This is a genomic window from Gymnodinialimonas sp. 57CJ19, assembly GCF_038396845.1.
GTDB lineage: Bacteria > Pseudomonadota > Alphaproteobacteria > Rhodobacterales > Rhodobacteraceae > Gymnodinialimonas.
This window is the reverse complement of the sequence record NZ_CP151587.1, coordinates 3,357,652-3,810,727: the sequence shown is the minus strand read 5'-3', so window position 1 is coordinate 3,810,727 and position 453,076 is coordinate 3,357,652. Positions and strand designations below refer to the sequence as shown.

At 61.7% G+C, this 453,076-nt stretch carries 443 protein-coding genes, 3 tRNA genes and 1 other RNA gene (2 of these 447 running past the window's edge); 256 read left to right on the top strand and 191 right to left on the bottom strand.

Features of this window, described 5'->3' with window-relative positions:
- The 9 genes from AADW23_RS18585 to AADW23_RS18545 all read right to left on the bottom strand — a co-directional run.
- On the bottom strand, nt 1-87 hold the start of the coding sequence (locus tag AADW23_RS18585) for a hypothetical protein (protein WP_341862434.1). 225 nt of this gene lie to the left of the window's left edge; 87 of the gene's 312 nt are visible here — the first part of the coding sequence; its start codon is at nt 85-87; its stop codon lies beyond the left edge, outside the window.
- Complete coding sequence (locus tag AADW23_RS18580) at nt 80-1,441, bottom strand: glutamine synthetase family protein (protein WP_341862433.1); 1,362 nt, start codon at nt 1,439-1,441, stop codon at nt 80-82. Before AADW23_RS18580 ends, AADW23_RS18585 begins: the two co-directional genes overlap by 8 nt.
- Nucleotides 1,438-2,139 (bottom strand): type 1 glutamine amidotransferase, encoded by a 702-nt coding sequence (locus AADW23_RS18575; protein ID WP_341862432.1) that lies wholly within the window; start codon nt 2,137-2,139, stop codon nt 1,438-1,440. Before AADW23_RS18575 ends, AADW23_RS18580 begins: the two co-directional genes overlap by 4 nt.
- A 143-nt stretch (nt 2,140-2,282) precedes the next feature.
- The gene (locus AADW23_RS18570; protein ID WP_341862431.1) at nt 2,283-3,635 is read right to left on the bottom strand and encodes a glutamine synthetase family protein; all 1,353 of its coding nucleotides are present in this window, start codon (nt 3,633-3,635) and stop codon (nt 2,283-2,285) included.
- 86 nt (nt 3,636-3,721) lie between these two features.
- Nucleotides 3,722-4,561 (bottom strand): ABC transporter permease subunit, encoded by an 840-nt coding sequence (locus AADW23_RS18565; RefSeq protein WP_341862430.1) that lies wholly within the window; start codon nt 4,559-4,561, stop codon nt 3,722-3,724.
- A 115-nt stretch (nt 4,562-4,676) separates the two neighbouring features.
- Entirely contained in the window at nt 4,677-5,558 is an 882-nt protein-coding gene (locus AADW23_RS18560) for an ABC transporter permease subunit (protein WP_341862429.1), read from the bottom strand.
- Between the two features lie 333 nt (nt 5,559-5,891).
- Nucleotides 5,892-6,620 carry a transporter substrate-binding domain-containing protein gene (locus AADW23_RS18555; RefSeq protein ID WP_341862428.1) on the bottom strand — a complete coding sequence of 243 codons (729 nt, stop codon included), beginning with the start codon at nt 6,618-6,620 and terminating at the stop codon, nt 5,892-5,894.
- A gap of 20 nt (nt 6,621-6,640) precedes the next feature.
- The gene (locus tag AADW23_RS18550; protein ID WP_341862427.1) at nt 6,641-7,399 is read right to left on the bottom strand and encodes a transporter substrate-binding domain-containing protein; all 759 of its coding nucleotides are present in this window, start codon (nt 7,397-7,399) and stop codon (nt 6,641-6,643) included.
- Complete coding sequence (locus tag AADW23_RS18545; RefSeq protein ID WP_341862426.1) at nt 7,400-8,179, bottom strand: ATP-binding cassette domain-containing protein; 780 nt, start codon at nt 8,177-8,179, stop codon at nt 7,400-7,402. It abuts the gene before it with no gap.
- Between the two features lie 15 nt (nt 8,180-8,194).
- Between AADW23_RS18545 and AADW23_RS18540 the strand changes: the two genes are divergently transcribed.
- Nucleotides 8,195-8,326: a hypothetical protein gene (locus AADW23_RS18540; protein WP_341862425.1), complete on the top strand. Its 132-nt coding sequence runs from the start codon at nt 8,195-8,197 to the stop codon at nt 8,324-8,326.
- Nucleotides 8,327-8,472: 146 nt separating this feature from the next.
- On the opposite strand, the gene AADW23_RS18535 is transcribed toward AADW23_RS18540, so the two are convergent.
- Together AADW23_RS18535 and AADW23_RS18530 are read right to left on the bottom strand one after the other, a co-directional pair.
- On the bottom strand, nt 8,473-8,913 hold the full coding sequence (locus tag AADW23_RS18535; RefSeq protein ID WP_341862424.1) for a TerB family tellurite resistance protein: 441 nt from the start codon (nt 8,911-8,913) through the stop codon (nt 8,473-8,475).
- A gap of 146 nt (nt 8,914-9,059) precedes the next feature.
- Complete coding sequence (locus AADW23_RS18530; protein ID WP_341862423.1) at nt 9,060-9,920, bottom strand: PhzF family phenazine biosynthesis protein; 861 nt, start codon at nt 9,918-9,920, stop codon at nt 9,060-9,062.
- 477 nt (nt 9,921-10,397) lie between these two features.
- Between AADW23_RS18530 and AADW23_RS18525 the strand changes: the two genes are divergently transcribed.
- The 11 genes from AADW23_RS18525 to AADW23_RS18475 all read left to right on the top strand — a co-directional run bounded on the left by AADW23_RS18525 (nt 10,398) and on the right by AADW23_RS18475 (nt 21,784).
- A complete protein-coding gene (locus AADW23_RS18525) occupies nt 10,398-11,558 on the top strand; it encodes an isovaleryl-CoA dehydrogenase (protein WP_341862422.1) in 1,161 nt (386 codons plus the stop codon).
- Nucleotides 11,559-11,661: 103 nt separating this feature from the next.
- The gene (locus tag AADW23_RS18520; RefSeq protein ID WP_341862421.1) at nt 11,662-11,964 is read left to right on the top strand and encodes a hypothetical protein; all 303 of its coding nucleotides are present in this window, start codon (nt 11,662-11,664) and stop codon (nt 11,962-11,964) included.
- Nucleotides 11,961-12,527 (top strand): hypothetical protein, encoded by a 567-nt coding sequence (locus tag AADW23_RS18515; RefSeq protein WP_341862420.1) that lies wholly within the window; start codon nt 11,961-11,963, stop codon nt 12,525-12,527. The genes AADW23_RS18520 and AADW23_RS18515 overlap by 4 nt, the downstream gene beginning before the upstream one ends.
- A 78-nt stretch (nt 12,528-12,605) precedes the next feature.
- Nucleotides 12,606-14,210, top strand: a complete 1,605-nt coding sequence (locus tag AADW23_RS18510; protein ID WP_341862419.1) for a carboxyl transferase domain-containing protein — start codon at nt 12,606-12,608, stop codon at nt 14,208-14,210.
- A 130-nt stretch (nt 14,211-14,340) separates the two neighbouring features.
- Nucleotides 14,341-16,281 (top strand): acetyl/propionyl/methylcrotonyl-CoA carboxylase subunit alpha, encoded by a 1,941-nt coding sequence (locus tag AADW23_RS18505; RefSeq protein WP_341862418.1) that lies wholly within the window; start codon nt 14,341-14,343, stop codon nt 16,279-16,281.
- Nucleotides 16,278-16,952 carry a glutathione S-transferase gene (locus AADW23_RS18500; protein WP_341862417.1) on the top strand — a complete coding sequence of 225 codons (675 nt, stop codon included), beginning with the start codon at nt 16,278-16,280 and terminating at the stop codon, nt 16,950-16,952. The genes AADW23_RS18505 and AADW23_RS18500 overlap by 4 nt, the downstream gene beginning before the upstream one ends.
- On the top strand, nt 16,945-17,799 hold the full coding sequence (locus AADW23_RS18495; RefSeq protein WP_341862416.1) for a hydroxymethylglutaryl-CoA lyase: 855 nt from the start codon (nt 16,945-16,947) through the stop codon (nt 17,797-17,799). The genes AADW23_RS18500 and AADW23_RS18495 overlap by 8 nt, the downstream gene beginning before the upstream one ends.
- A 2-nt stretch (nt 17,800-17,801) precedes the next feature.
- On the top strand, nt 17,802-18,584 hold the full coding sequence (locus AADW23_RS18490; RefSeq protein WP_341862415.1) for a crotonase/enoyl-CoA hydratase family protein: 783 nt from the start codon (nt 17,802-17,804) through the stop codon (nt 18,582-18,584).
- A 166-nt stretch (nt 18,585-18,750) separates the two neighbouring features.
- Nucleotides 18,751-20,301: an AMP-binding protein gene (locus AADW23_RS18485; protein WP_341862414.1), complete on the top strand. Its 1,551-nt coding sequence runs from the start codon at nt 18,751-18,753 to the stop codon at nt 20,299-20,301.
- Nucleotides 20,302-20,430: 129 nt separating this feature from the next.
- Nucleotides 20,431-20,796 (top strand): NADH-quinone oxidoreductase subunit A, encoded by a 366-nt coding sequence (locus AADW23_RS18480; RefSeq protein WP_341862413.1) that lies wholly within the window; start codon nt 20,431-20,433, stop codon nt 20,794-20,796.
- A gap of 49 nt (nt 20,797-20,845) precedes the next feature.
- Entirely contained in the window at nt 20,846-21,784 is a 939-nt protein-coding gene (locus AADW23_RS18475) for a hypothetical protein (RefSeq protein WP_341862412.1), read from the top strand.
- On the opposite strand, the gene AADW23_RS18470 is transcribed toward AADW23_RS18475, so the two are convergent.
- The gene (locus AADW23_RS18470; RefSeq protein ID WP_341862411.1) at nt 21,731-22,120 is read right to left on the bottom strand and encodes a hypothetical protein; all 390 of its coding nucleotides are present in this window, start codon (nt 22,118-22,120) and stop codon (nt 21,731-21,733) included. The two genes, AADW23_RS18475 and AADW23_RS18470, sit on opposite strands and share 54 nt — an antisense overlap.
- Nucleotides 22,121-22,227: 107 nt before the next feature.
- On the bottom strand, nt 22,228-23,238 hold the full coding sequence (locus AADW23_RS18465; protein WP_341862410.1) for a DUF3137 domain-containing protein: 1,011 nt from the start codon (nt 23,236-23,238) through the stop codon (nt 22,228-22,230).
- Nucleotides 23,239-23,463: 225 nt separating this feature from the next.
- Between AADW23_RS18465 and AADW23_RS18460 the strand changes: the two genes are divergently transcribed.
- From AADW23_RS18460 to AADW23_RS18335, 26 genes are all read left to right on the top strand, one after another.
- Nucleotides 23,464-23,997 carry an NADH-quinone oxidoreductase subunit B gene (locus AADW23_RS18460; protein ID WP_068360244.1) on the top strand — a complete coding sequence of 178 codons (534 nt, stop codon included), beginning with the start codon at nt 23,464-23,466 and terminating at the stop codon, nt 23,995-23,997.
- Nucleotides 23,998-24,007: 10 nt separating this feature from the next.
- Entirely contained in the window at nt 24,008-24,625 is a 618-nt protein-coding gene (locus AADW23_RS18455; RefSeq protein ID WP_341862409.1) for an NADH-quinone oxidoreductase subunit C, read from the top strand.
- Nucleotides 24,626-24,668: 43 nt separating this feature from the next.
- Entirely contained in the window at nt 24,669-25,574 is a 906-nt protein-coding gene (locus AADW23_RS18450) for a sulfotransferase (protein WP_341862408.1), read from the top strand.
- Nucleotides 25,571-26,809 carry an NADH-quinone oxidoreductase subunit D gene (locus tag AADW23_RS18445; RefSeq protein ID WP_341862407.1) on the top strand — a complete coding sequence of 413 codons (1,239 nt, stop codon included), beginning with the start codon at nt 25,571-25,573 and terminating at the stop codon, nt 26,807-26,809. The genes AADW23_RS18450 and AADW23_RS18445 overlap by 4 nt, the downstream gene beginning before the upstream one ends.
- Nucleotides 26,810-26,922: 113 nt before the next feature.
- Nucleotides 26,923-27,285, top strand: a complete 363-nt coding sequence (locus AADW23_RS18440; protein WP_341862406.1) for a hypothetical protein — start codon at nt 26,923-26,925, stop codon at nt 27,283-27,285.
- 301 nt (nt 27,286-27,586) lie between these two features.
- Nucleotides 27,587-28,426, top strand: a complete 840-nt coding sequence (locus AADW23_RS18435; RefSeq protein WP_341862405.1) for a hypothetical protein — start codon at nt 27,587-27,589, stop codon at nt 28,424-28,426.
- A 91-nt stretch (nt 28,427-28,517) separates the two neighbouring features.
- Entirely contained in the window at nt 28,518-29,711 is a 1,194-nt protein-coding gene (locus AADW23_RS18430; RefSeq protein WP_341862404.1) for an NADH-quinone oxidoreductase subunit E, read from the top strand.
- A 207-nt stretch (nt 29,712-29,918) separates the two neighbouring features.
- Nucleotides 29,919-30,845, top strand: coding sequence for a hypothetical protein (locus tag AADW23_RS18425; RefSeq protein WP_341862403.1), 927 nt, complete (start codon nt 29,919-29,921; stop codon nt 30,843-30,845).
- 98 nt (nt 30,846-30,943) lie between these two features.
- On the top strand, nt 30,944-31,189 hold the full coding sequence (locus AADW23_RS18420) for a DUF5337 domain-containing protein (RefSeq protein WP_341862402.1): 246 nt from the start codon (nt 30,944-30,946) through the stop codon (nt 31,187-31,189).
- A 35-nt stretch (nt 31,190-31,224) separates the two neighbouring features.
- Nucleotides 31,225-32,520 (top strand): NADH-quinone oxidoreductase subunit NuoF, encoded by a 1,296-nt coding sequence (gene nuoF, locus AADW23_RS18415; protein WP_341862401.1) that lies wholly within the window; start codon nt 31,225-31,227, stop codon nt 32,518-32,520.
- A gap of 217 nt (nt 32,521-32,737) precedes the next feature.
- Nucleotides 32,738-32,995 carry a hypothetical protein gene (locus tag AADW23_RS18410; protein WP_341862400.1) on the top strand — a complete coding sequence of 86 codons (258 nt, stop codon included), beginning with the start codon at nt 32,738-32,740 and terminating at the stop codon, nt 32,993-32,995.
- Nucleotides 32,992-33,372: a hypothetical protein gene (locus AADW23_RS18405; RefSeq protein WP_341862399.1), complete on the top strand. Its 381-nt coding sequence runs from the start codon at nt 32,992-32,994 to the stop codon at nt 33,370-33,372. Before AADW23_RS18410 ends, AADW23_RS18405 begins: the two co-directional genes overlap by 4 nt.
- Before the next feature lie 105 nt (nt 33,373-33,477).
- A complete protein-coding gene (locus tag AADW23_RS18400) occupies nt 33,478-33,903 on the top strand; it encodes a DUF5333 domain-containing protein (protein WP_341862398.1) in 426 nt (141 codons plus the stop codon).
- A gap of 63 nt (nt 33,904-33,966) precedes the next feature.
- Nucleotides 33,967-35,988, top strand: coding sequence for an NADH-quinone oxidoreductase subunit NuoG (gene nuoG, locus AADW23_RS18395; RefSeq protein ID WP_341862397.1), 2,022 nt, complete (start codon nt 33,967-33,969; stop codon nt 35,986-35,988).
- Nucleotides 35,989-35,992: 4 nt separating this feature from the next.
- The gene (locus AADW23_RS18390; RefSeq protein WP_341862396.1) at nt 35,993-36,418 is read left to right on the top strand and encodes a hypothetical protein; all 426 of its coding nucleotides are present in this window, start codon (nt 35,993-35,995) and stop codon (nt 36,416-36,418) included.
- Between the two features lie 10 nt (nt 36,419-36,428).
- The gene (gene nuoH / locus AADW23_RS18385; RefSeq protein ID WP_341862395.1) at nt 36,429-37,469 is read left to right on the top strand and encodes an NADH-quinone oxidoreductase subunit NuoH; all 1,041 of its coding nucleotides are present in this window, start codon (nt 36,429-36,431) and stop codon (nt 37,467-37,469) included.
- 3 nt (nt 37,470-37,472) lie between these two features.
- Complete coding sequence (gene nuoI / locus AADW23_RS18380) at nt 37,473-37,967, top strand: NADH-quinone oxidoreductase subunit NuoI (RefSeq protein WP_341862394.1); 495 nt, start codon at nt 37,473-37,475, stop codon at nt 37,965-37,967.
- Nucleotides 37,964-38,389 (top strand): carboxymuconolactone decarboxylase family protein, encoded by a 426-nt coding sequence (locus AADW23_RS18375; RefSeq protein WP_341862393.1) that lies wholly within the window; start codon nt 37,964-37,966, stop codon nt 38,387-38,389. Before nuoI ends, AADW23_RS18375 begins: the two co-directional genes overlap by 4 nt.
- A gap of 1 nt (nt 38,390) precedes the next feature.
- Nucleotides 38,391-39,005, top strand: a complete 615-nt coding sequence (locus AADW23_RS18370) for an NADH-quinone oxidoreductase subunit J (RefSeq protein WP_341862392.1) — start codon at nt 38,391-38,393, stop codon at nt 39,003-39,005.
- Between the two features lie 91 nt (nt 39,006-39,096).
- Nucleotides 39,097-39,405: an NADH-quinone oxidoreductase subunit NuoK gene (gene nuoK / locus AADW23_RS18365; RefSeq protein WP_011454317.1), complete on the top strand. Its 309-nt coding sequence runs from the start codon at nt 39,097-39,099 to the stop codon at nt 39,403-39,405.
- Nucleotides 39,406-39,411: 6 nt separating this feature from the next.
- Nucleotides 39,412-41,565 carry an NADH-quinone oxidoreductase subunit L gene (gene nuoL, locus AADW23_RS18360; RefSeq protein WP_341862391.1) on the top strand — a complete coding sequence of 718 codons (2,154 nt, stop codon included), beginning with the start codon at nt 39,412-39,414 and terminating at the stop codon, nt 41,563-41,565.
- A gap of 6 nt (nt 41,566-41,571) precedes the next feature.
- Nucleotides 41,572-43,116 (top strand): NADH-quinone oxidoreductase subunit M, encoded by a 1,545-nt coding sequence (locus AADW23_RS18355; RefSeq protein WP_341862390.1) that lies wholly within the window; start codon nt 41,572-41,574, stop codon nt 43,114-43,116.
- A gap of 47 nt (nt 43,117-43,163) precedes the next feature.
- Nucleotides 43,164-44,612: an NADH-quinone oxidoreductase subunit NuoN gene (nuoN, locus tag AADW23_RS18350; protein WP_341862389.1), complete on the top strand. Its 1,449-nt coding sequence runs from the start codon at nt 43,164-43,166 to the stop codon at nt 44,610-44,612.
- Nucleotides 44,613-45,353, top strand: a complete 741-nt coding sequence (locus tag AADW23_RS18345) for a biotin--[acetyl-CoA-carboxylase] ligase (RefSeq protein WP_341862388.1) — start codon at nt 44,613-44,615, stop codon at nt 45,351-45,353.
- A 12-nt stretch (nt 45,354-45,365) separates the two neighbouring features.
- Entirely contained in the window at nt 45,366-46,157 is a 792-nt protein-coding gene (locus AADW23_RS18340) for a type III pantothenate kinase (protein WP_341862387.1), read from the top strand.
- Nucleotides 46,154-47,830 (top strand): ribonuclease J, encoded by a 1,677-nt coding sequence (locus AADW23_RS18335; protein ID WP_341862386.1) that lies wholly within the window; start codon nt 46,154-46,156, stop codon nt 47,828-47,830. The genes AADW23_RS18340 and AADW23_RS18335 overlap by 4 nt, the downstream gene beginning before the upstream one ends.
- A 96-nt stretch (nt 47,831-47,926) precedes the next feature.
- Here AADW23_RS18335 and AADW23_RS18330 read toward each other — a convergent pair whose 3' ends face one another.
- From AADW23_RS18330 to AADW23_RS18320, 3 genes are all read right to left on the bottom strand, one after another.
- A complete protein-coding gene (locus AADW23_RS18330) occupies nt 47,927-49,888 on the bottom strand; it encodes a DEAD/DEAH box helicase (RefSeq protein WP_341862385.1) in 1,962 nt (653 codons plus the stop codon).
- Nucleotides 49,889-50,064: 176 nt separating this feature from the next.
- Nucleotides 50,065-50,523 (bottom strand): hypothetical protein, encoded by a 459-nt coding sequence (locus AADW23_RS18325; RefSeq protein ID WP_341862384.1) that lies wholly within the window; start codon nt 50,521-50,523, stop codon nt 50,065-50,067.
- Nucleotides 50,524-50,557: 34 nt separating this feature from the next.
- Nucleotides 50,558-51,166, bottom strand: a complete 609-nt coding sequence (locus tag AADW23_RS18320; RefSeq protein WP_341862383.1) for a hypothetical protein — start codon at nt 51,164-51,166, stop codon at nt 50,558-50,560.
- A 137-nt stretch (nt 51,167-51,303) separates the two neighbouring features.
- Here AADW23_RS18320 and AADW23_RS18315 point away from each other — a divergent pair, with 137 nt between their 5' ends.
- Entirely contained in the window at nt 51,304-51,582 is a 279-nt protein-coding gene (locus tag AADW23_RS18315; protein ID WP_341862382.1) for a hypothetical protein, read from the top strand.
- Between the two features lie 45 nt (nt 51,583-51,627).
- On the opposite strand, the gene AADW23_RS18310 is transcribed toward AADW23_RS18315, so the two are convergent.
- From AADW23_RS18310 to AADW23_RS18300, 3 genes are read right to left on the bottom strand one after another with little or no spacing between them, the layout of a single operon-like run.
- Complete coding sequence (locus tag AADW23_RS18310; RefSeq protein ID WP_341862381.1) at nt 51,628-52,035, bottom strand: hypothetical protein; 408 nt, start codon at nt 52,033-52,035, stop codon at nt 51,628-51,630.
- On the bottom strand, nt 52,032-53,642 hold the full coding sequence (locus AADW23_RS18305) for a peptide chain release factor 3 (RefSeq protein WP_341862380.1): 1,611 nt from the start codon (nt 53,640-53,642) through the stop codon (nt 52,032-52,034). Before AADW23_RS18305 ends, AADW23_RS18310 begins: the two co-directional genes overlap by 4 nt.
- Before the next feature lie 49 nt (nt 53,643-53,691).
- Nucleotides 53,692-54,000 (bottom strand): hypothetical protein, encoded by a 309-nt coding sequence (locus AADW23_RS18300; protein WP_341862379.1) that lies wholly within the window; start codon nt 53,998-54,000, stop codon nt 53,692-53,694.
- Between the two features lie 195 nt (nt 54,001-54,195).
- On the opposite strand from AADW23_RS18300, the gene AADW23_RS18295 reads away from it, so the two are divergent.
- Nucleotides 54,196-54,564, top strand: coding sequence for a nuclear transport factor 2 family protein (locus tag AADW23_RS18295; protein WP_341862378.1), 369 nt, complete (start codon nt 54,196-54,198; stop codon nt 54,562-54,564).
- A gap of 3 nt (nt 54,565-54,567) precedes the next feature.
- Here AADW23_RS18295 and AADW23_RS18290 read toward each other — a convergent pair whose 3' ends face one another.
- A complete protein-coding gene (locus AADW23_RS18290; protein ID WP_341862377.1) occupies nt 54,568-55,566 on the bottom strand; it encodes a Hint domain-containing protein in 999 nt (332 codons plus the stop codon).
- 121 nt (nt 55,567-55,687) lie between these two features.
- On the opposite strand from AADW23_RS18290, the gene AADW23_RS18285 reads away from it, so the two are divergent.
- From AADW23_RS18285 to AADW23_RS18260, 6 genes are all read left to right on the top strand, one after another.
- Entirely contained in the window at nt 55,688-56,467 is a 780-nt protein-coding gene (locus AADW23_RS18285; protein WP_341862376.1) for an SDR family oxidoreductase, read from the top strand.
- 79 nt (nt 56,468-56,546) lie between these two features.
- The gene (locus AADW23_RS18280) at nt 56,547-57,662 is read left to right on the top strand and encodes an ABC transporter ATP-binding protein (RefSeq protein WP_341862375.1); all 1,116 of its coding nucleotides are present in this window, start codon (nt 56,547-56,549) and stop codon (nt 57,660-57,662) included.
- 121 nt (nt 57,663-57,783) lie between these two features.
- A complete protein-coding gene (locus tag AADW23_RS18275; RefSeq protein ID WP_341862374.1) occupies nt 57,784-58,017 on the top strand; it encodes a twin-arginine translocase TatA/TatE family subunit in 234 nt (77 codons plus the stop codon).
- Between the two features lie 34 nt (nt 58,018-58,051).
- A complete protein-coding gene (gene tatB, locus AADW23_RS18270; RefSeq protein WP_341862373.1) occupies nt 58,052-58,576 on the top strand; it encodes a Sec-independent protein translocase protein TatB in 525 nt (174 codons plus the stop codon).
- A complete protein-coding gene (tatC, locus tag AADW23_RS18265; protein ID WP_341862372.1) occupies nt 58,573-59,493 on the top strand; it encodes a twin-arginine translocase subunit TatC in 921 nt (306 codons plus the stop codon). Before tatB ends, tatC begins: the two co-directional genes overlap by 4 nt.
- 21 nt (nt 59,494-59,514) lie before the next feature.
- Entirely contained in the window at nt 59,515-60,360 is an 846-nt protein-coding gene (locus AADW23_RS18260) for an ATP-binding protein (protein WP_341864359.1), read from the top strand.
- Between the two features lie 86 nt (nt 60,361-60,446).
- On the opposite strand, the gene AADW23_RS18255 is transcribed toward AADW23_RS18260, so the two are convergent.
- Nucleotides 60,447-61,661 (bottom strand): alkane 1-monooxygenase, encoded by a 1,215-nt coding sequence (locus tag AADW23_RS18255; protein WP_341862371.1) that lies wholly within the window; start codon nt 61,659-61,661, stop codon nt 60,447-60,449.
- A gap of 141 nt (nt 61,662-61,802) precedes the next feature.
- Between AADW23_RS18255 and ftsY the strand changes: the two genes are divergently transcribed.
- The 4 genes from ftsY to AADW23_RS18235 all read left to right on the top strand — a co-directional run bounded on the left by ftsY (nt 61,803) and on the right by AADW23_RS18235 (nt 65,537).
- The gene (gene ftsY / locus AADW23_RS18250) at nt 61,803-62,984 is read left to right on the top strand and encodes a signal recognition particle-docking protein FtsY (RefSeq protein WP_341862370.1); all 1,182 of its coding nucleotides are present in this window, start codon (nt 61,803-61,805) and stop codon (nt 62,982-62,984) included.
- Between the two features lie 40 nt (nt 62,985-63,024).
- Nucleotides 63,025-63,936 carry a hypothetical protein gene (locus AADW23_RS18245; RefSeq protein ID WP_341862369.1) on the top strand — a complete coding sequence of 304 codons (912 nt, stop codon included), beginning with the start codon at nt 63,025-63,027 and terminating at the stop codon, nt 63,934-63,936.
- The gene (locus tag AADW23_RS18240; protein ID WP_341862368.1) at nt 63,937-64,839 is read left to right on the top strand and encodes an EamA family transporter; all 903 of its coding nucleotides are present in this window, start codon (nt 63,937-63,939) and stop codon (nt 64,837-64,839) included.
- Nucleotides 64,840-64,910: 71 nt separating this feature from the next.
- Complete coding sequence (locus tag AADW23_RS18235) at nt 64,911-65,537, top strand: septation protein IspZ (protein ID WP_341862367.1); 627 nt, start codon at nt 64,911-64,913, stop codon at nt 65,535-65,537.
- On the opposite strand, the gene AADW23_RS18230 is transcribed toward AADW23_RS18235, so the two are convergent.
- A complete protein-coding gene (locus AADW23_RS18230) occupies nt 65,494-66,420 on the bottom strand; it encodes a pseudouridine synthase (RefSeq protein ID WP_341862366.1) in 927 nt (308 codons plus the stop codon). The genes AADW23_RS18235 and AADW23_RS18230 overlap by 44 nt on opposite strands.
- A 50-nt stretch (nt 66,421-66,470) precedes the next feature.
- On the opposite strand from AADW23_RS18230, the gene AADW23_RS18225 reads away from it, so the two are divergent.
- The gene (locus tag AADW23_RS18225) at nt 66,471-66,920 is read left to right on the top strand and encodes a nucleoside deaminase (protein WP_341862365.1); all 450 of its coding nucleotides are present in this window, start codon (nt 66,471-66,473) and stop codon (nt 66,918-66,920) included.
- A gap of 97 nt (nt 66,921-67,017) precedes the next feature.
- On the opposite strand, the gene rnpB is transcribed toward AADW23_RS18225, so the two are convergent.
- The 5 genes from rnpB to gatC form a co-directional block, all read right to left on the bottom strand.
- An RNA gene (gene rnpB, locus AADW23_RS18220) (RNase P RNA component class A) lies at nt 67,018-67,412 on the bottom strand.
- 12 nt (nt 67,413-67,424) lie between these two features.
- Nucleotides 67,425-68,096 (bottom strand): N-acetylmuramoyl-L-alanine amidase, encoded by a 672-nt coding sequence (locus AADW23_RS18215; RefSeq protein ID WP_341862364.1) that lies wholly within the window; start codon nt 68,094-68,096, stop codon nt 67,425-67,427.
- A gap of 4 nt (nt 68,097-68,100) precedes the next feature.
- Nucleotides 68,101-68,724, bottom strand: a complete 624-nt coding sequence (locus AADW23_RS18210; RefSeq protein WP_341862363.1) for a hypothetical protein — start codon at nt 68,722-68,724, stop codon at nt 68,101-68,103.
- A 46-nt stretch (nt 68,725-68,770) separates the two neighbouring features.
- Nucleotides 68,771-70,255 carry an Asp-tRNA(Asn)/Glu-tRNA(Gln) amidotransferase subunit GatA gene (gene gatA, locus AADW23_RS18205; RefSeq protein WP_341862362.1) on the bottom strand — a complete coding sequence of 495 codons (1,485 nt, stop codon included), beginning with the start codon at nt 70,253-70,255 and terminating at the stop codon, nt 68,771-68,773.
- The gene (gatC, locus tag AADW23_RS18200; RefSeq protein WP_341862361.1) at nt 70,255-70,542 is read right to left on the bottom strand and encodes an Asp-tRNA(Asn)/Glu-tRNA(Gln) amidotransferase subunit GatC; all 288 of its coding nucleotides are present in this window, start codon (nt 70,540-70,542) and stop codon (nt 70,255-70,257) included. Before gatC ends, gatA begins: the two co-directional genes overlap by 1 nt.
- Nucleotides 70,543-70,702: 160 nt before the next feature.
- On the opposite strand from gatC, the gene AADW23_RS18195 reads away from it, so the two are divergent.
- Nucleotides 70,703-70,933 (top strand): hypothetical protein, encoded by a 231-nt coding sequence (locus AADW23_RS18195; protein ID WP_341862360.1) that lies wholly within the window; start codon nt 70,703-70,705, stop codon nt 70,931-70,933.
- Between the two features lie 6 nt (nt 70,934-70,939).
- On the opposite strand, the gene AADW23_RS18190 is transcribed toward AADW23_RS18195, so the two are convergent.
- The 5 genes from AADW23_RS18190 to AADW23_RS18170 all read right to left on the bottom strand — a co-directional run bounded on the left by AADW23_RS18190 (nt 70,940) and on the right by AADW23_RS18170 (nt 74,373).
- Nucleotides 70,940-71,443 carry a GNAT family N-acetyltransferase gene (locus AADW23_RS18190; RefSeq protein ID WP_341862359.1) on the bottom strand — a complete coding sequence of 168 codons (504 nt, stop codon included), beginning with the start codon at nt 71,441-71,443 and terminating at the stop codon, nt 70,940-70,942.
- A 115-nt stretch (nt 71,444-71,558) separates the two neighbouring features.
- The gene (gene rpmG / locus AADW23_RS18185) at nt 71,559-71,726 is read right to left on the bottom strand and encodes a 50S ribosomal protein L33 (protein WP_068362429.1); all 168 of its coding nucleotides are present in this window, start codon (nt 71,724-71,726) and stop codon (nt 71,559-71,561) included.
- A gap of 97 nt (nt 71,727-71,823) precedes the next feature.
- On the bottom strand, nt 71,824-73,080 hold the full coding sequence (gene chrA / locus AADW23_RS18180; protein WP_341862358.1) for a chromate efflux transporter: 1,257 nt from the start codon (nt 73,078-73,080) through the stop codon (nt 71,824-71,826).
- Between the two features lie 157 nt (nt 73,081-73,237).
- The gene (locus AADW23_RS18175; RefSeq protein WP_341862357.1) at nt 73,238-73,996 is read right to left on the bottom strand and encodes a Bax inhibitor-1/YccA family protein; all 759 of its coding nucleotides are present in this window, start codon (nt 73,994-73,996) and stop codon (nt 73,238-73,240) included.
- A gap of 140 nt (nt 73,997-74,136) precedes the next feature.
- Complete coding sequence (locus AADW23_RS18170; RefSeq protein ID WP_341862356.1) at nt 74,137-74,373, bottom strand: DUF1127 domain-containing protein; 237 nt, start codon at nt 74,371-74,373, stop codon at nt 74,137-74,139.
- Between the two features lie 122 nt (nt 74,374-74,495).
- On the opposite strand from AADW23_RS18170, the gene AADW23_RS18165 reads away from it, so the two are divergent.
- Nucleotides 74,496-75,350, top strand: coding sequence for a LysR family transcriptional regulator (locus AADW23_RS18165; RefSeq protein ID WP_341862355.1), 855 nt, complete (start codon nt 74,496-74,498; stop codon nt 75,348-75,350).
- Between the two features lie 33 nt (nt 75,351-75,383).
- On the opposite strand, the gene AADW23_RS18160 is transcribed toward AADW23_RS18165, so the two are convergent.
- The gene (locus AADW23_RS18160) at nt 75,384-76,352 is read right to left on the bottom strand and encodes an NADPH:quinone oxidoreductase family protein (RefSeq protein WP_341862354.1); all 969 of its coding nucleotides are present in this window, start codon (nt 76,350-76,352) and stop codon (nt 75,384-75,386) included.
- 132 nt (nt 76,353-76,484) lie between these two features.
- On the opposite strand from AADW23_RS18160, the gene hisN reads away from it, so the two are divergent.
- The 3 genes from hisN (at nt 76,485) to AADW23_RS18145 (ending at nt 79,304) form a co-directional block, all read left to right on the top strand.
- The gene (hisN, locus tag AADW23_RS18155; protein ID WP_341862353.1) at nt 76,485-77,282 is read left to right on the top strand and encodes a histidinol-phosphatase; all 798 of its coding nucleotides are present in this window, start codon (nt 76,485-76,487) and stop codon (nt 77,280-77,282) included.
- Nucleotides 77,275-78,618: an 8-oxoguanine deaminase gene (locus tag AADW23_RS18150; RefSeq protein WP_341862352.1), complete on the top strand. Its 1,344-nt coding sequence runs from the start codon at nt 77,275-77,277 to the stop codon at nt 78,616-78,618. The genes hisN and AADW23_RS18150 overlap by 8 nt, the downstream gene beginning before the upstream one ends.
- A gap of 194 nt (nt 78,619-78,812) precedes the next feature.
- On the top strand, nt 78,813-79,304 hold the full coding sequence (locus tag AADW23_RS18145) for a CAP domain-containing protein (RefSeq protein WP_341862351.1): 492 nt from the start codon (nt 78,813-78,815) through the stop codon (nt 79,302-79,304).
- Here AADW23_RS18145 and AADW23_RS18140 read toward each other — a convergent pair.
- The 3 genes from AADW23_RS18140 to ilvC all read right to left on the bottom strand — a co-directional run bounded on the left by AADW23_RS18140 (nt 79,271) and on the right by ilvC (nt 81,968).
- A complete protein-coding gene (locus AADW23_RS18140; protein ID WP_341862350.1) occupies nt 79,271-80,194 on the bottom strand; it encodes a DMT family transporter in 924 nt (307 codons plus the stop codon). The two genes, AADW23_RS18145 and AADW23_RS18140, sit on opposite strands and share 34 nt — an antisense overlap.
- Nucleotides 80,191-80,796 carry a GNAT family N-acetyltransferase gene (locus AADW23_RS18135; protein WP_341862349.1) on the bottom strand — a complete coding sequence of 202 codons (606 nt, stop codon included), beginning with the start codon at nt 80,794-80,796 and terminating at the stop codon, nt 80,191-80,193. Before AADW23_RS18135 ends, AADW23_RS18140 begins: the two co-directional genes overlap by 4 nt.
- Before the next feature lie 149 nt (nt 80,797-80,945).
- Nucleotides 80,946-81,968: a ketol-acid reductoisomerase gene (gene ilvC / locus AADW23_RS18130; RefSeq protein ID WP_341862348.1), complete on the bottom strand. Its 1,023-nt coding sequence runs from the start codon at nt 81,966-81,968 to the stop codon at nt 80,946-80,948.
- A gap of 132 nt (nt 81,969-82,100) precedes the next feature.
- Between ilvC and AADW23_RS18125 the strand changes: the two genes are divergently transcribed.
- From AADW23_RS18125 to AADW23_RS18115, 3 genes are all read left to right on the top strand, one after another.
- Nucleotides 82,101-82,556, top strand: a complete 456-nt coding sequence (locus AADW23_RS18125; RefSeq protein ID WP_341862347.1) for an Lrp/AsnC family transcriptional regulator — start codon at nt 82,101-82,103, stop codon at nt 82,554-82,556.
- Entirely contained in the window at nt 82,553-83,008 is a 456-nt protein-coding gene (locus AADW23_RS18120; RefSeq protein ID WP_341862346.1) for an Lrp/AsnC family transcriptional regulator, read from the top strand. Before AADW23_RS18125 ends, AADW23_RS18120 begins: the two co-directional genes overlap by 4 nt.
- A gap of 69 nt (nt 83,009-83,077) precedes the next feature.
- Complete coding sequence (locus tag AADW23_RS18115; RefSeq protein ID WP_341862345.1) at nt 83,078-84,208, top strand: aminotransferase class V-fold PLP-dependent enzyme; 1,131 nt, start codon at nt 83,078-83,080, stop codon at nt 84,206-84,208.
- A 60-nt stretch (nt 84,209-84,268) separates the two neighbouring features.
- Here AADW23_RS18115 and AADW23_RS18110 read toward each other — a convergent pair whose 3' ends face one another.
- Nucleotides 84,269-85,474 (bottom strand): UbiH/UbiF family hydroxylase, encoded by a 1,206-nt coding sequence (locus AADW23_RS18110; protein ID WP_341864358.1) that lies wholly within the window; start codon nt 85,472-85,474, stop codon nt 84,269-84,271.
- Nucleotides 85,475-85,547: 73 nt separating this feature from the next.
- A complete protein-coding gene (locus AADW23_RS18105; protein ID WP_341862344.1) occupies nt 85,548-86,189 on the bottom strand; it encodes a pyrimidine 5'-nucleotidase in 642 nt (213 codons plus the stop codon).
- Between the two features lie 99 nt (nt 86,190-86,288).
- Here AADW23_RS18105 and AADW23_RS18100 point away from each other — a divergent pair, with 99 nt between their 5' ends.
- On the top strand, nt 86,289-86,924 hold the full coding sequence (locus AADW23_RS18100; RefSeq protein ID WP_341862343.1) for a GntR family transcriptional regulator: 636 nt from the start codon (nt 86,289-86,291) through the stop codon (nt 86,922-86,924).
- Here the strand turns inward: AADW23_RS18100 and AADW23_RS18095 are convergent.
- Both AADW23_RS18095 and carA read right to left on the bottom strand, forming a co-directional pair.
- A complete protein-coding gene (locus tag AADW23_RS18095; protein WP_341862342.1) occupies nt 86,863-88,890 on the bottom strand; it encodes a glycosyltransferase in 2,028 nt (675 codons plus the stop codon). The two genes, AADW23_RS18100 and AADW23_RS18095, sit on opposite strands and share 62 nt — an antisense overlap.
- Nucleotides 88,891-88,998: 108 nt before the next feature.
- Nucleotides 88,999-90,153 carry a glutamine-hydrolyzing carbamoyl-phosphate synthase small subunit gene (gene carA, locus AADW23_RS18090; protein WP_341862341.1) on the bottom strand — a complete coding sequence of 385 codons (1,155 nt, stop codon included), beginning with the start codon at nt 90,151-90,153 and terminating at the stop codon, nt 88,999-89,001.
- Nucleotides 90,154-90,298: 145 nt separating this feature from the next.
- On the opposite strand from carA, the gene AADW23_RS18085 reads away from it, so the two are divergent.
- Complete coding sequence (locus AADW23_RS18085) at nt 90,299-90,757, top strand: GatB/YqeY domain-containing protein (RefSeq protein ID WP_341862340.1); 459 nt, start codon at nt 90,299-90,301, stop codon at nt 90,755-90,757.
- A gap of 118 nt (nt 90,758-90,875) precedes the next feature.
- On the opposite strand, the gene AADW23_RS18080 is transcribed toward AADW23_RS18085, so the two are convergent.
- From AADW23_RS18080 to AADW23_RS18045, 8 genes are all read right to left on the bottom strand, one after another.
- Complete coding sequence (locus AADW23_RS18080) at nt 90,876-91,037, bottom strand: hypothetical protein (RefSeq protein WP_341862339.1); 162 nt, start codon at nt 91,035-91,037, stop codon at nt 90,876-90,878.
- A 77-nt stretch (nt 91,038-91,114) separates the two neighbouring features.
- Complete coding sequence (locus AADW23_RS18075) at nt 91,115-92,227, bottom strand: AraC family transcriptional regulator (protein WP_341862338.1); 1,113 nt, start codon at nt 92,225-92,227, stop codon at nt 91,115-91,117.
- An 87-nt stretch (nt 92,228-92,314) separates the two neighbouring features.
- Nucleotides 92,315-92,818, bottom strand: a complete 504-nt coding sequence (locus tag AADW23_RS18070) for a DUF2244 domain-containing protein (protein WP_341862337.1) — start codon at nt 92,816-92,818, stop codon at nt 92,315-92,317.
- A gap of 56 nt (nt 92,819-92,874) precedes the next feature.
- Nucleotides 92,875-93,267 carry a cbb3-type cytochrome c oxidase subunit I gene (locus AADW23_RS18065; protein ID WP_341862336.1) on the bottom strand — a complete coding sequence of 131 codons (393 nt, stop codon included), beginning with the start codon at nt 93,265-93,267 and terminating at the stop codon, nt 92,875-92,877.
- A gap of 80 nt (nt 93,268-93,347) precedes the next feature.
- Nucleotides 93,348-95,012 (bottom strand): cytochrome c oxidase subunit I, encoded by a 1,665-nt coding sequence (gene ctaD / locus AADW23_RS18060; RefSeq protein ID WP_341862335.1) that lies wholly within the window; start codon nt 95,010-95,012, stop codon nt 93,348-93,350.
- A gap of 223 nt (nt 95,013-95,235) precedes the next feature.
- A complete protein-coding gene (locus AADW23_RS18055) occupies nt 95,236-95,856 on the bottom strand; it encodes an exopolysaccharide biosynthesis protein (RefSeq protein WP_341862334.1) in 621 nt (206 codons plus the stop codon).
- Nucleotides 95,857-95,903: 47 nt separating this feature from the next.
- Nucleotides 95,904-96,554: a lipoyl(octanoyl) transferase LipB gene (gene lipB / locus AADW23_RS18050; RefSeq protein WP_341862333.1), complete on the bottom strand. Its 651-nt coding sequence runs from the start codon at nt 96,552-96,554 to the stop codon at nt 95,904-95,906.
- Between the two features lie 13 nt (nt 96,555-96,567).
- A complete protein-coding gene (locus AADW23_RS18045; RefSeq protein ID WP_341862332.1) occupies nt 96,568-97,344 on the bottom strand; it encodes a LytTR family DNA-binding domain-containing protein in 777 nt (258 codons plus the stop codon).
- A 101-nt stretch (nt 97,345-97,445) separates the two neighbouring features.
- On the opposite strand from AADW23_RS18045, the gene AADW23_RS18040 reads away from it, so the two are divergent.
- The 3 genes from AADW23_RS18040 to AADW23_RS18030 all read left to right on the top strand — a co-directional run bounded on the left by AADW23_RS18040 (nt 97,446) and on the right by AADW23_RS18030 (nt 99,794).
- A complete protein-coding gene (locus AADW23_RS18040; protein WP_341862331.1) occupies nt 97,446-97,958 on the top strand; it encodes a DUF2306 domain-containing protein in 513 nt (170 codons plus the stop codon).
- Nucleotides 97,959-98,089: 131 nt separating this feature from the next.
- Entirely contained in the window at nt 98,090-99,541 is a 1,452-nt protein-coding gene (locus tag AADW23_RS18035; RefSeq protein ID WP_341862330.1) for a peptidoglycan-binding domain-containing protein, read from the top strand.
- A gap of 166 nt (nt 99,542-99,707) precedes the next feature.
- A tRNA-Leu gene (locus AADW23_RS18030) sits at nt 99,708-99,794 on the top strand.
- A 193-nt stretch (nt 99,795-99,987) separates the two neighbouring features.
- Here the strand turns inward: AADW23_RS18030 and AADW23_RS18025 are convergent.
- Entirely contained in the window at nt 99,988-100,890 is a 903-nt protein-coding gene (locus AADW23_RS18025; RefSeq protein ID WP_341862329.1) for a LysR substrate-binding domain-containing protein, read from the bottom strand.
- Nucleotides 100,891-100,999: 109 nt separating this feature from the next.
- Between AADW23_RS18025 and AADW23_RS18020 the strand changes: the two genes are divergently transcribed.
- Genes AADW23_RS18020 through AADW23_RS18005 form a run of 4 tightly spaced genes read left to right on the top strand, consistent with a single transcriptional unit; the run spans nt 101,000 to nt 105,467 of the window.
- Nucleotides 101,000-101,968, top strand: coding sequence for a TAXI family TRAP transporter solute-binding subunit (locus AADW23_RS18020; RefSeq protein WP_341862328.1), 969 nt, complete (start codon nt 101,000-101,002; stop codon nt 101,966-101,968).
- A 4-nt stretch (nt 101,969-101,972) separates the two neighbouring features.
- The gene (locus tag AADW23_RS18015; protein WP_341862327.1) at nt 101,973-103,832 is read left to right on the top strand and encodes a TRAP transporter fused permease subunit; all 1,860 of its coding nucleotides are present in this window, start codon (nt 101,973-101,975) and stop codon (nt 103,830-103,832) included.
- Nucleotides 103,829-105,175, top strand: a complete 1,347-nt coding sequence (locus tag AADW23_RS18010) for an acyclic terpene utilization AtuA family protein (RefSeq protein ID WP_341862326.1) — start codon at nt 103,829-103,831, stop codon at nt 105,173-105,175. The genes AADW23_RS18015 and AADW23_RS18010 overlap by 4 nt, the downstream gene beginning before the upstream one ends.
- The gene (locus AADW23_RS18005) at nt 105,162-105,467 is read left to right on the top strand and encodes a hypothetical protein (RefSeq protein WP_341862325.1); all 306 of its coding nucleotides are present in this window, start codon (nt 105,162-105,164) and stop codon (nt 105,465-105,467) included. The genes AADW23_RS18010 and AADW23_RS18005 overlap by 14 nt, the downstream gene beginning before the upstream one ends.
- A 315-nt stretch (nt 105,468-105,782) precedes the next feature.
- Here the strand turns inward: AADW23_RS18005 and AADW23_RS18000 are convergent, their stop codons facing one another.
- The gene (locus tag AADW23_RS18000) at nt 105,783-106,535 is read right to left on the bottom strand and encodes a GntR family transcriptional regulator (RefSeq protein WP_341862324.1); all 753 of its coding nucleotides are present in this window, start codon (nt 106,533-106,535) and stop codon (nt 105,783-105,785) included.
- A gap of 146 nt (nt 106,536-106,681) precedes the next feature.
- Here AADW23_RS18000 and AADW23_RS17995 point away from each other — a divergent pair, with 146 nt between their 5' ends.
- From AADW23_RS17995 to AADW23_RS17945, 11 genes are all read left to right on the top strand, one after another.
- Nucleotides 106,682-108,250, top strand: coding sequence for an ABC transporter substrate-binding protein (locus AADW23_RS17995; protein ID WP_341862323.1), 1,569 nt, complete (start codon nt 106,682-106,684; stop codon nt 108,248-108,250).
- Between the two features lie 141 nt (nt 108,251-108,391).
- Nucleotides 108,392-109,357, top strand: coding sequence for an ABC transporter permease (locus AADW23_RS17990; protein WP_341862322.1), 966 nt, complete (start codon nt 108,392-108,394; stop codon nt 109,355-109,357).
- Nucleotide 109,358: 1 nt separating this feature from the next.
- The gene (locus AADW23_RS17985; RefSeq protein ID WP_341862321.1) at nt 109,359-111,356 is read left to right on the top strand and encodes a dipeptide/oligopeptide/nickel ABC transporter permease/ATP-binding protein; all 1,998 of its coding nucleotides are present in this window, start codon (nt 109,359-109,361) and stop codon (nt 111,354-111,356) included.
- Complete coding sequence (locus tag AADW23_RS17980; protein WP_341862320.1) at nt 111,353-112,180, top strand: ABC transporter ATP-binding protein; 828 nt, start codon at nt 111,353-111,355, stop codon at nt 112,178-112,180. The genes AADW23_RS17985 and AADW23_RS17980 overlap by 4 nt, the downstream gene beginning before the upstream one ends.
- A 13-nt stretch (nt 112,181-112,193) precedes the next feature.
- Nucleotides 112,194-113,117, top strand: a complete 924-nt coding sequence (locus AADW23_RS17975) for a dihydrodipicolinate synthase family protein (RefSeq protein ID WP_341862319.1) — start codon at nt 112,194-112,196, stop codon at nt 113,115-113,117.
- A 65-nt stretch (nt 113,118-113,182) separates the two neighbouring features.
- Nucleotides 113,183-114,358, top strand: a complete 1,176-nt coding sequence (locus tag AADW23_RS17970; RefSeq protein ID WP_341862318.1) for a YjhT family mutarotase — start codon at nt 113,183-113,185, stop codon at nt 114,356-114,358.
- Between the two features lie 36 nt (nt 114,359-114,394).
- Entirely contained in the window at nt 114,395-115,075 is a 681-nt protein-coding gene (locus AADW23_RS17965; protein ID WP_341862317.1) for a putative N-acetylmannosamine-6-phosphate 2-epimerase, read from the top strand.
- 2 nt (nt 115,076-115,077) lie between these two features.
- Entirely contained in the window at nt 115,078-115,986 is a 909-nt protein-coding gene (locus AADW23_RS17960) for an ROK family protein (protein WP_341862316.1), read from the top strand.
- On the top strand, nt 115,983-116,765 hold the full coding sequence (gene nagB, locus AADW23_RS17955; protein ID WP_341862315.1) for a glucosamine-6-phosphate deaminase: 783 nt from the start codon (nt 115,983-115,985) through the stop codon (nt 116,763-116,765). The genes AADW23_RS17960 and nagB overlap by 4 nt, the downstream gene beginning before the upstream one ends.
- The gene (nagA, locus tag AADW23_RS17950) at nt 116,752-117,921 is read left to right on the top strand and encodes an N-acetylglucosamine-6-phosphate deacetylase (protein ID WP_341862314.1); all 1,170 of its coding nucleotides are present in this window, start codon (nt 116,752-116,754) and stop codon (nt 117,919-117,921) included. The genes nagB and nagA overlap by 14 nt, the downstream gene beginning before the upstream one ends.
- Nucleotides 117,922-117,991: 70 nt before the next feature.
- Nucleotides 117,992-119,101 (top strand): Gfo/Idh/MocA family oxidoreductase, encoded by a 1,110-nt coding sequence (locus AADW23_RS17945; RefSeq protein WP_341862313.1) that lies wholly within the window; start codon nt 117,992-117,994, stop codon nt 119,099-119,101.
- Between the two features lie 158 nt (nt 119,102-119,259).
- Here AADW23_RS17945 and AADW23_RS17940 read toward each other — a convergent pair whose 3' ends face one another.
- The 4 genes from AADW23_RS17940 to AADW23_RS17925 all read right to left on the bottom strand — a co-directional run bounded on the left by AADW23_RS17940 (nt 119,260) and on the right by AADW23_RS17925 (nt 122,515).
- On the bottom strand, nt 119,260-120,069 hold the full coding sequence (locus AADW23_RS17940; RefSeq protein ID WP_341862312.1) for an alpha/beta hydrolase: 810 nt from the start codon (nt 120,067-120,069) through the stop codon (nt 119,260-119,262).
- Between the two features lie 2 nt (nt 120,070-120,071).
- Entirely contained in the window at nt 120,072-120,512 is a 441-nt protein-coding gene (locus AADW23_RS17935; RefSeq protein WP_341862311.1) for a cupin domain-containing protein, read from the bottom strand.
- A 70-nt stretch (nt 120,513-120,582) separates the two neighbouring features.
- Nucleotides 120,583-122,064, bottom strand: coding sequence for an NAD(P)-binding domain-containing protein (locus AADW23_RS17930; RefSeq protein ID WP_341862310.1), 1,482 nt, complete (start codon nt 122,062-122,064; stop codon nt 120,583-120,585).
- Nucleotides 122,065-122,077: 13 nt separating this feature from the next.
- Nucleotides 122,078-122,515: a cupin domain-containing protein gene (locus AADW23_RS17925; RefSeq protein ID WP_341862309.1), complete on the bottom strand. Its 438-nt coding sequence runs from the start codon at nt 122,513-122,515 to the stop codon at nt 122,078-122,080.
- Between the two features lie 123 nt (nt 122,516-122,638).
- Between AADW23_RS17925 and AADW23_RS17920 the strand changes: the two genes are divergently transcribed.
- A complete protein-coding gene (locus AADW23_RS17920) occupies nt 122,639-123,607 on the top strand; it encodes an AraC family transcriptional regulator (RefSeq protein WP_341862308.1) in 969 nt (322 codons plus the stop codon).
- 203 nt (nt 123,608-123,810) lie between these two features.
- A complete protein-coding gene (locus tag AADW23_RS17915) occupies nt 123,811-124,941 on the top strand; it encodes an amidohydrolase (RefSeq protein WP_341862307.1) in 1,131 nt (376 codons plus the stop codon).
- Between the two features lie 19 nt (nt 124,942-124,960).
- Here AADW23_RS17915 and AADW23_RS17910 read toward each other — a convergent pair whose 3' ends face one another.
- Nucleotides 124,961-125,275: a DUF6476 family protein gene (locus AADW23_RS17910; protein WP_341862306.1), complete on the bottom strand. Its 315-nt coding sequence runs from the start codon at nt 125,273-125,275 to the stop codon at nt 124,961-124,963.
- Between AADW23_RS17910 and AADW23_RS17905 the strand changes: the two genes are divergently transcribed.
- A complete protein-coding gene (locus AADW23_RS17905; protein ID WP_341862305.1) occupies nt 125,274-126,281 on the top strand; it encodes an RluA family pseudouridine synthase in 1,008 nt (335 codons plus the stop codon). The genes AADW23_RS17910 and AADW23_RS17905 overlap by 2 nt on opposite strands.
- A gap of 247 nt (nt 126,282-126,528) precedes the next feature.
- Nucleotides 126,529-127,425: an RNA polymerase sigma factor RpoH gene (gene rpoH, locus AADW23_RS17900; protein WP_341862304.1), complete on the top strand. Its 897-nt coding sequence runs from the start codon at nt 126,529-126,531 to the stop codon at nt 127,423-127,425.
- A gap of 150 nt (nt 127,426-127,575) precedes the next feature.
- Here the strand turns inward: rpoH and AADW23_RS17895 are convergent, their stop codons facing one another.
- On the bottom strand, nt 127,576-127,764 hold the full coding sequence (locus AADW23_RS17895; RefSeq protein WP_341862303.1) for a hypothetical protein: 189 nt from the start codon (nt 127,762-127,764) through the stop codon (nt 127,576-127,578).
- Nucleotides 127,765-127,921: 157 nt separating this feature from the next.
- Between AADW23_RS17895 and AADW23_RS17890 the strand changes: the two genes are divergently transcribed.
- Nucleotides 127,922-128,227 (top strand): DUF4389 domain-containing protein, encoded by a 306-nt coding sequence (locus tag AADW23_RS17890; protein ID WP_341862302.1) that lies wholly within the window; start codon nt 127,922-127,924, stop codon nt 128,225-128,227.
- Between the two features lie 15 nt (nt 128,228-128,242).
- Here the strand turns inward: AADW23_RS17890 and AADW23_RS17885 are convergent, their stop codons facing one another.
- The 7 genes from AADW23_RS17885 to AADW23_RS17855 form a co-directional block, all read right to left on the bottom strand.
- Entirely contained in the window at nt 128,243-129,430 is a 1,188-nt protein-coding gene (locus tag AADW23_RS17885) for a membrane dipeptidase (protein WP_341862301.1), read from the bottom strand.
- An 84-nt stretch (nt 129,431-129,514) separates the two neighbouring features.
- Nucleotides 129,515-130,477 (bottom strand): M20/M25/M40 family metallo-hydrolase, encoded by a 963-nt coding sequence (locus AADW23_RS17880; protein WP_341862300.1) that lies wholly within the window; start codon nt 130,475-130,477, stop codon nt 129,515-129,517.
- The gene (locus AADW23_RS17875; protein WP_341862299.1) at nt 130,474-132,297 is read right to left on the bottom strand and encodes a M3 family oligoendopeptidase; all 1,824 of its coding nucleotides are present in this window, start codon (nt 132,295-132,297) and stop codon (nt 130,474-130,476) included. Before AADW23_RS17875 ends, AADW23_RS17880 begins: the two co-directional genes overlap by 4 nt.
- 160 nt (nt 132,298-132,457) lie before the next feature.
- Entirely contained in the window at nt 132,458-132,808 is a 351-nt protein-coding gene (locus AADW23_RS17870) for an AAA+ family ATPase (protein ID WP_341862298.1), read from the bottom strand.
- A 27-nt stretch (nt 132,809-132,835) separates the two neighbouring features.
- A complete protein-coding gene (locus AADW23_RS17865; RefSeq protein WP_341862297.1) occupies nt 132,836-133,837 on the bottom strand; it encodes an endonuclease/exonuclease/phosphatase family protein in 1,002 nt (333 codons plus the stop codon).
- 1 nt (nt 133,838) lies between these two features.
- Entirely contained in the window at nt 133,839-134,546 is a 708-nt protein-coding gene (locus AADW23_RS17860) for a molecular chaperone DjiA (RefSeq protein WP_341862296.1), read from the bottom strand.
- A gap of 318 nt (nt 134,547-134,864) precedes the next feature.
- The gene (locus AADW23_RS17855; protein WP_341862295.1) at nt 134,865-135,479 is read right to left on the bottom strand and encodes a VOC family protein; all 615 of its coding nucleotides are present in this window, start codon (nt 135,477-135,479) and stop codon (nt 134,865-134,867) included.
- Nucleotides 135,480-135,555: 76 nt separating this feature from the next.
- Between AADW23_RS17855 and AADW23_RS17850 the strand changes: the two genes are divergently transcribed.
- The 4 genes from AADW23_RS17850 (at nt 135,556) to AADW23_RS17835 (ending at nt 139,737) form a co-directional block, all read left to right on the top strand.
- Nucleotides 135,556-136,134: a 5-formyltetrahydrofolate cyclo-ligase gene (locus AADW23_RS17850; protein ID WP_341864357.1), complete on the top strand. Its 579-nt coding sequence runs from the start codon at nt 135,556-135,558 to the stop codon at nt 136,132-136,134.
- Nucleotides 136,135-136,143: 9 nt separating this feature from the next.
- Nucleotides 136,144-136,947: a TIGR00282 family metallophosphoesterase gene (locus AADW23_RS17845; protein ID WP_341862294.1), complete on the top strand. Its 804-nt coding sequence runs from the start codon at nt 136,144-136,146 to the stop codon at nt 136,945-136,947.
- 532 nt (nt 136,948-137,479) lie between these two features.
- Entirely contained in the window at nt 137,480-137,824 is a 345-nt protein-coding gene (locus AADW23_RS17840; protein WP_341862293.1) for a hypothetical protein, read from the top strand.
- Nucleotides 137,825-137,955: 131 nt separating this feature from the next.
- Nucleotides 137,956-139,737 (top strand): SLC13 family permease, encoded by a 1,782-nt coding sequence (locus AADW23_RS17835; protein WP_341862292.1) that lies wholly within the window; start codon nt 137,956-137,958, stop codon nt 139,735-139,737.
- Between the two features lie 145 nt (nt 139,738-139,882).
- Here AADW23_RS17835 and AADW23_RS17830 read toward each other — a convergent pair whose 3' ends face one another.
- Nucleotides 139,883-141,658 carry an SLC13 family permease gene (locus AADW23_RS17830; protein WP_341862291.1) on the bottom strand — a complete coding sequence of 592 codons (1,776 nt, stop codon included), beginning with the start codon at nt 141,656-141,658 and terminating at the stop codon, nt 139,883-139,885.
- A gap of 135 nt (nt 141,659-141,793) precedes the next feature.
- Between AADW23_RS17830 and AADW23_RS17825 the strand changes: the two genes are divergently transcribed.
- Nucleotides 141,794-142,564, top strand: a complete 771-nt coding sequence (locus AADW23_RS17825) for a YebC/PmpR family DNA-binding transcriptional regulator (RefSeq protein WP_341862290.1) — start codon at nt 141,794-141,796, stop codon at nt 142,562-142,564.
- Nucleotides 142,565-142,933: 369 nt separating this feature from the next.
- On the opposite strand, the gene AADW23_RS17820 is transcribed toward AADW23_RS17825, so the two are convergent.
- Nucleotides 142,934-144,328 carry an autotransporter outer membrane beta-barrel domain-containing protein gene (locus tag AADW23_RS17820; RefSeq protein WP_341862289.1) on the bottom strand — a complete coding sequence of 465 codons (1,395 nt, stop codon included), beginning with the start codon at nt 144,326-144,328 and terminating at the stop codon, nt 142,934-142,936.
- A gap of 685 nt (nt 144,329-145,013) precedes the next feature.
- On the opposite strand from AADW23_RS17820, the gene AADW23_RS17815 reads away from it, so the two are divergent.
- Nucleotides 145,014-145,955: a DMT family transporter gene (locus AADW23_RS17815; RefSeq protein WP_341862288.1), complete on the top strand. Its 942-nt coding sequence runs from the start codon at nt 145,014-145,016 to the stop codon at nt 145,953-145,955.
- A 19-nt stretch (nt 145,956-145,974) separates the two neighbouring features.
- Here the strand turns inward: AADW23_RS17815 and AADW23_RS17810 are convergent, their stop codons facing one another.
- From AADW23_RS17810 to AADW23_RS17800, 3 genes are all read right to left on the bottom strand, one after another.
- The gene (locus AADW23_RS17810; protein ID WP_341862287.1) at nt 145,975-146,439 is read right to left on the bottom strand and encodes a carbon monoxide dehydrogenase subunit G; all 465 of its coding nucleotides are present in this window, start codon (nt 146,437-146,439) and stop codon (nt 145,975-145,977) included.
- 112 nt (nt 146,440-146,551) lie between these two features.
- A complete protein-coding gene (locus AADW23_RS17805; RefSeq protein WP_341862286.1) occupies nt 146,552-147,946 on the bottom strand; it encodes a short-chain fatty acyl-CoA regulator family protein in 1,395 nt (464 codons plus the stop codon).
- A 54-nt stretch (nt 147,947-148,000) separates the two neighbouring features.
- A complete protein-coding gene (locus AADW23_RS17800) occupies nt 148,001-149,218 on the bottom strand; it encodes a multidrug effflux MFS transporter (RefSeq protein WP_341862285.1) in 1,218 nt (405 codons plus the stop codon).
- A 178-nt stretch (nt 149,219-149,396) separates the two neighbouring features.
- Here AADW23_RS17800 and AADW23_RS17795 point away from each other — a divergent pair, with 178 nt between their 5' ends.
- The 7 genes from AADW23_RS17795 (at nt 149,397) to AADW23_RS17765 (ending at nt 155,572) form a co-directional block, all read left to right on the top strand.
- Nucleotides 149,397-150,929 carry an acyl-CoA carboxylase subunit beta gene (locus tag AADW23_RS17795; protein ID WP_341862284.1) on the top strand — a complete coding sequence of 511 codons (1,533 nt, stop codon included), beginning with the start codon at nt 149,397-149,399 and terminating at the stop codon, nt 150,927-150,929.
- Complete coding sequence (locus tag AADW23_RS17790) at nt 150,929-151,273, top strand: hypothetical protein (RefSeq protein WP_341862283.1); 345 nt, start codon at nt 150,929-150,931, stop codon at nt 151,271-151,273. The genes AADW23_RS17795 and AADW23_RS17790 overlap by 1 nt, the downstream gene beginning before the upstream one ends.
- Nucleotides 151,274-151,342: 69 nt before the next feature.
- A complete protein-coding gene (locus AADW23_RS17785; protein WP_341862282.1) occupies nt 151,343-151,606 on the top strand; it encodes a Rho termination factor in 264 nt (87 codons plus the stop codon).
- Nucleotides 151,607-151,631: 25 nt separating this feature from the next.
- The gene (locus tag AADW23_RS17780; protein ID WP_341862281.1) at nt 151,632-152,057 is read left to right on the top strand and encodes a DUF6497 family protein; all 426 of its coding nucleotides are present in this window, start codon (nt 151,632-151,634) and stop codon (nt 152,055-152,057) included.
- A 373-nt stretch (nt 152,058-152,430) separates the two neighbouring features.
- Nucleotides 152,431-152,805, top strand: coding sequence for a hypothetical protein (locus AADW23_RS17775; RefSeq protein ID WP_341862280.1), 375 nt, complete (start codon nt 152,431-152,433; stop codon nt 152,803-152,805).
- Between the two features lie 361 nt (nt 152,806-153,166).
- Nucleotides 153,167-153,373: a hypothetical protein gene (locus AADW23_RS17770; protein ID WP_341862279.1), complete on the top strand. Its 207-nt coding sequence runs from the start codon at nt 153,167-153,169 to the stop codon at nt 153,371-153,373.
- A gap of 156 nt (nt 153,374-153,529) precedes the next feature.
- Nucleotides 153,530-155,572: an acetyl/propionyl/methylcrotonyl-CoA carboxylase subunit alpha gene (locus AADW23_RS17765; protein WP_341862278.1), complete on the top strand. Its 2,043-nt coding sequence runs from the start codon at nt 153,530-153,532 to the stop codon at nt 155,570-155,572.
- Nucleotides 155,573-155,623: 51 nt separating this feature from the next.
- Here AADW23_RS17765 and AADW23_RS17760 read toward each other — a convergent pair whose 3' ends face one another.
- Nucleotides 155,624-156,058 carry a DUF4174 domain-containing protein gene (locus tag AADW23_RS17760; RefSeq protein ID WP_341862277.1) on the bottom strand — a complete coding sequence of 145 codons (435 nt, stop codon included), beginning with the start codon at nt 156,056-156,058 and terminating at the stop codon, nt 155,624-155,626.
- 145 nt (nt 156,059-156,203) lie between these two features.
- Here AADW23_RS17760 and AADW23_RS17755 point away from each other — a divergent pair, with 145 nt between their 5' ends.
- On the top strand, nt 156,204-157,118 hold the full coding sequence (locus AADW23_RS17755; protein ID WP_341862276.1) for a hypothetical protein: 915 nt from the start codon (nt 156,204-156,206) through the stop codon (nt 157,116-157,118).
- Nucleotides 157,090-159,219 (top strand): methylmalonyl-CoA mutase, encoded by a 2,130-nt coding sequence (scpA, locus tag AADW23_RS17750; protein ID WP_341862275.1) that lies wholly within the window; start codon nt 157,090-157,092, stop codon nt 159,217-159,219. The genes AADW23_RS17755 and scpA overlap by 29 nt, the downstream gene beginning before the upstream one ends.
- Nucleotides 159,220-159,255: 36 nt before the next feature.
- Here scpA and AADW23_RS17745 read toward each other — a convergent pair whose 3' ends face one another.
- The 7 genes from AADW23_RS17745 to AADW23_RS17715 all read right to left on the bottom strand — a co-directional run bounded on the left by AADW23_RS17745 (nt 159,256) and on the right by AADW23_RS17715 (nt 165,822).
- Nucleotides 159,256-159,702, bottom strand: a complete 447-nt coding sequence (locus AADW23_RS17745) for a YcgN family cysteine cluster protein (protein WP_341862274.1) — start codon at nt 159,700-159,702, stop codon at nt 159,256-159,258.
- Nucleotides 159,699-160,622, bottom strand: coding sequence for a bifunctional riboflavin kinase/FAD synthetase (locus AADW23_RS17740; protein WP_341862273.1), 924 nt, complete (start codon nt 160,620-160,622; stop codon nt 159,699-159,701). The genes AADW23_RS17745 and AADW23_RS17740 overlap by 4 nt, the downstream gene beginning before the upstream one ends.
- A 57-nt stretch (nt 160,623-160,679) precedes the next feature.
- Nucleotides 160,680-161,123 carry a MaoC family dehydratase gene (locus tag AADW23_RS17735; protein ID WP_341862272.1) on the bottom strand — a complete coding sequence of 148 codons (444 nt, stop codon included), beginning with the start codon at nt 161,121-161,123 and terminating at the stop codon, nt 160,680-160,682.
- Between the two features lie 110 nt (nt 161,124-161,233).
- Nucleotides 161,234-162,106 carry a TIGR01459 family HAD-type hydrolase gene (locus tag AADW23_RS17730; protein ID WP_341862271.1) on the bottom strand — a complete coding sequence of 291 codons (873 nt, stop codon included), beginning with the start codon at nt 162,104-162,106 and terminating at the stop codon, nt 161,234-161,236.
- 78 nt (nt 162,107-162,184) lie between these two features.
- Nucleotides 162,185-162,712 carry a hypothetical protein gene (locus AADW23_RS17725; protein ID WP_341862270.1) on the bottom strand — a complete coding sequence of 176 codons (528 nt, stop codon included), beginning with the start codon at nt 162,710-162,712 and terminating at the stop codon, nt 162,185-162,187.
- Between the two features lie 84 nt (nt 162,713-162,796).
- The gene (locus AADW23_RS17720) at nt 162,797-163,720 is read right to left on the bottom strand and encodes a manganese-dependent inorganic pyrophosphatase (protein ID WP_341862269.1); all 924 of its coding nucleotides are present in this window, start codon (nt 163,718-163,720) and stop codon (nt 162,797-162,799) included.
- Nucleotides 163,721-163,860: 140 nt separating this feature from the next.
- On the bottom strand, nt 163,861-165,822 hold the full coding sequence (locus AADW23_RS17715; RefSeq protein WP_341862268.1) for a methyl-accepting chemotaxis protein: 1,962 nt from the start codon (nt 165,820-165,822) through the stop codon (nt 163,861-163,863).
- A gap of 188 nt (nt 165,823-166,010) precedes the next feature.
- Between AADW23_RS17715 and groES the strand changes: the two genes are divergently transcribed.
- The 5 genes from groES (at nt 166,011) to AADW23_RS17690 (ending at nt 170,954) form a co-directional block, all read left to right on the top strand.
- Complete coding sequence (groES, locus tag AADW23_RS17710; RefSeq protein ID WP_341862267.1) at nt 166,011-166,298, top strand: co-chaperone GroES; 288 nt, start codon at nt 166,011-166,013, stop codon at nt 166,296-166,298.
- 65 nt (nt 166,299-166,363) lie between these two features.
- The gene (gene groL / locus AADW23_RS17705) at nt 166,364-168,001 is read left to right on the top strand and encodes a chaperonin GroEL (RefSeq protein ID WP_341862266.1); all 1,638 of its coding nucleotides are present in this window, start codon (nt 166,364-166,366) and stop codon (nt 167,999-168,001) included.
- A 238-nt stretch (nt 168,002-168,239) separates the two neighbouring features.
- Nucleotides 168,240-168,851: a hypothetical protein gene (locus AADW23_RS17700; RefSeq protein ID WP_341862265.1), complete on the top strand. Its 612-nt coding sequence runs from the start codon at nt 168,240-168,242 to the stop codon at nt 168,849-168,851.
- 89 nt (nt 168,852-168,940) lie between these two features.
- On the top strand, nt 168,941-170,083 hold the full coding sequence (locus AADW23_RS17695; RefSeq protein ID WP_341862264.1) for an alpha-D-ribose 1-methylphosphonate 5-triphosphate diphosphatase: 1,143 nt from the start codon (nt 168,941-168,943) through the stop codon (nt 170,081-170,083).
- A 1-nt stretch (nt 170,084) separates the two neighbouring features.
- On the top strand, nt 170,085-170,954 hold the full coding sequence (locus tag AADW23_RS17690) for a DMT family transporter (RefSeq protein ID WP_341862263.1): 870 nt from the start codon (nt 170,085-170,087) through the stop codon (nt 170,952-170,954).
- Here AADW23_RS17690 and AADW23_RS17685 read toward each other — a convergent pair.
- Nucleotides 170,924-171,382 (bottom strand): NUDIX hydrolase, encoded by a 459-nt coding sequence (locus AADW23_RS17685; protein ID WP_341862262.1) that lies wholly within the window; start codon nt 171,380-171,382, stop codon nt 170,924-170,926. The genes AADW23_RS17690 and AADW23_RS17685 overlap by 31 nt on opposite strands.
- 75 nt (nt 171,383-171,457) lie before the next feature.
- Between AADW23_RS17685 and AADW23_RS17680 the strand changes: the two genes are divergently transcribed.
- Nucleotides 171,458-172,183: an alpha/beta hydrolase gene (locus AADW23_RS17680; protein ID WP_341862261.1), complete on the top strand. Its 726-nt coding sequence runs from the start codon at nt 171,458-171,460 to the stop codon at nt 172,181-172,183.
- A 103-nt stretch (nt 172,184-172,286) separates the two neighbouring features.
- Here AADW23_RS17680 and AADW23_RS17675 read toward each other — a convergent pair whose 3' ends face one another.
- Genes AADW23_RS17675 through AADW23_RS17665 form a run of 3 tightly spaced genes read right to left on the bottom strand, consistent with a single transcriptional unit; the run spans nt 172,287 to nt 174,102 of the window.
- Complete coding sequence (locus tag AADW23_RS17675) at nt 172,287-173,351, bottom strand: 5-(carboxyamino)imidazole ribonucleotide synthase (protein WP_341862260.1); 1,065 nt, start codon at nt 173,349-173,351, stop codon at nt 172,287-172,289.
- Nucleotides 173,344-173,826 carry a 5-(carboxyamino)imidazole ribonucleotide mutase gene (gene purE, locus AADW23_RS17670; RefSeq protein WP_341862259.1) on the bottom strand — a complete coding sequence of 161 codons (483 nt, stop codon included), beginning with the start codon at nt 173,824-173,826 and terminating at the stop codon, nt 173,344-173,346. Before purE ends, AADW23_RS17675 begins: the two co-directional genes overlap by 8 nt.
- A gap of 57 nt (nt 173,827-173,883) precedes the next feature.
- On the bottom strand, nt 173,884-174,102 hold the full coding sequence (locus AADW23_RS17665) for a DUF465 domain-containing protein (protein ID WP_341862258.1): 219 nt from the start codon (nt 174,100-174,102) through the stop codon (nt 173,884-173,886).
- 171 nt (nt 174,103-174,273) lie between these two features.
- On the opposite strand from AADW23_RS17665, the gene AADW23_RS17660 reads away from it, so the two are divergent.
- Both AADW23_RS17660 and AADW23_RS17655 read left to right on the top strand, forming a co-directional pair.
- Nucleotides 174,274-174,729: an Hsp20 family protein gene (locus AADW23_RS17660; RefSeq protein WP_341864356.1), complete on the top strand. Its 456-nt coding sequence runs from the start codon at nt 174,274-174,276 to the stop codon at nt 174,727-174,729.
- The gene (locus AADW23_RS17655) at nt 174,726-174,944 is read left to right on the top strand and encodes a DUF1150 family protein (protein ID WP_341862257.1); all 219 of its coding nucleotides are present in this window, start codon (nt 174,726-174,728) and stop codon (nt 174,942-174,944) included. The genes AADW23_RS17660 and AADW23_RS17655 overlap by 4 nt, the downstream gene beginning before the upstream one ends.
- A gap of 62 nt (nt 174,945-175,006) precedes the next feature.
- Here the strand turns inward: AADW23_RS17655 and AADW23_RS17650 are convergent, their stop codons facing one another.
- From AADW23_RS17650 to AADW23_RS17640, 3 genes are all read right to left on the bottom strand, one after another.
- Nucleotides 175,007-176,956: a cation:proton antiporter gene (locus AADW23_RS17650; RefSeq protein WP_341862256.1), complete on the bottom strand. Its 1,950-nt coding sequence runs from the start codon at nt 176,954-176,956 to the stop codon at nt 175,007-175,009.
- A 64-nt stretch (nt 176,957-177,020) separates the two neighbouring features.
- Nucleotides 177,021-177,755, bottom strand: a complete 735-nt coding sequence (locus tag AADW23_RS17645; protein ID WP_341862255.1) for a leucine-rich repeat domain-containing protein — start codon at nt 177,753-177,755, stop codon at nt 177,021-177,023.
- 338 nt (nt 177,756-178,093) lie between these two features.
- Nucleotides 178,094-179,752, bottom strand: coding sequence for an NAD+ synthase (locus AADW23_RS17640; RefSeq protein WP_341862254.1), 1,659 nt, complete (start codon nt 179,750-179,752; stop codon nt 178,094-178,096).
- 232 nt (nt 179,753-179,984) lie between these two features.
- Between AADW23_RS17640 and AADW23_RS17635 the strand changes: the two genes are divergently transcribed.
- Both AADW23_RS17635 and AADW23_RS17630 read left to right on the top strand, forming a co-directional pair.
- Nucleotides 179,985-181,436: a 2-isopropylmalate synthase gene (locus tag AADW23_RS17635; protein WP_341864355.1), complete on the top strand. Its 1,452-nt coding sequence runs from the start codon at nt 179,985-179,987 to the stop codon at nt 181,434-181,436.
- Nucleotides 181,437-181,658: 222 nt separating this feature from the next.
- Nucleotides 181,659-182,018 carry a PRC-barrel domain-containing protein gene (locus tag AADW23_RS17630; RefSeq protein ID WP_341862253.1) on the top strand — a complete coding sequence of 120 codons (360 nt, stop codon included), beginning with the start codon at nt 181,659-181,661 and terminating at the stop codon, nt 182,016-182,018.
- A 69-nt stretch (nt 182,019-182,087) separates the two neighbouring features.
- Here the strand turns inward: AADW23_RS17630 and AADW23_RS17625 are convergent, their stop codons facing one another.
- Together AADW23_RS17625 and trxB are read right to left on the bottom strand one after the other, a co-directional pair.
- On the bottom strand, nt 182,088-184,157 hold the full coding sequence (locus tag AADW23_RS17625) for a bifunctional sulfate adenylyltransferase/adenylylsulfate kinase (RefSeq protein WP_341862252.1): 2,070 nt from the start codon (nt 184,155-184,157) through the stop codon (nt 182,088-182,090).
- Nucleotides 184,158-184,421: 264 nt separating this feature from the next.
- Nucleotides 184,422-185,417, bottom strand: a complete 996-nt coding sequence (gene trxB / locus AADW23_RS17620; protein ID WP_341862251.1) for a thioredoxin-disulfide reductase — start codon at nt 185,415-185,417, stop codon at nt 184,422-184,424.
- 188 nt (nt 185,418-185,605) lie between these two features.
- Here trxB and AADW23_RS17615 point away from each other — a divergent pair, with 188 nt between their 5' ends.
- Together AADW23_RS17615 and AADW23_RS17610 are read left to right on the top strand one after the other, a co-directional pair.
- On the top strand, nt 185,606-186,106 hold the full coding sequence (locus AADW23_RS17615; protein WP_341862250.1) for an Lrp/AsnC family transcriptional regulator: 501 nt from the start codon (nt 185,606-185,608) through the stop codon (nt 186,104-186,106).
- Nucleotides 186,107-186,109: 3 nt separating this feature from the next.
- A complete protein-coding gene (locus AADW23_RS17610; RefSeq protein ID WP_341862249.1) occupies nt 186,110-188,122 on the top strand; it encodes a sulfotransferase in 2,013 nt (670 codons plus the stop codon).
- Between the two features lie 149 nt (nt 188,123-188,271).
- On the opposite strand, the gene AADW23_RS17605 is transcribed toward AADW23_RS17610, so the two are convergent.
- From AADW23_RS17605 to lgt, 4 genes are all read right to left on the bottom strand, one after another.
- Nucleotides 188,272-188,403 carry a hypothetical protein gene (locus AADW23_RS17605; RefSeq protein WP_341862248.1) on the bottom strand — a complete coding sequence of 44 codons (132 nt, stop codon included), beginning with the start codon at nt 188,401-188,403 and terminating at the stop codon, nt 188,272-188,274.
- 294 nt (nt 188,404-188,697) lie between these two features.
- Nucleotides 188,698-189,441 (bottom strand): peptidoglycan editing factor PgeF, encoded by a 744-nt coding sequence (gene pgeF / locus AADW23_RS17600; RefSeq protein ID WP_341862247.1) that lies wholly within the window; start codon nt 189,439-189,441, stop codon nt 188,698-188,700.
- A 15-nt stretch (nt 189,442-189,456) separates the two neighbouring features.
- Entirely contained in the window at nt 189,457-190,497 is a 1,041-nt protein-coding gene (locus tag AADW23_RS17595) for an SAM-dependent methyltransferase (RefSeq protein ID WP_341862246.1), read from the bottom strand.
- On the bottom strand, nt 190,487-191,395 hold the full coding sequence (lgt, locus tag AADW23_RS17590) for a prolipoprotein diacylglyceryl transferase (protein ID WP_341862245.1): 909 nt from the start codon (nt 191,393-191,395) through the stop codon (nt 190,487-190,489). The genes AADW23_RS17595 and lgt overlap by 11 nt, the downstream gene beginning before the upstream one ends.
- Nucleotides 191,396-191,514: 119 nt before the next feature.
- On the opposite strand from lgt, the gene AADW23_RS17585 reads away from it, so the two are divergent.
- From AADW23_RS17585 to AADW23_RS17560, 6 genes are all read left to right on the top strand, one after another.
- Nucleotides 191,515-191,754: an accessory factor UbiK family protein gene (locus AADW23_RS17585; protein WP_341862244.1), complete on the top strand. Its 240-nt coding sequence runs from the start codon at nt 191,515-191,517 to the stop codon at nt 191,752-191,754.
- Between the two features lie 292 nt (nt 191,755-192,046).
- Nucleotides 192,047-192,454 (top strand): DUF2726 domain-containing protein, encoded by a 408-nt coding sequence (locus tag AADW23_RS17580; protein WP_341862243.1) that lies wholly within the window; start codon nt 192,047-192,049, stop codon nt 192,452-192,454.
- Between the two features lie 300 nt (nt 192,455-192,754).
- Nucleotides 192,755-193,258 carry a YbjN domain-containing protein gene (locus AADW23_RS17575; protein ID WP_341862242.1) on the top strand — a complete coding sequence of 168 codons (504 nt, stop codon included), beginning with the start codon at nt 192,755-192,757 and terminating at the stop codon, nt 193,256-193,258.
- A 153-nt stretch (nt 193,259-193,411) separates the two neighbouring features.
- Nucleotides 193,412-194,221, top strand: a complete 810-nt coding sequence (gene proC / locus AADW23_RS17570; protein ID WP_341862241.1) for a pyrroline-5-carboxylate reductase — start codon at nt 193,412-193,414, stop codon at nt 194,219-194,221.
- A gap of 8 nt (nt 194,222-194,229) precedes the next feature.
- On the top strand, nt 194,230-194,568 hold the full coding sequence (locus tag AADW23_RS17565) for a tRNA-binding protein (protein WP_341862240.1): 339 nt from the start codon (nt 194,230-194,232) through the stop codon (nt 194,566-194,568).
- Nucleotides 194,562-195,512: a D-glycerate dehydrogenase gene (locus AADW23_RS17560; protein ID WP_341862239.1), complete on the top strand. Its 951-nt coding sequence runs from the start codon at nt 194,562-194,564 to the stop codon at nt 195,510-195,512. The genes AADW23_RS17565 and AADW23_RS17560 overlap by 7 nt, the downstream gene beginning before the upstream one ends.
- A 183-nt stretch (nt 195,513-195,695) precedes the next feature.
- On the opposite strand, the gene AADW23_RS17555 is transcribed toward AADW23_RS17560, so the two are convergent.
- A complete protein-coding gene (locus AADW23_RS17555; protein WP_341862238.1) occupies nt 195,696-196,286 on the bottom strand; it encodes a thymidine kinase in 591 nt (196 codons plus the stop codon).
- 95 nt (nt 196,287-196,381) lie between these two features.
- Here AADW23_RS17555 and AADW23_RS17550 point away from each other — a divergent pair, with 95 nt between their 5' ends.
- A complete protein-coding gene (locus tag AADW23_RS17550; protein WP_341862237.1) occupies nt 196,382-196,867 on the top strand; it encodes a hypothetical protein in 486 nt (161 codons plus the stop codon).
- A gap of 5 nt (nt 196,868-196,872) precedes the next feature.
- Here AADW23_RS17550 and AADW23_RS17545 read toward each other — a convergent pair whose 3' ends face one another.
- Genes AADW23_RS17545 through AADW23_RS17530 form a run of 4 tightly spaced genes read right to left on the bottom strand, consistent with a single transcriptional unit; the run spans nt 196,873 to nt 199,758 of the window.
- Nucleotides 196,873-197,796, bottom strand: a complete 924-nt coding sequence (locus AADW23_RS17545; protein ID WP_341862236.1) for a hypothetical protein — start codon at nt 197,794-197,796, stop codon at nt 196,873-196,875.
- 9 nt (nt 197,797-197,805) lie between these two features.
- Nucleotides 197,806-198,939: a beta-ketoacyl-ACP synthase III gene (locus AADW23_RS17540; protein ID WP_341862235.1), complete on the bottom strand. Its 1,134-nt coding sequence runs from the start codon at nt 198,937-198,939 to the stop codon at nt 197,806-197,808.
- Between the two features lie 57 nt (nt 198,940-198,996).
- Entirely contained in the window at nt 198,997-199,380 is a 384-nt protein-coding gene (locus AADW23_RS17535; RefSeq protein ID WP_341862234.1) for a VOC family protein, read from the bottom strand.
- A gap of 9 nt (nt 199,381-199,389) precedes the next feature.
- Nucleotides 199,390-199,758, bottom strand: a complete 369-nt coding sequence (locus tag AADW23_RS17530) for a VOC family protein (RefSeq protein ID WP_341862233.1) — start codon at nt 199,756-199,758, stop codon at nt 199,390-199,392.
- A gap of 144 nt (nt 199,759-199,902) precedes the next feature.
- Between AADW23_RS17530 and AADW23_RS17525 the strand changes: the two genes are divergently transcribed.
- Both AADW23_RS17525 and AADW23_RS17520 read left to right on the top strand, forming a co-directional pair.
- Nucleotides 199,903-201,249, top strand: coding sequence for an ABC transporter permease (locus tag AADW23_RS17525; protein ID WP_341862232.1), 1,347 nt, complete (start codon nt 199,903-199,905; stop codon nt 201,247-201,249).
- Complete coding sequence (locus tag AADW23_RS17520) at nt 201,242-201,937, top strand: ABC transporter ATP-binding protein (protein ID WP_341862231.1); 696 nt, start codon at nt 201,242-201,244, stop codon at nt 201,935-201,937. Before AADW23_RS17525 ends, AADW23_RS17520 begins: the two co-directional genes overlap by 8 nt.
- Nucleotides 201,938-202,375: 438 nt before the next feature.
- Here AADW23_RS17520 and AADW23_RS17515 read toward each other — a convergent pair whose 3' ends face one another.
- Nucleotides 202,376-203,329, bottom strand: a complete 954-nt coding sequence (locus AADW23_RS17515; RefSeq protein WP_341862230.1) for an alpha/beta hydrolase — start codon at nt 203,327-203,329, stop codon at nt 202,376-202,378.
- Nucleotides 203,330-203,337: 8 nt separating this feature from the next.
- Nucleotides 203,338-203,637 (bottom strand): SCP2 sterol-binding domain-containing protein, encoded by a 300-nt coding sequence (locus AADW23_RS17510; protein WP_341862229.1) that lies wholly within the window; start codon nt 203,635-203,637, stop codon nt 203,338-203,340.
- 85 nt (nt 203,638-203,722) lie between these two features.
- On the opposite strand from AADW23_RS17510, the gene AADW23_RS17505 reads away from it, so the two are divergent.
- The 6 genes from AADW23_RS17505 (at nt 203,723) to AADW23_RS17480 (ending at nt 209,386) form a co-directional block, all read left to right on the top strand.
- Complete coding sequence (locus AADW23_RS17505) at nt 203,723-204,292, top strand: tetratricopeptide repeat protein (RefSeq protein ID WP_341862228.1); 570 nt, start codon at nt 203,723-203,725, stop codon at nt 204,290-204,292.
- Nucleotides 204,293-204,319: 27 nt separating this feature from the next.
- Nucleotides 204,320-207,232 (top strand): helicase-related protein, encoded by a 2,913-nt coding sequence (locus AADW23_RS17500; protein ID WP_341862227.1) that lies wholly within the window; start codon nt 204,320-204,322, stop codon nt 207,230-207,232.
- Nucleotides 207,233-207,270: 38 nt separating this feature from the next.
- Entirely contained in the window at nt 207,271-207,603 is a 333-nt protein-coding gene (locus AADW23_RS17495; RefSeq protein WP_341862226.1) for an RNA-binding S4 domain-containing protein, read from the top strand.
- Nucleotides 207,604-207,738: 135 nt separating this feature from the next.
- Complete coding sequence (gene fdxA, locus AADW23_RS17490; RefSeq protein WP_341862225.1) at nt 207,739-208,074, top strand: ferredoxin FdxA; 336 nt, start codon at nt 207,739-207,741, stop codon at nt 208,072-208,074.
- A gap of 322 nt (nt 208,075-208,396) precedes the next feature.
- Nucleotides 208,397-208,915 carry a CarD family transcriptional regulator gene (locus AADW23_RS17485; RefSeq protein WP_341862224.1) on the top strand — a complete coding sequence of 173 codons (519 nt, stop codon included), beginning with the start codon at nt 208,397-208,399 and terminating at the stop codon, nt 208,913-208,915.
- A 198-nt stretch (nt 208,916-209,113) separates the two neighbouring features.
- The gene (locus tag AADW23_RS17480) at nt 209,114-209,386 is read left to right on the top strand and encodes a glycine zipper 2TM domain-containing protein (RefSeq protein ID WP_341862223.1); all 273 of its coding nucleotides are present in this window, start codon (nt 209,114-209,116) and stop codon (nt 209,384-209,386) included.
- Between the two features lie 9 nt (nt 209,387-209,395).
- On the opposite strand, the gene AADW23_RS17475 is transcribed toward AADW23_RS17480, so the two are convergent.
- Nucleotides 209,396-210,166: an adenosylcobinamide-GDP ribazoletransferase gene (locus tag AADW23_RS17475; protein ID WP_341862222.1), complete on the bottom strand. Its 771-nt coding sequence runs from the start codon at nt 210,164-210,166 to the stop codon at nt 209,396-209,398.
- 83 nt (nt 210,167-210,249) lie between these two features.
- Between AADW23_RS17475 and cobT the strand changes: the two genes are divergently transcribed.
- Nucleotides 210,250-211,263 (top strand): nicotinate-nucleotide--dimethylbenzimidazole phosphoribosyltransferase, encoded by a 1,014-nt coding sequence (cobT, locus tag AADW23_RS17470; protein ID WP_341862221.1) that lies wholly within the window; start codon nt 210,250-210,252, stop codon nt 211,261-211,263.
- Nucleotides 211,264-211,389: 126 nt separating this feature from the next.
- Here cobT and AADW23_RS17465 read toward each other — a convergent pair whose 3' ends face one another.
- Complete coding sequence (locus tag AADW23_RS17465) at nt 211,390-213,351, bottom strand: cation:proton antiporter (RefSeq protein ID WP_341862220.1); 1,962 nt, start codon at nt 213,349-213,351, stop codon at nt 211,390-211,392.
- A 168-nt stretch (nt 213,352-213,519) separates the two neighbouring features.
- On the opposite strand from AADW23_RS17465, the gene AADW23_RS17460 reads away from it, so the two are divergent.
- A complete protein-coding gene (locus AADW23_RS17460; RefSeq protein WP_341862219.1) occupies nt 213,520-214,203 on the top strand; it encodes a D-lyxose/D-mannose family sugar isomerase in 684 nt (227 codons plus the stop codon).
- A 69-nt stretch (nt 214,204-214,272) separates the two neighbouring features.
- Here the strand turns inward: AADW23_RS17460 and purD are convergent, their stop codons facing one another.
- Nucleotides 214,273-215,535, bottom strand: coding sequence for a phosphoribosylamine--glycine ligase (gene purD / locus AADW23_RS17455; RefSeq protein ID WP_341862218.1), 1,263 nt, complete (start codon nt 215,533-215,535; stop codon nt 214,273-214,275).
- Between the two features lie 58 nt (nt 215,536-215,593).
- Between purD and AADW23_RS17450 the strand changes: the two genes are divergently transcribed.
- Nucleotides 215,594-216,328 carry a hypothetical protein gene (locus tag AADW23_RS17450; RefSeq protein ID WP_341862217.1) on the top strand — a complete coding sequence of 245 codons (735 nt, stop codon included), beginning with the start codon at nt 215,594-215,596 and terminating at the stop codon, nt 216,326-216,328.
- A 3-nt stretch (nt 216,329-216,331) separates the two neighbouring features.
- Nucleotides 216,332-217,927 carry an exodeoxyribonuclease VII large subunit gene (gene xseA, locus AADW23_RS17445; RefSeq protein WP_341862216.1) on the top strand — a complete coding sequence of 532 codons (1,596 nt, stop codon included), beginning with the start codon at nt 216,332-216,334 and terminating at the stop codon, nt 217,925-217,927.
- Between the two features lie 16 nt (nt 217,928-217,943).
- Here the strand turns inward: xseA and AADW23_RS17440 are convergent, their stop codons facing one another.
- From AADW23_RS17440 to AADW23_RS17420, 5 genes are all read right to left on the bottom strand, one after another.
- Complete coding sequence (locus tag AADW23_RS17440; RefSeq protein ID WP_341862215.1) at nt 217,944-218,993, bottom strand: ABC transporter permease; 1,050 nt, start codon at nt 218,991-218,993, stop codon at nt 217,944-217,946.
- Nucleotides 218,986-219,993: an ABC transporter permease gene (locus AADW23_RS17435; RefSeq protein WP_341862214.1), complete on the bottom strand. Its 1,008-nt coding sequence runs from the start codon at nt 219,991-219,993 to the stop codon at nt 218,986-218,988. Before AADW23_RS17435 ends, AADW23_RS17440 begins: the two co-directional genes overlap by 8 nt.
- 241 nt (nt 219,994-220,234) lie before the next feature.
- Nucleotides 220,235-221,956 (bottom strand): peptide ABC transporter substrate-binding protein, encoded by a 1,722-nt coding sequence (locus tag AADW23_RS17430; protein WP_341862213.1) that lies wholly within the window; start codon nt 221,954-221,956, stop codon nt 220,235-220,237.
- Nucleotides 221,957-222,037: 81 nt separating this feature from the next.
- Nucleotides 222,038-223,294, bottom strand: a complete 1,257-nt coding sequence (locus AADW23_RS17425; RefSeq protein ID WP_341862212.1) for an ABC transporter ATP-binding protein — start codon at nt 223,292-223,294, stop codon at nt 222,038-222,040.
- Nucleotides 223,294-224,289 carry an ABC transporter ATP-binding protein gene (locus AADW23_RS17420; RefSeq protein WP_341864354.1) on the bottom strand — a complete coding sequence of 332 codons (996 nt, stop codon included), beginning with the start codon at nt 224,287-224,289 and terminating at the stop codon, nt 223,294-223,296. The genes AADW23_RS17425 and AADW23_RS17420 overlap by 1 nt, the downstream gene beginning before the upstream one ends.
- A gap of 267 nt (nt 224,290-224,556) precedes the next feature.
- Here AADW23_RS17420 and argE point away from each other — a divergent pair, with 267 nt between their 5' ends.
- From argE to AADW23_RS17395, 5 genes are all read left to right on the top strand, one after another.
- Nucleotides 224,557-225,708, top strand: coding sequence for an acetylornithine deacetylase (argE, locus tag AADW23_RS17415; RefSeq protein ID WP_341862211.1), 1,152 nt, complete (start codon nt 224,557-224,559; stop codon nt 225,706-225,708).
- Nucleotides 225,705-227,048 carry an FAD-binding oxidoreductase gene (locus tag AADW23_RS17410; protein ID WP_341862210.1) on the top strand — a complete coding sequence of 448 codons (1,344 nt, stop codon included), beginning with the start codon at nt 225,705-225,707 and terminating at the stop codon, nt 227,046-227,048. Before argE ends, AADW23_RS17410 begins: the two co-directional genes overlap by 4 nt.
- 63 nt (nt 227,049-227,111) lie before the next feature.
- On the top strand, nt 227,112-228,275 hold the full coding sequence (locus AADW23_RS17405; RefSeq protein ID WP_341862209.1) for a M20 aminoacylase family protein: 1,164 nt from the start codon (nt 227,112-227,114) through the stop codon (nt 228,273-228,275).
- A gap of 69 nt (nt 228,276-228,344) precedes the next feature.
- Nucleotides 228,345-228,941 carry a hypothetical protein gene (locus AADW23_RS17400; RefSeq protein WP_341862208.1) on the top strand — a complete coding sequence of 199 codons (597 nt, stop codon included), beginning with the start codon at nt 228,345-228,347 and terminating at the stop codon, nt 228,939-228,941.
- A gap of 149 nt (nt 228,942-229,090) precedes the next feature.
- A complete protein-coding gene (locus AADW23_RS17395) occupies nt 229,091-229,588 on the top strand; it encodes an RICIN domain-containing protein (RefSeq protein WP_341862207.1) in 498 nt (165 codons plus the stop codon).
- Between the two features lie 233 nt (nt 229,589-229,821).
- Here AADW23_RS17395 and moaA read toward each other — a convergent pair whose 3' ends face one another.
- Nucleotides 229,822-230,832: a GTP 3',8-cyclase MoaA gene (moaA, locus tag AADW23_RS17390; protein WP_341862206.1), complete on the bottom strand. Its 1,011-nt coding sequence runs from the start codon at nt 230,830-230,832 to the stop codon at nt 229,822-229,824.
- A 99-nt stretch (nt 230,833-230,931) separates the two neighbouring features.
- Here moaA and AADW23_RS17385 point away from each other — a divergent pair, with 99 nt between their 5' ends.
- On the top strand, nt 230,932-231,426 hold the full coding sequence (locus AADW23_RS17385) for a hypothetical protein (RefSeq protein ID WP_341862205.1): 495 nt from the start codon (nt 230,932-230,934) through the stop codon (nt 231,424-231,426).
- Nucleotides 231,416-233,002 carry an AMP-binding protein gene (locus AADW23_RS17380; protein WP_341862204.1) on the top strand — a complete coding sequence of 529 codons (1,587 nt, stop codon included), beginning with the start codon at nt 231,416-231,418 and terminating at the stop codon, nt 233,000-233,002. The genes AADW23_RS17385 and AADW23_RS17380 overlap by 11 nt, the downstream gene beginning before the upstream one ends.
- Nucleotides 233,003-233,155: 153 nt before the next feature.
- On the opposite strand, the gene AADW23_RS17375 is transcribed toward AADW23_RS17380, so the two are convergent.
- Nucleotides 233,156-233,917, bottom strand: a complete 762-nt coding sequence (locus AADW23_RS17375) for an SDR family oxidoreductase (protein WP_341862203.1) — start codon at nt 233,915-233,917, stop codon at nt 233,156-233,158.
- 181 nt (nt 233,918-234,098) lie between these two features.
- On the opposite strand from AADW23_RS17375, the gene AADW23_RS17370 reads away from it, so the two are divergent.
- From AADW23_RS17370 to AADW23_RS17355, 4 genes are all read left to right on the top strand, one after another.
- Nucleotides 234,099-235,673, top strand: coding sequence for a Re/Si-specific NAD(P)(+) transhydrogenase subunit alpha (locus AADW23_RS17370; protein WP_341862202.1), 1,575 nt, complete (start codon nt 234,099-234,101; stop codon nt 235,671-235,673).
- A 12-nt stretch (nt 235,674-235,685) separates the two neighbouring features.
- Nucleotides 235,686-237,119: an NAD(P)(+) transhydrogenase (Re/Si-specific) subunit beta gene (locus AADW23_RS17365; protein WP_341862201.1), complete on the top strand. Its 1,434-nt coding sequence runs from the start codon at nt 235,686-235,688 to the stop codon at nt 237,117-237,119.
- 119 nt (nt 237,120-237,238) lie between these two features.
- Nucleotides 237,239-237,604, top strand: a complete 366-nt coding sequence (locus tag AADW23_RS17360; protein ID WP_341862200.1) for a hypothetical protein — start codon at nt 237,239-237,241, stop codon at nt 237,602-237,604.
- A gap of 59 nt (nt 237,605-237,663) precedes the next feature.
- Complete coding sequence (locus AADW23_RS17355; RefSeq protein WP_341862199.1) at nt 237,664-238,233, top strand: cobalamin biosynthesis protein CobQ; 570 nt, start codon at nt 237,664-237,666, stop codon at nt 238,231-238,233.
- Between the two features lie 14 nt (nt 238,234-238,247).
- Here the strand turns inward: AADW23_RS17355 and AADW23_RS17350 are convergent, their stop codons facing one another.
- On the bottom strand, nt 238,248-238,430 hold the full coding sequence (locus AADW23_RS17350; protein WP_341862198.1) for a hemin uptake protein HemP: 183 nt from the start codon (nt 238,428-238,430) through the stop codon (nt 238,248-238,250).
- 212 nt (nt 238,431-238,642) lie between these two features.
- Here AADW23_RS17350 and AADW23_RS17345 point away from each other — a divergent pair, with 212 nt between their 5' ends.
- Both AADW23_RS17345 and AADW23_RS17340 read left to right on the top strand, forming a co-directional pair.
- The gene (locus AADW23_RS17345) at nt 238,643-239,149 is read left to right on the top strand and encodes an NUDIX hydrolase (RefSeq protein WP_341862197.1); all 507 of its coding nucleotides are present in this window, start codon (nt 238,643-238,645) and stop codon (nt 239,147-239,149) included.
- A 61-nt stretch (nt 239,150-239,210) separates the two neighbouring features.
- Nucleotides 239,211-239,657 (top strand): DUF1178 family protein, encoded by a 447-nt coding sequence (locus AADW23_RS17340; RefSeq protein ID WP_341862196.1) that lies wholly within the window; start codon nt 239,211-239,213, stop codon nt 239,655-239,657.
- Nucleotides 239,658-239,756: 99 nt separating this feature from the next.
- Here AADW23_RS17340 and AADW23_RS17335 read toward each other — a convergent pair whose 3' ends face one another.
- From AADW23_RS17335 to AADW23_RS17315, 5 genes are read right to left on the bottom strand one after another with little or no spacing between them, the layout of a single operon-like run.
- Nucleotides 239,757-240,941 carry a glycosyltransferase family 2 protein gene (locus AADW23_RS17335; RefSeq protein ID WP_341862195.1) on the bottom strand — a complete coding sequence of 395 codons (1,185 nt, stop codon included), beginning with the start codon at nt 240,939-240,941 and terminating at the stop codon, nt 239,757-239,759.
- A 4-nt stretch (nt 240,942-240,945) separates the two neighbouring features.
- On the bottom strand, nt 240,946-241,809 hold the full coding sequence (locus AADW23_RS17330; RefSeq protein WP_341862194.1) for a glycosyltransferase family 2 protein: 864 nt from the start codon (nt 241,807-241,809) through the stop codon (nt 240,946-240,948).
- Between the two features lie 4 nt (nt 241,810-241,813).
- Nucleotides 241,814-242,683 (bottom strand): hypothetical protein, encoded by an 870-nt coding sequence (locus tag AADW23_RS17325; RefSeq protein WP_341862193.1) that lies wholly within the window; start codon nt 242,681-242,683, stop codon nt 241,814-241,816.
- 5 nt (nt 242,684-242,688) lie between these two features.
- Nucleotides 242,689-243,840 carry a glycosyltransferase 61 family protein gene (locus AADW23_RS17320; protein ID WP_341864353.1) on the bottom strand — a complete coding sequence of 384 codons (1,152 nt, stop codon included), beginning with the start codon at nt 243,838-243,840 and terminating at the stop codon, nt 242,689-242,691.
- A 5-nt stretch (nt 243,841-243,845) separates the two neighbouring features.
- On the bottom strand, nt 243,846-244,655 hold the full coding sequence (locus tag AADW23_RS17315) for a hypothetical protein (RefSeq protein WP_341862192.1): 810 nt from the start codon (nt 244,653-244,655) through the stop codon (nt 243,846-243,848).
- 531 nt (nt 244,656-245,186) lie between these two features.
- On the opposite strand from AADW23_RS17315, the gene AADW23_RS17310 reads away from it, so the two are divergent.
- Nucleotides 245,187-245,753: a hypothetical protein gene (locus AADW23_RS17310; RefSeq protein WP_341862191.1), complete on the top strand. Its 567-nt coding sequence runs from the start codon at nt 245,187-245,189 to the stop codon at nt 245,751-245,753.
- A gap of 161 nt (nt 245,754-245,914) precedes the next feature.
- Here the strand turns inward: AADW23_RS17310 and AADW23_RS17305 are convergent, their stop codons facing one another.
- From AADW23_RS17305 to AADW23_RS17290, 4 genes are read right to left on the bottom strand one after another with little or no spacing between them, the layout of a single operon-like run.
- Nucleotides 245,915-248,218, bottom strand: a complete 2,304-nt coding sequence (locus AADW23_RS17305) for a sulfatase-like hydrolase/transferase (protein WP_341862190.1) — start codon at nt 248,216-248,218, stop codon at nt 245,915-245,917.
- Nucleotides 248,215-248,973: a hypothetical protein gene (locus tag AADW23_RS17300; protein ID WP_341862189.1), complete on the bottom strand. Its 759-nt coding sequence runs from the start codon at nt 248,971-248,973 to the stop codon at nt 248,215-248,217. The genes AADW23_RS17305 and AADW23_RS17300 overlap by 4 nt, the downstream gene beginning before the upstream one ends.
- The gene (locus AADW23_RS17295) at nt 248,966-250,393 is read right to left on the bottom strand and encodes a hypothetical protein (protein ID WP_341862188.1); all 1,428 of its coding nucleotides are present in this window, start codon (nt 250,391-250,393) and stop codon (nt 248,966-248,968) included. The genes AADW23_RS17300 and AADW23_RS17295 overlap by 8 nt, the downstream gene beginning before the upstream one ends.
- A gap of 60 nt (nt 250,394-250,453) precedes the next feature.
- Complete coding sequence (locus tag AADW23_RS17290; protein WP_341862187.1) at nt 250,454-252,259, bottom strand: glycosyltransferase family 2 protein; 1,806 nt, start codon at nt 252,257-252,259, stop codon at nt 250,454-250,456.
- A 279-nt stretch (nt 252,260-252,538) separates the two neighbouring features.
- Between AADW23_RS17290 and bhcR the strand changes: the two genes are divergently transcribed.
- Complete coding sequence (gene bhcR, locus AADW23_RS17285) at nt 252,539-253,381, top strand: HTH-type transcriptional regulator BhcR (protein ID WP_341864352.1); 843 nt, start codon at nt 252,539-252,541, stop codon at nt 253,379-253,381.
- Between the two features lie 136 nt (nt 253,382-253,517).
- The gene (hppD, locus tag AADW23_RS17280) at nt 253,518-254,609 is read left to right on the top strand and encodes a 4-hydroxyphenylpyruvate dioxygenase (protein ID WP_341862186.1); all 1,092 of its coding nucleotides are present in this window, start codon (nt 253,518-253,520) and stop codon (nt 254,607-254,609) included.
- Here the strand turns inward: hppD and xylB are convergent.
- Complete coding sequence (gene xylB, locus AADW23_RS17275; RefSeq protein ID WP_341862185.1) at nt 254,606-256,057, bottom strand: xylulokinase; 1,452 nt, start codon at nt 256,055-256,057, stop codon at nt 254,606-254,608. The two genes, hppD and xylB, sit on opposite strands and share 4 nt — an antisense overlap.
- A 297-nt stretch (nt 256,058-256,354) precedes the next feature.
- Here xylB and AADW23_RS17270 point away from each other — a divergent pair, with 297 nt between their 5' ends.
- From AADW23_RS17270 to AADW23_RS17250, 5 genes are all read left to right on the top strand, one after another.
- Nucleotides 256,355-258,400 carry an NADH:flavin oxidoreductase gene (locus tag AADW23_RS17270; RefSeq protein WP_341862184.1) on the top strand — a complete coding sequence of 682 codons (2,046 nt, stop codon included), beginning with the start codon at nt 256,355-256,357 and terminating at the stop codon, nt 258,398-258,400.
- Between the two features lie 212 nt (nt 258,401-258,612).
- Nucleotides 258,613-259,572, top strand: coding sequence for a GAF domain-containing protein (locus tag AADW23_RS17265; RefSeq protein WP_341862183.1), 960 nt, complete (start codon nt 258,613-258,615; stop codon nt 259,570-259,572).
- Nucleotides 259,573-259,700: 128 nt separating this feature from the next.
- Nucleotides 259,701-261,224: an aldehyde dehydrogenase gene (adh, locus tag AADW23_RS17260; protein ID WP_341862182.1), complete on the top strand. Its 1,524-nt coding sequence runs from the start codon at nt 259,701-259,703 to the stop codon at nt 261,222-261,224.
- 407 nt (nt 261,225-261,631) lie between these two features.
- Nucleotides 261,632-263,203 carry a flavin monoamine oxidase family protein gene (locus AADW23_RS17255; RefSeq protein WP_341862181.1) on the top strand — a complete coding sequence of 524 codons (1,572 nt, stop codon included), beginning with the start codon at nt 261,632-261,634 and terminating at the stop codon, nt 263,201-263,203.
- Nucleotide 263,204: 1 nt separating this feature from the next.
- A complete protein-coding gene (locus AADW23_RS17250; RefSeq protein WP_341862180.1) occupies nt 263,205-264,092 on the top strand; it encodes a Rid family hydrolase in 888 nt (295 codons plus the stop codon).
- Nucleotides 264,093-264,338: 246 nt separating this feature from the next.
- Here AADW23_RS17250 and AADW23_RS17245 read toward each other — a convergent pair.
- A tRNA-Cys gene (locus AADW23_RS17245) sits at nt 264,339-264,412 on the bottom strand.
- Nucleotides 264,413-264,578: 166 nt separating this feature from the next.
- Between AADW23_RS17245 and AADW23_RS17240 the strand changes: the two genes are divergently transcribed.
- From AADW23_RS17240 to AADW23_RS17225, 4 genes are all read left to right on the top strand, one after another.
- A complete protein-coding gene (locus AADW23_RS17240; RefSeq protein WP_341862179.1) occupies nt 264,579-265,232 on the top strand; it encodes a protein-L-isoaspartate O-methyltransferase in 654 nt (217 codons plus the stop codon).
- Between the two features lie 51 nt (nt 265,233-265,283).
- A complete protein-coding gene (locus AADW23_RS17235) occupies nt 265,284-266,672 on the top strand; it encodes a TolC family outer membrane protein (protein WP_341862178.1) in 1,389 nt (462 codons plus the stop codon).
- A 205-nt stretch (nt 266,673-266,877) separates the two neighbouring features.
- Nucleotides 266,878-268,137 carry a hypothetical protein gene (locus AADW23_RS17230; RefSeq protein WP_341862177.1) on the top strand — a complete coding sequence of 420 codons (1,260 nt, stop codon included), beginning with the start codon at nt 266,878-266,880 and terminating at the stop codon, nt 268,135-268,137.
- A gap of 90 nt (nt 268,138-268,227) precedes the next feature.
- A complete protein-coding gene (locus AADW23_RS17225) occupies nt 268,228-269,082 on the top strand; it encodes a rhomboid family intramembrane serine protease (RefSeq protein WP_341862176.1) in 855 nt (284 codons plus the stop codon).
- A 5-nt stretch (nt 269,083-269,087) separates the two neighbouring features.
- Here the strand turns inward: AADW23_RS17225 and efp are convergent, their stop codons facing one another.
- On the bottom strand, nt 269,088-269,651 hold the full coding sequence (efp, locus tag AADW23_RS17220; protein ID WP_341862175.1) for an elongation factor P: 564 nt from the start codon (nt 269,649-269,651) through the stop codon (nt 269,088-269,090).
- Nucleotides 269,652-269,864: 213 nt separating this feature from the next.
- Between efp and AADW23_RS17215 the strand changes: the two genes are divergently transcribed.
- Nucleotides 269,865-270,176, top strand: a complete 312-nt coding sequence (locus AADW23_RS17215) for a DUF6280 family protein (protein WP_068354230.1) — start codon at nt 269,865-269,867, stop codon at nt 270,174-270,176.
- Between the two features lie 151 nt (nt 270,177-270,327).
- A complete protein-coding gene (gene gndA, locus AADW23_RS17210; protein ID WP_341862174.1) occupies nt 270,328-271,719 on the top strand; it encodes an NADP-dependent phosphogluconate dehydrogenase in 1,392 nt (463 codons plus the stop codon).
- A gap of 53 nt (nt 271,720-271,772) precedes the next feature.
- Here the strand turns inward: gndA and AADW23_RS17205 are convergent, their stop codons facing one another.
- On the bottom strand, nt 271,773-272,642 hold the full coding sequence (locus AADW23_RS17205) for a BadF/BadG/BcrA/BcrD ATPase family protein (RefSeq protein WP_341862173.1): 870 nt from the start codon (nt 272,640-272,642) through the stop codon (nt 271,773-271,775).
- A gap of 146 nt (nt 272,643-272,788) precedes the next feature.
- Between AADW23_RS17205 and hemN the strand changes: the two genes are divergently transcribed.
- On the top strand, nt 272,789-274,138 hold the full coding sequence (gene hemN, locus AADW23_RS17200; RefSeq protein WP_341862172.1) for an oxygen-independent coproporphyrinogen III oxidase: 1,350 nt from the start codon (nt 272,789-272,791) through the stop codon (nt 274,136-274,138).
- On the opposite strand, the gene AADW23_RS17195 is transcribed toward hemN, so the two are convergent.
- Entirely contained in the window at nt 274,135-274,773 is a 639-nt protein-coding gene (locus AADW23_RS17195; RefSeq protein WP_341862171.1) for a glutathione S-transferase, read from the bottom strand. The two genes, hemN and AADW23_RS17195, sit on opposite strands and share 4 nt — an antisense overlap.
- A gap of 285 nt (nt 274,774-275,058) precedes the next feature.
- Between AADW23_RS17195 and AADW23_RS17190 the strand changes: the two genes are divergently transcribed.
- Nucleotides 275,059-276,171, top strand: a complete 1,113-nt coding sequence (locus AADW23_RS17190; RefSeq protein WP_341862170.1) for an S-(hydroxymethyl)glutathione dehydrogenase/class III alcohol dehydrogenase — start codon at nt 275,059-275,061, stop codon at nt 276,169-276,171.
- An 89-nt stretch (nt 276,172-276,260) separates the two neighbouring features.
- Here AADW23_RS17190 and AADW23_RS17185 read toward each other — a convergent pair whose 3' ends face one another.
- The 5 genes from AADW23_RS17185 to AADW23_RS17165 all read right to left on the bottom strand — a co-directional run bounded on the left by AADW23_RS17185 (nt 276,261) and on the right by AADW23_RS17165 (nt 282,132).
- Entirely contained in the window at nt 276,261-276,629 is a 369-nt protein-coding gene (locus AADW23_RS17185; RefSeq protein WP_341862169.1) for an Hpt domain-containing protein, read from the bottom strand.
- Nucleotides 276,630-276,631: 2 nt separating this feature from the next.
- Complete coding sequence (locus tag AADW23_RS17180) at nt 276,632-277,570, bottom strand: response regulator (protein ID WP_341862168.1); 939 nt, start codon at nt 277,568-277,570, stop codon at nt 276,632-276,634.
- A gap of 305 nt (nt 277,571-277,875) precedes the next feature.
- Nucleotides 277,876-278,259, bottom strand: a complete 384-nt coding sequence (locus AADW23_RS17175) for a response regulator (RefSeq protein WP_341862167.1) — start codon at nt 278,257-278,259, stop codon at nt 277,876-277,878.
- A gap of 56 nt (nt 278,260-278,315) precedes the next feature.
- On the bottom strand, nt 278,316-279,974 hold the full coding sequence (locus AADW23_RS17170) for a PAS domain-containing sensor histidine kinase (protein WP_341862166.1): 1,659 nt from the start codon (nt 279,972-279,974) through the stop codon (nt 278,316-278,318).
- 115 nt (nt 279,975-280,089) lie between these two features.
- Entirely contained in the window at nt 280,090-282,132 is a 2,043-nt protein-coding gene (locus AADW23_RS17165; RefSeq protein ID WP_341862165.1) for an ATP-binding protein, read from the bottom strand.
- Nucleotides 282,133-283,141: 1,009 nt separating this feature from the next.
- On the opposite strand from AADW23_RS17165, the gene AADW23_RS17160 reads away from it, so the two are divergent.
- The 3 genes from AADW23_RS17160 to AADW23_RS17150 all read left to right on the top strand — a co-directional run bounded on the left by AADW23_RS17160 (nt 283,142) and on the right by AADW23_RS17150 (nt 286,070).
- Complete coding sequence (locus AADW23_RS17160; RefSeq protein ID WP_341862164.1) at nt 283,142-284,785, top strand: BCCT family transporter; 1,644 nt, start codon at nt 283,142-283,144, stop codon at nt 284,783-284,785.
- A 161-nt stretch (nt 284,786-284,946) separates the two neighbouring features.
- Nucleotides 284,947-285,600 carry a 5-formyltetrahydrofolate cyclo-ligase gene (locus AADW23_RS17155; RefSeq protein WP_341862163.1) on the top strand — a complete coding sequence of 218 codons (654 nt, stop codon included), beginning with the start codon at nt 284,947-284,949 and terminating at the stop codon, nt 285,598-285,600.
- Nucleotides 285,601-285,728: 128 nt separating this feature from the next.
- Complete coding sequence (locus AADW23_RS17150; protein ID WP_341862162.1) at nt 285,729-286,070, top strand: zinc ribbon domain-containing protein YjdM; 342 nt, start codon at nt 285,729-285,731, stop codon at nt 286,068-286,070.
- A 39-nt stretch (nt 286,071-286,109) separates the two neighbouring features.
- Here the strand turns inward: AADW23_RS17150 and AADW23_RS17145 are convergent, their stop codons facing one another.
- On the bottom strand, nt 286,110-287,054 hold the full coding sequence (locus AADW23_RS17145) for a response regulator (RefSeq protein WP_341862161.1): 945 nt from the start codon (nt 287,052-287,054) through the stop codon (nt 286,110-286,112).
- A gap of 215 nt (nt 287,055-287,269) precedes the next feature.
- Nucleotides 287,270-287,947 (bottom strand): phosphoribosyltransferase, encoded by a 678-nt coding sequence (locus AADW23_RS17140; protein ID WP_341862160.1) that lies wholly within the window; start codon nt 287,945-287,947, stop codon nt 287,270-287,272.
- A 74-nt stretch (nt 287,948-288,021) separates the two neighbouring features.
- Here AADW23_RS17140 and AADW23_RS17135 point away from each other — a divergent pair, with 74 nt between their 5' ends.
- Nucleotides 288,022-289,197 (top strand): M20 aminoacylase family protein, encoded by a 1,176-nt coding sequence (locus AADW23_RS17135; protein ID WP_341862159.1) that lies wholly within the window; start codon nt 288,022-288,024, stop codon nt 289,195-289,197.
- Here AADW23_RS17135 and AADW23_RS17130 read toward each other — a convergent pair.
- The 12 genes from AADW23_RS17130 to AADW23_RS17075 form a co-directional block, all read right to left on the bottom strand.
- Complete coding sequence (locus AADW23_RS17130) at nt 289,194-290,105, bottom strand: nucleoside hydrolase (RefSeq protein ID WP_341862158.1); 912 nt, start codon at nt 290,103-290,105, stop codon at nt 289,194-289,196. The two genes, AADW23_RS17135 and AADW23_RS17130, sit on opposite strands and share 4 nt — an antisense overlap.
- Nucleotides 290,102-291,496: a M20/M25/M40 family metallo-hydrolase gene (locus AADW23_RS17125; protein WP_341862157.1), complete on the bottom strand. Its 1,395-nt coding sequence runs from the start codon at nt 291,494-291,496 to the stop codon at nt 290,102-290,104. Before AADW23_RS17125 ends, AADW23_RS17130 begins: the two co-directional genes overlap by 4 nt.
- Nucleotides 291,497-291,500: 4 nt before the next feature.
- On the bottom strand, nt 291,501-292,835 hold the full coding sequence (locus AADW23_RS17120) for an amidohydrolase (protein WP_341862156.1): 1,335 nt from the start codon (nt 292,833-292,835) through the stop codon (nt 291,501-291,503).
- Nucleotides 292,832-293,893, bottom strand: coding sequence for an ABC transporter ATP-binding protein (locus AADW23_RS17115; protein ID WP_341862155.1), 1,062 nt, complete (start codon nt 293,891-293,893; stop codon nt 292,832-292,834). Before AADW23_RS17115 ends, AADW23_RS17120 begins: the two co-directional genes overlap by 4 nt.
- Nucleotides 293,894-293,907: 14 nt before the next feature.
- The gene (locus tag AADW23_RS17110; protein ID WP_341862154.1) at nt 293,908-294,696 is read right to left on the bottom strand and encodes an ABC transporter permease; all 789 of its coding nucleotides are present in this window, start codon (nt 294,694-294,696) and stop codon (nt 293,908-293,910) included.
- Nucleotide 294,697: 1 nt separating this feature from the next.
- Complete coding sequence (locus AADW23_RS17105) at nt 294,698-295,522, bottom strand: ABC transporter permease (protein ID WP_341862153.1); 825 nt, start codon at nt 295,520-295,522, stop codon at nt 294,698-294,700.
- 78 nt (nt 295,523-295,600) lie between these two features.
- Nucleotides 295,601-296,638, bottom strand: coding sequence for an ABC transporter substrate-binding protein (locus AADW23_RS17100; protein WP_341862152.1), 1,038 nt, complete (start codon nt 296,636-296,638; stop codon nt 295,601-295,603).
- A gap of 154 nt (nt 296,639-296,792) precedes the next feature.
- Nucleotides 296,793-298,664, bottom strand: coding sequence for an adenine deaminase C-terminal domain-containing protein (locus tag AADW23_RS17095; protein ID WP_341862151.1), 1,872 nt, complete (start codon nt 298,662-298,664; stop codon nt 296,793-296,795).
- Nucleotides 298,661-299,626 carry a nucleoside hydrolase gene (locus tag AADW23_RS17090; protein WP_341862150.1) on the bottom strand — a complete coding sequence of 322 codons (966 nt, stop codon included), beginning with the start codon at nt 299,624-299,626 and terminating at the stop codon, nt 298,661-298,663. The genes AADW23_RS17095 and AADW23_RS17090 overlap by 4 nt, the downstream gene beginning before the upstream one ends.
- A 117-nt stretch (nt 299,627-299,743) precedes the next feature.
- Nucleotides 299,744-300,856, bottom strand: coding sequence for an aminopeptidase P family protein (locus tag AADW23_RS17085; RefSeq protein ID WP_341862149.1), 1,113 nt, complete (start codon nt 300,854-300,856; stop codon nt 299,744-299,746).
- An 82-nt stretch (nt 300,857-300,938) separates the two neighbouring features.
- On the bottom strand, nt 300,939-302,528 hold the full coding sequence (locus tag AADW23_RS17080) for an ABC transporter substrate-binding protein (protein WP_341862148.1): 1,590 nt from the start codon (nt 302,526-302,528) through the stop codon (nt 300,939-300,941).
- A 27-nt stretch (nt 302,529-302,555) separates the two neighbouring features.
- Nucleotides 302,556-303,173, bottom strand: coding sequence for a cupin domain-containing protein (locus AADW23_RS17075; RefSeq protein WP_341862147.1), 618 nt, complete (start codon nt 303,171-303,173; stop codon nt 302,556-302,558).
- Nucleotides 303,174-303,319: 146 nt separating this feature from the next.
- On the opposite strand from AADW23_RS17075, the gene AADW23_RS17070 reads away from it, so the two are divergent.
- The 7 genes from AADW23_RS17070 (at nt 303,320) to AADW23_RS17040 (ending at nt 309,874) form a co-directional block, all read left to right on the top strand.
- Nucleotides 303,320-304,375 (top strand): ABC transporter permease, encoded by a 1,056-nt coding sequence (locus tag AADW23_RS17070; protein WP_341862146.1) that lies wholly within the window; start codon nt 303,320-303,322, stop codon nt 304,373-304,375.
- 1 nt (nt 304,376) lies between these two features.
- Complete coding sequence (locus tag AADW23_RS17065) at nt 304,377-305,273, top strand: ABC transporter permease (protein WP_341862145.1); 897 nt, start codon at nt 304,377-304,379, stop codon at nt 305,271-305,273.
- Nucleotides 305,270-306,100, top strand: coding sequence for an ABC transporter ATP-binding protein (locus AADW23_RS17060; RefSeq protein WP_341862144.1), 831 nt, complete (start codon nt 305,270-305,272; stop codon nt 306,098-306,100). The genes AADW23_RS17065 and AADW23_RS17060 overlap by 4 nt, the downstream gene beginning before the upstream one ends.
- Nucleotides 306,097-306,846: an ABC transporter ATP-binding protein gene (locus AADW23_RS17055; RefSeq protein WP_341862143.1), complete on the top strand. Its 750-nt coding sequence runs from the start codon at nt 306,097-306,099 to the stop codon at nt 306,844-306,846. Before AADW23_RS17060 ends, AADW23_RS17055 begins: the two co-directional genes overlap by 4 nt.
- Nucleotides 306,847-306,858: 12 nt before the next feature.
- Nucleotides 306,859-307,365 (top strand): GAF domain-containing protein, encoded by a 507-nt coding sequence (locus AADW23_RS17050; RefSeq protein WP_341862142.1) that lies wholly within the window; start codon nt 306,859-306,861, stop codon nt 307,363-307,365.
- A gap of 396 nt (nt 307,366-307,761) precedes the next feature.
- A complete protein-coding gene (locus AADW23_RS17045; protein ID WP_341862141.1) occupies nt 307,762-308,190 on the top strand; it encodes a Wzz/FepE/Etk N-terminal domain-containing protein in 429 nt (142 codons plus the stop codon).
- A gap of 34 nt (nt 308,191-308,224) precedes the next feature.
- Nucleotides 308,225-309,874 carry an AAA family ATPase gene (locus tag AADW23_RS17040; protein ID WP_341862140.1) on the top strand — a complete coding sequence of 550 codons (1,650 nt, stop codon included), beginning with the start codon at nt 308,225-308,227 and terminating at the stop codon, nt 309,872-309,874.
- 19 nt (nt 309,875-309,893) lie between these two features.
- Here the strand turns inward: AADW23_RS17040 and AADW23_RS17035 are convergent, their stop codons facing one another.
- The 3 genes from AADW23_RS17035 to AADW23_RS17025 form a co-directional block, all read right to left on the bottom strand.
- Nucleotides 309,894-311,264 (bottom strand): phosphomannomutase, encoded by a 1,371-nt coding sequence (locus tag AADW23_RS17035; RefSeq protein WP_341862139.1) that lies wholly within the window; start codon nt 311,262-311,264, stop codon nt 309,894-309,896.
- Nucleotides 311,261-312,514 carry a mannose-1-phosphate guanylyltransferase/mannose-6-phosphate isomerase gene (locus tag AADW23_RS17030; RefSeq protein WP_341862138.1) on the bottom strand — a complete coding sequence of 418 codons (1,254 nt, stop codon included), beginning with the start codon at nt 312,512-312,514 and terminating at the stop codon, nt 311,261-311,263. The genes AADW23_RS17035 and AADW23_RS17030 overlap by 4 nt, the downstream gene beginning before the upstream one ends.
- A 96-nt stretch (nt 312,515-312,610) precedes the next feature.
- Complete coding sequence (locus AADW23_RS17025; RefSeq protein WP_341862137.1) at nt 312,611-315,820, bottom strand: reductive dehalogenase; 3,210 nt, start codon at nt 315,818-315,820, stop codon at nt 312,611-312,613.
- Nucleotides 315,821-316,023: 203 nt separating this feature from the next.
- Here AADW23_RS17025 and AADW23_RS17020 point away from each other — a divergent pair, with 203 nt between their 5' ends.
- The 6 genes from AADW23_RS17020 to AADW23_RS16995 all read left to right on the top strand — a co-directional run bounded on the left by AADW23_RS17020 (nt 316,024) and on the right by AADW23_RS16995 (nt 322,252).
- Nucleotides 316,024-316,698, top strand: a complete 675-nt coding sequence (locus tag AADW23_RS17020; protein ID WP_341862136.1) for a spermidine synthase — start codon at nt 316,024-316,026, stop codon at nt 316,696-316,698.
- Nucleotides 316,699-316,918: 220 nt separating this feature from the next.
- Nucleotides 316,919-318,295, top strand: a complete 1,377-nt coding sequence (locus tag AADW23_RS17015; protein WP_341862135.1) for a substrate-binding protein — start codon at nt 316,919-316,921, stop codon at nt 318,293-318,295.
- 148 nt (nt 318,296-318,443) lie between these two features.
- Nucleotides 318,444-319,475 carry a branched-chain amino acid ABC transporter permease gene (locus AADW23_RS17010; RefSeq protein WP_341862134.1) on the top strand — a complete coding sequence of 344 codons (1,032 nt, stop codon included), beginning with the start codon at nt 318,444-318,446 and terminating at the stop codon, nt 319,473-319,475.
- Between the two features lie 3 nt (nt 319,476-319,478).
- Nucleotides 319,479-320,678, top strand: a complete 1,200-nt coding sequence (locus AADW23_RS17005; RefSeq protein ID WP_341862133.1) for a branched-chain amino acid ABC transporter permease — start codon at nt 319,479-319,481, stop codon at nt 320,676-320,678.
- A gap of 11 nt (nt 320,679-320,689) precedes the next feature.
- Nucleotides 320,690-321,448, top strand: coding sequence for an ABC transporter ATP-binding protein (locus AADW23_RS17000; RefSeq protein ID WP_341862132.1), 759 nt, complete (start codon nt 320,690-320,692; stop codon nt 321,446-321,448).
- Nucleotides 321,449-321,496: 48 nt separating this feature from the next.
- Nucleotides 321,497-322,252, top strand: coding sequence for an ABC transporter ATP-binding protein (locus tag AADW23_RS16995; protein ID WP_341862131.1), 756 nt, complete (start codon nt 321,497-321,499; stop codon nt 322,250-322,252).
- 165 nt (nt 322,253-322,417) lie between these two features.
- Here AADW23_RS16995 and AADW23_RS16990 read toward each other — a convergent pair whose 3' ends face one another.
- A complete protein-coding gene (locus AADW23_RS16990) occupies nt 322,418-323,440 on the bottom strand; it encodes a LacI family DNA-binding transcriptional regulator (RefSeq protein ID WP_341862130.1) in 1,023 nt (340 codons plus the stop codon).
- 177 nt (nt 323,441-323,617) lie between these two features.
- On the opposite strand from AADW23_RS16990, the gene hisD reads away from it, so the two are divergent.
- From hisD to AADW23_RS16955, 7 genes are read left to right on the top strand one after another with little or no spacing between them, the layout of a single operon-like run.
- Complete coding sequence (hisD, locus tag AADW23_RS16985; RefSeq protein WP_341862129.1) at nt 323,618-324,925, top strand: histidinol dehydrogenase; 1,308 nt, start codon at nt 323,618-323,620, stop codon at nt 324,923-324,925.
- Complete coding sequence (locus AADW23_RS16980) at nt 324,918-325,679, top strand: SDR family oxidoreductase (RefSeq protein ID WP_341862128.1); 762 nt, start codon at nt 324,918-324,920, stop codon at nt 325,677-325,679. The genes hisD and AADW23_RS16980 overlap by 8 nt, the downstream gene beginning before the upstream one ends.
- Nucleotides 325,676-326,662, top strand: coding sequence for an alcohol dehydrogenase catalytic domain-containing protein (locus tag AADW23_RS16975; protein WP_341862127.1), 987 nt, complete (start codon nt 325,676-325,678; stop codon nt 326,660-326,662). The genes AADW23_RS16980 and AADW23_RS16975 overlap by 4 nt, the downstream gene beginning before the upstream one ends.
- Nucleotides 326,663-326,695: 33 nt before the next feature.
- On the top strand, nt 326,696-327,202 hold the full coding sequence (locus tag AADW23_RS16970; RefSeq protein WP_341862126.1) for a sulfopyruvate decarboxylase subunit alpha: 507 nt from the start codon (nt 326,696-326,698) through the stop codon (nt 327,200-327,202).
- Nucleotides 327,199-327,753, top strand: a complete 555-nt coding sequence (comE, locus tag AADW23_RS16965; RefSeq protein ID WP_341862125.1) for a sulfopyruvate decarboxylase subunit beta — start codon at nt 327,199-327,201, stop codon at nt 327,751-327,753. The genes AADW23_RS16970 and comE overlap by 4 nt, the downstream gene beginning before the upstream one ends.
- Nucleotides 327,754-328,869 carry an alpha-hydroxy acid oxidase gene (locus AADW23_RS16960; RefSeq protein WP_341862124.1) on the top strand — a complete coding sequence of 372 codons (1,116 nt, stop codon included), beginning with the start codon at nt 327,754-327,756 and terminating at the stop codon, nt 328,867-328,869. It abuts the gene before it with no gap.
- Nucleotides 328,870-328,907: 38 nt separating this feature from the next.
- Nucleotides 328,908-329,099 carry a hypothetical protein gene (locus AADW23_RS16955; RefSeq protein WP_341862123.1) on the top strand — a complete coding sequence of 64 codons (192 nt, stop codon included), beginning with the start codon at nt 328,908-328,910 and terminating at the stop codon, nt 329,097-329,099.
- A 71-nt stretch (nt 329,100-329,170) separates the two neighbouring features.
- Here AADW23_RS16955 and AADW23_RS16950 read toward each other — a convergent pair whose 3' ends face one another.
- From AADW23_RS16950 to iolD, 4 genes are read right to left on the bottom strand one after another with little or no spacing between them, the layout of a single operon-like run.
- Nucleotides 329,171-330,010, bottom strand: a complete 840-nt coding sequence (locus AADW23_RS16950) for a class II fructose-bisphosphate aldolase (RefSeq protein WP_341862122.1) — start codon at nt 330,008-330,010, stop codon at nt 329,171-329,173.
- Entirely contained in the window at nt 330,007-330,846 is an 840-nt protein-coding gene (locus AADW23_RS16945) for a 5-deoxy-glucuronate isomerase (protein WP_341862121.1), read from the bottom strand. The genes AADW23_RS16950 and AADW23_RS16945 overlap by 4 nt, the downstream gene beginning before the upstream one ends.
- Before the next feature lie 15 nt (nt 330,847-330,861).
- Complete coding sequence (iolC, locus tag AADW23_RS16940) at nt 330,862-331,842, bottom strand: 5-dehydro-2-deoxygluconokinase (RefSeq protein WP_341864351.1); 981 nt, start codon at nt 331,840-331,842, stop codon at nt 330,862-330,864.
- Complete coding sequence (gene iolD / locus AADW23_RS16935; protein ID WP_341862120.1) at nt 331,842-333,713, bottom strand: 3D-(3,5/4)-trihydroxycyclohexane-1,2-dione acylhydrolase (decyclizing); 1,872 nt, start codon at nt 333,711-333,713, stop codon at nt 331,842-331,844. The genes iolC and iolD overlap by 1 nt, the downstream gene beginning before the upstream one ends.
- 105 nt (nt 333,714-333,818) lie before the next feature.
- Between iolD and AADW23_RS16930 the strand changes: the two genes are divergently transcribed.
- The 3 genes from AADW23_RS16930 to AADW23_RS16920 are packed head-to-tail and all read left to right on the top strand — an operon-like array spanning nt 333,819 to nt 336,997.
- Nucleotides 333,819-334,922, top strand: a complete 1,104-nt coding sequence (locus AADW23_RS16930; protein WP_341862119.1) for a Gfo/Idh/MocA family oxidoreductase — start codon at nt 333,819-333,821, stop codon at nt 334,920-334,922.
- Between the two features lie 11 nt (nt 334,923-334,933).
- A complete protein-coding gene (locus tag AADW23_RS16925) occupies nt 334,934-335,824 on the top strand; it encodes a TIM barrel protein (protein WP_341862118.1) in 891 nt (296 codons plus the stop codon).
- A 39-nt stretch (nt 335,825-335,863) separates the two neighbouring features.
- Nucleotides 335,864-336,997, top strand: a complete 1,134-nt coding sequence (locus tag AADW23_RS16920) for a Gfo/Idh/MocA family oxidoreductase (protein WP_341862117.1) — start codon at nt 335,864-335,866, stop codon at nt 336,995-336,997.
- A 105-nt stretch (nt 336,998-337,102) separates the two neighbouring features.
- Here the strand turns inward: AADW23_RS16920 and AADW23_RS16915 are convergent, their stop codons facing one another.
- On the bottom strand, nt 337,103-338,101 hold the full coding sequence (locus tag AADW23_RS16915; protein ID WP_341862116.1) for a LacI family DNA-binding transcriptional regulator: 999 nt from the start codon (nt 338,099-338,101) through the stop codon (nt 337,103-337,105).
- 178 nt (nt 338,102-338,279) lie between these two features.
- Between AADW23_RS16915 and AADW23_RS16910 the strand changes: the two genes are divergently transcribed.
- The 3 genes from AADW23_RS16910 to AADW23_RS16900 all read left to right on the top strand — a co-directional run bounded on the left by AADW23_RS16910 (nt 338,280) and on the right by AADW23_RS16900 (nt 341,272).
- Nucleotides 338,280-339,227 (top strand): sugar ABC transporter substrate-binding protein, encoded by a 948-nt coding sequence (locus tag AADW23_RS16910; RefSeq protein WP_341862115.1) that lies wholly within the window; start codon nt 338,280-338,282, stop codon nt 339,225-339,227.
- Nucleotides 339,228-339,371: 144 nt separating this feature from the next.
- Complete coding sequence (locus AADW23_RS16905) at nt 339,372-340,502, top strand: ABC transporter permease (protein WP_341862114.1); 1,131 nt, start codon at nt 339,372-339,374, stop codon at nt 340,500-340,502.
- Nucleotides 340,502-341,272: an ATP-binding cassette domain-containing protein gene (locus AADW23_RS16900; protein WP_341862113.1), complete on the top strand. Its 771-nt coding sequence runs from the start codon at nt 340,502-340,504 to the stop codon at nt 341,270-341,272. Before AADW23_RS16905 ends, AADW23_RS16900 begins: the two co-directional genes overlap by 1 nt.
- A gap of 74 nt (nt 341,273-341,346) precedes the next feature.
- Here AADW23_RS16900 and AADW23_RS16895 read toward each other — a convergent pair whose 3' ends face one another.
- From AADW23_RS16895 to AADW23_RS16840, 12 genes are all read right to left on the bottom strand, one after another.
- Nucleotides 341,347-341,529 carry a DUF2783 domain-containing protein gene (locus tag AADW23_RS16895; RefSeq protein WP_341862112.1) on the bottom strand — a complete coding sequence of 61 codons (183 nt, stop codon included), beginning with the start codon at nt 341,527-341,529 and terminating at the stop codon, nt 341,347-341,349.
- On the bottom strand, nt 341,526-343,130 hold the full coding sequence (locus AADW23_RS16890; RefSeq protein WP_341862111.1) for an FAD-dependent oxidoreductase: 1,605 nt from the start codon (nt 343,128-343,130) through the stop codon (nt 341,526-341,528). The genes AADW23_RS16895 and AADW23_RS16890 overlap by 4 nt, the downstream gene beginning before the upstream one ends.
- 74 nt (nt 343,131-343,204) lie before the next feature.
- The gene (locus AADW23_RS16885) at nt 343,205-344,155 is read right to left on the bottom strand and encodes an MBL fold metallo-hydrolase (protein WP_341862110.1); all 951 of its coding nucleotides are present in this window, start codon (nt 344,153-344,155) and stop codon (nt 343,205-343,207) included.
- A 146-nt stretch (nt 344,156-344,301) separates the two neighbouring features.
- Nucleotides 344,302-345,552, bottom strand: coding sequence for a fumarylacetoacetase (fahA, locus tag AADW23_RS16880; protein ID WP_341862109.1), 1,251 nt, complete (start codon nt 345,550-345,552; stop codon nt 344,302-344,304).
- A 75-nt stretch (nt 345,553-345,627) separates the two neighbouring features.
- Entirely contained in the window at nt 345,628-346,260 is a 633-nt protein-coding gene (maiA, locus tag AADW23_RS16875) for a maleylacetoacetate isomerase (protein WP_341862108.1), read from the bottom strand.
- Entirely contained in the window at nt 346,257-346,613 is a 357-nt protein-coding gene (locus AADW23_RS16870; protein ID WP_341862107.1) for a DUF1428 domain-containing protein, read from the bottom strand. Before AADW23_RS16870 ends, maiA begins: the two co-directional genes overlap by 4 nt.
- A 142-nt stretch (nt 346,614-346,755) precedes the next feature.
- Nucleotides 346,756-348,084 (bottom strand): homogentisate 1,2-dioxygenase, encoded by a 1,329-nt coding sequence (gene hmgA, locus AADW23_RS16865; RefSeq protein ID WP_341864350.1) that lies wholly within the window; start codon nt 348,082-348,084, stop codon nt 346,756-346,758.
- Between the two features lie 237 nt (nt 348,085-348,321).
- Nucleotides 348,322-350,106 carry a histidine kinase N-terminal 7TM domain-containing protein gene (locus AADW23_RS16860; protein ID WP_341862106.1) on the bottom strand — a complete coding sequence of 595 codons (1,785 nt, stop codon included), beginning with the start codon at nt 350,104-350,106 and terminating at the stop codon, nt 348,322-348,324.
- A 489-nt stretch (nt 350,107-350,595) separates the two neighbouring features.
- Nucleotides 350,596-351,468, bottom strand: coding sequence for a DmsC/YnfH family molybdoenzyme membrane anchor subunit (locus AADW23_RS16855; protein ID WP_341862105.1), 873 nt, complete (start codon nt 351,466-351,468; stop codon nt 350,596-350,598).
- A gap of 3 nt (nt 351,469-351,471) precedes the next feature.
- Nucleotides 351,472-352,236, bottom strand: a complete 765-nt coding sequence (locus tag AADW23_RS16850) for a 4Fe-4S dicluster domain-containing protein (RefSeq protein ID WP_341862104.1) — start codon at nt 352,234-352,236, stop codon at nt 351,472-351,474.
- 97 nt (nt 352,237-352,333) lie between these two features.
- On the bottom strand, nt 352,334-355,138 hold the full coding sequence (locus AADW23_RS16845) for a molybdopterin oxidoreductase family protein (RefSeq protein WP_341862103.1): 2,805 nt from the start codon (nt 355,136-355,138) through the stop codon (nt 352,334-352,336).
- Between the two features lie 142 nt (nt 355,139-355,280).
- Nucleotides 355,281-355,943, bottom strand: a complete 663-nt coding sequence (locus AADW23_RS16840) for a helix-turn-helix domain-containing protein (protein ID WP_341862102.1) — start codon at nt 355,941-355,943, stop codon at nt 355,281-355,283.
- Nucleotides 355,944-356,038: 95 nt separating this feature from the next.
- Here AADW23_RS16840 and AADW23_RS16835 point away from each other — a divergent pair, with 95 nt between their 5' ends.
- The 6 genes from AADW23_RS16835 to AADW23_RS16810 all read left to right on the top strand — a co-directional run bounded on the left by AADW23_RS16835 (nt 356,039) and on the right by AADW23_RS16810 (nt 362,379).
- A complete protein-coding gene (locus AADW23_RS16835) occupies nt 356,039-357,352 on the top strand; it encodes an aromatic ring-hydroxylating dioxygenase subunit alpha (protein ID WP_341862101.1) in 1,314 nt (437 codons plus the stop codon).
- Entirely contained in the window at nt 357,334-358,719 is a 1,386-nt protein-coding gene (locus AADW23_RS16830; protein WP_341862100.1) for a glutamine synthetase family protein, read from the top strand. Before AADW23_RS16835 ends, AADW23_RS16830 begins: the two co-directional genes overlap by 19 nt.
- A gap of 102 nt (nt 358,720-358,821) precedes the next feature.
- Complete coding sequence (locus AADW23_RS16825; protein ID WP_341862099.1) at nt 358,822-359,364, top strand: 3-hydroxyanthranilate 3,4-dioxygenase; 543 nt, start codon at nt 358,822-358,824, stop codon at nt 359,362-359,364.
- A gap of 148 nt (nt 359,365-359,512) precedes the next feature.
- Nucleotides 359,513-360,496, top strand: a complete 984-nt coding sequence (locus tag AADW23_RS16820) for a TRAP transporter substrate-binding protein (RefSeq protein WP_341862098.1) — start codon at nt 359,513-359,515, stop codon at nt 360,494-360,496.
- A 75-nt stretch (nt 360,497-360,571) separates the two neighbouring features.
- The gene (locus tag AADW23_RS16815) at nt 360,572-361,120 is read left to right on the top strand and encodes a TRAP transporter small permease subunit (RefSeq protein ID WP_341862097.1); all 549 of its coding nucleotides are present in this window, start codon (nt 360,572-360,574) and stop codon (nt 361,118-361,120) included.
- Nucleotides 361,117-362,379 (top strand): TRAP transporter large permease, encoded by a 1,263-nt coding sequence (locus AADW23_RS16810; protein ID WP_341862096.1) that lies wholly within the window; start codon nt 361,117-361,119, stop codon nt 362,377-362,379. Before AADW23_RS16815 ends, AADW23_RS16810 begins: the two co-directional genes overlap by 4 nt.
- A gap of 148 nt (nt 362,380-362,527) precedes the next feature.
- Here AADW23_RS16810 and AADW23_RS16805 read toward each other — a convergent pair whose 3' ends face one another.
- Nucleotides 362,528-363,289: an aspartate dehydrogenase gene (locus tag AADW23_RS16805; protein ID WP_341862095.1), complete on the bottom strand. Its 762-nt coding sequence runs from the start codon at nt 363,287-363,289 to the stop codon at nt 362,528-362,530.
- 290 nt (nt 363,290-363,579) lie between these two features.
- Nucleotides 363,580-363,936, bottom strand: a complete 357-nt coding sequence (locus AADW23_RS16800) for a DUF6455 family protein (RefSeq protein ID WP_341862094.1) — start codon at nt 363,934-363,936, stop codon at nt 363,580-363,582.
- 248 nt (nt 363,937-364,184) lie between these two features.
- On the opposite strand from AADW23_RS16800, the gene AADW23_RS16795 reads away from it, so the two are divergent.
- Both AADW23_RS16795 and AADW23_RS16790 read left to right on the top strand, forming a co-directional pair.
- Nucleotides 364,185-365,273, top strand: a complete 1,089-nt coding sequence (locus tag AADW23_RS16795) for a fatty acid desaturase family protein (protein WP_341862093.1) — start codon at nt 364,185-364,187, stop codon at nt 365,271-365,273.
- A 29-nt stretch (nt 365,274-365,302) separates the two neighbouring features.
- Nucleotides 365,303-366,025: an oxidoreductase gene (locus AADW23_RS16790; protein WP_341862092.1), complete on the top strand. Its 723-nt coding sequence runs from the start codon at nt 365,303-365,305 to the stop codon at nt 366,023-366,025.
- Here AADW23_RS16790 and AADW23_RS16785 read toward each other — a convergent pair.
- The gene (locus AADW23_RS16785; protein ID WP_341862091.1) at nt 366,022-367,044 is read right to left on the bottom strand and encodes a LacI family DNA-binding transcriptional regulator; all 1,023 of its coding nucleotides are present in this window, start codon (nt 367,042-367,044) and stop codon (nt 366,022-366,024) included. The genes AADW23_RS16790 and AADW23_RS16785 overlap by 4 nt on opposite strands.
- A gap of 150 nt (nt 367,045-367,194) precedes the next feature.
- Between AADW23_RS16785 and AADW23_RS16780 the strand changes: the two genes are divergently transcribed.
- The 10 genes from AADW23_RS16780 (at nt 367,195) to AADW23_RS16735 (ending at nt 377,815) form a co-directional block, all read left to right on the top strand.
- Nucleotides 367,195-367,902, top strand: coding sequence for an SDR family oxidoreductase (locus tag AADW23_RS16780; protein WP_341862090.1), 708 nt, complete (start codon nt 367,195-367,197; stop codon nt 367,900-367,902).
- Nucleotides 367,903-367,911: 9 nt separating this feature from the next.
- Nucleotides 367,912-369,072 (top strand): Gfo/Idh/MocA family oxidoreductase, encoded by a 1,161-nt coding sequence (locus AADW23_RS16775; protein ID WP_341862089.1) that lies wholly within the window; start codon nt 367,912-367,914, stop codon nt 369,070-369,072.
- A gap of 2 nt (nt 369,073-369,074) precedes the next feature.
- Nucleotides 369,075-369,989, top strand: a complete 915-nt coding sequence (locus tag AADW23_RS16770) for a sugar phosphate isomerase/epimerase (RefSeq protein WP_341862088.1) — start codon at nt 369,075-369,077, stop codon at nt 369,987-369,989.
- Nucleotides 369,990-370,038: 49 nt separating this feature from the next.
- On the top strand, nt 370,039-371,055 hold the full coding sequence (locus AADW23_RS16765; RefSeq protein ID WP_341862087.1) for an ABC transporter substrate-binding protein: 1,017 nt from the start codon (nt 370,039-370,041) through the stop codon (nt 371,053-371,055).
- Nucleotides 371,056-371,151: 96 nt separating this feature from the next.
- Entirely contained in the window at nt 371,152-372,642 is a 1,491-nt protein-coding gene (locus AADW23_RS16760) for a sugar ABC transporter ATP-binding protein (RefSeq protein ID WP_341862086.1), read from the top strand.
- Nucleotides 372,639-373,577 carry an ABC transporter permease gene (locus AADW23_RS16755; RefSeq protein ID WP_341862085.1) on the top strand — a complete coding sequence of 313 codons (939 nt, stop codon included), beginning with the start codon at nt 372,639-372,641 and terminating at the stop codon, nt 373,575-373,577. The genes AADW23_RS16760 and AADW23_RS16755 overlap by 4 nt, the downstream gene beginning before the upstream one ends.
- Complete coding sequence (locus AADW23_RS16750; RefSeq protein WP_341862084.1) at nt 373,574-374,590, top strand: ABC transporter permease; 1,017 nt, start codon at nt 373,574-373,576, stop codon at nt 374,588-374,590. The genes AADW23_RS16755 and AADW23_RS16750 overlap by 4 nt, the downstream gene beginning before the upstream one ends.
- A gap of 2 nt (nt 374,591-374,592) precedes the next feature.
- Nucleotides 374,593-375,666 carry a Gfo/Idh/MocA family oxidoreductase gene (locus AADW23_RS16745; protein ID WP_341862083.1) on the top strand — a complete coding sequence of 358 codons (1,074 nt, stop codon included), beginning with the start codon at nt 374,593-374,595 and terminating at the stop codon, nt 375,664-375,666.
- On the top strand, nt 375,663-376,787 hold the full coding sequence (locus AADW23_RS16740; RefSeq protein ID WP_341862082.1) for a Gfo/Idh/MocA family oxidoreductase: 1,125 nt from the start codon (nt 375,663-375,665) through the stop codon (nt 376,785-376,787). Before AADW23_RS16745 ends, AADW23_RS16740 begins: the two co-directional genes overlap by 4 nt.
- Nucleotides 376,788-376,801: 14 nt before the next feature.
- Nucleotides 376,802-377,815, top strand: coding sequence for a Gfo/Idh/MocA family oxidoreductase (locus AADW23_RS16735; protein WP_341862081.1), 1,014 nt, complete (start codon nt 376,802-376,804; stop codon nt 377,813-377,815).
- A 71-nt stretch (nt 377,816-377,886) separates the two neighbouring features.
- Here the strand turns inward: AADW23_RS16735 and AADW23_RS16730 are convergent, their stop codons facing one another.
- The 7 genes from AADW23_RS16730 to betI form a co-directional block, all read right to left on the bottom strand.
- Entirely contained in the window at nt 377,887-379,518 is a 1,632-nt protein-coding gene (locus AADW23_RS16730; RefSeq protein WP_341862080.1) for a glycosyltransferase family 39 protein, read from the bottom strand.
- Nucleotides 379,515-379,832: a lipid-A-disaccharide synthase N-terminal domain-containing protein gene (locus AADW23_RS16725; RefSeq protein WP_341862079.1), complete on the bottom strand. Its 318-nt coding sequence runs from the start codon at nt 379,830-379,832 to the stop codon at nt 379,515-379,517. The genes AADW23_RS16730 and AADW23_RS16725 overlap by 4 nt, the downstream gene beginning before the upstream one ends.
- 2 nt (nt 379,833-379,834) lie before the next feature.
- On the bottom strand, nt 379,835-380,587 hold the full coding sequence (locus tag AADW23_RS16720; protein ID WP_341862078.1) for a glycosyltransferase family 2 protein: 753 nt from the start codon (nt 380,585-380,587) through the stop codon (nt 379,835-379,837).
- Nucleotides 380,588-380,940: 353 nt separating this feature from the next.
- The gene (betA, locus tag AADW23_RS16715; RefSeq protein WP_341862077.1) at nt 380,941-382,611 is read right to left on the bottom strand and encodes a choline dehydrogenase; all 1,671 of its coding nucleotides are present in this window, start codon (nt 382,609-382,611) and stop codon (nt 380,941-380,943) included.
- Nucleotides 382,612-384,057: a betaine-aldehyde dehydrogenase gene (betB, locus tag AADW23_RS16710; RefSeq protein WP_341862076.1), complete on the bottom strand. Its 1,446-nt coding sequence runs from the start codon at nt 384,055-384,057 to the stop codon at nt 382,612-382,614.
- Between the two features lie 22 nt (nt 384,058-384,079).
- Nucleotides 384,080-385,600 carry a choline-sulfatase gene (betC, locus tag AADW23_RS16705; protein WP_341862075.1) on the bottom strand — a complete coding sequence of 507 codons (1,521 nt, stop codon included), beginning with the start codon at nt 385,598-385,600 and terminating at the stop codon, nt 384,080-384,082.
- Nucleotides 385,597-386,154 (bottom strand): transcriptional regulator BetI, encoded by a 558-nt coding sequence (gene betI, locus AADW23_RS16700; protein ID WP_341862074.1) that lies wholly within the window; start codon nt 386,152-386,154, stop codon nt 385,597-385,599. Before betI ends, betC begins: the two co-directional genes overlap by 4 nt.
- A 107-nt stretch (nt 386,155-386,261) precedes the next feature.
- Here betI and choX point away from each other — a divergent pair, with 107 nt between their 5' ends.
- The 4 genes from choX to choV all read left to right on the top strand — a co-directional run bounded on the left by choX (nt 386,262) and on the right by choV (nt 389,769).
- Entirely contained in the window at nt 386,262-387,206 is a 945-nt protein-coding gene (gene choX / locus AADW23_RS16695; protein WP_341862073.1) for a choline ABC transporter substrate-binding protein, read from the top strand.
- Between the two features lie 243 nt (nt 387,207-387,449).
- Entirely contained in the window at nt 387,450-388,346 is an 897-nt protein-coding gene (gene choW / locus AADW23_RS16690) for a choline ABC transporter permease subunit (RefSeq protein ID WP_341864349.1), read from the top strand.
- Nucleotides 388,343-388,753, top strand: a complete 411-nt coding sequence (locus AADW23_RS16685; RefSeq protein ID WP_341862072.1) for a GFA family protein — start codon at nt 388,343-388,345, stop codon at nt 388,751-388,753. Before choW ends, AADW23_RS16685 begins: the two co-directional genes overlap by 4 nt.
- Entirely contained in the window at nt 388,750-389,769 is a 1,020-nt protein-coding gene (gene choV / locus AADW23_RS16680) for a choline ABC transporter ATP-binding protein (RefSeq protein ID WP_341862071.1), read from the top strand. The genes AADW23_RS16685 and choV overlap by 4 nt, the downstream gene beginning before the upstream one ends.
- Here the strand turns inward: choV and AADW23_RS16675 are convergent.
- The 3 genes from AADW23_RS16675 to AADW23_RS16665 all read right to left on the bottom strand — a co-directional run bounded on the left by AADW23_RS16675 (nt 389,752) and on the right by AADW23_RS16665 (nt 392,393).
- On the bottom strand, nt 389,752-390,801 hold the full coding sequence (locus AADW23_RS16675; RefSeq protein ID WP_341862070.1) for an acyl-CoA dehydrogenase family protein: 1,050 nt from the start codon (nt 390,799-390,801) through the stop codon (nt 389,752-389,754). The two genes, choV and AADW23_RS16675, sit on opposite strands and share 18 nt — an antisense overlap.
- Nucleotides 390,798-391,982, bottom strand: coding sequence for an acyl-CoA dehydrogenase family protein (locus AADW23_RS16670; protein WP_341862069.1), 1,185 nt, complete (start codon nt 391,980-391,982; stop codon nt 390,798-390,800). Before AADW23_RS16670 ends, AADW23_RS16675 begins: the two co-directional genes overlap by 4 nt.
- Before the next feature lie 81 nt (nt 391,983-392,063).
- A complete protein-coding gene (locus AADW23_RS16665) occupies nt 392,064-392,393 on the bottom strand; it encodes an iron-sulfur cluster assembly accessory protein (RefSeq protein ID WP_341862068.1) in 330 nt (109 codons plus the stop codon).
- Nucleotides 392,394-392,481: 88 nt separating this feature from the next.
- On the opposite strand from AADW23_RS16665, the gene AADW23_RS16660 reads away from it, so the two are divergent.
- The 11 genes from AADW23_RS16660 to AADW23_RS16610 all read left to right on the top strand — a co-directional run bounded on the left by AADW23_RS16660 (nt 392,482) and on the right by AADW23_RS16610 (nt 401,434).
- Nucleotides 392,482-393,672, top strand: a complete 1,191-nt coding sequence (locus tag AADW23_RS16660; RefSeq protein WP_341862067.1) for a deoxyguanosinetriphosphate triphosphohydrolase — start codon at nt 392,482-392,484, stop codon at nt 393,670-393,672.
- Nucleotides 393,673-393,674: 2 nt separating this feature from the next.
- On the top strand, nt 393,675-394,040 hold the full coding sequence (locus AADW23_RS16655; RefSeq protein ID WP_341862066.1) for a hypothetical protein: 366 nt from the start codon (nt 393,675-393,677) through the stop codon (nt 394,038-394,040).
- Between the two features lie 43 nt (nt 394,041-394,083).
- Nucleotides 394,084-394,431: a hypothetical protein gene (locus AADW23_RS16650; protein WP_341862065.1), complete on the top strand. Its 348-nt coding sequence runs from the start codon at nt 394,084-394,086 to the stop codon at nt 394,429-394,431.
- Between the two features lie 74 nt (nt 394,432-394,505).
- Nucleotides 394,506-396,233 carry an arginine--tRNA ligase gene (argS, locus tag AADW23_RS16645; RefSeq protein WP_341862064.1) on the top strand — a complete coding sequence of 576 codons (1,728 nt, stop codon included), beginning with the start codon at nt 394,506-394,508 and terminating at the stop codon, nt 396,231-396,233.
- Nucleotides 396,234-396,314: 81 nt separating this feature from the next.
- Entirely contained in the window at nt 396,315-397,337 is a 1,023-nt protein-coding gene (locus tag AADW23_RS16640; RefSeq protein WP_341862063.1) for an SPOR domain-containing protein, read from the top strand.
- Nucleotide 397,338: 1 nt separating this feature from the next.
- Entirely contained in the window at nt 397,339-398,337 is a 999-nt protein-coding gene (locus AADW23_RS16635) for a glycoside hydrolase family 3 N-terminal domain-containing protein (RefSeq protein WP_341862062.1), read from the top strand.
- Nucleotides 398,330-399,130 (top strand): ScpA family protein, encoded by an 801-nt coding sequence (locus AADW23_RS16630; RefSeq protein WP_341862061.1) that lies wholly within the window; start codon nt 398,330-398,332, stop codon nt 399,128-399,130. Before AADW23_RS16635 ends, AADW23_RS16630 begins: the two co-directional genes overlap by 8 nt.
- Nucleotides 399,127-399,825 (top strand): SMC-Scp complex subunit ScpB, encoded by a 699-nt coding sequence (scpB, locus tag AADW23_RS16625; protein ID WP_341862060.1) that lies wholly within the window; start codon nt 399,127-399,129, stop codon nt 399,823-399,825. Before AADW23_RS16630 ends, scpB begins: the two co-directional genes overlap by 4 nt.
- 56 nt (nt 399,826-399,881) lie before the next feature.
- Nucleotides 399,882-400,079, top strand: coding sequence for a hypothetical protein (locus AADW23_RS16620; protein ID WP_341862059.1), 198 nt, complete (start codon nt 399,882-399,884; stop codon nt 400,077-400,079).
- 114 nt (nt 400,080-400,193) lie between these two features.
- A complete protein-coding gene (locus AADW23_RS16615) occupies nt 400,194-401,114 on the top strand; it encodes a hypothetical protein (RefSeq protein WP_341862058.1) in 921 nt (306 codons plus the stop codon).
- A gap of 125 nt (nt 401,115-401,239) precedes the next feature.
- Nucleotides 401,240-401,434, top strand: a complete 195-nt coding sequence (locus AADW23_RS16610; RefSeq protein ID WP_341862057.1) for a hypothetical protein — start codon at nt 401,240-401,242, stop codon at nt 401,432-401,434.
- Between the two features lie 144 nt (nt 401,435-401,578).
- On the opposite strand, the gene glnA is transcribed toward AADW23_RS16610, so the two are convergent.
- Together glnA and AADW23_RS16600 are read right to left on the bottom strand one after the other, a co-directional pair.
- Nucleotides 401,579-402,985 carry a type I glutamate--ammonia ligase gene (gene glnA / locus AADW23_RS16605; RefSeq protein WP_341862056.1) on the bottom strand — a complete coding sequence of 469 codons (1,407 nt, stop codon included), beginning with the start codon at nt 402,983-402,985 and terminating at the stop codon, nt 401,579-401,581.
- 107 nt (nt 402,986-403,092) lie between these two features.
- Nucleotides 403,093-403,431 (bottom strand): P-II family nitrogen regulator, encoded by a 339-nt coding sequence (locus AADW23_RS16600; RefSeq protein WP_341862055.1) that lies wholly within the window; start codon nt 403,429-403,431, stop codon nt 403,093-403,095.
- A gap of 189 nt (nt 403,432-403,620) precedes the next feature.
- On the opposite strand from AADW23_RS16600, the gene AADW23_RS16595 reads away from it, so the two are divergent.
- On the top strand, nt 403,621-405,201 hold the full coding sequence (locus AADW23_RS16595; RefSeq protein ID WP_341862054.1) for an NAD(P)H-hydrate dehydratase: 1,581 nt from the start codon (nt 403,621-403,623) through the stop codon (nt 405,199-405,201).
- 86 nt (nt 405,202-405,287) lie between these two features.
- Here the strand turns inward: AADW23_RS16595 and AADW23_RS16590 are convergent, their stop codons facing one another.
- A complete protein-coding gene (locus AADW23_RS16590) occupies nt 405,288-405,779 on the bottom strand; it encodes a Hint domain-containing protein (RefSeq protein WP_341862053.1) in 492 nt (163 codons plus the stop codon).
- Between the two features lie 276 nt (nt 405,780-406,055).
- On the opposite strand from AADW23_RS16590, the gene AADW23_RS16585 reads away from it, so the two are divergent.
- From AADW23_RS16585 to AADW23_RS16570, 4 genes are all read left to right on the top strand, one after another.
- Nucleotides 406,056-406,140: transfer RNA gene (locus tag AADW23_RS16585), tRNA-Leu, on the top strand.
- 268 nt (nt 406,141-406,408) lie between these two features.
- A complete protein-coding gene (locus tag AADW23_RS16580; RefSeq protein WP_341862052.1) occupies nt 406,409-406,969 on the top strand; it encodes an NADPH-dependent FMN reductase in 561 nt (186 codons plus the stop codon).
- A gap of 55 nt (nt 406,970-407,024) precedes the next feature.
- Nucleotides 407,025-407,651, top strand: coding sequence for a glutathione S-transferase N-terminal domain-containing protein (locus AADW23_RS16575; RefSeq protein ID WP_341862051.1), 627 nt, complete (start codon nt 407,025-407,027; stop codon nt 407,649-407,651).
- On the top strand, nt 407,648-408,622 hold the full coding sequence (locus AADW23_RS16570) for a DUF5996 family protein (protein WP_341862050.1): 975 nt from the start codon (nt 407,648-407,650) through the stop codon (nt 408,620-408,622). The genes AADW23_RS16575 and AADW23_RS16570 overlap by 4 nt, the downstream gene beginning before the upstream one ends.
- Nucleotides 408,623-408,661: 39 nt before the next feature.
- Here AADW23_RS16570 and AADW23_RS16565 read toward each other — a convergent pair whose 3' ends face one another.
- The 8 genes from AADW23_RS16565 to AADW23_RS16530 all read right to left on the bottom strand — a co-directional run bounded on the left by AADW23_RS16565 (nt 408,662) and on the right by AADW23_RS16530 (nt 417,965).
- Nucleotides 408,662-409,531 carry an isocitrate lyase/PEP mutase family protein gene (locus AADW23_RS16565; RefSeq protein ID WP_341862049.1) on the bottom strand — a complete coding sequence of 290 codons (870 nt, stop codon included), beginning with the start codon at nt 409,529-409,531 and terminating at the stop codon, nt 408,662-408,664.
- Nucleotides 409,532-409,559: 28 nt separating this feature from the next.
- On the bottom strand, nt 409,560-411,533 hold the full coding sequence (locus AADW23_RS16560; RefSeq protein WP_341862048.1) for a tripartite tricarboxylate transporter permease: 1,974 nt from the start codon (nt 411,531-411,533) through the stop codon (nt 409,560-409,562).
- A gap of 84 nt (nt 411,534-411,617) precedes the next feature.
- Complete coding sequence (locus tag AADW23_RS16555; protein ID WP_341862047.1) at nt 411,618-412,703, bottom strand: tricarboxylate transporter; 1,086 nt, start codon at nt 412,701-412,703, stop codon at nt 411,618-411,620.
- A 1-nt stretch (nt 412,704) separates the two neighbouring features.
- On the bottom strand, nt 412,705-413,262 hold the full coding sequence (locus AADW23_RS16550) for a hypothetical protein (RefSeq protein WP_341862046.1): 558 nt from the start codon (nt 413,260-413,262) through the stop codon (nt 412,705-412,707).
- Nucleotides 413,259-414,542 (bottom strand): aconitase family protein, encoded by a 1,284-nt coding sequence (locus AADW23_RS16545; RefSeq protein ID WP_341862045.1) that lies wholly within the window; start codon nt 414,540-414,542, stop codon nt 413,259-413,261. Before AADW23_RS16545 ends, AADW23_RS16550 begins: the two co-directional genes overlap by 4 nt.
- 140 nt (nt 414,543-414,682) lie before the next feature.
- Nucleotides 414,683-415,642: a LysR family transcriptional regulator gene (locus AADW23_RS16540; protein ID WP_341862044.1), complete on the bottom strand. Its 960-nt coding sequence runs from the start codon at nt 415,640-415,642 to the stop codon at nt 414,683-414,685.
- Nucleotides 415,643-415,757: 115 nt separating this feature from the next.
- Nucleotides 415,758-416,930, bottom strand: a complete 1,173-nt coding sequence (locus AADW23_RS16535) for a Hint domain-containing protein (protein WP_341862043.1) — start codon at nt 416,928-416,930, stop codon at nt 415,758-415,760.
- Between the two features lie 249 nt (nt 416,931-417,179).
- A complete protein-coding gene (locus AADW23_RS16530; RefSeq protein ID WP_341862042.1) occupies nt 417,180-417,965 on the bottom strand; it encodes an SDR family NAD(P)-dependent oxidoreductase in 786 nt (261 codons plus the stop codon).
- Nucleotides 417,966-418,114: 149 nt separating this feature from the next.
- Here AADW23_RS16530 and AADW23_RS16525 point away from each other — a divergent pair, with 149 nt between their 5' ends.
- The 5 genes from AADW23_RS16525 to AADW23_RS16505 all read left to right on the top strand — a co-directional run bounded on the left by AADW23_RS16525 (nt 418,115) and on the right by AADW23_RS16505 (nt 423,904).
- A complete protein-coding gene (locus tag AADW23_RS16525; RefSeq protein WP_341862041.1) occupies nt 418,115-419,728 on the top strand; it encodes a GMC family oxidoreductase N-terminal domain-containing protein in 1,614 nt (537 codons plus the stop codon).
- Between the two features lie 18 nt (nt 419,729-419,746).
- Nucleotides 419,747-420,700 (top strand): aldo/keto reductase, encoded by a 954-nt coding sequence (locus AADW23_RS16520; RefSeq protein ID WP_341862040.1) that lies wholly within the window; start codon nt 419,747-419,749, stop codon nt 420,698-420,700.
- Nucleotides 420,701-420,784: 84 nt separating this feature from the next.
- On the top strand, nt 420,785-421,711 hold the full coding sequence (locus AADW23_RS16515; protein WP_341862039.1) for an NAD-dependent epimerase/dehydratase family protein: 927 nt from the start codon (nt 420,785-420,787) through the stop codon (nt 421,709-421,711).
- Nucleotides 421,708-422,556 carry an SDR family NAD(P)-dependent oxidoreductase gene (locus AADW23_RS16510; RefSeq protein WP_341862038.1) on the top strand — a complete coding sequence of 283 codons (849 nt, stop codon included), beginning with the start codon at nt 421,708-421,710 and terminating at the stop codon, nt 422,554-422,556. The genes AADW23_RS16515 and AADW23_RS16510 overlap by 4 nt, the downstream gene beginning before the upstream one ends.
- 136 nt (nt 422,557-422,692) lie before the next feature.
- Nucleotides 422,693-423,904, top strand: coding sequence for an ABC transporter substrate-binding protein (locus AADW23_RS16505; RefSeq protein ID WP_341862037.1), 1,212 nt, complete (start codon nt 422,693-422,695; stop codon nt 423,902-423,904).
- Nucleotides 423,905-424,057: 153 nt separating this feature from the next.
- Here the strand turns inward: AADW23_RS16505 and AADW23_RS16500 are convergent, their stop codons facing one another.
- The 3 genes from AADW23_RS16500 to AADW23_RS16490 are packed head-to-tail and all read right to left on the bottom strand — an operon-like array spanning nt 424,058 to nt 426,280.
- Nucleotides 424,058-425,158, bottom strand: coding sequence for a 12-oxophytodienoate reductase (locus AADW23_RS16500; RefSeq protein ID WP_341862036.1), 1,101 nt, complete (start codon nt 425,156-425,158; stop codon nt 424,058-424,060).
- Nucleotides 425,148-425,789 carry a nuclear transport factor 2 family protein gene (locus AADW23_RS16495; RefSeq protein ID WP_341862035.1) on the bottom strand — a complete coding sequence of 214 codons (642 nt, stop codon included), beginning with the start codon at nt 425,787-425,789 and terminating at the stop codon, nt 425,148-425,150. Before AADW23_RS16495 ends, AADW23_RS16500 begins: the two co-directional genes overlap by 11 nt.
- Nucleotides 425,786-426,280 (bottom strand): nuclear transport factor 2 family protein, encoded by a 495-nt coding sequence (locus AADW23_RS16490; RefSeq protein ID WP_341862034.1) that lies wholly within the window; start codon nt 426,278-426,280, stop codon nt 425,786-425,788. Before AADW23_RS16490 ends, AADW23_RS16495 begins: the two co-directional genes overlap by 4 nt.
- Before the next feature lie 155 nt (nt 426,281-426,435).
- Here AADW23_RS16490 and AADW23_RS16485 point away from each other — a divergent pair, with 155 nt between their 5' ends.
- From AADW23_RS16485 to AADW23_RS16440, 10 genes are all read left to right on the top strand, one after another.
- Nucleotides 426,436-428,691: an acyl-CoA dehydrogenase gene (locus tag AADW23_RS16485; protein ID WP_341862033.1), complete on the top strand. Its 2,256-nt coding sequence runs from the start codon at nt 426,436-426,438 to the stop codon at nt 428,689-428,691.
- Complete coding sequence (locus tag AADW23_RS16480) at nt 428,688-429,257, top strand: nuclear transport factor 2 family protein (protein WP_341862032.1); 570 nt, start codon at nt 428,688-428,690, stop codon at nt 429,255-429,257. The genes AADW23_RS16485 and AADW23_RS16480 overlap by 4 nt, the downstream gene beginning before the upstream one ends.
- Complete coding sequence (locus AADW23_RS16475; protein WP_341862031.1) at nt 429,244-429,999, top strand: SDR family NAD(P)-dependent oxidoreductase; 756 nt, start codon at nt 429,244-429,246, stop codon at nt 429,997-429,999. Before AADW23_RS16480 ends, AADW23_RS16475 begins: the two co-directional genes overlap by 14 nt.
- A gap of 5 nt (nt 430,000-430,004) precedes the next feature.
- Nucleotides 430,005-431,087: a nitronate monooxygenase gene (locus AADW23_RS16470; RefSeq protein ID WP_341862030.1), complete on the top strand. Its 1,083-nt coding sequence runs from the start codon at nt 430,005-430,007 to the stop codon at nt 431,085-431,087.
- The gene (locus tag AADW23_RS16465) at nt 431,080-431,853 is read left to right on the top strand and encodes an enoyl-CoA hydratase family protein (protein ID WP_341862029.1); all 774 of its coding nucleotides are present in this window, start codon (nt 431,080-431,082) and stop codon (nt 431,851-431,853) included. The genes AADW23_RS16470 and AADW23_RS16465 overlap by 8 nt, the downstream gene beginning before the upstream one ends.
- A complete protein-coding gene (locus tag AADW23_RS16460; protein WP_341862028.1) occupies nt 431,850-432,635 on the top strand; it encodes an SDR family oxidoreductase in 786 nt (261 codons plus the stop codon). Before AADW23_RS16465 ends, AADW23_RS16460 begins: the two co-directional genes overlap by 4 nt.
- Nucleotides 432,636-432,644: 9 nt before the next feature.
- Entirely contained in the window at nt 432,645-433,112 is a 468-nt protein-coding gene (locus tag AADW23_RS16455) for a MaoC family dehydratase (RefSeq protein ID WP_341862027.1), read from the top strand.
- 85 nt (nt 433,113-433,197) lie between these two features.
- Nucleotides 433,198-434,076 carry a CoA-transferase gene (locus AADW23_RS16450; protein ID WP_341862026.1) on the top strand — a complete coding sequence of 293 codons (879 nt, stop codon included), beginning with the start codon at nt 433,198-433,200 and terminating at the stop codon, nt 434,074-434,076.
- A gap of 11 nt (nt 434,077-434,087) precedes the next feature.
- Nucleotides 434,088-434,888, top strand: coding sequence for a ketoacid CoA transferase (locus AADW23_RS16445; RefSeq protein ID WP_341862025.1), 801 nt, complete (start codon nt 434,088-434,090; stop codon nt 434,886-434,888).
- A complete protein-coding gene (locus AADW23_RS16440; protein WP_341862024.1) occupies nt 434,885-435,649 on the top strand; it encodes an SDR family oxidoreductase in 765 nt (254 codons plus the stop codon). The genes AADW23_RS16445 and AADW23_RS16440 overlap by 4 nt, the downstream gene beginning before the upstream one ends.
- A gap of 78 nt (nt 435,650-435,727) precedes the next feature.
- Here the strand turns inward: AADW23_RS16440 and AADW23_RS16435 are convergent, their stop codons facing one another.
- A complete protein-coding gene (locus AADW23_RS16435) occupies nt 435,728-436,720 on the bottom strand; it encodes a LuxR C-terminal-related transcriptional regulator (RefSeq protein WP_341862023.1) in 993 nt (330 codons plus the stop codon).
- Between the two features lie 270 nt (nt 436,721-436,990).
- Here AADW23_RS16435 and AADW23_RS16430 point away from each other — a divergent pair, with 270 nt between their 5' ends.
- The 13 genes from AADW23_RS16430 (at nt 436,991) to AADW23_RS16370 (ending at nt 449,411) form a co-directional block, all read left to right on the top strand.
- Nucleotides 436,991-438,190: an acetyl-CoA C-acyltransferase gene (locus AADW23_RS16430; protein ID WP_341862022.1), complete on the top strand. Its 1,200-nt coding sequence runs from the start codon at nt 436,991-436,993 to the stop codon at nt 438,188-438,190.
- Nucleotides 438,191-438,201: 11 nt separating this feature from the next.
- A complete protein-coding gene (locus AADW23_RS16425; RefSeq protein WP_341862021.1) occupies nt 438,202-439,092 on the top strand; it encodes a TIM barrel protein in 891 nt (296 codons plus the stop codon).
- A complete protein-coding gene (locus AADW23_RS16420; RefSeq protein WP_341862020.1) occupies nt 439,092-439,844 on the top strand; it encodes a TetR/AcrR family transcriptional regulator in 753 nt (250 codons plus the stop codon). Before AADW23_RS16425 ends, AADW23_RS16420 begins: the two co-directional genes overlap by 1 nt.
- Before the next feature lie 117 nt (nt 439,845-439,961).
- Nucleotides 439,962-440,861: a branched-chain amino acid ABC transporter permease gene (locus AADW23_RS16415; protein ID WP_341862019.1), complete on the top strand. Its 900-nt coding sequence runs from the start codon at nt 439,962-439,964 to the stop codon at nt 440,859-440,861.
- Nucleotide 440,862: 1 nt separating this feature from the next.
- The gene (locus tag AADW23_RS16410; RefSeq protein WP_341862018.1) at nt 440,863-442,665 is read left to right on the top strand and encodes an ATP-binding cassette domain-containing protein; all 1,803 of its coding nucleotides are present in this window, start codon (nt 440,863-440,865) and stop codon (nt 442,663-442,665) included.
- Entirely contained in the window at nt 442,652-443,380 is a 729-nt protein-coding gene (locus AADW23_RS16405; protein WP_341862017.1) for an ABC transporter ATP-binding protein, read from the top strand. Before AADW23_RS16410 ends, AADW23_RS16405 begins: the two co-directional genes overlap by 14 nt.
- On the top strand, nt 443,325-443,879 hold the full coding sequence (locus AADW23_RS16400; RefSeq protein ID WP_341862016.1) for a thioesterase family protein: 555 nt from the start codon (nt 443,325-443,327) through the stop codon (nt 443,877-443,879). The genes AADW23_RS16405 and AADW23_RS16400 overlap by 56 nt, the downstream gene beginning before the upstream one ends.
- Before the next feature lie 116 nt (nt 443,880-443,995).
- Complete coding sequence (locus tag AADW23_RS16395) at nt 443,996-444,883, top strand: enoyl-CoA hydratase (RefSeq protein ID WP_341862015.1); 888 nt, start codon at nt 443,996-443,998, stop codon at nt 444,881-444,883.
- A 6-nt stretch (nt 444,884-444,889) separates the two neighbouring features.
- Nucleotides 444,890-446,053 (top strand): acyl-CoA dehydrogenase, encoded by a 1,164-nt coding sequence (locus AADW23_RS16390; protein ID WP_341862014.1) that lies wholly within the window; start codon nt 444,890-444,892, stop codon nt 446,051-446,053.
- Nucleotides 446,054-446,058: 5 nt separating this feature from the next.
- Nucleotides 446,059-447,105 (top strand): acyl-CoA dehydrogenase family protein, encoded by a 1,047-nt coding sequence (locus AADW23_RS16385; RefSeq protein WP_341862013.1) that lies wholly within the window; start codon nt 446,059-446,061, stop codon nt 447,103-447,105.
- Nucleotides 447,098-448,249 (top strand): acetyl-CoA C-acetyltransferase, encoded by a 1,152-nt coding sequence (locus AADW23_RS16380; protein ID WP_341862012.1) that lies wholly within the window; start codon nt 447,098-447,100, stop codon nt 448,247-448,249. The genes AADW23_RS16385 and AADW23_RS16380 overlap by 8 nt, the downstream gene beginning before the upstream one ends.
- 36 nt (nt 448,250-448,285) lie before the next feature.
- Entirely contained in the window at nt 448,286-448,519 is a 234-nt protein-coding gene (locus AADW23_RS16375; RefSeq protein ID WP_341862011.1) for a hypothetical protein, read from the top strand.
- The gene (locus AADW23_RS16370; RefSeq protein WP_341862010.1) at nt 448,506-449,411 is read left to right on the top strand and encodes an SDR family oxidoreductase; all 906 of its coding nucleotides are present in this window, start codon (nt 448,506-448,508) and stop codon (nt 449,409-449,411) included. Before AADW23_RS16375 ends, AADW23_RS16370 begins: the two co-directional genes overlap by 14 nt.
- Before the next feature lie 17 nt (nt 449,412-449,428).
- On the opposite strand, the gene AADW23_RS16365 is transcribed toward AADW23_RS16370, so the two are convergent.
- Entirely contained in the window at nt 449,429-450,226 is a 798-nt protein-coding gene (locus AADW23_RS16365) for an SDR family oxidoreductase (protein ID WP_341862009.1), read from the bottom strand.
- Between the two features lie 155 nt (nt 450,227-450,381).
- On the opposite strand from AADW23_RS16365, the gene AADW23_RS16360 reads away from it, so the two are divergent.
- On the top strand, nt 450,382-451,953 hold the full coding sequence (locus AADW23_RS16360) for an AMP-binding protein (protein ID WP_341862008.1): 1,572 nt from the start codon (nt 450,382-450,384) through the stop codon (nt 451,951-451,953).
- Between the two features lie 102 nt (nt 451,954-452,055).
- Here AADW23_RS16360 and AADW23_RS16355 read toward each other — a convergent pair whose 3' ends face one another.
- A protein-coding gene (locus AADW23_RS16355; protein WP_341862007.1) for an efflux RND transporter permease subunit crosses the window boundary here: on the bottom strand, nt 452,056-453,076 show its final stretch. 2,087 nt of this gene lie beyond the right edge of the window; the window shows 1,021 of its 3,108 coding nt (coding positions 2,088-3,108); its start codon lies beyond the right edge, outside the window; the stop codon is at nt 452,056-452,058.

The window sequence follows — 453,076 nt, the reverse complement described above, 5'->3', positions numbered from 1 at the left end:
AAGGAAAGCCGCCAGAGCAACGCCGCTGCCCGCGATCAGGGCGGTCTCAAGCCACCAATCCTTGCTGCCGGGCGCGTGTCTAGACATTCAGCAACAAATGCTCCCGCTCCCAAGGGCTGATGACGTGCAGGAACTCGTTATATTCCAACTGCTTGACGCCGGAATAGACGCGGCAGAAGTCCTCTCCCAAGCATTGGCGCACGCCCAGGTTGGCCTCCAGCAGGCCCAGAGCGTCACCCAACCCGCGCGGCACACCGCTTTCGGCGGAATAGGCGTCGCCCTTGAATTCCTCGGACGGACCTTTGCCCTCCACCAAGCCCAGATAGCCTGTCGCAAGGCTGGCGGCGATACCCAGATAAGGGTTGCAATCCATCCCCGGAAGACGGTTTTCCACCCGCCGCGCCTCGGGGCCGGAGACCGGCACCCGCAGCCCTGTGGTCCGGTTGTCGCGCCCCCATTCGAGGTTAATTGGGGCGGCGAAATCAGGTACATAGCGGCGATAGCTGTTCACATAGGGCGCCAGAAGGGCGATCACGGCGGGCATGTTGCGTTGCATGCCGCCGATGAAATGCATGAAGGCGGGGGTCTCCGCGCCATCGGCGTCCGAGAAGATGTTTTGCCCCGTCGCCGCGTCCACGACCGAGTGGTGGATATGCATCGCGGACCCCGGCTCTCCGGCGATGGGTTTGGCCATGAAAGTCGCGTACATATCGTGCTTCAGCGCCGCTTCCCGGATCATCCGCTTGAAGTAGAACATCTCATCGGCGAGCTTGACCGGATCGCCGTGACGCAGGTTCAATTCGATCTGGCCTGCGCCGCCTTCTTGCAGGATGCCGTCAATCTCCAGCCCCATCGCCTCGGCGAAATCGTAAATATCATCAATGACTTGACCGTATTCATCCACGGCGGACATGGAATACGCCTGCCGCGCCGCCGCGCGTCTGCCAGAGCGGCCCATGGGCGGCACGATTTCCTGCGCCGGGTCGGTGTTGGGGGCGACGAGGTAGAATTCCATCTCGGGGGCAACAATCGGCTGCCAGCCCCGCGCGTTGTAGAGCTCCACCACCCGTTTCAGCACGTTGCGCGGCGCGAAAGAGACCGGGTCGCCCTGTTGGTCGTGGATGTCGTGGATCACCTGAAGCGTCCAATCGGCTGTCCAAGGGGCGGGCAGGGCGGTGTCAAAATCCGGGGTCAGGATCATGTCCGGCTCGGTGAAGCCATCGCCGACCTCATCGGCCCAATCCCCTGTAATGGTCTGGAAAAAGATCGAGTTGGGCAGGTAGAACTGGGTCTGGCGCGCAAATTTCGTACCCGGCATCGCCTTGCCCCGCGCCACGCCCGCAAGGTCCGAGACGATACATTCGACCTCATCCAGGGTGCGGCCCTCCAGGTAGGTGCGGGCGACATCGGGCAGTTTGGCGAGAAATTCGGCGGGAATCATTGGGAAAAGTCCCTTGGTTTTGTGGCGTCCGCCCCTTCTAGCACGTCGGCGAGCCAATCGGCGATCAGGCGGTTGTCGTTGGGCTCGGACAGCAGGGTTTTGGCGATGGCCAAACGGTCGGGTTCCACGGCGTCGCCTTTCAGGTCGATCAACGACTCGATGACCGAGTTGGCGAATTCCGGGTGCGGTTGTGTGGTCAGGATGCGCGGCCCGATGGCCACGATCGCGTTGGCGCAGAAGTCGGAAGAGGCATGGACCGTCGCCCCGTCGGGCAGCTGGGTGACTTGGTCCTGGTGCCAGGCGTTGAGGTTCAGGGTCTGGTCGCCGACCTTGTATTGAGTGCGGCCCACGGACCAACCCTCGGCGTATTTTTCCACCGTGCCGCCGAGCGCTTGGGCAATGATCTGGTGCCCGAAGCAGGACCCCACGAGAGGGATTTCCGCTTCACGGATCGCGCGGATCAGGTCCTCCAGCGGGGGGATCCAGGCGTGATCTTCATAAGCACCGTGTTTGGAGCCCGTCACCAGCCAAGCGTCGGCCGCTTCGGGGCCGGAGGGGAATTCTCCATCGACCACGGACCATAGCGTTTGGCTGAAGCCGCGGTGCGCAAAGAGCTTGCGGAACAGTGTGGCATAGGGGCCATCGGTGGAAGCGACTTCGGTGGGGACGTGTCCGGTTTGCAAGATGCCGAGGTGCATGGGGAAGCTCGTGTGGTTTGGAGTGGTGGGTGGATTGGTTGGCGACTTGGGGGCCAGCCCCCAAACGCAACCTTCATTGGGGGCCAGCCCCCAAACCCCCGGAGTTGTAAGGCCAAGATGAATGGGGGAGCGTTGCGTGAGGGTCAGACGGTGTCGAGGTAGAGCTCCTGTTGTTCTTCGGGGGAGAGGTCGGCCATGTATTTGAGTTCCTGGCGTTTGGTGGCGAGGAAGGTTTCGCGCAGTTCGGGGGCGAAGATGCGTTGAATCTCAGGGGATTGGTCGAAAGCTGTGATGGCATCGGCCCAGGTAAGGGGCAGTTGCGGCAGCTCGGCCGTGTAGGCGCTGCCTTGGATCGCAGGGGCGGGGGGGAGGCCTTGTTCGATCCCATCGAGGGCGGCGCCGAGGACGGCGGCGAGGAAGAGGTAGGGATTGATATCGCCGCCCGCGACGCGGTGTTCGATCCGGCGCGCTGAGGGGTTGCCCGCGGGGATACGCAGGGCGGTGGTCCGGTTCTCATAGGCCCAAGCGGCGGCGGTGGGGGCATGGGCACCGGGCACGAAGCGGTCGTAGCTGGTGGCATGGGGCGCAAAGATCAGCATGGAGCCGGGCATGGCGGCGAGGCAGCCGGCGATGGCGTGCTGCAGCGTGTCGGAGCCTTCAGCGCCGCCGTTGTCGAAGATGTTGTTCCCGTCGGCGTCGAGGACGCTGAAGTGCGTATGGAGGCCATTACCGGCGTAATCGGGGTAGGGTTTGGCCATGAAGCTGGCGGCAAACCCATGGGAGCGGGCGAGGCCCCGGGTCAGGACCTTGAACAGCCAAGCGTCGTCGGCGGCTTTCATCGCATCGGGCTGGTGGTCCATATTGATCTCGAACTGGCCGGGGCCGGCTTCGGAGATCATCGTGTCGGCGGGGATATCCATCGCCTCGCAAGCGTCATAGAGCGCGGTGAGGAAGGTGTCGAAGGCGTCGAGTTGGCGCAGGGCGAGGATCTCGGCCTGTTGGCGGCGGATGCCGGAGCGCGGCGAGGGCGGCACGCGGAGTTCGCGGCCCCGGTCGTCGATGATGTAGAACTCCAGCTCCGTGGCGACCACGGGGGTGAGGCCGCGCGCCTTGTAGCGGTCGACCACACGGGCCAGGGCGTGGCGAGGGTCGCCCATATAGGGGGTGCCGTCGTCGTGGAACATCCAGATCGGCAGGATCGCCGTAGGGGTTTCCAGCCAAGGGACGGGCACCAGGCCACGGGAGGTGGGGTAGAGGATGCCATCGGGGTCACCGGCCTCGAACACCAGGGGGCTGTCGTCGATGTCTTCGCCCCAGATATCGAGGTTAAGGACCGAATAGGGAAAGCGGGTACCGTCCTTGATCGCCTTGCCCGCGAAACGCCGGGCAACCCGTTTGCCACGGGCTTGGCCGTTCAGGTCAGAGGCGACCATACGGATGGATTTGATTTGCGGATTATCGTGAAGGAAGTCGGCCGGAGCCTGGGGAGCGGTCATGGGACACAGGGGGGTAAAGAGGGTTGAGATGCATGAGCCTTACGCCTGAGGCGGTGACCTCGCAAGTGCCGTTTGTGGGGGCAGGCTTAGCGGATGAGAGTGGGGCGGATGCGGAGGCGACGCTTCTGGTCAGAGGGGAGGTGACGGTTGAGGCGGCGGTTGATGGCGCCAAATAGCGCAATGACCAGCAGAGCCACGGCGATGAAATAGCCCGCCACGATGGGGTAGGGGATGAAGGGGTTGAACGTCCGGTCGGCGAAATATGAGGCGTAATAGAGCGCGTCGCCGCGCTGTTGGAAAGCGGGGAAAGAGCTGAAGAACACCAACGCTGTGGCGTGAAACAGGAAGATCGCTTCATTAGTGTAGGCAGGCCAAGCGAGGCGCATGGTAGTGGGGAAGGTAATGCGGCGAAACTTTTTCCAGCCGGTCAGGCCGTAGGCATCGGCGGCTTCCAGATCACCTTTGGGAACGGAGCGGAGCGCGCCGTAGAAGATCTCGGCGGCATAGGCGGAGGTGTTGCAAAACAAGACGATCAGGGCGCCAAGCCAGGCCCGGGCCAACCAACGGGTTTCAGCTTCGATCGCGATGCCGAACAGCTCGAATTCGTAGCCCATGCGGGGGATCATCACGAAGGCTTCATAGGCCATGAAGAATTGGATGAAGAGAGGCGAGCCTCGGAACAGAAAGATGAACCATTCTGCCGGTTTGCGGATCAGCCAGCGCGGCGAGGTTTTCGCCAAGGCGAGGGCCAGGGCGAAGAAGAAGCCGAAGGAGAGGGCGAGGACGCCGAAGTAGACGTTCCAGATCATGCCGGAGCCGATCAGAACGAATTGTTCGCAAAGGCTGATTTCGCCCTGGGGCAAGGCGCGTTCGCCGATGCCGATGGCACGCAGGGCGTAGGCTTGGATCGCGTCGATGCAGGTCATGCGGGGAAATCCTTTGCAAAGGATTTGGCACGCCCTTGCAAGGGCGTGGGCAGAGCCTTGCAAGGCTCTGGGAAGACTTTTGCAAAAGTCTTTGGCGGAGCGGGGCGGCGGGCGCTCATGGGGCGGCCTTGCGCAGGGCTTCGCCGCCCGCGGTGGCTTGGCCCCGGGAGAGGCGGTGGGTGAGGCGAGAGAGGACGAGTTCCGACACACGAGTGAAGCAGAGATAGAAGATCAACAGCCCAAGGAAGTACCAGAAGCGCCAATCCGGGTGCGGATACGCAAAGCGGGAATTGCGAGAGCCACCGATTTCACGGGCCCAGTAGACGATATCTTCGATCCCCAGGAGGAACAGCAGGGGGGTCGCCTTGATCAGGATCATCCAGATGTTGGATAGGCCCGGCAGCGCGTAGACCCACATTTGCGGCACCAAGATGCGCCAGAAGATTTGCCGTTGAGACATGCCATATGCGCTTGCGGTCTCCAATTGAGTTTTGGGAACAGCGCCCATCGCGCCGTAGAGCACGTTGCCGCAAAATGCGCCGAAGACGATGGCGTAGGTGAATGTAGCCAGGGCGAAGTTGTAGCTTTCATGTACCCATTGTGGGGCGTTGCCTTGGGGCGTGCGGGCCGCGTCGCACACGAGGAAGTTGGCGCCTTGGCGGATCGGCTCGTCCCAGTCGGGGCAGGTTACGATATGGCGGATGTATTCGATCCCTTGATCCAGCACGAGCACGAAGAACAGGAAGAACACGATATCGGGCACGCCACGCACCATGGCGGTGTAGGTTTTGCCGATCAGTCGCGCGGGCAGGTTACGGGCGCGGCTGGCGGTGGCGGCGGCAAAGCCGATGCCAAGCGACAGGGGGGCGGCGATTAACAGCAGCAGGCCGACGGTCAGAAAGCTCTGATAAAACAGGATATGAACGCCGTTGGTCAGGTAGCAGCTGAACCAGCGGAACGTGTCGAGGGTGGAGGGATCGGAGCAAAAGCTGAACATGGGGTGTGTGGAGCGGGCCGTTTTTTCGATATTTATAAAAAGGTGAAGCGCGAAGGGGGGGCGTTTCAAAACTGGGCGGTGTGAGGAGGGTGAAGGTGGTCGATGATCCCGATGATGCGCGCGCCGAGCGCGAAGTTGCGGACGAGAGGCAGAGTGCCCAACGGTAGAGGGTATAGTAGGGTCAAGGCAATAAGCAGGCCGCTGATCGGCGCCCTGTAGAGCTTGTCGCAGAGCACGTAGGTCAGGTAGGTCGCAATCCGCAAGGTCCGGAGGATTGAAAGCGCGAGCCAAGCCTTCAGCAGCCCGCGCTTTCATTGTTGCGTTGAAGCGGCCCTACCAGGTGATGGCGTCTTCGCCGAACCATTCCAGCAGGAGCGCGTTCAGAGAGCCGTCTTCCTTCATCGAGGTGATGGCAGCATCAAAGACGGCGATCAGTTCATCGCCTTCACGCAGGCCCATGCCAACGCCCTGGCCGAGGGTCACGGGATCGAGGATGATCATCAAGTCATCGTCTTCGGCTGCGACTTGCAGGATGAAGTCGTTGTCGGCAAATACGGCATCCGCTTCGCCGTTGCGTACCGCCGCGACGGTTTCATCGGGGGTGGCGAATTCGATCAGTGTCACGTTCTCCAGCTCGGCGATGTAGCCTGCCTGGATCGTGTTGGTCTGAGCCGCGATAACCGCGCCGTCCAGTTCCAGATCCTCGTCCATGCCCATGAAAAGTGTGGGTGTGTTGGGGATATAGGCTTGGGTGAAGTCGATGACTTCGTCACGCTCGTCGGTGATCGACATGCCGGCAATGATCGTGTCGTAGTTGCCGGAAGTCAGGTTCGGGATGATGCTGTCCCACTCGTTGGTGACCCATTCGCAGGTCAGTTCGGCACGGGCGCAGAGTTCATCGCCCAGAGCGCGTTCCAGACCGTCCACTTCGCCATCATCGTTGATGAAGTTATACGGAGGGTAGGCCCCTTCGGTGCCCATGCGCACGACGGAATGGCCATCGGCCAAGGCCATGCCAGCGGTCATGGTCAGTGCCGTAGTGGCGAGGATCAGTTTTTTCATTTTGGGATACTCCCTGTTGGTTAGCTTATTGGTAGGCCAATGTCGCATAGAGCGATTGGGTCGTCTACGCCCGTCCCGGTCCAGAGGGTGGTCAGGCGCGTAATGGTACCGTCACGGGATAGATTTGCCAGCTGCGCGTCAACCTCTGCCGCGAGGTCGGGACGCAACGGCGTTACGGCGATAGAGGTGCCGCCGCTTTCGATCGCCATCGCGCCCGAGGCGGCAAGAAGGCCCCGGTCGGGGTAGCTTTCGACCGCCGGGTCGGCCCCGAAATAGGCGGGAATGTCGCCCGCCACGACGGCATCGAGCGCGGTGTGATCGTCGGAAAACGGACGCGCCTCCAGCCCGGCACGCGCCAGCGCGGTGGCGTGCAGCGTTTCGCGCAGCACTGCAATCGGGCCGCTGCGAGGGTCATGGGAGGGATCGAGCACATAGAACGTCCCCTGAGCGCCATCGGATGAGGAGGGGCGATAGGGGCAGGTCATGTGCACGCGCGCCGCTCGGGCCGCGGTATAGCCAAGGGAATTGGCCGCAATGTCGATTTCGCCTGCCTCCAGCGCCACAAAGATCGCATCAAAAGGCATGATTTGCCACTGGCAATCCCACCCGGCGCGGGCGCAAAGGGCAGCCAGAAGATCGCCCTCGAGCCCGCTGACGGGCGGCGCGCCGTTGTGAATTATCATCGGCGGATAGGCGGCAGAAGTGGCGAGGCGCAGGGTTTCAGCCTTGGCGCACAGGGGGGCGATCACGGCCAGCACAAGAGCCAGAAAGCGCGGCATTCAGGCGGCGTCGGAGTGGCTGAGGAATTGGCGCAGCCGCGCGGATTTGGCGTGGCCGAACAGCTCGGCCGGGGCGCCTTGTTCCTCGATCAGGCCCTGGTGCAGGAATATCACGTGAGAGGAGATATCGCGGGCCATGCGCATGTCGTGGGTCACGAGAATCATCGTGCGGCCTTCCTCGGCCAGATCACGGATGACGCGGATCACCTCTTGCTCCAGCTCGGGATCGAGGGCCGATGTCGGCTCATCGAACAGCAGGGCGCGCGGCTCCATGCAGAGTGCCCGCGCGATGGCGGCGCGTTGCTGTTGCCCGCCGGACAGCTCTGACGGCCAGGCGTCGCATTTCGCGCCGATGCCCACCTTGTCGAGCAGGCGGCGCGCGCGGTCTTCGACCTCGGCCTTATCCTCGCCCAGAACCGTAACCGGCGCTTCCATGACGTTCTGCAAAATGGTCATGTGGGACCATAGATTAAAGCTTTGAAACACCATCGACAGGTTGGTGCGGATCAGGCGGACCTGCTCGGAGTCGGCGGGGCGTCGGTTGTCGCCGGTGCCAGTCCAACGGATCGGATCGCCCTCAAAAATGATCTCGCCCTGCTGGCTGTCCTCCAGAAGGTTGGCGCAGCGCAGAAGCGTGGATTTCCCCGACCCCGAAGAGCCGATCAGCGACACCACATCGCCCGCATGGGCGGAGAGGTCGACGCCTTTGAGCACGTCGAGCGTACCGAAGCTTTTGTGCAATCCGTTGATCTCGATCACGGGGGGGGAGGCGGTTGTCACGTGGTCTTGTCCCTGATGTTTCGTCTGAGTTGTGCCGAAATGGCCAAGAAATGCAACGGGCAAGGGGTGGGTGCCGCAGGGGAAGTTGTCGATTTCGGCCGTATGCCGGGCCAGCTTGCGGCCATGGCCGTGGTCGCCGAAACCTAAATGGGGGGGAGGGTGTCGCACGCATCACAAGCCACCCGGGTTTGGGCACGCAGACATATCGGGACGGTGGCGCACATGGTCAGGACCGGTGCGCCCCGGCGGAGATGGCCGGGGGGGAGGCGGCGGGCGGAGGCCTGCATAGTCCCTTAAAGGTTTGCCTCGACCCGGCGTCGGGCCAGATTGCTGTCGCGATCATTGATGCCGAGCATCGGGGCGACCAGGCGCATCAGGGCGTTTTCATCCTCGTCACGCTCGCCATCGGCAAGGGCAATGTCCCAAAGCGCCTCGACCACATCCAGACGGTCGTCATGATCAACCGACTCCTTGATGGCGCGGGTAAAACGGACGGTGTCGGGGGCCTGAGCCTCGAGCGCCTCGGCCTGCGCGCGCAGGGTCTTGGCTTGGCCCGGAAGAAGCCCGTAGCGATCGGCCAGAAGCGCATCAATGCGGGCGATTTCCACGGCGGCGTAATCCCCGTCGGAACGGGCAACACGCACCAGAAGGGCGGCAAGCGCAAGGCGGGCGTCGGCTTGGGGAAGCGGTTCAGGGGCGGGGGCCAGAAGGCGGCTGAGCAGATCTGAAATCATCGGTCGACTATAGGCACGGCGTGGCGCGGGGGGAAGGCCCCGGAGCGCCCTTAAGAAGTGCCCTGCGGTGCAGGACGACATTTTTTCGGTGGCGTGGGCCGATGTGACAGCGCCGAGGAGGGGGCGGTAGCGCGGGCGGAGGCGTCTTAGGGGATGCGGATCTGGCCGGAGGCCACGGGAACCGCCTGGCCCGCGACACGCACAGCGGTGAGGGCATTCGAGGCCGTGTCGATGGTCAGCCGCAGGTCCGAGGGGCGGCCCATTTCGACCCCTTGGCGCAGGGTGAAGGTGGTTGTGCCGGAGGCGGGCAAGCGCCCGGTCGCGTGCAGGTGGCCCGCCAGAAGGGCCGTGGCAGAGCCTGTGGCGGGATCTTCCGCGATGCCAGCGGGGGGATCGAACATCCGGCCTTGGATCGTATTTGGCCCGGTGGGCACATAGGCATAGATCGCGCCGGTGTCGCCAGCAGTCTTGCGGGTTTCCGAGAAGGCGGGTTCGGAGATTTTGCAGCGGGACAGGGCCTCGAGCGTGGTGAGCTCGACGTAGAGAAAGGACGGCCCACCCTCAAAATTCCCGAACGCGGTGGGCGCGAGATCGTGTTCAGCCAGCCCGAGAGCCGCGGCCATGGTCGCGCGGTCTGGGGTGGTGTTCAGCGCACGGGGGAGTATCGGGGCGGTGAATTCGGCGGTGCCATCGGAGATGGTCACGGGCACGAGGCCTGCGACCTCCTCCAGGGTGACGGTGGGGGCGCCGTTGGCCAGATGCAGGGCGCAGCCGATGGTGGGATGCCCCGCGAAGGGGATTTCCGCAGTGGGAAAAAAGATGCGTACTTTCGCGGTGTGCGAAGGGTCATCGTGCGTCTGGATGAAGATGGTTTCCGACAGGTTGAACTGCCGCGCGATGGTTTGCATCTGCGCCGTGGTCAGGCCGTCTGCCCCTTCGACGATGGCCAGAGGATTGCCGGTAAACGCCGTGTCGGTGAAGACATCATAGATATGGAAATTGAGCATGAGACCTCCTGCGCTTTGGGCACAGGGTTACGCGCTTGGGCGCGGTGCACAAGGGCGGGGGCCATGACGATCCGTGATAGGTGTCATTGCCGGGGGCCTCTGTCTGGCGGGGGCTGCGGAATGGGTGGCAGCGGTATTGCGGCGTAAAGAAAAGCGGGCCCGCTTTGAAACGGGATTGCCCCCACCGGCGTCACCCGGCGGGTCGGAGATATGCGCGATCCGAGCCGTGCGCCTGCGCCCAATGAGGGGGCGGTCTGGGGCAACACGGCCACAGGGCCGTAAAGTTGGGCGGGTGTTGACCCACGCCCGGTGAAGATCTTCAAAAGCCTCTATAGCGCGGAAAAATGGGGTGTTGCGCCAAAGCCTTATGGTGCGCGCGGTGGGGGCACGGGCTTGAGGGAGGCAATATCCTTTGACTCGGACGCGGGGGCTGTGCCATTAAATGAACGAGCGTTCAATTACCGGGAGAGATGGGCGATGTTTCTGGGTTCGATGAGTTTTGATCTGGGCGAGGATGTGAATGCCTTGCGTGACATGGTGCATACGTGGGCGCAGGAGCGGGTGAAGCCCATGGCCGCCGCCGTCGATGCCGACAATGCTTTCCCCAACGAGTTGTGGCCCGAGATGGGTGAGTTGGGCCTTTTGGGCGTGACCGTTGACGAGGCCTATGGCGGCGCGGGTATGGGCTATCTGGCGCATCTGGTGGCGGTGGAAGAGATCAGCCGGGTCTCTGCCTCGATCGGGTTGTCCTACGGGGCGCATTCGAACCTTTGCGTGAACCAGATCAAGTTGAACGGTTCGGTCGAGCAGAAGGAAAAGTACCTGCCGCGACTGGTATCCGGTGAACACGTAGGCGCCTTGGCGATGTCCGAGGCGGGCGCGGGATCGGACGTGGTGTCGATGTCGTTGAGGGCAGAAAAGCGCAACGATCGCTATGTGCTGAATGGCACGAAGTACTGGATCACAAATGGGCCCGATGCCGACACGTTGGTTGTCTATGCCAAGACGGACCCGGAGGCCGGCAGCAAGGGGATGACCGCGTTCATCATCGAAAAGGAGATGGTTGGTTTCAGCACCAGCCCGCATTTCGACAAGATGGGTATGCGCGGGTCGAACACGGCGGAACTGGTATTCGAAGACGTGGAAGTGCCGTTCGAGAATGTGCTTGGCGAAGAAGGACGCGGTGTCCGCGTGCTGATGAGCGGGTTGGATTATGAGCGCGTGGTGCTGTCGGGCGTGAACATCGGCATCATGGCGGGCTGTCTGGATGAGGTCATGCCTTACATGAAGGAACGCAAGCAGTTCGGGCAGTCGATTGGGGATTTCCAACTGATGCAGGGCAAGATTGCGGATATGTATACCTCGATGAACTCGGCGCGCGCTTACGCCTACGAGGTCGCCAAGGCCTGTGACCGGGGGCAGGTCACACGCCAGGATGCGGCGGCTTGTGTGCTATACGCAAGCGAAGAGGGGATGAAGGTGGCCCATCAGGCGGTGCAGGCCATGGGGGGCGCGGGGTTTATGAACGACGCGCCCGTGAGCCGGATGTTCCGCGATGCCAAGCTGATGGAAATTGGAGCCGGGACGTCGGAGATCCGGCGCATGCTGGTCGGGCGGGAACTTATGGGAATGATGTGAGTGTGGCAGCTGTTGCGATGAGTTGTATGGCCAAGGTGAACGGGGGCGTTGTGTCTGGTTTGCGGGCTTTGCGCTTGCGGGCAGGGGAGGAGATGCGCGCGTGATGACCCGGGGGCTGATCTTGCCGTTGGCGGCGGCGCTGGCTTTGGCGGGGGCGTTCGGGTTGTACTTGGGCGTTCTATCGGCACCGATCTCGGAGGGGGATATCATCGCGCGGCACGGCGCCGTCTATGTGGCGGAGACCGGGGGTGATTTGAGTGATTGCTACGGCGTGCCGGCGGGTGTGGAGGGCGTGAGGTTGATGGTGATCTGCGAGGCCGAGGGATCGGAAGCGTGGTTCGTGGCGGTCGACGCCCGAGGGGAGCCGGTGGATGAGGCGTTGATCTTAGGGGAGGATGCAACGTGAGGTTGTGGCTGGTGCTCTGCGGGGTTCTGGCGCTGGGCACCGGCGAGGGTGCGGCGCAGTCGTGGGGAGATGGGGCACCGGAGACGCCAAGGTTTGGGGTCTGTTTGCCGGGGGCTATGGCGGAGTTTGAAGGGGCGGTGCGGGGCCCCGGTTACGGGGCGGACTGGGAGATCGGGGCGATGAATGCCCATTGGGTGCAGCATTGCGGCTACTTGGCGATGGGGATCTGTGAGGTCTCGACCGGGGCGATGGACTGCCAGCGGCGGCTGCGGGCGGCGTTTGAAGCCAGAGGCGCGCAGATGCGGGCGCTGTTGCCAGAGCCGGAAGCTGTGGGGGGGGGCGCGTTGGCGCCATTGTACGAGAGGGTCTGGGCCTTGGCCCATGGCCAGGACGCGGGGGATTCCTGCGCGGGATGGGACGCCAGACGCGCCTTGTGGTGCGAGAGTTTTCAGGCCGCGTTGAAGTTTGAAGAGGCGGTGCATGCCTGGCAGGTGGCACGGTTGATGGGGGTCCTGGGGCCGTTGGATTGGGCCGTGTTGAGTGACTTGGACGCCGCGCAATAGCGGCGCGGCGCGGGCACGGCGCAACAGGATTTGGATTAGGTGCCGCCGTGGATCGGGCGGGCGAAAGGGAATGAAACTGTGAAACTGAACTCTCAATTCATCGGCGGCTCGGAGCAGGCCAAAGTCAACCGCGCGGCGCATCTGGAGGCGCTGGATGTCATCTCGGAGGCGGCCGGATTGGCGGCGGCGGGGGGCGGGGCGCGGTCTCGGGAAAGGCATGTGGGCCGAGGCAAGATGCTGCCCCGGGAGCGCGTGGCGAACCTGCTGGATGCGGGATCGCCGTTTCTGGAGGTTGGGGCTTTGGCGGGCCATGGGCTTTATGACGGGGCGGCGCCCTGTGGCGGTGTGATTGCCGGTGTGGGCCGGGTGCATGGGCGCGAGGTAATGGTGATTTGCAACGATGCCACCGTGAAGGGCGGCACGTATTACCCGATCACCGTGAAGAAGCATTTGCGCGCCCAGGAGATTGCCGAGGAATGTGGTCTGACCTGCGTCTATCTGGTCGATAGTGGCGGGGCGAACCTGCCCAACCAGGATGAGGTTTTTCCCGACCGAGACCATTTCGGGCGCATTTTTTACAACCAGGCCCGGATGAGCGCCAAGGGGATTGCGCAGATTGCCGTGGTCATGGGCTCTTGCACCGCGGGGGGCGCCTATGTGCCCGCCATGGCCGATGTGTCGATCATCGTGAAAGAGCAGGGGACGATCTTTTTGGCCGGGCCACCGCTGGTGAAAGCGGCCACGGGAGAAGTTGTTTCGGCCGAGGATTTGGGCGGCGGCGACGTGCACACGCGCCTGTCTGGCGTGGCGGACTATCTGGCAGAGGACGACGCCCATGCGCTGGCCCTGGCGCGCCGCGCCGTGGGGTCGCTGGAAGGGTTCAGCGAAAGCTATGGCGTGACATTGGGCGGGCGGCCGCCAGCCTATGACCCCGACGAGCTGTTGGGCGTAGTGCCTGGATCCCTGACCACGCCCTATGACATTCGAGAGGTCATCGCCCGGGTCGTGGATGACAGTTACTTTGACGAATTCAAGGCGCGTTTCGGCGAGACGATCGTCTGCGGTTTCGCCGAAGTCATGGGCCTGCCCGTGGGCATTATCGCCAACAATGGCGTGTTGTTCAGCGAGGCGGCACAGAAGGCGGCGCATTTTGTGGAATTGTGCTCGGCCCGGAAGATCCCGCTGGTCTTTTTGCAGAACATCACCGGCTTCATGGTCGGGCGGAAGTATGAGAACGAGGGGATTGCACGGCACGGCGCCAAGATGGTGACCGCGGTGGCGACGACTGCGGTGCCAAAAGTGACGATGTTGGTGGGCGGGTCCTTCGGGGCGGGCAACTACGGGATGGCGGGGCGGGCCTATTCGCCAAGGTTCCTGTGGTCCTGGCCGAACGCGCGGATCTCGGTCATGGGCGGCGCACAGGCGGCGGGGGTTCTGGCCACGGTCAAGCGCGACGCGATGGAGCGGGCGGGGGAGAGCTGGTCTGCGGAGGCGGAGGCGGCCTTCAAGCAGCCCACCATCGACATGTTCGAGGAGCAGTCGCATCCGTTGTATGCCAGCGCGAGGCTGTGGGATGACGGGGTTGTTGACCCGCGCAAGTCTCGGGAAGTGTTGGGTTTGTCGCTGGCGGCGGCGTTGAATGCGCCGATTGAGGAGACGAAGTTTGGCTTGTTCAGGATGTAGGTGCGGGCTGAGGGTTCGGGATTGAGTTGTATGGGCCAAGGTGAAGGGGGAGCGTTGTGCGTTTCCTTGGGCCGGGCGCGGGGGCGCAGGGTCGGATTGGCGGGGATTGAGTGCTCGGAAAGGGCTGAGGATGTTTAAGAAGGTATTGATCGCGAACCGCGGTGAGATTGCGTGCCGGGTGATGGACACGGCCCGCGCCATGGGTGTGCGGACGGTGGCGGTGTATTCCGACGCCGATGCCGGGGCACGCCACGTGCAGATGGCCGATGAGGCGGTGCATGTTGGCGGGGCGGCGCCCAAGGAAAGCTATCTGCGCGGTGAGGTGATCATCGAGGCGGCGTTGCGCACGGGCGCGCAGGCAGTGCATCCGGGCTACGGGTTTTTGTCGGAGAACCCGGAGTTTGTCGATGCGGTGGAGGCAGCGGGATTGGTGTTTATCGGGCCATCTGCCCAAGCGATCCGGGCGATGGGTCTGAAGGATGCGGCGAAGGCCTTGATGGTGGAGGCGGGCGTGCCCGTGGTGCCGGGCTATCATGGCGCGTCGCAGGAAGGATTGGCCGAGAGGGCCAGTGAGATCGGCTATCCGGTGTTGATCAAGGCTGTGGCGGGCGGCGGCGGCAAGGGCATGCGCCGTGTCGATGCGCCGGAGGAATTCGCCGACGCGCTGGCCAGTGCTCAAGGAGAGGCGGCCACGGCCTTTGGCAACGAGGCGGTGTTGATCGAAAAATACGTCTCCACCCCCAGGCACATCGAGGTGCAAGTCTTTGGAGACGGCGAAAGGGCGGTGCATTTGTTCGAGCGAGATTGCTCGCTTCAGCGCCGCCACCAGAAGGTGATTGAGGAAGCGCCCGCCCCCGGGATGACCGAGGACATGCGCCAGGCGATGGGCGCGGCGGCGGTCCGCGCGGCGGAGGCGATCGGCTACAAGGGCGCAGGCACGGTGGAGTTCATCGTGGACGCCAGCGACGGGTTACAGGCGGATCGGTTCTATTTCATGGAGATGAACACGCGCTTGCAGGTGGAGCATCCGGTCACGGAAGCAATCACCGGGGTGGACCTAGTGGCATGGCAGTTGCGCGTGGCCAGCGGAGAGGCTTTGCCCAAGGCGCAGGAAGACCTGTCGATTGATGGGCATTCCTTTGAGGCGCGCCTTTACGCAGAGGATGTGCCGAAGGGGTTCTTGCCCGCGACGGGGACGCTTACCCATTTGGCATTTCCTGAAGGGGCCCGTGCCGACACCGGCGTGCGGGAGGGGGATGAGATCAGCCCGTGGTATGATCCGATGATCGCCAAGCTGATCGTACACGGCCCCACACGCGCCATCGCCCTGGCGCGGTTGGAAAAGGCTTTGGCGAACACGCAGGTGGCGGGATCTGTCACCAACCTCAGCTTTCTGAGAGCCTTGGCGAGGCACGAAGGTTTCGGGCGCGGGGAAGTGGATACCGGCCTGATCGACCGAGAGGTCGAGGCTTTGTCGAAAGCACCCGAGCCCTGCACGCGCTGCCGAGCCGTTGCAGCTGTGGAGGCCTTGGGGATGGAGGACGACCCGGTGCAGGGGTTCAACCTGTGGGCGCCGCTGGAGCACTCGGTCGTGCTGGCGTTCGAGGAGGAGCCCGAGACGCTGAAGGTTACAATTTCCGGGCCCGGTCGGGCGCAAGTTGTTTCGGACGCTGCCACCCATGAGGTGACATGGACGGAAACCGAGGGCGACACCCAATGGGCCGTGGACGGCACGCCGGTGGCGGCTGAAGTGGTGCGCCACGGGGCTGGATTGTCGGTTTTTTGGGGCAACAACTACCACTTCACGTTGCCCGATCCGTTGGATGTGACGACGGGGCCGGGGGCCTCGGCGGGCCATATCGTGGCGCCGATGCCGGGACTGGTGAAAGCCGTCTTCGTGGAAGTGGGCGCGCAGGTAAGCGCGGGCGACCGTTTGGCCGTGCTTGAAGCGATGAAGATGGAGCATGTTCTGACCGCCGGGCGCGATGGCACCGTGGCCGAGGTTATGGCTGTGGCCGGCGCGCAGGTGGACGCGGGCGCGGCGTTGATCGTGCTGGAAGACGAGGCATGAGCGACGCGGCCCTCGTGCGTCTGCACCATGTTCCGTGGGGCCGCTCTTTCCGGGTGCTGTGGCTGTTGCAAGAGATGGGGATCACGCCCGAGATTGTGACCTATCAGATTGGCACCAAGGGGATGCGCGCGCCAGGGTTTCTGGCGCAATCTCCGGCGGGCCGAATCCCGGCATTGGAAATCGACGGGATCACCGTTTTCGAATCTGCGGCGATCTTGCAATACCTCTGCGAAAGCCGTCCAGAGCATGGCTTTGGCCGTGCGCCCGGCCACCAAGATCGGGTGGCCTATCTGGAGGCGATGGGGTTTGCGGAAACGATGGCCTCGCTCATTGAGCAGCTGAACCTGAACCACCTGTTTCTGCGGCCCCCGGCCAAGCCCTCGGGCACCGTAGTCAAGTTAAACACCCTGCGGCTGGCCGACACGCTGAGGGCGCTGGATGGGATGATTGCGGGGGAGTATTTTCTGCCCTCGGGATTCTCGGCCGCGGATGCGATGTTGGGGTTCAACCTGTTCGCAGCGCCGTACTACGTGCGCCTTGATCCCTGGCCAAACCTGCAAGCCTATTGGGAGCGCCTGCAAACCCGCCCCGGTTTTCAGGCCGCAGCCCGGATCGAGGGACCGCAGGCATTCTATGCAAAGGATTTTTACGAGGTGCCCCAAGATGACTGACCGCGCAGAGATATTCGAGGTTGGCCCCCGCGATGGGTTGCAGAATGAGGCTCGCATGATCTCGACCGCCGATAAGGTGGCATTGATCGACATGCTGTCGCGCGCGGGGTTCACCCGGATCGAGGTGGCGTCTTTCGTGTCGCCCAAGTGGGTGCCGCAGATGGCGGACGGGGCGCAGGTCTTGGCCGGGATCACGCGCGCTGAAGGGGTCAGCTACGCGGCGCTTACGCCGAATATGCGCGGTTATGGCGGGGCGGTGGCGGCGAAAGCGGACGAGATCGCGATTTTCGCCAGCGCCTCGGAAGGGTTCTCCAAGGCGAACCTGAACGCGACCATTGACGAAAGCATGGCGCGCTTTGCCGATGTGGCCAAGGCCGCGAAGGCCGATGGAATGCGGATGCGGGGCTATGTGTCGTGCGTCACCGATTGCCCGTTTGACGGGGAAACCGAGCCCGGCGACGTGGCCCGCGTGGTGGCGGCGTTGCGCGAGATGGGCGCTTATGAGGTGTCCCTTGGCGATACGATCGGGCGCGGTTTGCCGGAACGGATGGACAAGATGCTGGAGGCGGTGGTGCAGGAGTTGCCCGCCGAAAAACTGGCGGGACACTTTCACGACACCAGCGGACGCGCGTTAGAGAATGTGGACGTGGCGCTGGCCCGGGGTGTGCGGGTCTTTGACGCCGCTGTGGGCGGGCTTGGCGGTTGCCCCTATGCGCCCGGCGCGGCGGGAAATGTCGCCACGGAAAGGCTGGAAGCGCATCTGCGTCAACGTGGTTTCGAGACTGGACTGAACGCCGAGATCATCGCCCAAGCGGCTGATTTCGCAAGAACATTGAGGGAGGGCTGAAAATGGATACGTTGCAGGTACGCGTTGATGAGAGAGGCGTGGCGACGCTGAGGCTGAACCGCCCGGATGTCCACAACGCCATGAACGCCGCGATGATTGCAGAGCTGACGCAGGCCGCAGAGCGTTTGGGCCGAGATCCCGCCGTGAGGGTCGTCGTCCTGACGGGCACGGGCGCGAGTTTCTGCGCCGGGGGCGATCTGGGCTGGATGCGCGACCAGATGGCCGCCGATGGCCCCACAAGGGCACGGGAAGCACGGGCGCTGGCGGAAATGCTCGGGGCGTTGGACCGCCTGCCCAAGCCCCTCATTGGGCGTATTCAGGGGCAGTCCTTTGGCGGCGGCATCGGGTTGATGTCGGTCTGTGACGTGGCCATCGGCGTGGAAGGGGCGAAGTTCGGTCTGACCGAGGTGCGCCTTGGGCTGATCCCGGCAACAATCGGGCCCTATGTGGTGGCCCGCATGGGCGCGACACGGGCGCGACGGGTGTTCTTCTCGGGCCGCCGTTTCAGCGCGGCCGAGGCGGTGGACCTGGGGTTGCTGGCGAAGGTGGTGGCCGAGGACGATCTGGACGCCGCGATAGAGGCCGAAGTGAAGCCCTATCTTTCCGCCGCGCCCGGCGCGGTCGCCGAAGGCAAAGCGCTGGTTGCGACCCTGGGCGGGCGCGTTTCCGAGGCCGAAATCACGGCGACGATTGACGCCTTGGTGGGCCGTTGGGAAAGCCAGGAGGCCTCGGACGGGATCGAGGCGTTTTTTGCCAAGCGCAAGCCGCGCTGGTTGGAAGGCTGATCGCCGGAACAGATCCCCCCTGACCCGCAAGCGGGGGGACAGCGGTTTCGGCAGCAAGACCCGCTTTCGAGGCAAAGGCGCGCAAGACTATGGACAGGGCGCGCCTTGATCGCCCATCGTAGGCCCTTATCGGCGCCAAAAGAGCTGCCGGAATGGGAGGAAGACGATGGCTATTTTCAAGAGCCGCTACGCCGATATCTCGGTGCCGGACCAATCGGTGACGCAACTTTTGTTCGAGGGCCTTTCGGGGCGAGAAGACAAGGTCGCCGTGATCGACGGGCCCTCGGGCAAGGAAACCACCGCCGGAGAGTTGATGTCGCGGATCAAATCCGTGGCAGGTGGCTTGACCGCGAAGGACGTTTTGCCCGGCGGTACGGTGGCAATTCTGGCCCCCAACATTCCCGAATATCCGGTGTTGTTCCACGGCGTGGCTTGGGGCGGCGGTACCATCACGACGATCAACCCCACCTATACGGCCCCCGAAATCAAGCACCAGCTCAACGACGCGGGCGCGGTGATGCTTGTCACCATCAGCGCCTTTGAGGAAGCCGCCCGTACCGCCATGGTCGGCACCAACTGCCGTGATCTGGTGGTGCTGGATGGCGACGGCAAGAACGGCGCCTTGAGCGCGGCCGATATCATGGGGGCCGAGATGCCCGAGCAGGTCCCCGGCAATTGGGCCGAAGACGTGGTCGTGTTGCCCTATTCCAGCGGCACCACGGGCAAGCCCAAGGGCGTGATGCTGACCCATCGAAATCTGGTGGCGAATGTGGTTCAGGCGGCCTCGATGTCGGGGATAACCGAGAAGGACAAGGCGATTGCCTTTCTGCCGTTCTTTCACATCTACGGCATGACGGTGATGATGAACCTGTTTCTGAACCAGCGCGCGGTCATCATCACGATGCCAAGGTTTGATCTGGAAATGTACTTGCGCTTGATCCAGGACCACAAGGCAACGCGCCTCTATATCGTGCCGCCGGTCGCCTTGGGCTTGGCGAAACATCCGATGGTGGAGGAGTACGATGTCTCCTCGGTCACCGAAGTCTTCTCGGGCGCAGCCCCCTTGGGGGCCGAGATCGAGGCCGCCGTCGGCACGCGGTTTGGGGCGCATTCTGTACAGGGCTACGGCATGACAGAGATGAGCCCGATCAGCCACATGACCAAGGGCGACTCGATCCGCCACGGCTCCAGCGGGCAGGCGGTGCCCTCGACCGAGTGCCGGATCGTGGACCCCGACACGCTGGAAGATTTGCCCGCTGGCCTGGAGGGAGAGCTTTGGGTGCGCGGGCCACAGGTGATGAAAGGTTACCTCAACAATGTAGAGGCGACGGCGGAATCACTGACGGAAGACGGCTGGCTGCGCACGGGCGATCTGGCAGAGATCGACGATGATGGCTTCATGTTCATCCGAGATCGTCTGAAGGAATTGATTAAATACAAAGGTTTTCAGGTCGCCCCCGCCGAAGTGGAAGCCGCCCTTTGCGGCTGCGAAGGGGTCACCGATGCCGCCGTGATCGGCCGCACGGACGCAGAGGCAGGCGAATTGCCGGTTGCCTTTGTCGTGACCTCGGGCGCGGTGACAGAGGCCGATTTGCGCAGCCATTGCGAAGGGTGCCTGGCCCATTACAAGCACCCGGTAGAGTACCGCTTCGTCGATAGCGTGCCTAAAAGCGCCAGCGGCAAGATCTTGCGCCGGGAGTTGCGAGAGATTCTGTAGCGCGGGGCCGAACCGGCAAATGGTGGGGGGCGCGGATGGCGCGCCCTCCCATTTCGTCGCACCGAGCGGCGTTGACCGCCCCCAGTGGGCGGCGTAAACCCAATCCCGTACCGCATCCATGGAGCGACCATGTCCGAGCTGCTTACTGAATACGCCCCGATCCTGATTTTCCTTGGGCTGGCCATTGGCCTGTCTGTGGTGTTGATCCTTGCGGCAGTGGTTGTAGCGGTCAGCAACCCGGACCCGGAAAAGGTCAGCGCCTATGAGTGCGGGTTCAACGCCTTCGACGATGCGCGGATGAAGTTTGACGTACGGTTCTATCTGGTGGCGATCCTGTTCATCATCTTTGACCTCGAAATCGCGTTTCTGTTCCCCTGGGCCACAGCCTTCCCTGATCTGACGGATCTGGGCTTCTGGTCGATGATGGTTTTCCTTGCGGTTCTGACCATCGGCTTCGCCTACGAGTGGAAAAAAGGCGCGTTGGACTGGGAGTAAGCCGGTTTGGCTGTTTCCCTCCTGATGCCGCGCCTTTGACGGTGCTTCGGTGAGTTCGGGCGGCTCTTCCGCCAAAGGCGTCCCCGGCGGCTCTTCCGCCAAAGGCGTCCTCGCCAGCGTGCTATTTGCAGGAACGGCCTTTGCGGCACTGGTGCTGAGCGTCCCCGAGCCGCCCTTGCCCGACAAGCTCGACAATGCGCCAGAGCCCGGCATCATCGGCCGCGATGACCGTGTGCCGCTGGCCCGTTTCACCCCAGACACCCCAGAAGACTTTCCCGGCTGGGAAGACGTCCAAAACGCCGTTGTGCGCATCAGTTGCAATGGCGGCGGCACCGGGGGCGGGGTTTTGATTGGCGATGGCACAAGGATGCTGTCAGCGGCCCATGTGTTCTACCACGACGATGGCGATCCCGATTGGTCCCGGATCAATTGCATGGTGCTGCACCCAAGGGGCGACGCGGTGGCGATCCGGCCGCAAGGTATGAAATCGGGCCGCTTTGGTATTCCTGAGGAACTTGGCGGGCATTTCTCGATCGCGATTACCCGCCACGATTGGGTGATCGTGCCCCTCGTACGGGCGCCCCACGGGGCGGTGCCGCTGCCGCTGGCGGATCGTGACACGATGGTGTTGGAGCAGGGCGCAAGGGTGATCAACATCGCGGGGCCGCAGGATAACCTAGAGATTGCTGGATTTAACGCGCAGGTCTGTCGTTATTTCGGGGTACCGCCCACGGCCTCGCATCTGGTGGGGGACGAGATCATTGGCCGCCTGGCCGAGCCCGGAGATGAATGGCATGTGGCGCGGTATGATTGCGATTTGGGCCGCGGAGGATCTGGGTCGGGGATCTTCGGATGGCACGAGGGCGCACCCTACGTCTGGGGCATTGTCACCGATAGCCTGCGCGGCGCGGATCGGTGCCCGGAGGTGGGCTATTCATCGTGTTACAGCGCGGGACCCTTGGTCACGACGATGGATATTCTCCCCTGAAGGGGCAGACACAAGGCGGCCATTAATCCGGAAGTAAGGGAGAGGGTGCGACAAGGTCACGCCGACCAATTTGCGCACCTGCGTTGACCCCGGCGCGTTGCAGCCGCACGCGGCCAAGACGGCCGTCAGAACCGGAAACGTCTGTAGTTCAACGGTGAGAATACAGGTCGAAACGCAGGCCACGACGACCGCGCCCGCGATCATCAGGTGTCGCTGTGTTGACCGGTTGAGGAGCGTTTCAAGGTCAAATTCCACCTCAGCCAGGTGCGGCTGTGTGGTGGCGATGTAGGGGGCGGCGAAGCCGTGTTTAACGGGGGTGCGTGCGGTGACGGGCATGGGCGGGGTCCTTTGGGGGCGGTGAGGGACGAAGGGGTGCCGCCCGGGATCATCCCCGGAACCTGCCGACATAGCGGGCCTATGATCAGGCCTAGTTTTCCGCCAGATCAAGAGGCTGCATCGGGTGCCGCAAATGCAAGGTTCAGCCTGTCGATGACGTGGTAGACGAGCGCGATGGTGTCAAAGACATTGTGCAGATCATCCTCGACCTCGCCCACCGGGGTGTTGAGGTCACCCACCTTTGAGAAGGTGCTGTCGCGGCGCAGGGCGAGGTAGAAGGTGTCGTTGTCAAAGCCTGCCGTGAAGGATTTTGCGCCCATCCCTTGACCGTTTTCATAGCCGATGCGCAACAGAACGTTGACCAGATTGTCCGACAGATAGGCCTGCGCCTTTTCCGGATTTTCTGCGTAGACCTCGAACCCCTCTTCCAGATCGACCTGGCTGACGGCCACTTTCGGCATCGAGCGCGCGCCGCCAAATGACAGCTTCTCGGCCAGTTTGTTGCCGAGGGCGCCCCGGTCTCGGATCAGGGCAATGCGACCCGGCGCGGGGGTCGGTAGGTCCACTTTGAACAGCAGGCCCTTGAACAGCCGTGGGTCGGTGACGGGGTTGCTGCGGCCGTTGCCATCCTGATTTGCGAACCGGGCATGAACCATGGAAAAGCGCGTGCCGTTGTGGCTGCCGCGCAGCAGGTTGTTGCGGTGTTTATAGTCGGTGTCGGGAAGCAACTTCATCTCGACCATGGTGTCGACCGAGAAGTTCTCGCCCTTTTCGCTGTGGGTCAGCTCGCCCAGATGCGCGCAGATGGTAGGAATCGCGATGTCCTTGACCTGCGCACGCCATCGACTGTTTGCACGCGAACGGATCCAGTGAAAGGCAAAATAGCCGCCACCGACGCCAATCAGGACCGGGATGAGGGGGCCTTCTTCGTCGCCGAAGCTCCAAAGGAGCAGGAGCCCGATCAACACGATGGCCGCGACTGCGATGGCGCATTGGATCAGGGTCTTGCGGGCCACGGCCTGCCTGTCGAACTCCAACTCCTGCAGTTTCGGCTTGATGTCGGCGTGGAAGACGGTGGCAAAGCCGTCCTCGATGGGGCTGCGTTCGGTGAAATTCATACTGTGGGCCTTGGGTAAACCGGAAGAAGGGGCGATGGGTACAAGCTTGCCTCTATTCAGCGCGGGGACAAAGAGATGTTTTCCCGCATCAGCCGGGGGGGCGGGCGGCGCGGAGGGGCGGGCGGGGTGCGACAAGGTCACGCCGACCAATTTGCGCACCTGCGTTGACCCCGGCGCGTTGCAGCCGTATCTCCGAAGACGAACGATACTGAGGGATGAGCCACGATGGGCGTAGCAACTACTCCGAACCATGCCGGTGCTGACCGTGAGGTCGCCACACAGGCCCTGAATGCAGAGCTTCAGGACAAGGGCTTCCTCGTCACGTCCTCGGAAGACATCATCAATTGGGCGCGCACCGGCTCGCTTCACTGGATGACCTTTGGTCTGGCCTGCTGCGCGGTCGAGATGATGCACACCTCCATGCCGCGTTACGATGCCGAGCGTTTCGGGATCGCGCCGCGTGCCTCCCCCCGTCAGTCGGACGTGATGATCGTGGCCGGCACGCTGACCAACAAGATGGCGCCTGCGCTGCGCAAGGTCTACGACCAGATGCCCGAGCCACGCTATGTGATCTCCATGGGGTCCTGCGCCAACGGCGGCGGCTATTATCATTACAGCTACAGCGTCGTGCGGGGCTGTGACCGGATCGTGCCTGTAGACATCTACGTGCCCGGTTGCCCGCCCACAGCCGAAGCGCTGTTGTACGGCATCTTGCAGTTGCAGCGGAAAATCCGCCGCACTGGCACCATCGCGCGCTGAGGGGAAAGACATGACCGCAGCATTGCAAGAACTGGCAGATTTCCTGACCGAAAAACGCAGCGACGACGTGTTGTCCACGGACATCAACGCCGTGGGCGAGTTGAGCGTGACGGTGGCGCCCGCCAATCTGGTGGATTTCATCGACTTCCTGAAGACGGACCGGACCTGCCGATTCTCGACCCTGATCGACATCACGGGTGTGGATTACCCCAGCCGGGATCGCCGCTTTGACGTGGTTTACCACTTCCTGAGCATGTACCAGAATCACCGCATCCGCCTGAAAGTGGCGATCCGGGAAGAGGACACGCTGCCCTCGATCTCGTCGGTGCATCCGGGTGCGGGTTGGTATGAGCGTGAAATCTACGACATGTTCGGCATCTTGTTCACCGGCCACGCGGATCTGCGCCGTCTGCTGACGGATTACGGCTTCCGCGGGCATCCGCTGCGCAAGGATTTCCCGACAACGGGTTACACCGAAGTGCGCTATGACGAAGAGCTCAAGCGCGTGGTCTATGAGCCGGTGAGCCTGGTGCAAGAATACCGCCAGTTCGATTTCATGTCTCCCTGGGAAGGCGCGCAATATGTGCTGCCCGGTGACGAGAAAGCGGACGAGAAGGCCGCAGATTAATGACTGACGGTGGCCAAGCCTTGGCCACCGCGCCTACCTGACCATGGCGACGCGCCCGATGGTGCTGTTTGGTCTGGGCGCCCAGAAGGCCGGAACGACGTGGCTGCACGCCTATTTTCGCCAACACCCCCAGATCCACGTCCCTGCCTGCAAGGAAATGCACTATTTCGATGCGCTCTGGCTGCCGCGCAGCGCCGGGTTCGCTGACCGCAGGCGAGAGCGTTTGCGAGAACTGGAGTCGCAAGGCAGCCCTGACCTTGCAGAATTACGGGCCTTGGTGCGGATGCATGATGCGCCGGAGGGCGACCACTCGGCCTATCTGGATGCGCTGACCCAAGGGCGCAACGATGAAACCTGCATCGCCGATCTGACGCCATCTTACTGCAACCTCCACACCGAGCATTTGCAGCGCCTGTTAACGGAATTTGCCCCGGCCAAACTGCTTTTCGTGATGCGCGACCCGGTGCAGCGCATGTGGTCGCAGATCAGGATGCAGTGCGAGGCGGGCTCGGCCGAGGCGACAAGCGCTGCGGCGGACCGGATGATTGCGCAGATGATCAAGGGGCGGGGTCAGGTGATCTGGCAGCGGAGCGATATGGCCGCGACCCTGCAGCGCCTTCGTGCCTTGCCCGCAGAGTGTGTGAAGGTGATGTATTACGAGACCCTGTTTGAGAAGGCGCAGATAAAAGCGCTTTGCGACTTTATGCAGGTGGACTATGTGGAAGCGCCGTTGGAAAAGCGGGTGCGTGCGGGAAAGACGCTCATGATGACGCAGGCGCAGCATGCGACGCTTCGCTGGTTGAATGGGCCGACATATCGGGCGATACACGGGCTTGAAGGCGCGGCCATCCCCGAGGCTTGGGACATGGACGCGCAAACCGCGATACGGCCGGAGGCTCTGACGGGCTCCGAGATAGACGAACAGAACTTGCAAGGGCGCACGAGATGATGGACGGCGATATCCGCGTGAACACCTACGATGACGGCTCCACCGATTTCGAGACCGGTGAGCAGAAGATCAGGAACTTCAACCTGAACTTCGGCCCTCAGCATCCCGCGGCCCACGGCGTGTTGCGTCTGGTGTTGGAACTGGACGGCGAGATTTGCGAACGCTGCGACCCGCACATCGGGCTGCTGCACCGTGGCACCGAAAAGCTGATGGAAAGCCGGACGTACCTGCAAAACCTGCCCTACTTCGACCGGCTCGACTATGTTGGCACGATGAACCAGGAGCACGCATGGTGCCTGGCGATCGAGCGGATGACAGGCACCGAAGTGCCCCGCCGCGCCCAGCTGATCCGGGTGCTGTACTGCGAAATCGGCCGTATTCTGAACCACTTGCTGAACGTGACGACGCAGGCCTTGGACGTGGGCGCGTTGACGCCGCCCCTTTGGGGATTTGAAGAGCGCGAAAAGCTGATGATTTTCTACGAGCGGGCCTCGGGGGCGCGTCTGCACGCGGCCTATTTCCGTCCCGGCGGTGTGCACCAAGACCTGCCGCCAGAGTTGATCGAAGACATCGACACCTGGGCCCACGAGTTTCCCAACATGCTGAACGACATCGACGGGCTGCTGTCGGAGAACCGCATTTTCAAGCAGCGTAACGTCGATATTGGCGTGGTGACCGAGGAAGATATTCAGGACTGGGGTTTCTCGGGCGTGATGGTGCGCGGCTCGGGCTTTGCATGGGATTTGCGCCGTGCGCAGCCCTATGAGTGCTATGACGAGTTCGATTTCCAGATCCCCGTGGGCAAGAACGGCGACTGCTACGATCGCTACCTGTGCCGCATGGCCGAGATGCGCGAATCGACCAAGATCATCCATCAGGCCTGCGAGAAACTGCGCAACGAGCCCGGAGAGATCATGGCGCGGGGCAAGATGACGCCACCGACACGGGGCGACATGAAGACGTCGATGGAAGCGCTGATTCACCACTTCAAGCTTTATACCGAAGGTTTCCACGTGCCCGAGGGCGAGATTTACGCCAGCGTCGAGGCCCCCAAGGGCGAGTTCGGCGTGTATCTGGTGGCCGATGGCACCAACAAACCCTACCGCGCCAAGCTGCGCGCGCCGGGTTTTGCGCATTTGCAAGCGATGGATCACCTGTGCAAGGGCCACCAGCTGGCGGATGTTTCGGCGGTTCTGGGCAGCCTTGATATCGTGTTTGGCGAAGTGGACCGGTAATCGCCGCACGGCTTTGTGATTTGAAAGGGCAGGGGACCGGAGGGTTGCCTGCCCTTTTGCTATCTTCGGGGCGTGGTAGGGTCTGGACGACCCCAAATGAAGGACGCTTCGCTGTGACTAGATTGACCCAACCCCTCCTCGCTACGCTCCTCGCAGTTGTCCCTTGTGTGGCGACGGCGCAGGCGGTGACGCCGGAAGACCACCCCGGATTTCTGCTGGCCGAAGCGGTGGCCGCTCAAGGCTGCGTTTTGCATCAGGATGATGTGAACGGGATGTTGGAAGAACTTGGCCTTGAGAATGCGCAATTCCCTCAGATGGCCGTGCCGCTGATGCGCGACGGGTTTCTGATGCCCAGTGGTCAAGGCACGATGACCCTGGTGAACTGGGGTCTGTGTGTGGAGCCTGAGGCAGATGCAGAGGCCAGCATGGAACCCGCGCAACCGGACGATGAAACCACGCCCGCCCAGACCGAGTAACTTACGGATTCCCTCCGTTGTCGCCTGCCGCCTCTCCGGCCAAATTGGTGTCACGAATACGTGAGCCTGAATGACTGACCAAGACGCCTCTTTCCTCGCCGCATCCCGCGCGACGAGACACGTCTTGGCCAGTGAACGCGCCGCAGCGGCGCGGCTTGCACCAGTTAGCCCGGCGGAAAGAAGGGGTCCGGCCCGGGCGAGGGCGTTTTTCTTGCATTAACCCAAGAAAGACGCCCTACTTCTTTCAGAATCTTTATTTAGTCAAAATTGACCAGATCAATGCCGCTACAGGAGCCCCCCGATGAAAGCAATTCTCAGTGCCGGTCTGATTGGGGCCGCATCGTTTTGGGCCGCGCCTACCCTTGCGCAATCGGCGGATGCACTGGCCTTGATGGATGCTGTCGCGGCTGCGGGATGTGTGGTGAATGAGGGCAATCAAGAGGCATTGTTTGCGGCGTTGGGCCAAAGCTCGGCGGCGCTGGAGGCCAGTGGTAATGAGCTACTGAATGCGGGAATCCTACAGCTTCAAGGCGGCGAATTGGTGATGGTGGGCGGGGCTTGTGCCGGGGCGACGGAAACGGCGGCGCCCGCACCGGAAAGCCTGGTGGCAACGATGCGCGCCATTCGTGACAACGGCTGCGTCGTGACCGAAGCGGGGGCGGATGCGCTGTTCCTGCCCCTTGGCCCCAGAGAAGAAATCATGGGACACTTGCGAAACCTGGACACGGTGAACCTGATCCACATGAGCCGGTCTTTTTCCAGCGCAGTGATGGCGGACCGAGTTTGCGACGCCGATGATACCGTGCTTGAGAGCTTTGCCGCACAGGTCGGGGAAATGCTGATATTGCCCGCAAGCAACCAGCTTAGCTTCACCGCCAGCCGCCGGGGCGCAAGAACCATGTTCGTGGAATGGATCGTGTCGCAGGGCTGCCGGGCGCCCCAAGCCGGGGCCACGGCGGGAATGGGCGCATTTGGATTCGAAAACACGCTGGCGTCGGTCATCGTGCCATTGCTGGACGGTGGCGTCGTAGAAAGCGGAGAGGCTTATTTAACCGTGCCAGAGCCCCTTTGCGCTGCAACTTTTGCCGAACGCCGCGCCGCGATTGAAGCTCTTCCCCCCGGAGATGCGCAATTTGAGTGAAGGAACCGCCCCTGCGGCCCTCCCGCGCATGGACAACCGGGCCGGATTGCGCGAAACCCTGCACAACAGATGAACGCCAGGGACGATACCGATGCTCCGACGCCTCCACCCCGAGCAGCCTTCAAGCTTTGCCTTCACGCCTGACAATCAGGAGTGGGCTGAGGCTCAGATCACCAAATACCCCGAGGGGCGCGCGGCTTCCGCGATCATTCCCCTGTTGTGGCGTGCGCAAGAGCAAGAGGGATGGTTGACCCGCCCTGCGATTGAATACGTGGCTGATATGCTGGGTTTGGCCTACATCCGGGCGCTGGAAGTGGCGACGTTCTACTTCATGTTCCAACTTGCCCCCGTGGGCTCGGTCGCACACATTCAGATTTGCGGCACCTTGTCGTGCATGATCTGCGGCGCGGAAGACCTGATCGCCGTGGCGAGAGAGAAGATCGCCCCCAAGGCGCATCAAATCAGTGCGGACGGCAAGTTCAGCTGGGAAGAAGTCGAATGCCTGGGCGCGTGCTCTAACGCGCCGATGGCCCAGATCGGGAAAGATTACTACGAAGACCTGACGGCCGAAAGCTTTGCCGGCATCATCGACGCCATGGCGCGCGGTGAGGTGCCGACGCCGGGGCCGCAAAACGGGCGCTATGCCTCGGAACCTGCGGGCGGCCTGACATCCCTGACCGAGTATGAAGCGGGCCGGGACGAGCTGAACATCTCTGCCCGATTGGCGGCGGATATTGGCGACACGATCAAGCGGATCGACGGCACCGAAGTGCCGATGCTGGCCCCATGGGGGCGTCAATCCGGCGAGGGCATTCCGGCGGAGCCAGAGCGTCCCAAGCCTGCGAACCGGGCCAAAGACAAATCAGCCGACAAGACCGGCATCACCAAGCAGGAAGCGCCTGCTACCGAGAAGGCCCGGCCCAAGGCCAGCGCCCCTCCGGCCAAGGATACGCCGAACCCCGCCCCGGACGGCACCCATGCGGCAGCCGGCTCGGCGCCCAAGGTGGCTGCACCGACGGATGGGGCTGAGGCCGCAGTCGTGGAGCAAAAGCCCGAACTGCTGACAGCCGCCCGCGAGGGTGGCGCCGATGACCTGAAGCGGATTTCCGGCGTGGGACCGAAGCTGGAAGGCGTGCTGAACGAGTTGGGTTTCTACCACTTCGACCAAATCGCAGCCTGGGGCCCGGCAGAGGTCGCTTGGGTCGATGCCCGCCTGACGTTCAAAGGCCGGATCGAGCGTGACGATTGGATCGGCCAAGCCGCTGCTTTCGCTGCCGAGGGGTAAGCCCCCTCGCGGTTGGCCGTTTTCCGGGGCGTAAGTCGCTGCGGAAAGCGTCCCCGACCAAGGGGAAACCCCCTTCGGAGTGTGACCCCATTTGCACAGGTCAACTGCCCCCTGCGGCATCATGTCAACTCGGTGGAAGACACCGGGGGCTTGGTGCGTTAAGACTATGCACAACACACAACAAATGACGAACTTGGGGGTTCACACATGAATAATTCCGCTGGGGCCGAGTGCCGTAAATGGACATGGGGCATCGCCATCGTGACGGGCATTGTCCTGTGGCTGGTGCTGTGGGGATTGGGCGACTGGTCGTTCTTCGCGGGTCTGTTGTTGGGCGTCCTGTGCGCGGTGATCCTCGGCGCGTTGCTGACGTGGATGATGTGCCGTGAACAGGTGGGGTCCGGTCAGGGTGCCGGAGCTGCCACGGCTTCCGCCGCGTCTGCGCCTGCGCCTGCTCCGTCGCCTACGCCTACGCCCACCGTGGCGCCTGCCGCAGCCGTGGAACCTGTCGCTGAGCCTGAAGCAACGCACCCGGTCGTGGAAGAAGTCGCCGCTGCTGCCGAAGAGGCAGAGGAAACAGCGCTGCGCGCGTCTGAAGATGCGGCCGCCGCCGAAGCAGAACTGGCCCACGCAGAACAGATCGAACTGGACCGCGCTGCCGATGCTGCCACTGAGCAGACGGAAGCAGCATTGGGCGAAGCGGATCGGGCGGCTGAAGCCGCTGCGGTTGCTCAAGCCGAAGCCGACGCTGCCGCGCGTGTGGAAGCGCAAGCCACCGCTGAAGCAAATGCCGCCAGTGACGCCGCAGAAACAATCGCGGCGGCCCCGCCCCCCGCAGAGATGGAGGGCACACGCCCCGCCGCGCTGGATGGCCCAAGGGGCGGCACAGCCGACGACCTGAAGCGGATCAAGGGCGTTGGCCCGAAAATGGAGCAGATGTGCAACGCGCTCGGCTTCTACCACTTCGACCAGATCGCCGCTTGGACGCCCGACGAGGTGCGCTGGGTCGATCAGAACCTCAAAGGCTTCAAGGGCCGGGTGACACGGGATGCATGGGTGGAACAGGCTGCCTTGCTGGCCTCGGGTCAAGAAACCGAGTTTTCCAAGAAGGTTGACGACGGTAACGTCTATTGATCTGACCGCGCCGCCTTCGGGCGCTACATAGGTTGGGATGTGCGGCCAAGTCGCGCATCCTTTTTCATGACACCGCAGCCGCCACGGGGCGCTTAAACATGCCAAACACCCCAAAGATCTCGGAAGCAGAGCGCCGCAGGGTCCGCCAAATCAGGCGTGCGGCGGCGGTGATGGCGATCACGATGGTGGTGTGGATGGGCGCTCAATTCATCGGGGGCCAGCAAGGTTGGCAACCGCGCTTCGCGTTTCTCTTCGACCTTGCGGCGTTTGCGGCACTGGTGTGGGCGCTCGTGGTGACGTATTGGGTGTGGAAAGAGCGAAAGCGCGACCCGGATCACCGCTAAGATCCATCGCGCGCACCGACCAAGGACTTGAGCACATGTTGCAAGATAAAGACCGGATCTTCACCAATATCTACGGCATGCACGACCGGACGCTTGCGGGCGCCAAGGCGCGCGGCCATTGGGATGGCACCAAGGATTTGATCGGCTTGGGCCGTGACAAGATTGTCGAGATCATGAAAGCCTCGGGCCTGCGTGGACGTGGTGGCGCGGGTTTCCCGACCGGTCTGAAGTGGTCGTTCATGCCCAAGGAATCGGACGGACGCCCGGCGTATCTGGTCGTGAACGCCGACGAATCCGAGCCCGGCACCTGCAAAGACCGGGAGATCATGCGCAATGATCCCCATACGTTGATTGAGGGCTGCCTGATTGCCAGCTTCGCGATGAACGCCAACGCCTGCTACATCTACATCCGCGGCGAATACATCCGCGAGCGCGAGGCGCTGCAGGCCGCGATCGACGCGGCCTATGACGATGGTCTTCTGGGAAAGAACGCCGCTGACAGCGGGTGGGACTTTGATCTGTATCTGGCCCACGGTGCGGGCGCCTACATCTGCGGCGAAGAAACCGCGCTGCTCGAATCGCTGGAAGGCCGCAAGGGCATGCCTCGCATGAAGCCGCCGTTCCCCGCGGGCGCGGGTCTCTATGGCTGCCCCACCACGGTCAACAACGTCGAATCAATCGCCGTTGTCCCGACGATCCTGCGCCGGGGTGCTGAATGGTTCGCAGGTTTCGGTCGCCCCAACAATGCAGGCACCAAGCTGTTCGCGATTTCGGGCCACGTGAACCAGCCCTGTGTCGTGGAAGAAGCGATGAGTATCACGTTTGAAGAGCTGATCGACAAGCACTGCGGCGGTATTCGCGGCGGGTGGGACAACCTGAAGGCGGTGATTCCCGGTGGGTCCTCGGTGCCGTGTGTTCGGGGAGAGCACATGCGCGAGGCGATCATGGATTTCGATTACCTGCGCAATGATTTGCAGTCCGGTCTGGGTACGGCGGCGGTCATCGTGATGGATAACTCGACCGATATGATCAAAGCGATCTGGCGTCTGGCCGCGTTCTACAAGCATGAGTCGTGCGGGCAATGCACGCCCTGCCGCGAAGGCACCGGCTGGATGATGCGCGTGATGGAACGCTTGGTGAAGGGCGAGGCGCGGGTCGAGGAGATCGACATGCTGTTTGACGTTACCAAGCAAGTCGAAGGCCACACGATCTGCGCCCTCGGCGACGCGGCGGCTTGGCCGATCCAAGGTCTGATTCGCAACTTCCGCGACGAGATTGAAGACCGCATTCGCGTGAAGCGCGGCGGTGTCGTGGAAATCGCCGCCGAATAATCGCGGCGATTATCGCTAAATTTGCGAAACACGGCCCAAGGGGGCGCGCGCGTGGGGATAGCTCTCGTCGCGCGTCCTGTGGCGCGGCGGACTCACCAATGGGCAACAACGCCGCTGCCCTTCTTGCCGAAAACCCCGCTTTTTCCTACCCTGCCTGCAAAATGACCAACCGCGCATTGTGTGACGGATTGGCGTGGTAAGGGCAAAGGGCGGCACTATGGTGCGTGTTTACTGGTATTCACTGGCGTTGATTTATTTGGCTTTCGCGGTGCTTGGCGCGACGTTGGGCTATGGGCAATGGGGCGTTGGCGGCGCGATATTGGGCGCGGTGATGGGCGGCATGATCGCCTCGGGGGTGGCGATTATCCTCAACACTCCCGAAAGAATGGAGGCGGCGATCTACATCGTCTTGGCGCTGCTGTTCATGACGTTGCTGGTTTGGCTGATCGTGACGTTTTGGGGCGTTCGGATATGAAAGCCCATTGGGCGGCGCCGCTGCTATTGGCTGCTTGCGTAACACCTCAGGTCTACGTGACCTCCATCGGCCCGCTTCGCGTCGTGCCTGAGCCGGACGTGACGATCTTCAATCCTGTGGCCTTGCCAGACGGCGGCGTGATCGAACCGACCCCAATCCAAGGCGGCCTGGCGGTGCGCACGATCAATGGCCGCGCCGTGCCCTTTGAGGCCCGAGATGCCGCATTAGAGGCGCTAGAGGCCCATTGCAGGGATTTGCCGGTGCCTCAGGTTCCGCTGTTTTTCGGCTGGAGAGAGGCCGCGGACGAAGGGGTTTGGTCTTCTGCCGGATGCGATGTGCCCATGCAGGACACATCCGCCTTTTCCGGGGCGGAATGACGCCGAAAGCGCGGATAACTCCTTTGTGACATTGAATAACCGTCGTCACAGCGCCCATGTATGCGGCCGGGAAACGGACTTACCATTCAAGGGACGACAACGAAAATGATTACCCCCTTCCGTATTATGGCCGCCGCAGGCGTGGTGCTTGCCTTTGGCCTGTTCACGACCATGAGCCACGCGCAAAGCGAAAACTGGCAGGTGCTGCGCGACGACCCTGAAATCCACCAGGGCCTGACGGTCATTGCCGTGGGTCGGCACATGCAGAATGTCTGCGATGATATCAGCCCGCGCATGATGCGCGCCCTTGGCTTTGCCGAAAATCTGGGCGACCGGGCCCTGGAACTGGGCCTGACCCGGCGCGAGGTCTACGCCTTCATCGAGAATCGGGCAGAACAGCAACGGTATGACGCCGTCATGCAGGCCTGGTTTGCCGAGCGTGGCGTGGCCCATGACGATGCCGAAGGCGTCTGTCGCCTGGGCCGCGACGAAATTACCACCGGCTCTCAGATTGGCAGATTGCTCCGGTAGGGGTAGAAGCGGGTCAAACGACTGCTTGCGCGTGTCCGCGCGAGCCCAAAAAGGGACCGACCCATGAGCGATCTGCGCACGATTATCATCGACGATACAGAGGTAGAGGTTGATCCCGCCATGACCTTGATCCAGGCCTGCGAGCAGGCCGGGGTTGAGATCCCACGGTTCTGCTATCACGAGCGTCTGACGATCGCGGGCAACTGCCGGATGTGTCTGGTGGAAGTCGTGGGCGGCCCGCCCAAGCCCGCCGCGTCTTGCGCCATGCAGGTCAAGGATTTGCGCCCCGGACCAGAAGGCGCGCCTCCGGTCGTGAAAACCAATTCGCCCATGGTAAAAAAGGCCCGTGAGGGCGTGATGGAGTTCCTCCTGATCAACCACCCGCTGGATTGCCCGATCTGCGATCAGGGCGGCGAGTGCGATTTGCAGGACCAGGCCATGGCCTACGGCGTCGACTTCTCGCGCTTCCGCGAGCCCAAGCGCGCCGTGGACAACCTGGAGCTGGGGCCGCTGGTCGACACTGCGATGACGCGCTGCATCTCCTGCACGCGCTGCGTGCGCTTCATCACCGAAGTGGCAGGCATGCCGGAACTGGGCCAGACGGGCCGGGGCGAAGATGCCGAGATTACCAGCTATCTGGGTGCGACGCTCGAATCAGAGATGCAGGGCAATATCGTGGATCTGTGTCCCGTGGGCGCTTTGACCAACAAGCCCTACTCCTTCACCGCCCGCCCTTGGGAACTGACCAAGACCGAGTCGATTGACGTAATGGACGCGCTCGGCTCCAACATCCGCGTGGACACCAAGGGCCGCGAAGTGATGCGTATCCTGCCGCGCAACCATGATGGCGTGAACGAGGAGTGGCTGAGCGATAAGTCCCGCTACGTTTGGGACGGGCTGAAGCGCCAGCGTTTGGACCAGCCCTACATCCGCGAGAACGGCAAGCTGCGCCCCGCCACATGGGGTGAGGCGATGGGCCTTACGGCCGAGAAGATCAAAGGCGCCACGAAAGTGGCCGGTCTGGTGGGTGATCTGGCCTCGACCGAGGCGACATTCGCGCTGAAATCTCTGGTCGAGGGTCAAGGCGGCAACGTTGAATGCCGGACCGATGGGGCGAAACTGCCCGCCGGCAACCGCGCCGCTTACGTGGGCACCGCGAGCATTGAAGACATCGACGACGCGCAGGCAATCATGTTGGTCGGCACGAACCCCCGCGCAGAAGCGCCGGTGTTGAACGCCCGCATCCGCAAGGCTTGGACCAAAGGCGCCGTTGTCGGCCTGATCGGCGAAGCGGTTGATTTGACATACGAATACGTCCACCTCGGCACGGATCGTAAGGCGCTGGCGGATCAATTGGGTGTCGATCACCCCTCGGTCATCGGCAAGGCGAGCCTTGTGATCGTCGGCCAAGGCGCATTGACCGGCGAAGATGGCGAAGCCGTTCTGGCCCACGTGCAAAAATTCTGTGAGGAAACCGAGTCGAAGCTGCTGGTGCTGCACACCGCGGCCGCACGGGTCGGCGCGATGGACCTGGGCGCAGTGACCGAAGGCGGCGTGGATGCGGCGCTGGACGGGGCCGATGTGGTCTACAATCTCGGCGCGGACGAGATGGCCGTACCTGCGGGGCCGTTCGTGATTTATCAAGGCTCCCACGGGGATCGTGGCGCGCACCGCGCGGACGTGATTCTGCCCGGCGCGGCCTATACGGAAGAAACCGGCATCTTCGTGAATACCGAAGGACGGCCACAAATGGCGCAACGTGCGGGCTTCCCTCCCGGCGATGCCCGCGAGAACTGGGCGATTCTTCGGGCGTTGTCCGCAGAAGTTGGCGCAGTCCTGCCGTTTGATTCGATTGCCGCATTGCGCCAGTTGATGACCGCTGATGCGGGCCATCTGAAGATGATAGACGAGGTTGCCGAGAACGAAGGCGCGGCTTTGGCCTTGGCGGATATGGGGCAGGGGGGCTTCACCTCGGCCGTGGCAGATCATTATCTGACCAACCCGATCGCCCGGGCCTCCACCTTGATGGCGGAGCTGGCTGCGGCGGCGAAAGCCCGTCGCCAAGAACCAATCGCGGCGGAATAAGGGAATGGGGGTCGCGTTGCGACACTCCAACGGCTTATCCACCCTGACGGGTGTCTGCGCCGCTGTTGCCGTGGCGGGCTGCACGCCCGCCGCAGACGGCCCGACGCTGAACGAGGCACCGCCGGCGACCTATGATGGGGTCGAGACCCGTCTGTTGGATGAAGATCTGGTAAATTTCCGGGCACAGATGACGGGCGTGGCCACACGCGCCGATCTTGACGCCTATGCCCGGTGTGCGGCAGCACAATATACACTGATCCGAGGATATTCTTTTGCGCGACATGTGCGCACAAGTATTACGGAAGAGGGTGGCGTTTGGGCGGCAGATGCGGTTTACACCATCTCGCCGGACCTGCCACGAGGGTTACAAACCCTGGAAGCAGAAATAGTTGCGGCCGATTGCGCAGAGCAAGGGATACCGACGGTTTAAGGGACGCCCCATGGTAGAGTTTTTCACCGAGACAACATTGGGCATGGGCCTGTTGATCCTGTTGCAGTGTTTGCTGCTGGTCGTGCCACTTCTGGTCGCTTTGGCGTTCCTGATGTATGCCGACCGCAAGATCTGGGCCGCAGTCATGATGCGGAAGGGCCCCAACGTCGTTGGCGCCTTTGGCCTGCTGCAAAGTTTTGCAGACTTCCTGAAGTATATCGTCAAGGAAATCGTCGTGCCTGCGGGGGCGGACCGGGCGGTCTATTTCCTTGCCCCGATTGTCAGCCTTGTGATGGCGCTGATCGCTTGGGCGGTTATCCCGTTCAATGACGGTTGGGTGCTCTCCAGCCTGAACGTCGCCGTTCTCTATGTCTTCGCGGTCTCCTCGCTCGAGGTGTACGGCGTGATCATGGGCGGGTGGGCCTCGAACTCGAAATACCCGTTCCTGGGCTCGCTGCGCTCTGCGGCGCAGATGATCTCTTACGAGGTTTCCATCGGCCTGATCATCATCGGTGTGATCATCTCCACCGGCTCGATGAATTTCACCGCGATTGTCCACGCGCAGGACGGCGACTTTGGCCTGCTGAACTGGTACTTCCTGCCGCATTTCCCGATGCTGTTCCTGTTCTTCATCTCGGCCTTGGCGGAAACCAACCGCCCACCATTTGACCTGCCCGAGGCCGAGGCTGAACTGGTCGCGGGTTACCAGGTGGAGTATTCCTCGACCCCGTTCCTGCTGTTCATGATCGGTGAACTTGTCGCTGTCGTTTTGATGTGCGCGCTGACCACACTTCTGTTCTTCGGCGGCTGGCTGTCGCCCATCCCCGGCCTGCCCGATGGCATCTTGTGGATGATCCTGAAGATGCTGGCGGTGTTCTTCATGTTCTCGATGGTGAAGGCGATCGTGCCCCGCTACCGCTATGACCAGCTTATGCGCCTGGGGTGGAAGGTGTTCCTGCCGATGTCGCTGTTCTGGGTGGTGTTTGTTGCCTTCATGGCGCGTTACGAAGTGCTTGGCGGCTTCTGGGCCCGCTTCGCCGTTGGAGGTTAATTCATGACGCAGATCGACTACACCCGCGCCGCGAAATACTTCCTGCTGGCGGATTTCTTCAAAGGCTTCAAACTGGGCTTCAAGTACTTCTTCTCGCCCAAGGTCACGATCAACTACCCGCACGAAAAGGGGCCCTTGTCGCCTCGGTTCCGCGGCGAACACGCCTTGCGTCGCTACCCCAATGGGGAAGAGCGGTGCATCGCCTGTAAACTGTGCGAGGCCGTTTGCCCCGCGCAGGCGATCACGATTGACGCAGAACCCCGCGAAGATGGCTCTCGCCGCACGACGCGCTATGACATCGACATGACGAAGTGCATCTACTGCGGGTTCTGTCAGGAAGCCTGCCCGGTGGATGCCATCGTGGAGGGCCCGAACTTCGAGTTCGCCACCGAAACCCGCGAAGAGCTGTACTACGACAAGGAAAAGCTGCTGGCCAACGGCGAGCGCTGGGAATCGGCGATTGCCCACAACCTTGAACTGGACGCGCCGTACCGATGACCGACACCCCCAACCCATTCGAGGCGCTGCTCAAGCAGACCCAAGACATGACGGAGGAGTGGATGAAAGCCGCTGCTCCGGCTTTGTCTGCAGGGAAGGTGGGTATGCAGTGGCTACAGGTGCCGCCGGAAATGCTGGAGGCGTTTCTGGGCAAGCAGTTCAACCCCGAAGGGTTGGACGCCAAAACGCGCCTGTTGCTAACCTTGCAGGGGTTGACCATTCAGGGCGCCCTGGCCGAGGCGCAGATCAAGATCACGGTGCGCCACGCCCTTTCCATGGGGGCCACACCCCAAGAGATTGCAGAGACCATCGGTCTTGCCAGCCTGTTCGGCGGTTTGCCGGCGATGAACAAGGCGATGAATTTGGCCAAAGAGGCCATGGACGAAGACGGTGGCACACAGGCCACCGGAGAGGACGATTGATATGACCATCGCGGATTTCACCTTCTACCTCTTTGCGCTGTCTGTGGTTGCTGGAGGCCTGTTTACCGTGACGTCAAAAAACCCGGTACACTCGGTGCTGTGGCTGATCCTCACGTTCTTGTCTTCGGCGGGTCTGTTCGTGCTTTTGGGCGCGGAGTTCGTGGCGATGCTGATGATTATTGTCTACGTGGGCGCCGTCGCGGTGCTGTTCCTGTTCGTGGTCATGATGCTGGACGTGGATTTCGCCGAGCTGAAGGCCGAAATGGCCAAATATGTGCCGATGGCGGGCCTGATCGGGGTGATTTTGCTGATGCAACTGACGCTGGCGTTTGGATCGTGGACCTATTCGGACGGCGTTGACAGCCGTCTTGGCAACCCGGTGCCTGCGTTGGATGAGGCGCATAACACCCAGGCTTTGGGTCTGCTCGTGTACGATGATTACTTCATGGCTTTCCAGATCTCGGGGCTCATCCTTCTTGTCGCCATGGTCGGCGCGATCGTTCTGACGCTGCGCCACCGGGTGGACGTGAAGCGGCAGGATGTCGTGGCGCAGATGATGCGCGACCCGGCGAAAGCGATGGAACTGAAAGATGTGAAACCGGGGCAGGGCCTGTAAGGCGCACGCTGCGTGACGGGCGCTGTGACGCGCTGCAAAACCGACGATCCCCGCGCGCTACCGCGCTGGGTTACTAAGTAAGGACGACGCCATGACCATTGGCTTGGAACATTACCTGACAGTAGCCGCCGCGCTATTTGTCATCGGCATTTTCGGGATTTTCCTGAATCGCAAGAACGTCATCATCATCCTGATGTCGTTGGAATTGATGTTGCTGTCGGTGAACATCAACATGGTCGCGTTTTCGTCCTTTCTTGGCGATCTCACGGGGCAGGTGTTTACGCTGTTCATCCTGACCGTCGCCGCGGCCGAGGCTGCGATCGGCCTCGCCATTCTTGTTTGTTACTTCCGCAACCGCGGTACGGTCGACGTTGAAGACGTCGCCAATATGAAGGGTTAAGGGCACATGGAAACGATCCTTCTCTTCTCGCCTCTCGTTGGCGCATTGATTTGCGGTTTCGCCTGGCGCTTGATCGGTGAGCAGGCGGCCTGTGTTGTCGCCACGGCGTTCCTTTTCTTGGCCTGCCTGCTGTCCTGGGTCGTCTTCCTCGGCTTTGATGGAGAGACCTACACACGCTCCATCATGACATGGATCGAATCCGGCACGCTCTTCACCGACTGGGCGATCCGGGTGGACCGTCTGACGGCGATCATGCTGATCGTGATCACCTCGGTTTCGGCGCTCGTGCACCTCTATTCCTTCGGCTACATGGCCCATGACGAGAACTTCAAAGAGGGCGAAAGCTACCGCCCCCGGTTCTTCGCCTACCTGTCGTTCTTCACCTTCACCATGTTGATGCTGGTGACCGCCGATAACCTTCTGCAATTGTTCTTCGGCTGGGAAGGCGTGGGCGTCGCCTCGTATCTTCTGATCGGCTTCTACTACCGCAAGCCCTCTGCCGGTGCTGCCGCCATGAAAGCGTTTATCGTCAACCGCGTGGGTGACTTCGGCTTCCTTCTGGGCATCTTCGCCCTGTTCTGGATGACGGACTCGATCCAGTTCGACGTGATCCTGCCCATGGGCGAAGAACTGGCCTCCATGACCATGTCGTTCCTCGGCATGGAGCTGAACGCGGCCGAGACCATCGCCTTCCTGCTGTTCATCGGCGCGATGGGTAAATCGGCGCAGCTTTTGCTGCACGTCTGGTTGCCGGACGCGATGGAAGGCCCGACGCCCGTGTCGGCCCTGATCCACGCGGCAACCATGGTGACGGCGGGCGTCTTCCTTGTCTGCCGCATGTCACCGGTGATCGAGTACGCGCCCATCGCGGGCAACTTCATCATCATCGTGGGCGCCCTGTCGGCCTTCGTGGCCGCCACCATCGGCCTCGTGCAGAACGACATCAAGCGCGTGATCGCCTATTCGACGATGTCGCAGCTTGGCTACATGTTCGTGGCGGCGGGCGTCGGCGTCTACTCGGTCGCCATGTTCCACCTGCTGACCCACGCCTTCTTCAAGGCGATGCTGTTCCTCGGCGCGGGCTCGGTCATTCACGCGATGCACCACGAGCAGGACATGCGGAATTATGGCGGGTTGCGTAAAAAGATCCCCTACACCTTTGCGGCGATGATGATCGGCACGCTGGCCATCACCGGCGTCGGCATTCCACTACTGTACTTCGGCTTCCCGGTCGGTTTCGCGGGCTTCGTCTCCAAGGACGCGGTGATCGAGAGCGCCTATGCCTTCGGCGGCGACCTTGGCCAATTTGCCTTCTGGGCGCTGGTCATTGGCGCGCTGTTCACCAGCTTCTACAGCTGGCGTCTGATGTTCATGACTTTCTATGGCGAGGCGCGAGGCAACAAACACACCCATGACCACGCCCATGAAAGCCCGATGACCATGCTCGTGCCCCTTGGTGCGCTAGCGGTTGGCGCGGTTCTGGCCGGTATGGTCTGGTACGGCAGCTTCTTTGGCAAAACCAATTACGTGGCGCAGTTCTTCGGCGTGCCCTATGCGGCGGAAGAGCATGCGGATGCGGGCCACGGCGAGGACGCGCTTGGCGCGGAGGAGCAGGCTGAGGAAGCGCACGGCGATGAAGCTCACGCTGATGAGGCTCATGCCGAAGAAGCAGACGGCCACGGAGAGACCCACTACGTCTTCACCGGCGCACCGGGCGAGGGGGCAATTCACCACGCGCCCGACAACCACGTCCTGAATGACGCCCATTCGGTTCCCACTTGGGTCAAGCTTGCGCCGTTCTTTGCGATGCTGATCGGCTTCGGCACTGCGTTCGTGTTCTACATCGTGAACCCTTCGATCCCCGGACGCCTCGCCAAGCAGCAAAGCCCGCTTTACAACTTCCTGTTGAACAAGTGGTACTTCGATGAGGCGTATGAGTTCCTCTTCATCAAGCCCGCCCAAGCCATCGGTCGCTTCCTGTGGAAGCGCGGCGATACCGACACGATTGACGGCGGTATCAACGGGCTGGCCATGGGGATCATCCCCTTCTTCACACGCCTCGCGGGCCGCGCCCAATCTGGCTACATCTTCCATTACGCGTTCGCGATGGTCTTGGGGCTTGTCGCCCTGATCACCTTCGTCACGTTGAGCGCAGGGTAAGGCATCATGGATAACCTGATCTCCATCGTCACTTTCCTGCCGTTGGTGGCAGCGGTCATTATGGCTGTGTTTCTGCGCGGCGATGATGAAGCGGCACAATTGAACGCCAAGCGCCTGGCCTTGGCGGCCACGGCGGCGACGTTCGTCGTGTCGATCTTCCTTCTGGTGCAATTCGACACTGCCAACACCGGCTTCCAGCTTGTGGAAGAGCGTGAATGGATGTTCGGCCTGACCTACAAGGTTGGCGTGGACGGCATTTCGATCCTTTTCGTGATGCTGACCACCTTCCTGATGCCGATCACCATCGCCGCTTGCTGGGGTGTCACGCACCGCGTGAAGGAATACATGATCGCGCTGTTGATCCTTGAGACGCTGATGATCGGCGTTTTCGTGGCCCTCGACATGGTGCTGTTCTACCTGTTCTTCGAGGCCGGCCTGATCCCGATGTTCCTGATCATCGGCATCTGGGGCGGGGCGAACCGGATCTACGCGTCCTTCAAATTCTTCCTCTACACCTTCCTTGGCTCGGTTCTGATGCTGGTCGCCATGGTGGCGATGTATGTGGACGCGGGCACGACGGACATCCCGACGCTGCTGAACCACACCTTCGGGACAGAAACCTTCAGCATCATGGGCTTCACCGTTGTCGGCGGCCTGCAAACCATGCTGTTCCTCGCCTTCTTCGCGTCCTTTGCTGTGAAAATGCCCATGTGGCCGGTCCACACCTGGTTGCCCGACGCGCACGTTCAGGCCCCCACGGCAGGCTCGGTCGTTCTGGCGGCGATCCTGTTGAAGATGGGCGGCTACGGCTTCCTGCGCTTCAGCCTACCGATGTTCCCTGTCGCCTCGGACATCATGGCGCCGTTCATCCTGTGGCTGTCGGTCATCGCGATCATCTACACGTCGCTGGTGGCGATGGTCCAAGAGGACATGAAGAAGCTGATCGCCTATTCCTCGGTCGCGCACATGGGCTTTGTCACCATGGGGATCTTCGCGGCAAACCAGAACGGCGTCGATGGGGCGATCTTCCAGATGATCAGCCACGGCTTCATCTCGGGCGCGTTGTTCCTGTGCGTCGGCGTGATCTACGACCGGATGCATACCCGTGACATCGACGCCTACGGCGGCCTTGTGGTGCGGATGCCGGCCTATGCGGCGGTGTTCATGCTGTTCACCATGGCCAATGTCGGCCTGCCCGGCACGAGCGGTTTTGTGGGTGAATTCCTGACCCTGATCGGCGTCTTCCAGGTGAACACCTGGGTCGGCCTGCTGGCCTGTACCGGCGTCATCCTGTCGGCTTCCTACGCGCTGTGGCTGTACCGCCGGGTGGTCTTTGGCGACCTGATCAAGGAAAGCCTCAAATCCATCACCGACATGACGACGAGAGAAAGGGCGATCTTCGCGCCGCTTATCATCATGACGATCCTTTTGGGCGTTTACCCCAGCCTTGTGACCGATGTGATCGGCCCCTCGGTTGCCGCCCTTGTTGAAAACTACGACGTGGCCGTGGCGGCATTCGAGCCCCACACTGCCGTCGCCGCCAGCCACTGATGCCGTTCGATCTCGCCATTGAACGCACTGACTAAGGACGAACCGCTATGATCTCCGCTGATCTTGCCATTCTGACGCCCGAGATTGTCCTGTCGCTGTTCGCGATGGCGGGGCTTTTGGGCGCTGTCTACACCACCAAAGATGCGCTGGCCTCGGTCATGTGTTGGGTCACGGCGGCGCTGTTTGTCGTGTTGGCCTTCTACATCGGCGTCACGGGCTCGGGTGCTCACGAAGCCTTCCATGGCATGTTCGTGGATGACGCATTCTCTCGCTTTGCCAAGGTGGCGATCCTGTTGTCGGCCGCCGCGATTCTGGCGATCAGCCAGGAGTTCATGGCAAAGGCGGACCTGCTGCGCTTCGAATTCCCGATGCTTATCGTACTGGCCGTTGTGGGCATGATGATCATGGTCTCCGCCGGAGATTTGATCGCGCTTTACATGGGGTTGGAGCTGCAATCCTTGGCGCTCTACGTCGTGGCCGCGATGCGTCGCGACTCGGTTCGGTCCACGGAAGCGGGCCTGAAGTACTTCGTGCTCGGTGCGCTGTCCTCTGGCCTGCTGCTTTATGGCTCCTCGCTGGCTTATGGCTTTGCGGGGACCACGCAATTCGCCGGGGTCATCGAAGCGGCGCAGGGCGGCGACATGCCCCTTGGCCTGCTATTCGGCCTTGTCTTCATCACTGCGGGCCTAGCGTTCAAAGTGTCCGCTGCGCCGTTCCACATGTGGACCCCAGACGTCTATGAGGGCTCTCCCACGCCGATCACCGCCTTGTTTGCCACTGCGCCGAAAGTGGCGGCCATGGCGCTGTTCGCCCGCGTCGTTCACGATGCTTTCGGTGGCGTGATCGGCGATTGGCAGCAGATCGTGGCCTTCCTTGCCGTGCTCTCCATGTTCCTTGGCGCGATTGCCGCCATCGGTCAGACCGATATCAAACGCCTGATGGCCTATTCCTCGATCTCGCACATGGGCTTCGCCCTGATGGGCCTGTCGGCGGGCACCGCGCAGGGTGTTGAGGCGATGTTGATCTACATGGCGATCTACGTGGCGATGAACATCGGCACCTTCGCGTTCATCCTGTCGATGGAGCGTGATGGCCGCCACGTCACGGAAATCTCGTCGCTATCGGGCTATGCCAGCAAAGAGCCGGCCAAAGCGCTGGCGATTCTGGTCCTGATGTTCTCGCTTGCCGGTGTGCCGCCGCTGCTTGGCTTCTTTGGTAAATATGCCGTGCTGGTTGCGGCCGTGGAATCGGGCCTTGTCTGGTTGGCGGTTGCGGGCGTCATCGCCTCGGTCATCGGCGCGTTCTACTACATCCGTATCGTCTACCTGATGTATTTCGGGGAAGAGCGAGAGGGGCTGGACGGCAAGATGGGGCTTGTGCCTTACATCGGCCTGATCGGCATGGCAGCGCTCATCGGCTTGGGCTGGATTCCCGGCGTGAACCTTTTTGGGATCGAGGCCCCGGCAGAGACTGCCGCCGCGATGCTTACCCGCTAAATGACGGACTGGCCCCAAGGCGTGGGCCGCCGTGTGGTGTTGTCTTGTGACAGTACCATGATGGAGGCCGCCCGCTCGGCCCCCTTCATCCGCGGACCGGAATGGGTCCTGGCATTGCAACAGACCGCCGCCAAGGGCCGCCGTGGCCGCGCTTGGTCAATGCCTGAAGGTAACTTCGCCGCGTCTCTGACGATGCAACCAACCGGACCCGTGGCGGAAATCGCTTTACGCTCTTTTGCGGCGGCAACGGCTCTTCGCGAAGCGCTCATCGCCGTTGGATGCCCGGATGAGGCGCTATCGCTGAAGTGGCCCAATGACGTGCTGTATAACGGCGGCAAGTTGGCGGGCATTTTGCTTGAAAGCCTTGGCGATGGTCGTGGCGGCGTTTCGCATCTGATTATCGGGATCGGCGTCAACCTGGCCGAAGCGCCGGATCCGGGGCAGGTTGAACCCGGCGCGTTGCGCCCCGTTGCCCTTGCGCAAGATGTGACGCCCGAGGCGTTGCTGGACGCTCTCGCCCCTGCCTTTGCCGCCCGTGAACACAGCCTCGCCACCTACGGTTTCGGCCCGACCCGGACCGAATGGTTGTCCCATGCCGCCCGATTGGGAGAGGTCATCACTGCGCGCCTGCCCAATGAAGAAATCACCGGCACATTCCGCGACGTGGACGAGACGGGCAATTTGATCCTGGATACCGCCAAAGGCCCTCGGGCCATTTCGGCGGCTGATATCTATTTTTGAACGGAGGCATCCATGCTCCTGTGTATCGACTGCGGCAACACCAACACTGTTTTCAGCGTCTGGGACGGCGAAAAGTTCATCGCCACGTTCCGCACGGCAACGGAACATACCCGGACGGCAGACCAGTATTTCGTCTGGTTCTCGACCCTGATGGACCACGAACAGCTGTCTGTGAACGTGTCTGAATGCATCATCTCGTCCACGGTGCCTCGGGTCGTGTTCAACCTGCGCGTGCTGTGTGATCGCTATTTTGGCACGCGTCCGCTGGTGGTGGGCAAACCCGAATGCCTTCTGCCCACGGAATCCCGTGTCGATGACGGCACGATTGTGGGACCAGACCGCTTGGTCAACACCGCTGGCGCCTATGACCGCCACGGGGGCGACCTGATCGTGGTAGACTTTGGCACCGCCACCACCTTTGACGTGGTAGCCACAGACGGCGCTTACGTCGGCGGCGTCATTGCGCCCGGCGTAAACCTGTCGCTTGAAGCGCTGCACCAAGCGGCCGCCGCACTTCCCCATATCGATGTGACCAAACCGAATGTCGTGATTGGCACCAACACGGTGACTTGCATGCAGTCGGGTGTGTTTTGGGGCTACATCGGCCTTGTGCGTGAGGTCTGTGACCGAATTCGCACGGAATACGCTGCGTCATGGAACGCTGACATGCGTGTGATCGGCACAGGGGGCCTCGCCCCGTTGTTCTCCAGCGGAGATGTGCTATTTGACCAAATCGAAGATGATCTGACGATGCACGGGCTGACCGTCATCCACAAATACAACAAGGATAAAAACCCCACATGAGTGATCGCAACCGCCTCATCTACCTTCCCATCGGCGGCGCCGGGGAGATTGGGATGAACTGCTATGTCTACGGCTTTGGGCCGGAAGGGCAGGAGCGGTTGATTGTCGTGGATACAGGCGTTGCCTTCCCCGACATGGACGGCCAGCCGGGCGTGGACCTGATCCTGCCCGACGTTGAATGGCTGGAAGACCGCAAGGACCGGATCGAGGGGATCTTTATCACTCACGCCCATGAGGACCACGTGGGGGCGATCGGGCACCTGTGGGGGCGTCTGGAAGCGCCGGTCTATTGCCGCAAGTTCACCGCCATCCACGCGATGCGCAAGATGGATGAAGCGGGCCACGACCCGGCGCAGGTGCGGGTGGTTGAGGCCTATCCAGAGGTGGTGGAATTGGGCCCGTTCAAGGTGTCTTTCGCGCCTGTCTCTCACTCGATCCCCGAGGCGTCTGGCCTTGTGATCGACACGAAAGCGGGCCGGGTTATCCATTCGGGCGACTTCAAGATCGACCGCACTCCGGTCGTGGGCGAGGCTTTTGACGAAGACATGTGGCGCCAGATCGCCTCGGACGGCGTGCTGGCCTACGTCTGCGATTCCACCAACGTTTTCTCTCGCCATCCGGGCCGCTCGGAATCCGAGCTGCCGCCGCAGATCACAGAGCTGGTGGCCAACGCGCGTGGCATGGTTGTGGCCACGACATTCGCGTCCAATATCGCCCGGCTGCAAACGTTGGCCGATGCGGGTATTGCGGCGGGCCGTTCCATCTGCCTGATGGGCCGCGCCATGCAGCGCATGGTAAAAGCGGGCAAGGAAGCCGGCGTTCTGACGGACTTCCCTTCGACCGTGTCGCCGGAAGAAGCCCTTGATATACCACGCGAAAGCTTGATGCTAATCGTGACCGGGTCGCAGGGGGAACGGCGGGCCGCATCGGCGTCGCTGTCCCGGGGGAAGTACCTCGGCCACGAGCTGAAAGAGGGTGATACCTTCCTGTTCTCGTCCAAAACGATCCCCGGAAACGAGGTTTCCGTGGGCTATATCCAGAACGCGCTTGCCGAAATCGGCGTTGAGATTGTCGATGACAATTCTGGCTTCTACCACGTCTCGGGCCACGCGAACCGCCCGGATATCGAGTTGATGCACGAAGTCCTGAAAGCGCAGATCGTGGTGCCTTGCCACGGTGAGTTCCGCCACCTGCGCGAACATGCACGCCTTGCGATGTCGAAGGGCATGGCCGGCGTGGTCGCGGCGAACGGGATGATGGTGCAGCTGTCGGGCAATGCGCCTGACGTGGTCGAGCATGTGGACGTGGGCCGCACCTACCTGGATGGCGATGCGTTCGTGGGCCAATACGATGGCGTGATCCGTGAGCGTATGAAAATGGCGCTGAATGGAATGGTCGTGGTCGCCCTGATCGTGGACGAGACCGACGAAGTGCTTGAAGACGCATGGGTTTCGCTCAAGGGCCTGCCCGAGAAAGGATCTTCCGGTGTTGATCTGCAAGAGCTGGTAGAGGACGAAATCTCGCGCCTGCTGCCGCGTTTGGATGCAAAGATCATCGACGACGACGACAAGCTGGAAGAGGCGGTGAAGCGCGTCGCCCGGAAGACGTGCTTGCAGGAAATCGGCAAAAAGCCAGAAGTGACGCTGCTGGTGAGCCGTCTGATGGCCGAGTAAACCTCGTCCCTGCCTGAAACGAAAACGCCGCGCGGGGCTGAATGCTCCGCGCGGCGTTTTTGTGTTTTGGGGCGGGAGATGCCCCGGCTTGAAGGATTACTCCGGTGACGGGGTACCTTCGGATGCTGGGGCAGGGGTGTCTTCCGATGCCGGGGCGTCCGTAGCCTCGGTCGGTGTTTCCTCTGCAACCTTCTTCTTGCGTGGCGCACGGCGGCGCTTGGGCTTCTCTTCTACCGCTTCGCCCTCAGACGCGGCTTCGGCAGGGGCTGCTTCCACCTCTGGCGTGGCTTCCGCCTTCGGCTTGCGGGTACGGCGACGCTTGGGCTTTTCCTCAGGTGTGGCTTCCGCCTCCGGCGCTGCTTCGGCCTGCGCCTCCGCTTCCGGCGCTGCGTCGGCTTGCGCCTCCGCAGTCGCCTCCTCCGCCTTCGGCGCGTCGTCGGCTGTCGCCTCCGGCTCGGCCTTCGGCTTGCGTGTGCGGCGGCGCTTGGGCTTTTCAGTGGGAGCCTCGGCTTGGACCTCGGGCTCTGCCTCGACCTGAGGCGCTTCTACAACGGCGGCCTCATCCTCTTCCATGTTCATTTCACGGGCGGGACCACCACGGCGTTCATCAAAGCTCAGGCCGATGAAATCGGGGGTGAATTCTCCCATGCCGACGATGCGCGGACCGCGATCACCATTCCGGTCACGGCCACGACCCCGGCCACCGCGGTCGCCACGCTCGCGGCGGGGCTGCTGCTGTTGGGGTTGCGGCTGCGGATCGGGCTTGGCCGCCGGCGCGGCCTCAGGCGTTGCCTCCACCTTTGGCTCTTCGGCTTTGGGTTGCTCGGCCTTGGGTTCTTCGGTGCGACGACGCCGGGTCCGGCGCGGTTTGTCCTCGGTCGCGGCTGCTGGCGCGGCGGGCGCGTTGACGGCCATGGGAGGTTCCGCGCGTGGGATAGGTTGCTTGATCAGTCCTTCAATCGCCCCGAGATATTTCTCATCCGAGGGCACGCAAAGCGTGATCGCAACACCAGTTTTCCCGGCGCGCCCCGTGCGGCCGATGCGGTGCACATAATCCTCGGCATGGCTTGGAACGTCGTAGTTGAACACGTGGCTCACGTTTGGAATATCAAGCCCGCGTGCCGCCACATCGGAGGCGACAAGGAACGTGATCGTCCCGTCGCGGAAGCCCGCAAGGGTCCGCATTCTATGAGCTTGGTCCAGATCCCCGTGGATCGGCTCGGCGTTGAGGCCGTGCTTTTTCAGGGACTTGGCAACGATATCCACATCCACCTTACGGTTGCAGAAGATGATCGCGTTGCGGAACGCTTCGCCCTCGGCAGTGATCGCAGCACGCAGCATGTCGCGCTTCATCTTGGCCTGCGCATCGCGGCGTGGGGCTTTGAATTCGATCAACCGCTGCTCGATCGTGTCGGAAGTCGTTGATTGACGCTCAACCTCGACCTTTTCGGGGTTGGACAGGAACGTGTTGGTGATCCGCTCAATCTCAGGCGCCATGGTGGCCGAGAAAAACAGCGTCTGACGGGTGAAGGGGACAAGGCCGAAGATCTTTTCGATATCGGGAATGAACCCCATGTCGAGCATCCGGTCCGCCTCATCAACGACCATGACCTTCACGTCGTTGAGAATCAGTTTGCCGCGTTCAAAATGGTCCAGAAGGCGACCGGGCGTGGCGATCAGAACATCTACGCCTTTGTCGATGGCGGCCTCTTGTTCCTTGAATGACACGCCACCAATCAGCAGCGCTTTGGTCAGCTTCACGTGCTTGGCGTAAATGTCGAAGTTTTCGGCCACCTGAGCCGCGAGTTCGCGGGTGGGGCAAAGAACCAAGGACCGGGGCATACGCGCACGGGCGCGGCCACGGGCCAGCATGGTAATCATCGGCAGCGTGAAAGACGCTGTTTTGCCAGTGCCAGTCTGGGCGATTCCCAGAACGTCGCGCCCCAACAGCGCGGGCGGAATCGCGCCGGCCTGGATGGGGGTGGGGGATTCGTATCCCGCCTCCGCAATGGCTTTTTGTACTTTGGTATTGAGATCGAGATCAGCGAAAGTCGTCATGGGCGTCCAATCTTGCCGAGGCGTAGTGCCGTTCGGCGGGGTGATGGAGCGCAAAATTTGCCAGCGCGCTCCGCGAGACTTGTCCGCGCGGATCGCGGACAGGCAACGCATTATTGCATTCCCACAGAGTCGTCAAACTATGCCCGCTGGTGCGGGAACTTAGCGGTGCCGATGTGTCACGGCTGGGGCCGGTGGAAAAGCGCTGGAGGGGCGAAGATCGACACGTTGTCGGTGCCGGAAATCAGCCGCGCGTGCAGCCCGTGGTCTTGAGCGTGGACAAACAGCGAGGCTGACAGGAAAATAAAGCCGACGTGGGCGTTTCGGCAGTGGCCGTGGCTACAGCCATCCGTTCCCCCAGCGCGCCGGAAGGGGAGTTCTACCCCACCGCTCCACGCCTCTTGAAACCGAAGGTTATGAACGCCGTCGCGCCGTTGCGTCACAACCAAGGCGCGGGTGGCTTCACCGTCGCGCTCGGCCACGATGACATGGCCAAGAAGCACGTGGTGCATATGGTTCGAGATCACGACTTGATTGGAAAAGTGCCCCGACAGCCCCGTGTCCGAGGCCACAAGACCACCAGATTGCGGCGCACAAGCTGCCGTGAACAAAGCAAAAAAGAGGGTTAGGCGCCACATCCCCTCAAACTAGAGGCTTCTGGTTAAGGGAGGTTTAAGAAACCGGCTCCGGTGCAGCGGAGACGTGAAGATCGGGCGTGTATCCTTCGGACAGAACCGCCAGCGTGCTTGGCGGGGTCAGCGCCATGGTCGCGTCTGAGGGGCGTGGGATGGCATGGCCGTAGCCTTGCGGATTGTAAGGCACCAGGCGGTCGCCTTGCACCAAATGAGCGGCCCCAAGATGGTTTACGAATGCCCCGTCCGGAAGGGTATCCATCTCCACCGGATGCAGGCGCTTTTCGCGGTCTGTCAGACGCTCTCCATGCATCACCGCGTCGATTTCCACTGCCTTCGGGGCCCCGGGGAAACGATCCCGAAACGCCGTGTAATCGGTCCGCCGACAATAGGCGCAGGGTCGGTGGCCGGCAGCGAGGGCGACAGCCTCATCCAGGAAAAACAGCTCCGTCCATGTGCCGGGCTGCGCAATCGGGCGGCGGCGGCCGCGGAAGTCCAACACACAGGTAATCCACGCTTTCCCGGCCCATTGACGGTTTGTCATGCGGCCAGCGCGGTCCACCAGGATGCCGCGATTGCCGGTAAACGTGCCGCGGGCAGGATGGGCGACGATGCGCCCGTCGGGAAGGACACGATTGCGATGGGTCAATTGCGTCTCAATTCTGTCAAAGCTCGGCACATTCCCCAGAGATTGACGCATTTCGGCGAGCAATAATCACAGTACGCCGCGATTGTCCTTGGATGAGCAAAACGAGAAATGTGTAAACCGAGCAGAAAGTATAACCAGTGACACAGAGACTAAGTGATTTGAGTGGCCACGCCTACGGCAGTTCCCGATTTCCGACCTCAATTTCCGAGGTGCCGACCTATTTGGCAAATATTGACCCCATGACCGCAGGCTTGATCCTGCTGGCGGCCTGTGCGGCCTACCTTGTGTGGTCGGGCAACGCCGATGAGCGGGCCCGCCACAGCGCCCGCCAACGATCTGGAAAAGGCATCACATTGCCGCCTCCGATCGTGCCGAAGGAATTCCTGGACCGCGCCAACCGGACCGCGCGCGACTGAACCAACTGCCCCGCCTCTGCACCATCTGGAATTTTTTGGGGGGAATCAGCTTTTTGCGACTGCCAGCAAATGGTCGATCCGGCCTCGTGACAGGCGCTGATTGCCAATCGGACCAGCGGCGCGGCTTCCAAACAAGCCGCCAGCTTCTCCGGACATTTCTTCATCCGTGCGTTCGGACAGCCACGCCACGAACGCCTCCCGGTCCTCGCAAAGGTGCAGTGCCGTCGTGGGATAGCCGTCCGTGGACAGGGCCACGAAGTAGCCTCTGTGATCCCGAAACACGCCATGCCCACAGTAATCGCGGTGGTAATTGATCAGACCGGCGAAGGCGGTGTCTGATCGGTCCGATCCGGCAAATTCCTGATCCAGGTGATCGCACACGCGGCTTGCCCGGTCGCGGCCCACGGGCGGCCCGTGGTGGATGACGGGCCGCTTGCGAAACCAGCGGATCACACCATCAGCTCTTTTGTCGCTGACAGCGTCACGTCGGGGTAGTCGCGGGCCACGCGGTCAATATCCCACTGCAGCCGCGTCAGATAGACAGGGTCGCCGTCGTTGTCGGTGGCGATGTGCTGCTTGTTGGCATCGGCGAAAGCCTCCACCGCGTCCTTGTCGCCATGAACCCAACGGGCCGAGGTGAATTGCGATGCCTCAAACCGCACGGGAAGGCCGTATTCCAGCTCGATCCGGCTGGCCAGAACCTCAAACTGCAACGCGCCCACAACGCCGACGATGAAGCCCGAGCCGAACGTGGGCTTGAACACCTTCGCGGCACCTTCTTCGGCGAACTGCATCAACGCCTTGTCCAGATGCTTGGCCTTCAGCGGATCGCCCGCGCGGCACGATTGCAGCAGTTCCGGCGCGAAGCTGGGGATGCCGGTAAACCGCAAAGCCTCGCCCTCGGTCAGGGCGTCACCGATGCGCAACTGGCCGTGGTTGGGGATGCCGATGATATCGCCGGCCCAGGCCTCTTCCGCCAGTTCCCGGTCTGACGCCAGGAACATCACCGGGTTGCTGATCGACATCGGCTTTTTAGACCGCACATGGGTCAGCTTCATGCCGCGGTTGAAATGCCCCGACACCATACGCACGAAGGCCACCCGGTCCCGGTGCTTGGGGTCCATGTTGGCCTGCACCTTGAAGACGAAGCCCGTGACCTTCTTCTCATCCGGCGAGACCTGGCGCGGGTCGGCGTTCTGCACCTGCGGCTCGGGGCCGTATTCGGCGATGCCGTCCATCAGTTCCTTCACCCCGAACGAGTTCATTGCAGAGCCGAACCAGATCGGCGTCAGCGAGCCCTCCTGGAACGCGGCGATGTCCATCGCAGGCAGCAATTCGCGCGCCATCTCGACCTCTTCGCGCAGCTTCTCCAGCAACTCGGCGGGCACGTGATCGGCCAGCGCCGGATCGTCCAGACCTTGAAGTTTCACGGATTCCGCCACCTTGTTGCGGTCCGCCCGGTCCATCAGTTCCAGACGGTCGTGCAGCAGGTCATAACAGCCAAGAAAATCGCGCCCCACGCCGATCGGCCACGAAGCAGGCGTCACGTCGATGGCAAGGTTTTCCTGAATTTCGTCAATGATCTCGAACGTGTCGCGGCTTTCGCGGTCCATCTTGTTACAGAAGGTCAGGATCGGCAGGTCGCGCATACGGCAGACCTCGAACAGCTTCTGCGTCTGGCTCTCCACGCCCTTGGCGCCGTCGATGACCATGATCGCGGCGTCCACGGCGGTCAGCGTGCGGTAGGTATCTTCCGAGAAGTCGCTGTGGCCGGGCGTATCCACCAGATTGAAGCGGAAGTTCACCTCGGGCGTCTGGAAGTCGAACGACATGGCCGAAGCCGAGACAGAGATGCCCCGGTCCTTCTCCATCTGCATGAAGTCCGAGCGCGTGCGCCGCGCCTCGCCTTTGGCACGGACTTGGCCGGCCATCTGGATCGCGCCCCCATAGAGAAGGAACTTCTCGGTCAGCGTCGTTTTACCGGCGTCAGGGTGCGAGATGATCGCGAACGTGCGGCGACGTGCGATTTCCGGGGGCAGGGTGGGGCGATTGTCCAACATGCCCCCGCATATATTGGGCGCGGGCGGCAGGGACAATCGCCATCATGCGTCAATCGTAATCACAGCCATATTGGCGTGTGCCGTCGATCTCGTTTCCGTCGGCATCTTCTTCGTACCAATAGAACATTTCGCCGTTGCCGCAGAAGTCGGAGTTATCTCCGGCAGTTGCGCCGGCCGCAGATGCCGCACGCAGGCCGGGCGCGGGAGAGGGGACTTCCATCTCGATCAAACGCGGCGGCTCTTGCACGCGAATGTTGGGGCGAAACTCATAGTTCTGCACTGGCACGTACTGGGCAGACGCGGTCATGGGCGTCAGCAGCACAAGCGCTGCGCAGGTCAGTTTCATCAGTCGGGTCATCGGTAATACTCCTTGGTGTCGATGATCCCATTTCCCACCCACAGCTTGCAGGGCTGCGACGGCCCAAGACAGGGGGGATATCCGCAATAGTCAGCAAAGCCCCGCCGACGTGCCCGCCGTGGAGACAGATGACAAAACGCGAGTTTCGTGGCATGGTGCGAACATTACAGGAACATATTTAGGGGGAGTTAACCGATGGATATTAAAACGATAGCAAATACCTTGGTCGAAGCATGCCGCACCCAAGGCGAAGCGGCACTTTTGGACGACCATTATCATCCTGACGCGGTGTCTGTGGAGGCTGCGGATTTCTCAGGCATGGGGCGCGAGACCAAGGGCGTTGACGGTATCCGCGGCAAACACGCCTGGTGGGCTGAAAACTTCGAGGTTCACGGTGGTGACGTAAGTGGCCCGTATCTGCACGGCGATGACAAGTTCGCCGTTACCTTCATGATCGACGCCACCCACAAGGCCAGTGGGGAACGATCCAAAATGAACGAAGTCGCGATTTACACGGTCGAGAATGGCAAGATCATCCGTGAAGAGTTCTTCGCTTCTGAGTAGGCCTTAGCCCTCGCTTCGGCCTTTGGACGCGCGCGACAGGCGCTCCACCACATCTTCGCCCGCGTCGTCGCCGATCTCCATAGCGGCGGCGCTGGCGGCGGCTTCGGACGATCCGGTCAGGGCCATGTCCTCCGGCAAAAGCGCGCGGGTCTGGCCCGTCACAAGCAGAGATTCCACGGCGATGCCTTCTGCGTAGATGATTTCATGGCCATCAAAGACAATCTGGTAGCTATCCACGTGGCCACCTTCTTCGCGCACGACGGTATCGCCGTTCACCAGCAGTTCCGCCTTCACCATGACCTCGGCCCGCCCCGTGCCCAATTCATCGCGGCGTTGCCAGATGAACAGGCGGTGTTGCGGTGACAGACGCAAATCGCGCGAGGTGTTCAGCGTGCCTTCCGCAATACGTACAGGCGCCGCCGCCCCCACCGCGCGGCGGGTCTGAAAGCCGATCCATCGCACCGGTTGCGGCCCGTTTTCGCGCGTCAGCAGCACGTCGCCGACGCTCAGATGCTCCACCGGGATTTGCTTGCCATTGGCCAGCGTCAGGTGAGTGCCCGCCAAAAAGCTGACGCTGGCGATATCGGCAAAACGCTCGGGCGCAGAGGCGACTTCGGTGCCGACAAGCTCATATTCGGTATCGGGTTTCAGCGTGGAAAGCGGTAGGATGTGCAATTCCTCGGCATCGCCCGAATGCAGGGTCAGGATCAGGACCTCCACCACTTCGCCCGAGGGGCCCATCAGCATGTGGCAAGCCGAAATCGCGAGCCCGTCGCCGGGCTGTCCCACAGCGGACCCATCGGCCACACAGGGCTGCCCCCCTTCGCCTGCATCTGAAATCGCCAGCTTTTCAGCGGGATACCCCGATGCAAGGCGGTAGATGTCGCCGGGAAGCGCGTCATCCTCCAGCCCGATGCCGTCGCCCATATTCGCCCCGGAACTGACGCGCAGCGCTTGGGAGGAGTAGGTCTGGAAACGAAACAGGGGCGGGTGAGCTGACAAGGCGAACGTCCTTCGAAGAGTGTCCTTCGCTTAGACAAGCGCGGGGCTGTTCGGTCAAGGCTGGTGGCGCTGGGGGGCTGCTGCTAGGCAAGGCGCAACTGTTTAACCGGAGGTTACTTTCATGGATTTGGGAATCAAAGGCCGCCGCGCGTTGGTCTGCGCGTCATCGAAGGGTTTGGGGCGCGGTTGTGCCGAGGCTTTGGCCGAAGCCGGTGTTGATCTGGTAATGAATGCCCGAGGTGCAGAAGCGCTGGAGGCCACAGCGCAAGATATCCGCGACACCTACGGCGTGTCGGTTACAACCGTTGCGGCCGATGTGACCAGCGAAGCGGGCCGGGCCGAGGTTTTGGCCGCAGCAGGCACCGTTGATATCCTGGTGACCAACGCGGGCGGCCCCCCTCCGGGTATGTGGTCGGACTGGAACCGCGACGATTTCATCGCGGCGCTCGATGCCAACATGCTGGCCCCCATTGCGCTGATGACAGCCTTGATGCCGGCGATGATCGACAAGGGATGGGGACGGGTCGTCAATATCACCTCGCAGTCGGTCAAGGCACCGATCCCGGCGTTGGGCTTGTCGAACGCGGCCCGCACCGGCCTGACAGGATATGTGGCGGGCACCGCCCGGCAGGTGGCCCCGTTTGGCGTGAACGTGAACAACATGCTGCCCGGCATCCACGCCACGGACCGCGCAATCCAACTGGACGGAGGCGTCGCCCAGAAAGAGGGAATCACCGTGGACGAGGCCAAATCCCGGCGCGAGCAGACGATTCCCGTCCGCCGTTACGGGACGCGGGCCGAGTTCGGCGCGATGTGTGCGTTCTTATGCTCGGAACATGCAGGGTTCATCGTGGGCCAGAACATTTTGTGCGACGGCGGCGCGACCAACGCCACAATCTAGACGCCCCTTCGGTGCATCTTGGCGGGCGGGGAGGAACCTGTTAGGTCCCGAACCCGATTGAAATGATCGGAATTTCACTGTGCCAACTGTCGCCACTCCTGTTTCGCGTCTCGACCTTGATCGGGTTTCTTGCCGTTTCGATGGCCGGGACGTGGTGCGTGATGTCACTTTGAGCGTGGGCGCAGGAGAGGTCTTGTGCCTGCTGGGCCCTTCGGGATGCGGTAAATCCACCACTCTGCGCCTGATCGCGGGGATTGAGCGCCAAAGTGCCGGTGTCATCAGCGCCGATGGCGACGTGCTGTCCGACGTGGACATTCATATGCCGCCAGAGGCACGGGGCGTTGGCCTTATCTTTCAGGACTTCGCCCTGTTTCCCCACTTGTCGGTGGCGCAAAACGTCGCGTTCGGCCTGCATGGCACGAAAGCTGAGGTGGCGGATCGGGTGGCGGAACTACTCGACCGGGTCGACCTGAAGGGCTACGGCGACACGCCGCCCCATATGCTGTCGGGCGGAGAACAGCAGCGTGTGGCGCTGGCGCGGGCCCTTGCGCCTCGGCCCCGGATCATGCTGATGGACGAGCCGTTTTCGGGCCTCGATAACCGGCTGCGCGACGGCATCCGGGACGACACGCTTGCGCTTCTTAAAGAGGAAGGCACAGCCGTTGTGCTGGTTACCCATGAGCCGGAAGAGGCCATGCGCATGGCCGACCAGATTGCGCTGATGCGCGATGGCAAAGTCGTGCAAACCGGCGCGCCATACAATATCTACCACACGCCTGTAGATAAGGATGCAGCGGCGTTTTTTAGCGATATCAACGTGATAAGGGGCGAAGTTCATGGGGCGTTGACCGATACCGCCTTTGGACAGTTCCTTGCCCCCGGCCTGCCCAATGGCACCCCCGTGGATATCGTGTTCCGCCCCCAACACGTGAAGATCGACTTCGACAGGGGCGGACGCGGCCCCAATCCGACGCCCCAGGATGGCACGCCCGCCCGCGGCATCGTCAAACGCGCTCGGTTCATGGGGCACGAAAGCCTTGTGGAGTTCCAAATGGACTTTGACGGCGGCATCGTGAAGGCCACTGTGCCAGCCGTCTTCCTGCCCAAACCCGGCACACCTTTGTGGCTGACAATCCGGCGGGATCGCTGTTTTGTGTTCCCCGACCGGTGCGAAACGAAAGAACTTCCGGCGTAGAAACAGGGCTCAAGGGGCGCGAAATGCGATTTTGGGCTTTGATCCTGCGCTGCAAGACCATACCTATGACCCAGATATCAAGATCCACGGGCGTCTATGCGTCCGATACAGGGAGAACATCATGCTCAATAACATTGGACCAGCCGGTCTTATCCTGATCGCAGTCGTCGTGCTCGTGCTGTTTGGCCGCGGCAAGATTGCAGGCCTCATGGGCGAAGTCGGCAAAGGCATCACCGCTTTCAAGGACGGTGTGAAATCGCCGGACCCTGAGATCGAAGATTCGTCGACCACCGCCGATGCTTCCACGGCCCGTGACGTGACGCCAGAAGAACGCGCAGAGCGCGACAACGCCTGATCATAAGATCAATTGGCTAAGGGGTTAACGGCGTATGCCTGACATTGGCGGTATGGAACTATTGGTCATTGGGATCGTGGCGTTGATCGTCGTGGGCCCCAAGGACCTACCTGGAATGTTCAAGAAACTTGGGCAGATTGTCGGGCGTGTGCGCGGCATGGCGCGAGAGTTCACCCACGCGATGAACGAGGCCGCGGACGGCACCGGCATGACCGAGATGAACCGCGATCTGCGTGCTGCCACCAAGTTCACCAACCCCAAGGCGATGGCGAAAGAGATGATGGGCGATGTCATGGATGACATTGACCCATCGAAATACGAAGAAGGCTCGGCCACCCGCGTGATCGCGGAGAAGAAGGCCACGGCGCAGAAAGAGGCCAAGGAATTGGCCGCCAAAGCCCGGCAAATTCGCGCTGAGAAGGCCGCGCAGGCCGCAGAGTTGAGCGGAGAACCCGAGGAAGCCCCCGCTGAAGCGGCCCCTGCAGCGGACGCCGCCCCGGCAGCGGAAGCCGAAACGCAAGAAGCGGCCCCAGAGCCACAGGCAGAGCAGCGTACATGACCCAGAGTGACGCACAGGAGGGCGCCCAGAAAGCGGCGCAGATCGAAAGCGAATTGTCTGAGGAAGAAGAACTCGACGGCGGCGCAGCCCCATTGGTGGAGCATCTGGCGGAACTGCGGACCCGTCTGATCCGGTCCGTTCTCGCCTTCGTTGTGGGGATCATCCTGACCTTCACGGTCGCCGAACCGATCCTGAATTTCGTGTCGCAACCGCTGGCCGATGTGCTGCGCGACAGGGGCGAAGACGCAAGGCTGATCTTTACCGCGCCGCAAGAGAAATTCTTCGTGTTGATCCGTATCTCGATCATCATGGGGTTCGCGGTGTCGTTCCCGGTTATTGCACACCAGCTGTGGCGCTTCGTGGCGCCGGGTCTGTACAAGGCCGAAAAGAATGCCGTCCTGCCGTTCCTCGTGGCCTCGCCCGTCTTGTTCATTATCGGCGCGTCTTTCGCCCATTACGTGGTGACGCCGCTGGCCATGAACTTCTTCATTGGCTTTTCCGACGCCATCCCGGCCCTTGCGAACCTGATCGCGGGCGATGGCACGTTCGAGAACCCCGACAGCGATGGCGAATTGCAGACGATCTTCTTGGGGTCGGTCAAGGAATCCCTCGATTTGGCCTTGAAGTTCATCTTTGCCTTCGGCCTGTGTTTCCAGCTGCCAGTCTTGCTGACCCTGATGGGGAAAGCGGGCCTTGTGACGGCGCAGGGCTTGGGCGATGTGCGCAAATGGGCGGTGGTTGGCATTCTGACGCTGGCCGCTTTGGTCACACCACCGGACGTGATTACGCAGGTGATTTTGTTCACGGTGGTTTACGGATTGTACGAGATCTCGATCCAATTGGTGCGGTGGGTTGAATACGCGCGCAACAAGCGGCTGCGTGCCGAAGGCATCTTGGACGAGGGTGAGGAACTTTAACCCGTGTCGGACTCGATCAATCTGCCTGAAAAGGCACTGACCCGTATCGCCGATGCGTTGGAACGGTTGCGCCCTCCACCCGCGACCACGCCTGACCTCTCCATGGCCGAGGCCTTTGTTTGGCAAACGGACCCCGATGCGTTGGAACCGGTGTCCAAAGTGAATCGCGTAGATCTTGCGCTGCTACACGGCATCGACCGGGCGCGGGATACGTTGATGGCCAATACCCGCCAGTTCGCCCGAGGATTGCCCGCCAACAACGCCCTCTTATGGGGGGCGCGGGGCATGGGGAAATCCTCGCTCGTGAAGTCCGTACACGGCGCGATTGCGAGAGAGGAGACCGGGCTGAAGCTGGTAGAGATCCAGCGGGAGGATCTGCCTTCCGTGGGCCGCTTGCTGGCGCTGCTGCGCGGAGTTGATGCGCGGGTGATCCTGTATTGCGATGACCTGTCGTTCAGCCACGACGACCAGCACTACAAGTCCTTGAAGGCCGTGCTGGACGGGGGCGTGACGGGGCGGCCCGACAATGTGGTGTTCTATGCCACGTCAAACCGCCGCCACCTGATGCCCCGCGAGATGATTGAGAATGAGCGCGGATCGGGGATCAACCCGGCTGAAGCGGTGGAAGAGAAGGTGTCTTTGTCCGACCGGTTCGGCCTGTGGCTTGGGTTCCATAGCTGCGATCAAGACGCCTATCTGGCGATGATCCGGGGCTATTGCGACGCCCATGGGGTGAAGATTTCTGACGCGGAATTGCGGGCGGAGGCGATTGAGTGGCAAGCGACCCGGGGATCCCGTTCGGGCCGAGTAGCGTGGCAATTCTTCACCGATTTAGCAGGTCGTCGCGGCGTTGTTTTAGACGGCTAGCGTTGTCAGGGGGCCAGCCCCCTCTGCGCATCCGAGGATGCGCAACACCCCCGGAGGTGTATTTACCAAGATGAAGGAAGCATCCGCTATTGAGTGGCGGCGCGGATCGCCTTGAGCAGCGTGGCGTCTTCGGAATCGTCGTGGTCCTGGGGGGCGGGCGGTTGCTCGGGTGGCGGTGTGGTTTCTGGGGCGGGTGTGGCCGCGGGGGGCTGTGGCACATCTACTCGGCGTGGCGCGGGTTGGGTGGCAGCATCTGCGTGGGTCGCCTGGGCTGCTTCCATGACCTTGAGCGCGCGGCGGTCCATCATCCGGGCCCATAGGCTGGGGATCAGGGCGATGCTGGCCATGACCGGCATGGAAAGGGGGAGCGTGGGGACCTTGGCTTCGGGGTTCAGACGCTCATAGGGTCGGTCTGGGTGCATGTGATGCTCGGAATGGGCTGGGGCGTTCATCATCAGGTAGCTGGAGAAGCCTTTTGGCGCGTTCCAGCTGTGGTGGGCGGCGACGGGCTCAAAGCGGCCATTGGGCAGCAGTAGCCGTTGCAGGCCGTAGTGCTGCACGTAGTCAGACATCAGGATTTGCGCCCCTGTCAGACCCGCGAGGCCAAGGAAGATGGGTATCCCACCAAGGCCCGCAGCGAAGGTAACCAGAATGAGAGACAAGATCGCGCCGCCGAGCCAGAGCCAGTATGGATTGGTTATGTGATTTGGGCTCCGGCCTTTGCGGTCGAGCCGGTCTACTTCGCATTCCGCGCCAGCCTCGAAGGAGCCCCGCCAAGCGCGGGGGAGGTAGGCCCAGAAGCTTTCGCCCGGAAGGGGCGTGTTTGGGTCGGCATCGGTGCCGACATGGCGGTGATGGACCAACCGGTGCGCCGAGACGTGGTGCCCGAAGCCCACGCTGGTGTAGACCGCCGCCCCCAGGGCACGCAGGGCAAGAGGCGTGCGGTGGATCAACTCGTGGGCATTGGGGTGGCTGACTTGACCAAAGAAAGACGCCGTGGCGAGGAACAGCGCGACGGATTGGCCAAAGCTCAGATCGCCGGAAGTTATCGCAGAGGCGGTGGAGATCAGGATCAGCAGGTGGCCGAACGCGAGCCCCACCGACAGCGTGTCGGACCACGGTATGGTTTCTTCTTCGGCGGGGGGCGCCTCGGGCGGGGCCATAAGGCGGTCGGCCACGGCGGTGACGATGGTAAGCCAAAGAAGCGCGACCCAGGCAAACCCACCCCAAGCGGTGCCTGCCAGAAGAAGCAGGAACATCGGGGGCAATGTGATCGCGGCATAGCGGGCGATGACAGGCATCTTGGGGCGGTTCCTTCAGTCGAAAATGCGTTTCGCAGCGGGTAACAAAGCAATCTGGCGAAAGAATGGCGCAGCGCCTTGGCCTTTCCAACCGCGGCTTTGGGTATTAGGTGGGTTGTATAGGCTAAACATAGGGTGCTCATGTCATTTTTCCGTAAAATGAAGGATCGCATGTTCAAGTCCTCGTCAAAGTTGGACGAAGGGCTGGATGCGATCATTGAAGAGGGTGCTGACACGGCGGAGGTCGTGCCTGAGGTCGAGGTGCCAGAGGCTGAGGCCAAAGTTGCATCGGAAGAGGCGGCAGCTGAGGCGACGCCGGAGCCGTCCTCGGCAGAGACCCCGGAGCCGCAGCCGGAGATTGCTGTCGGGGCGGCCCCGGTTCCAGAGGCGGAACCTGAACCTACGCCGATCGCGGCACCTGAGCCTGAGCTTGCTCCCTCCAGGCCCGGCATCTTGGGGCGTCTGATGGGGCGCTCGGCCGAGCCCAAACGGGCGCTGGACGACGAGATGTTGGAGCAGTTGGAAGAGCTGCTTATCGCCTCGGACATGGGGGTGGATATCGCTTTGCGTGTCACGGCGAACATGGCTGAGGGCCGTTATGGCAAACTGATGTCCGCGACCGAGATCAAGACGCTTCTGGCCGCGGAGATTGCAGGCGTGATGGAGCCTGTGGCGCGCCCTTTGCCGATCTATCCCAAAACGCCTCAGGTCGTGCTGGTGGTTGGGGTCAATGGCTCGGGCAAGACGACGACGATTGGCAAGCTATCCAGCCAGTTCCGCGCGGCGGGCAAGAAAGTGGTGATCGCGGCGGGCGACACGTTCCGCGCTGCGGCGGTGGAGCAATTGCAGGTGTGGGGCGACCGGGCGGGCGTGCCCGTGCTGACCGCGCCGGAGGGGTCTGACCCCGCCGCGCTGGCCTATGACGCGATGGTCAAGGCCGAAGCCGAGGGTGCGGATCTGTTGATGATCGACACGGCAGGTAGGTTGCAAAACCGCGCTGACCTGATGGAGGAACTGGCAAAGATCGTCCGGGTGATCCGCAAGAAAGACCCCGACGCGCCGCACAACACGCTGCTGGTTCTGGATGCCACGACGGGGCAGAACGCCCTGCGTCAGGTGGAGCTGTTCGGGCAGATGGCGGATGTCTCGGGCCTTGTGATGACCAAGCTGGACGGCACTGCGAAAGGCGGTGTGTTGGTAGCGCTGGCCGATAAGTTCGGCCTTCCGATCCACGCCATTGGGGTGGGGGAACAGATTGAAGATTTGCAACCTTTTGACCCCGAGGAATTTGCAGATGCCCTGGTTGGTCTTGACCGTTCGTGACATATACCCACACCCCTGTGGATAAGCCTGAGTAGACCAAATGCGCCTAAAATCCCTGTGTCTTGCCCTGTTATTTGGTCTGTCGGCCTTGCCCGCGCAGGCGCTGAGCCCGTCGAATTGTGGCACCATCGAAGAGCAGGCCTTCACGCTTCTCGATGCTCACTTCGACATCGAAGTCACCCAAAGCCCGACCTCGCGAGCGACGGCATTGCCCAACGGCTGCGTGTCCACGGACCTTGACGTCTATGTGGGTGAACTTGGCCTGTCGTTCCGGGTGGAGCGGTTGGCCTACACCGGCCAAAACCTCCTCAGCTGGGTGCGCGGAGAGGTGGTTCTGCCGACCGAGCTTGGGTTGCGCCTCGACGGAGCCATGCTGATAGGGCAACCGGCCCCCGAGCTGACATGGATCAGCGACCTTGCCGGGCCCCAGACGCCGGCGCGGATCGACCTGCAATGGCGGTGGCATCCAGAGACCAACAGGTTGGACGTCGATGGGCTTCGGGTAGAGCTGCACGATGGCAGCACCGCCACCCTTGTGCTGCGTGGCCATGCGCCGGGCTGGACTCCCTACAACACCCCGCTTGCAGACCTCGGGCACCATACTCTGGCCGTCGATCTGCTGTTTAACGGTCTGTTTGAACGCGCCGTTGTGGCCCCGATGCAGGCCAACGGCATCGACGCCTCGCCCTTCACCTTCGCGATGGCCGCGGCGGGCGTGCAATCCCTGACCCACAGCGCGCCGCGCGGTTTCTTGTCCACGGCCTCGGCCACGGCAATCAACGCTTTTACGCTGTCGTTACCGTCCCCCCGGGGGCGGCTCCGCCTGAACCTGACCAGCCCCGAGCATTTCAACCTGAACGCAGCGCTCTTTAACCTGCGCACGGGCATCCCGTTCGACGTGGCGCTTCCATCCGGCACCTCCTTGCAAGCCATTTGGACACCGCGCCAATAGATGAGCCATTGGATCACCTCCATCGAAGGCACAGAGGCGGGGGCGCAGGCGGCGCTGACCCTCGCGCTTTTGGCGGCGGTGCTACATGCGGTCTTCGGCGCCCTGCAAAAGGGCCGCCATGAGCCGCTTTTGGCCCGTGGCGCGATTGACGCAAGCTACGGGCTGATGGCCGCCCCGATTGCGTTTTTCGTCGTGCCTTGGCCCGAGCCGCATATGTGGCCGATCTTCGCGGGCGCATTCGTGATCCACGGGTGCTACAAACTGGCCGTTCTGGGCGCGTTTCGGCGTGGTGCATTTACCGTCGTCTACCCGGTCATGCGCGGCACGGGGCCACTGTTCACCGTTATTGGCGCGTGGCTGATCTTCGGAGAGACCTTCAACCTTCTCCAATGGCTCGGCGTGGCGGTGCTGCTTCTGGGGCTCTACGGGCTTGCCGCCTACAACATGGCGCGCGTCACCATCGCCCGTGACACCCTGATAAACGGGCTGCTCTTTGCTGTTCTCACCGGGCTTTTCGTGGCGATTTACACCACCTACGACGCCTACGGCATCCGCGCCACGGCCGACCCTTTCACCTTTCTTGCGTGGTTTTTCTTCATCGACGGGCTGTTGTTCCCGGTTCTCGCAGCCCGCTTCTATCTGCGCCTGGCCGACCGCCCCGCCCTTGGCCCGCTGGCGCTGCGCGGCATCATCGGCGGGCTGGTTGCCTTCGCCTCTTTCGGATCTGTCATGTTGGCCACGCGCCTTGACCAGGTGGGCGAGGCCGCCGTGCTGCGCGAGACCTCCACCGTCTTCGCAGCGCTCATCGGCTGGCTGTTTCTGCGCGAACCCGTCGGCCCCATCCGCGCGGGGTTGATGGCTTTGATCGCGGCTGGGGCAGTGATAGTGGAGGTCGCAGGGTGATGCCGCCTCTCGTATGTCGCGCCGAAAGGTCTTAAGTATCCCGAAACCGACCGAACACCCACGGAGCCCGCATGTCTGAACGAGAAATTAGCCCTTGGCTGAAACAGAGCCTCGAATTCGGCCCCGTGCTGGCGTTTTTCGTCGCGTTCTTCTTGCTGAAGGCCGAAAGCTACCCGCTATTGGGACAAATGGTGCAACCGTTCACCTTCATCACCTTCTGGTTCGTCATCCTGATGGTGGTCTCCATGGGCATTCTGCGGGTGCTTACGGGGCACCTGTCGCGGATGCAGATCATGACGTTGGGCTTGGTGGTTGTCATGGGCGGCCTGACCGTTTGGCTGGATGATGAGCGTTTCCTCAAGCTCAAGCCGACCCTGCTATATGCAGCATTCTCCGCCATCCTGGCCTTCGGTCTGTGGCAAGGTAAGTCCTACCTCGCCTCCCTGCTCGGAGATATCCTACCGATGGAGCAGGAGGGCTGGATGGTCCTGACCCGCCGTTTCGCATGGTTTTTCCTCGCCCTAGCGGTGGCCAATACATTGATCGCTATCACACTTTCCTCGGCGGTCTGGGTGTCGGTCAAAACCTTCGGACTACCGCTGGCGATGGTGGTGTTCATGGGCCTGCAATACAAGCTTGTCGAAAAGTTCGGCCTCATGGACGACGCGGACCCGGCTTCCCCGAACGATCAGGACTAGACCGCCCCCGTTCCGGGCGGCCCGGCTTCGCGCCCCTCTTGCCCGGAGCCATACGGCTGCTCGTGTCCTTGGGATCGGGCCGTGTGCCTCCCTTGAACCCCTTCGGCCCGGGCTTCTTGCGCCGCTTGCCCAAGGCCTTCGGCTCCGCATGACCCTCGGTCGCGGATTCCAGGCCCAATTGATCGCGTAGAACCCTTGGTTTGATCTCTTCAACCTCGCCCTGGCTCAACTCTCCCAACCGGAATGGCCCGTAAGAGATGCGGATCAACCGGTTCACCTCAAACCCAAGCTCCGCCATGGCGCGCCGGATCTCTCGGTTCTTGCCTTCCCTCAAACCTACGGTCACCCACGCATTGGCGCCCTGAACCCGGTCGAGCGCGACGTCCATCGGCTGAAACCGCTCTCCCTCGGCCAGGATCCCGCGTCGCAGGGGGGCGAGATCCTCGTCCTTGGGATTGCCCTTGATCCGTACGCGGTACTTGCGCAACCACCCGGTCGAGGGCAGCTCCAGCTTCCGCTTCACGCCGCCATCATTGGTCAGCAGCAACAACCCTTCCGAGTTCATGTCCAACCGTCCAACCGACATGACCCTCGGCAATCCCTCGGGCAGCTTGTCAAAAACCGTCTCTCGGCCTTTCTCGTCGGCGTTACTGGTCACAAGGCCCGCAGGCTTGTGATACAGCCACACGCGGGGCCGCTCGATCTCGGGCAGGGGGGCTTCATCCACCAAGATGACATCGGCGTCGGTGACATTCAGCGCCGGGCTTTCAATCACCGCGCCGTTCACGCTCACGCGCCCGGCCTCAATCATCCGCTCCGCCTCCCGACGAGAGGCCACACCCGCGCGGCTCAGCCGCTTCGCTATACGTTCACCATCAACCATGCCCCTCGCTACAAGTTTGACAGCGCCGTGGAAAGCAGCAACCACAGGGTATGACCCAATTCACCTCATTCATGGACGCCGCCTTGGCCGAGGCCGAAGCCGCCAGCGCCCGCGGCGAAGTCCCGGTGGGCGCGGTAATCACTCACCACGGAGAAATCATCGCCCGTGCCGGGAACCGCACCCGTGAACTGCATGACCCGACCGCCCACGCGGAAATCCTCGCCATCCGGGCCGCCTGCCAAACCCTGCGTTCAGAACGGCTGCCCGATTGCGACCTCTGGGTCACGCTGGAACCTTGCCCCGCCTGCGCCACAACCATCTCTGCGGCCCGTATCAAGCGCCTCTACTTCGGCGCTTCCGATCCCAAATCCGGTGGCATCAACCAAGGACCTCGTATCTTCACGCATCCCCAATGCCATCATGCGCCCGAAGTCTACCAGGGCCTTCAAGAACCCCAATGCGCCGCCCTCCTGCGCCGCTTCTTCGCCGCAAAACGCTAAGAACATCCGCCCCGCTCTCTGCTTCATCTTGGCCAATACAACTCAATCCCCCGCCAGCGCCAGGCGCTGCGGTCCCAATCGACCCGATTCAGAAAATATGCGTGGAGAGCCTGTAAGCCGGATTTTGTCCACCTACGGGTTGCCCCGCAAGCTGGATGACCATTCCTCTCGGCGTACGATTACTCGCACACTCTAGCTGCCAACCCGGACCGCGGGGATGAAGCATCCCATGATACGGTCCCTATTCGGCATTGCTCCCAGGTGGGGCTTGCCATGCGGGCGCTGTTGCCAGCCCCCCGGTGGGCTCTTACTCCACCGTTTCACCCTTACTTTCCGCATCGCAAGCGATGAGGTTAGCGGTTTGTTTTCTGTGGCGCTTTCCGTCGGATTGCTCCGCCCGGGCATTACCCGGCACCTTCACTTCAGGGAGTCCGGACTTTCCTCGATCACACGCCCCGAAAGGCGTAGCGTCGCGGCCATCCAGCCCTCCACGCAAGCCCCCGGCTAAGGCGCTGCATCGGTCCGGTCAACCCCATAGCGTTTCGCCAGATCCGCCATCACGGCGCAATCCTCTCCGTCCAGAGGGCCGTATTTCCATGGCCGGAATCGCATGCGTACGACTTCCAACAACAGGTCATCCTCTACGCTCGGATACCCAAACGCGGCCGCGTCCTCGCGAAACGCTTCGACATCCACGCGATCCCCGTCAGCCTCCGACCACACCGACAAACCTTGTCGCGCCAATCGCCGCCAGTCAAACCGTCGCCCCGGATCAATCTTTCGCCCCGGTGCCATGTCCGAATGCCCGATGACCCCCTCCGGCCTGATCCCCCATGCGGCGAGGAGGCCCTGGCCGAGGAGCCGTTCGAGCGACACCATCAAAGGCTCCGAAAATGGCGAAACCCCATCGTTGTCCAATTCAATCCCGATGGAGCGTGAATTCACGTCGCCCGCCCCGCGCCATTCACCGGCGCCCGCGTGCCATGCCCGCATCGGTTCATCGACCAGCGACAGCACCTCGCCGTCACGTCCAATCAGATAATGGGCCGAGACTTCCCTCGCCGGATCGCACAGCGCTTTTGCGGCAGAAACGCAGCTTTTCATCGCGGTGTAATGCAACACCACCAACTCCGGCTTCAGGCCATCACGGCGGTCACCAAAATTGGGGCTTTTCAAGGGATTAACCGTCGATCGAGGGCAGGGCGTCGAACGTCTCTACAGGTGCATTCGCCGAGGCGCGCAGGGCGCTTGGGTCAAAACCGCAGACGAAACCGTCACCGTCGGGATCCATCCCATTGGGGTCACGCTCCGGCCCGCCATCGGCAAGGAATCGATCTTGCGCCTCATCGCGTGTCTCAAACTCCAGGCAGAAGTCTTGCCCGTCGGAGCGGAACGGATTGCGTCGCCATTGGCGCTCGCCGGGCTGGTGGGTCGTGCGCAACGCGAAGGCGGCCACACGGGCCAGCAGGGGCGGCGGAAGAACGTCGCTTGCTTGCTGTGGCTGAATTGTATCAAACACACCGGCTGAAGAACCCGCCTCGGATTCTGCGATCGCCCCTTCCGCAATCGCGGTCAGGTCGTTGGGGTCAAGGAATGTCACATCCCCCGTTGCGCCCGCCTCGATCCCCACCCCGGCCGAGGGCGTCTGGATCACCTCGGTAGAAATCTGGCCGTTCAACCCGGCCTGACGGGCGTTCAGCCCCTGTTGGTCCAAAGTCCGCTGCCCCGGCGACACGTCGTTGGGTGTCGGGGTACAGCCCGCAAGGGCCACTAAGGCAAGGGCGACAAACCGCGTGTTAACCATCACTCAAGCCTCATTTTCTGGCGCAAACATATTGTAAGCGGTCAACCTACCACCAACGTGCGGGTTTTTCCACAAACCCCGCCGCGCTTTCCAACGCATAGGCGGTGTTCAGCAACTCACCCTCTTCCCAGGGCCTACCGATCAACTGCAAGCCAAGGGGCAAGCCGTTGCGGTCCATGCCCGTTGGCACGGCAACGCCCGGAAGCCCGGCAAGGTTCACAGTCACCGTGAATACGTCGTTGAGGTACATTTCCACCGGATCGTTCACCTCTTTGCCCAACTCAAAGGCGGCGCTTGGGGTGGCGGGTGTCAGAATCGCATCGACGCCAGCGGCAAAGACATCATCGAAGTCTTTCTTGATCAACGCGCGGACCCGGCGGGCGCGGTTGTAATAGGCATCGTAAAAGCCTGCGGACAGCACATAGGTACCAACCATGACGCGGCGCTGGACCTCGGCGCCGAAACCTTCGGCGCGGGTCTTCTCATACATCTCGGTGATGCCATCGCCCGGCGCCATATCGGCGCGGTAGCCAAAGCGTACGCCGTCGTAACGGGCCAGGTTGGAAGAGGCCTCAGCCGGTGCAATCACGTAATAGGCGGGCAGGGCATATTTGGTGTGGGGCAAGCTGATATCGCGGATTTCGGCGCCTGCGTCCTTCAGCATGGCGGTGCCGTCGGTCCACAATTGCTCAATCTCGGCGGGCATCCCGTCCATGCGGTATTCCTTTGGAATACCAATAACCTTGCCACGAATATCGCCGGTCAGCATCGCCTCAAAATCCGGCACTTCCATATTGGCCGACGTGCTGTCTTTCGCGTCATAGCCCATCATTGCGCGGCCCATGATCGCGGCATCGCGCACGGTCTTGGTCATCGGTCCCGCCTGGTCGAGGGACGACGCAAAGGCCACCACGCCCCAGCGAGAGCAGCGCCCATAGGTGGGCTTGAGCCCCACTGTGCCGGTGAACGCCGCAGGCTGGCGGATGGAGCCGCCGGTATCCGTGCCGGTGGCCGCCAGGCACAGGTCCGCCGCCACAGCCGCAGCACTGCCCCCGGAAGAGCCGCCCGGTGTCAGGCCCGCGTCGGAGTTCCCCGCGCGCCACGGGTTCACGGCGTTCCCGTAAACCGAGGTTTCGTTGGAAGAACCCATGGCGAATTCGTCCATGTTCAGCTTGCCCAACATGACCGCACCCGCATCGCGCAAGTTGCCCGAGACGGTGGATTCGTATTCCGGTGTGAAGCCGTCCAGAATTTTCGATGCTGCCTGAGAGGCTACGCCCTCGGTGCAGAACAAATCCTTAATGCCCACGGGAATGCCGCACATGTCGGGCGCGTCGCCTTCGGCAATCCGGGCATCGGCCGCCGCCGCGCGTTCCAGCGCCAGTTCCGGCGTCTTGTGGACGAATGCGCCAAGGGCATCGGCCCCGTCGATGGCGGAAAGGCAAGCTTGGGTCAGCTCGACCGACGTGACCTTGCCCTCGCGCAGGGCGTCACGGGCAGCGGCGATGGTGAGCGTATTGAGATCAGACATTATTCCACCACCTTGGGAACCGAGAAAAAGCCTTCACGGGCATCGGGCGCATTGGCCAGAACCTTGGCCTGTTGGCCACCGTCCGTCACCACGTCCTCGCGGCGGGGCAGGGCCATGGGCGTGACCGAGGTCATCGGCTCCACACCGTCCACGTCCACCTCTTCCAGTTGTTCGATGAACCCCAAGATCGCGTTGAATTCCTCTGCCAATGCGGGCAGGGCGTCTTCGTCAACCTTGATACGGGCAAGCTTGGCGACCTTTGCAGCGGTCGCAACATCGATGGACATCGGCCAAATCCTCTCGTGAAATCAAACGCGGTTTACCCGGCAGGGCGGGGTGTCGCAAGCGTGGCGCGGGGGCGTTGCCCATGATTTTCACCTGAGCGCCCCAATTTGGTCCGATTGCCCGGTGATTCTGCCTTTGGGGGATGCAACAGAAGGCCACGTCATGAAGCGGAAATCCGAAGTTGAGCTGGACGTAATCGCACGTGTTTTGTTTACCGGTGCCAGTGCTTACCTGTTCGTTCAATATCTGCTGCTGCCGCAGTTGTTGCTGATGAACCTTAGCTTCACGGCGTATTTCTACACGGGCGTTGCTGTTTCCGGCATTCTTGCGATTGCGATCGCCTTGATGACGCGGCCCGCCAAGGCCGCGCCTGATATGTTCCCGGCTGAATAAGCCGCTCTACAGCGCCCGGATCATCTCGACCGCGGGAAAGCTGATTCCCGGCCGCAGGCGGATATCAATCTCGCCCCGGCGCTGAAAGCCCATCGACTCGTAGAACGGCTCGGCCGTGCGCGTGGATTGGCACATCATCCACCGCACCCCCGATGTCCGTGCCGCGCGAAAACTGCGCTCGATCAGGGACCGGGCAAGTCCCCTGCGCAGGGCCTTGGGGTGGGTGACCACGTGGCGGATATGCCCCACGTCACGCGGTCCCACGCCGCCCTGGGGCGCACCATGGCTCCAACCGCCCGCCGCCAGCGGCCCGTCTGCGCCTTCCGCAATGTAATAGGTGCCACAACGCAGCAGTTCCGGCTGCGCGCGGGTGATGAGAGGCAAGCACGTCACCAGCACAGAGGGCGCGTAGTCTGGTTTCAGCAAGACCGCGTAGCTCGCCGCCAGAAGCGCATCCACCGCCGCAATATCGGCCGTGTTCGTTGCTCTGATTGTCATCTCATCTACCATGGCGCGTCCTTCCCTTTGCCATTGGTTGCCCTTGCGCGCGGTGGCGTTTGGACAAAGAAAAAGGCCGCGTCGATCTCTCGGCGCGGCCCTTGATGTCTTGTTTTCCGAAGAAGGCTTACTTGATCTTGCCTTCTTTGTACTCGACATGCTTGCGCACCACCGGGTCGTACTTTCGTACGACCATCTTCTCGGTCATTGTGCGTGCGTTCTTTTTCGCCACGTAGAAGTGGCCCGTGCCTGCGGACGAGTTAAGGCGGATTTTGATCGTGGTTGGCTTCGCCATGGACAGGCTCCTTAATGTCGGGGCGGAGGGCTCACGCCACTCACGCAACAATTGGGTAGAGCGCGCCTTGTAACTGGGCCATGGGGGGAGTCAACACTCAAATGCCGGAAATGGCATAACTCGCGACAATCCCGGCCCCGCCCATGAGGGCCAAAACCGCCAACAGGTCCATTTTGCGCCATAAGAGCAAGGCCGCAGCCAAACCTGATAGGGAAAGGGCCAAAAAGTCGACGGTAGCAAGCTCGGGCACCCAAAGGCCGACGGCGTTGCGGGTAACAGTGCCAAACCAGACATTGAGGGCGAACCAGATCGACAGGTTTGCAATGACGCCCACCACGGCTGCCGTGATGCCCTGTAGCGCACCGGTCAGCCGAGGGCGCGAGGCGATCCATTCCACGTAAGGCGCGCCGGCGAAGATCCACAGAAAGCACGGCACAAACGTCGCCCACAAGGTCACCAACGCGGCGCAGAGGCCCATCCACCAACCGCCCGATTGATGCCCGGCCATGAAGCCCACAAACTGCGTCACAAGGATCAGCGGGCCGGGGGTGGTTTCAGCCAGCCCCAGTGCGTCCATCATTTGCCCGGTTGTCAGCCAGCCGAAATTGCCCACGACCTCTTGCACGATATAGGCCAGCACGGCGTAGGCCCCGCCGAAAGTCACGACCGCAAGGGTCGAGAAGAACCGCGCGACCTCTGCGAGGAGGGGAGGGGCGAAGACCCCGATCCCGAGGAGGGGCGCGAACCAGATCGCGGCCCAGATCGCCACGGTGCGCAGGGTGGCGGTGGCAGAGATCGCGACATCAGGTGCGGCGCGGACCTCTCCCTTCATGGCGAGCGCGCCCGCCACGGCGGCGGCGGCAATGATGAAGGGGAAGGGGACTTCAAATACGAAGATTGCCACAAAGGCCGCCACGGCAAGGGCCATCGCAAAGGCCCCTTTCAGGGCCTTCCCGGAAACTTTCAGCAGCGCCTGTAGGACGATGACAATCACCGTGGCCTTAATCCCCAAGAACACTGCCTCGATCAACGGGACTGTGCCAATCGCGGCATAAAGGCTTGCCAGCGCCAACATCACGACGGCCCCCGGCACCACAAACAACAGGCCCGCCAGAAGCCCCCCAAGGGTGCCCCGCAGCCGCCAGCCAGCATAGGTAGCCAGCTGCATCGCCTCGGGCCCCGGCAACAACATGCAAAAGCTCAGAGCCGACAGAAACTGCTGTTCGCTCAACCACGGGCGTTCTTCGACCAGCTCCCTATGCATCAGGGCAATCTGTGCGGCGGGTCCCCCAAAGGAAAGCAGGCCGATCCGGCCAAAGACCCGGACCATGTCTGAAGCTGAGGGCGTGTTCATGCTGTTTTTCCCCCGGACACAGCAGCTTCTAGAGCCAATGGGAACTACCCCAGTGGAACCCTCGGCCCGCGGCCGTGTTCTGGGCACATGGGCAACGGGACGCAACAAAAAAGGGCCGCCCCGACGGCGACCCTTTTGTATCAATCGTGTCGTCAGATTACTCGCGGTTGCCGAGGAAGCTGAGGATGATCATGAACATGTTGATGAACGACATATAGAGGTTCAGCGCGCCCATGATCGCAGATTTCGCGATCCACTCGCTATCGCCGTGCTGTGCATGGTCGATGTACTCCTGCTTGATCGCCTGTGTGTGGTAGGCGGTCAGACCCGCGAAGACCAACAGCAGCAACGCCGACAGCGCCAGATCGAAGCCGGGGATTACGATGCCCCAAAACGCCGACAGGGCGAAGGACAGTAGCATCAGGACGATGCCGCCGATCAGGCCCATCATCAAGAACGCACCCCAGCCCGAAATATCGCGCTTGGTCACGTAGCCAAACAGGCTCAGGCCCGCAAATGCGGCCGAGGTTACAAGGAACGCCTGCACAATCGACGCGCCTGTAAAGACCGCGAAGATATAGCTGATCGACATGCCCATGACGGCGGCGAACGCGTAGAAGAACAATTGCGCGGCAGCGGCCGAAGCCCTGGTGATGATCGCGCCGAACGCGAAGATCATGCCGAGGGGCGCAAACATGACGATATAGCCAAGGATCGTGGGTTGGAACGTCACCGGATCATTGAGCAGCGACAGAAGCGCCGGGTTGGACCCGAACGCCCAAGCGGCGGCGAAGGTGATCAACAGGCCGATCGACATCGTGCCGTAGACCTTGTTCATGTGGGCGCGCAGGCCTTGGTCCAACTCCGCGGCGGAGCCGGCCATGCCTTGGGAGCGCATCGTCTGATATTCAGCCATGGGGTTCTCCATTAAAACACTGAGCCCGGATGTCGGGCCTCTTGGGGTGAATATCGTGCAGGTCGTGACATTTTTCAAGCGAACGGCCCCTGCAAAACCTGCAAGGGCCGTGTTTTTTCCTCTTTTGTGCGCCTCGACCTTCAGTTGCGCCAATTTTGCGGCACATCCCACAGAGGTCGCTGGGTTTCGCGGGCGATTTGCGCGTCGGTCAAGCCGATATCGCGACGCATCTGGGCCGGTAGGCGCTTGAGGTGTTGGCGTTGGCGCCATACGCCGATGACACGCTGCAACAGCGACACATGCGCCTTGGGTGCGCAGGCCGCCACGGCTTCCGACAGGGTGGCCTGATGAGGGCGGGTGAGGGGCAGATGAGCCATGGCGTTTCCTTTTCATATCGTGACGAAGTGGTCGAATATCATTCCGATATGTGATGTATGGACGTGCTGAAATCATTTTGATAGTGAATGTTCTTGAAGTTAATCATCACGGGAATTGATGGATGGCGCGTAATCTCGATCTGACCTCTCTGAGGGCCTTTGTCACCGTGGTGGACGCAGGCGGTGTCACGAAAGCGTCGAGCTTTCTGAACCTGACCCAATCGGCGGTCTCCATGCAGCTCAAGCGGCTGGAAGAGGCGTTGGATGTGGGGTTGTTTGACCGCACGACGCGCAAGCTGAACCTGACCGGCGCGGGCGAACAGATGTTGGGCTATGCCCGCCGCATGCTGGAGTTGAACGACGAAGTTCTAGGTCGCCTCACCGCAACGGAATATGAGGGAGAGATCATTCTCGGCGTGCCGGGCGATGTGGTCTATCCGGCGATCCCCGGCGTGTTGCAACGCTTCTGCACCGCTTATCCCCGGATGAAAGTGCAGCTTTTGTCCCGTGGCACTGTCAGCTTGAAGGCCGCGTTCGAGCGCGGCGATGCGGACGTGATCCTGACCACCGAAGAGGACGTGGATCGCGGCGGAGAGACCTTGTTGGAACGCCCGATGGTCTGGATCGGTGCGAAAGAGGGGCAGATGTGGAAGCAACGCCCCCTGCGCCTTGCGTTCGAGCGTGATTGCATCTTTCGCGGCCCCGCCCTTGCCGCGCTCGATTCAGCTGGGATTTCTTGGGAAATGGCCGTGGAATCCGACAAGATGCGCGCCGTCGAGGTCTCGGTCAGTGCTGACCTTGCGGTTCATGCGGTCATCGAGGGGACCGAATCGCCCTACACGACCATGGTGCCCCATAACGGGGCTCTGCCCACGCTGCCGCGTATTCGGATCAACATGTACCGGTCCGAGCTTGCCCGCTCTGAACCGGTGGATGAACTGGTGACGCTGATCCGGCAGGCGTATCACGCGATATAGATGGCGTGGACCGTTCCCGGGCCGAGGCCCGGTCTACGATTGAGCGATCGTGACCACGACCTTGCCCGATGCTTTCCGGGACCGTAACAGCTCCATCGCCTCGCCCGCGTCGTCCAACGGGAAAGTCGCGCCGATGTGCAGGGTTAACTGCCCGGCCTCGTACATCTCCATCAATTGCGAAAGGCTCTTGGCCAGCCGTTCAGGCGCCCACTTCAGGTAGCCCCCCCAATAGAAGCCTACGACGTCGATGTTCTTGACCAACAGGTGATTGGCCGGGATCTGGGGAATGTCGCCGCTGGCAAAGCCGATCACGATGATGCGCCCGCCGGGGTTTGTTGCTCGCATGGCCGCCTTGAAATTGTCGCCCCCAACGGCGTCATAGACCACATCGGCGCCGCCGAGCGCCTTGATCTCGGCGCGTAGGTCTGCGGTTTCGCTGTCCAACACATGGGCCGCGCCTGCGGCTTTGGCGATGGCCAGCTTTTCAGGGCCCCGCGCCACGGCGATAACCTCGGCCCCCATCTTCGCGCCCAATTCTACCGCCGTCAGCCCGACACCGCCCGCCGCACCCAGAACCAGCAGCCGGTCGCCCTTCTTCACATGCCCCCGATCGGTCAGCGCCAGATGCGATGTCCCGTAAGCCACAATAAACCCCGCCGCCTGCTCGAACGGCATGGAGTCGGGGATCGCCACGCAGCGTTCTGCGCTGAATACACCGGCCTCGGCCAACCCGCCCGAGCCCTCGAACACCGCAACACGGGTGCCGATGGCGGGGCTAGTGACGCCGTCGCCCAATGCCTCGACCACGCCTGCGACCTCCATTCCCAACGCGAAGGGCAGCGCGGGGGTGTCTTGATACGTACCCTTCGCCATAAGCAAATCCGCGAAGTTCAGCGCGCAGGCATGAATGCGGATGCGCACCTGGCCAGGGCCGGGGGTGGGCGTCGGCATCTCGATCACGGATGGGGCTGTTGCGTGATCGCTCACGACGAATGCGCGCATGGCTGTCTCTCCAACGTAAACCTGTTTGGGCATTCCTATCGGCAACATCGGGCCACTGCCAGCACCAGAACCTTGACGCCTGCGCCCGCCCCGTGTCACGCCCATCGCGATTGGATTAGCGGAGCGATGCAGATGCGGGATGAACAGGCGCTGATGGCCACGGCCCATATGATGGCAGACGCCGCGCGGGCCGCGATCTTGCCGCACTTCCGACGTGGCGGTCTAGGCACCACATCCAAGGAGACGGACAGCTACGATCCAGTCACCGTTGCCGACCGCGCGTCCGAAGCCGCCATGCGGGCGCTTTTGGCCGAGTACCGCCCCGACGACGCGATCTTGGGCGAGGAAGAGGGCTTCAAGGACGGCACCAGCGGCCTGACCTGGGTTCTCGACCCGATCGACGGCACCCGTGGGTTCGTGTCCGGCGCCCCCACTTGGGGCGTGTTGATCGCCCTGTGCGATGCAAACGGGCCGATCTACGGCATCATCGACCAACCCTATATTGGCGAGCGGTTCGAGGGCGGCTTTGGTCGCGCCCAGATGGACGGCCCTCTGGGGCCACGGGATTTGGGCGTGTCCCCCTCTGCCAGCTTGGCCGAGGCCACGTTGTTCACGACTTTCCCCGAGGTTGGGACCGATGCGGAGCGTTTGGGGTTCGAGGCGGTGCGCGACCGGGTGCAACTGACCCGCTATGGCTGCGACTGCTACGCCTATGCGCTTTTGGCGGCGGGTCAGATTGATCTGGTGATCGAAGCGGGTTTGCAAAGCTATGACATCGCAGCACCCGTGGCCGTCGTTCAGGCCGCAGGCGGGGTTGTCACCGATTGGAACGGCGGCCCGGTCCATGAAGGTGGGCGGGCCATAGCAGCGGCCTCGCCCGCGCTGCACGCTGAGGCGCTGGCTCTACTGCAAGGGGTTGTAAATGGCTGATCTGATCCTGCGAAATGTGAGCCATTGCCTAACGATGGACGACGCGGAAACCGAGCTGCGCGACGTCGATATCTTGCTGCGCGATGGGCAGGTCTCCCAGATCGGCCAAGGGCTTGAAGCCGATGCACCCGCGATGGATTGCAGCGATTGCCTGGTGACGCCCGGATTGGTGAACACGCACCACCACCTTTTTCAATCCCTGACCCGTGCCGTGCCCGGCGCGCAGGACGCGGCGCTGTTTGGCTGGCTGCAAACGCTTTACCCGATCTGGTCGCGCTTCACGCCCGATCATATGGAAACTTCTGCCGTGATCGGCTTGGCGGAGCTGGCTTTGTCGGGGTGCTCGACCTCATCGGACCATATGTATCTGTTCCCCAATGGCTCACGTTTAGACGATTCCATTGCGGCGGCGTCGCAGGTGGGCTTGCGGTTCCAACCGACGCGCGGCGCAATGTCGATTGGCGTGTCGGACGGGGGCTTGCCGCCGGACGCCTTGGTTGAGGATGAGGCCGCGATCCTGGAGGACTGCATCCGCGTCATCGACGCCTTTCACGATCCTGCCCCCGGCTCCATGTGCCGCGTGGGTGTCGCGCCGTGCTCGCCCTTCTCTGTCAGCCGAGAGCTGATGCGCGACGCCGCGATCCTGGCCCGTGACAAGGGCGTCATGCTGCACACCCACCTGGCCGAGAACGATGAGGATATCGCCTATTCGCTCGAGAAGTTCGGCTGCCGCCCCGGCCAATACGCCGAGGATCTGGGGTGGACCGGCGACGACGTATGGCATGCCCATTGTGTGAAGCTGGACGGGGCTGAGATTGATCTGTTTGCGCGCTCCGGCACGGGCGTTGCCCATTGCCCGTGTTCGAACTGCCGCCTCGCGTCAGGTATCGCGCCGGTGCGTGCGATGCGCGATGCGGGGGTGAAGGTTGGGCTTGGCGTTGACGGCTCTGCCTCGAACGATGCGGGCTCTTTGGTGGACGAGGCGCGTCAAACGATGCTGTTGCAGCGCGTTGTCAGCGGGCCGGGCGCCATGTCCGCGCGAGAGGCGCTGCGGATCGCCACCCGTGGCGGGGCCGAGGTGTTGGGGCGCGGGCAAGAGATCGGGCAGATCGCGCCGGGCTTCCGGGCTGACATAGCCGTTTGGGACATGACCGGGGTGGAGGCTGCGGGCAGCTGGGACATGGCGGCACTGCTTCTGGCGGGGCCACGGCGGGTGCGCGAATTGATCGTCGAGGGGCGTGTCGTGGTGCGCGACGGGCAGATGGCTTCCCTTGAAATGGCACCACATCTGGCGCGTCAGCGGCATCTTGCGCAGGACCTCGCTGGGCGCGGGTAATATCATTTGTGCAACCCTTTTGTGGGACTATTTACCTAAATTTGATTCAAGTATTGCCTTAAACGAACCTTTAACCCGCATATCCACAGGTCAGAATATGAGGTAAGGAAGGGACGTAAATCGCTTCCCCTTGAACCAATCGGGTGCCTCGGGCATCCTCAAAGGCATCGAGCAAACATATAAGGGATCACAAAATGAAGATCCGTCTCGCGACCGCTTCGGTATCGCTCTCTCTTGTCCTTTCGGCCTGTACGCCGACCCAGACCGCCAGCGTGGAAACCGCTGGCGTCCAACGCCTTAGCTTCGGGCAAAGCATAGACATCGCCGCGGCCGGTGCCCGGCTGTCAGCACTGCGGGCGCAGAACGGTTTGGGGCGGCCTTTGGGCCATTCCGCAGAGCTGCAAGCGGCGGCGCAGGCCCATGCGGATGACATGAGCCGGACAGGTAACTTCTCCCATACCGGATCCAATGGCTCGACCGCTGCGTCCCGCATCCGCTCCGCTGGCTATAGGGCGTGTTTCTACGCCGAGAACATTGCCCAGGGGCAGGCGAGTACAGCGCAGGTTTTCCAGGACTTCATGGCGTCTCCGGGGCATCGCCGCAATATGGTGGCCGCCCAGGCCACGCAATTCGGTTTCGCACAAGCGAATGGCTATTGGGTTTTGGTTTTGGGCCGAAGCTGCTGAAGCAAGGCGCGGGATTGGCTGATGCCGATCCCCACCAGGATTAGCCCGAGCGCCCAGAACAATTGCGGGGGCAGGGCCTCACCCATCAAGGTGACGCCAAACAGCACGGCCCAGACCGGGACCATGTAGCTGGTGAATGACATGAAAAGTGACCCGGCCGAGGTGATGACCTGCACCCGCAATATTGCTGCCAGACCCGTGGGGAACGCGGCGGTATAGAGCAACGCCCAAGCGGCGGAGGTTTGGGTGATCTGCGGCGGCCCATCCATGACCCATGCCAACGGCATCAGAACCAGCGCGCCCATGGCTAACGAGGCCGCGGCGAAAGCAATCGGCGGCATCTTTGGCGCGCGGCGGGTCATCACGGACCCAACGGCATAGCACGCGGCCGTGGCCATACAGGCAAGGCGGCCGCCCATCGTGCCCTCGCCGAAGGCTCCGGGGCCGACCAATAACAAAAGCCCCACAAAGCCAAGGCAGACGCCAATAACGCGGCGCGGGCCAATCCCTTCCTCGGGCGAGAATATCGCGACAAGTGGCAGAACGAGCAGCGGGACTGCCCCCATCGCCACGCCCGCAAACGCAGAGGGGACGTAGTTCAAGCCCCACGCCAACAAAGTTAGCGGCAAGGCAAGGCTGAAGATCCCGATGACCGTCACAAAGCACCATGCCCGCGCGCCACGGATATGTTGCACACCTTGGCCCATCATGGCGCTGAGCGGCAACAAGATCGCCGCCGCGATCGCTACCCGCCCGGCTGCGACCCACCAAAGGCTTATCGCCTCTAGCGCCAGCGTCGTGCCCATGAATGCGGTGCCCCAGACAATGCCGAGGGCTATGACGAGCAGCCAATTTGTGACGCCGGGTTTAGTGGTGGAAGGCGTGCTCATGCTTGGGTCATAATCGTGATGAAAAGTCCAATTAGAACAATCGCGACAGCCCACTTCCATGCCGCATCCGCTAAATTGTTCTTTTTCGCCCGCGGCTCGATCAATGCAGCGGGCCGATCGGGGCCATAGCGCCATGTGACGTGCGCTGGGGCAAACCCGGCCGTTTCGAACAAATCACTCGACGGGGCACCAGCCCATACCTGTGCGTAAAGATTGTCCCAATTCGCCGTTTCCGCCATTTCCTTTGCGAAGGACACAAGGTTATGGCCCACGCCCTTCTTGCGCCATTTGGGATCGACCCAGATATCTACGATCGAGCCATTGTGCGCGTCTGGTGCGTCGTCTCTCAGATGCCAGCTTAGAAGAACGTAGCCGACAATAACGCCGTCGGCCTCCGCGACGAACAGATTGCCGCTCTCTCCGATAGGGTACCCCTCGCCAGAGAGAAACGCGTGAGCGTGGTCGCGCTTCAGCAGCATTTCCCAGCCGTTCTCGGGGAAGGCATAAGGCTGCCGGGTGCGGTGCTCTTCCCAAGTGTCGCGGCTGGCCGCCGCGATCTCGTGGCGGTCGGCGGTCACCGCGGGGCGGATGGAAACCTTCATCCGCGTAACTTCGCCCGCCCTTGCAGGGGCGTCAACTCCTCAACCTCGCGTGTCATCAGATAAGCGCCGCCGTCGCACCCTCGCGTCCTCTGCTTGACGAAAAAGGCAGGCCCGAAGACCTGCCTTTCCCAATACGTGTCGAAAAACGTTTAGTTCTTCGCTTTGTCGACCATTTTGCCGGCCGAGATCCAAGGCATCATGTCGCGCAGTTTGCCGCCGACAAGCTCGATCTGATGCTCGTCGTTGGCGCGACGCGATGCTTTGATCGTTGGCTGACCCACAGCGTTTTCCAGCATGAAGTCACGGACGAATTTGCCGGACTGGATGTCGGACAGAACGCCCTTCATGCGGGCTTTGGTCTCGTCGTAGGGCAGGATGCGTGGGCCGGAAACATACTGGCCGTACTCTGCGGTGTTGGAGATCGAGTAGTCCATGTTGGCAATGCCGCCTTCATAGATCAGGTCCACGATCAGCTTGGTTTCGTGCAGACACTCGAAGTAGGCCATCTCGGGCTCGTAACCGGCTTCTACCAGTGTCTCAAAGCCCATGCGGATCAGCTCTACGATGCCACCGCACAGAACCGCCTGCTCGCCGAACAGGTCGGTTTCGCATTCTTCGCGGAAGTTCGTTTCGATGATGCCAGAGCGACCGCCACCGATGGCCGAGCAATAGGACAGGCCGATTTCCAGCGCTTTGCCGGAAGCGTCGTTGTGAACGGCAACAAGGCAAGGCACGCCGCCGCCTTTGGTATATTCGCCGCGCACAGTGTGGCCGGGGCCCTTGGGCGCCATCATGATAACGTCAACTTTGTCAGACGCTTCGATCAGGCCGAAGTGGACGTTCAGACCGTGGGCGAAGGCAATCGCCGCGCCGTCGCGGATGTTGTCACGCACGTATTTCTTGTAGGTTTCGGCCTGAAGTTCATCGGGCATTGTGAACATGATCAGGTCGGCCCAAGCGGCGGCTTCCGAAATCTCCATAACCGTCAGGCCTTCGCCTTCGGCTTTTGCCTTGGAGGCAGAGCCTTCGCGCAGCGCCACAACGACATTCTTCGCGCCAGAGTCGCGCAGGTTAAGCGCGTGGGCGTGGCCTTGGGAGCCATAGCCAAGAATGGCGACTTTCATGTCCTTGATCAGGTTAACGTCGCAATCGCGATCATAGTAAACGCGCATGGTCTCTCTCCTTTGATGCGTAATTTGCGGTGAACATGGCGGGGTTTTCGCGGAAAATCGCTATTCAAATTCGATGAATTTCGCTATATGCGGCGAAAATCATTCGCTGATGCTTCAATTTTCGGAATTTCCATGCTCGATGACATTGATCGCCGCCTCCTGCGCCAGCTGCAAGCCGACCCCGCACAATCGGTCGGTGATCTGGCTGAAGCCGCCCGTATTCCCTTGGCCGGCGCTTATAAACGGCTGGAAAAGCTGCAAACCACGGGCATCCTACGCGGCCAACGCGCCGTGATCGACTGGCGTGCCTTGGGGTTCGAGGTCGAGGTCTCATTGCGGATCACGATCGACAAAACCAATCCTCGCGCCTTCGATGAATTCCTCGCCCAGGCCCGCAAGGTGCCCGAGGTGATCGAAATCCAGACTTTCCTGGGCCGCGTCGATGCGCGCCTCAAGATCATCGCCCGCGACCTTGCCGCCTATCAGCAGCTCTACCGCGACAGCATTCTGACGCTGCCCCATATGGCTGATATCGAGGCGCTGATGCAGGTTGCCTCCCTGAAGCATTCCATGAGCTATCCCCTATGATGGACGTTGATGACACCGATCTGGCGATCCTTCGCCTGCTTTCCCAAGATGCGACCCTGAAAGCGTCCGAGGTCGGCCGCCGCGTGGACCTCAGCCAACCGGCTGCATGGCGTCGGATCAAACGCCTGACCGAAAGCGGCGTGATATCGGGGCGTAGGTTGGACCTCGATGCCGCCGCCATCGGCTTTGGCGTGACGGTGTTTCTTGGGGTGAAACTGGCGACGAAATCCCGTGTCAGCCTGGAGGATTTTGAACGCGCCATCACCGCGATCCCCGAAGTGCAGACCGTGGAACATGTTCTTGGCCTTTATGATTATCGCCTGCGCGTGGTCGCCCGTGATCTGGCGGATTTTGAGCGCGTCCTGCGGCGCCGCATCATGACACTGCCTTCCGTCGGTAATGTGGAGGCCAACGTGCTGCTCTCCGAAGAACAGCGCCCCGGACCCCTTTGACGCCCGCCCTCTCGCTCTTGTCCCTCCGCCCCCGGCACCCTATCCATACGCCAAACGGAGGATCACACCATGAACGCCCTGCTCGACACAATCGACCCCGATGGCCTGCTGGAATATTCGGTCGTCTTCACCGACCGCTCCCTTAACCACATGTCTGCCAGCTTCCAGACGGTAATGACCGACATCTCTTCGATTTTGAAAGACGTCTACAACGCCGACGCGGTGGCCCTTGTGCCCGGTGGCGGCACCTTCGGGATGGAGGCCGTGGCCCGCCAGTTTGCCCAAAACGAAGATGTCCTCGTGGTGCGCAACGGCTGGTTCTCTTTCCGGTGGTCGCAAATCCTCGATGCTGGCGGCTTTGCAGGCAACGTCACGGTGATGAAGGCGCGCCCCACAGGCAACGACGCCCAATCCCCCTTCGCACCCGCCCCGATCGAGGAAGTCACCGCCAAAATCCGCGAGACGAAACCCGGTATCGTCTTTGCCCCCCACGTGGAAACCTCCGCCGGAGTGATCTTGCCCGATGACTATATCAAGGCCCTCGCCGCTGCCGCCCATGAGGTCGGCGCGCTGATGGTTCTGGATTGCATCGCATCGGGCTGCGCTTGGGTCGATATGAAAGCTTCCGGCGTCGACGTCCTGCTCTCCGCCCCCCAGAAAGGCTGGTCCTCTCAGCCCTGCGCGGGCCTCGTGATGATGTCGGACCGCGCCGTGGCCCGGATGCAGGAAACCACGTCGAACTCCTTCGCGGGCGACCTCAAGGCTTGGCACAACATCATGCTCGCCTATGAAAACGGCGGCCACGCCTACCTCGCAACCATGCCAACCGATGCCCTTCGGGCCTTCCGGGACACGATGTTGGAAACCCGTGACTACGGCTTCGATAAACTAAAAGACGCCCAATGGGCCCTCGGCAACGGCGCTCGCGCGATGCTCAAAGCCAAAGGCATCCTTCCCGTCGCAGCCGACGGCTTCGGCGCCCCCGGTGTCGTCGTCAGCTATACCAACGACCCCGAGATCAAATCCGGCGCCAAGTTCGCTGCCCTCGGGATGCAGATCGCCGCGGGCGTCCCCCTCGCGGTGGACGAGCCCTCGGACTTCATGACCTTCCGCCTCGGCCTATTCGGGCTCGACAAACTCTATGACGTCGATGCAGCACTCGCCCGCCTGCAAACCGCGCTGGACCAGGTCTTTCCATAATCCGAAACCCCAGAAGCAGGGCGCAACACCCTGCTTCATCTTTTCATAAATATCGAAAAATCAGCCCTTGGCCCCAAGTCCCGCCCGCATCAACATGTGTCGGACGGGGGCCACGGCATACAACCCATTCAACGCCTGCAACCGCATATTCCGCAAGCCCTTCGCGTCGGCCATCGAGGCTCGGTTCAGCGCGTCGATCCCGGTCACTCGGGCCCGAACCTCGGCGTGACGGGCGCGGGCATATCTTGCCAATTCTTCCGCCCGGCCCGGATCATCGCGACCCGCCTCCGCGGTACTCAGCAACGATGCAATATCGGCAAGACTCATGTTGAGCCCCTGTGCCCCGATCGGCGGCACCACATGGGCCGCTTCTGCCACCAAGGCGATGCGCTCGGCGGCCATCTGATCGGCGATCTGGCTGATGATCGGCCAAACACTGCGCCGTGACGCCAGTTTCAACGCCCCGTACAGCCCGGCCGATCTTGCTGTCATTTCTTCCTCGAACGCGGCTTCCGACAATCCCGCCAACCGCACAACCTCGGGCCCGCGTTCCATCCAGACCACCGCCGAACAGGGCCGCCCCTCATGATCTGGCAATGGCACCAATGTGAACGGCCCGCCGCTGCGATGGACCTCGGTCGATACATTCTCGTGGGGCGCATCATGGGTCACCGCAAAGGCCAGTGCCTTCTGCCCGTAGCGCGTTGTGCGCACCCCGATCCCCGCCGCCTCGCGCACCGGAGAGGAGCGGCCGTCGGCCGCGACGATCAGTTTGGCCCGAAGGCGCATGCCGTCGCTCAAGGTGACCCGCGCCTCTGTCTCTCTCGTCATCACATGGGCCGTGCCGGTTCCGGGCAGAAACCGGGCGTGGGGCAGGGTGGCGATATGGGCGACCATTTCGCGCCGCAACACCCAATTCGGCAAGTTCCACCCAAACGGCAGATCCGAGATATCTGCCGCACGGAAATCATGGCTCGCCCGCGCCTCGCCCGCGTCCCCGCCCGCATCCACGATACGCATGACCTGCAATGGCGTGGCCAGGGAGGCAAAGCGCGTCCACAGGCCAATTCTCTCCAGAAACGCTTGTGCGGGTTGCAAAAATGCCGTCGTGCGCAGGTCCGCGCCCGCCTCTTCCCTTGCTATCACCGGGGGGGCAGGATCCGCGCAAAGCGTCGTGAAACCCGCCTGGGCAAAGGCCACGGTTGCAGCAAGGCCCGCGACACCGCCGCCGGAAATGAAAACATCGATGTCCTGCACGTCATTCATGGGCAAGATGTAGGCCCTGCCGCCTTCGGGGAAAAGCGGCGTTGTGTCTCGGGCGTGGAAACACACACGGGGGTTAGCGCGGCAGCGCCTGTAGGAACTGCGCCAAATCCGCCGTGCCGTGGTGGATGAATTCCTGTTCCTCCGGCTCCGGGGCCACGTGAATTGTGGTCAGCCCAAGGCTATGGGGCACGCGCAAGTTGCGGGCTTCATCCTCGAACATCGCGGCCTTGGTGTGAGGCAGCGCCTCTTTTCCGAAAACCGTCTCGAAGGCTTTGGGTGATGGCTTGGGATGGTAGTCGGCATGTTCCACGCCATAAATCGCGTCGAATACCCCCTCCAGCCCGCGGGCGTGGGTGACGGCCTCGGCGTAGGGGGCGGTGCCGTTGGTGTAGATGATTTTGCGCCCCGGCAGGGCCTTGATTGCGGTGGCAAGGGCCGGATCAGGCGACAGGACCGAAAAATCAATGTCGTGGACATCCAGCAGATAGGGTTCTGGATCAATGTCATGGTTGAGCATCAAACCGGCAAGGGTCGTGCCATGGGTCAGGTAATACTCTCGCCGCAGTATGTTGGCCTCATCCAGCGTCACCCCAAGCACCTTGCACACATAGGCGGCCATCTTGGCGTTAACCTGCGGGAATAACGCCATATCCGGCGGATACAGCGTGTTGTCGAGGTCAAAGACCCATGTGTCGATATCGGTTAATTGTGCCATCCCAGAGGCCTACGCCCCCGCGGGCACCTGCGCAAGCCACTGGACAGGGACCGGACCGGCGCTTAGCGTCCACGGCCTTGATAAGGGGACGATTTCGCGATGAGTGATGTGGGGCAGAAAGACGCCTATGCAATGATCCTGGAGGCGATTGATGGGGGCGTGTACCGGCCCGGCTCGCGTCTGGTGGAAAGTGAGCTGGCCGACCGGTTCGGCGTCAGCCGCACGCCGATCCGTGAGGCATTGCAACGGCTCGAAACCCAATCCCTGCTGACCCGGGATGGCCGCTCGTTGATCGTGGCCTCGCTGGATCACGCGCAAATGGCCGAGCTCTATGCGGTCCGCCAAGAACTGGAAGGCTTGGCCGCAAGGCTCGCCGCGCAACATGCGGCGACCGAGGAAATCGCCGTGCTGTATGATATGGTGGAACAGGATCGGGCGCTGGTGGCGGACCCGGAAACACTGGCGCGCGCAAATCGGCGCTTTCATCACCAGATCCACCTTGCCTCGCACAACCGCTATCTGGTGCAGCAGTTGGACCTCGTCTACCGCTCCATGGCGTTGATGGCGCGGACTTCTCTGGCGGCAGAGGGGCGTGGGGCGGTCGCACTGGAAGAACACGCGGCCATAGTTGACGCGATCTCTGCCCGTGACGGAGACCGCGCGGCCAATGCGCTCAAGGCGCATCTATCGACCGCGTTCCAAGTCCGCCTGCGGGAAGAGGCGCAGCGGAGCTAGTCACCTCCTCCAACACCCCCACGTCGTCCGTGTCTGGATGCGAGGCTCCGAAATTTCCATGGGTGGTCTTGGCCCAGAAGAACGGCTTCACCATCAGTTCAAACAAGCCGATCCAAGCGGCGATGGTGCCAAACAGGTAGTAAGGCTCCACCAACGGTGTGATAGCGCGGAGGTGGCGCAGATGTTTTGCGCGGCAGGCGTAGATCGAAATCGCGACAGAGCCGAACAGCCCCACCAACATGATCGTCGCGAGCACCCCATAGGCGAAGGGCGACAGCACCGCATCCAACGGGTGCCAGATGCCGAACGGCTTCACCATGAAGCTCCACAAGAGCGGTGCAGACAGAAAGCCGAGAACCGCCCCCACGAACTGGATCTGAAGCCAGAAAAATCGCCATGCGCCAAGGTCACGTAAAAGCACTGCGGGGCGCCGCATCGCGGCGCCATAGGTCATCAAATAGCCCTTGAGCCACCGAGAGCGCTGTTTCACCCAAGGCAAAACGGCGGCGTTTGCTTCCTCAAACGTGGTGGTCTCGACAATTTCCGTAAGATAGCCAGAGCGCGCCAAACGCAGCCCAAGTTCTGCATCCTCGGTCACGTTGTGAGCGTCCCATGCGCCGACGGCCTCAAGCACAGTGCGACGCAGGAAGACCGTGGTTCCGCCAAGGGGCACCACAAGGCCCATCTTCTGGACGCCGGGCAAAAGCACCCTGAACCAAGCGGCATATTCCACGGTAAACAAGCGGCTTAGCCAATTGTGACGGGCGTTATAGTAATCCAACCGCCCTTGCAGGCAGGCGACCTTGGCGGGCGCCGTAGAGAAGTGTTGCACGACGCGGTGGATTTGATCGGGCTCTGGTCGATCCTCGGCATCATAAATGCCGATGATCTCGCCCCTTGCGTAATTGAGGACATAGTTCAACGCGCGCGGCTTGGTTTGCGGGCTGCCACGGGGCACGATCACCGCCCGCATCCACGTCGGTAAGCTGCCCTTGCGCAGGGCCTTCAGGGTCAGGGGGTCGTCCTCTTCCACGGCTAAAATGATATCGAGGCGCTCGCGCGGGTAGTCGATCCGGCGCAGGCGTTCCACGAGCGCCCCAGCCACTTCGGGTTCCTTGAACAGGGGGACAAGGATGCTGACGGTCGGCAAATGCAGTAATCGCGCCGCGCTCTGAGGGGGGGAGGGGGAATGCGCCTCGCTGCGCAAGCATTGCGCGAAGGCCGAGAGTTTCAGAACGGAATTGCCAATGAGTACAACGATGGCGACGCCAAATACAACCTCGGACAGGGCAAGCGGAGCCAGCAGCAACACGATGAGGCCAAGGATCGTGGCTGCAAGGATATAGCGGCCCAAAGCGTACCCGCGCCACGAGCGACAGGAATGTTTTTCCGGCGCGCGCCCTTCCGCGACGCGGGCGCGTTCCCTCCCGTAGACGGCGCGTTGCGCCTCGATGATCTGGGCGCGCGGGGCGAGGACGGGAACGATGCGCCGGACGTCTGGCAGATGCGCGTGCAGCACGTGCACCCGGTCCGGCCTTGTGGTGGCGACAACCAAAGCCGAGCCCGCCTGCTTCCAGACCACCACCTCGGACGCGATCGCGACGTCCGCGGGCAGTTTTGCAGCAAGGGAAGGGGCAGGCCGCTCGCTCGCAAGGTCAGCGATCCCCACGTCATATATTTGCGATAGCATAGACAGAAGCTCTGCCTCGCTGATGGCCCCTTGAAACGTCAGGACCTGACCAAGGGACAAAGACGTTCCCCGCATCGCGGCTTCAGCCCGGAGAATGTGGTCCAAGCCCGCAAGTCCACGTTCCAACAGCAGCGCACGCAAAAGCGCCGTCTCGTCGCGGGGGCGTTTGGGGGGCGGCTCATGGGGGATTGCACGGGTAATTGGATGCGCCAGAGCGGAGTCTTCTGCGACATCAAGCGTGTCGCGCCGCATGGCATCGGGCGCGTCTCCATCCATAACCTTGGTGCGTTCCTTTCGACGAGCGGATTAGATCCCTGCGCCGATTGTTCTGCAAAATCAGTTAAGAAAAGGTAAACGGCCCCTCAGAGCGAGGCCCGCATCGCCTTATGCGTGGGCCTTCGCGCTTGCGTTGACGGCCTCGGCGAAGCGTTCGAACAAGTAGAAGCTGTCTTGCGGGCCGGGGCTTGCCTCGGGGTGGTGCTGCACCGAGAAGATCGGTTTGCCCTCCACGGCGATGCCACAGTTGGACCCGTCAAAGAGGCTGACATGGGTTTCCGAGACCCCTTCGGGAAGCGTTTGGCTGTCCACGGTGAAGCCGTGGTTCATCGAGGTGATTTCGACCTTGCCGGTCGTCAGATCCTTCACCGGATGGTTCGCGCCGTGGTGGCCGTGGTTCATCTTCACGGTCCGTGCCCCCAGGGCCAGCGCAAGCATCTGGTGACCAAGGCAGATGCCGAAGACGGGGATTTCCGCCTCTAGGACGCTCTTGATCATCGGGACTGCATATGCGCCCGTGGCCGCCGGATCGCCGGGGCCGTTGGACAAAAAGACACCGTCGGGGGATTGGGCAAGTACCTCTTCCGCCGTAGCAGTGGCGGGCATGACGGTCACATCCATACCGGCGCTGGCAAGGCAGCGCAGAATGTTGCGTTTCGCGCCGTAATCCAGAGCCACAACCTTGGGGGCCGCCCCTTCGCGTTTGGTATAGCCTTCGGGCCAGGCCCACCGCATCTCGTCCCAACGGTAGCTTTGGGCGCAGGTCACGTCCTTGGCCAGATCGACCCCTTCAAGCCCGGCAAACCCGCGCGCGGCAGCGACCATCGCTTCGATGTCGAAATTGCCATCCGGGTCATGGGCAAGGGCCACGTGGGGCGCGCCCTGCTGGCGGATTTCACGGGTCAGGCGCCGTGTATCCACGCCGCCGATGCCCACCCGGCCCGTGCGGGTCATCCAATCGACCAAATGGGCCTGCGCCCGCCAGTTGGAAGGCTCGGTCACGTCCCATTTCACCACGATCCCCTCGGCGACGGGATCGGCTGTTTCATCATCCTCGGATGTGGTGCCGGTGTTGCCGATATGGGGGAAGGTAAACGTCACGATCTGGCCCGCATAGGAGGGATCGGTCATGATCTCCTGGTAGCCGGTCATGGCGGTGTTGAAGCACAGCTCGGCCACCCGGATGCCCGTGGCGCCGAAGCCCTTTCCGTAAAAGATGGTGCCATCGGCAAGGACAAGGCAGGCGGTCGGGTGATCGGACATGGGGAGGGCTCCGGTAGGTGGCAGGGGGCGGGGCAAACTTTCGGTGGTTTATGGGCGCACCGACGCGCGGTCAAGGTGCGCCTTGTTGTATCGCTGCGGATCGCATACCTATCGCGCTCAATATTTTCACACCTGGGATGCGACCATGGGCTTGCGCAACAAGATCACCGACGGAATCAAGAACGCGATGCGCGAGAAGGACACGGTGCGTCTATCGACGCTGCGTCTGATCAACGCCGCCGTGAAGGACCAAGACATTGCAGTCCGCGCCAAAGGGAACGCCGATGGCGTGGGCGAGGATGAGGTGCTGGCGATCATGGCCAAGATGGTGAAGCAGCGCCAGGAAAGCGCCCGTGTTTACGAAGAGGGCGGGCGGCTGGAGCTGGCCGCGCAGGAGCAGGCCGAGATCGCGGTGATCGAAGAATACTTGCCGCGCCAGCTATCAGAGGCGGAAGTCGCCAAGGCCGTGGACGCCGCAATTGCCGAGACGGGGGCCGATAGCATCCGTGATATGGGCCGGGTCATGGGCGCATTGAAAGGCAAATACGCCGGACGGATGGACTTTGGCGCGGTTGGACCGTTGGTCAAAGACCGCTTGAACTGAGTAAGACCCTGCCCCGCCGGGGCAGGGGCACGCGCTGTCGCGCGTGCGGTGGCCGCTTCGCGGCAGGGGGCTGGCTTCGCCAGCCCTTATTGCATTCCCCCCACCCCAGCCCACCGACCTACTGCTGAACATCCTGCGTCACCAAGGGCGTGCACAATTGCAGGGGACCGCAGAAGGTACCGGGCTCGGGCATCGTGAGGGTTGGGAATGCGACCCCTTGGGCCAGAGCGGGCGCGGCAAGGATGAGGGGGACGATGAGGGCGATGGTGAGACGGCGCATGGGGCTTTCCTGTCATTGATGAAACGATGACAGGAGGATGGGGCGAGAGGTCACCTCAAGCGCTCCGGTTTTGGAAATCAGTTCAGTTTTGCGGAAATTGGCGCGTGGTTTTCAGAATCGGCGCGGGTGCTTGCGTTGCGCGCCTCAAGCGTCCCGTGGGCCAGCGCCGCCGATAGCATCGCTTTGCGGTACTCGGTCGGGCTCTGCCCCGTGACATCGCGAAACGCCCGGTTGAACGGCCCGAGAGAAGCGAACCCCACGCCGTAGGCGAGTTCCAGCACCGTCTTGTGGGCCTTTTCCGGATCGGACAGCTGCGCCTTGGCGGCCGCAATCCGGGCCTGATTGATGAAGCTGGAAAAGTTCCGATACCCAAGACCCGCGTTAATCGCTTTGCGCATGCGATGCTCCGGCACATTCAGACGCGCGGCCAGAGTGCCGATGGTCAGGCCCTCCTCCTGCCAAATACCTGCGGCCATGGCGGCCTTTATACGCTCGATCAATAGCGCATCGACGGTTTGGGTCGGGATGTGGGCAGCCGTGGGGGAGGGCTCGGAAGATGCACCAGGCCAAAGGGAGGTGTCGGGACGCAGAATCCACACGGCGAAGCTGATGACGATGGCACTGGTTCCGCCCGATGCCAGCAAGGCCATGAGGGGGGCATCGTGCCCGGGCCAGTTGAACGACTCCGATGCGGTCATCACGATCCCAAGCGCTGCAATAGCGGCGGCGAACCCTGGACGGGCCTGACAGCGACATTCCACCAGATCATCCCGAGAAGACACCAGCGCCAGCCCAAACAGCGCCCCAAACAGAGCCACCGCACTGGTGCCGCAGGGCACATGCGCGACAAGCTCGGGCGCAGTTTGGAACAGGTAGTAGTGAAGGGACACGAACAGGGAGGCCACAAGCCATGGCCAGCGCTTGCCGGGCGGGTCAAGAAAGATGGTCACGATCAGCCATGTGACGGCGCTGGGGGTCAGGCTGGAGAACACGGTGAGGATGCCAGTCACGGGCACCGACATCTCAAGCGGCATGGCGGCGGTCAGAAGAAGATGCGCCGATTGCGCGACCGCCACAGCAACGACGGACAGCCGCCCCTCCCATTCAATCGGCGCGCGCCAGAGCAGACCTGCCAGCAGGCCCATCAACCCGATGCTGGACCCGCGCAAGATGATATCGAGCAAAAGCATCAGCGCTACCTCTTCAACCCTACCGAGCCTCTACATAGGCACGGGGCGCACCATCGTGCACACCGATACTGAAAAATCGGGGCGATTTCATAAATCGGCGAGGGTTCTTTCCAGCTGATCTTTAAGGGCCACCCGTTCGGCGGGCGTCAGGAACGCGCCAAGCTCCACCTCCCTCGGGCCGCCTTTCAGGGTCAGGTAATCCGGTACCGGGCCGCTTTTGGGGTGGATCTGCACGCGGACCCAATATGGGTTTGCCTCCCAATCGCGGGGGGGACGTTTACGCTCATGGCGCTCCACGCGGATCAGGTCACTCCAGATCATTACGTCTTCATACAGGTCCATGTCCCGCCACGACCGCTTGAGGGCTGTCCAGATCGCCCAGATTGCCAAGACCACAAAAGGCAGCAGCGCCCAGAATACCGAGGTGCCGATGATTGCCAGCAGCGGCATGGAGATAAGCGTCGCGGTCACGGCGATGAACCAGACGAAGCCCTCGGGCGTGAGGCTCTTGTAAGGCGTCAGACGCAAGGACAGCTGCGGAGAGCCGCGTTTCGACGTCGATAAACTGGGTGCGGCGGTGGTGATCGGCATAGGATTTATTCTGCGGCGTCAGCGCTCAAAGACAAGGGGCAAGCCGTCGCGGAGCGCTACCGTTTGCGCCGCCGGTGCAGCCAGGCGCGAAGCGACAGGCCGAACAAGGTAACATAGGCCGCCACCCCGAGGCTTCCGCCGAGTGTGGCAAGCAGTTGCCAGCGCGCAAACGTATCCGGGTAATCAATGTAGCGCTGCGGCAAGCCGCCGGTCGCCAGGAACATCTGTGGCGCAAGCATCAGGGCGATACCCAATGCGAGCACACACAATGCAATCGCGCCGAAGGCGGCAATACGGGGCGTGGACCTGCGGAGTAGTGCGAAGTGGAGGGTCACTGCCAAAACGACAAGGGACACCGCCGCGAACATGAAGGGACCATGGGCGATCACGTAGTAGGTGTCATGATAGGCGCGATCGGGGCCTTGCTGGCGCCACGTGATACGGCTCATGCCGAATGCAGAAACGGCGCCCCCGAGGAGGGCGCCGCTTGTCAGTACCAGTAGCCAATCGTGCCAGCGCATGCGTGCGCTTAGTGGTCCGGCTGTTTGTCCCACATGTCGCGGGTCGGCAGCACCTCGAACGTGTGCTCTGGGGGTGGGTTGGGCAATGTCCACTCCAGCGTGTCTGCGTGCTCACCCCAGTAGGCGGGCTGCGTCACCTTCTTACCGGCGAAGAGCGTGTAGAACACGATGCCGATGAAGAAGAGGAACGACGCGAAGGAGATGAACGCACCGATCGACGACACGTAGTTCCAAAGCGCGAAGGCGTCCGGATAGTCGATGTAGCGACGCGGCATGCCCTGACGGCCCAAGAAGTGCTGTGGGAAGAACGTCAGGTTGGTGCCGATGAAGAACACCCAGAAGTGCAGTTGACCGGCCCATTCAGGGTACTGGCGACCCGACATCTTGCCGATCCAGTAGTAGACGGCGGCAAAGATGCCGAAGACGGCGCCAAGGCTCATCACGTAGTGGAAGTGCGCCACGACGTAGTAGGTGTCGTGATAGGCGCGGTCCACACCGGCCTGGGACAGGATGATGCCTGTCGTGCCGCCGAGCGTGAAGAGGAAGATGAAGCCGAGGGCGAACATCATCGGGGTCTTGAACGAGATCGAGCCCATCCACATCGTCGCGATCCACGAGAAGATCTTGATGCCCGTGGGCACGGCGATGACCATCGTGGCGACCATGAAGTAGGCCTGCTGGGTCAATGTCATACCGACGGTGTACATGTGGTGCGCCCATACAACGAAGCCCAGGCCGCCGATTGCCACCAGCGCGTAGACCATCGGCAGGTAGCCGAAGATCGGCTTCTTGGCGAAGGTGGAGACGATGTGGCTGATGATCCCGAAGGCGGGCAGGATCACGATGTAAACCTCGGGGTGGCCGAAGAACCAGAAGATGTGCTGGAACAGGATCGGGTCACCGCCACCGGCGGGATCGAAGAAGGTCGTGCCAAAGTTCCGGTCCGTCAGCAGCATGGTGATGGCACCGGCCAGAACGGGCAGGGACAGCAGAAGCAACCAAGCGGTCACAAACACGGACCAGGCAAACAGCGGCACTTTGTGCAGCGTCATGCCGGGGGCGCGCATGTTGAGGAACGTGGTGATGAAGTTGATCGAACCAAGGATGGAAGACGCACCCGAGACGTGAACCGCGAAGATCGCGAAGTCCACGGCACGGGATGTTTCAACGCCTTGCGCCGAGATCGGCGGATAGAAGGTCCAACCCGGACCCGCGCCGCCATCAATCGTGACAGAGCAGAACGCAAGGCCCGTACCGGCCACATACATCCAGTAAGACAGGTTGTTCAAACGAGGGAACGCCATGTCCGGCGCACCGATCATCAGCGGCATGAAGTAGTTGCCAAAGCCGCCGAATAGGGCGGGAATAACCACGAAGAACATCATCAGAACGCCGTGACCCGTAATCAATACGTTCCACATCTGCCCGTTGGGCGAGCATTCCTGCGTTGCGTCAGCGATCAGTCGAGCGCCTTCCTGGCACATCAGCTGAACGCCGGGGTTCATCAGTTCCATCCGCATGTAGACGGTGAAAGCCACCGAAATCAGGCCCACGAGGCCAGCGGTGAACAGATAAAGGATACCGATATCTTTGTGGTTGGTCGACATGAACCACCGGGTGAAGAACCCCCGATCGTCGTGATGCTCGTGCCCGGTATGGGTGGCGTCTGCCATGGTTGTCTCCTGCTTCGCGCTTGGGTCGCGGTGTGGGTACACGAAGCGAACGCCCGTGAGGGCGGCGCAATTCGAGTCTATTGTCAGATGGTTTAGTGCGCCACCGCGCCCGGATCAACGCGACATCTCGCGTTCATGTGATCTTTGTGGTGGGTAATTTTGGCGCAGGTCTAATTGAATAGGCGCGGACCGAACGGTCTTCGCATCGATCCCAAGCGCGTCTCTACGCCAGCAGAAGGCGGAAAATGACCCCTGCCGCGATCAACGTCGGAAGGATTGAAATCAGCAGCAACACGCCATCGCGCAGCAATAGACCAAGTCCGATCATCACCACCGCTGCCCCCAAGAGGGAGGAGGTGAAGGGGATCAGCTCCATAATTGGCATGACGGCACCATAAACCGCCGCAATGGTCAGGAAGGCGGCGCGCGCGGGCGGCAAGCTCAGCCATTCCAGACGCGAGGTGGCGCGGGCCTCCAACCACTCCGCCGCGCTGTGGATACGGTCCATCGCCTTTTCAATTCGGCTGGGGTCGATCCGTTGCCGACGCAGGAAACCGGGCAGCCAAAGCCTGTCGCGCCCCATCGCCGCCTGAACGGCGCAAAGGAAAATCATCACGCCTACGGAGGTGGAAAACAACGGAATTCCCGACAGCGGCGACACCAACAGCAGCCCCATGACGGTCATCATCGGCAACAGGCCATTGGCGCCCGCCTCGTCCACGATCTTGGCGACCTTACCGTCGTTTTGCTTGGCCGCACGGGACAGATCATCGGTCAGGTCCGACAGGGCCGGCTCGGGCGTGGCGTCAGAACTCGCCAAGTTGCTGCTGGTTTCCATTGTCATGGAAAGGCAACACCCCAACCACAAGGGGGTTCCCATTTGCCCGCGCTTTATCTCTGAAACACGCGGGCGAATTGCCGTTTCAAGGCCAGATCGAGATCGGTGATCGTAACCGGCAGCCCCAGATCCACCAAGCTGGTGACCCCGTGGCCTTGGATGCCACAGGGCACGATCCCGTCAAAATGGCTCAGGTCCGGTTCCACGTTGATCGAGATGCCGTGAAAGCTCACCCATCGGCGCATTTTTACGCCGATTGCGGCGATCTTGTCTTCGCGCGGGCTGCCGTCGGGCAGGGGCGGCTTCTCGGGGCGTTCCACCCAGACACCGACGCGTCCTTCTCGGACCGCGCCGCGCACGTTGAATTCATCCAGCGCCGCGATCACCCATTCCTCCAACTTCTCCACAAAGACCCGCACGTCGCGGCCCCGTGTGTTGAGGTCCAGCATCACATAGGCCACGCGCTGGCCGGGGCCGTGGTAGGTGTATTGCCCGCCGCGTCTGGTGTCGAAAACCGGGAACCTGTCGGGCTCTTTCAGGTCGGCGATATCGGCCGACGTCCCGGCGGTATAAAGGGGCGGATGCTCCAGAAGCCAAATCGCCTCTCCGGCCTCTCCCCGGGCAATGGCGTTGGCGCGTGCCTCCATCCGCTCTACCGCCAGAGGGTAGGGCACGGGCTTGTCCGAAGTGATCCATTCAACCATGGGGGCGCTTTCGTTATTGGGGCAGAAGGCCCGCATCCTTGATCGCGGCGATATTGGCGCGGCTGACCGGAATGTCACCCCCACCCGTGACCTGCAAGACGGCCCTGTCTCCGTCACGGCGCGCGTTTTGCACCTGCGCCAGCGCCACCCAGTGAGAGCGATGAACCCGCAGACCCGCCGTCGGCTCTGCCTCGCGGATCGCATCTGACAGGCGGATCAAAACAAGGTCCTCACCGCGCGTGGTGCGGATGCGGGTATAATGATCCTCGGACGAGAGCGAGACCAGAGGGCCGCGTTTGTCCAGTGGCAGGCGGTCAAGCAGCGCGGGCAGACGGGCCTCCGAGGAGGGCTCTGGCTGGGGCAAGGAGCGGTCGATGGCATGAAAAATGACCGAAATGATCAGCGCGATGGCGAAGAATTGCAGGAGCAGCCCGGGCAGCTCCGCACCCGTGGGCACCATGCCAAAGGTCACAAGGTTAAGCGCAACGACCAGTGGCGTGATCGTCAGCCCCGTTGCCACGCCGGCAATTGCCACCTTGAGAGGCATTGGCAACGCCGTCGGCAGCGCCTGTTGCAGAAACGAGTTCACCAAAAGCCCGACCGAATAAGTCGCGGCGGCCATCACCAGCCAATAGGCGAAGCGTGGGGCCAGCGCCAGGTAAGTGCCCGTCTCAAACGGCCCCAGGATCGCCAGCAACCCGGCCACGGCACAAAGGATCAGCAGCGTCGCGGGGGCGGAAAACTGCGCCCGCCATTGGCGAAGCGCGAAGTGCGATGGGCTGTCGTTCACGAAGCCTGTCCTACGGTTGGCGAAGGCGCGCTGGCTCGGCGTCTTCCGGCATGGGTTTAGATACGCAATCGAAACGCAGATGCCAATCCACGGAGCTTTCCATGACCCTGACCCCGCTTCTCCACATGCCCCTCTACCTGCAAATCCACGTCACCTGCGCGTTGGTCTCAGTTATCCTGGGCGCCTTCGTTGTGTTGCGCCGCAAGCGGGACAGGCTTCACAAGATCACCGGCTACATCTGGACTGTGGCCATGGCAGCGGTGGCATTGTCGTCGTTCTGGATACGCGAATTCGCCCTGATCGGCCCATTCAGCCCCATTCACCTGTTGTCGGTCCTGACGCTTTGGACGCTTTGGTCCGGGATACGCTTTGCCGTGGCAGGGCGCATTCGGGCGCATCGGGCCGCGTTTCGCAACCTTTACTGGTACGGCCTTCTGGTGGCCGGAACGCTCAACTTCTTGCCGGGGCGGCGGATGAACCAAGTGGTGTTTGGGAACGCCCCGGACATGGGCCTGTGGCTTATCGGGGCGGTGGCAGGGCTGGCGCTGGCGTTCAACCTCGGGCTCTTTGCGGCCCGTCGTCGGAGGGCAGTAAGTGCCGCGGCAGCGGCCTAGGCACCGCAAGGCAAGGGGAAGGGTAGGGGATTCCTGCCTAAGGGAATCGGTAGGTTTTCTGCTAATGTGATTTTCAGAGAGACTGCCCCTTCTTGTCTGCGGAGAATTTATTTATGTTTGCTAAGTATTTAATGACATCCTCGCTTGTCGCTGCCATCGCCCTGACACCCATCGCTTCGGCCCCCGCACAGGCGCAAGACGCCCGTGATGTGATTGGCGGCCTGCTTCTAGGGGGCGCGATTGGCGTGGCCATTGGCGCGGCCTCGCAGCCCCGCACCCGCGTAATTCAACCTGCTCCGCAGCCTCAGGGCACACCGCCCACGGCGCAACCCTCGCAGCCCGCGCGCCCCCACCGTCCGCGCCCTGCACGCCCCGCGATCCCCGCGACCGAGGCCGGGCGTCAGGTCCAGACGGCCCTGAACTACTTTGGCTTCGATGCGGGCTTTGTTGATGGCCAGGTCGGCCCCGCCACCCGTAGCGCGGTCGAGCGGTATCAGGCGTTCCAAGGCTACCCCGTCAACGGCCGCTCGTTCCCCGAACCACAGGCGCTGCACCTGATCAACGCCTACCAATGGGCCACCAATGGCGGCGCCACTCAGACCGGCCTGCAAGGTCAACCTTTGCTGGGAGCCTATGCTCAGGTTCTGGCGGGTAACATCACGCCTGCCACGACCACAGCCCCCCCGGTCGCCGGTGGCACTACCGTTATCGTGAACCCCGCGACTACAACGATTGTGCCCGCCCCCGGCCCCAACGCGCCGGTCACCACCGTTGCTGCGCCCGCAAATGGCCCGGTTCCCAACCTGTTCGCCAATGCTTCGGCCACGCCAGTTCTGTCGTCTCGGTGCGATGCCGTGGCGCTTCAAGGCCAGGCAAACGGCGGGATGATGACACTGGGCAACCTGTCCAACCCCAGCTTCGCCCTGTCCGAGCAGTTCTGCACCGCCCGTGCCAGCGCCGTGAACCAAGGTCACGACCTGACCCAGGCCATCACCGGCCTCAGCTACGCCGACATCACCGTGCAATGTGAAGGCTTCTCCACCGCCGTTGCGGGGCAAACCGCGCAACTCAGCACCCTGACCCCACTGGAGGCCATGGGCTCGGCGCAAGGGTTTGCCTACACCACGGGCATCCCGCAGGCCGAACTGGCCGGCACCGCCCGGGTTTGTCTGGGTGTCGGCTATGGCGCCGATGACATGGATATGGCCATGGGGTCTGCCCTGATCCTTGTCGCCTCTGGCGAGCCTGCCTACGGCGAGCTGATCGGCCACCATATGCGCGAAGGCTTCGGCATGTCGGCCAATGATGCGGCCGCTCAGGAATGGTTCGACGTATCCCTCAGCGCTGTTGAGGCGGGCGCCCCCGCCGTGTTCAGCCCAACCGATGCAGGCCGCTTGCCCCTGATCCGTCAGGCCGTTGCCATGACCTTGGGCGGCCAGCCCGTGCCAGTTCCCGCCGCAAGCGTCACGCAAGTGCCGACGTTCAACGTGGCCCCCGTTCAAGTGCCGAACCCGGTCAGCGTAGAGCCCGAGATCGTCGTTGCGCCGCAGTCCGTGCTGCCGACGTTCCAAGTCAATCAATAGGTCTGCGACCCGATTGATACCAGAAGCGGCGGGTCCATCCGGGCCCGCCGTTTCGCGTTGGACGGCCTGAAGACACATTCTGTGACAAAAAACCGAACAAGAGGCCTCGGACCCCCTTCACATCGCCTTTCCGAGCGGCTACAGACCGCGCACTACCTGATCACGTGCGCTCGTGGCGGAATTGGTAGACGCGCAGCGTTGAGGTCGCTGTGGGGTAACACCCGTGCGAGTTCGAGTCTCGCCGAGCGCACCAGTGAACCGTACAAGATGTCATATTTAAAATGAAAATCTGACGGCTCACCGACTAATCCCTCCAAATTATCCTCCACTGCCGTAGCGGTTGTGCTGAAGCATATCGTGCGTTCGGCCTCTTGAGCAGAAAACACCGGCCTGTGGAGTCCTCCTTGCGCCGACGCGATAATCTGAAGCGTCAGCCGAGGGGCGCTTCACTCGGTTGCGGGAAGTTTGACGTACTTCAGAAACGCCATGGCTGCCGGAGACAGGGTGCGCCCGGTTCTGCGGACCAACCCGATCCTCCTGCGCGCGCCGAAGTTTGAGATTTCTCTCACCACGAGGCTGTCGATCCGAAGGACCCTCAAGGTCAGGCGGGGCAGTACGGTGATGCCCAAGCCGGCAGAAACCAGCGCCCCCGCAGTGGCCAAGTGCGACACCTCAAAACGGGGTGTCAGCGTGGTGCCCGATTGTAGGCAATTGCTGTCGATCAACTCTCTTACGCTGGTGCCCATGGCCATCGCGATCTGTGGCATAGTGATCAATTCGGCCCAATTATAGCGGCGGTCCTCGGCGAGGTCTCCGTCAGGCAAGCCCAAGGCGACGAATTCATCCGCCATCAGCGGCTCGAATGACAGTCTGGACCGCGCGGTGGCCGTTCCTGCGGTGAACCCGATGTCCGCCTCTCCGGCCTCGACAGCATCAAGGACGTCGCCAGACAGGGCATCAATGATCTTCAGGGTAATGTCGGGGTAGTCACGAGAGAATTCTCTCAGGATCTCCGGTAGCAAACTCGCCGTGACCGATGGCAGCCCGGCGATTGTGACCTTGCCCTTGCGGCCGGAGCGGAAGTTTTCAAATTCTGCGATGCTGTCTTCCGCTAAATTGACCATCCGCTCAGCCACCCTCGCAAACGCGAGGCCGGCATCCGTGATTTCCACGTTGCGCGTGTCACGATCAAACAGGCGCGCCTGCAACCGCGTTTCCAGATTGGTGATCTGGCGTGACAGGGCGGACGGCGACATATCCAGCTGATCCGCAGCAATTCGGAACGACTGCGCCTGGCTCAGGATCAGAACTGCCCGGAAATCGAGCAGTGTTGGATTGCTGCGTTTCATGCATCAATTATGATCAAAGTTACACTTCCCGCAACAGGTATCGGCGGTAAATATGTACCAGCAAAGGCATGCGAGAGGCATCCTTTCATCATTTGCTAGGGAGGATGATATGAACACCTTTACCAGAACGTTGCTTGGCGCGACTGCGCTCGTGGGATCGGCCTTTGCCGCGCAGGCCCAGGACTTGCTGATCGGATCGACCTCGGCTTCGTCCAGCCACTACGCCTATTTCGTGGCTGTCGGACAGCTTATCAACGAACATGCCGAGGGCGTGGACGCGACAATCGTGGAAACCGGCGCGACCATGGACAACATACAGCGTATGGCGCGTGGCCAATTGGACCTTGGATTGGTGACGACCAATGTGGTTCAACACGCCGCTGCCGGAACAAATGCCTTCGACGGCAACCCGCAGGACCTGCGCTTGCTCTGGGTCTATACCAACGCTCCGCAAAACGTCATCGTCCGGGCAGATGCAGGAATTGGCAGCCTTGAGGAATTAGAGGGCACGGCCTTCAACCCCGGCATTCGCGGATCGGCCACGGAAGCCACGGCTGAGGCTGTTTTCGCCACGCTCGGCCTGACGGCGGATTTCGTGCGCGGCTCCACCACAGACATCGTGAACTCGATCCGTGACAACCGCGTGATCGGCTATGTGAAATCCGGCTCTGGCAACCTGCTGGACGCATCCACCATGGATATCGCGACCGGCACTGACATCGCGGTTCTGGGCCTGAGCCCTGAACAGGCAGAGATCCTGCGGGCCGAGATGCCTGATATCTCCGTCGTGGACATCCCCGAAGGTGCCGGGGAGGGCATCCCCGCCTACACCACCTGGAGCTTCGGTGTCGGCGTTGCCGCTCCCGTCGATATGGACGAGGAAACCGCGTACCAGATCGTCAGCACGATCATGGCGGATGAGACAGCACAGGCGAACGCCATGGCTAGTCTAGCGGGCGCGGACATTGCCGAGATGACGCTTCAATTCGGCACCATTGCGCTCCACCCCGGTGCCGCGCGCTGGTTTGAAGAGAACGGGCACGATATCCCCGATGCTTTGATGCCTGCGGACGGCTGATCCCATGACCTTGCCGCAAATCCAGAAAGCGTTGGCCATCCTGGTCGGAGTGTTCGTGTTCTACACGGCCGCGGCTGGCCCTTTCGAGGGGTTGGTTCAGCGGGCGCTGTTTCTGGCGCTTGTCACGGCCCTTGGGTTTGCGCTCTACCCCTTGGGTGCCGGGAAGTCCTGGCGCCCATTTGGCTTGGCGATTGATTTGCTCCTGACGGCGATTGCCGTGTCAGCGTGCGGATACATCATATGGAACTATGAACGGATCATGTCGTCGTTGCCTTGGGCCACGACGCTTGAGATGGCGCTCACGGCGGGTCTGGTACTGGCGGTGCTGGAACTGGGGCGTCGCACAGTCGGGATCATTTTCCCAATCCTGGTATCAACGGGCGTTCTTTATGCGCTGTACGGGAATCTTTTGCCTGGCACGCTCAGCCATCGGGGCTTTGACGCGGCATTTGTGACCGAGACCATTTTTCTTGGCGATCTCGGTATCTGGGGGATGCTTACGGGCGTTGCGGCCACAGTGATTGCGGCCTTCGTCCTGTTTGGGTCGCTGTTGCTTCACACCGGCGGCGGACAAGCCTTCATGGATATCGCCATGCGCTTGGGCGGGCAGCAACCGGGCGGCGCGGCCAAGATCGCGACCATCGCCAGCGGGCTTTTCGGCACCATTTCCGGATCTGCCGTGGCCAACGTGGCGACGACCGGCAATTTTACCATCAACATGATGATCCGCCTCGGCTATCCGCGCCCCTTTGCGGCAGCGGTGGAGGCCGTGGCGTCGACCGGGGGCCAACTGGCCCCGCCGATCATGGGCGCTGCGGCATTTGTCATGGCAGAAATCCTTGGCATCCCCTACGTCACCATAATCCTGGGTGCGATCATCCCGGCGCTTCTGTTTTATATCTCTGTCTTCCTCACGGTCCATTTCGTCGCCATCCGCCGCAACCTTGCCGTTGTACCTGAGGGCGACCTGCCCGAGTGGAGAACCATCGTCGCCCCGCGCCGTATCCTGCCCATTGTGCTGGCCTTCGGGGGCCTTGGTCTCGCGATCTACATGGGCCGTTCGATCGCCACGGCGGCATTTTACGGTGTCCTCGGGCTTCTCATCGCCTTCGTGCTGACCCAGGCCGGAAACGTGTCCGTGCGCGAGATGATAACCAAGGTCACGGACGGGCTGGAGGATGCGGGAAAGGGCATGGTCATCATTGGCGTGCTTCTGGCGGGTGCGCAGGTGCTGGTGTCGATGATCAACCTGACGGGCATCGGCGTGACCATGTCGACGCTGATCGTGGCAACCGCAGGCGATGTCGTGCCCTTGGTGGCAATCATTGTGGCGGGCGTCTGCCTTGTCATGGGAATGGGTCTGCCCACCACGGCGGCCTACGTTTTGGTCGCGGCAACGCTTGCACCGGCCATGACGGCTGTGGGCGTCGATCCGCTGGTGGCGCATCTGTTCGTCTTCTACTATGCGACCATATCGGTGATAACACCGCCCGTTTGCGTGGCCGTTTTCGTAGGCTCAGGCATTGCACAGACAAACTGGCTGCCTGCCGCGGGGCAGGCCGTGCGGCTGGGGGCGGTGACGTACCTCATTCCGTTTCTGTTCCTTCTCTATCCCGGCATGACCATGCAGGGCACATGGATAGAGGCGTTGCAGGGACTGGTTGCAGGCATCGTTTTGGTGATCGCGATCCCGGCTCTTTTGTCTGGCATCCGGGTCACGGGGTCGCGCGTGTTTGACATCGCGATCATGCTGGCGGCCATCGGCATCGCGGTCTTCCCGCATCCTGTTTCACCCTTTGTGGCGCTTGCCCTGCTTGCGGGCGTTTACGCAATGCGGGCCACCAACCGAAAGTCCTTGGCATGAGTGTTTTGCGTATCGGAGCAGGGGCCGGATTTTCAGGAGACCGGATTGAGCCTGCGGTTGACCTGGCAAAGCGTGGAGAGCTTGATTTCCTCATCTTCGAGTGTCTCGCGGAACGCACCATTGCGAAGGCTCAGAAGGCACGCCTTTCGGACCCCAATGCAGGCTATGACCCCCTGCTGGAGTGGCGGATGCGCGCGGTTCTGCCGGTGATAGCAATGAACGGTACCCGCATCGTCAGCAACATGGGCGCGGCCAACCCCCGTGCCGCGGCACGTCTCGTGCGCGATATTGCGCGCGAGTTGGGGCTGGACCACCTGCGTATCGCAGCCGTAACCGGCGACGATGTGCTGGACCAGATCGGCGATTTCACCTTGGAGGAAACCGGATCACCGGCGGCCTCTTTGAAAGACCGTCTCGTCTCGGCCAATGCCTATATCGGCGTCGCTCCCGTTGTCGCTGCACTGGACGCCGGGGCGGATATTGTCATTTGCGGACGTGCGGCGGACCCAGTCCTGTTTCTTGCACCGTTGGTGCATCACTTCCGCTGGCGCTTGGATGATTGGGAGCGGCTCGGTCGCGGCACGCTGGTGGGGCATTTGCTGGAATGTGGCGCCCAGATCACCGGCGGCTACTTCGCCGATCCCGGCAAGAAGGACGTCCCAAATCTGGCGGAGGTCGGCTTCCCGCTGGCGGAAGTGACGGCGGATGGCAACGCGGTTATTACCAAAATTGACGGAACCGGTGGCTGTGTCACCCGCGCCACCTGTATTGAGCAACTTCTGTATGAGATCCACGACCCAGCCAGCTATTTCCAGCCCGACGTAATCGCGGATTTCTCAGGCGTGGACTTCACAGAGGTCGGTCCGGATCGCGTGGCCGTGAGCGGCGCTACAGGGCGGGCCGCCAACGGATCGCTGAAAGTGTCCGTCGGGTATCGCGATGGCTGGAAAGCGGATGGGCAGATCAGCTACGCGGGCGTCAATTGCGTGGCGCGCGCTGAGTTGGCCGGTGAGATCCTGAAACATCGTCTGAGCAAGCGCGCCACAGGGGTTACCGCGACACATTGTTCGCTCATCGGCGCAACATCCATCCCGCGCAAAGAGGCCATGACCGGTTCAACGCCATCTGAAGTCCGGCTTAGGTTTGCGGCCCGCTGTGACACCCTCGTGGGCGCCGAAGCGGTCGTCAATGAAGTCGAAAGTCTGTATCTGTGCGGTCCTGCCGGCGGCGGTGGCGTGTCCCGCTCCGTGGAGGAGATTGTCGCAATTGCCTCCACAATGATCCCTGCGGAAAAGGTTCAGACCGGGTTTGAACTTTTGGAGGTAAGCCATGCTGTTGCATGACATCGCCCACGGGCGCACAGGCGACAAGGGCGATACGTCCAACATTTCGATCATCGCCTATGACCCGAAGGACTGGGACACACTGGTGCAGACCGTCACCGTGGATCGCGTGCGCGCTCACTTCGGGCCGGGCTTTGCCAGTGGGGTGACGCGGTATCTTGTGCCTCAGTTGCACGCGATGAATTTCGTGCTGAAAGGTGCGTTGACCGGCGGGGTTACTCGGTCTCTCGCGTTGGATGCCCACGGTAAATGCCTGGCGTCTGTCTTGCTGGAGATGGATGTTGACGCCTAGACACGCTTGATGGCGACCCCGCTCGACCATAGTTGGCCAAATCGACACTGGCCACGGTCCAACGTCCGCGTCTCAGGTCAGGAAAAGCTGGATTGAGGGCTTGAGATCAAGCCGCTGGCAGAGGCATTTGGACGAAGTTTTCGCGACGGTGACAGGCGAGCGGCCCTACTTTATGCGGCCCGCAGGTCAAGAGAGAGAGGTGTTGGAAAGCTACGCCGCCAAGTGCCAAGACACGAAGGCCGCGTTAAACTGCAACAGGAAAGCCGCGCGCAAGCATGGCCAGCAGGACGTAATTTCCCCGGGTAAGCTGCGCGTCTATGATGCTGCGTTTTCCGGCTGTGTTTCCCATGCAGCCGTAATGTCGAGCATCCGAAGCAGGGGTTCATAATGGCGGACGACCGCCGTCCGATACCCATCGTGGTTGCCGGATTGGACCGCTTCAAGGATGTCGCCGTGGGCTTGCGCGGTCTGACACAGATCATCAGGAAGCGCCAAACCCAGTCGTGGCAAAACCGCCGTATGAACATCCCAGAACGCCGTCACCATCTGGCCAGCCAATTTATTCGGGATCGGGGCCAATAATTCCGCATGGAATTGCCTGTCCTCGGCCATGAAGGTCTGCCCTTTGGCTGCTTTCCCCTTCATCTGGGTCACGAGCTGGGCCAGAGATTGGTTGTCGTGGCCTTGGTGGGCCGAAATAAGCTGATCCGCCATCGCCTGATCGAACGACGAGCGTAGTTCGACCACTTCACGCAGGGCGGTCAGGTCATCGCCCGAGGACAAGACGCCGCGAAAAACCAGCGTTTCGACCAGCGGCGCAAGGCTCATCTTGCCGACCCGGCTGCCATGGCCATGTTGCACCTCAACGATGTCGAGGGTCGTCAACGTGCGCATCGCCTCGCGTACTGACGTGCGGGAAACGCCAAGTTCGCGGCACAGCTCCGGCTCCGTTGGTATAGAATCACCTGGACGCAGACCCGAGAGAAGAATCAGTTGCTTGATCTTCTCGGCCGTCGTGTTGCGGCGTTTGCGGGCGGCATCGGAATGCAGGTCACTCGCTTTGGCCATTGGGCTTCCTTTGCATTGGTCGGGCGGAGAAAAACGCCGGAGCGGGCGCGATTACGTTGCGGTACATAGGGGATTGATCGAAATCACGCCATCCTCTATCAAAAGATAAGACGTCATACGTCTGATGTCAAAATTGGAGGAAACTGATGAAAAACGAAAACCTGGCGCTGTCGCGTCGCGCACTACTGCTCGGGACGGGCGCAGTAGGGTCCATGCTGCTGCTGAGCGGCGCGCCTGCTTGGGCGCAAGACGACGTCGATATGGACGCAACCATTCTGGCGGGTATCGCATATGGCCTGTCGGGCACGTTTGACCCCTTGAACGCCTCGGGCGCCGTGACGCTGGCTGCCAACTGGCACCTGTTCGAGGCCCTCGTTGACCTCGACCCTGTCACCCGCGAGCCCTACGCCGCACTGGCCGCCGAGATGCCCACATCCGCCGACGGCATGACTTACGACATTGCCCTGCGCGAAGGGGCTGTGTTTCACGACGGCTCTCCGGTGACAGCAGACGACGTCGTTTTCTCCTTCGAACGCGTTCTCGACCCCGACTCCCGGTCCCTGTTCCGGTCCTTCGTGTCCTTCATTGACACCGTTGAGGCCGTCGACGAGACCACCGTGCGCATCACCACCGGCTTCCCGTTCTCGCTGTTCAATGAGCGTCTGGGTTCGGTCAAGATCGTACCTCGCGCCATCGTGGAAGCAGACGAAGACGCCTTCGGCTCCCTGCCGATCGGTTCCGGCCCGTTCCGTCTGATCTCTGCCGTGCCTGAAGCAGAAGTCGTGTTCGAGCGTTTTGACGGCTACAACGGTCCGCGCCCCGCATTGGCCGCTGACATGATCTGGAGCCTGATCTCTGACCCGACCGCGCGCGTGAACGCGATCTCGTCCGGGACCGTCATGGCTATCGAGGATGTGCCTTACATCGACGCGGGTCAGGTTGCGGCTGTCGCGACCGTCGAAAAGGTTCAGTCCTTCGGCCTGCTGTTTGCGATGTTCGACACAAGCTCTGCGCCGTTCAACGATGTGCGTGTGCGCCAGGCGTTCCTCTACGCGATCGACATGGACAGCATCATTGGCACCGGCATGCTTGACAATGCTGCCGCCGCGACGTCGTTCCTGCCGGAGACCCACCCGAACTATAACGAAGCCTCGACCGTCTATACCCACAACCCCGACCGGGCGCGTGAGTTGCTGGCAGAGGCCGGTGTGGACTCCCCCCTCGACGTCACCTTGATGATCACGGACCACAGCTGGGTTCGCGATCTGGCACCAATCTTCAAGCAAGCCCTTGATGCGGCCGGATTCAACATCACTCTGGATGTCGGTCAGTCCGGCGGTCACTACGCCAGTGTAGATGCCGGCGAGATGCAGGTCATGATTGCACCGGGCGATCCGTCGGTCTTCGGCAACGACCCCGACATCCTGATGCAGTGGTGGTTCGGCGACAACGTCTGGCCGACAAGCCGCTACCGCTGGTCCGACAGCGCCGAGTACGCGGAGCTCACCGACCTGCTGAACCAGGCTCTGCGTCAGACCGGTGACGAGCAGCAGGCGACCTGGAACCAGGCGTTCAATCTGATCTCCGATCACGTGCCGCTGTATCCGCTGTTCCACCGTCAGGTGTCTACTGCATGGGACGACACGCAGCTGGAAGGCTTCGCGCCGGTTCCGACCACGGGCATGTCCTTCCTGGACGTGGGCGTCAAAGCGTAAGCACAATCACATACTACCTGGGGCGCCGGTATCTATCGGCGCCCCATATCGCTTGACCTGGAGATGATTGGGGCGCGGGCACGTACCTGTTGCCGCCCAAACTCTCTGGATGCCGCCGATCGCCTAGGGAGCCCGCCGCACATGTCACAAGTCTTCGATCTCATCCTGCGCCGCCTTATGCAGTTGCCGATCATGATCCTTGGGATCACGTTTCTTGTTTTCTTCGTGATGTCATTCTCCGACGTCGATGTGTCCATCACGGCATTGGGGGAGGGCGCGTCGATTGAGGCGCGTGAGGAATATCGCGAGGAAAACGGTCTCAACGACCCGCTTCTGACGCGCTATGCCTCGTTTCTGGTGGGCCTCGCGCAGTTCGACCTTGGCACCTATTCCGCGCGGCAGCTTCCTGTCGCCGACGAGGTTCTGCGCGCTTTCCCGATCACGCTGCAACTGACGTTTCTGGGCCTGATCATCGCGGTCACGGGCTCGGTCTTGCTGGGGGTCATTGCTGCGGTGTACCGCGATGGATGGCCAGATCAGGTGATCCGCCTGCTCTCCATTGCGTCGCTGTCGACGCCGTCGTTCTGGCTTTCGATCCTTCTGATCCAGATTCTTGGCTCGCGCGTCGGTGTTTGGTCGGTATTCCCCGTGGCCGGACGCCTACCGGATATGACCGACGATTTCGGCGGCTGGTTGATGCGCATGGCGCTTCCCGCTTTCGCCCTTGCGATGCCCGTGATCGGGCAGTTGGCGCGCGTCGTGCGAACCTCGATGGTAGAGGAATTGGACCGAGACTACGTTCGCACCGCCCTGGGTGCAGGGATACCGCGCCGCATCGTCGTGGGGCGCAACGTTCTGCGCAATGCCTTGATCACGCCGATTACGGTTCTGGGTCTGCGCATCGGCTACCTGCTCGGCGGCGCAGTCGTGATCGAGATCATCTTCAACATCAACGGAATGGGCATGCTGATCCTGAACGGCGTGACCAACAATGAACCCAACCTCGTACAGGGCGTGACGCTGACGGTCGCGCTTGCCTTTGTTGTCATCAACGTCGTCGTTGACCTGCTGTACGTGCTCGTCAACCCGCGCATCCGGACCGTTTGAAATGATCAGATCTGAACTGACCGAAAAGCTCTCGACGACCAAACTGACGCTGAGCCTCCTGCGCAATTTGCCCACCGCGTCAAAGATCGCGCTCGGGATCATTGCGACCGTGTGCCTTGCCGCTGTCTTCGCGCCCTTGATCGCGACCTTCGATCCGCTGGCGACCGGTCTGACGCGCGGCCCGGCTGCGCCCGATGGCACCCATTGGTTCGGCACCGACAGGCAGGGGCGCGATATCTATTCGCGGCTGCTCTACGGCGCCAGTTACTCGCTGATCATCGGCTTGGGTGCCACCGCCGTCGCCTTGGTCGTCGCCGCCGTTCTGGGCGCGATCGCGGCCACGGCCGACAAATGGGTCGCCGAGGTTTTGATGCGGATGCTGGATATGGTCATGTCCTTCCCCGGCATCGCACTGGCCGTCGTGTTCGTGTCGGTCTTTGGCCAGTCGCTGATCGTGTTGGTCCTGACCATCGCGTTCCTCTACGTGCCACAGCTGACCCGCGTGATCCGGGCCAATATCATCGGTCAATACGGCGAGGATTACGTGGCCGCCGTCCGCGTCATGGGCGCGCCAACCCACCGCATCCTGATCAAACATGTCGCGCGCAACTGCCTGGCCCCGATCCTTGTCTTCGCCACCGTTCTGGTCGCCGATGCCATCGTGTTCGAAGCGTCGCTCTCCTTCATTCAAGCGGGTGTGCCGGATCCAGAGCCGTCCTGGGGCAACGTCATGGCGGCAGGCCGACAGTTGGTGCTGTCGGGCAGCTGGTGGCCGACGTTCTTCGCCGGTGTGCTGATCACGACCACGGTTCTGGCGCTCAACATCCTGGCCGAGGGCATGACCGACGCCATGGCCGCGCCCCGTGCCCGCAAGCAGGTGGATGCCACCGCCGTTGAGGCCGCCGTAGACCAGTTGGAAGGCCCCAAGGCCGTTGAGGCCCTGAAGGTGGACCCCGAAGTGGCCTTGCAACAACGCCTTGATGAGTTGCGCGCGGTCGAGATGACCCGCACCGACCGCCCGAAGTTTGACGCAGACGTGCCGCCTCTGCTCGAGGTCAAGAACCTCAGCATCGCCTTCCCGCGCCACGGCGATGTGGATGTGGTCGATGACATTTCGTTTTCCGTTCGCCCCGGTGAAACGCTGGCGCTGGTGGGGGAATCCGGCTGTGGCAAGTCGATCACTTCGCTTGTCGTCATGGGGCTTCTGGACCCGCGCGCGCGGATCAAGGGCGAGATCTTGTTCGAGGGCAAGAACCTGCTGACCATGAATGAAAGTGAACGCAACGCCCTGCGCGGCAAGGGGATAGCGATGGTCTATCAGGATGCGTTGTCGTCGCTGAACCCGGCGATGATCATCCGGGCGCAGATGAACCAGTTGACGTCACGCGGCGGCACACGCACCGCCGAGGATCTTTTGGAACTGGTGGGGCTGGACGCCGAGCGCACGTTGAGTTCCTACCCGCACGAACTGTCCGGCGGCCAGCGTCAGCGCGTGTTGATCGCCATGGCTCTGACCCGTGATCCCAAGCTGGTCATCGCGGATGAACCCACGACCGCGCTTGACGTGACGGTGCAAAAACAGGTTGTCGAACTGCTCGATAAGCTGCGGCAGGAACTGGGGTTTGCGATGATCTTCGTGTCCCACGACCTCGCGCTTGTGGCTGAAATCTCGCATCGGATTGCGGTCATGTACGCGGGTCAGATTGTCGAACAGGGGCCGAATTTCGATATTCTTACGCAGCCCATCCACGAATACACACGTGGTCTACTGGGCGCGGTCCTCAGTATCGAGGCCGGGGCCGAGCGCTTGCACCAGGTCCGTGGCACCGTGCCTTCCCCGCGCGAATTCCCCAAGGGCGACCGTTTCGCGCCGCGCTCCTCCAATCCCGAACGCAACGCGGGCGTCACGCTGGTCACACGTCAAGTTCCAGGGACAGAGCATTTCTACGCCGCACATCCCGATGATGAACTTGTCCAGCCGAGGGGGGATGTCGCATGAACACCCAAGTCAGCACACCTGCCGTGATCGAGTTGCGCAACGTCGCCGTCGACTTCCGAGTGCGTGCCTCGGGCATCAGCAAACCTGTCTACCTGCGCGCGGTCGACGATGTGACGCTTGCCGTGCGCAAGGGTAAGACCCTCGGGATCGTGGGCGAGTCGGGCTCGGGCAAATCCACCGCCGCCAAGGTCCTGATCGGCCTCCAGCAACCCAGCGAGGGGCAGGTTTTGTTCGGCGGCGAAGAGGTCCGCAAATTTGACGCCGCCACACGCCGCAAAATCGGGCGCGTCGTCTCGGTGGTGTTTCAGGACCCGGCGACGGCGCTCAATGGCCGGATGCTCGTGCGGGATGCCCTGATGGACCCGCTCGAAGTGCACGGCATCGGCGACGACGCCAGCCGCCGCGCCCGCGTGTCGGACCTGATCTCCAAAGTCGGCCTGCCGCAATCGGTGCTGGATGCCATCCCGGCGCAGCTCTCGGGGGGGCAGCGGCAGCGCGTGGCCATCGCGCGCGCCCTTGCGCTGGAGCCGCAGGTGATCGTCGCGGACGAGCCGACCTCGGCGCTGGACGTCTCTGTGCGCGCGCAGATCCTGAACCTGTTGCAAGACCTGAAAACCGAGCTGGACCTTGGGATGGTGTTCATTTCCCACGATATCCAGACCGTGCGCCATATCGCCGACGACATCGCCGTGATGCGCGGTGGCAAGATTGTCGAATACGGCACCGGGGCCGAGGTTCTTAACAACCCCAGCCAAGACTACACCCGCACGCTGCTTGGGGCCGCCCCCAGCCTGCTGCACGTCACATCCCAACCCTCAACCTAAGATCCGGAACAACATGACTACTGCATCTTACCACGGCATCATCCCGCCGATTGTTACACCGCTCAACGCCGACGGCACAGTCAACCATGACGATCTGGCGAAGCTGGTCGAGCATTTGATCGACGCGGGCGTCAATGGGCTTTTCCCGTTGGGGTCCACGGGCCAAGTAGCTTACCTGACCGATGCCGACCGCCTCGCGGTGATGAAAACCGTCTGCGATACGACCGCTGGCCGGGTGCCGGTTCTGGCCGGTGCGATCGAGCTGACCGCTGCCCGTGTCGCCGACAGCGCGAAGGCGTTTCTGGAGGTCGGCGCGGATGCCATCGTTGCCACCGCTCCGATTTATGCGATCAGCGATGAGGGCGAGATTGCGGACCACTTCCGCATGATCCACGCCGCCATCAATGCACCGCTCTTCGCCTATGATATCCCCGCACGCGGTTGCCGCAAACTGTCACCTGACCTGCTGGTCGATCTGGGCCGCGAAGGCGTCATTGTGGGGGTCAAGGATTCCTCGGGTGACGATGTCAGCTTCCGCCGTCTGATTGCGATGAACGACGCGGCGGGCCACCCGCTTTCGCTGTTCACCGGCCACGAAGTGATGGTCGACGCCATGGGATTTGCGGGCGCCGATGGCGCCGTTCCGGGCCTCGCCAACGTGGATGCGAGCGCTTACGTGCGGTTGTGGAAGGCAGCCAAGGCCCGCGACGTGAACACGGCGACCGAGGAACAAGAACGCATCAATCGCCTGTTCGAGATCGTGTTTTGCCCCACAGGACGTTCCGGCGATGCAGCGGGCGTTGGCGCATTCAAAGCGGCTATGGCTTTGCGTGGGTTGATCTCTACCGCGACGATGACTGCGCCGTTGAAACCGCTTGACGACAAGGTGCTGGAGCAGATCCGCGTGATCGTGAAAGACGCAGGATTGCTCGACTAGCAGCAACTGCATCACGCAGGTGCGGGCCCTGTCCGCGTCTGCGCTTCATACGAAAGAGGGCGTCTGTGAATTCTCTGCTGGCTGCTGACACATCAAAATTTGCGGGTCCCGTCGCCTGGCCGAAGCTGCCACAAGGCATCAAGAATGGCGTGTCGGGGCAGGCGGGGCGGCGTCTGTTTATCGGCCTCGGTTCTGCCGGGCAGTCGATGTACGCTTTGGACCTCGATGCACTAAGTTCGGGGTGGGTGGAAGTGGCCCCATTCCCCGGCCCCAAACGCGATGGCGCCGCGTGCGCAACGGTCGGCGGTCGGCTCTATGTCTTTTCCGGGTTGGGGATAGACCCGCCAGATGCCGTCGCCCCGCGCGTGCTGCAAGATGTTTTCATGTTTGATCCAGCCACCGATGTCTGGACCAACGTGGACACGAAAACGCCAACCGGCTTGCTCGGCGCGTCTGCATTTGCGCTTGATGACGACAGAATCGGATTGGTTGGGGGCGTCAACACCAGGGTTTTTGACACCTTCATGGTGACGGCGGCATCCGAGGATGCCGAAAGCAACCCAGAGCACTGGCATGAGACCCTTGAAGCCTTCATGTCCATGCCCCCCGAAAACCACAAGTGGAATGCCAAGCTGAGGGTCTATTCCATTTCGGCAAACGCATGGTCGGACCTCGGCGACAATCCATACCTGCCGAACACGGGCGCGTCCTGTGTTGCGGTGCCAAACGGTGTGGAGCTTATCAACGGCGAGATCAAACCCGGCTTGCGCACCCCCCAGGTCAAACGGATCAGGTTTCAGCGCGATGGGGTGGTGTGGACCGAGCAAGACCCGATCCCGCCGCTCGCGGGCCGTGGGATGCAAGATGGCCTTGCCGGCGCCTTTGCCGGCCACGCAAATGGCGTTTTGCTGGTTGCGGGCGGCGCGAATTTTCACGGATCGCGGGCCATCGCCGCGACTGGCGAGTGGTATGCGCACCGTGGGTTGCAGAAGGTTTGGAACCGGGACATCTACGCGCGAAAATACGGCAATTGGCAGGTCGCCGGGCAGTTGCCGACAGGCTTGGCCTACGGCGCAAGTTTTGAGGTTCCCGGTGGCTTGCTGTTAGTCGGCGGCGAAGACCAGGACCAAGGCGCCCGCACGGACGTGCTATTTCTGACATGGAATGAACCAAGCGATCAGGTGACTTGCACGTCTTTGGTGCCAGAACCTCTCATCCCCGAAATATCTGAGCGTGCGTGATGAAAACCAGGCCAACATTCTGCAAGGACATATGAAATGAAACTCCTTGAAACTTTGCGGGGCGGACTCGTCGTTTCTTGCCAACCGGTGGACGACGGGCCAATGGACCGGCCCGAAATTGTTGCCGCCATGGCTGCGGCAGCAGTGGCAGGCGGTGCCGCCGGACTGCGGATTGAAGGGGTTGCGAACCTCAAGGCCACGCGCCAGGTCGTTTCCGTTCCGATCATCGCTATCCTGAAAAGAGACCTCGACGACAGCCCGGTAAGGATCACGCCCTACTTGGCCGACGTGCAGGCACTGGCGGACGCGGGGGCAGATATTATCGCCTATGACGCCACGGATCGACCGCGCCCTGAAACGACCGAGGCGATCCTTGCCGCAATCCATGGGGCAGGGGCGCTGGCCATGGCGGATTGCTCAAGTCTGGACGATGGCCGCCGCGCTTTGGCTCAGGGCGCTACAATCCTTGGCAGCACCCTCTCGGGCTATACCGAAGAGACCGCCGGGCGCGCCGAGGGTGTGGATTTCGACCTCATTCGGGCCTTCAAGGATTTGGGGGCGTTCGTCATGGCGGAAGGTCGCGTGAACACGCCCGAACTGGCGCACGAGGCGATTGCCGCGGGTGCGGATGCGGTCACTGTGGGAACGGCCTTGACCCGGCTGGAGCATATCACGGGCTGGTTTGGTGACGCGGTCAAGAACGCAGGTAAGGCGTAAGCATGATGGCAATCTCACGCGCGGCCCTTACAGGGTTTGCCGCTGATCTGGGCGGCACTAAGACTGCCGCCGCTCGCATAGAAGGCGGTCAGGTGGTGGATCGCCGCGTCGTCACGACCGATCCCGACGCCGACCCCGACGCGCAAATCGCCGCCATCGCAGACCAGCTGACACATCTGGGCTACAGCAACGACGCGCCTCTGGGCGTGGCAGTCGCCGGTCGTGTTGACCGTGCGGGCATCTGGCATGCTGTCAATCAGGGAACACTGACTGCAGTGCAGAACGTCCCCTTGGCGTCGATGCTGACGGCCCGCTTGGGCAGCGCCACATGCCTGAACGATGCGGCTGCCGCCGCCCTTGCGGAAGGCGTGTTTGGCTCCGGCAGCCAAAGTGAGAACTTTGCCTATCTGACCGTGTCGACTGGCGTGGGAGGCGGTCTGGTGATCGCCAACCGACTGCTGTCGAGCTCCAACGGGCTTGCAGGGCACATCGGTTTTGTGTCCAGCCGCCTTGCCCGCGGACCTTGCGGCAGTGGTCGAATGGCGACCGTTGAGAGTATCGCGGGGGGGCGCGGCATCGCCGCCGCCGCCGCGGCGTCCGGTCACAAGAACACGGATGCTCGCGCCGTCTTTGCAGCCGCAGATGAAGGCCTCGACTGGGCCGACCGGATCATCGAGACCTCTGCCGCAGCGGTTGCAGCCTTGATCGGCGATCTGACGGCCATACTCGGTTTGGACACCGTAGCGATGGGCGGCAGCATCGGCCTTGCACCGGGGTATATCCACCGCGTGCAATCCGTTTTGCGCGAAGAACCAATTCTGTTTCGACCGCAGCTCGTTCACGCCGAGCTTGGACACGATGGGCCACTCATCGGTGCACTGGCGGCCCATTTGCGAAAAGACATCCCATGAAGGTTCTGATCCTCCCCGACGCGCAGGCCGCCGTTGCGCGCGCCGCTGACATCATCGCCACCACGATTGCGAAAAAACCCGACGCGGTTCTGGGGCTGGCGACGGGTGGCACGATGTTGCCGCTTTACGAAGTGCTTGCGCAGCGCCACCGGGAGGAGGGCCTTTCTTTTGCGCAGACCACCAGCTTCAACCTCGATGAATATATCGGCCTGACGCCGGATCACCCGTGCTCTTACCACCACTACATGCGGGATGCGTTTTTTCGTCATATCGACGTTGACCCGTCGCGCACCCATCTGCCAAAGGGCGACGCCGCTGATCCTCGGGCAGCCTCCGACGCCTACGAGGCGCTTATTGCCGAGGCGGGCGGGATTGACCTGCAACTGCTGGGCATCGGGCAAAACGGGCATATCGGATTCAACGAGCCAACCGCCAGCCTCGGGTCGCGCACGCGGATCAAGACGCTGACGGAAAGCACGCGGCGGGCCAATCAGAAATATTTCGCGTCGTTTGAGGAAACGCCGCGCTATGCCATCACCACGGGCGTCGCGACGATCTTGGACTCGCGCAAATGCCTGTTGCTGGCAACGGGGTCGGCCAAGGCCCATGCGGTCGCGAAGATGATCGAAGGCCCGCTTGCGGCGATCTGCCCGGCCTCGGCGCTGCAACTGCACGCGCGCGCCACGATCGTGCTTGACCAAGAGGCCGCCGCCGCACTGGCCTTCACGGATTACTACGAAACCGTTCATCCGCAGGGGCAAGCCAGTGCATTCGACTGATCCAGGCGCGACCCGCATCGTCGCGCGGCAGCTTTATGATGGGGTTGACCAGGGCCTGCGCCCGGACTGCATTCTTGAGATCGCACAAGGGCGTATCACCCAGATCCGCGCGGCGACGGCGCAGGATGCCCATGATCCCGGCGTCCGTGAATTTGACCTCGTGTCGCCTGGGTTCATTGATCTTCAGATCAACGGTGCGGGTGACACGCAGTTCAATTTTGAGCCCGACGTGCCTGCCCTTGATCGGATCGCAGCGGGCGCGCGGCGGGGGGGAACAGCCTACATCCTGCCCACCTTCATCACGGCGCATGGGCAAGACTACCTGCGGGCCATCGCCGCGGTGCGCGATGCGATCTCAGACGGCGTCGCGGGAATTCTCGGCGTCCATCTGGAAGGTCCTTTCCTGTCGCACAACCGCCCCGGCATCCACGACCCGACCGCGATCCGGGCGCTGAATGATCAGGATATCGAGGCCCTGACATCTGCCGATGCAGGCGTTGTCCTGCTGACGGTCGCGCCCGAGACCCTGCCCGACGGGGCCTTGGCGCGCCTGACGGCGGCGGACATAGTTGTCTTTGCGGGGCATACGGCAGCCAGCGCGGATCAGATCGCTACGGCAGAGGCGGAAGGCCTCACGGGCGTCACGCATCTGTTCAACGCCATGTCTCAGATCACCGGGCGGGAACCCGGCGTCGTGGGGGCAACGTTCGCGTCCCACTCCCTTTTTGCCGGGATCATCGCGGACGGCCACCATGTCGACTGGCGCAACGTGGCGATTGCGGCACGCCTGATGCCGGATCGCCTGTGCCTCGTGACTGACGCGATGCTGACATTGGCCGGAGAGGCGACAGAATTTGACCTGCACGGCGTGAAGATCACGCTGGAAGACGGCAGGCTGGCCAACGCCGAAGGCCGTTTGGCAGGCGCGCATATCAGTATGATCGACAGCGTTCGAAACATGATCACCCATGCGCAGTGCAGTGTTCCGCAGGCGTTGCGGATGGCCACAATCAACCCCGCTCGCTCCCTTGGGATGGCGGCCGAGGTCGGCACCTTGGGCACCGGCAGGTGCGCGACTTTGACCTGCCTCTCCAATGATCTCGAGGTGGAGGCGGTCATGATCGACGGGAAATTCCCCGATGAGACAATGACTTGAACCTGCCAATGCAGGTGCATTCGGGCGCGGGCCGCGCGGTCAACAGAAACAGAATAGAAGGACGGAAGAGATGCCAGACATAGGCTATGGGATTGTTGGTACAGGATATTTTGGCGTGGCCCTGGGGCGGGCGTTTCACGCGCTACCCAACGCGCGGGTTGTCTCGGTCTATGATCCAGAGAACGCCGCCCCCCTCGCCGCAGAGGTTGGCGCGTGTCAGGAAAGCTCGGTCGAAGCCCTGTGTGCAAGAGATGACATCGACGCCGTTGTCGTGGCGTCCCCCAACTGGGCCCACGCCGAGCCGGTGATCGCTGCCGCAAGGAACGGCAAGCATATATTCTGCGAGAAGCCGATCGCGCTGTCCTACGGGGACTGCTCGAAGATGTTGGCCGCCGCCAATGACGCCGGGCGAATTTTCATGGCGGGCCACGTCACGCAATTCATGAACGGCGTGCGCCACGCGAAAGCGTTGATCGCCGATGGCACCTTGGGTGATATCCTGTATTGCCGCGCGGTGCGGACCGGCTGGGAAGATGTGCAAACGGAGGTGTCCTGGAAGAAAAAGCGCGACCTCTCTGGCGGCCATCTCTACCATCACATCCACGAACTTGACCTCGTGCAGTCCATCATGGGCCCGGCCACAGAGGCCTTCATGGCGGGCGGCAATGTCGCGCACAAAGGCCCGCAATTTGGGGATGAAGACGATCTGCTGCTGATCACGCTCGGCTTTGGAAATGATCGGTTTGCCACCTTGGAATATGGCTCGGCGTTCCGCTGGCCAGAGCATTCCGTGCTTATTCAAGGCACCAAGGGCGCGATTTTCATCGACCTGCAGAAGGCTGGCGTAGAGCTCAAGACAGTCGACCGACAGGAGCGTTTTCTTTTGCACCGTAGCCAGGAAGAAGACGACGACAGGTCGAAAATCTACGCGGGCAACAAGACAAGTGGCCCGATCGTCTATGGCAATCCGTCATCTGAGGCACCGCTTTGGTTGCAGGGCATCGTAGAGATGGAAGTTGAGTATTTTCATGGGCTTATGCTTGGAGAGCCAATCAGCGAAGAATTCTCGGGCCTGACTGATGGATCGGCGGCAGCCGCAGCGATTGCCACGGCTGATGCCCTCAGCCTTTCGATCAAGGAGGGGCGCAAGGTGGGCGTTTCAGAAATCACCGGGCAGTAGGTCGCCCCGATTGACGCTGTCAGAAGAAGCCGTCTTTAACGAACCCTTGCTGGCGTCCACGGGGGGCGTGCTAGAGCCTCCCGTATCCAGGCCACATTGTTGTCCCACGCGACCTGACGTCCTTTATCTGATGACGGACGCCTCGCGCCCATAGTGCCTCAGAACGCCAATAACCTCTGGGACAGGGGGCTATCGTGGGTCTTCAAGGCTTCGATGACGGAAAAGTGGTGGTGAACGCTGTCAATCACAAGGTCAGTCTCTGCATCCAACCCCTGCCAAACGGTCGCCAGCAATTGTGCCTGACGTATGAATTCAGGCCGCTCCCCTCCGCCGGTCCAAGCCGTAATGCGGGCGTTAGGTACAGGGCGATGCAGGATCGCGCTTTCGGATGCGGCCTCAGCTTCATTCAGGTGCAGAGTGTCGTTCATCGCCGTGCGCAGAAGGGGCCTGAGGTCGTGAAGGCCGCTGATCGACACCACATTTTCGATCCGCGCGCGGGTCTCGGGCGCAAGCGGTGTGTCTTCGCACAGCATCCGCGTCACCAGATGACCTCCAGCCGAGTGCCCGGAAAGACGGATCGGCCCCGCCACGCGCGTTGCTGCCACTTCGATCGCCGCGGAAATCTGACGGGTCATCTCGGAAATGCGCGCGTCAGGGGCCAGCGTATAGCTGGGGAGTGCCATCGCCCAACCTGCGGCGCGGGCACCTTGCGCGAATTGCGTCCAGTGCGATTTCGACAATCGCATCCAGTATCCACCGTGAACGAACACAGCGAGGCCCTTGGGCGCCCCCTCGGGCCAGACGATATCCAACCGTTCCCGGGGGGCGTCGCCATAGGGGATATCGGTCTCAACCTGAACCCCACTGTCACGATAGGCTTCTGCCTCCGCGGCCCAGTGGGCGGGCAAAGCGTGCGACCCTGCCACGTGGCTCATGTTGTTGAACGCTGTGTCCCAATCCGTATGCATTGCTATTCGTTTGCCTCCGGTGGCAGGAAATCAACGTCATGGGCGGCAGAGACTTTCACGACTTCCTCCACATCCGTCATGTCGTGAAGCTGCTCGAAGAGGTCTTTCAGCTTGCCCGCCGGAGAGACCCAGAACAGCGCGCGGCAGGGTTTGTCGGACTTGTTGAAATACCCGTGCGGAATGCCTTTGGGCATGCACACCAGATCGCCGGCTTTGGCTTTGGTCCATTCGCCGTCCAGCTTCAGGTCCAACTCGCCCTCCTGCACCAGGATGAATTCATCCTGCGTGGGGTGGATATGGACGGGCACCGCCTGACCCGGCTCTGAGTTCGTCTCAAAGGCAAATGTCGAATCGCAATGGGCTTTGAGGTAATAGGTCTGTCCCAGAATGTTCAGCTTGGTGCCTTCGCCGTTGGCGGTGATGCCTTTGCTCAGATCAGTCATGTGATGTGTCTCCTTTTGTGTGCGCGCGCCGTTGAATGGCCGACCGCCGCGCGTTGGCGGTCAGCCTACCTTATCCAGCCTGATATTGCGGCGTCGATGCCAGGTACTGGCCGTAGGCTGCATGGTTTGGATAGCTGAATTGCTCAGCCAGCGGATTGGAGCGGGTTTTCTTCGTGGCTCCCATATCCGCCAGCAATTCATCGAAATGCTTGAAGTGGAACGGGGCCGAACACAGGCCGCCATAGATCTTGGCTGCGGGTCTTTCGTTGCGCTTCCAATCCAGCATCATCTCGATGTTGTCGTTCATATCCTGCTGGGACGGCATATTCGCCAGTTGCCCGTCCATGTAGCGCACAAGCCAGTTGGCGATCATCTCGGCCGACAGGACCGTGCAGAAGGACGAGTTGAAACCGACAAAGCCCATGTCCGGCAGGTCCGGGTTCACGGCAAGACGGTAGACACGGTACTGGCCGTCGTCCTCAATCAACTTCGCTTTCTCCGAGTCCGGCAAATAGGGCACGCCAAGCTTCCACCCCACGGCAAGGATCGACACATCCGCCTGCACCCGGTCGCCCGTTGTCATCACGATGTCTTTGCCATCATATTTCACGTAGGTGCCCTGGATCGGTTTGATCTTGCCGGATTTCAGTTTTTCAAACAGGCCCGGCGTGACAATCGGCACGGAACACGACACGTCCTTTTCAATCGGCGTCTTGGGGACCATGTTATATTTTTTCAGGCCCAGTTGCGCTTTCAGCAGAGTCTCCAAGCCACGAAAATTGGCCCAGACCAAAGGCTTGAAGGCCGCGGCAATCGCCCGTTGCAGGCCAGATTTGCCCCAGGTGTTGAATTGCTGCTCTTGGGCGCGGATGTAGAGAATACGCTTGAAGTTGATGCCCCCGACGAAATACGGGACGCGCCAGACGGGCTCCAGATAAACCCATGTCACCTGCGATGCGCCGTTCTTGGCCGCATTGACCGCGATATCGGTCGCAGACTTTGATCCGCCAAGCACGACCACGCTTTTGCCCTTCACAACGGCTGGGTCGGTATATTCTGACGAATGCATGACCTTGCCACCGGCCGTGACAAATTCTTCCTGGCCTGGATGGGTCAGGATATTCTTGTCCGAGAACTGGCCCGTACAAACGCTGACGAAGTCAAAGTCTTCGGTCCACTCGTGGCCTCCGGCCTCAAGGGTCAGGGTCCAGCCCCCCTCGGCGCGGCGGTCCATGGACTTGACGTCCGTGTTCAGGCGAAACAGGCGCCCCAGATCGTGCTTTTCGGCATAGGAATGCAGGTAAGCGTGCACTTGCGGACCTTTGGGCCATTCCGGGTAATCATCGGGCATCGGGTGATCGGTGAAACAGTACAGATCCTTTGGCGATTGCGTCTGCACATCGGGGTAGGACCGGGACAATTCCCACACGCCGCCAAAGTCATGGCTCCGCTCGAACCCACACACGCGGTGGCCGCGTTCATCAAAGGCTTTGGCAGCGGCCAATCCGCTGATCCCGCCACCGATGACTGCAACTTTCTTTCGCGTTACCATCGTTGAGGCCCCCTTATTCTGCGGGAGGTGGCAGGAAATCCACCTCGTTCATTGCGGAAAGGCGCACCAGCTCTTCGGGGTCGGTGACACCGTCCAGCAATCCGAACAGATCAAACAACTTGCGTGACGGGGCGACGCCGAAAACGCAGGTCGCGTCAGCACCAGAGCGGTTGAAGATGCCATGGGCCACCCCCATCGGCATGTGAATCGTATCGCCGGGACCCGCTTTGTGGACATCGCCGCCAAACTCGATCTCCAGATTGCCAGAGAGCATGTAAATCCACTCATCCTGCGTCGGGTGGATGTGCGGCGGCACGAATGTTTCGTCCGGGATATGTGCGTGCCAGATAAAGGCATTCGGGGTCAGCAGCTTGGGCGTATACGTATGCCCCACCACATTCCAGCTTTTGCCATCCATCCCGTCTGCGCTTGGCGTGATGCCCTGTTCCATTTTTTCAACCCTCTCTGTTGTGTTTGATCAAGACTGCCGCAAGATGCCCGCAGGCTTTATCCACATTGCGAATCCAAAATGTTTGAAGCTTGAAGTTTCTGAGAGAACGAGTAGCGTTTGCCTATGCAGACCCAAGCCTACCTTGATGATTTCGCGATCTTGAAGACACAGGACCTGTCCGAGGCCCGGGCCTCGGTTGCCGAAAAATACTGCGATCATCGGTTGGATCTGGTCCGGGGGCGCAAGTTGAACGTCCGCCACAATCATGTGCGGGGCACGCAGATTTCTCTGAACGTGCTTGGCTATGGCGGCGACGTGCGCATTAATCCCGGTGAGTTGCGCGATTTCTATCTGTTGCAAATTCCGGTCGCTGGAACGGCCCGCATTCGGCATCGCGATGAAACCGTGGATGCAAGTGTCTGGACGGGGTCCATCCTGAACCCCGATCGTCCAACAGACATGGAATGGTCCGCCGATTGCACCAAGGTCATGGTGCAGATCGACGCGGATTTCCTGAACCGCGTTGCCCGCGAAAATCTAGGAGCAGAGCTGCCCGGTTCAGTTCGCTTTGATCCCGCTGTCGACTTTGGCAAGTCATCGGGGCAGATGCTCCGTGACACCGTCATTTCGACCCTCAAGGCATATGAAACCGGCGCGATCAGCAGTGCGAGGCCCAATCTGAACACCCTCTGTCTGGAGCGTCATTTGGCCAGCAGCTTGCTCAGCCTGCAACCCAGCAATGTCAGCCAATACTTCGCCGTCACCAAAGCTCCCGTCTCTACGAAACCGCTCAAGCGGGCGATCGACTTAATGCAAACGCAGTACCACCGTGAACTTCGGCTCGATGATATAGCGGCTGCAAGCGGCCTGCACCCGCGGACACTGCAATTGGTGTTTCGCAATAACTTCGGCATGTCACCGATCGCATATCTGAAAATCGTGCGCCTCAACGCTGCGCGCTACCGGTTGTGCAAACGGCGCAACCGCGAAAGCGTCACCGATGTTGCCTTTGGATGCGGCTTTTCGCACCTGGGCCGCTTTTCACGGGACTATCGTGCGCTGTTTGGCCATGCGCCCAGCGACGCCAATTGACGCCCTTCAACGCCGTCCGGCACAGAACTGTTTGCTCTGTCTACTGACCTGCGCCCCAAGTTTTCCCACCTCGCGGTCAATGTCGCTTTCGGGACGCGCTCTGAACCTGCACCCATGCAAAACGACCGCGCATGTTGCTTTGCGATTGCAGTGATCTGTGCGACTGTTCTGACCATACCCCGTCCCCAATACCCGAGGCTCCCTTGACCGATCAGGACTTGATAGATTTGCGCCACAGGTTGCACCGCTCGCCGGAACTTGGGTTCGCGGAGACGGCCACCAAGACCTTGATCGCGCAGCATTTGCGCGCCTTGGGGCTAGAGGTGGAGGAAGGCGCAGGCGTTGTCGGTGTCTTGCGAAACGGCACCGGGAACCGCGCGATTGGGCTGCGGGCCGACATCGATGCGCTGCCGATCACCGAGACCAGCAGCCACGATTATGCCTCGCAAACGCCCGGCGTCATGCACGCGTGCGGCCACGACGGGCACATGGCGATGCTTCTGGGGGCCGCCGGGGCCTTGGCACGGGACCGGGACTTCGACGGAACCGTCGTGTTTGTGTTTCAACCGAACGAGGAACATGGCCTGGGCGCACAGGCGATGATCCGCGAAGGGGTGTTGGACCGCTTTCCGGTCGAGGAAATCTACGCAATCCACAACCTGCCCGGCGCGCCCGTTGGGCAAATCTCCACCCGTGTGGGGCAAATCTGCTCCAGTGAAAGCCTGTTTGAGATTACGGTCGAGGGGCAGGGCGGCCATGCCTCCATGCCCCATGTGGGACGCGATGCGATCACCATCGGGGCCGAAATTGTGCAGGCGCTGCAAACCATCGTGGCCCGCAAAATGCCCCCCGGGGCGGGCGTTGTGGTGTCAGTGACCGAGTTTCTGACCGATGGGCAGCGCAATGTGTTGCCGGGACGTGCCGTGTTGAAGGGCGACGTGCGGGCGCGGCTGCCAGAGCATCGCGAAGACGTCGCCCGCCTGATGCGCCAGATGGCCGAAGGGATCGGGGCGGCCCATGGGGTCCGCGTGTCCACCACGTTCAACACCGAATTCATCGAGGCGATCAACGCCGCCCTGCCGACCCAAGCGGTCATCTCTGCCGCGCAAACATTGGGGCTTGAGGCCATCGGCGACCGTGACCCGATGAGCTTTTCGGAAGATTTCGCCCATTTCTCGGCGGCGGTGCCGGGGTGTTTCCTACTTCTGGGGAACGGGCAAAGCGGGGCGCATGGGCAACCTCTCCATGCGTCGGACTATGACTTCAACGATGCGCTTTTGCCCATCGGGCGGGACTTCTGGGCGCAATTGGTGCGCGACCGTCTGCCAGCCTGACCCCCCGCGAACGCCCGCGTTACTGCGCCAGGTCCAATTGTTCCACCAACTCCCGCGTATCGCTGGCGAAAACGCGGATCACCTGGTCGTCGCCGACGATCACCGTGTAGCCATCCACCACACTATATCCCAGCGTGTTGACCCCCTCGGGGATGTCGAACACCTCGGGGTGGACCAGAATGGGCTGTCCATTATCACCCAACCGGATGACAAGCAGCGCCACGATGGTTATGACGCCGAGGATCATCACCGCGGTCAGCACCGTCACCAACATGCGCAGGAAGCGCAGGTTGGGGGGCAGGGGGCCGTCTTCTTCGGGAAAGTCTTCCGCCATGTCCGGCCTCACACGTGTCGTTTCAGTTACCATTGGACCCGAGCCGGGTCCGCGCCTTGATAAGGCACTGGCCCGCGCCGTGCCAGAGGCAGAGGCGATTAGCCGAACACGGTTGGCCAAACTGATCCCGGCGGGCGCCGTCACCTTGAATGGCGCGGTTCTGACGGACCCCAAGGCGAAGGTGGTCGAAGGCGACGTGGTCACGATCACTGTCGAGGAATCCGCCGAAGTGGAAACGGTGGCCGAGGATATCCCCTTGGACATTATCCACGAAGACGAAGACCTGATCGTGGTCAACAAGCCTGCCGGCATGGTGGTGCATCCCGCGCCGGGCTCGCCTTCGGGCACTCTGGTAAACGCGCTCTTGCATCACTTCGGCGGCAAGCTGTCGGGCGTGGGCGGCGAAAAGCGCCCCGGCATCGTGCACCGGATCGACAAGGATACCTCGGGGCTTCTGGTGGTGGCCAAGTCTGACCGCGCCCACCACGGGCTGGCGGCGCAATTCGCGGATCATTCGATGGAGCGGGAATATCTGGCGCTCTGCCACGGGGCCCCCGATGGCGCAGATCCACGCCTGCGCGGCGTCAAAGGCGTAAGCTTTGAGGGCTCTACCGTGAAGATCACGACGCAACTTGCCCGCCACAAGACCGACCGACAGCGCCAGGCGGTGCTGTTCACCGGGGGCCGTCACGCCGTGACCCGCGTGCGTGTGGTCGAGGCCCACGGCCCGGTCTCGCTGGTGTCGTGCCGTCTGGAAACCGGGCGTACGCACCAGATCAGGGTGCATATGTCCCACGCGGGCCATGCCTTGATCGGGGATCAGACCTATGGCGGGCGTCGGCGCGTCAGCGCCAAGGTGCCGGGGGCCGAGAAGTTGAACGCTTTCCCGCGCCAAGCCCTCCACGCGGCCACGCTGGGGTTCGTGCACCCGGTCACCAAGGAATTCCTGAGCTTCGAGGCCCCCTTGCCAGATGATTTCCGCGATTTGCTGGCGGCATTAACGTAATCGCAACAATTCTCGGCTAGACCGTCGCCTCGTTGGGTCGTCGCTATTTGTAACATGTGCGCAAATGCACGTTACTGCGCGCCCTGGCCAGTTGCCTTGTTTTTCCGAGAGGTTCATAGCCGGTGCATGAAATGTAAACGCGACCTCTTGAATTTAAGTTAATCGTATTTACATGGCATATCATACCGGAAAGCGCATCAACGCGCCCGGCCCGTAAATCGGGACAATCGCACGAGGGGAACCAGTCATGGCCAATTATGCAAATCTTCCCGCCCCAACGCCCGAGGGCGGACTGAATCGTTACCTTCAGGAAATCCGCAAGTTTCCGATGCTGGAACCTGAAGAAGAATACATGCTCGCAAAAGCATGGGTTGAAAACGAAGACACCGACGCGGCGCACAAGATGGTCACGTCCCACCTGCGTCTGGCGGCCAAAATCGCCATGGGCTATCGCGGCTACGGCTTGCCTCAGGCCGAGGTGATCTCGGAAGCGAACGTGGGCCTGATGCAGGCGGTCAAGAAGTTTGACCCCGAAAAGGGCTTCCGTTTGGCGACCTATGCCATGTGGTGGATTCGCGCCGCGATTCAGGAATACGTCCTGCGGTCGTGGTCGATGGTGAAACTGGGCACGACATCCGCGCAAAAGAAGTTGTTCTTCAACCTGCGCAAAGCCAAGGCCCGTATCGGCGCGCTGGAAGAGGGTGACTTGCGCCCGGAAAACGTCGCCCGGATCGCCAATGACCTTGGCGTGACCGAGACGGAAGTTGTCTCCATGAACCGGCGTATGTCGGGGGGCGATGCCTCGCTCAACGCGACAGTCGGCTCGGACGAAGGCGGCACGGCGCAATGGCAGGATTGGCTCGAAGATGAAGACGCCGATCAAGCTACCGAATACGCGGAGCGGGACGAATACCAAAGCCGCATGGCCCTGATGGCCGAGGCGATGGAGGTTCTGAACGAGCGGGAAAAAGATATCCTGACACAGCGCCGCTTGCAGGAAAAAGCCGTCACGCTGGAAGATCTGTCGGGCGTCTATGACGTCAGCCGCGAACGCATTCGCCAGATTGAAGTGCGCGCCTTTGAGAAGCTGCAAAAGCGGATGCGCGACCTGGCGCGTGAACAAGGCATGTTGGCCACCGCTTAAGGCAAAAGACAGGGCGCGTTTGCCCAAGGCGTGCCCAGACAAAAGGCCCATGCGGATCACCCGTGTGGGCCTTTTTCATGGCAGGGACGGGGCTGGACGGGTAGGGAAACCCTGTCTTTCGCGGCAGGGGGAACGGGGCCATAACTGTGCTCAGACAGCGCCCCACAACATTGGACACGCCCCATTCTTCGCCGCCTCTTCGCCCTCTCCAAAGCCGCCCCCAAGGGCTCTGTTGAAGAAGATGTCTTTGCCCTTCTCGCGGCCCTGCCGCAGTTCAGCATTGCCCGCGCCGCGCAACAGCCCCAGCGCGCAGACGCCTGATATGTCCGTGACCGCCATGCCTCCCGTTACCCCTGTACAACTCGCCTTGGTAAAAGCGACCCTCCCGCGCATCAGCCAACGGCCCGCCCAAGCCAAGGGTTAAGGCGTGACTGGGCTGGTCGCCGCCCGGACGGGCGGTTAAACTCTGCGCGACGCTTGAAAAAGGACGCCTTCCATGGCCCGAAATGATGACGAGAATCTAGACGGCCGCGTGAACGGCGAACAGCCCGAGGGCGCGCGTGACGCGATCTTGCAGCGGCTGCTGCATGTGGTGCTGATCGCCATCATGCTCAGTCTTGCCAGCACGGTACTGACAGCGATCACCGTGATCCAGTTCATCGTGATTGCCGTCTCCAAAGGCGAACCGAACGAGAGGTTGGCCGATTTCGGCACCGATCTGGGGATCTGGATGGCCAAGGCCGCCCGTTACCAAGCGGCGGCCTCGGACGTGAAGCCCTGGCCCTGGACCGATCTGGACTAGCGCCGCGTTACTCAATCAGTTCAACCGTGCCCGCAGAACTCGTAGCATGTTTTCGCCCATGACCGCGCGAACCTGATCGTCCGTCGCGCCCGCCCGCAGCAGGGCGTCGGTCAGGGCCGACAGCTCGGACGACGCGAACCCCACCGAAACCGATCCATCATAGTCCGACCCAAGCGACACGTGATCCACGCCAACCGCTTCAACCGCCGCCATAATTACGCGGGCGACCCCGTCGGGGCTGTCATCACAGGTCACATCGGCCCAAAAGCCGATCCCGATCACGCCGCCCCCTTGATCCGCGCCGTTGGCCACAATCGCCCGCATCAGATCATCAGGGAAATTGCGGTGCGCGTCGCAGGCCGACCGCAGGCCCGTGTGGCTGACAATCAGCGGAATATCCGTGGCGGCGATCACCTCACGGGCCACCTGTTCCGAGGAATGGGCAAGGTCCAGCACCATGCCGCGGGCCACGACCTCGGCCACGACCTCTTGTCCGAATTCCGTTAATCCTTGGTCGCCGACGCCGTGCAGCGATCCGCCCAATGCGTTGTCGAAGAAGTGGTGCGATCCGATGACCCGGTAGCCCGCGTCCTCCATCCGGTCGAGGTTGGCGATATCGCCTTCCAGCGCGTGGGCGCCCTCGATCCCCAACAAGCCGCCCACGACCTGCACCCCTTGGCTGCGAGCCGACAACAGCGCGTCCAGATCGGCCTCGGTGGTGATGACACGCAACGCGCCGTCCGAGGCGTCAGCGAAACCATGCAAACGCTCTGCCTGATACAGCGCGCGCTCGGCCAAGCTGTTCCACGTGCGCGTCGGCCAGAGCTGCGCCATGGCCAGCGTGGTGATGTTGTCGCGGGCATCGGCGGTGTTCTCATGGTAATTCTGCCCGGCCGGAGACTTGGTGACAGCCGTAAAGACTTGCACCGCCACGTTGCCGGTCAGAAGGCGGGGCACATCGACATGGCCGAAGGAGCTTTCGCGGTTCAGATCCCGGTTCCAAAGCAGGCTGTCAGCGTGCCAATCCCCGATGGTCAACGACTCGTGCAGGGCGGCGGCGTCATCGGAAACCGGGTAGGGGCCCTGCCAGTTCACGGCGTTGCGTTGGGATTCCACATAGCCCGGCCCAAAGGCCAGAAACGCCGCGAATAGCACGACCGCAAGCAGCAATAACCGCCCGAGAAACTTACCAAAAACCCGCATGTTCATCCTCCCCGCGATGTCATCGCAAGGTAGCCACGCCCACGCCCCATGCGCAAGGGCGATAGGGCAGCGATGGACGGCACGTCACCCCCCGCAGTACCGTGCCACCCCGGCCACAACCATGCGCGTCGCCTGCTCTAGCCGGTCGAAGTCGATCACCTCCGCGATATCGCGGCTGGTGCCGTAACGGGGGCTTGCCACGCCGCCGTCGTACAGGCCCATGGCCGGAAAACCTGCCGCCTCGAACGGCATGTAATCGCTGGACCATATGTTCGCGTGGGTCGTGTTCAGCGTCGTGTATTGCGCCGCGACATTCGCCATCAGCCGCCCGAACGCCACTGAGGCCGCATCGTTGCCCGCCACGGCGTTGCCCATGTCGTATTCCACGATCATCGGCGCGTTCGGGTCGGGCGGGCGCCATCCCAACATATCGAGGTTCACCATCATCTCGATCGGCCATCCCTCGGCCCGGGCGAATTCCGCCAATGCGGCCGAGCCGAAAAGCCCCTGTTCCTCGCCCGCAAATGCCACCGCGACGATGCTCTTGTTCAGCCCCGCGCCAGACAGGATGCGGTAGGCCTCCAGCATCGCCGCGACGCCTGTTGCATTGTCATTGGCGCCGGGCGCGTTGTTCAGAGGATCTTCCGAGGTGCTGTCGTAATGGGCTCCGATCAAGATCACGCCGCGTGTATCGCTGGCATCGCCCAGAATGAAATTGTGCCGCGTCTTGCCCGAGGGCATCTGGAACCCAAACCGCGTCACATCCCCCTGCAAGGCCATCAGATCGTGCATCCACCCCTCGACAGTCGGGAAGTTGGGATGGCCGGTGAAGCGCGTCGGAAAACGCGTCAGCCCGTGGACCACGTTGACCAGCGCGTCGGTCGAGACTTGATCGACCAGCCCCGCAATCGGATCAGCCTGCGCGGCCACGGGGCCGGACAACACGGCAGCGGCCCCACTCAGAAGAAAATGCCGGCGGTCCAGCGTCATAGACCCATCCGCATCGCGCAGGCGGCGCAGGATCACGCCGCCCGCAGTTGCGCTCACTCCATCGCCTCAAGCTCATCAATGAAGCCTTCAATCATGCTCAGGCCCTTGTCCCAGAACGCAGGGTCGCTGGCGTCGAGGCCGAAGGGTGCCAAAAGCTCCTTGTGGTGCTTTGATCCCCCCGCCTTCAGCATGTCGAAATACTTCTCTTCAAAGCCCTCTTCGCCTTCCTCATAGACCGCATAAAGCGCGTTCACGAGGCCATCACCGAAGGCATAGGCGTAGACGTAAAACGGCGAATGGACGAAGTGCGGAATATAGGCCCAGAAGGTCTCATACCCTTCCATGAACTCGAACACCGGACCAAGGCTTTCGCCCTGAACGCTCATCCACAGAGCGTTGATGTCATCGACGGTCAACTCGCCATTGCGGCGCGCGTCGTGCAGCTTGCATTCGAAATCGTAGAAGGCGATCTGGCGCACGACGGTGTTGATCATGTCCTCAACCTTGCCCGCCAGCATCACCTTCTTCTCGGCGTCATCCTTGGCCCCCTCCAGCATCTTGCGGAAGGTCAGCATCTCGCCAAACACGCTCGCCGTCTCGGCCAAGGTCAAAGGCGTCGATGACAGCATTTCGCCTTGCCCCGCCGCCAGGCGCTGATGCACCCCGTGGCCCAACTCGTGCGCCAATGTCATGACATCGCGGGGCTTTCCCAGGTAGTTCAGCATCACGTAGGGGTGCACATCCGTCACCGTGGGATGCGCAAAGGCGCCCGGCGCCTTGCCTTCCTTGACGCCCGCATCAATCCAACCATCGGTGAAAAACGGCTCGGCCAGCTCCGCCATGCGCGGATCAAACTCCGCATAAGCCTCCGACACCACACGCCGCGCCTCGTCCCAGCCCACGATCCGGTCCTCCGACATCGGCAGGGGCGCGTTGCGGTCCCAGACCTCCATCTTGTCGAGGCCCATCCACTTGGCCTTCAGCGCATAATAGCGATGCGACAGACGCGGATAGGCCTTGACCACGGCATCGCGCAGCGCCTCCACCACTTCCGGCTCCACATGGTTCGCCAGATGCCGCCCGGCCTGGGGCGAGGGCAACCCGCGCCAGCGGTCCCCGATCTCCTTTTCCTTGGCCAGCGTGTTGTGGATGCGCGCAAACAACGGCGCGGTCTCCTCGAACTTCTCGGCCAGCGCCCGCGCGCCCGCCTCACGGCGCGTCCGGTCACTATCGGTCAAAAGGTTCAGGGTCGCTTCAATGCCCATGCTCTCGCCATCGACCTCAAACACCAGACCCGCGATCTGCTCATCAAAAAGCTTGTTCCAAGCCGACGACCCCACGACCGAGCTGTCGTGAAGAAACTTCTCCAACTCATCCGACAACTGGTAAGGCTTCATCGCGCGCATCCGGTCAAACACCGGCTTGTAGCGCGCCAGGTCGTCGTTGCCCGCCATCATCGCGTCATAGACGTCATCCTCGATCCGGTTGAACTCCAACGAGAAAAACACCAGCGGCGTCGTGTAGGTGGTGATCTTGTCCTGCATGTCGGACATGAACTTCGCCCGCTCGCCATCGGTGGTCTTCTGGTAATAGCGCAGGCCCGCAAAGGACATGATCCGCCCGGCGATCATCTCGATCTTCTCATAGCGCCGCGTGCATTCCAACAAACCCGCCGCGTCCAGATCAGCCAGTTTCCCCTCGTAATCGGTGGCAAACGAGCGGCACGCCTCCTCCAACCAATCCAGATCCCGCTTCAGATCGCTCGCGTCCTGGCCTTCATAAAGGTCGCTCAAATCCCACTCCGGTAAACCTTCAAACGGCGCGCCTCCGGTGTCAGATACAGCATCGCGGGCGGGGGCGGGAAACGACAGGCGCATGGGAATTCCTCTTAAAAACAGGCGTCGCCACAGATATGCGCCCGCGCGGCCAAGGTCTCAACCCGCCCCTTCATCTTTTCTCAAATATCGCGGGGGTAGGCGTGTTTTCCTTGGGAAAACCGCCAAGGGGGCCGCGCCCCCTTGCGGCGCGTAGCGGCGCCTATAGCTCGACCTCTCCGTCGTCACCCACCTCAGGCACAAACTCAGGCGCATCAGGGGACCGGCGGATAATGATATCGCCATTGGGCAGACGCTCGGGCAACTCGTACGAGGTCACATCGTCCATCAACTCGCCCATCCGGTTCAGGAACGGCAGCACTTCATCCTCAAAATACGGCCGCGCCTCTTCCAGCATCGGGCGCATCTCTTCCATAAACCCCTCGAATATCAGCCGAGTCCCTTCGCCCAACAGGCCAAGACCCTCGCTCAAATCACTGTCATCTTGTGCGGCTGCGGGTGCTGCAATCGCGAGCGCGCCAGCCAAAATCCCTACGGAGACTGCGTGTTTCATAGGACCAACATGGGGGCAGGTCCCCCCTCAGATCAAGTCGAGCGTTACGGGGAAATGATCGGACGCCGTCAATAACGCCCCGTGCAAATCCTTTCGCTCCCAACACTCGGGATCATCAAACGGGTGCCAAATCCGCCACTTATCCGCCCGAGGCCGCAACGCGGGCGACACCATGATGTAATCCAGCAGCGCCTGTAGATACCGGTTTTCATGGCGCTTGAAAAACCGTGCGGTCGTGGGCGCGGCGGACAGTTTCGACTGTAATGCTTCGGCCGCGTGGGGGTCATACAGCCGCCGCTCCGCGGGCTCTGCTGTCCCCAGCACAATCTCCAGCCCCGATCTCCCAAACAGCGCCTCATATTCATCCAGCCCCGGCCCGTCGTTCAGGTCTCCGGCCACGATCAGCGCCTCGCCCGCGTCCAGATGCGCCGCCACCCGGCGGCGGAGCCAGATGCATTGGGCCAATTGCTTGCGCCGGTTGGCAATCGCCAGCCGCATGACATCGGCATCGGTCACCGCCCCGTGGGGGGCCTTGGATTTCACATGGGCGCCAATCAGCCGCAGCGGCCCCACAGGCGTTTCCAGCGCGGCCTCCAGCGGCGGCTTCGAGAACCGCACGAGATCTTCGGTCGCGTCGATATCCAGATCAATCGCGAATTCGCCATCAAACTGCGGTGCGCCCGTGGTCAGGGGATCATGGCGGGCGGTGATGACATCGGGATCATAAAGCAGCATCAATTCCTGCTGCGTCGTATTGGGAAACCCCATTAAGGCGTCACGTGCACGAAGCCCTGCATGGACCGCGAAGTTGCGTAACGCCACCGTCCCATCGCGCCCTCGACTGGTGTCCGGGGCCTCCACCACCAGAATCGCATCGGCGTCGAGCGCCTGAAACACGCGGGCCAAAGCGTCGATCTGGGCGGCCCGTGTGACGTTCCAGCGCCCCGACCAGCCGTCATCGCGCAACAAGGTCCCCGCGTCGTCAAACAGCTTGAAGAACCATTCCACATTGTAGGTCGCAATGCGCATCTCAGGCCATTTCTCGGCGGCTGTCCTGAATCTCGTCCCACGCTTGGTTAATCGCCTGCATCCGCCGTTCGGCCATCTTCACGGCCTCTTCCGGCACGCCCCGCGCAATCATCTGATCGGGGTGCATCTGGCGCACCTCGGCCCGGTAGATCGCTTGAATTTCATCAAGGGGCGCATCGGTTGCCACCCCCAGAACGCTGTAAGGATCGGGCGCCATGTCCGGCACATGCTGCGCGCGCAGGCGGCGGAAGGCGATGTCATCCATCCCGAAGATCTCGGCCACACGGGCCAGGAACGCGTCTTCCGCCGGGTGGTAATCGCCATCGGCGGTGGCGATGTGGAACAAACCCTCCATCAGGTCGCACAACACGCTGTCGGCGCCGCAGGGTTTGCCCTCGACCCGGAACATGCCTGCGATCCGGCTGGCGTAGTGCTCAAACCCCGCCACGTCTTCGCGTGCCATGTTGAAGACCCGCGCCGCGGCGGGTTCATCTTCGGGGGGGATGTGGAACACGCGGCGAAAGGCGGTCACCTCGTCGCGGGTCACCAGCCCGTCGGCCTTGGCCATCTTGGCCGACAGCGCGATGACGGCAATGGTGAAGGCCACCGTGCGCTCAGGCGGGGTGCGCAGGCGCTCAAAGACCTCCGACAGGCTTTCACCTTGGCGTAGGGCCTCCAGCGCCTCGGATATGCGGGTCCACAGTGACATGGGCCCAGTTTACCCGCAGCAACCCGAAAGCGGCAGAGCAAAAGCGCATGTTCACAATGATTTCACACGGATTTGCCCGTCTTTCACACGGACTTGCCTGTCAAAGCAGCTCAACCATTAAGATGAGGTCCACAAACCGCCCGAACCTGGCCCCTGCTGCGGGATGTCTCCGACCTGCTCAAACCCCAGTACCCGGTGAAAAAGACGCCCGCCCGGTTTTCACCCGTCATTCACGCGACAAGGGATGGGTTTGCCGCCGCTCTCGCGTGTTTCACAGGGCCAGAACCGCCGCCGCGCCGCTGGCACGGGCCCGTTCCATCACAAGCTCACGTCGCCCGACGGCGTGCTCAACAGCGCCTCTATTCGGGCCGTTTCAGCGGCGAGGACGATGACGCGTGCGTCACGGAGGAGCGGCCCGAGCGCCGCCCGAAGGGCGTCCGCGTCGGGGGAATGCAGCCGCAATTCCTTCAGCCGCACGCCGCTATCTTGCAGCAAGGGGGCCGGGTGCGCGTCCCCGTGCCATTGGATCAGCGCCGGAAACAGCCCCTCAAACGGCAGCTTCCCGTCCTTGGGCACCGCCATGGACCAGCGCAAATCCCCGCGCTGCAACCGCCACGGAACGCCAACACCTTCGGGCGCGGCGGCAATCGCGGCCTCGATATCGGGGCAGCGGCAGATCCAGTTCGTCACCCGCGTCTGGCCCTTGAAATTATCAAGGTTGAACCAGCGCGGCTGGTCTGGCCCCGGGGCCTCGGGATTGACGGCGATCACCTCGAAATATTCTTCCGGCCCAAAGGACAACAGGCGATTGTGGGTGCCCATGTCGGGGTGCTCGCCACCGGGAAGCAGCGGTTGGCCAAGGGCGGCTTCGACGTCTGTGACGCCACGGGGCAAGGTCTCGGCAGAGACCGCGATATGATCGAAGGTCAGCATGGGCCTAGTCGTAACCGATGCGCCCGGCGTCGGAAAGCACCTAGCACTTGCGCCGCCCTTGGCGTCTGATGCCCCCATGATCCAGGACCTCAAAGCCACTGCGCGCGCCGCTGCCTTCGCCGCCCGCAAAGCCGCCCACGCCAAGGCCACGGCCACCGTGCCTTCGGCGACAGCGCATCTTCTGGCCGCCATCGGCCCGGCCGAGGGGCGCATTATCGCGGGCTATATGGCGATGCGGACCGAGCTTTCGCCGCTGCCCGCCATGGCGGCGCTGCACGGGGCCGGTGCCCGCATCTGTGTGCCGATCATCAAGGCGAACGGCCAGCCTCTGGCGTTTCAGGAATGGACGCCCACAACCGCGATGATCCCCGGTGCATTCGGCGCGTCGGTCCCGGCCGAGGGCGATTGGTTGACGCCTGACACGCTGATCGTGCCGCTGGTGGCCTTTGACGCGCGGCTGAACCGCTTGGGCTATGGCGGCGGCTTCTATGATCGCACGCTGGAACAGCTTCGCGCCGCCGCCCCCACGCGGGCCATCGGCTTTGCTTTTGCCGCGCAAATGCTGCCCGATGTGCCGCAGGAACCCACGGATCAGCCGCTCGATGTGCTGATTACCGAGAACGGCCCCCTTGCCGCCGAGCCCGCGCGGGCCTAAGCCCTTCGGATGCGTATTCTTTATCTTGGCGATGTCATGGGCCGCGCGGGACGTGCGGCGATCACTCAACGGTTGGCGGGGCTCCGGGCGGACTGGAAGCTCGATTTCGTGGTGGTGAACGGCGAAAATGCGACCTCTGGCATGGGGCTGTCGGGCGCCCATGCAAAGACCCTGCTGGATGCCGGGGCCGATTGCCTGACCTTGGGCGATCATGCCTTTGACCAGAAGGATATGCTGCAGTTCATCGAGCATGAGCCGCGTATCATCCGCCCGCTGAACTTCTCCAAATCGGCGCCGGGCAAAGGGGCGCGCCTGTTTGACGTGAAAGGGCGCAAGGTTCTGGTGGCGCAGGCGCTGGGGCAGGTGTTCATGAAACGCCCGTTCGATGATCCGTTCTCGGCCCTTGAGGGCGCGTTGAAGACCCTGGGCGGGCAGGCGAAAGTGCGCATCATTGACATCCACGCCGAGGCCACGTCCGAGAAAATGGCGATCGGTCACTTCTGCGATGGGCGAGCCAGCCTTGTGGTGGGCACCCATACCCATGTGCCCACGGGCGACGCGATGATCCTGCCCGGCGGCACCGGCTATATGACCGATGCGGGCATGTGCGGCGATTACAACTCGGTCATCGGGATGGAAAAGGCCGAGCCTCTGCGCCGCTTTATCACCGGCATGCCCAAGGACCGCTTCAGCCCGGCCACCGGCGAGGCGACACTTTCTGGCGTCTTGGTCGAAACCGATGACCAGACCGGCCACGCCAAGACGATTACCCCGATCCGAGAGGGCGGGCGCCTGCAAAGCAGCACCCCTTGAGGCGGGCTATGCCCCTCGTTCTGCTGATCTGAATGGGGGCGCTTCGGGGCCTCACCATACCGCCTCCAGGATCACCGTCGCCGCAGGGGATCGCGATGTCGGCATCATCTTCTGGTCTTCCACTGCCAAGACGGGGGGGCTGTTGGTGTTTGACCCGTTCCGGGGCAGGCCCTTCCGGGCGCCTCGATCTTCGTCGCCAGCCTATCCCCCCCGCACGGGCTGGCACGGGCTGGGGGAGGCGCTGTCGGGCGCCGCTTTCACCGTGACCGGTCTCGGCAGTCTGTGGTTGCGGCCGATGCCGGGCGATAGCTACGCCACCAGGATCCGGGCCGCCTTGGCGCTGATGCTTCTGGGGGGGCTTCTGGCTCAGCCGCGACGGATCTCGCGCTCATATTCTTGGCCAAGTTGACCCTACGGAAATCCCGCGTTGTTCGAACCACTCTGCACGACCTATAACTTTGGCATCGGTTCCCAAATGCCGTGGCCGGAACCCCTTCGGCCTATATTCCGTTCATTTACTGAGGATTTTCTCATGTTTACGTCTTTCAAAGCCCCCATCCTTGCCCTGGCCCTTGCCGCCACAACCGTGCCTGCCGTGGCACAGCAATCGGTCGAGTTGGTGACCGGCATCGGCTTCGGCAATTCGCAAGTGGAGGCCACCCAGAACTCGGTTCGCGCCTGGATCATCGAGGGCACGCGCCTTTATGGTAGCGCCGATTGGAACACCGCGCTGCGCGGCAACATCCAGTGCAACCAGACGCCTCAGGCCGGTGGTGGCGGCGGTGCTTCGACCCTGGGCATCGGCGTCGAGGGTGACGCGACCGGCTCTTGGGCCTGTACCGTGACCGGCCTGCCACTGAGCGCGATCAGCAACTGATCCGGCCCTATCCATTCACATCATTCCCTCAATGCCCCGCCGACGCTCCATCGGCGGGGCATTTGTGTTGCAGCCCCGGCGTCACTGCGACAAAGATGGAGCCCGAGGCATTCCGCCTGATCCGGAGTTCCATGGTCAATCTTCCGCTATCCGACACCGGTGAGGGCCTCGTCACCCTCGCGATCCTGCTGATCATGTTCGCCATGTTCCTGTGGGAACGCTGGCCCACGGAAGTTGTCGCCATCGGCGGTTGCGCGGTGTTGTTGATCTTGGGCCTGCTGCCCTATGACAATGCGATTGATGTGCTGTCCAACCCGGCGCCCTGGACCATCGCGGCGATGTTCATCGTCATGGGGGCCTTGGTGCGCACCGGATCGCTGGACCGGCTGACCAAGTTCGCCGAGGCCAATGCCAAGGCAAGGCCCGCCGTTGCGGTGGCCAGTTTGCTGGCATTCGTGGCGGTGGGGTCGGCGTTCATGAACAACACGCCCATTGTGGTCATCATGATCCCGGTCTTTGTTCAGATCTCGAAGATCCTCGGAAAACCCCCGTCCAAGTTCCTGATCCCGCTGTCCTATGCGGCAATCATGGGCGGCACGCTTACGCTGATTGGTACCTCCACCAACCTGTTGGTGGACGGGGTGGCACGGGCGCAGGGGCTGGCGCCATTTACCATATTCGAGGTCACGCCCATCGGCTTGGTCGTGGTGGCGTGGGGGATGATCTACCTGACGCTCATCGGGCGGTTCTTGCTGCCGGACCGGGCGTCGATGGCGTCGCTTCTGGGGGGCAGAAGCTCTCGGCCGAAGTTTTTTACCGAGGTGGCGGTGCCAGAAGATTCAGCCCTGATCGGGCAGGCGGCGCAAGACGTGGACCTGTTCCGCCGCGACGGCGTGCGCCTGATCGACGTTCTGCGCGGCGATGCCTCTTTGCGGCGCGATATGAAGGCGGTGACCTTGGAAAAGGGGGACCGCGTCGTGCTGCGCACGGATATGGCCGAGGTGTTGGGGCTTCAGGCCTCCAAAGAGCTGAAAACAGTCGATAAGCTGAGCCAGGTGGCCACGGCCACGGTCGAGGTGCTGATCACACCGGGATGCAAGATGATCGGCCGGTCCCTGGGGAACCTGCGTTTGCGACGGCGCTACGGGGTGTATCCGCTGGCAGTGCATCGGCGGAACCAGAACATCGGCTCGCAATTGGACGATCTGGTTGTAAGGATCGGGGATACGCTGCTGCTTGAAGGGGACCCGGCGGATATTCAACGCTTGGCCGCGGATATGGATTTGGTCGCCGTCACGCATCCCTCAGAGCGCGCATACCGTCGCGAGAAATCCCCGATTGCCATTGCCGCCATGGCGGGGATCGTTGTGCTGGCCGCTTTGAACGTGGCCCCGATCCTGGCGCTGGCCGTGGTGGCCGTGGCGGTTGTGCTGCTGACCGGGTGCATCGACGCGGAGGAGGCGTTCAGCTTCATCGAGGGCCGCTTGCTGGCGCTGATCTTCGCCATGCTCGCCGTGGGCGCAGCCTTGGATCACACGGGCGGGATCAACCTGATTGTAGGGGCGATGGCCCCGTGGTTGGAGGGCGCCCCCACATGGGTGCTGTTGTTTGCGGTGTATTACATCACAACGGTGCTGACGGAACTGGTGTCGAATAATGCGATTGCGGTGATCATGGCCCCGATCGCGATTGCCCTGGCCCAGGCCACGGGCGTCGACCCAAGGCCCCTGGTGGTCGCGGTGATGATCGCGGCGTCCGCCTGTTTTGCAACGCCGATTGGCTATCAGACGAATATGCTGGTCTACGGCCCCGGCGGCTATGCGTTCAGCGATTTCCTGAAGGTCGGCGTGCCGTTGAACCTGTCGCTGGGGGTGGTCGTCTGCCTGACGATCCCGCTGATCTGGCCGCTGTAGGATGAGGCATTTGAAGACTTGAGCAGCTAAAGCTGCATTCGATTTTCAAGAAGGGGGCTAGCCCCCTTAGGCGCCTCCTGAAGGAGGCGCGACCCCCAGAGGTGTACTTGCCAAGATGAAGGGGGGGCCGCGATTGGTGTGGTTGTCAGAGAGGCCAGACGACGAGGATCGTGGGGATGGAGACGGCGACCACGATGATTTCCAGAGGCAGGCCCATGCGCCAGTAGTCGCCGAAGCCATAGCCGCCGGGGCCGAGGATCAGCGTGTTGTTCTTGTGGCCAATCGGCGTGAGGAAGGCGGCGGAGGCGGCGACGGCAACGGCCATCAGGAAGGGATCGGGGGAGACGCCGAGCGACTGGGCCATGGTGATGCCAACGGGGGCCGCGACGATGGCGGTGGCGGTGTTGTTGAGCACGTCGGACATGGTCATGGTGACGACCATCAGAACGGTGAGGATCGCCCAGGCGGGCATTCCCTGGGTGAGGCTGACGAGGGAGCCCGCGATAAGCTCGGTGCCGCCGGAGCTATCGAGTGCCGCGCCGAGGGGGATCATCGAGCCCAGAAGCACCACGACGGGCCATTCGATGTGGTCGTAGATCTCGGACAGGGGCAGGATCTTCAGCAGGACGTAGCCCACCGCGACGATGCCAAGGGCGATGGGCAGGTAGACGATGCCAAGGGACGCCGCGATGACGGCGGCGGCAAAGAGGCCGATGGCGGCCCATGTCTTGCTATCGTTGGTGACGGTGAGGCCGCGGTCCGCCAGGGTCAGGCCGCCGAGCCATTTGACCACGTCATCGGCACTGTCGGAAGGCGCGAGGAGCAGGAGGATGTCGCCCGGCTCGACAGGGGTCTGGCGCAGGCGCTTGGTGATCTTCGTGCCGCGCCGCTTGATCCCCATCAGCGTGGTGCGCTGGCGCCACGACAGGCCGATGCTCTGCGCGGTCTTGCCGACGATGCGCGCATCCTCCGGCACCGCCATCTCCACGAAGCTGACGCTGTCCCCGGCGATTTTCGCGGCACCGGTGTCGCTGCCGGCGGTCTCCAGGCTTTGGCCGACGCGGAATTCGTCCAGGGCTTCCGGTGAAGCCTCCAGCACCAGGATGTCGCCGTCCTTCAAGGTCAGGTTCCGGCCCGTTCCAAAGCGGCGCTTGCCGTCGCGCAGGATGCCGATGATGACCACATCCGCCTCCGCCGCGGCATCCTCCAGGTCGCGCAGGCTGGTGTCGTTCAGCTTCGAGTCCTCGGGCAGGCGCAACTCGGCGATATAGGGGGACAGATCCTCCACCTCTGCCTTGCCCACGCCGCTGTCACGGTTGGGGATCAGGCGCCAGCCAATCAGCGCCACGAAGGCGAGGCCCGCGATGGCCGCAACACCGCCGACGGGGGCGAAATCGAACATGCGAAAGGGCGCGCCCAACTGGTCTTCACGGATCGTGGCGATGATGATGTTGGGCGGTGTGCCGATCAGCGTGACCATGCCGCCCAGGATGGTGCAGAACGACAGGGGCATCAGCGACAGCCCCGGAGAGCGCCCCGCCTTGCGCGCCGTGGCAATGTCCACCGGCATCAACAGCGCCAAAGCCGCGACGTTGTTCATGAACGCCGACAACACGCCGCCGACCGCCCCCATGATGGTGATATGCGCCCCCAGCGACCGCCCCGCATCCACCAGCGTGCGGGTAATCAGGAACACCGCGCCCGAGCGTACCAGCCCCGCCGACACCACCAGCACCAGCGCCACCACCAGCGTCGCCGGATGGCCAAAGCCCGCGAACGCGTCCGAGGCCGGGACAACCCCCAGAACCGTCCCCACCATCAGCGCCGAGAAGGCCACCACGTCATAGCGGAAACGGCCCCATAGCAGCAGGGCGAAGACGGCTCCGAAAAGCGAGAAGAGGATGATTTGATCTGTCGTCATGGGCCAACATTAGCGGGGCTGCCGCGCCGCGTCACGCGGATAGCGGGGCGGCAAAGGGCAGGGGCCATTGCGCGGGAGGGGGCTCGTGCCCTATATGGGCCTCCGACAGGTTATTCATAAAGGCGGGAGCGACCCATGGCAGGCCACTCAAAATGGGCAAACATCCAACACCGTAAGGGGCGGCAGGACAAGCTGCGCGCGAAGGTGTTCTCGAAGATGTCCAAGGAAATCACCGTGGCAGCCAAGATGGGCGACCCGGACCCCGACAAGAACCCCCGCCTGCGCCTAGCCGTGAAAGAGGCGAAATCCGTCTCCGTCCCCAAGGACGTGATTGAACGGGCAATCTCCAAGGCCACTGGCGGCGACGCCGAGAACTATGACGAGATCCGGTATGAGGGCTACGGCCCCTCCGGCGTCGCTGTCATTGTGGAAACGATGACCGACAACAAGAACCGCACCGCCTCCACCGTGCGCTCCACCTTCACCAAGAACGGCGGCAACCTGGGCGAGACCGGCTCCGTCGGCTTCATGTTCGACCGCAAGGGCCAGGTGACCTACCCGCTCTCCGTGGGCGATGCCGACACCGTCATGATGGCCGCCATCGAGGCCGGTGCCGAAGACGTGGAAACCAACGAGGGCGACGGTGATGAGGATCCGGGCAACCACGTCATCTGGTGCGCCGACACCGACCTGCACGAGGTCTCAAACGCGCTGGAGGCCGAACTGGGCGAGTCCGAGTCCACCAAACTGGTCTGGCGCCCGACCACCACGACCGAACTGGGCCTGGAAGACGCGCAAAAACTGATGAAACTCATCGAAGCGCTGGAAGAAGACGACGACGTCCAGACGGTGACGGCCAACTTCGAAATCTCAGATGAGGTCATGGCGCAACTGGGGGCGGAGTAGGGGGCTTTGGGGCCAAAGCTGGCACTCGCCCCGGTTGCAGCGAAGGGCCGATTTTACCCAAAAAGGCCGAATGCTGCAATCTGCACCGGCGGCACCGTAACAAAACCAGCCAGTCGTCTCACCTAACGCATCTTCCTGCGGCCGCTTGCGCACGACTATCTCGACCTTTTCAAAAGCACTTTGCACACCAATGGCCCCTCAATCGAGATAAAGCCGGCGCGCGAAGTGAGTGCTTTTTCTATCGTAAGGCAAGCCACGCCTGCGGACCCCGTGCTGACCAAAAGCGCCATAAAACTGGCCTTTCACAGTGATCCGACGCAAAAAGCCGCCCCATCACAGGACGGCTTATCGTTTCACCATTCGCAGATATCAGAAAGTGAATGCCACGCGTAACGCGCCCGCGATGGTGCGCATGTCGCCGCCCAAGCCGCTCAGGTTGACCGAGGTCGCAAGACCCAGGCCGTTGCCCAGACCGGTGGAGCCACCCAGCTCAACCCGGCCCGTCCAGCCATCGTCCGCCAACAGATCTTCCACCAGCACAACGCCCGCGTCCTGCGTCAGGTAATCCGCGTGGAGACCCGCAAAAAGCGACCCATCGGCGTCGTCGAAGGTGATCCGTGCCCCCAGTGACCCTTGGGAGAACTGATAGGTCTCGGATGTCGTCAGCGTGCCGCCCGTCCCCTCGATCTCCTGCTGACCGTGCAGCAATCCAATGGTTGGCGTCAGGGTAAACTCTTCGGACAGCGCAAAGTCATAACCGCCTTCGAACGTCACCGCCGTCAGGGTCATATCCGCGGTGCCTGTGCCCCCGGTGGAGGTCTGGTCGAACGATCCCACGCCGTACATCAGGCTCGCGTTGCCATGCCAGTTGCCTGCGCGGTAGCTGAGGTAGGGTTGCAGATAGGTCATCTGCCCATCCTGGCTGAAGCTGCCGTCGCTGGCATTAATCTCGGAGAATCCAAGCGATAGGCCCGCGACCGTGTCCGGGCCGATGCCGATATCCGCGCCGATGGCAAAGCCAGACCCTCCAACCGCGTTCGAGCCGCCGCCGGTCTCTGTGGTGCGGAAGCTGGTAACATCCGCCCATGTGTAAAGGCCGCCCACCAAGCCGGGTGCGCCTTGGGTAGAGGCCGTTACCGTCCCGTCCAAACCGCGCACGAAGCCGCCGGTGGCGTCGCGGGTGGCAAGGCTTACCTGCCCCAGATCACGCGCCACTCCGCCCGCGTCCACGACAATCAGCCGCGCCGCGCCGCCAGAGGCGGACAGCATAGCTGCAAGTTCGGCCTGCTGCGACAAGCTCCAGCCAAGGATCATCCCGTTCAGAATCGCCGTGATCTCGTGGGAAGAATATCCGTCATAGTGGTTCATCGAAACGACCAGCTGATATTGCCCGTTGGTAATTCCCTGACCTGTCAAAAGCGCAACAGATGAGTTGGTGGTATCCGTCCCGCTGGCTAGAGCACCTGAAATAGCAGGAGAAGAGAATGTCAAAGCACTTACATCCGCATTCGCAGCAAACAGATTGTAGTTAATCAAAAAATGAGTGTCGTTGTAGCCGTTGCTAATGTTTTGCGTAGTATCCGCTGATATGACGGATGCGTCTACAACCGTAACTTCCGTGACACTATAGTAATACGTTGGAGAGCCCGCGAAACGTGTACCATCCACAATGATGTCGGTGACCAATTCCGTTTGCGACCACGCCGCGCCTCCGGTCAACGACGTTGACGCGGCCAAGACTGCCGCGATCCCCAAATTCCTCATCTGCTCACCTCTTTATTTGCAGCCTCGCACGACGCGCGGCTCTTGTATTTACTTCATCCTATAAGCGAAAAACCGCCTAGCCCCACAAAAACGTTAGTGCCTGTTTTCAATGTCTTCGCCTGTGTGCGCTTCAAGACACATGTTGTGTTCGATTGATGTCTGTCCCGCGACAACAAGTAGGCAAACGCATCTCTGGCCCTTCTTCTCACCCACCGACAAGCCACCCTGATCGCCAGACCTTTCACCTGCGCGTCCGGCGCCGCGTCCCCAGAAAATGGTCCGGGCGCTATGATGATTGCAGCGCGTAGAACGCAGTCCGCCGAGCTACGTTCTTGGTGCTTTTCACCGTGGCCTTAACCTGACAAATTCAGACATTAAGAGTTGTGTTGGAATTTCATGTGCTTTGTCAGCGTAGCAGACGTCCAGGCTCCGCGCAGCAAACGTCCGCTGTCCGCCTTTCACGCGATTTGCAGCAAACCGTATCCATCGCGACGTAGCGCCGTACGGCACGTCCGTCACGTGGGTAAAAATGAAATCCCTAACAAAACGTTAACAAAATCCACAACATAACGATTTCAAACACATAACCCCCGTGCTCAAGCTTGAGCACCCGCCGCGAGCCGCCAAATCCCCCCTCCGCTTATCTCCTTGCAGCCCCTCCGCTCCGGTGGTCATCTGGCCCCCTATGGAAACGCCCGCCACCCCCTCCGCGACCCTCGTCCACACGCCCGCCTCCCGCCCCGGGTGGGGCATCTTCTGGATGCTCCTCACCGGCCTCTGTTTCGTGGCTGTGACAGCGACGGTGAAGATGGTGGGCACCGACGTGCCCGCGATCCAATCAGGCTTCCTGCGCTACGCCCTCGGCCTCGTTTTCCTGATCCCGATGCTGCCCTCGGTCCGACGGGCCAATGTGGACCGGAGCCTGTTGGGGATCTTTCTGGGGCGCGGGGCAGCCCACGCCTTGGCGGTTTCCCTGTGGTTCTTCGCCATGACCCGCATCCCCATCGCCGACGTCACCGCGCTCAACTACCTCAACCCGGTCTACGTGATCTTGCTGGCGGTTCTGTTTCTGGGAGAACGTCTTGGCCGCTACCGCGTCGCTGCGGTGGTCATCGCCTTCGTGGGCACCTTCGTTATCATCCGCCCCGGTTTCCGAGAGATCGACCTGGGGCACGTGACCATGCTGGTCACGGCCGTCGCCATGGCGGTCAGCTACTTCCTCGCCAAGTTGGCATCGGGGCGGGTCAGTGCCGAAGTGGTCGTGTTCTACCTGTCGCTGGTGGTGCCGATCATCCTTGCGCCGCTGGCGTGGTATGTCTGGGTGCCGGTCACTTGGAGCGATGTGGGGTGGCTCTTCCTCTGCGCCTTCTTCGCCACATTGGGCCACTACATGATGACGCTGGCCTTCCGCGCCGCGCCTTTGGCGGTGACACAGCCGGTGTCGTTCTTGCAGTTGGTTTGGGCCACGGCTTTGGGCGTGTTTGTCTTTGGCGAACCCGCCGACATCTATGTGATCGCAGGGGGCGGGATGATCATCGCGTCGGTCAGCTTCATCACATGGCGAGAGACCGCTTTGGCCCGCCGCCACCGCAAGGAAGCCGCTTTAGCGGGCGATGGCGTAGAGTAAGCGGCGGGCTTCGGCTTTCTCAGGCAGAAGCGTCTTCGCCGCCGCCTTCCAGCCGCTCTTGAAACCGCTCAAAGAACTGATCGGCCATTTTGGTGGCAAAGCTGTTCACCAGGCGAGAGCCCAATTGCGCGATCTTGCCGCCGACCTTGGCTTCGACGTCATAGGTCAGCTCGGTGCCGCCTTCGGGATGGTCGGCCAGATGAACCTTCGCGCCCCCCTTGGCAAAACCCGCGACGCCGCCCTTGCCCTCGCCGGTGATGGTATAGCTTTCACCCGGCACGATATCTGAAAGGGTCACCCCGCCCTTGAACGTCGCTTTCACCGGGCCGACCTTTTGCTTCACGGTCGCCTCGAAACCTTCCTCCGGGGAGCCTGTCAGCTCTTCACAGCCGGGGATGCAAGCCTTCAGAACCTCGGCCTCGTTCAGGGCTTCCCAAACTTGTTGGCGGTCGGCGGCGATGTGGCGGCTGGCGTGAAGTTCCATGGTTTTCTCCCTATTTGGCTGTAGCTTACGGGTCGCGTCGGGATTGGCAATGGCTTGGCCCCGGCGCGTGGCAAGAATTCATAGCTGAATGCTAAAAAACTGTTCTCAGGCGTTATTGGGCGACTTCGTAGGGCAGGGTGCCGCGTCGGTTTGGGTTCACGACCAACTGCCTCTCCAACGGGGGTACGGCGCGTTGGTGGCAATTGGGACGTTCGCAAATGCGACACGAAATGCCGATGGGTTGAAAGGCTGTGCTGCGGTCCAGGTCGAGGCCGTCGGCATAGACCAGCGATCCCGCGTGGCGCACCTCGCAGCCCAAGGACACCGCGTACCGGCGCGTGGGACGCCCCCATGCGCCGCCGGATTTTGACACGTCGCGGGCAAGGATCACATAGCGTGCGCCGTCGGGAGTTTCGGCCAGTTGGCGCAGAAACCGGCCCGGCGCCTCGAAGGCTTGGTGCACGTTCCATAGGGGGCAAGCGCCGCCGAAGCGGGCAAATTGCAGCCGCGTGGCGGAGTGGCGTTTGGTGACGGTGCCGGCCTGATCGACACGGGCAAAGAAGAACGGAATGCCCTTTGCGCCGGGACGTTGCAGGGTGGACAGGCGGTGGGCGATTTGTTCGATCGACGCGCCGAAGGTGATGGCCAGACGCTCCAGATCGTGGCGGGTGTCTCGGGCAGCCTCGGCAAAACGGGTGTAGGGCATCAGAACGGCTCCGGCGAAGTAATTGGCCATGCCGATCCGGGCGATCTCGCGGGCGGTATCGGATTGGAACCGGGCAAGATCCAGCGTCGCCTCGATCAACTGCTCCTGCCCCAGTAGGGCGTATTGGTGCAGCAGTTGAAAGCGCTGTGTCTCAGGGGCGGCTTGGGGCGATAGGGTCAGGATCTTGGTGCCAGGATCATAGGCGCGGACACCATTGCCCGCAGTGAAGCGCAGGGTCACGCCCATGTCGGCCAGAACCGACTGCGTGTGGGCGGCCAGATCGCCCGTGGCGCGGGTGGCGAACCGTTCTGCTGCGCGATCCACGGCATCAATGTAATTGTCCGTGTAGTGGAAAAAATCGCGCACCTCTTCCCAAGGCGAGGCAGTGGCACTGCTTTGTTGGCCCAAAGCCTCATCGAGCGACGCAAGGCGTTCCTGGGTCTGGCGATAGGCGCGGTGGAGCTTCAGGAACGCATGGGCCAGGGTCGGCGCATTGGCCGAGACAAGCCGCAGGTCGGCCAGCTGCGGCCCGGATTCAGCGAACAGCGGATCGGCCAGAGCCTCTCGCATATCAGAGACGATGCGATCCGCGTCCGAGGCCGAAAGCTCGGTCACGTCAACGCCAAAATCCTGCGCCAAGCCCATCAGAACCGCCGTGGACAAAGGGCGGTTATTGTTCTCCATCTGGTTAAGATAGGGCAGGGATATCCCCAGCTTTGCGGCAAAGTCTTTTTGGGTCAGCCCCAATCCGGTGCGCAAACTGCGCAGCTTGGCGCCGACGTAGAGTTTTTGAGTGGCCATACCTATCCCCTTTGCAACCCTAAGTTAGCGGGTTTGCAAAGCCTGGGGCAAGGCTCAACCCTCGGTCACCTGCGCTTGCCTGCGGATTGTGTAGACAACGGAACCGACCGCCAAAAGCGAGGTGACCAGCATGATGATAATCAACGGATAGACCCCGTTGCCGCCGGTCAGCATAGCGCCCGCCAAGGCCGACATCGCCGCGCCGCCGAACAGCATGATCGCGCCGCCAAGCCCCGATGCCGTGCCCGCCAGATGGGGGCGGACCGACAACATGCCCGAGGTCGCATTTGGCAAAACCATGCCGTTGCCAAAGCCCACAGTCGTCATGAAGCCGAAGAACACGAAGGGCGATTGCAGGCCGAAAAGGAACAGGATCAGCAACAACACCATGCCCGTGGCGGTCACCGAAGTGCCCCATAAAATCATCGGGTTGATGCCGACGCGGGTGGAGTACCGGCCCGATATGCCGTTGCCAAAGAAGTACCCCACTGCGGGCGCGCCAAAGAATATGCCGACCTGTGTGGGGGAAAGGTGGAAGACCTCTGACCCGACATAGGGCGCCCCCCCAAGGTACGAGAAAAACGCCCCCGAGGCGAAGGCCGCCGTCAAGCAGTAGCCCCAGAAACGGCGCGAGGTCAAAAGCTCGGGGTATTGCGCGATCTGCTCTGCCAGGCTGGATGTGCTGGCCCTTGCCGTTTCGCCCAAGTCCGCCCAGACAAGGGCCAGAATGACCAGGCCAAGGGCCAGAAGCAGCCAGAAATTCGCCTGCCAGCCCATGGATTGCTCCAACGCGCCGCCAATGCCGGGGCCAATCATGGGCACCACGGCCATGCCCATGGTCACATAGCCGATTTTCGAGGCGGCTTCGGCTTCGTCATGCATGTCGCGCACCACCGCCCGGCCCAACACAAGGCCGGTCACGATGACGGCCTGCATCATGCGAAACAGCAGGAAAACCTCGATGCTGGAAGCCAGCAGGCAGCCGATGGTGGCGAGGATAAACAGAGCCGTGCCCCCCAGGATCACCGGCCTGCGCCCGAACCGGTCCGAGATCGGCCCAATGATGATCTGAAGCGCGGCGTTCACCAGAAGGTAGAGCGAGACCGATAGCTGCATCAGCCGATAATCGGTGTCGAAATAATCCGCCATTGCAGGTAGCGACGGCAGGAAAATGTTCATCGACAAGGCGCCAAGGCCGGTCATGATGATCAACGTAAAGATGTGCGGGGGCGTGGTGCGGTCTAGAAACCGCGCCGGTTGGTGCGTGCTCATGGCACTGGCGTATTGCGGATTTTTGCGAAGGTCCAGAGAGTATGCAGATGTATACCGGGTTCGCAAATTTGCAAAACACATCACTCGGCGGCAAAGTAATTTGCAAATATACTAGTTCTTGCTGGATGAAATGGCCACATCCGCATAGTTTCCGCGCCAAGCCGAAGAGGGAGGCACCATGACGGATATTCTGGAACAGCTTAACGAGCGACGCGCCTTGGCGCGGGCAGGTGGCGGCGAAAAGCGCGTGGCTGCGCAACACGCCAAAGGCAAGCTGACCGCGCGTGAGCGGATTGAACTGCTGCTCGATGAGGGGTCTTTCGAAGAATACGATATGTTCGTGGCGCACCGCACGACGGAATTCGGCATGGCTGCCAATCGCCCGCCCGGCGACGGTGTTATCACCGGCTGGGGCACCGTGAATGGGCGTCAGGTTTACGTCTATAGCCAGGATTTCACCGTCCTTGGCGGCTCGGTCTCGGAAACTCACGGGCAGAAAATCTGCAAGATCATGGATATGGCCGTGCAAAACGGTGCACCTGTGGTCGGCATCAACGACTCGGGCGGGGCGCGGATTCAGGAGGGGGTCGATGCCCTTGCCGCTTATGCCGAGATCTTCCGCCGCAACGTCGAAGCCTCTGGCGTGATCCCGCAGATCTCGCTGGTGATGGGGCCTTGCGCCGGTGGTGCGGTCTACTCCCCCGCGATGACCGACTTCATCTTCATGGTGAAGGACACGTCCTACATGTTCGTCACCGGCCCCGATGTGGTAAAAACCGTGACGAATGAGGTGGTTACCGCCGAGCAATTGGGCGGTGCGGCCACCCATACCAAAAAATCCTCCGTCGCCGATGGCGCGTTCGAAAACGATGTGGAGGCGCTGAGCGAAGTGCGCCGCCTGATCGACTTTCTGCCCCTGTCCAACCGTGAAAAGCCGCCAGTGCGGCCGTTTTTTGACAGCCCGGACCGGATCGAGCACAGCCTTGATACGCTGATCCCCGACAACCCCAACCAGCCCTATGACATGAAAGAGCTGATCGAAAAGCTCGCCGATGAGGGCGATTTCTACGAGATCCAAGAGGATTTTGCCGGCAACATTCTCACGGGCTTCATCCGTCTGGAAGGCCAGACCGTGGGCGTTGTGGCGAACCAGCCGATGGTTCTGGCGGGGGTTCTGGATATCGACAGCTCTCGCAAGGCGGCGCGGTTCGTGCGGTTCTGTGATTGCTTCGAAATCCCGATCCTGACCCTCGTGGACGTGCCCGGCTTCCTGCCCGGCACGACGCAGGAATATGGCGGTGTCATCAAGCATGGCGCGAAACTGCTGTTCGCTTACGGCGAGGCGACGGTGCCGTTGGTGACGGTCATTACCCGCAAAGCCTATGGCGGCGCCTATGATGTGATGGCCTCCAAGCATATGAAAGCCGATGTGAATTACGCTTGGCCCACGGCTGAGATCGCCGTGATGGGCGCCAAGGGCGCGGTAGAGATCCTGCACCGTTCCGACCTTGGGGATGCCGACAAGATCGCGGCCCATACGGCGGAATATGAAGACCGTTTCGCCAATCCCTTCGTCGCCGCCGAGCGGGGCTTTATCGACGAGGTCATTCAACCCCATTCCACCCGTCGTCGCGTCAGCCGCGCCTTTGCATCACTGCGGCGCAAAGAGCAGAAGTTGCCGTGGAAAAAGCACGACAACATCCCCCTCTGATGGCCCGGCATGGATGGCATATTGACCGTGACGGCGACACGTTAACCCTGTCTCGGCAGCGCACGGCCCGGTTTGATCTGGCCGAGGTCACGTTCCTTCCGGGCGATGATCTGGTGCGCGCGCTTATCGCCCATCAAATCCGGCAGGATATGTGGCGCAAGCTGCAACGTCTGCGTGGGTTCTGCCCGGCGGTGCGTGTCACGACGCAGCCGGGGGGCGTGGCCGTGCTGGCAGGTGGTGCGGTGGCAGGGCCGGTGACCGACCGCGCCCGCACCCAGATCGCGGATATTCTGAACGATCCCGCCCTGCGCATCCGTTGGGTCACCAATGCGAGGAAACGGTGATGTCCTTTAACTACGCTGCAATGGGAACCAAACCGCCGCGCGTCGTGTTTTCCGTGAAAGGAGGATGCGATGACGAAGGACCATGGACCGTCCGTGAAGGACGACGAAACCTACGAAGCTCTGCGCGAGGATGGGGCCTCCAAGCAGAAAGCGGCGCGGATTGCCAATGCTCAGGCCTCCGACAGCCAATCGCCCTCCAAATCGGGCGGGCGGGCGCCTCCCTACGAGGAATGGACGAAGGACGAGCTGTATGCGCGCGCCCGGGAACTGGACGTCGACGGACGCTCGGACATGGACAAAGATGCGTTGATCAAGGCCTTGCGCAACACCTGAACGTCCTGTGCGCGGGGGCCTCGTGATGCTGCGCACCATCCTCATCGTGCTGACCCTCGCCGTTCTGGCCTCTGCCGCGTTTCTGCTGTTCCGCGGCCCGGCGGAGGCTGACATCTGTACCGCCGATGAAGTGCTGCAAGCGCCTTCGGGCAACGATCTGCGCCTGTGTGATGTGGTGTTCGAGGTCCAGCCCGACAATGACGTATGGGTTGTGGTGCGTGTGACCGATCCATCCCTGGCGGGCGGTGCGGCCCGCGCCGAGCATGGCGACCACGATTGGGCCTGCGAAACCTGGGGCCTTCCTGCATTGGATAAAGAACCCCGCCCCACACGGATCATCGTGCAGATCATGGAAACTCCGTTTCAGCGTGGCGAGCCTGCGCCGGGGATAACTCAATCCATCGAGGCATATTCTGAGCAGAACGCCACCTGCATGTGGGAGCTTTTGTGATGTATCCCCAATATCTTGCGGTGCGACCTTCAAGTGAATGCCAAGGTGATGCATTCGAGTCACATCCCGATCTTCTTTGTGGAAAACCCTGTGGAGAAACCGTCGCTCCATGTAACGTAAAGCCTAGCTGCACAAACGCAGCTGTACCTCGGATCGTGCCCGGGTCTACGGGCACATCGCCTTTTGGCCCGGTCACACCGCGAGGCAATAAGAAGAAGAAAACGGCTCAGACGGGTTTGCAGACACCGTCCAAGCCGAAACGGCAAGTCCTATGGTGCAATCCCCCAGAGCACCCGAGCAGGACATCCCCTCTAACCGGACGGGGCATCAGCTTCGTCCGGTATATCCCCTCCCCTCAAGCGGGGAGTTCCCCATGCTAAAACACCGTGGTTTCCCAGGGCGGCTTCCGTCCAGCGAGTATCAATTCGTCATCCGCCGTGACAACAAATCCGGCGCGACCAAGCTGATTGCGCGCGAACGTTTCGCCGATCGTCGTCCGCCAGATCGCCGGGCCGATAGTGGCTTCATGGAGGCGTTGTGGCTCTATTTTGGCGAAGAACCGTTTGAGCGGGGCAATCTGGATGCGGGTCGCCTGAGCTGGCTGTTCGGGCGCGAGGTGATACCGGCCGAAGATCCATTTGATCCCGAAAGCTATGAGGCGCTGTTGAAGATTGACGTGAACCGCGCCCGCGCGTCGTTCCCCGAGGCGTTTGACGGCACCGGCGTCTGGGACGGCGGATCGGCATGATTTCGCCCGTCATTAACCAATTTGAGCGGCCTGCCGCGCAGAGCGCTGGAACGGGCCAATTCGGCCTTTTGTACGCCGCGAAAGCTGCGATGGTGACCAAGTCGGCCATTGTCCCAACTTTCTTTTACACGGCCGACACTGACAATACGTGTTACCCTTCCCCTATAAGGCGGTCGGCCGATCCATCGGCGCGACCGCCTCTTTTTTTGCGCTGTGATAGGGGGATAGCTGGGACCGTCAGGCTTGTTCCCGCCGAAATCCGGCCTCGGGAAACCGTGACTTATCCGAAGGTTTCGCGTCCTGTAGGCTTGAAGGCGCGAGAAACCTCGCCATTGAGCACATCGACAGGAGACGCATCGAAATGCGCACTAAATTCACCTTCACAGCCCTATTCGCAGCCACCCTTGCCGTGTCCGGGTGCGTCATGTCCGACCTTGAGCGCGCCGGCGTCGGCGCGGTTGCGGGTGGCGTCACGGCAGCGGCCGTCGGCGGGACCGTTGCCACGGGCGTTGTGGCAGGCGCGGCCATCGGCGCGCTTTGCGACGAAGTCACACGCATCTGTCGCTAATTTCCGCGCGGGTCTAGCCCGCTCGTCCAAGCATTCATGCAACCACCCGGGCCACCGCGCCCCGGTGGTTTTTGGCGTTTCAACGGCGCCCATATCCCCCCTTTTGCTGGCTCAAATCACGCGGGCCAAATCTATCCGCAGAGAAGGAAACACCCCATGTTCAAGAAACTCCTGATCGCCAACCGCGGTGAAATCGCGTGCCGCGTCATCAAGACGGCCAAGCGCATGGGCATTCCCACCGTTGCTGTCTATTCCGACGCCGATCGCAACGCCTTGCACGTGAAGATGGCGGATGAGGCGGTGCACATCGGCCCGCCCCCCGCAAACGAGAGCTACATCGTGATCGACAAGATCATGCAGGCGATCCGCGACACGGGCGCCGATGCGGTGCATCCCGGTTACGGTTTCCTCAGCGAAAACATGAAGTTCGCCGAAGCCCTGGAAGCGGAAGGCGTGGCCTTTGTGGGGCCACCCGCCACGGCGATTGAACAGATGGGGGACAAGATCACCTCCAAGAAGATCGCGCAGGACGCGGGCGTCAGCACGGTTCCGGGCCACATGGGTCTGATCGAGGATGCCGCCGAGGCGATCAAGATTTCCGGCGAGATCGGCTATCCGGTGATGCTGAAGGCGTCGGCAGGCGGCGGCGGCAAGGGCATGCGGATTGCCTGGTCCGAGGATGAGGTGGCCGAGGGCTTCCAAGCCTCCAAGAACGAGGCGGCCAGCAGTTTCGGCGATGACCGCATGTTCATCGAGAAGTTCGTGACCCAGCCGCGCCACATCGAAATTCAGGTGCTGGCCGACAAGCACGGTAACGCCATTTATCTGGGCGAGCGGGAATGCTCCATCCAGCGCCGGAACCAGAAGGTGATTGAAGAAGCGCCAAGCCCGTTCCTGGACGAGGCGACCCGGAAAGCCATGGGTGAACAGGCGGTTAGCCTGGCGCAGGCGGTGGGCTACACCAGCGCGGGCACGGTGGAATTCATCGTCGATGGGGACCGCAACTTCTACTTCCTGGAGATGAACACACGCCTGCAGGTGGAGCATCCGGTGACCGAATTGATCACCGGCGTGGACCTTGTGGAGCAGATGATCCGCGTGGCCGCTGGCGAGAAGCTGGAGATGGCGCAAAGCGACGTGAAACTGACTGGTTGGGCGATGGAATCCCGCCTTTATGCCGAGGATCCCTACCGCAATTTCCTGCCCTCCATTGGCCGTCTCACCCGCTACCGCCCCCCGGTCGAGGTTGCCGCCGGGCCGCTTCTGGATACGGGCAAATGGCAGGGCGACGCGGAGGCGGGCGAGACCGCCGTGCGCAATGACACGGGCGTCTATGAGGGCGGCGAGATTTCCATGTTCTACGACCCGATGATCGCCAAGCTATGCACGTGGGGCCCCGATCGCCCCACCTCGATCGAAGCGATGCGCGTGGCGCTCGATAGCTTTGAGTTGGAGGGCATCGGCCACAACCTGCCGTTCCTGTCTGCCGTGATGGATCATGAGAAGTTCGCCTCAGGCGACATCACAACCGCCTTCATCGCCGAGGAATATCCTGAGGGGTTTGAAGGGGTTACCCTTCCCGATGCCGATTTGGTCCGCGTCGCTGCCGCCGCTGCCGCGATGCACCGGGTGGCCGAAATCCGGCGCACGCGGGTGTCGGGGCGGATGGACAATCATGAACGCCGGGTGGGGGCCGATTGGGTGGTGTCCCTGCAAGGCCAATCCTATGAGGCCCGCATTGAAGCGGATCACGAAGGCTCCACCGTCACGGTTAACGGCACGGATTTGCGCGTCACTTCGGATTGGACGCCGGGCGACAAGCTGGCGCGTTTGAACGTCAACGACAGCCCGCTTGTGCTGAAGGTTGGCAAACGCCCCGGAGGCTTCCGCCTGCGCACCCGAGGCGCGGATCTGGATGTCTTCGTGCGCACCCCGCGTCAGGCAGAGTTGGCTGCCCTGATGCCCGAGAAGATCGCGCCGGATACGTCCAAGCTGCTGCTGTGCCCGATGCCCGGGCTGGTGGTGAAAATGGACGTGGAAGAGGGCGACGAAGTGCAGGAAGGCCAAGCCCTATGCACCGTGGAGGCGATGAAGATGGAGAACATCCTGCGCGCAGAGCGCAAGGGCGTCGTCGCCAAGATCAACGCCGGCGCGGGCGACAGCCTTGCCGTCGACGAGACCATTATGGAGTTCGAATAGTCCGATGATGATGGGCCGGGGCGGAAATCTATGTGCAGCGGGTCACACCGCTCAGCCGCCCCGGCGCAATTCTTCCTGCCGTAGCTGGAAATTGTCGATTGCGCGGATGATCTCGCGCACGTCCCGCACGGCAGGGCGGCGCAAGCCGACGGTGCCGTCCTTGCCCAGAACCACGATGGAGAACCCCCGTGGCCGCAGTGCCAGCCGGATATCGGAGCGGGCGTCGGGGGCGGTGTCGAACAGAATTACCACGTCACGTTCTAGCAGCGCATCGGGGCGATTGGCTAACAGCTCCATCTGCTCGATGAAGCGAGGGTCGGCGGGTGTGTCGGCAAACACGATAATGGGCCGCGCAACCCATTGGAATTCGTCCAGGGTCAGGCCTTCGGCAGAGCGCGGCTCCAGCGGGTCAAAGGCCTCTTGCGCAAGCACCGTGGCGGGCGTCAGACTAAGCAAGGCGAGCAATAGGGTACGGAATAGTGTCATTGGTTCTCCTGTCCTGACAGATATAGTCAGCTTCGCGGGCAATGCTAAGGTTTTCGCTATTTGGTTCGGGACGTTGACCGAATATTCACCGCGACCGGAGACGACAGAGGGGTATGTCACACCCCTTTCCGGAAAGGTCTCCGCGATGCATGTCGTCCTTCACGTCGGTGCTCACCGTACCGCCACCACCGCACTGCAACATCACATGGCCGAACATCGCATCGAACTGTCCGATGCGGGTGTTGTCTATTGGGGGCCAAAGATCACCCGTGGCGGCTTGTTTCGCGGCGCGATTGGCGGCGTGGAAGGGGTGATGGCCTGGCAGGAGCGCCGCTTTGCCGGGCGCTGTCGGATGCGGGCCGATGCGGTGCGCAAGACCGGTGCGTCGCACTTGGTGATCTCGGACGAGAATATGTTGGGCTCCATGCGCGCGGCGCTGGAACATACCCGGCTTTACACAGACGCCGGACGCCGTGTTGCGGCTTACGCCCACGGGTTTGACCGCCACAACATAACCGTTGCCCTGTGCGTGCGCGATTATGTGGATTGGTGGACCTCTGCCATGGCGTTCCGCCTGATGCGCGGCGGGCCGCTGCCCCATACGGATCTGCGAGAGCATCTGGTAACGCAGCCGCGCCGCTGGCGACATATTGTAGAAGAACTTTCCCGGGTTTTGCCCGATGCCCGTGTTGCTGTTTGGCGGTACGAATCCTCGGCCCATGCCTCCCATCGTTTGGTGGAGGAACTGACAGGTGTCGTCACCCCGGTGTCCGACGCACCGCGCCAAAACCGCCGCCCCACCGCTGCCGTCCTGCATGACTTGATGGAAGCCTGTGGCATTGATCCGGCCAAGTTCCATTGGCCAGACGGGCAATTCATGCCCTTCGCCCCCCACGAGATTGAGGCGTTGAACGCCCAGTACCAAGAAGACCTTGACTGGCTATCGACCGGGGCAGGGGGCTTTGCCGACTATATTGACCCGCCTTCAGCAGAGACTGAAGCGCCGACAGACCTAGGAAGAGGACAACCCGATGACGGAGACCACCGACAATTGGCGTAAGCTGGCCGAGAAGGAACTTCGTGGCCGCGATCTGGACGATCTCACTTGGCAAACGCTGGAAGGAATCGACGTCAAACCGCTCTATACGGCGGCAGATACCGAAGGGCTCGACCACATGGGCGCGATGCCCGGTGAAGCGCCGTTCACGCGCGGCGTGAAGGCCACGATGTACGCGGGCCGCCCGTGGACCATCCGCCAATACGCGGGCTTCTCGACGGCCGAGGAATCCAACGCCTTCTACCGCAAGGCCCTTGATGCGGGACAGCAGGGCGTGTCGGTGGCCTTCGATCTGGCAACACATCGCGGCTATGACAGCGACCACCCCCGCGTGTTGGGGGATGTCGGCAAGGCGGGCGTGGCCATCGACTCGGTCGAGGATATGAAAATCCTCTTCGATGGTATCCCCTTGGACAAGATCTCGGTCTCCATGACGATGAACGGCGCGGTGATCCCGGTTTTGGCGTCCTTTATCGTGGCGGGGGAAGAGCAGGGGCACGACAAGGCGCTGCTGTCGGGGACCATTCAGAACGACATTCTGAAAGAGTTCATGGTCCGCAACACCTACATCTATCCGCCCGAACCTTCGATGCGGATCATCTCGGACATCATCAGCTATACCTCTGATAACATGCCGAAATTCAACTCCATTTCGATCTCTGGCTACCATATGCAGGAAGCCGGGGCCAATCTTGTGCAAGAACTGGCCTATACCATCGCCGATGGCCGCGAATACGTGCGGGCCGCGATGGAAGCCGGGATGGACGTGGATAAATTCGCCGGACGTCTGTCGTTCTTCTTTGCCATCGGCATGAATTTCTTCATGGAGGCCGCCAAGTTGCGTGCGGCGCGGACCATGTGGCACAAGGTGATGACCGACATGGGCGCGCAATCGGAACGCTCCAAAATGCTGCGCACCCATTGCCAGACCTCTGGCGTGTCGCTGCAAGAACAAGACCCGTACAACAACGTCGTGCGCACCGCCTACGAAGCAATGAGCGCGGTTCTGGGCGGCACCCAGTCCCTTCACACCAACTCTTTCGACGAAGCCATCGCGCTGCCGACGGATTTCTCCTCTCGCATCGCGCGGAATACGCAGTTGATCTTGCAGGAAGAAACCGGCGTGACGAATGTGGTGGATCCTTTGGCGGGCTCTTATTACGTGGAGTCCCTCACGGCGGAGCTGATCGAAAAGGCCACCGCCCTGATGGACGAGGTCGAGGAAATGGGCGGCATGACCAAGGCCGTTGCCTCGGGCCTGCCCAAGCTGCGGATCGAGGAGTCTGCCGCTCGCCGTCAGGCCATGATCGACCGCGGCGAAGAGGTGATCGTTGGCGTCAACAAGTACCGCAAGGAGAGCGAAGACCCGATTGATATCCGCGATATCGACAACGACGCCGTGCGCGACGCGCAGATCGCCCGGCTCAAATCCATCCGCGACAGCCGCGAGGAAAGCGTCTGCGCAGCGGCGCTTGAGAAGCTGACGCGCACCGCCCGAGAGGGCGGGAACCTTCTGGCCGCCGCCGTAGAGGCCGCCCGCGCCCGCGCCACCGTAGGGGAGATCAGCATGGCAATGGAAAACACCTTTGGCCGCCACCGCGCGGAAGTGAAAACCCTCGCAGGCGTCTATGGCTCGGCCTATGAGGGCGACGAAGACTTCGCCGCAATCCAGGCCGACGTGGAAAAATTCGCCGAAACGGAAGGCCGCCGCCCCCGCATGTTGGTGGTGAAAATGGGCCAGGACGGCCACGACCGCGGTGCCAAGGTCATCGCCTCGGCCTTCGCCGATATCGGCTTTGACGTTGACGTCGGCCCCCTGTTCCAGACCCCGGAAGAGGCGGCGCAGGATGCCATCGACAATGACGTCCACGTCATCGGCATCTCGTCGCAGGCGGCAGGCCACAAGACGCTCGCGCCGAAGTTGATCGAGGCGCTGAAGGCTGAAGGCGCGGGCGAGATCATCGTGATCTGCGGCGGTGTGATCCCGCAGCAGGATTATGAATTCCTGACGAACGCGGGCGTCGCGGCCATCTTCGGCCCCGGCACGCACATCCCGACAGCGGCAAAAGACATTCTCCGTCTGATCGGCGAAGCGCGCGGGTAAACCGGGCCTTGGCCCGGCGCATCGGATCGGGGGCGGTTACGTCCCCGGTTCCTCGATGATGTAATCGTCCCAGTCTTCTTCGTCGATCTCGAATTCTGGCACCGTTATGCCGCGCACCGATACGCCCGCTTGATGGACCGTCTCGGGATCGCCGGAGATCAAAGGATGCCACCAATTCAATGACTTACCCTCGTGCACCAAGCGATACGCACAGGTGGCGGGCATGAAATAGGCCACGTCTTTCATCGTGCCAGGCGTCAGTTGAATACACTCGGGCACCAGCGTCTTGCGGATCTCATATTGTCCGCACAGACAGGTCTGGTCGTCCAACAAACGGCACGCAACGCGGGTCAAAGCGACCTCCTGCGTGTCTTCGTCTTCCAATTTGTTCAGGCAGCATTTCCCGCAGCCGTCACACAGGGCTTCCCATTCCTCTGCCGTCATTTTCGACGGCGGAACCCGATCCCAAAACTGGTCCCTCATCGGCGCAACGCGGCCCTGGCGTCCAAACTGTCCGCGTCCATCTGGGCGATCAACGCCTCTAGGCTGTCGAACTTGGCCTCGCCCCGTAGGTACTCCACAAGTCCAACCGACAGGTGAGCGCCATAAAGATCCCCTGAGAAATCAAATAGATAGGTCTCCAGATTGGGCTCTTCCAACTCGAACATCGGGCGGAAGCCAAGGTTTGCCACCGCGCCATAACTGCCCGCGTGGGGGCCGTCGCGCACATCAACCGTGACCGCATAGACGCCCGGTTTGGGCACGTGCAGCCCGGCCAGCCCCATGTTGGCGGTCGGGTAACCCAACTCTCGGCCCCGCTTTTCGCCGTGAATGACAGGGCCTTCGATGCGGTGCCAATGGCCCAACATCGCGGCGGCTTCTTCGGGGCGGCCGTTTGACAGCGCGTCGCGGATTGCGGTGGATGACACGGCCCCGGCGTCGCCTTCCAGCATATCGGCGATCGTCACGTCAAATCCGGCCTCGGCGCCCATGCGTTGCAATGTTTCGGCGGTGCCATGGCGTCCTTTTCCGAAACGGAAATCTGCGCCCACGACGGCATGGCTGATTCCGAGGCTGCCGACCAACACATCGCGCACGAATTCCACGTCGCTCAGTCCCGAAAGCCGCGCATCAAAAGGAAGCTCCGCCAGTAGGTTAACGCCCAATTTGCGCAACCGATTGGCCCGCGCTTCGGCGTTCATCAGGCGAAAAGGCGGGGCGTCCGGGGCGAAGACCTGCCTTGGATGAGGTTCAAACGTGACAACGCCCAAGGGCGCGTCCAACCGTCTTGCCAGATTCAACACATGCTGGTGCCCGCGATGGACGCCGTCGAAGTTGCCGATGGCGACAGAGGCCCCCTTGTCGCTGAGGGCTGCAAACTGGTGATCGCGTAGGATTTTCATAGCCCGCAGTTAGGCCAGAGTGCGGCCCCGTGGCAAGGCGTCCGCGTCAATTGCGGGTCAGTCGAACTTGGCTGACGGCGCCAGCACGGTCGCCTCGCCCTTCAAGACGGTGGTTTCGCCCACTTTCGCTTCGGTCTTGAGCTGCACGCGGCGGCGGGCGTAGTCGATGGACAGCACCTCTACCACGGCCTCGACCATGTCGCCGGGGCGCACGGGGGCCATGAATTTCAGGCTTTGCCCAAGATACACCGTGCCGTGGCCCGGAAGTTGTTCTCCGATCACGGCCGAGATCAAGCCTGCCGTCAGCATCCCGTGGGCAATGCGGCCTTCAAAGATGGTGTCCTGGGCGTAGGCGTCATCCAGATGCACCGGGTTCCGGTCAGTGGAAACTTCTGCAAACATTTCAATATCTTGATCGGTTACAATCTTTCGCAAAGAGCGAGTCATGCCGATCTCCAGATCTTCGATGACGATGGTGCCGGTGGTGATATTGTCGAGCATTGCGTGTCCCTCCATGGCGCATCTATAGGCCAAGTGCGGGTTATTCTGCAATGCAGAAAGTAACAAAGTGTGAAAAAATAGCCACCTTATGAAACTTTATTGCGCACCCGTCAGCGCAACATCCCGATTGAATAGGTCGGTTCCATCTGCGCTTTGGTCAGATGCTCCGCCAGCTTCGCCGGGTCCGGTTGGCGGGTCGTGCCGGTCTCTTCCCGTGCGAGGCCACCGGTGATGTAGAGCGTATCGATATTCTCGCCAATGCCGCCGGGCACATCGGTAATGATCCCGTCGCCAATGGCTAAAATGCGGTCATCGGGTGTGGCTTTGCCCATCTGCACCAAGCGCCGCCGCGCAAGGTCGTAAATCGGCGGGTGCGGCTTGCCGAAATAGAGGCTCTCGCCGCCCATTTCCGTATACAGTTGCGCCAGTGCGCCCGCGCACCAAATCCGTTCGTCGCCGCGATCCACCACGATATCAGGGTTCGCGCACAGCAGTTTCAGGCCGCGTGTTTTCGCCAGCAAAAACTGCGGCCGCATCTCGGCGGGGTCTGCGAAAGGGTCGAACGGGCCGGTGCACACGATGCCTTCGGCCTCGTCCAATGGCACGCGCGTAATGTCCACCGTGTCGTCCAGCAGGTCCATCGGGGCGAAGAAGGCATCTTCATGGGGTTCGCCAATATGCCAGACTTTCTGACCCACGGCCCCGGTGAGCATCGCGACGCGGGCGCTGTCACCCGAGGTTGCGATCACATCCCAGCAGTCGCGCGGCACGCCGATCTGATCGAGCTGCGTCGCCACATTGGCGCGGGGGCGGGGGGAATTTGTCAGCAAAAGCACCGTGCCGCCGCCCGCTTTGAACGCGCGCAAGGCCTCGACCGCTTCGTCAAAGGCGCTGATGCCATCGTGTAGGCAGCCCCAAAGGTCACAAAACACCGTGTCGTATTTGTCCGAAATGTCGGCGAGAGTGTCGATAATCTGGGTCATGGGGCGCTCCGAATGCTGGCGGTGTCGCTGACTTATGCGATGCATCGGCGCGCGGGGCCAGTCCTGCTGGCGGTGTCGTTAACGGAAAATGCAGGTTGCGCCGCTCCAGATACCGGCGACGGTGCGCCCATCTTCAGCCATCAAGCCAAACAGGTCCCCGGCACCGAATTCCGTGCCGATCCCGGTTTCAAAAAAGCTGACTGGCCCCTCGGCGGATAAGGCCTCTTGCGGGCTGCCGACACCAAGGCCCGTGGCCGTGCGCAGGGTGCTGTCGTCGATCAGCATCCAGCCTGTCAGGCGATCATCTTGAAACATAAGGTTAATCTGGCCGGGAATGCTGACCGAGACCATCGGCCCTTCGCCACATTCCTGCGGGAATCCGACGCTCACGTCGTGGCCGTAAATGGGCACGAGGGTATGCATCGTTGCGTGGAAAGAGCTGCCGAAGGGCATGCCTTCGCGAGGGGTTCCGTCGGCACTATTCAGGAAAAGGCCGGTTGCGTGGGGTGTCACCACATCACCGGGGCCGGGCCAGTAGACATCGGCCATCGCGGGCGCGTTTATCAGTGTGAGGGCAAGAAAAAAGGCGGAAATGCTTGGGCGCATGGTCGGCTCCGGGTTGAGGCGCGTTCAATTTCGCGCCGCAGCGGAGGGGTGGCAAGGCAGGGGAACCCGCCTTGCCCTAACGTTTTAGATCGCGAGGTTCGGAATGATCTGCTTTTTCCGGCTGACGACGCCGGGCAGGACGAGCAGGTCGCCGTCGCCCGCAACGGTCGAGAAGCTTTTCTCAGCGACGGCTTTGACCAGATCGTTGGGGACCAGCAGTGTGGCCTCTTCCTTCAGGATGTCGATCACGAACAACAAGACTTGGTCCGCACCGTCTTCGGTGGCGACGGTTGTCATGGTTTGCATCAGGCTGTCTTTGCGCGACAGAACCGTCGCGGGCGATGTGGTTTCCAGAACCGAAACGCGGAAGGTTTTGCCGCCGACTTCGTAGGTCTTGCTATCCATCCGAAGCAATTCGGCATCCGAGAAGCGGGAGACATCGGACTTGGCCGCGAACATTTCGGCGGCGTAGGCAGGGATATCGATGCCCAGATCTGCCGCCAACGCCTCGGCAACTGCGCGATCTTCGTCGGTGGTTGTGGGCGAGCGGAATTCCAACGTGTCCGACAGGATGCAGCTGAGCATCGCGCCTTTTATGTTCTCGGGCGCCTTTTTCAGGTCATCACCAATCATTTTGTGCATGATCGTAGCGGTGCAGGCGAGCGGCTCAATCCGAATGTCGATCGGGCCCTTGGTTTCCAGGCCACCGACCAATTTGTGGTGGTCGATGATCCCTTGAATATCAGCGTCGTTGATTGCGTCTGGCAGTTCGGCGGGGTTGTTGGTGTCGACGATCACAACGGGTTGGCCCGATTCAACGGTGTCGATGATGCGGGGTTTGGGCAAGTTCCAACGCTCCAACATGAAAGCGGCTTCGGTGTTGGGCTCACCAAGCAAAACGGCTTCTGCGGGGGTGCCTTTCACGTCCGACAGGTACCATGCCCAGATCAGGGGGGAGCCTGTGGAGTCTGTGTCGGGGGATTTGTGGCCGAAAACCAATGTGGTCATGGGACATACCTTGCTTGAGATGCGAAATTTGCGGCCCTTCTATCGGCGAGGCCCCGGTTTGTCACTGGCACGGGTGGGAATTATCAGGCGCGAGGGTCCTGGATCGCATGCGTCATTGGGTGCGCGGGGCGGCGCTGCGTCTAGAAGTCCTTGAAAACATCGGCTTTGAGGTCGTCCGCGAAGGCGTTTTCGACAAGGGGGGCCGCGGCGGCGGCGGCAGATAAGGGGGCGCCATGGATCGCGCCGTCGAAGGCGGCGTGCCCCGTCGGGCTTGTGCCGTCCGGCGCCCAGGCGTTGGCTGGGGACGTGGAGCGGATCATCTGGAAGCGCGCAAGGTGGTTGGCCAACCGATCCGCCGCATTGGTAAGGTTTTCGCTGGCGGCAGAGGCCTCCTCCGCCATGGCGGCGTTGCTTTGCGTGGCAGCGTCCAATTCTCTCATGCCGGCGTTGATCTCTGTCACGCCGGTTGATTGCTCTTTCGCGGAAACGGCGATGTCCGAAACGAGCCCGGCCACCCTATCGACGCGGCTGATGATGTCGCCAATCGTGTCTCCGGCCTTGCGAACCAACTTGCTGCCGCTTTCCACCTGCTCGCTGGACGAGGCGATGAGGGCCTTTATTTCTTGCGCCGAGGCTGACGAATGCTGCGCCAAAGCCCGCACCTCCGAGGCTACGACGGCAAAGCCACGGCCCGCCTCGCCCGCGCGGGCAGCTTCTACCCCTGCGTTCAGGGCCAAAAGATTGGTCTGAAAGGCGATGTCGTCGATCACGGAGATGATCTGCGTGATCTGTTGAGACGACGCCTCGATCGCTGCCATGGCGGTGATGGCGTCTTCCACGATGTCGCCCGTGCGCTTGGCGACAAGGCGATTCTCATCCGTGGTGGCTTCCGCGTCCGAGGCGTTTGCGGCGGTGGATTGCACGCTTTCGCTCAATTGCTCCAACGCGGCGGCCGATTGCTCCAGCGTGGCGGCTTGGCTTTCGGTGCGGCTTGAAAGATCGGACGAGGAGCTGGCCAATTCTCGGGCATCCTGGTTGACCTCATCGGCCACTTCGCGAATGGCCTCTACGTTGTCGGACAGGTTGTCTACCAGCAGGTTGAACGAGGTGCGGAGCCCTTCGTACTCCTCCGGAAACGGCGCGCCGGGGTGGTTTTCGATCTGCTTGGTCAGGTCCAATTTGCCAAGACGGGCCAACCCTTCGGTCAGGGCTTCAACCACAATGTGTTGATCTTGTTGCTTTTCCTGATCCCCACTGATGCGATCCGCTTCCAATCGGTGCAGGCGTTCAGCCTCCACCATCGAGGATTGGAGCACCAGTAGACCGGACGACATCATGCCGACTTCATCTTCGCGCGTTCGGTAGGGAATGTGTTGATCGAGCGTGCCTTCGGACAGGTTCACAATACATTGGGTCATGCGCGACAGCGGTGTCATGACCCAGCGGGCAGCAAGGAAGGCGAACAGCAAGGCCACCGCCATCGAGGCAACGGTCACCAGGATTGCTGTGGTCCAGAGATCGCGCTGGTGGGTCGCGAAATCCGCGGTGTGGGCAGCAATTGCGATGGCCCCCACAATGGTGCCATCCGTGTCAAAGATCGGGGTACGAAGCACCTGATGGTTCGCCCCCCCTCCTTGCGCCGAGCCGATGTGGCTTTCATGGTCCAGCAGCGCAAGATAGGCGTCCGAATGGGCGATCATGGCCCCTATCGCGGCGTGTTCATCGCCCGCTGCATTGGATGAGGCGATGCGGACAAAGGTTTCGGTCTCGGGATCGAACCGAAAGATTGCGGCATCCACCCCCGCGAGGCTGGCAGCGGGAGCGACCAGAGCGTCGCCCACTTCTTGCGGCATGTCAGGCCAGACGATTCTGTTAGTCTCATGGCCGGCCCCTGCCACGAAGCTGACCCCATCGTAATTCTCCTGCATTCGGCTGGCCACAATGCGCGCGCCGATCCAATGGTCGTTCTCGACGCTTGCAAAATAGGTGTGCCGCACCTCGAGATATCCTACGAGAGACACGGCGAATGACAGCGCCACCAGCGACGTCGCCATCAAAACGATGAGTTTGGCGCTCAAGCTGAGCTTGTTGAGAAATTTCATCGTTGCCTCCACAGGAATCCGGGGTCTTGGGGGCGAGTGTTAGTGCCAAAAGCTGAATCAACCGTTACCTGTCGGATCATCTTGACAGCACCGGAACGGCTGCCTATCTCAACGCCGTTGGCACTCACTAGGGGTGAGTGACAGCAGTACCGAGAGACAATCCCTAACCGGATAGAGGAGAGGCCAAAATGGCATTGAAACCGCTGCAAGACCGCGTGTTGGTTCGCCGTGTAGAATCCGAGGAAAAGACCGCTGGCGGTCTGATCATCCCCGAAAGCGCGAAAGAAAAGCCCTCTGAGGGTGAAGTTGTTGCCTGCGGCGACGGCGCGCGGAAAGACTCTGGCGAGCTGATCGAGATGTCGGTGAAAACCGGCGACCGCATCCTGTTCGGCAAATGGTCCGGCACGGAAGTGACGCTCGACGGCGAAGAGCTTCTGATGATGAAGGAATCGGACATCTTGGGCATCATCACCTAAGTCGTTTGCCCCGCGCAAACATTCCGATCCCCGAAAAACACATCGAATTTTAAGGAGACGCCAAAATGGCAAAAGACGTCCGTTTTGATACCGACGCCCGCAATCGTATGCTGAAGGGTGTCAACACCCTCGCCGATGCGGTCAAAGTCACGCTTGGCCCCAAAGGCCGCAACGTGGTTATCGACAAATCCTTCGGCGCCCCGCGCATCACGAAGGACGGTGTATCTGTCGCCAAAGAGATCGAGCTGGAAGACAAGTTCGAGAACATGGGCGCGCAGATGGTCAAGGAAGTTGCTTCCCGCACCAACGACGTAGCTGGTGACGGCACAACGACGGCAACGGTTCTGGCCCAAGCCATCGTAAAAGAGGGCATGAAGTCGGTAGCGGCAGGCATGAACCCAATGGACCTGAAGCGCGGCATCGACATGGCTGTTGCCAAGGTTATCGCCGACATTCAGGCGTCCGCACGTGAAGTTGCAGATTCCGACGAAGTGGCTCAGGTCGGCACGATCTCTGCCAACGGTGAAGCTGAAATCGGTCGTCAGATTGCCGATGCGATGCAAAAAGTCGGCAACGACGGCGTCATCACCGTGGAAGAAAACAAAGGTCTCGAGACCGAGACCGATGTTGTCGAAGGCATGCAGTTCGACCGCGGCTACCTGTCGCCTTACTTCGTCACCAACCCCGACAAAATGGTTGCTGAGCTGGAAGACTGCCTGATCTTGCTGCACGAGAAGAAACTCTCTTCCCTCCAGCCCATGGTTCCGCTTCTGGAAACTGTTATCCAGTCCGGCAAGCCTCTGCTGATCATCGCCGAAGATGTTGAGGGCGAAGCCCTTGCAACGCTGGTTGTGAACAAGCTGCGTGGCGGCCTGAAAATCGCTGCTGTCAAAGCGCCTGGCTTCGGTGATCGTCGCAAGGCGATGCTGCAAGACATCGCGATTTTGACCGGTGGTCAGGTTATCGCAGAAGACCTCGGCATGAAGCTGGAGTCGGTGACGATGGACATGCTCGGCACAGCCAAGCGTCTGACGATCACGAAAGACGAGACCACAATCATCGACGGCAACGGCTCTTCCGCCGAGATCGAAGCGCGCGTCGCTCAGATCCGCCAGCAGATCGAAGAATCCACCTCCGATTACGACCGCGAGAAGCTGCAAGAGCGTGTGGCCAAACTGGCCGGCGGTGTTGCCGTTATCAAAGTCGGCGGCATGTCCGAGATCGAAGTGAAAGAGCGTAAAGACCGCGTCGACGACGCCCTGAACGCAACCCGTGCCGCTGTCCAAGAGGGCATCGTTGTGGGTGGTGGTGTTGCGCTGATCCAAGGCGGCAAAGCCCTGGTTGGCCTGGAAGGCGCCAACGCTGACCAGAACGCCGGTATCGCTATCGTGCGCCGCGCGTTGGAAGCACCGCTGCGTCAGATCGCCGAGAACTCCGGCGTGGACGGTTCGGTTGTTGCGGGCAAGATCCGTGAATCCGACGACAAGGCGTTCGGCTTCAATGCTCAGACCGAAGAATATGGCGACATGTTCAAATTCGGCGTGATCGACCCGGCCAAAGTTGTCCGTACTGCTCTGCAAGACGCGGCCTCTGTCGCTGGCCTGCTGATCACCACGGAAGCCATGGTTGCCGACAAGCCGTCGAAAGACGGCGGCGGCGCCCCTGCAATGCCCGACATGGGCGGCATGGGCGGCATGATGTAAGCAGCAAATTCCGTTAGGAATTTGCGCGAACCCGGTAGGCGCTTTCCAGAACGGAAAGCTGCCGAAAGGGTAAGGCTTGCACCGCAAGAACCTGCTGCAACGGCAGTGCAAAGGGGCCCTCGGGCCCCTTTGTCATGTCCGCCTGTCAATGGAGGGTTTCCCCCGGGGGCGGTTGATCGACTTGTGGCCGTGCTCCCGGTAAGATTGCCTTGCATTTTATCAAGTTCGGAGCATTCCAATGCGCCAATTGACGCTGATCCTTTCCGCCATTTTTCCTGCTTTTTTTCTTTCCTCGATGGCGGCATTTGCCTGCCCGGTTGGACTTGCCGTCGATATTGAATGGAATGGCAGCCAGTTTGACGGTCTCGTTCTTGAAGGCCCCGACCCGCAGGGAAATTGTCTGGTCAGCTATGACGGCTGGGACGAAACCTGGAACGAATGGGTCGCCATAAATCGTATCGCTCCCCTCGTCGGGGCGGTCCCGGCGCCCGCAACAATGGCCGCTAATTGCCCCGTCGGGGCGGCCCGGCAGATCGAATGGAACGGCAGCCAGTGGGATGGCACCATCCTGGAAGGCCCCAACGCAGCGGGTGAATGCTACGTCACCTATGACGGTTGGGACGCCAGCTGGAACGAATGGGTTACCGCCGACAGGATCGCCCCGCTCGCCGCCACCGCCGCCGATTGTGCAGTCGGCAAGGAACTGGAGATTTCCTGGGGTGATCGTTGGTGGGCAGGGACCATACTCGATGGTCCCAACGACGCTGGCCAGTGCTTCGTGACCTACGCGGGCTGGGATGCCTCGTGGAACGAATGGGTGACGCTTGAACGCCTCCGCGAGGTGCAGTGACCGGGCAACCTCAAAGCCCCGCTCCCATGACCGACGACGAACTGCGGGCGCCCCTTTTCATTTCTCGGGCCGCCTGACACAACCGTCCCATGCCGCACGCGCCTCTCTCTGTTACGTTTTCCAAGTCCCAAGTGCTTTTGCCCGATGGGGTGACGCAGGCTGACCTGAGCGTGGCAGGTGGCCTGATCACGGCCGAGGCTCGACGCACCGTTGACGCCTCCGGCTATATGATCCTGCCGGGCATCGTTGATCTGCACGGCGACGGGTTTGAACATCACATGGCCCCGCGTCGTGGGGCGCAGTCGGACCCCGCCCTTGGCCTGCGCGCGGTCGAGGCGGAATTGGCGGCAAACGGCATTACTACCGCCATGCTGGCGCAGTTCTTCTCTTGGGAAGGCGGGATGCGCGGACCGGACTTTGCCGAAACGTTGGTGCGGGCGGTGGCGGATTATCAGGCGACGACGGACCTGCACATTCAACTGCGGCTGGAGGTGGCGATTTCAGAGCTTTTCGCCCGCGCCGCTGCGTTGATCGCGCAAGGGGGCATCAGCTACGTGGTGTTGAACGATCACCTTCCCCACAAGGCGTTGGCCGCCGGGAAACGCCCGCCTCGCCTGACCGGGCAGGCGCTGAAGTCGGGGCGCTCCCCCGAAGCGCATCTGGAGATGCTGCAAAAGCTCCATGAAAACATGCCTCGGGCCGAAATTGCCGTTGCCGCGCTGACAGCAGAGCTGAGGGCGGCCCAAGTGCGCATCGGCAGCCACGATGATCGCACCGCCGAGGACCGTAACCGCAACCGGGCCATGGGCGCGGACATATGCGAATTTCCCGAAACGCTTGCGGCGGCTCAGGCCGCACAAGAGGCCGGAGAGCCGATTATCATGGGTGCGCCCAACGTCGTGCGCGGTGGGTCACACGACAAGAAGATCGCGGCAGAGGACTTGATTTCAAAGGGTTGGGTGACGGCTTTGGTCTCGGATTACCACTATCCCTCTCTGCATCGGGCGGCGCTGAAACTGTGGGACGACGGGATGGATCTATCGCAGGCTTGGGCGTTGATCTCGGCCGGGCCGGCACGGGTGATGGGATGGCGGGACCGGGGCCAATTGATGCCCGGTCTGCGCGCCGATCTGGTGGTGATGCACGCCAAGACGCGCCGGATTGAGGGTGTCGTCTGCGGCGGGCGCGTGACGCATTTGACCGGTGAGTTTGCAGCAAGAATGGTGGGCTGACATGCGGTTTATGATGCTGATTTGTGTGGTCCTTGTGGCCTTTGCAGCGAACTCGATCCTCAACCGGATGGCGGTGGGCGGCGCAGAGATTGACGCGCTGCTATTTGCCTTGGTCCGCGCTTTCGCCGGGGCCTTGATGCTGACCGTTCTGGTTTTGGCCCGGCGGCGCGCCTTGCCGGTGTTTCGCGCCGCTCGGATCGTGGGGGCAGGCAGCCTGACGCTTTACCTCATCGGGTTTTCCATTGCCTATGTTCAGATGGATGCGGGCCTTGGGGCCCTGATCCTGTTTGGGGGCGTTCAGGTCACGATGTTTGCCGGATCGCTCCTGGAAGGCGAACGTCCGCCGCTGCGCCGCTGGATCGGGGCCGGAATGGCCCTTGCGGGGCTGACTTGGTTGAGCTGGCCCACAGGACCGACGGCTCTTCCGGCGGTCGCCGTCATCGCCATGTTGGTGGCAGCGGTGGGGTGGGGGATCTACAGCCTTGCCGGGCGCCGCGCCCTTGATCCGATGGCCGAGACGGGGGCGAATTTCATATGGTCGGTGCCGCCATTGCTGCTGCTGACGCTGCTGCGCCCTGCCCAGATAGATGGGATAGAGGCGACGCCATTGGGCTTTGCCTTGGCGATTGTGGCGGGGGCTGTCACCTCGGGGCTTGGCTATGCGCTGTGGTATTCGGTGTTGCCGCGACTGGGGGGATCGACCTCGGCCCTGTTGCAACTGACGGTGCCGATTATCGCCATGGCCGCCGGCGTGGCGCTGTTGGACGAGGTCGTGACATGGCGCATGTTGGGGGCAGGGGCTGTCACCTTGGGGGGCATTGCTTACGGCCTCGGCCTGTTTCAGCGAATGGCGCGTTCCAAAGGGTCGTAGAAAAAGCCGCCCTCCCAGGCGATGCGTTCCAGGCTGTCGGGTTTCACGCGGATATTTGCCATTTCGGCCCGTGATACGAGGCGGCGTTTGGTGACGATGCCTTCCGGGTCGGTCCAGTCCTGCAAGGGGTCGCCCGAGATCAGGGTGACGCGGAAATAGACATCGACCTGATGGAAATGGCGGCGCGGGTCGTGGAATTCATTCACGAGGCACGGCGCACCGACGGCGATCTCCAGCCCGGTTTCTTCCCGAAACTCCCGTTTCAAATTGTCTTCAAGGGAATGATGGGGATCGGCCCCGCCCCCGGGGGCGCACATCAGGTCGGACTTCGCTTCGGGCCAGGCATTCACCAGAAGAAGGCGGTCATCGACCATCAGAAGGCCACGGACAGCCATGCGAATAGGGCGCTTGGAGGGGGCATTGGACATGGTCAGAACCTGACGGGGCGCGGCAAGAAGAGCAAGCCCCTCGTATGGGGGAGGATGATCGCCTATCTAGGGGATATGCGTTTGGTATTTTTCCTTTTGGCAGCAGGTCTTCTGGCTGCCCCGGCACGGGCCGATTGTGTGGTTTTGCTACACGGATTGGCGCGCAGTGAGACCTCTTTGTTTGTGTTGGAGGAGCGGTTGGAGGCCATTGGCTATCAGGTCGAGAACCGCAGCTACCCTTCCACGCGGGCGACGATCGCGGAATTGGCGGAAGCCACGATTCCGCCCGCCTTGGCGCGCTGCGGTATGCAGAGGGTGCATTTCGTGACCCATTCCATGGGCGGCATTCTGGCGCGTTATTGGTTGGGCGAGCACAGGACGCCATCTTTGGGTCGGGTCGTGATGTTGGCCCCGCCCAATGGCGGCTCGGAATTAGTGGATGTGTTCGGGCCGCTGGAGCCGTTTGAGTGGCTCAATGGCCCGGCGGGGATGCAGTTGGGAACGGACCCCACAGATTTGGTGAACCGGCTGGGGGACGTGGATTTCGATCTGGGGGTCATTGCCGGGGACCGGACGTTGAACCCGTTCTACTCCGCCCTGATCCCCGGCCCCGATGATGGCAAGGTCGGGGTGGACAGTACCGAGGTGGACGGGATGGCCGACCATATCGTGCTGCCTGTGACCCATACGTTCATGATGAACAGCCCCCTGGTGATCGCGCAGGTGGAGGCGTTTTTGGAGACGGGCGCGTTTGATCACGAGTTGAGTGTGATCGGGGCGATCGGGGAGTTGATCGAGTAGGGGCGCAACCGGTGTGGGGTGTGTTGCCGACAGGGTTGCGAGGGGGGAAAGCGCCGGATTGAGTTGTATGGGCCAAGGTGAAAGGGAGCGATGTGGCCCCCTTTCAGGCGGGGCCTGTGACGCGGTTGATGTGGGCCATTTTGCGGCCTGGGCGGGTTTCGGCCTTGCCGTAAAGGTGGACTTGCACGCCTTTTTCGGCCGCGAGGGTAGCGGCGCGGGAGATGTCATCGCCGATGAGGTTTTCCATCGTGACATTGGCGTGGCGGCTGCCATCGCCGAGGGGCCAGCCGGTGACGGCGCGGATGTGTTGTTCAAACTGGTCCACGGCGCAGCCTGCCTGGGTCCAATGGCCGGAGTTGTGAACGCGCGGCGCGATCTCATTCACGACGAGGCCTTGGGGGGTGACGAAGAGCTCGACGCCTAGAACGCCGACGTAATCGAGGGCGTTGAGGATTTGTGAGGCGATGAGGACCGCGTCCATGCGCAGGCCGGGGGCGATGGCCGCGGGGACTGTGGTCGTATCGAGGATGCCGTCCTTGTGGAGGTTTTCGCCGGGATCGAAGGCCGCGACGGAGCCATCCTGACCACGGGCGGCAATGACGCTGATTTCCTTGGAGAAATCTACGAAGCCTTCGGCGATGGCGGGGGCGTCTTGCAGGGTCGCGAGAGCGCTTTTGGCCTCGGAGAGGTCCATGATGCGGGCCTGACCTTTGCCATCGTAGCCAAAGCGGCGGGTTTTCAGGATCGCCGGGGTGCCGGTGGTTTCCAGAACCGTCAGGATATCGCCGCTGACGGGCGCATAGGGGGCGGTTTTCAGGCCCAGATCACGCAAGAAGGCTTTCTCGATCAGGCGGTCCTGGCTGGTTTCCAGCGCCCGGCGATCGGGGAAGAGGGGCGTGGTGGCGGAGATCACGTCGAGCGCGTCGGCGGGTATATTCTCGAACTCGAAGGTGATGACATCGCAAGCCGCGGCGAAGGTGCGCAGGGCGTCGAGGTCATCGTAGTTGGCTTGGGTCCAGGCGTGGGCGACATCGGCGGCGGGGGCGGCGCCGGGCTCGAATATATGGGCCTTGTAGCCGAGATTTGCGGCGGCCATGGCGAGCATACGGCCCAGTTGGCCCCCGCCTAGGATGCCGATGGTGCTGCCTGCGGGAAGGGGATTAGTCATCGCTTGGCACCTCGGGGATGGAGTCGCTGAGGTCGGCGCGCCATCGGTCAAGGCGGGCGGCAAGGTCCGCGTCTTCGTTCGCAAGGATCGCAGCCGCCATCAGGCCCGCGTTGGCCGCACCCGCAGCTCCAATGGCCATGGTCGCCACGGGGTAGCCTTTGGGCATCTGGACGATGGAATAGAGGCTATCGACGCCGGAAAGGGCACGGGTCTGCACCGGAACGCCGATCACGGGGACACGGGTTTTCGAGGCCACCATGCCGGGCAAATGCGCCGCCCCGCCCGCGCCGGCGATGATCGCCTTCAGGCCAGCGTTTGCGGCGCCTTTGCCAAAATCCCAAAGCCTGTCAGGGGTGCGGTGCGCCGAGACGATCTTTGCCTCATAGGGGACGCCCAATGCGTCAAGAATATCAGCGGCTTCCCGCATAGTGGGCCAGTCTGATTGAGACCCCATGATGATCGCGACCTGAACCATAATCTCTCCGCCTTTGGCCCTGAAGAAGCACGTACTATAAGGGCCGCGCGGGGGGGCTCAAGCGATGATATCGGGGGTGAGTTCGTCTTCGACCCGTGAAATGCGGTCTTTCAGCTTCAGCTTCTGGGTCTTCAGCCGTTTCAAGGTCAATTGATCGGGGTTGACGGATTGTTGCAACGCATCAATCGCTTCGTCCAGATCGCGGTGTTCGCGGCGCAGAACGCGCAATTGCACGGCCAGGACGTCCAAGTGGTTCATCTCTGATGGCACGTTCATCGGCGGCTTTCCCTGATTCCGGCCCCTAACTTAGCGCCTATACCGGTGCGCTCCAAGCCTCTCGGGCTTGAAGGGCGCGCCATTGGCCCCCATATTTCTTTCAACGGGGCTCTGCCGAATGTGGGGGGCCTGACCGTGACGCAGATCGCTTGCCTTGAGGATGTGCCTGAAATGACGAAACTGACCCTTGCCACCCACCCCTATCTTCTGGGGTTCGACCAGTTGGAACGACTGGTGGAGAGGACTGCCAAATCCGGCAATGAGGGCTATCCGCCCTACAATATCGAACAATGCGGCGACAATGCTTACCGTATCACATTGGCCGTTGCGGGCTTTGCGGAGGATGATCTTTCCATCACCGTAGAGGACCGCCAGCTGGTGATCCGCGGGAAGCAGGGCGACGCCAGCGCCGAGCGGGTCTTCCTGCACCGGGGCATCGCAACGCGACAATTCCAACGCTCGTTTGTTTTGGCCGACGGCGTTGATGTGGCGGGGGCGGCGATGGAGAACGGGCTTCTCCACGTTGATTTGACCCGCATCGTGCCCGACAGCGTCGTGCAAACAATCAAGATTCAGACCAAAGGCGGGGAAAGCCGCCCGTTCAACACCGGAGGCGATAGCGAATGACCCATACAGATACCACGACGGAACAAAAGATCGTCTACATCCGCAAAGTGGCGGTCAATGACCTGCCTGAAGAAGTGCAAGAGCAGGCCGAAGGTCTGACGACACTTTATGCGATCGGCGGCGAAGATGGGGAACATCTGGCGCTTGTACGCGACCGGGAACTGGCCTTTGTGGTCGCCCGTCAGAACGACATGACGCCCCTGAGCGTTCACTAGACACGGTGTTGCGCAGCGCCTGCTGGCCCCGAGAGCCGCGGGCGCTGCGCAGCGGCAATACCCTAGCCGCGCGTGTCGTCGCCCGAAGCGTTGAATGCGCGCCTCTCTCGGCCCTCTCGCACGGCATCCATGTCGGCGCGCACATTGGCTTCCCAATCATCCCGCATAGATTGCACACGGGCCACGTATTCGGGGTTTTCGTGGGGCGGCACGCCCACCTGATGGACCTCGGCCACCGCCAACATGTTGCGGCGGTCATGGTCGTTGAAGACATCCACCATTTCCTGGGCCACGTCCCGTTCCTGCCCCATGGCCTGAAAGACCGAGCGCCCCATGCGCAGGCTGCTATCGTAGGTTTCCCGGATAATGTCACGGCAGCCAAAGGCCCAAAGATCATACACGTGATCGCGGTCCCTGGCGCGGGCGATGATGTGCAGGTCGGGATAGGTGGCGTGAGCGTATTTCACGATCGTGTTGATGCTTTCGCGATCATCAATGGCGACGATCAACACCTTGGCGTCGGCCAATCCGGCAGCGGCCAGAAGGTCGGGACGGGTGGCATCGCCAAAGTAGTTATTCACGCCGAACTTCGCCATGATCTCCAGCGTCCGAGAGCTATAGTCGATCACGGTCGCCCTATGGCCCGCCGCGCGCAGCATTCGGTCCACCAAGCCGCCCACGCGGCCTGCGCCAGCGATGATGATCTTTGCGTCCTCGGGCATGGTGTCGGCCTCTCTCGTTTCCGAGGCGGTGTAGCGCGGTGCAATGACCCGGTCGTAAAGGATGAACAAGGCAGGGGTCAGCAACATCGACAAGGCGACGACCAGCAACAACAGGTCCGACAGAGCCTCGGGCAGGACGTTGTTGGCGACGGTGAAAGACAGCAGCACGAAGCCGAACTCTCCGGCTTGGGCAAGGCTTAACGCCATCAGCCACTTATCCGCGCCCTTGATGCGGAACACATAGGCCAGCACCATCAGGATCACCGCCTTCAACGCCATTAACCCAAGGGTAATGGCCAAGACGACCCCAAGATTTGCGCCCAAGAGCGTGAAGTTCACGCCCGCGCCGACGGTCATGAAGAACAGGCCCAGAAGCAGGCCCCGGAACGGGTCGATGTCAGACTCCAACTCGTGGCGGTAAGCGGAATTAGCCAGCACGACACCCGCCAGAAAGGTGCCAAGGGCAGGGGACAGGCCCACAAGCGACATCAGAAGGGCGATGCCGATCACCATCATCAGGGCGGTGGCGGTAAACAGCTCGCGCAGGTTGGCGACCGCGATGAAGCGAAACAGGGGCCCGGTCAGCAGAGAGCCCACAACACCCACAAAACCCACGGCGCCAAAGGTCACCAGCGCAGTTTGCCAGCCGTTCAGGCCGGAGACGAGGCTCATGGCGCTGCCATGATCGTCACCCGCATGCTCCTCCGCGCCAAGCGCGTCCTCGCCGCTATGCCCTGCGGCACCGTGGGCGGCATCAGCCCCCATGTCCGCCAGTTCCGGCATCGCCAACAGCGGCAAAAGCGCCAACATCGGGATCACCGCGATATCTTGGGTCAGCAAGACCGAGAAGCTGCCCTGCCCACCGTCGGACTTCAGAAGCCCTTTCTCTCCAAGGGTTTGCAGTACAATCGCCGTGGAGGACAGGGCGAACACCAGGCCAATCGCGAGGCTGATCTGCCAAACCTGCCCCAGCGCCATCGCCACGCCCATCACCGCCAGAGTCGTCAACACAACCTGCCCGCCGCCAAGCCCAATCAGGCGGGCGCGCATTTCCCACAGGGCCTTCGGTTGCAACTCCAGCCCGACCAGAAACAGCATCATCACCACGCCGAATTCCGCGAAGTGCTGGATCGAGATCACATCGACTCCCAGCACCGACAGCACCGGCGAAATCACGATCCCCGCGATCAGGTAGCCAAGCACCGAGCCTAACCCGAGGCGGCTGGCAATCGGCACGGCAATCACGCCGGCGATCAGGAAAATGAAGGAGAGGAGGAGAAAATCAGTCATGTCGGCGGCCCCGGGTCAACGCAGACCTCAAGGAACGCTTTCAGCGCCGCGAAGGCAAGGGGCCTTAGCAGACGGGCGGCAGGATCTCTTCCACATCCACGATCACACCCCGCGCGCGCAACTGCAGGACCGCTTGGGTCTGCGCCGGGCCAAACGCCTGGCCGTTGTAGCTCAAAGACACCTGCCGCAGGTTCGGCAAGGCCAGCAACGGGGCCAGCTCCAGCGTATCGGCCCCGTGCATCTCGACGGTGCGCAGGCCGCGATTGGCCCCCAGCGTGGACAGGTCCAGATCTGGGGCGGAACTGGTAATCAGCAACCGCTCCAACCCGTGCATATTGGCGGCGAAACTCAAGTCATTGAAATCGGGCCCACCCACGGCCAATTCGCGCAGGCCGCTCAGTCCGGCAATGGGCGCATGGCTGGTGGGCTCGTTGAACTGGACGTGCAGAAGCTCCAGATTGGGCAGGGCCGCCAGCCCGCTCAGATCGCGCACCTGCGCCGAGGCCATGTGCAACTCCCGCAACTGCGCCATGTCCGCGATTGCGCTCAGATCGCTGAAATCCGTATAGCTGACCATCAGCGAGGTCACATGGGATAACCCATTGATCTGGCTGTAATCCCTCAGGCCCAACCCATCGAGCATCAGCGTCTCGCAGGCCTGTGCCACGCAGGTGTCCAGCGCCTCCTGACCGTTTACGGTGAAATCAGGAGCGTCGGGCTGGCACGCCACAAGGGCGGCGGCAGCTACGGCGGGCAGAATAAAACGGGGCAGGACGGGGGAGGGCAGGCGGAGGGGCATGGCGGTGACACTTTGATGGCGGAAAGGAATGTGGACTTAACGATAACCGCGCCAAGTCGCCACCGAAATGGAGGTTTCCCCGTCCCAAGGCGCGTGGCAGGCTCGCGCCCGCGATCGTCGAACCAACCATGTAAGGTTCGCGTAGGTTCCCATGTCCTCGTTCTTCAAATATCCCGGGGAGTGCGAGGGGCTGGCCCCTCGCTCCGCCACCAGCCCAGGTCGACCAAGCCCTTCAATCAGCATGGACGTCGCAGCCCGAACCGCCTTCCCGGGGCTCCGCCCGTTCGCAGCTTGAAACGTCCACTGGACGTTCCATCGGGCAAAGCCCGAAACGCTGCTCACCCCCCATCACGCCAGCGATTGGCCACCGGATAACGGCGATCCAGCCAGAACGCCTTTTGCGTCAAACGCGCCCCCGGTGCCGCTTGGAAACGTTTGTATTCGCTCAGATAAATCAACCGTTCGACCTTGCGGACCCATTCGGCGTCGTAGCCTGCGGCGATCACTTCGGCGACGCTCAGATCCTTGTCGATCAGCATCTCCAGCATCACGTCAAGGTCGGCATAGGGCGGCAGACTGTCTTGATCCTTCTGATCCTCTCGCAACTCGGCCGTGGGGGGCTTGTCGATGACGCGCGGCGGAATGACTTCGCCCGCGGGGGCCAGCATCCAGTCGCGGTGCTCTCGGTTGCGCCAGCGGCAGGTCTCGAACACGCGGGTCTTGTAGAGGTCCTTGATCGGGTTGTAGCCCCCCGCCATGTCGCCATAGATCGTGGCATAGCCCACCGCGACCTCGGATTTGTTGCCTGTTGTCAGCAGCATGGAGCCGAACTTGTTGGACAGGGCCATCAACATGACGCCGCGCAGACGCGACTGGATGTTTTCTTCGGTGACGTCCTCTTCCCAGCCCTCAAACAGCGGCGCAAGCGAAGCGGTGACAGCCTCGCGCGCGGGGGTGATCGGGATCGTGTCGAGCCTGCACCCCAACCGAGCGGCCACGTCGCGGGCATCATCAAGGGAGGTCTCGGAGGTGAAGCGTGACGGCAGCATCACGCAATGCACATTCTCCGGCCCAATGGCATCGGCGGCGATGCAGGCCACAATCGCGGAATCGATGCCGCCCGACAGGCCCAGGACCACCGATTTGAAGCCGGTCTTGCGCAGGTAATCCCCCAGCGCCATGACCATCACGCGGTAGTCGGCCTCGTATTCTCCGGGCAGACGCGCTTTTTCGCCTTCCTCGGCGGCCCAACCCTCATCGCCTCGGGTGAACTCGACTTGCGCCAGCACCTCTTCAAACTGAGGCATCTGCACCGCCAACTTGCCGCCCCGGTTCAGCACGAACGATCCGCCATCGAAAACCTGGTCGTCTTGGCCGCCAAGCAGGTTCAGATAGACCATCGGCAGACCCGTTTCCACCACGCGGGACACGATGACGGACTGGCGCAGCTCCATCTTGCCGCGATGGTAGGGCGACCCGTTGGGCGAGATCAGGATCTCCGCCCCGGATTCCTCCAACGTCTCGCAGACATCCTCAAACCACGCATCCTCGCAAATCGGGAAGCCGACGCGCACACCGTTGATGCTGACCGGGCCTTGGGGATCGGCGCTGTGGTAATAGCGGACCTCGTCGAAGACGGCGTAATTGGGCAGGTGGTGCTTCAGGATCGTGGCTACGACCTTGCCGCCATCGCAAATGTAGTACGCGTTGTAAGGCTTGTCGCCGCCCCACATCGGGCCACCAATGCCAAAGGCGGGGCCATCGGCCAGCTCTGCGGCCAAACTGGCAATGATCCGCTGGACGTCTTCGGCGAAAGCCTGCTTCATCACCAGATCGAGCAATTGGTACCCGGTGATGAACATCTCAGGAAACGCGAGGAAATCGCTGCCCTCGGCCTTGGCCGCTGCAAAGGCCTTGCGAACAAGATCGGCGTTCCCGTGCAAGTCGCCAAGGGTGGGATTTAGCTGTGCCAAAGTCAGGCGAAAGGTGTCGGCCATGGTGCTTCCTCATCGGATGTTGCGCCTGTCATATCAGGTTGGCGCCTGCGTCCAAGCGCCAAGCGTTGCACGAACAAGGTTAAAGACGTTGCGCGAAACCCCGTCGTCACCTAGCTTTGCGACTGAAATGAACAACATCTCCGGTTGAGGGGGGCGAGCAATGACGTCACGGATTTTGGGAAGCCCAGTAGTTTTGGCAGGTGTCGCCGCGATGATGATCGCAGGCAGCGCCATGGCGCAAGAAGCCGCGACGCCAGACGCCGCCGCCGGGGGCGAGACGACAACAGACATCCAGCAATACGACAACGGCGGGATTTACGAGGGTGAATTCCGCAACGGGGTCCAGCACGGCACCGGAACGTATCGCCTGCCCAACGGCTATGAATATACCGGTACTTGGGTGGATGGCGAAATCCGAGGCCAAGGCCGCGCCGTGTTCCCCGACCAGTCGATCTACGAAGGTGCCTTTGTGGCCGGGCGTCCCCAAGGCACCGGCACGATCACCTTTGCCGATGGCTCCACCTATGAAGGCGCTTGGGTCGAGGGCCGGATCGAGGGGCAGGGCACAGCCGTCTATTCCAACGGTGTGACCTATACCGGGGCCTTCCGTAATGCGCTCCACCACGGCGAAGGCGTGATGACCGGCCCCAACGGCTACCGTTACGAGGGCGATTGGGTCGATGGCGTCAAGCAGGGCACCGGCACGATCACCTATCCCGATGGCGCGACCTACACAGGCCAATTCGCGGGCGGCGTCCGGTCGGGCACCGGGCGGTTGGAAATGGCCGATGGCGTGATCTACGATGGCGCTTGGGCCGAGGGGCAGATCAACGGCGAAGGCACGCTGACGCAGCCCAACGGCGACGTTTACGTGGGCACGCTGGTGAACGGCCAACGCCAGGGCACGGGCCGTGTGACCTATGAAAACGGCGATGTTTACCAAGGTGCCTTTGCCGCCGACCGCCGCCACGGTACCGGCACGTTCACCGGGACCGATGGCTATGTCTACACCGGCAACTGGGTCGAGGGCCGGATCGAGGGCGAAGGCACCGTCACCTACCCCGATGGCTCGGTTTACACCGGCATGTTCCGCAATGACCTTGCCCATGGGCAGGGCACAATCACCTACCCCGATGGCGCGTCCTACGTGGGCGCTTGGGTGGATGGGGTGATCCAGGGGGCGGGCGTAGCGACCTATGCCAACGGTCTCGTCTACGATGGCCAATTCCTGAACGCCCGCCAGCACGGGCAAGGCACGATGAGCCACCCGGACGGCTACCGTTATCAGGGCCAGTGGGAGGACGGTTTGCGCCACGGGCAAGGCCGCGCCACCTATGCCGACGGCACCACCTACGAGGGCACGTTTGCCGCCGGTCAACGGGCCGGGCAGGGGACATTAACCATGCCTGATGGCTTCACCTATACCGGCGCTTGGGCCGATGGAGAGATCAACGGCGCAGGCACTGCGACCTATTCCAACGGCGATGTCTATGTCGGCACATTTGTGAATGGCAGGCGGCAGGGCGACGGCACGATGACCTATGCCACAGGCGAAGTGCTTGAAGGCGCTTGGGAAAACGGCCTGCCCTCCGGCGGAGGTGACGACGCCCCCGCGCCCGCCGAAACCCCCGACACCGGCGAGGTTGAGCCGGGCGCGCTTGATCCGACCGATACCGAAAACTAACCCACCGCGCGGACAAATCCTTGCAAGGATTTGTCCAGGCCCTTGCAAGGGCCTAACGAGCCTTTTGCAAAAGGCTGCCCAGAGTTTTGCAAAACTCTGGGCCCCGGTTGGGTCGCGCCGCCGACTGGCTTTCGTGTTAAGGCCTCTCGTCTTAAGAAATCTTGGAACATCGCACGGCCCCATTCGTTTCCTCTTTACCGCAACCGAAGAAGGAGACGTACAATGGCACTCGATAGCTATGAAACTAATCCACTGGTCAGTTCAGCCGATGTGAACGGCACCACGGTCTACGGCCTTGGCGGCGAAAAGGTCGGTGAGATTGACCATCTGATGATCGACAAGAAGTCCGGCAAGGTATCCTACGCCGTGATGGGCTTTGGCGGCTTTCTTGGGATGGGTGAGGAACACCACCCAATTCCGTGGAACAAACTGACCTATGACACGTCCAAGAATGGCTATGTCACGTCAATTACGGAACAACAGCTCACGGGCGCACCGGAGCGGCCAAATGATTGGTATCGCAACCGGGACTGGGAGACGCGGACTCACGATTACTTCGCGGCTCCCTACTATTGGATCTGATAGCGCGGCGCTGAAACGAAGGCCGGCCCTTGGAACGCCAAGGGCCGGTTTCTTTTTATTGGTCGCTTCTCAGGCCTTGATCAGGCCCATGCTTTCCAGCTTCAGCAACACCTGCTGTGCGCAGTAATCGACGTCCATGCCTTCGGTATCCACAACCAGTTCGGCATTGGTGGGGGCCTCATAAGGGTCGGAAATCCCTGTGAATTCCTTGATCTTGCCCTCACGCGCCAGCTTGTACAGGCCCTTGCGGTCGCGGCGTTCGCATTCCTCCAACGAGGTCGCCACGTGGGTTTCCACAAACGCGCCGAACTGCTCAATCTCTTCGCGGACCGCGCGGCGGGTGGCCGTGTAGGGTGCGATGGGCGCGCAGATGGCGATACCGCCGTTCTTGGTAATTTCCGACGCAACATAGCCAATCCGGCGGATGTTCAGATCGCGGTGCTCTTTGCTGAACCCCAGCTCGGACGACAGGTTCTTGCGCACCAGATCGCCGTCCAGCAGCGTCACGGGACGGCCGCCTTGCTCCATCAACTTCACCATGATCGCGTTGGCGATGGTGGATTTGCCCGAACCGGAAAGCCCGGTGAAGAACACCGTGAAACCCTGCTGCGAGCGCGGGGGAGAGGTGCGGCGAAGCTCTTTCACCACCTGCGGGAAGCTGAACCACTCAGGGATTTCCAGCCCTTCGCGCAGACGGCGGCGCAGTTCCGTGCCCGAGATGTTGAGGATCGTCACGTTATCGCGGTCTTCGATTTCATCGTTGGGCTCGTATTGGGCGCGCTCCTGCACATAAACCATGTGTTTGAAGTCGACCATTTCGATGCCCATTTCCTCCTGATGCTCGCGGAACAGATCCTGCGCGTCGTAGGGGCCATAGAAATCTTCGCCTGCAGAGTTCTTGCCCGGTCCGGCGTGGTCACGACCCACGATGAAGTGGGTGCAGCCGTGGTTTTTGCGGATCAGACCGTGCCAAACGGCCTCCCGCGGGCCGGCCATGCGCATGGCGAGGTTCAGCAGGCTCATCGAGGTCGTCGCGGCGGGGTATTGGTCCAGCACGGCCTCATAGCAGCGCACGCGGGTGAAGTGATCCACGTCGCCCGGCTTGGTCATGCCCACAACGGGATGGATCAGCAGGTTGGCCTGTGCTTCTTTTGCCGCGCGGAACGTCAGTTCCTGATGGGCGCGGTGGAGCGGGTTGCGGGTCTGGAACGCCACAATCTTACGCCAGCCAAGCTTGCGGAAATAGGCGCGCAGCTCATTCGGGGTGTCGCGACGGGCGCGGAAATCATAGTGCACCGGCTGTTGAATGCCGGTAATTGCGCCGCCCAGATAGATCGGGCCCGCAACATTATGCAGGTAGTTCACCGCCGGATGCGCAATGTCATCGGCGCCGTACACCTTCGCCGCTTCCACGGCTTTGTTCGGCGTCCACTTGTCGCTGATCGACAAAATCGCAAGGATCACGCCTTCTGCGTCGCGCAGGGCGATGTCTTGGCCAGGTTCCACGTCCCCGGCGAACGCTTCAGACACGTCCAGAGTGATTGGCATCGGCCAAAGAGTGCCATCGGTGGTGCGCATGTCTTCGACCACACCGTTGTAGTCATCTTCGCCCATAAACCCTTTCAAAGGGTTAAAGCCGCCGTTCATCAGCAGTTCCAGATCGCAAACCTGACGGGCGGTCAGGTCCCAGGAGGGCAATTCAGCCGCCTCAACCTTCAGTTTCTGGGCGCTGTCGTAAGAGACATAAAGCTCCGGGATCGGAGCGTGGAGGGGGGCTGCCATGGTCGTAGTCCTATTTTTCGAAAGCTTTGAGGAAAGCGCCTTGCCGGTCAGTTCGGCGTGTAGCGCGTTGTATTCATTCAGTTTGCGGGCAAGGAACGTATCCACCAGCCGCGATTTATGGGCGGCCCCCCGCGGGGTCAGCGTGTAGCTGACCTTTTGGCGTCGGTCGGGGCTGTCACTGTCGTTGATCTGCACAAACCCGGCCTCGGTCACCGCACGCAACAGCGCGTTTAGTTTGCCCAGGCTGACGCCAAGCGCCTGCGCCGTCACCCGTTGCGAGCCTTCCGGCGCGACGTCAATCTGGCGCAGAAGGCGGAAGAGAAGGTCATCTTCCGGCAGGGTCACAGGGGCGGGCATAAAGTTCAGGTCCAAAGTTTGTTCACGGATGAACGCATGCCACAACTGGCCGCCATGTCAAAGAACTTTGTTCATCGATGAACATAAAATTTTCCTAAAGTGACTTTGCGGCGCACGAAAGCCGCGCCCGACGGGTTGTCAGGGCGGCTTCGGGTTATCTAAAAGCGAAATTCGTTAAGAATGTGGCAGGTTTCAAGGAAACTTGCAGAGCATTCAGTGCAAAGGGGCAGGGCGAACCCGCCCCCTCAATGTCGCCGAAACGCGTTACTCAGCCGCATCCACGGGCGCGGCATAGGCGCCTGCCTCGGCGACGTCTTCGCCCTCCATCTCGGCCAGGAACTTCTCTGCGTCCAGCGCCGCCATGCAGCCCATGCCTGCGCTCGTCACCGCTTGGCGGTAGACGTGGTCGGTCAAATCGCCCGCTGCGAAAACACCGGGGATCGAGGTTTTAGTCGTCCCTGCCTGCACCTTCACATAGCCGCCGTTGTGCATGTCCAGCTGGTCTTTGACCAATTCCGTCGCGGGCGCGTGGCCGATGGCGACGAAGAAGCCTTTGCAGGGAATTTCCGTGATTTCCCCGGTCTCTACGTGCTTGGCACGCACGCCTTCGACGCCGCGCGGCTCGGACGTGCCCACGACTTCCTCGACCGAGTGGTTCCACAGAACCTCAACCTTGGGGTTCTTGAACAGGCGATCTTGCATGATCTTTTCGGCCCGCAGGCTATCGCGGCGGTGGACCAGGGTGACCTTGCTGGCGAAGTTGGTCAGGAACAGCGCCTCTTCCACAGCAGTATTGCCGCCGCCGATCACGACAATCTCTTGACCGCGATAGAAGAAGCCGTCGCAAGTGGCGCAGGCCGATACGCCAAAGCCCTTGAAGTGTTCCTCGGACGGCAAGCCCAACCACTTCGCCTGGGCGCCCGTCGCCAGAATAACCGAATCCGCCGTGTAGGTCGTGCCGCTGTCGCCCTGCGCCGTGAAGGGCCGCTTCGACAGATCGAGCGATTGGATGTGATCGCCGATGATCTCGGTCCCCATTTCCTTGGCGTGCGCCTCCATGCGGACCATCAGATCAGGGCCCATCACGGAATTGTCGCCGGGCCAATTCTCCACATCTGTGGTGATCGTCAGCTGGCCGCCGGGCTGGATGCCCTGCACCAAGATCGGTTCCAACATCGCACGGCTGGCATAGACGCCGGCGGTATAGCCTGCGGGGCCGGAGCCGATGATAAGAAGGCGGGTGTGGCGGGACTCGGACATGGGGTGGCTCTCCAGCGGCGGTGTGACCCCCGCGATATATCCCCCTCCGCGTCCCGTTTAAAGCCCCGCAAAAATACACTCAATTGCACGTGACCTATTCCAATTCTTGCGCGACCGTGAAATATAATTGCGCAAACAACTAGGGCTGCGGTTCATCTGAAAATCGCGCATGCAGGGAACGACGACCAATGCCGCAAACCAAACTGGACGAGATCGACCGGAAGATTCTGGCCGAACTGCAAGGCGATGGTCGCATGACGAACGTGGAACTGGCCAAGCGCGTCGGCATCTCGGCGCCGCCGTGCCTGCGTCGGGTGCGCACCCTGGAAGAAGCGGGCTACATTACCGGCTACCATGCCGAGGTGGACGCCCGCCAACTGGGGTTCGAGGTGCAGGTCTTCGCGATGATCAGCCTCGCGTCGCAGGCCGAATCTGACTTGATGGCGTTTGAAGAGCGTTGCCACGGCTGGCCGCTGGTCCGTGAATGCCACATGCTGAACGGCGACATCGACTTTATCCTCAAATGCGTTGCCCCGGACCTGTCGTCCTTCCAAAGCTTCCTGACCGGAGAGCTGACCTCTGCCCCCAACGTGGCATCTGTGCGCACGTCGCTGGTGATCCGGGGCGCCAAAGACACCCCCGGCGTGCCCTTCGACGTGATGGAAGAACGCCTCGCGCAGATCGCCTGAACCATGGCGCCGCTTGACCTTACCGCCCTGTATCGCGAGGGGTTGAGCGCGCAACAGGCGGGCCAGATCGACGCGGCCGTGGCGCTCTATGACCGTATCCTTTCCGTAAAACCCTACATCCCCGAGGTGCTGTTTCAGCGGGCCCGTTGCCTTGCGGATCGGGATCCCAAACAGGCCGAAGCAGGCTTTCGCGCGGCCCTGAAACGCAAGCCGAAAGAGGCCGCTATTTGGCAAGGTCTGCACGGGGTCCTGCGGGGCGGTGCGCGGGTGAAACTGGAGAAGGACGCGCAGCGCGCCAAGATCCCACTGGGGTCCGAGGCTGACGCCCGCCCGATCCTGCAAGCGCTCAAGGCGGGCCGGGCGGAGCAGGCCGAGGCCGCGGCCATCGCCTTGAACAAACGGGCGCCAGCGGCGTTTTGGCCGGTCTATCTGCTGGGGGAGGCGCGGCTTGCCCTGTCGAAACCCGCCGTCGCCGCGCTTGAGGCCGCGACAACCCGTGATCCGTCCCACACGCCCGCGCGGCTTGCCCTTGCCCGCGCCTATGGGACCGAGGGGCGTCCAGCGCAGGCCGAAGCCACGCTGGCGGGCCAGTCCTCGCCTGAGGCCACCGTCGCCCGCGCGCGCCTTTTCCGCGACACCGGACGCCCGGAAGAGGCCGTCGCCGCTCTGGAAGGGGCCAAGTCGACGTCCATGCGCGGGGCGACCGAGCTGGCGCTGTCCTTGGCGCAAACCGGGCAGGGCGACCGCGCGCTAGAGGCCGCCAAAGTGGCGATCAAAGCCGGTGCCGCGCGGGTGCCGTTACTGCGCACGACCGCGATCGGCCTAGAGGAATCCGGCGACATCCGAGGGGCCGAGGCGGTACTGGACCACGCGCTGACCACCCCCACCGACGCGCTGCTGATCCACCGGGCGCAATTGCACCAATCCGCCGGCGATTTCTCGGCTGCCGAGGCCGGGCTATCGGCGGCCATCGCGGCCAATCCCACCAGTGGAGAGGCCTTTCGCGCCTATATGAACGGGCGCAAGATCACCGCCGATGACCCGATGTTGCCCCTGCTGGAAACGGCCTTGGCGCGTGCGGACCTCAAACCCTATGACAGGGCCTCTCTGCATTTTGCTGCTGCCAAAGCGCGGGGGGATATGGGCGAACACGACGCCGTTTTCCCGCATCTCGATGTGGCGAACCGGTTGATGGCAAAGGCTTATCCCTACAATTTTGACGCCGATCTGGCCGAAGCGCGGCGGCTGGTAGCGGAATGGGGCACCCTCAAGGACTTGCCTGCCAACGGGCCCGCTGACCCGGTGCTTTTCGTCACCGGCCTGCCGCGTTCTGGCACGACGTTGATCGAGACCATCCTTGCGGCACACCCCGATGTGGTCGCGGGGGGCGAAATGCCCTTCCTCACCCGTGCGCTGTCCCCCGTGTTGGAGGCACTGCGCCACGACACGCTGTCGCCCGAGGCGCTGGCCACCGCCGGCACGCGCTACCTTGCGGGGGCACAGCGTCGGACCGGGGGGGCGCGGGTTATCGCGGACAAGGCAATCGCCACGTTCTCCCGCATTGGTCACGCGGCGCGGGCACTTCCGGGCGCCCATTTCGTGCTGGTCAAACGCGATCATCGCGACACCGGGCTGTCGCTTTATCGCAATATGTTCCCGGAGGGCACTCACCGTTACGCCTATGATTTGCGTGCGATGGGCCATTACATGCGCTTGCACGATGCCGTCGTTGCGTTCTGGCAAAAGGCGCTGCCCGACCGGGTTCATGTGGTGGAATATGAGGCGCTTACCGCTGATCCCGCGCCCCACATCCGCGCCTTGCTGGCTGGGGTCGATCTGCCTTGGAACGATGCCTGCCTTGCGCCCGAGGCGTCGGGGCGGCGCATCCAGACCCTCAGCTTCGCGCAGGCCCGGCAGCCCATTGGAACCGCCGCCGTTGCGGGCTGGCGCCGCCATGAGACGGCGTTACAGCCGTTGATCCAAGCCTTGGAGCAAAGCTATCAAGTCGCGCCTTAATCCGCGCAAAACCCTTGCCTGAAACGAAAGAAGGGCCGCCATTCTGGCCGCCCTTCCGTGCAATCCTTCGGTGTGCCGCCATTCTAGCCGCGCCCGTGGTAGCGATATTATTATGGGGCCTCGGGGTCTTTTATCCGGGGTCTTTCCGCTTATTCAGCGGCCGTCAGTAGTTGCGGCTTCTCCGCACGCCGTGCAGCGCGCACTTTGCGCGCCCACGGCAATTCAACCTGCTCTTTTTTCGCTTCGTTCAAGACCGTTTCCATCCAGCGACGCGTTTTCATAATCGTGTTCCTTTTTGCCGAGCGCTCAGTTTCGAGCTGCGTTTGTTCCGTTGCAGTTAATCTGGCTCGGGTTTGGGTCACTTATGGGGCGAAATCTCTAACAGGCGGTGAATCATCGGGGCAATTTTGCGGCGGGGAATGCGGCGCAAAAGCGTTGTTTCATTAGGCTTGTGCGCCAAACAATTTAAAATTGTGCTCAACTTGGGGCAGGTCGCGCCGCGATTGTGTCCAATTCGGAACCAATCGGGCGGCTGCTTCCGGCCCGAATCCCAGAATCGGACAGGTCCGCCCCCGCTACAGACGAATCGAGGCGATCAGCCGTCCGTAGTCCGCTTCACCCCGGTGGGTCGTGCGGCGGTAGGAATAGAACCGGGCCGGATCGGAATAGGTGCAATGGCCGGTCCATTCGGCTTCGGCCACGCCAGCGGCACGCAGGCGGAACAGGCCAAAGCCCACCAGATCGAACTGATACTTGCCGTCCACACCGTTCACGAAAAAGCGCCCATATTCAGGGTCTTCATCCATGAAACGTTCCAGAAACTCCTGGCCCACCTCATAGGCGCGTTGGCTGATCGACGGGCCGATAACTGCCTTCACGTGGGCGCGGTCGGCGCCCAGGTCCTCCATCCTGTCCAGCGTCGCTTCCAGCACGCCGTCCACTGCGCCCTTCCAGCCCGCGTGGGCCGCCCCGATCACGCCCGCTTGCGTGTCGGCAAAAAGCACGGGCTGGCAATCGGCGGTCAGAATGGTCAGCGCAAGGCCGGGCGTCGCCGTCACCAGCGCATCGGCCTTGGGTTTGGCCTCCAGATCGGCCACGACGGCGGCCGCGGAGTGCTCCTGATGCACGCCCGCCAAAGCCTTCACCCCCATCGCCTCGGCCACGCGGGCGCGGTTTACGGCCACCACTTCCGCCTGATCGGATGATCCTGTGCCGCAGTTCAACCCCGCATAGACCCCGGTCGAGGCACCCCCTTCACGGGTGAAAAACCCGTGGGTCACGCCGTCCAATAGCGGGGAGGTCAGGGGCGATAGGGTCATCACGAAACTCCGGCGTTAGTCGAGGGCAGGGGGCGGGGGCGCGCCCTTGGGGGTCAGCGCCAGCACCTTGAACAGCGTCCCCATTTCGTCGGGGTGCGTCAAGCGTCGGTGCGCGGCGACAAGGGCGTCAAGTGCCGGACCTTGCAGCTTGTTGGCCAACGCCTGTGCCCGCACCGTGATGCCCAGACGTTCCAGGAATACCCCTTGCGTGGTCAGCGGCGAAGCGTTGACCCCGGCCTCCTGCGCGATCGGCTCAAACGCCACATGGGCAGTAAGGTCCGCCTCTCCGGGGGTGGCCAGCGGGTCGGCATAGGCGTGGTTTTCCAGCGCCTGGAAGGTGTCGCCCCGGCTTTGCCAATCGCCGTAATCCACGATCAGCGCCGCGCCGCCCTGGGCCACGCGGCGGCCAATTTCCCCGGCGATCGCTTGGGCGGGCGCGCAGGTTTCCACGATCATGCCGGGGGTAAAGCCCTCTCGGACCTCCAGCGGCGCGGGGGGTGCGAGGCCCCAGATCAACGCGCCCTCTGCCGTGCCGACCTGCCGTTCCTGCCAATCGCCCGCGTCGTTCATCTGGAACTGACGAATGGGCAGCGCGTCGAAGAACTCGTTTGCGATCAACAGCATCGGGCCTTCTGGGACGTCGCCCAGTGAGTCGTGGAAGGTGGGCCCGTAGCCGTCCAACGTTCGCTTTTGCGCCGCGCGTAGGACCGGAGAGGCCTCTACCAAATGCAGATCAATCGCCGCGTGGAACCCCGGCACGGCCCGTGTCGCCCTTAGCGCATCGGCCATCAGCGTGCCGCGCCCCGGCCCAAGCTCCACCAGCCGCATGGCGCCGCCGCCCTGATCCATCCAGACCTGCGCCAGCCATAGGCCGATCAGCTCTCCGAACATCTGGGAAATCTCGGGGGCGGTGGTGAAATCTCCGCTCTCTCCCAAGGGATCGCGGGTGGCGTAATATCCGTGGTTGGGGTCGTGCAGACACTCGGCCATGTAGTTGGCCAAAGACATCGGACCCATGCGGGCAATCCGCGCAATCATCCGTTCTTTAAGCGACACGTTTTGCCCTCAGAATTAACCATATACCCACAAGAACCATGGGGATCGTCAGGATCTGCCCCATGGTCAGGCCCACCTCGGGCGATAGCGCCAGCGCGTAGCCGATGGGGTTGTCGGGGCCTGTGAATTGCTCGTCGGGCTGGCGGAAGAACTCCACCAGATAGCGCGACGCGCCGTAGATCAGCAGGAACATGCCCGTGATCGCGCCGGGGCGTTTCAGCCATCCGGCCTTGAAGGCCAGCGTCAACACGACGGCCAGCAGCAAGGCGCCTTCCAATGCCGCCTCATAAAGCTGCGAGGGATGGCGCGCGCAGACCGTCGCGCCCAGGTAATTCACCAACCCTTCCGGCCCCGCGCAATCCTGTGCCGCCGTCCCCGGAAAGATCACCGCCCATGGCGCGTCCGAGGCGCGGCCCCACAGCTCTGCGTTCACGAAGTTCGCCAAACGCCCGAACAGCAGGCCAAAGCCCACCACCATCGCCATGGCATCGGCCACCTGCAACGGCGGCGCTTTGTTGATCCGGCAGAAGATCAACGCCGCAATCGTCACCCCCAGAAGCCCGCCATGGAATGACATGCCGCCCTGCCAGACCTGTAGGATCAGGCCGGGGTTTTCCAGATAGTAGCCCGGTTGATAAAAGGCGACGTAGCCAAGCCGCCCGCCCAGGATCACGCCGATGACAACCGCCGTCAGCAGGCCCTCCACCTTCTCGGGCAGCATCGGCGGCGTGTCGTGGGGCCACAACTCGGGCCGTTTGCAGGCGCGCATGATGACCCACCAGCCAAGCCCCAACCCCGCCAGATAGGCCAGCGCATACCAGCGCAGCGCGAAGGTGGAGTTGCCAAGGGATATCTCGAACAACTCGGGCGAGAGCGGCGGGAAAGGAATGGCGTGCATATGAAGGGGCCTCGCGGTCACATTTTCCCCCTTGGGTGGGGGGCTGCTGCGACGTTGTCAACCTTGATACCTGTGCGGCCAACGCCCATATCCATCACAACAGAAGTAGGAGCCCGCCGATGCAAACCCGCAATAAAGTAATGGACGACCTCAGCCAGCTGATGACCAACGCCATGGGCGTGGCCCAAGGCGCCAAGGACGAGGCCGAGACTGCGATGAACGGCATGATGGATCGCTGGTTGGCGAACCGGAACCTTGTGACCCGCGAAGAATTCGACGCCGTCCGCGCCATGGCCCAAAAGGCCCGCGAAGAGAATGAGGTGCTCAAAGCCCGTCTGGACGCGCTGGAAGGTAAGTAAGCCTCTGCCTGACCGCAGTATTTAAAGCCGCCTCTGACCGAGGCGGCTTTTTTCATGGTTGCAGGCAAGAGTGCGGCCGATGCGTCAAACTTTTGCCAATCTGTCATGAAATCGGTTCGCTATGGACCTCTCTGATCTTCTTCCATTCGCTATTGAAATGCCCGTTGCCGTTTATGCCGCCTTGGGTGTTGCCTTTGTTTGCCTCCTACTGGGGGGCACGTCGCGGCGTCGGCGGCCGCGGTCCAATTCAAGGCAAGTTCTCCGCGCGATCCGTCGCGCCCCGGTCCGCGCGGTGCCGGTGCTCAACCAATCCGAGCGCGCCGTGCATCGGGCCTTGGCGGACATTGTCCGGCAAAGCGGTTCACATACTCTTTTGGCTCAGGTCTCGATGGGAGAGTTTCTGCGCCTCGATCGAAAGGGGATGCCGCCGTCCAAGTGGCAAACCGTTTTCAACGCGTTCAACCCCAAGCGTGTCGATTTCCTTATCGTTGACGCGGATTGGATGGCGTGTTGCGTTATTGAATACCAAGGCTCAGGCCACTATCAGGGCGACGCCAAGGCGCGAGATGCCGTAAAGCGAGCGGTGTGCGACCAGGCCGGCGTTCCGTTGGTGGAGGTCGAGAAATCCGGCCTCACAGCAGGTCAGCGGCGCGATTTGCATGACCTTTTGGGGACGATATCGCGGGTTGCGGCGGAGTAGGCGCGAAAAACTTACTCACAATTTGCTCAGCGGTTATGCACATAAATCTGTGGATAACTCACGGACTTGTGGATCGTCTTGACAAAATCACAATATCTTGTGGTTAACCGCAGAATTCGCGACTCGGCCCTATTTCCTCAACAAAAATACTTCTTTACAGGGAGTCCCCGAAGGATCACCATATTTCGTAGGGATTGAGGCCGAGCAGCCAAGCCCTAGGAAAGACACCAAGCCGTCGTGGCCAATTAGGTAGGAACTACCAAGGGCACGAGGGCTGCCGACCTGAAGGGGTTTGGGGCTATGTCGCACGCTGAACAATACGTCGATTTCGATGAGTTGCACCCCATTGATATAGTGGAAACTCTGGCCGCCCATCACGCATGGGACTTTGACCGCATCGCGGACGACCAGATTGCGATGTCGATCGAAGGGCAATGGCGCAGTTACTCCATTACCCTTGCGTGGTCCTCGTACGACGAAACGCTGCGGATGATCTGCACCTTCGATATGGAGCCGCCCGAAGGCACCCTGCCGAAACTCTACGAGGCGATGAACCTTGTGAACGACCGCTGTTGGGCGGGTGCGTTTACCTATTGGGCCTCGCAGAAACTGATGGTTTACCGTTACGGCCTGGTGCTGGCGGGCGAGCAACTGGCCTCGGCCGATCAGATTGCTTGCATGGTGGAGGCCGCCGTTGTGGCCTCGGAACGCTATTACCCCGCGTTCCAATTGGCGCTGTGGTCTGACAACACGCCCGAGCAGGCGATGGAAGTCGCAATCGCCGAAACCTACGGCCGCGCATAGGCTTAACCGCCCCTCGCCACGCTCGGGCCGCACAGGCGGAACGTTTAAGCAACACTTCCCACGCGCGTCACCCGCGCCCCTTTTCCTGCCCTCTGGACACTGGCACTCTAGGCCCGGTGACAAGCACCCATTTGGTGCCCGGGGGAAGCGTTTATGGATATGACACTGATTAACAGCCGTGGGCTGGTGATGCTTGGCTGTGGCAAGATGGGCTCTGCGATGTTGCAGGGATGGCTGGCGGAAGGTCTATCGGCGGAAGCGGTCCACATCATCGACCCCAATCCGTCCGAGTGGCTGCAAGGCACGGGCGTGTCGATCAACGGGGATTTGCCAGAGAGCCCTGCGGTCTTGATGATCGCGGTGAAGCCTCAGATGATGCAGGACGCGCTGCCGCAGGTGGCCCGGTTTGGGGGCGGCGAGACGCTGATTTTGTCGGTGGCTGCGGGCACGACCATTCAAGTCTACGAGCAAGCCTTCGGGGCGGGTACGCGGGTTGTCCGCTCCATGCCGAATACGCCTGCTGCGGTGGGCAAGGGGATCACGGCGATTGTGGGCAATTCTGAGACGACCCCGGACGATTTGGACATGGCCGAAGGCATGTTGTTGGCCATCGGCCAGGTGGTGCGCTTGACGAACGAGAACCAGATTGATGCGGTCACGGGGATTTCAGGCTCTGGGCCTGCGTATATCTTCTACATGATTGATACGCTCGCCGCTGCCGCCCGTGCCGAAGGCCTGCCGGCGGAAATGGCGATGCAACTGGCGAAAGCCACCGTTGCGGGTGCCGGGGCCTTGGCGGAGCAAGCCGTTGAAACACCGGAACAATTGCGGATCAATGTGACCTCTCCCAATGGGACGACCCAGGCCGGTCTGGAGGTGTTGATGGGCGAGGGCGGTTTGGCCCCCTTGATGCGCAAGACCGTAGCCGCTGCGACCCACAGATCCCGCGAATTGCGCAAGTGAGCGACCCGATGAGCGAGATCAGCTTCGACGACTTCATGGCCGTGGATATCCGCGTCGGCACCATCACTCGCGCGGAAGATTTCCCCGAAGCGCGCAAACCCGCGATCAAGCTTTGGGTCGATTTCGGGGCCGAGATTGGCGAGAAAAAATCCTCGGCTCAGATCACGGCCCATTACACGCCTGAGCGCCTTGTGGGCAAACAGGTCATGGGGGTGGTGAATTTCCCTCCGCGTCAGATCGGGCCGGTACGCTCGGAAGTGCTGATCCTTGGGCTCCATGACGCGGACGGCGGGATTGTGTTGGTGGGGCCGGATCAAGGCGTCACGAATGGAGAGCGCCTTTGCTGAGCCTCCTGATTTCCCGCCGCTTGCCTGAAACCGTCATGGCCGACGCAGAGGCACGGTTTGACGTGACCTGTCGCACGACGACGCAACCGATGGACCACGCCGAATGCGTGGCGGCTCTGCGCGATTACGACCTGATCCTGCCGAGCCTTGGGGATGCCTTTCAGGCCCCCGCCTTTGAGGCCGCCGGAAAGCCCCGCGCAAAGGTGCTGGCGAACTTCGGGGTGGGCTATAACCATATCGACGTGGATGCAGCCCGTGCGGCGGGCGTGGCGGTATCCAACACGCCGGGCGCGGTGACCGATGCGACCGCTGACATTGCCCTGACGCTGATCCTGATGACGGCACGGCGCGCGGGCGAAGGCGAACGGATGGTGCGCGCGGGCGCCTGGGACGGGTGGCATCCAGTGCAAATGCTGGGGATGCACTTTAGCGGCAAGACCGTGTGCATTGTCGGCATGGGCCGGATTGGGCAAGCGATTTCGCGGCGCTGCCACTTTGGGTTCGGCTGCCGGATCGTCTATGTGAACCGGTCTGAAAAGCAGATGGATTTCCCGGCGGAACAGATGCCGATGGCGGAGGCTTTGGCCCTGGCCGACGTGGTGGTTCTGGCCACGCCCGGCGGCGCACAGACGCGGCACCTGATGGGGGCGGCGCAGTTTGCGGCGATGAAGCCTTCCGGGGTGCTGGTGAATATCTCTCGCGGGGATGTGGTGGATGAGGCGGCGCTGATTGCCGCGTTGGAAGCCGGGAAGATCGCGGGCGCGGGCCTGGATGTGTATGAACATGAGCCGCTGGTGCCCGACGCCCTGCGGGCGATGGAGAACGTGACGCTGTTGCCGCATCTGGGCACGGCGGCGCTGGAAGTGCGCGAAGATATGGGCCGTATGGCGCTGGATAATGTGATTGCCGTGGCCGAGGGCCGGGCTGCGCCCAACGCCGTGTAACGCGCCCCTCGTCGAGCCCTTTCAGGCTCTCCTCGCAGCTGTCTCAATTCGCCGCGCAGGTGCTGTCTTGGCCGGAGCCGCAGGTCCATCGGGCCATGCAGCCGTCAAAGCTGAGGTCAGCGAAATATCCCTGCCGCGCCGAACCGCGCCATCCCCACCCAGGGCAGGGCTTTCAGGCCAATCCTAATTGCCCGGTGCATCACCAATCGCTTCGCGGAAATGTTTGCGGCACAGGCTGATGTAGCGGTCATTGCCGCCCACCTCGATCTGCGCGCCCTCGGCCACGGCGTCGCCATTCTCATCGACGCGGATCACCATGTTGGCCTTTTTGCCACAGTGGCAGATTGTGCGGACCTCTCGCATTTCGTCGGCCAGCGCCAAAAGGGCGGCGGAACCGGGGAAAAGCTCTCCCCTGAAATCGACGCGCAAGCCGTAGGCCATGACGGGCACGCCCAGATCATCCACGGCGCGGGCCAGTTGCCAAACCTGCTCTCGGGTCATCCATTGGGCCTCGTCGATCAGCACGCAGGCGCAGGGGCCGGTTTCCAGACGCGCCCGGATCTTGGCAAATAAATCATCGGCTTGGGTGTAGGTATCGGCTTCGGCCTCGATCCCGATGCGCGACCCGATCTTGCCCATACCCGCGCGATCGTCGAAATTCGCGGTTAACAGATAGGTTTGCATGCCCCGTTCAATATAATTGTAGGAGGCTTGCAACAGCAGGGTCGATTTGCCCGCGTTCATGGTGGAGTAGTTAAAATATAGCTTGGCCATTCCCGTGGTTTGGCCCAAGTCACGAGCGCTGGCAAGACGTTGACGGGTGACCCGAAAGCGGGTTCTGTTAACGGGACGAAAAGGATTGGTCGAGTATGAGTGGTACGGACAACATTACGGCGCGTGGATACCTGAAGCGCCACACCGAGCGTTTGATCAAGGATGTAGGCTACGCGGCGGCGTGTGAGTTGACCGGGCGGTCCAAGGCGACGCTGGGGCGCTATTTCTCGGAGTCCGATGAACATGCGGATCGTTTCATGCCCGTGGATGCCGTGGCCGCGCTTGAGGCCGCGTCGAGCTTTCCCCACGTCACAGCGGCGCTGGCCGAGCTGAACGGCGGGCAGATGTCTTACGGGTCGGACCGCCGCAACGAGGTGCGCGGCGACAACATGGGCAGCGTGAATAACAACGTGATTGCGCTGAGCCAGAAGTTCGCGGTGCTGATGGCAGAGTATCAGCGATCCATAGAGGACGGCGTGATTTCGGTGAATGAGACCCGGCGCTTGCTGGAAGAAACGCTGGAACTTCAGAAGGTTCTGGTAGAGATGAAGCTACGCCTGGAGGCCGACAGCCGCGCCTGATCGCGCTACTGCGGCGGATCGGCCTGCACGATCCGTGACCAATGCTTGTCTAGGGAAAAGGCCCATTCTTCGGGGTGTGCCTTAACCAACCGTTCCAATTCGGAAACCCAGACCTGCGTGGCTTGCGGCACGTCGCCTGTGGGCACGGTGGCGTCCCCCAGGATCAAGGAAATGCCGCCGCCCGCGTCTTGGGTGACCATGGCCGGAACCAGCGGTGCGCCGGCCTTGGCGGCAAAGCGCGTGGGCCAGCCGCCGTAGCCCACAGGCTGGCCAAACGCCTCGACTCGGACCACGTCGTTTTCCTTGTCGTAGGCGGTTAGCGGGGCCTTCTGGATGCGGTCCACGGTGCCGACCACGATCTTGCCCGCCTTCAACGCTTTCAGGATGCTGCGCGCCACTTTGGCCGGTTCTTCGTTGCGGGCGTCCAGAAAATCACCATCAACCTGCGCGTAAAGCGCCTTTTGCGCCTCGGCCCGGCTGGCGTTTCGGGTCAGGCTGACGACCGCCAGAATGTCGTAGGATTGGGCCAAACAGCGCGTCATGGCGAGGGAGGCGTGCAGATGCGGCAGCGCCAGAAAGAGGCCGCCGTTGGCCAGATAGGCGTCAAGCCGCTCTTTGTCGGGAATGGTTAACGCGCCGTCGAGCGTCGCGCCGAAACCGTGGCGCACCTGTTCCGTCATATCGGTGCCCGCGATAAATCTGCGCACGAAGCCGTGGAACAAATTGGCAGAGGATGGGCTGCCTGCGTGGCGGGCCAGCGCCTTCATCGTGGGGCGCACAAGGTTGCCGGGAAGCGCGTAGGCGACCCACAAGATCCCGCCGAAAATACCGTAGGCCGCGCGCCTGACGGGGGCCGGACGGCGGGCGATCCAGCCTGACACTTTGTCATAAACCGCAAAGGTCCGATCTTTGGTGGCAGCGAAGCCCATGACGCCCCTTCAGCCCGCCTGTGCGACCTTCTGCAAGATCACCGACCCCACCGAATAGCCCGCCCCGAACGAGCAGATCAGGCCCGTGTCACCGGCTTCCATGTCATTGGAGTATTTGGAAAAAGCGATGATCGACCCGGCGGAAGAGGTGTTGGCGTAGTCTTGCAGGATATTGGGCTGCTCGCCGTCTTCCGGCACCCTGCCTAGAACCTTTTTGCCAATGTAATCATTCATCGTCTTGTTGGCCTGATGCAGCCAAAGACGCTTCAAATCATCGGCGGTAACGCCCTCGGCCTCCATATGCTCGGCGATATGTTTCGAGACCATCGGCAACACTTCCTTAAACACTTTGCGCCCATTCTGCATGAACTGCATGTCGCGGCGGTCGTCCATCTGGCCTTCGCGGGTGCGGCGCAGGAATCCGTTGTTGTTGCGGATGTTGTTGGAAAACTCGGTGGCGCAGCGGGTGGATTTGATGGCAAAGTAGCTGCCGGTGGCAAGGTCGGACCGCTCGATCAACACGGCGGTGGCGACGTCGCCAAAGATGAAGTGACAATCGCGGTCGCGCCATTCCAGATGGGCGGAGCATATCTCGGGGTTCACCACCAACGCCCGATTGATGGAGCCTGAACGGATCATATCGGCCGCGGCCTGTATCCCAAACGTGGCCGAGGAACAGGCGACGTTCATGTCGAAGCCAAAGCCGCCGGTGCCCAGAAGCTGTTGTATCTCGATCGCGATCGCGGGGTAGGCGCGTTCGTGGTTGGAGGCGGCGCAAATCACCAGATCCACGTCCGCCGCCGCAACGCCGGCCATATCCAGCGCCTTTTGGCAGGCATCCACGCCCATTTCGGCCATCACGCCGGGCGCATCATCTTCGCGGGCGGGTAGCCAGGGGTGCATCACCTCCGGATCTAGAAGGCCAGATTTATCAAGGACATAGCGGCTCTCGATGCCCGAGGCCGCGAGGATGAAATCGCTAGAGGAATGGGCCATCGCGGTGGCCTCGCCCGACGCAATGGCATCGGCATGTTCCGCGTTCCAGCGGTCGGCGTAGGCGTTGAAGGCCACGACGAGTTCGTCATTGGAAATGCTCAACTCCGGGGTGAAAACCCCGGATCCTGTGATGGCTGGTTCAAACATGTCGCTCTCCCGATCCGGTCTGTTTTCTTGGCCCCTAAGGTGCCGCGTCGTCAAGGTTTACGCAGGGGCGTGGCAGACGGCTTCGATGTTGTTGCCGTCCATATCAAGCACGAACGCGCCGTAGTAATCAGCGTGATAATGGGGCCGCAGGCCGGGCGGGCCGTTGCAGGTGCCGCCCGCCGCGAGGGCGGCTTCGTGGAAGGCATCGACCTGCGCGCGCGATTGCGCGGTGAAGGCGAAATGCAGGGGCGGGACTTGCGCGGGGCCTTGGTTAATCCAGAACTGCGGGCGGTCTTGGCCGAACCCGCCGACCGCCACGCCACCGGTGTGCTCGGCCGGGACGGTGAACAGATAGGACGACCCAAGAGGCGCGAGAGCGGCGGAATAGAACGCTTTGGCAGCGTCAAAATCTGAAGTGCTGATCCCGGAATGGTCAATCATCGCAGGTCCTTACCTATGTTGGTCGATCAAGATGATATTGCCGTCGGGGTCTCGGGTGACAAAGCTGGCGGGACCCTCGGCGTCGCCTAATTCCTGCTCGATGGGGTGCCCGGCGTCGGCGACAACCTGCTTGATGGCACGGACATCGTCGAAGTCCGCCACAGGCTGCGCGTCTTGGTCCCAACCGGGGTTGAAGGTCAGCATGTTGCCTTCAAACATGCCTTGGAACAGGCCAATCAACGTCTCGCCGTTTTTCATGATCAGGTAGCCGTGGTCCGCATTGCCGCCCATCGGCGAAAATCCGAGGGTCTGGTAAAACGCTTGTGAAGCGGCCAGATCTTTCACCGATAGGGATACGGAAAATGCTCCGATTTTCATCACTTTTCTCCTGAAATTATAGCGTCAGGTTACGGCAAACGGGGCGTGGTGCAACGGGGAACCCCGCCTATGGGGGCGCGCCGCGGTTGACTTGAGGCCCGGAATAGCCACCTTGAGCGCCAAATATTCAGAAGGTTGAGCAGCATGGCCTCCCCTCCCAGACCTCCCGGCGCCTTTGCCGGGTTCGAGTTCCTGATCGCATGGCGCTACTTGCGCGCGCGGCGCACCGACGGGGGCGTGTCGGCAATGACGTGGATCAGCTTCATCGGCATCGCTCTGGCGGTGATGGCCTTGATCGCCACGCTGTCGGTGCGGGCGGGGTTTCGGCACGAATTCGTCGGCACGATTCTGGGGGCGAACCCCCATGTGGCGGTCTATGACATCGCGGAAATGACCGATGCGGGGCAGCTGGAACGGTCCTTGGAAGACTACGATGCGGTGGCCGAAGCGGTACGCGGCGTGGACGGCGTGACCCATGCGGCGGCGGTGGTGCGGGGGCAGGTGCTCTCAAGCTACCGGGGGCGCAATTCTGCCGTGGAAGTCATCGGCATCGCGCCCGAGGATTTGGCGCTGATCCCCCTGGTGGCAGAGCCGGAATACCGCCAAGGATTGCTGAGCAATTTTGGCGAGGAAACCCAGATCACCCCGGAAGTGGAGGGCGCTTTGCCGATGCCCGGCGGGCCGGGCATTGCCATCGGGTCGGGCGTGGCACGGGAATTGGGGGCCAATGTGGGCGACCGCATTCGCCTGATCTCGCCCGATGGGGCGCGCACGCCGTTCGGCACCTCGCCAAGGGTCAGCACTTACGAGGTCGTTTACATCTTCCAAGTGGGCCGTTGGGACATTGACCGCACGCGGGTTTACCTGCCGTTTGAGGAAGCGCAGACTTACTTCAACCGCGACGGCGTGGCCGATGAAGTGCAGGTGACCGTGGCCGAGCCAGAGCAGATTTCGCAATATGTTTTGCCGCTGCTGCAAGCGGGCGGGGATATTCAGATTTGGACGTGGGAGGACAGCTCGGGCGCGTTTCTGAGGGCGTTGCAGATGGAGGACAACATCATGTTCATCATCCTCTCGATCCTCGTGCTGATTGCGACGATGAACATCGTGTCGGGCCTCATCATGCTGGTAAAAAACAAGTCCAGAGACATCGGAATTCTGCGCACCATCGGGTTGAGCGAGGGAAGCATCCTGCGGGTGTTCTTCATCTGCGGATCAGCCATCGGCGTGGCGGGGACCATCGCGGGTGTGGCGTTGGGTTGCGCCTTTGCGATCTGGATCGACCCGATTTTCAGCTTCGTGAACTACGTGGCAGGCGGCGGCGTCTGGGACCCGTCGGTGCGGATGATCTCGGCCTTGCCCGCGCGGTTGGAGGGGGGCGACGTGCTGACGGCCATGGCGCTGTCGCTGGGGTTGAGCTTTGTGGTGACGATCTTTCCGGCACGCAGAGCGGCCCGGATGAACCCGGTGGAGGCACTGCGTTATGAGTGATGGTGTGAGCGCTCCGGCGTTGATCCTGGACGGGATCGAGAAGGCGTATAACCACGGTAAACCCAATGAAATCAACGTGCTACGCGGCGCCTCGGCCCGGATTGAGCGCGGAGAGATCGTGGGGCTCATCGCGCCATCGGGGGCGGGGAAATCCACGCTTCTGCAAATCGCGGGGCTGCTCGATAGCGCCGATGCGGGACGGGTAGAGATTGGCGGGCAGGTGGTCACCGGCGCGTCGGACCGGGCGCGGACAACGGCGCGGCGCGGGCAGGTGGGGTTTGTGTATCAGTTCCACCATCTGTTGCCGGAGTTCTCGGCGGTGGAAAACATCGTGCTGCCGCAGTTGGCCCACGGGGTGAGCGGCGCGGAGGCGGAAGCGAGGGCCCTGGATTTGCTGGCGCGCGTGGGCATGGGCGCGCGGGCGGCCCATCGCCCCGGAGAACTGTCGGGCGGAGAGCAGCAAAGGGTCGCGTTCTGCCGATCCTTGGCCAATGCGCCCGCATTGATGCTGGCCGATGAGCCGACGGGAAACCTGGACCCGGCGACCTCGGACACGGTGTTTGACGTGTTGATGGAACTGGTACGGGGCACGGGGCTTTCGGCGTTGATCGCGACCCACAACCACGAATTGGCCGGGCGCATGGACCGGGTCTTGCGGTTGGAAGATGGGGTTTTGGTTCCGGCGTGAGGCGGCGTTAAGTGTTTTTTATGCGCGGCTGAAGCCGCGTGGGGGGCGCTGCCCCCACCCTGATTTTGCAAGCAAAAACAGGGTTCCCCCGGGATATTTCAAGAACGAGGAAAGGGCCCGGTCGCGCGAGTTGGCGGCGGGGTGATTGGGGATGCTCAAGGTGGTGTCATGCCCGACCGAGGGGGACGGCGTAGGTAAGCGGCGCCGCTTGGAGACGGCAGGAGTAACCTTTCGGCGTTACCCGAAAGGCAGATCAAAGCGCGTTGGTCCGGGCCGGGATCACCTGCGCCCAATGAGGGGGCGGTCTGGGGCGATGCGGCCGATGCCTGTGCAGGTGCGCAGGGCCTGTCGGGGCCCCATGCGGTGATAGCTATCGGCAGTATGTATAGGGTGGTTTCGAGGGGTGTTGCGCGAAACGGCGCAGGTGCGCGCGGTGGGTCAGGGCGCGGCCTGGGCGAAGAGGGAGAGGATGGCGTCAATGGAGGGCGCGCGGCGGTCCTCTGATTCCATCAGGACTTCGTGCTCGCCGCCGTCGATGCTGAGGTAGCTGCCATTGGGCCAGCTGGCCATGCGGGTTTTGACGGCGTCGATATCGACGACCCTTTCTCCGGTGCCGACGATGGCGATGGTGGGCAGGTCCAGAGCGGGCATCGCCATCAGGGTCGAGGTTTCCTGAATAGCCGCCTTCACCCAAGTCAGGGAGGGGCCCCCCAGGGCCAGATCGGGATGGGCATCGGTTTGACGGGACATATAGTCAAACTGGTCGCGGTCCGTGGTCAGGGTGTTGTTTTCAAACACCAATGGCGCCCAGGGCCCCGTCGTGGGAGCGAAGGTCTTGCCAAAGCCCAAGGGGCCGGAGAGGGCCATGATCGCGGGCGACAGGGTCTTGAGCAGCGGTGACATTTGCAGGCCCCACATCGGCCCGGTAAAGGCCGCAGCCACCACGGGCAAGCCATCGTAGAGGGCGCGAAGGCCGATGCAGCCGCCCATGGAGTGGCCGATCAGGAACCAGGGTTTCGGCAGGTCCATGGGCGCAAGCGCTTCGAGAAAGGCGGCGACGTCCTGGCGGTATTCATCGAAGCTGAGCACATGGCCCATGTCGCGGCGGTGGGCGGGGCGGTCGGCCAGCCCTTGGCCGCGCCAGTCGAAAGCGACCATACCGTAGCCTTCAGCCGCCAAGTCGCTGGCAAGGCGGCCATATTTCTCGATATATTCGGTGCGGCCCGGGAACATCAGGACCGTGCCACGGGCGCCGTTGGGCCATACGCCCATGCGCAACCGCGTGCCGTCACGCGCCGTCACCCACCACGCTTTCACGCCTGCGGGCCCTTCGGCCACGGCGTCGAAATACGGCGCCTCGGAGATCGGGGGCGTCGCGGTGGGGACGGGCATGTCGCGCATTAGCTTAGCGCGGAGCCGAGTTTCATGGCGGTGCCCATGTCCCCGTCCAGTTGCAGCTTGCCGGACATGAAGGCCGAGGTGGCGTTCAGCTCGCCGGACATGATGTCCTGGAAAACGTCGGCATCGGCGGAGAGGGTGACCTCGGCCTCGTCGCTGTCGTCTGCGGCGCGGACGCTCGCACCGTCCACGATCAAAGCGCCTTCGCCTTCGATCACGAACTTTGCCGTACCGTCGAAGTCGGTGCCTTCCATCTTGGTGCTGAGGGCCGCAACAGCGGCGTCGATAATTGCATTGCTCATGGAACCTGTCCCCTTGTTTCCCTATCCCTGCACGAAACTGTCAACTTGATCTAGTATTGCCCGCAAGGAATGCTACGTTTTGATCATGACGATTCCGCGACCCTTCATCAACGCCGCCGTTGCGGCACTTTTCTGCGGGATTTCCGTAGTTGCGCTGACGCCCTCGATCGGGATGGCGCAATCCACGGCGGATGACTTCCTCGATCGGCTTGCCGACCCGGAGTTGCGCAATTGGGATGTGGTGGAGGCCGACCTGTATGAGCGTTGGCAATTGTCCGGCTCGGCCAGTGCGGACTACTTGCTGCGTCGGGGTCTGGCCGCGATGGAGGCCGAGGATTACGCCGCCGCCTACGATCATCTGACTGCGCTGACCGACCACGCGCCGGAATTTGCCGAAGGGTGGAACGCCCGCGCCACGATGTTCTTCGAGCAGCAGATGTTTGGCCCCGCCATTGCCGACATCCAGCGTGTTCTGGCGTTGGAGCCGCGCCATTTCGGGGCGTTGGCGGGCCTTGGCGTGATGCTGGAAGACATGGGCAACACGGAAGCGGCGCTGGCCGCCTATGAAGCGGCCCATGGGCTTCATCCCAATCAACCCGATATCCGGCGGCTGCTGGACGGGTTGCGAGTGCAGCTAGAAGGCGAGGCGCTGTAGCAGGCGCCCGGTCCGGGGGAATTTGACGTGCGCGCTCCATCCCGCATTGCGGCCATCCTTGGCCCGACGAACACCGGCAAGACCCATTATGCGATAGAACGGATGCTGGCCCATCGGACCGGCGTGATCGGTCTGCCGCTGCGGCTTTTGGCGCGGGAAGTTTACGATAAGGTTGTGGCGTTGAAGGGCCCCTCGGTCGTGGCTTTGGTCACGGGGGAAGAGCGGATCGTGCCACCGCGCGCGGCCTATTGGGTCTGCACGGTGGAGGCGATGCCCACGGGCAATGGCGCGGATTTTCTGGCGATTGATGAGATCCAGCTCTGCGCCGACCCCGAGAGGGGCCATGTCTTTACCGACCGCTTGCTGCATGCGCGCGGCCTGCACGAGACGCTGTTCATGGGCGCTGGCACCATGCGCAACGCCATCGCAGAACTGATCCCCCATTGCGAATTCATGCATCGGGAGCGTTTTTCACAGCTTGTGTATGCCGGTTCGAAAAAGCTAAGTCGAATGCCCGGAAGATCGGCTATCGTGGGTTTTTCGGTTGAGAATCTATATGCCACGGCAGAGCTTCTGCGCCGCCAGAAGGGCGGGGCCGCGGTTGTCATGGGGGCGTTATCCCCACGGACGCGCAACGCGCAGGTGGAGTTGTACCAGAACGGCGACGTGGATGTTTTGGTGGCGACCGATGCGATTGGGATGGGCCTGAACCTTGATATCAAGCACGTCGCGTTCAGTGGGTTGCGCAAGTTTGATGGCCGCAAAATGCGTGAGCTTTGGCCCAATGAATTGGCCCAGATCGCGGGCCGGGCAGGGCGGCACACCCAAGACGGCAGCTTTGGGGTAACGGGCGAAGCGCCGCCGCTGGACGAGGGACTAGCGGATGCGATCATGAACCACCGTTTCGCGCCTGTGCGCAAACTGATGTGGCGCAATTCGGACCTCGAGTTCGGCAGCGCCGAGCGGTTGGTGGCCAGTCTTGAACAGCGCACCGATGACGACTGGCTGACCCGCGCTAGAGAGGCCGACGACGTCCGGACGCTCAAGACTCTGATGGCGCGGCCCGATATTGCGCAACGCCTGGGCGACGCGCGTGCCGTGAAACTGCTATGGGACGTCTGTAATATCCCCGATTTCCGGGGCATCAGCCATGCTGAGCATGCCGACCTTCTGGGCCGGATATTCGAGTTTCTGCACGACAAGCGCCGCGTACCTGACGATTGGCTGTCGCGTCAGGTGAAGCGGATTGATCGTTCGGAAGGCGATATTGATACCCTGTCAAAACGATTGGCATATATCCGCACATGGACCTATGTCGCGCAGCGTACGGGGTGGGTAGACGATGAAAGTCATTGGCGCGGGGCGACTCGTGCCGTAGAAGACCGCCTGTCGGACGCGTTACACAACGCGCTGACGCTTAGATTTGTCGATCGGCGGACGAGTGTGCTCCTCCGGCGATTGAAGCAGAGGGAGAGCCTTGTGGCCGAAGTGAACGAGAATGGTGAAGTCAGCGTCGAGGGGCAAGTCCTTGGCCGTATTGAGGGCTTCCGTTTCCGCATGGATGAAACCGCTACCGCCGATGAGGCGAAGACGCTGCAAAGCGCTGCGATGGCGGCCTTGCGGCCCGAGTTCCATCTGCGGGCCGACCGCATGTATAATGCGCCGGACACCGAATTTGACCTGACCGAGCAAGGTGGCCTGATGTGGGGCGACATGGCGGTGGGCAAGCTGGTGAAAGGGGCCGAGGCCCTGAAACCTGTGGCCGAGGCCTTCGTTGACGATGACGCCGGCGCCGAGGTTGTGCAGAAGGTCCAGCGCCGTTTGCAGCATTTCATCGACCGTCGCATTGCGGCACAGTTTGAGCCGCTTCTGGCCATGTCCCGCGACGAGGCCGTGACCGGCCTTGCCCGCGGCGTCGCGTTCCAGCTTCTGGAAGGGTTCGGCATCGTGCCTCGGGGCGAAATTGCCGACGATATCAAGGCCTTGGATCAAGAATCTCGCAGCCTTCTGCGCAAGCATGGCGTGCGTTTTGGCCAGTACACGATCTTCCTGCCGCTTCTGCTGAAGCCCGCGCCGACCCGGTTGCGGTTGGTCCTGTGGGGGCTGTCGCAAGATTTCGATATGTTCCCCGACAGCCCGCCGCCGGGCTTGGTGACGATCCCCACGGTGCCCGATGCGCCCAAGGGTCATGCCACGATGGCAGGCTATTTTGAGGCCGGCAGCCGCGCGATCCGTGTGGATATGCTGGAGCGTCTGGCCGATATGCTGCGCAACGAAAACAGCCGCGCCGGGTTTGAAGCCAATCCCGATATGCTCTCGATCTCGGGGCTGACGTTGGAGCAATTCGCCGATCTGATGGGCGGTTTGGGCTACAAGGGTGAACGCGCGGAGCGCGCCAAGGTCAAAGCCGCGCCAGCGGCGGAGGCCAAACCCGCAGAGGAGGCGTCAGCCGAGGAAGCGCCTGCGACAGCAGAGCCCGAAAGCGAGCCCGCGGCGACGCACGCGCCTGAGACGATGGACGAGGATCTTGTCGGCGATCTTGGTGGCGTCGAAGCGCCAACGGGCCTCGAAGAGGCAGAGAAGCCGGAACAAGCGCCCGCCGAGACGCCAGCCGAGATGCCCGCCGAGATGCCCGCCGAGATGGAAGTGTATTACACCTTCACCTGGGCCCCCCGTGGGCGCGGCAACGCCCGCCCCCGTCGGAATGACGGCGAGCAGGGCGGTCGTTCGGAAGGTGGGCAAGGCAAGCGCAATGACCGGGGCGGCAAGCGTCCCTCGGGCAAAGGCGCGCCGGGCAAGCATCGCGGGCAGGGCAAGGGCGGCAATCGTCCGCCGCGCGAAGACAAGCCGAAGACCTATTCGGCCCGTCCCGAGAAATCCAACAAGGTGGACCCCGACAACCCCTTCGCGGTTCTTGCAGCGTTGAAAGACAAGTCATAACCGAGGCGGCCCAAAACGGCCCCGCGCCGAAAGACCGCTTGGACAAATGGCTGTGGCAGGCCCGGTTCTTCAAGACCCGGAGCCTTGCCGCCCGCCAGGTTTCCGACGGGCATGTTCGGGTGAACGCAGTGAAGGTCACCAAAACCTCGACCCAGGTAACACCGGGCGATGTGCTGACCTTTGCCCAAGCTCGCCAAATCCGCATCGTGAAGATCGAGGCATTGGCCAAGCGCCGAGGTCCCGCAACCGAAGCGCAGGCCCTATACACTGATCTTACCCCAGAGGCCGAGCCCGTCGCTCCACGCGTCGGCCCCCGACCCACCAAAAAGGACCGTCGCGATATGGACGCTTTCCGCGACGAAGACCCGTAAGACGCCTTGGAATACGGCGCGAAGCGCCATAGCTACCACATATACGTGAAGTGGCATCCCGCCGCGTTGCATCCCCTTGATCTCTGCCTTAGCAGACCCGCAATTAACGCCGAACTAACCGCCGAAAGCCCGCCCATGACCTATATCGTCAACGATGCCTGCATCGCCTGCAAATACACCGACTGCGTCGAAGTCTGCCCGGTGGATTGCTTCTACGAGGGCGAAAACATGCTGGTGATTCACCCCGACGAATGTATCGACTGCGGCGTCTGCGAGCCCGAATGTCCCGCCGACGCGATCCGCCCCGATACGGAGCCGGACATGGACAAATGGGTGGAGTTCAACCGCAAGTATTCCGAGATGTGGCCGGTGATCATCACCAAGAAGGATCCGCTGCCCGATGCCGAAGAGATGGACGGCAAGCCCGGCAAGATGGAGCTTTTCTCGGAGAAACCCGGAGAGGGCGGCTAAACCCCGATTCGCCCTCTTTGGCGATGGGTGAGGGTCGCTGACCTTCGTCCGAACCTTCAGATTTTTAAGGGCTTTACGGGCGCTGCACTGCGGCACGCTTTAAATGTGGCCCGATTCGTGCTATATTCCTTGTAGGAAGAGATGTGACTGACCGCCGACGCACGCCAGAAGGGCTGCGTTTTTATCAGCCGACCGAAACATTGCTCTGACGGAAAGCGCCGATTTTCACCGATCGAGCGTTCCGCCAGATTTTTGACGACTGCCCTAGCCCGATTGGGTCAAGGCTTCCCAGCCCGCAAGGGCCTTGAGTAAGGAATATCGCATGACAAAAGCCCGCAAAACGCTCGACTTCAGCCCCAACGATTACGTTGTCTACCCCGCCCATGGCGTGGGCCAGATCATCAAGATTGAAGAGCAAGAAGTCGCCGGGCTTAATCTGGAACTGTTCGTGATCTCGTTCGAGAAGGACAAGATGACCCTGCGCGTTCCCACAGCCAAGGCAACCGAAGTGGGCATGCGCCCCTTGTCGGACCCGGCGGTTGTGTCCAAAGCGCTGGAAACCCTGAAAGGTAAGGCCCGCGTGAAACGCGCGATGTGGTCGCGCCGGGCGCAGGAGTACGAGCAAAAGATCAACTCGGGCGACCTCATTGCCATTGCCGAAGTGGTGCGCGACTTGCACCGCGCCGACGACCAACGCGAGCAAAGCTATTCCGAGCGTCAGCTTTATGAAGCCGCGATCGAGCGTTTGACCCGCGAATTGGCTGTCGTGAAAGGCATCGACGAAGCGGGCGCCGGCGCCCAATTGATCGAAGTGCTGTCCAAACGCGTCGCCGCCGCTTGATCGCAAAGTGCCAACGCGGCGAGCGGAATACCGCTCATTTTCAACGCGTTAGCGCCTAGCTACGGAAAACCTGACCCGTCGCGACCTCGCGGCGGGTTTTTCTTTGTGGTAATGGAACCTATGATCGACGCATCGCGTTAACACCGGGAATGGTTCCGTATACGGGAATCGCTCCCCTCTTTGAAAGGAAGACCCCTCATGAGAAAGTTCATCGCTCCCGTACTTTTGGTTGCTGCAACTGCAATCAGCGCTTGTCAGCCGCTGTCCCCGCAGGATCGTTCCAACCTTGGCCTCGTCGGCGGCGCAGGCGCTGGCCTTCTTGTGGCATCTGCATTTGATGCAAACCCTGCCTGGACCGTGGGCGCGACCCTTGCCGGTGCCGCAATTGGTACGCAGGTTGCGCGTAACACTCAGACCGGTCAGTGCGCCTATTCCAACGGCGACGGCACTTACTACGTTGCGCCTTGCTGATCTGAGCGCTTAGCTAAGAAGCGCGACGCAGGCCATCAGGGCGGCAAGCTCGGCCAGAACCTGCGTCGCGCCCAAAACATCCCCGGTTTGCCCGCCGATTTTGGCGTGGGCCACCCAGACCACGACGCCGGCGGCGCAAGCCGCCGCCCACCCGGCCACGAGCCCCGCGATGATCCCCGTCGCAATGAATGCCCCCCCCAACGCGCAAGCCCCCCCAAGCCATACGGCTCCCATGGGCGGTCGTCCCACATGGGCTGCCAAACCGCCCTCTCGGGCGAAGGGCAGACGCGCCATGACCAGCGCCATGGCCGCGCGGCTCAGCATTGCTCCGGCAACCAATGCCAAAGGGGCCACCGCCAGCAGGGCCGCGAATAGGGCCCACCGCAGACCAATCGCCACGATGAGCGCCAAAACCCCGTACGCCCCGATACGACTGTCCTTCAAGATGTCGAGCCGCCGGTCCCGGGTCATCCCGCCCCAAAACCCATCGGCGCAATCGGCCAGACCATCTTCGTGCAACCCACCGATCAACAGCATGCCCGTCGCAATCGCCAACCCCGCCGCAACGCTTGCAGGTAGGCCGAGCGCCAGGGCGATAATCCCCACGAACACCTGCCCCAAAGCCACCAGAGCCCCCACCAAAGGCCAGGCCCAGGCGGCCTCGGCCGCGCGCGTGCCATCGGCGCCCGGCACGGGCACACGGGTCAGTAGCTGCGCGGCCCGGATCACATCGCGAGGCTCGAAGCTTCGGGGGGCAGGGGGCGTGTCGGTTTCAGGCATCAACTGGACCTTTCTGCCGCAGGGCGCGCACGGCTTAATACGCTACATATCAACCCGACACTGCCACGCAAGAGAGCCCATTGATGACATCCCCTACCACACTTGCCGAATTCCACGCAGCCCTCGCCGCCGCCACGGGCCCCGACACGGCCGCCCTCGCTGCCGCGCAAGATCGCAACGGCCAGCTCACCAAACCCCCCGGTGCCCTTGGCCGGCTAGAGGATCTGGCCCTTTGGTACGCGTCATGGCGCAAAGACGCCCGCCCGCAGATCACCGCTCCTCAAGTGCTTGTTTTCGCTGGAAACCACGGCGTTGCGGTCCGCGGTGTCAGCGCCTTTCCCCCCGAAGTCACGGTGCAAATGGTCGCCAACTTCGCCCATGGCGGCGCGGCGATTAACCAACTCTCCGCCCTGGCCGGGGCAACAATGTCCGTTCACCCGATTGACCTCGACACCCCCACCGCCGACTTCACCCAAGGCCCCGCCATGTCCGAGGCCGAGGTGATGGAAGCCCTCAACACCGGCTGGGACGCCCTCAACCCAGCCTCCGACCTTCTTGTCGTTGGCGAAATGGGCATCGGCAACACCACTTCTGCCGCCGCCATCGCCCATGCCCTCTTCGGTGGCGCGCCCGAGGATTGGACAGGCCGCGGCACCGGCGTTGACGATGCCGGCATTGCCCTGAAGTCCAAAGTTGTGGCCGATGGCCTCGCCGCAAACCCTCAAGCCGCCGATGATCCCCTGCAAGCCCTGCGCTGCTTGGGTGGGCGCGAAGTGGCCGCCATGGCGGGCGCCATCGCCCATGCCCGCATCCTGCATATCCCCGTCATTCTCGATGGTTTCATTTGCACCGCCGCCGCCGCGACGCTGGCCCAAGCCGTGCCCGGAGCGCTTGATCACGCCGTTGCAGGCCATGGCTCCGCTGAACAAGCCCACGGGCGCATGCTCAAACACCTCGACAAAGCGCCCCTGCTCGACCTGAACCTCCGGCTCGGCGAAGGCTCCGGCGCGGCGCTCGCTATCCAGATCCTGCGCGGCGCCATTGCCTGCCACTCCGGCATGGCCACCTTCGCCGAGGCTGGCGTGGCCGGGGGCTAATCCCGTCCCCCAAGCCTCTCAGAAGGCCACGCGGCTTCCCCTTCATCTTGGCAAATACAACTCAATCCCATCCCCGCCACAGGCACCGTCGGGGGTGGGGCACACAACCCCTCACTCCCCCAGGCCCTACCGCTGTGTCCCTCCCGGACCGGTTGGCTTGCGGCTAAACCCGGACAAAGCCCCCACATCGCCCCGGCCTCGGGTGGGGGGGCGGTCGCCTTGGGCCTCGTTTTCCATCTCGTCCAGTTGTGTCAGGATGGCGCTTTCCAGATTGTCCGTCATCTCTCGTGTCAGGCGCATGTAGTCTTCGTTCTCCGACACCGGAACGCCGGGCTTCCAGACCTCGGCCAAGGCTCGCAGGTTGTGGCGATCGTGGCGGTAGAAGGCCATCTCCATGGCGTGGGCCTCGTAATCTGTCAGCCCCATATCCTCCAACACATACCGCGCGGCGCGCAGCGAGCTGTCGAATACCTCGCGCACGATATGATCGGCGCCTGCCTCATACAGCTCATAGACATGCAGCAGATCATGGGCTCGGGCCACGACCGAGATATCGGGACGGTGACGTTTGGCGTATCGCACAAGGTTAACGGAAGTCTGCTTGCCGTCCACGCAGATCACGAACACCCGCGCCGTATCGAGCCCTGCGGCCTTCAGCAACTCGGGCCTTGTGGGGTCGCCGTAGAAGCTTTTGAACCCAAAGCGGCGCATGAGTTGGATCGTCTCAAGGTTGGAATCCAGCACCACCGTCTTGAAACCCGATGCCCGCACCATCCGGTTCACCGATTGCCCGAAACGCCCGATCCCCGCGATGATGATATCGGCCGCGTCGTCAATCTCATCATGCTCGGGCGCGGCCTCGGACGTGTCTCCAAGGTAGGCGCCGATCTTATCGTACAGGATGAAACTCAGCGGTGTCAGGAGCATGGAGAGCGCGACCACCAGCAGCAAGATCTCGGCGACAGGGGCGGGGAAGACCGCCTGCGATACGCCGAAAGCCACAAGAACGAAGCCGAACTCTCCGGCCTGCGCAAGGCCCAGACTGAACAGCCAGCGATCGCGCCCGCGCATCTTTGCGCCCCGGGCGATGGCGTAAAGGATCAGACCCTTGGTCACCATGACCAGAAGGGTCAACCCGATAATCAGCAAGGGGTTGGTGAAAAAGGTGAGAAAGTTAATGCCCGCGCCCACGGTGATAAAGAACAACCCCAGCAATAGGCCTTTGAACGGCTCCAGGTCGGCCTCCAACTCGTGCTTGAATTCCGAGTTTGCCAAGACCACCCCTGCCAGGAACGCGCCAAGGGCGGGCGACAGGCCCACAAGGATCATCAATACCGCGATGCCCACCACGAAGGCCAAGGCGGCGGCGGTATAAAGCTCTCGCAGCTTGGCGTTGTGGATGACACGGAACACAAAGGGCGACAGGTAGCGCCCGGCAAGGATCACCGCCGCCACCGCCGCCAAGGTCACCAGCGTAACGCCCCAAGCGGGCAGACCATCGACCAACGACAGGGAGGCGTGGACCTCTTCCGCGACCCGCTCGATGGAGCCGTCTTCATTGAAACGCACCGGCGAGGCGGTCGCCAGAAGCGGCAACAGCGCAAGGGCGGGGATAACGGCGATATCCTGCGTCAACAGAACCGAGAACGCACCGCGCCCGCCACTGGTCTGCATCAAGCCCTTTTCTCTCAGCGTTGTCAGCACGATAGCAGTCGAACTTAAAGCGAGCGTTATGCCGATGGCCAAGGCCAACGGCCCCGCGATCCCAAAGACCCAAGCCCCCCCTGTCAGCACCAGAATCGAGAGCAGGATCTGGCTGCCCCCAAGGCCGATGAGTCGCTTTCGCATCCCCCACAAGGCTCGCGGCTCCAGCTCCAGCCCGATCAGGAACAACATGAGCACGACGCCAAATTCCGCGTAATGCTGAAGATCCTCGGTCTCGGAGCCGACAAGCCCAAGCACCGGGCCAATGGCGATGCCCGCCAAGAGGTAGCCAAGGACAGAGCCAAGGCCGAAGCGGATGGAAATTGGCACTGCAATCAGCATCGCGCCAAGGTAGATGGTAATCTGGAGAAGGGTTTCTTCCATGAGCCCGCCGCATGAGAGTTCGGTTGGCCCAAGTGTAACGGCAATGGCGGGGAACCACGAGGTGGCAATACTTCTGATCGCGGGCAAATTCGGCGCGATCAATCGCGGTTGGGCTTGTCTTGATGCCCGGAAATGTCGCATTTAGCGCTAACAGGTTTGGAGGACCCGATGAAACGATCCGAAATTAACGAGATTATGGCCGAAGGCGATGCGTTCATGCGCTCTTTTGGGTTCTCCCTGCCACCGTTTGCCTATTGGTCCCCCGATGAAATGCGTGCCAATGCAGATGTTGCCAAGGCGGTGATCGAGAGCCGTTTGGGCTGGGACATCACCGATTATGGGCAAGGAAAATTTGACGAATTGGGCCTGTTCCTGTTTACCCTGCGCAACGGCCGGTTAAGCGATCTGCAAGCGGGTGGCGGCATGTGCTATGCCGAGAAGCTGTTGATTTCCAAGCAAGATCAGATCAGCCCCATGCACCGCCATTACCTGAAGGCGGAAGATATCATCAACCGTGGCGGCGCCACGATGGCGATCGAAATGAATGGCTCGGCCCCCGACGGCTCGTTCGACCCGGACGCCGGCGGCGTGGTGATGTGCGACGGGATTGAGCGCAAGTTCAAGGCCGGTGAAGTGCTGCTTTTCGCCCCCGGCGAAAGCGTCACGCTGATGCCTGGCGATTGGCACAAATTCTGGGGCGAGGGCGGTGACGTGCTGATCGGAGAGGTGTCGACGGTGAACAACGACGAGACCGACAACTGGTTCCGCGAGCCGATTGGCCGCTTCTCGGCGATCGAGGAAGACGTCGCCCCGACGCATTTGCTGGTCTCAGACTACGGGGAATGGCTGTAGGGCGGAAGCTGAGCCGTAGACCGGGCCTTGGACCGGGACAGGTGGGGGCGCCCCGGGCTGAAGCCCGGTCTACAACGCGCGCCAGCCGATATCCTTGCGGAAAAAGCCCTCGGCCCAATCGACCCGGTCGGCCATCGCGTAGGCTTGGTTGCGGGCCTCTTGCAGGGTGTTGCCACGGGCGGTGATGTTCAGAGCCCGCCCTCCGGTGGCGGTGATCTGGCCGTCTTTCGCCGTGGTGCCCGCGTGGAACACCATTTCCGATGAGGTTTCAGGAAGGCCGTCCAGCCCCTTGATAACGCTGCCCTTCTCATAGCTGCCGGGGTAGCCCTGCGCGGCCATGACGACGGTGATCGCGTGATCATCGGCCCAGTTTACCTGTGCATCAGCCAGACGCGCCTCGGCACATGCCAGCATCAGGTCGAGCGCTTGGCCTCCCAACCGCATCATCAGAACCTGGCATTCGGGGTCGCCGAAACGGGCGTTGTATTCCACCAACCTTGGCTGGCCGTCTTTAATCATCAGGCCCGCATAGAGCACGCCGGTATAGGGCGTGCCGCGCCGGGTCATTTCGGCCATGGTCGGCTTGATGATCTGATCCAACGCCGTTTGCGCGATCTCGTCGGTCAGCACGGGGGCGGGGGAATAGGCGCCCATGCCGCCGGTGTTGGGGCCTTTGTCGCCATCGAAGGCGCGTTTGTGGTCCTGAGCGGTGCCGATGGGCAGGCAGGTTTCGCCATCGCAGAGGATGAAATACGAGGCTTCCTCGCCGTCCATGAACTCTTCAATCACCACTTCCGCGCCCGCGTCGCCGAAGGCGCCGTCGAACATGTCATCAATGGCCGCCAGCGCCTCATCCTCGGTCATGGCGACCACAACGCCTTTGCCCGCCGCCAATCCGTCGGCCTTCACCACGATCGGTGCGCCCTTTTCGCGGATGTAGTCGCGGGCTGGTTCTGCTTGCGTGAACCGCGCCCAGGCCGCCGTCGGTGCCGAGGCCGCATCGCAGACTTCCTTGGTGAAGGTCTTGGAGGCCTCCAACTGTGCTGCCGCCGCCGTGGGGCCGAATGCCAGAATTCCCGCATTCCTCAACATATCCACAACGCCCGCTGCAAGCGGCGCTTCGGGGCCTACGATCACGAAATCAATGGAATTTTCCACGGCGAACTCGGTCACCGCACTGGGGTTATCCACATCCAGACTTGCACAATCGGCAATTTGCGCGATCCCCGCATTGCCGGGCGCGACAATCAGGCGGTCGCATTTTGGGTTCTGCAATGCCGCCCAAGCAAGGCTGTGTTCACGGCCACCGGAACCAAGGATAAGGATGTTCAACGTCGCGCCCCTTCTGTTATCTTCGCCCTAGATAAAGAGCAGGCGAGGGCGGCACAACATGCGAAACCCAGAGTTATGGACGCGGCTTCAGGCGTATCAATTCGACGGGCCGGGGAGCGCGCCGTTCTCGGTGAAGCTCTCGCGTGCAGAGGGGTGGTCGCGACGGCGCACCGCGCAAGTGATCGAGGAATACCGGAAGTTCCTCTACCTCACCCAGATCAGCGACAGACAGGTGACGCCGTCGCGCATCGTGGATGCCGCCTGGCACATGCACCTGACCTTCACGCGCGACTATTGGGATCACCTTTGCACCAACGTCATCGGCAAGCCGATCCACCACCAGCCCTGCGCCGGAGAGGAGGAGATGCCGCGCTACCGCGATCAATTCGCGGCCACCCGCGCGCTTTACGAGGCCGAGTTCGGTGTCGAGCCCCCGGCCGATATCTGGGCCCGCGATGCGGTGCCCCGTCGAAAGTTTCTACAGTCCGAAGCCGGGAGCTTTTCGTTCCAGGGCATTGCGGGGCTGCTATTCTTTGTCTTTGTCGTCCTCGGTTTTCTGGACCTTTTGGGTGGCATCGAGGGTGTTTCTGGCGCGATTTATCTGGTTCTCCTTGGCCTGTTCGTGGTCTTCGCCTGGCTCGGGTTCGGCCCCAGACCGCGCCGAAAGAAGGACGCAGGAGCGCAAGACGGCGGCTGGTATTGGGAATGGCCGGAATTCGACTCCCACTCCGACGGCGGAGGCGGTGGCGACAGCAATGGTGATGCCGGAGGCTGCGGCGGATGCGGAGACTAGGCGATGAATGATCTGATCGACGACGAAGGGGCGGCGGGAAATTCCCCGGAATTTACCGTCAGCGAGCTGTCCGGCGCGGTCAAACGCACCGTGGAAGGCGCGTTTTCCCATGTGCGTGTGCGGGGCGAGGTGGGGCGGCTGTCGCTGCCGCGCTCGGGTCATATTTATCTGGACCTGAAGGATGATCGCAGCGTTCTCGCCTCGGTCGTGTGGAAAGGTGTCGCCAATCGTCTGACCCACAAGCCGGAAGAGGGGATGGAGGTCATCGCCACCGGACGGCTCACCACCTTCCCCGGCCAATCCAAGTACCAACTGGTGATCGACGATCTGCAACCCGCGGGCGCCGGCGCATTGATGGCAATGTTGGAGAAACGCCGCAAGGCGCTGGCCGCCGAGGGGCTGTTCGACGACGCCCGCAAGCAACGGCTGCCGTTCCTGCCCGAGGTCATCGGGGTGGTGACGTCTCCGTCGGGGGCGGTGATCCGCGATATCCTGCACCGCCTGCGCGACCGGTTCCCGCGCAAGGTGCTGATCTGGCCAGTGGCCGTGCAAGGCCCGAAATGTGCGCCGGAAGTGGCCAATGCAATCCGGGGCTTCAACGCCCTGACGCCCGGGGGCGCGTTGCCAAGGCCGGATCTGTTGATTGTGGCACGCGGCGGCGGCTCGCTTGAGGATCTGTGGGGCTTCAACGAGGAAGCCGTGGTGCGCGCAGCGGCGGAAAGTGCCATCCCGTTGATTTCGGCCGTGGGGCACGAAACGGACACAACGTTGATTGACTACGCCTCAGACTACCGCGCGCCCACGCCCACGGGCGCGGCGGAGAAGGCGGTGCCGGTGCGCATGGATATGCTCAACTGGTTGCGCCAGCAGGAGGGTATCCTGACCCGCGGCATCACCGGCGCGTTGACCGCCCGCCAGCAGCGGTTGACCGACCTTGGCCGCGCCTTGCCGCGACCCGAGGCACTGATGGAACCGGCGCGGCAGCGGCTCGACCTGGCCAGCCTGCGCCTTGCCCCCGCCTTGGCGAGCCGCACGAAAGACGCTCGAGCGCAGTTGGAGCGGTTGTCTTCGCGCCTTGATCCGGCGCTTGACCGCGCTGTGGCCCGCAAGCGGCTGGCTTTGGGCGAACGCGCCGCCGGGCTGACACCCGCGCGTTTGGCCGGTGTTGCAAGGCAGGGCCGCCGCGATCTGGACCGTCTGGCCGCCCGCCTTGATCCGCAGAGATTAACGGCGAGGACATCGCAGATGGAGGAGCAGTTGGCAGCCGTCCGCGCGCGCTTTGCGCAAGCGGCAGTGCAGTCGGTCAGCCGCCGCCGAGAGGCGTTGGACGGCCTGGAACGCTTGCGCCGGACTTTGGGCTATCAGGAAACCCTGGGGCGCGGCTACGCGGTGATCCGTGCCGGCGAAGACGTGCTCACCACCAAGGCGCAGGCCGAGGGGCATGCGGCGATGGAAATTCAGTTCGCCGATGGTCGCCTTGGTGTCACCCCCACCGGGGCCACGCCGAAGGCTGCGCCCAAAAAGTCCGGCAAGGCGGGCGCCAAGTCGGGGGGGGGCAAACCAAAGCCGCCCGAAGGCGGCCAAGGTAGTTTGTTCTGATCGTCGCAACCGGGCTTTAGCGGCCCCGAATGCGCGGGTCCAAAGCGTCACGCAGGCCGTCGCCGATGTAGTTCACCGACAGCACGGTGAGCGAGATGAACAGCCCGGGCCAGATCACACGCTCGGGGTTCTGGCTCAGCCAATCGGTGGCATCAAACAGCAGGCGGCCCCATGTGGGGAAGTCCGACGGAAAGCCGAGGCCCAGAAACGACAGCGCTGATTCCGTGATGATCGCGTTGGCGATCCCAAGGGTTGCCGACACCATGATCGAGGACATCACATTGGGCAGCACGTGGCGCAGGATCAGCCGCCACGGCGGCGTCCCGATGGAGCGGGCAGCGAGCACGAATTCACGTTCTTTCAGCGCGAGTACATCGCCGCGCACAACACGGGCGGTCTGCATCCACGACGTCAGGCCAATGACCACCACGATCAGCACGAAGATCCCGCCCTCGGGCCCGAAGGCGTTCCGCAATGTGTCGCGGAACAGCATGATGATGACCAACAGCAGCGGTAGCAGCGGCATGGCAAGAAACAGGTCGGTCAAGCGCATCAGCGGCCCGTCGATCTTCTTGAAATAGCCCGCCAGAACGCCGATCAGCGTCCCGAAGAACAGCGCCAGAAGCATCGCCGTCAGACCCACTGCGATAGAGGTCTGCCCGCCGACCATCATCCGCGACAACGTATCCCGGCCCAGTTGGTCTGCACCCAGGGGATGCGCCCAGGTCAGCTTCAACCCATAGACCGGATTGGCGCGGCTGAATTCCTCAGGGCTCCAGAAACAGGCGGGCATATCGCTGAACCATGCGGCCCACCCCGCAAACGAGAACCACCCCCCGCCAACGCCAAGGCAAGACACCATGTGGTTCGTATTGCGCGCCCGGATGTCGATGTAGGTGCTTTCCAGCGTCCAGAACAGCGGCCCCAGATAGACGAACAACAGCGAGAAGATGAAGAACCCAAGGCCAAAGAGCGCGCCCTTGTGGGTGCGGAACTGGTCCCACACGTCCCACCATTGGTTGCGCGGGGCGCGGGTGGTTTGGATGTCGGCTGAGGTCTCAGTCATAACGAATCCTCGGATCCAGAACGCCGTAAAGGATATCGGCGATGAGGTTGAAGAGCACGATCAGGATCGCAAAGATGAAGCTGACGGTCTGCACCACCGGCACGTCGCCCGCTTGAATGGCGATGATCAGCAGTTGGCCGATACCGTTCACCTTGAATACCTGTTCAGTGATGATCGCGCCGCCAAAGACAGCGGGCACGTTCAGCGCGATGACAGTGACCACGGGGATCATCGAGTTGCGCAGCACGTGGACCAGAACCACAACGCTTTCGCCCAGGCCCTTGGCCCGTGCGGTGCGCACATAATCCTGGTTCAGGTTGTCCAGCATCGACGCCCGCATGTAGCGAGAGATTTGTGACGCGTTGAACAGGCCAAGGACCATCACGGGCATGATCATTTGGCGGATCTGGGCCCAGAAGGTCTCCCAATCCGTGACTTCCAATGTGGTGTCATAGACCGAGGGGAACCAGCCAAGGTTCACGGCGAAGATCACGATGAACAACACGCCGGTGAAGAAGGTGGGGACCGAGAAACCGATCATCGAGATGAACGTGCCAATCTGGTCGAACCACGAATATTGCTTGTAGGCCGAGATCACGCCCAGGGGCACCGCGATCAGGATGCCGACGATGTAAGAGGTGCCCACAACCCAAAGGGTTTGCGGCATCCGCTGCATGATCAGCTCCATCACCGGGCTCCGGGTCTGATAGCTGATGATCCGCGGGCCATCGGGCGCCATGGATGTGCCGAACCAGCCGTCAAGCAGGTGCAAAGGCTCGTCCCAAACCATCAGTTTGAGCCATTTGAAGTATTGCACAAAGATCGGGTCATTCACCCCAAGGCTTTCGCGGATCGCTTCGCGCACCTCCGGCGGGATCGTCAGGGGCAGGCCCGCTGTCGGGTCCGAGGGGCTGAGTTTCACGATCAGGAAGATCACGAAGCTGATGAAGATCAACGTCGGGATCGCAAGGATCAGGCGACGGATGGTGAAGGTCAGCATATCAGGCAGCCTCTCGCGCGGCGCTAAACACAGTTCCGATAAGGTCCGCCGCTGCCCGGTCCGTCATTGCGCGCGCATGGCCCAAAGGGACACCTGCGAGGAGCGTAGCGAGGAGGGGGTGGGGAAGGGGGGACCGCATGGGAATTGGGTTCTGCCTACGAAAAATCAGATGGATGGTTGAGAAACGCGGGGTGCCCCGCCCCCTGAGAGTAAGGGGGGCAGGGCGATTGATCAGGTCACATTACTCAGGAATGCGGTGCCATTCGGCGATGTTCCACAGCTCGCTGTCCCAGTCGGACATGCGGATGCCGCCGAGCGAGTTCGCGTGTGCGGAAACACCACCACGGTGAACCAGTGGGATGATGGAGTACGACTGCATCAGCATGTCGTTCATTGCCATCGCCAGTTCGCCACGGGCCTCAAGGTCAGCCGTGCCAGCCATTTCGAGCACCAGCTCGTCATAAGCCGGGTCACAGAAGCGCTGGATGTTGGCACCCTGCCACTGGCTGTCGGGGCCAGGGATGTCCGAGCAGAGCCAGTTGGCCATGTACGCCTGAGGGTCAACGCCCGAGAAGTTGTTCGTGTACATCTCGATGTCCGCATAGAACTTCTGGAACGTGTCCGGGGATGCCGGATCGCCGCCGAAGAACACGGACGCGTCGATGTTGCGAAGCTCGGCGTCGATGCCGATCTCGGCCCACCACTGCTTCACCAGTGCCTGCGTGTCCTGACGGACGGCGTTGGTGGAGGTCTGGTAGAGCACGGAGAGTGGCACACCATCCAATTCGCGGATGCCGTCACCGTCGGTGTCAACGATGCCAGCTTCGTCCAGCAGTGCGTTGGCGCCGGCGATGTCCTGCACAAGGCAGCCATCGTTGGCAGTGGACGCATAGGCCGCAGGAGCGGGCAGAACGTTACAGGTCGGCTGACCGCCTGCGCCGTAGCCGACTTCAACCAGCAAGGCGCGGTCGATGGCCATGGACATGGCTTGACCCACTGCGGGGTGTGTCAGGAACGGATGCTCGCCCCCTTCAACGGTGGAGCGCAGGTCGCCCAGTGCCGGATCAGGGTTGGTCTGGTTCAGGTGCAGACGCTCAACGGACGTACCGAAGGCGGTCACAACTGTGCCGTTACCCTGGGCTTCCATCTGAGCCAAGATCGTCGGGTCGATTTGCAGGTTCCAAGCGTAGTCGAACTCGCCTGTTTCAAGCACGGAACGCGCTGCAGCCGTCGCATCGCCACCACCTTTGAACGTCACGGTCGCGAAGTGGGGCTGATCTGGCACACGGTAGTTATCGTTTGCAGCCAGTTCGATCACGTCGTTGGGGCGGAAGTCCGTCACAACAAATGGACCGGTGCCGATGGGGCCAAAGTTGGCCTCGGTGCACTCGGGCGCACGCGCGCCAAGGCAGTCAGCAAACTGAGCGGCCTGGATGATCGGGCTCTCGGAGCCGACCAGCGCGGTATAGGGGAAGGGCGTTGGCGCGTCGAAAGTGATCTGGATCGTGGTGTCATCCACGGCCACGATGCTTTCAACACCGTCAAAGTAGGATGCCTGTGCGCAACCGCCTTCGGGGTGGGTGCAATATTCCCACGTGAACACGGCGTCAGCCGCGGTCATCGCGCTGCCATCGGACCACAGGATGCCTTCCTGAAGCTGCCAAGTGATCTGAGTCAGGTCTTCAGAGATGCCGCCGTTTTCAACGGTTGGGATGTCTGCGGCAAGCCAGGGAACCATGGCGCCCGTGTCATCAAAACGCGCAAGGCTTTCGAGAACCAGCGACGCGGCCTCGACCTCTTTCGTGCCGCCCGACAGGAACGGGTTCATCGTGGATGGCGCTTGCCAATAGATGATGTTGAGGTGGCCCGAGCCGCCGCGGGCAAGGTGCCCGTCGGCCAGCGCGGCCAGCGGAGCGCAGGCGAATGCCGCCGCGGCTCCGAGAAGGATGGATGTACGTTTCATCTTGGTTTTCTCTCTCCATATTGGTTTCGTTTACCTTTTCAGGCGTTTTCTTCTGCCACCTTCTCGGCGGTCTTTTTGTGTTCAGTCGTGAAGGTGGCAGGCCACAAAGCGGCCCGGGCGTACTTCCTTCATTTCGGGGTCTTCTACCCGGCAAATGTCCATCACGGCGGGACAGCGGGTGCAAAAGTTGCAGCCCAGGGGCGGGTTGGAAGGCGAGGGGACGTCGCCCTGCAAGATCACCCGCTCGGCCACGTCATGGGCGGCGGGGTCAGGCTCGGGCACAGCGCTGAGAAGCGCCTTGGTGTAGGGGTGAAGCGGATCGTTGAACAGCGCGTCACGCGGTGCCAGTTCGGCGATCTTGCCCAGATACATCACTGCCACCCGGTCCGCGATATGGCGCACCATCGACAGGTCGTGGGAGATGAACAGATAGGTCAGACCCAGCTTTTCCTGCAAGTCTTCCAACAGGTTGACCACTTGTGCCTGAATCGACACGTCCAACGCCGCGATCGGTTCGTCGCAGACGATAAACTTGGGGTTCAGCGCCAAGGCCCGCGCGATGCCGATGCGCTGACGTTGCCCGCCGGAAAACTCGTGCGGGTAACGGTTGGCGAAATCGCGGTTCAGGCCGACGGCGTCCAGAAGCTCGTAAATGCGCTCATTGCGCTCGGCCTTGGACAGTTTTGTGTGCTCGGACAGCGGCTCTCCGATGATGGCGGCCACGGTCATGCGCGGGTTGAGCGATGCCTGAGGGTCCTGGAACACCATCTGCATGGTGGGCCGCAAACGCCGCAAATCGTTTTCCGAGGGAGCAAAGTCATCGACCGTGATCCCGGCCGCTTTGGCCCCTGAGGCGCGGATCGTATTGCGGGTCAAGAAATAGCCGCCAATGGTGGCGGCCAGAACCAGGGCGGCTTGCAAGGCTACGGCCCACCCTTGGGCAAAAGCGGCGAACTGCACCGCCAGAAGCGCCATCAAGGCAACGCCACCGACAAAGATCGCAAGGCTGGTAGTGCGGGCAATCTTGGCGGCGCGGGCGTCGATCTTGCGGGCCCCGTCATGGGCCCAGGCCAGTTCGGTCCCGTCGATCTTGATCGAGGCGCTGGTGGGATCGTAAAGGCGAATGACGGCGCGGCCACAGGTGGACTTGCCGCAGCCGGATTCCCCCACAAGACCAAGGGTTTCGCCCTCATAGATGTCGAAGTTCACACCATCGACGGCCTTCACATCGCCCGTGTGTTTGCGGAACAGGCCGGTATGGATTGGGAAATACATGCGCAGGTTGCGCACTTCTACAAGTTTGCGCGCGGCGGTCGGGGCCGTGGTGTCATCCAACATCAAATGGCTCCCTCTTCCAAGAAACACGCGGCGCGGTGGCCTTCTCTGCCGACTTCTTCCAGCAGCGGATTTTCCCGCGCGCAGCGGTCAAACGCGTGGGGGCATCGGTCGCGGAAGGCACAGGACGAAGGCGCGGCCCCCAACATGGGCGGTTGGCCCTGGATCACCCGCAACCGCTCGGCGCGTTCGCCGGAAATGCTGGGGATCGTTTCAAGCAGCATCTTTGTGTAGGGGTGGCTGGGGTTGTTGAACAATTCCCGTACCGGGCCTTCTTCCACAACCTGGCCGCCGTACATCACCATCACCCGGTCTGCGATGCCCGCAATCACGCCCAGATCGTGGGTGATCCAGACAATCGCCATGCCAAGTTTTTGGCGCAGCTCTTTTACCAATTCGAGGATTTGCGCCTGAATGGTCACGTCGAGCGCTGTTGTAGGCTCGTCCGCGATCAGCACTTCGGGGTCGCACGCCAGCGCGATGGCGATCATCACCCGTTGGCGCATCCCGCCGGAGAACTGGTGCGGGTAATCTTTCAGGCGACGCTCTGCGTCGGGGATTCCGACCAGATCCAACAGCTCGACCGCGCGGGCGCGGGCATCGGTCTTGTTCAGTCCCATGTGCTTTCGCAGGGGCTCCATCAACTGATAGCCGACGTTGAAAACGGGGTTCAGCGAGGTCATGGGATCCTGGAACACCATACCGATGCGCGCCCCGCGGATGGCCCGCAGCTCATCCTCGGTGATCTGCATCAGGTCTTTGTCGCCAAACAACACCTCTCCGGCGCGAATTTCGGCCGGAGGCATCGGCAACAGCCGGATCAGAGACATCATCGTCACGGATTTACCCGAGCCGGATTCCCCCACAACACCAAGTAACTCCCCGGCTTTCAGCCGGAAACTTACGTCATTGACGGCGTGCACTTCCCCGCGTCGGGTTCGAAACACTGTTTTAAGATCGCGAACGTCCAATACGTAAGGATCTACCCCTTCGGGCATTTGAGAATCGGCCCCATCGGGCATATGTGGAGGTCTCCCTGACCTGTCGGATGTATGTCGCCTCGTTGCTCGACTAGGTCGAAATGGGCGATCTATGTCATTGACGCTAACACGGAAATTTTTTCCCGCAAGGGCCAACCTTCATTCCGTGGCGTGCGACATGGCCGTGTAGTGCACCTTTGGCCCATGCTGCGGGCGCAGTCTTGACGATGGATCGGCACGCGCTCAGGGTTGCGAAGCGCTTACATCAAAACATCGGAAATCCCCATGACCAACGTCCTCTCGCCCCGTGAACTAATGGCAAAACTTGTCAGCTTTCCCACCGTCAGCCGCGACAGCAATCTAGAGTTGGTGGATTGGGTTGCGGATTATCTGAAGGGCCACGGAATCGACAGCGCCCGTGACCATGATGACACGGGCAAGAAGGCCTCGTTGTTTGCCCATGTGGGCCCGGAAGAGCCGGGGGGAATCGTTTTGTCGGGTCACACAGATGTGGTGCCCGTGGATGGTCAGGCATGGGATACGGACCCGTTTCACGTCACCGAAAAGGACGGAAAACTATACGGACGAGGCACTTGCGACATGAAGGGCTTCGACGCGCTGGCCATCTGGGGCGTGGTCGAGGCGAAGCGGCGCGGCGTGTCGCGGCCAATGCAATTGGCCCTGTCGCGCGACGAGGAAATCGGCTGCGTGGGCGCCCCCCCGATGATCGAGGCGATGGCCGGACTGCCACGCGCGTCGCTGGCCATTATCGGCGAGCCGACGGATATGGGGATCATCAATGGCCACAAGGGCGGCACCGGATTTGACCTGCATTTCCGCGGCTTCGAAGTGCATTCCTCGCTGCAAGATCGCGGTGTGTCTGCGGTCATGGAAAGCGCCCGTCTGATCCAGTGGTGCAACGATCAAAACGCGGCATCAGTGGCGGCAGCGGACCCGAATTCGCCGTTCGACCCGCCGTTTTCCACCCTGCATGTGGGCACGATCGAGGGCGGCACGGCCCATAATATTACCGCGAAGGACTGCTTTTTTGTCCTGTCTTTGCGCGCGCTCCCCACCGAATCGGTTGCTGAGTGGCGCGAAAAGATCCTGGCCGAGATTGCGCGGGTCGAAGCGGGGATGAAGGCGGTGCACCCCGACGCCGAAATCCGGGTAAAGCCCCGCTGGGATGTGCCCGGCCTGAAGGCGGAAGAAAACGGCGAGGCGGAAACCATGGTGCGCAAGCTGACCGGGCTGAACTCCAGCGGTGTGGTCAGCTTCGGCACGGAAGCGGGGCAGTTTCAGGCGGCGGGATATTCCGCCGTTGTCTGCGGTCCCGGCTCGATCGAGCAGGCGCATCAGGCCAACGAATACATCACCATCGACCAGTTCCAGCAGGGGCAGGCCTTTATCGAAAAGCTCCTGTCCGAGGTCGCATGACGTTTCCTTTCCACGGGGGCAAGCCGGCAACGTTTATTGATGAGCTGCCGCAAAGTGTTGATCTGGCCATCATTGGCGGCGGCGTTTTGGGCATCTCGACGGCGCTTTATACGGCGCGGGCGGGCTTGTCGGTTGTAGTGCTGGAAAAGGGCCGGGTCGCCGCCGAGCAATCGGGGCGCAACTGGGGCTGGATCAGGGTGCAGGGCCGCGATGAGGCCGAGATCCCGATTGCCCTGGAATCCCAGGGCCTGTGGCAGACGCTCAACGCCGAGGCGCAGGGCCGTCTTGGCGTGCAGCAGGTGGGTGTCACCTATCTGGGAAAGACCCCCAAGGACATGGCGGGGTTTGAGCAATGGGCGCAGATGGCGCGTCCCTATGGCGTGGCGCCCGAACTTTTGCACCGTACTCGGCTCGCAGAAGTGTTGAGCCATGCCAACGGGCCGTGGATCGGCGGGTTGCACACCGCCACTGATATGAAGGCGGAACCCTGGGTTGCCGTGCCAGAGTTGGCCCGCATGGCGCAGGCCAGCGGCGCGCGGATCGCAGAGGATTGCGCGGTGCGCGGGCTGTATTTGGAGGCGGGCCGTGTCGCGGGCGTTGTGACGGAAGCCGGAAGGGTGAAGGCAGACCGCGTGGTGTTGGCCGGGGGGTCGTGGTCGTCTCTGTTTCTGCGCCGCCATGGGGTGAGCATCCCGCAGCTATCGGTACGCTCTACCGTGATGGCGACGCAGCCGTTGCCGGAGGTCTTGGGAACGGCGGCGGTGGATGACAAACTGGCCATGCGCCCGCGCGCCGATGGCGGCTATACCCTTGCCCCCGCCGCCTTCGGCGAACTGTTCACCGGCCCCGATCTGTTGCGAAACCTGCATCGCTATCTGCCTCTGGCCTTAAGTGGGGAATTCGACGTCTACCCCCGTGGCTTGGCCCCCAAGGGCTACCCCGATGCGTGGAGCACGGCGCGAAAATGGGCCGATGACGCGCGGTCCCCGTTCGAGAACCTGCGCATTCTGGACCCCACACCCAGTGCCCGCAAAATCGCCGAGATCAAGCGCCGCTTCACTGACGCTTACCCCCAGATCGGAGAGGTGAAGACACGGGCCGCTTGGGCGGGCATGATCGACGTACTGCCCGATGTGGTGCCTGTCGTGGACCATGTGGCGCAGCTGCCGGGGCTGATCGTGGCCACGGGCATGTGTGGCCACGGCTTTGGGATCGGCCCCGCCTTCGGGCGCATCCTTGCCGACATGGCGCAAGACAACGCGCCGGGCCACGACCTTGACCGCTTTGCCATGAAACGCTTCACCGACGGGACGCGCCTGCGGCCCGGACCAAATCTTTAACTGCTTGAAGGTACATCAAGGCGGTGTCACCTTCAGGCCAAAATCAAACATGGGAATAGACCAATGCCAGTGAAAAACCGCTTTGCCGAACTGCTGCCCGAAATCACCGAATGGCGCCGGGACCTGCACGAAAACCCTGAGATCCTGTTTGAGACGCACCGGACTTCGGCCATCGTCGCGGACAAGCTGAAGGAATTTGGCTGTGATGAGATCGTCACCGGCCTCGGGCGCACCGGCGTCGTGGGGATCATCAAGGGCAAGACCAACACCTCGGGCAAGACGATCGGTCTGCGCGCAGACATGGACGCGCTGCCGATTTTTGAGGACACGGGGCTGGAATACGCCTCCAAGACGCCGGGCGCGATGCACGCTTGCGGCCACGATGGTCACACGGCGATGCTTTTGGGGGCGGCGAAATATCTGGCCGAGACCCGCAATTTCGACGGCACCGTTGCGGTCATTTTCCAGCCCGCTGAAGAAGGCGGCGGCGGCGGGAAAGAGATGTGCGATGACGGCATGATGGACCGTTTCGGCATCAATGAGGTCTATGGGATGCACAATTGGCCGGGCAAGCCTGTGGGCTCTTTCGGTATCCGTGCGGGCGCGTTTTTCGCCGCGACTGACACGTTTGAGGTGCAGTTCAAAGGTAAGGGTGGCCACGCCGCCAAGCCAAACGAGACGATTGATACAACCGTCATGGCGGCCCATGCGGTCACCGCATTGCAAACCATCGTGGCACGAAACGCCGACCCGGTGAGCCAGATCGTTGTGTCGGTGACCTCGCTTGAAACGGAATCGAAAGCCTTCAACGTGATCCCCGAGACCGTCACTATGCGCGGTACGGTGCGCACCATGTCCACCGAGAACCGCGATCTGGCCAACAAGCGCGTGCCGGAAATCTGCGAAGGGGTCGCCGCGATGATGGGCGGCCACGCCGAGGTGAACTACATCCGCGGCTATCCGGTGATGGTGAACTCGGAAGAACAAACTGCCTTCGCGGCTGAGGTGGCCACCTCGGTTTCGGGTGGCTGCGATGAGGTGCCTTTGGTCATGGGCGGCGAGGATTTCGCCTTCATGTTGGAAGAACGCCCCGGCGCGTACATCCTTGTAGGCAACGGCGACACGGCCATGGTCCACCACCCCAAGTACAACTTCAACGACGAGGCGATCCCAGCAGGCTGTAGCTGGTGGGCCGAGATCGTCGAAAAGCGGATGCCTGCGGCTTGATTGGCACTCTGCCCTAAAATCTCCACACGGCCATGAAATGCCTCCCTTGTTACAACGAGGGAGGCATTGATGTATTCATATGAACCAGACGGCGGCGGCGTTTATCTTGGCGACGGGGAATGGCTGAGTTGGGATGAATTCGGAGAATATGCGGACATCGACCCCGACGAGCCGCAACCAGCGGTGCTGCCCGTATTGGAGTGGCAAGATAAGCTAAAACGAAAGTACCGAAACGCCGAACTCCCGGTTCTGCGGCAGTTCATCCGGCTGGTGAACGCGGCAAGGGAATACTTTGAGCAGACAGGCAAACACCTGAATATTTACGGCGCATTGGGGGAGCTGTATGGCGCGATGATATGGGGCATTCGGCTCCACAAGTTGCCAGATGCTCAAGGCTCGGACGGGAAGCTGGACAATGATTTCATCGAGATCAAGACAATCGGGCCGCGCAGCACAACCGATCAGGCGCTGGTGAAGTTATCGGGCCATTTCAGTAAGTTGCTTGTCGTAAAGATCGACCGCACGGCCGGCGATGATGATTTCGGTTGCTTTCGAATATCCGGCCGCATGGTCGACAGAAAGGCGCTGACCAAGGCGCGGTCGGGAAATGCTCGGATCAAGTGGAACCGCGCGTGCGAAATCGGGGTGCCGCCGCCTACAAGCTAGAAAGAACGGTTGGTTGTGGCGTTCACGGCAAACATTCCCCCCGCCACCCCACACCCAAACACCACCACGAAACTGTTGCCAGCCGCCCAAGGCACAGCGCATAAAAAGTTAAGGCAATTTTTGGCCTTGGTTCTAGGGAGTGTGTTTGCATGAGAATTGGATTGAAGACGGCGTTGATCGCAGCATTGGCTGTAGGGGGGGCATCTGCGGCCTCTGCCCAAGGGTTTCCGGGCGGGTATTTCGAGATGACATCCCAGTTTCGCGAAGGCGCGAACGAGTGTTTGGAAAGCCGCAGCGCGGGGGGAGGTCCGGCGTTTATGGATCGTTGCCAGAACGTCAGCGGCCAGCAATGGCGCGCGATTCCAGCGGGCGGCGGCTACTTCCGTCTGACAACGCAGTTCCGCGAAGGGGCTAATGAGTGCCTCGAAAGCAACCGATCCGGCGGCGGGCCTGCGTTCATGGATATATGCCAGAACGTCTCGGGCCAGCTTTGGCGCACGATCCCGGCAGGCGGCGGCTACGTGCGGCTTACCAGTCAATTCCGCGAAGGATCGAACGAGTGCCTGGAAAGCAGTAGCCGCGCCGATGGCCCGATCCGTATGGACCCCTGTGGTAACTTCTCGGGCCAACTGTGGCGGTTTAACTAGGACGCCCAACACGTGACGCACCTTGGCCCATTCGCGGGCTCACACTGCTGCGAATGGGTGACCTGACCGGGGCAATGCGTGACAATCCGGGGCTCCGCCCGTGAATTTCCCAAAAGGTCCACTGGACCTTTTGCCCGGTCATAGACCGGGTCCGGCATTCCCGGGGCTCCGCCCGTGAATTCCTTAAAAGCTCCACTGGACCTTTCGCCCGGTCAAAGACCGGGTCCGGAAATTCACCCCCCCGTGTGACTCATGTGGCGGGACATCTGCCCATCGGCCACTTGGCGGGAGTAGTCGAAGTCGTGGCCCTTGGGCTTATGGCTGATCGCGTCACGGATCGCGGCTTCCAACATCTCGTTGTCTTCGGACGCCCGCAAAGGCGCGCGCAGGTCAACCATGTCTTCTTGGCCAAGGCACATGAAAAGCTGCCCGGTGCAGGTCAGACGCACGCGATTACACGACTCGCAGAAGTTATGGGACAGCGGCGTTATGAAGCCGATTTTCTGGCCGGTCTCGTTCAATTGCACGTAGCGGGCAGGGCCGCCGGTCCGCTCGGCCAGATCGGTCAGGGTAAAGCGCTCGGCCAGTCGCGCGCGCAGATCGTTGAGGGACCAATATTGGTCCAAGCGGTCCTCATTGCCGAGGTCACCCATGGGCATCACCTCGATGAAGGTCAGGTCCATCCCGCGCGCCAGACACCATTCCTGCAAGGTGAACAGCTCGTCCTCGTTGAAGTTCTTCAGCGCCACGGCGTTGATCTTCACCTTCAGGCCCGCCGCCTGCGCAGCGTCAATGCCAGCCATCACCTGCTTCAGACGACCCCACCGGGTGATTTCGGCGAACTTCTTCTCATCAATCGTATCGAGCGAGATGTTGACCCGCTTCACCCCCGCTGCCGCCAAAGGCTCGGCAAATCGCGCCAACTGGCTGCCGTTGGTGGTGAGTGTCAGCTCCTCCAGGTCCCCGGTATCAAGGTGGCGTTTCATGCCTTGGAAGAAGGTCATGATATCGCGCCGCACCAAAGGCTCTCCGCCCGTGATGCGCAGCTTGCGCACGCCCAAACCGATGAAGGTGGAACACATGCGGTCCAACTCCTCCAGCGTCAGAAGCTCTTTCTTGGGCAGGAACTGCATGTTCTCGGACATGCAATAAACGCAGCGGAAATCGCAGCGGTCGGTGACGGAGACGCGCAGGTAAGTGATGGCACGCGCAAAGGGATCAATGAGGGGGGCGGTTTGGGTCATGGGCGGACAGTAGGAGGGTCAGAGAGGGCACACAAGGGAGCGGTTGATCACGGCTGAGTGCGGGCCTAGTCTGGCGCGAAACGTGTTGAGAGGTGCGAAATGACACGAGCGATTTCTTTGCTGGCGATTTTGGCGGTAGCGGGCTGTGCCAATGGCGGGCTTGGCGGCATGTTCAGCGGCGACGGGCCGGGCAGTGGATTTGGCCGCAACGCCCCGGCGGAAGAGGCGGCGCCGGCTGAGGTGATTACCGAGGCTGTGGTGGGCGAGGCTGCGGCCGAGGATATCGCGCCCACGGACAACACCGTGCGCGCCGCCGCCGTGGCCGAGGGCAACACGGGCGCGGGCGACAGCGTGCGCGGCTTCACGGTCGCCAGTCTTGGGGATGCCACCGTGCCGGGCCTCTGGATCGAAACACCGCTGGTAGACCGCGAGCGCACGGCCACCGTCGTCGCCCCCAATGGCACCACGGTAGAGGTCACAGCCCGCCCGTCGGGCGGCGAACGCGGATCAGGCTCGCGCCTGTCTTTGGCCGCGTTCCAAGCCCTGGGCCTGAGCTTGACTTCCCTGCCCACGGTTACGGTGATTGCCGATTAACCGGGTGATCCCCAGGCAGGGCACTTGGGCCGACATGCGCCGCGCCTTTGCGTGGCACATTCCCCCGGCGCTCAATATCGCCGAGGTCTGTTGTGAGCGTTGGGCGCGGTCCGACCCGGACCGTATCGCGATCCGCCACATTGGCCCGCCCGATGAGGTTTGGACCTACGGACAGCTCAAAGCCGCCTCCGATGGCCTGGCCGCCACGCTCGCGGCGAAGGGCGTGGGGCGCGGCGACCGGGTGGCGATTTTGATGGCGCAGAACCCTCGGGTTCTGGTGGCGCATCTGGCAGCGTTCAAATTGGGCGCGATCTCTCTGCCGCTGTTTACCTTGTTCGGCGAAGACGCCCTGCGCTACCGCCTGACCGACAGTGGCGCGAAAGCGGTGATCGTGGAGGCCGCGGTTGAGGATAAGCTTCGCGCGGTCACAAACGCGCCGGTGATCCTGACCACACGGGGCGGCGCGGGCGCGGCCTCGCTAGAGACGGCCATGGCCGCCACCCCGTTGCCCGCAATCGCCGCCACCACGGCCGAAGACCCGGCGGTGATGATCTATACCTCCGGCACCACGGGCGATCCCAAAGGCGTGCTGCATGCCCATCGGTTCCTTTATGGCCACTTGCCTTGCATGGAACTGTCCCAGGGTGACTTCCCCCGGCGTGGCGACATCGGCTGGACCCCGGCTGATTGGGCCTGGATCGGCGGGCTGATGGATATGGCGCTGCCCTGTCTGTTCTACGGCGTGCCACTGGTCTCTCATCGTTTCACCAAGTTCGACCCGGATGCCGCCTTTGCCCTGATGGCTCATGAAAATGTCACCAACAGCTTCCTTCCGCCCACGGCTCTGCGCCTGATGCGCCAGACCGCGCCGACCAAAGACCTTTCCCTTCGGGCGATCGGCTCAGGCGGTGAAGCTCTCGGCCCCGATTTGCTGGACTGGTCCCGTGAAACGCTGCACTGCCCGATCAACGAATTCTACGGCCAGACCGAGGCCAACCTGATCATCGCCGCCTGCGACGGCCCGATGCCGCGCATCCCCGGTGCCATGGGCCTTCCGGTTCCGGGCCACTCAGTAGCACTGCTCGGCCCCAACGACACGAAAGCCAGCCCCGGCGAGGTCGGTGAGATCTGCGTGAAATCCCCCGACCCGGTGATGATGCTGCGTTACTGGAACAAACCGCAGGCCACTGCCGGGAAAATCCGCAACGGCTGGCTGCGCACCGGCGATCTGGCCACCCAAACGCCCGATGGCCAGTTTACCTTCCATGCCCGCGACGACGATGTCATCACCTCCGCTGGCTACCGCATCGGCCCGGTCGAGATCGAGCAAGCCCTCTGCACCCACCCCGATGTGACCCTCGCCGCCGTCGTTGGCACCCCGGACCCCATCCGAACCGAGGCAATTGTCGCCCACGTCGTCCTGCGCCCCGGCGCCGATACCACCCATATCGAAACCACACTCAAGACCCTCGTGCGCACCAAAGCCTCCGCCCACATGGTGCCGCGCCAGATTATCCTCGCCGATAGCCTCCCCATGACCACCACCGGCAAGATCCTGCGCCGGGCCCTCCGCTAACGCGCCTCTCCTTCATCTTTTCAAAAATATCGCGGGGGTAGGCGCGTTTTCCTTGGGAAAACCGCCAAGGGGGCAGCGCCCCCTGATCGACGACGCAGTCGGCGATACTCTTAACTCAACGGCCGAACTCCAGGAAAACTCAGGCCCGTTCCCCTAACTCACCTGCCCGCCGGCAATCTGGATCGCTTGCCCATTCACACTGCGCGCCGCGTCCGAGACCAGCCACAGCGCCGTCGCCGTCACCTCATCCGTTGCCAACAAACGCTTATGGCGGTTCCCCCTTGCCAATAACGCGCGCGCGTCGTCCTCCGTCATGCCTTGGCTGGCGGCGATCTGGGCCGCGTTGCGCTCCACGATCGGCGTGTCCACATAGCCCGGGCAGATCGCGTTGAAGGTCATGGCAGACCCCATGTATTCCTCGGACAATCCGCGCATCAGGCCGATCACCCCGTGTTTGGAGGCCGTGTAGGACACCGCCCCCGACAATCCGCGCAGGCCCGCGATGGAGGATATCGCAATCATCCGCCCCCATGCGTCGCGCTCCAGCGTGGCCATCGCCGCCTGAAAGGTCAAAAACACACCGTCCAGGTTCGTGGCCATGGTCTTGCGCCAATGATCCAGCGTTTCGTGGCGGAAGCGGGCGGGCTCTGCGATGCCTGCGTTGGCGACGCAGACGCAGACCGGGCCATGCCGCTCTGCCGCACCTTTGAAACCCTCGCGCACCGCCGCCTCATCCGTGACATCCATGGGCAAGGCGTGCAGGCGGGGATGCATGTCGGCCAAGGTCCCCAATCGCTCTTCATCGCGCCCGGTGATCGAGACCTCCATCCCCAATCCTGCCAACCCCAAGGCGATACTCAACCCGATCCCCGTGCCGCCGCCGGTGACGACCGCATGGTGTCCTGTAACGTTCATCTGTGCGCTCCCTGCCAAGATAACTGACCCGTTGTTTTTTAGCCTGACGTAAAGCTGCGGCACTGTATACCAGCTTTCGCGCAACAAAATTACGCGACTGCGTTGTTCCTTCTGTTAGGTCTTGGTACTGGGATACCGAGCGGCCCTTGGGCCTTGGCGACAATCAACGGGGGGAAGTGCGATGAAAATCGGGGCTCCGAAAGAGGTAGAGGCCGGTGAAGCGCGGGTGGCGATGACGCCGGCCTCGGCTTTGCAGCTGCAAAAACTTGGATATGAATGTGTGATCGAGACGGGCGCAGGCGCGCTCGCTGGGTTCTCGGACGCGGCCTATGAGGCAGCCGGGGTTGAGGTCGTCAAAACCGGCGCGGCCCTTTGGAAAGCGGCCGATATCGTCGCAAAGGTCCGCCCGCCCAACACGACCGAGACCAAGCGGCTGCGGGAAGGGCAGCTTCTGATCTCGTTCTTTTATCCGGGCCAGAACGAAAAAGGCATGGAAGGCGCGCGCAAGCAGGGTGCCAATGTCATTGCGATGGACATGGTGCCGCGCATCAGCCGCGCCCAGAAGATGGATGCTTTGTCGTCCATGGCCAATATCGCGGGCTACCGAGCGGTGATCGAGGCGGGCAACAACTTTGGCCGCTTCTTCACCGGTCAGATTACGGCTGCCGGTAAGGTGCCGCCAGCCAAGGTTCTGGTTGTGGGCGCGGGCGTTGCTGGTCTGGCCGCTATCGGCACCTCCACCTCGCTTGGGGCGATCACCTATGCCTTCGACGTGCGCCCGGAAGTGGCCGAGCAGGTCGAGAGCATGGGCGCGGAGTTTGTCTTCCTCGATTTCGAGGAAGAGCAGGCAGACGGCTCATCCACCGGAGGCTACGCCTCGGTGTCTTCGCCGGAATTCGCTGCCGCTCAGCTCGCCAAATTCCGCGAGATTGCGCCAGAAATTGACATCGTCATCACCACGGCCCTGATCCCCGGACGCGACGCGCCCGAGTTGTGGACCGAAGATATGGTGGCCGCGATGAAGCCCGGCTCGGTCATCGTTGACCTCGCCGCAGAGCGCGGCGGCAACTGCAAGCTGACCGTCAAGGACGAGAAGATCGTCACCGACAACGGTGTCACGATCATCGGCTACACCGACTTCCCGTCGCGCATGGCCTCTCAATCTTCCACGCTCTACGCCACCAACATCCGCCACATGATGGCTGACCTGACCCCTGAAAAGGACGGTGAGGTGAACCACGACATGGAGGACGACGTGATCCGCGGCGCCACGGCTGTTTATGCCGGGGAAATCACCTTCCCGCCGCCACCGCCCAAAGTGGCCGCCATCGCAGCGCAACCCAAAGCGGCCCCGGTGCCGGAACTTACGGCAGAGGAAAAGCGCGCCCAGGAAGTGGCCGCGTTCCAGGAACAGACCAAGATGCAGGTCGGCCTGATCGCCGTGGGTGCGGCGCTGCTGTTGGGGGTGGGCCTTGTCGCGCCTGCCAGCTTCATGCAGCACTTCATCGTCTTCGTTCTGGCGATTTTCGTGGGCTTCCAGGTGATCTGGGGCGTTGCACATTCGCTGCACACGCCGCTGATGGCAGTTACCAACGCGATTTCGTCGATCATCATTCTGGGGGCGTTGACGCAGGTAGGCTCGGGTAGCTTCTTTGTCGTCATTCTGGCCGCGTTGGCCGTCTTCATGACGGGGATCAACATCTTTGGCGGCTTCCTCGTGACACGGCGCATGCTTGCCATGTTCCAGAAATCTTAAGGGGGCGGGATTATGGAATTCGGTTTCACAACAGCGGCTTATGTGGTCGCGGCAATCCTCTTCATCCTGTCTTTGGGCGGTCTGTCCGGGCAGGAGAGCGCGAAACGAGCCGTATGGTACGGCATTGCGGGCATGGCTTTGGCTGTGGCGGCAACCCTTGTGGGCCCCGGCGCAGGCTATTGGCTTCTGTCGATCATCATGATCGCAGCGGGCGGGGCCATTGGCTACCAACTGGCCACCAAGGTGCAGATGACGCAAATGCCCGAATTGGTGGCGGCCATGCACTCTCTCGTGGGTCTGGCGGCGGTCTTTGTGGGCTATATCGCCCATATCGAGTTGGGCCGTGTCATGGGCATGGACGCCGAGACGCGCGACGCGCTGACCGGTTTCGCGGGCCTTCTGGCGCATAAATCCGGGGTCGAGATCTCGATCCTGCGGGTCGAGCTGTTCCTGGGCGTCTTCATCGGTGCCGTGACCTTCACCGGCTCTGTCATTGCCTACGGCAAACTGGCGGGCCGTGTGGACAGCGCGGCGACGAAACTGCCCGGCGGCCATATGCTGAACATCGCAGCGGCGGCTCTCTCTTTGCTGACGCTGATCTGGTACTGCAACACGGGCGGCTTCTTCCCGCTGTTCCTGATGACCTTGGCGGCGCTGTTCATCGGCTACCACCTGATCATGGGCATCGGTGGCGCGGACATGCCTGTGGTTGTCTCCATGCTCAACAGCTACTCAGGTTGGGCAGCAGCGGCGATCGGCTTCTCGCTTGGCAACGATCTGCTGATTGTTGTGGGCGCGTTGGTCGGTTCCTCCGGGGCGATCCTCAGCTACATCATGTGCAAGGCGATGAACCGCAGCTTCGTGAGCGTCATCCTGGGCGGCTTTGGCGGCCCTGCGGGCGAGCAGATGGCCGTGGAGGGCGAGCAAATCGCCATCGACGCCGACGGCGTGGCGGCGGCGCTGAACGAGGCCGACAGCATCATCATCATCCCCGGCTACGGCATGGCGGTGGCACAAGCACAGCAAGCGGTGTCGGAACTGACCCGCAAGCTGCGTGCTGCGGGCAAAGAGGTGCGCTTCGCAATCCACCCCGTGGCGGGCCGCTTGCCCGGCCACATGAACGTGCTGCTGGCCGAGGCGAAGGTGCCTTACGACATCGTCCTGGAGATGGACGAGATCAACGATGACTTCCCGGATACGGATGTCGCCATCGTTATCGGCTCCAACGACATCGTGAACCCTGCGGCTCAAGACGACCCCAACAGCCCCATCGCCGGTATGCCGGTTCTGGAATGCTGGAAGGCCAAGCAGGTCTTCGTGTCCAAGCGGGGCCAGGGTACGGGCTATTCGGGCATCGAGAACCCGCTGTTCTTCAAAGAGAACACACGCATGTTCTACGGCGACGCGAAAGCCTCGCTCGATGCGTTGCTGCCGAAAGTCGATTAAGGCCAAGCCGATCAAGTCAGAAAACCCCGCCCAATCCGGCGGGGTTTTTCATTTTGGCGCTTTGGGCCATCCCGTGTAGGCTGGCGGCATTCAAACCGCTGCTTTTTCACGAGGCCCCTATGTTCCGTTCCTTCCTCACCGTTGCCGCTTTGGCTATTTCCACCGTCACGGCCACCCTTGCCCCGATGCAGGCTCAGGCCACGGGCCATGGCTGCCAGCAGGTCCATTTCCCACGCGGGGCATATGCCCACACGGTCCACGGCCATGCCAATGCGCACCAATCGCAATGCTACTATCTGCCTGTTCGGGCAGGGCAATTGGCGCGGGTGCGGGTGACTTATGGCTCGGTCTTCTTTTCCACGACACACACCCAAGGCAACTATACCAACGTTGAATTTCGTACCGTGAACGGGCAGCTCTATGTCTATGTGCACACCGATTACGCGGGTAGTCAGCCCTATGGTATCGAGTTCGTGTTCGTCTAAAGGCTGCCCGTTGTTCGTAAGCGCTTTCCCTTGCAGCACGTAAGCGGCACGGTGGCGCGATGAATACGCCCGCACATCTGATTTTCGGGGCTGCTGCGTTCGGCAAGCCTGAACACCGCTGGACCCTTGCCGCCGCCCTGGCGGGAGGGCTGATGCCGGACCTGTCGCTTTACCTGATGGTGGGATGGCACCTGCTGATTGCGGGCACCGAGGCGCGGGTGGTGTTTGGAGAGCTCTATTACTCCGACACGTGGCAGACGGTCTTTGCCGTCGACAATTCGTTCATTCTTTGGGGGGGCGTTTTTGCGCTTGCCCTTTGGCAAGGCTGGCGGGTGCTGATCGCCTTCAGCGGCGCCGCGCTGGTGCATATCGCCTTTGATTTCCCGCTGCACGCGGGCGACGGTCGGGCGCATTTCTGGCCGCTTAGCCGTTGGATCTTTGACAGCCCGGTCAGCTATTGGGACAGGCACCACCACGCCAACTGGGTCGGACCGACCGAATTGGCGTTTTGCATCGCGCTGGTCGCGCTTTTGTGGTGGCGGGTGCCGGATTGGCGCTGGCGGGTGGTTTTTGCGCTGCTGTTACTGGCGGAATTCGGCTCTAACAACATCTGGCGCTTCGTGTTCTGACGCGCCTTGGGCGGTCATTTTGTGAGGATCAGTTTGCCCGCACGGGTGATGCGCAGCGTATAGGTCTTATCGTCCAGAACGATCAAAGCGGTGCCCGCCGCGCCCACAAGGCGTTGCGCGTCATAGATAGGCTCGCTGGGAGGGCGAACGGCGGGAGGCGTGCGGTCCGGGTCGGTCATACGGGCTTGAAAGGACATGGTCTTCTCCATTGGCGAGCGGTTGAGATATTTCTGACTAAATGAGTCGGATTTGTCAATCCCGAGTCTTTTACCTAGAGAAATTGCGCCGCCCCTGACGTCTTGAAAAAGCCGTACGCGGCGCGCGCGGGTATCGCGCTGCTGCAACGGTTGGTCGGAGTGGGGGCGGGGGGTAATTGCGTCCCCTTGGCGGCCATGACATCACAACGGGCATGAACACCAGCACGACGCCCGTCGACCCAGACGCCAACCCACAACGCCCCCTTCGTATCCAAGCGGAGTCGAAACGCGATCCGCGCACCCAGTTCGCGGGCCTGCCGTTCCGTGTGGTGAAGGGCAAAAATGGCAAACGGATCGAGGTCCTACTGGTCACGTCGAGGGAAACCAAACGGTGGATCATTCCCAAAGGCTGGCCCATGGATGGCATGACCCCAGCCGAGGCCGCCGCCCAGGAGGTCTGGGAAGAAGCGGGGGCCATAGGAAAGGCCTACGACACGTGTTTGGGACTATACTCTTACCGCAAGTGGATGAGCAAAGACCTGACGTTGCCCGTGATTGTTGCGGTCTTCGCGGTAAAGGTAAAAAAGCTGGAAGAGGATTTTCCAGAGGCGGGCGAACGCCGACGGAAGTGGTTCAGCCTGAAGAAGGCTGCGACCAAGGTAGAGGAAAAGGACCTGCGCCAGTTGATTGCGACGTTCTCGCTGGATCGACTGAAGTAGCGGCAAGAGAATGGCTCCTGGCCCTTGCAGCGTGCCGGAATTGGCATAGATTCAAAAGATCATGATCAGATACGCGATGAAATGTGGCGAAGGCCACAGGTTTGAAAGCTGGTTCCAATCGGCGGAAGCCTTTGACGGCCTGGCCGACAGGGGCCTGTTGAGCTGCGCGATCTGCGGCGGCGGCGATGTGACCAAAGCGATGATGGCGCCACGCGTAACGGGGGAAGGTGCCCCTGATGGGGCGGAGCCCGCCGGGTCAGAGCAGCGCCCCTTATCGGCCCCGCCACATCCGGCTGAAGCGGCGCTGCGCGCGCTTCGGGAGCATGTGGAGAAGACCTCCACCGATGTGGGCGGCAACTTCGCTCGGGAGGCTCGGGCCATGTATTTGGGCGATAAGCCGGAAAAGCCCATTTACGGGCAGGCCAAGCCCGATGAGGCGCGCGCGTTGATCGAGGATGGCGTGCCGATCCTGCCTTTGCCGGGCGTTCCTGGCGACAAGTCCAACTGACACAGCCCTCGCAGGTTGGGATGACGTGATAGGGGCCGCGATCGGCGGTGTGGGCTGCGGGGGCGGGATTCGATATTTGTAAAAAGGTGAAAGGGCCTGCTAGCGCCACGTGCCATAATCGGGCGTGACGCCTTTGGAGAGCAGTTCACGGGCATCGCGGGCATCGCGCTGGTCTTCCATGCGGCGCACGGATTTGGCGACGGCGCGGGCGATTTGAAGGTCGGGGATGCCTTCGGCCTGCATTTTCGCGACCATCTCCTTGCCCTGAGGAGCGAGGGGTTGGGGGAAGAGAATGTCATCGAGGCTATCAAAGTTGGATTGCGAGGCGGTTTTCAGCGCCGCCATTTTCGCGGCGTAGGGGGGCGCGGCGCGCAGGGCCGTAAGGGCCTTGGCGTGCCAGTGAGCGGCCTGCTCGATCAGGGCGCTGAGGGCGGGGTCGTCGAGGTATTGGGCGACACGCGATTGCGTCGCCGCGGCGTGGGAGAGCAGGTGGGTGTGGGGGGCCTCGTTCCGGTCGAAGATAGCGTAGTAGGTGGGGTCGTATTTATCGGGCTTGGCATTGACGTTGCCACGGGCGGCGCGGCGCAGAAACGCCTCGGCGCTTTGGGTGGCGAAATGGGCGATTTCCGCGTGGGCGTAGCCGAGGGTTGCCAAGGAAGACCGCCACATGCCGTCCTTGAAGGCCCGGGTCATGGGTTTGGCTGAGCCGTTGACCCAATTCAGCCGATGCAGAGCGTGCTTGTCGCGGCCTTTGACGGTGGGGCGGTGGATGCCCAGTTTCATGTTGTCGAAGGGGCGGAACAGGGTTTTCACCCCCCATCCCTTGCGAAACCGGTCTGGGGCGCTGCGGGTGTAGGCCTCGGTCACGGGGGTATTTGTCCAAGCGGTCAACCCGTTGCCGCCCATCATCCGCCACGTCAGGGCGAAGCCGTCGGCCTCGGGCGCCGTGGCGAAGAGGTCATCCAGGTGGCCTTTGCCGCGTTTCACGGTCACGTATTCATCCACGTCCAAGGCGATGATCCAGTCGCTTTCCACCACCTCGGGCAGTTTCAGCGCGCGGCGCAGGGCGAGGGGTTGCGGCTTGCCGCCAAGGGGCACCTTGTTGCGGTGGTGAATGACCTCGCCCATGGCGGCCAGACGGTCGAGGATCGCATCGGTGCCATCGCTGCAATCGTTGGTGAACACGACGATCCGGTCAAAGCCGATCAGGCGGTGGTGGGCGATCCAATGGAGCGCGAAGGGCGCTTCGTCCTTCATCATCGTGACGATGGTGCGACCGGCCATGGTTTCAGCCCTCCGGGCCGTGCCGCAAAAGGCCACCTTCGGCGGCGAGCGCCTCGGCCTGGGGATCGGTCAGGGCATGCAACGTGTCGAACAGGGCGCGGTAGCCTGCTTCGGGATCAGCGCTCTCGGCGATCTCGGCCACGCGTTCTTTCACGGGGACCACGAAGCCATGGGCCCCGGCGCGCCACGCGACCTTTTCACGCCAGCGTGCGTATGTGGGGGCCGCGTAATGCAGAAGGTAGGCGCGCTCGCTGGCGCCCCAAACAGGGCCGGGCGTTCTGTGGCCCTGGGCGTCCTGGGCCCAATGGAGCTTCATGTTCAGCCCCTCTTGCCCGGCGCGGTGAAAGCTTTTGCCTTCGGGGTGATACGTGAGGCCGAAACGCGCCCGCAGGAGGTTGGATTTCTCGCCGTAGACACGGTCCACGGCGGCACGCTCGATGGGGGTGCGGAAGGCCTCGGACCCGTCGGGCAGGCGCACCTGTTCGGCGCTGCGCACGCGCAGGGATTGGGCGTCCTCGGGCAGACTGTCCAAGGCTTGCGCGATGGGGCGGTCTTGCATCCACATCAACTCGTCAGCATCAAGAACCAGTAGCCAACCGTCTGATAACTCTCGGTAAGCTTGGCCCAACACGCCCCGTTGGCGGCGTGTGAAGCGGGCGTCGGGCTTCAGGCGCAGGCTGGCCCAGAAGGCGGGCGTGCAGGGGCGGGCGTCGATGCGCGGCTCCCCCTGCAAGCGGGGGAGTGAGGGATCATCGGGATCGTCAAGAAACAGGACGATCTTGTCGGCCCCCTGATCCAGATGCCAACGCAAAAACCGATCCAGGATCGGCCAAGGTTCCCGCGCGATTGTGGCGACGGTGAAACCCATGGGACTAGAGCAATCCGTGGAAACGGGCGGGGATCTGGACGGGCAGGCCCTGTTCGCGGTTGCGCGGATCTCGCGAGGGGCGCGGGCGCTTTGCGGGCTCTGCGGTGTCGGGCTCGATCGGGAATTCCGCAAGGCCGATGGCGCGGGCCTCGGGCCAGTCTATCGGCTCGGCCAGACCGGCATCGGCGATGGCATTCAGGCGGTCCGTTTGATGGCCGACGAAGCTGTTGTGTTGTTGGGTGCCGCCGCGTGCATCCATGCGGGCTTGGGCCAAGCCCTGGTCGGCCAAGGCGAGGTGGAACAGGACGAAATGCTCGGACATGCGCACGGGTCGATTCAACAGGCGATGGGCGCCGCCAGCCCAGTTCGACCAGCGGTTGATGACGAAGGGTTTGGAATAGCGATCGGCGATGAACCCTGCCTTCCGCTGCCCCAGAATTGGCTGCGTCGGGTCCACCGGTGTCGTTTCCGAGGCCGCTTGCACCACGTCGCAACCGAGCGCGAAGATGTAGCCGTGATCGCCCAATTCGGCAAAGGCATCGGGCCAATCAATGCCCGTGTCGGGGTCAATCACCACGTATTCATCCACATCGCCGCGAATAACGTATTCGTAGCGTTTGCGCAGCCGATTGGCGCGGCCGGACATGGCCTTGGCCATGAATTGATCGTTCTTGATCCGGCGGCGCGGGGCATCCAGCAACACCTCTACGGTGATGCCTGTCAGGTCCACATCGGGTTCCCAATCGTCGCCGTCGATCACAACATAAAGGTTTTCACGCCCGCCCACGATGGGGCCGTAGTAGTCGATCCACTTCTGAAGGAAGTAGCTTTCGTGGCGCACATGGGTCAGGGCGCAGAGGAACTCTTTGGCCATATCTTCTAGCCTTCGATGCTTTGGAAGGTGAGCGTTTCGCCGACCCGTTCAGACAGGGCCGCTACCGCCTTTGTGGTCTGGAGTTTGGTGGGCGCGGTCCACTTGGTGGCGGCGGGCAGGAACCCGTCTTTGGCCAACGCGGCCCCAATGGCGGGGAATGACAATGCCGCGTGGGCCTCGCGCTTTTTGGTGCGGCGTCCCTCGGGGCCATAGACGCCCGAAACCGCCTCGATCCTTGTGGGGGCGCGGCCTTGCCAGCTGGTGAACTGGGCGACGTAGTCTTCGATATTATTGGTCGGGCCGCGATTGATGATGGCCACCTTGGTATCAGGAGAAACAACCATAGCGGCCAGATGCAGGGACGAGGCATCCAGCGACACGATCCGGCGCGCGGCCTTGTAGGCGGCGATTTGTTCCGTGATGTCATGGTTCTGAGGGTGGAAAATGCTGTAACCGGCCTTTTCCATCCGCGTCTCGATCAGTGTTTCAAGCAATACAGAGCCGCGTTTGGAGGGCAGTTGCGAGCGGGAAATATAGAGATCCTGCCCACCTTGTGCCGCCACATCGGCCCCAAGGGTCGATTGCATAAATTGGCGGTATTCGGGGCGGCCCTTGATCATGTTGCCGATGCCAAAGCCCGGTTCGGGGATGGCCAATTGATCAATGATAACGGGCTGTTGCGGGACGCGGAAGGTGACCTTCGTATCGTCCAGCCCCATGGCGGCGAAGAACGGGAGTTGATGGCGGAAATGCCGCCGCTCGTGGGTCAGATGCTGTTTGGGTAGAAATACGATGCCCGCGATGGGGCCCAAAGCATCCAGCGCCCAAAGTCTGGACGTCGTTTCGCACAGGAAGTGGCCGAAGTGGCCATAGAACAGCCCACCATAGAGCCACCGGCCCACCAGACGCTCAGGCGCTTGTTCCGATGTCGGGAAGGCGGGTTCCAATGTGATCGGCCCGGTGTCATAGCGCCAGCAATGGCCTTCGGGCAGGAAGGTGCCCTGCGCATCAAACAGGCCCGCCGCGCGGCGGGCGCCACGGTCGCCGCCCTCGACCCAAGGGACCAGCGTCACATCATCGTGCCACGACGGGGTCCAATTGATCGGGCGGTCCGGATCAAAATCCAGCGCTGGGGCGGGGGGCGGAACGGCTTGCATATCGTTCACTCCAGCGCGTCCTCGGGCGTGATGCCGACCTCCTGGCACATGCGCCAGGCGTAGGAGTTCTCCAGCGGGGCATTCTTGCGCCACCAGGGCTTGGTGCCGTTGGTGTAGAGGTGGACGGAGACGGTATTCTCGGAGAACCAGCCCTCAACCCGGCCATGGGGGTCGTAGAAGATGTCGTTCAGCTGGAACGGCACCGGGTAGAGAACGTCCGAGGTCATAGCCTTGTCGATGTCGCCCGTCTGGCGCGCGAAATGGGTGAAGGCTTGCGGGCCGAAGGCTGTCCGCTCGGTCTTGTAGATCCGCACGGCGAGCGGCAGGTTGCTGTCCTGGCGGTCCATCCGTTTGCGCTGGCGTGGATTCCACCAGGGCGGATAGTCGGGCAGGTTGTCGTAGTAGTCGAGCAGTTGGTCCATCAACTCGCCCTTCTGGGGGATGCCGACGACGCCGCAATTCAGCGCCCCGCGCATGCCGTGGCCGGCGTAGATATGCTCCCACTCGTCCGGGAACGGGGCGTGGCAGAAGGCGTCGCAGTCGATCCAGATGGCGCCTGTCTGCTGGATCATCTTGTAGCGGAAGACGTTGGAGAGGAACGAGGCCGAGGTTGCTTCCACGATGTCCATGGGGATGTCCATGATATCGGTGGCGGGTTTGACCACCACGCCTTCGGGGGCGTTGGTCACTTCGTCGGTGCAGTAAAGCGTCACCGGATGGCCGTGGCGCAGGTGGGATTTCAGGCAGAGCTGGTTGAGATATTGCAGGCTCTCGCCGATCCAGAGAGAGGCGACGGGGCGTCTGTTGAGGTCCATGGGTTGGCCTTTTTTGCTCGATGCGAGGCGAATTTGTTCGCGCTTGATTGCGGCCAGTGTCGCCTTTTTCGCGGCCCTTGGCAAAGGGTTTTGGCAGAGAATTTTAGAGGTGTGGCGGGTGTGCTCAAGCTTGAGCAGGGGTTTAAGGTATTGATTTGTAATATAATTCAGAATAGGCGCAAAGGAATGAGTGATTTTGCAGCGATGAGGTAGCCCGCAATGGTGCAGTTCCTCCGCCGCTGCACCGTTGACGCCGAGTCTTTGCGGGAGCGAATGTCGGTTATGCGGGACAAAGCTGCCGTTCAATTCCCTCCTAAGGGGAGGGGCGAAATGTGGTCCGTCAAATTTGTTATTCGTTGCGCTCGCGAAATCAACTGTTGGGTCAATTCATGCCACGGGAACTTTACACGGGCACTTTTCCCGCTCGCTAACGGGTTCCGCTCCGCCATGGACTGCGAAGATCGTGCGAATCGTTGCTCAATGTTAACAATGTGTTAAAGTAAACCCGTTTTAAAATTTGGGACAAAAAAAATGACAATTTCTTTGAAGGCTCTTTTTGCGGCGCTGCCTGCCGCGATGCTTGTGGGAGCGACAGCAGCATATGCTGTCCCGATCAACGACGATATCGATGGCTCAATCCTCCTGACGGGCACTGGAAGTTACATCCAAGATGTGACCGGCGCCACCGCGTCCGGCGCGCCCGCTGGTAATTATGGGGGCATCGATAACGACGTTTGGTTCACCTTTTTCGGAACGGGCGCCAATGCTGAGGTATCGACGTCGAACCCTGCGACGGATTATGACACCCAGATCTGGGTGTATTCTGGCTACGATGGTTTCAACCTTTCAAGCCTGAGCGTAGTTGATTACGACGATGATGGAGGGTCGGGTTTTTCGTCCCTTGTAAATTTCGCGACCACAAGTGGAACACAGTATTGGTTCAATATCGACGGTTTTGCCGGCGACTCTGGTACATTCGAACTTAGCTACGCTGATCTCGCAGATGCCGCGCCTGTTCCTCTGCCGGCCTCGGGTTTGTTGCTTGGTGGGTTGCTGCTCGGCGGTGGTGTTGCTGCTCGTCGGAAGAAACGCACCTAAATCGATCACTGTTCTTGTGAAAAGCCCGGCATCGTTTCATTATGATACCGGGCTTTTTATATGCGATATTGACTGGGACTTGAGGAAATTCAGGATTTCCATTTTGTCTCCATTCCGCCGTTCGCTTCGACCCCCTACACCAGCTGATCCAAGACGCGAGCCTAGATCACCTGTGCGCTTACGCTAGTGCCGTCTGCGACGCCTGTGATCTCCAGGATTGAGAGACCACTGCGAACGCGCCAAGTGTCTGAAGCGATCTTTTGTACGATGGGGGTGCTAGGCCAGGCGCTGAGGTCGTATCGTTGGTCTTCGTGCCATTGCGCGATGATGGTGACGCCGCCATAGGCCGGCTTGAAGATTTTGGCGCCTGCCTCCGGCGTGATGCGGGTGACGCCTGCGCCGGTGGCGATTTCATGGTCGCCGTCGCCAATGTGTAGCGCGTTCTGGCCGGGGCCTGCGTCGATGGTGGAGGCGCCCTCGCCGTCATAAATGACATCGTTGCCGTGGCCGCCGTAGATATGGTTGCGGCCCGCGTTACCGTGGATTTCATCATCCCCGGTGCCGCCGTCCAGCGTGTCGCGGCCGGGGCCGCCGTAAAGCGTATCGTTGCCCTCTTCCCCGTAGAAGCCGTGGCGGCGGTTGCCCTGTTTGGCCTTGGCGATCATCGTGTCGTTACCCTTGCCGCCGTAGAAGGTGGCAGAGCCGTGCTTGGGGCCGATCATCACGTCGTCGCCGTCCGAGCCCTTCACGTCAATCTCGACCCTCTCGGACGTCTCGAAATGGATCGGGCTGTCAGGGTGCGCGACGATCTGGAGGCGCTTGCCCTCGGGCTGGGGGCCTGTGCCTGCGCCTTCCTCCTTGCGGGACACCACGGTGGCGATGCGAATTTTCTCAACGTTTGCAGGGCAGTGGAGGATGTAGTCATCCGGCCCCGCCATGTACCAGAGCGTATCGGTGCCGCCGTCCTTGTCCTCTTGGATCTTCTCGGCGTCCGCGCCGTAGGCCCAGTAATCGTTATCTGCGCGGCCCCCCGCAAGCACGACAGAGCCGTCCACAGCCATCATCGCGTTGACGCCCTCGGCCGGGTTCTCAAACCCGCGCAGGTCGAGGCCGAGGTCCAGCGCGCCACGGGTCAACTCATCGCGGAGCGCGTTGATAGGGGCGCTGTCGGCGAGGTTCTGGGTCTCTCCGGGGTCGTTTTCCAGGTCGTAGACGTGTTCCTCGCCGTTGGGATAGCGGAAGTAGCGGTACTGGGAGAGGCCCTCGACGGAGGGGCGCACGGAGAGGGTGCCGAAGACGCAGGTGATGGGGGATTTGGTGGCGTCATAGCTGCCGAAGCTGGGGTCGATCAGCGGCAGCAGCGATTGCCCGGAGGTCCAGTCCGGGCGCGGGGGCAGGCCCGCCAGTTCCATGATCGTCTTGGGGATGTTGTGGAGGCTGACGGGCAGCGGCTCGACCCGCGGTTCCAGCCCTGCGTGCCACATGCCAAGGGGGATGTGGGCGGCGCTATCCCATTGGGACATCTTGTGAAAACTGTCGTGGTTGCCAAGGTTGAAGCCGTTGTCGGACAGGAAGATCACCGTGGTGTTTTCGGCCATGGGAGAGGCACGGAGCGCATCCATGAAGCGCCCGATTTCGTGATCCACATGGGAGATACAGGCGAAGTAGGCGCGCACGACCTGCCGCCATGCATTGTCGCCGGCCTTTTCGGGCGTCCAGGGGCCGTTGGCGATATAGGCGGCCTCGTAAACGGCGAAACCGGGTTGCGGGCCGAAGTAATCCTCGGGCGCGGCGATGGAGGGCCAGACGATGTCGTCGGTGTCATACTGGGCGTAGAAACGGTCGGGCGCGACGAGGTTGTAGTGGGGGTGCTTGAAGCCGAGCTGGATCAGCTGGCGTCGGGACGGATCCGCGCGCGAGAGGTGGTCGATGGCGTTTTGCGCCACGCGGTTGTCGAAGAACGTGTGGTCGTATTCGCCTTTGTCGTTGGGGTGGTTCACGCCTTTGATGCCGGGGCCCTTGTCCAGGTAGGCATGGACGTTGCGGCGCTTGCCTTTGTCTTCGGCCAGGGCGTCCTCATGGAAGAGGATGCGGCGGTATTCCTCGGGCATCGGCTTGTAATTGCTGTCAACTTTGCCGGTTGTGAAGGTGTAGAAGCCCGCCCGGCGCAGGTCGTAGGCCCAGGCTTTCTCGGGCGGATAGGCATCGCGCCAGAAGCGGTTGAGGTCCACGAGGCCTGAGCGGAAGGGGGAAATCCCGGTGGCCAGTTCCGCCCGACACGGCGCGCAGAGCGGCACGGTGGCGTAGGCGTTGGAGAAGCGCACGCCCTCGGCCATCAGGCGATCAAGGTTGGGGGTCTGGATCTCCAGCCCGAAGGTTTTGCGCCAGGTGTAGACGTCGATCATGTCATCGACCCAGATGACGCAGATGTTGCCGTCTTTGATGCTGTCGGGGGTGAAGGTCATGCGGCGGCCCATAGGTGGTGGCGCTTGAGCGCGGCGAGGGCCTTCGCGTCAGCCGGCGCGTCGGAGTGCAAGAGCGCCCGCCCCGGGAACAGCCACAGGTCAAGGATCAAGGCGCCGCCCAATGTCTTGAACAGTTTGGGGCGTTGGTTCCGGCATCCGATAAACAGGCTGGCCGCCCCCTGAAGGATGCCTTCGCTGGCCTTCGCGTCCACCCGGTTCGGCCCCATCGCTAGCGCCAGTTGGTCGCCGAACAGCGACACGATCGCCAGGCGCGGCGCGTCCTTGTCGGGGCAGGGCAGATCGACCGAGGCTCGCCCCTGATCGTCTTTCGCGGTCAGCACGCCGCCTGTTTCCGACAGGAACAGGTAGTTGCCCGCCCGCGTGGCGTTCAGCGCAAACAGGGTCCGCGCGTCTGTGCCCGGCGGCGTATAGAAGCGCACGGCGAGGCTGGCAGTGGCCGCATCGGGGGCGGCGTCTTCGGCCACCATGCCGCAATGAACGCCCGCACGGCATTGCAGGCCCATGAGGGTATCGACCTCTCCGATCTGGCCGTTGTCCTCGTTTGGTTCGGTAGGCTCGGCGGGCGGGCCGCCAATGAGGGTGCGCCAAAGGGATACCGCGCCCGTGTCCGGGTTCTGCTCCATCTGCGCGGTTGCGCCGTGCCACCACTGGCTTCCCTTGAGGGCCGATTTCACCGCGTCGGGTTCCGCCGAGCAGAGCACGCCGGGGGGCAGGTTGTGGTCCAGCTCAAGCATGGCGGCCCCCGTTGATGGGAAGCTGCGCGGGTAGCGCCCAGCGATGCAAGGTGACGCCCGTGACACTGACAAGGTGCCAATCATCGCGCACCGCGCCGGGGCCGTTGGCGGCGTAGATCAGGCGCAAGTCGGGGCCTTCGGGCGCCTTGGAAAGGGCGATCAGCACGGTTTGCGGATCATCCTCGGCCACGGAGATGTCGGTAATCTCGGCCCCGTTGGTGCAGCCCGCAAGGCTGAACCCGGCGTTTTCCCCGGCATTGAAGGGATCGGCCCTGTCCACCACCAGCGGCCCGTTGGCACGGGCGGCGACGCGCAAAACGGTGCCCTCCACCTCGGCCAGATGCAGGGTGGGGCATTTCCACGTGGCGGCCTCGGCGATGGCTGAGGCGGTCATCTCGGCTTGCTGCGTACGGGCGGTGTCGGTGGGGCGGTCGTAGTCATCCAAGGCGAACATATAGGCGGGGGCCGAGTGGATCAGGCGGTGGTCCCCGTGGGACCAGCCAAGCTCCCATTGCCCATCGAGCGCTGGGCCGGGCGCAATCCCCGGCAGACCGGATTCGAACTTTGCCACGAACAGCGGCTTGTCGAAGCCTAGCGCCCAAAGCCCCGCGCTGATGGCTTCCATGGTGGCGAGCATCCCGTCGCGGTAGGCGGCGGCGCTGTCGGAGTGATCTTCGAGCGCGAAGTCGAGCGTGACGGCCAAGACCTTCGCCTTCTTCCCCATCAGGGCGGCGGCGTCTTTCAGGTTCCTGGCGGCGATCAACAGGTTTTCTACCGCGCGGCCTTTGGCCAATTCGGCCGAGGTGGTGGCGGCGTCCGTCTCGACCCTTGTGACGAACAGGGGCAGGGGGCCGAAATCAGCCATGCGCCAGTCAAGAATGGCCTGCGCGGTCAGCGCCTCCAGGGTCATTTCGCGCAGATGTTCCAGCCGATCCAGCGGCTTTGCCGTCTCGATCCCCGCGTGCCCCACGGCGCCGATATCATCGGCGGGGGCCACGATGTGTTGCGGATAGCGGGCGGGTTCGCGGCTGGCCAAGGCGGCCCTTGCGCCGCCGACGCCAAGGATACCCAGAAGCGGCCCGCTAGTTTCCGCGATGATATCGCCGCCGTCGCCATGCTTGCGGAAGCCGCGCACGCCCTGGTCGCCGGGCAGCCTTGCGGTGAAGGTGAGCCAATCGCCGTCGCGGCGCCCGTCCCAAGCGTCAATGCCGTCGGGAAGCTCGGCGGCCTCGACCGGGGTGGCTTGCGCCTGAGATGGCCCGCGATCGGGCAGGCGCAGGGCCAAATCCTCGACCACACGGTCGGCCAACCGCAACACCAGCCCCGAGGGGTCGTAGCGAATGACATCGCCATTTTTCGCCCGCAACACCACGCCGTGGCTGGCGGTCAGGCCCTCATCTTCATCGGAATTATTCGTCACTGCATGCCCCTTTTGCGGCAGAGTAGGCCAGCGTAGCCCCCCACGCCAAGGCCAATCAGCCTATAGCGTGCCATTGAATTGCAAAGAGCCCGAGGGCGCGCGTTCGACGTCTTCCACAAAGCCCTTTTCCGCCAGCACCGGCGTATATTCCGCGCGGTACTTCTCGGCCTGATCGTCCGAGACGACGGGGATAATCACCCGCTTGAGCCGGCTCAGGTCTTGGGAGCCCAAGCGTGCGGCGGGCAAGTCAGCGGCGCGACCAATGCGCAGGGCATCGGGGTTGAAATCCTTCAGATAGGCGGCCAACCCGCTGGCTTGATCCGGCCCGTCGGAGGGGAAGATCAGCGGGCCATCGGTGAATTTCAGGCGGTCGTTGGCGATCTCGGCCCGCTCGGCCAGCGTCCGGCCATAGGCCACCAGCGGGGTGCGGCTGTCTTGCGCCATATAGATCGTGCCGTCGTTCATCTTTACGGTGCGCATGCCGATAAACCCAATCCCCGCGCCGATTTCCAGCACGCGGGGACAATGGGCCAAGTAGCCCGCGATATTGCGGGCGTGGCGGCGTTCAAACCGGCCCAGAATGATCACGTCGAGGCTTTCGGGCGAAAAAACACGGGGGTCGGCGGGCAGGTCGATATCGTGGTTCGCCACCCATTCCAGACCGATTTCGCCGCTCAGGTCGATGTCGCCCTGCACGTAAGGATCGCCGTCCGAGGCCGCCCACCCGGCGACATTGTCGTTGCGCCGTTCCTCGATCGGTTTGGCGGCGGCTTCCTTTTCCACCCGGCTCATCAAGGCGGCGATCTTGGCGGGGTCGCGGGCTTGGGGGGGCTTGGCCTCGATCTTGGTGATGGGGACCTTCCCGGCCTCGATTAACCCTTCGCGCAATTGGGCATAGGCCTCGGTCTGGCGGTATTCGTCAAGGCGGGCTTCCACCCGGTCCAGCGCGGCGAAATGCAGGTCGTGCAGGACCGGATCTTTCAACAGCTCTGCCATGATCTTGGCGCGTTTTTCGGCGTGCAACATGGCGGTTTTGTCTTCCACCTCGTTGCGGTCCTGCAAGGACCAGTAGTCGTTGTTATACTTGTCTTTCTTGTTGTTCACATTGCCGCGGAACTTGCGCACGGCGTAGCTGTCCACCGACTTCACCGCGTAGTGGTTCATCTGCGCCCAATCGTAGCCCACGGTGCGCCGGATCGAGCGCCAGCCACGGAACTTGAAGTAGTCCTCCATCGGGCGGCCAGAGCCGTTGAGCCACTTCACCGTGTCGGGAAAGTCCGTCTCCAGCCACTTGTTCTTGATCGACGGGCGATGGATGCCGAGTTTCCAATAGCGGTGGTCGAATTTGAACAGGGTTTTCACCCCCCATCCCTTGTTCCAGAGCGGCGGCGCGGCGCGGATATATTGCTCGGTCACGGGCGCGCGGGACCATTCCACCACCCCGCCCGAGCCATAGATCCGCCACGTGATCACAATGCCATTGGCCCCTTGAGCCACGGCGTCGTCGATCATCCCCTCAACACTGCCCGAGGGGTGGCGGATGCAGAGGAATTCATCGGCGTCAAAGTTCAAAACCCAGTCGGCCTGGCGCACGATTGGCTCCATCTGCGCGTGCTTCAGGGCCGAGGGTTGCGGCTTGATCCCTTCCGCGATGACGTTCTCACGGTGGTGGCCCAGGCCCAATTCCTCCAGCCTTTTCAGCATGGTATCGGTGCCGTCGCTGCAATCGTTGGTGTAGACGAGGATATTGGTGAAGCCCACGGCCAGATGATGCGCGAACCATTCCAGAAGGAACGGCGCTTCGTCTTTCATCATCGACACGGCCAGAACTTCGCCATGTTTTGAGGTGTTCTTGAGGTGCTGCACGTCGCCCTTTGATCCCGGTTTGCCGGTGTGATTTGAGCCAGCTTACCACGCCACGGGCCGTATTAGAACAGCCTGAGGCGTGGCGATTGGTGTTGGGTTGGCACTGCGATGGCGTCGATCCGCGGGGCCTTGACAGTTCAGGGGCACTGTAGACGTCGCCTCGGACGTCCGGCACGTTTCTGAAATCGTTTTTCACGAAGGCGGGCGGTACGTTCCATTAGTTCTTTACGTATGGCCATTGTTTTTCATATGGTGAAATCGAATTTCAAATCCGGTGGAATGCCCATGGCTGATCCTGACAAAACCCCGCCTCGGCGCGCGCGCGGGCGGCCGCGCGATTGGGATGACAAGACCGCGCAGAACACCATCAAGTCCCTCGACCGGGCGATGGAGGTGTTGGAACATCTGAGCGAGACCCCCGGTGCGACCCTGTCTCGTCTGGCCGAAGACCTGAGCCAATCGCCCGCCACCGTCTACCGCATTCTGGTGACGTTGGAGGGGCGCAAGCTGGTGGAGTTCGACCCCGCCGCGCAGCATTGGCACATCGGCGCCCGGGCCTTTGTCATCGGCGCCCGCTATCTGCGCCGTACGACTCTGGTGGACCGTGCCCGCCCCATCATGCGCCGATTGATGGAGGTGACGGGAGAAACCGCAAACCTTGGAATTGCGCGCGATTCCAGCGTGTTGTTCGTCAGTCAGGTCGAAACAACAGCCACCATCCGCGCCTTTTTCGCGCCCGGTACGCTGTCGCCCATGCATGCCAGCGGCATCGGAAAGGCCCTGCTTGCGCAGATGAGCGATGATCGCCTGTCCCGGTTGATCGCCACGGCGCCGTTGGATCAATTTACCGCTCGGACGCTGACGGAACCTGCCACGCTCAGGGCTGATCTGGAGGCCACGCGCGACCGGGGCTTTGCCTTTGACGATGAAGAAAAGAATGAGGGGATGCGCTGCATCGCGGCGCCGGTTTTCGACCTGAACCAGGAAGCCGTTGCAGGTATCAGCGTATCGGGCCCTGCCAGCCGGGTGACGGCGGCGCAGATGGTCCCCTTTGCCGACGCCGTGATGGCGGCCGCGGCGGAATTATCCGCAGCCATGGGGGCGGAAACGTCCGAGCGCTGATACTTGCGAGGGCGGCGGCGAATCTGTTACAGATGGAACTGCTTGGCGTCGTAGGATGTCCATGCCCCGCGGGCCGGGATTTGTTTGTTGCGTGAAGGGCACGTTCCACGCGACGTTCAAAAACAGGAGACCCGATATGGGACCATTCCCCCACGACGCCCCGAAATCCGTGATCGACGCCAACAATGTGGCTGGCACCGATGGCTTTGAGTTTGTCGAATTCGCCCACCCCAACCCGGCCGAGCTGGAAACCCTGTTCCAAGCCATGGGCTACGCCGAGGTGGCGCGGCACAAGACCCGCGATATCAGCCTCTATCGTCAAGGCGACATCAACTATGTCCTGAACCGAGAGCCGAACACCCACGCCGCCCGTTTCGTGCAAGATCACGGCCCTTGCGCCCCGGCAATGGCGTGGCGCTGCGTTGATGCCGCCCACGCGCTGAAATGCGCGGTGGACTACGGGGCCGAGGAATATACCGGCGACGATAAAACCATGGACGTGCCTGCGGTCGTCGGCATCGGCGGATCACTTCTTTACTTCATTGATACCTACGGCGAACAAAGCCCCTATGAGGCCGAATTCGACTGGCTTGCAGAGGCCGACCCAAAGCCGTTTGGCGCGGGGTTCTATTACCTCGACCACCTGACCCACAACGTGATGCGCGGGAACATGTCCACTTGGTATGACTTCTACGCCAAGGCTTTCAACTTCAAGGAAATCCGCTTCTTTGACATCAAGGGCAAGCAGACGGGCCTGTTTTCGCGGGCCCTGACCTCGCCCTGCGGCAAGATCCGTATTCCGATCAACGAAAGCGCCGATGACACCTCGCAGATTGAAGAATACCTCAATGAATACAAGGGCGAAGGTATCCAGCATATCGCCGTGGCGACCAATTCGATTTACGACAGCGTGGACCAGATCGCGGCCAATGGCATCGACTTCATGCCACCGCCGCCCGACGCCTACTACGCCATGAGCCACAAGCGCGTGCACAATCATGAAGAGCCGTTGGAGCGCATGAAGCAGCACGGCATCCTGATCGACGGCGAAGGAGTTGTTGACGGCGGCGTGACGCGGATCTTGTTGCAGATCTTTTCCAAGACCGTGATCGGCCCGATCTTCTTCGAGTTCATCCAGCGCAAAGGGGATGACGGCTTTGGGGAGGGCAACTTCAAGGCTCTGTTCGAGAGTATTGAAGAGGATCAGATCCAGCGCGGCGTGATCTAGGCGTCCACTGCCGCGCCCACGGCTTTCAGTGCCGGATAGAGGGCGCGGTAACCCGCAAGGCGCGGCGCCAGTTCGGCGGCGCGGGCCGGGTCGGGGGTGAACCAGCGGCTGACCTCGGGCTTGGTGGCGACATGGGAGGGCGCGGCGCCAAGGGCCATTTGCCCCAGACGCGCGGCCCCCAGGGCGGGGCCAACCTCGGCCGCATCGCTGCGCCCAAGGGGCACTTGGATCACGTCGGCGATCATCTGCAACAGGAAGTCACTGCGGGTGCCGCCGCCGATGGCCAGAAGCCTGTCGGGCTTTGCGCCGCCTGCGGCCATGGCGGCCTGAGCATCGGCGAAGGTGAAGGCGATGGCCTCTACCACGGCGCGCATCATGGTGCCTTGGGTGGTGGTCTCGGACAGGCCCCAAAACCCCGCGCGGATGTCGTTGTCGCCGTGGGGGGTACGCTCTCCGCTCAGGTAGGGCAGGAATAGCGGGCCGGGGGTGGCCGTTGCGGCTTCTTCTAGAAGATCGGCGATGGGGCGTTGCAGCAGCGCTGCCAACCACGCCATCGGCCGCGCGCCGTTCAACATGGCGGCCATCTGAAACCAAAGGCCGGGCAGGGTGTGGGCATAGGCGTGGGTGCGACGTTCGGGGTTCGGCTCGCATGTCTTGGTGGTCACAAAGACCTGCCCCGATGTGCCAAGCGAGATGAAGCCATCACCCGGTGCAACGGCCCCGATCCCCACGGCCCCCGCCGCGCCATCGCCCGCCCCGGTGGCCACAGGAATGCCTTGGGGCAAGCCAAGGGCAAGGGCCGCATCAGCGCCGAGGTGTCCGGCCACGGCGTGGCCCGCCAGCACAGGGGGCAGCCAAGCAATATCGGTGGCGGAGGCATCGCACAAAGCCTGCGACCATTGGCCGGAATGTTGGTCAAACCACGACGTGCCGGCCGCATCGGACGGGTCTGTCGCCAGGTTTCCGTGGAGGTAAAGTCCGACATAATCCTTGGGCAAAAGCACATGGGCGATACGGGCGTGCACCTCTGGCTCGTGGTGGCTGAGCCAGAGCAGCTTGGGCGCGGTGAAGCCGGGCATGGGAGGCACGCCAGTGATATGCCCGATGTCGGGCACAGCGGCGGCCATCGCGGCGCATTCGGCCACGGCGCGGCCATCGTTCCACAGGATCGCGGGGCGCAGGGGTTTGCGGCTCTCATCCAGGGTGACCGCGCCGTGCATCTGGCCTGACAGGCCGATGACCTTGATCGTTTCGCGCAAACCGGCAGGCAAGCCCGCCATCGCCACGCCAAGGGCGGCGATCCAAGCGTCGGGCGCCTGTTCGCTGGCGCCGGTGAACGGGTGTTGAGAGGTCAGCGGCCCCTCGGACGTGGCCACAACCGCGCCCGCATCGTCGGTCACGCAGACCTTGACTGCCGAAGTGCCCATATCAATGCCCAGATGTGCCACGCGCGTTCCTTTCGAAGTGTCGTGGAGGGTAAACCCCCCGCGTGGACCCGTGTCAATTGAGGCAGGGCCAGACCGCTCGGGCAGTTGCGCCGGGATCGTTTCGGGGGGGGCACGCGCAGTACGGGGCGTGTTGATCACAGCGCCCGGGCGCAGCGGAACCGGGCGCAGCGCCCTCTCCTTTTGGGGCCAGGCGTGCAACTTTTTGATTGCTCCGGGAAGTGGGGACATGACACCCATAGTCAAGGTCGCCTGCGCCCGCCGAAATTGCCGCCCAGCCAACAGATAGCGAGATTTTCAATGACCAAAGATCCCCTGCTGCAACCCTACCAATTGAAACATCTCACCCTGAAAAACCGGATCATGACCACCAGCCATGAACCGGCCTATCCCGAAGACGGCATGCCCAAGGATCGCTACCGCGCCTATCATGAGGAACGGGCAAAAGCGGGCGTCGCGCTGGCCATGACCGCAGGATCGGCGGCGGTTTCCAAGGACAGCCCGCCGGTGTTCAACAATATCCTCGCCTATAAGGATGAGGTGGTGCCGTGGATCAAGAACCTGACCGATGGGTGCCACGAACATGGCTGTGCGGTGATGATCCAGCTGACCCATCTGGGGCGGCGGACCACGTGGAACAAGGGCGACTGGCTGCCCTCGGTTTCGTCCTCAAAACACCGTGAACCGGCACATCGGGCCTTTCCCAAGCTGATCGAGGATTGGGATATCGAGCGCATTATCAACGACTTCGCCGATGCCGCCGAGCGGATGAAGGCAGGCGGCATGGATGGGATTGAATTGCAGGTCTACGGCCACCTGTTGGACCAGTTCTGGTCGCCCCTGACCAATGATCTGGTGGGCCCATATGGCGCCGACACCCTGGAAAACCGGATGCGGTTCCCTCTGGATGTTCTGGCGGCCATTCGCAAACGGGTGGGGGACGGGTTCATCGTCGGCTTCCGCTACACCGCCGATGAGGCCCAGAAAGGCGGCATCACGGCGGAAGACGGGCTGAAGATCTCGCAAACATTCGCCGAGACGGGGCAGCTCGATTTCCTGAACGTGGTGCGCGGGCGTATCCACACGGACCCGGCCATGACCGATCTGATCCCGATCCAGGGCATGAAGAGCGCCCCGCATCTGGATTTCGCGGGTCAGGTCAAGAAACTGACGGGAATGCCCACGTTCCATGCGGCGAAAATTCCGGACGTGGCCACCGCCCGTCACGCGGTAGAGGCGGGGCTTTTGGATATGGTTGGCATGACCCGCGCCCATATGGCCGACCCCCACGTGGTCAAGAAGATCATGGAAGGGCGCGAGGATGATATCCGCCCCTGCGTCGGGGCCACCTACTGCCTCGACCGGATCTACGAGGCGGGGGACGCCTTGTGCATTCACAACGCCGCAACGGGGCGAGAGCTGACCATGCCCCACACCATACAACCCGCTGATAACACGCGAAAAGTCGTGGTCGTGGGGGCAGGCCCGGCCGGGCTGGAGGCGGCCCGCGTGGCGGCAGAGCGGGGCCATGACGTGACCGTCTTTGAGGCGCAGCCTGATCCCGGCGGGCAAGTGCGCCTGACGGCCCAAAGCGCACGGCGGCGCGAGATGATCTCGATCATTGATTGGCGCATGGCCCAATGCGCCGCCCGCGATGTGACGTTCCATTTCAACGCATGGGCCGAGGTGGAGGATGTGACGGCCCTCAACCCCGATGTGGTGATTATCGCCACCGGCGGCATGCCCAACACCGAGTTGTTCGAGACAGGTCAGGACGCGGCCCATGTCGTGACCTCCTGGGACATCATCTCGGGCGATGTGAAACCGGCCAAGAACGTGCTGATCTATGACGAAAGTGGCGATCACGCGGGCCTTCAGGCCGCCGAAATTGCCGCAGCAGCGGGGTCCACGGTGGAGGTGATGACACCGGACCGGGTTTTCGCGCCGGGCGTTATGGCGATGAACCTGGTGCCCTATATGCGGTCGCTCCAGGACAAGGACGTGACCTTTACCGTGACGCGCCGCTTGCTGGACGTGGCGAGAAACGGCAACCAGCTGACGGCGGTGATCGGCACCGATTACAGTGACCATTCAACCACGCAGGATGTGGATCAGGTGGTGGTCAACTACGGGACGTTGCCGTTGGATGATCTTTATTTCGACCTCAAACCGCTCAGCTCCAACGGCGGGGCGGTGGATCACGACGCGCTTATCGAAGGCTTGCCGCAAACGATCGAGCGTAACGGCGATGGGACGTTTCAACTGTTCCGCATCGGCGATGCGGTGTCTGCGCGCAATACCCACGCCGCCATCTATGACGCGCTTCGGTTGGTAAAAGACCTCTAGGCGCCAGAGCTTTCAACCGGCTTGCCGACCCTTGGGACGGCAGGGTCGTTCTGTGAGTGTTTTTGGACATGGGGCAGGGCGCGTCCTCTCTGATTGGGGGCGCGTCTTGACGGTCCCGGCGGGCGGGGGGCTTTGCCAATCAGGGCAAGCGTCCTCCTTTCATTTGCAGCAAATATTCGTAGACTGCCCTGGCTAGTCCCAGCGGGGTGCCCATGCCGTCCAAGACGTCCCATGCCGATAAAGTCCTTGAAGCGACCAGTTCCGCGTCGGCTGCTGCGCGGTCGCAGGTGGCGGCCAGTTGGAACCGTTCGGTTCTGAAACATGGGCTGAACCCGGACAATGACCGTGCGCCCGAGTTGATCGAGGAATCCGCCCTGCGGGAGCGTTTGCAAGCCCATGAACAATTCATGATGGTGGCCGCGCCACGGCTGGACGCGCTCTATACTCTGGTCGGCCAATCGGGCTGCGCGGTGCTTTTGACCGACGCGGAAGGTGTCATTCTGGATCAGCGCATGTCCGATACGGACACCCCCACCTTCGAGGTCTGGGGCCTGCGTGCTGGCGCGGATTGGAGCGAGGAACGCGAAGGAACCAACGGGATCGGCACCTGCCTGACCGAGCGGCGCCGGGTCATCATCCACCAAGACGAGCATTTTCACGCCCGCAACATCGGGATGAGCTGCATCGACGCGCCGATCTTCGGGGTGAATGGACAGATCGTTGCCGCCCTTGATGTGTCCTCGGCGCGGGCCGATCAGACCGAGGCGTTCAACCGCCTGATCGCCGCGCAGGTCGCCCAAACCGCCCGCGCGATTGAAGAGGCCAACTTCCGCGCGGCTTTCGCCTCGGCCCGGATCGTGGTGGCGGAATGTGACGATGGCGATTCCGCCTCGCTGCTGGCGATTGACCGCGACGATCTTGTGGTCGGCGCCACCCGCGAGGCCCGCCGGGCGTTTGGATTGGCGGGCACCGGGCCGCTTCAGGCACGCCCCGCCTCTGACATTCTGGGGCGCGAGGACGGGCCGACCGGGTTTGAACGCGCCGAAAGGGCTGCGGTGATCCGGGCGCTGGCACGGGCGAACGGCAACGTGTCCGAGGCCGCCCGACAGCTTGGGGTGGCCCGCGCGACCCTTTACCGCCGCATGAAACGGCTGGGCCTGGGCGAAAACTAGGCCCACCTGTCTCAGTCCTGAGACACTTCTTTCCGACATTCGATTTCGCCGTGGTGACGGCTTTGCCGTGCCCCGCCAAGTTCCGCCTGGCCCCGGTGGAGGACCTGGGCGAAATGGAGGAATATATCATGAAAGATCTCGCACATACCGAGATGGGCACCTACACGTCGCCCTTTAAGACGCGCTACGACAATTACATCGGCGGCAAGTTCGTCGCCCCCGTGAACGGCCAATATTTTGAGAACGTGACGCCGATCACCAATGAAAAGATCAATGACATCGCCCGGTCGGACGCGGCAGATGTAGAGCTGGCCCTGGATGCGGCCCACGGCGCGAAAACGGCTTGGGGGGCGACGTCGTCCACGGAACGCGCCAATCTGTTGCTAAAGATCGCCGACGCCATCGAGGCCAATCTGGAGCTGCTTGCCCAAGCCGAAACATGGGACAACGGCAAGCCGATCCGCGAAACGATGGCCGCCGATATCCCGCTGGCTGCCGACCACTTCCGCTACTTCTCAAGCGTGTTGCGCGGCCAGGAAGGCTCGATGAGCGAAATCGACGCCGACACGGTGGCTTACCATTATCACGAGCCCCTCGGCGTTGTCGGCCAGATCATCCCTTGGAACTTCTCGATCCTGATGGCGGCATGGAAACTGGCGCCGGCCTTGGCGGCAGGCAATTGCATCGTCCTGAAGCCGGCCGAGCAGACACCCGCGGCGATCATGGTTCTGGCCGAGATCGTGAACGATCTTCTGCCCGCCGGTGTGCTGAACATCGTCAACGGCTTTGGGGCCGAGGTTGGCGCGGCGCTGGCCACCTCCAAACGGATTGCCAAGATTGCCTTCACCGGATCAACCGCGACGGGGCGCACGATCATGAAGGCGGCCACGGAAAACCTGATCCCGGTGACGCTGGAGTTGGGCGGCAAAAGCCCGAACGTCTTCTTTTCCGACATCATGGCGCAAGACGACGCCTTCTTTGACAAGGCCATTGAGGGCTTCGTTCTGTTCGCCTTCAACCAAGGGGAGGTCTGTACCTGCCCGTCGCGGGCGCTGGTCCAGGAGGACATTTACGACGCCTTCATGGAGCGGGTGATCGAACGGGTAAAGGCCATCAAGCATGGCGACCCCCGCGACCCTGAAACCATGGTCGGGGCGCAGGCCAGCAAGGCGCAGCAGGAAAAGATCCTGTCCTATTTCACCATCGGGCGCGAAGAAGGCGCCGAGGTTCTGGTGGGCGGAGAGGCGGCCAACTTCAGCGGCGAATTGGCGGGGGGGAACTATATCCAACCGACGATCCTGAAGGGCCACAACAAGATGCGCGTGTTCCAGGAAGAGATCTTTGGCCCGGTCGTGTCGGTCACCACGTTCAAGGACGAGGCAGAGGCTTTGGCGATTGCCAACGACACGATGTACGGCCTGGGGGCCGGTGTCTGGTCGCGCGACATGAACACCTGTTACCGCATGGGCCGCGCGATAGAGGCGGGCCGGGTCTGGGTGAACAACTACCACGCCTATCCCGCCCACGCAGCCTTCGGCGGCTATAAGCAATCGGGTATCGGGCGCGAGAACCACAAGATGATGTTGGACCACTACCAGCAAACCAAGAACCTCCTGGTCAGCTACAATCCCAACAAACTGGGCTTCTTCTAGGTGCCCACGGCGCCCCCGTAGCTTTGCGCGGGGGCGCTATGAGAAGGGCCGCGGACGGCACCGGCCCCATAGGTCGCCCGCCACGGCACAGATCCCTGCGCGACGGGTCCCGAACCCGGCCAAATCACTGCTTTCACGACAATTGTGGCCGGTCGTGTTGATAAAATTCAACAACCTCGGCAGAGAACCGCCGATTGAGCTAAACATCTTTGCTTAGAAAAATCCTTACTGCTTAAGATGGGGTCATACGACAAGTTTCGATCCTTTGACGAAGGGCGCTTTGGGGCGCGTCTTTGGCGCTGTTCGGCTGCTTGTTTGTAAACAAAGAGACTGCTGGGAACTTTTGTGGCACGCACTGAGTTTACCATATGTCTCAATATATTATCGGGAGATCTATGATGACGGGGATGACACGGCGAACCTTGCTGACGATGATCGGCACAGCAGCCGGCAGCAGCGCGATGTATTACGCAATGACGGCAATGGGTCACGCCATGCCGTCGGATTATTCTGGGCCAATTCAGCTTGAAGGCGACCCGAACGGAACCAAGGTTCTGATCCTTGGGGCCGGTCTTGCCGGCATGACTGCCGCGCTGGAAATGCGCGCCGCGGGATATGAGGTGGAGGTGCTGGAATTCCGCGAGAAAGCGGGCGGTCGGTGCTGGACGTTGCGCTCGGGCGATACTTACACCGAGCTGGGTGGCGCAACCCAGACCGTCGATTTCGAAGAGGGCAACTACATCAACCCCGGCCCCTGGCGGATCCCCCACAACCACTATGCCGTCATGGATTACTGCCGCCGCCTCGACGTCGAGCTGGAGCCCTTCATCCAGACAAACTACAACGCCTACGTGCACCGCTCGGACGCCTATGATGGCCGCCCGATGCGGATGAAAGAGGTCCTCACAGACTATCGCGGACACATCTCGGAGTTGCTGGCCAAGGCCGTGGATCAAGACCGTCTCGATGATATGGTGACGGAAGAAGACAAGGAACTGCTGCTTGATAGCTTGCGTCGTTTCGGTGTTCTCAACGATGAACATGAATACGTCCAAAGCCTGCGCACCAGTGGCTACCGTGGCTACGAGAAACAGCCCGGCGGCGGCGAGGGCGGGGCGCCGATCGCGTCTGAACTGCTCGACCCGTCCGAGGTGATCCAATCCCGGCTCTGGACCTATCTGGCCACCCACGAAACCATGAGCCACCACGCGCCCATGTTCCAACCCGTAGGCGGGATGGATGGCATCGCCCGTGGCTTTGAGCGTCAGGTGGGGGATCTGATTACCTACAACGCCAAGGTGACCTCGCTGCAACAAGACGACAGCGGCGTGACCGTGGAATGGGAAGACCTTGCCAACGGCGGCACCAACACCAGCACCGCTGATTATTGTGTCTGCACCATCCCGTTCTCGATTCTGGGTCAGATCGACCACAACCTGTCCGGCGATCTGTCGGCCATCATCAGCGCGATGCCTTATAACGGCGCAACCAAGGTCGGCCTGGAATTCAACCGCCGCTTCTGGGAACAGGACGAAGACATCTACGGCGGTATTTCCTATACAGATCAGGCGATTACCCAGATCAGCTATCCGTCGACGGGTTTCCTTTCGGATGGCCCTGCCGTGCTGCTGGGGGCCTATACGTGGCGCGGGGCGAACACCTTCCAGTTCAACGCGATGCAGCCGGAAGAGCGGATCGAAATGGCCCTTGAGATGGGCGAAAAGATCCACTCCCAATACCGGGAGGAGTTCAAGACCGGCGTTGCCGTGACGTGGCACAAGGTGCCTTGGGTGCTTGGCTGTTCGGGCATCTGGGAAGACCGCGCCCGCGACTACGACACCGCGATCCAGATCGACAATCGCGTGGTCTGCGCCGGTGAGCACCTGTCCTACCTCTCTGCGTGGATGGAAGGGGCAATCCTGTCATCGCTCGACGCGGTTTCGCGTCTCCATGAAGTCGTCATCAACGGTGGTGAATGATATGAAAAACACTTTCCTAGCAACACTTTCGCTCGGCGCATTGACGGCCTTTTCCGCAACCGCGCAGACCAGCACTCCGGCCACCGAGGCGTTCAACGCGGGCAGCTATGTCAGCACCGACGGGGAGCAAATCTACCAAACCTTCTGCGCCGGCTGTCACATGCCCGGCGGGGAAGGGGCCGTCGGCGCGGGCACCTATCCTGCCTTGGCCGACAACCCCAACCTCGAATTCTCGTCCTACGCGACCTATCTGGTCATCAATGGCCAAGGCGGGATGCCCGCCCTTGGGTCGTTGCTGAATGACGAGCAGATCGTGAACCTGATGACCTATCTGCAAACCAATCTGGGCAATGACTACACGCCCGATGCGACGGTCGAGATGGTCGCGGACACACGCCCCGTCGCGCCCGAGCCAGAGATGGCCGAGCATGAGGTGCGTGACCCAACCGACGGCGAGACCTCTGGCGTGACGCGCCACGCCATTCCCGGCTCGGATTTCCCGATCTCCCTCGCCGTGGAAGTGCCCGCAGATGCGACGATGGTCTACCTTAGCGGTACGGTGCCACAGGTCGTGGATGACACCGCCGAGCAAGGATCGCCCGAGCGCTACGGCGACACCACCGCGCAAACCGTCAGCACGCTCGCGTCGATCGAGGCGCGTCTGGAATCGCTCGACCTGACCATGGGCGACGTAATCTCCATGCAGGTGTACCTGGTGGCCCCGGAAGGCGCCGATGGCATGGACTTTAGCGGGTTCATGGACGGCTACGTGCAGTATTTCGGCACCGATGCGCAGCCAAACCTGCCCACCCGTTCCGTGTTTGAGGTTGCCGGGCTGGCCAACCCCTCGTGGCTCGTCGAGATCGAGGTTGTGGCCGTCCGTCCCTGACACGGCCTTACCCACTTGACCCCTGAAGGGGCGCCGCGGCCACTCGCCCGGCGCCCCTTTTTTTGTGCGCAACGCCTCTTCTTTGGGCGCGATCTTCGGCCCACCGATGAAACTTGACGTTGAAGGTTGCACCACGTGCGCCGCGCATACACCCACGCACCACGCGATGAGCACGAGACTGGGTAAGCTAAACAGAGGGAGGCACGCGAGTAGGGGCGCAACGCCTCGTAACCCATTGATTTTGCTTGGAGGCGAGTACCGGAATCGAACCGGTGTACACGGATTTGCAATCCGCTGCGTAACCACTCCGCCAACTCGCCCGAAGCGGTGTCTGACTATTGGCTCTGCTGCGGGGCGTCAAGCGGTTCTGGCAGGGTTTGCGATATGGTCCGCGTCAGTTTGGCACCAAGGGGCAATGGGTCGTTGCGCGGGGGGCGGCGATATGCGACACCAAAAACCGAGAAACTAGACGGAATGGTTCAGTTTATGGCCGACTTTACACAGCGCCGCATCACGATGGTTGATACGCAGGTGCGCCCCTCCGATGTGACCAATTTCCCTGTCCTCGATGCGATGCTGAGCGTCCCGAGAGAGGCATATACACCCGACGCTTCCCGCGATGTGGCCTATGCCGATGGACCGATCCCCCTGGGCAGTGGACGTCAGCTGTTGGACCCGCGCGCCACGGCGAAGCTTTTGCAGGCGTTGGAACCGAATCCAAGCGATCTCGTGCTCGAAGTTGGGGCCTCCACAGGCTATACCACGGCGCTTCTGGCCCATATGGCCGAGGCGGTCGTTGCGGTTGAGGAAGACGAGGATCTGGTGCGAGACGCGCAGGCGGCCCTCAGCGAGCAGGGCGTTGATAACGCCGCGCTTAGCCAAGGTGCTCTGGTCGACGGTAACGCCAAACATGCGCCCTATGATGCCATCGCGATCATGGGCGGTGTGGAAGAAATTCCCGCAGCCATTCTTGAGCAGTTGAAAGAGGGTGGACATATCACCGCCATCTTCATGGATGGCGCGTTGGGAGAGGCCCGTATCGGGATCAAATCCGGCGGGCGGATGTCCTGGCGGATGGTGTTCAACGCAACTGCGCCGGTTTTGCCGGGGTTTGCACGGGCCCATAGCTTCGCATTTTAACTGATCGGGCCCACGTCCGGCGTAAGACAGACGTAGATAAGGACATCCTGAATGGCACTTCGGTTATTTGGTCGCGCACGGGGCGTGATGTTGGCCACAACCCTCGCCGCGATTGCCGCGCTTCCCGTTCAGGCCGATAGCTTGCGGCAGGTCATGGTGGATGCTTATCGCAATTCCAACCTGCTCGAGCAGAACCGCTATCTCTTGCGTATTCAGGACGAAGGCGTGGCCCAAGCGGTCGCCCAATTGCGCCCGGTGCTCAGCTTTGTCGCCTCCATGGAGCGCGACTTGGTCAACAACACCTCTACGGCCTCGGCGTCGTTGGTGGCGGAATACCTGATCTACGATGGCGGCGCGCGCGGTTTCGCGTTGGAGGCGGCGGAAGAGACCGTCTTGGCCGCCCGTCAGCAGCTTGTCGCGCTGGAGCAGCAAGTGCTTTTTGATGCGGTCACCGCCTATATGAATGTCTGGCGCGATATGCAGATTGTTGGTGTGCGCGAACGCAACGTGCGTGTCATCACGCAGCAGCTTCGCGCCGCCCGTGATCGCTTTGAAGTGGGCGAAGACACCCGCACCGATGTCGCCCAGGCCGAGGCGCAACTGGCCACGGCCCGGTCGCAACTGGCCGCCGCCCAAGGCGCGCTGGAGATCAGCCGCGAACTGTTCAACCTTGCCGTGGGCCGCTACCCCAATAACCTCAACAACCCCGGTTCTATCCCCAATGTGCCCCGCACAGAAGCCGCCGCGCAGGCTTTGGCGCGGCAGGAACATCCGGCGATTCAAGCGTTGCAGCACGAAGTGGCCGCCGCCGAATTGGGCATTGAACAGGCCCGTGCCGGTCTGCGTCCGCAGCTCAGCCTGAATGGTCGGGCGTCGGAAGTATTTGAAAACACTGCCAATCCAAACGCTGAAGGCAGCGCCGCCTCCATCGGTCTGACCCTGACCCAGCCGATTTATCGCGGCGGGCAGTTGATGTCGCTGGAGCGTCAATCCCGTGCCCAAGCCGCCGCGGTGCGTTTTTCCCTGAACCAGCAGGTGCGTGTAAACCTGCAAGGGGTGGGCAACGCCTGGGCGTTGATGAACATCGCAGCGGCGCAAATTCAGGCGGCAGATCAAGGCATTGAAGCGGCGGAACTGGCCTTCGCGGGGGTGCAGGAAGAGGCATCCCTTGGCGCCCGCACCACCCTGGATGTGCTCGATGCCGAACAAGATGTGCTCGACGCCCGCATCGGCCGAATCGAGGCGCAGGCAGACCTGTACCAATACAGCTACCAACTTCTGGCCGCCGCGGGTCTTCTGACGGTGGAGGCGCTGAACCTCAACGTGCCGGAATACGACCCCGCCGCTTACGCCAACCTGTTCTCGGGCGCACCGTCGCGGGTCAACAGCCCCCAGGGCGCGCAGCTTGATTCCATGCTGGAACGTGTTGGCCGCGACTAAGCCGGTGTCCGATGGCGTATCGCGCCGGGGGCAGATCGCAATATCTGGGCTTTGAGTTGAATCCTTCAGGGATCGTTCACAGGAATTGTTGTGTGAAATGCCGCTTTTAGGTATCCTACCCTCGAACTGATTATCAGAACGGCCTGCCAATGGCCGCTATTGAGGGGCCATGGCGCGGTTGCGCCCGCCTTTGAGGAGAGCATGAATGTCCGATCCCGCGAAGACGCCGGAAGAGATCGAAGATGTTTTGGCATCTGTCCGTAGGCTTGTGTCTGACCATTCGCCCGTTCGCGAAGAACGTGCAAAACCTGCTGATCCAGCCCCAGAGGTGACCCCAGAACCGGCGCAGCCAGACGCGTTGGTGCTGACCCCGTCGTTCCGTGTGACTGACCCCGAAGACCCTTGGGTGCCGGTCGAGGCGCCGGAGAAAACGATGGCGGCAGAAGACCTTATCGCCGAACTTGTGACGTCCGCCGAGGAATCGGAAGAAGTATCCCTTGCGGCAGAAGATGCGTCAAAAAACACCCCAGAGCCCGACGGTGCTGAATGGCAGCCCGATGATCGCCTTGCCAGCTTCGCCACGGTCGGGGCCGTAGAAGACGACCGCCCGATCCCGGAACCTTGGGTGAGTGAGCCAAGTGAGCCAAGTGAACAAACCTCTGCCGAGAAAGACGTCGCGGACCTGATCCGCCTCGATGGCTCTGAAGCGACCAATGCAGATTTCGAATCTGAGACGGGCGATGACAATTGGCCCGGAGGCGGGGCGGAGGCAGCACTCCTGAACCTTGTGGCCCGCCGTGAGCCTGTATCGCAAGAGTCCGACGCCGGGGAAGAAGGGGCGTCAGAAGAAGCCGCCGCAACGCCGTTTGTGCTGGTTGAAGACACGCCTGAACCCGATGCGGCACAGGGCGATACGCCCGAGGATGAGCCGACTGACGACGCGACCGAAACCGCCTCGTGGGGAACGGGCAGCGATGACGGCGAAGCCGCCGCAGCGGACTTTGCTGATGATGACGTCGAAGAAGTGCAGCCAACCTCGGAACACGTCGAAGCGACCGATAATGCGCCTTCTGACGACCATGGTGCTGATGGACACGCCGAGGACAGCAACGCCCCCGAGGCGCCCGAGACACGACCCTTCACGCCGTTCATTCCAACCCCTGTCGCCGCAGAGATCGCCGATACGCTGGCAGAGGACCGCACCGACGAAGGTGCCGCAAACGAGGAAACCCCCGCCGAGGGCGTCACCGAGGACGTCATTGACGATTTCGGCGATGCGGAATCCCCCTTCGCCTTCCCGGAGGCGGACGAAGGCCTCCTTGACGAAGACACCCTGCGCGAGATCATCGTCGAGGTCGTGCGCGAGGAACTCCAAGGCGTCTTGGGCCAGCGCATCACGCGCAATGTGCGCAAAATGGTGCGGCGCGAAATCCGCTTGGCTATGGCAGCAGAGGGCCTCGAATAGCCCTGTTCCCCCGGCCTGGTCCCCGTTTCGGGGGCGGGCCATTGGCCATCGACGCTTGACCTTCGCGCCCCGAGGCCCAACCTGTCATCCATGTTTCCGATCCGAGATCATAACCCATCCGAGCGGACGCCCTATGTCACATGGGTGCTGATCGCGGTGAATGTCGTCGTGTTCCTGCTCTATTTTCCGGCCATCGGTGGGGACGAGTCGCAGTTGCTGCGCTTCTACACCACATGGGGGTTGGTGCCCCGCGACGTGCTGCAAGGGGGGGCCTCGCACACCATCCTCACGTCGATGTTCCTCCATGGGGGCTGGATGCACCTACTGGGTAACATGCTGTTTTTGTGGATATTCGGCGACAACCTGGAAGACATGATGGGCCGCGTTGGCTTTTTGCTGTTCTACCTTGCCAGCGGGGCGGCGGCAGCGGCGGGGCAAATCCTGGCGGACATTGGATCTTCCGTGCCGATGGTGGGGGCATCGGGGGCGATTGCGGGCGTGATGGGGGGCTATTTGCTGATGTTCCCCCGAGCGCGGATCGACGTTCTGGTGATCTTCGTGGTGTTTGTGAAAGTCTTCACGGTCCCGGCCTGGCTGATGTTGGGCCTGTGGTTTGCCCTGCAACTGGTCAGCGGGTTGTCGATGGATCTGGTGGGTGGCGGCGTGGCCTATTGGGCCCATGCGGGGGGCTTTGTGGCTGGTGTGGTCTTGGCGCTTCCGCTGTTCCTGCGCCGGGGCGCGGCGGGCTACTGGGCCGCGTCGTCGGGCAAGCCGCCCCATGACGAAATGGAATACCGTGTGGTCAAACGTGCCCGCTCTCCGATCCCGATTGTGCGCCGCTCTCGCAGCCCGCAGGGCATGGACCGGCCCCTTGCGGACCTTGCTCGGGTGCCCCGCGCCGGCACGCGCCGTGCGCCGCGGGGGCCTTGGTCCGGGAAACGGTAGCGGCCTTAGGCGCGCTCGGAATATTCCATCGTTTCGGTGTTCACCACGATGTCTTCATCCTGACCCACGAAAGGCGGCACCATCACTTTGACGCCGTTTTCCAGGATCGCGGGCTTGAACGAATTCGCCGCCGTCTGGCCTTTTACCACCGGCTCGGTCTCTGCGATCTTGCAGACCACCTTTTGCGGGAGCGACGCGTTCAGCGCCTCTTCCTCGTGGAATTCGACCACGATGGTCATGCCGTCTTGCAAGAAGGGGCGGCGTTCGCCCAACAACTCGGCCGGCAGTTCGATCTGCTCGTAGGTTTCGGCGTCCATGAACACCAGCATTCCGTCGGATTCGTAAAGGAATTGCTGATCTTTCTGTTCGAGTCGAACCCGCTCTACTTTGTCCGCGGACCTAAACCGTTCGTTCAGCTTTGAGCCGTTACGAAGGTTGCGCAATTCAACCTGCGCAAAAGCGCCACCTTTACCGGGTTTTACATGATCTACCTTCACGGCAGCCCACAAACCGCCATTATGTTCAAGTACATTGCTGGGGCGAATCTCGTTTCCGTTAATTTTCGGCATGTGTCAAAACCTTGGCAAAACCTTGAGAATTTGTTGCCGCAACCTATATCTGGGCTCTGAGAGGGTGTCCATACACCGGAACCTGTGCGGACAAACGACAAGCTATGCAGTGGGTGCATACCACATATGTGATATTTGCATCCCTAAACGGCACAGAATCTGGGCATAACAAGCGGCACGCCAAAAATGCAAGAGCAATAAAAAGGAAGCGAAATGCGCGATTTCGTTGACGGAACCGCATTCAACTTTGAACAAGGCACACGGGCGCGAAAGCTTTTCGCCGCGGTTGTTTTGGCAGCGTTGGATGATGCGATAGCCGATGACAAGAAATACGGGAATGGTCCAGAGCAAATCGCTCGTTGGGCGCGTTCGCGCGATGGGCGGGAAGTCCTGTCCTGCGCGGGTATTGACCCGAATGAAAGAGTTGTGAACGGCCTCATGGCCTTCGTAGCAAACGGGGTTCGGACTTCTGTGGCACTGAGCCGTGAAGAAAGCGAACGCCGCAATCAGGCCGAAGCTGCCTGATCCAGACGTTACTAAGCTGCCACTTCGAAAGCGCGCCCCTCTGCAGGGCGCGTTTTTCGTTTCTGGGTCTCGGCGCTGCATTTCCTCTGGGCCTCACCTTGCAATTCCGCACCAAGTCGCCTTGATGTGGGGAAACCTGAGGGGACGCGATATGTATAAAGCAGACATCGGATTGATCGGGCTGGGGACGATGGGCTCGGCGCTGGCGCTTAACATTGCCGAGAAGGGCTTCAAGGTGGCGGTCTGGAACCGCACCGCAGCCACCACGCAGGCTTTCGTGAAGGAAGCGGGGGACTTGGCCGCCAATGTCGTCGCCACGCAGACGCTGGAGGAGCTGACCGCCGCGCTCAAAGGCCCCCGCGCCATCATCCTGATGGTGCCCGCCGGGGCGCCCGTGGATCAGCAGATAGCGGCGCTGGACCCGTTCCTCGACGCCGAGGATATGGTGATCGACGCGGGCAACGCCAATTTCCGGGACACCATGCGCCGGATGGAAGCCCTTGCGCGGCCGTTTCTGGGCATCGGTGTCTCTGGTGGGGAAGAGGGGGCGCGCCATGGCCCTGCGATCATGGGCGGCGGCGATCCGGCCCATTGGGCGCGGGTGGAACCGATCCTGACTGCCATCGCCGCGAAGTTTGAAGACACCCCCTGCGCCAATCTGATGGGCGAGAACGGGGCCGGGCATTTCGTGAAGGCGGTCCACAACGGGATCGAATATGCCGATATGCAGCTGATCGCCGAGGTCTACGGGGTAACGCGCGACGGTCTGTCGATGGATGCGCCTGCCATTGGCGAGGTTTTTGCCGGTTGGAACAAGGGGCGGTTGAGCTCGTATTTGATCGAGACCTCCGCCGCCGTCGCCCGCGCCCATGACGCGGCCACAGGCGCACCGCTTCTGGACGTGATCGTCGATGCGGCGGGCCAGAAAGGTACCGGGCGCTGGACCGCGATTGAGGCGCAACACCTCGGCACGCCGATCCCGGTGATCGAGGCCGCCGTCGCCGCGCGCAATATGTCGGCGCAGCGCGGGTTACGGGCAGATCTGGCCGAGAGCTTCGGCGGCGTTAACGAAATTGATATACCAATTGATACACTCGAAGCGGCGCTGACGTGCGGGAAAATTCTCTGCTACGCGCAGGGCTTCGACATGGTTCGCGCCGCCGCTGGCGCGTTCGACTGGTCCCTGAAGCCCGAGGTCATCGCCCGCAACTGGCGGGCGGGCTGCATCATCCGCTCTGCCATGTTGGATGACATGGCCGAAGCGTTCGAGACGGCCCCCGATGGCACCCTAATGTCAGCCCCTTACTTCGCTGATATCCTTGCAGAAACTATCGGTGCACTGCGCGAAACCGTGATCGCCGCCAACGGCGCGGGCCTACCCGTGCCCGCCATGTCCGCGGCCTTGGCCTATTTCGACACCATGCGGCAGGCGCGGGGCACGGCGAACATGATCCAAGGCCAGCGCGACTACTTTGGCCTGCACGGATTCGAGCGCTTGGACAATGGCGCCAAGGATCAGCATGGCCCCTGGGCGGATGATTGAGGTTTGGCATTTAAGATATTGATTTAACGTATTAAATTTGGGCGATAGCCCCGCTATTTCTCACCCATCTGCGCCGCAAGGGTGAGGGCTCCGTCAAGGGAGCTGCCCTGTGGCGGCACGATACAGGCCGCCATCTCGGCTGGTAGAAACGGCGCATAATGGGGCGCAAGCCCACCAATCGGCACGATCGTCTCATCGCTTTGCCAGCCCAGATGCTTTAACCGCCGTGCAATGTGGGCCGCGCCGTCTTGGACTAATGCCAAGCCGTTGATATCCCCCGCATTTGCAGCTTCCACGATCCGGGGCGCGAAGCGTGCGAAATCCCCCGGCGTGGCGCGGGCGGCGAACCCCACGATCGCCGCGGGAGAGGTCAACTCTGCCAAGGTCTCTCGCGTCAACTCGCTGGCGGGGTGCAAGCCGTCTTCCACTTCCAGAACCCGGCTCAACAAGCCGCGCCCCAAGTATCCGCCCGAGGCGACATCGCCCAGAACCAAGCCCCACCCGCCGATCAACCGATCCACACCGCCCGCGCGGCGGCCGATGAAGGTGCCGGTCCCAATCCCCAAAATGCATCCGTCCGAGGCCCCTAACGCGCCCACCATGGCGGTGCGTTTGTCGTCCTCCACGGTGACGTTTTTCTGGGGCAGTGCCGTGGCGATTGCTGCGCCCATAGCGGCATCCATGACCCCGGCGAGGCCAATAAACGTCGGGATTTCAGCCATTTGCGTGTCGGTGATCCCGGCGGCTGTGGCCAGTTGATCCAAGCCGCTACGCAGGGTTTCAACGGCGCGATCAAAGTCGGTGGAGGCATTGGCCCCCGCCAGTTTCACATCCCACCGCCGCGCGCCAAGGCGCAGGGCGAACCGGCAATTGGTGCCGCCGCCGTCGATGCCGATGCAGGCGTCTGTTGTCTGATTAACCATGGCTCACAGATATCAAACCCGCCGGGAAACGCCATTTGAAACCGCCGCATTTGGCGCGGTTGATCTGAGTCAAAGCGCAGCGCCTGCGCCGATTGCAAGGTGGCGCCAACGGCCAAGCGCCACCACCCCAGCAGCAGGAGCGCCCGATGGACCCCATTTTGCAACGCTACGCCACCCGCGCCACGCCGCGTTACACCAGCTATCCCACGGCCCCGCATTTCCAGAAGGGATTTACCCAAACCCGCTACCGGGAATGGCTAGATAAACTGGACCGAAATGACCCGATATCGCTCTATCTGCATGTGCCATTTTGCCGTCAGATGTGTTGGTATTGCGGGTGCAATATGAAGCTCGCCTCCAAGTACGATCCCGTCGCTAACTACGCGAAAACGCTACGGAAAGAGGTTGTGCTAACGGCCGAGGCTTTGCCCGACAGGATGAAGATTTCGCATCTGCATTGGGGCGGCGGCACCCCGACGGCGCTAAACCCCGATGATCTGGAGGCCTTGATGGCCGAGGTTCACGAATGGTGGGATTTCACCCCCGATGCCGAGGTGGCGATCGAAAGTGATCCGCGCACGTTGACGGCAGAGATGGCCGCGCGGATCGGCGCGATGGGCTTCACCCGCGCCAGCTTTGGCGTGCAAGAGTTTGATCTACGGGTTCAGAAGGCGATTAACCGGGTGCAACCCCCTGAAATGGTGCGCAAAAGTGTAGACCAGCTGAGGGGAGGGGGCGTGGCGGGGATCAACTTTGATCTGATCTATGGCCTGCCGTTTCAGACCGTGGGCAGCATCGTCGAGACGGTGAAGCTTAGTGCTGCCATGCGCCCGGACCGGGTCGCGCTATTTGGCTACGCCCATGTGCCGTGGATGGCGAAAAACCAGCGCATGATTGACGAGGACAGCCTGCCCAAAGCGGCGGAACGGGCCGCCCAAGCAGCGGCGGCCGCAGAGGCTCTGGTGGCGGAAGGCTATGTTGCCATCGGCCTGGATCACTTCGCGCTGCCCGGAGACGCCCTGACGGTTGCCGCGGGCAATGGCACGCTGCGACGGAATTTCCAAGGCTACACCACGGATCAGGCGAAAACGATGGTCGGGATGGGCGCCACGTCGATCGGGCGGACGCCCTCGGGATACGTGCAAAACATAGCGGAAACAGGGGCTTGGTCCCGCGCGGTGGAAGAAGGGAGGCTTCCGGTGGCCAAGGGGCTTCCCTTTGTCGGAGAAGACCTTCTGCGCGGCGATGTGATTGAGCGGTTGATGTGCGACGGATACGTGGACGCGGACGCCATTGGCGCGCGCCACGGCGCGGCGGCGGGGTGGTGGGAGGCTGCCCTGCCGCAGTTGCAGGAGATGGCTGTGGACGGCCTGTTAACCCTGCGCGGCGGAAGGGTGGCGATGACAGAGAAGGGACGGCCCTTGGTACGCCTCGCGGCGGCGGCCTTTGACACCTACTTGCAAGACAGCACGGCGCGCCATTCCGTCGCCGTTTAGGCGCGGCTAAACCAGATGGGTTCATCACCCTCGGCCCATGGAGTGAACTTGGGCATGATCTCGGTGAACCGGGGGCTGTCCGTGAACCGGGCGAGCCACGCAATCAGCTTCGGCCAGGGTTGCGCGTCAAACCAGGCCCGATCGGTATTTGCGAACTGCCGCACGAAGGGCCAGATTGCGTGATCCGCCAGTGTCGCCCGGTCGCCGCACAGCCAATCATGCTCTGCGAGCCGGGCCTCTAGCGCCATAAGGTAGCCTGACGCGGTCTGACGCTCTGCCTCTGGATCGAGGTCCGGGTGCCGAGAGGCGTATTTTGTGTGATCGAGGGCGGCTTTGAACGGGCCGTCATTGGTCTCGATCAAGGTCATACCATCGGCGGGCATGTCGAGCAGGCGGTCAGGGTCGTTCTGTTCCAGCGCCCAGATCATGATATCAAGGCTTTCGTCCAGCACCCGGTCCGGTAAGCGCAGGGCGGGAACCGTGGCCGAGGGCGAGGTCTGCAAAAACGCCTCGGGCTTGTTGCGTAGCACGATCTCCCGCAGCTCCACCCTGATGTCTGCCGCCAAAATCGCCCCCCGGGCCCGCATGGCGTAGGGGCAGCGGCGAAAGCTCCAGAGGATTGGCGAAGGGGGCATGGGATGGCTTTGCTTCAAGGGGCGAGGATGGCCGCATTTTGACACAGCTCGCCGTGGGTCGCCAGTGATCGGCGCAAAGCGCCACCGTTGAATTCTCCGGTGGCAGGAGGGGAGGCATTTGGCTATCAATTGACGCAAGCAGCCGTATTGGGTTTACGGGGGTTTCGGGACGCGCTTGCGGGCGCCGGGAACGAACGGGGACACCGATGCGACTGGCCCTGAGACGAGATCTCAGATGATGAGAATGCACTGACGTCAAACACGTCAACTATGGGAGAATGCCACATGAGAACCACCGCCGCAGTCGCCGTCGCCGCCGGAAAACCGCTTGAGGTCATGGAGGTTAATCTTGAAGGCCCCCGCGCCGGAGAGGTCTTGGTCGAGATCAAGGCCACGGGCTTGTGCCACACCGATGAATTCACCCGCTCGGGCGACGATCCAGAAGGGATCTTCCCGGCCATTCTGGGCCACGAGGGCGCCGGTGTGGTGGTTGAAGTGGGCGAAGGCGTGACCAGCTTGGAAGTGGGCGATCACGTGATCCCGCTTTACACGCCGGAATGTCGCGAGTGCGAATACTGCCTGAACCCGAAAACCAACCTCTGCCAGTCGATCCGCACGACCCAGGGCGCAGGTCTGCTGCCCGATGGCACCACGCGGTTCTCGATGCTGGATGGGACGCCGATCCATCACTACATGGGCTGCTCCACTTTCGCGAACCACACCGTTGTGCCGGAAATCGCCTTGGCGAAGGTGCGCAAGGACGCGCCGTTTGACAAGATTTGCTACATCGGTTGCGGCGTCACAACGGGCATCGGCGCGGTGATCAACACCGCCAAAGTGGAAATCGGCAGCCGCGCGATTGTGTTTGGTTTGGGCGGTATTGGCCTGAACGTGATCCAGGGCCTGCGTCTTGCGGGGGCGGATCAGATCGTGGGCGTGGACCTGAACGACAGCAAAGTCGAGATGGGCGAGCGCTTTGGCATGACCGATTTCGTCAACCCTTCGAAGGTAGAGGGCGATCTGGTGGCGCATCTGGTGGAACTGACCGGAGGCGGCGCGGACTACACCTTTGATGCCACGGGCAACGTGCAGGTCATGCGTACGGCGCTGGAAGCGGCGCACAAGGGTTGGGGCGAAAGCATCATCATTGGCGTCGCCCCCGCAGGTGCCGAAATCAGCACCCGTCCGTTCCAATTGGTTACCGGGCGGAGCTGGCGTGGCACTGCCTTTGGTGGCGCGTCGGGGCGCACGGACGTGCCCAAGATCGTGGATTGGTACATGGACGGCAAGATCGAGATTGACCCGATGATCACTCACAAGCTGAAGTTGGAAGAGATCAACCATGGCTTCGATCTGATGCACGAGGGCAAGTCGATCCGCGCGGTCGTGGAGTACTAAGCGCCACGTGCAGGTGTCAGGAAAAGCAAAAGGGGCCGTCCCATGGGCGGCCCTTTTTCTGTGGAAAATCCGGTGAAGGGTAGGGGCTGTCAGGCGGGGCTGTTGGCTTGCACAGCTTTGAGGTCTTCGGTCAGGTCAACGACCGCCTCAAACACCTTTTCCACGCCGACGGAGCCCGGCTCGCCCGTGCGTTCATCAATCAGCATCGCCTCAGCGCGGGCACTTTTCGCCCCGAGGTCGCCAAGCCCGATCGAGCCCGCAATCCCGGCAACCTTGTGCAACTCGCGCTCTATCCCGTGCAGACAATCGGCAAGGTCTTCGCCGTCCGAGATACGCTCAAACTGGCAGCCGATTTCCTCCAGTCGGTCGGGGATGGAATCCACAAACCGCGCCCGGACCCGTGCAAGAGCATCGGCAAACTGATCGCCTGCCTTGGGGGTGGATCGGGAAGGGGCCATGGTTACGCTGCGCTTTTCCAAAGATGCTTGTAACGGGCACCTTGGACTTCATCGCTCATGCCGCCAAGGACTTTGGTGATCATCGAATTCGGAGAGAAGCCGTTGAGCATACGGGGGCGGTGAACCGGCCCCATCCGCACTTCTGCGCCCATTTCTTCGGGCAGATAAACGGAGGTATAGAGCGACTCGAGCTCGGCATTCACAAAGGCGGCCAAGTCTTCCGTATCCAGGCCCATGGCCCGTGGCAGAACCACGATAAACCGGCCAGAGCCCGCGTAGGACACCAGTGGACGGTATTTGATCGTGTGGTCCACGACGATGGCCGCGATGTCGTTCAGGATGTCGGTATATTCATCAATCGGGGACGTAGCGAAACGATCGCTGGCCCCAACCAAAGACACGCCAAAGGCGCAGATGTTTGACATTCTCAGGCGACCCAGGGTCAGCAGATAGTTTTCCAGCGCCAGGTAATTAAGGATGTTGTCGCGCGGCTCCAGAGGGATCGCGTCGCTGAAGCGGAAGGTTTGACCGGTTCTGGAGGCGGCGTGCCTGACCTGATCATTCAGTTCCGCAACCTTCTTTACCATGCCAATACGCGCGGCCAGTTCCAAGGATTGGATCGGCTTGACCACATAGTCATTCGCGCCGGCGGCATAGGCTTGGTCAATGAAGTCACGCTGCTGCATCGACGTGATCATGATGATCGGCGTATGGGCATAGCGCGCTTGCTGCCGGACTTCCTTGGTCAGGTCGATGCCGTTTTTTACCGGCATCTGAATGTCGAACAACAGGCAATCAAACGGATCGGTCGCAATGGCCAGCTCGTGCAGGGCTTCCATCGCGGATTTGACGGGAGTGATGTTGTCGTACCCGAGTTCATTCAGGGTAGTGACGAGAAGATCCAGGAAAATGGGGTCGTCATCAACAGCAAGAAGTTTCACGGCTCAATTCCTATTCTTTCACCGGTTTTGCACCGGTATTTTTGACGTTTTTTGATCGAGCGACTTATGGGAGTTGGGGTCACATCTCGGTCCCCGCTCGAATCTTAATTAATTTTTAGTTGATGAATTGGGCGAAACTTTGTTCGCCAGCGGGCCTCATGATGAACGCAACGCTTTGGCTGTTGGGTATCAAGGGACCGCGAGAATAGGGCAGGGCGGGCGGCACTGGTGTAAACAGCGCCACGCCGCCTGGGCGGTCGCGCCGGAGACGCCGCCTGGGCGGTGCACAAATCGCGAAGGTGGTGTTACAATTTGGCCCAAACCGCGCGAATGTCTTCGCCCAAAGACATGGGATCAAAGGGCTTGGTGATGACGCCAATGGCGCCTTGTTCCAGCAGCTCTTTTGACAGTGAATCCTCGGCCTTGGCGGTCATGAAGATCGTGGGAATGTTGGCATGAACGCCGGGAAGCTCTTTGATCTTTGCCCACAACTCGGGCCCCGTCATGCCGGGCATCATCACGTCCAGCAGCAATAGGTCAGGCACATTGGCTTGCAGGTAGTCCAAAGCCTCGCTGCCGGAACTGCATTGGTGAAGGGTCAGTGAATCGTCCAGGCTCAACGACATTTGGACGATGTCCCGGATATCGAAATCATCGTCTACATGCAGAATATTGGTCAGTTCAGGCATTAAGTTTCCCTTGGATCCCAACCCTCGGGTCTTGCCCGGAAATGGAATTAGATTAGTCATGCGGCGCAATCTTGAGTGTCAGCTTGCTTTCTAAGGTCGCAGTGGAAGACCGTGCCTTTGTCCAGCTCGGTCGTGAAGGAAATCGAGCCTCCGTGCAATTCCATAATCCGTTTGGAGATGGTCAGGCCAAGCCCGGTGCCGGGGCGCGAATAGCGGGTGTCCGCGGTCACTTGGAAGAAGCTGTCGAACAGCGTCTTGCGGGCGGCCTCGGGAATGCCAGGACCGTGATCTTCAACGCACAGGCGCCATGCGTCGCCCACATCCTTCAGGTGCAGATGCACCGTGCCGTTTGGCGGAGAGAATTTGGCGGCGTTGGACATCAGATTAGCCAGGACCTGCATAAGCCGTTCGGGGTCGGCCTGTACGACAGCGTCAAACTCCGATGACACAACCTCGAAGCGGACGTTGGTTTGCTCGGCGTAAGAGGCGTGGTTTTCGGCCGCCTCAGCCAGCAGGTCTTTCAGATTAACCTCTTGCCAGGTCACGGACATTTCGCCCGCTTCGATCTTTTCCAGGACCAAAATGTCGTTCACCAGCGCCAGAAGGCGGTCACTATTGCGGTTGGCGATGGCGATCATGTGCTTGGCTTTATCGCTCATGTCACCCAACCCGCCGGATTCCAGCAGGCGGAGCGCCCCTTTGATCGAGGTGAGGGGGGTGCGCAATTCGTGGCTTACGGTCGATACAGAGGTCAGCTTCAGCTTCTCGGCCGCCCTCCGTTCCGAGATGTCACGCACAACAGAAATCAGGCTGCGGCGACCGTTGGGGCTGGTGTCCAGATGGGTGAGAATTTCGATCGGGGCACGATTGTGATCGACCTGAAGCGTCACCTGCTGCGCCTCGCCAGATTGGAGCGGCTCAAGATAGCGGCGGAACAGGCCCTTATCGAAGTCCTTGAACGTGTCGAAAATGGTCTTGTCGCCAAGGTCATTCACGGACCATTTCAGACGCGCGCGGCCATTGGCGTTCACATATTTGATCTTGTAGGTGTCTGGATCATACACAATGACCCCATCGGGCAGACCTTCGATCACCGCGTTACGGCTGTCGCTGGCGGCCTTGGCGCGGGCCGCGGTTTGGTCGGTGCGGATCGAGATGCTTTCGAGGTGGTTCCCGAGATCATCAAAACGCGGGATGATCGTGGTTTCAACGGACACGATAGAGCCGTCTTTGGCCCTCAGGCGCTGCTCGCCCTTCCAAACGCCACCGCTTCCTGCGACGCCCAGAACATCTTGGAATTTGGGCCCGCCGTCGTCGAAATAGAGCATCTCAGTCGTTCTGCCCAACACCTCGGCAGGGGAGTAGCCGAAGGCCCTGACAAAGTTTTCGTTAACAGACTTGAGTTCGCCGTTTCCGTTGGTGGTGCAAACGATGGTGTGTTGGTTGATGGCCTTGTCGCGCAATCCGATGGCGGCATCATAGCCGCCCACAAGCGCGTCGGTTGCAGCGCGGCGACTGTCATGGGTGATCCGCAAGCTGACAAACGTGATTGCGGATACAATGAAGAAGATGAGGAGGACGTAGCCGAAGTAGCCGACAAGTGAGGTGATTGCGAAGGTCGAAACGAATGCGTGGAAGAAGGCGGGGATCGCACAAGCGATCAACATATTGCCAAGCGCGAGGGCCAAGATCGTTGTTTTGTTGAACTTGCTCATAACCTGCCTCAATAACACTTGATAGTTACTCGTTCTTCACACGACTGGGAACGTTGCCCCTGTCTATGCTTCTTAGCATAAAGATCGCCAAAAAAATGGGCCAAATTAAGTCGAGTTACGCGCATTGTGATGGTAGCTGGCTGGCAACATCTTGTTTCTTATGGCCATTCTGCTCCGGCTCATGGGATGGCAGGGTAACTTTAAAGGTCGTGCCTTCGCCTACGTGGCTATCGACCTGAATGGTCCCTTTGTGCAGTTCTGTCAGTTCCTTGGCAATGGACAGGCCAAGGCCAATGCCCCCATGCTTGCGGCTGCTGGAGGCGTCGGCCTGCTTGAAACGGTCGAAGATGGAGGCCAGAACCACGGGTTCAATGCCGGGGCCGGTATCGGTGACGATGATGTGCGTTCCGGCGTGATCTCGCTTGCTGCGGACCGTGACCGAGCCGCTCTCGGTAAATTTCAGTGCGTTCCCGATGATGTTGAGCAGGATCTGACGCAGACGAACGGGATCCGCCCAGACGTTGCTTTCACTGGCATCCAAAATCAGGTCCAGCCCCTTGCCCTGGGCCACGACTTGCAGCTGGCTGACGGTTTCGGCCAGAGTCTGTTCAAGGCTGAGGTTTTCGGGGTGGAGTTGCAGCGTGCCTTCTTCGATGGCAGCAATGTCAAGAACACTGGCAATCAGGGCCATCAGTTGTTTGCCCGACGTGTCGATCTGATCCGAAAACTTCTTGATGTCTTTGGCAAAGGTCTCCAGCCGGTCGTGGAGGTCATCGGTTTTGATTTCACCCTGAAGCCAGCGATAGCTTGGCAATGCACTCAGGTTTTTCATGAAAGAGTTGTATCCGAGAATGACGGATAGGGGCGTCCGCAATTCGTGACTGACAGTGTTCAGGAAGTCCGTCTTCGCGGCGCTGGCGGCCTCGGATCGGACCACGGCGTCCTTCAGCTGCGTCACGTCAACCAAGATGCCTGCTACGTGGTCAGAGGCGGTCTTGCGTTCTTCCACCCGCAACCAGCGGCCATCGGGCATCTTGAATTCAACGGGTTCTGTCGGATTGCGGTGGGCTGCAACGCGTTCAGTGATCCATTCCGCCTCGCGGCCCTCGGCGTGGGGGAAATGGCCCGTCTCAATACCGCGACGCAAAATTTGCTCAAAGGAAACACCGGGCTGCATGATGTCAGCGGCGCGCGGGAACATATCCCGGTAGGTCTGGTTGCACATCGTCAGATTGCCATCCGGATCGTAGAGGGCAAAGCCGTCGCTCAGGGATTCCACGGCCTCTGCCAACTGCGTTTCAGCCACATCCTTGCGGTCCAACGCCCATTGCAACACGCGGAAAACGACCAGCAAGCCCAATGTTATCAGAAGCAGCACAAGCCACGTTTCCATCCGGTTCGGCGGGGAAAGGGACCACCCATCACGGGGGGCGGCCAGCAGTTCCCAATTCACACCTGGCGCGCTCACGCTGGTCGCTACCGGGGCCAGCTCCATGATGGACGCGTCACCTGCCAGAAGCAGGCCATCGCCATCATGGATAGCGTAGGCATTTTCCAAGCCCGGCGCGCCAAGCCCGACGGTTTCAAACAACACGCCTGCGTCCATCACCAAGGAAACGATGCCCCAAAGTTCGGGCTCCGCCCCTTCGGCACCTTCGATGTACACCGCAGCCCGTGTGATGAACCCTTGCATGCCCTGCAAAAGCTCGACCGGTCCGGTAAAAATGGTCTCTCCGGTATCAATGGCTTGCTGCAAGCCTGAAACAAGTTGACCTTGCTGTGTCAGGTCGACGCCAAGCGTGGCTTCATTCCCCTCGATTGGGTAAATAAATTCGATAACCATATCGGGCGAAGCGGCAACGTTGATGACGTTGTCGGAGTTCTCCACCAAGATCGCCGCCGACCGGGCGTATTCGTCTTGGCCCAGATCCGGGCTCACCGTGATGACCGATGCCAAGCCCTCGGTCAGCCATAGCTTCTCGCTGATCTCGTGCTCCAGCGCGGCCTGTAATTCATACGAGTCTTCAAGAACTTGAAGGCGCTGCGTGGACAGGTGTTGGTTCACGTTGGCGCGATCCAGCACCAACCCGACGACGATCGCCATTGCAACCACCACGAAGTTGGTTGTGTAGGGGGATACTGCCCAAAAAAATCTCATGGATTGAGTCCGATCATCAGGTTTAGCCGCAACATGACACCTACTTCGGCTTTAAAACTGCGCCGAAGGGTCAAGAAATGATCGTTAACAACCCTTTGAGATTATCTACGCGCAAAGAAGCGGGCAACTGCTTGTTAGATATGAGCGTTTTTTACCCGGGTGGCGTCATGGTTGGCGCCAGTCAATGGTACGCGCCCAGCCGACAATTGGGACACAGTGGACGCGATGGATTGGGCCGAAAACCTATGCAATTTGGTCGGCCGAGCACTTGTGCGCTGAAACTATTAGCTTTTTCCGGACATCAGTCCGAAACGCGATGTTCGAAAGGTGAAATGGTTAACAAAGCCTTAATTTTTCAGTCCCCACTGCTCCCACAGATGGCCCCTCAAGGCGTGTCATAAAAATGTCACAGCGCCCCCGAGGGCGACCGTGGACTTAAGGCCAAAGCCGAGGCTGCGCGCTGATGGCGTTGGGTAAAATAGTACCGAAAAGGTCCCGCGGATCGTTCGGGTCTGCAATCACGTCGAAGGCCTCAAGCAGTCCGGTCGCGCCTGGAGGCTCCCGTACATGGCGCATGGCCGAGAGAGCCTTGATGGTGAAGCCGAGGGGTCTTGCCGAAAGGCTCCCACGGGCGAAACACCGCCTGCCTGTAAGTGGTCACGCCGGAAAGCACGTCGAAGTGGCCGCTGCGATTGATCCGTCTCATCACGTTCGCAACGCTGAGGAACGGCCCGAAGGCGCCCGGTGTAGGGTGGGCCCCGAGGGCAAAAGTGACCACCGCCAAGCCATTGAGAGGCTGCGGCAATGCACAAATGCCCAACAAAGCTACTGCTTTCGACTTTGGATAAAAGCTGATAGCCATTGGTTAAAGCGGTCAAATGGCTCACTGCGTTGGGGCTTCGTTCCCCAACCGGCGCAATTGGCAAAAGAGGTGCCGCACCCTCTTGCAATCGTGCCCCACGGCCATTGATCCGCTTGAAAATAAGAAACCACGGGAAAGGGTTTTATCGTGACAGATGAAAGTACCAACCAAGGCATACCCGCGCCGGAAGGCGCCGCGGATGTCATCGACACTGAATATGAGATAGGACAGGATAATGTCGACGGGTCTGTCGGGCCGTTTGGCTTCGACATTCACAACCCGGTCTTCGCCATTTCTGGCGCGGCAATCGTGGCCTTTGTGTTTTTCACATTGGCGTTGCCCGATCAGGCCGGCGCGATCTTCCAAGCCATGTTCGATTTCACCACCAAGAACTTCGACTGGTTCCTCATCGGCGCGGCTGACATCGTCGTCATCTTCGCGCTTTTGTTGATTGTAACGCCCTTCGGCAGCGTGCGCCTTGGCGGGTCAACGGCGACGCCGGATTATACTTACCTCGGCTGGTTCTCGATGCTGTTTGCAGCGGGAATGGGCATTGGTCTGATGTTTTACGGCGTGTCAGAGCCGCTGTCGCATTTCTCGTCCTCCATGGGCGGGGCCGTCTCGACCGATGGGGTCCGTTCGGACTGGGCGCCGTTGGCCGGCGCGGCAGGCGATGCAGAGGCATCAATCCGCCTTGGCATGGCGGCCACCATCTATCACTGGGGTCTGCACCCTTGGGGTATCTACGCGATCGTCGGTCTGGCGCTGGCGTTGTTCAGCTATAACAAGGGTTTGCCCCTGACCATCCGGTCGGCGTTCTACCCATTGTTCGGGGACCGTGTCTTCGGTTGGCCGGGCCACATCATCGACATTCTGGCCGTCTTTGCGACGCTCTTTGGTTTGGCGACATCGCTGGGCTTCGGTGCCACACAGGCCAATGCGGGCCTGAACGAGCTATTCGGTGTTCCAATCGGTAACACCACCGAGGTGATCTTGATCTCGGCAATCACCGCCGTTGCGCTGATTTCGGTTCTCCGCGGTCTCGACGGAGGGGTGAAGATCCTGTCCGAGGTCAACATGGGCCTTGCGGGCTTGCTGGCGGTGTTCACACTGATCGTGGGGCCAACGGCGTTTTTGTTCGCCTTCTTCTGGGACAGCCTGAAGGCGTATGTCGAGTTCCTGCCCGCCCTTGCCAATCCCTTCGGGCGCGAAGACGTCAACTTCAGCCAAGGCTGGACGGCGTTCTATTGGGCGTGGTGGATCAGCTGGTCACCTTTCGTGGGCATGTTTATCGCCCGCGTCAGCCGGGGGCGTTCGGTGCGTGAGTTTATCATCTGCGTGCTTCTGATCCCGTCTGTTGTGTGCGTCGCATGGATGTCGATCTTTGGCGGCACCGCGATTCATCAGGTCATCACGGACAACTTCACCGGCGCACAGGATGCAGAGTTGCCCCGGCAGTTGTTCCAGATGTTGGGACAGCTTCCCCTGGCCTCCATCACATCGTTCATCGGCATCGTGCTGGTCGTCGTGTTCTTCGTGACATCCTCGGACTCTGGCTCGTTGGTGATCGACACGATCACTGCGGGTGGCAAGGTCGATGCGCCTGTTCCACAGCGCGTGTTCTGGTGCATATTTGAAGGAGCCGTCGCGATTGCCTTGCTGATTGGCGGTGGCCTTGCGGCGCTTCAGTCCATGGTCATTTCCACAGGGCTATTGTTCACGCTTGTGCTGTTGGTGATGTGCTATTGCATCTTCCGTGGCTTGCAGAGCGAGCGCGCTGAACTCAAGTAATTGAGGATTGGCAAAGCGATTTTGGCGGGCATCTGGAAACAGGTGCCCGCTTTTTTATGGGGGGGCGGTGATGGGCATGCACCCGATCGGGCTTGATCCCGCAACGCGGGCGAAGCAGGCTATATTCACCCGATCCACTGTCATCTCAGAAAGGCCCGAGCATGGAGGACGACGATCACGGAGGAACGGCCCCGTGTACCGCACATCTGCTGATAAACGGGGAGCCGATTGATCCAACCATGGCCCAGGACGTGGCGCGTTTCCGCACCGCCGAGCGTGCCCGACTGATGGCTGCCCGTCGGCGCCTGTCCACCGCTGATCGCGCCCAGTTGACGGCAACTCTGGCCGAAACACTCGCCCCGATCGTCGGGCCGGAAAGCGGTAAGAAGATCGCGGTCTATTGGCCGATCCGGGGAGAGCCAGATTTGCGCGGGTGGATGACCCAGGCCCATGACGCGGGGGCTGAGGTGTTGCTTCCCGTGGTCGTCGAAAAAAACGCCCCCCTGGTTTTCCGGGCGTGGTCACCGGATTGCGCGATGACACGGGGGATCTGGAACATTCCCGTCCCCGCCCATGGGCCGGAAGAGACGCCCGACATCGTGATTTCGCCGTTGCTCGGTGTCGACAGATCCTGTTTTCGCCTCGGCAATGGCGGCGGATACTACGACCGGACCTTGGCGCAACTTCGCACGCCCCCAAGGATCATCGGCGTGGGGTTTCCCGATTGTGTTATCGACACGATCTTTCCGATGCCGTGGGATATCGCGATGGACACGGTCGTGTTGGCCGATGGCGCAGTCTACGGGCAGCATTGAGGCGGCCTTGCGAACGCCGTCTCCCCCCTAACCAGCGCAAGACACGTTCCCCCAAAGCCCGCCATGGGCCTCTGCATTGCCCAAGTTAAGTGCTGGCAGGGCGGCAATGGCGGGCCTATAGGTGGGAAATGATGGATACTTTACCGCCTTGCCCCGAATGCGCGTCGGCCTTCACCTACCAAGTGGATGCCCTGCTGAATTGCCCCGAATGCGGCCACGAATGGGCGGCAGGATCGCCCGACGATGCGGCCCCGCAGGTGCGCGATAGCGTCGGCAATGTGCTGGAGGATGGCGACACGGTCACCGTTGTCAAAGACTTGAAGGTCAAAGGCACGTCATCGGTCGTCAAAGTGGGCACCAAGGTGCGCAATATTCGGATTGTGGACGGCGATCACGATATTGATTGCAAGGTGCCCGGCATCGGCCCGATGGGGCTGAAATCCCAATTCGTGAAAAAGACGTCGGGCTAGGGCCGCCCCTTTGCGGCCCATGTCGGTACGATCTAACCCTTAGGCAGAGCGGATCTCGGCCGTGCGATCCAGCGCCGAGAGAGCGCGGTTGATCGTGGGCTTCACGCGGTGCGAGCGGCTGCCATTGGGGCGGATCGCACGGCCGGTTTTAAATGTAACCCCGCGAATGTCGCTATCTTCGTGGGCCCGTGCGAGGCGGCCATAAATGGCCTCTACCTTGTTGCCGATGTCGGGTTGGGTTTCCAAAATGTCATCGCGGGTGATGCAGATGAAATTCCCGTCGCCGATGTACGAGCTGAGTGTATGCGGGTTCTCTGCCGCGTTATAAATCGCCTTGGAGATATCACTCAAGATCGAGGTGAATTCGCTGGTCGTACAGCTTAGATACAGGGATTGAATATTCGCCACCTTGACGGCGAATACGATGCTGCTTTTGACCCGTATCTTTGTCAGCTTCGCGAGATAATTCCCAAGGGAAAAGCTATCAATCAGACCACTTTCAACGGGCAGCTTCACAGGCTCGGAAACCTTGAAGGGATGTGCGCCCAAGGTCTCGTCAGGCTGCGCCTCGATGGTTTGCAGGATCGGCAGCATTTCCTGGGATTTGCTCATGCGGATCGCAACATCCAAGCGTGAGTTGATGTCAGCCACGTCAAATGGCTTGGTCACGTAGTCGTTCGCGCCCGCACGGAACGCTTCGGCGATCGCGGCGAAGTCTGACCGTGCCGTCAGCATCAGAACCGGTGTGCGTGCAAACTTCGCCATGGTGCGAACTTCCGCGCAAAGCTCGATCCCGTCCATGACCGGCATGTTGATATCGAAAATCAGGCAATCGTAACCCTTGCGAGACCTGCGCAGGATATCCAACGCCTCTGCGCCCGACTCCGCAAAGACTGCGTTTTTATGACCGGCTTGCTTCAGGAGCACTTTCATAAGCTCCAAAGCGATAGGATCATCGTCGACCACCAGAATTCTCACTGTCACACCTCTTTATTGTTTCCAGCCGACCCTCGGGTTGCAGACGGGGTGGCGGATTCTCTTTCATCAGTAATTTACAAAAAATTGGGCGTAACTATGACGAAAAGGTTAACGCATTCGGTTTTCTGTAGTTCAGCGGGACCCCAGGCGACGGCAGCGGAGAGCGGGGCAGGCGGAGGCTTTTGACGGCGCTGAAAGCCCAAGTGCCCGGACCGCCCGCGTTAGCTCGATACGACATATCCCTCACCAGACGCCGTGAGGAGGGGGGATTTTATCGCGCCACGAAGGCGTTCGGCTAAAGGCAGGGTCTGGTGCCACTGCGTGCCCTGTTCCATGGCAACGGCAATTCCAGCGGGCATGATCCCGGCCTTCGCCAACAGGCGCAAGACAGCCGCGAGAGAGGTGCCGGTGCTCACCACATCATCCACCAACAGCACCTTGCGCCCAGATAGTAGCGGCACCATGCGCGGATCAAGGTAGATGGTCTTGCCGCGACCGGGGGAGGTGATGGAACTGATCGGTTCCGACAGCGCATCCTCGTACCAGAACTTCCGCGATGTGCCCAAGGGCACCATGCGGCCATGGCCCAAACGCCGCGCAAGTGCGTTCGCCATCGGCAGGCCCAGGGTCGGCACCCCGACAACCACATCGGGTGCCGTGTCCTGCCACTGTGCCGCCATGGCGTCTGCCAACGCGTCCTCCACAATAAAGGAGGCCTGATTCACGATGAGAGAGGCGACTGCCCCCGCGCCGCCGGGCAAATCCCGGATCGGCAAAAGCAATTGTCGCCCGTCCGGCAAGGTCGCCGGATAGGCCTTTTGATACACGGTGCCGGGAGCCGTCGCATGGGTGCCGGGGGCGTCGAGGTGCTGCCAAAAGGCGTGGGGTTCCAGGCGCATCTGTTGGCTCCTTGTGTCGGTCGCGGGGATGGGTCAGACTTGTTGTCGTATAAGACACAAAGGAATGACAAGCCATGTCTGCGCCCCTCACGATTGACGCTGAAGAACACGCCATGCTGGTGGCCCTGCGCCATGATCTACACGCGCACCCCGAACTGGGGTTCGAGGAAGAGCGCACGGCAGAGATCGTCGCCCAAAAGTTGACAGAGGCAGGTATTTCTGTCGATCGCGGCCTTGGCAAAATCGGCGTTGTGGGGACGTTGACCGTAGGCAATGGGACCGGACGCATAGCGCTTCGCGCCGATATGGACGCGCTCGCGATGCCAGAGACAGGCAATCCGCCCTACAAGTCCACCCAAGACGGGAAAATGCACGCCTGCGGCCACGACGGGCATACAACCATGCTTTTGGGGGCCGCGCGGCATCTGGCGGCGACGCGAAACTTCTCGGGCACGGTTCATTTCATCTTCCAGCCCGCGGAAGAGGGGCGCGGGGGCGCCAAGGCGATGATTGACGATGGGTTCTACGACAAATTCCCGGTGGACCGCGTCTATGGCCTTCACAATATGCCCGGTCTCGACCCCGATGAGATGGCGGTGGTGAGCGGGCCGCAATTGGCCTCTTCCGATAGTTGGGAGGTCACGTTCACAGGCGTTGGCACCCACGGCGCGAAACCGCATCTGGGCCGTGATCCGATCACCGCTGCGGGGCAGTTTCTGGCCGCGATCCACGCGATCGTGGCCCGTGTCGTGGACCCGTTGCAGCCCGCCGTGGTCAGCGCCTGCGCGTTGGAGGCGGGGGATTTCAAGGCGCTGAACGTCATCCCCAACACGGCACGGGTTGCGGGTACTGCACGGGCATACACCCCCGGGGTCCGCGACCAGCTGGAGGCCGAGATTGGCACCGTCGCCCACGGTATCGCGGCGGCTTTTGGGGTGACGGCAAGCTACAGTTTCACGCGGCGCATTCCGCCCGTGGTCAATGACGCCGAGACCACTGCGCGGGCGCTGTCTGCGGCGCAAACGGCCCTAGGAAATGGCAACATCCGCACGGAATTTCCGCCCTCAACCGCAGGGGATGACTTTGCGTTTTTCTCGCAAGACGTGCCGGGGTGCTACGTTTGGTTGGGCAACGGTCCGGCGGTGGACGGCGCGTTGCACCACAACACCGGCTACGATTTCAACGATGCCGCTATCGCGCCGGGCATGGCGTTCTGGACGCGGCTGGTCGAGGTGGAATTGCCCGCCTAAACGGTTCCAAGCCCGCGCCAAAGGGCCTCTAGCGCCGCGGGCGCGTCGATGGTCATGGCCACGTCCACCATCGCACCGTTTTGCATTTGCGACAAACGGCCGGGATGCTCGGCCGTATCTACGCAAAGGCGCATCTGCTCCACACCGAACAGCTGGGGATGCAGGGCCATCAGCATCACGCAAGGGTCGTGCAAGGGGCGCGAAGCGCGATCGGCGTTGCCATGAAAATAGGCGCGGATCAGGTCAGCGGACAGCCGCGCCGCATCGGTGCCAAGGGCGGCCAAACGGTCGAGGTCATCGGGCGTCGCCCGCAGCTTTCGCGTCACATCCAGCGGGATCAGGGTGGTGGGCACGGGGCCATCGAACACCATCTGTGCGGCCAAGGGATCACTGGCGATGTTGAACTCGGCATAGGGTCCGGCGTTGCCCGGTTCGTGGATCGTGCCGCCCATGGCGATGATGCGCCCAATGCGGACGTAGGCCTGCGGCGCGTCGTGGGCCAAATGCACCAGATTGGTTAACGGGCCGAGCGCCAGAAGGGTGAGTGCCCCCGCAGGTGCTGCCGCCAACACCTCGGCGAGACGCGCCGTGGCACCGCGGGCGTCGGGCAAGGTCAGCGGCGCGGGCAGGTCCACGCCCCCCATGCCGTCATTCCCGTGGATCGCGACCTCATCAAGGCCGTCGCCCTGCAAGGGGCCAACCGCCCCCGCCGCGTAGGGGACATCATCGCGGCCCATCGCCGCCAAGAGCCGTCCGATGTTGCGGGTCGTCGTCCCGATCCCGATATTGCCCGCCACAGCGGTCATGGCGGTGACGGAAAACCGGCCGCAGGCCAGCGCAAACAGGATACCCACCGCGTCATCGAGGCCGGGGTCGGTATCAATCAAGACGGGCAGGGCAGGGGTCATGCGGATTCAACTTCGGATAGTGCCGCGAGGATGCGGATGAAGGACCGGATGCCGCCTTTGAAGCTCGACAGGTCGTACTTCTCGTACGGGCTGTGAATGCGGTTATCGAAACGCGCGAAGCCCACCAGCAGCGTGTCCATGCCCAATTGGCGTTTGAACTCCCCCACAATCGGGATCGAGCCGCCGGCGCCCGCCAAGGCCGCTTCGGTGTTCCACTCCTGCCCCAAGGCGTCGCGGGTGGCGGCCAGATAGGGGCTATCGAGCGGCAGGGACAGTGCCGGGCTGGCCCCATGCGAGGTGAATTCGACCGAGCAATCGGCGGGCACATGGGCGCGGATATGGTCGCGGAAGGCATCGCGGATGCGGAAGGGATCTTGGCCTGCCACCAGACGGAACGACACTTTTGCCGTCGCCTGCGCCGGGATCACCGTCTTGAAGCCGGGGTCGGTATAGCCGCCGATCACCCCGTGAATTTCACAGCTGGGGCGGGCCCAGACCTGCTCCATGATCGAATAGGCGCTTTCACCCGCCGGGATGCTGAGGCCCACATCCCCAAGGAAGCCCGCTTGATCGAACGGCAGGCTTTGCCATTGGGCGCGGATTTCAGGGGCGAGGTCTTGCACGCCGTCATAAAACCCCTCAATCGCCACGCCGCCATCAGCCTTGCGCAGGCTCGACAGCGCGTCCGAGGTCACTTGCAGCGCATTGCGTGCGGCGTTGCCAAACATGCCGGAATGCAGGTCACGGTCGGCGGTTGTGATGGTGAACTCTTCGCCCACCATGCCACGCAACATGGTGGTGATCGCGGGGGTTTCGCGGTCCCACATATCGGTGTCGCAGACCATCATCACATCGGCGCGAAGCTCTTCTTTCGTGGCTTCAAGGAAGGGGCCGAGGCTTTTGGAACCGGATTCCTCTTCGCCCTCGAACAACATAGAGACCTTGATCGGCAGGCGGCCCGTGACGGCTTTCCAAGCGCGACAGGCCTCCACGAAGGTCAGAAGTTGGCCCTTGTCGTCCGTCGCGCCGCGCCCGGTGATATGGGTGTCGCCATCGGGGGCGGGCACAAGGGTGGGTTCAAAGGGGTCCGTGTTCCACAAATCCAGCGGGTCCACCGGTTGCACGTCGTAGTGGCCGTAAAACAGGACATGGGGGCCATCGGCACCTTCGTTGTGTCCCACCACCATCGGGTGCCCTTCGGTGGCCCGCACCGAGGCGTCAAATCCCAATTCGTTCAGCTGGTCTGACAACCACGTCGCCGCCGCTTTGCAGTCATCGGCATGGGCCGCAACGGTCGAGACCGAGGGGATGCGGATCAGCTCAAACAGACGCTCCAGGCTGTCGTCCATATGGGCATCGGCGTGGTCAAGAACGGCTTGCAGATCTTTCATGGGGTCAGTCCTTCACGGCTCGGGCCGCATCAATGGCGGCGATTTCGGACCGGAACTGGCCCGCGACTTGGTTGGCGTCGGCCAGCACGGCGGCAGGTTCCAGTGTTTCGACAAGGCGGTCGCGCATCAGCCAGTTGCCCGCGACCATCACGTCGCGCACATCATCGGGCTTGGTGGCGAAGACGAGGACGGAATAGGGATCGTAGATCGGCTGCATCCGTGGTGCAGACAGGTCCACGCGGATCAGGTCGGCTTGCTTGCCGACTTCCAGCGAGCCGGTGACATCATCAAGGCCCAGAACCTGCGCGCCCTCCAGAGTCGCCATGCGGACCACGTCGCGGGTGGGCAATGGCTTGCGAGAGCCGCCAAGAACCTTGGCAAAGATCGACACTACGCCGAATTGAGAGAACAAATCCAAGGTGTTACCGCTCATCGGGCCATCGGTGGCGATGCCCACGGGAATGCCCGCACGGCGCATATCATTGACCCGCGCCATGCCGCGCCCCGCCTTGCCGTTGGACCGCGCGTTGTGGGCCACCCGGGTGCCGGTACGCGCCAGCGTCGCGATGTCTGCGTCATCCACCAGAAGGCAATGGGCAGCCACGGTGCCGGGCTTCAGCAGGCCCGCTTGCTCGCAAACGGCGGTGGTGCTTTTGCCGTAGGTGTCCAGGGCCCAGGCGGCCTCTGGCTCGGTCTCGGCCAGATGGATCTGGATGCGCGCCTCGGGGTGGGCCTCGTGCCATTCCACGACCCGTTCCAGCACGGCCATCCCCGTTGAATAGGGCGCGTGGGGCGCGATAGAGGCGGTCACAAGGGGCATGTCTGCGCAGTGATCTGCCAGTGCGTCACACAGGGCAAAGCCTTCGTCAAAATCGCGGTGATCGGGGGGATCGAAATCGGCCAGCGTTTGCCCGACCACGCCGCGCATACCCGAGGCGGCGATGACATCGGCCACCTCGGTTTCGTGATAGTACATATCGGCGACGCAAGTGACGCCGCCCATGATCATCTCCAGCGCCGAAAGGGCAGAGCCCGCACGGACCATCTGAGCCGACACGAACTTGCGTTCCAGCGGCAGCATGTAACGAAAAAGGCGGTCGTCCACGTCTTCGCCAAGGCCGCGGAACAGGGACATGGCCATATGGCAGTGGGGGTTCACCATGCCGGGCATGACGATATCGCCGCCCATATCGCGGACCTCAGCCCCCGGCGCGTCGGGCGGGGTGCCACCACCCAGAGCCGCGATCTTGCCGTCCTCGATCAGGAGCCAGCCACGGTTGTGTTCGGTCATCGCGACGTCCACCGCGATGATCCATGCATTTGTCAGAAGCGTTTTCATTCCGGCTGCAAGATGGCGCATTGGTCCGGGTTGGGGACCAAAACGGCGCCCGTGCCGGGCTCGAACGGCGTCGCGAGTGAACCGTTGGCCAGCAACTGCGTACCCGCAAAGGCGCACTGATACTGATAGGCGCGGCCCAGATAGGTGCGCAGACCCAAGGTGGCGGGCAGCCCTTCGGCCCCTTCCGCCTTGGTCACGGTCAATCCGTCCGGGCGCGTGGCAAGGATGAAAGCATCGGGGATGGCGCCCAAGCGGTCTTGCGACAGGGATAGCGTCGTGCCGTCATTGGCCACGGCAGTGATCATGTCGCCGTCGCGCGATTGCACCTTCAGGTCAATCAGGTTCTCGAACCCCACGAAACGCGCCACGAAGCTGTTGGCCGGCCGTTGGTAGAGGGTTTCGGGCGTGTCCAACTGCATGATCCGGCCCTGGTTCATGATCGCCACCCGGTCCGAGATCGAGAACGCCTCTTCTTGATCGTGGGTCACATAGAGTGCCGTGGTGCCGTTGGCGCGCTGCAGCTCTCGGATTTCCACGCGCATATCAACGCGCAGCTTGGCGTCGAGGTTTGACAGAGGCTCATCAAACATCAGAAGCGGCGGCTCGATCACCAAGGCGCGGGCCAGCGCCACGCGCTGCTTTTGGCCGCCCGAAAGCTCTCCCGGCAGGCGGTCCGCCAGGTGCGACAGGCCCACTCGATCCAGCATTTGCATGGCGCGGGTGCGTTGCTCGGCCGAAGGCAATTTGCGCTGCTTCAGGCCGAAGGCCACGTTCTGCATCACGCTGAGGTGCGGGAACAAAGCGTAGCTTTGGAACACAAGGCCAATGTCGCGCCCGTGGGCGGGCAGTTTTGTCAGGTCCTTGTCACCCAAACGGATCGCGCCACTGGTGGGCTGCATGAACCCCGCCACAAGGCGCAGGGTCGTGGTCTTGCCACAGCCCGACGCGCCCAGAAGCGAGACGAGTTCGCCGTCACCGACGTTCAGCGACAGATCCTCCAGCACCTTGGTCTTGCCGTAGTGGGCGGTGATATTGTCGATGGATAGGGGCAGTGTCATGGGGGAAGTGCCTTTTATTTCGCCACGATGGTCAGGCCGAGCGTCCGCTCGACGATAACCATGACAATGATGGTCAGCCCCATAAGCAACACGGACACCGACGCGACAGTCGGGTCGAAGAATTGCTCGACATGGGCGAGAATTTGGATCGGAAGCGTGGAGATGCCCGGCCCGGTCAGGAACAGGGACACCGACACGTCGTTGATGGAGGTGATGAACGCCAGGATGAACGCCGCAATCACGCCGGCCCGGATATTGGGCAACACGATGGTGAAGAAGGATTTCACCGGAAGGCTGCCAAGGGAAATCGCGGCTTCTTCAATCGAGAAGTCGAACGACGCGAGCGAGGCGGAGATCACCCGCACCACATAGGGCAACACCAGCAGCGTGTGGCCGATCAGAAGCGACACGAAGACCGGCGCGCCAAGCCCGACGTTGACCGAGCGCAGCAGCGAGAAACCAATGACGATTTCCGGCACCAGAATGGGCAGCACGAACAGGGTCGAGAGCCAACCGGGAAGGTAGATGCGGTGGCGGTTCAGGGCGTAAGCGGCGGGAATGCCGATTAGCAGCGCAAAGAACGTGCCGAGGAACGCCACCTGCAAAGAGGTCACGATGGTCCGGCGGAAGGCCGAGATTTCCCAGATGTTCTCGAACCAATGCAGCGTCAGCCCTTGGGGCGGGAAGGCCAGGAACGTGGTGTCCGAGACCGAGGCCCCGAAGATGATGATCAGCGGGCCAAGCAAGAAGATGTAGACCAGAATGGTCATCACGATCAGCAATGGGTGGATGCGGTTTGTCATATCAGGAAGCCATCGGGTTAAGGCGCTTGGCGATGCGCGTCATGACGAGAACCGTGGTAACAATCACTACCACCATGATCGCCGCCACGGTCGAGGCGCTGACCCAGTCAAAGGACGTCATCGCGCGTTGATGCAGGAAGGTGCCCATCATCATCTGACGTGTCCCCCCCAGAAGATGCGGGGTCGCGTAAGAGGTGAAACTGGCGGTGAAAACCAGCACCGCCCCCACGATCAGGCCCGGTGTGGCCAAGGGCAGGATCACCTGAATGAAGGTCTTCGTGGGTGACGCCCCAAGGGACGCGCTGGCCTGCAACAGGTCATCGGGGATGTTTTCCAACACGCCGATCAGCACAAGGATCATTAGGGGGATAAAGATATAGATCAACGCCAGCACAACTGCCGTTTGGCTATAAAGAAGCGCCAAGGGGCGTTCGATTATTCCCAACCATTCCAAGCTGTTATTTAAAACGCCGTTGCGCCCCAAAATGATCAGCCAGGCGAATGAGCGTACCACGACGCCGGTGAGCAATGGGAATACCGCCAGCACGATCAGAACGGACTTCATCCACGGCGGGCTGCGCGACACCACGAAGGCAGTTAGCAGGCCGAAGATCAGGGAAATCACGGTGGTTAAGGCGGCGATCTCGAACGTGCGCCACAAGACTGTGCGCTGGAAGCCAGAGGCGAAGAAATCCACGTAGGGGGCGAAGGTGCCCCCCGGCGCGGTGAAGGTGAAAGAGATCGTAGCCGCCACCGGAATGATCAGAAACAGCGACACCGCAAGGGTCGCCGGAGACGATAAGATCCAGCCAGTAATTTTGTTCATGGGGCAGTCATCCGGTGCCGGAGGTCAGGGTCTCGGGGCAGCTTGGAGCCGCCCTGAGGGTTCATGTAGAAGATCGGCTTACATGCCGAAGATTTCGTTCCAGCGGTCGATCCACGACGTCAGGTTCGCGTTCAGCGGCACGTAGTCAATCTGGTTCAGGCTCGAAATCATCTCATCGCCGTAGGTCCAAGGGGCGGCTTGCTCCTCGGTCAGGTCCACACCGTTGTTCACGGGCGCATCAACGCCGCGTTCGGCCAGTGTTTGCTGGATTTCAGCGGAGAGAACGAAGTTCAGGAACTGGTGCGCCAGTTCCACGTTTTCGGACCCGGTGGGGATGTTGATGGTGTTGAGCGTGGCAATCGCGCCATCGTCCAGATCGGCCCAAACGACCGATGGCACAGCCGCCTGGAGGCGACCCAGTGCGAAGTCCTGCGCCATGGAGACGGTGATTTCGCCGGTGGAGAAGAGGTTAATCATCTCGGAGCCGGTGTTGTAGTTGGTCAGGATGTTTGGCTGAAGCTCGGATACTTCGGCGAATGCCGCGTCAGGGTCTTCGTAAGCGTTCACACCCGCCCGTTCGCCCGCGCGCAGCACGACCATGGGGCCCGCAGTGGTGGTGATGCCGGGCAAGGAAACCGAGCCCGCCAGATCTTCGCGCCACAGGTCATTCCACGAGGTGATCGGCGCTTCAACTTCGTCGGCGTTGTAAACGATGCCGACGCGACCGATGGAATAGGCCGGGCCATATTCGCCCTGCGGCGTCTGCGCGAGGTCGTAAAGTTCATCAATATTAGGTACTTGCGCGCGGTCGATCGGCTGGAAAAGGCCCAGTTCGATACCCAGTTGCGAGAAGCGGTCGGTCAGGTAGATCACGTCCACCCCTTCACCGCCGCGCAGCTGAAGGCGGCTCAACCGGTCCGAGTTGTTGCCGGTCTCGAAGATGACTTCGCAGTCGCACATCTCCTGGAACGGATCGACGATGATCTCTTGCAGCGCATCGCCGTTGAAGCCCCACCAGGAAATGGTGAACGTGCGGTCTTGGGCCAGTGCAGGCGATGCAGCCAGCATGGCGGCGACAGAGGCTGCCGCGATGCGCGAGGTGGATAGTTTTTTCATGGTCTTCCCCAGATTTGTAAATGCCGACTGTATAGTCAGGCCGAGAATACAGGTAGGCTATGTCCCACCCCCGAATGTGGCAAGTTTCCGTTAAGGTCACCTGCTTGGTAATTACCTAACTGGCTGAATTTAAATCAGTTTAGCGGTCGTCCGCCTACCAGACGATCCGATGGGTCTCTCCCGTTGCGACATTGACGAATCCCTGCGGTGCAAGCTCGGACGGGGCCACCAACACCCACCGCCAAGGGGCGCAGGTCAGGGTGGCGAAAGCCAGACGTTCGGGGAAGCCCGGGAACCATCTGGGGCTGAATGTCGGCTCGAACATCCAGTCGATTTTCTCCCCCTCGGCGTAGAGGTTCTGCATCTCGGCATCGAGTTCCTGGGGCGCGCGACAGGTCATCAACCCGCCGACCTCGTAGCGCACGGTGGCGACCAATTCGCCCTCTCGGACCAGCGCCCACCCGCCTTGGGTTTCGCGCAGGGCATTCACCGCCTGCGCCATCGCCGCGTCCGATGATCCGACCGCCCAGATGTTGTGTTTGTCGTGGCCCATCGAACAGGCCAACGCCGTGTCTGGCGTGCTTGGCCCCGTGCCGAGCCAGAACATGGCAGCGGTTTTGCCTTCGCCCGAGAAGCGGTCGACGATGGCGAATTTGGTGACATTGCAGGCGGTATCGCGCTGCACAAGACCGGCCTCTACGGGCAGTTCCATCTCGATAAAATTGTCGTCCCAATGGAACGGGCGCAGGAGGGCGGCGGTCATGGTTTCGCGCCCCGGCTCTGCCTTGATCGCAAAGTCATCCGCAGTCATGGCGCGGGTGATGTTAACTGTCTGCGTTGCCCATTGGGGCCAGTCGATCTTGGGCACGGGCTTTACGTAGACGCCGCCGTCAGCGACCAGCTCTGCATCCGCCCAAACCTTGGCGATGGACAGGCTTTGCAGATCGTCCAACAACACGATATCGCCAAAACGCCCGGGCGCGATGGACCCAACCCAAGGGGTCAGGCGCATGTGGCGGGCGGGGTTGATCGTGACCATCTGGATCGCGATTTCCGGCGCGAGGCCTGCTTCGATCGCAAGGCGCACGTTGTAATCCGTTGCTCCCATCTTCAGCGTGTCCGAACAGGAGCGGTCATCGGTGGTCAGGGCAAACTGGCTCCAGTCCGAAAGGCCCGCGTCGATCAATCCCGAAATCATCTCGGTCAGGGAATGGGGGCGCAATTCCATGAACAGGCCGCGCCGCAGTTTGTCCAAGACTTCCTCGGTCGTCCAAGCCTCGTGATCCGAGGCCAGCCCCGCCGCAGCAAAGGCGTTGATCGTCGCCATGTCGCGGATACCCGCCGCGTGGCCTTCAACCACCCCGCGCTTCTCGAACGTGGCCTCGATCATGCCCCAAAGGCGGTCGTATGAGGGGTTTTCCGGGTTCCAGACGGCGGGCCAATCCATCACCTCGTCCAGCCCTGCAACCATCATATTGTCGGCCATGAATCCCAGTTGTTCATCGTAGCCGAAATGCCCGCCGCCCCATTCATAGGCGGTCGGTGGCACGGCAGAGCCGGGAAGGGGGAAGATCTTTTGCGGGCTGCCTCCCAGCCGCGCCTTGAACCAGAATTCAAGGTTGCGCGGGCCGTTCACGTTGGAAAATTCGTGGCTCGCTTCACAGGTCCAGGTGTTGCCGTGCGGCAGAACCAGCGCGGCCTCCCATTCCGGGGTGACGTGGGAGGATTCGATATGTTTGTGCACTTCGCCAAAGCCGGGAACGGCCATCAGGTCCGGTTCATGCACGTCATGGGCGACTTCGCCGGGGTAGCTGCCAGCGGGGCCGACATAGGCGATGCGACGCCCCGACAGGATGATTTCTTGATCCGTCAGCCACATGCGCGAATGCACGTCGAGCAGTTTGCCCACCCGAAGCCGCGTATCGGCAGGCTCATGACCAAGGGCCACGCGCACAAGGCGTTGGCGGATTTTCACCTCGTCAGCGGCGTTGATCAGCGCGTCGGTGGGATGATTCTGTGCCGTCATCGCGCCGTGCCTTCCGGGAATTTGCAGGGGATAGAGGCCTCGTAGAAGGCGCTGACGCGCACCATGTCTGCCTCCTCCAGCAGGGTGATCTTCGGGGTGCCGAGACGGCCCGAGGGGTCCACGACCGTCATCCCCCGCGTGATGCCGGGGGCGAGCGCCACGTCGACGGAGGCCTGAAGCGACCGGGTCATGATGGAGGGATCGATGATGTAGGCGGCGGCGAGCGGGTCGACGAAGCGGAAGTAATCCTTGCCGGTGTAGCCATGAATAATCCCGCGCGCATGGGTCACCAGCGCGGCAGAGAACGGCCTGGCCGCCGTTTGGGGCGCGTTGGCCAGCATCCGGTCGACCGTCTCACCGCTGATACGATGGTCGGTGCAGACCTCCCACGGGACCAGAACGGTCTCGATCTCTGCGGCAAAGACGATGGCCGCCGCTTCGGGGTCCGAGAAGATGTTGAACTCTGCCGCCGGGGTCACGTTGCCGCGCCCATGAAGAGTACCGCCCATGATCGTGACCTGTCCAATGCCCGCAGCGCAATCGGGCGCGGTCCGTAAAGCGAGGCCAAGGTTCGTGAGCGGGCCGATCAGCAGCAGATCAACCTTGTCGCCCGCCCTTGCTGCCGCGCGGAGCGTGTCGATCAGAACGCCCACCGCATCGGTGCTTGCGGGCTCGGGGATTGTGGCAGGACGCGGTGCGCCACCCAAGCCATCGTCGCCGTGGATTTCCTTGGCGTGGGTAAAGGGCTGCACCAAGGGGCGATCCGCGCCCATGTGAACTGGAATATCGCCGCGTCCGGCCACGGCAAGGACCGACAGGATGTTCCCCGTAGCGGTCTGCAAATCCACGTTGCCAAACACCGTCAGGATCATGTCGGGTCCATGCCCCGCCGCCAGCAACATAAGCAAAGCCTGCGCGTCGTCTACGCCGCCGTCAGTATCAAGGATCAGTTTCCGCCGCATGGGCCGCCTCGTGTGCTGTTCGAAGGTTGAGGGCCAAGACGGCCCCGCTGCTTCGGCTATATGTAAAGCGCGCCAAGGGGAGGGGCTTGGGTTCCCACCCTTGGCGCGGGGGTCGTGTCAGTTGGACGCGCTTGCAGGTGTCCAGATGGTACGCGACAAGGCGGATAGGATATCGGCCCCACCGTCGGTTGCCACAACGATATCTTCAAGGCGCACGCCGAACTGACCGGGCAGATAGATCCCCGGCTCGATGGAAAAGACGTTGCCGGCGTGCATCACCGTTTCAGAGGTGGCGGTGATGTAGGGCGGCTCGTGGATGTCGATGCCAAGGCCGTGGCCGGTACGGTGCACGAAATACTCGCCGTATCCCGCCGCCTCGATCACGCCACGGGCGGCGGCGTCGATGTCCTTCGCCACAACGCCGGGGCGCACAACGGCCATGGCGGCCTGCACGGCATTTTCGACGATCTCGGCAACCTTCAGGAACTCCGCGGACGGGGTGTCGCCGAACCAGCCACAGCGGGTCATATCGCTGGGGTAGCCGCCGATCCGGCAGCCGGTGTCGATCAGCACGGCCATGTTGTCTTGCAGCACCGTGTCGCCTGTGTGGTGGTGGGGGTAGGCGCCGTTTTCGCCGAAGCCGATGATGGTGAACTCAGGCTTGGCGCCGTGGGCTTTGTAGTAATCGTGGATCACCGTCTGCACGTCCCGTTCCGTCATACCGACGCGCAGGGCCGCGAAGGCGGCGGTGGCGGCGGCATCGTTGAGGTGGGCGCAGGCACGCAAGGCGTCAATTTCCGCCGCGTCCTTCATCGCCCGCAGATGGCCCAGTGTATCGACCGAGAAGCGCCGTTTGGGCGCGTCCATGGCGTCAATCAACAGCAGCGCGAAATCGGCGCGCATCGCCTCGTCCAAGGCGACGGAATGGCCAGCGCCGGTGACGCCGCAGCTCTGCAGCAAGTGGTCCAGCGCGGCGCTTGGGCCTTGCTCATCGCTCCAGGTTTCAAACGGAAGATCCGTCGCCTGCCGCACGGAATTGGCGTTGAGCGCGGGCATCAGAAAGCCCGCGTGGCTTTGGCTGACCAGCAGCATCACTGGGCGTTCGTCGCCGTGGGGGTCCGCGCCCGACAGCCACGTCATATGGCTGGTGGGGCCAAGGGCCACCAGGTCGGTGCCTGTCTCGGTCATCCGCACCCGCAAACGCGCAAGGCGGTCTTTGTAAATGTCCATCTCTGGCCCCATTAGTCTTTGGAAAAGGTCAAAACGAATATCGCCGGCCCCGTTGGGAGGCCGGCGAAAAGGCTGGTTGCGATCAGCTCTTGTCTACGAGGCGGTAGAACACGAAGTCCGATGTCGCGCCGTTGACGTAGCCGCTGACGTTGTCGGCCATGCCCACCTGGTAGGAGGCTTGGAACATGATCACGATGGGCGAGTTCGCCTGAACCTGTCGCTGAAGCTCCAGATACATTTCCTCTCGAACCGCAGGATCGGATTCCGTCAGAGCGGCGCGAGTCATCTCGTTCATCTCTTCTGGAACGGCCCAAGAGTTCCGCCAAGTGGTCGTGGCGGTATAGGTTTCCTGACGGTTGTCAGAGTTGTAAGCGAAAGCTTTGGCGTTGGAGTGGGGGTCCATGAAGTCAGGGCCCCAATACAGCAACATCGCTTCGTGGCTACGGTCACGGTAGCGGGTGATGACCTGCGAACCGGTGCCGGGCAGGATTTCGAACTCGATCCCTGCTTCGGCGAAGGACGCCTGCAAGGATTGCGCCATGTCGGTGAAGGGGGCTGCGTTAATCACGTCGAGGGTGACGGTGATCGGCAGCTCGATGCCTGCATCCTCAAGGATTTGCGCGGCACGCTCCGGGTCGTAAGAATAGGGCGTGTCGGTCAGGGCACCGGGGAAGCCTTCGGGCCAGAATGCCTGATGAACTTCCATTTGACCGGCGATGATCGAGTTGGTCATGCCCTCATAGTCCACCAGATAGCGGGCGGCCTCCCAAACGGCGGGGGGTGTCAGGCTTTCGACGTTCTGGTTGAACGACAGGAAGTGAACGGCGGCTTGCGGGAACGTGTCCACTTGCAGCGCGTCTGTGTCCAATGCCGCGACCTGGTCGGGCGTCAGGTTACGCGCGATATCCACGTCACCGGCTTCCAGCAGCAGCTGCTGTGTGGCGCTTTCGGCGACGTGACGGATGATGACGCCATCAATGGCAGGGGCGCCGTTGAAGTAGTCGGGGTTGGCATCCATGCGGATCAATTCAGCCGCGCGGAAGGTGTTGAGAGAGAACGGGCCAGTACCGGCCGTGTTGGCGTTCAGCCAAGCGTTGCCCATGTCGCCGTCAACTTCGTTGGCCATCGCCAATTCGATATCCACGATGGACGCGGGGCGCGAGGCCAGCACGTTCATCACGAAGGCAGGAGAGAAATCGCCGTCATAGCGTACGGTGACGGTGTTGCCATCGGCAGTAACCATCTCGCCCACGTTTTCAGGCGTCCAACCCAGTTGGGTCAGAATGAAGGCCGGTGTCAGGTTCAACTGCACAACTCGAGAGAACGAGCCTACAACATCTTCGCCACGCAGGGGGTTGCCGGAATGGAACGTCACACCGTCACGCAGGGTGAAGACGATTGTCTTGGCTTCGGCGTCGATTTCCCAGGACTCCGCAAGGCCAGCGGCCAGAACGGTGGTGTCTTCGGCATCGTATTGTACCAAACGGTCATAGGTGTTGGTGACCAATTCACCGGAGGTGAATTCATAGGCCTGCGCCGGGTCAATCGCGACAATGTCGTCGATGTTCTGGGCCACAACGAGGATATCCGCAGGGGTATCCGCGAAGGCTGCGGGCGTGGCCAGCGGCAGGGCCAGCATCGCCGACAGAAGGGCGGGTTTCAGCAATCTCATGGGTTTTAACTCCGTGCTGGTTTCAGGTTAGCCATTAGTATTGGCTGGGGTTATTTCGGGCAGTTTGACCGCGCCCTTGCGTTGAAGCACCGAAAGGGTGCCGGTCCACAAGATGCGCGTCGTGCTTTGGGTCTCATTGGACCACGAATGGGGGGTTGAACCGGTGTAGTGCAGGCTGTCCCCCTGTTGTAAGATGAAGGTCTGACCGCCAAGGGTCTGGGTGATTTCGCCGTCCAGCAGAAAGATGATCTCTTCGCCTTCGTGGCTGACCACTTCCGAGGCATATCCGGCGGGGACGTGCAGAATGTAGCTCGACAACTCTGCGCCGGGGAAATCGGCGCACACGGATTCGTACATGATGGACGAGCCATCAATGGAGAACTGAGGCCGCGCGCCCGCCCGTGTCAGGCTGTCTGATGGTTTGGGTGTGGTGATGAAGTATTCCAGCCCGACCGAAAGCGCCTGGGCGATTTGGGCCAACGTACCGAGCGAAGGTGTCGATTGCCCACGCTCCACCTGACTGAGGTAACCCACCGACAATCCGGCCGCATCGCAAAGCGCCTGCAACGTCAGATCCAGCTGCTTGCGCCGCTTGCGGATCAAAGCACCCAAGGCGGGGTCTTTGTCGGTCTTTGGTCGTGCCATTCTTCCCTCCCCCACGGCTTGACGATTGATGGACTTTCACCACAATTTTTTTGATCTAACCAAAACTATTTGCCAAATCCAAGCAAAATGTTACATCGTCGCGAAATGGCGCCACCTTCATTTTCGCCAGAGGAGCCCCCATCAAGATGGCATTTCAAGACATCAAATCAGGCCCGATTGGCAGCACAAGCCTAGGCATTGTGCGGTTCGTTATCGTGGTTGCGCTGACGTTTCTGGGCCTTTTGGCGCTGACTTTCTTCATTGGTCGCGTGGTGCCAATTGATCCTGTTTTGTCAGTGGTCGGTGACCGCGCGACGCCGGAACAATATGAGGTGGCGCGTATCGCTATGGGCCTCGATCGCCCACTGATTGTGCAGTTTGTCAGCTATGTAGGCGACGTGTTGCGATTCGATATGGGCATGTCCACCTCTACCAACCGCCCCGTGGCGGAAGACCTTGCTCGGGTGTTTCCAGCCACCCTGGAGATGGCAACCCTCGGCATCCTGATCGGCGTGGGCCTTGGCGTGCCGGCGGGCGTATTGGCGGCCGCATGGCAGGGTAGTTGGGTGGATCAAGTGATCCGGGTCTTTGCGCTGCTGGGCTATTCGGTGCCAGCGTTTTGGTTGGGTCTTGTGGGCCTTGCGGTGTTCTACGCCTGGCTTGGCTGGGTTGAAGGGCCGGGCCGGGTGAGTATCTTTTACGACGGAATAACCCCCGTCGTGACTGGCCTGCTGACCGTCGATGCAGTGCTTGATGGTGATTGGGAGGTCGTGAAAAGCGCGTGGTCGCATATCATCCTTCCCGCCTCGATCCTTGCGGTCTTTTCGCTGGCCTATATCGCGCGGATGACGCGGTCGTTCATGTTGGATCAGTTGAGCCAGGAATACGTCACCACCGCCCGCGTGAAGGGTGTGCCGGAATGGCGGGTGATCTGGGTCCATGCCTTCGGCTCGATCCGGGTGCCCCTGATTACCGTTATCGGCCTCAGCTACGCGGGCCTGCTGGAAGGGTCAGTAATGATTGAGACCGTATTTTCCTGGCCCGGCATCGGCAACTACCTGACCACCGCACTTTTCAACGCCGACATGAACGCCGTGCTGGGCGCGACGTTAGTGATTGGCGCGGTGTTTATCATGATCAACAAGGTGTCCGACGTGCTCTACCGCGTCCTGGACCCCCGTAGCCGCGAAGGGAGCCGTTAAGATGCACGCTTGGCTCATTGACGACAGCCCCTCATCGCGCCTTCAGGCCGCATCGGGGCGCGCTTACCGGATCACACAGGATATGCTGCGCAATCCGCTGGCTGTGGCGGGGGCGCTTATCATTGCCGCGCTGGTCCTGACGGCGATTTTTGCCGACACCATCGCGCCGGGTGGCCCCGGCGGGCAGTTTCTTGATCGTCGGCTGGAGCCGCCCTCGGCTGCCCATTGGTTTGGCACCGACCAATTGGGCCGCGATATCTTCGCCCGCGTTGTCCATGGCGCGCAGATCACCTTGCAGATTGTGGCCTTGGTGGCGATCATTTCGGCCCCTCTCGGGCTGCTGATCGGGGCGATCTCGGGCTATTTCGGCGGCTGGATCGACCGCGCCCTGATGGGCGTTACCGATGTGTTCCTGTCGATGCCCAAGCTGGTGCTGGCCCTCGCTTTCGCCGCCGCGCTCGGGCCGGGGATCGAGAACGCGATCATCGCCATCGCGATCACCACATGGCCCGCCTATGCGCGGATCGCGCGGGCGGAAACGCTGACCCTTCGCAATTCAGAATTTGTGGCCGCGGCCCGGCTGTTGGGCGGGTCGCACACGCGCATCATCACGCGCCATGTGCTGCCGCTTTGCACGTCGTCGATGATCGTACGCGTCACCCTTGATATGGCGGGGATCATTCTGACGGCAGCGGGCCTTGGCTTCCTTGGCCTTGGCGCGCAACCGCCCGAACCGGAATGGGGGGCGATGATCTCTGGCGGGCGGTCGTTCATCTACGATCAGTGGTGGGTTTCTACCTTCCCCGGCTTTGCCATCATCCTTGTGTCGCTTGGTTTCTGTTTCCTCGGGGACGGTCTGCGCGACGTGTTGGACCCAAAATCGGAGCGTAAGGGATGAGCCTTCTTTCTGTTAAAGACCTCACCGTCAGTTTCCCGACACCCAAAGGCCGCGTGAATGTGGTGGACGGCGTGTCCTTCGATCTGGGGCAGGAACGCCTTGGGATCGTGGGCGAAAGCGGGTCTGGCAAGTCGATGACCGGCCGTGCGATCCTGCGTCTTATCCGGCGGCCCGGGCAAGTCTCAGGCAAAATCGCCTTTGAGGGGCAAGACCTGGGCGCCCTGTCCGAGCGGCAGATGCGGCAGATGCGTGGCGCGAAGATCTCGATGATCATGCAAGACCCGCGCTATTCCCTGAACCCGGTGATGACCATCGGCGCACAGATCGCCGAGGCCCTTCGCACCCATGAACGTCTGCCCCGGTCCGAGATCAAAGCCCGCGTTCACCAGATGCTGGAGGCCGTGCGGATCAACGACCCCGAGCGTGTGGCCCGCATGTATGCCCACGAGCTGTCGGGTGGCATGGGCCAGCGCGTGATGATCGCGATGATGCTGATCCCGCGCCCCCGCCTGCTGATCGCGGACGAGCCGACAAGCGCGTTGGATGTCAGCGTGCAGGGCGATGTTCTGGCGCTGATTAACGATCTGGTGGGCGGCAATGCGGTCAACCCCAAGGGCATGGGACTGATCCTTATCAGCCACGACCTGCCACTGGTCGCCCGCTACTGTGACCGCATCCTTGTGATGAACTCGGGCCGCGTGGTGGAAAGCTGTGCCGCGAAAGATCTGCATAAGGCGACGCATCCCTACACGCGGGGCCTTCTGGCCGCTGTGCCGCAAATGCACGAAACCCGCGAAACCCTGCCCGTGATGGAGCGTACCACATGACCGCCCCGGCTATCTCTCTGAGCAACCTCAACATTTCCTACGACGGCTTGCGCGTTGTCCATGATGTCTCCTTTGATGTGGCCAAGGGCGAAAGCTTCGCCCTGGTTGGCGAGAGCGGCTCGGGCAAGTCCACCGTTCTCAAGGCGTTGTGTGGTCTTGCGTCGGAATGGACCGGCACGATGGAAGTGTTGGGCCAACCCGGCCCCCACAAGCCGAACCGAGCCTTGGCCGCACAGGTGCAGATGGTGTTTCAAGACCCTTACGGCTCGCTCCACCCGCGCAAGACCGTGGATGCGGTTCTGTCCGAGCCTTTGGCGATCCACGGGATCGGTGACAAGGACGCGCGGGTGCAACAGGTGCTGTCGGACGTGGGCCTCGATGCGCGGTTCCGGTTCCGCTACCCGCACCAGATGTCTGGCGGCCAACGCCAGCGTGTCGCCATCGCCCGCGCCCTGATGCTGGAGCCTGAGGTGATGTTGCTGGACGAGCCCACCAGTGCCCTTGATGTGTCGGTGCAGGCGGAGATCCTCAACCTTCTGAAACGCCTTCGGGCCGAGCGGGGGCTGACGTACCTGATGGTCACCCATAACCTGCCTGTGGTCAGCTTCATGTGTGATCGCATGGCGGTGATGAACAAGGGCCGCATCGTCGAGATTGCGCCCGCCACGGCACTGCACGACGGCAGTTTTACCGATCCCTACACCCAGAGCCTTTACGCCGCGAGCGGCGGCAACGACGCACAATAACAGGAGCTTCCCATGACGCAGGCAGAAACAGCACAGGCACAGTTTGACGCAGAACTTGCGGCCGCCACCACTGAAGAGGCGGTGCTGGAGGCGCTATACCGCCTGAGCAACACATTGGTTCCCGTGCGTCTGTGGACCGTTATGACGGTTGATATGGAAGCGGGCCTGGCGCGCCGTGCCTATTCCAACATGCCCGAAGCCTATCCCGCCTCAGGCACCAAGCCGATCACGCACAACGATTGGTTCGACATCGTCCACGGGCAGCACGAATGCTTTGTGGCCAATACCTTGGCCGACATTGCTAAAGTATTTCCCGACTATGAACTCATCGGCTCTTTGGGCTGCGCATCGGTGATGAACCTGCCGATCATCGACAACGGCGAACTGCTGGCCACGGTGAATCTGCTGGATGCAGAAGGGCATTTCACCGACGCCCGTGTGGCGGAATACAGCGCCATTTTGACAGCCCCGGCGCTCCGCGCGGTTCGCGCGACATTGGCGCTCCGAGAAGCGGCATAAGGGCGAAGCGAATACCGCCGACGCTTGCACCGAGATCGTTAACCTTTTCGGCGGGAAACTGCCGATAAAAGGTTAACGCCTTGGCCCGGTGGTGCGGGGCCGACGCCCCCTCCCACGGTTAGGGACTGTACGCCACAAAGACAGACCCGCGCGCCGGCGAAAGCGGAACCTTTTCCCGTGTGGCAAGGCTTTAGCAGCGGCTTGTCTAACCTGGACAGATGCGGTTTCGGGGGGCGGCATGATACAAAGCCCCTGCGCCGGTTTGGCGACCCGGCGTCCTCGTTCGAGGTGTGATAAGTTAACGCGGCTTTTCCCCGGTACTAGCGCGGACTATTGCCTAGTATAGCTCTGGAATGCCGCCTAGACCTAGGCAAAATCCCAAAAGTGATCCGAGATATGACCCGAGCAGCCGAAGCAAACGAGACCGTAGAATCTGACGAAATTGATTTGGCGGCTCTTTTCGGCGTCCTTTGGCGCGGCAAGCTGTGGATCATTCTTGTCGCTATTATCGGAATTGTGGGCGCATTCCTTTATGCCACGCGGGTGGCTGTGCCGATGTATCCGGCGCGGGCCACGATCGCCTTCAACGGCGAGCAGCAACAGGTCATCGGCGACATTGAAAGCATCTTCTCGGGCGGCGGCATTGATACAGTAGGCCTGAATACTGAGTTGGAGGTACTTCTGTCGCGCTCTCTCGTTGGGCGTTTGGTCGATGAGCAAGGCCTTGTGGATGACCCGGAATTCAACTCGGTGCTTGCGCCCCCCAGCCTTTTGTCGCGGGTCATGCAGACCCTTTCGGGGGGGGGGGGAGCGTCCGACCTTTAGCGATGAGCAAATACGCAACCGTGTCGTTGACCAGGTGATCGCGAGCCTTTCGGTTTCCAATATCCGCCAATCGTTAGCCTTCAATATTCAGATCACGACCACCGATCCCATTAAGTCCGCGACGATCGTGAATGCGCTGGCCGAGATTTATATAGACAATCAGATCCGCCAAAAACTGGACGACGCAACACGCGCGATTGAATTCCTGTCGGAGCGCACCACTGAGCTTGAGGCAAACGTTGAGGCGTTGGAGCAGGAACTGGCGCAGCGCATGGAAGCGTCCAACGTGATTGATGCCCAATTGTTGCAGGCGCAAAACCTGCAACTGCGCGACCTGCGCACGCGGGTCGAAGATGCACAGGTTCGCTTGGCAGAAAACCAGGCTCTGCAAACGGCGATTGAGGGCGCGGACGGCTTTGACGAATTGCTGGCCGTGCTGGAAGCCTCTGGCGATACGCGGTTTACGGGGATCATCCAGCGTTTCCGTGCCGGACGACTGGAAGCCGACGCCACGCAGGTCGCGTTGTTGGCCATTGCTTCCGACATCGGGGATGACATCCGCCGCAATGAAACGCAGCTTGCCTCCCTGCGTCGGTCCGCCGAGGAATTGACGGCGCAAGTGTCGCAGCAATCGAGCGAGTTGATTGCCATGCAGCAGTTGGAACGCGAAGTTGCAGCGTCGCGCCTGCTTTACGAAACCTTTCTGGCGCGGCTGCAAGAGGCCAGCATTCAGCAGGGTCTGGAAACGGCCGACAGCATCGTGTTGTCCGAGGCAGTGCCGCGCGGCCAGTCCAGCCCGCGCGTCATGATGATGATGGCGCTGATGGCTATTCTGGGCGCGATGATCGGGTCTGCAATCGTTCTGATCCGCGAATGGCGCTTTGCGGGGTTCCGCACGACGGACGAATTAAAAAGCCTCGCGGGCGTGAAAGCGCTTGGCGCGTTGCCCGCCATGTCCGTCCGAGGGCGAAAGGACGTTCTTCAACGCCTGAAGGACAAGCCGAACTCGATCTTCGCAGAGGCGGTTCGCAACCTGCGGACCTCCATTTTGATGGTCAGCCCTGACGAAGAAGCAAAGGTCATCCTTGTCACCTCCTCGATCCCGGGGGAGGGCAAGACAACGATGTCATTGGCCTTGGCGCGCTACTTGGGCTCGTTGGAGGGGCGTCGCGTTCTACTCCTGGAAGCTGATATCCGTCGCCAAACACTGCGTGCTTATGTGGACGAGACCCGCCCGACCGGTGTGAAACTGCTGGATGTCTTGTTGGGAAAAACCAACCTAGATGACGTGGACCTGCGTGACCCCGATCTTGGGGTGGAAGTGTTGATGGGTTCGGGCGGGGATTTCAACGCCGCTGACCTGTTTGAATCGCGCCGATTTGGCGATTTGATCAAGAAGCTGCGCGACCGCTATGACCACATTATCATCGACAGCCCGCCGGTTTTGGCCGTTCCCGATGCCCGCGTCCTGGCCCGTCACGCCGACGTGAGGGTGTTCGCCGTGCGCTGGGGCTTCACCACTCGCACCCAAGTGCGCCAAGGCCTGGAAATGCTGAACTCCATTGGCCATCCTGTGGATGGGGCCGTTTTGACCCAAGTGGATCAAAAGAAGATGAAGGGCTACGGCTACGGCGGCCAATATGGCTACGACGGTTATTCTTCGGGCTACTACGCCAACGACTAAGGGTGGGGCGGGTACCGGACTATCGCCCGGCCAACGCCGCCTTCACCTTCTCCACCCCTTGAGCCACCAGCCGCGCGTCATCGCGGGCTTCCACGTTAAGGCGCACCAGAGCCTCGGTGTTGGAGCGTCGCAAGTTGAAGCGCCATGCGCCCATGTCGACCCCAAGTCCGTCCATTTCATCCACGCCTACTGCCTCCGACGCGAAGGCGGCTTTGACGCGGGCCAGCGCGGCGTTCGGGTCTTCAATCGTGAAGTTCAACTCGCCCGAAGATGGAAACGCCGCTTTGCGGGCCGCGACCATGTCGGCCAAGGGGCCGTGGGCGCTGACGAGGTTGGCGACCAAGATCCAGGGGACCATGCCGCTGTCACAATAGGCGAAATCACGGAAGTAATGGTGGGCCGACATCTCTCCGCCGTAGATGGCATTGGCGTCACGCATCTTGCGCTTGATGAAGGCGTGCCCCGTGAGGCTTTGCAAGGCCCTTCCGCCTGCCTTGGCCACCAAGTCGCGGGTGTTCCAGATCACTCGGGGGTCATGGATGATCGTCTCGCCCGGATGCTGCGCCAAAAACGCTTGCGCCAGAAGCCCCACGACATATTCGCCATCCACAAATGCGCCTGTGTGGTCGAAGAAGAAACAGCGGTCGAAATCGCCATCCCACGCCACGCCGAAATCCGCCCCTTTGGCCTTGGCGGCATCGGCGGTGGCGGCGTGATTTTCGGGCAGAAGCGGGTTTGGAATACCTTGGGGAAAGGTGCCATCGGGTGTGTGGAAGAGTTTTTCAAAGCGCAAGGGGCTGCCCATGTGAGTGAGCCGCTCTGCGATGGCATCGAACGTGGGGCCAGCGGTGCCGTGACCCGCATTCACCAGTATTCTCAGCGGTTTGAAGGCGTCGATGTCGGCAAATGACACGACGCAGTCGACATAGGCGTCCCGCGCCTTTTCGGAGATGTCTATGATCCGGCCAATGGCCTTTGGGGCCGCGAAATCGGCCGACTCGGCCCGTTCCTTGATGCGCGAAAGGCTCCGGTCTCCGTCCAGTGGAGCAGAGCCGGCTTGCACCAGCTTCATCCCATTGAAGTCCATGGGATTGTGGGACGCGGTCACGCAAATCCCGCCGTCTGCGTCGAAATGGGATGTGGCGTGATACATCTCTTCCGTGCCCGAAAGGCCAAGGTCGAACACCTCACACCCTGCGTCCACAAGGGCCTCGGCCACGGCGTCCGATAACGTTTTAGATGAGGTCCGGATATCGCGCCCCAAGACCACTGTTCTGGCCTCCAATACCTCGGCAAATGCGCGGCCGATCCGGTAGGCAATCTCCGCATCCAGATCGACGTCCAAACGCCCGCGAATGTCATTTGCCTTGAAGCAGGTGAGGGGGGTCATTGGGGGGCTCCTAACTCGCGAGCGAATTTATCTTCATATCGCGTGATTTTATACTCGCCGAAGTATGCGTCGGCTTGCTCAACGATCGGTTTCATTTGGAAGCACGGGCCAACGACGAGGCTTTCGTACCACCCCCAAGGGCGGTAATCGCGGGGCAGCGTTTCAGCCTGCGCGACCCCAGTGGCTTTCATCTGCGCCACCGCGTCTTTGACGTCCTGCGCCCGGTCCTTGTGGGCCACCAGAACAGCGTCGGGCATGGCGACAGCAATGATGTCTTTCAGGCCAATCCCCACCAGTTGCTGCGCAGGGGCGGTGGCGTGTAACAAGGTGTCTTCGCAGTCCAGCGCCGATGTGGGCCCCGTGCTGACAACGCCGTCCGCGTGTGCCGTACCATCGCGCCACACGGCGTCCCAGTCGCCAAGATCCGACCACGCGCCGCCATAGGGCACCACCGTCATGTTGTCGGCCCGTTCCATCACGGCATAATCAATCGACGTGTTTGGCAATTCCTCCCACGGGGCGGGGGCCAGACGGGTGAAGCCAAGGTCTAGTTCCGCGCCTTTATACGCGGTGCGGGTGTGGGAAAGCGTATCCGGCGCGTGGGTCGCAAATGCCTTCAGAATAGTGGTGGTGGAAAAAAGGAAGATGCCTGCGTTCCATAGGTGCATTCCCCCGGCCATAAGGCGCTCTGCCGTCGCAAGGTCGGGCTTTTCGACGAAAGAGCGCAGAGGTTGCGGCCTCGGGGAAAAATCCGCGTCGGGGGCTTGGGACAGTTCCAACCAGCCATAGCCAGTTTCCGGGTGGTTCGGGCGGATGCCAAAGGTCACGATCTGGCCCGCTTGTGCGGCGTCGGTCCCGGCAATCACAGCGTCGCGGAACCGCGCGTCGTCGGGGATCACGTGGTCCGAGGGGACCACCAGCATCATTGCGCCGGGGGTCTTTGCCTCCAACGCCAGCGCCGCGGCACAGATGGCGGCGGCGGTGTTCTTGGGTGTGGGTTCGATCAAGACCTGCGCCGCGCCGATTTCGACCGCGGCCAGTTGCTCCAGCACCACAAAGCGGAAATCCGAGGCCGTGACCAGTGTCGGCGGCATGAATTCAGGGGCGCAAAAGCGCCGGGCAGAGGTCTGGAACAGGCTTTCCCCGCCCACCAGCTTCACGAATTGCTTCGGAAAGGACTTCCGCGAGAGCGGCCAGAGCCGCGTGCCAGAGCCGCCACACAACAGAACCGGGTGGATCATCGGTGTCATTTCATTCCCTTTGCCGCTGTTGTCGCTGATCTTAGGGACAAAGCTAGCCGCTGTAACGGGTTAGTGTGTTAACGGCGTGGGCTTTTCGCGGTCTGGTTACAGATCAACCTCAATCTGTCCGCCTGCCGCCGCCGCGCGGCTCTGGCACAGGATCACCCCGGTTTTGCGCTGCGCCTTGGACAGGACGAAGTCGCGGTGCTCGACCTCTCCGGCGATCAAGCCGCATTTGCACACACCACAGATCCCGTCCGAGCATTTCACATCCACGTGGACGCCGTTTTGGGCCAGCACATCAGTGGCGGATTTGTCGGCAGGCACCGTGAGGGTCCGGCCAGAGCGGGCCAGTTTCAGGGTGAAGGCGTGGTTCACGTAGTCCGGCACCTCGGGCGTAGAGAAGTATTCCAAATGCAGCGCTTCTTCGGGAAAGCCTGCGTTTTCAGCGGCTTCCATGACGCTGCCCATGTAGCGATCCGCGCCGCAGGTATACACATGCGCGCCCTTCTCGGGTCCAGCCAAGAGGGCCGCGAAATCCGCGCGGGTGCCTTCATCGGTGATGTGATAGCGCACGTGGTCCGCCCAAGGGGCAGCGGCGATTTCAGGCAACAGGCCCATCGTCGCGCGGGAGCGGCCAGAATAATGCATCTCAAACGCACGGCCTGCCGCGTGAAGCTCATGGGCCATGGCGATCATCGGAGTGATGCCAATGCCGCCGCCCATCAGGTAAGATTTGCTGGCCGTTGCATCCAGAGGAAAGTGGTTAATGGGGCGAGAGATGAACACCCGGCGACCCTTGTTGAAAATCCGGTGCAGCAACAGCGATCCACCGCGACCCGCATCTTCGCGCAACACTGAAATCTGGTACTTGGTTCGATCCGCCGGATCGCCCGACATGGAGTATTGGCGCAGGAATTCCGGCGCGACGACGATATCCAGATGCGCGCCTGCCTGCCATTCAGGCAGAAGACCGCCATCCACGGGGCGGAATTCATAAACCATCACCCCGTCGGCGCTTAGTTCGGCACGGGTGATTTCCACTTGGATGACGGGGCTATCGCCCTCGGCAGTATAGATGTGCAGGTGACCCGTTTCGTCGCGTTCCAGAAGGGATTTGTATTCATCCGCGGTTATCATCGCCTGGTAGGCGGCAATGCCGGCCTCACGGTCCATCGGGAACGGATAGGGGTAAGGATGCGGGGCAAGCGGGGCAGGGTAGACGGCCAGCGTCTGATCCTCGGCCCGTAGGTCCAGATCCTTTTGCAGGGCCCGCGTATTCACCGGGTTCTGGGTCGGGCGGTAGCCGCCGTCCTCCTGAATCTCCAAGTCCCACCACCATTTCTTAACGGGGTTAAGGGTTCCATTTTCCACCACATCATCCAGCTTGGCCAAGGCGGGGGCTAGCGCCGGCACATTCATCGCCGCCCATCGGAACGGCTTTTCCTTGAACAGACCCTCAAGATTCCAAGGACAGGTTTTCATGCAGCGCCCGCACATCGCCCCGCCCGGCGTCGTAACGCGGTAGGTGGCGCATTTCTGACTGTCGGATTTCCAGATTTCGTAGCCGTTGAACATCAACTTCGGCCCCGCCGTGATCGCGCCCGAGGGGCATTCACGGGCACATTTGTTGCAGCTTTCGCAGAAGCTTTGCAGGCCGAAATCAATTGGCTTGTCAGGGGCGAGGGGCAGGTCGGTCGTTACGGTGCCGGACTTCAGGCGCGGGCCGAGGAAAGGGTTCAGGATCACCTCGCCGATACGGCTGACCTCGCCAAGGCCACTTAGCAACAGAAGCGGCGGTTGCAGCACTTCGCCGTCCATCACTGTATGGGCTTTGGCCTTGTGGCCGAGGTTGCGGATTTGCTTGGCGATCACCCCGCCAATCAGCGAGAACCGCAGATAGGCCCGCATGGATTGGGCAACGGCGATCCAATCATCGCCGCTGGAGCCTTCCATCGTCTCGTAGCCTTGGTCGATAATCATGTTGATGGCTTGGTCGTGGGGCGGGTCAATCGCCTCTCCCCTTGCATCGTGGCTGTACCACGCCCATTCGGGGCAGCGCGAAATGCCCACGGCGTCGGCCCCAAGCCAGTAGCTGGTGGCTTTGATAAGATCGGCCGCCTCCTGCGGGTCCAATGGGGTCTTGTCCGGGGCCGAGGCCCCGTCTTGCAGCAACACAAACGCCCCCAACGCCCGGCGCTGCGCCATCGACGGCGCGGCCTTGCGCACGTAATGCCCGCCTTTCGCGGCGTCCTGCATCTTCTTTCCCATGTCGCCAAATTGCCCGCGGGCGAACATATCGGCACGTTTGGGCACACGGGGGACGTTAGGCTCGTCAATATAGGTGGTGGGGGTGTCCACGCGCTTGAGGGTCTCGAACGGATGCGCACCATCGACGAAGCGGCGCTTTGCATAGGGGTCTGCGTTGAGCGCGTTCTTGGCCGAAGTCGTGCCCAGTTTCCAGCCAAGGCCAAAGGCGGATCTTGGCTGGTCACCCATGGGCGCGAGGGGCTGGTCGGTGGCCATGTCGAAGGTTGTTGTCACGGCGGCCAGTCCAAAACGAGTGCCGATATAGGGATGATGCAACGCGTCATCTTCGACTGTCGCAAGGCCCGCTGCGACGGCCAGCTTGTTCAGATCCACGTCCGAGCTGGAGGTTGTATGCCCCCGCGAAGGATAGCCAAGAACGCGCAGGTAATTGGCCAGAATGACCGCCGCTTCCGAAGCCAGAAGCCCGGCGCGATGGGCTGCTGCGTCTTTGATCCAAGTGGTTCCGACCTCATCGGGTTCAGGGGCGCGGGGGTTTTCAAACAGAAAGACAAGCGCATGGGTATGCCCTTCGATTCCCGAAGGTGGGGCCTCCATACTGTCGCGCAGATCGGCCATTATCATGTCAATCCCGGCGGCAAGGGTCTTGGTCTGGCGGGTGCGCAGGTCACTGGCAAGGCGGCTGACATCGGGGTTCACATGCGGTGTGGACAGATGGGCGGCGTGGGGCAGCTTGCAGATCCCCACAAGGGCCGCATCCGAGAAATAGCCGAACGCTTTCAGGTGGTTGGCTCGTTCGCGCGGGTCCTTGGGCGCCTCGGCCACGGCTTTGTTCACCAAGCCATCCCGGATCGCGTCCAACATCGCCTGATGTTCGCGCATCGCGTTAACGATGGAATGGGGGGCGGCTCTGTCGGTAAAGGACAGTTGCGGCGCAGATGGGACGGCAGACAGGTCCGGGGCTTTTTGTAGGCGAAGAAGGCGCTCGGACGGGTAGGGTCCCATATGCACCGGGCGCTTTTTGTCAGAGAAGAAGCGCAGCGTCATGGAACCATCCTTTGATTTTGCCTGCCAGCCACGGGGCGCGTGGCAACTGGGTCGGTACTCGTTGGGCGCGAAGGTGGCTTTGCTCCGGCGCGAAGGCAACCCCTGTGACAGCCTGCGCAAAAGCGGCGGGGCGCGGTGCGTTGCATTTGGCCGCCAGCCGCGCCATGAGCAAAGGCGTTGGACGCGGCGGGAGGCTCACAATCATGCAACCTTGGATACATCTGGCCTCTGCCAGCGCGCCGGAAGGCGACCGCTTGCGGTTGTCGCGCCGGGGGGAGGAGTTCTCGATCCGATTGGAAGGCGGGAACGAGTTGATGAACTCTCGCCTCGGCGGCTCGGAAGAGGCGCTGGCGACGTTGTCGCTTGACGCTTTGCCCCAGAACGCCGCGCCACGGGTCTTGATCGGCGGGTTGGGCATGGGCTTTACCCTTCGCGCGGCACAGGAAGTGGCGTCGTCGCAGGCGGAATTGGTGGTCGCGGAAATCGTGCCCGAGCTGGTGTCGTGGGCAACGGACCACATGGCCCCGGTGTTCGGAGATTGCCTGAGCGACCCCCGCGTCAGGGTGGAGATCGGCGACGTGGCGGGGATGATCCGATCAGCCCAAGGTCGCTTTGATGCGATCATGTTAGACGTGGACAACGGACCCGACGGGCTGACACGGGCCGATAACGACGGGCTATATTCGGTCGCGGGCCTGAACGCCGCACGTCGCGCGCTGTCGTCCAAAGGGGTCTTGGCGATCTGGTCGGCCCACCCCGATCCGGCTTTCACGCGACGTTTGGAAAAGTGCGGATTTGAGGCGACCGTCCACAGTGTTCGGGCCAGTCGTGCAAAGCGAGGAAGCCGCCACACGATCTGGATTGCCAAGGCGCACTGATATCTCCCTCGGCACGAGTGCGTCTTTTACATGATATTTCCGCCAGTTAGCCGAAAAGTTTCGCATATTTTCTCGTATCTGTAAAAAAAGTAACAGAATAAAGTTTCACCTGAACCCCCGCGTTGATAATTTTCTAGGGGGCTGCAACTTTCTGCGTGGGTAGTGATTACCCTCGCCTGGATTGGGAGGTCCGGGTCTTTCCACAGTTTAGGAGGAAGACATGTCGAAAGGTAACTTTACCCGTCGAAGCATGCTGAAAACAGGCGCCGCCTCTGGTGCGGCGCTGGCAGTTCCAACAATTTTCACCGGTCGCGTTTGGGCCGATGGCCATACGGGCTTTACCAACGCTCCGGGCGAAGGCTCGGTCACGCTCGGTTTCAACGTGCCACAGACAGGCGCCTATGCGGACGAAGGTGCAGACGAGTTGCGCGCGTTCCAACTGGCCGTCAAGCACCTGAACGGTGAAGGCGACGGCGGCATGCTGAACACCTTCTCGTCCAGCGCATTGGACGGCACGGGTATACTTGGCCGCCGGGTTGAGTACGTCACTGGCGACACGCAGACATCGTCCGACGCGGCTCGGTCCTCGGCGCGTTCCATGATTGAGCGCGATGGCGCGATCATGATTTCTGGCGGTTCGTCCTCGGGTGTTGCCATTGCGGTTCAGGGTCTGTGCCAGGACGCCGGCGTGATCTTCATGGCGGGTCTGACCCACTCCAACGACACGACCGGTAAAGACCGCCGTGCCAACGGTTTCCGTCACTTCTTCAACACCGAGCAGTCCGGCCGTGCGCTGGCGCCGATCCTTGAAGCAGCCTACGGCACCGACCGTCGCGCCTATCACCTGACGGCGGACTACACCTGGGGCTGGTCGCAGCAGCGGTCCATGCAGACCTACACCGAAGACATGGGTTGGGAGACCACGAACACGGTTCTGACCCCAGTGGGCGCGGGCGACTTCTCGTCCTACATCACACCGGTTGCGAACTCGGGCGCGGACCTTCTGATTCTGAACCACTACGGTGGGGACATGGTGAACTCGCTGACGCAAGCGGTTCAGTTCGGCCTGCGCGATTTGCAGGTGGATGGCGTCAACTTCGAGATCGTTGTGCCGCTGTACTCCGAGCTTATGGCACGCGGTGCGGGGTCCAACATCGTTGGTATCCTTGGTTCCCAGAACTGGGACTGGAAGATCGAGAACGAGCGTGGCGACCGTTACGCAGGCACCAACGCCTTCGTTCAGTCCTTCGGTCAGGAATACGGCTTCCCGCCCTCTCAGGCGGCGCAAACCTGCTACGCGCAGACGCTGCTGTACGCAGATGCGGTTGCCCGTGGCGGCAGCTTCAACCCCTGTTCGGTGGTCGAAGCCATGGAAGGGTTCGAGTTCGACGGCCTGGGCAACGGCCCAACATTGTACCGTGCCGACGATCACCAGTGCTTCAAGGACGTGGTCGTTGTGCGGGGTAAAGAGAACCCCGAGAACGAATTCGATCTGGTGGAAATCGTGGACATCACATCGCGCGAAGATGCGACCTACGCCACCGACCACCCGGACTTCGCGGGCGGCGATCTGGGCACCTGTAACCCAGGCGCCTAAGGTGAAACAAACGTCGGGTCCCTGCCATGGGCAGGGGCCTGATGCCCTAACCCTCCTATACCAATGCCCGCCGCGAAGCGGGCCCTCTGTGTAACCGCGCGTGATTGGCGCGGCACTCATATTTACTGCCTACTGAACGGGGAAAGCCATGGAAGCGATCATCCTACAAGTTCTCAACGGCCTGGATAAAGGCTCTGCCTACGCGCTAATCGCGCTTGGTTTGACCCTGATTTTCGGGACACTTGGTGTGGTGAACTTTGCTCACGGCGCCTTGTTCATGATGGGCGCGTTCGTCGCTGTTACGGTCAAGCGGGTGCTTGGCATTTCCTATGAGGTGGTGGACGAAACCCGGACCGACTTCCTTGGCAACCCGATGACAGTAGACACGCCCTATGTGGTGTCTTGGTTCGGCGAAACCGTGGGGAACGGCATGATAGATTGGGCGGTGCCCATTTCGGTGCTGATCGCGATCCCGATCATGGCGATCATCGGCGTGGTGATGGAGCGCGGGCTGATCAAGCACTTCTACAAACGTGCCCACGCGGACCAGATCCTTGTGACCTTCGGTCTTGCTATCGTGCTTCAGGAAATCATCAAAGCCTTCTACGGCGCGAACCCGATCTCGACCCCCGCGCCCGAGGCGTTTACCGGATCGTTTGATATCGGCGCGATGTTCGGCCTCGACCCCTTCACGATCATGTATCCTTACTGGCGCCTAATCTACTTTGCCTTCTCGGCAGTCATTATCGGCGCGGTCTTCGCCTTCCTTCAGTTCACCACCTTCGGCATGGTTGTCCGCGCCGGCATGGCGGACCGAGAGACTGTGGGCCTTCTGGGCATCGACATCGACCGCCGCTTCGTCATCATGTTTGCCATTGCTGCCATTGTGGCCGGTCTGGCCGGCGCGATGTATACGCCGATCCTGTCGCCCAACTACCATATCGGGATGGACTTCCTTGTGCTGTCCTTCGTGGTCGTTGTTGTGGGCGGCATGGGGTCTCTGCCCGGCGCTGTCGCCGCAGGGTTCCTGCTTGGCATCCTTCAGTCCTTTGCATCCATGTCGTGGATCATCGAACTTATCCCCGGCATCAATCAGGTGGTCATCTACCTCGTCGCCGTCATCGTACTTTTGACCCGTCCCCGTGGCCTGTTTGGCCGCAAGGGCGTCATGGAGGATTGATCAATGCTTGGTTTGAACAAGAGTGATCTTCGACTGTTTATTATCGTCGCCGCGATGATCGTTTTCGCCCCGTTCCTGCTGAACCCGTTCCCTGAATCGGTTGGCATGGCGCAGTTCAACGCGGGCTACCCTGATCTGATGCAAAAGCTGGTGATCTTCGGCATCTTCGCCGTGGGCTATAACATTCTGTTTGGTCTGACGGGTTATCTTTCCTTCGGCCACGCGGCGTTTCTGGGCATTGGCTCTTACGCCGGGGTCTGGACGATGAAGCTGCTGACGGTGAACGTGCTTCCGGCGCTGATCATCTCGGTCATTGTGGCAGGCCTGTTTGCCCTGCTGATCGGCTTCATCTCCTTGCGGCGCACGGGGATCTACTTCTCGATCCTGACGCTGGCCTTTGCGCAGATGTTCTACAGCCTTGCCTATTCGGTTCTGACGCCGATCACGGGCGGTGAATCCAACCTGTCTCTGGCCCTCGACGATCCTCGGGTGCTGGACGGTGCGGCAAGTGGTACCGGCAACATCCCCTCCACCAACCTATTCGGGATCGAGATGCGCGACAGCCTGGAGCTGACCATGGGCGATTGGGCCTTCACGCTGAACATGGGCTACTACCTGAGCGGCTTTATCATGCTGGCCGCTTTCTATCTGGCCGTGCGCCTGTTCCGGTCGCCCTTTGGCCTGATGCTGCGGGCGATCAAATCGAACCAGACCCGAATGAGCTATACGGGTCTGAACCCCAAGCCCTACGCGCTGGCCGCTTTTGTGATCTCGGGCATGTATGCCGGTCTGGCCGGTGGCTTGATGGTCGCCATGGACCCCATCGCGGGCGCCGAGCGGATGCTTTGGACCGCATCGGGTGAGGTGGTCTTGATGACAATCCTGGGCGGTGCCGGCACGTTGATCGGCCCGATCCTTGGGGCAGGGGTGATTGCTTACCTCGAATCCATCATCTCGACGATCGGCTCGACCGTTCTGCACAACTGGTTCGGCGGCCTTCCAGAATGGCTGGAGAACACGCTGGTGAACATCATCTATCCCTTCGTGGGCTCTGGCTGGCACCTTACCTTGGGCCTCGTGTTCATGCTGGTGGTGATCTTCCTGCCGGGCGGCATTGTCGAGGGCGGCAAGCGGATTGGCGCGCTGTTCAGCCGCAAATCCCGTGATGGCGCAGATACCACTTCCGCGAAACCGGGCGAATAGGAGCGAAGACGATGGGAATGCTTGAAGTAGAAGGCGTGAACAAACGCTTCGGAGGCCTCCAGGCCTTGGGGAACGTGAACCTCAACGTGGAAGAAGGCAGTTGCCACGCGATCATCGGCCCAAACGGGGCCGGTAAATCGACGCTGCTTAACGTGCTGGTGGGCAAATTGATCCCCGACAGCGGGACGGTGTTGTTCGATGGCAAGCCGGTGTTGGGGCGCAAACCCCATGAGATCAACCAGATGGGCATCAGCCGCGTCTTCCAAACGCCCGAGATCTTCGCCGATCAAACGGTGCTGGAAAACGTCCTGATCCCCTGCTTCGCGGGCCGTGACGGGTCGTTCCGGATGCATGCCTACGAATCTATCGGCCAGGAGACCGACATACTGGCGCAAGCGATGGAGATGTTGCGCGAAGTCGACATGCACAAGAAGACCGAGATGCTCGCAGGCTCTCTGTCGCGCGGTGACAAACGGCGGCTGGAAATGGCCATGTCACTGGTGCAGAATCCGCGGCTTCTGCTGCTTGATGAGCCGACAGCGGGCATGGCTCGGGCCGATACCAACAACACAATCGAGCTGCTGAAAGAGATCCGCAAAACCCGCAACATCACCATGGCGATCATCGAGCATGACATGCACGTGGTCTTCAGCCTTGCCGACAGGATCACCGTCCTGGCCCAAGGCACGCCGCTGGTTGAAGACACCCCAGAGAACATCAAGGGCCACCCGAAAGTACGCGAAGCATATCTGGGCGATGCGCAGGTTTAACCTGCCGTTGCGCCCGTTGCCCGTCCTTGCGCTGATCGGAGATCACACATGACCACCACGTCCACATTTGACCCCAACGCCAACCACGCCGCCACCGCGCCCGCGTTTTTGTCGGTCTGGAATATTGATGCGTATTATGGCGAAAGCTACATCGTCCAAGGCGTAAGCTTCAACGTCCACGAGGGCGAGATTCTGGCCCTTCTGGGGCGCAACGGGGCGGGTAAAACCTCGACCCTGCGCGCCATTGCCCGCGTCGATGACCCCGAGGTTCGCCACGGCGAAATCTGGCTGGATCACAAGCCGCTGCACCAGATGAAAAGCCACCAAGCCGCGGCGTCAGGCGTAGCATTGGTGCCCGAAGACCGCCGCATCATCCCCGGCCTGACGGTGGAAGAGAACCTGAAACTGGCGCAGATCGCGCCGCCCGTGGGCTGGTCCCTTGAGCGTATCTACGAGCTCTTCCCCCGCCTAGAGGAACGCCGCAAACAAGAGGGCGTGACCCTCTCTGGTGGTGAACAACAGATGCTGGCCATCGCCCGCGCCTTGGCGCGCGACATCAAGATCCTGCTTCTCGATGAGCCCTACGAGGGCCTCGCCCCCGTCATCGTCCAGGAAATCGCCCGCACGCTGAACCTGATCCGCGATCAGGGGATCACGACGATCATCGTCGAGCAAAACGCCGTGGCCGCTCTGAAACTGGCGGACCGTGCCGTTATTCTGGACACCGGCAGTGTCGTCTTTGATGGCGATGCGAAGGAAGTTCTGGAAAACCAGGCCCTGCGCGAAGAATATCTCGCAATCTAAGCCGCTCGAAATACCGCCCGCCCCGCGCCAAAACCCACGTGGGGCGCGGGCGCTCGCTTTTTTGCGCGCCGTTCCCCTTCATCTTGGCCAATACAACTCAAGAACGCCGCCCACCCCCATCGTGACGGTGGGCGATGGTCCACCTCCTTTGCGGCCCGCTCCCCCTTACACCGGCGGCGGCCCCAGACTGTCTCGAAGTCGAAGTTCCGCCGTCAGTTCTTCCGCGACAACTTCCCCATCCCCATTCAAATAACCGATCAAGGCAGCGGCGGCCTTGCGCCCCATCTCTCGATGCGGGACATGGACGGTGGATAGTTTTGGGAAGGCCACCTGCGCCAATTCGATATCGTCGAACCCGGTGATCGACACGTCGCGGGGCACCTCTAATCCCATCTCTCGGGCGCGGTTCAACGCGCCGACGGCTAACACATCATTGCCGCATAAGACGGCCGTGGGCGGGGTGTCGGCCTGCAACAATCGGGTGAAAGCCTCCGCCCCGTTTTCGATGCCATAATTGGTCTCGACCACTGGCAAATCCACGTCCCGCAGGCCCGCGTCGCGCAGGGCATCGCGGACGCCGTCCAATCTTGCGCCCGCGCGGTCATTGGTGGCAGTGGGAGCAGATATCATCGCCAAGCGTCGATGGCCCAGGCGCAAGACCTCTCGTGCCATCGCGCCCATGGAGACACGGTTGTTGAACCCGATGGACGGGCGTGCGCCGTTGGGGTCGAAAGCCCATGTAATTAGCGTTGGCACCTGCTGCGTTTCCAGAAACTGATAGACCTCCGGGGCGCGTCTGTGACCCACCAACAACAGCGCATCGGCGCCGCGCGCCACGAGGGAGCGGATCTGACTTTCCTCCAAATCCGCCCGGTACGAAGAGCTGGCCACCAGAAGTGTATAGCCGTTCTTGTTCAGCTCTTCCTGAAACGCCTGAATGCCGCGGGCGAAAATGGCGTTTTCCATAGTGGGGATGATTGCGCCGATGGTGTTGGTGCGTTGTGCCGCCATCGCGCGGGCGCCGAAATTGGGGGAATAGCCAAGCTCTGCGATCGCGGCCATCACTTTGTCACGGGTCTTCTCCGACACTTGTTTGGGAAAGTTCAAACACCGAGAAACCGTCGCGGTCGAATAGCCGGATCGCTTTGCCACATCATGTAGCGTCGGGGTGGGGCGGGGCAGGTTCATCAGGCGTGTCACCTTATGGACATTGCTTGTCGAGCGCAAATGTAAAGGCTTGCATTCTGCCGATGTAAAGGCTTACAAAACTGCAAATGGAATCGCAGCGCCGCAGCGCCGAACCCGTTCATCGCCCGATCCCATCCCCGCGCCACGGGGTTTCTGCCACCGATAGGATGCCGATACATGACAAGAGAATACCTGAAGAAAGCGCCGCTCACCTCTGCGTCCGATGCATCCGACGTGCAGGAGACCGTGCGTTCCATCTTGGCAGAGATCGAGGCAGGCGGGGATGACAAGGCGCGCGAATACGCGGCGAAGTTCGACAAGTACGAGGGCAATATTATCCTCACCAAGGAAGAGATCGCCGCCGCAAGTGCTCTCGTTCCCGCCAAGCTGAAGGCTGATATCCAGTTCGCCCACGATAACGTGCGGCGCTTTGCGCTGGCGCAAAAAGCCACCGTCAGCGATGTGGAGGTCGAGGTCGTGCCGGGTCTTATCGCCGGGCAAAAGGCGATCCCCGTGGATGCGGCGGGCTGTTATGTGCCGGGGGGACGCTACAGCCATATCGCCAGCGCCATCATGACCGTGACGACCGCTAAGGTCGCCGGGTGTAAACATATTATCGCAACTTCTCCGCCACGCCCCGGCATCGGTGTGGCCCCGGCCATTGTCTATGCGGCCCATATCTGCGGCGCGGATACAATTATGGCGCTGGGGGGCGTGCAGGGTATCGCGGCGATGACCTTTGGTCTTTTTGGGCTGCCAAAGGCCAACATTCTCGTGGGCCCCGGAAACCAGTTTGTGGCCGAGGCCAAGCGCCACCTGTTCGGGCGCGTGGGCATCGACATGATCGCCGGGCCGACCGATAGCTTGATCCTTGCTGACCGCTCCGCTGATCCCCATGTGGTGGCCACCGACCTCGTCAGTCAGGCCGAGCATGGCTATAACTCTCCGGTCTGGCTGGTCACCGATGACAAGGCGCTGGCCGAAGATGTCATGGCCCGCATCCCCGCCTTGATCGACGCTCTGCCCGAGGTGAACCGGGAAAACGCCGCCGCCGCATGGCGCGATTACGCAGAGGTGATCGTCTGCGCGGATCGCGAGGACATGGCCGCGTGTTCCGACGAATATGCCCCCGAGCATCTGACGGCGCAGGCCGAGGATCTGGCGTGGTGGAAAGACCGCCTCAGCTGCTATGGCTCCTTGTTCCTTGGCGAGGAAACGACCGTGGCTTACGGCGACAAGGCATCGGGAACCAACCATGTTTTGCCCACGTCGGGCGCAGCCAGCTACACCGGTGGGTTGTCGGTTCATAAGTACATGAAGATCGTGACATGGCAGCAAGCAACCCGCGAAGGCTCCCGAGATGTGGCGATTGCCACCGCACGGATCTCGCGACTTGAGGGGATGGAGGGACATGCCCGTTCAGCCGACGTGCGGTTGGCCAAGTACTTCCCCGACGAAGTCTTCGATCTGTCCTCAAATGCTTGATGCTGCCGCCCTTTTTGACCTGCGCGGCCGGGTGGCCTGCGTCACCGGCGCTTCGGCGGGGCTGGGGCAGCGGGCAGCCGACGTCCTGGCCGACGCGGGCGCGCGCGTGGTGGGGGTGGCGCGCCGCGCCGATGCCTTGGCCGATTGGGTGGAGCGGACGGGCGCGCCCGCCGCGGCAGTCACGGCGGATTTGGCTGACCGCGCCGCAATCTCGCAGATCGCCGCCGACATATGCGCCCCGTTCGGGGCCCCGGATATTGTCGTCCATGCCGCCGGGATCAATACGCGCGAGGCGGCAGATGAGGTGACAGCGGACGGGTGGGACATGACCCTGAACCTCAACCTGGCGGCGCCGTTTTTTCTGACGCAGGCGCTGGTGCCTGCGATGAAGGAAAAGCGCTGGGGCAGGGTGGTAACCTTTGCGTCCCTCCAGACCACCCGCGCTTTCCCCGGCGGCGTGGCTTACGGCGCATCCAAGGCCGGCATCGGCCAGTTGACCCGTGCCATGGCCGAGGCATGGTCGCGCTTCGGCATCAACGCCAATGCCATCGGTCCGGGCTTCTTCCCGACAGAGCTGACGGGGCCGGTGTTCTCGGACCCGGATCGCGTCGCGCGGAACGCCGCGCAAACTTGCGTCGGGCGCAATGGCGCGTTGGAAGACATTGACGGCCCGTTGCTTTTCCTGTGTTCAGAGGCTGCATCCTACGTGACGGGACAAGTCCTGATGGTTGATGGGGGATATACAGCGAAATGAAGGCGCTTGTTTATGACGGGCCCGAGGCCCTTGGGTTCCGTGAAGTGCCCGATGCGGAGGCTGCCCCCGGACAGCATTTGGTCAAGGTCATGTCTGTGGGTATTTGCGGGTCTGACATGCATGCCTATCTGGGCCACGACGCGCGCCGCCCCGCGCCTCTGATCCTTGGCCATGAAGCCGCCGGAGTGATCATTGGCGGCCCCCGTGCCGGAGAGCGGGTTACCGTGAACCCGCTGGTGTCGTGTGGCACCTGTGCGGCCTGCACGGCAGGCACCGGAAACCTTTGTGCTGATCGTATGATCATCTCTTTGCCGCCGCGCGAAGGGGCCTTTGCGCAACTGGTGGCAATGCGCGATGAGAACCTTGTGACAGTGCCCGATCACGTGTCCTACGATGCGGCTTGCCTGGCAGAGCCGATTGCCTGCGGCTGGCACGCCGTCCGTCTTGCCAAGCGCGTGGTGCCGGATGCCGCCCATGCATTGGTGATCGGCGGCGGCGCTATCGGTCTTGGCGCGGCGCTGTCGCTCAGCGCGCAGGGCATCACCGATGTCACCATTCTGGAACCCAATGACCTGCGCCGGACGGCTCTGAACGGGCTTTGCCAACAACGGGCCATTTCCCCCGATGATCTGCCCGCCGATGCCCTGTTCGACGTGGTGATTGACGCCGTTGGCTTTGCGGCCACCCGTGCCACCGCCTCGGCCCATGCCCGGCCCGGAGGGGTGATTGCCCATATCGGGTTGGGGGAAGCTACGGGTGGTTTGGACGTTCGCCGGATGACCTTGCAAGAGATCACCTTTATCGGCACCTATACCTACACCGCGCAGGATTTCCGGGACACCGCGCAAGCCATCTTCGATAGTCGCCTGGGCCCGCTTAATTGGACCGAGGCCCGGCCTCTCTCCGACGGGGCGCAGGCCTTCGTAGACATCCGTTCCGGCAAAACCGCCGCGCCCAAAATTGTGCTGCGGCCCTTTGATTAACCACTCCCTCAGCAACAGGAGCTTGTGACGCCCGTGAGTATTTCCAAGAAGATCGTTGACGATTTCGTCGCCAACGACGTGTCCTTTGTCACCACCGTGCCCTGCAAACAGCTCGCCGGGGTGATTGATGAGGTCGAAGCCCGGCCCGAGATTTTCCACATCCCCTCCAACAAGGAAGATGAGGGGATGGGCCTGTGTGCCGGCGCCTTCATGGGCGGCAAGCGCCCCGCGATCATCATGCAAAACACCGCGATTGGCGTGACGATCAACACGCTGGCCACGCTGATCCAGTATTACCGCATGCCCCTGCCGATGCTGATCTCGTATCGCGGTGAGTTGCGAGAGCCGGTGGCCTGTCAGGTTGAAATGGCGGTCCACACCAAGGCGCTGTTGAGCCAGATGAACATCCCCACGTACCATTTCCACAAGGAAAGTGACGCGGATGAACTGGACGCGATCCTGAAATACACCTTCATGTGCAACAAACCTGTGGCCATCCTCACCGATGCGTCCTTCTGGGGAGGCTACGGCGACCAATGATCCGTTCCGAAATCCTGCGCGAAATCGCGCCCATCCTGAACCCGCACCTCGTCGTCTGCAACATCGGCCTGCCAAGCCAGGAACTGCACATGATCGACGACAACGCGCGTAATTTCTACATGCTCGGCACCATGGGCCTGTCGTCCTCCATCGGCCTCGGCCTTGCTCTGGCGCAAGACAAGACCGTGATCTCGATCGACGGCGACGGCTCGGTGCTGACGAACCTTGGCACGCTGCCCACAATCGCCAACAACGTGGCCGATAACTACATCCTGTTGATCATCGACAACGGCTCCTATGGCTCTACCGGCGACCAGCCAACCTATGCGGGCAAACTGACGAAGCTCGAGAACGTCGCAAAGGCCTGTGGCTGCGAGAATGTCGTCGTCTGCGAAGACAAAAACACCGGTGCGGCGCTGCAAGCGGCCATCGACAGCAAGCAGATGACCATCATCGTGTCCAAGTGCGACAGCGGCAACATCAAGCTGCCCGTGATCACGAAAGACCCGGTGGTGATCCGTCAGCGGTTCATGGACGCGGTGGCGAGCTAGATGATCCACTCCAGTGCAGACGCGCGGCGCCTTGCGAAGCGGCGTTTGCCCTGGATGGTGTTCGACTATATCGACGGTGCCGCAGGTGCCGAGGCGGGGGCCGCGCGGGGCCGCGCGGCCTTTGATGCACTGGCGTTGCAGCCCCGAATCCTGCGCGATGTCAGTACGCGGGACCTGGGCGCTTCGGTGTTCGGGACGGTGACGAAAGCCCCCTTTGGCATCAGCCCCATGGGCATGTGCAACCTCGCTGCCCCCGGCGCCGATATGATGCTGGCCCGCCTAGCGGCGCGTGAAGGCGTGCCGCTTGGCGTGTCCACCGTGGCCTCTACCGCGATGGAGCCGTTGATCGAGGAAGCCCAGGGGAACGCGTGGTTCCAGCTTTATTTCACGGGCGACGGCTCGGGCACCTTCAAGCTGGTGGAGCGGGCAAAATCCGCCGGATATCAAACGCTTGTCCTCACCGTGGACGTGCCGGAAGTGGGCCGCCGCCCGCGTGAGTTGCGCCACGGTTTCACCATGCCCTTCAAGATCGGCCCCCGGCAATTCGTCGACTTCGCCCTGCACCCGCAGTGGTCCATCGCGCAGCTTCTGGCGGGCAAGCCCGACATGGCGAATTTCCGGATGGAGGGGTTCGACTTTGACCGCAAAGCCTCTCGCGCCAGGGCCGATTTCGGCACGCTAGCCAAGCTGCGCGAGATGTGGCCCGGCAAGCTGGTGGTCAAAGGCGTGCTGGACGCCGAAGATGCATTTCTTATAAAAGAAGCGGGCGTCGATGCGATCCAGGTTTCAAGCCACGGCGCACGTCAATTGGAAAGCGCACCGGTGCCGATCAATGTACTGCCCGCAATCCGTGCCGCTGTCGGACCGACGTTTCCGCTGTTCTTCGACACTGGCCTGCGCGGCGGAGAGGACGTGGTGAAAGCCTATGCCCAAGGCGCGAATTTCACCTTCCTGGGCCGCATCCTACAGTTTGCCATCGCCGCAGGCGGCGAGGCGGGGTTGCAAACCCTCTGGAGCGTCCTGAAAGACGAGACGAGCATCACCCTCGCGCAGATCGGGGCCACCTCGATGCGGCTGGATGGTGGTGTGCTCGCCAAGGGGCCCACGTCCGCCTAAGTCTTGCGGTTGCTTGCCCGCTTGGGCTAGCTGGCGGAATGAAACTGATCGACCCCTCACACCCCTTCTTTCAAGCCGCATGGCGGCGTTGGCTGCTGGTGCTCGTGCCATTCGTGTGGGCGTTTGTAGAGATGTCCTTCGGCAATGATGTCTGGGCCTATCTCTCGGCCGGGATCGGCGGGTTTCTGGCCTATAACCTGATCTTTACATGGCCAAAATCTGACAGCTAGACCAATTGGTTAAGGGCTCCGAGCCTCAGGGGGAGTCGCGGCTCGGGGGGGCGGGAATCCCATGGTCGCGGTTACGCTTTGCCAGAAGCATTCATACTACGGAAAACGTTGCGGGTGGCCTCAAAAACCGGATCGTGAGTGTCGCGCAGTATCTGGACGCGGTCAAAGCGATCAGGGTCGGCATTCACCGCATCGCGCAACGCCGCCCCGAAGGCCATGCGCAGTTCCGTGCCGATATTGAACTTGCCGATCTGCGAGCCGGTGGCGAGGGATAATCGCTGCGCATTCGGCACCCCTGACCCGCCGTGGATCACCAAAGGCACATCGGTCAGGGCCTCAATCGCGCGGATTCGCGGCTCGTCCAGCCCGCCCTCATGATCCTGCTGCAAGTGGACATTGCCGACGCTGATCGCCATGGCATCCACCCCGGTTTCCATGGCAAAGCGTGCGGCGTCTTCCGGGTCTGTGCCAGCGCTGGCCTCTCCACCCGAGTAGCCAACGAACCCGATCTCCCCCTCTGCTGAAATTCCTGCGCTATGAGCCAGTTCCACGACCGCGCGGGTCTGCGCGATGTTCTCATCCAACGGCAGCCTAGAGCCGTCAAACATCAGCGAAGTGAAGCCCGCGTCCAGTGCGGCTTTGCAATCGTCCATGGTATAGCCGTGGTCCAAATGCGCCACCACGGGCACCGAGACGCTTTCGGCCAAGTGCCTGAACATCTTACCTAAAATCGGCAGAGGCGTGTGTTCACGGCAGGACGGGCCTGCTTGTAGAATAACCGGCGCACGCTCGGCCTCGGCGGCCATCGCGAAGGCGCGCATGTCCTCCCATCCAAGGCAGACAAGGCCGGGAACAGCATAGCCCCCGGTGGAAGCGGGCACGACGACATCAGAGAGCGTGGCGAGGGTCATTTGAACTTTGCCACCATATCCATGATGCCGGGGATCGTGTGCAATTGCTCGGCATGGGTGGGCTGAAAGTACTGTTTCAGGCTGCGCTGCGACAGGCCGCCCAGAATGGTAAAGTAGTACATTTCGTACCCCGGAAGGGCGCAGCAGGGATGGTAGCCCTTGTCGATCAGAACCGTAGATCCGTTGACAATGTGATAGGCATCGCCCGGCTCGTTATCCACGCGCTGCAACATTTGCAGGCCCGAGCCGTAGTCTGGTTTGAAACGGAAGTTGTAGGTTTCATCGTGGCGTGTCTCGTCGGGCAAGCGGTCCGTGTCATGCTTGTGAGACGGGAATCCAGACCAGCCGCCGGCCCCCACGGTAAACAGCTCACTCACCAGCAGGCGCCCCACACGGTCATGGTGGCTTGCGCCGAGGATGTGTTTGATCTTGCGGTGCGTTTTCGTGTCATCCGAGCCGTATTGCACCAGGTCCAGATCGGCGGAGCGCACCGCGAAAGGCTTTAGCGTCTCGGCAAACTGCGCCCCTGCAATGAAGACTTCGGTGTCGGTCTGCGCTGTGATACGGGCGCCTGTGTCCGTGGGCACATAGACGCCCTCGGGGTCGCCGTCCCAGACATCGGCGCCGCGGTTGCCGATGTCTGTGTAGGTCTCTCCGCCCGCTTCGACGGTGACCGTGCCGGTCGCCGGAACGACGCAGGTTTCATAGCCTTTTAGGCGGTAGTCGAAGGTCTCGCCTGATTTCAGTTTTACGATATTGAAGTAAGTCAGCGGCACATGGGCGTCGTCCACGTCCACGATCGCCTTGTTCTGGTTATCAAACGGAGGGATATGCATGGTGGTTTAGTCCTTTCAGGCCGGTTCACCGGCGCGGGTTGGCCCGGGGTGTTCGTTCAAGAATGCGTCCAATTCGGCGCGGGTGGGCATGGCGGGGGCGCATCCGACCCGAGCCACAACCATGGCGGCGTTGGCAGAGCCTTGCAGCACAGCTTCGTCGATGGGTAGTCCGTCCGCTAAACCGACCACGAAACCACCCATGAAGCTATCGCCCGCGCCTGTGGGTTTCAGGGCCTCCGTACGGAAAATTCCGGTGCGAATCTCACCCTCCGGGGTGATCGTGACCGCGCCTTCTTCGCCCATTTTGTAGACCGCGATGGCGGCGCCGTTCCCCACCAATTCACGCGCTTTTTCAAGGCCTTGGTCGTAGTCTCCGGCCATGAAGCCGAACTCCACATCATTGCCTACGATCACGTTACACATGGCTCCGGCGCGGGAATATACCTCGGCGGCGACCGCGGCTGAGGGCCAGGAGTAGGGGCGGTAGTCCACGTCAAAGATCAGCTGTAACCCGGCCTCTTTCGCCAGTTCAAATGCGCGGAACGCGGCGCTGCGCGACGGCTCTGCCGCGAAGACTGTGCCGGTGGTGATCAACGCGTCGAATGCGGTGTAATCCACGGCTTCCACATCGGCGATTGTCATCTCAAAATCAGCGGCGCCGTTGCGATAGATCACCGACTGGTGATCCTCGATCCGGGTCTCAACCACGGCGAGCGAATTGCGCGCCTCGCCGCCCTCTGCGTGCACATGGGTGCGGTCGATGCCGTAGTGGTCCAGCTGATTACAGCAGTACCGCCCGATCGCGTCGTCGGCCACGCGGGTGACCAAGGAAGCCTGCCCCCCAAGCCGCGTGATCGCGACGCCGATGTTGGCAGAGGAGCCGCCGAGGCAGGTGAAGAAATGCGTCGCATCCTCGGTCCGAGTGCCGGGAGGGTCGGGGTACATATCCATTCCGGCACGGCCGATGATAAGGAAGTTCTTGCCCTGAAGCTGCATCACACGCCCTGCCTTTGCTTGATCCGCTCCGCTTCCCATTCCGCATGCTTTTCGCGCACGTTGGGATTGTCCGAAACCTGAGGTGTCCCAACCTCCCACCAGGCGTGACCTTCTGTGGTCCAGCCCTCATAGGGGTCCACCTTCATCACAATAACAGAGGTCTTGTCGGCGGCCTTGGCACGCTTGAAGGCCTCGGCCAACTCGGCAGGGTTGGACACGGTTTCCGTCGCCGCCCCCATGGACCGCGCGTGGGCGTCGAAATCTATCGTGAAGGGTTCGGGGACCGTGGGGCAATCGGCGATCAAGTTGTTGAAACTCTCGTTTCCAGTGTTGTTCTGCAGCTTGTTGATGACGGCGAAACCGCCGTTATCGAGCACGAGAACGATCATTTTCTTCTGGGTCAGGACACTTGAGTAGATGTCCGAATTCATCAAGAGGTAGCTGCCATCTCCGCAGAAGACGATGGTATCGGCTGTGGGTTCACCTTCGGATTGTGCAATCCTCGCGCCCCAGCCTCCTGCAATTTCATAGCCCATGCAAGAGAAGCCGAACTCCACATCTACTGTGCCCACATCAAGGGTGCGCCAGTTGGCCGTAACTTCGGCAGGCAGCCCCCCCGCGGCGGCAACAACACGATCCCGCTTGTCGCACAGCGCATTTACTACGCCGATGGCTTGGGCATAAGAATTGGGGCGGTTGCCGGGGGCCACGTTGTCCGCGACATAGGCTGTCCACTTCGCCCGCTCGGCCTTGGCCTTGTCCGTCCACTCCGTCGGCGCGGCGTAGCTGCCCAGAGCCGACCCGAGGGCCGGAAGGCTCTGCTTGGCGTCGCCCACCACTGGCAGTGACAGGTGCTTGGCCGCATCGTGGCGACCGACGTTCAGACCGATCAACACCGCGTCTTTGGCGAAGGCGGTCCACGATCCGGTGGTGAAATCCTGCAAGCGCGTCCCAACGGCAAGGATCACATCAGCCTCTTGCGCGATGATATTGGCCGAGTCCGATCCCGTAACTCCCAAAGGCCCGATGTTCAGCCCATGATCGTCCAACAGGTTGGCGCGTCCGGCGATGGTTTCAACAACGGGGATGTTGTGGGCCTCGGCGAAAGCGGTCAATTCGGCCACGGTGCCGGCGTATTGGACGCCGCCCCCCGCAATGATCACTGGACGTTCGGCCTGCATCAGTGCCGCTGCGGCATCGGCGATTTCGGCGGGATCCGGGGCTTGGCTGCGGATGCGATGGACGCGACGCGCGAAGAAGGCTTCGGGGTAGTCGTAGGTCCAGCCTTGAACGTCTTGGGGTAATCCAAGGAACGCGGGACCGCAATCAGCGGGGTCCAACATGGTGGCCAAGGCGGCGGGCAGGGATTGGATAATCTGCGCGGGATGCGTGATTCGATCCCAGAAGCGGGTCACAGCCTTGAAGGCATCGTTAACGCCGAGGGTTGGGTTCCCAAAATGCTCTAGCTGTTGCAGCACCGGATCGGGCAGGCGCGTAATGAAAGTATCGCCGCATAGCATCAGCATCGGCAAGCGGTTTGCGTGGGCAAGGGCAGAGGCTGTCAGCAAGTTGGCCGTGCCGGGCCCGGCGGATGCGGTGCAAAACATGAAGCGGCGGCGCAGGTGGTATTTGGCGTAAGCCGCGGCTGCAAAGCCCATGCTTTGTTCATTCTGGCCGCGATAAAGCGGCAGCACGTCCTGCACCGGATACAACGCCTCGCCCAGGCAGGGCACGTTGCCGTGGCCGAATATCCCGAAGCCGCCACCGCAGATGCGTGTTTCGACGCCATCAATCTCAATGAACTGGTTCATCAGATAGCGCACAATGGCTTGCGCCACGGTCAGCCGAATGGTGTGTGTCGGTGCGGTCATGGTATTTCCCCGGTCGGATTCCAGATTGGATATTGCGAAGGTGTCCCTTGCAGGATACGTGTTTTGCAACCGGTTGCAACACGGTTGAGCAAGGGAAGGTGCGTTATGGGTAATATCGGCATTGGCTTGGTCGGCGGCGGCTATATGGGGAAGGCCCATGCGGTCGCCATGGCATCTGTGGGGGCAGTGTTCAACACGGCCCTGCGCCCTCGTTTAGAAATGATTGCCGCCTCCAGCGACGCCTCGGCGGAACGCTACCGTGAGGCTTTCGGGTTCGCTCGTGCCACAGGCGACTGGCGGACCTTGGTGGCCGATCCGAAGGTAGAGGCCATCGTAATTGCCTCGCCCCAAGAAACCCACCGAGATATCGCCGAAGCCGCATTTTCCGCCGGAAAGCCAGTGTTTTGCGAGAAGCCCCTTGGCGCCTCGTTCGAGGATGCGTCCGCAATGGTCGCCGCCGCAGAAGCCGCCAATCTGCCCAATATGATCGGCTTCAACTACGTACGCACCCCCGCCACACAATTCGTTCGAAAGCTGTTGGAAGAGGGCGCGATCGGCGATGTGACGTGGTTCCGGGGCGAGCACACAGAAGATTTCTTGGCCGACCCCAATGAACCAGCCAACTGGCGCACCACCGGACGTGCCAACGGCTGCATGGGTGATCTTGCGCCTCACATGATTAACTGCGCGTTAGCTTTGATGGGGCCGATGGCGGCGGTTTTTGCCTCGATCGAGACCGTTCACGCGACGCGAGGTGGGGTGAAAGTTGATAACGACGACCACGCTCAGATGATGGTGCGATTTGCCAATGGCGCGATGGGGCACCTTTACTTCAGCCGCACGGCCACGGGCCGAAAAATGGGCTATGCCTATGAAATTCATGGCACAAAAGGCTCTATTCGCTTCGATCAGGAGGACCAGAATGCCGTTCACCTCTACCGAGCCGAGGGGCCTGAAGCGACGCGCGGGTTCGTGAAAATCCTCACGGGGCCAGAGCACCCGGATTATCTGCCGTTCTGTCAGGGGCCGGGGCATGGCACCGGCTATCAGGATCAAATCATTATTGAGGCGCGCGACTTCCTGCGTGCCATAGAAACGGGCACATCTATCTGGCCCACGTTCCGCGACGGGCTTGACGTCAGCCGGATCATCGACACCGCCTTTGTGGCCGCCGAAACCGGCGGTTGGGCCTCTATCCCTCAGGACTGAAAGGGAAATTCATGACCATTCGTATCGGTAACGCGCCTTGCTCATGGGGCGTAGAATTCGCAGATGACCCGCGTAATCCCGCGTGGGAATCGGTTTTGTCCGACTGCGCGGCGGCGGGCTACAAGGGGATCGAATTGGGGCCTGTGGGCTTCATGCCGGAAGATCCGGCGCTTTTGGGGGACGCGTTGCAAGAGCACGATCTGGAGTTGATCGGCGGCGTCGTTTTCCGCCCGTTCCACGACCCCGATGCTTGGGACGATGTTCTGGACGGGGCCATTCGAACCTGTAAAGCGTTGACGGCCCACGGCGCGGAACATCTTGTTTTGATTGACTCTATCTCGCCTCGTCGTGCGCCCACAGCGGGCCGTGCCGATGCCGCCGAGCAGATGGATGCGGGCGAATGGGCGGCTTACCGGGACCGGATCGCGAAGATCGCGAAGATCGGGGCCGAGGAATATGGTCTGACTGTGGGCATTCATGCCCATGCCGCGGGGTTCATGGACTTTGAACCCGAATTGGAACGTCTGCTGGATGAAGTGCCGGAAGAAATCTTGAAAATCTGCTTTGATACCGGCCACCATTCCTACGCCGGTTTCGACCCCGTGGCCTTCATGAAGCGCCACATCAATCGCATTTCCTACATGCATTTCAAGGACATCGACCCCGTTGTTAAAGCGGACGTGATCGCCAAGGGAACCGGCTTCTATGAGGCTTGCGGTCAAGGGATCTTCTGCAATCTCGGTCAGGGCGATGTGGATTTCCCTGCCGTGCGCCAGATCCTGTTGGACGCCGGGTTTGAGGGTTGGTGCACCGTGGAGCAGGATTGCGATCCGCTGTTGGATGTGCGCCCCCTCGATGATGCGCGCGCCAACCGTGAGTATCTGCAAAGCATTGGTTTTTAAGCACAACCCGGGCCAAGGCCCGGTCTACAGGAGGCAGCGATGACGAAGCTGAAATGGGGTATGATCGGTGGCGGTGAGGGGTCTCAGATCGGGCCCGCGCACCGTCTTGGGGCGCAAGCTGATGGGAACTTCGTTCTGACGGCCGGCGCGTTGGACCACGATGCGGAGAAGGGGCGTAAGTACGCGGAATCCTTGGGGGTTTCGCCGGACCGCGCCTATGGCGACTGGCACGAAATGCTGGCCGCTGAAGCCACGCGCGAAGATCGCGTTGATCTTGTGACGGTGGCGACGCCGAACTCGACCCACTTCGAAATTACCAAGGCCTTCCTTGAAGCTGGCTTCAACGTTCTGTGCGAGAAGCCCATGACCATGACCGTGGAGCAGGGCGAGGAGATCGTGCAAGTTGCGGAAAAGGCCGGGAAAATCTGTGCCGTTAACTATTGCTACTCGGCTTATCCAATGGTGCGTGAAATGCGCCATATGGTGGCGCAAGGCGATATTGGGAAGGTCCGTCTGATCGTCACGAACTTCTCTCATGGGCACCACGGGGACGCGACGGATGCCGATAACCCTCGGGTTCGGTGGCGCTATGACCCTGAAATGGCTGGTGTTTCCGGACAGTTCGCCGATTGCGGCATCCACGCGATGCATATGTCCAGTTTCATCGCCGGCGACGAGGTGCGCGAACTCTCCGCCGACTTCGCCAGCGCCATCGACAGCCGGGTTCTGGAAGACGACGCCATGGTGAACTTCCGTATGGAAGGCGGCACAGTTGGGCGGCTATGGACCTCTTCCGTGGCGATTGGGCGGCAGCACGGTTTCGACATTCAAGTGTTTGGAGAGACTGGCGGATTCCGGTGGGCGTCCGAGCAGCCGAACCAAGTTTACTACACGCCCGTGGGCGGACGCACCCAGATCATGGAGAAGGGCGAAGGCGGTCTTTCTGATGAGGCGACCCGCCTGAGCCGCGTGGCAATTGCGCATCCCGAGGGCTTCCCCCTAGCCGTGGCCAATATTTACGTGGATCTGGCCAGCGCGATCCGGGGCGGATCTTCCGCGAACCTGCCCAAAGCGGTGGACGGGGTCCGGTCCATGGCGGCGGTTTATGCGGCGGTGGACTCGGCCAGGGAGCGCGGCAAATGGGTCGATGCAAGGCCCCCGATGTTCCGCTGAGGGAATGTAGCGCGTCGGACAAAACCCTGTAGGTGTTCCCCAGCCACAATATCCACGCGCGAAATCGCCTAAAGGGGGCGGTTTCGTGCAGCATTTCAAGCTTTACTAATTTAGCGGGCGCAGGGTGCCACGCTCTACCACCTGGCACGGGAACAGCCGGGTTTCAGGGTGGCGGTTGGGTGCCTCGACCGTATCAACCACCAGATCAATTGAGGCGCTGATAATCTCGGCTACGGGTTGCCGGATCGTGGTGAGGTTTATGTTTTGCCACGCAGCCATCTCCATGTCGTTCAATCCGATGATCCCGATATCGCCGGGCACCGATAGCCCGGCCTCTTGCACTGCCGACAGCGCCCCCACGGATAGAACATCGTCACCGCAGAAATACGCCTCGGCCCGATCGCCCCTCAACAGTTTCATCATCTCTGTCCGCCCGGCATCAAAGGAATAAGCCTGCGCATAAGAGACTGAAACCGCGATCTCGGCCCGGTTTCGCAGCGTTGCCAAAAAGCCAAGGGCCCGGTCTTGGGTGGAGGTCGCGTCCCTTGGGCCTCCCAAAAAGGCCACTTTCTTGTAACCCCGTGCAATCAGGGTTTCCGCCGCCATTCGGCCACAGGCGACGTTGTCGATTCCCACCACATGGACTTGCGGCGCGGCCGCGTAACGCCCGAAGGAATGCACCACAGGGATACCCGCAGAGCGATACGCCTCGGCAAAGCTGGGGGGCAGGGTGGAAGAGGCGACAATGGCCCCGTCCACCGAATATTGCCGCATCATGCGCACAGAGTTCACCGGGTCCGTTTCGTCGGAAAGGTTCACCAGAAGCGGCCGCAGCCCCCGATCCTGGAGACCGCGCGTGAAACGGTCAAAAACCTCTAGAAACAGGGGGTTGTGAAAGTTGTTGGAGACAAGACCGATCAGCTTCGTGCGACCCGTGGTCAGCGAAGAGGCGAGGGCATTGGGCGAGTAGCCCAACTCATCGGCCGCGCGTTCCACTTTGGCGCGGGTCTTTGAAGAAACCGACGCGCCTTTGGTGAATGTGCGTGACACAGCCGAGGTCGAAACGCCTGCACGCATCGCTACATCTTTTAAGGTTACGGCCATGGCTCCCCTTAATCTGAGGCGCTCTGCTGTGCCAGAGCTAACATCGGTGAGCACCATACTGCTGCGGCCGGCATTTTTTTGCAACCGGTTGCAAAAAATCCGAATCGACGCTACGCTTCTGCCAAGGCGGGCAAGGCTTGTGCCGTTCGACCCGCCCCATATCTTTTGGGAGGAAAATATGAACGCATTTTTCAAGACGATGGCAGTCACCGCGGTTTCCGCAGTTGCTCTGATGGGCGCCACGGCAGTTCACGCTGAAGGCGAGCGTTACGTGCTGGTCAGCCACGCACCGGACAGCGACAGCTGGTGGAACACGATCCGCAATGCCCTGGCTTTGGCCGGCGAGCAGATGGACGTAGAGGTTGAATATCGCAATCCGCCCACCGGCGACATCGCCGACATGGCACGCCTGATCGAACAGGCGGCGGCTTCCGGCCCAGACGGCATCATCACGACACTTGCCGACCCCACCGTTTTGTCCGACAGCATCCAAGCTGCCGTAGATGCGGGCATTGACGTCATTATCATGAACTCCGGCACGCCAGAGCAAGCGCGCGAAGTGGGCGCTTTGATGTATGTCGGTCAGCCTGAATATGACGCGGGCTTCGCCGCGGGTCAGCGCGCTTCTGGCGACGGTGTCACCAACTTCCTCTGCGTGAACCACGTCATCTCCAACCCCGTTGTTGCCGAGCGGTGCCAAGGCTTCGCGGACGGTCTGGGTGTGGAACTGGGCGAGAGCATGATCGACGCCGGTCAAGACCCTCAGGAAATTCAGAACCGGGTCATGGCTTACTTGAACGCCAACCCTGAAACCGACGGCATTCTTGCCCTTGGGCCGACGTCGGCTGATCCCACCATCCTGGCGCTCGAAGAGCTTGGTTTGGCCGGCGACATCTACTTCGGCACCTTTGACCTTGGCGAAAACATCGTGAACGGCATCCGTGACGGCGTGATCGAATGGGGCATCGACCAGCAACCCTTCTTGCAGGCCTATCTACCGGTTGTCGTGATGACCAACTACCACCGCTACGGCGTGCTGCCTGGCAACAACATCAACTCTGGCCCCGGTTTCATCACCGCAGATGGCCTTGAGTTGGTCGAAGCACTGGCCGGCGAGTACCGCTAACATGCCAACGGCCTCGCGCATGACAAAGTGCGCGCGGGGCTAGGTCTTCAGGGCAGGCGGCGGCGACGTTGCCTGCCCTTATTTGTTTTAAGACACGCAGTTCAGAGATGCCTAATGGGCGTGAACGACCGGGGAGACAGAAAGATGAGTGAAACGGAACCATTGGCCGCAGGCGGTCCGGGAGATGAGCGCATAAAGGAACAGGGCGGGTTCAGAAAATGGCTGATCCGACCCGAATTGGGCGGCATCGTTGGCGTGATCGCCGTGTTCGCGTTCTTCGGCATCCTGGCGGGCGACAGCGGCATGTTCAACGCCCAGGGCATCATGAACTGGAGCCAGATTTCCGCGCAGTTCATGATTATCGCCGTGGGCGCCTGCATGTTGATGGTCGCCGGAGAGTTCGATCTTTCCGTGGGCTCGATGATCGGTTTCGCGGGGATTTCCATCGCGATGTTCGGCGTGGTCTGGGGCCTGCCCATGTGGCTGGCGATCATCATTACCTTCGCGATCTGTCTGACCATCGGGGCCATCAATGGCATCATCGTGGTGCGCACGGGCCTGCCGTCATTCATCGTGACGCTGGCGTTCTTGTTCATCTTGCGGGGCTTCACCATCTTCGTGCCGCAGACCGTCGAAAGCCGTACCATCATTGGCGGTATCGAAGACGCGGCAGAGGGCGATTGGTTGGCCGCGATCTTCAACACCGATCTGGCCGGATGGTTCTTTGTCTGGCTCGCTGACATCGGCCTGGTCGATACCTTCACACGCGGCACGCGAGAGGGGGAGCCGGTGATTAGCGGTCTGCCAATGCTGATCGTTTGGGCGATCGTTCTGGTTATCGTGGGCCACATCGTTTTAACCCGCACCAAGTTCGGAAACTGGATTTTCGCCGCTGGCGGCGACGCACAGGCCGCTCGGTATGTGGGCGTCCCGGTGGACCGGGTTAAGATCTCCATGTTCATGACCACAGCGTTTTGCGCCACGGTTTTTGCCTGCGTGCAGGTGTTTGAATTCGGCTCGGCCGCCGCCGACCGCGGTATCTTGAAAGAGTTCGAGGCGATCATCGCCGTGGTCATCGGGGGCGCATTGCTCACCGGGGGATACGGCTCGGTCATGGGGGCTGCTTTGGGCGCGTTGATCTTTGGCGTCGTGCAGCAGGGCCTGTTCTTTGCGGATGTGGAAAGCAGTCTGTTCCGGGTCTTCCTTGGCATCATCTTGTTGTTCGCCGTGGTCCTGAACACCTACATCCGCCGCATCATCACGGGAGAGCGTTAATGTCTGATCCAATCGTGAAAATGGTCGATATCGAAAAGCACTTCGGCCCGGTTATTGCCCTGAACGGTGTCTCTTTCGACGTGCGGGCCGGGGAATGTCATTGCCTTCTGGGGGATAACGGCGCGGGGAAATCGACCTTCATCAAGACGATGTCCGGGGTACATAAACCCACGTCCGGCACCATTTTGTTCGAGGGCCAAGAGATGAACTTCTCATCCCCGCGCGACTCGATGGAAGCAGGGATTGCGACTGTTTACCAAGACCTGGCGATGATCCCCCTGATGTCCGTCACCCGCAACTTCTGGATGGGCCGAGAGCCTACGAAGCGGTTCGGCATGATCGACTTCGATAAGGCCAATGCCACCACGATGTCCGAGATGAAGAAGATGGGCATTAACCTGCGCTCGCCCGATCAGGCGGTGGGCACCTTGTCGGGCGGCGAACGTCAGACCGTTGCCATTGCACGCGCCGTCTACTTTGGCGCGAAAGTCCTGATTTTGGACGAACCGACCTCGGCCCTTGGGGTGCGGCAGACGGCGAACGTGCTGGCTACGGTGGACCGCGTCCGTAAGGCGGGTATCGGCGTGGTGTTCATCACCCACAACGTGCGTCACGCCCTGGCCGTGGGCGACCGTTTTACGGTGCTGAACCGGGGCAAGACCCTCGGCACAGCTCAGAAGGGCGAGATCACACCGGAGGAGCTGCAAGACCTCATGGCCGGTGGTCAGGAGATGGCGCAGCTCGAAGGTTCGCTTGGTGGCACGGTCTGACGGACCATCTCACAAGCGCTGGAAACGGATGTCAGAGCGCCCTCGCAAGTGGGGCGCTCTGATCGTTTGAGGGCTCAGGTGGCGGCTTGAAGTGCCGCGCGAAGGACGTCCCGGTCGCCAATATGGTTGGCAAGGATCAGGATCAGCCGCGCGTTCAAAGCGTCGGATTGGTCTTTGGAAAGCCCTTCGTGGGCAGCCAAAAGCTCATCATAGAAGCCATCGGGATCGGCGATGTTCGGTTGGGTGTTCAGGGTCATGGCTGGCCTATCGCGGCGTTGATTGCATCGGTGATTTGCGCCTCTGTGGCGGTGTCCCAACGGGCGACGACATGTTGATCGGGCCGGATCAGGTAGAGCGCGTGGGGCGCGTCCCCCAGATAGCGGTTGCGAAGCTCTGGCGACAGATCGTGGACCGTCACAGTGTTCACGGGCAGGGTATGGGTGACTGAAGGGGCGGCGGTGTTCAGCGCCAGAAGGGTGAAATGTCCCGATAGATGATCTAGCAAGAAGCCCTCGGCCAGCGGCGCGTCGGTGCAAGGCGCACCGGGCGCGGTGCGGGCCGGGCCCGAGGGCAGGGCATCGGCCCCCGTCAGCGACAGGCCCGCATAGGTACAAGGCACCGAGAGGCGGCCCGAATTAACCATAGGTCGGGCAAAGGCGTGATCCTTGGCCAGCGTCAGCACCGCGTTGCGGAAGATCTTGGAGGTGTCAGATTTCGGGGTCAGAAAGTCCGTCGCTCGGGTGGAGTTGAGAATATTCTCATCGGCCCCGTGGGCCCGTTCCTCGTGGTAGCTATCCAGCAGGCTGGCGGGCGCATGGCCCTTGAGCACCAGATCCAGTTTCCAGGCGAGGTTATCGGCGTCCTGGATGCCGGAGTTCGCGCCGCGCGCCCCGAAAGGAGAGACTTGGTGCGCGCTGTCGCCTGCGAAGATCACCCGGTCATGGCGGAAACGCTCCATGCGGCGGCACTGGAACGTGTAGATGGAGGTCCAGACGAGATCATATTGCGTGCCAGCGGGCAGGAATTCGTCGATACGTTGGCGAATGCGATCCTCGGCCAGTTCGGCCTTGCGATCAATGTCCCATCCCAGCTGGAAATCTATGCGCCAGACGTCATCGGGTTGTTTGTGCAGCAAGGCCGATTGGGGGGCGTTGGCAAGCGAAGGCTCGAACCAGAACCACCTCTCGGTCGGGAAGGGGGCGGTCATTTTGACGTCCGCGATCAGGAAGTTATCCTCGAACACGCGGCCATCGAAGGTAAGACCCATCATCTCGCGGGTCGGCGATCGCGCCCCGTCACAGGCGATGACGTAATCGGCCGTGGCGGTGTAAGGGCCATCGGGCGTGTCGATGGTCAGCGTGACTTTGTCGGCGTCTTGCTCAAGCTTGAGCACCACATTTCTGCCACGGATTTCAATGGGTTGCGAATTTGACTGTGCATCGCGCAGGGCTTCGACGAGAAATTTCTCGAAATAGGGTTGTTGCAGATTGATGAAGGCCGGGTTGCGGTGACCTTCCTCGGGGAGAAGATTGAAGTTGAAGACCTCGCCGTCGCCATGAAACACGCGCCCCGTGTTCCAGACCACCCCCTTGTCACGCATGGGCCCGCCGGCACCGAGGCGGTCGGCGATTTCCAGCGTCCGCTTTGCGAAACAGATCGCCCGAGAGCCTTGGCCGACGCCGTCGTGATCATCAAGGATCAGCGCTGGCGTGCCTTTTTGCGCGAGATCGAGGCCCGTGGCCACGCCGATGGGCCCGCCACCGATGATGATGACGGGATGATGCGCCACGCGCTGTTGGTCAGGAACCGGCGCGTAAGGGTAGAGGGTGTGGGCGAGGGCGTAGGTGGCTCCGACCATGGGCTTGTCCTTCCGTGTAGACCGGGCCTTGGCCCGGATTGCGCCGTCCCCGGGCCAAGGCCCGGTCTACGGGGTCAACCTTGCAGCTGTTCCCACATCTCCAGATCGCGTTTGTCGGTCCAGATGCGGGGGTGGGTGATGCCGCGGGCCTCGTCATAGGCGCGGGCAACGTTGAAGGGCAGGCAGTGCTCGTAGATGGCGTAGTCGGCGAACTTGGGGTCGCATTCGGCGCGGACCGCGTCCCAGGCGTCTTTGAGGGTGCCGTTTTTGGCCGCAACGCGGGCGGCGGGGGCGTAGGTGCTATCGACGAAATCACGGGTAGAGGCGATGGCGCGCTCGACGGCGTCCTCCCCGATCAGCGCACCGCCACGGCCCGGCGCGATGGCGTCGGGTTGGAATGCGGCGATGTTGTCGAGCGTGTCGCCCCAGTCGGCGAAGTGGCCGTCGCCGCAGTAGCAGGCGGAGTGGTCCTCGACGATGTCGCCGGTGAACAGCACGTTGGCATCGGGGACGTGGATCACCGCGTCGCCCGCCGTATGGGCGCGGCCGATGTGGGAGATATCGACGCGGCGGTTGCCCAGGTAGACGGTCATCGCATCGCTAAACGTCGTGGTGGGGTAGGTAAGGCCGGGGATGGACTCGTGACCTTCAAACAGGCGGGGGAAGCGTTGGAATTCGCTATCCCAATCCTCCTGTCCCCGCTCCACCACCATGGAGCGGGCGACATCGGACATGATGATCTGCGGCGCTTCATAGGCCGAGGCACCGAGCACGCGGACGGCGTGGTAGTGGGTCAGGACGAGGTGGGAGATCGGCTTGTCGGTGACCGAGCGCACGCAGTCGATCACCTTGTTGGCAAGGCGCGGGGTGGCCTGAGCCTCCACGATCATGACGCTGTCGTCGCCGATGATAACGCCGGAGTTCGGGTCCCCTTCGGCGGTAAAGGCATAGAGGCCTTCGCCAATCTCGTCGAAGGTGATGGTTTTCTCGGTCATGTCGCCTTGGGATGCGAAAGCTTTGGCCATGGGGTGTTTCCTTATGTGGTCAGCGCGGGGCGCGCGTGAAGGAGAGGGGGCAGCGCCTGTGGGGCGCGGGGGATTGAGTTGTATTTGCCAAGATGAAGGAGGGAGCGGCGCGCGATGTTGAGCGCGGGGCGCTTTCCTTGAAGGGGTTAGGGGGTGAAAGGGTCTTTGGCGGCGGGGATGACTTGGCCGACGCAGGGGCCGAAGCCGATCTGGTAGCCGTCGCCATAGGACGTGCCGTGGAGCGCGAGGGTGTCGCCGTCTTCAATGAAGCTGCGGGTGCCGGAGGCGGTTTCCAATGGTTCCTTGCCGCCCCAGGAGAGTTCCAGAAGGGAGCCTCGGTTCCGTTTTTCGGGGCCGGAGATGGTGCCGGAGCCCAGAAGGTCGCCTGCGCGCATGGGGGAGCCGGCGGTGGTGTGGTGGGCCAGTTGCTGGGCCGAGGAGTAGTAGAGCTCATCGGCGTTGGTTTGGGCGATCTGTTCGTCGTTGAGGGTGACGGTGAGGGAAATGTTGTGGTTCATCGGCGTGGTGTCGGAAAGGTGCGGCAGGAGGGCGACTTCACGGGGCGGGGTCGCGGTGCGGAAGGGTTTGAGGGCCGCGGCGGTGACGATCCAGGGGCTGATTGTGGTGGCGGTGGCTTTGGCTTGGAACGGGCCGAGGGGCTGGTATTCCCAAGCCTGAATGTCGCGCGCAGACCAGTCGTTAAGGAGGACGTAGCCGAAGATGGCCTCGTCGGCTTGGTCAACGGTGAGGGGGCCGGAGGAGGGGGTGCCGACAATGGCGCCCAGTTCCAGTTCAATATCGAAGCGCCGCGAGGGGGCGAAGATCGGCATGTCGTGGTCGGGGGATTTCAGCTGGCCCCAGGGGCGGCGAATATCTGTACCGGAGACCACCACGGAAGAAGCGCGGCCGTTGTAGCCGATGGGCATGTGCAGCCAGTTTGGCGGCAGGGCGTTTTCGGCGCCGCGGAACATGGTGCCGACGTTGGTGGCGTGGTGACGACCGGCGTAGAAGTCGGTGTATTCCGCCACCTGGAATGGCATGTGCAAGGTGGCCTCGGCCATGGGCACGGAGAAGGTGGTGATGGTGTCTTGCGTGGCATCATCCGCGTCTTCCGACAACATGGCGGTGAGGGCGGTGCGGTAGGCGGCCCAAGCGGGGGCGCCCAGTTCCATGAAGTCGTTCCAATAGGGGGCATCGAGCACGTCCGCATCGGGATGGGCGCGCAGGTGGCCGGCCAGTTCCAGTCCGGTGGCGTCAACGATGCGGTCGCCGATGGCGACGCCGCAGCGCAGGTCGCCGTCATCGACGGAGAAGACGCCGTAAGGAAGGTTGTTGAGGGGGAAATCCGTGGTGGCGGAATTGGCGGAGGAGAGCCAGGAGCGTTTCAGGTCAGACATGGGTCACTTTCGGTGCGGATTAGAGTTGGCCGACCCTCCGGGGGGAGGTGTATTTGCCAAGATGAAGGAGCGGGATCAGGAAGCGTCTGGTTGCGCTTCGGGCGCGGCGGCTTTGATGGCGGGGGTGGCGAGGCAGGCAGCCTCGATGCGGGCTGTTTTGGGATAGGGGGTGAGGGGAAGGCCCCAGCGGTGGGCGTTGTAGCATTGGGCGACGATGCAGAGGTCCGCGAGGCCGGGGGTGTCGGTGAAGGCGAAGGTGGCGCGGTCGGGCAGGAGCGCTTCCAGGGCAGAGAAGCCCTCGGCCATCCAGTGGCGCATCCAGTCCTGGGCCTGGTCCTGGTTCGCATTGTGAGCCGTCTTGAGGTGGGCCACCACGCGCAGGTTATTGACTGGGTGGATATCGAGCGCGACGGTGTGAGCGGCGGCCAGGACGCGGGCGCGCAGCAGCGGGTCCGATGGCAGCAGGGGGGGCTCGGGGTAGGTGGCATCGAGGTAGTCAAGGATGGAGAGGCTTTGGGTCAGCACGGTGCCGTCGTCCAGTTCCAAGGCCGGGACGCCTTGACCGGGGTTTAGGGCGGTATAGGCATCGGTCCGCTGCTCGCCCGCGACGAGGTCGACGGGGCGTTGCGTATAGGACAAGCCTTTGAGGTTGAGAGCGGCGCGCACCCGGTAGGATGTGGTCGAGCGCCAGTAGGAATACAGGATCATTTGGCGTCCAGAAGCAGGTCAAACCCGCCGAAGATCATCCGCTTTCCATCGACGATGTCGGTTTCCATCATCGCTTGCATGGCCGGTTCCGACCAGACTGCCTGATGGGCGGCGTCGCTGGTTTCCTTGTCGGGAAATTCCATCCAGGAAAACACGATGGCCTCGTCTGCCTCGGCCTGGACGGCGCGGGGGAAGGAGGTGCGTTCACCTTGGTCGATCCCCGCGCCCCAAGTCTCGACGCAGCGGGAGGCGCCGTGCTTGAGGTAGAGATCCACGATCTGTTTGGCCGCTTCAATATATTCCGCCTTGCGGGCGGTTTTTACGGGGATCACAAATCCGTCGATATGGCTCATTTCATCCTCCCAGATGTGTCGTTTCTCGGGGCCGGCGGCGGGACGCTTTGGCGCCCCGCGCGTTTGGCTAGAGCAATGATGACGACCGGTGCGAGGGTTGTCACGAGGATCATCGCCCCGATCAACAGCCACACGAGCGGCGTCATTTCTTCCCCGGCGTGCCGTCGAACTTTTTCTCGAGCGTTGTCCAGCAGTCGATGTAGTCGTCTTGCAGGGGCGCTTCATTGGCCGCGAAAGCGGTGAGGTGTTGCGGGAAACGGGTCTCAAACATGAACGACATGGTGTTGTCGAGTTTCTCGGCCTTCAGATCGGCGTTCGACGCGCCCTCAAACGCGTTCTTGTCGGGGCCGTGGGGCAGCATCATGTTGTGCAACGACACGCCGCCGGGAATGAACCCCTTCGGTTTCGCATCATACTGGCCGTAAATGTTGCCCATCAGCTCGCTCATGATGTTCTTGTGATACCACGGCGGGCGGAAGGTGTCTTCGGCCACCATCCAGCGTTCGCGGAACAGGACGAAGTCGATGTTGGCCACGCCGGGCTGGCCCGAGGGCGCGGTGAGCACGGTGAAGATCGACGGGTCGGGGTGATCGAACAGGATCGCGCCGACAGGGCAGTAGGTTTTCAGGTCGTATTTGAGCGGCGCGTAATTGCCGTGCCAGGCCACCACGTCCAGCGGGCTTTGCGCGATCTTGCTGGTGTGGAACTGGCCGCACCATTTGATTGTGATGGTGGAGGGCACCTCGCGGTCCTCGTAGGCCGCAACAGGCGCCTTGAAATCACGCGGGTTGGCCATGCAGTTGGCGCCGATGGGGCCGCGGCCCGGAAGCTCGAACTTCGCGCCGTAATTTTCGCAGACAAAGCCACGGGCGGGGCCGTCGAGAAGCTCTACCCGGTAGACAAGTCCCCGTGGCAGGATTGCGATTTCCTGGGGCTCCACGTCAATGATACCCAGTTCCGTGCAGAACCGCAGGCGACCTTCTTGGGGCACCACCAGCATCTCACTGTCGGCGGAGTAGAAATACTCATCCACCATGCTTTCGGTGACCAGATAGACGTGGGAGGCCATGCCCACTTGCGTGTTCACATCACCCGCCGTCGTCATCGTGCGCATGCCTGTCAGCCATGTCAGCGGCTGGTCGGAATGGGGCACCGGGTCCCAACGGTATTGCCCCAGAGAGACCACGTCGGGGTCCACATTGGGGGCGGATTTCCATTGGGGGAGGTCAATTTTCTCATAACGGTGGGAATGTTTGACGGAAGGACGGATACGGTAGCACCATGTCCGTTCCGGGCGCACATCGGTGAAGGCGGTGCCGGAAAGCTGCTCTCCGTAGAGGCCGTAGTTCACCTTCTGTGGCGAGTTCATGCCCTGGGGAAGGGCGCCGGGAAGCGCCTCTGTCTCAAAATCATTGCCGAAGCCCGGCATATAGCCCTCGTGCGCACCGGGGTGGCTGGGGGCTTGGGTCATCGTGCGGATGGCAGCTTGTTCGTTCATGGGAAACCTCTGGGCAGCGTTGCGCCGACGATAATGGTTGCCTTTGTAACTAACAAGGGGTGTGAAAGAGAAATGCCCCACGTGCGGTGGAAAGGTGGAACCGGGGCGGGGTGCGACTGTGCTGGTATCAGACAGACCCTGCGCGTCGCGACGGCCGGACCGGGCCTGCGTTTATTTATGTTAGCTTAAGCCGAGGGGAGGCAACCGACCTTAACAGGCGAGTTGCGTAGGTTCAGTGGTCTGATGCTCGGCCAAGGGAAACTCTACATAAAAGACCGTACCGACGCCCGGTTGGCTTTCATAATAGATGTCCCCCTCCATCTGCTTCGCCAGCTTCTTGGAGATGTGAAGCCCGAGACCGGACCCTTGCGTAGACGCTTGCCCGCTGTTTCCAACCTGCTCGAAGCGTCCAAACACTTTGCTTTCCATTCCCGCAGGAATTCCCTGGCCGGTATTCTCGATCGAGAGCCGCACTTTGCCGCCAGACGTGCTGATAAGCCCTTCGACCAAACCACCCTTGTCGGAGAACTTGATGGCGTTGGAAACGAGGTTGTCGATGATCTGACGGATCGCGAAAGCATCGCCCATGATGACGGATGGCGTGTCAAGCGCGGAAGAAAGCTGCACGCCGCGCTCAGAGGCGAACATTCGGTTCTCTGCAAAGCTTTCTTCAAGGAGATCGCCAAGATCGACCTCTTTGATGTCCAGTTCCAGCGCATTGATATCAATCTTTTGCGCCAACAGAATGTTGTCCACCAGCCGTGACAGTCGGTCGCCGTTTCGATGGGCGATGCTGAGAAGCGAGCGAATGGGGTCGGAAACATCGCCAATGCGACCGCTAAGCGCAAGCGTGAGCCCCCCCTTCAGAGAGGTCAGGGGCGTGCGTAATTCATGGCTGACGACCGAGATGAAGTCGTCCTTGGCGCTGTTGGCTTCATCCGCGCGTATCAGCGCCTTCTCCAGCGCCGCGTTCGTGGCGATCCGGTCTGTGATGTCGACGAAGGTGATGCTCCATCCAAGGGCGGCACCCGCTGGATCAAGCGGGCTTTCGATGGTGCGGATGCGCGGTTCAAAAACCCGTTGGTTCAGGGTCAAGTGAACGGCGTCTTCGTTTTGGTGCCATGCCTCAATCCGGGCGATGATGTCGTTCAAGATAGATACCGCGTTGCGATGCAGGCCAGTGTCCTTCGCCGCTGTGTTCATCAAGGTGATCTTGCGGTGTCTATCCACGAGTACGACGGGTTCGCTCATCGTGTCGAAAAGTACGGACTTACCCACAAAGGCCATATCCATCGTTTTGTTCGTCACAAGCATCCACGTGAAGGTGAGAATGCCAAAGGTGAACATGAAGGCCGTTGGATCAACGCCGAAAACGGTAAAGCCGAGCATAACGTAGGCGGCATTTGCGGTCAGTGGCGTGGTTGTGATGAGGACCAGCGTAAGCAGCAAGGGCCAAGCGCTGCGGTTTGCGCGCCCGAACGCTTTGAAAAGCCGGATAAGAGCCACGGCCACAAACCCATAAAGGGTCGCGATAATGCCGTAGAAGCCGGGTCCATGGACGTAATCGACATATTGCTCGCCCGAAGGGATTTGCGTGGCGTCAGCATAGACAAGGTGGTGCCACTGGTTGGTGGCGGCGAATAGGAATATGGCCATTGGCACAACGAACAACACGGCGCCGACAAGACGTTTGTCGAATGGCGTCTTATTGTCGATATAGGCCAGCACGAAGAAGCACCATGCGACGGGCACCAACCCGTTACCGAGCCATGCCAGCGTGGCCCATTGCAGCTGACAGGAGAATGTAGACGATGCAACCTCCAACCCGATCATCGTCAGCGTCCAGATCATGGCGATGAAGGTGATGGCGTAGTAGAATTTGCCCTGAAACTTCTGGAACTTCACCATCCATGCCAAAGCAAGCGCCGCCACGACGCTGACGTTAATCACCAGCCATAGGGCGGGTTCGGCCACCAATCCGTCAAAGCATGTCATCGCTGCCTCACTGCAAGTATTCTTCTTTTGGCAACAGACACCACACGGTTGTGTTCGAACTTTGACCGATAAGTGACCATTGCGAAACGCCTCGGCAAATGTGCGGTTTCACGGGCGCAGGGCTGTAGCGGATCAATACGCAAACAACGGTGCAAGTGTGCTCTGAGCCGGGTGATCGCGCAGAACATAGCTGTCGTATGCAATCGCATACCACTCGAGGCGAGCAGAGGCAATTTGTAATCGTTTCAATGCACTATACGGATGCGATCCTGAGAGAGGCCGGATGGCATTACCTATTTTTGGGCCAAAGTGCGTGTCAAAATGACGGCAGCGAAACGCTCTTGGCCGCAACAACCGCTGGCGCTTTGCGATTTCGCCACGCGGGGAGCCGGCATGCCTCCGTCAATGGAGAGTCGCCCGCGAGCGTCTGTTCCGGTCTTGACGCCAACCTAAGAAGCGCGGGCGATCTCAGAACCGTCGGCGCGCGTCCTACCGCATTCCGTAGTACAGCCCCACCACGTGCTCGGCCTGCGCAAAGAACAGCCAGCGTGCGGTCGCCACGCCCGACACATGGCTGAGCACAGCGACAAGGGCGAGGACGTGCCCGAAGGGCAGGAGGAGCAGTATGATCGGCACCACAAAGGCCAGCGCAAACGCGATGATGCGTAGCTTTTGCGCGTGCTTGCGGCCCACGACGTGGATGAACTCGCGCATCAGGTAGTTGGTGCCGGTATGGGGCGGCTCGAACGCGCGCACTGCGCCGATGGAGCCCAGGCCCGTGGCGGTCTCCATCGTGGTGCCCGAGCGGGCAAAGGCGCTATCGCCGATGACCCATGTGGCCAGGGTGATGCCCCCCGACAGGGTCAGCAAAACGATCGCAAACGAGACTTGCCCCGAAAGAAGTGCGCCGCCGGCAAGGGAAAGCGTCAGGAATTTCGCCGGCGTCCAGGGGATGTGCCAGCGCGGCACCGATTTCATCTGGGTGTAGATCATCGACGTGGTGTAGACCGTCGCAAGGCTCAAGAACGCGCCGATCCAGCCGATGGGGGCCCATGCGGTATCGGCAAAGACCAGCCCCGCACCGTAAATTGCCATGACGATCAGCGCCGCAATAGCGCAGATGCCTTCCCGAGACAGCCAGCTGCTGCGCCATTGGCTGAGCGCCTTCCAGGCCCGTTCCGGGTGGCCCAGGTGGAAGGTGGAGGCCAATAGCCCGCCGACCGCCAGGACATAGGCGATGGCGAAGAATATGAAGGCAAAAAGACCCGTGACCGAGGGCATGCCAAGGCCCAGGAAGAACAGGAGGCCAAAGCCAAGGCCCGAAAGCGTGGTGAAGATGATGACTGAGGGGGCTGGGTGCATGGCTCAGATCCTCTCGAGCGCTTTGTCGAGCCAGCCGATAAACCCGCCGGGGTTCTCGGCCACGGGCTCCAGATAGGGGGCGAGCACGTCGAATTCGGGGAGATCATCCTTGGGACGCGGCGGCAGATATTGGTTCACGGGTTTGGTGCCCTGTTCAGGCATCAGGTCGATTCCGCCACGCTCTGCCACCAGCTGGCTCACGGCGCTGTCGGGATCGCCCAGATCGCCGAAATGACGTGCGCCCGCGGGGCAGGTGCGCACACACGAGGGGGTACGGTCGATCTCGGGGAGGTTCTCGTTATAGATGCGGTCGACGCAAAGGGTGCATTTCTTCATCACGCCTTCATCCTGATCCATCTCGCGTGCGCCGTAAGGGCAGGCCCAGGCGCAAAGGCCGCAGCCGATGCAATCGCTCTCGTTCACCAGGACGATGCCGTCCTCCTCGCGCTTGTAGGAGGCGCCGGTGGGGCAGACGGTGACGCAGGGGGCGTCCTCGCAATGCAGGCAGGATTTGGGGAAGTGAATGGTTTGCGCCGCGGGGTGCGGTTTGGTTGAGGTGGCCAGAGGCTGCACTTGATAAGAGTGCACACGGTTCAGGAAGGTGCCGGTGGGATCGGCGCCGTAAGCGTCCTGATCACTAAGGGGCGCGCCGTAGTTTTCCGTGTTCCAACCTTTGCAGGAAATCACACAGGCATGGCAGCCGACGCAGGTATCGAGGTCGATGACGAGGCCGAGTTTCTTGGCGGGGGGAGGGGGCAATTGTGTCATGCGCTGGCTCTCTTTGCTGGCGTTGGAGCGAGGGGCCAGCCCCTCGCGCTCCCCGGAGGTGTATGGCCAAGATGAAGGAGCGGGCGCGCGGGGCCGGTCATTCGCCCACCTTCCATGCGAGGGTTTTGGGGCCTTTGCCGACGGGGGATTTGATCGGCGGCAGGACGGGTCTGGATTCGGTTTGGGCGGGAGCCTTTTCGATGCGGACTTTGAGGTCGAACCAAGCGGCCTGTCCGGTGATCGGGTCTGAATTGGTCCAGCGCAGGCCGTCGCCTTTGGGGGGGAGGAGTTCGTGGATCAGGTGGTTCAGAAGGAAGCCTTTGGTGGCCTCGGGCGCGTTTTCATCCAGCGCCCAAGCGCCTTTGCGTTTGCCGATCGCGTTCCACGTCCAGACGGTATTCTCATTCAGCGCCGCCATTTCCAACACGGGGACGATGATTTCGCCGTGGGGGGAGGTGACGCGCGCCCAGTCGCCATCTTGCAGATCGTTGGCACGCATCAGGTTGGTGGGCATGTAGAGCGGGTTATGCCCGTGGAGTTGGCGCAGCCATGCGTTTTGCGAACCCCAGGAGTGGTACATCGCCATCGGGCGCTGGGTGAGCGCGGTGATGGGATATGCGTCACCGAGGTTTGCGGGGGCCGGGTCGGACCAGAAGGGGAGGGGGTCCATGTTTTCGGCCACGCGGGCGCGCAGGTGTTCGGGCGGCTGGATGTCACCATGGCCTTCCGCGGCGCGGCGGAACTTTTGCATCGGCTCCACATAGAGCGAGAAAATATAGGGCTGGGGCGTGTCGTAGAGACCCATTTCGACGGCCCAATCCTGATACTTGGCGTTCCAAGGCTTCATGTATTGGGCCCCGTCGGGGACGTGGCTGACGAAAAAGCCGCCATTCTCGATATATTGGTTCAGCTGATCCGGGTTCGCCTCGCCACGGCCATGTTGATTGCCATCTTCGCCGCGCCAACCGGCCAAGGGGCCGATACCGGGGCGGCGGATGTGGTTGGTGATGTAGTCGCCGTAGTCGGCGTATTTCTGGGAGCCGTCTTCGTTGACGAAACCCGGCAAGCCGAGGCGTGCGCCCAAATCACACAGCGCGGATTGGAAGCCTTTGACGTTGCGGTCAGGCTCTACCACCGGCCAGCGGATCGCATCGGCCAGCCCGTCGGCCTCGCAAATCGGGCGGTCCAGCAGCGAGATGCAATCGTGGCGTTCCAGATACGTCGTATCGGGCAGGATCAGGTCGGCATAGGCGACCATCTCGGAGCTGTAGGCATCGGAATAAATGATGTGAGGGATGACGTATTCGCCGGTTTCCGCATCCTTGTCGGTCAGCATCTGCATCACGCCGCCGGTGTTCATCGACGAGTTCCACGACATGTTGGCCATGTACATGAATAATGTGTCGATCTTGTAGGGATCGCCCGCGTGGGCGTTGGAGATCACCATATGCATCAACCCGTGGGCCGACATCGGGTTTTCCCACGTATAGGCCTTGTCGATGCGGGCGGCAGAGCCGTCCTCGCGCAGGGCCAGATCCTCGGGGCCGTGGACGAAGCCCAGATGCGGACCATCCAGCGGTGCGCCGGGGGTGACTTTGCAGTGCGGCTTGGGGTGGATCTTGGAGGGCTTGGGGTAGGGGGGCTTGAAGCGGAAGCCGCCGGGCGCCTCAACCGTGCCAAGCAGGATTTGCAGCACATGCAGGGCGCGACAGGTCTGAAAGCCGTTGGCGTGGGCGGAAATCCCGCGCATGGAGTGCATGGCGACGGGGCGCGCTGTCATGCTTTTGTGGGTTTCGCCGCGGAAATCAGTCCACTCGATGGGCAGCTCGAAGCTTTCCTCGAACGCCACGCGGGCCAACTCGGCCGCGATGGCGCGGATACGAGAAGCCTCGATCCCGGTGCGCTCGGCCACTGCCTCGGGCGCGTATTCGTCGGACATATAACGCTCTGCCATGAGGTGCAGGACGGGCTTGTGGCCTTCGTAGGTGGCAGAGAGGTCGGGCTGGACGCCTTTCTGGTCGAACGCGGCGGGCTTGCCGGTCTTGCGGTCGATTACCAGCTCTTTGCCATCGCCGTCACGCAGGAGCATTCCGGTTTCCGCGTCCACCAGAACGGGGGCATTGGTGAAACGGGCGAGGTAATCGAGGTCGATCTTGCCGGCCTTCATCAGGCAATGCACCAGCGCCAGAATGAACAGGCCATCGGTGCCCGGTGTGATGCCAACCCATTCATCGGCAACGGCATTATAGCCGGAACGAATGGGGTTAACGCCGATAACCTTTGCACCACGGGCCTTGATCTTGCCCAGGCCCATCTTGATCGGGTTGCTGTCGTGATCCTCGGCCACGCCGAACAGCAGGAACAGTTTGGTGTGGTCCCAGTCGGGCTGGCCGAATTCCCAGAACGCGCCGCCCATGGTGTAGATTCCAGCGGCCGCCATATTGACGGAGCAAAATCCGCCGTGAGCTGCGTAATTGGGCGTGCCAAAGTTCTGCGCCCAGAAACTTGTAAAAGATTGTGACTGATCGCGGCCCGTGAAAAAGGCCAACTTTTCGGGGGCTTCCTCGCGGATCGGGCGCAGCCAGCCTTCGGCGATGCCGTAGGCTTCTTCCCAAGAAATCTCCTCGAACTCACCGGAGCCGCGGGGGCCGACCCGTTTCAGGGGCGCTTTCAGGCGGGAAGGGGCGTTGACCTGCATGATGCCCGCGCTGCCCTTGGCGCAGAGCACGCCTTTGTTGACCGGGTGATCGCGGTTACCCTCGATATAGGCCACTTTCTTTGTGCCATCGGAGCCTTCCTTCATGTGGACGTTAATCCCGCAACGGCAGGCGCACATATAGCAGGTGGTTTTGCGGATCTCGTCCGAGACTTTGGGGGACAGGTTCAGGTCGGGTTGTGCCATGTGTGTGTCCCTTTGCAAGTCATTGGTTCGTCGACTTAGTCGAGCATCTGCATTGCGCACCATATGGCCAAAGATTGTGGGTCGTAGGGCCAGAATGCTTCAGGTATTGAGACTTAAGGTCTCAACTTGGTTGCTATACTTATTATTCCGCAGAGGCAATCAACTGCAAGCCCGCGACATCCCGAAGCTCAGCCGCTGCCATTTGAAGTCCCGCTAGGGCACTTTCTAACCGGGTTTCAAGGTTTGGCAATGCCAGCGGGAAGGTTGATCCTACCGCGGCGATCGGCGCATCGGGCGGGCCGACGGGTACGGCAAAGCCGCAGACCCCCGTTTCGTAGGCGCCGCGCAAGATCTGAAAAGGCTCCGCACTTGTCAAAAGGACGCGCCCGATCGCCGTTGTTTCCAACGGCACGGCAGAGCCAACGGTCAGTCCAAGGGACACACGCGCACCGGGGCGGGCGGAATGGGCGACGTAAAGCGCCTGGTTTCTATCGCGCACAGCAAGGCTGATTTCACCGCCCAGACTTTCGGCGTGGGCGTTCAAAATTGGCTGCACCGCGCGGCCAAAGCCTCCGGCCCGAAGGAACTGCCCCGCTGGGCGCAGAACACGGGCCGACAGCGCGAAGGCGCGACCTTGCTGAACGATCCATCCGGCCTCCACGAATGTAAGCGTCAGGCGGCGGGCCGTGGATCGGTCGAGGCCAGCGCGTTCAGCGATTTCCACAAGGGTGAGGGAGGCCGCGCCGTCAAACGCATCCAAGATGCTGAGTCCCTTGAGAAGCGTTGTGGAAAGCGTTTTGGACATGGGGCACCCGATGTTGACAGCCTAGCTCTACCAAGAATAACATTGGGATGTCAACTTTTGTGCGATAATCGCACTTTGCTGAGGAGCACGCCCCCATGATGAGCCAGGAAATGAACGATCAGATCACCCGCGTCGGGCCCGGCGCCCCGGCGGGGAAGGTGCTGCGGCAATACTGGCAACCGGCGGCGTTGGTTGATGAGTTGATGGGCGTGCGTCCCGTGGTTCCAGTAAAGCTACTGGGCGAGGAGCTGGTGCTGTTTCGCGATGAGACCGGCAATCTGGGCCTGATCGGGCGGCATTGTCCGCACCGCGGCGCGGATCTGGCTTATGGCCGATTGGAGGACAACGGGTTGCGTTGCCCGTTCCACGGTTGGCACTTCGATTGCTCGGGGCAATGCGTTGAACAACCCGGAGAGCCCGAGGGCTCGCGGATGCACGAAAAGATCAAGGCGGTGTCGTATCCGGTGCGCGAGGTGAACGGGATCATCTGGGCCTTCATGGGAGAAGGCACCCCGCCCCCATTTGCGGAATTCGACTGTTTCCGCGCCCCGGACACCCATGTTTTTGCCTTCAAGGGTCTGTGGGAATGTAACTGGCTTCAAGCGATGGAGGTCGGCATCGACCCCGCTCATGCCAGTTTCCTGCACCGCTTCTTGCAAGACGAAGACCCCGCCGACAGCTACGGCAAGCAATTCCGGGATAAAGCCGGCAACACCGAAATCCCGATGACCAAACTGCTACGTGATTACCCGCGGCCTGAAATCACCGTGGATGAAACCGACTATGGCCTGAAGCTGACCGCCCTGCGCCATCTGGACGATGGCCGGACCCATGTGCGCGTCACCAACCAGATTTTCCCCCAAGCCATCTGCATCCCCATGAGCCGCGAGATGACGATCACCCAATGGCACGTCCCCGTCGATGATGAGACGTGCTACTGGTTCTCCATGTTCACCAGTTTCGGCGCGCCCGTGGACAAGGCGAAAATGCGCGATCAGCGCCTGGAGGAACACCGTCTGCCCGATTACGCCCCCTTGAAGAACGCCCGCAACAACTACGGCTATGATGTCGCGGAGCAAGGCAAGCTGACCTATACCGGCATGGGCCTGGATATTAACGTCCACGACCAATGGGCGGTGGAATCCATGGGGCGTATTCAGGATCGGCGCGAAGAACACCTTGGCAAAACCGACGTGGGTATCATTAAATACCGCCGCATGCTGCGCGCCGCGATTGCTGCGCTGGCGGCCGGAGAGGGGGAGAGCTTGAAGATGCAAGGTGATGACACTCAGGCCATCCGAGGTCCGCTTTCCAACGATGCCATTGCGCCCGATGACAATTGGGTCGCCGCCAGCGAGGCGGCTGATCTGGAGCGGCGCGGCCAATGCGAATGGGATGCAAGCGTTTGACGCCCCGCGATATTCTGGAGCTGGTAGAGGCGGAGGGGATCGAGACGATCCGTGCCGTCTTCACCGACCCCCACGGTATTCTGCGCGGCAAGGTTATGACGGCTTCGGCCCTGCCGGGGGCGCTGAAAAACGGCATTCGGGTGCCCTCGACCCTGCTGTTGAAAGACCTGTCGCACCGTACGGTCTTCCCGATCTGGGCCGCAGATGGCGCTCCGATGCAGGGCGCGTCCGATGTGCTGTTGCGCCTTGATCCCGCCAGCTTCCGGCAATTGCCCCACGCGCCCCATTCGGCGTTGATCCACTGCGATGTCACCGCCCTTGATGGCGCCCCGATCCCCTATGCATCGCGCACCCTGTTACACCGCTGCGAGGAGGCCTTGGCCGAGGAGGGGTTGCGCGCCACCTTTGGGTTGGAGATCGAATTTCAGGTCTTCCGCATCACCGATCCGCGTCTAGCGCCGCAGCACGCGACCATGCCCGGCACGCCGCCGCAGGTGGAAAACACCACCCAGGGCTATCAATACCTGACCGAGACGCGCTACGCAGAAGTAGAGCCGATGCTCGATCAACTGCGCCGCGCGGCGGAAGGGATGGGGATGGATGTCCGCACGGTCGAAATCGAGATGGGCCCCTCGCAGTACGAGCTGACCTTTGCCCCCGACAGCCCCAGCCAAACCGCTGAAATGGCAGTGAACTTCCGGACGCTCGCGAAAGAGATTTGCGCCCGCGACGGATTGCTGGCCAGCTTCATGGCGAAACCCGCGCTGCCCAATGCCGTGGCAAACGGCTGGCATATTCACCAAAGCGTCACGGATGCCACCGGACGCAATGTCTTCACCACCGACGGTCCCGGCCTCAGCGATGCCGCTGCCCATTGGACCGCCGGTCTGTTGCACCACGCCCGCGCCTGTTGCCTGCTGACGAACCCGACGGTGAACAGCTACAAACGCTTCGTGCCACATCAACTGGCCCCGAACCGGATCGGATGGGCCCATGACAATCGCGGTGCAATGGTGCGCGCCATCACCGCGCCCAACGACCCCGCCAGCCGGGTCGAGAACCGCTTGCCCGACAGCTCCACCAACCCCTATTTCGCCTTTGCCGCGCAGCTTCTGTCCGGCCTTTCCGGCCTGAGAGGCCACCTTCAGCCGCCTGCAGCGCTAGAAGATCCCTATGGTCACGGCGCGCCGGAACTGCCGACGAACCTTGGGGCCGCGATTGAGGCTTTTGCGGCCTCGGACGCGTTGCGCGAAACACTATCGCCGGAGGTGGCCGACTGGTTGCTGACCTTGAAACGTGCGGAGTGGGAGCGATACCTTTCCCACATCTCCGATTGGGAACAGGCCGAGTATTTCGGCACGCTTTAGGCAGGGGGTATAGGTATTTCGGATATCAGGATCGGCAATCCATGCTTGCGGTTACGGCGAGCTCGGGCATTCTGATCTGTGGACACACTCAGGAGAAACCATATGGGCCGGCTCAGCGCGTTCAACTTCAAGGCATGGATCGACGAACACCGCCACCTTCTTAAACCGCCCGTCGGCAACAAGATGATTTTTGAGGACGCCGACCTGATGGTGACCGTCGTGGGCGGTCCCAACAAGCGGACCGATTACCACGACGACCCCGTGGAGGAGTTCTTCTATCAGTTGGAGGGCGACATGGTCTTGAAGCTCTTTGATGGTGAAGAGTTCTACGACGTGCCGATCCGCGAGGGCGAGATTTTCCTGTTGCCACCCCATGTGCGCCACTCCCCCCAACGTCCGCAAGAGGGCAGCGTTGGGCTGGTGATTGAACCCAAGCGCCCCGAAGGCGCGATAGATGCGATCGAGTGGTACTGCTTTGAATGCGGCAATCTGGTGCATCGCTCGGAAATGCACCTGACCTCGATCGTAGATGATCTGCCGCCCGTCTACGCGGCGTTCTATGCCTCGGAGGAGGCGCGAACCTGCGGGTCCTGCGGTGCGCTTCATCCCGGAAAAGAGCCGCCCGAAGGCTGGGTCACGTTGTAAGCCCGAGAATGCTTTAGGCTTAAAATATATTGCGCGATGCAGGGTTATGCGGCAGGGTGACGGAAAGACCACGGCAGTTTGACCTTCAGACGAGACCGTAAAATGCGCTCGGGCCAATGAAGCCACGGGCATCAACAAGGAGAGAAACATGAATAAACTCAACGCACTGATGGCCTCTGCTGCCATTGCAATGACAGGTTTCGGGACAGGCGAGGCCTTGGCCGACGAATTCCGCCTTGGCCTGATCACACCGCCCACCCACGTGTGGACGCTGGCCGCCGAAGACTTTGGCGCGGCGCTTGCCGAAGCGTCAGACAACGCCCACAGCGTCACGGTTTTCCCCGCCCGCCAGTTGGGCAACGAGGCCGAGATGCTGCAACAATTGCAGACCGGCGCGTTGGACATGGCGTTCATGACAGTCGCAGAGGTTTCCAACCGGGCGGTTGAGTTTGGCGCGTTCTACACGCCCTATCTGGCCACCGATATTGAACATGCGGCAGCACTCCTGCGCTCTGATACGGCGACAGCGATGCTCGATACATTGCCCGGCACCGTGGGTGTTGTTGGCCTTGGCTTTGGCAGCGCCGGCATGCGCCAGATCCTGACGAACGGCGGCGTTACCGATGCAGCGGGTCTGGACGGCCAAAAGATCCGTATCACGCCGTTCCAGGCCAACCTGGACTTCTACAACGCCATTGGCGCGGCCCCCACGCCCATGCCTTTGCCCGCCGTGTTTGACGCGCTGGCCAACGGTCAGGTTGACGGGATCGACATGGACGCCGAGCTGATCTGGGCGCTCAACTACTACGAGCACGCCGATACGATGATCGAAACCAACCACATGATGTTCCCGATGGTCGCCTTGGTCTCGGGCCGCGTGTGGGCCGGTCTCTCCGAAGAAGATCACGCGATGATCGCCGAGTTGATGGGCGCCGCCGTGGACAGCACCCTCGACACTTACGTCGAGCGTGACGGCCCGTGGCTGGAGCAGATCCGCGGCACAGGCATCACCTATATTGAGGCCGGTCCAGAGTTCTTTGGTGACGCGATTGCTGAATGGAACGGCATCTGGGAAGAACGCGCCGGTGAGGCACTTGCCAACCTGCGTGCAGCGGCCGCTGAACTGGAATAATCCAGTAATATCAAAAGACTGAACGGCGCGCGGGTGCATATTCCGCGCGCCTTCCTTTACCTTGGGGGCGCTGTGATGTTGCACAAGATATCCGTCAAATGGGCGCAGGTGGAGATGACCGCCTCGGCCGTTCTGGCCGTCGGCGTGACGCTGCTGATCTTGCTGAACGTTGTGACCCGAAGCACAAACAACGCCTTGTTCTGGGTGGATGAGGCTGCGATCTACACGATGGTTTGGATGACCTTCCTTGGCGCCTCCGCGGCCATCCATTACCGCCAACAAGTCGCCATTACGATCGTGACCGATTTGCTGCCCTCAAGCTTGCAACGGGGCGCCGCGAAGCTGGTGGATTTGGCGATATTCGTCTTCGCCTGTGCGATGCTCTACTTCTGTTGGCGCTGGTATTTGCCGCTGGACATCGCGGGCATGGGCTTTGATGCGATGGCCTTCCAAGGTGCTACTTTCAACTTCATATACGCCGAGCCGACATCGACAATCGGCATCCCGAAATGGATCATTTGGCTGGTTATGCCGCTGTTTTCATTGGGTATTTTTATTCACGCTTTGGCTCATCTGCTGGATTTTTCCGCGCCTGAAGCCGAGCAAACGGCGGTTTCCACATGACCCCGATTGTCTTCTTCGTAAAGCTCTTGCTGGCTGTCCCCGTTGCCATTGTCCTTTCGTTAACCGCGATCTGGTACATCTGGGAAAGCGACAACACGATCCTTTATGAAAGCTTCGCGCAGCGTATGTTCTCGGGGATCGAAAGCTATGGTTTGCTGGCGATCCCGCTGTTCATGCTGACCGGAGAGCTGATGAATGAAGGTGGCATGACGCGCCGCCTAATCAACGCGGCCCGGGTATTTGTGGGCGGCTTCCGTGGCGGGTTGGCCTATATCAACCTGCTTGCCAATATGTTCATGGCGGCCATCGTTGGGTCAGCGGCGGCGCAGATTGCGGTCATGTCCCGCGCCATGGTCCCTGCAATGGAGAAGGAAGGCTATGACCGAGGGTTCGCCGCCGCCACTACGGCGGCGGGTGGCCTTCTGGCGCCGGTGATCCCGCCGTCGATGCTGTTCGTGATCTACGGCGTTCTGGCGCAAATTCCCATTGGCGATATGTTCCTTGCGGGCATCATCCCGGGCCTGATCCTGTCGGTTTGCTTTGCAATGGTCATCGCGTTGATTGGCCTTTGGCAGCAGTTCCCAAAAGGTGAATGGTTAACAGCACGCGAGGCGATCCGCGCATTAACCTATGCACTGCCCGCGATGCTGATCCCGGCGGCAATTATCGGCGGCATCATTGGCGGCATCGCAACCCCCACGGAATCTGCCGCCGTCGCCTCGGTGGTGGCATTTTTGCTAGGTTGGCTGCTGTACCGAGAGTTGAAGCCCGAAAAGCTGTTTGAAATGTTCAAGCGCACGGCGCTGAATGCCTCTCTCATCATTTTCATGATCGCGGCGGCGAACGTCTTTGGCTGGGTCATTATCTACGAGGCGCTGCCCCAGCGCTTGGCCGAGTTCATCACCACGATCACTGAGAACCCGTTCTTGTTTCTGTTGATCGTTAACCTTGTGTTGCTGTTCGTGGGCATGCTGATTGATGGCATCGCCGCGATCATCCTGGTGACGCCGATCCTGCTGCCGATTGCGATCGAAAGTTACGGGATCAGCCCGTATCAGTTTGGCGTTGTGATCTCGCTCAACCTTGTTCTGGGTCTACTGACGCCGCCCGTGGGCGTCGGCCTCTACATCGCCAGCGCGATGTCGGAAACGCCGACGGGTCGCATCCTCAAGGCGCTCTGGCCGTTCCTGTTGGCTGTTACCGTGGTGCTGATACTGCTCAGTTATTTCCCCGCCCTGTCCACCGCGTTGATTGACTGAACGCGCGCCTAATTCGCTACAGTTCCGGCTTGGAGAGCGTCCAAAAATACCATCGCGGCGGGGGCGGGCGGGCGTCCCCGCCACCGCCAACAGGGGCTGGTTCAGGATGCTGACGGACCCCTCAAAGTGGGTGGAATTGCTTGCGATGTCATAAGAACCTGACGCAGGCCGAGGCCTGTTGCAGGGCGGAAACCGCCGACATCGCCGCCAAGGCCGAGGATCTTGGATTGTCCGGCAGGCTGTTGCCCGTGATGGTGAATTGCGCCTGCCCAAAAGCGCCGATAGCATTAATTTCGTGCGTGTTTCCCTTGGCGTTGGGGTCCGCAATCAGGGCCACCTCTGTCGCATCAAACCCCATGCCCGCAAGGGCGACGGCGGCGGCGACGTTGGCGTTTTTAGGATACTGCAGGGCGGCGTCGCGGGCGGAGCCTTCAAAGTGGATAGCGGCATCGGTGACAGTGTCGAGGTCCAGGACCTCCTCTGCCTTCGACCCTCGCCATCCGGCGGGCGGCTTGCGTCCGGTGTAGGTGACCTTGGTTAACCCGCCGACACGAGCGGCACGCAGGGCATCCAATGCGCCGATGGCTCCGCTGGCCAGGTGCAGCGTGGCTTGGCCTGCCTCGGCGGCTTGGGTAAGCGCCGTGGCCAGCGCGTCATCGGCCAAGGCGCCAAGGGACAGGGTCAGCACGTCGATGCCGCGGGAAAGCGCTTTCGGCCCATGGGCGGCCAACCCCTCGTGGCCTGCACAGTCGATTAGAAGGTCTACGGGCGGCAAGTCCGACACGTCCGTGACTGCGCCCTGCTGCGGTTTGCGCAGTACGCGCGAGACCAGCGTCACCCCGGGTGTGGCCGCTATGTGCGTGGTGATATATCCGGCAATCGCGCCTTTTCCGATTACAGCCACTCGCATCTCTTATTTCCTTATTAGGTATATCAAAACCGTATCATCAAAAAGATGAGCTACTCGGATACGTTATACCCACTTTGCCTTGATGCGATTTCGGAATTCAAGCGCTTCGTGGTTACTTCCCGCAACATGTGAGCCAATATTACTCACGGTATTGGGGCCTCGCCCGTGGATCGCCGCGCGACCATTCGCCAGCGGGGAGGGGGTGTTGGGCCCAGGAAGCGGTCGCGTCCGCGCCCCAGTGTTGGAACTGACCGAGGTGAATAAGGCCGCGATACGCGCAGCGCGCGCTTTCAGCGAGAGGTAGACTTGACCGCCTTGGCCGGCGCAAAGTTATGTCTGTTACGGCAGTGCAAGGGGGTGGCTCGTATCGAGTTGCTGGCCTGCGTCTGCTGATAGCAATCCTCGTGGAGAAAACAGACGTCGCAGTTCTGAACGATCTCGTTAAAGCGCCCAAGGCGGTGTTCATCAAATAGATCCACATCCAGCAAACGCGCCATGGTTTTGGCGATTGCGACACTACGTGCGGTTCGTTCCTCGAACCGGGAGGAATGTTTTGTCGCTACCGAATGGATGCGGTCTCTTTTCGGGGAGACGGTTTCCGTCTGAATTTCGCCGCTGCCTGTCGCAGTTGAGGGGCTTTTGGTCATGATCTGGTGGTGCCTTAGGGTCGAAAAGTAGCTAGCGCTCGATGCATTATATTGAACCTTATTAACTTTCTAGCGATGCCCCAGTGCGTTTCACAGCACAGAAACATTACCGTCGAAAGACCGGCCCATTTCTTAAGTATACAGGTGTGCCGGCCAGTTGGGAATAGGAAGCTGGACGAAAAGTAGTCGTTGTTAATTGACTTGCCGCCGTGCGCCAAACAACGTGCGCCCGTCTGGGAGGATCAGCGATGACACACATTCAAGCACGGGATTATTCGCTAACTGGCACCGAAGGTACCCGGGCCGAGGAACTAGGGTTGGCGTCTGCGCAGTGGTACCATTCCGACGTGCCTCGAAAAGTCATGAAAGGCTTGATGAAGCGCAGCGACGCGCCGGCGACGCGCGATACGGCCCTTTGGCTTGGCCTGATGGCGTTGACAGCCCTGGGTGGTATTTTGACATGGGGAACATGGTGGTGTGTCCCATTTTTTGCCGTCTACGGCGTGCTTTACGGGTCGGCCTGCGATAGCCGATGGCACGAATGTGGGCATGGTACGGCGTTCAAGACCCAGTGGAAAAACGATTGGGTCTACGTCATCGCGAGCTTTATGGTGATGCGGAACCCGGTCGCTTGGCGGTGGAGCCACGCACGCCACCACACCGACACGATTATCGTCGGGCGTGACCCCGAGATTGCCCTGATGCGCCCGCCCGACATCGCCCGGAAGGCCTTGGCGTTCATCGGCTTGCCCGATGTGTTCCAGCACTTCGGTGTTCTTGTGCGGCAAGCGACCGGACAATTGACCGAGGCGGAAGCGATTTACATTCCCGAAAGTGAACTGCCCAAGGTCGCCTTTTGGGCTCGTATTTTCGTGGCAATTCACGCGGTTGCCTTGCTTTGGGCCCTGATTAGCTGGTCTTGGTTGCCCTTAGTTCTAATCGGCGGGCCGCGCATTTACGGCACGTGGCACATGGTGTTGGTCGGGCTGTTGCAGCACGGCGGGCTGGCCGAGGATGTGCTGGATCATCGCCTGAATTCACGCACCGTCTATATGAATCCGGTCAGCCGTTGGTTGTATTGGAACATGAATTACCATGTCGAACATCACATGTTCCCGATGGTTCCCTACCATGCACTGCCCGATCTCCATGCGCTGATCAAAGACGATCTGCCGCCCGCGAACCCGTCCATTCCCCATGCCTATGCAGAGATGCTCGGCGCTTTGTGGCGCCAAAGGACGGAGCCGGGCCATTATGCCCGTCGCGCGCTTCCAGCCGGCGCGCGACCCTACCGAGAGGAGTTGCACGGCGAAGATGCTCTGCCGGAGGTCAGCTAGATGGATGTTAACGGATTGAGGGCGGGTTGATGGCGGAACTGGCGGGGAAAGTGGTGCTTGTCACCGGGGCCGCGCGCGGCATCGGGGCCGCGATCTTTGAGGCTTGTGGTCAGGCCGGGGCCGAGGTCATCGGGGTGGATCGTGACGCGACCCCCGGCGGAATTGTGGCTGACCTCGCCACGCCCGATGCGCCCGGCCAGATATTTGCTCGGGCCGTTGAGAAGGCGGGGCGGGTTGACGGGTTGGTGAATGCTGCGGGCCTGACGACACGCGCCTCATTCACCGATGCCGATGTCGCGCGGTTTGACGCCTTGATCGCCGTGAACCTGCGGGCGCCGTTTTTCCTGATGGCCGAATTGGTGGCCCATCTGCGCGGCAGGGGCGCGGGCGGCTCGGTCGTGAATATCCAGTCGATGAATGCCCATTGCGGCACGCCTGAGCTGGCAGTTTATGCGGCCAGCAAGGGGGGATTGCAGACGCTGACCAAGAACGCAGCCCAGGCCCACATGGCTGATCGCATAAGGGTTAATGGCATTAACCTTGGCTGGGTCGCCACGGAGTCTGAGCAGGCGGTGCATGCGGATAAGGGGGCGGGTTGGCTAGAACAGCAGGCCGCGCAGCAACCCTTGGGACGCCTTGTCACGGCAAAGGAATGCGCAGCGCAAGCGGTGTGGATGCTATCGGACGCGTCGATCCCGATGACCGGCGTGAACATGGATCTGGAGCAATGGATCGCCGGAGCCGCGCCCTAGGACGGGCTTGCCGTGGAAGCTCGGATGACCAATTCAACCGGCAATAGGTCTTCGACCGGCGGGGCAGGGGTGGCGTTGTCCAATCTCTCCAACAGGCGCGTCGCGGCGGTCCGCCCCAGGCGGACCCGATCTTGGCGGATCGTGGTTAATGCGGGCACGTAGTAGGCGGACATATCAATGTCGTCGAACCCCACGACCGAGATGTCCTCTGGCACCCGAAGCCCGCCTGCGCGGAGGCAGGCGATCAGGCCAAAAGCCACCATATCGGCCGCACAAAAGACCGCTGTCGGGCGGTCCTCCATGGCCAAGATCTGACGGGCCGCTTCGTGGCCAGACTCCAATGAAAAGTCGCCTCGGATGATCCAATCCTCTCGCGCGGGTAGGCCAAGACGGGTGCGTTCTTCCAACATGCCTTGGCGGCGCGCGCGGGTCAGAACGTTGCCGCTTGGCCCGGTGACATGGGCAATCTTGCGGTGGCCCAGATCGTGCAAATGCCTGATCGCAAGGCGCGCCCCTTCGGCGTTGTCGGACTGGATGGAGGGGAAAACGTAGCCGTCCACCCACTCACACGCGAAAACGATATTTTGGTCGACCCCCAGGGCAGCGCACGCATCCAAGGTTGCGTGACTTAACCCGCCATCCAGGCAGACGACACCGTCAATTCGCCCGCTGGTGAAGTTCCCGGCAAGTTCCGCATCATGAAGCGGTCTGCTTTCGGTGTCGGCAATCAACACAGCATAGTCACTGCCAGAGAACCCCTTTGAGATGCCTTGCAAGATCTCGGAATAAAACGGTTTTCCCAAGTTCGGGACCAGGATCAGAACGGCGCCGGCCCTGCGCATCCGCAAGTTACGTGCGGCGTGGTTTACGTGATAGCCCGTCGTTCTGACGGCCTCCAACACGGCCTCTCTCGTCGCGTCGGACACAACGCCGGGGTTCGATAGAGCGCGGCTGACCGTGGCGGTGGAAACCTTGGCCGCTGTGGCCACATCTTGGATCGTTGCGTTTTTTGGGGCCATTGATCTCTACCAAAACTGGATTTGTGTCTTGACTCGAATCCGTGAGTAGTTCGAGTATGTAATCGATTTCATTTTCGACAAAGAAGAATCTTTGGAAAGGCTGAGATCGGGAGTGACAGGGAGGTTGGCAGTGCTCTGCCGTGGACACAGATGAGCGTACCAGCGTTTGAAAATGCCCAAGTTCTTGTCGTCGGCGCGAGCCGAGGCGGCATCGGCACGGCCATCGCGCGGGCGTTTCAGGAGGCCGGCGCATCGGTGCAAGTGACCGGGGTCGAGACCGCGCCCGTGCCCGACGAGGGTTTCGCCTACACTCAGCTGGACGTGACCGATACCGAGGCGGTTCGCGCCTTCGCGGCTGGCATCAAAAAGCTGGACGCCTTGGTTAACTGCGCCGCGATCACCAAGCGCGGAGAGGAAATGGACCCGGCGTTCTTCGCTCATGTCCTGGACGTGAACCTGGTCGGATCGCTACGCTGCGCCGAGGCGTTGTACGGGGCGTTAAAGGGCGGAAGCGTCATTAACATTGCGTCCATGTATGCCCGCTTCGGTTCGCCCATGAACCCGGCCTATGGCGCGTCCAAGGCGGGGGTGGAGCAGATGACAAAATCGCTCGCCATCGCATGGGCCGAGGACGACATCCGCGTCAACGCCATCGCCCCCGGTTTCATCGTGACCGAGCAATCAGCGCGGGCGCGCACAGACCCGGAATTCACCGCCCGGATCGAGGCGCGCACGCCGATGAAACGCTGGGGTCAGCCCGAAGATATTGCGGGCGTGGCGCTATTTCTGGCGTCCGACGCGGCGCGGTTCATGACCGGGACAACGATCCCGGTAGATGGAGGATACTCCGTTGCATAAGAGGGGCTTATGACAGATTTTTCAGGCATCGGCGCGGCTGTTGTCGGCACGGGTTTTATCGGAACCGTCCATACGCAAGCCCTGCGTCGGTTGGGGGTGCAGGTGCGCGGTGTCTTAGGTTCTTCGGCATCTCGCGGGGCTGATCGGGCAGCCGAAATGGGCGTGGCGAAGGCCTACGGCGACCTGGATGAATTGCTGGCCGACGACGGCGTTGATGTCGTCCACGTGACCTCTCCGAACCACGCGCATTACGCTCAAGTCTTGGCAATTTTGCGGGCCGGAAAGCACGTGATCTGTGAAAAGCCCTTGGCGATGACTTCGGCGGAGAGCGCCGAAATGGTTAAGGTCGCCCGCGCCTCAGGCAAGGTGGCGGCGGTCTGCTACAACATTCGCTTCTATCCGCTGAACCAACAGGCCCACGGGATGGTCGCTGCCGGGGATCTCGGCGATATTCGTTTTGTTTCAGGCCATTACCATCAGGATTGGCTGGCCAAGGATACGGACTGGAACTGGCGGCTTGTCGCAGATGAGGGCGGCAAATTACGCTCGGTCGGGGATATCGGCACCCATTGGATCGACCTGACCAGCTTCGTGACGGGCCTGAAGGCCGAGGCCGTGATGGCCGAACTGGCCACGTTTATCCCGGAACGCCAAAAGCCAACCGGCCCCGTCGCGACATTCTCCAGCGCCGCCGGCGCGACGGAATCCGTCCCGATTGCCACCGACGACGCGGCGATGATCGTCATCCGCTATCCCGGCGGTGCGCGGGGCGTGATGTCCACGTCACAGGTTAACATGGGCCGTAAAAACTCGCTGCAATGGGATGTGGCGGGGGCCAAAGCCTCTGCCGCGTGGGACAGTGAGACGCCGGACCACCTGTTCATCGGCCACCGAGATCGCGCCAATGAGACGTTAATGCGAGACTTTACGTTAATGAATGACGCGGGCGTGGCGGCGGCGGCTTTGCCCCCCGGCCATGTGGAAGGGTTTGCCGATAGTTTCTTCAACTTCTTTCGGGCCGTGTACGCGGACGTGGAAGCGGGGGGACGGCAAGAAAACAGCACCTGGGCCACCTTTGAGGATGGCCACTATGAGATGCGGTTCTGCGATGCGGTCGTGCTGTCGGCCCGCGAAGAACGCTGGGTGCGTTTGGATGAGGTTGAGGGATAATCATGGAACTGGGAATATTAACCGCGCCGCTGGAAGATATGGACCTGATGGACGTCGGCGCTTGGGCTGGGTCCAATGGTTTTTCGGCGATGGAGGTGGCCTGCTGGCCCGCGTCCGGCGGAGAAAGACGTCGCTACGCAGGCACGTCGCATATCAATGTGGACGGTCTTGGCAAGAGCCAAGGTGCTGATATCAAGGCGGGTTTGGCAGAGCACGGGGTAAGCATCTCGGGTCTTGGGTATTATCCCAATCCCCTCCACAAAGAGGCGGAACACCGCGATGAGGTGATCGGTCATCTGGTGAAGGTGATTACCGCAGCAAGCACCATGGAGGTGCCCGTTGTTAACACTTTCCTCGGCGGAGATCGCAGCCTGAACGTCGATGAAAACTGGGCCCGAGCGATCGAGATTTTCAATCCGATTGTGGCCCACGCCCAAGCATCCGGCGTGCGGCTGTGTTTTGAAAACTGCCCGATGATCTTCAGCTACGATGAATGGCCCGGCGGCCATAATATTGCCTACAGCCCGAAGATCTGGCGGAGGATTTTTGACCAATGGGGGGACGCCGTCGGGATGAATTTTGACCCCTCTCATCTGATCTGGCAGTTCATTGACCAAACCCGGTTCATTAAGGAATTCGGGCCGCAAATGGCTCATGTTCACGCGAAAGATGTGATGATTGACCAAGACGGGCTCTACGAGAACGGGACGATGTCCACGGGCATGGGGTGGCAAATCCCGCGCCTCTGCGGTCTGGGAGACGTGGATTGGAGCGGCTTTTTCTCAGGCCTGTACCGCGCCGGATACGACGGGCCGGTGATTATCGAACACGAAGATCGAGATTTCGAGGGCACGGAAGATCGCGTTAAGCGTGGCTTCCTTCTGGCCCGCGATGTGCTGACGCCCTACATTAAGTAGGGGCCATAACTAACTGAGAAGTATCGTTATTAATAGGGAGAAGAGACCAATGAAAAGACTTCTGACAACTGCCGCAGCGCTCGCCATGATGGCCCCTGCGGCCTATGCAGACGGCCATGGCGGCTACACCATCGGCGTCTCGAACACCGTGCAGGGCAACGGTTGGCGCGAGCAGATGATCTGCGCGATGCGCGCCCAGGCCGCCGCCGAGGGCGACGTTGAAGGGCTGATCGTGGCGCACCGCAACACCGACGCGGCGGGGCAGCTCGAAGACCTCAACAACCTGATCGAAGCGGGCGTTGACGCCATCGTTTTGAACCCTGCCAACCCCGACGCGCTGAACTCGGCGTTGGATGCGGCCATCGCGGCGGGCATCGTTGTGGTCGCCGTTGATGCGGGCGTTTCTGCGGAAGGGGCCTACATCCTGTCCAACAATCAGGAAGAATACGCCTACCTCGGCGCGCGTTGGTTGTTTGAGCAGATCGGTGGCGAAGGCGAGGTCGTTTACATGCGCGGCATCGCGGGCGTTTCTGCCGATACCGACCGGGACAACGGCTTCCAGCGTGCCTTGGCTGAATTCCCGAACGTCAGCGTCGTGCACGAAGTGTTCACCGGTTGGCAGCAGGATCAGGGCAAGCAGCAGATGTTTGACTTCCTCGCCACAGGCATCCCGTTTGACGGCGTCTGGACCTCGGGCATCGACAACGTGATCGTTGACGCGTTCGTGGAATCCGGCGCGCCGATGGTGCCGATTGTGGGCGCGGATAACGCGGGCTTCGTCCAGTACCTCAACGATATCGAGGGCTTTACGGGCGCTGCCGTCACCAACCCCGGTTCTGTCGGTGGGGCGGGCGTTGCGCTTGCGGTCGACATCCTGAACGGCAACGCGCCAGAGGAAACGACGGTATTGGTTGATCCGGTCCTGTGGGAAAACTCCTCCGACGAAGGCCGCGAGACGATTGCGGGCGCGTTGAACCCCGATCTGGACCCGGAATGGCCCGTTTCCGTGTCGATCCCCGGCTGGACTGACTACACTATGGCCGAGATCATCGCCTGCGAAGGTTAAGCAACGGTTAAGCGGCATCCCAGCCGCATGAATCACGCCACCCACCGGGCCATGTGCTTGGTGGGTGGCAAAGAAACGAACAAGATCAGAGGCTTCATGGGCGGTACAGAACAAACAGCGCTGCTGGATGCGACCGGCGTTGCGAAGAGTTTCGGCGCGGTGCGGGCGCTGACGGACGCGAGCCTTCATGTGGCACCCGGCGAAGTTGTGGCCCTGATGGGCGCAAACGGCGCGGGTAAATCGACATTTGTGAAGATCCTCACCGGCGCGTTGCGCCCGGACACGGGACGGGTGCTGATCCGCGGCGAAAGCGCGCGCGTGGGCTCACCCGCGCAGGCCCGCCGCTCGGGCCTTGTGCCTGTGTATCAGGAGCCCTCGTTGATCCCGGACCTCGATGTGGCGGACAATCTGCGCCTCGGCGATACGCCCAAGGATGCCTTCCTCCATTGGGTTCATGAGCTTGGTATCAAGGGCGTGCGCCTTGACGACATGATCGTCGACCTGCCGCTGGCGACCCTGCGCATCCTTGATTTGGCCCGCGCTTTGGCAAGCCAACCCGATGTGCTGCTGCTGGACGAGCTGACGGCCGCGCTGCCCACGGATCTTGTGGAAAACGTGCTGCGCGTGGTGCGCGCGCAGGCTGACGAGGGGCGCGGCGTGATCTATATCTCGCACCGTTTCACCGAGATTGCCGAGCTGTGCGACAGCGCCACGGTGCTGCGCGATGGCATGACGGTGGGCGATCTGAAGATCGAACCGGGGGTTGAGGATCGCTGTGTGGAGCTGATGTTGGGCGCGAAGTTGAGCCTCGATAAACGCGACACGGGTGCGGCGCGTTTGAACAGCGGCGTGCCGCGGCTACGGGCCACGAATATTGCCATCGCCCCCAAGGTCTCGGATGTGTCGTTTGACCTGTATCCCGGCGAGGTTCTGGGCGTTGTCGCCTTGGAAGGGCAGGGCCAAGACGAGGTGTTTGACGTCCTTTCGGGCCATGTGAAGGCCACCGGCGGCACGCTGGAAGTGGACGGGGAAGTGATGAGCTTTGGCCACCCCGCAGACGCCATCGCGGCGGGCCTAAGCTTTGTGCCCGGTGACCGGGCTCATGCGCTTCTGCGCGAACGCTCGGTGCGCGAAAACATCGCTTTGCCGTTCTCCGCAAGGTTGCGTGATTGGGGGCCATTGAAGACCCGCAAGGAAAGGCAACGTGTTGATTATGCGATTGAAAAGCTACAGATCGACACCCGCGCCCAAGGGGAGGTGCAGCGCCTTTCCGGCGGTAACCAGCAGAAGGTGACCATCGCGCGGTGGCTGGCGCACGGGGTGCAAACGCTGCTGCTGTTCGACCCTACGCGCGGCATTGATGTGCGCACGAAGCGGCAGATTTATCCCCTTGTGCGGGAGCTGGCCGACCAAGGTGCGGCAGTGTTGTTCTACACGTCGGAGCTTGAAGAAATCCCGTTGGCCTGCGACCGCGCCATCGTGATCTTTAACGGTCGGGTCGTGGACATGATCGACGCGGCCGACGCCACGGAAGAAACCTTGATGAGAGCGGCCTACGGGCTGACCGAAGGGAGTGTCGCGTCATGAGCCGTCTATTGCAAAAGAACGCCTGGACACTCGGGCTGGTCGTGCTGCTGGTCGTGTTGATGATCGTCACGAAGGTGATCCAGCCGTCGTTCGGGGTGACGGGGCTGGAAAGCCTTGCCCGCGCCGCGCTGCCATTCGCCTTTGCCACGGCGGCCATGGCGATTGTGGTGATCGTGGGCGGGATCGACCTGTCGATTGCCTCGATGATGGCCGTTTGCGGGGTGACTGCGGCGGTGCTGATGGAAAGCATGGGCGCGGTGCCGGCGGTGGCTATCACCTTGGCCGTGGGCCTTGCGATGGGCGCGTTGAACGGCGGGTTAATCGTGTTAACGAAGGTCCCTGACATTGTCGTGACCTTGGCGATGTTGTTCGTGTGGGAAGGGGTGGCGCTGCTTATCCTGACCTCTCCGGGGGGGACGGTAGCGCCGGGATTGCGCGAGCTGATTGCCGGCACGATGATCCCGGGCATTCCTAATGCTTTGATCTTTATGGCGATTGCGGTGGCATTGGTCTGGGTGCCGATCCGCCGCGCCAAACTGGGTTTGTCGATCTATGCGGTAGGCTCGGACGAGCTGGCGGCGTTTCGGTCTGGCATCAATGTGACGTGGACCAAGATCACTGCCTACGGCTTGGCGGGTGTTCTCTCGGCTATGGGGGGGCTTTCGTTAATCATGTTAACCGGCATTGGAGAGCCCGTTCCCGGCCCCTATCTGCTCGCCTCCGTGGCAGCAGTCGTCTTGGGCGGCGTCGTGCTTGGCGGCGGGCGCGGCGGCCTGTTGGGCCCAATCATCGCCGTGTTCATCCTGCGGATCATCCGCACAATCCTGACCCTGGCCGCCGTTGATCCCAATGTGACCACCATCGTCGAGGGGGTCATCATGGTGGCCGTGGTGATGCTTGGCGCGGTTCTAACTTACAGGGGGGCACGCGGATGAGCGAGCAACCACGCATTCACGCCGACGCCGAGGTCGCCACGGGGCTCAAACGGTTCGGGCGTTTTCTGGCGGACAATCCGGTCGTGCCGCTGATCGTCTTTCTCGTCCTGCTTATTCTGGCGCATTTCTACGTGGTCATGCCCCTAAGGACGGGGCGCACCGGGGTCATTTCGGCCTTCTGGGTGAACAACCTGATCAAGTTCGCAATCCCGCTGGCGATGCTCGCGGCGTGCCAAGTGTTAACGATGTTAACCGCCGGCATCGACATGAGCGCGGGTATCATTGCAACCGTCGCGGCCTTCGTCTGTGCCACTCTTGGGCCGCTGATCGGGGTGACGCCCGCGGTTCTGGTCGCGCTTGCCGCCGGGGTGACGGCAGGGCTGGTGAATGGCTTTGGCGTCGGCGTTGTCCGCGTCCATCCGCTGATCATGACGCTCGGCACCGGGTTGATCGCGACGGGATGTTTGCAGGTCTACCAACGCTTCGTGATCTCCACCGGCACGTTGATCCCGGAAACGCTGGTCTGGCTTGGCACGGGCCGCACAGCTGGGATGCCGAACGGGCTGTTCATCTTCGTCCCCTTCGCGGTGGCGGTGCTTTTCCTGATGCGGTTCACCGGTTTCGGGCGGCTCCTGTTCGCGCTCGGCTCCAATGAGGATGCCGCCAAGCTGAGCGGAGTCCGATCTTGGCAGGTTTACTTGGCCCTATACGCGCTGTCGGGGCTGATCGCGGCCTTGGCAGGGCTGCTATACCTCGGCATGATCCGCACGCCGTCTTTGTCGCTGGCGAACCCCTTGCTGTTGCCAAGCGTCGCGGCGGCGGTCATCGGCGGCACCTCAATATTCGGGGGGCGGGGCAGCTTCGCGGGGGCCATCGTGGGTGCGCTGATCCTGCGCGTAATCGACACGATGCTGACCCTTCTGCAAATGCCCGAAGGCGCACGGATCGCGTTTTTCGGCCTTATCATCCTACTCGTCACAGCACTTTATGTGCGCATCACGGGAGCACGTTAACCATGGTTTACAAGGTTGTTGGCATCAGTTTCGACCACATGCACATGGGCGATTTGCTTCGAATGGTGGACGCCCACCCGAACGCAGAAATCACGGCGCTCTACGATCCGGATCGCGCCAAGATGCAGGGCGCGGCGGACACGTTCAATGTGCCCAAAGACGCGCTTTTCACCGATTTTGACGCCTGCATGGCGGCGGGCCCCTTTGATCTGGCGATCCTGTGCTGTGCCACAGCAGACCACGCATCCATGACCGAGCGTTTGGCCCCCCACGGCGTTCATATCCACGTCGAAAAACCTTTCGCTGACAGCGCCGACAACGCGCGTCGGATGATTGCGGCCATGGCCGGTACGGGCAAGATCATGTCGATCAATTGGCCGCTGGCTTGGGTGCAATCGCACCTGACCGCCAAGCGGTTAATTGAAGAGGGCGCAATCGGGGAGTTGCGCGAGGTTCACTTTTACGATGGCAATCGTGGGCCGTTGTTTCACCTCGCCGATAAGGTGGAGGTCTCGCCGGAAGAGGTCGAGGCGCAAAAGCCCGACAGTTGGTGGTACAAGGCGGCCTCGGGCGGCGGGAGCTTGCTGGATTACATGGGCTACGGGGCCACGCTCGGCACCTGGTACATGGATGGCGAAGCGCCGCTGGAGGTCACATGCAGCGTCGATGACACGCCGGGGATCGAGGTCGATCAACACGCCATCGCCGTGGTCCGCTACGCCCGTGGCCTCAGCAAGATGGAGACCCGTTGGGGCACCTTCACGGACCCTTGGACCGAGAATCCTCAGCCCACCTGTGGTTTCGTTTTCGTGGGCAGTGACGGGACGATCAGCAGCCCCGATTATGCGCAGGCCGTCACGGTCCAAACCCGCGCCCGGCCCGAGAAGCACGAAATTCCGGTCGATCCGCTGCCTGAAGAACGGGGCGATGCTATCGCCTATATCCTTGATCTGATTGACAAGGGCGCAGCGCCAGCGGGGCCTTTTGATCCGGCCCTTTGCCTGACGGCGCAAAGGATTGTCGACACCGCCGCCGCGTCGGCCGCCCAGAAACGCACGTTGGAGCTTTTGCCATGACCGAAGCCACTCAGGACGCGGGCGATAGCGATACCTATGCCTTGAAGGCCGCGGACTTGCCCGACATCGCTGCCCCCGATGTGGCCTACCGCCCGCCGATGCCCAAGGCTTATCGGCCCCAGATCGGGGTCGTTGGAACCGGCGGCATTTCCGGCGCGCACCTTGATGCTTACCGTGATGCCGGATGGGATGTGGCGGCGCTGTGGAACCGGACGCCGGAAAAGGCCCGCGCCAAGGCGGCCGAGTTTTGTCCCAAGGCGAGGATCGAAGACGATTGGCACGCGATCCTGGCCAATCCGGACATCGACGTGGTGGATATCACGCTTCACCCCGAGCATCGCACCGACATCACGCGGGCCGCATTGAAGGCGGGTAAGCACGTAATCAGTCAAAAGCCGTTCGTGACCGATCTGGATGTTGGGATGGATCTGGTGAAGCTGGCCCAAGACAAGGGCGTCAAGTTGGCCGTTAACCAGAATGGCCGTTGGGCGCCGCACTTTGCGTTCATGCGCGAAGCGGTGAGGGCCGGCCATATAGGAGATGTACTTTCTGTGCACATGGCCGTTCACTGGAACCACGGTTGGACCGCAGGCACCCCATTTGACGAAATCGAGGATCTGATCCTTTACGATTTTGGCGTGCATTGGTTCGATTTTATTAACTCTATCGTCGGTGAACGGGCCGAGGCGGTTTTTGCCAATGCCACACGCGGGGCAGGGCAGGCCAACAAGGTGCCGCTGTTGGCGCAGGCGATGGTGCGGGTCGACGGTGGTCAGGCCTCGGTCGTGTTTGACGGCGGCGTGCCCCACGGTCCCCGTGATACGACCTTTGTGGGCGGCACGGGCGGCTCGCTGGTATCCGACGGGCCGGACCTGAGCCAACAAGGCATGACTCTGACCACCCCTGAAGGCATCGCGCGGCCGCAGCTGGAGGGGCAGTGGTTCAACGATGGCTTCAAAGGCACGATGGGCGAGCTTCTTTGCGCCATCGAGGAAGACCGAGAGCCTTCCAACGGCGCGGCGGAAAATCTGCGTAGCCTTGCGATGGCCTTTGCCGCAGTGCGGTCCCGGATGACTGGCCGCGAGGTCGAGATCGGCGCCGCGCGGCGCTTGGAAAGTTAGAGGAAAGCAAAGAGATGCGAGTTTTGATCGTCGGCCTTGGAAACATGGGCCAAAGCCACGCCTTGGCCCATCACGCGGCGGATGGGGTGGAGGTGGTCGGCCTTGTTAACCGCTCGGCCCGTGACCTACCGGAAGCGTTGCAGGGCTATCCCTTGTTCTCCACCTTCGACGAAGGCATGGCGCAGCGCCCGGATCTGGTCGTGATTGCCACCTATTCTGACACCCACGCAGAGCTTGCCGAACGCGCCATGAAGGCAGGCGCGGATGTGTTCGTGGAAAAGCCGCTCGCCACCAATGTGGCGGATGCCGAAAGGGTGGTTAACGTCGCTCGCGAGATGGGGCGGAAATTGGTTGTGGGCTATGTCCTGCGTCATCACCCCAGTTGGATGCGGCTGATTGAAGAGGCTAGAGCGTTGGGCGGCCCCTATGTGTTTCGCATGAATCTTAACCAACAGTCCGACGGCGTCGCGTGGCAGACCCACAAAGCGTTAATGGAAACGACGTCGCCCATTGTGGATTGCGGCGTTCACTACGTTGATGTCTGGTGCCAGATCACCGATGCCAAACCCGTCGCCGTTCACGGTATGGGCCTGCGCCTAAGCGATGAAATCGCGCCGGAGATGTACAATTACGGACAGTTTCAGGTGTTCTTCGACGACGGTTCTGTCGGGTGGTACGAGGCGGGCTGGGGGCCGATGATGTCCGAAACGGCGTTCTTCGTGAAAGACGTGATAAGCCCTAATGGCGCGGTATCAATCACCGAGGCCGACAAGGCAGACAGCGCCGATATTGACGGGCACACCAAGGTTGGCGGGGTGCTGGTGCACCGTCCCGGCGGCGATGAGCTGATCTCGTTTGACGCGGAGCCGGGCCACCAGGAGCTCTGCGATGCCGAGCAGGCATTTATGCGTCGCGCGATTGCGGAGGATATCGACCTGAGCCGTCACATGGCCGACGCCGTCGCGTCCTTGGCCATTTGTTTGGCGGCTGATCAAAGCATCCGAACGGGTCAGCGAGTCTCGCTTTAAAAGGGCGTTAACCCGTTGTTTCAAGGGTGTTTTACCTGCCATCCGCGCAGGGTTTCCGTCACGCTGAAGCGCTATTGCCCACAGGGGTCAACATCGGCCGCTTGGCCGGGTGACACGAAGAGTTGCAAGCTCACGGGGCGGAAATTTCCGATGGAAACCCCCTCAACCACCACGCCCGTCGCGGTGGAGAGTTCAGGCACCAGCGCCGGGTCGATCCACGCGGCCCGCCCCTCGGCTTCGTTAAGGTAGGTCAGCGCCCCGTCGACGTCGGTCAAGATCGTGTCTGTGCCCAACCGGAACACGGTCGAGGGTTCCGCGTATCCCGCCACAGCGACGGGGCCGCCAAAGCATGAATTTTGCGCCATGACTTCGGCCAAACGGTCCGCGATCCAGAAGTCCCGCGCGCCGGGTAGCGACACGGCGGTCAGCGTCCAGCCAAGCAACACGCCGCTGATGGTCAGCGCGATCGCGGCTTTCGGGATAACGCCGCGCCAAAAGTGCCACAATCCCACCAGCGCAGCGAGGGTGAAGGCCGTGGCCCCCGCGATGGCCACAAGGTTAACGCCGTCCCCAAACCGGACCGGGGCAAGGATGGCGACGAGGGCGAAAAAGGTTAACGCGATTAACCACCCGAGCGACCCAAGCCCCATGATCCAACGACGCAAGGCAAAGCGGCCGTCATGCACTTGAATTAGGGCCGCAGCGACCAACAGCGCCAACGCGGGATAGAGCGGCAAGGTGTAGTGAACCAGCTTGACTGGGACCGCCTCGAGCACGATCCATCCGGGGATGAGCCAGCCAAGGATGAAAGCGATTTTAGGGTCCTTGCGCGCCGACCATGCAAAGGTAAGGCCGAGAGGGATCAGCAGGCTCCACGGGAAGAAGGTGAGCCATGCAGTCAGCACGTAGAAACCGGGGGGCGATGCGCCATGCTCGCCCCCGGCGGTGATTTTGTCGCCGAGGTCTGTCCCAAGGGAAGCGCCCCAAAACGCGCACTCCGTGGTGATCGTGATCGCGATGAACCATGGCGCTGCGAGAAGGACAAACCACAAGACGCCGAACACAGGGCGGAGACGGGCAAGCCAAGCGACGCCTCTGAACTGCACCGAAAGCCAAAGGATCGCGCCAATAACAGGCAGAATAACCATGGGGCCTTTCAGCAGAAACCCTGCCGCCAGCGCGGTCCAAAAGGTTAATGGCGTTAACCACTTGCGCCCGTCGCCCACCCACATCCGGCCCAACGCGCCCATGGCGAGGATCACCGACAGGACCAACGCGGCATCTGTCTTCGCGGTTCGGGCCTCGGCGTGAAACATATAGAGGCTGATGCATATGATCCCCGCAACCACCGCTGCGCGCCGCCCCACCAAGGGCGTGCCGGCCCAAATCATCGCCAAAGCCGCCATGGTCGCCGCGAGGTATGAGGGCAGGCGATGGACCCAAATCGGCGTTTCACCGGTCATGCCGGTGACCCAGATTGCAGCTGTCTGCGCCCAATAAATCAACGCCGGCTTGTTGTGGCGTGGGGCGTCTTGCAGGCGAATATCTATCAGATCTCCGGTCGCGGCCATTTGGCGCGAGGCCTGCGCAAACCGCGCTTCATCGCGGTCTTGAACCGGCAGGTCCGCCAGTCCGACTGCGAAACTCAGCAATGCGAAAACAAGCACGCAGAGCGGCGTGAAACGGGCGGTCAGAACACTCATGTCTGGTCGTGGGCCGCGTCCTTGGAGCGGTGGATAAGCATCAGATTTCGGGCGTAAACGATCACGCCCGTGGCTTGGCCAAAGATAAAGACCGGGTCTTGGCGGTAGATCGCATAGGCGAGCATCAACAGCCCCCCGCTGATCGACAAGTACCAAAAAGCGACCGGCACATATGAGGTTCCGGCCTTTTCAGAGGCGATCCATTGCACGATGAAACGCGAGGCGAAAATGCCTTGGGCAAGGAAACCAAGGCCGACCCACCAGAACTCGAACCAATTGTCGATGCCGAGGAAGCTGAACAGCCATTCTTGCATGGTTAACGCTCCTCCGGGCGGGAGATTTCAATCTCTTTCGAAAGCACTTTACGCCGCCGACGGATCAGCCAAGCGACCCCAAAAAGATCTGACAGGCCCACGATGGCGCGGCCAAGATTGGTGTATTTCGACGCGCCCGACACCCGCGGTTTATGGGCCACGTCGACATGGGCGATTTCCCATCCATCCCGTTGAAAAAGCGCGGGTAAATAGCGGTGCATATGGTCGAAATAGGGCAGGGCAAGATAGGCATCGCGGCGGTAGGCTTTCAACCCGCATCCGGTGTCGCGGGTGCCGTCCTTCAGCAAGACACCTCGGATCGTGTTTGCCGCCTTGGAGGCGACGCGCTTGGGCAAGGGATCATCGCGTTTCACGCGCTGCCCGGCCACCAAACCCAAAGTTTCAGGGCCATTCAGAAGCACGTTCAGCAGCTTTGGCAGCTCCTCTGGAGGGTTCTGTCCATCTCCATCGAGTGTCGCAATGATCGGCGCACGGGCGGCTGAAACAGCGGCGTGGACAGCGGCCGATTGCCCGGCAGGGCGCGGGTGGGTGAGTATGGTTAAATTCGCCCGCGGATGGGCCGCGCCAAACGCCCGCAGCGCGGCGCCGGTGCCATCGGTAGAGCCGTCGTCGGTGACGCAGATTTCAAACGCGCCGAAGGGCTCAGCCGCTGCCATGCATCCGCCGAGCAATTGCGGAACTGCATCGGCCTCATTCAACATGGGGATCGCAATCGCGAACCGGGGCGTGGTCATCTGGGCGCTCCTCAAGGGCGATTTCGACTTGGTTTAAGCCTATTTTCCTTGGGCAGGAAGGGGCGAATGGAGGATCGTAATCTTAACCGGCGCATTGACGCGTAAGGCTGTATGCGGTGAGGCAGGCTACAGCAGAGTAACGATGTTGCGATGCTGGAGCTGCGAAAGGACCGAGGCAGGGGCAGCTCTGCAGGAAGTGCTGTTGATAAACTTGTGGATAGTTGGCGGCATGATGGCCCCGATGAGAGATGATGTAATTCATTTTTTCAACTTCTCTCCACCTTCACTCGAGGAGATCCGGTCAAATATTCATCATTTGAGATATTTATCCACAAGCTTGCCGCTGGCCTTCGTCACTCGGCCGCCATCGTTTCCGCGTGCTTCTCGCGCTGTGCAGACTGCCATTGAGGGGCAATCCATGGCTCCAGATTTTCAGGAGGCAGCCGTTGACCCAAGATCGCGTCGGCTGCTTTTTCGCCGACCATGATCGACGGCGCATTGAGATTGCCGTTGGGAATCAGCGGGAACACCGAGCTATCCGCAAGGCGTAGCCCCTCCACGCCGATGACGCGGTTCTCCGGGTCAACAACGGACATCGGATCGTCTCGGCGCCCCATGCGCGCGGTGCCGCAGGGATGGTAGGCCGATTCCGCGTGTTCGCGGATTACCGCATCCAACGCTTCATCGGATTGCGCGTCTTCTCCGGGTTGGATCTCATGGGCGACGAACTCCGCCATCGGTCCGGTTGCAAAAATCTCTCGCGTCAGACGGATGGCGCGGCGGAAATCCTCCCAATCCTTGTCATGCGACATGTAGTTGAACTGAATCTTCGGGGCCTGCGCCGGGTCGTTGCTGCGCAGGGTGATTTCACCGCGCGAGGGGGACCGCATGGGACCTGTGTGGGCCTGAAACCCGTGGCCGCCGGGCGGCGTTTTACCGTCATAGCGGACCGCAATGGGAAGGAAATGATATTGGATATCAGGGTATTGCACGCCCTTGTCCGACCGGATGAATCCGCAAGCTTCAAAGTTGTTCGTCGCGCCCAAACCCGTCTTGGTAAACAACCACTGCGCTCCGACCAAAGCCTTGCCCCAAAGCGACCAATAGGGCGCGATCGACACCGGCTTGGAGGCCGAGAACTGGATATACATTTCCAGGTGATCTTGCAGGTTTTGCCCCACGCCAGGGCGGTCTGCGACCAGTGGAATATCGTGTTCCGCCAGATGCTTGGCGGGTCCAACGCCACTCAGCATCAAAATTTTCGGCGAATTGATCGCACCGGCGGAAAGAACCACCTCTGTGCGGGCCTTGATAAGACGCCCATCGGTCAGGCGCACGCCCGTGGCGCGCCCGTCTTCGATCTCGATTTTCTCGACCAAGCCGTTAACCATATCGCAGTTCGGCATTGCCAGCGCGGGCTTCAGATAGGCGCTGGCGGCTGACCAGCGTTTGCCTTTCCAAACGGTCATCTCAAACGCGCCGAAGCCCTCTTGGCGGTGGCCGTTGTAATCGTCGGTCCTGCCGTAGCCTGCCTCGGCTCCTGCGTCGATAAACGCCTGAAACAGAGGGTTCTTTCGCTCCCCCCGGGTAATATGAAGCGGACCATCCTTGCCACGATACGCGGGGTCTCCGGCGTCGCCATGCCAGTTTTCAGCGCGTTTGAAGTAGGGCAGAACGTCGGCATAGGACCAACCATCCGCGCCCATTTCGGCCCAGGTATCGAAGTCCTTTGCGTGGCCGCGCACGTAAATCATGCCGTTGATCGAGGAGGAGCCGCCAATAACCTTGCCGCGCGGGCAGGCCATGACACGGTTGTTCATATGCGGCTCGGGCTCGGTCACGTAACCCCAGTCGTATCGCTTCATGCCCATGGGGTAGCTAAGCGCGGCGGGCATGTTGATGAACGGCCCCCAGTCCGAGCCGCCATGCTCGATCACCAGCACGGATTTCCCGGCCTCGGACAAACGGTACGCAACCGCGCAACCCGCTGATCCTGCACCAATAACGACGTAATCCGCTTCCATTTAGAACGCCGCCTCTACCGGAGACATGCCGACGTAGACAGTCTTGAGTTGCGAGTAATGCTCAACCGCCGCACGGGAGTTTTCGCGTCCTACGCCCGAGCCTTTCATGCCGCCGAAGGGGACCTCGACCGGGGTCAGGTTATATTGGTTAATCCAGAGGCTCCCCGCGTCGATACTATGTACCACGCGGTGCGCGCGGGTCAGGTCAGCGGTGAAAACCGCGCCCGAAAGGCCGAGATCGGTGGCATTGGCGCGTTCGATGACCTCTTCCTCTGTCTCGAAATCGAGAACAGACATGACCGGGCCAAAAATCTCTTCCTGGGCGATGGCCATATCGTCGGTCACATCGGCAAAAATCGTCGGCTCAATATAGCAACCGGGGCGGTCCAACCGCTTGCCGCCGTGGATCAGTCGTGCTCCTTCCGCGATGCCTTTTTCAACGTAAGAACAGGTGATTGCGAGTTGTTCTTCACTCACCATTGGGCCGAAATTTGTGGCCTCGTCGCGCGGGTCACCGATGACGGCTTTGGCGGTGCGTTCTTGCAGGCGGGCAAGGAAGGCTTCTTTCATTCCCTTCTGAACAAGCACGCGCGTCCCGTTGGAGCAGACCTGACCCGAGGCGTAGAAATTCGCATTAATCGCCCCGGAAACGGCGCTTTCCAAATCGGCATCATCGAAGATCACGAGGGGGGACTTGCCGCCCAATTCCATCGTCGCGTGCTTCATCTGCGCGGCGGCGGCGGCGTACACTTTCTTGCCTGTAGCAGCCGAGCCTGTCAGCGAAACCTTGGCGGTGCGCGGGTCCTCGACCAGGGCGCGGCCGACCTCGCCGGCCCCCTGGATCACGTTGTAGACGCCAGCCGGAGCACCGGCCTCCACCAATATTTCCGCGACTTTCAAAGCACATAGCGGCGTCTGTTCGGACGGCTTGAAGACCATCGTGTTGCCGCAAGCCAATGCAGGCGCGCCTTTCCATGCCGCGATCTGGGTAGGGTAGTTCCACGCGCCAATGCCCACGCAAACGCCCAAGGGCACGCGCATCGTGTAGGCCCAATCGCCGCCCAGTTGCATGTGCTCGCCGCCCAAGCTGGCCGCGATGCCGCCGAAATACTCCAACGATTCCGCGGCGGATGTGGCGTCAGCCACCAGCGTTTCCTGGATCGGTTTGCCGGTGTCGAGGGTTTCCAGCTCGCTTAGTTCTTGGTTCCTCTCCCGAATAATGTCGGCGGCGCGGCGCAGAATGCGGCCGCGTTCCACGCCCATCAGAGCTGCCCATTCGGCCTGCGCGGCCTTGGCCGATGCCAAAGCGGCCTCTACCACGGCGGGGGTTGCGGCATGAACCCGCGCGATTTCTTCGCCCGTGGCGGGGAAAATGACGGGGATCGGGGTGCCAGCGGTATCTTCCAGATACGCGCCGTTCACAAAATGAGAGGCAGTCGGTTGCATCGTTCACCTAAAGATCGTGGAGCTATTCGCCCCGTGGAAAGCGTTGATTTTCCTCAAGAACATTGAGGTCCATGTGATTGCGCATGTAGCGTTCAGAGGCGTCGCGGAGAGGTTGGAAATCCCACGGATAGTAAGAGCCATTTCGCAAAGCCTCGTAGACGACCCACCGGCGGGCTTGGCTTTCGCGCACGTCTGCGTCGAAGGCCGCTAGATCCCATCGAGCCTCGGATTTGGCGCGAAGTGTCAGGCGCGTGCCTTGGTGTTCGGCGACCTCGGCCAAGTTTGTTAACTCTTGTGGGTCCGTGGACAGGTCGAACAATTGGTCTGGGTCCAAGGCGCATCTGGTGAATTTCCATGGTCCGTATCGTAGGGCCACCACCGGCGCGTAAGAGCCTTCGGCTGCGTATTCCATTGCAACGGGGCTGGTGCGCGTGCCGCCATTTCCTAACGGCATTAACGATTCGCCGTCGGTCCAAGGCATCACGTCTTCCATCGACACGCCCGCAAGGTCGCAAAGGGTCGGGCAGAGGTCGATGGTGGACACAGGATCGGTCACCAATCCCGGCGCCATCTCCGGCGCCGAGATCATGAGCGGCACACGGGCGGAGCCTTCAAAGAAGGACATCTTGAACCAAAGGCCCCGCTCCCCCAGCATATCGCCGTGGTCCGAGACGAAGACGATATGCGCCTCTTGCCCGGTGCGTTCCAACACATCCAGAATGCCGCCGATCTTTTGATCGAGGTAAGAGATATTGGCGAAATACGCCTGCCGTGATCGGGCGACATCGGCATCGGTGATCTCAAAGTTCTCCAGGTCATTCGCATCCAGAATGCGCTTTGAGTGGGGGTCTTGATCGTTGTAGGGGATCGGGCCGACTTCGGGCATCAAGTGCTCGCAATCGTTATATAAATCCCAGAACTCGCGACGCGCGACGTAGGGATCGTGGGGGTGGGTGAAACTGACTGTCAGGCACCACGGACGTGGGTCTTGCCCGCGCGACAGATCGTATAGCTTTTGCTCCGCCTCGAAAGCCACGGCGTCGTCGTATTCCATCTGATTGGTGATCTCGGCCACGCCCGATCCGGTCACGGACCCCATGTTGTGGTACCACCAATCAATCCGCTCGCCGGGTTTGCGATAATCGGGCGTCCAGCCAAAATCGGCGGGGTAGATGTCGGTCGTCAGGCGCTGTTCAAACCCGTGAAGTTGATCGGGGCCGACAAAATGCATCTTGCCCGAAAGCGCTGTGTAGTAGCCCGCCCGTCGCAAATGATGGGCGTAGGTGGGGATGGAGGAGGCGAACTCGGCCGCATTGTCATAAACCCCGGTCCGCGAGGGCAACTGCCCCGACATGAACGATGCCCGCGCCGGAGCGCACAGCGGAGAGGCGGTGTAGGCATTGGCAAAACGCGTGGATTTCGCGGCCAAACGGTCCAGGTTGGGCGTGTGCAACCACTGGGCGGGGCCGTCGGGGAAAAGCGTGCCGTTCAGTTGATCTACCATGAGGATCAATATGTTAGGCCGAGAATTAGGTGCAGTCATCGCAGGGCCACCTCCAGATAATCGGTGACGCGGGCGATGGCGGCTTCGGCGTCGGGCACGGTGGTGCCTATCAAAGCGTGACGAATATAGAGGCCGTCGATCAGCGCAGCGGTGGTGGTGGCGATGTTGGCGGCGTTATTCGTTAACGGTCTTAACGAATAGGTCAGATTGGACACCAAACGATGCTGGTACACACGCAAAAGCCGCGCGGCTTTGGGGTCGCGCTGCGCCATGACGTAGAAGGTTAACCACGCCGAGACGACTTCTGGGTGGAAGTTCTGCCCCCCGAAAGAGGCGCGCGCGATGGCCGTCAGGCGGCCTCGCGGCGTATCTGCCTTGGCCAGTTCAGCCCGAGCGGCGGTGCCAAACTCCCGAAGGATCGCACGCATGGCAGCCAACAAAAGCGCGTCTTTGGAGCCAAAGTAATGGTGCGCCAAGGCAGAGGACACACCCGCGGCTTTCGCGATCTGTCCAACAGTCACGTCCAACGACCCTCGCCGCCCGATCTCGCTGATCGTAGCGTTGACAAGCGCGTCTTTGCGTATAGCCATCATACCTATGCGGGGCACCGAGACACCTTCCTTGTTGCCATGTACCAGAAATATGTTTTTAATTGACTGGTCAATCAACAAAAACGACCAGACCCCAACAGGAGACTAAAATGACCCTTTTCCGCGCAACAGCGACCAGCGCCATGGCGCTTGCTTTGACCGCCGGTGCTGCGATGGCTGACGCCCACGCCGAATGTGGCACCGTCACCTTCTCGGATGTCGGTTGGACCGACATCACCGCGACGACGGCGGCGACCACCGTGGTGCTCGAGGCGCTTGGCTATGAAACCGACATCCTCGTGCTGTCCGTACCGGTGACCTACACGTCGCTGGCCGAAGGCGATGTGGACATTTTCCTGGGCAACTGGATGCCCACGATGGAGGCCGATATCGCCCCCTATCGTGAGGCAGGCACCGTCGACACCGTGCGCGCGAACCTTGAAGGCGCCAAATACACGCTGGCCACCAACGCGGCTGGCGCGGCGCTTGGCATCACCGATTTCGCCTCGATCGCTGCGGCGATGGATGAGCTGGACGGAGAGATCTACGGCATCGAGCCCGGCAACGACGGCAACCGTCTGATCATGGATATGATCGAGGCCGACGCCTTTGGCCTGTCCGAGTTTGAGGTCGTCGAATCCTCGGAGCAGGGGATGCTGGCCCAAGTCGCCCGCGCATCAGATCGCGACGAGCCTGTCGTTTTCCTTGGTTGGGAACCTCACCCGATGAACGCCAACTTTGACCTGACCTATCTGGAGGGCGGCGACGATTGGTTCGGCCCCGACCTGGGCGGCGCAACGGTCTACACCAACACCTCGGCCGGTTATGTGGATGCCTGCCCGAACGTCGGCGCCTTGCTGAACAACCTGTCGTTCAGCCTTGCCATGGAAAACGAGATCATGGGCGCGATCCTTGATGATGGTGAAGATCCCGCCGACGCCGCGACCGCGTGGATGTCCGCCAACCCCGACGCCGTTATGGCGTGGCTGGACGGCGTGACCACATTCGACGGTGGCGACGCCGCCGCCGCAGTGTCGGAAGCGCTGGGTCTTTGAGCCAAGTCTAAAGACAAACGGAAGGGCCTGCCTATTGGCGGGCCCTTTTGGCAGATGCCGACGCGCTAGGCGTCGGGCGACCCGCAATTCCTTAACGACCTCAAGAAGTCCGCCAATGCATGACTTCCCCAAACCTACAGGACGACCCCTGACATGACTTGGTTCAGCGATCTACGCGCATGGTGGCAAGACGACGGCATCTCGGAGTGCTCATTTCCCAATGATCCCGATGTCACGGGGCCGATCACCTTTTTGACCGAATGCAAGCTGCGCATCGGTGACGGGGCTGAAGCGGTGTTCGATTGGCTGCAATCCAATGGCGCGTTCATTTTCGATGCCATGGCCGTGGCGCTGGAGGCAATGATCGAGGTCTTTCTCGCCATCCTGCAAGAGCCGCCCAACACGTCCTGGTGGCAGGATATCCGCCTGCGCGACGCCAGTTTCCTTTACCCGCAGGAGTGGCATCCCTTTCTAATCATTGCGATTTTCACCGGGCTTGCGTGGTGGTTGCATCGCGGCTGGAAGGTGCCTGCCTTGGTCGCTGTGGGCTTCTTGTTCATCGTGAACCAGGGCTACTGGGAAGAAACGACCGAAAGCTTGACGCTGGTGCTGTCGGCCTGTGTCGTGTGCATGGGGGTGGGCGTGCCGATTGGTATCGCGGTGGCTCACAGGCCCCGCCTATACGCTTGGATGCGGCCCATTCTGGACCTGATGCAAACCCTACCGACCTTCGTCTATCTTATTCCAGCCATTGTGTTTTTTGGCATCGGCATGGTGCCCGGCCTTATCGCAACAGTCATTTTCGTGCTGCCCGCGCCGATCCGCTTGACCCATCTGGGCATCTCCTCCACGCCCAATTCCTTGCGAGAGGCCGCCGACGCATTCGGGGCCACGCCTTCGCAAAAACTGTGGAAGGTCGAGCTTCCCTACGCCCTGCCACAGATCATGACGGGCCTGAACCAAACCATCATGTTGTCGTTGTCGATGGTCGTCATCGCGGCGCTTGTGGGCGCCGATGGCTTGGGTGTTCCGGTGGTGCGGGCGTTGAACCAGGTGAACACGGGGCTCGGCTTTGAAAGCGGATTCATCATCGTTGTGGTCGCCATCGTGCTGGACCGGACGTTGAGGGTGAAGGCATGAAACTGAACGGAAAATGCCATTGTGGGGCGGTGCAATTTACCGCTGTCTTGAAGGGCGGCTTGGCCTTTGCTCGTCGGTGTGATTGTTCGCTGTGCACCATGCGCGGGGCGGTTGCTGTCTCGACCGATCTGGACGGGTTTACGATCACGAAGGGGGCGGAAAACCTGACGCTCTATCAGTTCAATACCCGTGTGGCCGAGCACTATTTTTGCAGCCAGTGCGGCATCTACACCCACCACAAACGCCGCTCCAACCCCAATGAATACGGGGTAAATCTGGCCTGTCTTGAAGGGCAATCACCGTTCCAACTGGCCGAGATCATCGTCCATGACGGCCAGCAACACCCCACCGACGGAGGCCCCTGTGACGGGGTTGCCGGTATCTTGCGTTACGAGGAAAACCGATGAGCACAGCCGTTTCATTTCGCGATGTTTGCATCATGTTTGGCCCCCGTCCGGCGCAGGCGTTAACCCTTGCCGATCAGGGCGGCACACGGTCCGACATTCAAGCCGCGACCGAGCATGTTCTGGGCGTCCACGACTGCTCCCTCGATGTGGAGGAAGGGGAAATCCTCGTTCTCATGGGGTTATCCGGCTCGGGTAAATCTACGCTTCTGCGGGCGGTTAATGGGCTTAACCCTGTTGCCCGTGGGCAGGTCGAAGTAACGGACGGCAATTGGTCCTGCACCCTTCCGGGGGCCAGCGCAACCGATCTGCGCTATCTGCGCCAGAATTGCGTTTCCATGGTTTTTCAACAGTTTGGCCTGCTGCCGTGGCGGTCCGTGCGGGAGAATGTGGGCCTTGGATTAGAGCTCGCGGGGCAATCCGCCGCTGATCGGAATGCAGCCGTTGAACAGCAGTTGGCCTTGGTTGGGCTGGCGGAATGGGCAGATCGCAAGGTGGGTGAATTGTCAGGCGGGATGCAGCAGCGTGTGGGCCTTGCCCGAGCCTTCGTGACCAACGCCCCGATCTTGCTGATGGATGAGCCGTTCTCGGCGCTGGACCCATTGATCCGTAGCAAATTGCAGGATGAATTGTTGGATCTGCAACGGGATCTCAAGCGGACGATCATTTTCGTGAGCCATGATCTGGATGAGGCCTTCAAGATCGGCAACCGCATCGCCATTCTGGAAGGGGGGCGCATCGTTCAGATTGGCACGCCACGGCAGATCTTCTCGGAACCGGCGACAGAGTATGTGGCGGAATTTGTGTCTAATATGAACCCGTTAGGGGTTCTGACGGCGCGTGACGTGATGCAAGATGTGCGCTCTGACGCGCCTAGCATCCCGGCCGAATTGCCGGTGCAAGATATTCTGGCCCGCTTCGCCGAAAACCCCGCCCCCTTGGCCGTCGAAGAGGGCGGAGAGATAGTGGGAACAGTGACCACGGAATCCGTGGCCGCGCGGTTAGGAACGCCCGGCTAAGCCTTTAATAAGGCGCTCTAAATGCCAATCCGTGTCGCCTAGTTGGTGGTCGATCATGACGAGCCGTTTGGCGTAGTGGGACAGCGGATATTCCCAAGTGATCCCGATGCCGCCATGCATCTGGATCGCCTCTTCGGCCACGAGCCGCGCGACCTTTCCGACCAGATGTTTCGCTTGAGCAGCGCGTTTGGGAAACGCGTCGCTGCCATCGGCTGAGGCCGCAAGGATCACGATGGAGCGAGCTTGCTCGATCTCGATCGCCAGGTCGATGGCGCGGTGCTGCAAGGCCTGAAACGCCACTAGAGGCTGGCCGAATTGCTTGCGCGTTGTCAGGTAGTCAACCAGCGTGTCCTGTACCACCTCCATCGCGCCAAGCGCCTCGGCGCATAGGGCCAACGCGCCCCGGTCCATTGCGTTTTGCAGTGCGTTTTCAGCATCTTCCAGCAGTAGCGTGGCAGGCGTGTCGTCCAGGATAACCTCGCCGGCCGGACCGCCGTCGATCATCCCATAGCCGGTGATTTCGGTATTCTCTGCGGGCATTTCAAACAGCGCGATCCTGCCGTTTTGCCGTGCCGCGACCAACAGTATTTCCGCAGAGGGTGCGCCGTAGACCACGGATTTCCGCCCTGTTAACCGTCCGTTAAGGCCACTTGTGGTGATATCTTGCAGATCATAGGGCGCGTCGATCTCTCCGATGGCGACGGCATAGCGCGTGCCGGCCATCAACGCGTCTGCGTCGGTTAACAAGGAGGCCGCCATGACTTGACCCAAAACCGGTTCCGGGCAAAGCGCCCGGCCCAATTCCTCAAAGACGGTCGCGATATCAAACCCGTGCCCGCCCATTCCGCCGTGGCTTTCGGGGACGAGGGCATAAAACAGGCCAAGTTCGGTTAATTCCGCCCATTTCGTAGGATCGTGGAAAGGCGCGTCGTAAGCGACCGTATTGCGGTGGGCGAGGTCATAGCCGTCCGCCAAATAGCGGCGCAGCGTCTCTGACAACATGCGGCGGTCATCGGATTGCTCGAAGTTCATCGGGTCATCATCCCCTTGGCCAAGATGTTGCGTTGGATTTCGTTCGAGCCGCCGTAGATCGAGATCTTACGGTTATTGAAGTAATCGGCCGCGTTGTGGCTGTGGTTGGGGGGCGTGATGGCCAGATTGTCCAAGTCCTCCGAAGGGAAGGGGGCGGCCGCTGGACCCAACGCGCGCCGCGCCAGATCGTTGAGGGATTGCCGGATCACCGTACCCTTGATTTTCAACATAGACGGCTCGGCTCCCAGTTGCCCGCCTGCGGCGGCCTTGGACAGCATCCGCAAGTTGGTGATTTTCATCGCCTCCAAATCGGCCTCCGTTTCTGCCAAACGGGCGGCGAATAAGGGGTTCTCGATCAATGGCTTGCCGTTCCGCTTCACGGTTCTCGCCAGGGCTTTGACCTGCGACAGGGCCTGTACGGAAAACCCGGTGCCAGCGATGTTTGTCCGCTCGTGTCCCAGTAGATATTTGGCGATCGTCCAGCCGTCATTCTCGGCTCCGACAAGGTTCTCGACGGGCACGCGCACATCGGTGAAGAACACTTCGTTTACCTCGAAACCGCCTTCGATCAGGCGGATGGGACGCATCTCGATCCCCGGCGTATCCAGGTCGATAAGCAGAAAACTGATCCCGGCTTGAGGTTTGCCGTCAGAGCGGGTGCGCACAAGGCAGAAGATGCGGTTGGCATATTGGCCGTAGGTCGTCCAAGTCTTCTGGCCATTCACGATATAATGGTCGCCGTCGCGTTCGGCGCGGGTCTTGAGGGACGCAAGATCACTGCCAGCGCCGGGCTCGGAATAGCCCTGACACCACCAGTCACGCCCGTCCAGAATGCGTGGCAGAAGCTCTGCCTGTTGCGCCACGGAGCCGAATTTCATCAGCACAGGCGCCAGCATCTTAACGCCGAACGGCACGATCCGTGGCGCGTTTGCCAGTGCGCTTTCTTCCTCGAAGATATGAAGCTCGATCGGACCCCAATCACAGCCGCCGTGAGCCGCGGGCCATGTGCCGCCAAGCCATCCCTTGTCATTCAGGATCGCGTGCCAAGTGTGCATGTCATCGCGGGTGGGACCGCTGCCATCGGCCACGCGGGCCGCGATATCCTTGGGCAAGGCTTCGGCTATAAAGGCGCGAACCTCGGCTTGAAAGGCAAGCTCTTGCGCCGAAAATGATAGATCCATCGTACCCCTCCCGTGGCTGAGGGGAGGGTAACAGGCAGACGTGAAATATCCAGCGGGAATGCTAGGTTATGCCAAGTCACGTTACATCGAGAACGAAGTGCCGCAGCCGCAAGACGAAGACGCATTGGGGTTCTCAATCGTGAACCGCGCGCCAATCAGCTCTTCCGAGAAGTCGATAATCGCATCGGCCAAGAAGGGCAGGGACACGGTATCTACAACCACTTTCTGGCCTTGGCCTTCCAGCACCAAATCATCTGATCCCGGCGCATCGAGCTTGATTTCATACTGAAACCCTGAACAGCCGCCGCCCTCGACGGCCACGCGGAGAGCTTGTGGCGTGTCGGCGGACTCGTTGATCTCGGCCAAGCGCGCGAAGGCGCGGTCCGTGACTTTGGGCGGAATGGAAAGCATGGGCGTTCACCTGTCGTAAATCGCGTGTGGGTACAATATATGGGCAGCAGGGGCGCGGGACAAGATCGCCTCTTTGGAGGCAGAATTTATGCGTGCAGTCTATTCATGCGACCCCACAGCCACGCGCGGACGCATCGTGGCGGAAGAAGAAAGCGCCCACCGGTCGCCGTTCCAGCGCGACCGGGACAGGATCATTCATTCCAGCGCCTTCCGCCGCCTGAAGCATAAAACGCAAGTGTTTGTGGAGCATGAGGGCGATTATTTCCGCACCCGCCTGACCCACTCGTTGGAGGTGGCGCAGGTTGCCCGCACCATGGCGCGGTCGTTGGGGCTGGACGAAGACCTGACAGAAACCGTTGCCTTGGCCCATGATCTGGGCCATCCGCCGTTTGGTCATACGGGCGAGGATGCGCTGCAAGCGCTGATGGCACCCTTCGGCGGCTACGACCACAACGCGCAGGCGCTGCGGATCGTCACTCATCTGGAGCGTCACTACGCCGAGTTTGATGGGCTCAACCTGACGTGGGAAACGCTGGAAGGAATTGCCAAACACAACGGTCCAGTGCCCGCCCCGCTGCCTTGGGCTTTGGCGGCCAGTTGCACCGGGATTGATCTGGAACTCTCTACCCATGCCTCGGCCGAGGCGCAGGTTGCGGCGCTGGCCGATGACATTGCATACAACCATCACGATCTGCACGACGGTCTGCGGGCGGAGCTGTTTTCGACCGATGAATTGGCCGAGTTGCCGATCCTGGACGCGTGTTTTGCAGAGGTGGACAGGCGCTACCCCGGCCTGAACTATTACCGCCGACGGCATGAGGCGCTGCGGCGGTTTTTTGGCGTTTTGGTGGAGGATGTCTTGGACCACGCCCGCGCCGTTTTGGCCGAGGTTGCCCCCCAGAGCCCGATGGATATCCGCATGGCGGGACGGCCAATCATCCGGTTTTCCCAAAGCCTGTTTGAAGACCTGCAAGTCATTCGCAAGTTCCTGTTCACCCGCATGTATCGTGCGCCCTCGGTCGTGGTGATGCGTCGGGACGTGACCCAGGTGGTGGAGGAATTGTTCCCCTTCTTCCTGCAAAACCCCGGCGAATTGCCCAAGCAGTGGCGCAAGGACGTGGAAGATGTCTCGGGCGATGCCACCGCTTTGGCGCGGATCGTGTCCGATTACATCTCGGGGATGACCGATAGATTTGCCCTGCAAAGCCACCAGAGGTTGATCGGTGGCGTGGAAGGCGGCACAGTGAAAGGGCCCCACTCGCTCAATTTCGGAGCCTGATCATGCTTTCATTTCTGCGCCTTACCCTGCCTGCGGCGGCCCTGTTGTCGTCCACAATCGCCGCCCATTCATTTCCGCAAGATGGTCTTTTTTATCAAGGTTTCACCTGCCCTGCGGAGGGGTTTGATCCCGGCGGGGAACGCACCGCGTCGCTGTCATTTCCGACCCTATGCCTGACTGAGCAATGTTGCGATCTGTCGAACCCGATCAACGTGCGCGACATGGATGAAACCTTTCTGTATGACGGCGCCTGCACGGCAGAAGGCGTCAATTTTGACGCGCGATTGCTAGTAGGGGATGCCTCCATTGATGGGCTGATCGTGGTGTTGAACAATACCGCCCATACCTATGTGCGGTGTGAGCCTTGATTTCCCGCGCCGCGCGTCCCTTTCATAACGCTCGGATTTTATCATGAAACTTTCAAAACTCGGCACGGCCGTTCTGGTCACGGCGTTGGCGGCACAGGCCGCCACGGCGCAGGTCACCAACGGACGCTTCCAGATCGGCGCTTGTACGACGCACCCGGTCGACACCATCGTGCGCCTTGAAAACAATGTCCTTTCCTTCTGGGAAAGCACCTGCACCCTGTCCAATCCGGTGCCGATCCAAGGCACCGAGGGTTTTTCCTACATCGGAAATTGCGCGGGCGAGGGGTTGGAATGGACGGCGAACATGCTGCTGATCCCCTTGCAGAACGACACCGTGATGCGGATGATTAACGACGGCATCGTGACCGACTACAACCGTTGCACGCCGTAACGCCGCACCCCTGTCTGCATTGACCTTGGCGAAGGCCATGATACACCCCCGGTGATCTTAAAAGGACACCGCTCATGACCCTCTTCGCCGAGATCCGCGAAACCGTTTTGGCCGCCGTTGGCGGGCTTGTTGCCGATGGCATCCTTCCCGAAGGGTTGGAGACTCGCGCCGTCACGGTGGAGCCGCCGCGCGATGCGTCCCACGGGGATATGGCAACCAACGCCGCGATGGTGTTGGCCAAGCCCGCGGGCATGAAACCTCGCGATGTGGCCGAGGCGCTGGCCACGCGGCTTACCGCCGATGCGCGTCTGGATAGCGTTGAAGTTGCGGGACCGGGCTTTTTGAACCTGCGGCTGTCGGGCGACGTTTGGCGCGGTGTCATTGGGCAAGTGCTGGAAACCGGCGCGGCTTTTGGACGATCATCAATGGGGCAGGGGCGGCGCGTTAACGTCGAATATGTCAGCGCAAATCCCACTGGCCCGTTGCATGTCGGCCACACGCGGGGCGCGGTATTTGGCGATGCTTTGGCCTCGCTTCTGGACGTCGCGGGCTATGATGTGACGCGAGAATATTACATCAACGACGGCGGCGCGCAGGTCGATGTGCTCGCGCGGTCCGTTTACCTGCGGTACCTGGAGGCCCACGGCCAAGAGGTCGCATTTGAGGATGGCACCTATCCCGGCGATTACCTGATCGAGGTCGGCCAAGCGCTGAAGGAGAAGGTTGGCGACGCGTTTGTCGATAAGGGCGAACACTATTGGCTGGCTGAGATCCGTGAGTTCGCGACCGAGAAGATGATGGACCTGATCCGTAAGGATCTGGCGATGCTCGGCGTTGAGATGGACGTGTTCTATTCGGAAAAATCGCTTTACGGGACGGGCCGGATTGAGGCGGCGATCGACGATCTGCGCGGCAAGGGCCTGATCTATGAAGGCTACTTGGAGCCGCCAAAAGGCAAGAAGCCCGACGATTGGGAACCCCGCGAACAGACCCTGTTCAAATCTACCGAGCACGGCGACGATGTGGATCGTCCGGTAATGAAATCCGACGGGTCCTGGACCTACTTCGCCCCCGACATCGCCTATCATTTTGATAAGGTTTCCAGAGGCTTCGATGAGTTGATCGACGTTTTCGGTGCCGATCATGGCGGCTACGTGAAGCGGATGAAGGCAGCTGTTTCGGCGCTGTCCGGCGGCGCGGTTCCGTTGGATGTGAAGCTGACGCAATTGGTGAAACTACGCCGGGGCGATGAAGAACTGAAAATGTCCAAGCGGGCAGGGACGTTCGTGACCTTGGCCGATGTGGTCGAGATGGTCGGCCCTGACGTGACGCGCTTCCACATGCTGACGCGCAAGAACGACGCGCCGCTGGATTTCGACGTGGACAAGGTGCGCGAACAATCCAAGGACAACCCGGTTTGGTACGTGCAATACGCCCACGCGCGGATCAAATCCGTGCTGCGCAAGGCGGAAGACGCAGGCATGACGGCGGATGTGGCAAACCTTAACGCCATTAACGATCCTGCCGAATTGGCCCTTGCCGCAAAGATCGCGGAATACCCGCGCCTGATCGAGATTGCCGCCAAGGGCCACGAGCCGCACCGGGTGGCCTTCTATCTGTATGATTTGGCATCGGAATTCCACGGGCTCTGGAACAAGGGCAACACGGACGAGAACCTGCGCTTCTTCCAAGAGGCTGATCCATCGGCAACATCTGGGAAATTGTGTCTGATTTCCGCCGTGGCGATTGTCATTTCCAACGGTCTTGGTATCTTGGGGGTCACTCCGGTCGATCAGATGTGAGGCGCAAGACCTCTCCCGACCCGGACGTCACAGGCAAAAAATGACCCGGGCAGCGTGCTGTGACCGGGCGATGAGGCGGGCATGGCAGATATCCAATATTCCGGGGAACATTCCTCTGGCGCGTATACCTATGATGGCGGCTATGAATATGGCCACGAACTGGCGGCACCTGTTGCCGCTTCGGCGGACGCATCGCGGGTTATTCAACTGGTGAACTGGGCCGGGGCGTTGGTGTCCATGGGCCTCGTGATCGGCATGGGCGTTTGGGCGTTCCAGCTGTTGGTGCGCGACGTGGCCGACGTGCCGGTGATCCGGGCACTGGACGGGCCAATGCGGGTCGCCCCCGAAAACCCCGGCGGATCTATTGCCGAAAATCAAGGGCTTGCGGTCAACCGCTTGGCGGAAGGGGCCGAAGCGGCGCCGGTGCCAGACCAGCTTTTGCTTGCCCCTCCGCCGCAGGATTTGGCCGAGGCTGATACCACCCCTGAGGAAACTCCTGAGGAGCAAGAATTTGCCAACGCCTCGTCCGCGCTGCCTGATATTGACGCGGAAGTTCTGCCCGAGGTGATCCCGGAGGAAGACACCGAAACGCTGATCGCGCGTCTGCTGCAAGAGGCCACACCGCTCAGCGACATGGACGCGCCCGCCCTCGATGAACCCACTGCCGAAGTTGTGGCCGACATCGTCCCGGTTTCTGTGCCTGGCGTGCGCCGCTCTCCGCGTCCGGTCGCGCGGCCTGCGGGCCTGTCGGCCCGTGCCCCCGCAGCAGCAGCCGTCACTGCAACCAATACCGTGGCCGAAGGGGTGACAGAAGACGACGCAGGCTTCGAGATCGCCACCGCCGAGCTGGAGGCCGGCACCCGTCTTGTGCAGCTTGGCGCCTTCGACACGCCCGCCCTTGCGCGGTCCGAGTGGCAACGCCTGTCGGGCAACTTCCCAGACTTCTTTCTGGGCCGCGCCCGCGTGATTGAAGAGGCAACATCGGGTGGCCAAACGTTCTACCGGCTCCGCGCCCATGGCTTTGGCGATCTGTCCGCTTCGCGCCGTTTCTGCGCCGCGCTGGTGGCCCAAGGGGCGGCCTGTATCCCGGTTACCGTTCGCTAGGATGACCCACTCCGCCACCATCCTCGGGTGTGAGGGGTTGGCCCTGACCAATGATGAACGCGCCTTCTTTTCGCAGGCGCGGCCCTGGGGCTTTATCCTGTTCGCGCGCAACATCAACGACGCCGCGCAAGTCTCTGCTTTAACAGCGGAACTGCGCGATGCGGTGGGCTATGACGCGCCCATTTTGATTGATCAGGAAGGGGGCCGCGTCCAGAGGATGCGAGGCCCGATTTGGCGCGAATGGAAGCCGCCACTAGAGCAGATGACACAGGCCGGCGTGCGGGCCATGGCACTGCGCTATCGCCTGATCGCCCATGAGCTGCGCGAAGTGGGGATCGACGTGAATTGCGCCCCCACCGCCGATGTGGCGCGGGAAGAGACCCACCCATTTCTGCGCAACAGGCTCTATGGGATCGATGTGAATACGGTGGCGCAAGCCGCGCGGGCCGTTGCACAGGGGCTTTTGGCCGGCGGCGTCTTGCCGGTGGTCAAACACATCCCCGGCCACGGTGCGGCGGTGACCGACAGCCACAAAGACCTGCCTCGCGTCACGCAAGACCGCGCTACCCTTCAAGCTGTTGATTTCGCGGCGTTCCAAGCGCTCAAGTCCCTGCCTTTGGGGATGACCGCCCATATCGTATTTGAAGCCTTGGGCAGCCAGCTTCCCGCCACGATGGACCCAGAGATCATCGCGATGATCCGAGAGGATATCGGGTTCCAAGGCGCATTGATGACCGACGATCTGTCGATGGGTGCCTTGCCCGGCCCCATCGGGGAACGCGCCGCAAGGGCGCGGGCGGCGGGCTGTGATCTGATACTGCATTGCAACGGAGAGCTTCCGGAAATGCACGATGTTGTCGCGGCTTCGGGCACGCTCGACGGCGGGGCGAAGACCCGCACAGACGCGGCGTTAGCCCTCCGCAGAACGCCCGATCCGCTTGACATCGAGGCCGTAGAGGCGGAACTTTCCGACCTTCTGGGCGGAGAGGTTTATGTCTGACACCGGCGCGGGGCAACCGGCCAACACCGATGAATGGGATTCCGTCGCCGCCCGCCGTGAGGCCGAGGCGCTGATCGTTGACGTGGACGGCTATGAAGGCCCGCTGGACCTCTTGCTGACCCTCTCGCGCACCCAGAAGGTGGATTTGCGCAAGATTTCGATTTTGGCGCTGACCGAGCAATACCTTGTTTTCATTGAGAAGGCTCGTCAGCTTCGGATCGAGTTGGCCGCCGATTATCTGGTCATGGCGGCTTGGCTCGCTTTTCTGAAGTCCAAGTTGCTGCTGCCCCCTGAACCGGGGGAAGAGGGGCCCTCGGGCGAAGATCTTGCCGCGCATCTGGCGTTCCAGCTAGAGCGTTTGGCCGCCATGCGTGACTGCGCCGCGCGGCTGATGGCACGTGACCGCCTTGGCCGCGATCGCTTCGTGCGCGGTGCGCCGCAAGTGATGACCACGCACCGCCGCGTGACCTACACGGCGGGCCTGCTCGATCTGATGCAAGCCTACGCGCGCATCCGCACCAAGGATGAATTCCGCCCCTTCGTCATGGACCGCGAGGCGGTGTTAACCATGGAAGAGGCCCTGGATCGCCTGCGTGGTTTGGTGGGCTTCATGGGCGATTGGTCCGATCTGATGTCCTATTTGCCTGACGGTTGGACCATGGACCCGGCCAAGCGCCGCTCGGCAGCGGCGGCAAATTTCGCGGCGGCGCTGGAGCTGGCCAAGGCGGGCCGCGTGGAAATCCGCCAATCTGAAACCTTCTCGCCCATCCAATTGCGCCGGAAAGACCCATGACTGACTCCCCCGATCGCCCCGAGCCACAGGCCGAGGAAAGCCTGTTTCGCGCGCCTCCCCTGGCCGAGCAGGAACGTATGGTCGAAGCGCTTCTGTTTGCCTCGGCCGAGCCCGTGAGCCTGTCGGAAATGGCGGCGCGCATGCCCCATGGCGCGGACCCGGCCGAAGCGCTGCACCTGCTGCGTCGCCGATACGAGGGGCGGGGGGTGCAGGTTACGAAAATCGGCGATGCTTGGGCGTTTCGAACGGCGGCGGACCTCGGTTTCTTGATGGCCCGCGAACAGGTGGAGCAGCGCAAGCTGAGCCGTGCCGGGATCGAGACACTGGCGATCATCGCCTATCACCAGCCTGTGACACGGGCGGAAATCGAGGAAATTCGCGGCGTTAGTGTCAGCCGCGGCACCGTCGATCTGTTGATCGAGCTTGATTGGATCAAGTTTGGCCGCCGTCGCATGACCCCTGGACGCCCCGTCACCTATGTGGTGACACAAGTCTTCCTTGATCATTTCGGGTTGGAATCCGCCCGCGACCTGCCGGGCCTCAAGGAACTGCGCGACGCGGGCCTGCTGGAAAGCCGTCCGCCCGAGGCCGAAGAGCCCGCTGACACCCGCGATGAGAACACGGGTGATATGTTCGACGATGATGCCGAAGCTGCCCCCGATGACGGCGCGGTGATCTTCGAGGATGACGCCTGACTTTCGCCGCACTCGCCCGTTAAGGTGAGGGGAACAGGCAAAGAAGGAGGTCACTTATGGACCGGATTTTGAACAGGATCTTGCGCCAAGTCATTGGCCGCGTTGTCAATAAAGGCATCGATGCAGGCATTGACCACGCCACCCGCGGGCGCAATGGCGCCGCGCCGAACACCGAACAACGAGGCCAAGCGCGCGGCGCTGTGCGCCAGGCACGCGGTGCGATGCGGATGTTTCGGCGCATTGGCCGGATGTGATCCCGTCGCACGGGGACGCTCGCGGGCCTTTTCCCACTAAGGAAAACCCCCGTGGTTCGACAGGCAGGGTGGGCATAGGATCTGGTGTATTCTGAACATTAACTGGATTTTCTTATGCCCCTTCCCAAGCTGACAGCGCTCACCACTGCGTTAACCCTTACACTAGCACCCTTGGCGGCACTGGCCGACGGGCCGTGGCAAGGCAATTGGGATACCTCATACAGTGATCTCAATCTGCTTCAGGACGGCACCCTTGTATTTGGCGAGTATGTCGATCGGGGCTGGATCATCGGCTACACCGATGTGACCGGTACTGTGCTACGGGGCGCATGGGTCCATGAAAATAGCGGTCGTTGGGGCGCATTAGAGTTTCGTATGACCGCGCCTGGCGTCTTCGACGGGTCATGGGTTGAGGACCAGACAGCTTTCGATTTTCAGCAAGGTACCAACTGGGACGGCACACGCGCCAGTGCCACGCCCGGCTATTTCCCCGAAGGATTGGATGCGGTGATTGACTGGCCGCAGGAATTTGACCTGCCCGGCCTGGAGCGGAGCGGATGGTTCACCACCAGCGGGAACACAAACGCCACTCCGGCCCCTGCAAACTGCCCCAATGTGGCAATGAATGCAGGCCTTTCTGCGAGCAATAACCCCTATGTGACAGCTTCTGGTATCTCCAATGCTGCGACAGCGCCTTGGACAATTTATGCGCAGCCGCCTGCCGCGCCCTTGGGATCTCTGGCGTTTACAGGTGGCCCGAATACTCTGCAAATGAACGCCTGCGTGCCGCTGTTTGGGCCTACGCTTTCCTCCCAGCGTCGCGACATCCACTTGCACAGCGTGGTGCTCTCGCAGCGCGGCGATGGGGACTATCAGGGAACCGGCTGGTTTCATGATTTTACCGCCGGCATTCAAGGTGAGGCCAACTTCTATCTTACCAATCCCGCCGAGGGGCAGGGGCTCGCCGCTCTGACAGTATCGGGTGAGGACGGTCGTTGGGCTGAAAGCGTGCTTTTGGATTACTCAGCCGACTAAACTCATGGTTTTGAGGCCACACTCGCGCCCCCAAAACCGTGCCTGTGCACCCCTGCCTAGATTTTGCCTTAATTTCCCGGCACCCCTGTGGATAAGACAAAACAAAAAACAAAAGAGGCAGTGTTATGGAGCGCTTGGTTACAAACTTCCTACGCTTTGTCGCGGGACGCGATGGCGAAAGAGCTGTGGATATCCACGTAAATCGGATCGCAATGGGCGGCAGCCACGACCGCGCACTAAGCGCGTTCAAGGCAGATCAAGCCAAGGTGGCCAGCCGCCAGGACGGCGCGACCTTCGCCAGCAAACGCGCGGCAAAATAGCTGTCATAAGCTACCGAAACCCGAAAGACGCCCTGTGGGGCGTCTTTTTTTGGGGGGGCGTGCTGTTGCAGGCTTTGTCACTGCTATGGTTAGCAATAAAAAGGGGCGCCTGAGGCGCCCCTTTTCTTGTAACAGAACTGCTGGTTAGCAGCTGTAATACATCTTGTATTCAATTGGGTGCGGCGTGTGCTCGTAGGCGTAAACCTCTTCCCACTTCAGCGCCGCGTAGCCTTCGATCTGGCTGCGGGTGAACACGTCACCTTTCAGCAGATACTCGTGATCGGCTTCGAGCTCGTCCAGCGCTTCGCGAAGCGAGGCACAAACCGTCGGGATGCCCGCCAGTTCTTCCGGTGGCAGATCGTAGAGATCTTTGTCGGAAGGATCGCCGGGGTTGATCTTGTTCTGGATGCCGTCGAGGCCAGCCATCATCAGGGCCGCGAAGCACAGGTAGGGGTTGGCCGCCGGATCGGGGAAACGTGCCTCTACGCGTTTGGCTTTGGGGCTCTCGGTCCATGGAATACGCACACAGCCTGAGCGGTTGCGGGCGGAATAGGCGCGCAGAACGGGGGCCTCAAAGCCCGGGATCAGACGCTTGTAAGAGTTGGTGGACGGGTTGGTGAAGGCGTTCAGCGATTTCGCGTGCTTCAGGATGCCGCCGATGAACCACAGGGCCTCGTCCGAAAGGTCAGCGTATTTGTCGCCTGCAAACAAAGGTTTGCCGTCTTTCCAGATCGACATGTTCACGTGCATGCCAGTGCCGTTATCGCCGGCGATCGGCTTGGGCATGAACGTGGCGGATTTGCCGTAGGCGTGGGCCACGTTGTGGATGATGTATTTGTATTTCTGAAGCTCGTCGGCCTGTTTGGTAAGGCTGCCGAAGATCAGACCCAGCTCGTGCTGACAGGACGCAACCTCGTGGTGGTGCTTGTCCACTTTCATGCCGATGTTTTTCATCGTCGAAAGCATTTCCGAGCGCAGGTCGTGGGCGGCGTCGATCGGGTTAACCGGGAAGTAGCCGCCTTTGATGCCCGGGCGGTGGCCCATGTTGCCCATCTCGTACTCGGTGTCGCTGTTCCAGGACGCATCCTGAGCGTCAACTTCGTAGGCGACCTTGTTCATTTCGACAGAAATGCGCACGTCGTCGAAGATGAAGAATTCGGCTTCAGGACCACAGTAGAACACGTCGCCGATGCCGCTGGATTTCAGGTAGGCTTCGGCCTTCTCGGCGGTGCCGCGTGGGTCGCGGTCATAGGCTTCGCCGGTGTCGGGCTCAACGACCGAGCAATGCACGCAAAGCGTCTTTTCGGCGTAGAAGGGGTCAATGTAGGCGCTGTCGGTGTCCAGCATCAGCTTCATGTCGGAAGCTTCAATGCCCTTCCAACCCGCGATGGAAGATCCATCAAACATGAACCCTTCCTCGATGAAGTCCTCGTCGACCTCGTCGCAGATCAGCGTCACGTGCTGCAACTTGCCGCGCGGATCGGTGAAGCGGACGTCGACGTAAGCCACGTCTTCGTCCTTCATCAGTTTCAAAAAGCTCTCTGTGCTCATCGTAAGTGTTCCTTGAGTTCGTAAGGTGTTCGAAATGGCCCGCGCGGGGGCGGGGCCGTGAGTGTCCTACAGGGGACCCGCCGCGCGGGGGCGGGGTCTTCAGTGTCCTAGAGCGCGTCTTCGCCGGCTTCGCCGGTTCTGATACGGATGGCTTGGATCACATCGGAAACGAAGATTTTGCCATCGCCGATCTTGTCGGTCTTGGCGGCGTTGATGATTGCCTCGATGGCGGTATCTGCCAGATCGTCGGACAAAACGACCTCGATCTTAACTTTGGGTAGAAAATCCACCACATATTCCGCGCCACGATACAGTTCGGTGTGGCCTTTTTGGCGGCCAAAACCTTTGACCTCGGTCACGCTGAGGCCTTGGATACCGATATCTTGAAGGGCCTCTTTGACCTCATCCAGCTTGAACGGTTTGATGATTGCTTCGATTTTCTTCATGGTTCCCATGTCCTCCTCGTCGCAGGCCCGGGCCCGCAGTCTTAGCAACGTGACACCACTTTGCGCGGGTAACGTCCATGCGGCACGGGCGCAGCGCCGGAGGTGAGACGGCAATTTCGCCGTGTGCGATCAAAAATTAGGCTTGACGATTAAAAAATGTGCAAAAGTAAAACCCGGTCTGCGCCCGCTATGACGCAACTGCTGACATCAACGCAGATGCGGCGGCTCGAGAAGGAAGCGATGGATTCTGGTCGTGCCACCGGGTTGGACCTGATGGAACGGGCAGGGCAGGCGGTAATCGACGCAGTGTTTTCGCGCTGGCCCGCCTTGGCCGCTACGCCCCAGAAAGCGGTGGTTTTATGCGGCCCCGGCAATAATGGCGGCGACGGCTACGTCATCGCGCGGCTCTTGCAGGGTTGGGGCTGGCACGTTTCGGTCTTTGCCTTGGGAACCCCGGATAAGGCCACGCCCGACGCCCAATCAAATCACGCACGGTGGCTTGAAATCGGCTCGGTTGCGGATCTCGCCGAGGCCCATTTCGACGGCGCGGCTCTGATCGTGGATGCGATTTTCGGGATCGGCCTCAGCCGCGGATTCGCGCCTCCACCGTCGGTCGGCGCGGCATTCCACAGCATGTTCGCCGATGGGGTTTGGGGCCACGGACAGCCTCAGTCGCCGTTTGTGGTCGCCGTTGATGTGCCATCGGGCCTTGACGCTGACAGCGGCGTCGTTTTGGGGGCAGAGGGGGATTGGGTCGGTGACATCGGGGCGCATCTGACCGTCACGTTCCACGCCCCAAAACACGGGCATGTGCTGGCCGATGGCCCGCAGTTATGCGGTGAACTGGTGGTCGCAGACATCGGTTTGCGGGGCGCAGAGGCTGAGGAACACGACGACTTTCGTTTTGCGCGGCTCCCCGATCCGCTGTTGGCAGAACCCAGTCTGGCGAAGGGTTTAGGCCATAAATACAACCACGGTCACGCGCTGTTGGTGTCGGGGCCCATGGGCCGCAGCGGCGCCGCACGCATGGCAGCTCGGGCGGCACTTCGCATCGGGGCGGGGTTGGTGACACTGGCGGTTCCGGGCTCGGCCATGATGGAATGTGCGGCGCATTTGACCGCCATCATGACCCGGAAATGCGACGGGGCCGATGCGTTTGACGCCCTGCTCGGCGACGCTCGTTTTAACGCGTTGTGCCTTGGACCAGCGATGGGAATTGGGCCCAACTCGCGCGCGATGGTCGCAAGCGCGTTGGCCGCGGAACGCCCTGTGGTGCTGGACGCTGACGCCCTGACTGCTTTCGCCGATGATCCCGCAGCCCTGTTCGACATGCTCCATCCGCAAGCCATTTTAACACCCCACGGCGGCGAGTTCGCTCGTCTGTTCCCGCAGATCGCCGCGCGAATGAACGCTCCGGCCACTCAAGGCCCCGCCTATTCCAAGGTCGACGCAACACGGGAAGCCGCGGCAGTCGCGGGCTGTATCGTGCTGTTCAAGGGGGCCGATACGGTCATTGCGGCGCCAGGTGGTCGGGTTCGCGTCCATTCCGCCGCTTACCATCGCGCAGCCCCCTGGTTGGCCACGGCGGGCGCGGGGGATGTGCTGGCGGGGATCATCACGGGGCTGCTGGCCCGTGGCTTTGATCCCCTTTGGGCGGCCGAGGCGGGGGCCTATCTGCATGTAGAGGCCGCGCGGGCCGGTGGACCGGGGCTCATCGCAGAGGATCTGCCCGAGTTGTTGCCCAAGGTGTTGCGCGCGCACGGCCTGTAGAAGGCGCAAACGCAAAACGGCGCCCGAAAGGACGCCGTCTTATAAGGGAAGTGTCGGATCAGGCGGCAAAAACGCCCGCGTGCAACTTAAGCCTTGGCTGCCACCTTTGGCTTGTCGGCAGAGGCCAGTTCAAGGCCATCGGCATAGAGGATTTCCGGCGCCCCAAAGTAAAGCGACAGCATGATCTGGCGGCCTTTGGTTTCAGTGCGAATGAATTCGCCATCTACCAGACGCGCGGCCTGGGGGGCGGCAATGTCCTTGCCCCACAATGCTTGGGCGCGCCAGTCACGGACCAGCACACGCTGGCCGGGCATCAGGGTGATGTCTGTGGAAGGTTTGCCGCCAAGGGCGTCGGCCGACACAACAACGCGGGGCGTGCCTTCGGGCAGGTTGTGGCGCATGACGGCCTTCAACTTGCGCACGCCGCGGCGCGTAATGATGCGGTCGCCGGGGTTCAGGAATTCGACAGGGATCGCGCCGTCCATGGTGAGAACGGTGGTTCCGGGCGCAAGGCCAGCCTCACAGGCATTGGTCTTGCCGCCCGCGCGGGCCGAGGGCCGCGGGGAAGATTTGGTCATTGGATTTACTGCTCGCTCGTTCGGGCATTTGTTGCCTCGTGTTTGTGCAAGCGAGTCTACGCCATCAACACCCATCGGGCGAGTGTTTTCTTCAACGGTCAAAGTGGTGTCGGTCATGTGTCTTCCCCTCAGGTTTTCGGGTGGCAGCCCGTGATGGAGATGTTCTCGCGGTGAATTGAGGCGCAATATGGGCAAAACAGCGTTACGGGTGGGTTAATGCTGAGGTAAATTTTGGTCTCGATTTGCGGCGAATGTCCTGTTAAGTGCAGCCACAGTGCGGGTGTGGCGGAATTGGTAGACGCACCAGATTTAGGTTCTGGCGCCGCGAGGCGTGGGGGTTCGAGTCCCTTCACCCGCACCATTCATCTCGATTTATCAGTCCATTATCAGTTCTTGAACGGCTTACGGTGTGGCGCGCACGCATCCGTAGATCCGCCTTTGAAGGCGTCGCTGTCCTGTCTTTGACACCTGCATCCCAGACCTGTTGAAGACTGAACCGATTGACCTACTTCACTCGAAAGAAATGCCGGAATGAGGCATTCTTCGTCAACGACGTGTCATGCGCGGGGCAGGACACATCGTAAACGCAATCCGGACGATGGCCGTCTGAAGAACGAAGTGGAAAATCAATGACCCGTATCCTGGGAATATCCGGCAGCCTGCGACGCGCCTCCTTCAACACGGCGCTGCTGCGTACGGCGCAGGGCTTGATGCCCGAGGGCAGCACCTTGATCGAAGGCACCATTGCGGGCATCCCGCTCTACGATGCCGACGAGGAACAGGCCAATGGCCTGCCTTCCGCGGTCAAGACCCTGAAGGCGCAGATCGAGGAGGCGGACGGGCTTCTGCTGTTTTCGCCCGAATACAACAACGCGATGCCCGGTGTTTTCAAGAATGCGATCGACTGGACCAGTCGCCCGGCCAGCGACATTTCGAAGGTCTACGGCGGCAAACCGGTGGCGGTTCTGGGGGCGTCGCCCGGCGGGTTTGGAACTATTCTTGCTCAAGACAGTTGGCTCTCCGTGCTGCGGACGCTTGGGACACGCCCTTGGTGGTCTGGACGGCTGATGGTGGCCCGTGCGGGTGATGTCTTCGATGAAGAGGGACGAATGACCGACGAAAAAATGCGCGAACGGCTAGAGAAATTTCTCACTGGCTTTGTGGAATTCGCGGCAGGCCCGACGAATTGACGAAATTCTCGTCGCCCTCGTGAAACAGCTCTACCAATTCTGAAAGGAACCCAAATTGCCTACGCTTTATACGATGCCCGGAACCTGCTCGCTGTCGCCCAATATTGCCGTTGCCTGGCTCGATGCGCCGGTCGACGTACACGCAATGGCCTACGGCGATCACAAGAAGGACGACTATCTGGCGATCAACGACAAGGGCAAGGTGCCCGCGCTGCGGTTCGACGATGGCGACGTGCTGACCGAGGCGGCGGCGATCCTTGCGTGGTTGGGCGCCGAGCACGGTAGCGAAAGTTACGGACGTGACACGGTTCTGGGCCGCAAGGAGGCCGAGGCGCTGTCCTACATGACCTCCGAGGTACACGCGGCGTACGGTGGCCATTTCGGCCCGCAAAATTTTGCCGAAAGCGATGCCGCCATCGAAGAGGTCAAACGCAAGACCTACGAGAAACTTGATGGTCACTACCAGCGCCTGAACGACACCCTGAGCGAAAGCGACGGCGACTGGTATCTGGGCAAACGCAGTTTTGCCGATACGTTCCTGTATGTCCTGACACGCTGGATCGACCAGACCCCGCTGAACTACGATGATTATCCCGCGCTGCAAAAGCACATGTCGCAAATGGAGGCGGACCCTGGCGTCAAGATCGCCCTCGAGCGGCAAAAAATGAAGCCGATCGGATGACCGAAGGTGTCGCGCAAAACGGCTGGCCAAAGCTCGGCTACAGCGATTGGTCGGAGACTTGCGCGGCGCTCCACCTTTGGACTCAGATCCTCGGAAAGTACCGGCTGGCGCACACGTTCTGGGTCAATCACTCTTGGCACGCGACGCTGTACGTGACGCCCCGTGGCCTGACGACCGGGCCAGTGCACGAGGGGGGCGGCTGCGTTTCCCTGACCCTTGATCTGATAGATCATCAACTAATCGCCGAAGCGGACGGCGGCGCCCGCGAAGGGTTTGCGTTAACGGCGATGAGCGTGGCCGCGTTTCACGACAAGACGCGAAAGGCGGTTGAAGACGTCGGCGGCACTTTCGACATCCACGGCGCCCCGAATGAGTTGCCCGATCCGATCCCCTTTGCCGAGGATCGCGCTGAACGCCCATATGATGCCGCTGCCGTGTCGCGCTATCATCGCGCTTTGTTGCACATGGTGCCGGTGTTTGAGCATTTCCGCACCGGGTTTCTGGGAAAAGTGTCACCGGTGCATCTGTTCTGGGGATCGTTTGATTTGGCCGCGACCCGATTTTCGGGAAGGCGCGCGCCTCTGCATCCTGCCGGTATTCCAAACCTGCCTGACGATGTCGCCCAGGAAGCCTACAGCCACGAGGTGTCATCGGCAGGCTTCTGGCCGGGCGGTAATGGTGCGGATGAGCCGATGTTCTACGCCTACGCCTATCCCGCCCCCGACGCGTTTGCCGACCAAGTCGTGGGGCCGAAAGAGGCGCGCTTTGATGAAGCGCTTGGTGAATTCGTTCTGCCCTACGCGGCCGTTCAAAGCAGTGAGGATCCCGCCGCCACTCTCATGGAATTTCTGCAATCGACCTATGATGCGGCGGCCGATTGCGGAAACTGGGACCGTGCCTCTCTGGAGTGCAAGCTCGGGGTGCGGGGCGTGCCGCGGCCCGTTCACCGGGATGCTAAATCCGAGACTTGACGCGGTGCCTGAACGACCGCCGGCGCAATGAATGCCGGTTCAACGCTTGGTTTGAGCCGTCTCGAAGTCCTTGAATTCAGACAAACGCAGCACCTCGTTCCGCCTCGTGGTAGAAAGCACCTTGTCCATAAGGGCGCCTTGTGTTGTCTGCTCCTCGGCAAACAGCGCGAGTGTTTCGAACATCGTCCGCATGGCCGCACGTTGGAGGAACCCGGAATAGCCAACCAGTGCAAAGCCCATATCCAGCAATTCGTCGGATCGGAACATTGAGGGTGGATACCCCTCGATCACGTTGAGCTTCACCGGAAGCGGTGTTTCCTGCACGACCCGCACCAGCTCGTCACGGGATTGAAGCGAGGAATAGAAGGCGCAATCCGCACCCGCCGCCGCGTAGCCGTTCATGCGAGCAATGGCGCTGTCCAATCCTTCGACCATTCGCGCATCCGTGCGGGCGATGATGACAAAATCGGGGTCCCGACGGGCGGCGACGGCCGCGCGAACGCAGGCCTCGAACTCGGCCGGGCTGACAAGTTCGGGCGGCCCTACGGTGCTGGAGCGTTTGGGAAACAGCTGATCCTCCAACAAGATACCTGCGATCCCGGCGGCCTCGAACTCCTGCACCGTACGCGCCACGTTCAACACGCCGCCGTAACCATTGTCGGCATCCGCGATCAACGGGACATCGACCGCGCGGGCGATGTTGCGGCTTTGCGTGACGATTTCGGTCTGCGTCGCCAGCCCCAGATCGGGCATGCCAAGCAGGCTTGCTACCATGCCGTTACCGCTGATCGACACAAGGTCATAGCCGCTTTCCTCGGCGATACGCGCCGACAAGCAGTCGAACACACCCATCGAGACCGTGCCGCGAGGACGCGCCAGGATCTCTCGTAGTTTCCGGCTTTTTGACATCTCGAATGCCCTCCGTTCCTGATTGTCTCTACTGGCCCAACCAGCGGGGCATCGTCACATATTCCTGAAGCAACCCGCCGGGATAGATAAGTGTCAACGCCTGCGCCAGGATGAAGAGGCCGAGCAGGACGCCCCCCGCCATGGACAGATTTCGGATCGGGTGCCAATCCACGCGTACCGTCGCAAAGATCAAAACGAAAAGCGCCGCTGCGATTGGAAATCCGACCAGCGCAATTCCAGCCAGCAGGCCCAGAATCCACCCTATGATATGCACATCCCGCGTGCCGCCCGGCTCGCCGGAGCCATGATCAACAAGGGCGGGTGTAGGGCGCTTGGTAAAGACCTGCGTGACCAGTAGCGCCCCCACAAGCACGGCAGAGATGATGCCGATGGACAGGGGAAAGACCCGGCCCAGGGGCTGATGGGTCAGCGCATCTGCTATCACCACGGCAAGAAACACGCCCACCCCAAGTGTGAAGGCCAACTGCGGCCACCGTGCCGCAAGGGGGCCCGCCTCGGCCGCTTCCGGTGGCTTTTGGGAACGGCGCGAAAAGATCGCAAGGCCCACCGACAGAACCGTAAGGGCCGTGATCACCAGCACCAGCGGCCGCTCGAAGAAGCGGAAGCCATAGATCTGAATGGCCTGATAGACCGAGGTTTCCAACCCGGCGGCCAGTACGAAACCGATCAACAGGGCCGGACGCGGCCAGCCGAAGCGTTTCATGTAGATGCCGATCACGCCAAGGAGGAAAAGGGCCACAAGGTCGCTCCAACTGCGCGTGACCTGGAAGGCCGCGAAGAAGATGATCACGATCATGATCGGACCGATCAGCGAATAGCGGATGGTGGTGAGCCGAGAGACCGGCCCCGCGAGGGCGAAGCAGACCAGAGCCCCCAGGATATTGGCAAGCGCCAACGACCAGATCATGGTGAAGGTCAGGTCCAGATTGTCCGTAACCATCCGCATCCCCGGCTGAATGCCCACCAGAAGGAAGCCGCCCAACAGCACCGCCATGGTGCCAGAGCCGGGTATCCCAAACAGCAGCGTCGGCATCAGCGCGCCGCCTTCCTTGGCGTTGTTGGCCGCCTCCGGCGCGATCACGCCACGGATGTCGCCCTTGCCGAACTGACTGCGATCCTTGGAGCTTTGCACCACGTGACCGTAGGTGATCCAATCCACGACCGCGCCGCCAAGGCCGGGCAGGGCACCGACAAGGCTGCCGATCAAGGCGCAGCGCAGGACCAGCCATTTGTTGCGGATCGTGTCCATGACACCTTGCAGGCGGCCTTTGGACGACATCTCGGAACTGGAGATAGCGCCCTTCTGGCGCAGAAGGTCCACGATTTCCGGAACAGCGAACAGACCCAGACCGACGATGACGATGGACAGCCCGTCGGTGAGGTAGGCCGTGTCAAAGGTCATGCGGTATTCTCCGGTGGCCGGTGCCGCCCCAATGGCGCCCAATGCCAGGCCCGCGCCGCAGGCGGCCAGGCCTTTCAGCACGCTATCCCCGGTCAGAACACCGACCATGCTGAGAGAGAAGACCACCAACATCAGCTGCTCGCCGAACCCGAAAGACAAGATCACAGGGCGGGCCGCAAAAACCGCGACGGTCAAGGCCAGCGCGCCGATAAGCCCTCCGAACAAGGAGGCGGTAAATGCCGCCGCAAGCGCACGCGCTCCCTCGCCGCGTTTGGCGAGGGGGAAGCCGTCCAGCACCGTCGCCTGGGATGCGCTGGTGCCGGGTATGCCCATCAGGATAGCGGGAAATGTGTCCGATGTCGTTGTTGGCGCGATCAGGCCAATCATGACGGCGAGCGCCAACGTGGGATCCATGCCGAAGATGAAGGGCAGGATCAGAGACAGCCCCGCAAGGCCACCCAGTCCCGGCAAGAAGCCGACCACCAGCCCGATCATCACACCCATGCACAAGAAGGCCAGATGCAACGGTTGCAGAAGCGTGCCAAGGGCGGTGAGGGCGGCGTCAGTGAAAAGATCCAAGACAACAATCCGTGTAAATCCGAGGGAAGAAAAGAGTAAGGCGGCGTGCCCCGCGCATGGGGTACGCCGCCCAGGTCGAAGGCGCTACTGGATCGTAACGTTCTCGTTTTCTTCAAGCCATTCGTTCAGGTAGGCCCGGACCTCGTCCGACAGGTTGGTGGCCTGCTCGAAAATCGTGGAAGCCGCCTCTCGGCCGACAATCTGCTCATATTCCAGGAAGATTGATCCGGTTGCTTCTTGCGCCTCTGGGTCGGCAAGCAAATCGCGGATCGCCTGGGTATAGGCCTCAACGATTTCGTCGGGGGTGTCGGCGGGCAGGGCGATGGCCTTGTTGGTGGCTGCACTCATCGAATGGAGCGCGCGCCATGCTTCCAGTGCGACGCCAGTCAGCGCCTCGCCATGGACCTGTTCGTAGACTTCCAGAAAATGGGGCAGGTCGGGGAAGTTGGGGTCGCGGACGATCTCGCCCTCGGCATTCACCACGCCTGCGGTGAACAGGGGCACGGCGCGCCCGGCTTCAACCAGTTCGATCCCGGCGTTGGAATAGCCTGTGGACGAGTCGAAGTTGATGTTGAACTCACCACGTTCATACGCCAGCCGCGATGGCCCACGGGACAGACCCCAGACCGTGTTCACTTCGAATCCGAGCAAATCGAACATCAGAATGATCGGCAAATCGGCGCCGGTCGGGTTGTTGCCGCCATAGACCAGATCAGCGCCTTGCAGCACCTCGATATTCTCGGGGCCCGTCACGTCAAGGTCCGGATTGGCATAGATGATGGAGCCTTGGGGGGAGGCGAGGACCGGGATGAAGTTTTCCAGATCATATTCCACATTGGGATTGCGGAACGCGTAGTTCGACACGCCTGACGCCGAAATGGACACGGCGTGAAGGCCGTCCGGTTCGCTCTCGGCTTGAAACACGTTCATGCCTGCAATGGTGCCGGCGCCGGGCAGGTTGCGCACGATAATCGTCGGCTCGCCGGGCAAGTGTTGTTGCAGCCACGGCACCAGAGTGCGCGCGTAGCTGTCGTTACCGCCACCGGGGGAACCGGGAGTGTAGAGCGTGATGGTCTCGCCCGCGAATTCCTGCGCGGATACCGCACTGGCGGCCGCGATCGCGCCTGCCGCAACCATCGTGAGAAGGTGGGTTTTAAGTTTCAAAGTCATATTAGTCTCCCTTTGTATTTGCAGTGTCGTGCTGGTGAAGCTGCGCTTTGCGCCATTGGGCGAGCATGGGTTTCATGCCGCCGATCTGGATCATGTCGAGCAGCCGTTCCGGCAGCGGCGAGAAGTTTGCCGACTTGCCGTTGGTTTCGTTGTGAAATGCGCCCGTGCTGAAATCGTGGCTCGCAATATCGCCATCTGCGACCATGTCGGTGACACCTGCGCAGTCGCGATGGATCAGAACCCCCCGGCTGATGGCGCCGCGATAGGCGTAAAAGGGCATGGATTCACACAGCACGTGCAAGCCCAGTTCCGCGATGGCGATGAGCGCTTGGGGATGCGGTTTTCCATGGGCAAAGTTGCGGCCCGCGACGATGATATCACCCGGTCGGCATTGGGCGGCGAACCCTTCGCGGACACGCTCGAACAGGTGGTGTTTCAACTTCTCCGCGTCGAATGGGTAGAGTTGCGCATAGGCGTGGGGAAGAACCTCGGTATCCATTCCCATGTCGTGCCCGAAGACGTGGCAGCGGCCGTGGATGACGGGGGAGGCATCGCTCATGCTGCGCACTCCGCCACGCGGCGCGGGTCGGTAATCTGACCCTTTATGGCTGAGGCCGCCACTGTTGCGGGGCTGGCCAGATAGATATCGGAGTCGGCCGCGCCCATCCGCCCCGCTGTATTCGTCGCCACAGTCGAGATCGAAACCTCGCCCGGTGCCATCGGCGCCATTTGCCCACCCGCGCATGGCCCGCATCCCGGCGGCAGAAGAATGGCGCCGGCGTCCTGCAAGATATCTATCAGCCCTTCGCGCCGCATCCGCGCGGTAATGGCTTGGGTGCCCGGTGCCACGAACAGACGCGTGCCGGGGGCCACGCGGTTTCCTTGCAAGGTCCGGGCGACGATTTCCATGTCCGAATACATGCACGACCCGCAAGAACCGACCACGGCATGGTCCACGGCGCGGCCCTCGTGCCCCTCGATCGAGACCGCCCTGTCGGGGCTGCCGGGCAGCGCCAATTGCGGCGTCAACTGTGACAGGTCGAAATCTATCACCGCCTCATAATGGGCATCGGCGTCACTGTAGACCGGTGTGAAAGGGCGTTGCGCAACGGTTCTGGCGGCGTCGATGATGTCTGCATTCGGCTCGAAGAAGACGTTGCAAACGCCAATCTCCGTAAGCGTATTGCACAAGGGCACCCGTTGTTCGGCGGACAGGGCGTCAACACCCGCGCCGCCGCACTCGATGATGCGATAATCCCACTCCGCCCCGAAAGTGCCGTCGGTAAAGCCGCGCGCAAGTACGAAGCCCAAATCGCGCGACAAGACGCCTTCGGGCAGGGTCCCGTGCAAATTGATCCGGACCGTCTGCGGCACCTCGACCCACATAGTGCCTGTGGCGAACACCGAGATGATCTCGGGACCCGTGCGCATCACCAGCGCGCCCACCGCCCCGTTATTCGTGCAATGCATGTCATTGGCGAAAGCGAAGGTGCCGGGCAAAACAAGACCCTTTTCAATCGGGTAGACATGCCCCTGGGCTGTGTTGCCCACGTCCAGAAAGTTGCGGATACCCCAGTCACGCGCAGCCTTTCGGATCGCCGCGCCTCGCTCGGCATGGGCCTGTGTGGTGTAGAGAACAGTGTGATCCGTCACCAGCAAAATGCGGTCGGGGTCGAAGACCCTGTCGATGCCCAGATCATCCAATTGCTCTTTGCTGGACGCGATATAGCCGTCATGACAAATGACGAGTTCGGGATCGGGATAGACTACATCTCCGGGGCTTACACGATCAAGGCCGCTTGCCTTCGCAAGGATTTTCTCGCCCGCCGTCATGCCCATGTTTCAGCCTCCCCAAGTTGCCAGACCTGCCGTTTTATCAACGCTAACAAGGATGCAGGGGCCGGGATAATGCCGATTGCGGCTCGGGGTATGCCTTTAGGGTATAGGGCTTTAGCGCAACGCAGGTTGCGGATCTGGCCTCAGAGACCGATGGGCGGGGACTGGTACCTCAGCCGACGCTCTTTTGCGATGTCGCGCATGGTTTCGATGAACAGGGTGCGTGCGGCGACCATCGGCGTGGGGAGATCTTCCCGCCTGCGGGTGTAGAGACAGAAGTGGCGTTCCATCTCTGGCCACTGTCCTTTGAGCCTGACGACCTGGCCGCGCGAAAGCTCGTCTTCGAACGTGGAAATCGGCGCGATGGCAATGCGCTCGCTGCGTGTTACGGCGCTTTTCATGAAGGAGATCGACGCGGTGTAAATCGCGGTATGGGATACCTCCAGCCCGATGCCCTCCATATACTCGACCAGTCGTTGCAGGATATAGGCCTGCGAGTCGGGCAACACCCACGTCATCCGCTTGAAGGGCCGAATGGAGAAAGTATCCAGATCGGCGGCGGGATGCCCGTGACGCGCGAAAAGCCCGATTTCATCACTGAACAGGTACTCCGTGTCGAATTCTTCGAAGGATTCCTGTGGGTTGCCCACGGTTGCGACCATGTCGATCCTGCCCGACGTCAGCTCGGACAACAGGTGCGGCTTCAGGGACTCAACAATCCTTACCTGCGTATCTCCCCAATTCTTCAGCATATCGATCACCGCCTGAGGGCCAAAGCTGTGGGCCATCGTGGGGGACATGCCGATCGAGATCTTTTCAGGCCGTTCCCCCTTCAATTGGTTCAGGGAACTGACGGCGTCGCGCAGTTCCTGCTCTACGCGGCGTCCATGCTCCAGCAGGAGTTCGCCCGCATCCGTCAGGCGGACGCCCTTGTGACTGCGCTCAAACAGACGTGCGCCAAGCCGGTCTTCCAGACGTTTCAAGTTCCGCGTCAGGGCCGGTTGGGAGATGTTAAGCTCACTCGCTGCCCGATTGATACTGCCACAATTGGCGACAGTCAGGAAATCCAGCAGGCTCGGGACCGAGAAGTTCTTTATGTTCACGTTGTCCTCGTGCGTCAGGAGCTGCGCCTTATGTCGGCACAGGGATCGGGGGCGGTGCGGCCGCGACGGTCGCGTTGCTGGCCCAAGCAACGGTTGGCTTACACCCCTTCAGTCTTCATGCCAATTCGGCGACCAACGCCTTGCGGTTCTTGCCGTGCCTTTGGGCAAGCGACTTCATCTGCTGGCCTTTGTCAGGGATCAGGCGGGCGGGTTCTGGTCTGTATTTGCGATCGGCAAGCTGCGGGAAAAGATAGAGAATTTCCTCGGAGGCCTCTGGGGGCAGCCCTGCAAGAGCTTGCGGCCCAAGATAGAGACTCTCTGTCGCCGCCCCTTCTGATAACAGAAGCTCGTGCCGGTCGAGTAATACGTGAAAATACGTGACCCCGGTTGCATCCTCAATGACGGTGATCCCGTCGATCCCAACCAGCTTGATGGCCGGAACAAGCACATCGGCCGTGTCGAACATGCGCTTTGCGATCGCCGAGCGGACCAATATCCGATGCTGCGGAGAAACGATGAGGTCCCGTGTGGGGGTGCCTGCTCCCAACGCGCCCGCCGCGATCCGGACAGGTCTCAACTTGGGCTTGGCGGTCAGGTCCTCAAGGTCAAGCGAACGCGACCCGATCCAGCGGATCGGCTGTTGGCCGTGATCCAGCGTGCTGACGTAATCCCCGACTTTCAGACATTCGACCGGGACTTGCCCGGAGCCTGTGCCGATCATCGTTCCAGCCGCGAAGCAGACGACCTGAACGTTCTCAATGTCCTTGGCGCCATACTCACTCGGGTCGGTCTGACTATATAGGGTGTCGTTGCCCTTACCGCCGTCGATTTCGTCCAGCGACGCATTCGCGCCAATTCTTATGACGTCGTCACCCTTATTTGTCTTGAGGTGATTGTGCATCGTGAAATCGTCACCGGCGGTGAAGATGTCCACGCCGTCCGACCCGTGATAATGATCGAGGGTAACGCGATCACCGGCATACAAGGTGATGGAATCCGCCTTGTCCGCGTCGATGAACGTTTCACCTAGGTCGACATCATCACTGATGTTGATTGTGGGGTTGAGGTCATCCTTGAATGTGACGTCCAGCTTGTTGGCGTTGCTTTGCTCGAACCGTACTTCGAAGTCGGTGGACGCCCCGCTGGCGGACTTGAACTCGATCTTGTCGTCTGCGGATGGATCGACAATGAACACATCGCCATCATTGACCTCGATCTTATCGCCAGCGTTGATCTCGTTCGGACCAAGCGGATCTTTGTCTTTTGAAACGATGATATACGTGGGCATCGACTGACGCTTTCATTAAATCGCCCGACATCATGTGTTGGCGATATTTTCGTACGAAGACAGCGACAGGAACATATGCTCTGAATTTAACACTTCGTCAATCTGCGGTTAAGGATTTGGGCCGTAGTATTCACGCCCAATGCAGCGGCGCTTTGTCCCACGGCCCGACGATCAAGCCAACAAGATGCGGCCCGCGCCCCGAAGGTCTGCAATGCGGGCTGTGACCCGCCTCAACACAGACGTCCCGGGTTACTGAGCCACCGCGCCCGCGGCGCCGAAGGCAGCCCAACCGCCATCCACATTTATCGTAGTTCCCGTAATGTAACTTGCCCAATCCGAGGCAAGGAAAACGGCCGCTTTTGCCATTTCGTCAGGTTCGGCCAATCGGCCCACAGGCGTTCTTGCGATGATGTCAGCGGGATCAAATACATCCCGCTCAATCAAGTCCGCGACCATGGGTGTGCGCGTATACGCCGGTGCAATCGCCGTGACGCGAAGCCCGCGAGGCCCCCATTCACAGGCGAGCGTTTTCGTCAGATGGTTAACCGCAGCCTTGGCCGCTCCGTAGGCGCTTCTGCCCGGAAACGCGTTCAATCCGCAGATGGAAGAGACGTTCACGATCGCGCCGGAACCGTGGGGCAGCATGCGAGCGGCGCAGGCCCTGTTGATTGAAAAAGTGCCCCGCATGTCGACGTCCATCACCCGTTGCCAGGCTAGAATATCCAGTGTTTCCGCCGGGGCTTTCTCGTCGCCGATCCCGGCCGCATGGATCAGGATATCAATAGCACCCAATTGCTGTTCGGCCCTTTCTGCGATCGCCGCGCAGTCGGCATCAATCGAGACGTCGCCGGTGACGGCCGCAACAGCGCCGATCCGGTCACACGCTGCTTCCGCGCCGTCCTCGTCCAAATCCGCTAACACCACGCGCGCGCCAAGGCTGGTCAACAGGCGGGCAGTGGCGAAGCCGATGCCGCTGGCACCCCCCGTCACGATTGCACGTTTTCCGCTCATTTCCATTGGCTTGATGTTCGTCATTCGCAGTTCAATCCACTTCATCGACCGAAACCAGCTTGGGGGCGATCGTCGAATACGTCGTGATCCAAACGGACGATCCAGCGCGGCGAACTGACTGATAGCTATGGTGCAGATGCCCGGCACGGGGCCACAGAATCGGGTGCCACTGCGTGAACAAAGCAACGGAAAGTGAAGCCGACTATATCGTCGTCGGCGCAGGCGCGGCGGGTTGCGTTGTGGCGGCGCGGTTAAGCGAGGATGCGCGCAAGCGGGTGATCTTGATTGAGGCAGGCGGGTCCGACCGCAATCCGTTGATTGCCATACCCGGTGCAAATGTCGTCACCGGTACCGACCCTGCGTTGAACTGGAACTTTGAGACCGAGCCAGAGCCCGCGTTGGATGGGCGGCGGCTATATATGTCGCAAGGGCGCGTGATGGGCGGGTCGGCCTCGATCAACGGCATGATGTTTTTGCGCGGCAGGGCTGTGGATTTTGACGGCTGGCGTGCCGATGGATGCCCCGGTTGGGGGGCAAGCGATGTCGCGCCGTGGTTTCGCAAGCTGGAAGATCACCCCTATGGACAAGACCCCCAGCACGGTTCTGGCGGCCCCATGCGCATCTCCAGAGGGGCTGCGACGGCGCCTATTTGTGATCTGTTTCTGGAGGCGGCCGAAGCCAGCGGCATCGCGCGGGTCGAAGACTTCGTGCAAGCGGGCCATGAGGCGGCGGGCTATGCTGACCTGTCCATTGACCAGGGGCGGCGGGTGTCTACCGCGACGGCATACCTTGGGCGTGCGCGGTCCCGTCCGAACCTGAGGGTTATCACCAAGGCGCATGTGACGCGTATCGTGATAGAGGGAAAACGTGCCGTAGGCGTTGCCCTGCGCCGTGGCGCCAATGAGGAAATTTTCCGCTGCAACGCAGAGGTGATCGTGGCGGGCGGGGCGATCAATTCACCGGCATTGTTGCTGCGCTCGGGGATTGGCGACCCGAGCGCGCTGTCCGGTGTGGATGTCGTCCACGACCTGCCCGGCGTTGGGCGGAACTACCAAAATCACCCGATGTACAAGATGATGTTCACCACCAATGCGCCGCTTACGGCCTATAGCCATGCGCGCCCTTTGGGGGCGATCCGGGCCGGGTTGTCCTATATCACCGGACGTCGTGGCGTCTTGGCCAGTGGGTTGTTTCCTGTTGCTGGATACTTTGACGCGGTGCCGGGCCAGCCCGAGACATTGTTACAGATTTGCATGGCGCCGGCGCTGATTATCCGCCGGAAACCGGGCGTGTTGGGGGTATTGCCCAAACAGCACGGGTTCTCGGTCCTGTTGTATCAAGGAGTGCCGTTCAGCCGCGGCCGTGTGCGCCTGAAATCGGATGATCCGATGGCCGCGCCCGCGATCGAGGCGGGCGTATTTTCGGATGCGCGTGACCTGGAGATTTTGGCACAGGGGGCACTGCGAATACGTGCGATCATGGACGCGCCGCCCATCCGCGACGTGATCGGGGCGGAAATCGCGCCGGGACCTATTGCTGACAGCCTTGAGGCGATCAAATCCGATATTAGCGCCAATATATCGGCCAATTATCACGTCGCTGGCACCTGTCGCATGGGGCTGGGGCGTGACGCGGTCGTGGATACGCGGCTTCGAGTTCACGGGCTTGATGGGCTACGGGTGATTGATGCCTCGATCATGCCGACGGTGGTGCGTGCCAACACCTACGCCACGACTGTGATGATCGCGGAGCGCGGCGCCGCCTTCATTGCCGAGGATGCGCGTTGACGCGCTGGAAAGGATGACATGGAAACGCGACTGTTGGGAAAATCGGGCCTGCGGGTGTCTGCCATCGGATTGGGGTGCAACAACTTTGGCGGCATGATCGATGGGTTGGACCTGGACGGGGCCCGTGCGGTGATCGAGGCGGCCCTTGATGCGGACATCACGTTTTTCGACACCGCCGACAGCTACGGCACCGACGGCGGGTCAGAAACGGTCTTGGGTGAAGTCCTTGGCCCACGTCGCAAGGACATCGTGCTGGCCACGAAGTTTGCCTCGCCCATGGGCGGGCGGGCGCGAGGTGATTACGACGGCTCTCGCCGTTATATCATGGGCGCGGTAGAGGACAGCCTGACGCGGCTCAAGACCGATTACATCGACCTCTATCAATATCATTTCCCCGATCCGAACACGCCAATTGAAGAGACGTTGCGCGCGTTGGAAGACACTATTTCGCAGGGGAAAGTTCGCTACATCGGATGCTCGAACCTTCCCGCCTGGCAATTGGTTGATGCCAGTTGGACAGCCCGCAGTTTCGGCGGGGCGGCGTTCCTTTCGACTCAGGCGGAATACAATATCCTCAGCCGGGATGTGGAAGCCGACCTCCTCCCCGCTTTGCAGTCGACCGGAATGGCATTGCTGCCCTACTTTCCATTGGCCAGCGGGCTGCTGACCGGAAAATACCGCAAGGGCGCGCAGCCTGATGCAGGGCGGTTGGTGGATCTGGCGTATTTCAAGGGCGGGCTGACCGAGGCACGTCTGACCCAGGTTGAGGCCTTGATTGCCTTCGCGCAAACGCGGGGGCGTAGCCTGTTGGAGCTGGCTTTCGCATGGCTTCTGGCGCAGCCGCAGGTGGCGTCGGTGATGGCGGGCGCGACCCGTGCCGAACAAGTCCGCGCGAACGCCGCTGCGGTCGAGTGGCGGTTGACGGCAGATGATCTTGTAGAAGTTGATCGCTGTCTGGGCATGGTGGACTGACCGGCAGCGCCGTCTGTTTGGACGATACTGGCGTCCCCGATGCCCGATAGCTTCCCGGGAATTGGCACACGAAAGGAATTTTGGATGGACATCCTGATAGTCGGCGGCACCGGCATGATTGGTATCAACACGGCGCTGCATTTACGCGGGTTGGGCCATTCCGTTTCCCTTGCCGCTCGCAGCACGCCGGACGCGCCCGACCATCCGGCCCACGAATTTCCGATCGTGCTGGGGGATTTCTCCAAGGGTGATTTTCTGGAAGATGATCTGGCCGCCTTCGAGGCGGTCGTTTTCGCCGCGGGCAATGATCCCCGCCACATGCCCCAAGGCGCGGACGTAGAGGCGTTCTACCGAGACACCCAATCCGAGGGCGTGCCGGCTTTCGCCAAGCGTGCCAAGGCGGCCGGTGTGAAGCGCTTTGTGCAGGTAGGCAGTTATTACCACCATCTCCGTCCCGATCTGGTGGAAGGCTCTGTCTACATTCGTGCCCGCAAATTGGCGGATGACGGGGTCCGCGCCCTGGCGGGTGACGGGTTTGCACCCTGCACGCTTAACCCGCCGTCCATCGTCGGGGCTGTGCCGGGAATGCCAGCCTTGCGCTACCGGACCTTGGCCGAGTGGGGGCGGGGACTGCACCCCGAAATCCCCAACACCGCGCCGCCGGGGGGCACCAACTACATGTCTGTGGCGGCTCTTGCTCAGGCCATCGCTGGGGCGTTGGAACATGGTGAGGCCGGGCGCGCCTACCTGATCGGAGATGAAAACCTGAGCTACCGTGACTTCTTCCAGCTGTTCTTTGATGTGGCCGGCACCGATACGCAGATTGCGATCGAGGACGCAGAGCATCCGCTTCTGCCCGATCCCTATATCGTTCAGGGGCGCGGCAATACTCTGTCCTACGAACCATCGTCCGAGGATATGGCCGCGTTAGGTTATACCCGCAACGACGTGCGGCGCGCGGTGGCAGAAGTCGTGGAAATGGCGGGCGGGCAGACGGGAGAAGCATCATGACCGACGATATTCTACAGGTTGCAGGCAAGGTTGCGTTGATCACGGGCGGTGGGGCAGGGATTGGCCGCGCCACGGCAGACCTGTTCGCCGAGGCCGGGATACGATTGGCCATCGCCGAGAATGACCCCACCCGCCTCGCAGATTTACGCGCCGCCATGCCTGACGCCTTGATCGTGGACGCCGATGTGCGCGACCGCGATGACGTCGCCCGCTTGATACAAGAGGTGGAAGACCGGTTTGGGCGGCTCGACATATTAGTGAACAACGTGGGCGATTACCTGAAGATCACCAGTTTTTTCGCCGACAGCACCGAAGAAGAGTGGGAGGCGCTCTACGGCGTCAATCTGCTGCACATGTTTCGCGTCACCAAGGCGGCCTTGCCCCTGATGAAAAAAACCGGACCCGGGGGGGCGATCATCAATCTCTCGACCGTCGAGGCGTTTCGCGGCATCCCACGGGCCACGGTCTATGCGGCGTTCAAATCGGCCATCACCGGGTTCACCCAAAGCCTTGCGGTGGAACTTGGCGCCGATGGTATTCGCGTCAACGCAATCGCACCGGAAACCACAGATACCGCTCAGATCACGGCGGATTCGAAGGTGCCTCTGGCCAACCGTCCCCACATCGGCACATGGTTTCCCATGGGGCGTTTTGGACGCGGCGAAGACAGCGCTGGTGCGGCCCTTTACTTGGCGTCCGAACGGTTGTCGGGGTGGGTTACGGGCACCAGCATGGTGGTTGATGGTGGCGTGTTGGCCGCTGGCGCCTGGATGCGCATGCAGGGCAAGGACACGTTCACGCACCTTCCGATCATTGCCGCCGACGGATACACGGACATTGAATAATGGCGGCGCCAAAAGCCGGGGAAAGTCAAAGAATCGCCCTGAAATGCTTGAATCGGGTGCCGAGATCGTCTGATTGGACGACGCGGCACATCCAGAGCGGCCCAAGGTGGACTTGGAAAAAATGGGAGGATCTAACGTGACGACTTTCGGACACAAACTCTATGGCTACACAGCCATTGGCGCAGCTCTTGTGGCGCTATCGGCGGGTGCCGCCACCGCGCAGGATCAAGACACGTTCCAGATGGGCGCGATTGTCTCCATCACAGGTGGCGGCGCAGCCATCGGGACGGCGGCATCCATGGGCTGGGAATTGGCGGTGGCAGAAATCAACGCCGCCGGTGGCATTTTGGGGCAACAGATCGAGTTGACCATCGCCGACAGCGAAACGGACCCGACACACGCGGTAAGCGAAGCGCGCCGATTGGTCGAGAACGTTGGCATCGGCGGCATGGTTGGCCCGGTGACGTCGCAGGAAACCATTCCGGTAACGGCTGTTCTGACCGAGGCAGGCGTGGCGCAGGTGACGACAGCGGCATCGCCGACACTGACGCCCGACGTCGCGCCCTATCACTTCTCCAACTCGCCCACGGGTCTGAACCAGATGATCGCAAACGTGATCTACGCGGTCGAGGTTCTGGGAGCCGAAAACATCGCCCTGATCTCGGACAATGGCGGCATGTCGCAAGCGGCCGCAGCAGAGATCGCCGCCTACATGGAGGAGTTGGGCTCGCCGCTGGTGGAGATCCAGGAATTTGCGTTCCGCGCCGAAGATATGACACCTCAGATCTTCTCTATGCGTCAATCCGGTGCGGATGCGATCTTGCTGATCAACTCGCTTGTGGATGACACCCGCCGGTTCCTTCAGAACCGCGAAGAAATCGGTTGGTACGTGCCGGTCCTGGGTAGCTTGACGCTGACCAACTACGCGGCCGGTATTGCGAATGATCTCGGCGAAGAAGTGTTCGAGGACGTTGTCTCCGTTCAGTTCAGCGGCATGACCTATTGTGCCGGCGATCCCATTGGTGAAAGCGATTTCGCGCAATATGCGGCCCGCGCGACGGAAGCCTATCCCGATATCGCCGAGGTCGGTGGCCCCTCGGGCATCGCGCCATTTTATGTAGAGCCGCACATCCTGGCCCAAGCCATCGAAGGCGCGGGCACGACTGACGGCGCCGAAGTGGCCGCGTGGATCGAAGCGAATGCCGCCGAGATCGACAACATGTTGGGCACCTTCGGGGCGAGTGGCACGAACCACTTCCTGCCTTCGTCAGATGCCATGGTCGTGGTTCAGAATCCCTACGCACAGCGCGAAGACGGATTGGTAGAACGCATTCAATGCGACGGCTGATCTGAAAAGACAGTCTCTCCCGGAAAGGGGCGGCCAGCGATGGTCGTCCCTTTTTTCATGGGCATCTCAGTGTACGCCCCCTTGGCCATGAAAAAAGGGCCGCCAAGATCAATTGGCAGCCCCCGTTACAAGCGATCCGATAGGATCACGCCGTCAGATCAACGTCTCTAGCTGGGATTTGTCGAACCCTTTGCCATCTTCGGCACGCCCGTTGCGCAGCAGCTTGGGCCAGTTCGGGTCCGCCAAAAGCGCGCGCCCCACCGCCAGCAGGTCGAATTCGCCTCTTGCCAGAGGCGCGGCGACGGCATCCAGGGACGCCGCGCCTGATGACTTGATCCCCGCCTGCGCCAACCCGACACCCCCAACCGAGATGGTCGGCAATCCGGTCAGCTCTTTCACCCATCCCGACATCGTGCGGGCGGGGTCAGCATCAGGGAACCCCGGTTCCCAAACCCGGCGGGTAGAGCAGTGCAAAATGGAAAGACCCGCATCGGCAAGGGGACGCAGGATCTGTCCGAGCATGTCTGGCGTGTCTGCCAACCGCACTTTGTAATCCTGCTGTTTCCATTGCGACCACCGAAGCGAGACGGGAAAGTCCGGCCCGACCGCAGCGCGTACAGCGGCAATTACGGCGACGGGGAAGGCGGTACGGCCCTTATGGTCTCCGCCCCACTGATCGGTGCGACGGTTGGTGCGGTCCCAAAGGAACTCATCCAACAGATACCCGTGCGCCCCGTGCAATTCGACGCCGTCAAATCCGAGCCGTTTGGCGTCGGCGGCCGCCTGTGCATAGGCCGCGATGACGTCGGCAATATCGCCGTCGGTCATCGCCCGGGTCGCGGCATCGCCTTCGGCTGCGGGGTTTGTATTCTCGGAGGGGCCAAGGCCCGGAACGGCGGGTTCGGGTGCCATGCCCGGTTGCCGAAAACTGCCCACATGCCAAAGCTGGGGGAACATTTTGCCGCCCGCCTCGTGGACCGCGTCAATCACCGTTTTCCACCCCTCCAGCGCCGCCCCGTGAAACCGTGGCACGCCCCGATAACACTCGGCCGAGGGGTGATTGATGTAGGTGGCCTCCGACAGGATCAACCCAACACCGCCTTCGACACGGCGTCGGTAATAGGCCGCAACGTCCGCGTGGGGGATACCATCGGGGCAGAAATAACGGCTCATCGGGGCCATGACCAAGCGGTTCGGCAGGGACAGGCCCGCAATGTCTATCGGAGAGAAGAGGGGGGAAAGATCAACGGACACGGATGTTACTCACTTCTTGGCCTTTGCGCATCGTTTCGATGAAGCGCTCCAGCGGTGCGGGGTCGGCCACGGCGGGCGTGGTGTCTGGGCCCGAGCCTTCACGGGACCAGAACGCCGCCCAACTGGGGAACAGGTCGTGGAACCCGCCCTCGTAGGGGTCGCGCCCGGGCCACCGCATTTTCTGATTGCCCAAAGGCGGTTTGTTGAGGTCGGTCGCATACCAGTAAAGCGGCTGACGAGAGCGGAAATACCAGCGCTCGCCGATCCGCTCATAGCGATCATGGTACATCATTTGCATGATGACCCATTCATCACCGGTTTCATGCTCGTTCTTGGAGTAGACGATGCCGACGGCGGTGTCAGGATCGAGGAATTCGATGATCTGGTTGCCAACGTGATGTGATGTGCCAGTGAATTGCTGGCTGAGCGTCTGCGTGAACCATGCTTTCAGCGCCCCGCGCCCGACCTTGCCGCCCCCTGCGCGGACGTCTTCGGGGAACAGGCCGACCAACGCATCCATGTCGCGCATATCGAGGGCGAGCGCGTACTTGGACGGCAGTTGCCGTATTTCCTCGCGGGCCTCGATTCGGTCGAGGCGGGCGCGAATGTCGTTCAAATCAGTGTCGGTCATGTGGGGTTTCCCTGCGGTTCGGTCCAGTTCAAAAGTGCGCGGGGGACGTCGGCCCCGTCCAACAGGCAGGCTTTGCGGGTCACAGCCTGCCACGTCCCGTTTTCCTTGCGAAACGCCCATCGGTTTGCGCTGACCCGCTCTGCCATCCAGCCCCCTGTGGAAGCATCGTGCAAGAGCACGACCGAATAGCCGTGGGCCGTTGCGAACGCCCCGTCCACGACAATCTTGTGGGGCGACAAGACATGCGCGCATCCCTTCGTGACATAGGCGCGATGCTGATCCATCTCCGCAATTCCGGCGATCTCGGCTCGGCCATTCAACGTCACGTCTGCGCCGATGTCATAGGTGCCGTCGGCGGCCCAGATCGCGGCGGCGCCGTCGCCGTCCAGCGCATCAATCGCGGGGCCATATCCCGCTATCAGATCGGCAATGGTCTGGCGATCTTCCAGCGCGGTAAGGCGCTCATTCAGTTTTTCCAAACTCTCAGGCACATGCAGGTCCATCTATTGCGGGAGACAAGGAACACGTCGCACGGCAGGCGGCAATCTAGCATCCTCAGTTCGGACGATGCCCCGTGACAGCGGGCTGTTAGCTCTGCAACCATGGCAGATCAAAGAAAAGACCGAATGGCACGATGGAAGACGGAATGAACGACGAAATCCAGATGATGCAGGATGCCCTTTCGCGGTACCTCGCCGAGGCGGGAGGGCTGAGGCCCGCTCAAGATGCCCACGACGGAGCCGCAGATGATGCGGTCTGGACCGCGTTGGCGAAAGATCTGCAACTGTGCGGAATATCCTTACCAGAAGCGGCCGGAGGGTTGAACCTGGGCTTGGCGGCGCTGACGCCATTGGTGCGCGAGCTGGGCCGGGTGTTGTCTCCTGTGCCGTTCGTGTCCACCGTCGGGGTAGTCGCGCCCGTATTATGCGCCGCCGGAGAGGCCGGACTGCCTTGGCTGGAGAAGATTGCGGAAGGGGATCTGCGCGCCACACTGGGGTGTTGGAACGCGGATCAGGTGACAGCGACAGCAACCGATGACGGCTACCGTCTGACGGGCGATCTGGGCCTGGTTCCCGATGCCCCCGATGCCGATTTGATCGTTGTTCCGGCGACATTGGACGGACAGGTGGTTCTGTTTGCCATGGACGGGCCGGACGCATCGGATGGCGATCAAAGCTTCGATCCGACACACCCCGTTGGCAGGGTGCCGCTTGACGGATGCACGGTGCCTGTGACGCGCCTTCTTCCCGTTGATGGCGGCGCTGATGCCTTGGACACCGCGCTGGACCGGGCCCATGTTGCCCTCGCGGCGGAAGCGGCAGGCGCGGCGCGGGGCGCATTCGATTTAACGTTGGATTACATTCAGGAGCGTCGGCAATTCGGCCGTTCGATCGCGTCGTTTCAAGCCATCAAACACCGCATGGCGGCGCTGTTCGTTCAGATCAACACCGCCGATGCGATGATCGCTGGCGCAGCCGAAGGGCTGGACAAGGAGCAGGCGGTTGCCGGTCAAGAGGCCCGCGCTGCTTGGGCCATCGCGCGTGACGTGCAATCCGCCATGGCGTCAGAGGCGATCCAGTTGCACGGCGGCGTCGGGGCGACGTGGGAATACGCCCCGCATCTCTTCTTCAAGCGCGCACGGGCGCAGCAGGATTTGGCCGGGACGCCAAGCCAGAACTTCGCAACCATCGGGCGGGCGCTTTTGGCGGGGGATCTATCCGCCGTGCCGCAGGTGGCCGATACACCCTGGCGCAACGAGGTGCGCCATTGGCTGGACGCACATCTGACGGGTGATTTTGACGTGCTCAAGGATCGGGGTCATGCCGGCGACGGCGACGCAGAGGTCGAGCTGCGCAAGGCGTGGGAACGGGAATTGGCCGGCGGAGGGTGGGTCGGTATCGGTCTGCCCGAAAGCGCCGGCGGTCGGGGCATATCCATCGCGGATCAAGTGGCGTTCCATGAGGAATATGCCGCCCGTGGTGGTCCGGGACGCATGGGCCATATCGGCGAGGGGCTTATGGCGCCAACGCTGATCGAGTTTGGCACAGACGACCAGATAGCGCGTTTTCTGCCGGGCATTCTAAAGGGTGAAACATTCTGGGCGCAGGGCTATTCCGAACCCACCGCGGGCTCGGACCTTGGCGCTGTGCGGACCCGGGCGCGCCTATGTCCCGATACCGGTGATTGGCTGGTGACGGGGCAAAAGGTCTGGACGTCGCTCGCCCATGTGTCGGACTGGGTCTTCGTATTGGCCCGCGCCGAAGAAGGGTCGGTCGGACGCAACGGCTTGGTCTTCTTGATGATGCCGCTAGACCAACCGGAGATTGATACGCGCCCGATCAAGCAGATCAACGGCGAGGCGGAATTCAACGAGATTTTCTTCAACGATGCCCGTGCCAAGGCCTGTGACATGCTGGGCGGCGTGGGCGACGGCTGGAAAATCGCGATGGCGCTATTGGGTCACGAGCGGGGGATCTCGACCCTGGGGCAACAGATGGGGTTCGCGCGCGAGCTGGACACCGTCATTCGCTTGGCGCGCGCGCGCACCGATACGGATACGCTTGCCGAACCGCTTGGCCGTGCCTGGTCCGGATTGCGGGCCATGCGCCACGGTGCGATGCGGATGTTGCAGGCACAATCCGAGGGCCGCGCCGGGCCGGAAATGCTGGGCTACAAGCTGGAATGGTCGCAATGGCACCGCAGTCTGGGGGATCTGGCGATGGATGTCATCGGGCCAGCGGCGGCGGCCTGGTCCGATGATCCGGACGTTCGGCGCTTGCAGCATCTGTATCTGTTTTCCCGTGCGGATACGATCTATGGCGGCACCTCGGAGATCCAGCTCAACATCATTGCAGAGCATGGGTTGAAGATGCCCCGCGAGCCGCGCGGAACAGCCCCATGATCCGCCCCCGTAGCCCCCAGGAGATCGCCGATGCAGACGCGTTGAGCCGTCTTGTCGCGGCCTATTCCCGGGCCGTGGACCGGCGCGATTTGGCCATGCTGAGGGCCCTTTACCTGCCCGAGGGCACCGATGCCCACGGCCGCGCCTTCACCGGGTCGGCAGATGATTACGTCACGTATGTGGAAACTGCGCTGAAAGCCTATTCGGCGACGGCGCATTACGTGATGCAGACCGCGTTCGAGATCGACGGCGACACCGCGCAAGGCGAGGTTCACAAACTGAACTATCACCGCACACATGGGCCGGATGCGCACCATGTGGTCACCGGGTCACGCAGCCTCGATCACTACGCGCGTCGCGGTGGCGCGTGGTTCTTCCGCTCGCGCCATGTGGTGATCGACTGGGTCGATCGCCGGGGCGTGAATGCCGCCGATTGGAATGACCCTGCCGCCACGTCCGAGCGCGGATGCGCAGGGCGCGACGACCCAAGTTACCGAGTGGTGCCAGCCTTTGCGCAGGCCCTCGCTGCACAATGGAATGAGAGGATGGACAATGAAGGACTTTGACAAAAAGGTAGTGGCGATCACGGGGGCAGCGCATGGAATCGGGCGGGCGATCACGCTGGGTTTTGCTGACGCTGGTGCCGATCTGGCGATCTTTGACATCGACGGTGAGGCGCTGGAACAGACAGCGGAAGATGCCCGTGCATTGGGGGCCAAGGTCCACACGATGCAAGGCGACTTCATTGACCTCGATACGATCGTCGCGGCGTTTTCCGGCGCCGTAGAGGCGCTTGGCCCGGTTGATGTGTTGGTGAACAACCTTGGCCAGACGGCGCGCGAGGCCACGACGCCGTTCTCCGAGGCCAAGCATGACACCCTCGATTTTGTTCTCGACATATCCTTGCGCGCGGCGGTTCACTGCACCCGCGAAGTTGTTGCTTCGATGAAAGATCGCAAGGCGGGCCGGATTATCTCGATCTCGTCGGACAGTGCGTTCAATGGCGATTTGGGCTGCGTCGACTACGCCGCCGCCAAGTCCGGCGTTCTGGGCTTCATGCGTGGTCTCGCCCGCGAAATCGGCCCCTATGGGATGACCGCAAACGCCGTATGCCCTGGCCCGACGAACACACGCGCCATGCAACGCATCCCGCGCGACAGCTTTGAGCGTGCCCGCGACGCGGTGCCGATGAAACAGATTTGCGAGCCCGAGGATATCGCCAATGCGGTCTTGTTCCTTGCCTCGGACAAAGCGCGTTACATCACCGGTCAGGCCTTGTTGGTCAACGGCGGGCGGGTGTTCCATTGAGCGGCGTGCAAACTGAACTTACACGGCTGCTTGGGTGCCGCGTGCCTGTCGTGCAAACGGCGATGGGCTGGGTGGCAGAGCCGCCCCTGGTCGCTGCAACGACAAGGGCCGGGGGGTTTGGTTTCCTTGCAGGGGCCTCTATCCCACCGGGCGAGGTTGATGCGCAGATCACACAAGTCGAAAACACGTGTGACGGGAAATTTGGCGTCAATTTCCATATGTTCCAGCCCAACGCGGATGAGATCATCGCGGCAATTCTGGCCCACGCCGATCGCATTCGCGCTGTCAGCTACGGACGCGGGCCAGACGCCGCTACCATCGGGCGCTTCAAGGATGCGGGCATCTTGTGCATGCCCACGGTCGGCGCGCTGAAACACGCCGTGAAAGCGGTGGAGCTCGGGGCGGACATCATCACCGTTCAAGGCGGTGAGGGCGGCGGGCATACCGGATCGGTCCCGACGTCCCTGCTGCTGCCGCAAGTGCTCGATGCGGTCGACGTGCCTGTCGTTGCCGCAGGCGGTTTCCATGATGGCCGCGGCCTTGCTGCGGCGCTGGCGTGGGGGGCGCAGGGTATTGCCATGGGCACGCGCTTCCTGCTGACGACCGACAGCCCGGTCGCGCGCGACACCCTGGAGACCTACCTCAAGACCGGCGACCCGTCGGTGATCCGCGTGACCAAGGCGGTCGATGGCTTGCCACAACGGTTCATCGAAAACGCTGAAGTGCGACGGCTGGAAGGAATGACTGGCGTGAAACGGTTTGTCGCCAGCATTCGCCACGGTCTCGCCTACGGGCGCGCAAACGCGATGAGCTATGCCGACATGGCATCGCTTGCATGGCGTGCGGCGCGGTCTGACGACAGCTCATTCGCGGCAACGGTCATGGCACCCAACCTGCCGACCCTCGTGGTCAAGGGATTGGTGGAGGGCGACACCAAAGAGGGGCTTTTGCCATCCGGTCAGGTCGCGGCTTTGATCGGGGAACTGCAAAGCTGCGAGGCACTGATCTCGGGGATAGAAGCGGACGCATTGGCGCGTATTTCCGCGATGACATCGCTGACACACAACAAGGAGGCGGCCCATGGCTGATCCCATTCATCTGACGATCAACGATCACATCGCAGAGGTGGTCATCGACAATCCGCCTGTTAACGCGCTGGACTCGGCGGGGTGGTTTGCACTGGCCCGCACGATTGAGGCAGCCCATGCAGATCCTGATACACGGGTCGTGGTGATCCGTGCCGAGGGGCGCGGGTTTTGCGCCGGGGTCGACATAAAGGAACTACAGGCGCACCCTGAAAGGATCATCGACGTCAACAAGGGCAATTGGGAAACCTTCCGCGCCGTTCATCAGGGCCGCGCGCCGGTCATTGCTGCCGCGCAGGGATTTGTACTGGGCGGCGGCATCGGCATCTGCGGCTCGGCCGATATCGTCGTCCTGGCGGATGACGCGACGCTTGGGGTGCCAGAGGTCGACCGGGGCGCGTTGGGGGCGGGGGCCCATTTGCAGCGCATGCTGCCACTGCAACTGGTGCGCCGGATGTATTACACGGGCGATCCGATTACTGCGACGGAAGCCGCCAGATGGGGCGGTATCGCCGATGTCGTGCCGCGCGACGCCCTGCGCGACACCGCGATGCAGATTGCCGCGAAGATTGCCGCCAAAAGCCCCACAATGATCGCGTTGGCCAAGGAATCCCTCAACGGGATCGAGGCGACCGATCTGGAACGGGCCTACCGGTGGGAACAAGGCTTTACCGCGCAGGCGTATCTGACCGCCGAAAGCCAAGCCACGCGTGACGCATTCGTGGCCACCGGCCGCGCCGCTGATTTTTCCAAGGATGACAAGAAATGAACAAAGCGCCCGATTATGTGCCCGGCCACGGTCTGCTGAAGGGGCGCTCTGTCCTGATCACCGCGGCCGCTGGAAAAGGAATTGGCTTTGCCACCGCCAGACGAGCGGTCGAGGAAGGCGCCCGTGCCGTGATGGTGTCCGATATCCACCAAGGGCGGCTGGATCAGGCCGTCGCCGACTTGCAGGCGCTGTCGCCCGACTGCGCCGTGTTCGGCCAGATCTGCAACGTAACGGTCGAGGACGAAGTGCAAGCGCTTGTCGCCGCAGCGGAAGAGGCACTGGGTGGCACCGATATCCTCGTCAACAATGCCGGGTTGGGTGGTCTGAAACCTGTGGTTGAGATGCAGGACGATGAATGGACCCGCGTGCTGGACGTGACGTTGACAGGCACGATGCGCATGACCCGCGCCATGCTGCCGTTCATGACCGCGCGCAAGGGCGGGGCCATCGTGAACAATGCCTCGGTTCTGGGCTGGCGCGCTCAAAAAGGTCAGGCGCATTATGCGGCCGCCAAAGCGGGTGTCATGGCGCTGACGCGGTGCTCGGGGCTGGAAGCAGCAGACCACGGTATCCGTATCAACGCGGTCTCCCCCTCGATCGCGATGCATGAATTCCTTGCCCGATCCGCGCCGGAAGAAGCTCTCAAGGCGCTTGCGGATCGAGAGGCCTTCGGCCGCGCCGCCGAGGTCTGGGAAGTCGCCAATGTGATCATATTCCTCGCCTCCGACTACGCCTCCTACATGGTGGGTGAGGTGGTTTCCGTTTCTTCTCAACGCGCATAGGAGCCGTTCATGACGTTTACCTTTACCTCCGCCTCGGAAGTGACTGCGGCCATTGGCAAAAGTCTTGGGCCCACCGACTGGATGGTCATCGAACAGGACCGCATTGACATGTTCGCGGATGCAACTGGCGATCACCAATGGTTGCATGTGGACCCCGAACGCGCCGCCAATGGTCCGTTCGGCAAGACCATCGCCCACGGTTTCCTGTCGCTTTCGCTGGTTAACATGGCTCTGCCTGATCTGTTCATGCCCGACAATCTGGACTGGGGGGTGAACTATGGCGTCGACCGTGTGCGGTTCCCTGCGCCGGTGCCGGTGGGGTCTCGTATCCGGGTCCATGGCGAAATTCTTGAGGCCCAGGATTTGGGCAACCGGATGATCCAGACAAAAGTGCGTCTGACAGTCGAGATTGAGGGCACCGACAAGCCCGCGTGCGTGGCCGATACCCTGCAACGCTATGCGTTTCTGCCCGAGTGAGGTTTCGTTAGTCTCAACAGACGATGAGACGGCGCGGCGCACGGGCCAATGTCTATGCAACCTACAGCAATAAAAGAGTGATTCCATGGACAAGAGGACCGACCTGACCGGTGCGATCGCGACCCTGCGCGACGGCATGACCATCGGCATTGGTGGATGGGGCCCCCGGCGCAAACCGATGGCATTGATCCGCGAAATTTTGCGGTCCGATCTGAAGGATCTGCATCTGGTGTGTTACGGAGGCCCCGAAGTCGGCATGCTATGCGCGGCGGGCAAGGTCTCGAAGGTGACCTATGGCTTCGTGTCGCTGGATAGGATCCCGTTGGAGCCGTGGTTCCGCAAGGCGCGCGAGACCGGTAGCGTTTCGGTAAATGAGCTGGACGAAGGGTTGCTGTTGCTGGGGTTGCGCGCGGCGGCCGAAGGGGTGTCTTTCGCGCCCACACAGGTGGGCCTTGGCACTGCCGTGCCCGAAAATAACCCCTATATGAAAACCGTGGTGTCCCCCTATGACCCGCAGGATATCCTTTTGGCGATGCCTGCGATCCCCTTGGATGTCGCGTTGATCCACGTGAGCCGGGCCGATCATTGGGGCAACACACAGACCGACGGCCCCGATCCCTACTTTGACGATCTCTTCGCCCGAGCATCGGAGCGGGTGATCGTTTCCGCAGAAGAAGTGGTAGAGCGTCTGGACCGGACACATTCTGACCAAGCTTACAAGAGCCTGTTCCACCGAGGCATGGTGAAGTCTGTGGTTCCGGCGCCGCTAGGCGCGCATCCGACCACGTCCCATGGCGTGTATGGGTGGGACATGGACCACCTCAAGACCTATGGCGCGACCGCTGGCGATGCCGAGGCTTGGGCCGAATATATGGCCGAGTATGTGGCGGGTGGCGAAGAGGCTTACCAAGCTGCGGTGGGCGGGGCGGGTGCCGTGCGCAGCCTTCCAATTCCTGTATTTTGAGAGGCGATCCGATGTCCGACACACCTGAATTCACCCTGGCCGAATTGATGATCGTTGCCGCCGCCGAAGCGTTTCGCGGTGATGGCGAATTGTTTACCACCGGTATCGGCACCTTGCCCCGCCTCGCGGCGGGCCTGGCCAAGCTGACGTTTGAACCGGGCCTGATGATGACCGACGGAGAGGCCTTCCTGACGGAAGATCCCGTGCCGCTTGGCGCGCAGGCGGAAGACGTCCCCGGTTTTGCCGGATGGATGCCCTTCAACCGCGTTTTCGCAACCCTGTGGCGGGGGCAGAGACACGCCATGGTCACGCCGGTGCAAATTGACCAATGGGCCCAATCCAACATTTCATGCCTGGGCGACTTCAAGCAGCCGAAGGTGCAGATGCTTGGGGTGCGCGGGTTCCCCGGCAACTCGATTTGCCACAGAAACTCGATGTTGATCCCGGCCCATTCCAAACGGGTATTTGTGGCGGGTGAAGTCGATGTTGTGTCGTCCGTGGGTTACTCGGACAAGCGCTGGCCCGAAGGCATGCGCCGTCCTGATATTCAGGTAGGTCCGATCATCACAGACCTGTGCGTCATGGACTTTGGCGGCCCCGATCATGCCGCGCGTGTCGTCTCACTGCATCCCGGTGTCAGCTTCGACATGGTGCAGGAAGCCACGGGATTTGCGCTTTTGGCGGGCGACGGCATGGGCGAAACGCCAGCACCGACCGCAGCGCAGTTGGAGATCATCCGCCAGCTGGACCCGCACGATATGCGTGCCAAAGCCGTAAAGGGAAACCCACCCGGATTGCGACAAGCGGCATGAGCGCCGCCAAGGGCACTGCCCTTGTGGTGGGCGGCAGCGGTGGCATTGGGGCGGTTATCTGTACAACGCTGGCCCGCGACGGCTGGGACGTGGCGATAACCTATAACTCCGGCCATGATCGGGCAGCACGGGTGGCAACATCCGTGCGCGCGTCCGGACAGGACGCCAGCATTCACCAACTGGATCTGGCACAGCCCGACGCGGCGCCCGCTCTGATCGCGGCGGTGCTTGAAACCCATGGCGCGTTGGATACCGTCATCTACGCCGCGGGCCCGCTCGTCCAATTGGTGCACCTAAGCCGGACCGATCCCGCCTTGATGGAGGGACATCTGATCCAGGACGCATTGGGGTTCTTCCGGCTGATCCACGCGGCATTGCCCGCTTTACGAGACACCAAGGGCTCGGTCGTGGCCTGTCACAGTGCCGCGCAATATCGCTATGCGCCCGCCGATGGTCTGTCGGTTGTGCCAAAGGCAGCCGTTACCGCCACGATGTTGGGCATCGCGAAGGAGGAGGGGCGTTTCGGCGTTCGTGCCAATGGCGTCGGTATCGGCTTGATCGAGGCTGGCCAACACGAGGCGCTATCCGCGTCCGGTGCCATCGACGCCGCGTATCTGGAGGCGGCGGCAAAAGCCACGCCCCTGCGCCGTGCCGGCCGCCCCGAAGACATCGCAGAGGCGGTGGCGTTCTTTGCGGATTCCGCGAAATCGGGGTTTGTGACCGGCCAGACGATCAGCGTGGACGGCGGCTACTCAGTCTAGTTTCATAGCTTGGCCTGGATAAACAAAGGGGTGCCAATTGGCACCCCATCTTCGTTTCCGGGCCGGGATTGTAACGGCTCAGGCCGCCCGGCGCGTCTCCACCCCTTTGCCCAACATGGCCACGCTGGTCAGCACCAGACGCACCAGTTCGGTTTGCCGGTTGATCCCGCATTTGGAGAAAATCGCCCGCAGGTGGGCACGCGCCGTGTTGCGGCTGATGTCCAACTCGGCCGAGGCTTCGTCGAGCGTTAACCCCATGGAGAGGATGCTTGTCAGCGTCGCCTCGGCGGGGGTCAGATCGAACAGTTTGCGTAGCATTGCCTCGCCGGGGGCGCAGGTCCGCTCGCTATCGCGGATCACCAGAGCGCAGGCAATTCCGCCCGACTGGGCAGATTTCGCGATGGGTTGCACCACGATGCCAAGCGCGCGCTCGCACCGGGGCTGGTGGACCCGTAAAACATCCGACGGGCCGTTTTCCGGGTGGCTCAGCGTCGCTTTGATTGCAGATTGCAGCGCCCGGTCTTCGGTGCCGCACAGGGCCGAGATCATGCCGCCGCGTAGCCGCAATCCGTCGCCAGCTGCGATCAGGGTGCTTGCCATTCCCGTCATGGTCACAACGTTGCGTTCAGCATCCAGAAACACGGTGCCGACAGACAAACGCTCCAGCAGATCCGACCCGATGTTGCGTTCCATGTCTGCGGAACTCAACCGGTTCGCAAGCGCAACGGCGCGGTCCAGATGGCACAGAAGGCTTTGCAAAAGCTCCGGTGACGCGGTGTCGGAAGCGGTGCTGGTCGTTGTGCTCAACACCAGACGCCGACCGTCGGTCAGTACGGAGCCGTCCGTGCGCCGACGGCGCATTTCGGCACATTCGTCCATCGAAGGTCCGACCGAGCCAAGCACGACGTCTTCACCGCGTCCGGCGCGGATCAAGCGCACGGCGCGCGCACCGATGGTTTCCGCGATGGCCTGCAAAGCGGCGTCCAGGTCGCCCTCATCAACCGTGGTTCTGTAGATCGTGTCGATCAGGCCCGGATGAATGGCCAGCGTTGAAGTCTGAAAGTCTAGCATGTGTCACGTCTCCCTCTTGCACCGGTAAAACGGCGACTTCCGATCTGTGCCGCACCAGCAGCAGAATCGGCTCCCTGTTCAAACTTTGACGGCCTGTCGACGTATTGTCAAATAAATTGACAGATTGTCGAATTTATCTGCACAGCGTCAATTTTGCGATTGGGTGGTGGGTAGTCGGCTAGTCTCCTCAGACGATGAGAGCGCGGGGCAAATCTGGTCTGCCTCAAGGTGGCTCCGCGCGGGTCGGTAATTCAAAACAAGAGGCTACCCATGGGCGCTGTCATCGTCGCAACCGCAAGAACTCCAGTCGGCAAAGCCTTTCGCGGCGCCTTCAATGATACAGAAGCGCCCGCCATGGCGGGCCATGCAGCCCGAGAGGCGTTGGCGCGTACAGGGTTGGATTCGACGCGCGTGGGTGATGTCGTGATGGGATGTTCCGCGCAACAGGGCACGCAGGGGTACAACATCGGGCGCTTGACCGCCGTCGCTGCGGGTTTCTCCGATAGCGTTCCCGGCATGAGCGTTGATCGCATGTGCTCGTCTGGGTTGATGGCCATTGCGATGGCAGACCGGCAAGTGCGCGAGGATGGGCTGGAGGTCGCGATTGCGGGCGGGGTGGAGTCGATCTCTCTTGTGCAGACCAAGCACAAGAACAGCTACCGCAACATCTCGGATGCCGTGACGGCGCTTTCCCCGCATATGTATATGCCAATGATCGAAACGGCGGAAATCGTCGCGGATCGCTATGGGATCACCCGTGAGGCGCAGGACGCCTTTGCCGCCCAAAGCCAGCAGCGCACCGTTGCCGCGCAAGAGGCAGGCCGCTTTGACGCAGAATTGGCCCCGATGGCGACGGTAAAGAAGGTAAGGACACAGGACGGTGAATGGGTGACCGAGGATGCCATGCTGACCCAGGACGAGGGGATGCGGGCAGGCACCACGGCAGAAAAGCTCTCGGGCCTCGATCCGGTCTACAAGGGGGGCGCGATTGTGCAGGAAGGGCGGTTCATTACCGCTGGCAACAGCTCGCAACTCTCCGATGGCGCATCGGCGCTTGTCCTGACCTCTGACGCGGTGGCAGAGGCCGAGGGTCTGACACCTCTGGGTGCCTTTCGCGGCATGGCCGTGGCGGGGTGTGCCCCCGAAGAGATGGGCATTGGCCCTGTTCTGGCGGTGCCGAAACTATTGGCGCACCACGGGCTGTCGGTGGATGATATCGACCTTTGGGAATTGAACGAAGCCTTCGCCAGCCAGGCGCTCTATTGCCGTGACACACTGGGGATCGACCCCGAAAAGCTGAACGTGGACGGTGGCGCCATTGCCGTGGGGCATCCTTTCGGGATGACCGGCGCGCGACTGGCGGGGCACCTGTTGATCGAAGGCGGTCGGCGCGGTGCCAAATGGGGCGTTGTCACCATGTGCGTGGGCGGCGGCATGGGGGCTGCCGGCCTGTTCGAGATCTTCTCGTAAGGCGCGTTGGGATGGTGCCCGACCGACCCTCGGCCACGCCCGAACGGCCGCGCTTGATCTGCGCCTCTCATACCATCGCGGGTGCCTTGCCGGGGCAGGGGGCGCGACACGGGTTTCACGACCGCGTTGATGCGGTTTCCCGTGCCGGCTTTGATGGAATGCTCGTCCATTTTCGGGATCACGCTGCCCTGGTGGCCGACGGCGCGGACCCTGTGGCGTTGCGGGATGCCGTTTCCGAAGCAGGGCTGAGCGTCCCGGCGGTTGAATTTTTAGCGGATTGGCATGACGCACCGGATCTTGGCTCTGCCGAGCACGCCATAGCAACTGCGCAATTGTTCGGCGCAACGCATATCAACGTTGGCGCAGATATCGCGGGGAAGGATATTCCCCTTACCGATTTGATCCCGCCCTTCCAGAACCTTTGTCGCCGTGCGTCGGACGCGGGACTTGGGATTGCGTTGGAGCTGATCTCCTGGGGCAGGATTTCGGCGTTGCCCGATGCGATCGCATTGGTGGACGCGGGCGGGGCGGCGGCGGGCCTGTTGCTCGATGCATGGCATCTTTCGGTGAGTGGCCCACTGGACACGGACCGCTTGTCAGCCCTTGATCCGTCTCTTGTTGTTGGAGTTCAAATCAGTGATGCTTTTCCGATGACGCCAACGGATCTTCAAACGCGCCTCGCGGCAACACAGAACCGCCTGTTTCCGGGCGAAGGAGGCGGCGTCGATAGCGCCGGATTTCTGGCCGCGCTGTGGCCAGCCGCATGCCGCCACGGTGTCACGGTCGAGGTGATTTCCCCACAAGCGGCCGCGATGCCTGCGAAGCAATGCGCCCGGTACGCGGCCGAGACGGGGCGACGGGCAGTCAAACAGGCGGCTGCACTGATAAGGGATGACCGGTGATGTCAGACACGAAAATGAACACAGCACGCCCGGACACGGACCGGGAACCGCGCCGCGAAACCAACCCCCGCAAAGAGCTGGTGCGCGAAGAGCTGTTGGACATCGCCGCGCGCATGTTCGACGAACACGGGTTTGATCGCGTCTCGATGGCCACAATCGCGCGGGAGGTGGGGCTGGGGCGCTCGGCAATCTATCACTACTTCGCGTCGAAGGACGAAATTCTGGCTTCCATCGTGGAATCCGAGGCTTTGGCGCCGGTCGCGCGTATTCATCAATTGGCGAACGAGCCGGGACTTAGTGCGACGCAACGGCTTCGCGATGTTGTTCTGGATGGCGTGGTGCGGCGCTTGTCGTTCGGGTCTCGGTTCGTGCGGCTTGCGCGGCTGGAAGCACAAATCCCCGATCACCTGCGCAAGGACTACGACCAGTCCCGGCGCGCCATCTACGATGAACACGTGCGATTGATTCGAGAGGGTATCGCGGCGGGAGAGTTTCGCCGCGTAGACGCCCAGATCTCGGCGTTTTCAATTATCGGTATGGCGAACTGGACCTCGCGCTGGTACCGCGCCGACGGACGGTTGAGCGCGCAAGAAGTTGCAGAAGCGATCGCCGATCTTGCCCTCAGCAGCATTTGCGGCCCGGAAGCATCCGATCACCGGCTCGAAACCCTGCGCGCGCGATTGGGCTCCGTGATCGACGACTTGGGCGGCATCGCGGAAAGCATCGGTCCGCCAACGGAATCTAAACCTTAGTCCGTAGGGACGATGGTTCGCCCGCCATGACCGTTCATGGTTGGGACACTGTCAGGGTGGTATCCAAGTTTGGACGATCCACGTGTCATGACGGCGCAGAACCGTTTGGGAGGATGGATGTTTAGCGATCTTTTTATGAACTTCGATATGGTCTCGACGATCATACTGCGAGGGGCCGCGGTGGGGGCACTATTTGCCATCATCGCGATGAGTTTCAACATCGTTCATAACGCCACCGGCATCCTGAACTTCGCGCAGGGTGCGATCTTCCTGTTGGGCGCGTTCGGGGCGTATGTGTTTGCCAACCGGGTGGGCTTCGGCATCTGGATTCCGGTCCTGATCCTTGTCAGCATCGGCATCGGTATTCTGACCGCCGCCCAGGGGTGGCTGACGCTCAAACCGCTGCGATCCTCTGTGGAACAGAACAGTTGGATCATTTCGACGGTTTCCGTATCGGTCATCATTGCGTCGCTGCTGACGCTGAACTTTGGCGTCTTCGGCAACATGGTTCGCGGCCCCGTGCCACGGGTCGAGATCTTTGGCGTCCGCACGCCGGGGGCGTTCCTTCTGGCCATTGCCTCCATGTTCTTGTGGTATTTTGCCCTGCGGTGGTTCCTGCGGCGTACCTTCTACGGGCTGGCAATCAGCGCATTGAGCCAGGACTTCGAGGCCGCCCGCGCAGCAGGTCTTGATGTGCGGAAGTTGCAACTTCTGGCTTTCGGTATCTCAGGTGTCATCGTGGGGTCCGTGGGCTTCATGGTTGCCCCGATGATTTCGGTCAGCCCTGACGCGGGCCTGCGCTATGTTCTCAATGGGTTCGTGGCGGCCGTCGTTGGCGGGATCGGAAACAACACAGGCACCCTGATCGGAGGGCCGCTTGTGGGCATCGTCGCTGCAATGACGGCGTTTTACATCGGCGGCGCCTATCAGGATCTGGCCTCGCTTCTGGTTCTGGTTGCGATCCTCATGTTCTTGCCACAAGGCCTGTTTGGCCGTGCAGCCGCGCGGAAGGTGTAAGATGAACACGCAAACCTTGAATAATTCGCAATCCCCAGCGGCGCCGAAAAACTCGGGCTTTGACAGCGACATGCAGCAGCTTTGGCTGGCGACAGGTCTGTTGTTGATTACCGGTATCGTGCCGGCGCTGATCGGAAACTCATATTGGGAGCACTCCTTCCAGCTTATGAATATCTACATCGCTGTGACGGTCTTGCAGAACTGGCTTTTCGTGGACGCGGGCCAGAAATCCTTTGGCCAAGGCGTCTTGCTGGGGCTTGGCGCTTATGGCTTTGCCATCGCCTACGGCATCCACGAGATGCCCCTTGCCTTGGGGCTACTGTGGGGTCTGATCGCGGCGGCGGGGGGCGGGCTGTTGTTCGCACTTCCGGCGCTGCGGGTGCAGGGGTTCCACCTGGGCTTCGTGACGCTATCGGCGGCGGTCGTCTTCCCGCAGTTGTTGCTGCAAATGGATGATCTCACGCAGGGGCTCAACGGTATTCCCATGTCGATGCCGTCCTTGAACGAGCCTTTCCTGTTTGGCATCAGTGGCTTGTCACTGCTGTGCACGGCGGCGCCGATCGCGGCACTGACGTTTCATCTGATGATGCGCCGCTCCCGGCTTGGCCGGCGCATGCGCACCGCTGCGGAAAGCCCCGAGGCCGCGCGCTCGCTTGGCATTCGTCCCGGCGTGATGAGCTCTGCCGCGTTCCTTATTGCCGCCATCGGCACCGGCATCTGCGGCCTGCTTTTCGTTCCTGCGGTAAGCTTTGTGACACCGCAAAGCTTCTTGATGGATGTCTCTTTCATCTTCTTCTTTGCAGTGGTTGTCGGTGGGCGCGGGCAAATCCTGGGGCCGGTTATCGGAATCTGGGCGGTCTTCACGATACCCAACATCCTGCTGGTCGACCTAGCGCATTACAAACCGCTGGTTTACGGGTTCATCACGCTTTTCGTCGTGTTGGTATTTCCCGATGGGGTCGTTGGAACGGTCGAGGAATGGCGCCGCAAACGGAGCCAAAGCGGCGGCGGCGAGCGCGCCTTTCACCTGACGGCGTTGACGGATTGGCTATCGAGCCTGCCAGATCACGCGACCAGCCCCGACGCCGAGCCGATCATCTCGGTCAAGGGGGCGACCAAGCGTTTCGGCTCTGTGGTCGCCGTTGACCATGTCGATATGGATCTTCGGCCGGGCGAAATTCACGGTCTGGTCGGGGCGAACGGATCGGGAAAAACCTCGCTTCTGAACATCCTGAACGGTTTCAGCCGCATGAATGATGGCAGCTACACCTTCACCGGGCGCGATGTCTCCGCGGCATCTGCGCCGGGAATTGCGTCCCTGGGTCTGGGGCGCACGTTTCAGACGCCCCGTATCTTCCCGTCGTTCTCGGTGTGGAACAACGTACGCGTCGGTCTGGATGCGCGCGAAACGGCCTTGCCCGAAGAACTGGCCCGGATCTTGCGTCAGATGGAGGCGGAACATGCCGACGGAATGCCGACGCTTCTTTCCCACGGTCAGCGCCGCATTCTTGAGGTCGTGCGCGTGGTGTTGAAAGACAGCCGTGTCGTGCTTTTCGACGAACCTGCCGCGGGCCTTTCTAGCGAAGAGCGGGCGGAATTCTCGAACCTTGTGCGGTTGCTTAGCCAAAAACTTGGCACGGCGGTGGTACTGGTGGAGCATGACCTGGAGCTCGTCTGGTCCATTGCGGACCGGATCACCGTGCTGGAGACCGGGCAGGTCGTGGCGCAGGGCCGCCCCGATGATCTCGCGAAAGACCCCGCCGTTCAGCATCTTTTTGTGGGAGGCGATCATGCCATTGCTTGAAGTCAAAGGTTTAACCGCTGGATACGGCGATATCCCCGTTGTGCGCGATGTATCCCTGTCCATCGAACCCGGAGAAATTCTGTTGATCGGCGGCGAAAACGGCGCGGGCAAGTCGACGCTGCTGCGTGCGATCAGTGGGTTCAACACGCCAAGCTCGGGGTCTGTCGTGCTCAACGGCAAGAACGTCACGGGCTTGCCGCCTGAAAAAGTGGCGCGTGAAGGGTTGCGGCTGGTCCTCGATAACCACCGCGTCTTTCCGGAGTTGACGGTCTACGACAACCTTCGCTTGGGCCAGGCGGCGGCAGTGCGCGACAAGGGAAGTTTTGAGAAATCGCTTCGGGAGATCCATGAAGTGTTTCCGATCCTCCAGGAAAAGCGCGATCAGCCAGCCCGTGACCTTTCAGGCGGTCAACAACAGATCCTGGCTTTGGGGCAGGCGTTTGTCGCCCGACCGAAGGTTCTGCTGTGTGACGAGCCTTCCATGGGTGTCGCCCAGATGCTGTTGCCGCCGATCCTGTCTTTCTTGCGAAAGTGGGCGGAATCCGGCACCGCTGTCGTGATCGTGGAGCAGCACTTGAAGTTGACACAACCCTACACCGACCGCGCAATGATCATCAGCCGGGGCGAAGTGGCGTTGGAATGTGCCTCGAGCGATCTTGATGCGCGGCTGGCAGATTGGAACGCTGAACGCCTGGCGACGGCCTCCAATGGGTGAGTATGCAGCGTTACCGGCTTCGGCGGGGCCCGTTTGTTGGACAGGATACGTCGGACCCGATGACATCGACGAAAACGGGCATATGAACGTGAAATCCTATGACCGGATCATGGAGAACGCCGATATGGCGTTCTTTTATGATATGGGGTGGACGCCGGCGTACCCTCAGCAAGAGGCGAAAGGCTATTTCCGCGTCGAGAAGCATGTCCGCTATCAGGCGGAATTGCTGGAAGGCACGCCAATCTGTGTCACCGCATGGTTGGCCGCGACGGACGGCAAGCGGTTCCATCTGTTTTTTCAGCTTTGGAACAGGTCGGACGGTCGCCGCTCTGCCACGATGGAAACCATGCTCCTCCATATGGATCTGACAACCCGCAGGCCCGCGCCAATCCCCGATAACGCGCAATCCCGTGCCTGGAACGCCCTGCTGGAAACGCAAAAAGGTGTGCCTGTGCCTGAGGGTCTTGGACGCCGCGTCAGCATGGACCGCCAGGACTAAGGCGGGTGCGTTAGTCTCAACAGACGATGATTGCGCGGCCCGTGGCGCGTAGGTCTGACAGGGAAAACGGGCGACCGAACCAAGGGCGCGCCTGCATAGGACAAGGACCGAAACCCATGACGCAAGATCAGCCAAGCGCGCCACAGTACGAGACAGATGAACCGGTCACATACCGCGTCGAAAACGCTGTGGCCTGGATCATGATGAACCGGCCCAAATTCAACAACGCCCAAAATTCCCAGATGACCTATGCTCTGGACGATGCGTTCCGCCGTGCCGTTGATGATGACGACGTGAAGGCCATCGTTCTGGGCGGCGAGGGGAAGCATTTCTCCGCAGGTCACGACATTGGCACGCCGGGTCGCGATGTGGATCAACCGTTTGAGCGGCGCTTGTTGTGGGAAGACCACACCAGGAAGGACGGCGCAGAGTTCCTCTATGCGCGCGAGCAGGAGCAATACCTTGGCATGTGCCGTCGGTGGCGCGATTGCCCAAAGCCCACCATCGCCATGGTGCAAGGCGCCTGCATCGCGGGCGGCTTGATGCTGGCTTGGGTCTGCGACCTGATCGTCGCGTCAGAAGACGCGTTCTTTCAGGACCCGGTGATCCGGATGGGCATTCCGGGCGTCGAATATTTCGCCCATGCGTTTGAGTTGCCGCCGCGTGTCGCCAAGGAATTCTTGCTTCTGGGCGACCGGATGCCTGCCGCGCGGGCCGAGACGTTTGGCATGGTCAACAAGATCGTGCCACGCGATGAGCTTTCCGCAACCACGACACAATGGGCCGAGAAATTGGCCGGGATGCCGCCGCTTGGCATGTGGTTGACCAAACAGGCGGTGAACCATGTGGAGGATGCACGGGGCAAGCGCACCTCGATGGATGCGGTGTTCCATATGCATCACTTCGCCCACGCCCAGAACGAACTGGTGTCTGGCGACAGGCTTTCGGGCCTCGACGCGGGCGGAATGGCGAAAGCCAACAAAGACGCCGCGAAGAAGGGCTGATTTTTCATGGACCTGACATTTACCCCCGAGGAAAACGCCTTCCGAATGGAGGTGCGCGATTGGATGGCCGACAATGTGCCCGCCACGCCATTGCCCAGTTTCGATGCCTCGCGTGAGGGGTTTGAAGCGCACCGCGCCTGGGAGGCGGTCCTGAACGAGGGGCGATGGGGCATGGTCACATGGCCAGAGGCCTACGGTGGACGCGGTGTCGACCTGATCCGCTGGCTGATCTTCGAAGAAGAATACTACGCCGCCCGTGCCCCTCTTCGGGTCAACCAGAACGGAATTTTCCTGTTGGGGCCGACGTTGATGGAATTCGGAACCGACGCGCAGAAAAAGCGATTCCTGCCCAAGATGGCGACCGGTGAGGAAATCTGGGCGCAGGCGTGGTCCGAACCTCAGGCCGGATCAGATATGGCAGCGGTCCGGGCAAAGGCCGTGCGCGACGGTGATGAATACGTGCTCTCAGGTCACAAGATCTGGTCGTCACGGGCGGTCTATGCCGATTGGGCCTTTGGTCTGTTTCGCAGTGACCCGGATAGCGAACGCCATCACGGGCTCAGCCTCATCCTGTTCCCCCTCGACACGCCGGGCGTCACACGGACTCCGATCCACCAGATCAACGGCGAACACGGGTTCGCGGAACTGCATTTGGACGACGTCCGGGTGCCTGCGGAAAATATCCTTGGGGCCGAGGGCGAGGGGTGGAAAATCTGCATGGCCACGGCCGGGTTTGAACGGGGCCTTATGCTGCGCAGCCCCGCACGCTATCAAATGGCCGCACAGGCGCTTGTGGCTTTGGCGCGCTCTCAAGGGGAGGCGCTCGATCCCACCTTGCGCGCACGGGTCGCGGATGCCTGCATGGGGGCCGAGGCCTATGCCCTGTCGATCTACGCGACCGCCTCTCGGTTGGTCGCGGGGGGCTCGATCGGGGCCGAGGCATCCACCAACAAGATCTTCTGGTCCGAGCTGGACATCGCGCTGCATGAAACCGCCCTCGATATTTTGGGCGGCAGCGCGGAATTGCTCCCGGGCGCTGATGCGGCGCCCGATGCGGGCGGTTGGCTGGACGGGTATCTGTTTTCCCTCGCCGGACCGATCTACGCCGGAACCAACGAGATCCAACGCAACATCATCGCCGAGCGGATGCTCGGCATGCCAAGGAAGTGACCGCGATGCAATTCGTCTTCACCCAAGAACAGTTGATGATGTCCGAAATGGTGCAGGGGTTCCTGACGGAGCATTGCACAACTGCAGACCTGCGAAAGCTGGCGGCATCGGAGGGATGTTTTGATCAGGCCCGGTGGCAGGGCTTGGTCGATCTGGGACTTCTGGGCGCGTTGATGCCCGAGGCTCAGGGCGGCCTCGCGTTGTCGGGGCCGGACGTGGTGGATATTGCCCAGGCCTGTGGCGCGGCCTTGTTGCCCGAGCCTTTGTTGAACGTCATGGGCGTTGTTCTGCCCGCTTTGTCCTCTCTGGGGCAAAAGGCGTTGATCGCCGATGTTTTGGCAGGGTCGACCCACGTCGCCGTGTCCCACCCGGACGCGCGTCTTGTCGATGGCGCGGACCGGGCCAGTCATTTCCTGATCATGGACACGGATCGGGTGCGCCTTGCGGCGGCCGCGAACGTCACGCTGACACCGCAACCGACAATCGACCCGTTGCGCCGGCTACTCACCGTGACCAGCACAAGCGCAGACGTAGTGGCCGAGGGCGATGCCGCGGCGCAAGTCACAAACCAGGCCGCTGACGCGGGCGCGTTTTTTGCCGCCGCGCAACTTCTGGGCATCGCGCAGAAGGCCATTGATATCTCGGTCGCTTATGCTTGCGAGCGTACGCAATTCGGCAAGCCCATTGGCGTCAATCAAGCGCTGAAGCATCATTTGGCCAGCGCGCAGGTCGCGGTGGAATTTGCACGCCCGGTGCTGCATGCGGCATCGGCGCTGTTGCCGGGGGCGGGGCAGGCCACGAGCGCCCGGATCAGTCACGCGAAAATCGCCTGTGGCCGGGCGGCGGACCTTGCCACGCGCACGGCCATTCAGGTCCACGGCGGCATGGGCTACTCGCAAGAGGCCGACGTGCATCTTTATCTCAAGCGTACCTTGGCGTTGCGCCGGACCTTTGGCACCGAAACACACCACCGAAATCGCTATGCAGCGCGGCTGGACGCGCTGCCTTTCGCCCCCGACACTCTTTTCCCGCAGGAAACATCCCATGCCTGAAGCCTATATCATCGACGCCATCCGCACTCCCGTGGGCCGCAAGAAGGGCAGTTTCGCAGACCTGCACCCTGCCGATCTTGGGGCCCATCCGATCAAGGTCCTGATGGAACGCACCGGCATAGATCCGGCAGCGGTCGACGATGTGGTCTTTGGCTGTGTCGAAACGCTTGGGCCACAAGCAGGCGACATTGCGCGGACCTGCTGGTTGGTGGCGGGGCTGCCCGAGCATGTTCCCGGCGTCACGGTTGACCGCCAATGCGGCTCGTCCCAGCAGGCCGTCCATTTTGCCGCGCAAGGTGTGATGAGCGGCACGCAGGATCTGGTGGTGGCAGGCGGGGTGCAAAACCTCAATGCGATCCCGATTTCCGGGGCGATGATGGCGGGGCAGGCGTTTGGTTTCCCGGATCCGTTCTCGACCTCTCCGGGGTGGCAAGCCCGCTATGGGGATGCCGAGGTGAACCAGTTCCGCTCTGCCCAGATGATCGCCGACAAGTGGGAGATATCCCGCGATCAGATGGAAGCCTTCGCCTTGGAAAGCCATACCCGCGCCCTGGCGGCGATGGACGAAGGCCGTTTCGCCCCGGAAATCGCGCCGCTCAACGGGCTCGATCACGATGAACCGCCGCGCCGTGATACCACGCTGGAGCGTATGGCGACCCTGCAACCGCTGCGCGAAGGCGGCACGATCCATGCAGGCGTCGCAAGCCAGAACGCCGATGCCGCGGCGGCCTTGCTGATCGCATCTGAGCGGGCGGTGAAGGATCACGGCCTCAAGCCCCGTGCGCGCATTCACCATCTGACCGTGCGCGCCGCTGATCCGGTCTGGATGCTGACCGCGCCAATCCCCGCAACGCAACATGCCTTGGCGAAAGTCGGGTTGAGCGTCGACGATATCGACCTGTTTGAATGTAACGAAGCATTTGCGTCGATCCCGATGGCGTGGATGAAGGAACTTGGCATTCCCCACGACAAGGTCAATGTGAATGGAGGCGCTATCGCGCTCGGGCATCCCCTTGGCGCCACCGGCGCGCGGTTGATGACCACGATGCTATACGAGCTGGAACGCCGCGGCGGGCGCTATGGTTTGCAAACCATGTGCGAGGGCGGGGGCCAGGCCAACGTGACCATCATCGAGCGTCTCTAGACCATGGCCTGTTGCGCGTTCGAGGGGCTGCGTCCGGTGGCGGGCTCACCAGCGCGGATCGCGCGGTCCCTGTCAGCGGATGAGATCGCTTGGCGCAACAACGGCCACGGTGAATACCAGCGCCTGGCAAAACGCGCCCTGGGCAGCCTGTGCGAAACCGCGCCGCTGACCGAAATGGAACCGAACCGCCCGCGCAACAGGGAAAATGCGATCCCGGTGCGATTGGGGCGAAATACACAGAATGAGGAGGCTCGAGATGGGCATTTGTGACGACCGGGTGGTGATTGTAACAGGCGCGGGCCGGGGCCTTGGCCGCGCTTATGCGCTGGAGCTGGCGGCCCAGGGGGCTGCGGTTGTGGTAAATGACCTGGGCGTCAGCAACCATGGCGAGGATACGGGCGAAAGCCCCGCAGATGCCGTCGTGGCCGAGATCACGGCAGCCGGCGGACGCGCTATTGCCAACCACGCCGATGTTGCCGATTGGGACGCGACGGGCACCATGGTTGCCCAGGCAATCGAGACCTTCGGCGGCCTCCACGCAGTGGTCAACAACGCCGGTTTCGTGCGCGACAGGATGTTTGTCTCGGCTACGCCGGATGAGTGGGACGCAATCATGCACGTCCACCTGCGCGGCCATTTTTGCACCTCTCGCCATGCGGTGGATTACTGGCGCGGCCAGGCCAAGGCGGGCAAGCCGGTGGACGGGCGTATCGTCAACACCACGTCGGGCGCCGGGCTGCACGGCTCCATGGGGCAGACGGCCTATTCAACGGCGAAGGGCGGCATTGCCACGATGACATTGGTTCAGGCGGCGGAACTGGCACGTTACGGCATCACGGCCAATGCGCTGACTCCCAACGCCCGTACGCGAATGACCGAAGGCGCATTCGGCGAAGCGATGAGCAAGAAGGACGGCGATTTTGACACGTTCGCGCCCGAAAACACCGCTCCGCTTGTGGCGTGGCTGTGTTCTGCGGCGTCGTCAGAGGTAACGGGGCAGGTGTTTGAACTGATTGGCGGCAAGCTGACGCTGTGTCTTGGCTGGAGCGATGGCCCCTCGGAAGATGCCGGTCGCATGTGGCAAGCCGAGGAAGTCGGCGGTGCCGTGGACCGGCTGATGGCTGATCGCCCCAAGGCCAAGCCGGTGTGGGGGACGTCCTGAACGGGCACTCCGGGGGCTCAGCCCCCGGAATGCTGCGCCACCAGATCAAGGAACAGGGGCCGCTCGCCCCCGCCGTGAACCTCCAGCACCGCGCCCGAGACATAGGCAGCCATCGGACTGGACAGATACAACGTGGCCGCCGCGATATCGGCTGGCACCCCCAGCCGTTTCAGCGGCAAGGACGCCGCAATCGCTTCCTGTGCTGCCGCGGTTCCGTAGGGCAAGGCATCGCCGCCACTGTCGACCAGCCCCACCACGATCGCATTGACCCGAACGGTCGGCCCCCATTCTGCGGCCAGGCTGCGTGTCAGGCCCAAAAGTCCGGCCTTCGCGGCCCCGTATACCGCCGTCCCCGGCGAGGGCCGCGTTCCTGAAACCGATGCGATATTCACGATGCTGCCCCCCCCTTCATTGCGGACCATCCACGAATGCACGGCCTGCGCCATGTGGATTGGCGCCATCAGGTTGAGCGCGACGATCTTTTCGTGAAACCGGGGCGAGACCGTCGCCGCATCGGACGCGGGCGCGCCGCCGGCGTTATTGACGAGGATATCAATCCGGCCAAAGGCTTTGCCCACACTGGCCACAAATTCGGCAACCGCGCCCGCGTCGCGCACATCGCAGGGCCAGAAACGAGCCGTCTTGCCGCCGCCTTGGGGCAAGACCTCTGGTGCGCTGCGCCCGCAAATCGCAACTTCCGCCCCGGCCTCCAGCAACATTGCGGCGATCCCCGCGCCGATGCCCCGGCTGCCACCGGTTACGATGGCAATCTTGCCGCCCAGGTGAATGTCACCCGAAGAGATTGGTGCGCGCATAGCGTTGATCCTTGTTCCAAATTCCGTGGCTCAGACCTAGAGAAGATGCAGCCAAAGACGTCGTCTTATTGGACGATGCCATTTCCCGGCCGATTGGGGCAATGCTTTCACACCGACCGAACAGGTTGCAATTTCTGGATCTTTCAGGGGGCGTGATGCTCGTATCACACGATTGGACTTTCACCACATTGCCTGCCTGCTGTGCACGCGCGGCCGAGGTTTACGGCGAGGACATGTTCATTGACGACGGCGCCACACAGCTGAGCTTCCGCGCGTTTGACGCGCAACGGAAAACTTTCGCGCGGGCGTTGATTGCTACAGACGTGATGGCGGGCGACCGTGTCATGATCCTTGCGCCAAATTCCGCAGAATGGCTGGTGGCCGCGATGGGGATTGCCAGCGTCGGCGCGATCCTGATCCCGGTCTCCACACGTTTCAAAGGGGCCGAAATCGAGGATCTGGCCCTGCGCGGCGGCGCGAAACTCATCGTGTCGGTGGGGGATTTTCTGGGCAGCCATTATCCCGACATGCTGACCGCACCCACCCGCGCACAGATATCAGAGGTTGTGGTCATCGGGGCCACACAAACGGACACCGCATGGGATGCCTTCATGGCGCGTGCCGATGCTGTGCCTGAGCAGGTTTTGGCACAGAGAGAGGCCGCGCTCACGCCCGACACAATCTGCGATATCCTGTTTACCTCGGGCACAACGGGGCGCTCCAAAGGTGTCATGTATGCCCATAAGCAGTTTCTTGATGTCGTGGCCGCATGGACAGCCCGCGTGGGCCTGCGCCGTGGCGACCGCACCCTGGTGATCCCGCCATTCTTCCATGCGTTCGGGTATCGTGGCGGCGCGATCGGATCGTTGATCGTCGGGGCAACGGTGGTGCCCCATCAGGCCTTCGACGCAGAAGAGGTTCTGGAACGGGTCGCCCGCGACAAGATCAGCGTCATTCCCGGCCCCCCGGCGATCTTCCAGGGCATGTTGAACCACCCCGGCTTTGAAAACATTGATCGCTCAACACTTCGCTTGGGCATCACCGGCGGCGCGGTCATTCCGTCTGTCCTCGTGGAACGCATGCGCAGCGATCTGGGGTGTGAGGGCGTGTGCAATGGCTATGGGCTGACGGAATGTGGCGGCTATGGAACCATGTGCAACACCACCGATCCTATTGCGACGGTGTCGAAAACTGCGGGCAAACCGATGCCGGGCATCGAGCTTGAGATCATGAACCCTGAGGGGGAAATCCTGCCCCGCGGCGAAACCGGAGAGATCGTGATCCGCGGCTACATCGTGATGCAGGGCTACTTTGATGATCCCGAGGCAACCGCGGCGACGATTGACGCCGACGGCTGGCTGCATACCGGTGACGTGGGGCGCTACGACGATGACGGCAACCTCGTCGTCGAGGATCGCATGAAGGAGATGTTCATCACCGGCGGGTTCAACTGCTACCCCGCCGAGATCGAACGCATGTTGTCCGCCCACCCGGCGGTGGGACAGGTTGCTGTGATTGGCATCGACGATGCGCGAATGGGCGAAGTCGGGAAAGCCTTTGTCGTGCTGCGCCCGAACTCAAGCGTTAGTGAAGCTGACCTGATCGCCTGGTCCCGCGACCATATGGCCAACTATAAAGTGCCCCGCGCGTTCGAGTTCAGAACAGAGCTTCCGCTCAGCCCGCAGGGTAAGGTTCTCAAGCGTCTCCTCTCAGAGGACGTTGCCTGAAACGCGCGCGGGTTCGCGCTGCGACGGCCCGGATCGGCCCGGAACCGCAGGGTCATCGGGCACAGCGGGCACCACCCCTTGTAAGGGGATTTCGCACGGGCATTACTGCGCCGCAACGGTCTCCTCTGCGGTACTCTCGCGCGAAAGACGTTTTGCGGCCATGCCGGGTACTGCCCCCCAGACGGTAATCCAGCGATAAAACACCGGCGTCAGGAAAAGGGTGAAGACGGTGGCGAAGCCCAAGCCGCCGACGATGACCCAGCCCACGGCGATCCGCGCCTCTGCGCCCGCGCCCGAGGTCAGGATCAGGGGCAAGCCGCCGAAGACGGTGGAGACCATCGTCATCATCACAGGCCGGATGCGCAGGCGCAGGGCGTCGCGGATGGCGCTGTCGATATCCTGGCCCGCCTCGCGCAATTGGTTGGCGAATTCGACAATCAAGATGCCGTTCTTTGCCATGACCCCAATCAGCATCACCAAGCCGATTTGGCTGTAGTAATTCAACGACCCGCCAGTCACGGAAATCGCCAGAAGCGCCGCGGCCAGCCCGAAAGGCACCGTCAACATGATAACCAAGGCGCTGGCAACGCTTTCAAATTGGGCGGCCAGCACAAGGAACACGATCAGGAACGCGACGCCGAACACCGTGTACATCGCCGTCTGGCTATCGCTCAGCGATGCGGCCTCTCCGATGAAGATCAGGCCCATGCCGTCGGGCAGGCTGGTCTGTGCGATCTCGGACAGGCGGGCCATGGCGGTGCCCAGATCGACGCCTTCGGCAAGGTTGGCCTGGGCGGAAACGGCCAGCGCGCCGCCTTGGCGTTGAAGCGAGGATTGGGTCACGATTGGTTCCAGCGTCGCGGCCGAGGACAGAGGCACATAGCCGCCGCCGGGCAGACGCAACTGGATCGAGTCGAGGTCCGAGGGGTCATTGATCGGCGGCCCGCCGGGGACCACGGACACATCGGTTTCCTGGTCGTCGGCAAACACGGTCACGGCGGTGGTGCCTTGGATCATCGCGCTGACGGTTTGGGTGATCTCCGCCTCCGTCAGACCAAAGAGCCGGGCCATTTCGGGATCAACGCGCACCTCGTACTGGGCTTGCACGGCATCGTTGGACAGC

Bases quoted from the DNA above. Each gene is read 5' to 3' on its own strand.
- AADW23_RS17480 (WP_341862223.1), top strand. From the start codon at position 209,114: ATGAGAAAGTTCATCGCTCCCGTACTTTTGGTTGCTGCAACTGCAATC.
- AADW23_RS17975 (WP_341862319.1), top strand. From the start codon at position 112,194: ATGACTACTGCATCTTACCACGGCATCATCCCGCCGATTGTTACACCG.
- AADW23_RS18275 (WP_341862374.1), top strand. From the start codon at position 57,784: ATGCTCAATAACATTGGACCAGCCGGTCTTATCCTGATCGCAGTCGTC.
- AADW23_RS16460 (WP_341862028.1), top strand. From the start codon at position 431,850: ATGAACAAAGCGCCCGATTATGTGCCCGGCCACGGTCTGCTGAAGGGG.
- AADW23_RS17055 (WP_341862143.1), top strand. From the start codon at position 306,097: ATGACCGCCCCGGCTATCTCTCTGAGCAACCTCAACATTTCCTACGAC.
- AADW23_RS18035 (WP_341862330.1), top strand. From the start codon at position 98,090: ATGACATCCTCGCTTGTCGCTGCCATCGCCCTGACACCCATCGCTTCG.
- AADW23_RS16545 (WP_341862045.1), bottom strand. From the start codon at position 414,542: ATGGGCATGACGGCGGGCGAGAAAATCCTTGCGAAGGCAAGCGGCCTT.
- AADW23_RS18335 (WP_341862386.1), top strand. From the start codon at position 46,154: ATGAGTGATCGCAACCGCCTCATCTACCTTCCCATCGGCGGCGCCGGG.
- AADW23_RS18025 (WP_341862329.1), bottom strand. From the start codon at position 100,890: ATGAAACGCAGCAATCCAACACTGCTCGATTTCCGGGCAGTTCTGATC.
- AADW23_RS18535 (WP_341862424.1), bottom strand. From the start codon at position 8,913: ATGATTTCAGATCTGCTCAGCCGCCTTCTGGCCCCCGCCCCTGAACCG.
- glnA (WP_341862056.1), bottom strand. From the start codon at position 402,985: ATGAGCACAGAGAGCTTTTTGAAACTGATGAAGGACGAAGACGTGGCT.
- AADW23_RS18195 (WP_341862360.1), top strand. From the start codon at position 70,703: ATGAAGCGGAAATCCGAAGTTGAGCTGGACGTAATCGCACGTGTTTTG.
- AADW23_RS18110 (WP_341864358.1), bottom strand. From the start codon at position 85,474: ATGAATGACGTGCAGGACATCGATGTTTTCATTTCCGGCGGCGGTGTC.
- AADW23_RS17875 (WP_341862299.1), bottom strand. From the start codon at position 132,297: ATGCGCCTGTCGTTTCCCGCCCCCGCCCGCGATGCTGTATCTGACACC.
- AADW23_RS18145 (WP_341862351.1), top strand. From the start codon at position 78,813: ATGAAGATCCGTCTCGCGACCGCTTCGGTATCGCTCTCTCTTGTCCTT.
- AADW23_RS16475 (WP_341862031.1), top strand. From the start codon at position 429,244: ATGAAGGACTTTGACAAAAAGGTAGTGGCGATCACGGGGGCAGCGCAT.
- cobT (WP_341862221.1), top strand. From the start codon at position 210,250: ATGACATCCCCTACCACACTTGCCGAATTCCACGCAGCCCTCGCCGCC.
- AADW23_RS17545 (WP_341862236.1), bottom strand. From the start codon at position 197,796: ATGGGCTTCGCTGCCACCAAAGATCGGACCTTTGCGGTTTATGACAAA.
- nuoL (WP_341862391.1), top strand. From the start codon at position 39,412: ATGGAAACGATCCTTCTCTTCTCGCCTCTCGTTGGCGCATTGATTTGC.
- AADW23_RS18295 (WP_341862378.1), top strand. From the start codon at position 54,196: ATGGATATTAAAACGATAGCAAATACCTTGGTCGAAGCATGCCGCACC.
- AADW23_RS16570 (WP_341862050.1), top strand. From the start codon at position 407,648: ATGACCGAAGGTGTCGCGCAAAACGGCTGGCCAAAGCTCGGCTACAGC.
- AADW23_RS18125 (WP_341862347.1), top strand. From the start codon at position 82,101: ATGCTCGATGACATTGATCGCCGCCTCCTGCGCCAGCTGCAAGCCGAC.
- AADW23_RS17255 (WP_341862181.1), top strand. From the start codon at position 261,632: ATGACACGGCGAACCTTGCTGACGATGATCGGCACAGCAGCCGGCAGC.
- AADW23_RS16430 (WP_341862022.1), top strand. From the start codon at position 436,991: ATGGGCGCTGTCATCGTCGCAACCGCAAGAACTCCAGTCGGCAAAGCC.
- AADW23_RS17505 (WP_341862228.1), top strand. From the start codon at position 203,723: ATGACGATTCCGCGACCCTTCATCAACGCCGCCGTTGCGGCACTTTTC.
- hisN (WP_341862353.1), top strand. From the start codon at position 76,485: ATGCGGGATGAACAGGCGCTGATGGCCACGGCCCATATGATGGCAGAC.
- argS (WP_341862064.1), top strand. From the start codon at position 394,506: ATGACCCTCTTCGCCGAGATCCGCGAAACCGTTTTGGCCGCCGTTGGC.
- betC (WP_341862075.1), bottom strand. From the start codon at position 385,600: ATGACTGCACCTAATTCTCGGCCTAACATATTGATCCTCATGGTAGAT.
- AADW23_RS18525 (WP_341862422.1), top strand. From the start codon at position 10,398: ATGTTTCTGGGTTCGATGAGTTTTGATCTGGGCGAGGATGTGAATGCC.
- AADW23_RS16380 (WP_341862012.1), top strand. From the start codon at position 447,098: ATGCCTGAAGCCTATATCATCGACGCCATCCGCACTCCCGTGGGCCGC.
- AADW23_RS16860 (WP_341862106.1), bottom strand. From the start codon at position 350,106: ATGACATGCTTTGACGGATTGGTGGCCGAACCCGCCCTATGGCTGGTG.
- iolD (WP_341862120.1), bottom strand. From the start codon at position 333,713: ATGACCGCACCGACACACACCATTCGGCTGACCGTGGCGCAAGCCATT.
- AADW23_RS16550 (WP_341862046.1), bottom strand. From the start codon at position 413,262: ATGAGCGATGCCTCCCCCGTCATCCACGGCCGCTGCCACGTCTTCGGG.
- AADW23_RS17660 (WP_341864356.1), top strand. From the start codon at position 174,274: ATGACGAAACTGACCCTTGCCACCCACCCCTATCTTCTGGGGTTCGAC.
- AADW23_RS16800 (WP_341862094.1), bottom strand. From the start codon at position 363,936: ATGACCAAAAGCCCCTCAACTGCGACAGGCAGCGGCGAAATTCAGACG.
- AADW23_RS18435 (WP_341862405.1), top strand. From the start codon at position 27,587: ATGAAAGCAATTCTCAGTGCCGGTCTGATTGGGGCCGCATCGTTTTGG.
- AADW23_RS17130 (WP_341862158.1), bottom strand. From the start codon at position 290,105: ATGACCCCTGCCCTGCCCGTCTTGATTGATACCGACCCCGGCCTCGAT.
- AADW23_RS18080 (WP_341862339.1), bottom strand. From the start codon at position 91,037: ATGCGCCGTCTCACCATCGCCCTCATCGTCCCCCTCATCCTTGCCGCG.
- AADW23_RS18165 (WP_341862355.1), top strand. From the start codon at position 74,496: ATGGCGCGTAATCTCGATCTGACCTCTCTGAGGGCCTTTGTCACCGTG.
- AADW23_RS18330 (WP_341862385.1), bottom strand. From the start codon at position 49,888: ATGACGACTTTCGCTGATCTCGATCTCAATACCAAAGTACAAAAAGCC.
- AADW23_RS16655 (WP_341862066.1), top strand. From the start codon at position 393,675: ATGCTTTCATTTCTGCGCCTTACCCTGCCTGCGGCGGCCCTGTTGTCG.
- AADW23_RS16450 (WP_341862026.1), top strand. From the start codon at position 433,198: ATGGACAAGAGGACCGACCTGACCGGTGCGATCGCGACCCTGCGCGAC.
- AADW23_RS16595 (WP_341862054.1), top strand. From the start codon at position 403,621: ATGACGCAACTGCTGACATCAACGCAGATGCGGCGGCTCGAGAAGGAA.
- AADW23_RS17475 (WP_341862222.1), bottom strand. From the start codon at position 210,166: ATGCCTGAAACCGACACGCCCCCTGCCCCCCGAAGCTTCGAGCCTCGC.
- AADW23_RS16510 (WP_341862038.1), top strand. From the start codon at position 421,708: ATGACCGACGATATTCTACAGGTTGCAGGCAAGGTTGCGTTGATCACG.
- AADW23_RS16750 (WP_341862084.1), top strand. From the start codon at position 373,574: ATGAGCGAGCAACCACGCATTCACGCCGACGCCGAGGTCGCCACGGGG.
- AADW23_RS18140 (WP_341862350.1), bottom strand. From the start codon at position 80,194: ATGAGCACGCCTTCCACCACTAAACCCGGCGTCACAAATTGGCTGCTC.
- AADW23_RS17170 (WP_341862166.1), bottom strand. From the start codon at position 279,974: ATGAGCAAGTTCAACAAAACAACGATCTTGGCCCTCGCGCTTGGCAAT.
- AADW23_RS17885 (WP_341862301.1), bottom strand. From the start codon at position 129,430: ATGCGGGTTTTTGGTAAGTTTCTCGGGCGGTTATTGCTGCTTGCGGTC.
- AADW23_RS17395 (WP_341862207.1), top strand. From the start codon at position 229,091: ATGAGAATTGGATTGAAGACGGCGTTGATCGCAGCATTGGCTGTAGGG.
- AADW23_RS17585 (WP_341862244.1), top strand. From the start codon at position 191,515: ATGCAAACCCGCAATAAAGTAATGGACGACCTCAGCCAGCTGATGACC.
- AADW23_RS16600 (WP_341862055.1), bottom strand. From the start codon at position 403,431: ATGAAGAAAATCGAAGCAATCATCAAACCGTTCAAGCTGGATGAGGTC.
- AADW23_RS17905 (WP_341862305.1), top strand. From the start codon at position 125,274: ATGTCCGGCCTCACACGTGTCGTTTCAGTTACCATTGGACCCGAGCCG.
- AADW23_RS17655 (WP_341862257.1), top strand. From the start codon at position 174,726: ATGACCCATACAGATACCACGACGGAACAAAAGATCGTCTACATCCGC.
- AADW23_RS18550 (WP_341862427.1), bottom strand. From the start codon at position 7,399: ATGCCGCGCTTTCTGGCTCTTGTGCTGGCCGTGATCGCCCCCCTGTGC.
- nagB (WP_341862315.1), top strand. From the start codon at position 115,983: ATGAAGGTTCTGATCCTCCCCGACGCGCAGGCCGCCGTTGCGCGCGCC.
- AADW23_RS17930 (WP_341862310.1), bottom strand. From the start codon at position 122,064: ATGGTAACGCGAAAGAAAGTTGCAGTCATCGGTGGCGGGATCAGCGGA.
- AADW23_RS18120 (WP_341862346.1), top strand. From the start codon at position 82,553: ATGATGGACGTTGATGACACCGATCTGGCGATCCTTCGCCTGCTTTCC.
- lipB (WP_341862333.1), bottom strand. From the start codon at position 96,554: ATGGTTGAATGGATCACTTCGGACAAGCCCGTGCCCTACCCTCTGGCG.
- AADW23_RS17760 (WP_341862277.1), bottom strand. From the start codon at position 156,058: ATGACACTATTCCGTACCCTATTGCTCGCCTTGCTTAGTCTGACGCCC.
- rpmG (WP_068362429.1), bottom strand. From the start codon at position 71,726: ATGGCGAAGCCAACCACGATCAAAATCCGCCTTAACTCGTCCGCAGGC.
- AADW23_RS16850 (WP_341862104.1), bottom strand. From the start codon at position 352,236: ATGACACAATTGCCCCCTCCCCCCGCCAAGAAACTCGGCCTCGTCATC.
- AADW23_RS17010 (WP_341862134.1), top strand. From the start codon at position 318,444: ATGGAAGCGATCATCCTACAAGTTCTCAACGGCCTGGATAAAGGCTCT.
- AADW23_RS17240 (WP_341862179.1), top strand. From the start codon at position 264,579: ATGGCCGACTTTACACAGCGCCGCATCACGATGGTTGATACGCAGGTG.
- AADW23_RS18500 (WP_341862417.1), top strand. From the start codon at position 16,278: ATGAGCGACGCGGCCCTCGTGCGTCTGCACCATGTTCCGTGGGGCCGC.
- AADW23_RS17985 (WP_341862321.1), top strand. From the start codon at position 109,359: ATGATCAGATCTGAACTGACCGAAAAGCTCTCGACGACCAAACTGACG.
- AADW23_RS17105 (WP_341862153.1), bottom strand. From the start codon at position 295,522: ATGAACAAAATTACTGGCTGGATCTTATCGTCTCCGGCGACCCTTGCG.
- AADW23_RS17535 (WP_341862234.1), bottom strand. From the start codon at position 199,380: ATGATTGACCATTCCGGGATCAGCACTTCAGATTTTGACGCTGCCAAA.
- AADW23_RS16630 (WP_341862061.1), top strand. From the start codon at position 398,330: ATGTCTGACACCGGCGCGGGGCAACCGGCCAACACCGATGAATGGGAT.
- AADW23_RS16440 (WP_341862024.1), top strand. From the start codon at position 434,885: ATGAGCGCCGCCAAGGGCACTGCCCTTGTGGTGGGCGGCAGCGGTGGC.
- AADW23_RS17305 (WP_341862190.1), bottom strand. From the start codon at position 248,218: ATGACCTTCACCCCCGACAGCATCAAAGACGGCAACATCTGCGTCATC.
- AADW23_RS17785 (WP_341862282.1), top strand. From the start codon at position 151,343: ATGACGAAGGACCATGGACCGTCCGTGAAGGACGACGAAACCTACGAA.
- AADW23_RS16395 (WP_341862015.1), top strand. From the start codon at position 443,996: ATGACGCAAGATCAGCCAAGCGCGCCACAGTACGAGACAGATGAACCG.
- AADW23_RS17345 (WP_341862197.1), top strand. From the start codon at position 238,643: ATGAACACCAGCACGACGCCCGTCGACCCAGACGCCAACCCACAACGC.
- hisD (WP_341862129.1), top strand. From the start codon at position 323,618: ATGACAAGAGAATACCTGAAGAAAGCGCCGCTCACCTCTGCGTCCGAT.
- AADW23_RS18540 (WP_341862425.1), top strand. From the start codon at position 8,195: ATGTTTCGTCTGAGTTGTGCCGAAATGGCCAAGAAATGCAACGGGCAA.
- AADW23_RS17865 (WP_341862297.1), bottom strand. From the start codon at position 133,837: ATGCGCATTGCGACCTACAATGTGGAATGGTTCTTCAAGCTGTTTGAC.
- AADW23_RS18005 (WP_341862325.1), top strand. From the start codon at position 105,162: ATGCTGTTGCATGACATCGCCCACGGGCGCACAGGCGACAAGGGCGAT.
- AADW23_RS16435 (WP_341862023.1), bottom strand. From the start codon at position 436,720: ATGCTAGACTTTCAGACTTCAACGCTGGCCATTCATCCGGGCCTGATC.
- AADW23_RS16915 (WP_341862116.1), bottom strand. From the start codon at position 338,101: ATGGCCGTAACCTTAAAAGATGTAGCGATGCGTGCAGGCGTTTCGACC.
- AADW23_RS17755 (WP_341862276.1), top strand. From the start codon at position 156,204: ATGCATGTCGTCCTTCACGTCGGTGCTCACCGTACCGCCACCACCGCA.
- AADW23_RS17450 (WP_341862217.1), top strand. From the start codon at position 215,594: ATGCGAAACCCAGAGTTATGGACGCGGCTTCAGGCGTATCAATTCGAC.
- AADW23_RS18460 (WP_068360244.1), top strand. From the start codon at position 23,464: ATGGGCGTAGCAACTACTCCGAACCATGCCGGTGCTGACCGTGAGGTC.
- nuoH (WP_341862395.1), top strand. From the start codon at position 36,429: ATGGTAGAGTTTTTCACCGAGACAACATTGGGCATGGGCCTGTTGATC.
- hmgA (WP_341864350.1), bottom strand. From the start codon at position 348,084: ATGACCCAAGCCCCCAGCCACCCCGGTGCGCACGAGGGCTATATGCCG.
- AADW23_RS17030 (WP_341862138.1), bottom strand. From the start codon at position 312,514: ATGACACCGATGATCCACCCGGTTCTGTTGTGTGGCGGCTCTGGCACG.
- AADW23_RS18100 (WP_341862343.1), top strand. From the start codon at position 86,289: ATGAGTGATGTGGGGCAGAAAGACGCCTATGCAATGATCCTGGAGGCG.
- AADW23_RS16615 (WP_341862058.1), top strand. From the start codon at position 400,194: ATGCCCCTTCCCAAGCTGACAGCGCTCACCACTGCGTTAACCCTTACA.
- fahA (WP_341862109.1), bottom strand. From the start codon at position 345,552: ATGTCTGACCTGAAACGCTCCTGGCTCTCCTCCGCCAATTCCGCCACC.
- AADW23_RS18235 (WP_341862367.1), top strand. From the start codon at position 64,911: ATGTCTGAACGAGAAATTAGCCCTTGGCTGAAACAGAGCCTCGAATTC.
- AADW23_RS17830 (WP_341862291.1), bottom strand. From the start codon at position 141,658: ATGACGACAGATCAAATCATCCTCTTCTCGCTTTTCGGAGCCGTCTTC.
- AADW23_RS16665 (WP_341862068.1), bottom strand. From the start codon at position 392,393: ATGCTTTCCATTCCGCCCAAAGTCACGGACCGCGCCTTCGCGCGCTTG.
- AADW23_RS17430 (WP_341862213.1), bottom strand. From the start codon at position 221,956: ATGAAACGTACATCCATCCTTCTCGGAGCCGCGGCGGCATTCGCCTGC.
- AADW23_RS18040 (WP_341862331.1), top strand. From the start codon at position 97,446: ATGACCCTGACCCCGCTTCTCCACATGCCCCTCTACCTGCAAATCCAC.
- AADW23_RS18285 (WP_341862376.1), top strand. From the start codon at position 55,688: ATGGATTTGGGAATCAAAGGCCGCCGCGCGTTGGTCTGCGCGTCATCG.
- AADW23_RS16890 (WP_341862111.1), bottom strand. From the start codon at position 343,130: ATGGTCGGAGCCACCTACGCCCTCGCCCACACCCTCTACCCTTACGCG.
- AADW23_RS18430 (WP_341862404.1), top strand. From the start codon at position 28,518: ATGCTCCGACGCCTCCACCCCGAGCAGCCTTCAAGCTTTGCCTTCACG.
- groES (WP_341862267.1), top strand. From the start codon at position 166,011: ATGGCATTGAAACCGCTGCAAGACCGCGTGTTGGTTCGCCGTGTAGAA.
- AADW23_RS17800 (WP_341862285.1), bottom strand. From the start codon at position 149,218: ATGAGCACGCACCAACCGGCGCGGTTTCTAGACCGCACCACGCCCCCG.
- AADW23_RS17845 (WP_341862294.1), top strand. From the start codon at position 136,144: ATGCGTATTCTTTATCTTGGCGATGTCATGGGCCGCGCGGGACGTGCG.
- AADW23_RS17610 (WP_341862249.1), top strand. From the start codon at position 186,110: ATGGCGCCGCTTGACCTTACCGCCCTGTATCGCGAGGGGTTGAGCGCG.
- AADW23_RS17115 (WP_341862155.1), bottom strand. From the start codon at position 293,893: ATGACACTGCCCCTATCCATCGACAATATCACCGCCCACTACGGCAAG.
- AADW23_RS18375 (WP_341862393.1), top strand. From the start codon at position 37,964: ATGACCGACACCCCCAACCCATTCGAGGCGCTGCTCAAGCAGACCCAA.
- AADW23_RS18075 (WP_341862338.1), bottom strand. From the start codon at position 92,227: ATGCTTTTGCTCGATATCATCTTGCGCGGGTCCAGCATCGGGTTGATG.
- AADW23_RS17420 (WP_341864354.1), bottom strand. From the start codon at position 224,289: ATGCCCGAAGGGGTAGATCCTTACGTATTGGACGTTCGCGATCTTAAA.
- AADW23_RS17780 (WP_341862281.1), top strand. From the start codon at position 151,632: ATGCTGCGCACCATCCTCATCGTGCTGACCCTCGCCGTTCTGGCCTCT.
- AADW23_RS17080 (WP_341862148.1), bottom strand. From the start codon at position 302,528: ATGAGATTGCTGAAACCCGCCCTTCTGTCGGCGATGCTGGCCCTGCCG.
- AADW23_RS16815 (WP_341862097.1), top strand. From the start codon at position 360,572: ATGTTGCACAAGATATCCGTCAAATGGGCGCAGGTGGAGATGACCGCC.
- AADW23_RS18445 (WP_341862407.1), top strand. From the start codon at position 25,571: ATGATGGACGGCGATATCCGCGTGAACACCTACGATGACGGCTCCACC.
- AADW23_RS17065 (WP_341862145.1), top strand. From the start codon at position 304,377: ATGCACGCTTGGCTCATTGACGACAGCCCCTCATCGCGCCTTCAGGCC.
- nuoK (WP_011454317.1), top strand. From the start codon at position 39,097: ATGACCATTGGCTTGGAACATTACCTGACAGTAGCCGCCGCGCTATTT.
- AADW23_RS16805 (WP_341862095.1), bottom strand. From the start codon at position 363,289: ATGCGAGTGGCTGTAATCGGAAAAGGCGCGATTGCCGGATATATCACC.
- AADW23_RS16855 (WP_341862105.1), bottom strand. From the start codon at position 351,468: ATGCACCCAGCCCCCTCAGTCATCATCTTCACCACGCTTTCGGGCCTT.
- bhcR (WP_341864352.1), top strand. From the start codon at position 252,539: ATGCCCATGGCTGATCCTGACAAAACCCCGCCTCGGCGCGCGCGCGGG.
- AADW23_RS17745 (WP_341862274.1), bottom strand. From the start codon at position 159,702: ATGAGGGACCAGTTTTGGGATCGGGTTCCGCCGTCGAAAATGACGGCA.
- AADW23_RS18230 (WP_341862366.1), bottom strand. From the start codon at position 66,420: ATGGTTGATGGTGAACGTATAGCGAAGCGGCTGAGCCGCGCGGGTGTG.
- AADW23_RS16670 (WP_341862069.1), bottom strand. From the start codon at position 391,982: ATGGATCTATCATTTTCGGCGCAAGAGCTTGCCTTTCAAGCCGAGGTT.
- AADW23_RS17855 (WP_341862295.1), bottom strand. From the start codon at position 135,479: ATGCTGACCTTCGATCATATCGCGGTCTCTGCCGAGACCTTGCCCCGT.
- AADW23_RS17515 (WP_341862230.1), bottom strand. From the start codon at position 203,329: ATGCCCGTCCCCACCGCGACGCCCCCGATCTCCGAGGCGCCGTATTTC.
- AADW23_RS17680 (WP_341862261.1), top strand. From the start codon at position 171,458: ATGCGTTTGGTATTTTTCCTTTTGGCAGCAGGTCTTCTGGCTGCCCCG.
- AADW23_RS17350 (WP_341862198.1), bottom strand. From the start codon at position 238,430: ATGTCCTTTCAAGCCCGTATGACCGACCCGGACCGCACGCCTCCCGCC.
- gndA (WP_341862174.1), top strand. From the start codon at position 270,328: ATGTATAAAGCAGACATCGGATTGATCGGGCTGGGGACGATGGGCTCG.
- AADW23_RS17790 (WP_341862283.1), top strand. From the start codon at position 150,929: ATGGCCCGGCATGGATGGCATATTGACCGTGACGGCGACACGTTAACC.
- AADW23_RS16610 (WP_341862057.1), top strand. From the start codon at position 401,240: ATGGAGCGCTTGGTTACAAACTTCCTACGCTTTGTCGCGGGACGCGAT.
- AADW23_RS17695 (WP_341862264.1), top strand. From the start codon at position 168,941: ATGCCGCACGCGCCTCTCTCTGTTACGTTTTCCAAGTCCCAAGTGCTT.
- AADW23_RS17425 (WP_341862212.1), bottom strand. From the start codon at position 223,294: ATGTTGGATGACACCACGGCCCCGACCGCCGCGCGCAAACTTGTAGAA.
- AADW23_RS17135 (WP_341862159.1), top strand. From the start codon at position 288,022: ATGTCTGCGCCCCTCACGATTGACGCTGAAGAACACGCCATGCTGGTG.
- AADW23_RS16580 (WP_341862052.1), top strand. From the start codon at position 406,409: ATGACCCGTATCCTGGGAATATCCGGCAGCCTGCGACGCGCCTCCTTC.
- AADW23_RS17465 (WP_341862220.1), bottom strand. From the start codon at position 213,351: ATGGAAGAAACCCTTCTCCAGATTACCATCTACCTTGGCGCGATGCTG.
- AADW23_RS17720 (WP_341862269.1), bottom strand. From the start codon at position 163,720: ATGACCACATTGGTTTTCGGCCACAAATCCCCCGACACAGACTCCACA.
- AADW23_RS17410 (WP_341862210.1), top strand. From the start codon at position 225,705: ATGACGTTTCCTTTCCACGGGGGCAAGCCGGCAACGTTTATTGATGAG.
- AADW23_RS18150 (WP_341862352.1), top strand. From the start codon at position 77,275: ATGGCTGATCTGATCCTGCGAAATGTGAGCCATTGCCTAACGATGGAC.
- AADW23_RS16385 (WP_341862013.1), top strand. From the start codon at position 446,059: ATGCAATTCGTCTTCACCCAAGAACAGTTGATGATGTCCGAAATGGTG.
- AADW23_RS18390 (WP_341862396.1), top strand. From the start codon at position 35,993: ATGGGGGTCGCGTTGCGACACTCCAACGGCTTATCCACCCTGACGGGT.
- AADW23_RS16515 (WP_341862039.1), top strand. From the start codon at position 420,785: ATGGACATCCTGATAGTCGGCGGCACCGGCATGATTGGTATCAACACG.
- chrA (WP_341862358.1), bottom strand. From the start codon at position 73,080: ATGAACACGCCCTCAGCTTCAGACATGGTCCGGGTCTTTGGCCGGATC.
- AADW23_RS16455 (WP_341862027.1), top strand. From the start codon at position 432,645: ATGACGTTTACCTTTACCTCCGCCTCGGAAGTGACTGCGGCCATTGGC.
- AADW23_RS17870 (WP_341862298.1), bottom strand. From the start codon at position 132,808: ATGAAACACGCAGTCTCCGTAGGGATTTTGGCTGGCGCGCTCGCGATT.
- AADW23_RS18565 (WP_341862430.1), bottom strand. From the start codon at position 4,561: ATGACCTGCATCGACGCGATCCAAGCCTACGCCCTGCGTGCCATCGGC.
- AADW23_RS17825 (WP_341862290.1), top strand. From the start codon at position 141,794: ATGGCAGGCCACTCAAAATGGGCAAACATCCAACACCGTAAGGGGCGG.
- nuoI (WP_341862394.1), top strand. From the start codon at position 37,473: ATGACGCAGATCGACTACACCCGCGCCGCGAAATACTTCCTGCTGGCG.
- AADW23_RS18225 (WP_341862365.1), top strand. From the start codon at position 66,471: ATGACCCAATTCACCTCATTCATGGACGCCGCCTTGGCCGAGGCCGAA.
- AADW23_RS17015 (WP_341862135.1), top strand. From the start codon at position 316,919: ATGTCGAAAGGTAACTTTACCCGTCGAAGCATGCTGAAAACAGGCGCC.
- AADW23_RS18300 (WP_341862379.1), bottom strand. From the start codon at position 54,000: ATGACCCGACTGATGAAACTGACCTGCGCAGCGCTTGTGCTGCTGACG.
- AADW23_RS17435 (WP_341862214.1), bottom strand. From the start codon at position 219,993: ATGCTGACCTTCACCATCCGTCGCCTGATCCTTGCGATCCCGACGTTG.
- AADW23_RS16775 (WP_341862089.1), top strand. From the start codon at position 367,912: ATGACAGATTTTTCAGGCATCGGCGCGGCTGTTGTCGGCACGGGTTTT.
- AADW23_RS17650 (WP_341862256.1), bottom strand. From the start codon at position 176,956: ATGACTGATTTTCTCCTCCTCTCCTTCATTTTCCTGATCGCCGGCGTG.
- ilvC (WP_341862348.1), bottom strand. From the start codon at position 81,968: ATGCGCGTTTACTATGATCGCGATTGCGACGTTAACCTGATCAAGGAC.
- AADW23_RS18340 (WP_341862387.1), top strand. From the start codon at position 45,366: ATGCTCCTGTGTATCGACTGCGGCAACACCAACACTGTTTTCAGCGTC.
- AADW23_RS17440 (WP_341862215.1), bottom strand. From the start codon at position 218,993: ATGACTGAGACCTCAGCCGACATCCAAACCACCCGCGCCCCGCGCAAC.
- AADW23_RS16770 (WP_341862088.1), top strand. From the start codon at position 369,075: ATGGAACTGGGAATATTAACCGCGCCGCTGGAAGATATGGACCTGATG.
- hemN (WP_341862172.1), top strand. From the start codon at position 272,789: ATGGACCCCATTTTGCAACGCTACGCCACCCGCGCCACGCCGCGTTAC.
- AADW23_RS16650 (WP_341862065.1), top strand. From the start codon at position 394,084: ATGAAACTTTCAAAACTCGGCACGGCCGTTCTGGTCACGGCGTTGGCG.
- AADW23_RS17895 (WP_341862303.1), bottom strand. From the start codon at position 127,764: ATGGCGGTCACGGACATATCAGGCGTCTGCGCGCTGGGGCTGTTGCGC.
- AADW23_RS17520 (WP_341862231.1), top strand. From the start codon at position 201,242: ATGAGTGATGGTGTGAGCGCTCCGGCGTTGATCCTGGACGGGATCGAG.
- AADW23_RS17045 (WP_341862141.1), top strand. From the start codon at position 307,762: ATGACCCGAGCAGCCGAAGCAAACGAGACCGTAGAATCTGACGAAATT.
- AADW23_RS16975 (WP_341862127.1), top strand. From the start codon at position 325,676: ATGAAGGCGCTTGTTTATGACGGGCCCGAGGCCCTTGGGTTCCGTGAA.
- AADW23_RS16820 (WP_341862098.1), top strand. From the start codon at position 359,513: ATGAATAAACTCAACGCACTGATGGCCTCTGCTGCCATTGCAATGACA.
- AADW23_RS17555 (WP_341862238.1), bottom strand. From the start codon at position 196,286: ATGGCCAAGCTATATTTTAACTACTCCACCATGAACGCGGGCAAATCG.
- AADW23_RS17635 (WP_341864355.1), top strand. From the start codon at position 179,985: ATGGCGCAAGAAGCCGCGACGCCAGACGCCGCCGCCGGGGGCGAGACG.
- AADW23_RS16785 (WP_341862091.1), bottom strand. From the start codon at position 367,044: ATGGCCCCAAAAAACGCAACGATCCAAGATGTGGCCACAGCGGCCAAG.
- AADW23_RS17185 (WP_341862169.1), bottom strand. From the start codon at position 276,629: ATGGCCCCTTCCCGATCCACCCCCAAGGCAGGCGATCAGTTTGCCGAT.
- AADW23_RS17005 (WP_341862133.1), top strand. From the start codon at position 319,479: ATGCTTGGTTTGAACAAGAGTGATCTTCGACTGTTTATTATCGTCGCC.
- AADW23_RS17355 (WP_341862199.1), top strand. From the start codon at position 237,664: ATGAATACGCCCGCACATCTGATTTTCGGGGCTGCTGCGTTCGGCAAG.
- AADW23_RS17990 (WP_341862322.1), top strand. From the start codon at position 108,392: ATGTCACAAGTCTTCGATCTCATCCTGCGCCGCCTTATGCAGTTGCCG.
- AADW23_RS17805 (WP_341862286.1), bottom strand. From the start codon at position 147,946: ATGGCCACTCAAAAACTCTACGTCGGCGCCAAGCTGCGCAGTTTGCGC.
- AADW23_RS17035 (WP_341862139.1), bottom strand. From the start codon at position 311,264: ATGACCCCCCTCACCTGCTTCAAGGCAAATGACATTCGCGGGCGTTTG.
- AADW23_RS16795 (WP_341862093.1), top strand. From the start codon at position 364,185: ATGACACACATTCAAGCACGGGATTATTCGCTAACTGGCACCGAAGGT.
- AADW23_RS16365 (WP_341862009.1), bottom strand. From the start codon at position 450,226: ATGCGCGCACCAATCTCTTCGGGTGACATTCACCTGGGCGGCAAGATT.
- AADW23_RS16425 (WP_341862021.1), top strand. From the start codon at position 438,202: ATGGTGCCCGACCGACCCTCGGCCACGCCCGAACGGCCGCGCTTGATC.
- AADW23_RS17100 (WP_341862152.1), bottom strand. From the start codon at position 296,638: ATGAAAAAACTATCCACCTCGCGCATCGCGGCAGCCTCTGTCGCCGCC.
- AADW23_RS17840 (WP_341862293.1), top strand. From the start codon at position 137,480: ATGTTTACGTCTTTCAAAGCCCCCATCCTTGCCCTGGCCCTTGCCGCC.
- AADW23_RS17860 (WP_341862296.1), bottom strand. From the start codon at position 134,546: ATGTCACTGTGGACCCGCATATCCGAGGCGCTGGAGGCCCTACGCCAA.
- AADW23_RS17890 (WP_341862302.1), top strand. From the start codon at position 127,922: ATGGCCCGAAATGATGACGAGAATCTAGACGGCCGCGTGAACGGCGAA.
- AADW23_RS17615 (WP_341862250.1), top strand. From the start codon at position 185,606: ATGCCGCAAACCAAACTGGACGAGATCGACCGGAAGATTCTGGCCGAA.
- AADW23_RS17675 (WP_341862260.1), bottom strand. From the start codon at position 173,351: ATGACTAATCCCCTTCCCGCAGGCAGCACCATCGGCATCCTAGGCGGG.
- AADW23_RS17250 (WP_341862180.1), top strand. From the start codon at position 263,205: ATGAAAAACACTTTCCTAGCAACACTTTCGCTCGGCGCATTGACGGCC.
- AADW23_RS16485 (WP_341862033.1), top strand. From the start codon at position 426,436: ATGAACGACGAAATCCAGATGATGCAGGATGCCCTTTCGCGGTACCTC.
- AADW23_RS17565 (WP_341862240.1), top strand. From the start codon at position 194,230: ATGAGCGAGATCAGCTTCGACGACTTCATGGCCGTGGATATCCGCGTC.
- AADW23_RS16740 (WP_341862082.1), top strand. From the start codon at position 375,663: ATGACCGAAGCCACTCAGGACGCGGGCGATAGCGATACCTATGCCTTG.
- AADW23_RS17020 (WP_341862136.1), top strand. From the start codon at position 316,024: ATGCAACCTTGGATACATCTGGCCTCTGCCAGCGCGCCGGAAGGCGAC.
- AADW23_RS17310 (WP_341862191.1), top strand. From the start codon at position 245,187: ATGACAATTTCTTTGAAGGCTCTTTTTGCGGCGCTGCCTGCCGCGATG.
- scpA (WP_341862275.1), top strand. From the start codon at position 157,090: ATGACGGAGACCACCGACAATTGGCGTAAGCTGGCCGAGAAGGAACTT.
- AADW23_RS18555 (WP_341862428.1), bottom strand. From the start codon at position 6,620: ATGAAAAAACTGATCCTCGCCACTACGGCACTGACCATGACCGCTGGC.
- AADW23_RS17980 (WP_341862320.1), top strand. From the start codon at position 111,353: ATGAACACCCAAGTCAGCACACCTGCCGTGATCGAGTTGCGCAACGTC.
- AADW23_RS18470 (WP_341862411.1), bottom strand. From the start codon at position 22,120: ATGCCCGTCACCGCACGCACCCCCGTTAAACACGGCTTCGCCGCCCCC.
- AADW23_RS17485 (WP_341862224.1), top strand. From the start codon at position 208,397: ATGACAAAAGCCCGCAAAACGCTCGACTTCAGCCCCAACGATTACGTT.
- AADW23_RS17525 (WP_341862232.1), top strand. From the start codon at position 199,903: ATGGCCTCCCCTCCCAGACCTCCCGGCGCCTTTGCCGGGTTCGAGTTC.
- AADW23_RS16640 (WP_341862063.1), top strand. From the start codon at position 396,315: ATGGCAGATATCCAATATTCCGGGGAACATTCCTCTGGCGCGTATACC.
- AADW23_RS17325 (WP_341862193.1), bottom strand. From the start codon at position 242,683: ATGGCCAAAGAGTTCCTCTGCGCCCTGACCCATGTGCGCCACGAAAGC.
- fdxA (WP_341862225.1), top strand. From the start codon at position 207,739: ATGACCTATATCGTCAACGATGCCTGCATCGCCTGCAAATACACCGAC.
- AADW23_RS17270 (WP_341862184.1), top strand. From the start codon at position 256,355: ATGACCAAAGATCCCCTGCTGCAACCCTACCAATTGAAACATCTCACC.
- AADW23_RS16420 (WP_341862020.1), top strand. From the start codon at position 439,092: ATGTCAGACACGAAAATGAACACAGCACGCCCGGACACGGACCGGGAA.
- AADW23_RS18575 (WP_341862432.1), bottom strand. From the start codon at position 2,139: ATGCACCTCGGCATCTTGCAAACCGGACACGTCCCCACCGAAGTCGCT.
- hppD (WP_341862186.1), top strand. From the start codon at position 253,518: ATGGGACCATTCCCCCACGACGCCCCGAAATCCGTGATCGACGCCAAC.
- AADW23_RS17225 (WP_341862176.1), top strand. From the start codon at position 268,228: ATGTTTCCGATCCGAGATCATAACCCATCCGAGCGGACGCCCTATGTC.
- tatB (WP_341862373.1), top strand. From the start codon at position 58,052: ATGCCTGACATTGGCGGTATGGAACTATTGGTCATTGGGATCGTGGCG.
- AADW23_RS17925 (WP_341862309.1), bottom strand. From the start codon at position 122,515: ATGGAACAGGGCATCACGCCAAGCGCAGACGGGATGGATGGCAAAAGC.
- AADW23_RS17095 (WP_341862151.1), bottom strand. From the start codon at position 298,664: ATGACGGCACAGAATCATCCCACCGACGCGCTGATCAACGCCGCTGAC.
- AADW23_RS17405 (WP_341862209.1), top strand. From the start codon at position 227,112: ATGCCAGTGAAAAACCGCTTTGCCGAACTGCTGCCCGAAATCACCGAA.
- AADW23_RS18420 (WP_341862402.1), top strand. From the start codon at position 30,944: ATGCCAAACACCCCAAAGATCTCGGAAGCAGAGCGCCGCAGGGTCCGC.
- AADW23_RS17050 (WP_341862142.1), top strand. From the start codon at position 306,859: ATGACGCAGGCAGAAACAGCACAGGCACAGTTTGACGCAGAACTTGCG.
- AADW23_RS17820 (WP_341862289.1), bottom strand. From the start codon at position 144,328: ATGAGGAATTTGGGGATCGCGGCAGTCTTGGCCGCGTCAACGTCGTTG.
- AADW23_RS16905 (WP_341862114.1), top strand. From the start codon at position 339,372: ATGAGTGAAACGGAACCATTGGCCGCAGGCGGTCCGGGAGATGAGCGC.
- AADW23_RS17960 (WP_341862316.1), top strand. From the start codon at position 115,078: ATGATGGCAATCTCACGCGCGGCCCTTACAGGGTTTGCCGCTGATCTG.
- AADW23_RS18400 (WP_341862398.1), top strand. From the start codon at position 33,478: ATGATTACCCCCTTCCGTATTATGGCCGCCGCAGGCGTGGTGCTTGCC.
- AADW23_RS17810 (WP_341862287.1), bottom strand. From the start codon at position 146,439: ATGGAACTTCACGCCAGCCGCCACATCGCCGCCGACCGCCAACAAGTT.
- AADW23_RS17625 (WP_341862252.1), bottom strand. From the start codon at position 184,157: ATGCCCGCCCCTGTGACCCTGCCGGAAGATGACCTTCTCTTCCGCCTT.
- AADW23_RS17775 (WP_341862280.1), top strand. From the start codon at position 152,431: ATGCTAAAACACCGTGGTTTCCCAGGGCGGCTTCCGTCCAGCGAGTAT.
- AADW23_RS16390 (WP_341862014.1), top strand. From the start codon at position 444,890: ATGGACCTGACATTTACCCCCGAGGAAAACGCCTTCCGAATGGAGGTG.
- AADW23_RS17150 (WP_341862162.1), top strand. From the start codon at position 285,729: ATGATGGATACTTTACCGCCTTGCCCCGAATGCGCGTCGGCCTTCACC.
- carA (WP_341862341.1), bottom strand. From the start codon at position 90,153: ATGTCCGATCACCCGACCGCCTGCCTTGTCCTTGCCGATGGCACCATC.
- AADW23_RS16910 (WP_341862115.1), top strand. From the start codon at position 338,280: ATGAACGCATTTTTCAAGACGATGGCAGTCACCGCGGTTTCCGCAGTT.
- AADW23_RS18010 (WP_341862326.1), top strand. From the start codon at position 103,829: ATGAGTGTTTTGCGTATCGGAGCAGGGGCCGGATTTTCAGGAGACCGG.
- AADW23_RS17730 (WP_341862271.1), bottom strand. From the start codon at position 162,106: ATGACCCAGATTATCGACACTCTCGCCGACATTTCGGACAAATACGAC.
- AADW23_RS16925 (WP_341862118.1), top strand. From the start codon at position 334,934: ATGACCATTCGTATCGGTAACGCGCCTTGCTCATGGGGCGTAGAATTC.
- AADW23_RS16685 (WP_341862072.1), top strand. From the start codon at position 388,343: ATGAAACTGAACGGAAAATGCCATTGTGGGGCGGTGCAATTTACCGCT.
- comE (WP_341862125.1), top strand. From the start codon at position 327,199: ATGATCCGTTCCGAAATCCTGCGCGAAATCGCGCCCATCCTGAACCCG.
- xseA (WP_341862216.1), top strand. From the start codon at position 216,332: ATGAATGATCTGATCGACGACGAAGGGGCGGCGGGAAATTCCCCGGAA.
- AADW23_RS16410 (WP_341862018.1), top strand. From the start codon at position 440,863: ATGAACACGCAAACCTTGAATAATTCGCAATCCCCAGCGGCGCCGAAA.
- AADW23_RS16955 (WP_341862123.1), top strand. From the start codon at position 328,908: ATGAAACTGATCGACCCCTCACACCCCTTCTTTCAAGCCGCATGGCGG.
- AADW23_RS17510 (WP_341862229.1), bottom strand. From the start codon at position 203,637: ATGAGCAATGCAATTATCGACGCCGCTGTTGCGGCCCTCAGCACCAAG.
- AADW23_RS17605 (WP_341862248.1), bottom strand. From the start codon at position 188,403: ATGAAAACGCGTCGCTGGATGGAAACGGTCTTGAACGAAGCGAAAAAA.
- AADW23_RS16720 (WP_341862078.1), bottom strand. From the start codon at position 380,587: ATGACCACGCCCCGGTTCGCGATTGCGATCCCCATGTTGAATGAGGCC.
- ctaD (WP_341862335.1), bottom strand. From the start codon at position 95,012: ATGGCAGACGCCACCCATACCGGGCACGAGCATCACGACGATCGGGGG.
- AADW23_RS18410 (WP_341862400.1), top strand. From the start codon at position 32,738: ATGGTGCGTGTTTACTGGTATTCACTGGCGTTGATTTATTTGGCTTTC.
- AADW23_RS18485 (WP_341862414.1), top strand. From the start codon at position 18,751: ATGGCTATTTTCAAGAGCCGCTACGCCGATATCTCGGTGCCGGACCAA.
- AADW23_RS18480 (WP_341862413.1), top strand. From the start codon at position 20,431: ATGTCCGAGCTGCTTACTGAATACGCCCCGATCCTGATTTTCCTTGGG.
- AADW23_RS16415 (WP_341862019.1), top strand. From the start codon at position 439,962: ATGTTTAGCGATCTTTTTATGAACTTCGATATGGTCTCGACGATCATA.
- AADW23_RS16990 (WP_341862130.1), bottom strand. From the start codon at position 323,440: ATGAACCTGCCCCGCCCCACCCCGACGCTACATGATGTGGCAAAGCGA.
- AADW23_RS18580 (WP_341862433.1), bottom strand. From the start codon at position 1,441: ATGATTCCCGCCGAATTTCTCGCCAAACTGCCCGATGTCGCCCGCACC.
- AADW23_RS17320 (WP_341864353.1), bottom strand. From the start codon at position 243,840: ATGCAAGCCGTTCCGCCCCCCGCCCCAGCGCTGGATTTTGATCCGGAC.
- AADW23_RS18495 (WP_341862416.1), top strand. From the start codon at position 16,945: ATGACTGACCGCGCAGAGATATTCGAGGTTGGCCCCCGCGATGGGTTG.
- AADW23_RS18210 (WP_341862363.1), bottom strand. From the start codon at position 68,724: ATGGTTAACACGCGGTTTGTCGCCCTTGCCTTAGTGGCCCTTGCGGGC.
- AADW23_RS16675 (WP_341862070.1), bottom strand. From the start codon at position 390,801: ATGAACTTCGAGCAATCCGATGACCGCCGCATGTTGTCAGAGACGCTG.
- AADW23_RS16900 (WP_341862113.1), top strand. From the start codon at position 340,502: ATGTCTGATCCAATCGTGAAAATGGTCGATATCGAAAAGCACTTCGGC.
- AADW23_RS17230 (WP_341862177.1), top strand. From the start codon at position 266,878: ATGTCCGATCCCGCGAAGACGCCGGAAGAGATCGAAGATGTTTTGGCA.
- AADW23_RS18490 (WP_341862415.1), top strand. From the start codon at position 17,802: ATGGATACGTTGCAGGTACGCGTTGATGAGAGAGGCGTGGCGACGCTG.
- AADW23_RS17640 (WP_341862254.1), bottom strand. From the start codon at position 179,752: ATGGCCGACACCTTTCGCCTGACTTTGGCACAGCTAAATCCCACCCTT.
- AADW23_RS17725 (WP_341862270.1), bottom strand. From the start codon at position 162,712: ATGCGCCCAAGCATTTCCGCCTTTTTTCTTGCCCTCACACTGATAAAC.
- AADW23_RS16520 (WP_341862040.1), top strand. From the start codon at position 419,747: ATGGAAACGCGACTGTTGGGAAAATCGGGCCTGCGGGTGTCTGCCATC.
- AADW23_RS16565 (WP_341862049.1), bottom strand. From the start codon at position 409,531: ATGTCAAAAAGCCGGAAACTACGAGAGATCCTGGCGCGTCCTCGCGGC.
- AADW23_RS18570 (WP_341862431.1), bottom strand. From the start codon at position 3,635: ATGACCGCTCCCCAGGCTCCGGCCGACTTCCTTCACGATAATCCGCAA.
- tatC (WP_341862372.1), top strand. From the start codon at position 58,573: ATGACCCAGAGTGACGCACAGGAGGGCGCCCAGAAAGCGGCGCAGATC.
- AADW23_RS17090 (WP_341862150.1), bottom strand. From the start codon at position 299,626: ATGCGGCGGAAACTGATCCTTGATACTGACGGCGGCGTAGACGACGCG.
- betA (WP_341862077.1), bottom strand. From the start codon at position 382,611: ATGGAAGCGGATTACGTCGTTATTGGTGCAGGATCAGCGGGTTGCGCG.
- choX (WP_341862073.1), top strand. From the start codon at position 386,262: ATGACCCTTTTCCGCGCAACAGCGACCAGCGCCATGGCGCTTGCTTTG.
- AADW23_RS17965 (WP_341862317.1), top strand. From the start codon at position 114,395: ATGAAACTCCTTGAAACTTTGCGGGGCGGACTCGTCGTTTCTTGCCAA.
- proC (WP_341862241.1), top strand. From the start codon at position 193,412: ATGGATATGACACTGATTAACAGCCGTGGGCTGGTGATGCTTGGCTGT.
- AADW23_RS17765 (WP_341862278.1), top strand. From the start codon at position 153,530: ATGTTCAAGAAACTCCTGATCGCCAACCGCGGTGAAATCGCGTGCCGC.
- AADW23_RS18505 (WP_341862418.1), top strand. From the start codon at position 14,341: ATGTTTAAGAAGGTATTGATCGCGAACCGCGGTGAGATTGCGTGCCGG.
- AADW23_RS16730 (WP_341862080.1), bottom strand. From the start codon at position 379,518: ATGAGTGTTCTGACCGCCCGTTTCACGCCGCTCTGCGTGCTTGTTTTC.
- AADW23_RS17265 (WP_341862183.1), top strand. From the start codon at position 258,613: ATGCCGTCCAAGACGTCCCATGCCGATAAAGTCCTTGAAGCGACCAGT.
- AADW23_RS18560 (WP_341862429.1), bottom strand. From the start codon at position 5,558: ATGTTCAGCTTTTGCTCCGATCCCTCCACCCTCGACACGTTCCGCTGG.
- AADW23_RS17070 (WP_341862146.1), top strand. From the start codon at position 303,320: ATGGCATTTCAAGACATCAAATCAGGCCCGATTGGCAGCACAAGCCTA.
- AADW23_RS18530 (WP_341862423.1), bottom strand. From the start codon at position 9,920: ATGCTCAATTTCCATATCTATGATGTCTTCACCGACACGGCGTTTACC.
- AADW23_RS16590 (WP_341862053.1), bottom strand. From the start codon at position 405,779: ATGACCAAATCTTCCCCGCGGCCCTCGGCCCGCGCGGGCGGCAAGACC.
- AADW23_RS18325 (WP_341862384.1), bottom strand. From the start codon at position 50,523: ATGTGGCGCCTAACCCTCTTTTTTGCTTTGTTCACGGCAGCTTGTGCG.
- AADW23_RS18095 (WP_341862342.1), bottom strand. From the start codon at position 88,890: ATGGATGGAGACGCGCCCGATGCCATGCGGCGCGACACGCTTGATGTC.
- AADW23_RS18020 (WP_341862328.1), top strand. From the start codon at position 101,000: ATGAACACCTTTACCAGAACGTTGCTTGGCGCGACTGCGCTCGTGGGA.
- AADW23_RS17540 (WP_341862235.1), bottom strand. From the start codon at position 198,939: ATGTTTGAACCAGCCATCACAGGATCCGGGGTTTTCACCCCGGAGTTG.
- AADW23_RS18000 (WP_341862324.1), bottom strand. From the start codon at position 106,535: ATGGCCAAAGCGAGTGACCTGCATTCCGATGCCGCCCGCAAACGCCGC.
- AADW23_RS17300 (WP_341862189.1), bottom strand. From the start codon at position 248,973: ATGCTTGAGCTGGACCACAACCTGCCCCCCGGCGTGCTCTGCTCGGCG.
- AADW23_RS17340 (WP_341862196.1), top strand. From the start codon at position 239,211: ATGATCAGATACGCGATGAAATGTGGCGAAGGCCACAGGTTTGAAAGC.
- AADW23_RS16780 (WP_341862090.1), top strand. From the start codon at position 367,195: ATGAGCGTACCAGCGTTTGAAAATGCCCAAGTTCTTGTCGTCGGCGCG.
- trxB (WP_341862251.1), bottom strand. From the start codon at position 185,417: ATGTCCGAGTCCCGCCACACCCGCCTTCTTATCATCGGCTCCGGCCCC.
- AADW23_RS18405 (WP_341862399.1), top strand. From the start codon at position 32,992: ATGAAAGCCCATTGGGCGGCGCCGCTGCTATTGGCTGCTTGCGTAACA.
- AADW23_RS17125 (WP_341862157.1), bottom strand. From the start codon at position 291,496: ATGAAAGATCTGCAAGCCGTTCTTGACCACGCCGATGCCCATATGGAC.
- AADW23_RS17940 (WP_341862312.1), bottom strand. From the start codon at position 120,069: ATGCATACGGATTGGGACACAGCGTTCAACAACATGAGCCACGTGGCA.
- AADW23_RS17315 (WP_341862192.1), bottom strand. From the start codon at position 244,655: ATGGACCTCAACAGACGCCCCGTCGCCTCTCTCTGGATCGGCGAGAGC.
- ftsY (WP_341862370.1), top strand. From the start codon at position 61,803: ATGTCATTTTTCCGTAAAATGAAGGATCGCATGTTCAAGTCCTCGTCA.
- AADW23_RS17920 (WP_341862308.1), top strand. From the start codon at position 122,639: ATGCAGACCCAAGCCTACCTTGATGATTTCGCGATCTTGAAGACACAG.
- AADW23_RS17110 (WP_341862154.1), bottom strand. From the start codon at position 294,696: ATGACAAACCGCATCCACCCATTGCTGATCGTGATGACCATTCTGGTC.
- nuoG (WP_341862397.1), top strand. From the start codon at position 33,967: ATGAGCGATCTGCGCACGATTATCATCGACGATACAGAGGTAGAGGTT.
- AADW23_RS16370 (WP_341862010.1), top strand. From the start codon at position 448,506: ATGGGCATTTGTGACGACCGGGTGGTGATTGTAACAGGCGCGGGCCGG.
- AADW23_RS17770 (WP_341862279.1), top strand. From the start codon at position 153,167: ATGCGCACTAAATTCACCTTCACAGCCCTATTCGCAGCCACCCTTGCC.
- AADW23_RS18245 (WP_341862369.1), top strand. From the start codon at position 63,025: ATGCGCCTAAAATCCCTGTGTCTTGCCCTGTTATTTGGTCTGTCGGCC.
- AADW23_RS17360 (WP_341862200.1), top strand. From the start codon at position 237,239: ATGTTCCGTTCCTTCCTCACCGTTGCCGCTTTGGCTATTTCCACCGTC.
- AADW23_RS16360 (WP_341862008.1), top strand. From the start codon at position 450,382: ATGCTCGTATCACACGATTGGACTTTCACCACATTGCCTGCCTGCTGT.
- AADW23_RS16870 (WP_341862107.1), bottom strand. From the start codon at position 346,613: ATGAGCCATATCGACGGATTTGTGATCCCCGTAAAAACCGCCCGCAAG.
- AADW23_RS17060 (WP_341862144.1), top strand. From the start codon at position 305,270: ATGAGCCTTCTTTCTGTTAAAGACCTCACCGTCAGTTTCCCGACACCC.
- AADW23_RS16535 (WP_341862043.1), bottom strand. From the start codon at position 416,930: ATGCCCACGTATATCATCGTTTCAAAAGACAAAGATCCGCTTGGTCCG.
- AADW23_RS17075 (WP_341862147.1), bottom strand. From the start codon at position 303,173: ATGGCACGACCAAAGACCGACAAAGACCCCGCCTTGGGTGCTTTGATC.
- adh (WP_341862182.1), top strand. From the start codon at position 259,701: ATGAAAGATCTCGCACATACCGAGATGGGCACCTACACGTCGCCCTTT.
- AADW23_RS17665 (WP_341862258.1), bottom strand. From the start codon at position 174,102: ATGAACGTGCCATCAGAGATGAACCACTTGGACGTCCTGGCCGTGCAA.
- AADW23_RS17740 (WP_341862273.1), bottom strand. From the start codon at position 160,622: ATGAAAATCCTACGCGATCACCAGTTTGCAGCCCTCAGCGACAAGGGG.
- AADW23_RS16995 (WP_341862131.1), top strand. From the start codon at position 321,497: ATGACCACCACGTCCACATTTGACCCCAACGCCAACCACGCCGCCACC.
- AADW23_RS17365 (WP_341862201.1), top strand. From the start codon at position 235,686: ATGGAATTCGGTTTCACAACAGCGGCTTATGTGGTCGCGGCAATCCTC.
- maiA (WP_341862108.1), bottom strand. From the start codon at position 346,260: ATGATCCTGTATTCCTACTGGCGCTCGACCACATCCTACCGGGTGCGC.
- AADW23_RS17630 (WP_341862253.1), top strand. From the start codon at position 181,659: ATGGCACTCGATAGCTATGAAACTAATCCACTGGTCAGTTCAGCCGAT.
- AADW23_RS16835 (WP_341862101.1), top strand. From the start codon at position 356,039: ATGATGAGCCAGGAAATGAACGATCAGATCACCCGCGTCGGGCCCGGC.
- nuoF (WP_341862401.1), top strand. From the start codon at position 31,225: ATGTTGCAAGATAAAGACCGGATCTTCACCAATATCTACGGCATGCAC.
- AADW23_RS16920 (WP_341862117.1), top strand. From the start codon at position 335,864: ATGACGAAGCTGAAATGGGGTATGATCGGTGGCGGTGAGGGGTCTCAG.
- lgt (WP_341862245.1), bottom strand. From the start codon at position 191,395: ATGCACGCCATTCCTTTCCCGCCGCTCTCGCCCGAGTTGTTCGAGATA.
- efp (WP_341862175.1), bottom strand. From the start codon at position 269,651: ATGCCGAAAATTAACGGAAACGAGATTCGCCCCAGCAATGTACTTGAA.
- AADW23_RS17385 (WP_341862205.1), top strand. From the start codon at position 230,932: ATGACACGAGCGATTTCTTTGCTGGCGATTTTGGCGGTAGCGGGCTGT.
- AADW23_RS17945 (WP_341862313.1), top strand. From the start codon at position 117,992: ATGCCAGACATAGGCTATGGGATTGTTGGTACAGGATATTTTGGCGTG.
- AADW23_RS17550 (WP_341862237.1), top strand. From the start codon at position 196,382: ATGAGTGGTACGGACAACATTACGGCGCGTGGATACCTGAAGCGCCAC.
- AADW23_RS17140 (WP_341862160.1), bottom strand. From the start codon at position 287,947: ATGCGCCTGGAACCCCACGCCTTTTGGCAGCACCTCGACGCCCCCGGC.
- AADW23_RS17850 (WP_341864357.1), top strand. From the start codon at position 135,556: ATGATCCAGGACCTCAAAGCCACTGCGCGCGCCGCTGCCTTCGCCGCC.
- pgeF (WP_341862247.1), bottom strand. From the start codon at position 189,441: ATGACCCTATCGCCCCTGACCTCCCCGCTATTGGACGGCGTGACCCAC.
- AADW23_RS17120 (WP_341862156.1), bottom strand. From the start codon at position 292,835: ATGAAAACGCTTCTGACAAATGCATGGATCATCGCGGTGGACGTCGCG.
- iolC (WP_341864351.1), bottom strand. From the start codon at position 331,842: ATGCAGCTTCAGGGCAAGAACTTCCTTATCATCGGCCGTGCCGGAATG.
- AADW23_RS16810 (WP_341862096.1), top strand. From the start codon at position 361,117: ATGACCCCGATTGTCTTCTTCGTAAAGCTCTTGCTGGCTGTCCCCGTT.
- AADW23_RS16760 (WP_341862086.1), top strand. From the start codon at position 371,152: ATGGGCGGTACAGAACAAACAGCGCTGCTGGATGCGACCGGCGTTGCG.
- AADW23_RS16735 (WP_341862081.1), top strand. From the start codon at position 376,802: ATGCGAGTTTTGATCGTCGGCCTTGGAAACATGGGCCAAAGCCACGCC.
- AADW23_RS16405 (WP_341862017.1), top strand. From the start codon at position 442,652: ATGCCATTGCTTGAAGTCAAAGGTTTAACCGCTGGATACGGCGATATC.
- AADW23_RS17330 (WP_341862194.1), bottom strand. From the start codon at position 241,809: ATGGGTTTCACCGTCGCCACAATCGCGCGGGAACCTTGGCCGATCCTG.
- AADW23_RS18355 (WP_341862390.1), top strand. From the start codon at position 41,572: ATGGATAACCTGATCTCCATCGTCACTTTCCTGCCGTTGGTGGCAGCG.
- AADW23_RS17715 (WP_341862268.1), bottom strand. From the start codon at position 165,822: ATGAAATTTCTCAACAAGCTCAGCTTGAGCGCCAAACTCATCGTTTTG.
- AADW23_RS17700 (WP_341862265.1), top strand. From the start codon at position 168,240: ATGCGCCAATTGACGCTGATCCTTTCCGCCATTTTTCCTGCTTTTTTT.
- AADW23_RS17685 (WP_341862262.1), bottom strand. From the start codon at position 171,382: ATGTCCAATGCCCCCTCCAAGCGCCCTATTCGCATGGCTGTCCGTGGC.
- AADW23_RS16930 (WP_341862119.1), top strand. From the start codon at position 333,819: ATGGGTAATATCGGCATTGGCTTGGTCGGCGGCGGCTATATGGGGAAG.
- AADW23_RS17735 (WP_341862272.1), bottom strand. From the start codon at position 161,123: ATGCTCGACAATATCACCACCGGCACCATCGTCATCGAAGATCTGGAG.
- AADW23_RS18450 (WP_341862408.1), top strand. From the start codon at position 24,669: ATGGCGACGCGCCCGATGGTGCTGTTTGGTCTGGGCGCCCAGAAGGCC.
- moaA (WP_341862206.1), bottom strand. From the start codon at position 230,832: ATGACCCAAACCGCCCCCCTCATTGATCCCTTTGCGCGTGCCATCACT.
- AADW23_RS18425 (WP_341862403.1), top strand. From the start codon at position 29,919: ATGAATAATTCCGCTGGGGCCGAGTGCCGTAAATGGACATGGGGCATC.
- AADW23_RS17575 (WP_341862242.1), top strand. From the start codon at position 192,755: ATGTCGCACGCTGAACAATACGTCGATTTCGATGAGTTGCACCCCATT.
- AADW23_RS17910 (WP_341862306.1), bottom strand. From the start codon at position 125,275: ATGGCGGAAGACTTTCCCGAAGAAGACGGCCCCCTGCCCCCCAACCTG.
- AADW23_RS18345 (WP_341862388.1), top strand. From the start codon at position 44,613: ATGACGGACTGGCCCCAAGGCGTGGGCCGCCGTGTGGTGTTGTCTTGT.
- AADW23_RS16945 (WP_341862121.1), bottom strand. From the start codon at position 330,846: ATGCATATCCCTCCGTTTGATAACCAGAACAAGGCGATCGTGGACGTG.
- scpB (WP_341862060.1), top strand. From the start codon at position 399,127: ATGACTGACTCCCCCGATCGCCCCGAGCCACAGGCCGAGGAAAGCCTG.
- AADW23_RS17165 (WP_341862165.1), bottom strand. From the start codon at position 282,132: ATGAGATTTTTTTGGGCAGTATCCCCCTACACAACCAACTTCGTGGTG.
- rpoH (WP_341862304.1), top strand. From the start codon at position 126,529: ATGGCCAATTATGCAAATCTTCCCGCCCCAACGCCCGAGGGCGGACTG.
- AADW23_RS16555 (WP_341862047.1), bottom strand. From the start codon at position 412,703: ATGACTTTGAAACTTAAAACCCACCTTCTCACGATGGTTGCGGCAGGC.
- AADW23_RS18065 (WP_341862336.1), bottom strand. From the start codon at position 93,267: ATGAGCCGTATCACGTGGCGCCAGCAAGGCCCCGATCGCGCCTATCAT.
- AADW23_RS17690 (WP_341862263.1), top strand. From the start codon at position 170,085: ATGCGGTTTATGATGCTGATTTGTGTGGTCCTTGTGGCCTTTGCAGCG.
- AADW23_RS16755 (WP_341862085.1), top strand. From the start codon at position 372,639: ATGAGCCGTCTATTGCAAAAGAACGCCTGGACACTCGGGCTGGTCGTG.
- AADW23_RS16495 (WP_341862035.1), bottom strand. From the start codon at position 425,789: ATGACCGACACTGATTTGAACGACATTCGCGCCCGCCTCGACCGAATC.
- AADW23_RS17205 (WP_341862173.1), bottom strand. From the start codon at position 272,642: ATGGTTAATCAGACAACAGACGCCTGCATCGGCATCGACGGCGGCGGC.
- AADW23_RS17835 (WP_341862292.1), top strand. From the start codon at position 137,956: ATGGTCAATCTTCCGCTATCCGACACCGGTGAGGGCCTCGTCACCCTC.
- AADW23_RS16445 (WP_341862025.1), top strand. From the start codon at position 434,088: ATGTCCGACACACCTGAATTCACCCTGGCCGAATTGATGATCGTTGCC.
- AADW23_RS18160 (WP_341862354.1), bottom strand. From the start codon at position 76,352: ATGCGCGCATTCGTCGTGAGCGATCACGCAACAGCCCCATCCGTGATC.
- AADW23_RS16790 (WP_341862092.1), top strand. From the start codon at position 365,303: ATGGCGGAACTGGCGGGGAAAGTGGTGCTTGTCACCGGGGCCGCGCGC.
- AADW23_RS18085 (WP_341862340.1), top strand. From the start codon at position 90,299: ATGGGCTTGCGCAACAAGATCACCGACGGAATCAAGAACGCGATGCGC.
- AADW23_RS17460 (WP_341862219.1), top strand. From the start codon at position 213,520: ATGAAACGATCCGAAATTAACGAGATTATGGCCGAAGGCGATGCGTTC.
- AADW23_RS16635 (WP_341862062.1), top strand. From the start codon at position 397,339: ATGACCCACTCCGCCACCATCCTCGGGTGTGAGGGGTTGGCCCTGACC.
- AADW23_RS18305 (WP_341862380.1), bottom strand. From the start codon at position 53,642: ATGTTGGACAATCGCCCCACCCTGCCCCCGGAAATCGCACGTCGCCGC.
- AADW23_RS17235 (WP_341862178.1), top strand. From the start codon at position 265,284: ATGGCACTTCGGTTATTTGGTCGCGCACGGGGCGTGATGTTGGCCACA.
- AADW23_RS16885 (WP_341862110.1), bottom strand. From the start codon at position 344,155: ATGGCCAAAGCTTTCGCATCCCAAGGCGACATGACCGAGAAAACCATC.
- AADW23_RS18055 (WP_341862334.1), bottom strand. From the start codon at position 95,856: ATGACAATGGAAACCAGCAGCAACTTGGCGAGTTCTGACGCCACGCCC.
- AADW23_RS17175 (WP_341862167.1), bottom strand. From the start codon at position 278,259: ATGCCTGAACTGACCAATATTCTGCATGTAGACGATGATTTCGATATC.
- AADW23_RS16660 (WP_341862067.1), top strand. From the start codon at position 392,482: ATGCGTGCAGTCTATTCATGCGACCCCACAGCCACGCGCGGACGCATC.
- AADW23_RS16725 (WP_341862079.1), bottom strand. From the start codon at position 379,832: ATGCAAGAATGGCTGTTCAGCTTCCTCGGCATCGACAATTGGTTCGAG.
- AADW23_RS17025 (WP_341862137.1), bottom strand. From the start codon at position 315,820: ATGACGCTGCGCTTCTTCTCTGACAAAAAGCGCCCGGTGCATATGGGA.
- AADW23_RS16825 (WP_341862099.1), top strand. From the start codon at position 358,822: ATGGGCCGGCTCAGCGCGTTCAACTTCAAGGCATGGATCGACGAACAC.
- AADW23_RS17190 (WP_341862170.1), top strand. From the start codon at position 275,059: ATGAGAACCACCGCCGCAGTCGCCGTCGCCGCCGGAAAACCGCTTGAG.
- AADW23_RS18115 (WP_341862345.1), top strand. From the start codon at position 83,078: ATGAACGCCCTGCTCGACACAATCGACCCCGATGGCCTGCTGGAATAT.
- AADW23_RS16840 (WP_341862102.1), bottom strand. From the start codon at position 355,943: ATGTCCAAAACGCTTTCCACAACGCTTCTCAAGGGACTCAGCATCTTG.
- AADW23_RS16620 (WP_341862059.1), top strand. From the start codon at position 399,882: ATGGACCGGATTTTGAACAGGATCTTGCGCCAAGTCATTGGCCGCGTT.
- AADW23_RS17935 (WP_341862311.1), bottom strand. From the start codon at position 120,512: ATGACTGATCTGAGCAAAGGCATCACCGCCAACGGCGAAGGCACCAAG.
- AADW23_RS17815 (WP_341862288.1), top strand. From the start codon at position 145,014: ATGGAAACGCCCGCCACCCCCTCCGCGACCCTCGTCCACACGCCCGCC.
- AADW23_RS18370 (WP_341862392.1), top strand. From the start codon at position 38,391: ATGACCATCGCGGATTTCACCTTCTACCTCTTTGCGCTGTCTGTGGTT.
- AADW23_RS18455 (WP_341862409.1), top strand. From the start codon at position 24,008: ATGACCGCAGCATTGCAAGAACTGGCAGATTTCCTGACCGAAAAACGC.
- gatA (WP_341862362.1), bottom strand. From the start codon at position 70,255: ATGTCTGATCTCAATACGCTCACCATCGCCGCTGCCCGTGACGCCCTG.
- AADW23_RS17195 (WP_341862171.1), bottom strand. From the start codon at position 274,773: ATGCCCCCTTCGCCAATCCTCTGGAGCTTTCGCCGCTGCCCCTACGCC.
- AADW23_RS16465 (WP_341862029.1), top strand. From the start codon at position 431,080: ATGGCTGATCCCATTCATCTGACGATCAACGATCACATCGCAGAGGTG.
- AADW23_RS16400 (WP_341862016.1), top strand. From the start codon at position 443,325: ATGCGCGGCTGGCAGATTGGAACGCTGAACGCCTGGCGACGGCCTCCA.
- AADW23_RS17335 (WP_341862195.1), bottom strand. From the start codon at position 240,941: ATGGCCGGTCGCACCATCGTCACGATGATGAAGGACGAAGCGCCCTTC.
- AADW23_RS17375 (WP_341862203.1), bottom strand. From the start codon at position 233,917: ATGAACGTTACAGGACACCATGCGGTCGTCACCGGCGGCGGCACGGGG.
- AADW23_RS18135 (WP_341862349.1), bottom strand. From the start codon at position 80,796: ATGAAGGTTTCCATCCGCCCCGCGGTGACCGCCGACCGCCACGAGATC.
- AADW23_RS16960 (WP_341862124.1), top strand. From the start codon at position 327,754: ATGATCCACTCCAGTGCAGACGCGCGGCGCCTTGCGAAGCGGCGTTTG.
- AADW23_RS18465 (WP_341862410.1), bottom strand. From the start codon at position 23,238: ATGAATTTCACCGAACGCAGCCCCATCGAGGACGGCTTTGCCACCGTC.
- AADW23_RS16480 (WP_341862032.1), top strand. From the start codon at position 428,688: ATGATCCGCCCCCGTAGCCCCCAGGAGATCGCCGATGCAGACGCGTTG.
- AADW23_RS16530 (WP_341862042.1), bottom strand. From the start codon at position 417,965: ATGACGAACATCAAGCCAATGGAAATGAGCGGAAAACGTGCAATCGTG.
- AADW23_RS18170 (WP_341862356.1), bottom strand. From the start codon at position 74,373: ATGGCTCATCTGCCCCTCACCCGCCCTCATCAGGCCACCCTGTCGGAA.
- AADW23_RS18070 (WP_341862337.1), bottom strand. From the start codon at position 92,818: ATGCCGATCACCACCGCCGCACCCAGTTTATCGACGTCGAAACGCGGC.
- AADW23_RS18015 (WP_341862327.1), top strand. From the start codon at position 101,973: ATGACCTTGCCGCAAATCCAGAAAGCGTTGGCCATCCTGGTCGGAGTG.
- AADW23_RS17400 (WP_341862208.1), top strand. From the start codon at position 228,345: ATGTATTCATATGAACCAGACGGCGGCGGCGTTTATCTTGGCGACGGG.
- AADW23_RS16895 (WP_341862112.1), bottom strand. From the start codon at position 341,529: ATGACCCTGAACACCCAACCGAACATCGCCGATCCCGATGGCTTCTAT.
- AADW23_RS18105 (WP_341862344.1), bottom strand. From the start codon at position 86,189: ATGGCACAATTAACCGATATCGACACATGGGTCTTTGACCTCGACAAC.
- choV (WP_341862071.1), top strand. From the start codon at position 388,750: ATGAGCACAGCCGTTTCATTTCGCGATGTTTGCATCATGTTTGGCCCC.
- AADW23_RS18520 (WP_341862421.1), top strand. From the start codon at position 11,662: ATGACCCGGGGGCTGATCTTGCCGTTGGCGGCGGCGCTGGCTTTGGCG.
- AADW23_RS17530 (WP_341862233.1), bottom strand. From the start codon at position 199,758: ATGAAAATCGGAGCATTTTCCGTATCCCTATCGGTGAAAGATCTGGCC.
- AADW23_RS18240 (WP_341862368.1), top strand. From the start codon at position 63,937: ATGAGCCATTGGATCACCTCCATCGAAGGCACAGAGGCGGGGGCGCAG.
- AADW23_RS17645 (WP_341862255.1), bottom strand. From the start codon at position 177,755: ATGCCCCTCCGCCTGCCCTCCCCCGTCCTGCCCCGTTTTATTCTGCCC.
- betI (WP_341862074.1), bottom strand. From the start codon at position 386,154: ATGATGGCTATACGCAAAGACGCGCTTGTCAACGCTACGATCAGCGAG.
- AADW23_RS18190 (WP_341862359.1), bottom strand. From the start codon at position 71,443: ATGGTAGATGAGATGACAATCAGAGCAACGAACACGGCCGATATTGCG.
- AADW23_RS18175 (WP_341862357.1), bottom strand. From the start codon at position 73,996: ATGGCTGAATATCAGACGATGCGCTCCCAAGGCATGGCCGGCTCCGCC.
- argE (WP_341862211.1), top strand. From the start codon at position 224,557: ATGACCAACGTCCTCTCGCCCCGTGAACTAATGGCAAAACTTGTCAGC.
- purE (WP_341862259.1), bottom strand. From the start codon at position 173,826: ATGGTTCAGGTCGCGATCATCATGGGGTCTCAATCAGACTGGCCCACT.
- AADW23_RS17795 (WP_341862284.1), top strand. From the start codon at position 149,397: ATGACGGATATTCTGGAACAGCTTAACGAGCGACGCGCCTTGGCGCGG.
- gatC (WP_341862361.1), bottom strand. From the start codon at position 70,542: ATGTCCATCGATGTTGCGACCGCTGCAAAGGTCGCCAAGCTTGCCCGT.
- AADW23_RS17000 (WP_341862132.1), top strand. From the start codon at position 320,690: ATGGGAATGCTTGAAGTAGAAGGCGTGAACAAACGCTTCGGAGGCCTC.
- AADW23_RS16950 (WP_341862122.1), bottom strand. From the start codon at position 330,010: ATGACCCTCGCCACGCTCTCTGATGTCGTCGTGCCCGCTTCCACCGGG.
- groL (WP_341862266.1), top strand. From the start codon at position 166,364: ATGGCAAAAGACGTCCGTTTTGATACCGACGCCCGCAATCGTATGCTG.
- AADW23_RS16745 (WP_341862083.1), top strand. From the start codon at position 374,593: ATGGTTTACAAGGTTGTTGGCATCAGTTTCGACCACATGCACATGGGC.
- AADW23_RS16830 (WP_341862100.1), top strand. From the start codon at position 357,334: ATGGGATGCAAGCGTTTGACGCCCCGCGATATTCTGGAGCTGGTAGAG.
- betB (WP_341862076.1), bottom strand. From the start codon at position 384,057: ATGCAACCGACTGCCTCTCATTTTGTGAACGGCGCGTATCTGGAAGAT.
- AADW23_RS17995 (WP_341862323.1), top strand. From the start codon at position 106,682: ATGAAAAACGAAAACCTGGCGCTGTCGCGTCGCGCACTACTGCTCGGG.
- AADW23_RS17085 (WP_341862149.1), bottom strand. From the start codon at position 300,856: ATGGACATTTACAAAGACCGCCTTGCGCGTTTGCGGGTGCGGATGACC.
- nuoN (WP_341862389.1), top strand. From the start codon at position 43,164: ATGATCTCCGCTGATCTTGCCATTCTGACGCCCGAGATTGTCCTGTCG.
- AADW23_RS17370 (WP_341862202.1), top strand. From the start codon at position 234,099: ATGAAAATCGGGGCTCCGAAAGAGGTAGAGGCCGGTGAAGCGCGGGTG.
- AADW23_RS17155 (WP_341862163.1), top strand. From the start codon at position 284,947: ATGGAGGACGACGATCACGGAGGAACGGCCCCGTGTACCGCACATCTG.
- AADW23_RS16765 (WP_341862087.1), top strand. From the start codon at position 370,039: ATGAAAAGACTTCTGACAACTGCCGCAGCGCTCGCCATGATGGCCCCT.
- AADW23_RS16980 (WP_341862128.1), top strand. From the start codon at position 324,918: ATGCTTGATGCTGCCGCCCTTTTTGACCTGCGCGGCCGGGTGGCCTGC.
- AADW23_RS18255 (WP_341862371.1), bottom strand. From the start codon at position 61,661: ATGCCTGTCATCGCCCGCTATGCCGCGATCACATTGCCCCCGATGTTC.
- AADW23_RS16845 (WP_341862103.1), bottom strand. From the start codon at position 355,138: ATGGCACAACCCGACCTGAACCTGTCCCCCAAAGTCTCGGACGAGATC.
- AADW23_RS17215 (WP_068354230.1), top strand. From the start codon at position 269,865: ATGCGCGATTTCGTTGACGGAACCGCATTCAACTTTGAACAAGGCACA.